The organism is Klebsiella sp. BDA134-6 (assembly GCF_015601345.1).
GTDB lineage: Bacteria > Pseudomonadota > Gammaproteobacteria > Enterobacterales > Enterobacteriaceae > Klebsiella > Klebsiella grimontii.
Map to the genome: position 1 here is coordinate 3157717 of NZ_CP064784.1, position 461373 is coordinate 3619089.

Here is a 461373-nt window from a genome sequence, read left to right on the forward strand (position 1 = left end):
ACTGATCGTAAAGCGCCCTGCCGCTCTGCGGCCGGGTTTTACCGGTGATCACGTCCATCAGAGTGGTTTTCCCGGCGCCGTTCGGCCCGATCACGCAGCGTAGCTCGCCGACGCCAATCTGCAGCGACAGGTTGGTCAGCGCCTGAAAACCGTCAAAGTTGACGTTAATCTCTTCCAGCTGTAGCACCGGATCGGTTTGCTCGCGAAAACGGTCCGTCGGCAGCTGGCGGGTGAAGAGCTCTTCATCCAGTTGCATCAGCGATCTCCTCTACGCAGCAGGCCAATGACCCCACGCGGTAAAAATAGCGTCACGATAATAAAAATCAGCCCAAGAAAGAGCTGCCAGTACTCCGGCATCGCCATGGTGAAATAGCTTTTCGCGCCATTGACCAGGCCTGCGCCGAGCACTGGACCGATTAAGGTTCCGCGTCCCCCGAGCGCCACCCAGATTGCCGCTTCAATAGAGTTAGTTGGCGACATTTCGCTGGGGTTGATGATCCCGACCTGCGGCACGTACAGCGCCCCCGCCAGGCCGCACAGTACGGCTGAAAGGGTCCATACCAGCAGCTTAAAGCCGCGCGGATCGTAGCCGCAGAACATCAGGCGGTTTTCCGCATCGCGTACCGCCGTCAGCACGCGGCCAAATTTACTCTGCGCCAGCAGATAGCCGATCCACAGGGTGAGCAGCAGCAGCAGCACCGTCGCCATAAACAGCGCCGCCCTGGTGCTGATGGCGGTGACGGAGAAACCGAGCAGCGTGGTAAAGCCGGTAAAACCGTTGTTCCCGCCAAACCCGGTTTCGTTACGGAAAAACAGCAGCATCCCGGCGTAGGTCAGCGCCTGGGTCATGATCGAAAAATAGACGCCTTTGATTTTTGAGCGAAAGGCAAACCAGCCGAACACCAGGGCCAGCAGACCGGGCACCAGCACCACCAGCAGCATAGCCCAGGCGAAATGCTGGGTGCCCCACCAGAACCACGGCAGTTCGCTCCATGATAAAAACGACATAAAGGCCGGTAATCCGTCGCCCGCCGCCTGGCGCATCAGGTACATGCCCATGGCGTAGCCGCCAAGGGCAAAAAAGATCCCGTGGCCGAGCGAGAGCATCCCGGCATAGCCCCAGACCAAATCCAGCGCCACGGCGACAATGGCGTAGCAGAGGATCTTGCCGGTCAGCGTCAGCAGCCAGGTGGAGACCGCCAGCGGATGCGAGGCCGGCAGCAGCGCCAGAAACGGCATACTCAGCAGGCCCAGCAGCAGCACAACGCCGAGCCAGCGTAGCGGGCGCGGCGCTTTACGCGCCAGCGTTAAGGTAATAGGTTGGCTCATTAGTCAATAACCCTCCCTTTGAGGGCGAACAGTCCCTGGGGACGTTTCTGGATAAACAGGATAATCAGTACCAGGATCAGGATCTTGCCCAGCACGGCCCCCATCTGCGGTTCAAGGATTTTGTTAAAGATCCCAAGACCAAACGCCGCCGCCACGCTGCCGGCCAACTGACCAACGCCGCCGAGCACCACCACGAGGAAGGAGTCGATAATATAGCCCTGGCCCAGCTCCGGCCCGACGTTGCCGAGCTGCGACAGCGCGACGCCGCCCAGCCCGGCAATACCCGAGCCGAGGCCAAACGCCAGCATATCGACGCGTCCGGTCGGCACGCCGCAGCAGGCCGCCATCGCGCGGTTTTGCGTCACCGCCCGCACGTTCATCCCCAACCGGGTCTTGTTCAGCGTCAGCCAGGTAAAGAGCAGCACCAGCAGCACAAAAGCCAGCACCGCCAGACGGTTCCACGGCAGAATGAGATTCGGCAGAACCTGCACGCCGCCGGAGAGCCACGCCGGGTTAGCCACTTCAACGTTCTGCGCGCCGAACAGCATCCGCACCAGCTGGATGAGCATCAGGCTGATGCCCCATGTAGCAAGCAGCGTCTCTAGCGGGCGGCCGTAGAGATGGCGGATCACGGTGCGTTCCAGCGCCATGCCGATACCGCCGGTCACCAGGAACGCCACCGGCAGTGCAATTAACGGATAGAAGGCCAGCCACTGCGGAGCCAGTTGCGCCAGCGCCTGCTGCACCAGCCAGCAGCTGTAGGCGCCAATCATCAGCATCTCACCGTGGGCCATATTGATCACCCCCAGCAGACCGTAGGTGATGGCCAGGCCGAGCGCGGCGAGCAGCAGAACGGAGCCGAGAGAGAGGCCCATAAAAGCCTGGCCGAGAAGATCGCCCAGCAGCAGGCGATGCTGGATTTTGCTCAGGCTCTCCTGGGCCGCCGCGCGAATCGCCGGGTCTGGCTCATGTTGCGCATCGGTATACGGCGTCAGCAGCGCCTGGGTTTCAGGGTCGCCGGAGTGGCCGAGCAGCGCGATGGCCGCCAGCCTCAGCGCGGGCTGCGGGCTGGCAAGCTGTAAACGGGCCAGCGCAATTTCCAGCTGCGATTTCACCGCGCCGTCGCTTTCCGCCGTCAGACGCTGCTGAAGCAGACCCGCCATCTCTGGCGTGGCCTCGCGCTGAAGGGTTTTCACCGCCGCAGCCCTTTCAGTGACGTTGTCACTTACCAGTAGATGCGTCGCCAGCGCGCCAGCCGCCAGGTTACGCAGGCGGTTGGTCAGGCGTACCGGTTTTGTCGCCCCCTCGGGAGCCGCAACCTCGCCCAGCGCCAGCAGCTTTTCCCCCTGCTTGCTGAAGGCATGACCGTCGCTGTCCGATTGTAATGTTTCGCTCTTCAGCGCCCGCAACAGCGGTAAACGCGAGGCTTCGGGCGCGGCGGCCCACCGTTCAAGCAGCTGAGCCTGCTGGCTACGATTGGCCGCCACAAAATCGTCGGCGTCCGCTGCCTGCGCCCGCCACGGTAGCAAGACCATGAGCAGCGCGAAGTAACACATGAGGCGCAATGCGTTCATGGTCGTTCTCCTTTTCGGGGAAATCCGGGCTTTGGGCCCGGAGGACTGAGTCAATCACCCCGGCGCAGCGCCGGGGTCTGGCGCTTAGTTGCTGGCGGTTTTCACCGGGTGATCAGGCTTTTTGTCATTACCGGCAATCCACGGGCTCCACGGCTGGGCGCGTACCGGTTCTTCGGTCTGCCAGACCACGTTAAACTGGCCGTTGCTTTCGATTTCGCCGATCATCACCGGTTTATGCAGATGGTGGTTGGTGGCATCCATGGTCAGGGTAAAGCCTGACGGCGCCTTGAAGGTTTGCCCGGCCATCGCATCGCGCACTTTGTCCACGTCGGTGGTGCCCGCTTTGGTCACCGCCTGCGCCCACATGTGCAGGCCAACCCAGGTCGCTTCCATCGGATCATTGGTTACGACGGTATCGGCGTTCGGCAGCTTATGGGCTTTGGCATAGGCACGATAATCCGCGACAAATTGTTTGTTGGTTGGGTTATCAACGGATTCGAAGTAGTTCCACGCCGCGAGGTTGCCCACCAGCGGTTTGGTATCAATGCCGCGTAGCTCCTCCTCGCCTACGGAGAAGGCCACAACCGGCACGTCTGTCGCTTTCAGGCCCTGGTTGGCCAGCTCTTTATAGAACGGGACGTTGGAATCGCCGTTGATGGTAGAAACCACTGCCGTTTTGCCGCCGGCGGAGAATTTCTTGATGTTGGCAACGATAGTCTGATAGTCGCTATAGCCGAACGGGGTATAGACCTCTTCGATATCTTTATCCTGAATCCCTTTGGCGTGCAGGAAAGCGCGGAGAATTTTGTTGGTGGTGCGCGGATAGACGTAGTCGGTACCCAGCAGGAAAAAGCGTTTCGCCCCGCCGCCGTCTTCGCTCAGCAGGTATTCTACCGCCGGAATCGCCTGCTGGTTTGGCGCCGCGCCGGTGTAGAACACGTTCGGCGACATCTCTTCGCCTTCATACTGTACCGGGTAGAAGAGCAAACCATTCAGCTCTTCGAATACCGGCAGAACCGATTTACGCGATACGGAGGTCCAGCAGCCGAACACCGCCGCCACCTTATCCTGGGTCAGCAGCTGCCGCGCTTTTTCGGCGAACAGCGGCCAGTTTGACGCCGGGTCCACCACAACCGGTTCCAGTTTTTTACCCAGTACGCCGCCTTTGGCGTTGATGTCGTCGATAGCCATCAGGGCGACATCTTTCAGCGGGGTTTCAGAAATCGCCATCGTCCCGGAAAGCGAGTGCATAATGCCGACTTTAATGGTGTCGGCGGCATAAACCTGCAGGGAGAAGCCCATGCTGATAACAGAGGCGGAGAGAGCAAAAGCTTTTAATAATGTACGACGCTGCATGTGTGTCACTCCTGAATAGCGCAAAGACAAAAATGAATTAACGACTAACCGGAAGTGATAAGGCAAAAACAATGCCAGGTTGCGAAATACCCTGAAAGCGCGGCGGAATATGGGGGAAATAAAAGAGGGGGCGCCGCGTTGCCTTAAAATAGTGCAACGCTGCGCTATGAAGAGATTACCAGACCTGTGCGGCGATGCCGGTAACCAGGCGGACTTTGTCCCACTGCTGGGCTTCCGTCAGGGAATTCCCCTCTTCGGTGGAGGCAAAGCCACACTGCGGGCTGAGGCAGATCTGCGCCAGCGGGACGTACTGCGCCGCCTCCTGCAGTCGAGCCTTCACCCCTTCCGGGTTTTCCAGCTCGCCGTTTTTAGTGGTGATCAGCCCCAGCACCACCTGCTGATGGCCGGGACGAATATAGCGCAGCGGCGCGAAGTCGCCGGAGCGGTCGTTATCATATTCGAGGAAAAACGCGTCGATGTTAACGCCGCCGAACAGCACTTCCGCAACCGGCTCGTAGCCGCCCTCGGAGATCCAGGTCGAGCGGAAGTTACCGCGACACACGTGCAGGCCAACGGTCAGATCCTCCGGCTTCCCTTCCAGGGCCTTATTCAGAACGCGGGCATAGATGCGCGCCAGTTCATCCGGGTCTTCGCCGCGATCGCGAACCTGCTGACGCTGCTCATCGGAGCACAGGTAGGCCCAGACGGTGTCATCGAGCTGTAAATAGCGGCAGCCCTCATCGTAGAAGGCGCGAATGGCGTCGCGCCAGGTGGTCGCCAGGTCATCGAAATAGTCGGCGAGGTCCGGATATACCGTCGCGTCAATATCTTTGCGCCCGCCGCGGAAGTGCAGCACGCTCGGGCTGGGAATGGTCATTTTCGGTTGCGCGCTGCCGCTGACGCTCTTCAGATAGCGAAAATCTTCCAGCATCGGGTGATCGCCGAAGGCCAGTTTACCGGTGACGCGAACCCCGTGCGCTTTGGTCTGTACCCCGTTGAACTGGATACCTTTTTCAGAATCGTAGCGCTCAACGCCCTGTAAACCGTCAAAGAAATCAAAGTGCCACCACGCGCGGCGAAACTCGCCGTCGGTCACCACGTGCAGCCCGCACTCGCACTGCTGCTGCACCAGATCGCGAATCGCCTCATTTTCTATCTGCCGCAGCTGCTGTGCGTCAATAGCGCCTGCGGCCAGCTGCTGGCGGGCCTGTTTGATGGCGTCCGGACGTAAAAAACTGCCGACGATATCTGCGCGGAACGGGGCCTGCTGACGTTGCATGGTGTCTCCTTAGCGGTGGGCAAGGTAGTTGCCCACCGTGATAGTTCATTATTTGAATTTTTAGACTTCTGGATGTCTATATGTCCAGATACTGGCATGCGGAGGATTCATCGGCAAACGACAATATTTCATGGCACATGAAATAAATTCATTTTGCGAAGGGCAAGCCTTCATCTTCCCAGCCGGTCAAACCGCCGAGCATCATTTTGACCGGACGCCCCAGTAGCGCCAGCTTCATGGCGGCGACGTCCGCCCCGTTGCAGTGCGGCCCGGCGCAGTAGACCACAAACAGCGTCTCCTGAGGCCATTGCGCCATTCTGGCTTCATCAATCTGCCGGTGCGGTAAATGCAGGGCGCCCGGGAGGTGGCGACGGGCAAAGGTTTCCTCACTGCCGACGACGTGTAGCAGAACAAAATCCGCTTCTCCTCCGCGCATCGCGCTGTAGACATCGGCGCAGTCGGTCTCGAGGCTTAGCTTATGACGAAACCAGGCGGCAGCGTCGGTAGAACTGGCGGGGGCAATAGCGGTTACAACACTCATGGCATCTTCTCCTTGTCTGTGATACCACTACTTTAATTAACCGCCTGCGCGACATCTGCCGAGAACCATGACTGAAAACGCTGAAATCATGACAATTCCACCCGTGACGTTGTCACAACATCGGGTCGTTGCCTTGGCCTACGATGGCCTGTGTACTTTTGAATTTGGCGTCGCCGTCGAGATCTTTGGCCTGCCGCGCCCTGAGATGGGCGAACGCTGGTATCGTTTTGCCGTGGCCGCCGTCGACGAAGGCGAGCTGCGGGCGACCGGCGGGATTCGGCTGATGACCGACGGCGGCATGGCGCTGTTAGGCGAAGCGGACACCATCGTGGTGCCGGGCTGGCGCGGTATCGACTCCCCTGTGCCGCCGCGGCTATGCGAAGCGCTGGTCGCCGCCCATGCGCGAGGCTGCCGGATCATTTCTATCTGCTCCGGGGTTTTCGTTCTGGCCGCCGCCGGGCTGCTGAACGGCCGCCAGGCGACCACCCACTGGCGCTATACCGACCAGCTGCGGGCGAGGTTTCCGCAGATTGAGGTGGTCGATGACGTGCTGTACGTCGGCGCCGAAGGCGTCATGACCTCCGCCGGCAGTGCTGCGGGTATCGATTTATGTTTGCATCTGGTGCGCGAGGACTTTGGCGTCGACGCGGCGAATCTTGTCGCCCGACGTCTGGTGGTTTCCCCCCATCGCGACGGCGGGCAGGCGCAGCAGATTGTTCGCCCGGTGGCTAAAGCGCGAGAGAGCCAGCGGCTGGGGCAATTATTTGATTTTCTGCATCAGAATCTCGCCGCAAGCCACACCGTGGCATCGCTGGCGGCAAGAGCCGGCATGGGCCCCAGGACTTTTTTGCGCCGTTTCGAAGACGCCACCGGCAAAACCCCTGCCCGCTGGCTGCTTGACGAGCGCCTTCAGCGCGCCACGCAGCATTTAACCCACAGCCGGCTGAGCGTTGAACAGATTGCCGAGCTTTGCGGTTTCTCAAACGCCAGCACCCTACGCCATCACTTTCGCCAGCAGTTTGATCTTAGCCCGTTGCAGTACAGGAAAAGCGTGCTGGGTGGCAGAAAAAGATAGTATGCATGAGCAAGGACGTAGCCTCACTCATGCGACTCAGAGAGCAAAAAATCGAGCAGATACTCAAACAACTAAACGCACTATTACTTAGTTTTCTTCAGCGTATCTCTTGCTTCGATCAGAATATTTATAAGATCATCAAGCGGCATCTTCGCTACAAAACCATACTTCTTGTCTGATCCAAAAAGCTCAACTTCAAGATTGTCAAGACCATGATCCTGATTGATTTCAACAATACGCTCACGGTCTAACTGTATTTCAAGAGTGAGCTCTTCATATTCGATAGGACTGGAGAAAAATATCTCTAATTTTTTCTTATTCATGATTACACCTTTGGATCTAACACAGTGTTAAATGACCCGTCAGAATTAAATCTAATACCTTTTCCATTCGGTAACCGATACTCCACTGCGCCGCCGGATAGGCTTTTTCGTACAACACTTTTATCATTAAGAACATCTCTGATAAAGCCCTCTGCAGCAGTATTTTTTTGCTGTACGTTACCCTTTAATGGCTCAAAAGTCCCCCCAGGCCGACCTGCGTGCTTTTCCCATGCTCTGGCTGCCGCTGATAAACCCTGTCCGTTTATTGGCTTATTTGCTGCATCTATAAGCTTTTGTGTTCCCCCTTTGCGGGACAAAGCAGTAACTTCAGATATATAATTACTAACAACTGGTTTAAGTAACTTACCAGCACCATACCCTAATCCTAAAATCAAAGCATCAGGGAGAGATTCACTAGCCCATAATTTCAGCCCGCATCCCGCACCAGACTCCCAACCGCATGTATCAAATTTCTTATAAGCATTCTGCCCCATAAGTTCATACTCACGGGATATATCAAACCCTATTTGACGCCCCAGCATGTCATAACCTGAAGCACTTGATATTCCGTTAAGCATATCATCAATACAAATCGCATTACCGGCTTCCCTACAGCCGTCAAATTTATTCTCATTTTGGGCTGATAATTGTGCCATTTCCTTGCGCACATCGATTTCACAACCATTATTTCCCCTACAGTCAGCCAGTTTTTTTGCCATCCTGGCTGGCTCATCATGCATCAAAAAATTATATCGCAGGACGCTTTCTGCGGCATTAGCCCCACTATTGGCGCCGCCGGATGAGTTTGTTACAGCAGCCCCTGTGATTGCTCCAATAATCCTACCGGCAGACTGAATCTGATTATTCCGCGTAGCGGGTTCAACGAATATTTCACCGAGGGTAATTGCTGCCAGCTCCGCAGCCAGCGCTCCGGCAGCGGCCCCTTTCCCGTCACCACGACCAATTTCAGCGCTGATACCGGCAACCACCGCATGACTCAGCGACTTGCCCGGTATACCCAGAACCTCGCCGTTATCGCCAATCAGCCCGGCCCCTTCGGCGTTAATCTGGTTGCCAATATTCGCCAGCAGGGCATTAGTCAGGTTATCCTTAAAACTGCCTCCATTGATGGCGGTGTTCAGGCTTGAGCTGATAACCGACTGGCCGGCCACGCGCTGGACGATTTTTCCCCATCCCTCGTTTTTGACCAGCGCCGGTAACTGGGCCTTGTCGGGCGGAACATCAATATTCATGACCTTATCAAAGCCCGCCAGCGCGCCCCCGATAACCATTGAGGTGGCCAGCGATTTGACCGAACTGCTGCTTCCCAGCGCCGACAGCGTTTTTGACAGATTTCCCTGATTTTCCACCAGTGCCACGGCGGCCTGTGCAGCCAGCGAAGACATCCCGGCTGTAACCGCGCCGGTCGTTACTGCGCCACCACCCACGGTGGAAGTTACTGAAGATGCAACTGTCGCCGCCAGTGAACTGCCTGCGGTGGCCGCAGCTGCTGCGATAGCGATTACTGCCGCCACTGCCGGATTCAGGCTCTGACTTTTATAATTCCAGCTGTCGTAAGCATCCTTAACTGTATTCCACTGAACATCGCTGCGGGTATTCAGTCCCTTCAGCCACTCTGTTCCGGGTAGCGCGCCCAAAGCAGTAATCGCTCCCTGCAAAGCCTGACCATTTTTCGCTTTGATATCGGCACTGATACCGCTGGCCGCGTTAACCGTCAGTTTTCCGCCAGCATAAACAGACGGAAGCACCCATTTTCCTTCACTGTAGCCTTTATTTGCCTGCTTGATATAGAAGCCTTTCGAGGTGCTGACAGTCTGCTCGAAAGTGGTGTTTTTCACGGCCAGGAAACTGACTTTTCCACTGGTACTGGTCAGCGTGGCGTTCTTTTTTGCCTCGATTTTACTGGCTTCATAGGTACTGTCATCGCGGCTCAGCAGGCTGAGATTGCCTCCCGCAATAAACTCCGTCACCCGGTTGGTGGTGGTGTGTTTCGTTTGTTTGACGGTCGTTTTCTTACCCCACCACTTTCTCTTCGTGGTTTGACGTTCGTAATGACTGGACTCTTCCATCGCCTGGGCATAGAGCCAGCCACCTTTTGCTGCAACATCCATCGCCCCTTTTGCCAGTAAACGCGATGCCTGAAAAAGAATGCTGCCACCCGAGATAACCGTCAGTGCTCCACCTGAATTCAGCGTGACGCCTGTCTGGCTGACGTTTTCCGTCCAGCTGTTCCCGGACTCACGGTATACCGTCCCCCGGGCGGACTGAAACTGCATATTCCCGCCGGAGGTCAGCGTGATGTTACCGTCTGAGGTCAGCGTACTGCCGTCAGCCTGGATACCGCCGTTTGCCGCCAGTGTCAGGCTTTTCGCACCGTGCAGACGGGTCAGTACGTTGAGTTCATCCCTGTTATTATCATTACTGCTGTCCGTTACGCCATATCCGTATGCGCCCAGCCAGAGAAGTTTCCCTGCCTGCAGCGTCGCGGTTTTCCCGGCGACAATATGAGCGCCCTGCACGCCGATATCTGCCGCTGAGCTGATGAGCAGGTTTCCTCCTGCTTTCACATTGCTGCGTAATTCGGGTATCCGGCTGTCCGGAAAAAACTCACTGTAGAGGTCACTCAGGCTCCGCATGTTCAGGTCAGTATTGGCAGCCGATGAGAGGCTGATATTCCCACCGGCGTCGAGCCCTGCACCATACAGAGACAGACGCCGGCCGCTCAGGGTGATATCACCCGAAGCACGCAGCGGCTCTCCCGGTAACATCCGGTTAAACAGCTCCTGCTTGCGGGCGTAGGTCAGGACTGTGCCAGGTCGCCCGTGCCACAGCATGGCGTCATTTTTATCAAACGTGATGTCCCCATTGGCAACCAGAGAAATATTCTGGCTCAGAACAGGAAAACGCGTGTTCCTGAGCAGAATATTGCCACCTGCCGTGACTGATAAATCACGTGAAGCCTCCAGGCTTCCCAGCCAGCGTAGCCCGTCAGAATGGAAAAAGTTGGGCCACTCGCTGGTATGAGAGGTGACATCTCCGCCGCGACTGACCAGGGTAATGTTCTGTCCTTTGAGCTCACTCTGCCAGGACTCAACACTTACGCCCGCCAGAACCGAGATATCCTTTCCGGCCGTCATCAGCGCCAGCGCCATTTTTGTGCCACGCTCTGACTGTAAGGTAATATCCCCTGAGGCCTTCATCACATCGGTGGTAACAATGCTTCCGGCGCGCAGCAGGATATTTCTGGCTGTCATCGTGTCAGGCCGGGCCATCACTTCCGAATACTGAACGTTCGTGACGTAGGGCTCTTTACTCTCAATACGTTCAGAAAAATCAGCCACCAGATTACCACCGGCAGAAAGTATTGCTGGAGAGATCGTAGGATTTTTCCAGCTATTGATCTCGCCTGTTTTCTGGAACGTATAAGTTCTATTTTGTTTCCCGGCAATAGTTAACTGACTTTCAGGAACCGCAGGTGACGCAGTATTAGATGGACGATACGCCGTATTATAGGAGGACCAGGTATCCCTGGTACCGGTGATTCCACTGATATGATTAAACGTTTTTCCAGTGAGAATCAGATCTTGATTTGCTTTTATAAGACTTTCGTTATTAGTCAGATGAGTGGTATTGAGATAAGCATTTCTGCCAGCCTGAATGGAGGCTGCGGACGATGTAGCGGTTCGCCGATATTCTTTTCTGGCGGTATTGACCAGGTTCGACTGGTTAAAATTAGCAGTACCAAACCATTTGCCGCCTAACGTCGCATCCCAGTAAATCACATCAGCCAGGGTAATGTTTCCTGAAGCATGCCTGATAGCACTGATAGTACGGTATTGTGGAAGATTAACAAATGCTGTTGAATTGGGACTGATATCTTTCCATTCGTAAGTCAGTACATCACGAATGTTATTTAGCGTTTCTGAACGTATTATCAGGTCGCCCGTATTGGTCTGAATGCGAGCCGACCGATTCTCCACAAGTGTGGCTTTGTTACCCTGGGCATCCTTCTGTACCCACAGATTTTTATGGCTGTGTAATGACGCACCGTTACCCGTATTGCGCACCGTTGACGCAAATACCCGCATATCCCCGTGAGCAGTGGTGCTGCTCCGGTTGTCCACTGTGGTCGCCGCCAGCGTCATATCACGTTCAGCGCGCACGCTGGACCCGGCTGGCGTGACGATATCCCGCCCGCTGACGTTCAGGTCAGTCTGCGCCTTAACGTTACTGAGGGTGATTTTTCCGGCCGTCGTCAGGGAAATGTCCCGCTGAGTGGATGTCACATTGCCCAGGTTGACGCCGACCCCGGCTTCGGTGGCGACCAGGCGGATTTTACCGGCATACATGCCGCCAAGCGCCTTTGTATCGACAGCAAGCTGAGGCTTTGCACCCTCACCAGCAATGGGTTTTACCGTGCCGTCCTTAAAGCTGACCCGGTTCGCTCCCTGAGTCAGGGTGAGGGTTTTCGCGTTAATTTTGCCGTTCAGTTCAGTGGCCCGGCTGATGACATCAACATATTCAGCGCCGGCCCCATCCAGGCCGTTACCGCCGATAATCACCGCCCCTTTTTTGACTTCAAGGGCATCAAGCGCCCCTTGTTTATCAAACTGCGGTTTGCCCGTCGTCAGAGTGACTGACGGGGTATTGATGAAACCACATCCGTCACAGGTGATGCCATTCGGGTTGGCAATCATTACGCCGGCTTTATTGCCGAAGACTTCCAGCCTGCCTTTCAGTTCAGAACGGTTGCCGCTGGTCACCTCGTTAATAATCAGTTCGGCCGGTTTACCCTTGAGTCTGGCATTGCCGTTGTCGATAGTGACGCCGAGCTGTGTTTTCCCACCCTGCGTGGCGTTATTCAGCACCGCGCCCGGCGTTCCCACGTTAAAACCCTGGTAGGTGTTGTGCGAAATACCGGCCGCGTTTGGCGTGGCGATGTTCACCACCGGGACATTACCGGGTTTCATCACGACCTGAGTATTGCCATTCGCAGCAGTGATACCCGCCGCAATGGCGGGATGCAGAGGCTGAACGGCGGTCAGGTATATCAGCAGCCAGCTGGCTCCACGGGCCAGCGGATGAGCGAGTTTATCCATATCAGAACATCCTGTATGACGGGGCCATCATGGCCCCAGCTGTGTGCCGGCAGTTAAAGTGAAACGGTGGCCTGCCAGTAAACCACGTGTTTATCCGGAGTGAGTCTGTCGGGATACGACAACGGCAAACCCAAGGTCAGAGACTGGCTAAGCCTACGACCAGCCAGCTCCAGTCCGACGGAAGCCCCGGTCAGCGTACCGCCGTCGGTTATCCCTTCCTGGCGCATGACATGCCCGGTATCCAGTGCACCCGTTGCTGAGAATGCCCCCACGCCCGGCACCGTCATCCATTGCCATGTCAGTTCATTGCGCCAGTAGCCGCCGCGGTTGCCGCTGAGATACTGCTCTTTAAACCCCCTGACCGAATACTGTCCTCCGACAGACAGTTGTTCACTGGCGTAGAGTCTGTCAGGTGTGGTTTGCCCCCAGGCTGAGGTCAGCCAGTACACAGAGGATGTCATGGGGTAAAACCAGCTTGCGCTTGCACTGAAGCGCCGGAATTCGCTGCGGGGCAGGCCGGGATGCGCCGGGTCATCCCGTGTCGCGCCGGCGAACGGGACGCCGTGAGAAAGGGACGGGCCCAGCGTGAGGTAACCACCACCGATACTCCGGCTGTAGCTCAGTCCGGCAGTCACGCTGCTGAGCGTCGGGCTGCTGACGTCAAGACGTACGCCGCCCAGCCGGTTTTCGGTTACCCGGCGGGATAAGGCGACATCCAGCGCCAGACGTTGCTTACCGTCACGCAGTAGTGTCCGGCTGGCAGCCAGCCGCTGTGACTGCACGGTGCCTTCATAGCGCCAGCGCTGCGGGGCCTCACCAACAGCAAGTGTCTGATAAAAATCGGACCACGCATATTGCGCGCTGAACAGCCAGTACCCGTAAGGAACCGAAACGACGGCCTGAATATTACGGCTGCGTCTGTCATGGTGAAACTCACTGTCCCTGCCTGCGGCCAGCGTCCACTGGTCAGCCAGTCTCATCACATTGTCTGCCGTCAGGCGGGCATTCAGCTGTCCGCTGCCAGTACTTTTCTGCCCGCTGTTATCTGCGCCCACATCAAGACTGACGGGAAAACGCTGGCTGACCGGTACCAGCGTTACCCGGGAAAAACCTTCCCGGCTCCCGGGCAGAATATCCACGGTAATCGACCTGGAATTCAGACGGTTCATCTGCTCCAGACCCTGTTCAGTATCCCGGAGATTGAGTATCCGGCCCTCCGCCCGGGGAAAAGCCATACTGATGGCATTTTCCTTATGCCCCTCCAGCGTGACGGCTTCCACCTTCCCTTCTGTGACGGCAATGACCAGCGTTCCTCCGGAAATATCCTGTTCCGGTAGCCAGGCGCGTGAAGTGATGAATCCCCGGGAAAGATAGTCCTGGGTGACATCCCGCACCCGCTCCCGGATATCCGGGAGCGTCATACAACCCGGTGCCGGGACGGTCGTCAGTTTTCGTACGGCAGAGCGCGGAAGCACTGTGACGTTCTCCAGCCGGATATGCCGGAGCTGAAAACACTGACCGGTCGGCTCTGAAGGGGTTGCTTCCGGGAGAGAGGGCGCGGATGTGGAATGACGGAGCATGTCACGCTGCTGTTGCGTCTGTTCCAGCAATGCCTTTTGTTGTTGCTCAATGGCACTCTGGTCCGCAGGACTCAGGGGCGCTGCCGGGAGGGCTGTTGCAGTGAGGCTGGCCAGCAGAATCCCATACCTGGGAAATGACATACACAACATCAAAAACTCCGTTTTCTGAAATGTTATGAAATCAAATGTAATGATTTGTAATCTGATGTCCATTTGATTTTCACATTTATTCGATATTTGCGCCGAAAACTCAGCCTTCATGATGTGAAATTAATCTTCACCTTAAATACAAAGTATTGTTCGATAGATCTTATGCATGCGACAAGCAGCGGATTTTTCACGCTGCCAGGGCATATGGTTGGGTTATCTTTATTTGCTGATAGCGGGTTTGAATGAAAACACGAGGCGACAGGATGTATTAACCGTCTTTCTCAGAGCTCATAGTCACTAGCAGCAGGCAGTAAGGACCATCTGGATTTCATACCCAAATGGTCCTTTCGGAGCCAACGATCGTGTCCGCATCGGCTAATGCCGATCGCAGGCTGGTTCTTGATGAGCTATGTTATGCTTTAAAAAACACGGACAAGGAACGGCACATGCATATCAATACCAAAATGAGGATTGCGGCCCTTTTATACCTTATGGCCGCGTACGCCGTTGCCCTGCCGGCGATTGCGCTGTTTACAGATCTGGTGATAAACGGTGGCATTATTGATATGTGGAAAGGCGCGTATTCATTTGTCGACCTGCTTGTCCGGCGTAAAATGCTTTATCTGCAGTTTGCCGGGCTGGGCGCTATTCTGGGCTTTATCTACTGGCTGTTTTTCTTTAGAAAATACCGCCATTACGATCCACTGGATAAATATTTTAAGTAACTACCGACGCTGTGTATGGGTATTTCCCTGCAGAGAACTACTCCGTGAGACATTAAACCAGAGCCAGAAGCAGCGCCGCTGCCGCTGTAGCATTCGCTGGACATCTGCCAGCAACGGCGATGCTTTTCGGCCCTGTGCCAGAGGCTATTTTCCCTGGAGCTCCCTGCGGATAATCTCCGCCCCGGCGCTTAACGCCTGCAGCTTACCTGTCGCAACCCGACGCGATAATGGCGCCATGCCGCAGTTGGTTGAAGGATAGAGCTTGTCTGCATCCACAAACTGCAGCGCTTTACGCAAAGTCGCGGCGACCTCCTCCGGCGTTTCAATTGTATTGGTTGCCACATCTATGGCTCCAACCATGACTTTTTTACCGCGAATCAGCTCAAGCAGATCCATAGGCACCCGTGAGTTATGGCACTCCAGTGAGATAATATCGATGTTGGATGTTTGTAGCTTAGGGAACGCTTCTTCATATTGGCGCCACTCCGTTCCCAACGTCTTTTTCCAGTCGGTATTGGCCTTGATGCCGTATCCATAGCAGATATGGACCGCGGTTTCGCATTTAAGCCCTTCAATCGCCCTTTCTAGCGCCGCGATGCCCCAATCATTGACCTCATCAAAAAACACATTAAAGGCTGGCTCATCAAACTGAATAATGTCGACGCCGGCGGCCTCCAGCTCTTTGGCTTCCTGGTTAAGTATCTTCGCAAATTCCCAGGCCAGTTTTTCGCGGCTTTTGTAATGAGCGTCATAAAGCGTATCAATCATGGTCATGGGCCCAGGCAGCGCCCATTTAATCGGTTGTTTGGTCAACTGACGCAAAAAACGCGCATCTTCAACGAATACCGGTTTTTGTCGCTCAACGGCCCCTACCACGGTTGGTACGCTCGCGTCGTAGCGATTGCGGATTTTAACAACTTCGCGTTTTTCAAAATCAACGCCGCTGAGATGCTCAATAAACGTGGTGACAAAATGCTGACGCGTTTGCTCGCCATCGCTGACGATATCGATACCGGCGCGCAGTTGGTCGAATAAGGACAAACTCAGCGCATCTTTTTTGCCGTCGATTAATTCCTGATCGTGTAATTTCCAGGCAGACCACAGTTTCTCCGGCTCAGCAAGCCAGGAGGGTTTCGGTAAGCTGCCGGCTGTTGAAGTGGGTAATAATTTTGTCATTATCGATAGCCTTATATATGCGATGTCTTAAAGAGCGTAATGAGCAGACCATTGCTGCAGAATATTTTTGTTCGGTTTAATAAAGTGCTCTTCGGTAAACTTCCCCTGCTCTACAGCCAAGTGGCTGCGCTCTTCACGATCGTAAACAATTTTTGTGAGTGAATGGTCCTGATGATGCAGATCGGGCTGGTAGCAGAGCCCTGCGGCAGAGTTCGCATTGTAGATCTCAGGGCGGTATATTTTCTGGAACGTCTCCATCGTGCTAATGGTGCTAATCAGCTCAAGACTCGTATAATCGCTCAGCAAATCCCCCGAAAAATAAAATGCCAGAGGCGCGACGCTGTTTTTCGGCATAAAATAACGAACCTGTAGGCCCATTTTGCCAAAATATTGCTCAGTCAACGATGAGGCGGCAGGCCGGTATTCGAGGCCCAGCACCGGGTGTTGATTTCCGGTCTGGTGATAGATGTCTTTGCTGGAGACGCTAAGGCAGATGACCGGTGTTTTTTTGAAATTGGCCTTGTACTGCGCTGAATTGACGAAATGTTTAAATATATTGCCGTGTAAATCGCCAAACCCCTCGGGAATGCTAAAACCTGCGCGCCCTTTATTATGTTCCAACAGCACTACGCTAAAGTCGTAATCACGAACGTACGAGGAGAAATTGTTGCCGACAATACCGTCAATGCGTTTATCCGTTTTTTTGTCAATAATGCTGGTTTGCAATATTTCAATTACCGGAAAAGTATCGCCAGTGGCGTTGAACTTCATTTCGGCTGAAATAATTTCCAGCTCAACCGCGTAGCGATCGCCTTTGGGGTTATCCCAATGTGCCAGGTTGTTGAAACGGTTGTTTATCATGGCTAACGTATTGCGCAGATTCTCCCGGCGATTTTCCCCTCTGGCTAAATTAGCAAAGTTGGTTGTAATACGCGTATTTTCAGAGGGGTTATAGTTTTCATCAAAGAGAGTGCGTTTAATAGTATATGTAAATTGTTGATTCATCGCAGATGTGCATCCTAAGTCCTGAGATAAAAAACCGCTGTCCTTTCTGATGGTTGCAGGCTACCGCATGCTTCCATAAGCAGTCTTTATCTTCATATTATCTATATCGAATACAGCATGTTATGCCAGAGTCATTAGATGAGTAAAAGCGAGTTAATTTCATTACAACATGAGCCATATTCATGGTCGGGCGTCAGACCATGCTGTACCTCGATGCTAAGCGATAGCCGCTCTTGCAAACGCGTCTGTCCTCACGGCCAAACATCCTAAAATTTTCCGGTTCGTCCGGTATGAGTTGATGCTGAAGTAAGAAACATCAGAGGTCGGCCAGGCTTAACACGACGTCAAGTCTGCCGTCTTTCTTTTCAACACCGCTCTCTTCATGCTCCCTTACGCGCTGTCGGGCGCGACCGCTGGAGGAAAAATGGAAGAGGGACCGGCGCGTTTTCATGCTTAACTTTGCTGATGTCTAAAACCTGACTATCGCTACCGATATTTTTTCTGGCATATTGATGTCCTATGGTTATTTCGGACTATCGACATCGAAGATAGCCATCAACAACCCGCTCTAACTGATCGATTTGAGGGATACAATGAATAATGTCATTCTCAGCATAATTGCTAAAATTTCCGCCATGGATGCCGAAAGTAAGCAGCTTGCTGCCCAGGTCGAGGCGCAGTCTTTGCTCATTAGCGCTCTGATGCTTGCTATCGGCAAGGAAGGCGGCGTCGCGGAATTAGTTAGCAACGTAACGAAAGCGATAAATTCGGTACTGGAATCATCTGAAGACGTTCTGAAGACGGACGCAGAACTGCTTCTGACCAAGTTTCAGGAACAAATAGCGCTTACGCAGTTGATAAACACCCACGAAGATGAAATCAGTCATGACAGGATCGATGATTAACAAAGGTCAGTTTGTTTTAGATTGGGAATAGGCAGAGCTTGCAGTTATTCATGAGCTTACCGGCCATCATCAACTCTTGGCCGGTTCAGCTGCAGAAAATAGGGACGATCCAGGCTGAATACTCAATTTCTACTCGCCTGCGCTGCTGCTGGAAGCAAACCGCTCAGTATATTAAGGCATATCAGGCTTCACTTTTTCCTTAGGCCAGCGTATATCACCGACGCCGTTGACTTTCGGCATGGCAAATAAAAAGCCCTGGAAACGTTTGATACCCGCAGATTCGAGCCAGCACCACTCCTCTATCCGCTCTATGCCTTCAGCAACCACGGCAATCTCAAGTTCACGGCAGCAGTTGATGATCGACCTGACCACCGCCTGTTTAGGGCCGCTCTGATGGATGTCGGAAATAATCTCGCGGTCGATTTTAACTTTATCAGGCTGAATTTTTGTCAACAACGAGAGCCCAGCATAACCGGCGCCAAAGTCATCAATTGCCAGCCCCATACCAGAGACGCGCAGTTTTTTTATCGCGCTGCTGAACTGGCTAAAACCGGAGATCATTTCATCTTCCGTCACCTCAACGATCACCTGTTCGGGTACCAGTCCCTGTTTTTTTATTTCCTGCAACAGGTATTCAATGGCATCAGGAATAACAACCAGCGACATCGGAAGGATATTAATGGATATTTTATGGTCGCCAATATTGATTTCTTTCGCCAGGGCAAAGGCAACTGATTTCGCTTTGAGATCAACTTCATAACGTTTCTCTGGCGGAATCGAGGCAAAGAAATTGGCGGGACTACCGCCCTCTTTATCACGAATAAGCGCTTCAAGCGAAGTGATATTCCCTGCCAACGGTTCGATAATGGGCTGGAAAGCAAACTGACAGCATTGACCAGCAAAAAACGATTCTTGCGGCGCATGAAATGCATGTTTACGCGAATGAAGCGACCATTTGTCAGGCCGTAAAAAGGGTGACGGCGCGGTAGTCCTTCTTTGGCTGATAAAAGTATGGATAAATTTATAAACGCGCTCTTCGGTGGAAAGATAACCTTTCAGTTGGCTAAGCTGGCGCACCTTTGTCAGGACGTCAGCGGTTTGCCGTTTATTCAGGTCAAAAAACATCATCCCTACGTTTTCAAAGCGCCGGCGCGGCGCGTAATCACGCATCAGCTCGACAACCTGATAGTGGCGATCGTCTTGCTTGATCTTGCTGAATAGCTGCTCAAGCACGCACTCATCCCCCTCAAGTATCTGAAGGTAAACATTATCTTTTAAAAGAAGTATGCCCGTAATCCCGCGAGCTGCATTCTCAGCATTCGCTTTTTCAACCAGCAGTGTGAGATCGGTTTCTTGTGTTAAATGCATCTGACTTCTGTAAATCAGAGTTGTCAGCATAATCCCATCCAGATTTTTGCCAGGAGAATGAGACTGTGTAACACAGTTTACCCTTTTAACCCAGGCTATCTGTCATAATTTACTGGACCCGCTATAGCCGACTAAGGTTTGGTAAATGCATTTTTTTAGGTGGTGTTTGCTAGCCAACAAATCCCTGCTCGCGCATACGCGCTATCGTCTCTTCGCTGGCGCATACCATGCCCGTCGCCAGCAATTCAAAACCGAAGCGGCGATAGAAATCTATTTTATCCACTACCGAGTAGATAAAGGTTTTGCCATACGGCCGCAGCTCATCGCTGACCGCCCGCATCAGCTGCTGGCCGTATCCTTTACCCTGGCAGCGCGGGTGCACCGCGACATCCGCCAGATAGCTACACCAGGTCAGGTCGCTAATGGCCCGGGCAACGGCAATGAGCTGACCGTTTTCATAGCCGAACCAGCAAAAGGTACTATGACGAAACGCGCGTTCAACCAGCGCAACGTCCCGCTGATTAAGCCCTGCGGCGGCGATGGTCTCCGCCACCGTCTGCCAGTCAACCGAGTCAACGTGCTCTTTTCCTTTTAATATCATCATGACCTTGCCTTTACTCGCTGCTATTGGCTTTCAGCATAGCCGAATGGCGCTAAAAGAAGAGCGTCCTGTCGCCTCATGCTCTACAGTATTTTGTGCTGGTTCAGAAACTATAGCCCCGGAAAACCTTTTAACACACGGCCGCAAAAACAATGCGTTTATGCTTTATTCAGCCGATTGAACGCGCAATAAGCAGAATAAAATAAAATAATGTCATTTCCCATTGGCAAAAAAAGGCCAAAAAAAACCGCCATGTGACTGGCGGTGAATAAATGCTTGCATGGATAGATTGTGTTTTGCATTTTTACGTTCAGTGGATAAATCCCCTGAGTACGTTTGTTCCATAAACTATCACACGCAACATCAATGAAAGCTAAACGGCCGTTGCTTAGAGCTTTTCCACCAGCGCTTTAAGCTGCGCAATGAGCTCGCCTTTCTCCCTCTCCTCATCTCCCGCATAGGGCCAGGTGGAATGGCGGATAATCAGACGCGTCGGCAGCAGCTCGCGAATTTTTATCTGCGGAGCGGCCATGAGCTTGATAAGCAGCTCGACCGCCCGTTTCCCGAGAACATTAAAATCCTGAGCGACGGTGGTCAGCGGCGGCTGGAAATAGAGACTGTCCGCCGTATCGTCATAGCCGGTGACCGAGATAGCCTGGCTGCCGGTGCGGTTAAGCTGCGCCAGCGCGCTCAGCACCCCAAGCGCCATCTGATCGTTAGCCACCACGATGGCGCTGAGGCGCGGATGGTGATGCAGCAGCTCAAAAGTTTTGTGCCAGCCGCTGGCGGCGCTCCAGTCGCCAAACACCGTCACCGCATTACTGACCCCCAGCCGGTGCAGCGCCTCGCGCCAACTGCTCAGGCGCATACGCGCGGAAATCGAACTTTCCGGCCCGGCAAGCAGGCCGAACTCGCGGTGCCCGGCGTCCCAGAGATGACGCACGCAGGCGCCGCAGCCGTCGCGGTGATCGAAACGCACGCTGCAAACGTCGGCCTCCGGCGAGACGTCAAGAAACAGGCAGGCAATGTCGGGATTCTCCGCCACCAGCCGCTCCGCGAGACTGCTTTCCAGCGGCAGGCTGATAATCGCGCCGCGGATATGCTGGGCGCGAAACTCATTGAGCCTGGCCTGAAGCGACGGATAATCGATCTGCACCGGCATCGCAATTGAAACTTCAAGCTGATGCAAACCCGCATAGCTTTTCACCGCCGCGGCGATTTGCGAAGGCGCGTGCAGCGTTAGCGAGGCGGTAATCAGGCCAATTGACGGCGCGGATTTCCCCGCCAGCAGCTGCGCAGAACGGTTCGGTACATAGCGCAGCGCCTGCATTGCGCGGATCACTTTATCGCGGGTTCTTTCAGACACCACGTCCGGATTATTCAGCACTCGGGAGACCGTCTGCTGGGATACCCCGGCCTCGCGGGCCACATCTTCTAGCGTTGCCGATCGACGCTGCATAGCGCGCTCCTTCCCTATTTTGAACCCTCAATGTCGTCCGCTAACATTTTATGTTTAAAGGACGACAAAAATCAGCCCTTTTTCCAGCTTTTCGTGATCGCCAGTAGGTTTCATTTTCGCCAATATTGCGGCCTTGACGAAAATAACTGATAACAAATTTATATTGTCTAGCGAATGACATTTTTCTCACTTATCCGTCAGGTATGCGTATGCAACAACACGACTCAATCTCCGCCGCAGGAGCGACGTTTCATCAGGTTCTCGCCCGCGAAGACTGGCAAAACCAGACCATTACCCATCTCAACCGTTTACCGGCCCACCCGACGTTCGCCAGCTGGCGCGATACCGACGCGGCGCGGGACAACCGGCCTTCGGCGTCTCGTCGCCGGCTTGACGGCCAGTGGCAGTTTTCCCTTGCCCGCAGCCCGTTTGCGGTGGATGCCCGCTGGCTGGAAGACGAGCTGCCGGACAGCCGCAGTACGCCAGTGCCATCAAACTGGCAGATGGAAGGCTACGACGCCCCGATCTACACCAACGTTCGCTACCCTATCGATACTACGCCGCCGCGCGTGCCTGAGGAGAACCCGACCGGCTGCTACTCGCTGACGTTCAGCGTTGATGAGGGCTGGCAGGCCAACGGCCAGACGCAGATTATCTTCGACGGCGTTAATTCAGCTTTTCATCTGTGGTGCAACGGCGAATGGGTCGGCTACTCGCAGGACAGCCGCCTGCCCGCTGCCTTCGATCTCTCGCCATTCCTTCAGCCCGGCGATAACCGCATCTGCGTGATGGTAATGCGCTGGAGCGCGGGAACCTGGCTTGAAGATCAGGATATGTGGCGCATGAGCGGGATCTTTCGCTCGGTCTGGCTGCTGAACAAACCGACCCTGCACCTCAGCGACGTTCAGCTCACGCCGCAGCTCGATGCGCTTTACCGCGACGCCGAGCTGCTGGTGAACTTAAGCGTTGCCGCGCCGGTCACGCAGCTGGAAGAGCTGACGGTGAAGGTTGAGCTGTGGGATGAGGATCGTCTGGTCGCCAGCCACCGCCAGTCGCCGGGTTCGCCGATTATCGATGAGCGCGGAAACTATGCCGAACGCGCGGCGATTCGTCTGCCGGTAGAAAAACCGGCGCTGTGGAGCGCGGAAACGCCAAACTGCTATCGGGCGGTCGTCTCCCTGTGGCGCGGCGATGAAACGATCGAGGCGGAAGCCTGGGATATCGGCTTTCGCCGCGTTGAAATCAAAAACGGCCTGCTGCTGTTGAACGGCAAACCGCTGCTGATCCGCGGCGTCAACCGCCACGAGCATCACCACCAGCGCGGCCAGGTGGTGACCGAAGAGGACATGGTGCAGGACATTCTGCTGATGAAGCAGAACAACTTCAACGCCGTGCGCTGCTCGCACTATCCAAACGCTTCGCGCTGGTATGAGCTGTGCAACCGCTATGGCCTGTACGTCGTTGACGAAGCTAATATTGAAACCCACGGCATGGTGCCGATGAATCGTCTTTCCGACGATCCGGCCTGGCTCCCGGCCTTCAGCGCCCGCGTCAGCCGAATGCTGCAAAGCAACCGCAACCACCCGTCGATTATTATCTGGTCGCTGGGAAATGAATCCGGCGGCGGCGGCAACCATGAAGCGATGTATCACTGGCTGAAGCGCAACGACCCTTCCCGCCCGGTGCAGTATGAAGGCGGCGGCGCCGACAGCACCACCACCGATATTATCTGCCCGATGTACGCTCGCGTTGAGCGCGACCAGCTGATTCCAACGGTGCCAAAATGGGGGATCAAAAAGTGGATCAGTATGCCGGGCGAGCAGCGACCGCTGATCCTCTGCGAATACGCCCACGCGATGGGCAACAGCCTCGGCAATTTTGCCGATTACTGGCAGGCCTTTCGCGACTATCCGCGCCTGCAGGGCGGTTTTATCTGGGACTGGGCGGATCAGGCCATCAGCAAAACCTTCGACGACGGAAGCGTTGGCTATGCCTACGGCGGTGATTTTGGCGATAAACCGAACGATCGTCAGTTCTGTATGAACGGCCTGGTCTTCCCTGACCGCCGCCCGCATCCTTCATTAATTGAGGCCAAACACGCGCAGCAGTATTTCCAGTTTACCCTGCTCGCGCAATCCCCGCTGCGGATCGGCGTCAGCAGCGAATATCTGTTCCGCGCCACCGATAACGAAGAACTGCGCTGGCAGGTTCAGGCCGCCGGAGAAACCTTTGCCGAGGGTCAAGTGAAGCTTGAGCTTAGCCCTGAAGGCCAGTGCGAACTGACCCTGTGCGATACGCTGGCGCTGCCCGCCGGCGCCGAAGAAGTGTGGCTAACCCTGGAGGTCGTCCAGCCGCAGGCCACCGCCTGGTCCGACGCCGGGCATCGCGTCGCCTGGCAGCAGTTCCCGCTCGCCGCCCCGCTGGCGCTGCGTAGCCCTGCCCCTACCGGCACGGCGCCAGCGCTGGAGGGCAGCGACGCCGCCTGGACGGTGCGCAGCGGTTCGCAGCAGTGGACGGTCGACCGGGAAAGCGGTCTGTTAACCCGCTGGCAGGTGGACGGCGTGGAACAGCTGCTAACACCGCTGCGCGATCAGTTTGTGCGCGCGCCGCTGGATAACGATATTGGCGTCAGCGAAGTGGAGCGCATCGACCCCAACGCCTGGGTCGAACGCTGGAAAAGCGCCGGGCTGTACGGCCTCAGCGCTCGCTGTGTGGCGTGCGACGCGCAGCGTCTGGCCCATGAAGTGGTTATCGATTGCCGCTGGCACTATCTGCGCGGCGATGAAGTGGTGATTGTCAGCCACTGGCGGATGACATTTGATAGCGAAGGCAAGCTGCACCTGGCGGTCGATGGCGAACGCGCGGGCACCCTGCCGCCGCTACCGCGCATCGGGCTGACGTTCCAGGTTCCCGACCAGCAGCAGCCGGTCTGCTGGCTGGGCTACGGCCCGCACGAGAACTACCCGGATCGCCGCACCAGCGCCTGTTTCTCCCGCTGGCAGCTGCCGCTGGAAGAGATGACTACTCCTTACATTTTCCCGACGGAAAACGGCCTGCGCTGCGATAACAAAGCGCTGGACTGGGGGCGCTGGCACGTCGCGGGCGATTTCCACTTCTCCGTACAGCCCTATAGCACCGCGCAGTTAATGGAGACCGATCATTGGCACAGGATGAAGCCGGAAAACGGCGTCTGGATTGCGCTCGATGCTCAACACATGGGCATCGGCGGCGACGACTCCTGGACACCCAGCGTGCTGCAACAGTGGCTGCTGCTTGAAAGACAATGGCACTATCAGCTAACGATTCACTTCCAATAATAATCGGGGGCGAAAGCCCCCAACCTTACAGGCATAATAATATGGAATATTTACAATGAAACTCTCTGAACTCGCGCCACGAGAACGGCATAACTTTATTTATTTCATGCTGTTCTTTTTCTTCTACTATTTCATTATGTCAGCCTACTTTCCCTTTTTCCCGGTGTGGCTGGCGGAAGTTAACCATTTAACCAAAACCGAGACGGGGATTGTCTTCTCCTCCATTTCGCTATTCGCCATAATTTTTCAGCCGGTATTTGGCCTGATTTCCGATAAGCTCGGTCTGCGCAAGCATCTGCTGTGGACGATTACGATTTTATTAATCCTGTTTGCCCCCTTCTTTATTTTTGTTTTCTCGCCGTTGCTGCAAATGAATATCATCGCGGGCGCGCTGGTGGGCGGTGTATATCTGGGGATCGTTTTCTCCAGCGGCTCCGGGGCGGTAGAAGCCTATATAGAACGCGTCAGCCGCGCCAACCGTTTTGAATATGGTAAAGTGCGCGTCTCCGGCTGCGTCGGCTGGGCGCTGTGCGCCTCCATCACCGGTATTTTGTTTAGTATCGACCCCAATATTACCTTCTGGATCGCCTCAGGTTTCGCGCTGATCCTCGGCGTGCTGCTGTGGGTTTCAAAACCGGAGAGCAGCAATAGCGCTGAGGTTATTGACGCCCTGGGCGCCAACCGTCAGGCCTTCTCAATGCGTACCGCCGCAGAGCTTTTGCGGATGCCGCGCTTCTGGGGCTTTATTATTTATGTGGTTGGCGTCGCCAGCGTCTATGACGTTTTCGACCAGCAGTTCGCCAACTTTTTTAAAGGTTTCTTCTCCAGCCCGCAGCGCGGAACCGAAGTCTTTGGCTTCGTGACCACCGGTGGGGAATTACTCAATGCGCTGATCATGTTCTGCGCGCCGGCGATTATTAACCGAATTGGCGCCAAGAATGCCCTGTTAATTGCCGGGTTGATTATGTCAGTCCGCATTTTAGGCTCGTCTTTCGCTACCTCAGCAGTGGAAGTGATTATATTGAAAATGCTGCATATGTTTGAGATCCCGTTCCTGCTGGTCGGCACCTTTAAATATATCTCCTCGGCATTTAACCCCAAACTCTCGGCGACGCTGTTCCTGATCGGCTTTAATTTATCGAAACAGCTTTCAGGCGTGGTGCTCTCAGCGTGGGTGGGACGGATGTATGATACCGTCGGCTTCCATCAGGCTTATCTGATCCTGGGCTGTATTACCCTGAGCTTTACCGTTATTTCGCTGTTTACCCTGAAAGGCAGCAAAACGCTGCTGCCGGCCACGGCATAAAACCAGGCCGCCGGAGAGCCTCCGGCGGCGATTCGTTTCCGGGCCGGATTAGGCCCGTGCCGCTAGTCGGCGATCCGCGTTTCCCCGTCGCGATTTTCCAGGCCGTAAAGTCGTGCTTGCGCCATGGACGAAATTAGCTCCGCCAGCTCGGCGGAGTGGCTGGTTAACCAGATTTGGCTATAGCGCGAAGCTTCAACAATGAGCCGGGCCAGCGCGGGAAACATCTGGCGATGTAGGCTGTTTTCCGGCTCGTTAATGGCCAGAAACGCCGGAGGACGCGGGCTCAACAACGCCACCGCCAGGCACAGGAAGCGCAGGGTGCCGTCGGACATCTCCGCCGCCAGTAAAGGCCGCCAGACGCCGTTGCGGCGCATCTTTACCGAGAAACGCGAGTTTTCGTTTTCACAGTAGAAGGTACACTCCGGAAAGGCTTCGCCGAGGATTTCGTGCAGCAGCTCTTCCGCGCCGATTTCCACGATGGTTTGAAAGGCGGCGGCGAGGTTGTGTCCATCGCTGTCGAGCACCGGCGAGCGATAGCCGACCGTCGGATGGCGTAGCGGCGAGAGCCTGCCAATATTGAATTCGTGATAAAAGCGCCAACGGCGCATGGTTTCCCTGACCCGCGAGACTTCCGGAAAGCGATGCGGCTCGCCCAACTGGCCAAAAATCGATTCGTTCTCGTAAATTGCGTCGGTGAAGGTGCTGCGCTCTCCGTTGACGTCGACCAGGAACGCAGCCTGATTTTTACGCTCCAGCACACGCGATGACGGGCGTCGGGAAAATCCCGCCAGCCAGATAGACTCCTCTTTAACGATCGGATCCAGCTGAAACTGGGTGGGATAAGGCAGTTTTTCCGGAAAACCCACCTGCAGCTGGTAGTCAAACTCATCGGTCAGACAGCCAATCTGCAACCGTCGCGGAAAGCGGTCGGTCGGCGCGCTCGGCCCGGACCACATGATATTTTCCAGACCGCCTTCATCGCTGATATAGCCGGAAAACTTCCCGTCGGCGCAGGCGGTTAACAGGTGGATGGCTTTATAGATATTGGACTTACCGCAGCCGTTGGGGCCAAAGACGATATTCAGCGCCCCGAGTTCCAGCTCAATATCCCTGACCGATCTGAAATTTTTTATCCGGATATGGTTAATCATAGGTTCCCGAAACTGAGAAAAGCGTTTTGCGCTAGGGTATCGGAGGCACAAGAAAAACGAAATATGACCCGACCGGACGACGAATCGCCGCCCGGCACTGGATCAACTGAAGAATTTTTTCATACCGCGGGTTAGCGCCACTCGTTTAAGTTTGTCCGTATCCTCATGGCTCTCGTTGAAAACGCCGAAAAAATAGCGTTCATCATCAATGGTTTGCGACACGATCCTGTAGCTCAGCGGCTGGCCGGATTTCGCACCGTACTGCGCAGGCGTCACGGAAATCTCCGTCGCGTTATCGGCAACGCTAACCATCAGGCCGTCGCCCTTCCCTCCAACCAGCATCACCTTAATTAACGGGTGCACCATGTCCCTCCCGGGTTGAGGTCAATGATTAATTGTCGATGGCCTTGGGCTGGCAGTTGGCCGTTGAGCCGCCGTGGCCGGACTTGTCTTTAGCAGAGACCGGCTGAGCGCCCTCTTTGCCCACAACGGGTGGTAACGGCACACCGTCTTTGTCCACCGCAGGCGGCGCCGTCCGGCAGGTCGCCGTTTTGCTGACATCTGCAGCCCACGCAGGGGTTTGCAGACTCAGGATCGCCAGGGGGGCAAGCCATAACGCGTTCTTCAGTACATTCTTATAGTTCATACTGGCCTTGAGTTAAAAAATTTCTTTCTTATGCTGCGCTAAGCGCTGATTATTAGTAGCAAAAGCTGACAAATGATGAAGGAAAAAAGAGGAATTGTGAATATCAATAGTTCTTATTTATGAATCGCTACCTTTCCCACAACGGCGCCTGGCGGATCTTATATCCAGGAATTAACTTAATCAATTGAAATAATGGGGCTCCTCCTCATTCTGGCCAGGCTTTTTCGCCATTTGCTTAGCGCTTTTGAGGTCGAAACAGCAGCCTGATTTATATCCCGGACGTTGTAGAAAATTCCTGGAGTGGGCTTCACCGCAGGCTGAGCATTGGTACTTCGCCGGTCAGCCACTAGACTTTAATAAGTCAAACGAAAGGAGACTCCCATGTCATCACAAGATTATGAAAACGACGCGCAGAATCTGGCCGACAAAGTCGGTAATAAAGTGAATGAATTTGCCGGTGAAGCCCAGCAGCAATTTGGTGATGCGGTTGATTCGCCTAAGCATCAGCTGAAAGGCGCGGCCCGGAAATATGCCGCTCAGGCTTCGGATGCCGTTTCAGAAGTCTCGGAACGCGTCAGGGAAAATCCCCTAACCGGGCTACTGGCGGCCGGCGCCATCGGGCTGGTGATTGGTTTACTGGCGGGAAGGAAATAACCCTATAAGGCCCTTTGGGCCTTAATTTTTGTCTCTCAAGCACGCCAATGCGTAAGCCAACTCAAATCGCCACAACGTCAGCAACCTCAAACTGAAAAACGTACGGGTCGGAAAGCAGCTGAAACCGCTCATCATCCGCGTAGGTCACCGCCACATGATAGTCTTCACCGGCAAAGGCGATGACGGCATCCAGATTGTTCCAGTACGTGGCCAGAAAAAAGTGTTCCCACTCCCCCTGCGTTTCCCGCCTGACAAACGCCCCCGCATTGCCAGGAACGCCACGGGAATGCTGCACGCCTGTCGCCTGCAGATGAAGCGCAAACGCATCGCCAAATGCCACGGGAACACAGCCATGCCAGGTTCTGACAATCATCACCAATCTCCATAATCAATTAAACAAAGTGCATTTATAGCAAATAAACACCAATAGAAGTGAATTTTTATGCACCTCATAACAAGCAAATCATACCGCATGGTGCATACCCGACATTTGCAGGTATAATCTCACTCATTATTCAGCTGATTCAGACACCAAGATGACAAAACTCACCTTACAAGAGCAGATGCTAAAAGCCGGACTCGTGACCAGCAAAAAAATGGCCAAAGTCCAGAGAACGGCGAAAAAATCCCGCGTTCAGGCCCGTGAAGCCAGAGAGGCGGTGGAAGAGAATAAAAAAGCGCAGCTTGAGCGTGATAAGCAGCTAAGCGAGCAGCAAAAGCAGGCGGCGCTATCGAGAGAATATAAAGCGCAGGTTAAGCAGCTTATTGAAATGAATAAAATCGATATATCCAAAGGCAATATCGATTTTAACTTCACGGATAACAATTTTATAAAAAAAATTGCCGTGGATAAACTGACTCAGGCGCAGCTGATTAGCGGCCGTCTCGCCATTGCCCGTCTGGCTGGTGATAATGGCGGTGAGAGCCAATACGCGATTATTCCGGCGAGCGTAGCGGATAAAATCGCTCAGCGCGACGCCAGCAGCATTGTTTTAAACAGCGCGCTGAGTGCGGAAGAGCAGGACGAAGACGATCCGTATGCTGATTTTAAAGTTCCCGATGATTTAATGTGGTAAGCAACCCGGGCCTCCGCAGACCGGAGATTCAGGCGTAGTCTATGCGGGCATTGTGCTTTACACTGCCCGCGGCAAAAATTGAGTAGATAAACGATTAACCAGGCGGTAACGGCGATGAACGGAACGATCACAACATGGTTTAAAGATAAAGGTTTTGGATTTATCAAAGATGAAAACGGCGATAATCGCTATTTTCATGTGATTAAGGTTGCCAACCCTGAACTGATTAAAAAAGATGCGGCTGTCACGTTCGAACCTACCACGAACAACAAGGGCCTATCAGCTTACGCGGTGAAAGTCCTGCCGGAAAGCAAATATATTTATATTGCAGGCGAGCGAATTAAGCTTACGTCGATCAAATCTTTCCTGGTATACAGCGAGGAAGAGCCCGCCGATGCCCGCATTGATAAAGAGAATGCGGTACTCTCCGTGGGCCTGTTGATGGGAAATATCAGGCCAAAATCCGCCGCGAAACCCGGCGAAATGCGCTCGGTGAAAAAGCTGGCTATCACCACCTTCCAGGGGAGCACCCTCATTTTCACGGAAGATGAGATTGATATTGAAGCCACGGTAAAACTGCTTAAAGTGTAACAACATTCAGTGAAACCAACCGGGCTCTGCGCCCGGTTTGGGGCTTTTGACCAACCTATTCTCAACACCTGCCCCGTATCGCCGCCGGGCGGTGGCTAACAGGTAACGCAGAAACCCAGGAGGCGAAATTAATTTCAGCGCTGAGCTAAGCGCAATATTGATATCCCCCCCTGCGCGCGATCGCTCTATCTCCGTAAATGAAATATCCCAGAATAAGCTAATTCGCATCATGTGTTAAAACCAAGGTTATTATACAGCACAAAGTGAACAGCATTTACATTTGCATCATTTATCCTCGTAACCAAAAACAAATTTGGTGATATTGATGACTATATTTAAAAGCTTACTCTCCTTTCTTGGTGCGGCTTGCGCCAGCGCATTTGTAGTATTTAGCCTGTGGGTCGATATATACTTTTGGGATTATAATATTTCAGAACTATCACTGACCGAAATTGTGCAAGAGTCCGTTTTAACAGTCATCGTTTTTATTCATTTCCTGCTTGCGAAGCGGTATAAAGCCATGCGCTACTGTAATATTCTTGTTGGCGGGTTTTTCCTTGCCATGCTAATTCGCGAACTGGATGCCCTTTTTGATCTCATTGCTCACGGTAGCTGGGTATGGTTTGCGCTGATTGCAGCTCTTTTAGCCATAATTTATCCTGCCATTCATTATCGTCAGACCCTGCACCAGCTGGCACAATATACCCGTACTCCCTGGTACGGCTTATTAATCAGCGGCCTGTTGGCTATTCTGGTCTTCTCCCGACTCTTTGGCATGCAAACCTTATGGCTGGCCATTCTCGGTGACGGCTACGTCCGGGTGGTAAAAAACGTCGTAGAGGAAGGCTGCGAATCATTCGGTTATATGCTTTGTCTCATCGCCTCAATTGGCTATTTTTGCACTTTTCGCGGAACGTTAGCGCAGAAATCATGTTGAACCATCCGCTCTTAATGACTGTCCGCAAAAAACAGGTTTTGCCGAGTTGAGGGGGCGAGCGCTTCCCTACGCCAGGCTCCTTCTGTCAATGTTGATCGCCCACGTAACGCCTTGATGTCATGAGTAAGGTAAGTCCTAAATATTCTCAGCGCTTAACTGTTTGATGGTTATGCCCGCAGCGCGAGGATAAAATTTCGCTGCTATGGTACTGCCTCCATAGCAAATTGCTCATCTGCAGCTCTTGCATACGGTTCGCAGGTGATCAACCTTACCCGCAGCGAAAAATGCAAATGCCTGCCCGGGCACTTCTACAGAATAACCTCGCAAATCCTGACGAATCTGAGCGTTCCTTATCGGGAAAAAATGTACAAAAAACCGGGCGCAGCGCCCGGTCTTATTCTGCTCTAAACAACGCTCGGCTAACTCAGCCCGCGGTTTTCCAGCATCGGCTCAATCTGCGGATCGTGTCCGCGCCACTGGCGATAAAGTTCAGCTAAATCAGTGCTATTGCCGCGAGACAAAATCGCTTCGCGGAAGCGCTGGCCGTTTGCACCGGTTAAACCACCCTGCTCAACGAACCACTGGTAGCCGTCATCCGCCGGCATCTGCGTCCACAGATAGGCGTAATAGCCTGCCGCATAGCCGCCGCCGAAAATATGCGAGAAGCATCCTTTTCAATGAGTGCATTTACCAATAAAAATCATAAAGTTAACTTCCTTTTATTATGAAAATTCCGTTGATTTAAGCATAAATACAATCTCATACAATTCAGTCAGTTGCATATCGTTTTGGGGACGACATTCTCTCAATAATGCCTGATTAGCACCTTTATCAGTTCATTTTTTATACTGATAGCTATCAAATAGTGTCCTGTAAGGATGAGGTAATGACTCTATGCTTCTGACCTATAATTTTAAGTCTGGCATCTGACTGGAGGTAGCCATGTGCGGACGCTTTGCTCAATCTCAAACCCGTGAAGAATACCTGGCTTATCTTGCAGAAGAGGCCGAGCGGGATATCGCCTTTGATCCCGAGCCAATAGGACGCTACAACGTGGCCCCCGGAACCAAAGTTCTGTTGCTGAGCGAACGCAATGAAGAACTGCACCTCGATCCGGTTCATTGGGGTTACGCACCAGGGTGGTGGGATAAGCCAGCGCTCATTAACGCTCGCGTAGAAACCGCGGCGACAAGCAGAATGTTTAAGCCACTATGGCAACATGGCCGGGCTATCTGTTTCGCTGATGGTTGGTTTGAATGGAAAAAGGAAGGCAACAAGAAGCAGCCCTACTTCATCTACCGGAAAGACGGCAAGCCCATTTTTATGGCGGCGCTCGGCAGCGTACCTTTTGAACGCGGCGATGAAGCTGAAGGATTTTTGATAGTGACTGCAGCTGCCGACCAGGGTCTGGTCGATATTCATGACCGCCGGCCACTCGTCCTGGTACCGGAAGCTGCGCGAGAATGGATGCGGCAGGATGTAGGTGGGAAAGAGGCGGAGGAAATAATTGCTGATGGCGCTCTGTCAGCAGATCATTTCAAATGGCACCCGGTTTCCCGCGCAGTGGGTAACGTGAAGAATCAGGGGCCTGAATTGATTGAGGCTATCAAAAGACTATAGATTTGATAACGGCCGAAATGTGCCAGGAGCAGACGGATTGGCACGCTATTAAAAAGATTGCTGTACAGCTTATCCAACCCGTCATCTAAAAATGGCACTAATTGAAAGACACCAATCCATCTCCTCATGTATATCTTCATCCACACATAGTCATTAAGAAAGGATGAATGAAGATGCTAAAAGGTAAGAGGGCTGTGATTACCGGTGGTGGCGGGGGATTTGGTCAGGCGTTGAGCGTATGGTTGGCACGAGAAGGCGTCGAGGTAGATTTTTGCGCGAGGCGTGCCAATGATATTCAAAAAACTTGCAGTATCATCTCGGCTGAAGGCGGAATTGCGAAAGGATATATCTGTGATTTAACCCAGCCTGAATCCCTTTCTCAGTTTTCTTCACAGTTGTTAAGTTCAGATAAGCCCATAGACATTTTAATCCTCAATGCTGCTCAGTGGTTATCCGGAACGTTAGACGATCAACCAGACACAGAAATTATCAATACTGTCAGCTCAGGACTAACAGGTTCGATTCTACTGACTCAGGCATTGCTGCCCAGCTTAAGACGTTCAGAAAGTGCGGATATAGTATCAATTATATCTTCATGTGGGATTCCGAATTTTACAGATTCAATTGCGCATCCCGCATTTTTTGCCAGTAAACACGGCCTTAGCGGGTTTACAACTAAACTCTCACACCAGTTGTCCGAAGAAAATATACGTGTGACTGGGTTATATCCCCCAGATTTCGAACTGACAGGATTAGATACGTTTGTCGATAACCAATTCAAAATGGGGGAGCGTTTAATGAATGGGCGCTCGGTCTGGGAAACAATTCGCTTTGTGTTGGCTCAACCGCGTAGTTGCCACATTAGTAGCATCTATTTTGATGGTCCTACACGCGAAAAGCTGGGAAATAAAGGCTGAATTTGGGGACGTTGAACAGAGTAGCCAACTTCCGCTCCTCGCTCATAGCGGACTGTAGTAGCGTCCCCATTACCGTTAATGGCCGAATCATCTAACTTTGAGCAGGTCACAGAACCTCGTAGTATAGCGCGGGGATAGCATTTCTCTCTTCATCTGCCAGGCAGTCTGGATCCCCTGCCCCGCAAAATAGAGCGTCCCCCTGCCATCCTTTGCATTGAGATGGTCGAGGACTTCCATTAACTTTTCGCTGTTCTGCCGCGGTGCGTTGTCATCAAAAAGATTCAGCTGTGCCACGCCCTGGCTGTAGAAATCGCCCAGCATCACGCCGGCCTTCTGGTAACGGTGCCCGTCTCGCCAGATAGCATCGAGGCATGTCGTCGCCGCGGTAATTATGTCCCGGCTATCCTGGGTTGGCGTTAGCAGCTTTACAGATGCGCTGTTGCCGTAATATGGCTCGTTGAGCGCAAAGGGGCTGGTTTTGACAAAAGCGGAGATAAACCGGCAATACTGATGCTCGCCGCGAAGTTTCTCGGCTGCGCGCGATGCATAGCTGCATATCGCCTGTCGCATTTCATGATATTCAGTGATGCGGCCACCGAAAGAACGGCTGCACACAATTTCCTGCTTTACCGGCGCGAACTCCTCAAGCTCAAGACATGGCTCGCCGCGTAGCTCCCGCACAGTTCTTTCCAGCACGACGTTAAAATGTTTCCGGATAAAATGAATGTCCGTATCGGCTAACTTAAGCACCGTGTCTATCCCCATGGACTCCAGTTTTTTACTGATACGGCGCCCAACTCCCCAAACCTCATTCACCGGCAGCAAAGACATCAACTTCCTCTGCCGTTCCAGGTTCGACAAATCAACCACTCCCCCGGTCTGCCGCTGCCACTGTTTCGCGGCGTGATTGGCCAGCTTCGCCAGAGTTTTTGTCTGGGCTATGCCAACACCAACCGTGAGGTGCGTCCGGCGCAGAACCGTCTCGCGAATTTCCCGGCCAAAGTCGGTAAGGTCGCGACAGTTACGAACTCCTGTCAGATCGCAAAATGCCTCATCGATACTGTAAATTTCGCAGCGCGGAGAGAGCTCTTCAAGCGTAGTCATGACCCGGTTCGACATATCCGCATAGAGCTCATAGTTGCTACTAAACGCGATAATGCCGTGCCGGCGAAACATGTCCTTTTGTTTGAAGTACGGCTCCCCCATTTTGACAAAGGGCTTCGCCTCAGCGGAACGAGCAATCACACACCCGTCGTTATTGGAAAGGACGACTACTGGCCGCCCTTTCAGGTCAGGACGAAACACCGTCTCGCACGATGCGTAAAATGAATTCACATCGCAAAGCGCAAACATCTTAGCCCGCTGATTTAATGATGTAAGTAACGACCCCGAACACGTCGAGAGTATCCTCGCTTCCGACAACTATCGGCGAATATGCAGGATTCATTGGGTTAAGCTGAACGCGTGGATGTAGTTGCAACTTCTTAACAGTGAATCCCCCGTCCACTGCGGCAATCACAATATCGCCATGGACTGCGGTCCTTGAACTATCCACAACCAGAAGATCCCCCTCGCTGATCCCGGCATCTTTCATGCTATCGCCGGCAGCTTTGACAAAATACGTCGCGCTGGGGTGGTTAACTAATAACTCGTTCAGGTCGATGCGTTGCTCAACATAATCCTGGGCGGGACTTGGAAAACCACACTGAACAAGGTCGCTGTACAATGGGATCAGGATAATCCTACGTAACTCAACGGGCGTGTAGAACTGCATGATAGACTCGCTCACATAAATACTGTTTATATATACAGTAGATTTAACTCGGCGACATATCAATATAGGTTACGCCTATCAATTTCCGTCATTGCCGTAACGTATTGATGTAATAAGTACGGTAAGTCTTAAAGTGCTTTCAGTGCTGAACTGTTTGATGCTTTTGCGAACAGTGCGCGGATAAAATTTTTCAGATATGGCGCTGCCTCCATAGCAAATTGCTCACCTGCGGGCTCTTGCATACGGTTCGCAGGTGAGCAAACTTAGCCGGCAGGAAAATATTTATAAATAGTCTTCACCCCTACGCCGATCACATCAGCTATCTGTTGGCGTGTAGCTCCGTTCTCCAGCATTCGATGCGCACGATCGACAACCTCCGGGGTCATCACCTGCCGGCGGCCGCCAATACGCCCCTGCTCCCTCGCCGCGGCTAATCCTGCCCGGGTACGCTCGACGATCAGCTCTCTTTCCATTTCCGCCAGAGCGCTCATTACGTGGAAGAAAAAGCGGCCGGCGGCTGTGCTGGTATCGATGCTGTCAGTCAGGCTGCGGAAATTAACCCCGCGCACCTGCAGCTCCGATATTGCTGTGAGTCCTCTCATGAACGAGGGGAATAAAAAAAGCCCGCTTTGAGAGCGGGCTGAAAAAGTTGGCTTTCGAGGAGTAACGGTTCCTGATAGTCCGAGCTACCGATTTACCAGAAAAGCATTTCCTTTTATGTCGTTACTGTAATTAACCATAGTCTGCCAAAGAGAATGAGTAAACCCAACAAGATGTTCGGTTTACTTACTTGCGATTAGATGTGGTGCCGGGTGCCTCCCGGTGAGCATGCCCCAACAGACATCACTCGCGTGGTATTCACAGGGCTTTCGCTCTATTAGTTGGACGCCCCTCCGCATAGGGGGATTCACCACGTCGATAATTGTGCATTGCTGTTGCCTCAGCATTGAGCAAACGATCAATAGAATGATGAACGCTTTTTAATTGAGGAGTTTGCTCATGAAAAGAAACTTACAGTACGAGTTTCACCATTTTGGCATTCCATTACAGGATGGAAGATGTGAAGGAACGTTCAGTGAGAAGGCTGGAATGTTCACTTCCGACAATCCCGGGAAATTTAAAGTCCAGTGGCATCGCTTTACTGACGACTCACCACTTCATCCTTTATTGAAAACGGTACCTCATGTTGCGTTTAAAGTTGATAACTTATCAGCAGCCATCAGAGATGAAGAGATAATCCTCGGCCCCTATGAGCCCATAGATGATTACTTCGTAGCAGTTATCAATGACGCAGGTGTTCCAATCGAACTGATTCAAACAACCCTGACGGATGAGGAACTTTGGGAGAGAGCAAGGACAGGTAAAGGAAGCCTCTATCGTAAAAAAAAAAGATACCGTTAGCTGTTTATCTTAGAGAGACTCAAAGTAATGATACGCTTTTAGTAACTCTTCTTCCGAAAGGGGACAGTCTAAGTTAACCCCTGTGTCACTCATGATTTTATTCAGCAGCGCTTCTCTCGTCATGCCAACTCGATTGGCTACATGGTTTACACAACTTCGTGCATGCGAAGCGCGGGAGGTAAGTGGTAAAGTCGAGTCCAGCACCTTTTTTCTTGATGATGAGTGAGACATAAAGCCCTTACGAAGATAAAAGACCCCGCCGAGGCGAGGTCTTAATGTTTTTAACGTCATGGGCGAATTAACCCATCATTGGATCGAGGATAGCCAATTTCCGCCACGTTTGCGATAGCCTGCTGCAAAGTCATCTCGTTACCTTCTCAAGCATCTTTTCTGCGAAGGATTCCTCACGTGGCAATACTCCACCAGACGATCAAAGAACAATTTAAAGTGTCTTCGCCAGGTAGTTCGGTCACTCCAGGAGCCTTGGATACCTCCGCGTCTTTTAATCTGGGATAACCGCGGCCAGTGCAGTGAGGGCATTGCTTAATATGCCACCGAAAGCACTGAGCCCATCAGCGCCAGCGCGACGAATAGATAATTTGCAGTCATAAAATTTTTGATTTAATCGCCGTAGGAATTCGGCCTCTAACGCTGGCTCAGCACCGTTAGGCAATTTTTTGGTTTTGTCGATGGTTACTTCGATTTTCATAGCATCACCCCGAAAAACTGTATAAACATACAGCACACCTAGCTCACTGAATGAGCAATATCTTAAGAGCACAAACTGATAATTTGTTGTCAGGGGTGGGAAAAGAAAACCCGCCGTAGCGGGTTGATTGTATGGTTTTTTTTAGATAAGAGCTTTATATATGGACAGGAGCATAGGTCGCTATGAACAAAATTCAACCAACTCATGTGAGTTCAAAAGAGTCATTTAGAAGTACACTCTTTTAATTACATGGAGGCCAAATGTAAGCGCGTAGTGATACTACAATTATTTGATAGAAGCGTCGGACAAGTGCGCCATACTCTTTGAATGTTATTTATAGACAAGTTCAAGAAAAAAAGATACCCAAGTCATATAGTCCAGGAAAATCCATTTTTATTAAAAAAACATTATAAATGTCTTAATTGCCGATACCCTTAAGAAAATCATTATGAAAGAGCATGAACTCATAATCACCTCCTTTTTTTCTAACTAGTTCAATTTCAAAATCTGGCCACGGATATTTATAACGCAAAAAAAGACATCTTGACTCAATATCTATCGCCCCCTTAAGACCAAAAGAAAAACATTCAACAATATTGTGTTCTTTAATTTTCCTCACTATAACCAACGGGCTTAATTTCTTGTTTTTAAAGCATAAGTTTAGATATGCACGATTGAAGATCACTTCATTCCCTCGTGAATCATTAGCCATGGTAAACCCTCAATCTTCCCTAAGCGATAGACTTAAAAATCAAGTGCCAGAAGGCTCTGGTACCTGATGGGTCCCTTTCATAAGAGACAATAGCAGCTTTAATGGAGAAAAGATTTAACTATTTTCAAATTGAGAGTTTTCCAAATAATTTAACCTAAAGCCATATAATGATAAGCGCGCTACATAAATTCACTTCAATAATTTCATTCAACAAATTTCAAACACAGTTGCATTCTCAGCTTTATAATATTTCAGGTGGCTGGGTCTTTCTTTTGACATAATTCAGGTAAACTAGCCCTCACCAGCGCCTCAGCAAACGGCGGCGGGACCACATTGTCACAGCGCGCGACCTGTTTACCCGTCGCACACTTCACACCGTCATAGTCACAGTCGATCATGTACCACCCGGAGAAACCCCAGGCTTAATATTTCATGCATCACTCATTTGCGAATAACTCTAAAAAAGTTAAGATGACATGCAAATGTTCAGACAGGCACAGGGTGCAAAATGAACGATAAGATGACGGAAAAAGGGCTTATAAAATATACATTAATATCATTGTTATTAGGGATAATACTCATGGTAATTTTATTCATCATTTATTTAATGAGTAAAGATTCAAACATCATTGCATATCTTTATGAATTAACAAATGGATACCAAAAGGATTTCTCAGAACAATATTTAGTCGTAACCACTATAGCTTCCACATATACTAAAGCTGCACCAATTTTCGTGATATTAATGTATGTATTTTGCTGAAATAAGTTCGATATAAAAACCATTAAACTCCATTTGAAGCAATGATTTAAACTTCTACCTGGCCTGCTTCTTTTAACGGCAGGAGCATACTATTTAACATACACAGGAGTGGGAAATATGTCTGATAGTATATATCGTACCAAAAGAGTTATTGCTAGCAATGAGTACTTTCTATTAATCCACTATATTCTTTTATTTCTGACAAATTACTTTTTTACTTGGTTGCTTTTAATTTATCTATATATATTAAAAGGTTTACCTTACTTTCAAAAGCGGAGATAACCTCCGCCTTACATTCAATATAAATATTTATTTAAATAAATCAAACGCTGCATTATTGTGACGAATGCCAAAAATCATGCCCTGCCGGATATTGATATATACGAAGTGAGAATTTTTCAACGATAGCCGTGATGTACTCAAAAATTTCTGATTGAGTATTTTCATAATCCACCCATAGCGTTGAACTGGTAAAGCAATAAATTTCCAGCGGAATCCCCGAAGCTGATGGTTTTAACGTTCTCACTACGACATACATATCTTTTATAATATCAGATCGTTCAGCCAAATAGGCCATAATGTAATGACGAAATAGCGTTAAATTTGTCAGTCCATTATCTATAAACCAGCTATCCGCAATCCCCATTGCATCACGCCCATCGATTAACTTAGAGAGAGGCTCACTTACACCTCTAATCGTAAGTATTGGTGCAAGTATTTCTTGAGTTAGAAAAGTAACCGAGTGCTGATCTATTGTAGTACTACGCATTATCCTTCTGGCACCAGAAGAGAACATAGCCTGCCAGTTAGTATATGTTTCTGTTAGGAAATTTTTTGTCGGTATACGTGAAATCGTATTATCCCAATTGCGTATAGTAATTGTATGTAATGCAATATCGGTAACCTCCCCGCTCAAATTCTTATCAGGCATTTCAATCCAATCACCGAGTTGAAGTACGTCATTTGATGACAACTGGACGTTAGCTACAAGCGAAAGCAGCGTATGCTGAAATACCAGCATCAGTACAGCAGCAACAGCACCTAGACTCGAGATAATAATTGCAGGAGATTTGTTTGACATAACGGCAAGTATCATTATTGCCGCAATGATGTGAACTAAAATCTTACCTATTTGTATGTAACCTTTTATCGAATGATTTTTGCGCTTTGTTTTTCTTAAATAAGAACTATTAACGATATCTAGCATTTCATTAAAAAAGACAGACAGAAAAACGAAAAACAAGATTCCACATATTGTATTTATGCCAGTAACTAAAGATACTGGCATATTTGGCATGAATTGCAGAACATAATATACAATAATGACAGGAACGAAGTTGGATAACTTTTCAGCAATACGGCGATCTTTTTCAAGAGGAACATCTTGTTTATGACTGGAAAAAAATGCTTTCCTGACAGCCTTTATTAACAGGAACTTACACATAATATGCGCAAAAAATCCAGACATAATAAGAAGCACAATGTTAAAACCTATGGCTAGTGCTGGGTTGCTCTCAATAAATTTCAAAAAATAATCCAAATACGCCATCATTTATCACCTGCTTCACATGCTAAACTGTACAGGCTACAACCAATAATAAGTTGGAATAACCCTTTAACAATTTCTATCATCGCATAATCAAGTCATGCAAGTCCATAATCTGGTTCTGAAGCGAATAAAACACTCGCAGGCTTAATGGAACCAACCCTCTTATGCCATCGTTGATGGTTTACAAATCAACGGGGAATAGGACATATCTGGCGACTACTGATACAGCAAATGTAAAGGCAAGCCCGAGGGTGTTTACAGTGAGGCACGAGAAAACTAAGTGAGGCCAATACATGGGTAGCTTGCTTTTCAAAATCGTACCGCCAATGATCGTAATTATTAAAGCGATAATCAAGTACGTAAATCAGCGCCCGTAAGTTTAGTTTTTACCAAAGGCCCATAAAACGGGCCTTTTTTAACAAGTTTAATTATCACTTCATAAACTGGATTCTTGCTTGAAATCTCAAGCCAGACTATTTCCATTCAGTTAAAGGTCTGGTTCTTTGTTTAACCTCATAAAATTAAGCCGCTACTTGCGTCTGACACATCTCAGGCAAGTTTGCCCTTTCCAAAGCCTCAGTGAATGGAGGCGGGACGGCGTTACCACCGCGCGCGACCTGCTTATCCTTCGCATACTTCACGCCGCGGCAATCCTGGTCAATGATGTACCACTCGGGGAAGCCCTGCGCCCGGTAAAGCTCATGCGGCTGTAGCATGCGCATTCCAATGTCGACAATGCGATATGTCACCCCGGCGATTTTCACCAGTCCGGTGCTATCTTCCCCGCAGTATTCCTGCAGGAACGCCAGCACCTGCTGCGCGCGCTCTTCGTCGTAGTCCTCGACCGCCAGAGTCGTTTTAACCTCCCCTACGTGCTGGCCGCCGGCAGTGATAGTCGGCATCAGCTCGTCAGTAGGCTGGCCGTCACGGCAAGTACCGCGCAGTTTAACCAGATGAGAAGCGACTAATGCGTGGTGATCGACAGTCGTTACTGAATGCGCTGGCTCATCCAGCCTCACGCCGGCGCGCTGATAATTTCCTCCGTAGTGTTTTGCCAGGAACGCACCAACTACGGCATGTTTCCCGCCACCAGCCACAACGGTTCCCAGCGGCTTATCCAGTCCTGGCACGCGAGGTGCCTGGCCTGGCCGTTCTCCGTATCCTATTTGAATGAGCGTCGGTACAACCCGCTGCGATTTACCGCCACCGCCCGCGGTGATTGTTGCGCTTGGTTCGTCGGCACGGTGTCCGATGCTGGCGCCGAACTGCCTGGCGATAACCGGAGCGACGACACAGGCGCGCGACTCTTTCAGGATTGTGTGGGCGGGCTTATCGATCGGGCGCGGTTTAGCCTGGTACTCGCTGCCGCCATTGCCAGCCAGGAACGGCGCCAGCTCTGCCTCAACAATACCCAGAGCGTGACCATTCCCGTCCGGGCGCCTGGACGTGCCGGCGGTCACTGTCGGTAGCTACGTGAAAAATTGGGCCGTGACCTCATGCAAATTTAACAAAATTTAAAGATTTATTTTGGGGAAAAGTTTTGGAGAGATTTTGGAGAAGAAAACATTGGATAAAAAACCGGGCGCTGCGCCCGGTCTTCTTCTACTCGTCAAAACGCTCGGCTAGCTCAGCCCGCGGTTTTCCAGCATCGGTTCAATCTGCGGATCGTGTCCACGCCACTGGCGATAAAGTTCAGCTAAATCAGTGCTATTGCCGCGAGACAAAATCGCTTCCCGGAAGCGCTGGCCGTTTTCGCGGGTTAACCCCCCCTGCTCAACGAACCACTGGTAGCCGTCGTCCGCCAGCATCTGCGTCCACAGATAAGCGTAATAGCCTGCTGCGTAGCCGCCGCCGAAAATATGCGAGAAGTAGCTGCTGCGATAGCGTGGCGGCACCGCGGCAAGATCCATATCCTCCGCATGCAGGGACGCGGCTTCAAACGCATCCACGTCCTTGGGTAGCTTATCTACCGTCACGCTGTGCCAGCGCATATCCAACAGCGCTGCCGCGAGCAGTTCGCTCATATCGTAGCCTTTATTAAACTTAGCCGCGCGGAACATGCTGTCGCGCAGCGCTTCCGGCATGGCTTCCCCAGTTTGATGATGCCGCGCGTAGTGAGCAAACACCTGCGGCTCGCTGGCCCAGTGTTCATAAATCTGCGAAGGGAACTCAACAAAATCGCGCGGGGTATTGGTTCCTGACAGGCTGGCATACTTCTGGCTGGCGAACAGGCCGTGCAGGGTATGACCAAATTCGTGGAATAAAGTGATGACCTCATCCCAGGAAAGCAGCGCGCTGTGTCCTGCTTTGGGTTTCTGGTAATTACAGACGTTGTAGATAACCGGGTGTTGCGCTCGCAGGGTCGATTGTTCGACAAACACGCCCATCCATGCCCCGCCGCTTTTGCTATCCCGCGAGAAGTAGTCGCCGTAGAACAGCGCGATCCCCTCACCGTTAGCGTCGATAATTTCCCATACCTGTACGTCAGGGTGATAAACCGGAATATCGAATCGTTCGATAAAGCGAATACCGAACAGCTGTGTCGCCGTCCAGAACACGCCATCGCGCAGGACGCGGTCGAGGGCAAAATAGGGTTTTAACTGCGCTTCATCGATGGCAAATTTCTTCCTGCGCACCTGCTCGGCGTAATAGAGCCAGTCCCAGGCTGCCGCACGGAAATCTCCGCCTTCATTATCAATAACCTGCTGAATATCCGCCAGCTCCTGCTCGGCCCGAGCCCTTGCCGCCGGGGCGATTCGTCGCATAAAGGTAAATGCCTCCCCCGGCGCTCCCGCCATCTGATCGGCCATAGACCAGCTGGCAAAGTCGTCAGCGCCCAGCAGCTGCGCTTTACGCGCGCGAATTTCCGCCAGTCGCAGCACCAGCTCGCGGGTGTCATTCGTATCGCCCTTCTGATTGCGCGTCCAGCCGGCCGCAAACAAATTTTCTCGCGTCTGTCTGTCCTGCAGCGAAAGCAGCGCGGGCTGCTGGGTGGTATTGAGTAAAGGCAGCAGCCAGCGACCGCTTAATCCCTTCTCCTGCGCGGCCTCTGCCGCTGCGCTAATCTCCTCGTCGCTAAGCCCCGCGAGCTGATGGACATCCTCCACCACCAGACCGCCAGATTTTACCGCCGCCAGCAGGCGCTGCTGAAACTGGCTTTGCAGCGCTGCCGCTTCGGTATTCAGCGCGCGAAGCGCCGCTTTTTGCTCATCCTCAAGCATCGCGCCCGCAAGGGTAAAACGTTGCCAGGTCACCTCCAGCAAACGCCGGGATTCGGCCTCCAGAGAGAGCGAATCGCGCTGCTCCCACACTCGCTTCACCCGCTGAAAAAGCGCATCGTTAAGCCAGATATCATTCGCCAGTTCCGCCAGCTCGGCGGAAAACTGCTCATCAAGCGCCTGAATGGTCGGGTTGGTCTCCGCTCCCGCCATCGCGAAAAAAACGTTCGTCACCCGAGCCAACAGCTGACCACTCTGCTCCAGGGCCTCCAGCGTATTGGCAAAATCAGCCGGCTGGGGATGATTAACGATAGCGGCAATCTCCGCGCGCTGGCGGCGAACGCCCTCGTCGAAGGCCGGACGGTAATGACTCACGTCAATCACATCGAAGCGCGGCGCCTGATAAGGCAGCAGGCTGACGCTGAAAAAAGGATTGTTCTCCGACATCTTCATCTCCTGAATACGATTATTCTGTAAGATTAGGCAACTCATTGATTGACCGCAATGATTACTCTGTTAACCGCCGCGGTCGACCTCCTTTGTCCGATGATTTCCATTACCCGCCACCGGGATCGCGTGCTATGGTATGAAGACACAAAAAGCGTTGAGGAACAGTAAGATGATTATTCTGGTTACCGGAGCAACAGCGGGTTTTGGGGAAAGTATTACTCGCCGTTTTATCGCTAACGGTCACAAAGTGATTGCCACCGGGCGCCGCGAAGAGCGCCTGAAAACGTTGAAAGATGAGCTGGGCGACAACCTTTATACCGCCCAACTGGACGTACGCAATCGCGCAGCCATTGAAGAGACGATCGCCGGGCTGCCCGCCGAATGGCAGGCGATTGATATTCTGGTCAATAACGCCGGACTGGCGCTGGGTCTTGAGCCCGCGCATAAAGCCAGTCTTGAAGACTGGGAAGACATGATTGATACCAATAATAAAGGACTGGTTTATATGACCCGCGCCGTCCTGCCGGGGATGGTTGAACGTAACCGCGGCCATATTATCAATATTGGTTCGGTCGCCGGCGCCTGGCCTTACGCCGGCGGTAACGTCTACGGTGCGACCAAAGCTTTTGTGCGCCAGTTCAGCCTCAATCTTCGTACCGACCTTCACGGCACAGCCCTTCGCGTGACCGATATTGAACCCGGCCTGGTTGGCGGCACCGAGTTCTCCAACGTGCGTTTTAAAGGCGATGACGCTAAAGCCGAGAAAGCTTACGAAAATACCCAGGCCCTGACGCCGGAGGACGTAACCGAAGCGGTCTGGTGGGTCGCGACCCTGCCAAAACACGTCAACATCAACACCCTGGAACTCATGCCGGTCAGCCAAACCTTTGCCGGGCTGAACGTTCACCGCCAGGGCTAAGCTCTGTGACCCGGCCAGCAGGCCGGGTCTGGGCTGAAAGATAAAAAAAACGTAAAATAGCGCAAATACCTCATATAAAAGTAATTATCCATGGCCGCAGAAGCACAACTGAATCCGACACAGCCCGTCAATCAGCAAATTTATCGTATCCTTCGTCGGGATATCGTTCACTGTCTGATCCCACCAGGCACCCCGCTTTCGGAGAAGGAAGTCTCCGTGCGCTTTGACGTTTCTCGTCAACCGGTTCGCGAAGCCTTTATTAAACTGGCCGAAAACGGTTTGATCCAGATCCGCCCGCAGCGCGGGAGCTACGTGAATAAGATCTCTCTTTCGCAGGTGCGCAACGGCTGTTTTGTCCGCCAGGCCATCGAATGCGCCGTGGTGCGGCGCGCCGCCGGGATGGTGAACGATGAACAGCTTTACCAGCTTGAGCAAAATCTCAATCAGCAGCGTATGGCGGTTGAACGCCAGCAGTTAACTGATTTTTTCCAGCTGGATGACGAATTTCACCAGAAGCTTTCGCAAATCGCCGACTGCCAGTTAGCCTGGGATACCGTCGAAAATATTAAAGCCACCATCGACCGGGTGCGCTATATGAGCCTCGATCATGTGACGCCTCCCGATATGATGCTGCGTCAGCATTACGATATTTTCCAGCCGCTGGTCGCCCGTGACCCGGACGCGGTGGAAAAAGCGATGAGCTTACATCTGCAAGAAATTAGCGAATCAGTGCTACTGGTACGTCAGGAAAATAGCGACTGGTTTAGCGAGGAATAAAATGCGTCGCGGCAGAATATACGGTCTGCCGCTCTGGATTTATTAAGAGGACTATCTGACCACCAGAACCGGTATTTTTGCGTGACGTAAAATCGACTCCGCGTTTGAACCAAGAAGATGAGTTGATATACCCGGTTTGCGGGAACCAATAACAATAACGTCAAATTCCTCATTGCTGCTCATGGCCAGGATTTCATCGCGCACGTTGCCAAATACCACTCTGGAATGAATCCGCCCGGCGGGTATCGAAAACAGACGGGATAAGGTCTTCATCTTTTTCTCTGACTCCTCGCGCATATAGGCTTCAAACTTACGGATATCGGCGGCAAAACCGCGTAAAATCGAGCTGCTGCTGTTCGGCAGAACGTTGAGCAGCGTAATTTCCCCTTCATCCGCTGATGCTAAAAACTCGGCATGGCGGACCGCCTTATCGCTTAAATCCATTTCAAAAACGTCTACAGGTAGCAAAATTTTTTTGTACATAGTCCGTTCTCCTTTTTTCTGAGGAAACTTAGTAAGTTAACTCATCATGCCATATTTACTGCAGCAGGAGAACGAATAATTACCCAGATAAATATTTAATTGATTAAAATAAATTCCACTTATTTATACTTAACTGTTGTTAAATAAAGTTATGTATATTCAACGATCTGGATCAAGGTTTATTCCAGACGGCAATATTTTCAGGCGGGAAAAGCGTTCACTGATAAAGCGCGATGGCAGTGCCGCCGGGATCGGCGGCACGCGGGCGAAATACATTAATTTGCCTTAGCCCAGGCCGCTACGGTAGCTTTTGCGCCGTGCGCTTGCAGCGATAAATAAGCGCGAACCACCGCGTTGACGAAACGGCTCTCCTTGGGCAGGCTCAAACCAAAAATAGCCTCAATGCCCAATAGCGCCCGCACGCGTTCTTCGCCGTCTTCGCTGTTCTGAACGGTTTGCGTAATCATCGGCAGCATAGGATCGGAGATTTCAATCGCCTGCCCCAGGTCATCCACCCCGCTCACATAGCGCATCCAGCCTGCGACGCCCATCGCCAACAGAGGAAAGTCGCCGCCATCCGCCAGGTGCCAGCGAATCGAATCCAGCATGCGCTGCGGCAGTTTCTGACTGCCGTCCATGGCGATCTGCCAGGTACGATGCTTCAGCGCCGAATTGCTATAGCGCTCGATCAGAAGCCCGGCATAGCGTGCCAAATCCACACCCTTCACGCTCAGCGTCGGCGCCTGTTCAGCCAGCATCAGCGTATGCGCGGCGCGGCGATAGTTTTCATCCTGCATGCAATCATTAATGTGCTGATAGCCAGCCAGATACCCCAAATAAGCCAGAAAAGAGTGGCTGCCGTTGAGCATGCGCAGCTTCATCTCTTCAAACGGCAGCACGTCCGACACCAGCTCGGCGCCGGCTTTTTCCCACTGCGGACGACCGGCAACAAAATTGTCTTCAATGACCCACTGACGAAACGGTTCGCAGGCGACGCCGGCCGGATCGCGAACGCCGGTAAGCTGTTCAATTTTCTCCAGGGTATCGGCAGTGACTGCCGGAACGATGCGGTCAACCATCGTCGAAGGAAACGTGACGTTGCGCGTAATCCATTCGGCCAAATCGGCATCAACGGCGCGAGCGTAGGCGCAGACGACATTACGCATGACGTGGCCATTTTCCGGCATATTGTCGCAGGACATCACGCTGAAGCCAGGTAGCCCTGCCGCTTTGCGTCTAGCGAGGGCTTCTACCACTACGCCCGGCGCAGATTTTGGTTGCTGGGGATTTTGTAAATCGGCCACAATCAGCGGGTGATCCAACTGCAACTCGCCGCTGGCCGGAGAGTGGCAGTAGCCTTTTTCAGTAATGGTCAATGACACAATCGCGACCTGCGGCTCGCACATTTTTGCCAGCACGCTCTCCAGACCATCGACCTGGGCGTGCATCGCCTGCTTGACCACGCCAACAACGCGGGCGGTCCAGGCATCCGCCGACATTTCAGCGACGGTATAGAGTAAATCCTGCTCCTGGAGATCGGCGATCTGCTGCTCGCCGCCGATCAGGTTCACTTCGGTATAACCCCAGTCGCTGCCGTGTTCTGTCGCCAGAATATCGGCATATACCGCCTGGTGAGCGCGATGAAATGCGCCAAAGCCCAAATGAACGATGCGCGGAATAAGGCGGTTGCGATCGTATGCCGGCAACGTGGCGTTAGCTGTTAAAAGCATATTTTCCATGATGGCTCTCATATTTATGATTTTTCAATTCCCACGGTGGGTATGGATATAAACCATCTCACGCAATTGGTATGACATCTTTGATATTCATCAACTACCATACAAGAAGCTGGATGGGCTAGATTCTCGCAATAATCTCTGGCAAGAGAAGTAAAACTGCCGGGCTAAAAGCCCGGCAGTTTCCTGTTTACGGCTATCATCTTAAGGTGCGGACTTGATGCGTTTTAAATATATTGCCCGCTGCGGACACTTTTAGGCTTTGGCGCGCAGTCTGCGGCATCATTCAGCAGGCTCAGATCGCGGTCGCGGACTTCAGGCATCAGGAGGGCGGAAATTAAGCCAATAATGGAATAGCACACCAGCATAATCACAATCGGCATCCATGAACCGGTCATATTGCAGAAAATACCGGCCAGCACCGGACCAAATCCTACTGCCACGAGGCCACCCGCTTCTTTTGAAATTGCCATGCGGGTAAAGCGGTTACGCGAACCGAACATTTCCGCCATGGTAATATTTTCCAGCGCAAACAGCCCTAACACCGCGATATTATGAATGACGATCAATGACGCCATAATAGTGCTCGCGCTGTAACTTTTATCCACAATAATCGACAGCATCGGCCAGGCCAGAATAATGGCTGAAATATTGACAATAATATATGGTGTGCGACGCCCCACCTTATCTGACAGCCATCCGAGGAATGGAATAGTAATAAAGCCAATAATAGAGCTGATCATTAACGCATCAGTAGGGATAGCCTTATCAAACAGTAAGGTTTGCACCAGATAGCCCGCGAGGAACGTTTGCAATAACCCTGAATTTCCGGCCTGTCCGAAGCGCAGACCCGTCGCCAGCCAGAAGGACTTACTTTTCAGCATGGCGCTAAAGGAGCCTTCCTGCGTTGCCATCTCTTTCTGCAGGCCGCTGTCTTCGCTAACCTGCTCAAAGACCGGGCTCTCTTTCAGATTAAGACGCAGCCAGATGGCAAAAATCATCACCACTACGCTGGCCAGGAACGGGATTCGCCATCCCCACGCGACCAGCTGCTCGCGATCCAGCACGAAGAACATCACCGCCCAGATAGCCGTGGCGCTTAAGGTGCCGCAGTTGGTGCCCATTGCCACCAGTGAAGAGATGATCCCGCGCTTCCCTTTTGGCGCATATTCCGCCAGCATGGTACCGGCACCTGATATTTCTGCGCCTGCGCCTAGCCCCTGAATAATACGTAAGGTTACCAGCAACACCGGCGCTAAAATACCGACCTGAGCATAGGTTGGCAGTACGCCAATGAGGGTCGTACAGATCCCCATCATGGTGATGGTAATAAACAGGACCTTTTTGCGCCCAATACTGTCGCCCATTTTACCAAAAATAAAGGCGCCGACAATTCGCGCAATATATCCCGCGCCGTAGGTGCCCATTGCCAGAATCAAGGCCATCGCGGCGGATTGTTCCGGGAAAAATATCTCATGAAAAACCAGCGCTGCCCCGAGGGAATAGAGCTGGAAATCCATAAACTCCAGTGCAGTGCCTAACCAACCAGATACGGCTGCACGAATGAGATCGGAAGTGGTTCTCTCATTTTTTACGGTAGTCATAATGATTATCTCTAATTGTAGAATACAGAGTCCGCACCTGTTGTTATTAGCTGAAAGTTAATAAAACCTTACAGCACCGTTTCCTGTCATTTTCAAAAAGCTCCAGCGCATCGATAACCTGTTGATACGCAAATTGGTGAGTAATCAGCTCCTCCGGATTAATTAAACCTTGTTCCAGCCATTTGATGACGACCGGGAATTTATTAGCGTTAAGACGCGAGGAGAAAATAGAGAGCTCTTTCCCGGTAATCCCCTGCTGCGCAACCTGGGAAGGCTCCGTCGAGAATCCCATCAATACAATTCTCGCGGCCGGAGAGGCCAGATTGACCGCCTCCTGGAGAATAGCGGGATGACAGGCGGCATCGATAATCAGCGTCGGCAGTATCCCCTTCGCCTTCAACGTTTCCGCCAGAGGCTCATCGCTGTTGTTAATCACCCAGTCCGCGCCGTTACGCTGCGCCATCTGCAGGCGTTCATCAATGCGGTCGACAACGATAACCTGCTTAACGCGATACACCCGCTTCAGCACCTGAATCGTCGTCAGGCCCATCGGTCCGGCGCCGTAGACCAGCGCGATATCCTTGTCGGTAGGCGAAACGTGGCCGGTCACGTTAGCTGCGATGGTAAAGGGCTCAATCATCACCGCGTGGCTATCCGAAACGTTGTCCGGAACCCGCCAGGCATTTTTCGCCGGCACCACCGCGTACTCGCTAAAGCCGCCGTCGCGATGCACGCCTAGCACCACCAGCGAGGTACAGACGTTCGGCTTGCCCACCGAGCAAGGGTAGCAATGACCGCAGCTAATGACCGGATCAACGCTAACCCGCTGGCCCACGGCTTTGTCGGTCACCCCTTCGCCGATGGCGTCGATGACGCCAAAAAATTCATGGCCAATGACGCGCGGGTATTTGGCAAACGGATTATGGCCGCGATAAATATGGCTATCGGAACCGCATATTCCCGCCAGCTTAATTTTTACCCGTACTTCGCCTGCGGCAGGTTGCGGAATCGGCCGCTCTTCAATCACCAGTTCATTGGGCTGACGAATCACAATACTTTTCATTTTGGCTTCCTTCTTACCAGTTCCACAACGTGCCGTCTTCCAGACGCGCTACAGGCAAATAGGCCGGTTCATAGGGGTATTTCGCGGCCAGTTTTTCATCGAACTCAATGCCCAGCCCCGGTTTTTCCCCCGGATGCATATAGCCGTTATCAAATGTCCAGCTGTGCGGGAAGACTTCCAGCATCTGTTCGGAATAGCCCATATATTCCTGGACGCCAAAATTCGGTACCCAGAGGTCGAAGTGCAGCGCGGCCGCCATGCAGACCGGAGACAGATCGGACGGCCCGTGCGAGCCGGTGCGTACCTGGTAAAGCGAGGCAAAATCGGCGATCCGGCGCATCCCCGTAATCCCGCCCGCGTGGGTAATGGTGGTGCGGATATAGTCAATCAGCTGCTCTTCAATCAGCTGTTTACAGTCCCAAATGCTGTTGAAGACTTCTCCGACGGCAATCGGCGTGACGGTATGCTGGCGAATTAACCGGAAGCACTCCTGATTCTCCGCCGGGGTCGGATCCTCCATCCAGAACAGGCGGTAATCTTCGATACTCTTGCCAAAACGCGCCGCCTCAATCGGCGTCAGGCGATGATGCATGTCGTGCAGCAGATGCTCGTTAAAGCCGAATTTTTCGCGTACGGCGGCAAAAAGCTGTGGCGTAAAATCGAGATACTTCTCGGTAGACCACAGTTGCTCTTCCGGCCATTGGCCTTTGGTTGCTGGCTCGTAGGCCTGGCCCTTACCTTTCGCCATCCCGTAGGTGGTTTTCATCCCCGGCACGCCGCACTGAACGCGAATCGCTTTAAACCCCATCTCTTTATGGCGAGCGTAGTCGTCCAGTACTTCATCGATGGAATGACCCGTAGTGTGGCAGTAAACCATCACCCCTTCCCGCGAAGCCCCGCCCAGCAGCTGGTAAAGCGGCATGCCTGCGGCTTTCGCCTTGATATCCCAGAGCGCCATATCGATGGCGGAAATCGCCGACATCGTTACCGGACCACGACGCCAGTAAGCGCCCTTGTAGAAAAACTGCCAGATATCCTCAATGCGATGCGCATCGCGACCAATCAGTTGCGGACAGAGGTGATCCCGCAGATAGGATGCGACGGACAGCTCGCGACCATTTAGCGTCGCGTCACCCAGACCGACAATACCGTCATCGGTGGTGACTTTAAGGGTGACGAAGTTGCGCCCCGGACAGGTGACGAAAACTTCAGCGGCAACGATCTTCATTTCTCATTCCTTACTTCTATGCGGTTAGTGGGTGAAATTAAATCACCAGACCTACTACCATACAAGTATGACTATCGAAAAAGACGCGACGGATCACACTATCTCACCGGACAGAGAGGAGGAATAAACCGCGAACGTGAATGCGAATGCCCTGCAGCAAAGGGGGTGCTGGCGCCGCCTATCCCGACGCCATGAAGTAAAAAAGGTCTATGCGCGTCCCCAGCCGGCTACGATAATCAGCATGCCGCATAGCGCAACCAGCGCGCCGGCCCAATCATAGTGGCTGAGTTTGACGCCATCAACAAAGCGCAGCCACAGCAGCGCGGTACAGACATATACCCCACCGTAAGCGGCATAAACCCGTCCGCTTGCCTCGGGGTGCAGCGTCAGAAGCCAGACAAAAAGCGCCAGCGCCAGGGCCGTCGGCATCAGCAGCCAGGGCGTCGCCCCGCGTTTTAACCAAAGCCAGGGTAAATAGCAGCCAATGATTTCGCACAGGGCGGTAGCAAAGAAAAGCAGCGTGGTTTTTAACATGTAAAGCATCGTGGGTTGAGCAAGCGTTAACGCATTCTACGCAATAATGGCCGTCGTTTACTCCGTTTTGTCGGGTATGCCGTCGAAAGGAGATGTAGTAAACTTAATCCGAGGGAATCACTTAAAGGAAATCGTGATGAACACAACACTGAATAAACGCTGGTGCCTGACCGCTCTGCTGGCGCTAAGCGCGATGGTCTTTACCGCCTCGTCATTCGCCAAAACCGACAAGCTGGTGATTGAGTCCGGCGACAGCGCCCAGAGCCGCCAGCAGGCCGCTATGGAAAAAGAGCAGTGGAACGACACCCGCTCTTTACGCCAGAAGGTCAATACCCGCGCCGAAAAAGAGTGGGATAAAGCCGACGTGGCTTTTGACGCCCAGGATAACTGCCAGAAGAGCGCGAACGTCAACGCCTACTGGGAACCTAACACCCTGCGCTGCCTTGATCGTCGCACCGGCCGCACCATTACTCCGTAATGTATGGCGCCTGCGGGCGCCACAATCTACAAAGCTCCACAATCACTCACAGGTATTTCCATGACTGACGCATCTCACGTCAAACTCCGTCCGCTTGAGCGCGAAGACCTGCGCTTTGTCCACCAGCTCGACAACAATGCCAGCGTTATGCGCTACTGGTTTGAAGAACCCTATGAAGCCTTTGTCGAACTGTCCGACCTGTACGACAAACACATTCACGATCAGAGCGAACGCCGCTTTGTCATTGAATGCGCTGGCGAAAAGGCCGGACTGGTGGAACTGGTTGAAATCAACCATGTGCACCGCCGCGCTGAGTTTCAGATTATTATCTCGCCTGATTATCAGGGTAAAGGCCTGGCCACCCGCGCCGCGAAGCTCGCGATGGAATACGGTTTTATGGTGCTCAACCTTTATAAGCTGTACCTTATCGTCGATAAAGAAAATGAAAAGGCGATCCACATCTACCGCAAGCTCGGATTTATGGTGGAAGGCGAGCTGATTCATGAATTCTTTATTAACGGCGAATACCGCAATACCATCCGCATGTGCCTGTTCCAGCACCAGTATCTGGCCGAGCATAAACCGCAGGGCCAGACGCTGCTGAAACCGACTGCTCAGTAATAGTCAATGGTGCTTTTGATGGTGTAGTGGCGGGTTAGCGAAGGCTGCACGCTGTCGTCGACAACCTTAAGCTCGCAGCTTACCGGGTTATCGTGACTGTCGTAATCGCAGGTCTGGCTGACGTTGCCCAGCGTACGGTCATTGAAGGTGCTCACTGCGGTATAGTCCAATTTTTTGCGCGGATCGGATGATGGCGTTGAGGCCACCGTAAAGCGTTCACCTTTGGCCGTCGTCGTTTTGCCCAGCGGGTAACCTTCTTTGTCGTAGCGGTACGTCGCGATGCTCTCTTTGCCGCGAGCGGTGACGACGAACCCGTGCTCATCGGTTTCCCACGACACGCCCGCCGAGGGCATTTCCGCCAGCTGGCATTTGCCCTGCACACGCAGGCGCTTTTCGTGGCTTTGCGCATCCAGGTAATAGTTCGCGTCCAGCACCAGCGCCGCGCCGGTTTTGTTCTCCAGATCCTCAAACGCCAGCAGGTCGAAGCACCCTTCACTGGACAAACTCCCTTTGACCCACTTCACCACCTGGTCATGTTCGTCATACAGCGTCTGGCTAAACGCTTTTACCGGCCCGCGCAGCGGATCGAACTCAAATTCGTTAGAAAAGCTGGCCATTTCCGGGGTGAAGGCCTGCGGCGCGCCCTTTTCATCGCAGGCGCCAAGCGCCCCAACCGCCAACAGCAGCAAAAACCGTTTTTTCACGCGCGATTCCTTTTGTGCATAGTGCAATCATATTAGCAAATACAATTGTTTACACCACTTCTGCTATGCTTAACTTTGGATAACGTTAATAAGGAGTTTATGATGAAACTATCACCCTGGCTATGTGCGGCTCTACTGCTGGGTTCGACTGCTGCTTTCGCGGCGCCGGATTCCTGCGAGCGGGTAAAAAGCGATATTCAGCAGAAAATCATCAACAACGGCGTCCCGGAATCGGGCTTCAGCCTGACCATTGTCCCCAACGACCAGCCCGATCAGCCCGGCGCGCAGGTTGTCGGCCACTGCGCCAACGACACCTTTAAAATCATCTACACCCGCGACAGCGGCGCACAATAACCTCGCCGCATGACTGGAGAAGTCTTATCCCTCGGTTGACCAGGGATAAGATCTCTCTACTCCATTTTAAGTATGATCCCTCACTCTCCACGCCGACCTTACGAAGGCGTTGGCATTACGCCATTATAACAAAATCATGGAGTGAGCAATGTCTAACCAGGAACATACCGGCGGCCTTAGCCGTCGAACCCTAATTAAATCATCAGCCCTCGGCTCGCTGGCTCTCGCGGCCGGCGGTTTATCCCTGCCTTTCAGCCTTCGCCGCGCCGCCGCCGCCGTACAAGAAGCGACGCACGGCGAGGAACGGATCGTCTGGGGCGCCTGTTCGGTCAACTGCGGCAGCCGCTGCGCTCTGCGTTCACACGTTCGCGATGACGAAGTGGTCTGGGTCGAAACCGACAACACCGGCACAGACAACTATGGCGATCACCAGGTGCGCGCCTGCCTGCGCGGACGTTCTATTCGTCGTCGTATTAACCATCCTGATCGCCTTAACTACCCGATGAAACGCGTCGGCAAACGCGGGGAAGGCAAGTTCGAACGTATCAGTTGGGACGAGGCGCTGGACGCCATCGCCGCCAGCCTGAAAAGCGTGGTGGCAAAATACGGCAACGAAGCGGTCTACATTAACTACTCTTCCGGGATTGTCGGCGGCAATATTACCCGCTCCTCCCCTTACGCCTCGCTGGTGGCGCGTCTGATGAACTGCTATGGCGGTTTTTTAAGCCACTACGGTACCTACAGTACGGCGCAGATTTCCTGCGCGATGCCCTATACCTACGGCAGCAACGACGGCAACAGCACCTCCGATATTGAAAACAGCAAACTGGTGGTGATGTTCGGCAATAACCCAGCGGAAACGCGCATGAGCGGCGGCGGGATCACCTACTATCTCGAACAGGCGCGCGAGCGCTCTAACGCGCGGATGATCATTATCGACCCGCGCTATACCGACACCGCCGCCGGGCGGGAGGACGAATGGATCCCGATTCGTCCGGGTACGGATGCGGCGCTGGTGGCCGGTATCGCCTGGGTTTTAATCGACGAAAACCTGGTTGACCAGCCGTTCCTTGATACCTACTGCGTCGGCTACGACGAAAAAACGCTGCCGGAAGGAGCCCCGGCCAACGGACATTACAAAGCGTATATTCTCGGCCAGGGCGACGATGCCACCGCCAAAACGCCCCAGTGGGCGTCGCGCGTCACCGGCATTCCGGCGGATCGCATCATTAAGCTTGCGCGTGAGATTGGCGCCGCAAAACCGGCCTACATCTGCCAGGGGTGGGGACCGCAGCGCCAGGCTAACGGCGAACTGACCTCCCGGGCAATCGCCATGCTGCCTATTTTGACCGGTAACGTGGGGATTAACGGCGGCAACAGCGGCGCGCGCGAATCAACTTACACCATCACTATCGAACGCATGCCGCTGCCGGAAAATCCGGTGAAAACGCAGATCTCCTGCTTCAGCTGGACCGACGCCATCGATCGCGGTGCGGAAATGACCGCGACCCGCGACGGCGTGCGTGGCAAAGAGAAGCTGGATGTGCCGATTAAATTCATCTGGAACTACGCCGGCAACACCATCATCAACCAGCACTCCGATATCAATAAAACCCACGATATCCTGCAGGACGAAAGCAAGTGCGAGACGATCGTGGTTATCGACAACTTTATGACCTCATCGGCCAAATACGCCGATATTCTGCTGCCGGACCTGATGACCGTCGAGCAGGAAGATATTATTCCCAATGACTACGCCGGCAATATGGGCTATCTCATCTTTATTCAGCCGGTCACCTCCGCTAAATTTGAGCGCAAACCGATCTACTGGATCCTCAGCGAAGTCGCAAAGCGCCTTGGCGAGGATATCCACCAGAAGTTTACCGAAGGCCGCACCCAGGAGCAGTGGCTGCAGCATTTGTACGCGAAAATGCTGGCGAAAGACCCGGCGCTCCCGAGCTACGATGAACTGAAAAAGATGGGGATTTATAAGCGTAAAGACCCCAACGGTCACTTTGTGGCCTACCGCGACTTCCGCAAAGACCCGGTCGCCAATCCGCTAAAAACCCCGTCGGGTAAAATCGAGATCTACTCCAGCCGTCTGGCGGATATCGCCGGCAAATGGCAGTTGGAAAAGGACGAAACCATCAGTCCATTACCGGTATACGCGTCTACTTTCGAAGGGTGGGACGATCCACTGCGTGAGAAATTCCCGCTGCAAATGTTCGGCTTCCACTATAAGGCGCGCACCCACTCCAGCTACGGCAACATTGATGTGTTACAGGCCGCCTGCCGCCAGGAGGTATGGCTTAACCCGCTGGATGCCGAGAAGCGCGGGATTAAAAATGGCGATATGGTGCGCGTATTCAACGCCCGCGGCGAACTGCGCATTCCGGCTAAGGTGACCCCGCGCATCATGCCCGGCGTATCGGCGATGGGCCAGGGCGCCTGGCATGACGCCAATATGGACGGCGATCGCGTCGATCGCGGCTCCTGTATTAATACCCTGACGACGCATCGTCCTTCGCCGCTGGCGAAAGGCAATCCCCAGCACACCAATCTGGTCGAAATCGAGAAGGTTTAAGGAGTAAACCATGAGCGCTCAGTATGGATTTTTTATCGATTCCGCCCGCTGCACAGGCTGTAAGACCTGCGAGCTGGCCTGTAAGGATTATAAAAACTTAACGCCTGACGTCAGCTTTCGCCGCATTTACGAATACGCGGGCGGCGGCTGGCAGGAAGATAACGGCGTGTGGAATCAAAACGTTTTTGCCTATTACCTTTCCATCGCCTGTAACCACTGCGAAGATCCGGCCTGTACTAAAGTGTGCCCCAGCGGCGCCATGCACAAGCGCGATGACGGCTTTGTGGTGGTGAACGAAGAGGTATGCATCGGCTGTCGCTACTGCCATATGGCCTGTCCGTACGGCGCGCCGCAGTACAACGCGGCAAAGGGCCACATGACCAAATGCGACGGCTGCTACGACCGGGTTGCTAACGGTAAAAAACCGATTTGCGTCGAATCCTGCCCGCTGCGGGCGCTCGACTTTGGCCCCATCGAAGAGCTGCGCGAAAAGCACGGTCAGCTTGCCGCCGTCGCGCCGCTGCCGTCCGCGCACTTCACGAAGCCGAGCATTGTGATTAAACCTAACGCCAACAGCCGTCCGACGGGTGATACCACCGGCTATCTGGCCAACCCGAAGGAGGTGTAACGTGGGAAATGGATGGCATGAATGGCCGCTGGTGCTGTTTACGGTGCTGGGGCAAAGCGTTGCAGGGGCGATTATCGTCAGCGGGCTAGGCTGGCTTTCGCTGAATAACAATTCCGAAGCCCGGGAGCGCCTGGTGCGCGGCATGTTTTTTATCTGGCTGGTGATGGGGATTGGCTTTCTGGCGTCAATCATCCACCTTGGCTCACCGCTGCGGGCGTTTAACTCGCTTAACCGGCTAGGAGCATCGGCATTAAGCAATGAAATTGCCAGCGGCGCGCTGTTTTTCGCCGTTGGGGGTTTCTGGTGGCTGCTGACGATTCTCGGCAAAATGCCGAGAATGCTGGCCAAAGCCTGGCTCCTGCTCACTATGCTGCTCGGTTGCCTGTTCGTCCTTGAGATGAGCCTGGTCTATCAAATTGATACCGTGCCGACCTGGTATAATGCCTACACCACCGCCGCCTTCTTTCTGACGATGGTGCTGTGCGGGCCGCTTTTCGCCGCCCTGCTGCTGCGGGTAGCCAACGTGCCTTTTAACGGCACCGTCTTCGCGTCGATGAGCGTCCTTGCGCTGCTGGCAAGCCTGGCGGTGGTCATTTTGCAGAACAGCGAACTGGCGGAGATCCGCAGCTCCGTGCAGCAGGCCAGCGCCCTACTGCCAAACTATGGCTGGCTACAAATCCTGCGTTTAGCATTTTTGACGTTGGGCCTTGGCTGCTGGATCTGCCCGCTGGCAAGAAAGAAAAACCCGCGCATCGCCAGCCTGCTGCTCGGACTGATCCTGGTATTACTCGGCGAGTTTATCGGTCGCGGCCTGTTTTATGGCCTACATATGACCGTCGGTACGGCGATTGCCGGTTAATCAACGGGTGCCGCGGCACCCTCTGCTGTAAGGAAAAGGTATGCTGCAAGCGCAAGACCGCGACGCCGTCGCACTCAGCGCCCGTACGCTGGGCGCGCTGTTTTCTTTTGCTCCGAATAGCGAGCAGGTGGCTCCTCTGATCGCAGCCCTGCGCGACGGCAGTTGGCAGAGCCAGTGGCCCTGGCCGGTCGCGGACGGCCTGGCGGCGCAGTTCGCTATCGAAGACGATGAACCGCTGGCGGAAGCCTGGCAGAGGCTGTTCATCGGCCCGTGGGCGCTGCCCGCGCCGCCGTGGGGCTCCGTCTGGCTGGACAAAGAAAGCGTGCTGTTCGGCGACTCGACGCTGGCGCTGCGCGAGTGGATGCGGGCCACCGGTATCAGTCTGTCTGAGCGACGCGCCGAGCCGGAAGACCACTTCGGTACGCTGCTGCTGCTGGCGGCCTGGCTTTGTGAATCCGGTCAGGATGAGGCATTTAACCAGCTGCTGGCCTGGCATCTTCTCCCGTGGTCGGGGCGCTTTCTGAGCGTGTTTATCTCTGGGGCGGAAAACCCTTTTTATCAGGCTCTGGGCCAGCTGGCGCAAGAGACGCTGACGTACTGGCAGGCGCAGCTGCCCTGCGCGGTCGCCGATAAACCGCTCTACCGTTAACCCCTGCGCTATGCCCGTCCGGCGGGCATAGCGCAGGTGACAACGTCACTTTCTCTCCCTTTCGCACTTATCGCTTTTGCGTCTATGCTTATTCCCGGTAAAAATAAGCCATGTCCCGCGCTAATCGTATTTGCTGATGCATCGTCTTCACGCTTATCCTGATATTCAGGTTATGTTTCGCCGCCTGCTGATTGCCATGCTGGTCGGCGTCTTCGCCGCGCTCGCGGTTGCCCTGTTTCGCCACGCGATGGCCGGTCTGGAAAGCCTGTTTCTGAGCAATGACAGTGGAAGCCTGGTCAACGCCGCTGAGTCGATGCCCGGCTGGCGTCGGTTATTGACGCCCGCGCTAGGCGGTTTTGCGGCTGGCACCCTGCTCTGGCTCTGGCAGCGGCGCACCAGTGCACGACCCCATGCGCCAACCGACTATATGGAAGCCCTCGAGACCGGCGACGGCGTGTTTGATACGCCCGCCAGCCTGGTAAAATCGCTGGCTTCCCTGCTGGTGGTGACCACCGGCAGCGCCATTGGCCGCGAGGGGGCGATGATCCTGCTGGCCGCGCTGGCCGCTTCTCTGTTCGCCCGCATCTTTACGCCCAAAGACGAGTGGAAGCTGTGGGTAGCCTGCGGCGCCGCCGCCGGGATGGCCAGCGCCTACCATGCTCCGCTGGCCGGCAGCCTGTTTATCGCCGAGATTTTATTCGGTACCCTGATGCTGGCTTCGCTTGGCCCGGTCGTGATTGCCGCGGTGGTCGCCCTGCTGCTGACCAATCTGCTGAACGGCGGTTCGGCTCCGCTGTATCACGTTGAATTTCACGAAACCCTTCGTGCGACGCACTATGCACTGATGCTGGCGACGGCTCTGCTGGCCGGGCTTTGCGGGCCGCTGTTTATCTGGCTGATGGGCTATAGCCATGGCTGCTTTGTCCGGCTGCGCCTGTCGCCCCCCTTGCAGCTGGCGCTCGGTGGCCTCGTTGTCGGTCTGCTGTCGCTGATCGCGCCGGCCGTCTGGGGGAATGGCTATAGCGTTGTGCAGCGCTATCTCCTGTCGCCGCCGCTGTTGAGCGCAATACTTACGGTGTTTGTCTGCAAGCTGCTTGCGGTACTCGCCAGCAGCGGCTCCGGGGCGCCGGGCGGCGTATTTACGCCAACGCTATTTGTTGGGCTGGGGATCGGTATGCTGTTCGCCAACCTGACCGGGCTGTGGCTGCCTGATGGCCAGGCGATCGCGATAATGATTGGCTTAACCGGGATGGCGGCGTTTCTGGCGGCCACCACCCATGCGCCGATTATGTCAACGCTGATGATTTGTGAAATGACCGGACAGTACGTTTTACTGCCCGGTTTACTGATTGCCAGCGTGCTGGCATCGGTGCTATCGCGGACGCTACGCCGAGATTCTATCTACCGCCATCATCTCCCCGAGCATCGATAAGTCGATATACTGGCTTAATTCGCGCTGTTCCGCGCGCGGCAAGTAAGGCAGTTCACCGATTAGCGGCGCCGGCAGCTTTTTGCTCAGTACGTCGATGATTTCAGCATAATGCGCCAGGCCCGGATTAATGCGGTTGGCCACCCAGCCTATAAGCGGCAGGCCGTCGTTTGCTATCGCCTGCGCGGTCAGCAGAGCGTGATTGATACAGCCCTCCTGAATCCCCACCACCATGAGCACCGGCAGCTGTTCCTGCACTACCCATTCCGAGAGCGGGCGCAGGTCGTTCATCAGGCTGCGCCAGCCGCCGGTACCTTCAACTACCACATGCTCAACCTGGCCGCTGAGGCGCTGGAGGCCATCCGACAGTAGGCCGTAGTTGATCGGGCAACTGTGCGCCACGCTGCTTTCATCTTCGCTTAACGCGATGGGATTGACAGCTTCATACGGTAACACCAGCGATGACACGCTCTGTAAGACCAGCGCATCTTTGTTCCGCAGTCCGTCCGGCGTCTCTTTACTGCCCTTCGCCACAGGCTTGTATCCGGCGACGCTTTTGCCGCAGGCAGCCAGTGCCTGCAACAGCGCACGGGAAACCACCGTCTTGCCGACGGCAGTGTCAGTACCTGTTATGAAGAAACGCTTAAACATCACTAACCCCACAGTTATGTTGATGAAATATACGGGAGAGAAATAATCAACTGTGGAAAAAGTCTACGCGATGCCGCCGGAAGCCAGCTTGAGATAGCGCAATTTTTGGTGTGAATATGAAAAAATGTTAACCCTGTAACAGTCGTATCAGCAACGATCCGTTATAGAGGGCATCCTTAACCAGGGCCGCGCCAGCCATCGTTCCCCGGTTAGAAAACTGAGTGCTTTCCACGGCAATATGTCGGCTATAGGCAGGTAACGATTGTTGTCGAATACAATCAGATATTGCCGGAAACAGAATATCCGCAGCCAGGTTGAAGGGGGAGCCGATAAGAATTTTCTGCGGGTTAAAGAGGTTAACCATAATCGCCAGAATCCGCCCGACATGGTTCCCGACGCCGCTGATAATGTCCCGCGCCAGCAAATCCCCCTGCAGAGCGGCCTGACATAGCCATTCAACGCTCAGCGGCTGCTGGTGCAGCATCGAACTCATCGACTTCGCCATACGGATCTGCGCCAGCTCCAGCACGCTTTCCACGCTGGCGATCGTTTCCAGACAGCCATGGTTGCCGCAATAGCAGCGTTTCCCATACGGGTCGACCTGGGTGTGGCCGATCTCGACCAGGCTGCTGCTGCCCGCGTGCAATAGACGGCCGTCGGTGATCACCCCCGCGCCGACGTTATGGTCTATCACCACCTGAATCACATCCCGCGCGCCTCTGGAGGCGCCAAACAGCGATTCGGCCATGGTCCAGGCGCTGATATCGTGCTGAATATAGACCGATACGCCGGTATGGTTGGCTAAGATCTCGCCCAGCGGCATATCCTTAACGTCTTCATAAAAAGGCATCCGGTGGATGATACCGTGCTCGGTGTCGATGATCCCCGGCATGGTAACGGCGATGGCGGTTAAACGCTCCAGCTTCTTTTGGTGACGAATAAAGAACTGGTCAACATGATCGAGTAGCCGGGTCGCAAAAGGCTGAGCGTGCTGTAACGCCAGTTCAAGCTGCTCTTCCACCACCAGCGCGCTGCTTAAATCCCGCAGCGCGAGGTGGAGCTCGCCGCGGCTGATGCGGATAGAGAGGTAGTGCCAGGCTTCCGTTTCCACCATTAAGCCAACGGCAGGCCTTCCCCGGCTACCCGGCTCCTGGATTTCCGTCTCCTGGACCAGATGCGCTTCCAGCATTTCGCGGACGATCTTGGTGATGCTGGCAGGCGCCAGCTGCGCAAAGCGCGAAAGGTCGATGCGCGACACCGGGCCAAGCTGATCAATGAGGCGATAAACCGCGCCCGCGTTGGTCTGCTTAATTTGATCGATATGGCCTGGCTGACTGTCCGCTACCACCGTTGACTCCCTTTATTTTCGCGCTTCGAAATAAACTGATGGCTATGGTGAAGCACTTCAATGGTAATCGTCAAATTTTTGCTTAGCCTTGTGATTTACCGCACATTTTTAGCCGTGATTTGTCTTAAATAACTCACGTGGTGCTGGCAAGCAGTGATTCGCGAAAACGCCGGGCCGCCTGCCCCTGTTCATGATGCTTCGACCACACCAGCCACATTTCCGATACCGCATCCTGCTCTTCGATGGGCAGCCAGCACATTTCCGATAGCTGAACCCGTCTGAATGACGCCGGCAATATCGACACGCCAAGCCCGGCGGCAACCAGTCCGATAATCGTCATCGCTTCCCCCACTTCCTGGGCGATCGTTGGCGTCAGATCGTAGCGCCGCAGCAGGCCGAGAATATCGTCATACAGCCCGGTACCGACATGGGGATCGAAGAACACAAACGGCTCCCGCGCCAGTTCCCGCAGGCTGACGCGCGGCTGGCTCGCCAGCGGATGATCGCGCGGCACCATCGCCAGCAGTGGTTCGCGCAGCACTCTTTCCCAGATCAGGGTTTCCGGCAGTTGGGTATTACGCATCAGCCCCAGATCCAGCGCCCCCTCGTTCAGCGGCACAATCTGCTCGCGCGTGTTGGTTTCCCGCGTTTGAATATGCACATCGGGATAGCGGCGTCGGAAGGTCGATAGCGTATCCGATACCGCCTTAATAAAGGGGGCAGAGGAGGTAAAACCAATGCGCAGTTCGCCGGTTTCGCCCTGATGAAGACGGGCTGCCCGCGCGGCGGCATCGTCCACTTGGGTCAGGATCTGCCGGCTATCGGCGAGAAACTGCCTCCCGGCCTCCGTCAGGCTGACGCTGCGGTTCGTCCGGGCAAACAGACGTGCGCCAATTTGCTGCTCAAGGATTTGAATCTGCTGGCTAAGCGGCGGCTGAGAGATATTTAACCGCGCCGCCGCATGGCCGAAATGGAGCTCTTCCGCCACGGCAATAAAATAGCGGAGATGACGAAGTTCAATATTCATATCTAAAATGTCTTATTTGAGATTATTAATATATTAGACAGAATATTTACATTTTCCTACTCTGAATAAGTGACTTACTCGGTCGCTCAACTCTCTGTTTATTACCAAGGATTTTTCCGTGAGTCGTACAACTACCGCTGACACCGTCCCGGCAAACGACGTCAGCGACATTATCGCTCCTCAGCCAAACCAGTTTATCAAACGCGGTACCCCGCAATTTATTCGCGTCACCCTCGCCCTCTTTTCCGCCGGACTGGCGACCTTCGCGCTGCTCTATTGTGTTCAGCCGATTCTGCCGGTGCTCTCCAGCGAATTCGGCGTCTCGCCGGCCAGCAGCAGTATCTCGCTGTCGATTTCCACGGCTATGCTGGCAGTCGGCCTGCTGTTTACCGGCCCGTTATCCGACGCCATTGGCCGCAAACAGGTGATGGTGACTGCACTGGTGCTGGCTTCCTGCTGCTCCCTACTGTCAACGATGATGTCCAGCTGGCATGGGATCCTGATTATGCGCGCCCTGATCGGCCTGTCGTTGAGCGGCGTGGCGGCGGTCGGCATGACCTATCTGAGCGAAGAGATCCACCCCAGCGTCGTGGCGTTCTCAATGGGGCTGTATATCAGCGGAAACTCGATTGGCGGCATGAGCGGCCGTCTGCTGACCGGGGTATTCACCGATTTCTTCGGCTGGCGTATCGCGCTGGCGGTCATTAGCGGCTTCGCCCTCGCAGCCGCGCTGATGTTCTGGCGCATCCTGCCGGAGTCGCGCCACTTTCGTCCAACGTCGCTGCGGCCAAAATCGCTGCTGATCAACTTCCGCCTGCACTGGCGCGATCGCGGACTACCGCTGCTATTTCTTGAAGGTTTCTTATTAATGGGGGCATTCGTAACGCTGTTTAACTATATCGGCTATCGTCTGATGCTCTCGCCGTGGTCGCTCAGCCAGGCGGTGGTTGGCCTGCTGTCGGTGGCCTATTTGACCGGAACCTGGAGTTCGCCGAAAGCCGGGGCGATGACCGTTCGCTACGGTCGCGGCCCGGTACTGCTATTCTCCACGGCGGTGATGCTCGGCGGCCTGCTGCTGACCCTGTTCTCGTCCCTGTGGCTAATTTTTATCGGCATGCTGCTGTTCTCGGCGGGCTTCTTCGCGGCGCACTCGGTAGCCAGCAGTTGGATCGGCCCGCGCGCCCGTCGTGCCCGCGGCCAGGCGTCATCGCTCTATTTGTTTAGCTACTATCTGGGTTCCAGCATGGCGGGGACGTTAGGCGGGGTGTTCTGGCATAACTACGGCTGGAACGGCGTCGGCGGGTTTATCGCGCTGATGCTGCTGGCAGCGCTGCTCACCGGCGCGTGTTTGCATAAACGGCTGAAATAACGCGGGTTAACGTGGCCTGTCACGGGCCACGCTTCACCACATCCCCAGTACCGATGACATTCCCAACACCTCTCTAACGGCATCGATTGAAAGCAGAGCAATAAACAGCCAGGTAAACGGATTCATAATCCACCTCGCATAGGCGGGCTGTGCCTGCATTAAGTTTAGCCGCGGTTTAGAGAAAGCGTCTGTTACTTTACGCACATCCGGATTATTTCGAGCCAAACATAAAATACGCAATCGATCAATCCCTACATTATGCTAATAGCCGGCGAGCCGATGCGGGCGGCGATGGGCAGATCGTCTCGGGAGATTTGTGGTGGAAGGCCCCGCATCCCTCGACCCCATCGGCGTATCACGATAGTGTAGAAGCCAACGAAAACCTCTTTTGTTCACTTGCCACCGTCAGAGTGTAAACATGACCGAAAATAAAAATTATCATCAACTTACCCGCACCTTCCAGCGACTCTCCCGCTTCTCGCATCTCTCGGCCATCGCCGGCTGGGATATGTTCGCCATGATGCCGCCCGGCGGCAGCGCGGCCCGCGGCGCGGCGCTCGCCGAGCTCGGCGTTTTGCAGCATCAGATCCTCACCGACAGGAAAGTGGGTGAATGGCTACAGAACGCGCTTCAGGAAGAGCTAAATGATGTGGAACAGGCCAACCTGCGCGAAATGACTCGCCAGTACCAACAGGCGGCGCTGCTGCCGGAAAGCCTGGTGGAAGCCAAATCGCTGGCGGGTAGCCGCTGCGAGCACGCCTGGCGCAGCCAGCGTCCGGCGAACGACTGGCAGGGTTTTGCCGAAAACCTGCGTGAAGTCGTCAAACTGAGCCGCGAAGAGGCGCAGATTCGCGCAGCGGCGAAAGGCGGCTCCCGCTATGACGCCCTGCTGGATATTTTTGAACCGGATATGACCAGCGCCCGTCTGGACGTGCTGTTCGCGGACCTTAAATCCTGGCTTCCTTCGCTGCTGGAAAAAGCGGTCGAGAAGCAGGCACAGACGCCCCTAATCGAACCTCAGGGGCCGTTTCCGATTGCCGACCAGCGCGAGCTGGGGCTGGAGGCGATGCGCGTGCTGGGATTTGATTTTGACGGCGGACGCCTGGATATCAGCGCCCACCCGTTCTGCGGCGGCGTCCCCGAGGATGTGCGTATCACCACGCGCTACAACGAAAACGACCTGCTCAGCGCGCTGTTTGGCGTGATTCACGAAACCGGCCACGCGCGCTACGAACAAAATCTGCCGCGTAACTGGCTCGATCAGCCCATCGCCCTCGCCCGTTCTACGGCGATCCATGAGTCGCAAAGCCTGTTTTTCGAAATGCAGCTTGGCCGCAGCGACGCCTTTCTACAGCGCCTGCTGCCAACGGTACGTCAGTACTTTGGCGAACAGCTGGCCTTTAGTCGCGAAAACTTCATCGCCTGGAATCAGCGCGTCAAGCCGGGCTTTATTCGCGTCGACGCGGATGAGGTGAGCTATCCGGCACACGTCATTCTGCGCTATGAAATTGAACGCGCGCTAATAGATGGCGATATCGAGGTCGATGATATTCCGGCGCTGTGGGACGAAAAAATGCAGCACTGGCTGGGACTTTCCACCACCGGCAACTATCGCGACGGCTGTATGCAGGATATCCACTGGACCGACGGCGGTTTTGGCTATTTCCCTTCCTATACGCTTGGCGCGATGTATGCCGCTCAGCTGATGGCTTCCGCCAGACGGGCGCTACCGCAGCTGGAAAGCGATATCGCCAACGGTAACTTCAGCGCGCTGTTTGACTGGCTGCGGCAAAATATCTGGCAGCACGGTAGCCGTTTTACCACCTCGCAGCTGATTCAGCACGCTACCGGAGAAGACCTTAATAGCGCCTATTTCCGCCAGCACCTTACCTCGCGTTATCTGTAAATCACCGGCGTCGGGCCGCTCCCGACGCCGTGTTCCATCTCTGTCGCAGCGCGTTGTACATTCGGTTACACGCCGATACCAAACACTCACGGAAACCTCGATAAGACAAGCATATAGTTCTTTCAACGGCCCCGCAGTGGGGTTGAAACAAGAAACCTTTTCGAGGATATCAGAATGAAAAAAGTATTAGCTCTGGTCGTTGCCGCTGCTATGGGTCTGTCTTCTGTTGCTTTCGCTGCCGATGCTGCCACCACCACAACTCCGGCGCCGGCTGCTGCAACTCACAGCACCACCGCTAAAGCGACCCACCATAAGAAACACCATACCGCCGCTGCCAAACCGGCTGCTGAGCAGAAAGCGCAGGCGGCTAAAAAGCACAAAAAAGCCGCAGCTAAACCGGCTGTGACTCAGAAAGCCCAGGCCGCTAAAAAGCACAAAAAAGCGGAAGCTAAACCGGCCGCAGCTCAGAAAGCCCAGGCCGCTAAGAAACACAAAAAAGCCGCTGCTAAACCAGTAGCTCAGAAAGCGCAGGCAGCTAAAAAACACCACAAAACCACTAAACATCATACCGCTAAACCAGCTGCACAACCGGCTGCTTAATCTCCCGGGTTAAGTTGTGTGATACGATATCGGCGCTGTCTTCAGCGCCGTTTTTTTCTGGAGAGCACCATGCTGCGGCGCTATCGTTTTGAGCTCATCCTGATCCTGCTGATTATCTGCGCGCTGGTCGCCAGCCGTTTTTTCCTTTACTAAAGATGTAGCTGCCACACGTTATATCCCAACCCATAGCTCGCCAGAAGCAGCAGAAAAAGCGCCGAGACCGTCGTCAAACGTTTGGCGCAACGCGCCGTTAACCAACGACGAACCGCCAGAATGTAAAGCGAAAGCACGCTCAGGTCGATCAGCACCCACACCGCCGTCAATACCCCCAGACTGCAGCCGAAACTGTCGGTGATATGAATAAACTGCGGAAAAAAAGCGGCAAAAAAGAGAATATCTTTGGGATTGCTTAATGCGGTCGCGAATCCAGCCATCACCCCGCTACGCTTTTTGGCTACCTGCTGCGTAACGGCATCTTCACGCAGCATTGCCAGCGCCAGCCAAATAATATACAGCGACCCGATCATCGCCAGCAGCGTTAGCGCCCGGGGTTCGACCGCTAGCGCACCGGTCAGCATCGCGGCAGCAGCGGCGAGCAGCAGCAGCGACGCCAGATTGCCGCCAATCATCGTCCGCACCGCGCTGGCATAGCCTTCACGCGCCGCCGCGCCTGTTACTAACAACACCACCGGTCCCGGCGTAGCAACCAGCGCCAGAACCGCCAGGGAGTAGGCCATCAGCAAGGAAAGATTCATCAGCTAAGCTCACTATTCAAAATGAAAAGCCTATATTCTTCTTTGATTTCAAAGTTGAAAAACGACTAATAGTGAGCTTGAATGTGAGTTTTACTCAATATAGAACTTCATCAACGATGACCATGCCGCCGCTCTACGCCCTGCGCGCTTTTGAAACCGCCGCTCGCCTTGGATCATTTAGCAAGGCCGCCGCCGCCCTGAACGTGACGCCAGGTGCCGTCAGTCGTCACGTCAGCACCCTGGAGTCATGGTTTGAATGCCGCCTTTTCCTTCGCCATGGGCCAAAAGTCACCCTGACCGACTCCGGAACTCAGCTGGCGAAAGCGCTGGAGGAGAGTTTTTTGTCGATTGAACGGGCCTGCCGGGCACTGCGCCGTCAGGCCGGCAAACTTCGTCTTAAGGCGCCGTCAACGCTCACGATGCGCTGGCTACTGGACGTCCTGCAACTGTTTCGCCAGCAGCACCAGCGCCCGGAAGTAGAAATGAGCAGCCTGTGGATGGACCGCGACAGCGTCGATTTTACCCAAGAGCCGTTCGACTGCGCGATACTGTTAGGGGACGGAAATTTTGGTGAAGAGAATAACCGCAGCCTGCTGTTTGCCGAATGGCTAATCCCGCTTTGCGCGCCGGGTATGGTAGCGCAGGCCAGACAAAATTTGGCGGCCTGTACGCTGATTCATCCCTCAACCGATCGTCGGGACTGGCGGCGCTGGCTGCAGCATGATGAGCGGCCCGCGCCAAATATTGCTCAGGGCATCGTCTTTGATACCCTTGAGCAAGGCACGATGGCGGCGATGAGCGGCCACGGCGTGAGCATTGGCGATCTATTGCTTAATCTACCCGCGATCCGCGCGGGACTGCTGGCCTTGCCTTTCTCTACCGCGATAACCACCGGCGAAGGCTACTATTTTGTCTGGCCGAAAAATACGCTCAGCCCGCAGCCGATCGCCCTATTTCAGCGTTTTTTAAACCAGCATATTCCCGGCCCGCTCCCCGCAGACGTTATCCGCCAGGGCGCGGCCCCGGATTACAGTACGTGAACCGCCGTCACCAGCAGATAGCCCGTGGCGCCCCAGATCATTGCTGATACCAGCGAAACGTAAACTAATGCACGAATACCTTGTTTAGACATAAATCCTCCCGTATATCGGGTGTTTGATATTGCAGATATCATCGCCGGGATAACATCTCTGTTTGCTCAACAAGGTGGTAGCAATAGCAACGTTTACGGTGAGAAAATGTTTCGCTTTGAAAGTAATTGATAAACAGGTAAAGAAGTCCGCTTATCCTGCAAAGAAATCTCTTTTTTCCCGCAATATTGGCGCTGTTTAGTCATTAGGGACTTGAGAAAAAGCTGAAGTGGGGATCATTTTATCGCTCCCCGCCGGTTGTACGTTCGGATACACGATTTCTGTTGCTTCCGCGGCCCTTTTCTGCGGAAATAGCGCCGCAGGAAAATGGTGTTAACGTATTGAATTTACGCCATTCATCCGCGAGCGACCGGCGATTTTCGCTGATTTCGCCTGCCGTCTGGCTTAATTAAAATTATTCTTAACTTTCATAAACTTAAATCTGCTGCTACTTTCAATAGACATAATTATCTCCCCAGAGAGTGATATGCGTAGAGACGTCCTGTTATTACTGTGTTCCATTTACCTGTTTCCAGCGCTGGCCCAGGCCGATGATGAAGGCATGAGTGCAAAAGATATTAAGACGCTATTTTTTGGTCATGACGACCGAAAACCGGTCAGCAATCCCACGGACGAACCCTGGGATGCGATTGGGCAACTGGAGACCGCCAGCGGTAATCTCTGTACCGCGACGCTTATCGCCCCCAACCTGGCGCTCACCGCCGGTCACTGCCTGCTGACGCCGCCCAAAGGCAAGCCGGATAAACCCGTCGCGCTGCGCTTTATTTCGCGCAAAGGCGGCTGGGTTTACGAAATTCACGGTATTGAAGGCCGCGTGGACCCTTCGCTGGGCAAACGGCTTAAGGCCGACGGCGATGGCTGGATAGTTCCCAGCGCCGCAGCGCCGTGGGATTTTGGCCTGATCCTCCTGCGCTATGCCCCTTCCGGTATAACGCCGGTACCGATTTTTAGCGGCAGCAAAGCCGATCTGACCGCCGCACTGAAGACGGCAGAACGAAAAGTGACTCAGTCAGGCTATCCGGAAGATCATCTGGATAATCTCTACACCCACGAAGATTGCGTGGTCACCGGCTGGGCGCAAACATCGGTGCTCTCCCATCAATGCGATACGCTACCCGGCGATAGCGGCTCGCCGCTGCTGCTGAAAACCGACGACGGCTGGCAGGTGATCGCGGTACAGAGCTCGGCGCCGGGGGCAAAAGATCGCTGGCGGGCGGACAACCGCGCCATCTCGGTGACCGGTTTTCGCGATAAGCTTGAGGCGCTGGCCGCCCAGTAAGCGGTCAACCTTGCTGCTGACGCAGCTGCAATAACGATGCGACGGGCATCGGTTCGCTGAAGAAGAAACCTTGCAATCTGTCGCATCCCGCCCGTCGCAGCAGCGCCAGCTGTTGCTGATTTTCAACGCCTTCCGCCACAACCGTAATGCCCAACGCCCCGGCAATGCGTACGGTACCGCGCACCAGCTCCGCCGCCTGGGTATCCACATCCACCCGCCCGGCCAGTGATTTATCAATTTTGAGACTGTCGAAGCTGAAGCTGCGTAAATAGCCGATACTGGAGTAGCCGGTGCCAAAATCATCGAGCGCCACCGAGATCCCCAGCGACCTTAAATTTTCAATCGCCGCCCGCGCACGCTCGGGATTCTCAAGAACGTAGCTCTCCGTAACCTCTAGCTGCAACCGACGGGCCGGGAAATTGCAGCTGCCCAGCACCTGCACCACCCGCGACTCAAACTCCGGGTCGCGGAACTGCGCCGGAGAGATATTCACCGACAGCAGCAAATCGTCTAAAGGCTGCAGCTCGCTACAGGCGCGTTGCAGAACAAACTGACCAAGCGCGTAGATCAAACCGCTACTTTCGGCAATACCGATAAACGTGTCCGGCGGCAGCGCTCCTTGCGGACGTCGCGGCCAGCGCAACAGCGCTTCCACGCCCTCCATAACCAGCGTATCGGCGTTGACGATCGGCTGGTACCAGACATCAAACTCTTCGTTCTCCAGCCCCTGGCGGATGCCATTTTCGATATTCAGCTGATACTGCCGCGCGTCGCTGAGCGCTTCGTCGTACCAGGTTGTGCGCCCTTTACCGGTTTTTTTCGAGTGGTACATGGCAATATCGGCGCGGCGAAAAAGCTCCGTGCTGGAACAGCTTGCCGGGACACCGCTGGCGATACCGATGCTGGCGCTGATATAAATTTTTCGTTCGTTGAGGATAACGGGGGCTTTTAACAGTTCCAGCACCGCCCAGGCAAAGGCCAACGCCTGATTTACCGCCTGTTCGCCGCTTACGGTCATCGCAAACTCATCGCCGCCCATTCGCGCCAGCATCCCTTCGGGAGGCACGCGCTGCCGAAGCTCTTTAGCAATATGAATAATCAGCGCATCGCCAACATCATGGCCGTAGTTGTCGTTAACATCCTTAAAACCGTCGAGATCGATAAACACCACGCTTTGCGTCTGGTGCTGCGCGTTTTCGCATACCTGATTAAGACGTTCGATCAGCGCCCGCCGGTTTGGTAAACGGCTCAGCCAGTCGGTCATGGCAATATTGCGCGCCAGCTTTTCGCCGCGCGCCAGCTTGTAAAGCCCGAGGCAGCTGAAGAGAATAAACAGCAGGATCAGCCCCGCCGCCACGACGGCGATCAGCCGAATATTGTTTGATGCCGCCCGCGAAGCTTCCGCGCCGGGAAGCCCCGGCTGCCAGCTCAGATAGCCAACGATTTCCCCGGACTGGGTGCGGAGCGGGATACTGTATTCGCCGCTACCTGGCGTGACGTGGAGGTTGCGGATCTGAAACGTATCGCCCAGACGCTCAAGCATTTGCGGATTAATATGACGGGTGATCACCAGATAGCGACGCGTATCATCATATACCTGAAGCCGCCCTGTCGTCGGGCGAATCAGGCCAATGCCAATAAAGGCAATACCGGCGCGGGTTCGGGTGATGCCGGCATAAGCGCTTTTGCCGCTGCGCAGGGCGGCGGCATGCTGCGAGATGAGCGAACGAAAACCGTTGCCGAGAAATTGAGTATCCTGCTCGGTAAAGCTCTCACTGCGAAACGATCCCCACAGCACCCGATAGTGCTGGTCGAGCACGAAAGTGCCGTCATAAAGGTTATTGATCTTAAAGCCGGAACCCCAGGAGTTATAGAGCCATTGCGGATCGAGCCGGTCGGTATAAGTCTGATGCACCGCATCGTCCCAGATAGCGTTATCCATCACCAGCGACAGCACGCGGTTCACCGAGGTTTGCACCGCGCCATCCACCGATAGCACGGAACGATGCTTATCAATTTCGTTTGCTTTCAGGCCGATCAGGTGCTGGCTGAGGTAGAGGAGCGAAATAATGGACACGATTAAGCCGATCCCGGCGAGGACAATCATGATGGTAAGCGTTCTGGCGGAGGGAATATTGCGCCAGCCTGGCAAATGAATCATGTTCTGCCCTCATATCGGCCGGTAGCGAAATACGCCGAACTGGCTCTTTTTTAAGAGTAATACAGAGAGCAGAATTTGCCGCCCGCATCCACAGGCGGCATCATATCAGGCGAGTTTAATTAACACCATGCCGACCACCAGCAGGAGCAGGCCAGCCCAGCCTTTATGATTCAGGCGCTGGCCAAACAGCACCCAGCCGGCGGCAATGGTCGCCGCGATACCGAAACCGCCCCACAGCGCATAGGCCACCGACAGGTCAATCCCTTTGACCGCCTGCGAAAGCGCGCTAAAGGCGCCAAGAACCGCCGCCAGCGACATAAGGCCATAGAACTTACGTCGAAAACCGTCGGAAAACTTCAGAAAAACGTTGGCCATAATTTCCAGCGCGATAGCCAGCGCCAGCCAGGCGGCATGGACCCACTCAAACTGTTGCATGAGTTTTCTCCTTGCCCGATTTCACCGCTTTCTGCGTTCCCGATTTGATCAATACAATCCCGGCGACCAGGGTAACCAGACCGGCGATTTTTATCGTCGACAGCGTTTCATCAAACAGCAGAACGCTGAAAATCGTGATCAGTAAAATGCCGATCCCTTCCCATAGGGCATAGGCCACGCCGAGGGCGATTTTTTTCACGGCGAAAGCCAGGAAAATATAGGAAAGCGCAATCATCACCAGCATTAAAATAAAACCAGTATGGCCGCCGCTTACGCTTGCCCATTTCATCGACAAAGTGCCGGTAATTTCAGCAACGATAGCTAAAGCTAATAATATCCAATAAAACATGATCCCTTCTCCTGCTTGAGAATATAATCCATTAGGGCTTACAGCGAAGTAAACCGGAAAAATTCTGACGTTAGTTTAGCCGTGCGCAGCGCGCCAGCTCAGGCAGAGAGAAGAAGACTAAAGCGCCGAGCGCCAGTGCTGCTCGCCGAGGAAGCGGGAGTTAGAGTGGGAGACTGCAGGGTGAAGCGAAATATACATCCTGAACTGATTGTCCATAAAATTACAATTATCCGCGGTATTGCTTCTCATCATTTGCGGATGAAAATTGTCCTCTGTAGTTATACACACGCAGATTTGTACCATAACGCCACATTTAACTCAAAGTCTTTGCAGTTCTTTACCTCGGCTATTTGATTTGGATTAGTTTTTTCCGATAGCAAACGCCATTATGATATCGTTCCAGCCATTATTTATTAATGGGTCGTTTTTTTCATTTTAACTGAGGCGACGCGTTGAGACGCCGACTTTGCCAACGTCTACAATGACTCATATTAGACCCCATTTTTTCTCTCGCAGGGAGCGGTATGGCCAAACCCATCATCACGCTTAACGGCTTAAAAATAGTCATCATGCTCGGCATGCTGGTTATCATCCTTACAGGCATCCGCTTCGCGGCGGATATTATCGTGCCTTTTGTGCTGGCTATCTTTCTGGCGGTGGTGATTAACCCGCTGGTTCAACTGATGGTGCGCTGCCGGGTGCCGCGGGTGCTGGCGATTTCGCTCCTGGTCGGCGTGATTGTCCTGCTGGCCGTGGTGCTGCTGGCCTCGCTCGGCACCTCGCTTAACGAGCTTGCGCGCACCCTGCCGCAGTATCGCAACTATCTCTATGAACCGATGCAGACCGTCGCGCCGTGGCTACAGCGCTTCGGCTTTACCGTGTCGGTGGTGGAACTGAATAAATATATAGACCCCAACGCGGTGATGACCCTGGTAACCGGGCTGCTTACCCAGCTTTCCAACGCGATGTCCTCTATCTTCCTGTTGCTGCTGACGGTGGTGTTTATGCTGCTGGAAGTGCCGCAGCTTCCCGCGAAGCTGCAGCAGCTGATGTCGCGGCCAGTGGAGGGAATGGGCGCGATTCAGCGCGCGCTGGATAGCGTCTCTCACTATCTGGTGCTTAAAACCGCCATTAGCCTGGTAACCGGGCTGGTGGTCTGGGGAATGCTGGTGCTGCTGGACGTCCGCTTTGCCTTTATGTGGGGACTGCTGGCTTTTGCGCTCAACTACATTCCCAATATCGGTTCGGTTCTCGCGGCTATCCCGCCGATCCTGCAGGTACTGGTATTTGGCGGTCTGTACGAAGCGCTGGTGGTCCTGGCGGGCTATCTGGTGATTAACCTGGTGTTCGGCAATATTCTTGAACCGCGCATTATGGGCCGCGGGCTTGGGCTATCGACGCTGGTGGTCTTCCTGTCATTGATATTCTGGGGCTGGCTGCTGGGCCCGGTGGGGATGCTCCTCTCGGTACCATTGACGATTATTGTCAAAATCGCTCTCGAACAGACGGTGGCCGGGCAGAGTATTGCTTTCCTGCTGAGTGATTTAAGTAAAAACTAACTACATTGATCGCGGCTCCCCGGGCAGATGCTGGCGCATCTGTCCGGGCTACCGGCGCGTAGACGACCCTTAACCTGTAGCCGGCTAAACGCAGTGCGAGCCGGGAAGCCGCGCCAATGCCTCAACCCGGTACGTCCCCCACTCGTAGACCAATCATTCGCAGCCATTATTGATCGACATCACATCTCTGCCCCGCCATTCATTACTCTTACGCTAACGATTCGCCATCGGCCTTAATTGATACCCACCACCTCGGGACGCACACTTACACCCACACCAGGACAATCAAAACGATTTGTCGAATCAGGAGGTTAATAATGAATGCCGAACAAACGACGGGGAGAGTCTGGAACCGTCGCCGTACGGAAAAACAGCGGCGACTGGCCGAGGCGAAGATCTCCGGCAAAGTGATCCCCACTGACCAGCTGGTTGCCGTACTGGAACATCTGCTGGCCCCCGGCGACCGGGTGGTACTGGAAGGCAATAACCAGAAACAGGCAGATTTCCTTTCGCGGATGCTGGCGGAGGTTAACCCGCAAAAAATTCACGACCTGCATATGATTATGCCGAGCGTCGGGCGCAGCGAGCACCTGGATCTTTTCGAAAAAGGCATCGCCCGCAAGCTCGATTTCTCTTTTTCCGGTACCCAAAGCCTGCGTATTTCGCAGCTGCTGGAAGATGGCCTGCTGGAAATCGGCGCGATTCACACCTATATCGAACTTTACTCCCGCCTGTACGTGGATCTGTCGCCGAACGTGGCGCTGATCGCCGGTTATAAAGCTGACCGCAAGGGCAACCTCTACACCGGGCCAAGCACCGAAGACACTCCGGCGCTGGTGGAAGCCGCCGCGTTCCACGACGGCATCGTCATTGCGCAGGTCAACGAACTGGTTGATGACGAGTGCGATCTGCCGCGCGTGGACATCCCCGGTTCGTGGATTGACTATATCGTTGTCGCCGATAAACCATTTTTTATCGAGCCGCTGTTTACCCGCGACCCGCGTCTGATTAAGCAGGAGCATATCCTGATGGCGATGATGGCGATTAAAGGCATCTACGCCGAGCATCAGGTGCAATCCCTGAACCACGGGATCGGCTTTAACACCGCCGCTATCGAACTGCTGCTGCCGACCTACGGCGAACGGCTCGGCCTGAAGGGCAAAATCTGTAAACACTGGACGCTGAACCCTCACCCGACCCTTATTCCGGCCATTGAAAGCGGTTGGGTCGAGAGCGTGCACTGCTTCGGTGGCGAGTTGGGAATGGAAGAGTACATTCGCGCACGCCCGGATATCTTCTTTACCGGCGCCGACGGCTCCATGCGTTCCAACCGCGCGTTTTGCCAGCTGGCGGGACAGTATGCGGTGGATATGTTTATCGGCTCGACCCTCCAGGTTGACGGCTACGCCAACTCCTCGACGGTAACCCGCGGCCGCCTCTCCGGCTTCGGCGGCGCGCCGAATATGGGCCACGACCCGCACGGCCGCCGTCACGCCACCCCGGCATGGCTCAACATGATTACCGAACCGGACCCGATGCAGCGCGGTAAAAAGCTGGTTGTGCAGATGGTGGAAACCTTCCAGGCGGGCGTGAAGCCAACCTTCGTGGAAAAACTCGACGCCGTTGAAGTGGCCAAAACCTCCGGGATGCCGCTGGCGCCGGTAATGATTTACGGCGATGACGTCACCCACGTGCTGACCGAGGAAGGCATTGCCTATCTCTATCGGGCGGAAAGCCTTGAAGAACGCCGGGCAATGGTCGCAGCGGTAGCGGGGATCACCGACATCGGCCTCGGCGTGGACGCCAAACGCGTGGCCGAACTGCGCCAAAGCGGCAAAGTCGTCTATCCGGAAGATATCGGTATCCGCCGCAGCGACGCCACCCGTTCCCTGCTCGCCGCCGGCAGCGTAGCCGACCTGGTTGAGTGGTCCGACGGGCTTTACAACCCGCCGGCAAAATTCCGGAGCTGGTAATGAAAAAACTCTCTTCCCAAATTGCCGAAACCCGCGCCCGCTGGCTGGCCCAAACTGCCAGCATCTGCCTGATTGACGAAGCAAGACTCAGCCCCAAACCGGGTCTGGTCGACAGTCGCGGCAACGGCGCGCATCAGGACCTGAACCTGGCGCTGATGGAGCGCTCCGCCCGTAGCCTGCAGCCAACGTTTCATGCGCTGGCACAGCAGAGCTGGCGGCGACCGGCTGATATCGCCCTGCGCGAAACCGTCGGCCGTCTGGGACGCGAAGGCGAAGCGCAGATGATGCAGGCGACCTCGGGAGTCAATACCCACCGCGGCGCTATCTGGGCGCTGGGCCTGCTGGTGAGCGCGACGGCGATGCTCGGGGGAGAGGGGCATGCACAAAGAATTACGGAAACCGCCGCCGCCCTCGCCCGTCTGCCGGACGCCGGCGCGCCAAAGACCTTCAGTAAAGGCCTGCGCGCCAGCCGCCGCTGGCAGGTTCCGGGCGCGCGGGAAGAAGCGCAGCGCGCTTTCCCGCATATCACCACCCTGGCGCTGCCGCAGCTATTGCGCAGCCGGACCGAAGGGGCCAGCGAGGAGCAGGCCCGTCTCGACGCGCTGATGGCGATTATGACCTCGCTTAGCGATACCTGCGTGCTCTCCCGCGCGGGGATGGCGGGTCTTGAGGCAATGCGGCAAGGCGCAGGCGAGGTGCTGGCCGTCGGAGGATGTGCAACGGTCCTGGGGCGAGCCGCGCTGGCGCGTCTTGATGCGCAGATGCTGGCGCAGAACGCCTCGCCAGGTGGCGCGGCGGACCTTCTTGCCGCCACCCTGTTTCTCGACCGGGTTTCCGCTTAACGCATTCAGAGGATGTTATGGAACAGATTAAATTGTCATTCCCTGCCAACCGCGCCCTCAGCGGCAAAGCGCTGGCAGGCGTAGTTGGCTCCGGCGATATGGAAGTGCTCTACACCGCCGGGCAGAGCAATACGCTCAATGTGGAGATCACCACCTCCGTGGACAACAGCCTGGCGCGCTGGAACGCGCTGTTCGAACGGCTGAGCCTGATTAACGGTCTCCCCGGTGGAGAGCTGGTCATCCACGACTTTGGCGCCACCCCCGGCGTCGCGCGGATCCGCATTGAACAGGTATTTGAGGAGGTGGCTCATGCGTAACGATCGCAGCTTTATTGAACTCCGCGCCCGCGAACGCGCCCGTCTCCTGCTGGATGACGGCAGCTATCGTGAACTGCTGGACCCGTTCGAAGGCATCATGTCGCCGTGGCTGGGCGCACAGGGCATCGTCCCGCAGTCCGACGACGGTATGGTGGTCGCGAAAGGTACCATTAACGGCCAGCCCGCGGTGGTTATCGCTATTGAAGGCACCTTCCAGGGCGGCAGCATGGGCGAAGTCTCCGGCGCGAAAATGGCTGCCGCCCTTGAGCTGGCGGCGGAAGATAACCGCAACGGTATTCCTACCCAGGCGGTGCTGTGCCTGGAAACCGGCGGCGTGCGCCTGCAGGAGGCCAACCTGGGGCTTGCCGCCATCGCTGATATTCATGCCGCGATTGTCGATCTGCGCCGCTATACCCCGGTGGTCGGTATTGTCGCCGGAACCGTTGGCTGCTTCGGCGGGATGTCCATCGCCGCGGCGCTGTGCAGCTACCTGATTGTCACCCGTGAAGCGCGTCTGGGGCTCAACGGACCGCAGGTTATCGAACAGGAAGCGGGGATTGAAGAGTACGACTCCCGCGACCGTCCGTTTATCTGGAGCATGACCGGCGGCGAAATTCGCTACGCCAGCGGTCTGGTGGATGCCCTGGTCGGCGACGGCGTTAACGCGGTGAAAGCCGCAATGAACGAGGCGATAGCCAAAGGCGTTCCCGCCCGGCATCGCAGCGACAAATATGAGGATTTCCTGACCCGTTTGACCCGCTTCGATACCCGCCAGCAGGCGGATACCGCGCAGATCAAACAGCTATTCGCCCGGGAGGAGAAATAATGAGCCAGTTCACAAATCGCGCCGCGCTGTGGCTAAACCAGCTGGCGCCGAACGCCCCGCTAATGACCGGTCTGTGCCCCTCGGTGCAGGTTGCCGACGCCGATTGTAACGGTGAAACCGCCCGTTTTATCGCCGTGGTGCCGGATGCCAATAACCATTACCCGCGCGCCGCCAACGGCGAAGTCGGCCTGCTTGAAGGCTGGACGCTGGCGAAAGTGGTCAACGAAACTATCGACGCCGATGCGGATAAAACGGTGAAGCGCCCGATTATTGCGGTCATTGATGTCCCCAGCCAGGCCTACGGCCGTCGTGAAGAAGCCTTTGGTATTCATCAGGCTTTGGCCGGCGCGGCGGGCGCGTATGCGAAGGCGCGTCTTGCCGGGCATCCGGTGATTGGCCTGATTGTCGGCAAAGCGATGTCCGGGGCGTTTCTGGCCCACGGTTACCAGGCCAATCGCCTGATCGCCTTTAATGACGCCGGCGTACTGGTGCACGCCATGGGCAAAGAATCCGCCGCGCGTATCACGCTACGTAGCGTTGAGGCGCTGGAGAAACTGGCGGCCACCATCCCGCCGATGGCTTATGACGTCAGCAACTACGCGACGCTTGGCCTGCTCTCCGCCCTGCTGGATATCAGCAATCCTGACGCACCGGACACCCGCGATCTGACGCTGGTCACCGATACCCTGCGCGACGCCATCGCTGACGCCCGTCGGGATGCCTCACTGAAGTGCCGCCTTGGCGCAGAGAACCGCCGTAGTTCCCAACGAGTGCGCGATCGCATGCGCGCCAGCTGGTAGTCCAGTCCCTAAGTAGAAGAAAACCTGCCGGAAGCGGCCGCCTGAGGCACCGATAGCGTGCCTCAGGAAGAGACCGCTTTTAGAAATTATAACAATCGCGCCAGTACTCTATTTTATTAACAGGTGATTTATGACTTATGTGATTATTCATGCCCTCGCGCCGATTTTTGTCATCATGCTGCTGGGCTTCTGGGCCGGTAAGGCCAAAATGGTCGATAACAAAAACGTCTCGTTACTCAACATTTTCGTAATGGATTTCGCCTTGCCCGCGACGCTGTTTAGCGCCACGGTGCAAACCCCCTGGAACGGTATCGTCGCGCAATCGCCGCTGGTACTGGTGCTCACCGGGGCGATGTGGATTACCTATGCGGCCATTTACTTCCTCGCCACCCGCGTCTTTAAGCGCTCGCCGCAGGATGCCGCCGTGCTCACCCTGACCGTAGCGCTGCCGAACTACGCCGCCCTTGGTCTCCCGATTCTGGGCAGCGTGCTCGGCGAAGGCGCGTCAACCTCACTCTCCGTCGCCGTTTCCATCGCCTGCGGCTCGGTACTGATGACGCCGTTCTGCCTGCTGATTCTGGAGCGTGAAAAAGCGCTCGCCGCCGGAGAGAACAGCGGTTCAACGCTGGCGATGCTGCCGGTACTGATGTGGCGTTCGGTCAAAAAACCGATTGTCTGGGGTCCGCTACTGGGGGTTGTGCTCTCGGCGATCGGTATCAAAATGCCGGATCTGCTGCTGGCCTCTATCAAACCGCTGGGCCTGGCGGCGACCGCCGCGGCGCTGTTCCTCACCGGGGTGATTCTGTCAGCGCGCAAGCTGCAGCTCAATACGCTGATTGCCACCTCTACCGTTGTTAAACTGCTGGTGCAGCCGTTTATCGCCTGGGGTCTGGTGATGCTGCTGGGGCTGCACGGTTCTATCGCCATTACCGCGATTCTGATGATTGCCCTCGCGGCCGGTTTCTTCGGCGTGGTCTTCGGCAACCGCTTTGGCGTGCAGTCGCCGGATGCGGAAGCGGTGCTGCTGTTAAGCTCGGTTCTGTGTATCCTGTCGCTGCCGCTGTTTATCACTTTAACGTCAGGGATCTAACGATGTCATCAACGCCGCGTCCTCACGATTTAATCTGGTTGAATAATACCGCAGCGCTGGAGGCGATTGAGGAGCCCTGGGTCGCACAACACTGGCGTATTAGTCTGCCGGTGGTGGTACGACGCGACGTTGATGCCGCCGCCCGCGTTCCGGTGGGCGTACGGGGCGTGAAGCGCGAACAGCGGGCCGCGGGCTGGGTACGGAGAGAAAATATCGTCCGTATCGTCAGCCCGGAAGCCCTCGCCGATCGCCAACGGCTTCTGCGCTCGCCGTTTGTCTCTCAGCCGCCGCTTCAGGCGGCGATATCACTGACCTTGCACCCCTGGTCGTGGCGCTGGGGCATTACCGGCGGTACCGGCTACGCGCTGGCCACCGAAATTCCCGTGCTGCACGCGGCCAGCGATCTCGATCTGCTGATCCGCGCGCCGCTGCCGCTTCCCCGCGAGGCGCTGCTCGCCTGGCAGTCCCGCGTCGCGCAGCTGCCGTGCCGGGCGGATACCCAGGTCGAAACGCCCGCCGGGGCATTTGCGCTAAACGAGTGGCTGCGCGATGGTCGCGTCCTGCTGAAAACGTCCCGCGGCGCGCGCCTGACCGCGGCACCCTGGAACAGGGAGGAAGCATGAAAATTCTCTTTACCTTTCCCGGTCAGGGAAACCAGCGGCCGGATATGCTGGCCGGCCTTCCCGACCGCCAGAATATTCTCGCCGAAGCGCGGACCGTGCTCGGCGAAGAAATAGACCATTTAGATAGCGCCGCAGCGTTAAAACACACGCGTGCGGTTCAGCTGTGCCTGCTGATCGCAGGCGTCGCCTGGGCGCGAGAACTGCGGCGTCATGGAGTGAATCCGGACATGGTTAGCGGCCTGTCGATTGGGGCTTTCCCGGCGGCGGTGATTGCCGATGCGCTGGCGTTTAGCGACGCTCTGCGGCTGGTGGCACTACGCGGCGATTTAATGGAGCAGGCTTATCCCCACGGCTACGGGCTCACCGCCATTATGGGCCTGACGCTCGACCGCGTGGAACAGCTGATTGACGACAGCGACCTCTATATCGCCAACCTTAACGCTGAAACGCAGATTGTGATTGCCGGACGCGACGATGAGATGGCGCGCGTGGCCGGGCTGGCGCTGGCGGCTGGCGCCAGTAAAGCGCAGCGGCTGACGGTCAGTGTCCCTTCGCACTGCGCGCTGTTGGATAAACCGGCGGCGGAGCTGGCAAAAGCATTCGCTGAAGTCACCCTCAGAAGACCGCGCTGCGCGTATCTGAGCGGCTCCACGGCGCGTGTGTTATGGGACCCGTTGCGAATAGCCGACGATCTGGCGCTGAATATGGCGCGAACCGTTCGCTGGCAGGAGGCGATGATTGCCGCTGATGAACGGGAGGCGCGGCTGGCGTTCGAGATGCCGCCCGGCGGCGTGCTGACCTGCCTCACCCGCCAGGCGGGCTGGCAGGGAGAGTGCATTTCGCTGGAGCGCAGCGGTATCGACGTCGCCCGTCACCTGGCGAACCGGCTTAACGGCTGAGGCTACGGGCGTACATCCGCCCTTCAGCAGCCAGCGCCAGCAGGTCGGCGTCGCGCTCGCGATGGTGCGAGTAGACAATGGAGATCAGCTGGCGCATCTGATACGGCTCCGCCAGCTTCAACAGCTGGACGTCGTTTTCATAAACCTTTTTCATGCGGCCCGGCAGCAGGGCAAAACCTACGCCCGCCTGCACCAGGCTAATCATCGAAAAGATATCATTGACCCGGGTGACGATTTCAGGCTCAAATCCGGCCACCTGAAAAGCGTCCTGAAATCCGGCATAGGTAGCGAAGCCTTCCGCCAGCGAAACGAACTTACGCCCGGCGTAATCGCGCAGTTCGGCGGGGGCGGTGGTATCGAGCTGCTCCGTCGCCGGAGCGGCGAGAAAGATATCATCCTCAAACAGCGGGACCACATCAAAAGCCGAATTATTGAATTCACCTTCATTGGTGGCGATCAGGATCGCATCGAGCGCGTCATCTTCGAGCATATCCAGCAGCATCTGATTGGAGCCCATGGTGAGATCCAGCTCCAGTTCCGGACGACGCAGCTTCATGCCCATAATAATGCGCGGCACGGTTTCCAGGGTCAGCGAGTACAGCGTACCGATACGCAGCCGCCCCTGCCCGACGCCGGCTACTTTGCGCGTCGCCTCCAGTCCGCGGGTCATCAGGCTCATCACGTCCTGGCAGTACTCCAGCAGCGTCCACGCCGCCGGCAGCGGCAACAAATTGCGCCCTTTATGAATAAACAGCGGGCAGCCAACGCCCTCTTCCAGGGTATGCAGCGCCCGGTGAACGCTGACGCCGCTCAGCTGCATAGCTTCAGCGGTTCTGGCGATATTGCCCTTAGCCATAAACATCATAAATACCGACAGCTTGCGGAAGGTGATGTCCTGATTAATGTCGTCTTTCATTGCCCTGCGCTCCGCATTTCTGTCTTCATCCGCATTTTCTTTCGTAATTTCAAGACAGTATAACCGCAATTAACCAATGAAGGATTAGCCGGAAGGGGGATATCAGCGCGAGGAGAGAGATAATGACAATGTATCGTTTTCGCCGGGACGGCGAAGAGAGGCTCGTAGGCCCGGTGAGGCATCAGCCGCCACCGGGCAATGTCAACGGCGCGGGCTTACAGCGCCATATCGTGCTGCGGTGAAGTCTCCGCCTTCGGCTCCGCCGGTTTGGCGGTCATCACCGGCGCGGTGGCGTTCATCTCAATCACCGGCGGTTTGGTCAATTGTAGCGTAGCCGCAGTGTCATCCCAAACCTGCTGGGTCAGCGCGACGTTGCCGTTCAGCTTCTGGCCGTAGCTCGGTACGATATCGTGAATACGGCGCTGCCATTCCGCCGAATTAAACTGCTCAGGGAACATCTGCTTAATTACGTTCAGGGTAATCGGCGCGGCGGTAGAAGCCCCCGGCGAAGCGCCCAGCAGCGCGGAGATGGTTTTCTGCTCGTCGACCACCACTTCGGTGCCCAGCTTCAGCACGCCGCCCTTCTCTGCGTCTTTTTTGATGATCTGTACGCGCTGACCGGCCTGAATCAGCTTCCAGTCCTCTTTACGCGCGCCTGGGTAATACTCTTTCAGCGCCGCAAAACGATCGTCGTCGCTCAGCATCACCTGGCTAATGAGATATTTCACCAGATCGAAGTTGTCCAGACCCACGTGGGTCATCGGCAGCACGTTATCAGTGGTGGTGGTGCTCAGCAGATCGAGGAACGAACCGTTTTTCAGGAATTTTGTCGAGAAGGTGGCGAATGGCCCAAACAGCACCACGCGCTTGCCGTCGAGGAAACGGGCATCAAGGTGCGGGACCGACATCGGCGGCGCGCCCACCGAGGCCTGACCGTAAACTTTCTGCTGGTGCGCTTTGGTCACCGCCGGGTTTTCAGTCATCAGGAAGGAGCCGCCTACCGGGAAACCGGCGTAATTATCCGCTTCCGGAATACCGGTTTTTTGCAGTAATTTCAGCGCGCCGCCGCCGGCGCCGATAAATACGTATTTCGCATCGATCGCCTGCTCCTCGCCGCTATTCACATTTTTAATCGTTACGTGCCAGGAATTATCGGCGTTGCGTTTAAAATCGGTAACTTCTGAAGACGTTTGCAGCGTGAAGTTGTTATTTTTCTTCAGGCTACCGATCAGCTGGCGAGTTATTTCCCCATAGTTAACGTCGGTACCCACCGGAGTCCAGGTCGCCGCAACGCGCTGCTGCGGATCGCGCCCTTCCATCACCAGCGGCGCCCACTCTTTTATTTGCGCGTGGTCGGTAGAGAATTTCATCCCCTGGAATAACGTAGTCTGCTGCAGCGCGGCGTAGCGTTTTTGCAGATAATCGACGTTATCTCCCCAGACGAAACTCATGTGCGGGGTGGAGTTAATAAAGGAGTGCGGATCGTGCAAAATGCCGCGTTTAACCTGCGCCGTCCAGAACTGGCGGGAGATCATAAACTGTTCGTTAATATCCAGCGCTTTGCTGACGTCGATGGTGCCGTCCGGGCGTTCCGGCGTATAGTTCAGTTCCATATTCGCCGAGTGTCCGGTACCGGCGTTGTTCCAGCCGTTAGAGGACTCCAGCGCGACGCCATCCAGCTTCTCAACCATGACCTGCTTCCAGTCCGGCTGGAGTTCATGCAGCCAGGTCCCCAGCGACGCGCTCATAATGCCGCCGCCAATCAGCAGGAAATCGGTTTTTTTCGAGGTATCGTCATTTGCGAAAGTCGCCGTACTGACGAACATCGCTAATGCGGTCATAGATATAATCGTATTTTTAATTGCAGGCATAATAGAAATATCACATAGCACAAGTGTAATAAGAGCGGGCATATTAACGCACTTTTACTTTATTTTAAAATATCATTTACACTTTCGCACACATAGCTAATTACTATTTACCTGGTTTTTTAACTTAAAAAAGTAAAAATAACGCCAGCATGGAGAATAGGGAAAGCAATAGTGATTTACCCGTGCAGGAATAAAAAAATAAAAGGATAAAAGGTGGGGAATAACGCCAGCGCTGTAGACGAATTAAATTTATCACCCGGCGCGAATACGCGCCGGGTACGTTCATTCAGGCTACCGTATGGGCCGCGCGCAGCGCAATCCGCAGATGGTCGTTGTGCTCTGCCAGCAGCTCGCGCGCCTGCCAGGCATCCAGCCCGCTGAGTAACATGAATATCGCCGTCCGGCAGTGCTGATTGCAGCTGGCCAGCGCGGCTTTGGCCTCGCTGCGCGAACACGCCGTCGCCGCCATCACGATGGCTATCTGCCGCTCGGCCTCGTGCGGGGTGCTGGCCTGCAGATCGACCCGCAGGTTTTGATATACCCTTCCCGCGCGAATCGCCAGCCCGGTGGTCAGCATGTTAAGGATCTGCCGCTGCGCGATTTGCGCTTTCGGATTACCAAAGCCCGCCACCGCCTCCGGTCCGGTTTGCGGGGCGATGATGATATCCGCCAGCTGCGCGGCTTCGCTCGTGGCCTGCTGCGTCACAACCGCAATCGGCGCGCCCAGCGACCAGGCATGGCGCATCGCTCCCCAGACCCACGGCGTTTTACCGCTGACCGTCAGCGCCAGCAGCATATCCTGGTTGCTGAACTGCAGCGCCTGAAGTTCAAAAGCCCCAAGGTCGTAGTTATTCGCCGCGGCGTCCTGCTCCTGCCGCGTGGCGGTCGGCCCGCCGGCGCTAAGCCCGACCAGCGAGTGTTTTCCTTCCGGGGTAAATTCACTCACCGCCTGCACGGCGGCATGGCCCGATGCCCCGGCCCCCACAATTATCAGCCGCCCTCCCCGACTAAGCGTCGCCGTCGCGTTATCAATCAGGCGCGCGATAGCCGGCAGACAGACCTCAATGGCATCGGCAATCTGCTTATCATCCTTGTGCAGCAGCGTCAGCATATCGAGGGTAGCAAGACTATCAATATGGGTGGTTTCAGGGTGGCGTCGTTCCATCATTGAAGCGGTTGGCTTACTGCTCATAAAAACCTCCATTTAAATGCGAAAGAACCTTCCGGGACGAAAGCGCAGGCCTGAGGCAAACCCTTTCATTGACCATGGCTATTAATGGCAGTGTAAAGCTTAAGCGACGCGCGTTACCGCCACCGGAGTCACAGTTTTCGCTCCCCTGAAGCCATTCAGCTGCCGATTGGTCGTTATCCAACCACAGGCGCGACGAGGTTAAGCTAAGACGTCAAGGGTGAATTAGCGCAGGGTCAGCCCGCCATCAACGGCGTACTGGCCTCCGCTGACGAATGACGCCGCATCGGAAAGCAGAAACAGCGCCACTTCAGCCGCTTCAGCCGCCGTCCCCTGACGGTGAAGCGCCAGGCGGCTGACAACCGAGGCTTCAAACTCCCGGCGCACCTCATCGCGCATAAAATGACGAAAATCGGTATCGATCGGACCGGGAACCAGGGCGTTAACGCGAATATTTTTTTCGCCTAACGCCGATGCCCAGCAGCGGGTTAATGAAATCAGCGCCCCTTTTGTCGCCGAATAGAGGCTCGCCGCCGCGGCCCCCTCATAAGCGGAGGTGGATGCCGTCACCACCACCGAGGCCCCTGGATTAAGCTTCCCGGCGAGCGCCGCCATCTGGAGAACCGGCCCGCGCACGTTGGTCGCCATCATTTGGTCAAAGGCCGCGGCATCAATCTGCGATAGCTCTCCAACGGCGGCATATCCGGCATTGAGCCACAGACCATCAAGCCCGCCGGAGGCGTGAATTTCCTCGGCCAGCGCCTCGCCGGTCAGGGGATCGCTGGCATCGTTGTCGATGACCCTGGCCCGATCCGAGAGCTGCCCGCGTAGCAGCGCCAGCCGTCGGGGATCGCGTCCGGTAGCAATCACCCAACCGCCTTCGCTATCGATACGCTTTGCTCCGGCAAGCCCAATCCCGCTGGTCGCACCGGTGATAAGAACTCTTTTTGCGCTAAATCTCGCCATCGTCGTTTCCCCTGTCCGTTAAATGATATTCATCAGGATGGTAACCAGCGGGAGACTGTTTGATAATATGCCTATTATCAACAAGACTGTTTGGGGAAATCGCCATAATGCGCGGAAGTGATTTTGCGGAATTAAGAGCCTTCGCGATGGTCGTTGAGCAAGGCAGTTTTACCCGGGCGGCGGCGCATCTCGGCGTCACGACCTCCACCTTAAGCGCAACCATCCGTCGTCTCGAGGAGCGCATCGGCGTACGTTTATTACACCGGACCACGCGCAGCGTCGCGCCGAGCGAGGCCGGCAAGCGCATGATGCAGCGGCTGGCCCCTGCGCTGGCGGCTCTCCAGGATGCGGTGACCGATGCCCAGACGGCCAGCGCGCCTGCGGGCCGCCTGCGTCTCAATGTTTCGCGCATCGCCGCGATTCATTATCTGGCGCCGCTGCTGGGCGGCTTTATGCAGCGCTACCCCAAAATTGAGCTGGATATCGTCACTGATGACGCTTTGGTCGATATCGTTTCGGCAGGTTTTGATGCCGGAATTCGTCTCGGTGAAAAGCTCCATCAGGATATGGTTGCCGTCAGGCTGAGCGGCGACCTCGAAATGAAAGTCGTCGCCTCGCCGCGCTACCTGGCGCAGGCGCCGCAGCTCCATAAACCGCAGGATTTGCTGCAGCATCCTTGCCTGACCTATCGTAGGCCAAGCGATGCCAGCGTGTATCGCTGGGAGTTTCAGCGCGACGGCGAAAGCTGCGAGATTGTGGTCAAAGGACCCATCATTGTCGATGAGCCGGCCATGCTGACGCCGTTAGCCCTCAAGGGCACAGGTATTGCCTATCAATTTGCCCATCAGGTCGATCCCTGGCTTGAGACAGGCCAGCTAGTTCAGCTATTGAAAGAGTGGACCCCGGCCTTCCCCGGTTTTTACGTTTACTACCCCAGCCGTAAGCAAATGGCATCGCCGCTGCGGGCATTTATCGACTATCTGCTGGCTGTCGGCGGCAGATAGCGACCGCCAGACTGGCTGTCAGGCTGATTTTGCTTTTATTACACGGCTTTATGAAAGCTGCTCGTTCAGCGATAATACTGTCTAAACGTTTTGTCCAGGGGTGGGTATGAATGAATTCGCGCAGCCGGCGTCGCCCGCGCGCAAACGCGCAATGAGTATGAAGCTGAGCACCGCCGTGACCTTAATGATCGGCAGCGTGATCGGTTCAGTACTGATTCTGGTCTATGCCCTGTGGTTTATGCAGATTAGCGGCGCCACCCGCGACGGCGTGAAAGATACGGCGCTGGCGGTGGCGCGGACGCTGGCCGACACCCCGGAAGTCAAGCGTGGCCTGACGCTGCCGCCGGAGAGCGGTATTATCCAGCCGCTGGCGCAGGCCGTCGCCAGACGCAACGGCCTGCTGTTTGCCGTCGTCACCAATATGGACGGTATTCGCTACTCGCATCCCAATAGCCAGATTATCGGCAAACCCTTCATCGGCGATGACATCCGGCCCACGCTGGCGGGCAAGGAGAACGTCGCTGTCAACCACGGCGTGCTGGCTCCGGCGCTGCGGGTATTCACCCCAGTATTTGACGATAACCGTCGGCAAATCGGCGTGGTGGCGATTGGCATTTCGCTAAGCAAAGTGGATACGCAGATCGCCGCCAGCCGCTGGGACGTGATCCTGACCGTGCTGTTCAGCGCGGTTGTATGTGCCGTCGGCACCTGGAGCCTGGTTCGCGGCCTGAAGCGTGTTTTGCTGGGCCTTGAGCCGCAGGAGATCTCGACGCAGTTCCAGCAGCGACAGGCGATGCTGCATTCTTTAAAAGAGGGCGTGGTGGCGGTGGACGCCGACGGCCAGGTGACGCTGATTAACCCCGCCGCGCGGGATATCCTGTTCAGCGGCCCCGATAGCGACATCGCGCAAACGCCGCTGCTGGCGGATTTGCAGGAGGTTCTGCAAACCGGCGAGCCGATTTACGATCGCGAGCTGGGGTGCAACGGTCTGCTGCTGATCAGCAACACGGTCCCCGTTCGCGACGGGGATGACGTGGTCGGCGCAATTAGCACTTTTCGTGACAAAACCGAAGTCAGCCAGCTGCTGCAGCGGCTCGACGGGATGGTGAACTATGTCGATGCCCTGCGCACTACATCGCATGAATTTATGAATAAGCTGCACGTGATTCTCGGCCTGTTGAACATGAAAAGCTACGACAAGCTGGAGGAGTACGTGCTGCAGACCGCCCACACCTATCAGGCGGATATCGGCGAAATCCAGCACCGAATTAAATCACCGGTGGTGGCCGGCTTTTTGATCGGCAAAATTCAGCGCGCTAAAGAGCGGGGGTTTACCCTCACCCTCGCCGAAGAGAGCCTGGTACCCGACTGCCCGAATGAAAAACAGATTACCGTGTTGGTTACGGTGCTGGGCAATTTAATCGAGAATGCGCTGGATGCCATGAGCGGCCAGGCCGAAGGCGAAGTCGGCCTGCTGCTGCACTATCAGAACGGCTGGTTAAGCGGCGAAGTCAGCGATGATGGTCCCGGTATCCCGGAAGCGTTTATCGATGATATTTTTAATAAGGGCTTCTCGACTAAAGGCGAAAACCGCGGCGTCGGGCTGTTTCTCGCCAGCCAGCAGCTTCGCGAACTTGGCGGGTCGCTGGCCGTGGAATCCGAACCCGGCGTGTTTACCCAATTTTTCGTTCATCTCCCGTGGGACAGTAAAAGGAAAAGTGCGTGATAAATGTATTAATTGTTGACGATGATGCCATGGTTGCCGAACTGAATCGCCTGTACGTGGGGCGAGTCAGCGGCTTCCGCTGCAGCGGCACCGCGTCGACGCTGAGTAAAGCCAGGGAGATGGTTAACGACAAGGATCTGGAGATCGATCTGGTGCTGCTGGATGTCTACATGCAGCAGGATAGCGGCCTCGATCTGCTGCCCGCCATACGCGCGTCCGGGCGGGCTATCGACGTGATAATGATTACCTCTGCCGCCGACGCCGCGACGGTTCAGGCCTCGATGCGCTACGGCGTGGTGGACTATCTGATCAAACCCTTCCAGTTTCCACGGTTTGAAGAGGCGCTCACCGCCTGGCGCGAAAAGCGTAAGCTGATGACCGGTCAACCCTATTATGAACAAGCGGACGTCGACCGGTTGCTCCACGGCGGCGTGCCGGAAGCCGCCGATTCGCGCAAGTTACCAAAAGGCCTGACGCCGCAGACGCTGCGTACCCTCTGTCAGTGGATTGATGCCCATCCGGATGTGGAGTTCTCCACCGACGAGCTGGCGGCGGCGGTAAATATATCTCGGGTTTCGTGCCGTAAGTACCTGATTTGGCTGGCACAAATTAACATTCTTTATACCAGCATTCACTATGGCGCCACCGGACGCCCGGTGTACCGCTACCATTTGATAGCCGAGCAGTACGGCCTGCTTAAGCAGTACAGCCAGTAAGCCGGTAGCCATTATCCAACAGTTGGAAGCGGAAACGGCGCTGTGAAGAGAGGATAACGTCGCGGTTTTTGGTGACGAAAATCGCTTCGATATCCTCGCGCTGGCGCAGCGCCGCGCAGCCCTTCTCTACGCCGAGGCCGTAAATCAGGGTGGTCCAGATATCGCCGTCCAGCGAGTCGGCGGAAATAATGGTTACGCTTTCCAGCTCGTTATCCAGCGGATAGCCGCTGCGCGGGTCGAGAATATGGTGCCAGCGTTTGCCATCCTGCTCGAAATAGCGTTCGTAAATGCCCGAGGTCACCACCGACTGCCCCGCCACCGCAATGCTGCCAATCAGCGCATCCGCCGCTGAGTAAGGTTTTTTCAACCCGATAGACCATTCGCCCAGCGTGTGGACATTGCCGCCGAGATTAATCAGCGCGGCGTTTATGCCTTGCTGCTGCAAATAGTCGCGCACCCGGTCAGCGATATAGCCTTTCGCGATGGCCCCAAGGTCAATCTCCATTCCCGCGCGGGCAAGATAGACGCTGCCGACGGCGTCATCGAGGATCACATCCTGCGGACGCGTTAACGTCAGGCGAGCGGCAATGTCCTGCGCAGCGGGCACGCTCTGGCCTTGAAAACCGATGCGCCACAGCTTCACCAGCGGACCGATCGCCAGGTTAAACGCGCTGTCGCGCACCATGCTGGCGGCTTTGGCGCATTTAATGAGCGCGTAAACCGGACGGCTTACCGTCACCGGATGCCGCCCGGCGGCCTGGTTGATATCCATCACCTGGGAGTACGCGCGGTTCACGGTGAAGAGATCTTCATAGCCCTTAATCAGTTGAAAAACACGTGAGGCGAGCGGTTCATCGTGAACGTAGAGTTTGAGGAGAATGGGCGAACCCATCAGCACGGCGGAGTAGCTGTAGACGCGGTTGTCGGACATATCGCCCTCCTCAGAGAGATAAGAAGCCGGGCCGTATGTTTGCCAGCCCGGCGGGGGTCGCTAACGCTTAACCTCTGGCGCGTTTCGCGGCCTGATGGCCCGCGAGGGTCCCGAAGATAATGATATCGGCCACCGCGTTACCGCCGATGCGGTTACCACCGTGAATGCCGCCAACCACTTCGCCTGCGGCAAAAGCGCCCGCAATCACCTGATGACCGGCATTCAGCACCGCGGTATCGGTGTTAACGGTCACGCCGCCCATGGTGTGGTGAACCCCCGGCGCGATACGAATCGCATGGTAAGGGCCTTCATTTATCGGCGCGCGCAGCGCGGTGGTACGGCCAAAGTCATCATCATGCTGTTTTTCAACAAAGCCGTTGTAGCGCTCCAGGGTATTGAGAAAAGCATGGTAATCCATCCCCAGTTTCTCCGCCAGCTGGCGCGGCGAGCTGGCGCTGGTGACGAAACCTTTAGCGATGTACTCATCGGCGGCTTTGTTTTTCGCCCGGACGTGCTCGTCGAAGACGATATAAGCGAAGTGCTCCGGCAGCGCGATAATCGCGGCGGAGACTTTATCGCGGGTTTCCATTTCGTTGAAGAAGCGGCTACCCTGCGGGTTCACCAGAATCGCCCCGCCGCCGCGAATCGATTCGGAAATCAGATACGAGGTTTGCTGCTCGACGGTCGGGTGGATCTGGATTTCGCCCATATCCACGGTGCCCGCGCCGATGCGTTCAAGCAGCGCGATACCGCCGCCGGTGGCCCCTTTATGGTTGGTGGTCACAAAACCCGCCAGATCCGGGCGGTATTTCACCACCATGGCGCTGTTGGCGCTGAAGCCGCCGGTGGCCACCACGATGCTCTTCGTCTGTACCATAACCGATTCGTTTTCATCGGTGAGCAGGCGCACGCCGCTGACCTCATCGCCGCTCATCAGGATCTCTTCCACCGACGTATCCAGCAGCACATCGATACCGCGTTTGGTGATATTACGCACCAGGCCGCTGATCAGGTAGCCGCCGACCGCCGACCCGTCGCGCGGACGGTGGGTACGGTCGATGCTCATCCCGCCGGTGGTAGTGATATCGTTAAGCATAATGCCGCGACGCGCCAGCCACTCAATGGCTTCCGGCGCGTTTTCTACGAAGCGGCGCAGCAGCTGCGGGTCGTTTTTATTTTTGCCGCCTTTCAGCGTTTCCTGGTAGAACAACTCTTTGCTGTCCTCGATGCCTTTTACGCGCTGGAAGCGGGTTTCTGCGGCGTTCATTCCGGCAGAGGCTTTGATGGTGTTGCCGCCGATGGTCGGCATTTTTTCAACGATCAGAACGCTCGCGCCTTCATCGTGCGCCTGAATCGCGGCCGCCAGACCGGCTCCGCCGCTGCCGACCACCACCACATCGTAGCTTTTCGGCGCCGCATCGCCCGCGCCCTCTTCGGCGGCCAGCGCTTTACTGGACTTCAGCATTGCTTTGGACACCGCTTTTTTTACCGCTTCGCTCTGGCTGGTTGCGCCGGAAATCGCATCCACGTGCGGGGTGTTAGCGCTGAGAATACGTTCACGGATCTCTTCAAAGCTGGTGGTGAACTCGACGGTCTGCACCGGGCTTGCCGCCAGGGCGATATCGGCGATACGGTCATTTTCCAGGCTGACGTTGATAACCAGCTCGTTGGCGTCGTCCTGAACGGTTTCGACGAACATCCCCGGTTTGAATTTGGCGTCGCCCATGCTCATATCGCGGATCATCGCCTCCACCAGCGAGAAGCGCCATAGCGGTTCCGGGATGTTCAGCGCTTCGCGCTGGGTGCTGTCAATAAACAGCTCCAGCTCTTCGCCGGCGGCAATGCGCGCCGTCCAGTCAGGATACGCGATACAGGCGCGACCGACCGCCATCAGGTCGTAGCCGTGATCCAGCCCCTGCTCGGCATCAGCCGCATTAACCACGCCGCCCACGCCCATCACCGGCACCTGCGCCAGGGTTTCAGAGCGCATGGCGCAGTATTTTTCAATCAACGGGGTGGGATCGCTGGTATCAACGATAGAGGGGCGCAGCGTGGCGCCAACCGAGAAGTGGAGATAGTCCACGCCGCGGGCGGCCAGTTTTTCCAGCAGGTACATGGTGTCAGCAAAACGGATGCCGGGGACTTCCATCTCTTCCGGGGAGAAGCGGTAGCCGATAATAAAGGCGTCGTCGGCGTACTGGCGGGCCATTTTGTGGGTGATGTCGAGCACCGCCAGCGGGAATCTGGCGCGATTATCGCGGCTGCCGCCCCACTCGTCGTCGCGCTGGTTAGAGTTTGGCGAATAAAACTGCTGGATCAGATAGGTGTTCGCGCCGTGAATCTCGACGCCGTCGAAACCGGCCTGAATGGCGCGGCGTACACCTTCGCCAAACTTCGCGATCATGCCCTCGACTTCAGCCCCGCACAGCGCGCGAGGCGTGGCTGCGCCTTCGCGGGGCGCGGCAATCGCACTCGGGGCCACCGGCTGGCGTCCGCCGATAAGCTGCGGGTCGACCATCCGGCCACCGTGGTAGATCTGCAGAATCGCTTTTGAGCCTTCGGCCTTGATCGCCGCGGCGATTTTCGCCAGACCGGCCACTTTCTCGTCATTATCGATACCGATAGCGCCGGGGAACGCCAGACCGTAATCATCGATAAAGCAGCATTCAACGATAATAGCGCCGATGCTGCCGGCGCGAGCGCGGTAGTACTCCACCAGTTCACTGGTCACGGTACCGTCAAAATAACCGGTGCAGGTGGTCATCGGCGCCATTAACAGGCGGTTTTTTAGCTCGGTGCCGTTCGGTAAAGTAAAAGGGTTTAAAATTCGTTGGTTACTGGTCATCATGACGCTCCAGATTTTAAATATTGAAAATTCAGAATTGGGTGACGGAATTATTTTTACTTGTATTTGGTAATCCCTTAAGTCATGCCCATAATATAGCGCTATTTTTAGTTACCAAAGTAATTACGTTAGTTAAAAAACTATTTAATACCAGCAATAACATCACTACCTCCTTTGCATTATTAATTAAAAATATTTTATTCACACAACAGAGATAAATGATAACAAACTGGAAACCATTGTTAACATATGCAACCTTAAAAATAACCAGAAAAAACCTTATTATTCATATAAATAAATTAAAATTGCATTATAAAAACCAATTAAAATTTAACATTCAGCTATATTTCACACAAATTAACACCTCACTAAACAGGGTTATCTGAAATAATAAAAAAGTATCTGACAACCCGCTTTTCTTGATCTCAATCAATTGCAACGGCGCATGAAAGCGCAATATATAAATAACCAAGAATTTTAATTTAGCGCTCAACAAAACGCGTTAAATAACGGTCACCGGAATATCCAAAAACGGCCATTAATAATTAAAGAAACTTTAGAAACTAAAGAAACCGAACGGTTAACCGGTGACAAAACCTTATTTTTAACTACTTGCAGATACTCATTATGAAAGAGAAAAAGACAACCATACCGCCTGCCGGTGCAGCAAAAAATGCTGCTTATAAACGTCTGCTGATGATGGCGATGCCCATTATCGTTGCCGTCTTACTCTTATTCGTTCCGGTGCCCGAAGGGCTCCCCCCTTACGCCTGGCATTACTTTGCCATTTTCGTCGGCGTGATCGTCGGTCTGATCTTCGAACCACTGCCCGGCGCGGTGATTGGTATTACCGGCGTCGTGGTCATCGCCCTGTGCAGCCAGTGGCTACTCTTTAGCCCTGAACAGCTGGCCGCGCCGAACTTTAAGCTTGCCGGCGCCTCCTTTAAATGGGCGGTGAGTGGTTTCGGTAACTCCACCGTGTGGCTTATCTTCGGTGCTTTCATGTTTGCCGCCGGCTACGATAAAACCCAGTTTGGCCGCCGTCTGGCGCTGATTCTGGTGAAATATCTCGGCCGCCGCAGCCTGACGCTGGGCTACGCCATCACCTTCGCCGACCTGCTGCTGGCGCCGTTCACGCCGTCCAATACCGCGCGCAGCGGCGGGACCATCTACCCGATTATCGCTAACCTGCCGCCGCTGTACGGCTCTAAACCTAACGACCCGAGCGCGCGCCGCATCGGCTCCTACCTGATGTGGGTGGCGATCACCGCCGCTTGCATCACCAGTTCGATGTTTCTCTCCGCGCTCGCGCCGAACCTGCTGGCGCTGGCGCTGGTGAAAAGCATCGTCGGCATTAATATCTCCTGGGGCACCTGGTTTATCGCCTTCCTGCCGCTGGGTATCCTGTTGATTCTGACGATGCCGCTGCTGGCCTACTGGTTCTACCCGCCGGAAGTGAAAATCAACGATGAAGTGCCGCTGTGGGCCGCCCGCGAGCTGGAAAAACTGGGCCGCCTGTCGCGCAATGAAATCCTGCTGCTGGTCTTCGTCTGCTTCGCGCTGATGATGTGGATCTTCGCCGCCGAATGGATTGAACCAGCGCTGGCCGCCCTGTTGGTTATCGTCCTGATGCTGTGGACCGGCGTGCTCTCGTGGAATGATATCACCAGCAACAAAGCGGCATGGAACACCTTTGCCTGGTTCGCCACCCTGGTTGCGCTGGCCGACGGCCTCTCCTCTACCGGTTTTATCGCCTGGCTGGGTAAAGAGGGCGGCGCGCTGATGAGCGGCATTTCCCCGGGCGTCGCGACCGTCGTCCTGCTGCTGGCGTTCTACCTGCTGCACTATCTGTTTGCCAGCACCACCGCGCACACCACCGCGCTGCTGCCGGCGATGCTGACTATCGCCTCCACCATTCCGGGGATGAATATGCAGGTGTTCGTGCTGCTGATGGTGACCTCCCTCGGCGTGATGGGGATCATCACCCCGTACGGTACCGGCCCCAGCCCAATTTACTACGGCAGCGGCTATCTGCCGACCAAAGACTACTGGCGTCTCGGCACCATTTTCGGCGCCATCTTCCTGGCCGCCCTGCTGCTGATTGGCTATCCGTGGATGTCCATGATGTTCTGATTCATAACCGTCGGGCGTTAAACCCCGGCGGTTTTACTCTTAGGGAGCAAAACAATGTCGACTAAACCGTTTGTCTATCAGGAAGCGTTTCCGCTAGCAAAAGATAAGACTGAATACTATCTGCTGAGCAAAGAGCATGTCTCCGTGGCCGAATTCGAAGGCCAGGAGATCCTCAAAGTAGCCCCTCAGGCCCTCACCCTTCTGGCTCAACAGGCTTTCCACGATGCGGCGTTTATGCTGCGCGTGTCCCACCAAAAACAGGTCGCGCAGATCCTTCTCGACCCTGAAGCCAGCGATAACGATAAGTACGTGGCGCTGCAGTTCCTGCGTAACTCTGAAATCGCCGCCAAAGGCGTGCTGCCGACCTGCCAGGATACCGGCACGGCGATTATTATGGGTAAGAAAGGCCAGCGCGTGTGGACCGGCGGCGGCGACGAAGCGGCCCTCGCCCGCGGCGTCTATAACACCTATACCGAGGATAACCTGCGCTATTCGCAGAACGCTGCGCTGGATATGTACAAAGAGGTTAATACCGGGACTAACCTCCCCGCGCAGATCGACCTCTACAGCGTCGACGGCGATGAATATAAATTCCTCTGTATGGCCAAGGGCGGCGGCTCGGCTAACAAAACCTATCTATATCAGGAAACCAAAGCGTTAATCACTCCGGCGAAGCTGAAAGACTATCTCGTTGAAAAAATGCGTACCCTCGGCACCGCCGCCTGCCCGCCGTACCATATTGCCTTTGTGATTGGCGGTACCTCGGCAGAAGCGACGTTAAAAACGGTTAAGCTGGCCTCTACCCACTACTACGACGAACTACCGACCGAAGGCAACGAGCACGGTCAGGCCTTCCGCGATATTCAGCTGGAGCAGGCGCTGCAGCTTGAGGCGCAAAACCTCGGTCTCGGGGCGCAGTTCGGCGGCAAATACTTCGCGCACGATATTCGCGTCATCCGCCTGCCGCGCCACGGCGCGTCGTGCCCGGTGGGCATGGGCGTCTCCTGCTCGGCGGATCGCAATATCAAAGCCAAAATCAACCGCCACGGTATCTGGATTGAGAAACTGGAGAGCAACCCAGGTCAGTATATTCCCGAACATTTGCGCCAGCAGGGTGAAGGCAAGGTCGTCAGCATCGATCTTAATCAGCCGATGAGCGAGATTCTGACCCAGCTTTCCGCCCACCCGGTCTCGACGCGTCTGACGCTCAACGGCACCATTATTGTGGCCCGCGATATCGCCCACGCGAAGCTGAAAGAGCTTATCGATAACGGTGAAGAACTGCCGCAGTACGTCAAAGATCACCCGATCTACTACGCGGGTCCGGCGAAAACCCCGGAAGGCTATGCGTCCGGCTCCCTTGGCCCCACCACCGCTGGCCGCATGGACTCTTACGTCGATTTGCTGCAATCCCACGGCGCAAGCATGGTGATGCTGGCCAAAGGCAACCGCAGCCAGCAGGTCACCGACGCCTGCCATAAGCACGGCGGTTTTTACCTCGGCAGCATCGGCGGCCCGGCAGCGGTGCTGGCGCAGCAGAGTATCAAGAGCCTGGAGTGTGTGGCCTATCCTGAACTGGGGATGGAAGCTATCTGGAAAATCGAAGTGGAAAACTTCCCGGCGTTTATTCTGGTGGATGACAAAGGCAATGACTTCTTCCAGCAGATCCAGAATAAACAGTGCGCAGGCTGTTCGCAGCAAAGAGGATGATATTACCCGCCACCAGGGGCGGGTAACTGTCGCAGGCCGTCGCATGACGGCCTGCGAGGAGCGACAAACCTGCCGGGTGGCGTCTAAACGGCATCCATCTCGTCAAATACCTGCTGTGCCAGATGCATCGTGGCGTTGGCGGCGGGCAGGCCGCAGTAGAGCGCGGAGTGCATAATCAGCTCTTTCAGCTCATCGCGAGTAACCCCGTTGTTAAACGCCGCCCGCAGGTGCATTTTCAGCTCAGCTTCGCGGTTCAGGGCGATCAGCATGGCGATAGTGATCATGCTGCGGGTATGGTGATCGAGCCCCGGCCGGGTCCAGGTCTCTCCCCAGGCGTAGCGGGTAATGAAATCCTGAAATGATTCGTTAAGCGGCGTCAGCTTTTCCAGCGTCTTATCGACATGAGCATCGCCGAGCACCTTGCGCCGTACCTCCATTCCCCGCTGATAACGCTGCTTATCGTCCATGCTTTCCTCCCTGAATAAAACCCAGCAGCGCCGAGCTGAACGCTTTCGGCGCTTCGATATTCGATAAATGCGATGCCGCCAGCACGACCACTTCGGAGACCGGGATCTGCTGATGCAGGAAGTCGGCATCCGTCACCGTTGTGACAGGGTCACTTTCTCCGGCGACGATCAGCACCGGAATCGGGATCTGTACGACTTCTGCGCGCAGATCGGCGGCAGCCAGCGCTTCGCAGCAGGCCGCATAGCCTTCAGCATCAATATGGGTCAACTGGTGACAGAGCGCTTCCACCACTTCCGGCGTCTTCTGGCGAAAGGCGTGGCTAAACCAGCGATCCGCGGCGCCCGCGGCGACCACTTCCATCCCTTCCTGACGCACCGCGCGGGCGCGTGACAGCCAGCCCGCCTGATCGCCAATCCGCGCCGCGGTGTTGGCGACGACCAGGCCGTGAAAGCGTTCCGGCGCAAAGCGCCCCAGCCACAGGCCGGTCAGCCCGCCCATAGAAATCCCGCAGAACCAGGCTTTAGCGATATTAAGATGATCGAGCAGCGCAATCACATCTTCGCCGAGCTGCGCCAGCGTCACTTTACCGTTTTTACGGGTGGCGCCATGGCCGTGGGTATCGTAGCGCAGGACGCGAAAATGCTGCGTTAACGCCTCAAGCTGCGGCTGCCACATCGCCCGGGTGGTGCCCAGCGAGTTAGAGAGAACGATGACCGGCGCGTCTTGCGGCCCGTCTATCTGATAATCAACATTCATGACGTTGCTCCTTATAGCGCGCCACAACCTGGCGCACGAAGAGTGCTGAGCTGCCGGTCGCCGTGGTCGGATCCAGCAGTTGGGTTAAACGGCTGGCGGAGAGATGCTCGCTGACCAGCGGATCGGTTTCTAGCACGCTCAACAGCGAACGTGACGCATCCAGCGCCTGGCGACACAGCGCCTCAACCCGATGATGAGCCTCGGCTTTGCCGACAAACTCCGCCAGTGCCAGGGTGACGGCTTCGGCCATAATCAGGCCATGGGTGATATCGAGGTCGGCGCGCATCTTAGACGGGAAGACCTGCATATCGCGCACCAGCGCTTCGCTCTGCGCCAGCGCGCCGCCGACGAGAGTTATCAGCTCCGGCAGCGTTTCCCATTCGGCCTGCCAGCCGCCCAGCGCCCGCTCGTGCTGCTGAATCTGCCCGGCATAGAGCGTTGCCACCAGTCCTGGCGTACGCTGAGCGGCGGTCAAAATAGCGGCGCAGGAGATGGGATTGCGTTTATGCGGCATGGTGGATGAGCCGCCGCGCCCTTCAGCGACCGGCTCCGCCACTTCCGCCACTTCGGTTTGCATCAGCAGCGAAAAATCATTGGCGAATTTACCCAGCGTGCCGCAGACGCCCGCGTACCACGCCCCCACCTCCAGCAGCCGGTCGCGCTGGCTATGCCAGGGCGTGTCCGGCAGCTGCAGGTCGAGGGTTTTCGCCAGCGCGACGGCGACCTGCGGCGCATGGGTTTTAAGGGAGTCCAGGGTGCCCGCCGCGCCGCCAAACTGCAGCGCCAGCACCCGTGAACGCATTTCCCGCAAGCGCGTCTGCCAGCGCAGCAGCGCATCCAGCGTCCCAGCGAGCTTAAGGCCAAAGGTCACCGGTAGCGCGTGCTGCATCCAGGTCCGGCCCGGCATCACCGTATCCTGATATCGCTGTGCCTGGCTGGCCAACGCATCGAGCAGTTGCTGCAGCAGGGACTCCGTTTCCGCCAGCGCGCCGCGCAGCTGCAGGATAAAGCCGGTGTCAATAGCATCCTGGCTGGTCGCCCCCCAGTGCACGTAGCGCCCCGCAGCTTCATCCCGTTGTTTAACCCGCGCGGTCAGCTGTTTGACCAGCGGGATCGCCAGATTTCCGGCGCTGGCGGCGGCCTGCCCCAGCGCGGCAAAGTCGATGTTTTCGTGCCGGCAACTCTCGATAATGGTATTAAGCGCCGCCTGCGGCACAAGGCCGCATTCGACCTGGGCGCGCGCCAGCGCGGCTTCAAAATCCAGCATCCCCTGCACCCGCTGCGCATCGCTGAACCAGGCGGTCAGCGGACTGGTGCGCATCATCGGGGTCAACAAACTCATTATGGCTCCTTAAACGCGTTCAATAATCAGCGCGATCCCCTGACCGACGCCGATACACATGGTGCACAGCGCATAGCGCCCGCCGGTACGGCGCAGCTGATACGCCGCGGTCATTGCCAGACGACCGCCGGAAGCCCCCAGCGGGTGCCCGAGGGCAATCGCGCCGCCGTTAGGGTTGACGTGCGCCGCATCGTCGGGCAGGCCCAGATCGCGGGTGACCGCCAGCGCCTGAGCGGCAAAAGCCTCATTCAGTTCAATGACGTCCATCTGCCCAAGCGTCAGGCCGGTTTGCGCCAGCACCTTACGTACCGCCGGCGCCGGGCCAAATCCCATAATACGCGGCGCCACTCCTGCCGTCGCCACGCCCACCACACGGGCCAGCGGGCGTAAATCATTGGCGGCCAGCGCCTGCTCGCTGGCGAGCAGCAGCGCGCAGGCGCCGTCGTTAACGCCGGAGGCGTTACCCGCCGTCACCGTACCGTCGGGACGAACCACGCCGCGAAGCCTGGCCAGCGCCTCCGCCGTGGTGCTGCGCGGGTGCTCATCGCGGCTAAAGAGCAGCGGTTCGCCCTTGCGCTGCGGCACCGAGACGGCGATCAGCTCGTCGGCAAAACGCCCCGCCTCCTGCGCCGCCGCCGTACGTAGCTGGCTACGCAGCGCAAACGCATCCTGATCTGCCCGCGAAACGGCGAAATCGTCCGCCACGTTTTCCGCCGTTTCCGGCATCGAATCCACGCCGTACAGCGCTTTCATTTGCGGGTTAATGAAGCGCCAGCCGATGGTGGTATCTTCCATCCGCATCGTGCGGCTATAGGCGCTTTCGGCCTTGCCCATCACAAACGGCGCCCGCGACATGCTTTCTACGCCGCCGGCAATCATCAGCTGAGTTTCGCCGCTTTTAATCGCGCGCGCTGCGATGCCGATCGCATCAAGGCTCGAACCGCACAGGCGGTTAACGGTACTGCCCGGTACGCTTTCCGGCAGCCCGGCCAGCAGCAGCGCCATGCGCGCGACGTTGCGGTTATCTTCTCCCGCCTGGTTGGCGCAGCCGTAAATCACATCATCAATACGCGCCGGATCGAGACCCGGGTTGCGTTCCAGCAGCGCCTTCAGCGGCAGCGCCGCCAGATCGTCGGCGCGCAGGGTGGCCAGAGTACCGCCAAAGCGGCCGAACGGCGTCCGCACCGCATCACAGATAAATGCCTGATTCATCATAGGTTCCTTACGCGCTTTCCGCCAGTTGTGCAAAAGTCAGCGCCACCGGAGTGATACGCTGCAGTTCCTCAAAAGAGAGGCCGTTGAAGATTTCCCGCACCACCGGACCGCTTTCGCTGATATCGATAACCGCCAGGTCGGTGTAAATCCGGCTGACGCAGCCGACGCCGGTCAGCGGGTAGGTACAGTGCTCGACCAGCTTGCATTCACCGTCGCGGGTCAGGTGATCCATCATCACGAAGACCTGACGAGCGCCAATGGCCAGATCCATCGCCCCGCCGACGGCCGGAATCGCGTCGGGCGCGCCCGTGCTCCAGTTCGCCAGATCGCCGCTGGCGGAAACCTGATAGGCGCCGAGCACGCAGATATCGAGATGGCCGCCGCGCATCATGGCGAAGGAGTCGCCGTGGTGGAAATAGCAGCCGCCCTGCAGCAGAGTCACATACTCTTTTCCGGCGTTAATCAGCTCCGGGTCCTCTTCGCCAGGCCGCGGCTTTGGCCCCATTCCCAGCAGGCCGTTTTCGCTGTGCAGGAAGATTTCTTTATCGGCAGGAAGGTAGTTGGCGATACGGGTGGGTAAGCCGATCCCCAGGTTGACGTAAGCGCCTTCGGGAATATCGCGGGCTACGCGCTGGGCCATTTCATCGCGAGTCAGTTTTTGCATTACGGGTTCCTCAGGCGCTTTTAGCGGCAGTCAGGTTTTCCAGGGAGTAGACGCGCTGAACAAAAATTCCCGGGGTAATGATGCTTTCCGGGTCGAGCTCGCCGAGGGGCACCAGCTGCGAAACTTCCACAATGGTGGTTTTGGCGGCGGTCGCCATAATCGGACCGAAATTGCGCGCCGCTTTGCGATACACCAGGTTTCCCCAGCGGTCGCCCTGGTGGGCTTTGATCAACGCGAAGTCAGCCTTGATGGGATATTCGAGAACGTAATGACGACCATCAATCTCGCGGGTCTCTTTCCCCTCCGCCAGCGGCGTGCCGTAGCCGGTGGGGGTAAATACCGCGCCGAGGCCCGCACCTGCCGCCTGGATACGCGCGGCGAGGTTGCCCTGCGGGACCAGCTCCAGCTCAACTTTGCCGCGACGATAAAGATCGTCGAAAATCTGCGAGTCGACCTGACGCGGGAACGAGCAGATCATTTTGCGCACCCGACCGGCCTTCAGCAGCGCCGCCAGGCCGACTTCGCCGTTGCCCGCATTGTTGTTGATAATGGTTAAATCGCGGGCCCCCTGTTCTATCAGAGCATCTATCAGGTACGTCGGCTGCCCGGCGGGGCCAAAACCGCCAATCATTATGGTCGCTCCGTCGTGGATCCCAGCGATGGCATCACGTAGCGTCGACACGCTTTTATCAATCATCAGGTCGCTCCTGTATGTGCGGTAATCGCACCTTTATTCGTTGTTCGCACAAAATGTGACCCGCTTAACGATGTTGGTCAAGGGCGATAATCGAAATATGGTGCGATAATCGAACATCGTGTATGTTTAGCGAAAGAATGTGATCGGCGGCAAATATGGAGAAGAGAATGGATAAACATCCAGACGATTTACTAACGGGCGATAGCGACCCGTTTAAGGGCGATCCGAACTTTATGGCTTCGCTGGCGCGCGGGCTGGAGGTGATCCAGGCGTTTACGCCGCAGCGCCCGCTGCTCTCTATTTCGCAAATCAGCCAGAAGACCGGCATTCCGCGCGCGGCGGTGCGTCGCTGCCTGTATACGCTGAGCAAACTGGGCTTTGTGTACGCCGAAGATGGTAAAAATTTCCAGCTGCGGCCTAAAATTCTGGCGCTGGGCCACGCCTGGCTGGCCTCCACGCCGCTGGCGCGCTCGGCGCAGCCGGTGCTGAAGCATTTAAGCGAAATGCTCAATGAGTCTTGCTCAATCGCCACTCTCGACGGCGACGATATTCTTTATATCGCTCGCGCATCCAGCTCGCGCATTATGACCATCGATCTCGATATCGGTAGCCGTCTGCCCGCCTGGGCGACCTCGATGGGGCGCGTACTACTGAGCTTTCAGCCGGAGGAGAAGCTGAACGATATGCTGGGCCGGGTCACCATGATTCGCTATACCCCGCAAACCGTCGATTCCGTCGCCAAGCTGCGCGCCGAGCTTAAACGCGTCCATCAGCAGGGGTACGCGCTTAACGATCAGGAGCTGGAGATGGGGCTGCGCTCGCTGGCGGTGCCGCTGTTTAACCCCCAGGGGCAGATTCAGGCGGCGCTTAACGTCGGCGTGCACGCCGGGCAGGTTTCCGCGCAAGAGATGCTTACGCGGGTGTTACCCGAGCTACAAAAAGCAGCCCGGGAACTGACGCTGCTGATGCGCTAGCGGCTATGTTTAGCGTGGCGCTCCCAGTTTTCCTGCTTAGCCTCCGTCGATTTACGCAACGCCACGTAGCAGGCGCCGCTGCCTCCGTGGTGCGGTAACGCCGCGCAGAACGCCTGGACTTCCGGGAGCTCCACCAGCCAGCGCGCCAGGTAGCTGCGAATAATATTGGCGTGGGCGTTATCGTCGCGCCCTTTGCCGTGAACGATCAGCACATTTCGCAGCCCTTCCTTCTGCGCCTGAACCACAAAGGCAAACAGCATTTGTCGGCATTTTTCGACCGGCTGGCGCAGCAGATTGAGGCTTGCCTGCTGGCCGTACTTGCCGCGGCGGAGCTTCTCCAGCACGCCGCTTTGCAGGCCTTCGCGCTTGAATTCCAGGGCGGTTGCCAGCGGCACGATATCGAGATAACCGGTGGTCAGGAAATTATCAAGCTGCAGGGTGTCAACCCGCTGCACGGGGCGGGTCTTACGCTCGGGATGCCAGTGAACATCGTTATGACGTTTCAGAGGCTGAACGTCCTCCATGGCGCCAAGAAATAGGGATTTGTCGTCAAGGTTCATGCGCGTTCCTCCAGCTACTACCGGGTTGTTACTATAGCCGCCTCGCGGCGCCTCCTCAACGCGTTTAACCACCCCTGCTCGATTATGGAAACAGTTGTCGACTCTGACGACGAAACAGCGTGATTAATGATGCGGTTAAGGGCGTCTGCCGCGTATCGCGGCGCTGAATCAGAAAATAGGTGGCTTTAGGTAACGCTTCACGGATGGGGATCATCACCAGCTTATCCGCCATCATCGGGTCGTTGCCAAGTTCGACCGGCAGAATACTGAGAAAATCGCTTTTCACCACCAGGCTAATGCACGAAGAGAAGGTCTCGCAAACAATATCCACCTTTGGCGCCAGCCCGGCCTGGTTAAACATCTCCTGCAGCTGTTTGAAGTAGCTACCGCGCGGCGTCGGCATCGTCCAGTGGCGATCGAGCAACGCCGTCAGTGAAGTGGCTTTTGCCGCCGGGTGACCGGCGCGGGCGAACACCGCGAAGGGTTTCTCAAATAGCTTTTCAAAACTGAATTCATGATCGTACGGGCCGGGATAGTAAGTATTGATGGTGAAATCCAGCTCACCCTGGCGCAGTTCATTAATCATCGCCAGCAGTTGTCCTTCCATAATCCGCACCTTCACCAGCGGATGCTGCTGATGAAAGCGGCAAATAACCGACGGCATCAGCGAACGCGCTACGCTGGCGCCAAGGCCAATATTAATCTGCCCGGCCTGCTCGCCCTGACGTTGCAGCAGTTCATCCTGCGCCACCCGCAGCTCTTCGAGGATCAGGCTCGCATGTTGATAAAAGCTTTCGCCATTTTCGGTCAGCGCCACCCCCTGGCTACGGCGCACAAACAGCTGCGCGGAGAGCCCCTCTTCCAGCTCTTTAATCGCTTTGGTCAACGCCGGCTGCGAAATCGCCAACGCCCGGCTGGCGCCGCGAATACTTCCTTCGCGCGCGACCTCAACGAAGGCGCGAATGTGGTGAAATTTAATCTGAAATGACATGTTGTGTGTGATAACCAGTGTTTATCAGACAGAAGAAAATGACATCTACTGTAATCGATCGTGCTGTGGCAGGTTAAGGATGAGAGTGCATGAAAGTGATAAGCGATAAGTAAAGGCTATCACTTCGTGAACGCCATCACAGTTTTTGCTTATAACGGGAAAGGTTATGCCGCAACTTTATGATTTCATCAACCAGCTGGCGCCAAAAATGGCCGAATGGCGTCGCGATTTTCACCTGCATGCGGAATCCGGCTGGTTGGAGTTCCGCACCGCCAGCAAGGTGGCGGAGATACTTGACGATCTGGGTTATCAGTTGGCGCTGGGTCGCGACGTTATCGATGCCGATAGCCGTATGGGCCTACCTGATGAAGAGACCCTGAGGCAGGCGTTCCAGCGCGCCCGCGCGCAGGGTGCACCGGAACGCTGGCTGCCGGCGTTTGAAGGCGGCTTCGCCGGGGTGGTGGCGACCCTCGACACTGGGAGACCGGGGCCTACGCTGGCGTTTCGCGTCGACATGGATGCGCTCGATCTCAACGAGCTACATGACGATAGTCACCGTCCGCATCGCGATCGTTTTGCCTCCTGCAACGACGGTATGATGCATGCCTGCGGCCACGATGGCCATACCGCGATCGGACTGGGGCTGGCTCACGTGCTCAAGGAGTATGCCGCGCAGCTCAACGGGACGATCAAGCTAATTTTCCAGCCGGCGGAAGAAGGTACCCGCGGCGCGCGCGCTATGGTGGCGGCGGGCGTGCTTGATGACGTGGACTATTTCACCGCCATTCATATCGGTACCGGCGTCCCTTCCGGCACCGTCGTCTGCGGCGGCGATAACTTTATGGCCACCACCAAATTTGATGTGCTGTTCAGCGGTGTCGCCGCCCACGCGGGCGGTAAACCGGAAGATGGCCGTAACGCGTTACTGGCGGCGGCTCAGGCCGCCCTTGCCCTGCACGCCATCGCGCCCCACAGCGCCGGGGCGTCAAGGGTTAACGTCGGGGTCATGCAGGCCGGTACCGGGCGTAACGTGATTCCTTCTTCCGCGCGCTTAAAAGTCGAAACCCGTGGCGAAACCGATGTCATTAACCAGTACGTCTTTGAGCGGGCCAAGCAGGCGATCGCCGGCGCGGCGACAATGTATGAAGCCCGTTACCAGCTGCAGCTGATGGGTGCGGCCACCTCCAGCGCTCCGTCGCCGGCGTGGGTGGACTATCTGCGCCAGCAGACGGCCCAGGTCCCCGGCGTTAAACAGGCCGTCGATCGTATCGCTGCCCCGGCGGGTTCGGAGGATGCCACCCTGATGATGGCCCGGGTCCAGGAGCGCGGCGGTCTCGCCTCATACATGATTTTCGGCACCGAACTGAGCGCCGGCCACCACAATGAAAAATTCGATTTCGACGAAAACGTGATGACCCTGGCAGTCGCAACGTTGGCCCGCGTCGCCCTTTACTTTCCCTGGCAGCGAGGCGTGTGATGGAAAAAGTTTACCGATTTGTCGATGACGTTATTGAGGGACGACGCAACGATTTTTGCGCCATAGCCGATGATATCTGGGATCATCCGGAAACCCGCTTTCAGGAGTTCTGGTCCGCCGCGCGTTTAGCCGATGCGCTGGAAGCGGAAGGTTTTCAATTGACCCGCAATGCGGGTGGGATCCCCAACGCCTTTATCGCCAGCTTTGGCGCAGGCCAGCCGGTGATTGCCCTGCTCGGCGAATTTGACGCTCTGGCGGGGCTCAGCCAACAGGCCCGCTGCGCGGAACCCACATCTATTACGCCGGGAGAAAACGGCCACGGGTGCGGGCATAATCTGCTCGGTACGGCGGCGTTCGCCGCCGCGGTCGCCGCCAGGAACTGGCTACAGCAGCAAGGCAGCACCGGTACCCTACGCTTCTATGGCTGTCCCGGCGAGGAAGGCGGTTCCGGAAAGACCTTTATGGTCCGTGAGGGGTTGTTCGATGACGTTGATGCCGCCCTGACCTGGCACCCGGAAGCCTGGGCTGGGATGTTCAGCACCAGCACCCTTGCCAACATTCAGGCGGCGTGGCGGTTTACCGGCACCGCGGCGCATGCGGCAAACTCACCGCATCTTGGCCGCAGCGCGCTGGATGCCGTGACGCTGATGACCACCGGCAGCAACTTCCTTAACGAACACATTATCGAAAAGGCGCGGGTGCACTACGCCATCACCGATACCGGCGGCGTCTCCCCCAACGTTGTTCAGGCGCAGGCGGAGGTGCTGTATCTCATTCGCGCCCCGGAAATGGCCGACGCCCAGCAAATCTTCGCGCGGATCGAAAAAATTGCTCAGGGCGCCGCGCTGATGACCGAGACCAGCGTCAGTTGCCGCGTCGAAAAAGCCTGTTCCAGCTATCTCCCCAACCGCACGCTGGAAGCGGCGATGTATCAGGCGATATGCCATTACGGCACGCCGCCCTGGTGCGCGGAAGAGCGCGCATTCGCCGCTGAAATTCGCGCCACCTTGAGCGCGAACGATATCAATAACAGCCTGAAAAACATTGCCGACACCGGTGGCGAAGGGGGGAAAGCGTTCGCCCGCCGCCACCGCGAGACGATCCTGATTGACGAAGTTGCGCCCTGGGCGGCAACGGACAACATCCTCGCGGGGTCTACCGACGTCGGCGACGTGAGCTGGAAAGCGCCGGTGGCCCAGTGCTTCAGCCCCTGCTTTGCCGTCGGGACGCCGCTACACTCCTGGCAATTGGTGAGCCAGGGCAGATCCTCCATCGCCCACAAAGGGATGCTGCTGGCGGGGAAAGTGCTGGGCGCGACGGCCATTCGTCTGTTCAGCGACAGGGCGTTATTAACAGCCAGCCAGCAGGAGCTGGAACAAGTCTTAGCCGAAAGGCCCTACCGGTGCCCCATTCCGCAGGAGGTCAAGCCTTCGATTTTAAAATAATCAAAGCCCGTGGATGGCGTACGGCAACGCGTTAAGCGCAAAAAAACAACGGCTGACACGTCCTGGGGTAAAGAGACAACCAACACAACAACGACAACTGAGGAACGCCCATGAGTATGTCATCCATACCGTCGCCTTCCCCCACCGGTAAGCTTTATGGCTGGGTTGAAAAAATAGGTAACAAGGTCCCGCATCCGTTTTTACTGTTTATCTATCTGATTGTGGCGTTGATGGTCGCCACCGCCATCCTGTCGGCGCTGAATGTCGGGGTACAGAACCCCACCGACGGCGCGCGAGTCGTGGTGAAAAACCTGCTCAGCGTTGAGGGATTACACTGGTTTTTGCCGAATGTCATTAAGAACTTCAGCGGTTTCGCGCCGCTAGGGGCTATTCTGGCGCTGGTGCTGGGGGCCGGCTTTGCGGAACGCGTGGGCCTACTGCCTTCGCTGATGGTGAAAATGTCATCGCACGTTAGCGCCCGTTACGCCAGCTATATGGTGCTGTTTATCGCTTTCTTTAGCCATATCTCCTCCGATGCCGCGCTGGTGATTATGCCGCCGCTGGGCGCCCTGATGTTCCTCGCCGTCGGCCGCCATCCGGTTGCCGGGCTGCTGGCGGCCATCGCCGGCGTCGGCTGCGGCTTCACGGCCAATCTGCTCATCGTTACTACCGATGTCCTGCTCTCTGGCATCAGCACCGAAGCGGCAAAAACCCTTGACGCCTCGCTCCACGTCAGCGTTATTGATAACTGGTATTTTATGGCAACCTCAGTGATCGTTCTCACGCTGGTTGGCGGGTTGATTACCGATAAACTGGTGGAACCGCGGTTAGGTCAATGGCAAGGCAACAGCGATGAAACGCTGCAGGCGTTGACGCCGGAACAGCGCTTCGGGCTGCGCGTGGCTGGCGTGGCCGCGCTGTTATTTGTGGCGGTTATCGCGCTGATGGTCGTGCCGGAAAACGGTATTCTGCGCGATCCCATCAAGCATACCGTGATGCCTTCGCCGTTTATAAAAGGCATCGTCCCGCTCATTATCTTTTTCTTCTTCGTCGTTTCACTGGCTTACGGCATTGCCACTGGCAAAATTCGCCGTCAGGCCGATCTGCCGCAGTTGATGATTGAGCCGATGAAGGAGATGGCAGGCTTTATCGTGATGGTCTTCCCGCTGGCCCAGTTCGTCGCCATGTTTAACTGGAGCAACATGGGGAAATTTATGGCCGTCGGCTTGACGGATCTGCTGGAAAGCGCGGGAATGAACGGCGTACCGGCGTTTGTCGGCCTGGCGCTGCTATCCGCATTTTTGTGCATGTTTATCGCCAGCGGCTCGGCAATCTGGTCGATCCTGGCGCCGATTTTCGTGCCGATGTTTATGCTGCTGGGCTTTCACCCGGCATTTGCGCAGATTCTGTTCCGTATCGCCGATTCATCGGTGCTGCCGCTGGCGCCGGTATCGCCGTTTGTGCCGCTGTTTCTCGGCTTCTTACAGCGCTACCGGCCCGAGGCTAAACTGGGAACCTACTATTCGCTGGTCTTGCCTTATCCGTTAATATTCCTGGCCGTCTGGCTACTGTTGCTGGTGGGCTGGTATCTGGTGGGGCTGCCTATCGGGCCGGGTATTTACCCACGATTGCCATAATGTCGCCACAGGCCAGGGAAGGCCACGAAACCGTTAACGCCATGTTGTTCGGTTACTGATCATTTTATACAACCCTTCAATCGCCAAAGAGACCAGATGAATCACTAAGCCACTGATAATCACGATTACAACGCCAGTCATCATATATTGCATATCACCACCTTTGTTGGTAAAAACCCGCACAGACACGCCGGGAGATCATTGACTTAAGAAAAGCCAGTCTGTTTATCTACGGCGTCAGTTGATTACCGGTGAATTCGCCGCCGGATAAAGGTAGCAAAATCGCCTTGCCAACGCGTCTGCGAGTTAATGTAAAAATAAACATCGCTTTCCTCACCTCATAATTAATAGTCCATGCTGACCCTGTTTGTTGACCTTTTCGGAGTATGGTTTGCCCACATCGCATCGTGGTATGGTGATGCTCTGCCAATATAACCTCGATGAAGGATTACCGATGCTGACGCTGTTGCAGGATAAAATTGACACCCCGCTGGGGCCGCTGTGGGTGATTTGTGATGAGCAGTTCAACCTGCGGGCCGTTGAGTGGGATCAGCACCGCGACCGCATGGAGCAACTGCTGGATATTCATTATCGGGTTAAAGGCTACAAACGCGTTGATTTCCGTAATCCGGGAGGCCTGAGCAGTAAGCTTAGCGATTACTTCGCCGGGGATCTCGCGATTATCAACACCTTACCGACCGCCACCGGCGGCACGCCGTTTCAGCGGCAAGTCTGGCAAGCGCTGCGTACCATCCCCTGCGGACAGGTCATGCACTACGGTCAGCTCGCGGAGGCACTGGGGCGACCGGGCGCCGCGCGCGCCGTGGGTGCCGCCAACGGTTCAAACCCGGTCAGTATTGTGGTGCCCTGCCATCGCGTGATCGGGCGTAACGGCACCATGACCGGTTACGCCGGCGGCGTGCAGCGTAAAGAGTGGCTATTGCGCCACGAAGGCTATCTGCTCCTTTGACCGTAAGTGCCTTTTTTGGAATCTTCCGGTAATTTTACAATCATCTCTCATCAAATAAACCTTTTGTATTCAATTGGATAAATCAGGTAGCTGATTTACCCTTTTAATATTACGTGTTTCAGGGGTTCGAGACTTACCTGCTCACCAAAAAGATGTTAAAATTGACCAATATCAATTAAAGCCTGAGCAGACTTATGATCCCGGAAAAGCGAATTATACGACGCATTCAGTCTGGCGGTTGTGCAATCCATTGCCAGGATTGCAGCATTAGCCAGCTTTGCATCCCTTTTACTCTGAACGAGCATGAGCTTGATCAGCTTGATAACATCATCGAGCGGAAAAAGCCTATCCAGAAAGGACAGACCTTGTTCAAAGCCGGTGATGAGCTGAAATCGCTGTATGCAATTCGTTCTGGCACCATTAAAAGCTACACCATCACCGAACAGGGCGATGAGCAAATCACCGGTTTTCATCTGGCGGGCGATCTGGTTGGCTTTGACGCCATCGGCACCGGCCACCACCCAAGCTTTGCCCAGGCGCTGGAAACCTCAATGGTTTGCGAAATCCCTTTTGAAACGCTGGACGATCTCTCCGGTAAGATGCCGAATCTGCGTCAGCAGATGATGCGTCTGATGAGCGGCGAGATTAAAGGCGATCAGGATATGATCCTGCTGCTATCCAAAAAGAACGCAGAGGAGCGCCTGGCGGCCTTTATTTACAACCTGTCCCGCCGTTTTGCACAGCGCGGCTTCTCTCCGCGTGAGTTCCGCCTCACCATGACCCGTGGCGATATCGGCAACTATCTGGGCCTGACGGTGGAAACTATCAGCCGCCTGCTGGGGCGTTTCCAGAAAAGCGGTATGCTGGCGGTTAAAGGTAAATATATCACCATTGAAAACAGCGACCTGCTGGCGCAGCTTGCTGGCCAGGCCCGCAACGTCGCCTGATAGCCCCTCTGTATCCGGCCGGATCGCGAATTTTTTTCTAATTTGTTGATCTGGCCAGGTTCCTCCCCTGTTTCATTTCATCCATATAGGTTATCTTTTTAAGGACAAACTGTAGTTACAGTTGTAAGGAGACCCTGTATGGCGAAGTATCAGAACATGCTGGTAGTAATCGACCCCAATCAGGACGACCAGCCTGCATTGCGGCGCGCGGTGTATCTGCACCAACGGATTGGTGGACGCATCAAAGCCTTTTTGCCGATCTATGATTTTTCTTATGAAATGACCACTCTGCTGTCTCCTGACGAACGCACGGCCATGCGCCAGGGCGTCATTGGCCAGCGTACCGCCTGGATCCGCGAGCAGGCAAAATTCTATATTGAGTCCGGCGTGCCCATTGATATTAAAGTGGTGTGGCACAATCGTCCCTTCGAAGCCATTATCCAGGAAATCATCAGCGACAAGCATGATTTAGTGCTGAAGATGGCGCACCAGCACGACAAGCTGGAAGCGGTGATTTTCACCCCGACGGACTGGCACCTGCTGCGCAAATGCCCGTGTCCGGTATGGATGGTCAAAGATCAGCCGTGGCCGGAAGGGGGTAAAGCGCTGGTGGCGGTCAATCTCGCCAGCGAAGAAAACTACCACAACGCGCTCAATGAAAAGCTGGTACGTGAAACGATTGAGCTGGCGGAACAGGTCAACCATACCGAGGTGCACCTGGTGGGCGCCTATCCCGTCACGCCCATCAATATCGCAATTGAGCTACCTGATTTTGACCCCAGCGTTTATAACGACGCCATTCGCGGTCAGCATTTGCTGGCCATGAAAGCACTGCGGCAGAAATTCGGCATCGATGAAGGCCGCACTCACGTTGAAAAAGGCCTTCCTGAAGAGGTGATCCCCGATCTGTCTGAACATCTGCAGGCGGGCATCGTGGTGCTGGGTACCGTGGGTCGTACCGGCCTATCGGCGGCCTTCCTCGGCAATACCGCCGAGCAGGTGATTGACCATCTGCGCTGCGACCTGCTGGCGCTGAAGCCAGATCAATATCAGACACCGGTTGAGCTGGACGACGAAGAAGACGACTAGTCCCTCGCCTTCAGTAAAAGTAGTAAAACTTCGTCCCCCGCCCGCGCGGGGGATTTTTTTGCAATGTAAAACGAAATAAAGGGCCACCCGGCCCTTATCTTCAATCGCTTTATCGGTAACGAAAACGTTAGTGGATACCTAAACGCCAGGCGTGATCGATCTCTTCTTTCAGCTCCATGGACGAAAGCGCCATTAAGTCAGCAAACTCAAGTTCCAGTAGTTTCAGCTTTTTCAGATACTGCGCGGGGGTTAAAGCAGCGGGGTCACGGCGCAGAAATTCGATGGCCAGTTGCGTGGGGGTTAACTCGGTATCCATAATATCCTCAGTTTGGGTGAAAAACGGACTTATTATAACACCCTCGCCTGATTATTTTATGAGCAAATAATCACTTGGTAACCTATATAAAAAAGCCGTCTCACAGGAGACGGCTTAAGAAGCACAGGTTTTAAAAGACCAGGCTCTACAGTGCTTTCAGAATCGCATCGACGCTGGCTTTGGCATCGCCAAACAGCATGTGGGTATTTTCTTTAAAGAACAGCGGGTTTTGTACGCCGGCGTAGCCGGTGTTCATCGAACGCTTAAATACAATTACGTTTTGCGCTTTCCACACTTCCAGCACCGGCATACCGGCGATCGGACTGCCCGGATCGTCCTGCGCGGCTGGGTTAACCGTGTCGTTAGCGCCGATCACCAGTACGGTGTCGGTATCGGAGAAATCATCATTGATCTCATCCATCTCCAGCACGATGTCATACGGGACTTTCGCTTCCGCCAGCAGTACGTTCATATGGCCCGGCAGACGCCCGGCAACCGGGTGAATACCGAAACGTACCTTGATCCCGCGCGCGCGCAGTCGCTCGGTGATTTCCGCGACCGGATACTGGGCCTGAGCCACTGCCATGCCGTAGCCCGGGGTGATGATCACCGACTGGGAGCTTTTCAGCATCTCAGCGGTTTCTTCGGCGCTGATTTCGCGATGCTCGCCCACTTCTTCATCCGTCGTAGAGGCCGTGCCGTCAGAACCAAAGCCACCGGCAATCACGCTGAAGAACGAACGGTTCATCGCCTTACACATAATGTAGGACAGAATCGCACCGGAAGAGCCTACCAGCGCGCCGGTTACGATCAGCAGGTCGTTGCTGAGCATAAAGCCCGCCGCCGCCGCCGCCCAGCCGGAGTAGGAGTTCAGCATTGACACCACGACCGGCATATCCGCGCCGCCGATGGAGGCCACCAGGTGCCAGCCAAACGCCAGAGCAATAACGGTCATCACCAGCAGGCACAGAACCTGCATACCGATGCTGTCGGTACGTACGAAAACGATCAGCAGCAGGAAAGAAACCACCAGCGCCGCCAGGTTCAATTTATGACGGTTCGGCAGCATCAGCGGCTTTGAAGACATCTTGCCGCACAGTTTGCCAAACGCCACGACGGAGCCTGTGAAGGTTACCGCGCCGATGAAGATGCCGAGGAACACTTCGGTCAAATGAATATTGACCAGAATCTGCTCCATCCCGGTTTCATGCTGCAGATAGCTGTTGAAACCTACCAGTACCGCCGCCAGGCCCACGAAGCTGTGCAGAATCGCCACCAGCTCCGGCATTTCGGTCATTTCAACTTTCTTCGCCAGACGAATACCGATAGCGCCGCCGATAACCATCGCCAGCAGGATCCACGCGACGTTGCTGCTGTCCGGACCCAGGATGGTCGCCACCAGGGCAATCGCCATCCCGGCAATACCGTAGTAGTTGCCCTGCTGGGAGGTTTCGTGTTTGGAAAGCCCCGCCAGGCTAAAAATAAATAGAATCGCGGCAACAATGTATGCAGCTGTAACTAATCCACCAGACATTTGTTACCCCTTATCCTTTGCGGAACATTTTCAGCATGCGCTGAGTGACGGTGAAACCACCAAAAATATTAATGCTGGCGATCAGCACCGCGATAAAGCTCAGGAAGCTGACCCAGCCGCCGTGGCCTATCTGTAACAATGCCCCGACCACAATAATGCCGGAAATGGCGTTAGTGACCGACATCAGCGGCGTATGCAGCGCGTGGGATACGTTCCAGACGACGTAGTAACCGACCACGCAGGAGAGCGCGAAGACGGTAAAGTGGCCGAGGAACTCTTTCGGCGCCACGCTGGCCAGCCAGCCAAACAGAATAATCGCCAGCGCCATCAGCGCATACTTGCGCAGCGGCGAGCTCGGTTTCGCTTCAGCTTTTGGCGCTTCAACCTTTTTCGCTGCCGCCTGCGGCTGAGCAGATACCTGAATGGGTGGCGCGGGCCAGGTGATTTCACCTTCGCGAACCACGGTAACGCCGCGGATAACGACATCATCAAAATCGATAACGACATTGCCGTCTTTCTCTTTGCACAGCAGCTTAAGCAGGTTAACCAGGTTGGTGCCATACAGCTGCGAAGACTGCGTCGGCAGGCGGCCAGGGAGATCGGTATAACCGATAATCTTCACGCCATTGGCGGTGGTGACCACCTGACCCGGCACGGTGTATTCACAGTTGCCGCCGTTTTGCGACGCCAGATCAACCACCACGCTGCCCGGCTTCATGGAGTCAACCATTTCGCGGGTAATCAGCTTCGGCGCCGGTTTACCCGGAATCAGGGCGGTGGTGACAATGATGTCGACATCTTTGGCCTGCGCGGCAAACAGCGCCATCTCGGCTTTAATAAAGGCTTCAGACATGACTTTGGCATAGCCGTCGCCGCTGCCCGCTTCCTCTTTAAAATCCAGCTCAAGGAACTCGGCGCCCATACTCTGCACCTGTTCTTTCACTTCCGGGCGGGTATCAAACGCGCGGACGATTGCCCCAAGGCTGTTTGCCGCGCCGATGGCCGCCAGACCGGCAACCCCGGCGCCAATCACCATCACCTTCGCGGGCGGTACCTTACCTGCCGCGGTGATCTGACCGGTGAAGAAGCGGCCAAACTCGTGGGCGGCTTCCACGATCGCGCGGTAGCCGGCGATGTTAGCCATTGAACTTAACGCATCCAGCGACTGCGCGCGCGAAATACGCGGCACCGAATCCATCGCCATCACGTTGATGTTGCGCGCCGCCAGTATTTCCATCAGCTGCGGGTTTTGCGCCGGCCAGATGAAGCTGATGAGCGTCGTGCCGGGATTAAGCAGCAGGATTTCATCGTCATCGGGCGCGTTAACTTTCAGAATGACGTCAGACTGCCATACGTCATCACCGCTCACGATCTCCGCTCCAGCCTGAACGAAGGCTTCGTCGTCGAAACTGGCCAACTTACCGGCACCGCTTTCTACCGCGACGCTGAACCCAAGCTTAAGCAGCTGCTCCACCGTTTTCGGCGTGGCGGCGGCCCGGGTTTCCTGGGCGAGTCTCTCTTTTGGTACACCAATACGCATAGTTTTCCCTTCCATCGGTTTTTGATGATGGTTTACTTTTCTTACAAGCGACCGTCGCAAAGGCGGATGAACGCGCCCCCCAACATATGTCTGAAAAAATAAAACAGTAACAAACTTTTTATAACCTACTGAAAATACCGATTGTGATCTACAGCAATAAAACAGAAATTTTGATTTTATTGGTAAAACGCCCGGCTGACCGTGTCAGGCAGCAATATTTACCTTATTTTTATGCCAGCGCCTGATAATCCGCTTGGCAGAAGGGTTAATTCACCATTTATCGCCGTCTGGATCATCGCATTAACATTATGTTAACTTATGAAAGTGATATCGATTATCGATTTTGCTGGTCAAGCGGCTGTTTTTTCAACATATCGAAAAAGGTTATATTTCTGCAGTATACGTTTAGAGCGGCAAATGAAAATTGACGCAGACAGTCACTCACGATAAATGCAATAATCACATGTTTTCAGTCAACAACAATACCCGTACATGGTTTGCGCAAGGCAAAGGATTATTTTTATGAAGCTTAAGAACTCACTCCTGGCGTCTGCTCTTCTGGCTACCACCGTGTTGTCTGCCCATGCAGCGACCGAGCTGACTCCGGAGCAGGCGGCAGCGCTGAAGCCCTACGATCGCGTTGAGGTTACCGGTCGTTTTAACGCCATTGGCGATGCGGTGCAGGCAGTTTCCCGTAAAGCGGACAAAGAAGGCGCAGCTTCCTTTTATGTTGTCGACACCTCTGATTTTGGCAGCGGCGGCAATCTGCGCGTAACGGCCGATTTTTATAAAGAAAATGCCCCGCAGGCCGACGCGCCGAAAAATCGCATTATCAACGGCATAATGGAATTGCCGAAAGACCAGGCCGTTGAGCTGGAGCCATTTGATACCGTCACCGTACAGGGCTTCTACCGCAGCCAACCGGAAGTCAACGACGCCATCACCAAAGCTGCAAAGGCCAAGGGCGCAGCCTCTTTCTTTATCGTACGCCAGGTTGATGCCAACCAGGGCGGCAACCAGCGCATCACCGCCTATATCTACAAAGCGGATGCCAAGAAACGCGTTCTGCAAAGCCCGGATGCGATCCCGGCAGATTCAGAAGCCGGTCGCGCAGCGCTGGCCGAAGGCGGCGAAGCCGCTAAGAAAGTTGAAATCCCAGGCGTGGCGACGACCGCAGCGGTTGGTTCCGGCACCGGCGTAGGCCGTTTCTTTGAAACGCAATCGTCTAAAGGCGGGCGTTACACCGTCACGCTTCCGGACGGCACCAAGGTCGAGGAAGTGAATAAAATCACCGCCGCGCAGATGGTTCCTTACGACAGCATCAAGTTCACCGGTAACTACGGTAACATGACGGAAATCTCCTACCAGACGGCTAAGCGCGCCGCGAAGAAAGGCGCGAAGTACTACCACATTACCCGTCAGTGGCAGGAACGCGGCGGCAACATCACCATCAGCGCCGACCTGTATAAATAACAGCAACTGAGCTGAACAAAAAGGCGGCGATTAGTCGCCTTTTTTCTTTTTTTCATTTCTCTCCATTGCATGCATACAAAACACTCCGTAAAATCCCGCGCCTTAGCGCAATCCTCCATTTTTATGCGATTTCGCCAAATAAATATTCTTAGCTTGATGATTATCACCTCGGGAATGCAATGGAAAAGAAACTGGGCCTTAGCGCCCTGACCGCGCTGGTACTTAGCTCGATGCTGGGGGCGGGTGTATTCAGTCTGCCGCAGAACATGGCAGCCGTTGCCAGCCCTTCCGCGTTGCTTATCGGCTGGGGGATCACCGGCGTGGGGATCCTGTTCCTGGCCTTTGCCATGCTGCTGCTCACGCGGATCCGCCCCGACCTCGACGGCGGTATTTTTACCTACGCCCGGGAAGGTTTCGGCGAGCTGATTGGCTTCTGCTCCGCCTGGGGCTACTGGCTGTGTGCGGTTGTCGCCAACGTCTCCTACCTGGTTATCGTCTTCTCGGCGCTCAGTTTCTTTACCGATACTCCCGAACTGCGCCTGTTCGGCGATGGCAATACCTGGCAATCCATCGTCGGCGCCTCGGTCCTGCTGTGGATTGTTCATTTCCTGGTTCTGCGCGGCGTTCAAACGGCCGCCGGTATCAACCTGGCCGCGACGCTGGCCAAACTGCTGCCCCTCGGGGCGTTTATCGCGCTGGCCGCCATCGCGTTTCGTATGGAGACATTCCGCCTCGATTTCAGCGGCCTGGCGCTGGGCGTACCGGTATGGGAGCAGGTGAAAAACACCATGCTGATCACCCTGTGGGTATTTATTGGCGTCGAAGGCGCGGTCGTTGTTTCCGCCCGCGCGCGTAATAAACAGGATGTTGGCCGCGCGACCCTGCTGGCGGTACTCTCCGCGCTGGCGGTCTATTTGCTGGTGACGCTTCTCTCGTTAGGCGTTGTGCCGCGTAGCGAACTGGCGGAAATCCGCAACCCGTCAATGGCCGGCCTGATGGTCAACATGATGGGCTCCTGGGGCGAAATTGTGATCGCTGCCGGGCTGATTATCTCCGTCTGCGGCGCGTATCTGAGCTGGACGATTATGGCGGCGGAGGTGCCCTATCTGGCAGCAACGCATAAAGCATTCCCGCGCCTGTTTGCCCGGACCAATAAAAACAACGCCCCGTCGGCTTCGCTGTGGCTCACCAATATCAGCGTGCAGGCTTCGCTGGTGTTGATTTGGCTTACCGGCTCAGATTACAGCACGCTGCTGACCATCGCCTCTGAGATGATCCTGGTCCCCTACTTTCTGGTCGGCGCCTTTCTGCTGAAGATTGCCCGGCGCCCTTTGCATAAGGCGGTTGGTGTCGGCGCCTGCATTTATGGCTTATGGTTATTATATGCGTCCGGCCCTGTGCATTTATTGTTGTCGGTGATACTTTACGCTCCGGGTCTTCTGGTTTTCCTGTATGCCCGTCGTACACACCAGCACGATCGCCCGCTCAAACGCCGTGACCTGGCATTAATTGGTTTTTTGCTGGTTGCCGCCGTACCGGCAACGTGGATGTTGGTAGGGTAAGCGGTTACCCTGCCGCTGAACTCAAAGGAGATCTCCATGGCTGACATCCAGCCTCGCCCCATCCTGATTACCGGCGGGGGCCGTCGCATTGGCCTCGCCCTGGCCCGCCATTTTGTGGCCCGCCAGCAGCCCGTTATCATCAGCTATCGCACCTGGTATCCGGCCATCGACGCGCTGCGTGAAGCGGGAGCCGTTTGTCTGCACGCGGATTTCAGCACGGATGAAAGCATTCTGGCGTTCGCCGCAGAGGTGAAAGCGCACGCCGGCAGCGGTCTACGCGCCATCATTCATAACGCCAGCGGCTGGATGGCGGAAAAGCCAGGTATTCCGTTAACCACGGTGCTCGCCAGCATGATGCAAATTCACGTCAACGCCCCCTACCTGCTCAACCATGCCCTGGAGAGCCTGCTTCGCGGCCACGGTCATGCCGCCAGCGATATTATCCACATCACCGACTACGTCGTGGAGCGCGGCAGCGACAAACATATCGCCTACGCCGCCAGCAAAGCGGCGTTGGATAATATGAGCCGCTCGTTCGCCCGTAAGCTGGCGCCGGAAATTAAGGTTAACGCCATCGCCCCCTCGCTGATTTTATTTAATGAAGGGGATGACGCGGAGTACCGCAGGCAGGCGCTCGATAAATCGCTGATGAAAATCGCCCCAGGCGAAAAAGAGATCATTGACCTTATTGAATACCTGTTCAGCAGTAGCTACGTGACCGGTCGCTCATTTGCCGTCGACGGCGGCCGCCATCTGCGCTAGTGGAAACGGCTCCAGCCAATAATGAGTAGCCACGCGCATAAGCTCCAGCACACCACTGCGCCTGCCAGGGCAAACGGCAGGCGCATGACGCCGGTGAAATACCATAGCGAAAGCAAGTAGATAAAGTACGGAATGATAGACCACATACCAAAGACAATGGTGGTGCGCAGCGCTTCGATACCCCGCTCGCTGGCGACGATGTAGTGCGCAATCAGGGCGAAGGTGGGAAAGAGCGGAATTAACCCGGCGATATAGTAATTTTTCGTTTTGGACAGCACGCCGATCAGGACTACAACCAGTGCCCCGAGCAGCGCTTTTATCAACAGCCCCATTCCTTTTGCCTTAACATTAAAACAACATGTATTTGCAGCATAACGGAAGCGCGGAAATTTATAAATGCGCAAAAGCGGCGAGTAGACTGAACAGGTGGAGACCTATTTGACGACTCCATAACGGCGGTACGGGAGATGATGCTCCCCTCGGCAAGGTCAACGCTGTTTGAATTTAATTTAAACTATTTTGAACATCCTTCGCACAAACGCATTTGTTTTTACTGCGAAACGCATCAGTATGCTCTAATCACTTGGTTATACGTATAACATGTTTTATATCATTATTCTGGAAGTTATCACCATAGCATATTTCTCCTGCGCGTCACCCTTAAGTATTCACACCTATTTTAAAGCACAACATGAACACCTCAATGATATTTTACAGATGTTAACTCAATAACCCTATCGGTTTACCATCGCCATTCATGTGCAGTAAGTGATGCAAATCAATAGTGATAACCTAACCTAAAAACAGTTAATTGACATAGGCGGTTTTTATCATAATTGATGACCTTAAAATCATTCTTTCTGCACTCATTTGAAATAAGCACACATAGACACTTTTTAGAAAAATAGCGCAATAAAGCACATTATTTTGATTTACATCAAAATAAAACCGATTTCATAAAGAAGCATACTTTGCCATTAATAACATTCATCGTAGTAGATATGATCGTAATTATATGATTTTACGATCTTTCGATCTAATCTTGATATCCAATACAGAACTTTATTCTATTCATAACCAACAATGTAGCTTATTAGTTCATCTCCCGTCGGTTTTTCGAATCTTTTACTTGTTGCTATTATCAATACTAGTATTAGGCACTCATGCAATTGCAATTATTCTATATTAAACTAAGTATGCATCACCTAAAGGAACCTCCATGTTTGGACCTGCTTCAGGCACAACAAAAATACTCTTAAACTTTATCAAACTATATACATCAACGCGAAAATGCTCGTAAATTACTGGAGCGCATCAAGCATGCAGTGGAATATTGAAAATAGCCTTGTATGTCCTGTAACCGGAACAGGATTTTCAGTTGCGGCAAGTGCTAAAAATCTCAAATTAATCATATGGTATAATGGTGATTATTTTTTGCGCGTTGGTTCAGTGATTAACATCACAAAAAATGAAGTTCTCATTAACGGCAAGCCCGGCGATTTACAGGTCATTCACGCTTTCCCCTATACGGAAACCCTGTGGTCAACGTTTTCCCGATATATTGATTGTCCAGGCAATCTGAATCCTATGTTGCTCATCTGCAATCGAAGAAGTGTCTGCAAATTCGCCTTGTGCCCCTACGGTACGAGGCAAAAGAGGCCGCAATAAGGCTCTTCCCTGACTCAAGCTCAACGTATCAGTACCTATTTTCTTTACGGGCAGAGGCTGTCCTGTTAGACCTCGCCCACCTTCTGCCGCACCCCCATGACCATAATACGCAGAGCTTCCGTCATTAACGCAATCATTGCCTGCCTCGTGAAAGCATAGTTCTGAACCACAAGTCCGGGAAGCATAGCGAATTTCATCACTAATACATAGCTCATATTAATGCCCGAATGGTTTACAATGGCGATAGTAATGAATGGGCTGCTGACCGAATGATGCCTCATGCACCGTCTCAGCCGCGATTCTGGCAAAGCGATTCTAACGATGATAGATGAGTGCAAGCATACACAATATGAATAAAATTGTTTTTGTTGAGGACGATGCCGAGGTCGGCGCACTGATTGCCGCCTACCTTGGCAAACACGATATGGACGTGGTGGTAGAACCGCGCGGCGACCGGGCGGAAGAGGTTATCGCGCGCGAAAAGCCCGATCTGGTGCTGCTGGATATCATGCTGCCGGGTAAAGACGGTATGACGCTGTGCCGCGATTTGCGCGGCCAGTGGCAGGGTCCCATCGTCCTGCTCACTTCGCTGGACAGCGATATGAACCATATTCTCTCTCTCGAAATGGGCGCCAGCGATTATATCCTGAAAACCACGCCTCCCGCGGTGCTGTTAGCCCGCCTGCGCCTGCATTTGCGCCAGCACGTCGCCGTGCCGGACGGTAGCGTTCCCTCCTCCCTCACCCCTCATAAAGCCATCACCTTTGGCTCCCTGAGCATCGACCCGGTCAATCGCCAGGTGATGCTCAGCGGCGAAAGCGTCGCGTTATCCACCGCGGATTTCGATCTGCTGTGGGAGTTGGCGACCCATGCCGGACAAATTATGGATCGCGACGCGTTATTAAAAAATCTGCGCGGCGTCAGCTACGATGGCATGGACCGCAGCGTCGACGTTGCCATCTCGCGACTGCGCAAGAAGCTTCTCGACAATGCGACCGAGCCCTATCGCATCAAAACGGTACGCAATAAAGGCTACCTGTTCGCCCCCCACGCCTGGGACAATTAATTCACGGGTCAGCTGTTAGTGCGGATATAGCCGGTAAAGTCACTGCAACCTCCTGTTAATGATTAGCTATCCTTAAAACAGGCGTTGCGCTTAATAAAGAACTGGCGAATCCGGAACCGGTTCGATAACTTGATATTATCCACGAAGACTTTTGCGCAACACTGAGCCTCTTGCCGACCGGTACAGCAACAGTGAAATTGCTTTTTCCACGCAAAAGCAGCGTTCCACCGAGCGCCATTCTTCGCAGACAATCAGCGCAAAACATTCTAATGTGGTGTGATAACCCTGGCGATTGTGCCAGTATCGATACCAGCCGTGAGTATAGAGATTCACACCATCAGTGGGTTGGGATGACCGAAATATCTACTGTACGGGGGTGTTTAAATGTTGAGCGATCTCAGCAACGATGAAAGTAAAAGACGCGCGGCGATTGACCTGTTAAAAAATCCCGACGAGGGGCGGGACGAAGCGTTAAGGAAATATACGCATCTGGTCTGCCAGTTGCTGAAAATGCCGATGAGTTTTGTCTCGGTGCTGGATGATGAAAAGCAATACATCAAATCCGCACAGAATATCGCCGCCACGGAAACCCGCCTGGGCGACGCATTTTGCGAACAGACCTTGAAACAGGGTAAAACGTTCATTTGTCGTGATACGCATCAGCACCCGGTCTTTCAGCGCGATCGCGCCGTCAGAGAAGCGCCGTTCATTCGCTTTTATGCGGGGTGTCCGCTGACAACCCGCGATGGGGTGGCCGTGGGTACCTTGAGTATCCTGGATACGCAACCCAGGGAACTTTCCGACGAGCAGATCGCTATCTTTAACACGCTGGCCGAGCTGATATCGGACTTCTTAGCCTCCTGGCACTCAGTAGGCTATACCGACGTCGTCACGCTATTACCCAATCGTCAGCGCCTACTGAAGGACATTGAGGTGTCGGCGGTGAGTACCTTCCGGCTGGTCATCATTGACTGCATTGATATGCCCTTTGCCTACGAGATGGCCCGCTCATTGGGGATGATTGCCGTAGAAAACTTACTTCGGGATATGACCGTTGAGCTGCAGACACGTCTGCCCCTGGCGGGCCAGCTTTACGCCGTGGCGGTCGGACGATTTGCTTTTTTAACGCCTGAACCTACGGCCCTGTCACTGGAAAGCATTGCACAAAACCTTCAGGGAACCCAGGCCCGGATTGGCCCAGAAGTTCCCCTTGATTTGAATATTCACATGGGGGACTCCGGGCTATGCGACAGCACCCTGACGCCGAATGAAATTCTGCGTCGTGCGGTAAGCGCCTTGCATGAGGCGATAAGCCAGGGGCACCGTTTTACGACCTATAATGACGCCCTGGATACCCGCAAAAAGAGAGATTTCAGCCTGCTGACCGAACTCAGACAAACGTTGCAGGGAAACCAGGGCTTATATCTGGTCTATCAGCCGAAAATCTCACTGGCGACCGGGCGCGTGACGGGTGCTGAAGCGCTGGTCAGATGGAAGCATCCGACAAACGGCGAAGTCCTGCCCGGCGAATTTATCCCGCTGGTCGAAAAAACCAGCCTGATGCGTGAGCTCACGGCCTGGGTTATCGATCGTACTATTGCGCAGCTGAGTGAGTGGCGGGACCAGGGACTTACTCTGCCGGTGTCAATTAATCTGGCCGCCAGTGATTTTTCTCGGCCCGATTTCGCCGAGGAGCTCGAAGAGAAACTGCGGAATGCGTCTCTTGACCCAGCGCTGCTGGGGTTGGAGTGTCTGGAAACAGAGAAGATGCTTGAGAGTCCGGCCGCGCTTAACGGGCTGAACATGCTCAAAAAACGCGGATTTAAAATTTCTCTGGATGACTTTGGTTCGGGATACAGCAACATTAATTACCTGCGGCAAATGCCCCTGGACATCATCAAAATCGACCGGTCTATCGTCAGTCATATTGTCCACGAAAAAGCCAGCCGCATAATTGTGCGTAACGTCATCAAGCTTCTCAAGGAGCTCGATTATATCGTCCTGGCCGAAGGCGTCGAGGATCGCAAAACGGTCGAGATTTTGCGAAGCCTGGGCTGCGATGAGGTTCAAGGATATTTTTATGCCAGGCCAATGGTATCTGCAGATTTTGCAGCATGGTCCCGCGCCAGAAACGAAGCGCCGGAAATGAACCCCTGAAGGACCTCGCCATTTTCGTAGCAATTGATCGAACGCACCCGCGCAAGGTGCATGCTGACCCAAATGCTCTACGACGGCGAGGCAGATTGTTCTCTGTTATTAATCAGCGCGATGGCTTCTCTCCCCGGTTCGAGGCCCAATGCTTGTTGGCTACCAGATGTAACGAGAGCGATTAGCTTTGCGCCATCCTTCAGGGTTAACTCAACTTCATCGTTAATTTCCCCGCGTTCAGTCACGCTAATCGTACCAGCCAGTTGGTTTCTGGCTGAAATTGCCATACAACCTCCAGGCGAGATGAGAGAAGGTGTTATATCAAGTTGAACCCTCCTCACCTATAACCACTTTCTTATAATGATTTTTACAAGCCTCACGACCGCCTCAGTATTGATTTGCTATGGACTTCTCAAGTTTGCGCAATCAAGATTACCGGGTGTGTCAACCGGCGCCGCATAACTTGTGCAGAGCGGATGTTGTCAGCGGGTGCGAACCCTGCTTTCATAGCGAATCCAACGGCGCATGAAAATGCAGAAAGGAGTTTGCACGCAGTTTTTGCCGGGGAAAATGCCCTCACGGTGCTTCCGAGGGTAAAGGAAAGGCACTTAACCTTTTGTTTTTAAGTGAGATTTAATGAAAAAACTGTTTGTGCAGTTTTACCTGCTGCTGTTCGTCTGCTTCCTGGTGATGACCATGATGGTTGGCCTGGTGTACAAATTCACCGCCGAACGCGCCGGGCGTCAGTCTCTGGACGATTTAATGAAAAGCTCGCTGTATCTGATGCGCAGCGAGCTGCGGGAGATCCCGCCGCGCGACTGGAGCAAAACGCTCAAAGAGCTGGATCTCAATCTCTCTTTCGATCTGCATATCGAACCCATCAGCAAATTCAAACTGTCGGAAAACTCAATGCAGCATCTGCGCGCCGGGGATATCGTCGCTCTCGACGATCAGTACACCTTTATCCAGCGCATCCCGCGCAGCCACTACGTACTTTCCGTCGGCCCGGTGCCCTATCTCTATTTTTTGCACGAGATGCGCCTGCTCGATCTGGCCCTGATGGCTTTTATCGCCATCTCGCTGGCCTTCCCGGTATTTATCTGGATGCGTCCGCACTGGCAGGACATGCTGCGTATTGAGACCGCCGCCCAGCGCTTCGGCGATGGACATCTTAGCGAACGCATTCATTTCGACAGCATGTCCAGCTTCGAACGGCTGGGCGTGGCGTTTAATCAGATGGCCGATAATATCAACGCGCTTATCGCCAGCAAAAAACAGCTGATCGATGGTATCGCCCACGAGCTGCGAACCCCGCTGGTGCGTCTGCGCTATCGTCTTGAGATGAGCGAGAACCTCACCGAGGCCGAATCCCTGGCGTTGAACCGCGATATCGGCCAGTTGGAAGCGCTGATTGAAGAGCTGCTGACCTACGCGCGGCTTGACCGTCCGCAGAACGAACTGAAGCTGACGACCCCCGATTTCCCGGCGTGGATCCGCGATCATGTGGAAGATATTCAAACGGTTAATCCCCAGCGCGAGGTCGCGCCAGGCGACATTTTGGCCGGCAATTACGGCGCGCTGGATATGCGCCTGATGGAACGGGTGCTGGATAATCTGGTGAACAACGCCCTGCGCTACAGCAACCGGCGTATTCAGGTCGGCCTGACGCTACAGGGTTCGCGGGCGACGCTACGGGTCGAAGATGATGGTCCCGGTATCGCGCCAGCTGAACGGGAGAGAGTTTTCGAGCCTTTCGTACGCCTCGACCCCAGCCGCGATCGGGCCACCGGCGGCTGTGGCCTCGGTTTAGCTATCGTTCACAGCATCGCCCAGGCTATGGCCGGGGAAGTTCATTGCGAAGAGAGCGCGCTGGGCGGAGCCTGCTTTTGCTTTAGCTGGCCGGTATATCATCAGTTGCCGAGTTTTACCTCCGCCTGATGAGCCTTTGCGCGGATGCTGAGGTCTGCTATAGTTAAAAAACGTGAAGTATGTTGTAACTAAGGTGGGAAATATGGCCAGCTATGACCTCGTTGAACGTCTGAACGGCACCTTTCGCCAGCTCGAACGCGAACTGCAAGAGCTGAAACAGTCCCTGAGCCAATGCCGCCTGCTGGCCGCCCGCGTCTTTGCGCTGCCGCCGGTAAGCAAGGATGCGGAACACCAGCCGCTCGACAGCATCAATGTGGTTCAGCATACCGGCAAAACTGCGCTGGAGATGGCGCTCAGGCACTACAGCCATCTGTTTATCCAGCAGCAGTCGGAAACCCGCAGTAGTAAGGCCGCCGTACGCTTACCCGGCGCCATTTGCCTACAAACTGACGCCAACCAACAGGCTGAGTTGGCAGGCAAAATCGCCCATATCAACGCCCTCAAAGCAACCTTTGAAAAGATTATTACCGTCGATTCCGGCCTGCCTGTCGCCGCGCGGTTTGAGTGGGTCCATCGCCACCTGCCAGGGCTTATCACGCTTAGCGCCTACCGCACCCTGACCCCGCTGCTCGATCCGAGTACCATTCGCTTCGGCTGGGCCAATAAGCACGTGATTAAAAATCTCACCCGTGACGGGGTGCTGATGCAGCTGGAAAAAAGCCTGCAGTCGCCGCGGGCGGTGCCGCCGTGGACGCGCGAGCAGTGGCAAAGCAAGCTGGAGCGAGAGTATCAGGATATTGCCGCCCTGCCGCAGCGGGCAAAGCTGAAGATAAAGCGGCCGGTGAAGGTGCAGCCCATCGCCCGGGTCTGGTACAGCGGCGAACAAAAACAGGTGCAATACGCCTGTCCAGGACCGTTGATTGCGCTGATATCCGGCACGAAGGGGGTCAGCGTGCCGGACCTCGGTGAGTTACTAAACTATGACGCCGAGAACGTACAGTATCGCTATAAACCGCAGGCGCAGTCGCTCAGGCTCCTGATCCCGCGGCTGCACCTGTGGCTGGCTAGCGAGTAGGCAGACTGCCCACCATCTCTTCCGGGCGAACCCACCGGTCAAACTCGTCCTCCGTCAGGTAGCCGAGCGAGAGCGCGGACGCCTTCAGGGTCAACCCCTCTTTGTGCGCCTTTTTGGCAATTTCCGCCGCTTTGTCATAGCCGATATGGGTGTTCAGCGCGGTGACCAGCATTAGCGACTCATTGAGCAGCTGGCTGATGCGTTCACGATTCGGTTCAATCCCCACCGCGCAGTGTTGGTTGAAGCTCTCCATCCCATCAGCCAGCAGCCGCACCGATTGCAGGAAGTTGTGGATCACCAGCGGGCGGTAGACGTTAAGCTCAAAGTTGCCCGATGCGCCGCCAATATTTACCGCGACATCGTTACCCATCACCTGGCAGCACAGCATAGTCAGCGCTTCGCACTGGGTCGGGTTGACTTTGCCGGGCATAATCGACGATCCCGGTTCATTTTCCGGGATCGCAATTTCGCCAATCCCGCAGCGCGGTCCGGAAGCCAGCCAGCGCACATCGTTGGCGATTTTCATCAGCGAGGCGGCCAGGCCTTTCAGCGCGCCGTGGGCGTGCACCAGGGCATCAACGGTCGCCAGCGCTTCAAATTTATTTGGCGCGGTGACAAACGGCTGGCCGCTTAAGGCCGCGAGCTCGGCGGCGACGCGTACCGCGTATTGTGGATGAGTGTTGAGCCCGGTTCCCACCGCCGTCCCGCCCAGCGCCAGCTCCGCCAGATGCGGCAGGCTATGGTCGATATGTTTTAAATTATGCTCCAGCATCGCTACCCAGCCGGAGATCTCCTGGCCGAGGGTCAGCGGCGTGGCGTCCTGCAGGTGGGTGCGGCCGATTTTAACGATGTCGCTGAAGGCAACGGCTTTATCGTTCAGGGTCTGCTTCAGCACGTTGAGCTGCGGGATCAGCTTCTCCCGCAGGGCAATTATCGCCGCCACGTGCATCGCCGTCGGGAAAACGTCGTTAGAGCTCTGGCTCTTGTTGACATCATCGTTCGGATGAACCTTACGCTCCATCCCGCGCGCCCCGCCCAGCAGCTCGCTGGCGCGGTTGGCCAGCACCTCATTCATATTCATATTGCTTTGCGTGCCGGAGCCGGTTTGCCAGATAGCCAGTGGAAAGGCGTCCGGATGCTGGCCTGCCAGCACTTCATCCGCGGCCTGAATAATCGCTTGCGCTTTCTCCGCGGCCAGCAGGCCGAGATCGTTGTTCACTTTCGCCGCCGCGCGCTTGGTCAGCGCCAGCGCGTGGATAAGCTCGACCGGCATTTTTTCCGTCGAAATGCGGAAATGTTCCAGCGAACGCTGGGTTTGCGCTCCCCATAGCTTGTCGGCAGGCACGTCGATGGCGCCCATTGAGTCTTTTTCACTGCGATACGTTGTCATGACTGTCTCCTTGGATTCAAAGTGCGAAATCGCGACAAAGCTCACCTGCTTAAAGCGTTAAGTATTGGCCAGATTTATATGTTGTTTTAGTCGTTCGTGCCGCTAAGCGGCATAAAAAAACCGCCCCGAAGGGCGGCTGGGATTATTTCACGCAGCGGGCGCACTGCGAGCTTTGGATTTGCTGGAAGAAATCGTTGCCCTTGTCATCCACGAGGATAAACGCCGGGAAGTCTTCCACTTCGATTTTCCAGATAGCTTCCATCCCCAGCTCCGGATACGCTACGCACTCCAGGCTACGAATACTCTGCTGTGCCAGTACCGCCGCCGGGCCGCCGATGCTGCCGAGGTAGAAACCGCCATGTTTGTGGCAGGCGTCGGTGACCTGCTGGCTGCGGTTGCCTTTGGCTAACATGATTTTACTCGCCCCGTGCGCCTGCAGCAGGTCGACGTAGGAGTCCATACGGCCAGCGGTGGTGGGGCCAAGAGAGCCGGAAGCGTAGCCGTCAGGCGTTTTCGCCGGACCCGCGTAGTAGATCGGGTGGTCCTTGACGTACTGCGGCAGTTCTTCACCGCTATCGATAAGCTCTTTCAGCTTCGCGTGAGCAATATCGCGGGCGACGATAATCGTACCGCTCAGCGACAGACGCGTCGACACCGGGTACTGCGACAGCAGCGCCAGAATATCGCTCATCGGCTGGTTGAGGTTGACCTTGACCGCCTCGCCCTCACCGGCCTGACGCAGATGCTCGGGAATATACTTGCCTGGGTTGCTCTCCAGTTTCTCCAGCCAGATCCCTTCGCGGTTGATCTTCGCTTTGATATTACGATCCGCCGAGCAGGAGACGCCCATGCCCACCGGGCACGACGCGCCGTGGCGCGGCAGGCGGATAACGCGGATATCGTGCGCGAAGTATTTGCCGCCGAACTGCGCCCCAAGACCAAGGTTTTGCGCCTCCACCAGTAGTTCCTGCTCCAGCTGAATATCGCGAAAAGCCTGGCCGTGCTCGTTGCCTTCGGTCGGCAGGCCGTCGTAATACTTGGTTGAGGCCAGCTTAACGGTTTTCAGGGTGGACTCCGCCGAAGTGCCGCCAATGACGAACGCAATATGGTACGGCGGGCAGGCGGCGGTGCCGAGGGTGCGCATCTTCTCGACGAGGTAGTTTTTCAGCTTCGCCGGAGTGATTAACGCTTTGGTTTCCTGATACAGATAGGTTTTATTCGCCGAGCCGCCGCCCTTGGCGATGCAGAGGAATTTGTACTCCTCGCCGTCGGTAGCGTAGAGGTCGATCTGCGCAGGCAGGTTAGTCCCTGTGTTGACCTCTTTATACATATCCAGCGGCGCGTTCTGGGAATAACGCAGGTTATCCCGGATATAGGTGTTATAAACGCCCTGCGCCAGCGCGGCTTCATCGCCGCCTCCGGTCCACACGCGCTGGCCTTTTTTGCCGGTAATAATCGCCGTGCCGGTATCCTGGCAGGTCGGCAGCACGCCTTTAGCGGCAATATCCGAGTTACGCAGGAACTGTAGCGCCACGTACTTATCGTTTTCGCTGGCTTCCGGGTCGTTGAGAATATCGGCCACCTGCTGCTGATGCGCCGGGCGAAGCATAAAGGAGGCGTCGTGGAAAGCGTGTTGTGCCAGTAAAGTTAGCGCCTGAGGTTCAACTTTCAGAACTTCCTGGCCGGCGAATTCGGCGACGGAGACGTAATCACTGCTGAGGAGGTAATACTCGGTATCGTCCTTTTTCAGTGGAAAAGGATCCTGATATACAAACGGTTTATTCGACATTGTGCTCTCACTTACTGCTTAGCTGATTATATTTCAGGCAGACACTCCATTTGCCCGTGGAAAAGCGAGTCGATCGATTTTACACAATTTTTTAACAAAAACTGAGACAAGGACGACTTTTTCTTCGCGCCGGTTGCTTATCGGTCGATTGCTGGTTTAATAGTGCCATGACTATTAAGTGGAAACAGGGATTGAGAATGCAAAAGCTCATTAACTCAGTGCAAAACTACGCCTGGGGAAGCCATACCGCCTTAACCGAACTTTATGGGATTGCTAATCCGAACAACCTGCCGATGGCGGAGCTGTGGATGGGCGCGCATCCGAAGAGCAGCTCGCAGATTCTGGACAATAGCGGAACTCCGCGTTCTCTGCGTGACGCGATCGACAGCGATAAAGCGACCCTGCTTGGCGAGAAAGTCGCCGGGCGTTTCGGCGAACTGCCGTTCCTGTTCAAAGTCCTGTGCGCCGCACAGCCGCTCTCTATCCAGGTGCACCCGAATAAGCAGGCCTCGGAAATCGGTTTTGCCAAAGAGAACGCCGCCGGGATCCCGCTTGATGCCGCCGAACGTAACTATAAAGATCCGAACCACAAGCCTGAGCTGGTTTTCGCCTTAACGCCGTTCCTCGCCATGAACGCCTTCCGCGAGTTTTCCGATATCGTCAACCTGCTGCAGCCGGTCTCCGACGCCCATCCGGCAATTGCGCAATTCCTCGCGCAGCCGAACGGCGAGCATCTGAGCCAGCTGTTTGCCAGCCTGCTGAATATGAAGGGTGAAGAAAAAGCGCACGCCTTGCGCGTGCTGCAGGCAGCGCTGGACAGCGAGCAGGGTGAGCCCTGGCAGACTATCCGCCTGATCGCCGAGTTCTACCCGGACGATAGCGGCCTCTTCTCTCCGCTGCTGCTCAACGTGGTCAAACTGAATCCCGGCGAGGCGATGTTCCTGTTTGCGGAAACTCCGCACGCCTACCTGCAGGGCGTGGCGCTGGAGGTGATGGCCAACTCGGACAACGTGCTTCGCGCGGGTCTGACGCCGAAGTATATCGATATTCCAGAACTGGTGGCGAACGTGAAATTTACGCCCAAACCCGCAGGCGAGCTGCTGACCCAGCCGGTGATTCACGGCGCGGAGCTGGACTTCCCCATCCCGGTTGACGACTTTGCCTTCTCGCTGCACGACCTGTCAGCGCAGGCGTCAACCATCGCCCAGCAGAGCGCGGCAATCCTGTTCTGCGTCGAGGGTGAAGCGACGATTGCCAAAGGCGAACAGCGCCTGACGCTGAAGCCGGGTGAATCCGCGTTTATCGGCTGTAATGAATCACCGGTGGAGGTCAGCGGCCGCGGCCGCGTGGCGCGCGTGTTTAATAAGCTCCAGTAAGTTACTGAACTTTTTAGCCACAGTTGCTAGACTTTCACCCATCATGACAACACAACCAGGCGGCCCGATCCGCCTGGTTTCATTTATGGACAAATGCTATGAAAAAATCGCTGGTCGCAGCAGGAGTTATCATTGCGCTGGGCGTCGTCTGGACGGGCGGCGCGTGGTATACGGGGAAGCAGCTGGAAAGCCGCATTGCCGACATGGTGCAGCAGGCTAATGCTCAGCTGCAAAGCAGCGCGCCGCAGGCTGGCGTGGAGCTGACGTATCAGGGCTATCAGCGCGGACTGTTCCGCAGCCATTTACAGCTGGTGCTGAAGCCTGCTGCCGGCAAAGCGCCCCGCTGGCTTGCCGCCGGACAGTCGCTGGTGTTTGATGAAGTCGTCGATCACGGCCCTTTCCCGCTGGCTTCGCTCAAATCCTTTAACCTCGCCCCGGCGATGGCGTCGGTCAAAACCACCCTGACCAATAACGACGCCAGCAAGGCGCTGTTCGACATCGCTAAAGGCGAAACGCCGTTCACCATTGATACCCGTATCGCTTATAGCGGCGACAACACATCCGCTATTGTGCTCAACCCGCTTGATTACGCGAAAGGCGATGAGAAAGTGACCTTCAGCGGCGGACAGTTCCAGCTGGACGCTGACCGCGAAGGGAAAACCCTCAGCCTGAGCGGCGAAGCCGGTAGCGGGCAGATTAACGCGGTTAACGAGTACAACCAGAAAGTTCAGCTCACCTTTAATAACCTGAAAACCGACGGCTCTACCGAAATGGCCAGCTTCAACGAACGTATCGGTAAACAGGCTATCTCACTGGACAAGCTGGCGATTGGCGTTGAAGGCAAAGAGCTGGCGCTGTTCGAAGGGATGAAAATTGACGGCAATTCGTCGCTGACTGCCGACGGTAAAGGTATTAACAGCCAGCTGGACTACACGGTCAACAGCCTCAAGCTGCAAAATCAGGATATCGGCAGCGGCCGGCTGACGCTGAAGCTGGACAATATTGACGGCGCAGCCTTCCATCAGTTCAGCCAAAAATACAACGCTGAAGCACAGGCGCTGATGGCGGATCCGCAGCTGGCGCAGAATCCTGAGCTCTATCAGCAGGCGTTAACGCAAACCTTCTTTAGCGCGCTGCCGATGATGCTGAAAGGCAGCCCGTCCCTGACCATTTCGCCGCTGAGCTGGCGCAATGCGAAGGGGGAAACCACCCTGAATCTTTCGATTCTGCTCAAAGACCCGTCGCTGACCACCACCCCGCCGCAGACGCTGGCGGATGAAGTGGATCGTAGCGTTAAATCGCTCGACGGCAAGCTGGTGATCCCGGTGGATATGGCGACGGCGTTTATGACCCAGATTGCCGGGCTGGAAGGCTATCAGCCCGCCGACGCCGCTAAGCTTGCGGATCAGCAGGTGAAAGGCCTGGCGGCGATGGGGCAGATGTTCCGCATCACCACCATGGAAGATAACGCCATCACCTCAAGTCTGCAGTACGCTGACGGCCAGGTGACGCTGAACGGACAGAAAATGCCGCTGGATGAGTTTGCCGGAATGTTCGGTTTAGCGCTTCCCGCCGCATCTGAACCCGCAGCGCCGCAGGAAACTCAGCCGCAAGATGACGCGCCGCAAGACGTGGTGCCACCCGCCGCGCCGCAGCAATAAACGGCAAATAGCCCCTGCCCAGGGGCTATTTTCGGGTAATCAGCCGGGGAGAAATAATCTGGTTTCTCGCCGCGCCCTGTCCCTCTTCCATACGCCGTAAAATACACTCCGCGAGGCTTTGTCCCAGCTCCCGGGCGGGCGTCGTCACCCAGGTCAGCGGCAGATCGTCCAGCGCCTCCTCGGGTAACTCCGCAAAGGCCGCCAGCGCGACCCGCTGTTCAAAATAGCTTTCGACGCCAGCTTCGCCGCTCTGGCGCCCGGCGCGCATCAGCCCAAACCACGCCCCGGTGGCAATCACGCTGTTGTAGCACAGCACCGCGCTAATCGTTGGGTTTTGCCGCAGCAGCGCCGCCATCGCCTCTGCCGCCTGCTTCTGGCTCGACTCGCACTCCAGCACCCACTCGCTATGAAACGGCAGGCCATACTTCAGCAGGGTGGCGCAGTAGCCGCCTACCCGTTCAGCGCGCGTCAGGGACGAGCTCTGCCCTCCCAGCCAGGCAATGCGCTGATGGCCGCGGCGGATCAGGTGCTCGGTGACAATCTGCGCCGCCTGCATATTATCCGGGCGGATAAGGTCGACATCGTCGAGATAGCTGGCGCGAGAAGCAAACACCAGCGGCATTCCAGCTTGCGCCGCGCGGTCGCGCAGCTCCGCCCCCTGGTCGATCGCCCCGGCAATCACCACGCCATCGACCCCTTGCGCAACTAGCGTATCAAAACGCTGGAGCATTTTTTCACCGCTGTGCCCCCCCTGGGTGAGAAACACCATTCTACCCTGCGACTCAAGCGCGTCGGTCAATCCGGCGGTCATTTCCGCGTAGAAAGGCTTCGATAAGTCGCTGACGATCAGGCCAATAACGCCGCTCTGGCCGCCGCGCAGCGACGCCGCCTGGCGGTTGCGCACGAAGCCCAGCTGTTCAATGGCATGATTGACGCGCTCGCCGGTGGCCGACGAAATACGCCCCTTGCCGCTCAGTACCAGCGATACCGTACTGACCGACACGCCCGCCGCCTGGGCGACATCATTAATGGTGATTTTTTTCGCGATAGCCATAACTGCAGGCCGACTCCCTTTGGCTGTCGATAAAACGTTTTATCAAGATACTCTCTTTATAAACGTTATTATCGCCAGAATATGTGATTTTTATCGCACTAAAATTTGGTAAAACGTTTTATCTTTCCGTGGCGTTACATCCTACCGATAACTTAAAGAACCAGGATTCGTGTTATGACGGCGAAAACAGCAACCAAAATTACCCTGTGGGAGTTTTTCCAGCAGTTAGGGAAAACCTTCATGTTACCCGTGGCGTTGCTCTCCTTTTGCGGGATCATGCTGGGGATCGGCAGCTCTCTGAGCAGCCATGATGTCCTGACTCTCCTGCCGTGGCTGGACGTGCCGCTGCTGCAGGCCGTATTCATCTGGATGGGCAAAGTCGGCTCCTTCGCCTTCAGCTTTCTGCCGGTGATGTTCTGTATCGCTATTCCGCTAGGACTGGCCCGGGAGAACAAAGGCGTCGCCGCATTTGCCGGTTTTGTCGGCTATGCCGTGATGAATCTGGCGGTTAACTTCTGGCTGACGGCCAAAGGCATTCTGCCGACCACCGATGCCGCCGTCCTCAAAGCGAACAACATCCAGAATATTATCGGCATTCAATCGATCGACACCGGGATCCTCGGCGCGGTGATCGCCGGGATCATCGTCTGGGTGCTGCATGAGCGTTTTCACAATATCCGCCTGCCCGACGCGCTGGCCTTTTTTGGCGGCACCCGCTTTGTACCGATTATCACGACCGTGGTTCTCGGCCTGGTCGGTCTGGTCATTCCGCTGATCTGGCCCGTCTTCGCCATGGGGATCAATGCCCTCGGCCACGTCATCAATAGCGCGGGAGATTTCGGACCGATGATTTTCGGTACCGGAGAGCGCCTGCTGCTGCCTTTCGGCCTGCACCATATTCTGGTGGCGCTGATCCGCTTTACCGAGGCGGGCGGCACCATGGACGTTTGCGGCCATAGCGTCAGCGGCGCGCTGACGATTTTCCAGGCCCAGCTCAGTTGCCCGACCACCCACGGCTTCTCCGAAAGCGCGACCCGCTTCCTCTCGCAAGGGAAAATGCCGGCATTTCTCGGCGGCCTACCGGGCGCGGCGCTGGCGATGTACCACTGCGCGCGTCCGGAAAACCGGCATAAAATTAAGGGACTGCTGATTTCCGGCGTTATCGCCTGCGTGGTGGGCGGTACCACAGAACCGCTGGAGTTTTTATTCCTGTTCGTCGCACCGGTGCTGTACGTTATCCACGCGCTGCTGACCGGGCTGGGCTTCACCATGATGGCTATCCTCGGCGTGACTATTGGCAACACCGACGGCAACGTTATCGACTTTGTGGTGTTCGGCATTCTGCACGGCCTGTCCACCAAGTGGTATCTGGTGCCGGTGGTCGCGGCTATCTGGTTCGCGGTTTACTATGGCATCTTCCGTTTCGCTATCACCCGTTTTAACCTGAAAACCCCGGGACGCGATATTGAAACTAATAGCGCTTTCGAAAAGGCCGTCACCGGCGTGACCGGAAAATCAGGCTATAACGTTCCGGCGATTCTGGCCGCGCTCGGCGGCGCTGAAAATATCGTTTCGCTCGATAACTGCATCACCCGCCTGCGTCTGTCGGTTAACGATATGAGCAAAGTCGACAGCGCCGCGCTGAAAGCGAATCGCGCCATCGGCGTGGTGCAGCTCAATCAGCATAACCTGCAGGTGGTGATTGGCCCGCAGGTGCAGTCGGTAAAAGATGAAATGGCTGTCCTGATGAATACCGTCGAGGCATAAACTCCGCCCCCTCCGTACGGGAGGGGGTTCATAATGAAGGAAGTGCAGATGTTTGATTTTTCCACGCCGGTCGACCGTCATGGCACCTGGTGTACTCAGTGGGATTACGTCGCCGATCGCTTTGGCGCAGCCGACCTGCTGCCGTTTACTATCTCCGATATGGATTTCGCCACCGCCCCCTGCATTCTTGATGCCGTCAGCAAACGTCTGGCGCACGGCGTTTTTGGCTATAGCCGCTGGAAAAACGAGGAGTTCCTCGGCGCGGTGAGCCACTGGTTCGCCAGCCGTTTTCATAGCTCAATCGATCGCGAAGCGCTGGTGTACGGCCCGTCGGTTATCTATATGGTCGCGGAGATGATTCGCCAGTGGTCGGCAACGGGAGACGGTATTGTGGTCCACGCTCCGGCCTATGACGCCTTTTATAAAACTATCGAAGGCAATCAGCGGCGCGTCGCCCCGGTCCCGCTCACCCTCGACAACGGCCAGTGGCGCTGCGATATGGCGCAGCTTGAACAGGTACTGGCCGAGCCGCGCAATACCGTTTTGCTGCTATGCAGTCCGCATAACCCCACCGGCAAGGTCTGGACCCGTGAAGAGCTGGAAACCATGGCGCGGCTGTGTAAAAAACACGGCGTGAAGGTGATCAGCGATGAGATCCATATGGACATGGTGTGGGACGGGCATCAGCACATCCCGTGGTGCGAGGTGGCGCGCAGCCCCTGGGCGCTCTTTACCTCCGGTTCGAAAAGCTTCAACATTCCGGCGTTTACCGGCGCATACGGGCTGATTGACGACGCGGCCGCGCGCGAAAGCTATCTGCACGCTCTGAAGAGCCGCGATGGCCTCTCTTCCCCTTCCGTGCCGGCGCTGGTGGCGCATATCGCCGCCTATCGCGAGGGGGCGGCCTGGCTGGATGCCCTACGCGGATATCTGCAGGACAATATGCGCTACATCGCCGGTGAGCTGAACCAGGCGTTTCCCGAGCTTAACTGGCAGCCGCCGCAGGCAACTTACCTGGCGTGGATTGATCTGCGGCCGCTGGGGGTTGACGATCGCGCCCTGCAAAAAGCGCTCATTGAGGAGCAAAAGGTCGCCATTATGCCAGGCGACACCTATGGCGAAGAGGGTAAGGGCTTTGTCCGCCTGAACGCCGGCTGTCCGCGAGAGAAGCTGGAAAAAGGCGTACGGGGGTTAATCGCCGCGTTGCGCCGACCGCCAACGCGCTAGCGGCCTGTCCGCTAGCTCAGAGGTCAATATCGCAGCCGGTTTTTCGCGGCTTAAAATTAAGCCGGAAATATCATCATCCCGCGCTATTTTACCGCGCCGCCGGCGTGCACGATCTATTTATCAAACGGCGGCGCAGCATCGCGCGATTATTTACCGCCGCTGCTCTCGCTGAATTTCCGTCTCCCCGCTCGCTCATCCGTCCTCCCGCATAATTAGCCGATATTTTGACGAGACTCAAAAAAAACCCTTTCACAAAGGTGTATTTAAATGCCGTTTTTAATTCCCGTCAAAGCTTTCATCAGGAGGATAAAATATGAACACCTACGATCGTAACCGTAACGCTATCTCTACCGGCAGCATGGTTATGGTGGCTGACAGCGGCGCGACGGGCGTCATCAAAGCCATCCACGCCGAGGGTAAAACGGCGGAGCAGATCCGTCGCGCCGATTGCGTGGAAATAGACGGCCATCAGGAATTATATTGCCCATTGAATCTTATTCGCCTGGGCTTTAACTAATCGCCAAAACCGTCACCGAGATCTGACCGCGGATCGGCGGGCGTGAAAGGCCACCCAGGTGTGGCCTTTTGTATTTTCTTTATCGGTCAATTTGATCCCATCGAGCGTTTTCAGCTAATAAGCCGCGTATTATCGCTGCTCTTTAACCCGCACGGGTAATATACCTTCTGAGTTCAGAGGCATCTTCATGACATGGCAACAGTTCAAACAGGCGTGGCTGATTAAATTTTGGTCGCCGGTACCCGCCGTTATCGCCGCGGGTATTCTCTCAACCTACTACTTCGGTATTACCGGCACTTTCTGGGCCGTCACCGGCGAATTCACCCGCTGGGGCGGGCAATTGCTGCAGCTCGCCGGCGTGCACAGCGAAGAGTGGGGCTACTATAAACTCATTCATCTTGAGGGCACCCCGCTCACCCGTATCGACGGCATGATGATCATCGGCATGTTCGGCGGCTGTTTCGCCGCCGCGCTGTGGGCGAATAACGTGAAGCTGCGCTTCCCCCGCAGCCGGATCCGCATTCTGCAGGCCGTCGCCGGGGGGATCATTGCCGGTTTCGGCGCGCGCCTGGCGATGGGCTGCAATCTGGCCGCGTTCTTTACCGGTATCCCGCAGTTTTCTCTTCACGCCTGGTTCTTCGCCATCGCTACCGCTATCGGCACCTGGTTCGGCGCGCGCTTTACCTTACTGCCCATCTTTCGTATTCCGGTAAAAATGCAGAAAGTATCGCAGGCGTCGCCGCTGACGCAAAAACCTGACCAGGCGCGGCGCCGGTTCCGTCTCGGGATGGTGGTCTTTTTCGCCATGATCGCCTGGGGCCTGCTCACCGCGGCGAACCAGCCGAAGCTCGGCCTGGCGCTGCTGTTTGGCGTAGGGTTTGGCCTGCTTATCGAACGGGCGCAGATCTGCTTTACCTCCGCCTTTCGCGATATGTGGATCACCGGGCGCACCAATATGGCGAAGGCGATTATCTTCGGTATGGCCGCCAGCGCTATTGGCATCTTCAGCTACGTGCAGCTGGGTATGGAGCCGAAAATCATGTGGGCGGGCCCTAATGCGGTTATCGGCGGCCTGCTGTTTGGCTTTGGCATCGTCCTGGCGGGCGGCTGCGAAACCGGCTGGATGTACCGCGCGGTGGAGGGTCAGGTGCATTACTGGTGGGTCGGGCTGGGCAACGTGATCGGTTCAACGATCCTCGCATACTACTGGGACGGGCTCTCCCCGGCGCTGGCCACAAGCTGGGATAAAATCAACCTGCTGGCGACCTTCGGACCCTTCGGCGGCCTGCTGGTGACCTATCTTCTGCTGCTGATCGCGCTGATTCTGGTGATTGGCTGGGAAAAACGTTTTTTCCGCCGCCAATCTCTCGTCCCCTCGGCCGTTAAGGAAAGCGTATGAAAACTTTCGTTCCCGATTATCGCCTCGATATGGTTGGCGAACCCTGCCCCTATCCGGCCATCGCCACGCTGGAAGCCATGCCTTCGCTGAAGAAAGGCGAGATACTTGAAGTGGTCAGCGACTGTCCGCAGTCGATTAACAATATCCCGCTGGATGCCAAAAACCACGGCTACACCGTGCTCGACATCCAGCAGGACGGGCCAACCATCCGCTATTTGATTCAAAAGTAGCCAGGAAAGCCGGTAGCGGGTCGCTACCGGCTGCAATAATCGTGACTGCACGCGGTCAGAGTTGGCCGAGTGTCTTTACCAGCCCTTCACCGCATCGCCTTTGTATAGCCGTTCAGCCGCCGCGGCGACCTCATCGCTCTGGTAGGCCTTCACCAGGTTTTTCACCTTTTCGCTGTCTTTGTTTTCGATACGACTGGCAAAGATATTAACGTAAGGCGAATCTTTGCTTTCCACAAACAGGCCGTTGCGCGACGGCGACAGCCCAACCTGGCTGGAGAAAGTGGTATTGATGATCGCCATAGTTATCTGCTGGTCGTCCAGCGCGCGGGTCAGCTGCGGCGCTTCGATTTCGACGATTTTTAGCTTTTTCGGATTGTTGATAATATCCAGCGAAGTGGGCAGCAGACCCACGCCATCCTTGAGCGTAATCAGGCCCTGTTTTTGTAACAGCAGCAGAGAGCGTCCGAGGTTGGTCGGGTCGTTGGGGACCGCGACCTGCGCGCCATCGGGCAGCTGATCGATCGAAGTGATTTTCTTCGAATAGGCCGCTATCGGATAAACGAACGTGGTGCCAACCTGAACCAGCTTATAGCCGCGCTCCTGGATCTGTTTGTCCAGATAGGGCCTGTGCTGGAAAGCATTGGCATCAAGATCGCCGTTATTCAACGCCTCGTTGGGCAGAACGAAATCATTAAACGTCACCACCTCTACGTCGAGGTTATATTTCTCTTTCGCCACTTTTTGCGCCACCGCCCATACTTCCTGATCGACGCCCGCGCTAATGCCCACCTTGATGTGGTTGGGGTCCTCGCCAGGTTTGCAGGCGGCCAGCAGTAGTGAACTTGCGACAACCAGCGGTACCGCGATTTTTTTTAACGTGAAAACCATATTCCCAGGGTCCTTTTTAAAATTGCCTGCCATTCATTGCAGGAAAACCAGCGCCTGAGACTATAGAAAATCTCACGGGCGAAATTAAATACTGATTGACTATGATTAATAGCGTTTTGCTATGAGCGATTTGGTCATTCCTCTTTTTGACAGGGTAATCTTCCCTCCTCTCACCGTTTTTCCCTGGATTGTTCGGTATTTTTCTCCCCTTTAAACCATTTATCGTTCTGATGTACAATGGCGCGCACTTTAACTAAAAAAAGAGTGCGACCATGATTGATTTAACTTTGCCATTAACCGACATCCATCGCCACCTCGATGGTAATATCCGGGCCCAAACTATTCTCGATCTTGGCCGCCAGTTTAATCTCGCACTCCCGGCAGACACCCTCGATACTTTACGTCCTCACGTGCAGGTCACCAGCAATGAGCCCGACCTCGTCAGCTTCCTCGCTAAGCTCGACTGGGGGGTAAAAGTGTTGGCCTCGCTGGAAGCCTGCCGCCGCGTCGCCTATGAAAACCTCGAAGATGCCGCGCGAAACGGCCTGCACTACGTCGAACTGCGTTTCTCTCCACGCTATATGGCGATGACCCACCAGTTGCCCGTTGCTGGCGTTGTCGAGGCAGTGATCGCCGGAGTGAAAGAAGGCAGCCGCGACTTTAACGTTGAAGCCCGCCTGATCGGCATCCTGAGCCGCACCTTCGGCGAGGCGGCCTGCGAGGAAGAGCTTGAGGCTCTGCTCGCCCACCGCGATGGCATCACCGCCCTCGACCTCGCCGGGGATGAGCTGGGCTTCCCGGGAAACTTGTTTATGGATCACTTCCGCCGCGCACGCGATGCCGGCTGGCGCATCACCGTCCATGCGGGCGAGGCCGCTGGCCCGGAAAGCATCTGGCAGGCGATTCGCGAACTGGGGGCCGAGCGTATCGGCCACGGCGTGAAGGCGGTGCAGGATCCGGCATTGATGGATTATCTCGCCGCGCAGCGAATCGGTATTGAGTCCTGCCTGACCTCCAATATTCAGACCAGTACCGTGCCATCCCTGGCCGAGCATCCGTTGAAAACGTTCCTCGAACACGGCGTGCTGGCCTGCATTAACACCGACGACCCCGCCGTTCAGGGCGTCGATATTATCCACGAATACACCTTCGCCGCCCCGGCTGCCGGTTTAAGCCGCGAGCAAATTCGCCAGGCGCAGAGAAATGGTCTGGAGCTCGCCTTTTTAAGCGCCCAGGAAAAAGCGGCGCTGATTCAGCGCGTGCAGCAGGCTTGATGTTTACCCCCGTGGCAACGCGGGGTTCTGCTAAGCCAGGGGCTGGCCGCCTCGTTTCGTCAAAGCGGCCTAATTTAGAGACAGCGTCGCCCGATGCCTGGCCGACTCCAGCCCCAGCTCAATCAGTTCCATTATCTGAATCGCCTGGCTTGCCGGAACCGGATTAACGCCGACCCCGTTAAGCGCATCGCGAATGGCGGCATAATAGGCCGGATAGTTGCCCGGTAGCGTCAGCCACGACGCTTCGGTTATGTCCTCGCCTTCGGCCCGCGTCAGCAGCCCATCGCGCATATCGTATCCCCAGTCTTCCTGCGGCAGGCGCTCGCCGCTTTTCAGCCGTTCTTCCTGCGGATCAAGACCGTATTTCACATAGCTTCCGCGCGAACCGTGGATGATAAAGCGCGCCGTTTCCGCGGCGGCCACCAGCGTACCGTGCAGTACCACCCGGCGCTGCGGCCAGGTTAAGACCGAGTGAAAATAGTCGGTGGACTGCGAGCCAGGCCGTAATTGCGCCAGATCGACCTGCATGCTGACCGGAAGCCCGAAGAGGTTTACCACCTGGTCAAGCAGATGCGGGGCAAGATCGTACCAGATACCGCTGCCCGGCCCGCCCTGCTCGCGCCAGCGATGACGCACCTGCGGTCGATAGCGGTCGAAATGCGACTCAAAATAGACCACTTCTCCCAGCAACCCTTCATTAATCAGCGATTTCACCGTCAGAAAATCGCTGTCCCAGCGGCGGTTGTGAAACACCGAAAGCAATAGCCCCTCGCTTTTGGCAATGGCTTCAAGCTCGCGCGCCTGTGCCAGCGTCACGGTAAAAGGTTTATCCACTACCACATGCTTACCCGCTTCCAGCGACGCTTTCGCCAGCGGGAAATGGGTATCGTTTGGCGTGGGGATCACCACCAGATCGATATTGGGATCGCTAAAAAGCGCTTGCGGCGCAGCCACCACCTGCACCGCAGGCCAGTCGGCCAGCACTTTCTTTTCATCGCTGCTCGAGACCGCAGCCAGCATCATCCCCGGCGTACCGCTGATGAGCGGCGCATGAAAGGTTTTGCTCGCATAGCCGTAACCGATTAATCCTACCCGGATAGCGTCGCTCATTTTTCTGCCCTCTTAATAAGAAGATGGTGGCCGCGTTGATGCCGCGGCTTGCTCACTCTTTTAACCCGCAACGGTGCTCAGCTTTACGCCATTTGCGCCGCTAAGATCATGTAACACTTGCGTTACTTGAGTCGTTGAGTACCATTTCAGTCTGGTTTCACAATTAGCAGTAGTGTTATGGAAAACGTTTTTAACCGTATTGTAGAACTTATTGGCTGGATTGTTTTGGGCGTTTCGGCCCTGCTTTTAGTTATCGCTCATCATATTGATAACTACCAGTCCCCGCCTTCCGTTGATGTTGTTCAGACGAAGCCGCTGTCGAAATAAACAGTGACCCGCTTCGCAACTATGCAACCGGTTTCTGAAACCGGTTGCATAGTTGCACACGCATTGATTACACTCTCTTTATCAATCGATAAGGAGTTTTTTCATGTCCGGATTTCCGCAACACTTTTTATGGGGCGCCGCTACCGCAGCCTGGCAGGTTGAAGGCGGACACGATGCCGACGGCAAAGGCCCTTCTATCTGGGATACTTATTCCCACCTTCCTGGCACCACGTATCAGGGGACGACCGGTGACGTCGCCGTTGACCACTACCATCGTTTTCGCGAAGACGTGGCGCTGATGGCGGAAATGGGTTTGCAAAGCTATCGCTTCTCTATTTCATGGCCCCGCCTGCTGCCCACCGGCCGCGGCGTGGTGAATGAGGCGGGTGTGCAATTCTACAGCGACCTGATTGACGAACTGCTGGCGCATAACATTGAGCCGATGATTACCCTGTACCACTGGGATCTTCCCCAGGCGCTTCAGGATGAAGGCGGCTGGGAGGCGCGCAGCACGGCGCAAGCCTTCGCTGAGTACGCGCGTCTTTGCTATCAACGTTTTGGCTCTCGCGTCAAACTGTGGGCCACCTTTAACGAGACGATCGTTTTTATTGGCCACGGTTATATTAACGGCATCCATCCCCCTGCGGTGCGGGACCCGGCTCGGGCCATTCAGGCCTGCCACCATGTCTTTATCGCCCATGCGCTGGCGGTCAAAGCGTTTCGTGAAATGGCCGTCGCGGGGGAGATAGGATTTGTCAACGTGCTGCAGCCGCACACTGCCCTAACCGACAGTGAGGAAGATAAGCGGGCGACAGAGATGGCGGACGCCATTCATACCCACTGGCTCTACGATCCGGTATTAAAAGGCGGCTATCCCGCAGATCTACTGCAGCAGACCCAGGCGCTGTGGGGGGTTCCGGTCTTTGAACCGGGAGACGACGCGCTACTGCGTGACAACCGCTGTGACTTTATCGGCCTGAACTACTACCGTCGTGAAACCGTGTCGGCGCAGCCTCCTGAAGTCGCGACCGGCGGCGAGCCGGGAGTTGACGGGCTCTTCTACTTCGTGCGCAACCCGCAAAGCACCTATACCGAATGGGGCTGGGAAATTTGGCCTCAGGGCTTAACCGACGGGATCATGATGATTAAAGCGCGCTACGGTGATATTCCGATCTATATCACCGAAAACGGGCTAGGAGCGGTAGACCCCATTATCGATGGCGAAATCGTCGACGACCTGCGGATTGACTACCTCAGCAGCCATATCACGGCGCTGGAAAAAGCGCTGGAACTTGGCGCCGACGTGCGCGGCTACTACCCCTGGTCCTTTATTGACCTGCTGAGCTGGCTGAACGGTTATAAAAAACAGTACGGGTTCGTTTATGTCGATCACCAGCAAAATCTGGCGCGTAAACGGAAAAAGAGCTTTTTCTGGTACCAAAACGTTATTGCCAGCCGAGGCGAACAGCGTTAATCTTCTCTCCCAGGCGCCTTCCGGCGCCTGATTTAGTTCTGGAATACTCCTAAATTTATTTTTACCAGGCCGGAAACATCGTCTGTTCTTGTCACAGGTATTTACAACCGAAATAATTCCATACAGTTTATCTTAAAAAGGAACTGCCGGTTGAGAACAGGTTTACTCGATATGGGTATATTCAACTTAATTTATTCCGATTATAAAATGGATACGCAAATGACCGTTCAGGACTACTTATTAAAATTTCGTAAAATCAGTTCGCTGGAAAGTCTGGAAAAACTTTTTGATCATCTTAACTATTCCCTGACCGATAACGAAGAGATCGTCAACATGTATCGCGCGGCCGACCATCGCCGGGCGGAGCTGGTTTCTGGCGGCAAATTGTTCAACATCGGCGAAGTGCCCAAGTCCGTGTGGCGCTACGTGCAATAAAGACTGTCATCATTCACGCCAGTTGCTTATACTTCCGCCCTGCTTTTATTTATAACTGGCGTTGAATTTGGGAGTAATAATGTCCTCTGACTCTGTGGAACGTATTGGCGGATGGCTTTTGGCGCCGCTGGCATGGCTCCTGGTAGCCCTGCTTAGCGCCTCATTGTCGCTGCTTTTTTTTGCTAAGGCTCTGATCTCTTCCCAGACTTATACATTGCTGGGCAATATGAGTGCCGAACATCTCGCTCTGTGGATTGCTTCCTTAGCTTTTGCCATCGCCATGTGGTACTACACGCTGTGGTTGACCATCGCCTTTTTTAAGCGGCGGAAAGGGGTGCCGAAACACTACATCATCTGGCTGCTGATCACGCTGCTGCTGGCGGTAAAAGCCTTTGCCTTTTCCCCGATTTCTGACGCGCTCGCGCTGCGCCAGCTGCTTTTCCCCCTTCTCGCCGCTGCGCTGCTTGCACCCTATTTCAGGCGTTCTGCTCGGGTTAAACGGACCTTTGTGAATCCGTAATAACCACACAGTTAACCTGTTGTCGCCGGTATCGATTTATTCGATAATAGACGGCTTTTTCTATTTCAGGTCGAATGATGGCTGATTATTTACTGCTCTTTGTTGGCACTGTTCTTGTTAACAACTTCGTGCTGGTGAAGTTTCTTGGACTGTGCCCGTTTATGGGGGTTTCCAAAAAGCTGGAAGCCGCTATGGGAATGGGGCTCGCCACCACCTTTGTGATGACGCTGGCCTCTATTTGCGCCTGGCTAATTGATACCTGGATCCTTATCCCGCTGGATCTGGTCTATTTGCGCACGCTGGCCTTTATCCTGGTCATCGCCGTGGTGGTGCAGTTTACCGAGATGGTCGTGCGTAAAACCAGCCCGGCGCTGTATCGCCTGCTGGGGATCTTCCTGCCGCTGATCACCACCAACTGCGCGGTGCTCGGCGTGGCGCTGCTAAATATAAACCTTGGGCATAATTTCCTGCAATCAGCGCTGTACGGTTTTGCCGCCGCGGTCGGTTTTTCGCTGGTGATGGTGCTTTTCGCATCTATTCGCGAGCGCCTGGTAGTCGCGGATGTGCCGGCGCCGTTTCGTGGTAACGCCATTGCGCTGGTCACCGCAGGTTTAATGTCTCTTGCCTTTATGGGCTTTAGCGGTTTGGTGAAGTTGTAATGAACGCTGTCTGGATAGCCGTGGTCGCCATTAGCCTACTGGGGCTAATTTTCGGCTTAATTCTGGGATACGCCTCCCGCCGTTTTGCGGTGGAAGATGACCCGGTGGTGGAAAAAATTGATGCCCTGCTTCCGCAGAGCCAGTGCGGCCAGTGCGGCTACCCCGGCTGTCGCCCCTACGCGGAAGCAGTGGGGACCCAGGGTGAGAAAATCAACTGCTGCGCCCCCGGCGGCGAAGCGGTAATGCTTAAAATCGCCGAGCTGTTGAACGTCGATCCGCAGCCGGTAGACGGCGACGCGCAAGAAGCCGAACCTGTACGCATGCTGGCGACGATAGACGAAGCGAACTGCATCGGCTGCACAAAATGCATCCAGGCCTGCCCGGTCGACGCCATCGTCGGCGCCACTCGCGCCATGCATACGGTGATGAGCGATCTCTGTACCGGCTGTAATCTTTGCGTCGCGCCTTGTCCAACGCAATGTATTGAACTGCACCCGGTAGCAGCGACGACAGAAACCTGGAAATGGGATCTTCAGACCATCCCGGTACGCATTATTCCCGTGGAACAACATGTTTAAGTTATTTTCCGCTTTTCGCAAAGATAAAGTCTGGGACTTCAACGGCGGCATCCATCCGCCAGAGATGAAAACCCAGTCCAACGGTACCCCGCTGCGTCAGGTGTCGCTGCCGCAGCGTTTCGTCATCCCGCTAAAACAGCATATCGGCACGGAAGGTGAACTGTGCGTGCAGCCGGGCGATCGCGTCCTGCGCGGCCAGGCGTTGACCCGCGGTTGGGGCAGAATGCTGCCGGTGCACGCCCCAACGTCCGGGATCGTGGCGGCCATCGCCCCCCACTCTACCGCCCACCCTTCCGCGCTGACGGAAATGAGCGTCATTATTGATGCCGATGGCGAAGACCGCTGGATTGAGCGCGATGGCTGGAACGATTATCAGAATAAATCCCGTGAAGCGCTGATTGAACGTATTCACCAGTTTGGCGTGGCCGGACTGGGCGGCGCGGGTTTCCCGACAGGCGCCAAGCTGCGCGGCGGCGGCGATAAAATCGACACACTCATTATCAACGCCGCCGAGTGCGAGCCCTATATCACCGCCGATGACCGTCTAATGCAGGATTGCGCGGCGCAAATCGTTGAGGGTATTCGTATCCTTGCCCATATTCTGCAGCCTGGTCAGGTACTGATCGGCATCGAGGATAATAAACCGCAGGCGATTTCGATGCTGCGCGCGGTATTAGCCGATACGCACGGAATGTCGCTGCGGGTGATCCCAACCAAATATCCCTCCGGCGGCGCGAAACAGCTCACGCAAATCCTCACCGGCAAGCAGGTGCCCCACGGCGGACGATCCTCTGATATCGGCGTGTTGATGCAAAACGTCGGCACCGCCTACGCGGTGAAACGGGCGGTAATTGACGGCGAGCCGCTGACGGAGCGCGTCGTTACCCTAACCGGCGAAGCGGTCTCGCGTCCGGGCAACGTCTGGGCGCGTCTCGGCACCCCGGTCAGCCATTTACTAAAGGATGCCGGTTTCTGCCCGAGCGCTGACCCGATGGTGATTATGGGCGGCCCGCTGATGGGCTTTACCCTGCCGTGGCTCGACGTGCCGGTAGTGAAAATTACCAACTGCCTGCTGGCGCCGTCGGCGAGCGAACTGGGCGAGCCGGAAGAGGAAAAAGGCTGCATCCGCTGCAGCGCCTGCGCGGACGCCTGCCCTGCCGATCTTCTGCCGCAGCAGCTTTATTGGTTCAGCAAAGGCCAGCAGCACGACAAAGCCACCAGCCATAATCTCGCAGATTGCATTGAGTGCGGCGCCTGCGCCTGGGTTTGCCCAAGCAATATTCCGCTGGTGCAGTACTTCCGCCAGGAGAAGGCCGAGATCTCCGCGATCGCGCAAGAAGAGAAACGCGCCGCAGAGGCCAAAGTTCGCTTTGAGGCGCGTCAGGCTCGCCTTGAGCGCGATAAAGCGGCGCGTCTGGAACGTCATAAGCAGGCCGCGGTCCAGCCTGCGGCGAAGGATCAGGACGCAATTAACGCCGCCCTTGCCCGGGTGCGTGAAAAACAGCGTGACGCGGCGCAGCCGATTATCGTGCTCTCCGGCGCCAAACCGGATAACAGCGAAGCCATCGCCGCCCGCGAAGCCCGCAAGGCCGAGGCCCGGGCGCGTAAAGCTGAACAGCAGACGGCTCCGACGGTAGATGCCGCCGCCGAACAACCGGCAGCCGCCGATCCGCGCAAAGCCGCCGTCGAGGCGGCTATCGCCCGAGCGAAAGCGCGTAAAGCTGAACAGCAGATGGCTCCGGCGGTAGATGCCGCCGCCGAACAACCGATGGCCGCCGATCCGCGCAAAGCCGCCGTCGAGGCCGCTATCGCCCGAGCGAAAGCGCGTAAAGCTGAACAGCAGATGGCTCCGGCGGTAGATGCCGGCGCCGAACAACCGGCAGCCGCCGATCCGCGCAAAGCCGCCGTCGAGGCCGCTATCGCCCGAGCGAAAGCGCGTAAAGCCGAACAGCAGACGGCTCCGGCGGTAGATGCCGCCGCCGAACAACCGGCAGCCGCCGATCCGCGCAAAGCCGCCGTCGAGGCCGCTATCGCCCGAGCAAAAGCGCGCAAAGCCGAACAGCAGACCGTTTCGGCGGTAGATGCCAGCGCCGAACAACCGACGGACGCCGATCCGCGCAAAGCCGCCGTCGAGGCCGCTATCGCCCGAGCGAAAGCGCGCAAAGCCGAACAGCAGCAACAAGCAGTTCCCCCGTCGGCAGCCAATGACGACGCCCGCAAAGCGGCAGTCGCTGAAGCAATCGCCCGCGTTCAGGCCCGGAAAGCATCCCGGCAGGCAGTTAACGAGGATTAAATGGTTTTCAGAATCGCAAGTTCCCCTTATACCCACAATCAGCGCCAGACTTCGCGGATTATGCTGCTGGTGCTGCTCGCCGCGATACCCGGCATCGCGGTGCAGACCTGCTTTTTCGGCTGGGGTACCGTGTTGCAGATTATCCTTGCCGCCCTTACGGCGTGGGGAGCCGAAGCGGCCATCCTTAAACTGCGCAAACAAAATATTCCCGCGATCCTCGCCGATAACTCCGCGCTGCTGACCGGCCTGCTGCTGGCCATCAGTATCCCGCCTTTCGCCCCGTGGTGGATGGTCGTGCTGGGGACCGCGTTCGCGGTCATCATCGCCAAGCAGCTGTACGGCGGCCTCGGCCACAACCCTTTTAACCCGGCTATGATCGGCTATGTCGTACTGCTCATCTCCTTCCCGGTCCAGATGACCTCCTGGCTTCCGCCGCATGAGATAGCCGCCCATGTTCCAGGTTTTAGCGACGCGCTGTGGATGATTTTCACCGGCCATACGGCGACTGGTGGGGATATGAACAGCCTGCGAACAGGCATTGACGGTATCAGTCAGGCCACGCCGCTGGATACCTTTAAAACGTCGCTTCACGCCGGCCATCCGGTTGGCGAGATCCTGCAGTATCCGATCTACGGCGGCGAGCTCGCCGGTCTCGGCTGGCAGTGGGTTAACGTGGCCTGGCTCGCGGGCGGTCTGTTCCTGCTGTGGCAGAAGGCTATCCGCTGGCATATTCCGCTGAGCTTCCTGCTGAGCCTCGCCGTTTGCGCCACCCTGGGATGGCTGTTCTCCCCAGGAAGCCTCGCCTCGCCGCAGATACATCTGCTTTCCGGCGCAACCATGCTCGGCGCCTTCTTTATCCTGACGGATCCGGTGACCGCCTCTACCACCAATCGCGGACGCCTGATCTTTGGCGCGCTGGCGGGAGTACTGGTATGGTTGATTCGCAGCTTTGGCGGCTACCCGGATGGCGTGGCCTTTGCCGTCCTGCTGGCCAATATCACCGTTCCGTTGATCGATTACTACACGCGCCCGCGCGCGTACGGCCACCGCTGAGGACCCGAACATGTTACAAAGCATGCGCAAACACGGTATCACGCTGGCACTCTTCGCCGCAGGTTCTACCGGGCTGACGGCAGCGATTAACGAGCTGACCAAAAGTACCATTGAAGACCAGGCCGCCCAACAGCAAAAAGCCCTATTCGACCAGGTGATGCCAGCCGCTCTCTACAATAACGATTTGCTGAAAAGCTGTTATCAGGTTAGCGCGCCGGAGCTGGGCAAGGGCCAGCATAAAGTATGGATCGCGCAGGACGGCGAGAAGCCGGTTGCTGCGGTGATGGAAGCCACCGCGCCGGACGGCTATTCCGGCGCCATTCAGCTGCTGGTAGCCGCCGATTTTAGAGGCACCGTGCTGGGTACCCGCGTCACCGAACACCATGAAACACCGGGCCTGGGCGACAAAATCGAGCTCCGAATTTCCGACTGGATCACCTTCTTTGCTGGTAAAACGATCCATGGGCAAGACGACAGCCACTGGGCCGTGAAAAAAGACGGCGGCGATTTCGACCAGTTCACCGGGGCCACTATTACCCCTCGCGCGGTGGTCAACGCCGTCAGGCGCGCGGGCCTGTACGCCCAAACGCTGCCCGCGCAGATTTCCGCATTCACTCCCTGTGGAGACTAGACCATGAGCGAAGTTAAAGACGTTATTGTTCAGGGGTTGTGGAAAAACAACTCCGCGCTTGTTCAACTGCTGGGGATGTGTCCCCTGCTCGCCGTGACTTCTACCGCCACCAACGCTCTCGGCCTTGGGCTGGCGACGACGCTGGTTTTGACCCTGACGAACCTGACCATTTCCAGCCTGCGTCGCTGGACGCCGGCGGAAATCCGTATCCCTATTTACGTGATGATCATCGCTTCGGTAGTGAGCGTCGTGCAGATGCTGATTAACGCCTACGCGTTCGGCCTTTATCAGTCTCTGGGGATTTTTATCCCGCTGATCGTCACCAACTGTATCGTGGTTGGCCGCGCGGAAGCCTTTGCCGCGAAAAAAGGCCCGGCGCTCTCGGCGCTGGACGGATTCTCCATCGGGATGGGGGCGACATGCGCAATGTTTGTGCTCGGTTCAATGCGCGAAATTCTCGGCAACGGCACCCTGTTTGACGGTGCCGATAGCCTGCTCGGCGGCTGGGCTAAAGTTCTGCGCATTGAAGTATTCCATACCGATACGCCGTTCCTGCTGGCGATGCTGCCGCCGGGCGCATTTATTGGCCTCGGCATGATGTTGGCGGTAAAATACCTCATCGATGAACGTAGCAAACAGCGCAAAACCAAAGCGGCGCAAGCCGATCTCATTGCGCCGTCTGATGTGACGGGAAAAGCATAGGATGAATAAGAGTAAACGCCAGGAGATCCTCACCAGGCTCAGGGATAACGACCCGCACCCCACCACGGAGCTGCATTTTAACTCGCCGTTTGAACTGTTGATCGCCGTCCTGCTCTCAGCGCAGGCCACCGACGTCAGCGTCAACAAAGCTACGGCAAAACTCTATCCGGTCGCCAATACGCCAGCGGCCATGCTGGCGCTGGGCGTTGAGGGAGTGAAGACGTATATCAAAACCATCGGCCTGTTTAACAGTAAAGCCGAAAACGTTATCAAGACCTGCCGGATCCTGCTTGAACAACACAATGGCGAAGTGCCGGAAGATCGGGCGGCCCTTGAGGCGCTTCCCGGTGTGGGACGCAAAACGGCAAACGTGGTGCTGAATACCGCCTTCGGCTGGCCGACAATCGCCGTCGATACGCATATCTTCCGCGTTTGTAATCGGACACAATTTGCGCCCGGTAAAAACGTGGAACAGGTGGAAGAAAAGCTGTTAAAGGTGGTTCCGGCGGAATTTAAAGTCGACTGCCACCACTGGTTAATCCTGCACGGTCGTTATACGTGTATTGCCCGCAAACCCCGCTGCGGCTCCTGCCTGATAGAAGATCTTTGCGAGTATAAAGAGAAGGTCTATTCCTGACGACGCGCAGAGTCATTGTCCTACCGGAGAGATGACTCTGCCTCCCCCCGGCTTTATCGACATTCACGCCATGGTTTCGCCCCGGTTGCGGGTGATTATGCGGTTATATAATCATCAGCCAGGTTATTCATTTTTTTTAGAGTCAAAATTTCTATACATTTGTGATCGGGATCACTTGGTCATTTTGTTGTTGAATAATTGTTAACTCAATTGTACCCAAACCTGCTGATTCAAATACCCTCAACTTAAATAACAACACAATAACCCATCAATTTTTAGGATTATGGGCTATATCACTGGATGCAAGCGCAGTCAGCAGAACATATCGCCTTTATACGAAAAATTTTCCACTATGGCAGATAAAAACGCTTCCATTCACTAAACCTTGATATTTAACTCTGAATAACATTTGAGTATGCGGTGTATTATTCCGCACAAAATATGTGTAACAGATTATTGCAAAGCTATTGCCTGAAGGGGCAGGATAGTGAACATTACCTGCCGTTTTCCCTCCAGAATAACTATAAAGGCGGCGGTCTGAGAAGATTGCGCCCCGAGCACCCCCCGTTAATATGGGATGTAAAAAAAGAGGTATTTGTGTCGACTGCAAACAATAAACCAACCGAAAGCGTCAGCTTGAACGCTTTCAAACAACCACGATCGTTCTATCTCATCTTCTCGATTGAGCTATGGGAGCGTTTTGGTTTCTACGGCCTGCAAGGGATCATGGCCGTTTACCTGGTTAAACAACTGGGTATGTCAGAAGCGGATTCTATCACCCTGTTCTCCTCCTTTAGCGCCCTGGTCTACGGCCTGGTGGCGATTGGCGGCTGGCTGGGCGACAAGGTGCTGGGCACCAAGCGCGTCATTATGCTCGGTGCCATTGTTCTGGCCATCGGCTATGGCCTGGTAGCGTGGTCCGGGCACGATGCGGGCATCGTCTATATAGGTATGGCGACCATTGCCGTCGGTAACGGCCTGTTTAAGGCTAACCCCTCTTCCCTGCTCTCAACCTGCTATGAAAAGAACGACCCGCGTCTGGACGGTGCATTTACCATGTACTACATGTCCATCAACATCGGTTCCTTCTTCTCTATGCTGGCCACGCCGTGGCTGGCGGCAAAGTTCGGCTGGAGCGTCGCTTTCGCCCTGAGCTTTGTCGGCCTGGTAATCACCATTGTCAACTTCACTTTCTGCCAGCGCTGGGTTAAACAGTACGGCTCGAAGCCTGACTTCGCCCCGCTGCAGGTTGGCAAGCTGCTGGCGACAATCGTTGGCGTGGTGGTTCTCATCGCAATTGCAACCTGGCTGCTGCACAACCAGGGTATTGCACGTATGGCGCTGGGCGTGGTTGCGCTGGGTATTATCGTTATTTTCGCTAAAGAAGCCTTCGCAATGCAGGGCGCCGCGCGGCGCAAAATGATCGTCGCGTTCATCCTGATGCTGCAGGCGATTATCTTCTTTGTTCTGTACAGCCAGATGCCGACCTCCCTTAACTTCTTTGCGATTCGCAACGTTGAACACTCTCTGCTGGGCATCGCTTTCGAGCCTGAGCAGTACCAGGCGCTGAACCCATTCTGGATCATTATCGGTAGCCCGATTCTGGCCGCTATCTACAACAAAATGGGCGATACCCTGCCGATGCCGATGAAGTTTGCTATTGGTATGGTCCTCTGTTCCGGCGCCTTCCTCGTACTGCCGCTGGGCGCTAAGTTTGCCACCGACGCAGGTATCGTGAACGTCAGCTGGCTGGTTATCAGCTACGGCCTGCAAAGTATCGGTGAACTGATGATCTCCGGCCTGGGTCTGGCGATGGTTGCGCAGTTGGTTCCTCAGCGTCTGATGGGCTTCATCATGGGCAGCTGGTTCCTGACTACCGCTGGCGCCAACCTGATCGGCGGCTACGTCGCCAACATGATGGCGGTGCCGGATAACGTAACTGACCCGCTGATGTCGCTGGAAGTTTACGGTCGCGTATTCCTGCATATCGGTGTCGCCACCGGCATTATCGCCATCCTGATGCTGCTGACGGCGCCGAAGCTGAACCGCATGACCCAGGACGATGATAAAACGGCAAAAGCCAGCGATACCGCTACGGCCTAAGCTCACCGGGAAAACCCAAAACTTTAAACCGCTAACGCGCTGTTAGCGGTTTTTTTTTGCCCCTGGGCGGACTAACATACAGAAAACCGCAGCCACGAGGAGTTACCGATGAAACTGTTCTACAAATCCGGCGCTTGTTCTCTTGCTTCGCATATCGCGCTACGCGAGAGCGGCCTGGACTTCACCCTGCAGGGCGTTGACGTAATGAAAAAACGTCTCGAAAACGGGGATGATTATCTGCTGGTAAACCCGAAAGGTCAGGTGCCGGCGCTGCTGCTGGACGATGATATTTTGCTGACGGAAGGCGTGGCCATTATGCAATATATCGCCGATCGCGTGCCGGACCGCCAGCTGTTGGCACCGGTGGGAAGCATCGCCCGCTATCAAACGCTGGAGTGGCTAAACTACGTGGCGACGGAACTGCATAAAGGCTTTACCCCGCTGTTTCGCCCCGATACGCCGGAAGACTACAAACCTGTCGCCCGCGCGCTGCTGGATAAAAAAATGCAGTACGTGAATGAATGCCTGGAAGATAAAGAGTGGATTAACGGGCATCGTTTCACTATCGCCGATGGCTACCTGTTCACCGTGCTGCGCTGGGCGTACGCCGTGAAGCTGGATATGGCAGGCTATAGCAATATTGCAGTCTGGATGAAGCGCGTTGCCGCGCGTCCCGCTGTTGCCGCCGCCCTTGAGGCTGAAGGGCTGAAGTAACGCTGATGCTTGCCCGACGCCGGTCGGGCAAGTGGTTTACACGTGCCTTAAAGCTGCGTGGCGCTGAAGTAGTGCTCCGGCTGGGCAATGCGATCCTGAGCCGCCACGACCTGTAGCTCATACTCCTGCATATTTTTTGTCGCCAGCATGATTTCATACACCGCGGCGGTGACGTGCTCCAGCGCATCACGCAAACTCGCGCCCTGCAGCAGCTTAACCAACAGCAGCCCGCTGGTGACATCGCCGACGCCCACCGGCTGGCGCATGCCGAAATCCACCAGCGGACGGCTGATGTGCCAGGCTTCTTGACTGGTGACCAGCAGCATTTCAAAACGATCCATACTGAGCCCGGCGCGTGAGAGATGCTTCACCAGCACCACTTCCGGCCCCTGAGCAATCAACTCGCGCGCGGCTAAAACCGCTTCTTTAACGTTTGCCACCGGGTGCCCGCAGAGGATCTCCAGCTCAACCAGGTTTGGCGCAATAATATCGCTCGCCGGCAGCGCATAGCGCACGTGAAACTCCGCGACGCCAGGCGCCACGATGCAGCCCTTTTCAGGGTGGCCCATCACCGGGTCACAGAAAAATTTCGCGGCCGGGTTGGCGCTTTTCACCTGGCGCACGATGCCAAGAATATGTTCGCCCTGCTCCGCCGAACCCAGATATCCGCTTAATACCGCGTCGCAGCGCTGCAGCTGGTTAATGTCAGCAATCCCCTGAACAATCTCCGTTAAATGCGCCGGCGGCATGACGCAGCCGGTCCACTTTCCGTATTGGGTATGGTTGGAGAATTGTACGGTGTTAAGCGGCCAGACGTTGGCGCCAAGCCGGCGCATCGGAAATTCAGCGGCGCTGTTGCCCGCATGGCCAAACACAACGTGGGACTGGATGGCGAGGATATTCTTCATCTTGATTACCTGAGAGCAAAAAATAAGAGGCGCGGTTTCCCACGCCCCTGCCTTTACGCAATTACTTCCAGCAGACCAGACAGTAATTTTTCTTACCGCGGCGCAGTAAGGTATAGCGCCCGAAGAGACGGTCGGCATCGACAAATACGTATTCCGGGTCGGACTGTTTTTCGCCGTTAATGGTCACCGCGTTGGAGGCAATGGTTTTACGCGCCTGGCCGCGGGACGGCTGCAGGTCAGAATCCACCAGCGCCTGCATCAGATCGGCTCCCTTTTCCATTTCGATCATCGGCACGCCATCCTGCGCCAGCTGCTCAAAATCGGCTTCGCTCAGATCGCTCAGGTTACCGTTGAACAGGCTCTCGGTAATGCGTTTTGCCGCCACCAGTCCTTCTTCGCCGTGCACCAGACGGGTCACCTGCTCAGCCAACACATACTGGGCGCGCGGTGCTTTACCGCTGTTTTTGTCTTCCTCTTCCAGGGCATTGATTTCGGTCATGTCCATAAAGGTGAAGAACTTCAGGAAGCGATAAACATCGGCATCCGCGGTGTTGATCCAGAACTGGTAGAACTTGTACGGACTCGTTTTCTTCGGATCCAGCCACACCGCGCCGCCTTCGGTTTTACCGAATTTCGTGCCGTCGGCTTTGGTGATCAGCGGAACGGTCAGGCCAAAGACCTGGTTCTGATGCAGACGACGGGTCAAGTCGATACCGGAGGTAATGTTGCCCCATTGGTCAGAACCGCCGATTTGTAGCGCCACGCCGTGCAGCTTGTTCAGGCAGGCAAAGTCGTACCCCTGCAGCAGGTTGTAGGAGAACTCGGTAAAAGAGATGCCCTGGTCGTCGCGGTTGAGACGCTGCTTCACCGCTTCTTTGTTGATCATCTGGTTTACAGAGAAGTGCTTGCCGATATCACGCAGGAAGGTCAGCACGTTCATGCCGCCAAACCAGTCGTAGTTATTCGCGGCAATGGCCGAGTTATCCCCGCAATCAAAGTCGAGGAAAGGCGCGACCTGTTTGCGGATTTTATCCACCCACTCCTGCACGGTATCTTCAGTGTTCAGTTTACGCTCAGCGGCTTTAAAGCTCGGGTCGCCAATCAGCCCCGTCGCGCCGCCCACCAGCGCAACCGGCTTGTGGCCAGCCTGCTGGAAGCGTTTCAGGCATAACAATGGAACAAGATGCCCCAAGTGCAAGCTGTCGGCGGTAGGGTCGAAGCCGCAATAGAGCGCGATCGGGCCTTGCGCCAGTCGCTCTGCTAACGCTTCCTCGTCCGTCACCTGGGCTACCAGCCCCCGCTCCTGCAATTGTTTAATCAAGTTACTGCTTGCCATCAAATTCTCCATCTATAAACGACTGCACCTCTGCCGGTACACGACTTTTCGCCAGACGCGAAAAAAACATCTACGCAAAATTATTCAAGCTGCATCGCGGCGGCAAGCATGTAAAAGCCCAGGGAACTTACTCAGGTAAGCGACAGAGCCAGACAGGCGCGGCTAACAAAGATGCAGCTTGAAAAATGAAGCGTATAGAATAAAGCGCCGGGCCACGATGCACCAGCGCTTAACACAACATTTTTGCGTCCTTTATGGCGCCAGTCGGTCGATTTGCCAGCCGCCGTTTTGCCGCTGGTAGAGAAAACGATCGTGCAGACGGTGCTCGCCGCCCTGCCAGAACTCCATCTGCTCGATGCTGACGCGGAATCCGCCCCAGAAACTCGGCAGCGGAACTTCGCCCTGCTGGAACTTTTGCTTAAGCTCAAGGAACTTACTCTCAAGGATGCCGCGCGCCGAGATACGGCTGGACTGCTGCGACACCCAGGCGCCAATCTGGCTATCGCGCGGACGGCTGTGGAAATATTTCACCACTTCCAGCGTTGAAAGGCGTTCCGCTTTACCGATAACCATCACCTGGCGCTCCAGCATATGCCATGGGAAAAGCAGGCTAATGCGGGGATTTTTTTCAATCTGGTGGGCTTTGCGGCTGCCAAGGTTGGTGTAAAACACCAGACCTTTTTCATCGTAGTGCTTAAGCAAAACGATACGCTGGTAAGGCTGGGCGTTTTCATCAACGGTGGCGACGACCATCGCCGTTGGATCAGCGAGCTTCGCATCGCAGGCCTGACGCAGCCAGCGTTCAAATAGCGCCAGAGGTTCGGCTGGAAGGTCGTGGCGACGCAGGCCACCACGGGTGTACTCACGGCGCAGGTGCGCGATTTGCTGCAATTCGTCGTTATCAGACATGGCAATTGAGAAAATAATCAAAGGGTAGCGTCATTGTGCGCCCCCATGACCGAAATCTCAACGTTTGGCGGTTTGCAGCTGACAGTTTTCCAGCACAATGCGATCGCGTTTATAGACCGTGGCGCTATCGCCCTTCGACCAGAAGACGTAAACGCCGTCGGTATACCGCGCTCCGGACGCGGATAGCCCCTGCTGCAAGTTGAGCTGCTGGTTATCGTAGATAAAGCTGACCTGCTGGCGAGTATGATTAAGATGGACGGTTAACGGCTTCTGGTCGCACTGGTACTCCAGCGTGTCCGTATTCATCCGCTCGACAAACTGGTTGTAGTAGCTACAGCCCGCGAGCATAAAAGGTACCGCAAGAATAAGTATTTTTTTCATTAATTTGCCTTCGACTTTCCCGGTCCGGGAAGGCATAACGCCCTCCCTCAACGCTGTTCAGTTTACGAAGAAACCGCCGCGGGTGATTTCAGTTAACTCTGATTTTGCGGCGGATTTGCCGGGAAAATCGCGCCAAGCACGGAAGCCTGCGACGCGCCGGTTACCGAAGGGAGGTTGCCGGGTAATCCGGCAAGCGTCCGCCACGCCAGCCATGCGAATGCCAGCGCCTCCATATCATCCCCGCTGATCCCCGCCTCATCGGTGGTCGACACTTCCGTTCCCGGCAGCAGCGCCGCCAGACGCGCCATTAGCAGCGGATTGCGCGCGCCGCCGCCGCAGACCAGCAGGCGTTCACATCCCCCGCTGAGCAGCACCTGTTCACTGATGCTGACGGCGGTCAGTTCCGCAAGGGTGGTCTGCACGTCCTGGGCGCGAAGCCCCGGATAACGCGCCAGATGCTGCGATAGCCAGCCGTAGTTGAAGTATTCGCGACCGGTACTCTTCGGCGCCGGTAGCGCAAACCACGGATCGCTTAGCATATCCTGCAGCAGCGGCAGCACAACTTTACCCTCGCTGGCCCACTGCGCGTCCTTATCGAAGGGTTTGCCACACTGACGCCAGATCCACGCATCCATCAGCATGTTGCCGGGCCCGGTGTCGTAGCCGCGCACCGGTACCCCTGGCGCCAGCAGGGAGAGGTTGGCGATACCGCCAATATTAAGAACCATTCGACGCTCTACCGGATGCGCCAGCAACGCGTGGTGGAACGCCGGAACCAGCGGCGCGCCCTGCCCGCCGAGCGCCATATCGCGACGACGAAAGTCGCCGACGACCGTCACGCCAGTACGCGCGGCAATCTGGTTATTGTCGCCAATCTGTAAGGTATGCGGCGCGTCGCCCGTAGGCTCATGCCAGACCGTTTGGCCATGGCAGCCGATGGCGATGATGTCCGCCGCCTGTAACTTTTCCTGCGCCATCAACGCCTGAACCGCATCGGCAAACAGCCGTCCCAGACGCGTATCAAGCCGTCCCAGCTGCGACAGCGTAAGCTGCTGTCCCTGGCAGATGGCCAGAATGTCTTCTTTAATAGCCAGGGGGATGGGATAGGTCAGGCTGGCCTGCTGGGCGACCAGATTTTCATTAATTGCTGCGAGGACAACATCAACACCATCAAGGCTGGTGCCGGACATTACGCCGATAAAGCGGCCTGATTTCATACGCTTTCCTTCATTCCATGACTCCGTATATCCCCACACTCCACCATAAACGAGGGGGCAATGCTATGCTGCTATAATACTTTTTAACAATACAAGCAGCGCTGCCGTTCTTAGGGTAAAGAACTTGTGTTTAGTTTAGGTTGAGACGACTCTGATTATTATTTTTTGTATAGTCACTGCATCTGCTATGCCAGCAGACGCTTAAATGCCATATAATTGGCTACAAGGAAGTTCAACAGAACGCTTCTTGGTGAACAGGAGATTCATAAATGATTTTACGTGTTTTGGCTGTCTCGATGATTGGTTTTACGCTTGCAGGCTGCGTCAGCAGCAGCGGTCTGTCCGGCGATGTTTACTCCGCATCCGAAGCCAAACAGGTCCAGAGCGTGACCTACGGCACTATTGTCCATACCCGCGCGGTGCAGATTCAGAGCGGAGATGACAGCAATGCTATTGGTGCCATCGGCGGCGCGGTACTCGGCGGCTTCCTGGGTAACACCATTGGCGGCGGAACGGGCCGCTCACTGGCAACGGCAGCAGGCGCTGTCGCCGGCGGCGTAGCCGGTCAGGGCGTACAGGGTGCGATGAACAAAACCCAGGGCGTTGAGCTGGAAATCCGCAAAGATGACGGTAACACTATTATGGTAGTGCAAAAACAAGGCAGCACGCCGTTCTCCGTCGGCCAGCGCGTAGCTATTGCCGGCAGCGGCAGCCAGGTTACGGTATCCCCACGCTAAATCTTACCCCTGCGGCCCTGACGGGCCGCTTATTAATACAATAGATATATCATTTACCAGTATCAATAAACGATATAAATATATTTATAGGTTCCTGCCGCGCCTCCACTCTTTGCGCCCGCGCAATATTTTTCCTGCTGCCATCAAGTAATCTTCAATGAGTCTTACTTAAATCATTTACGATACCTTCGTCGTTTACCCTCGCATTTTTCAGGGATATTGACTATGCGCGCTAATATAAAAAGCTTACCCCAACGGATATTTCTTTACGCTGCCGCGTGTACCCTTGCGGTTACCACGCTTAATTATCTCAGCGACTCGTTAATTCATCGTATACCTACAACATCATCCATGCTTTTTCCTGTACTGACGATTTCATTGATGACTTTTCATATTATGATTGCCTGTTTTATGGCAATGAAATATCTGTGCGATAAAAAACGACTGTACCTGGTTCCGATTACCTTCGCCTTTGCCTGCTCGGCTATGCTGATGCTGGGAACGATAGGCAGCTATCCCGACTGGTTGATTTGCGGACAGGGTCGCGCCATTAACCAAAATGACGCGCTGATTTTTTATTTTTTCCGCAACGTAATGATGGCCATTTTATTTATAACATCGATTGTATTATACCGTTTTCGCAACCTCACCCTTAGCTCAGGTAAAATTAACCGTACGGTACTGACAGGTTGCTTTATTTTTATTACCGCAGTGCTTATATTATCGTGGATTCATTCCAGCAATTCCCCGCTTTTTAGTATTGAATTCCTTGATAATCTGACCTACACTTTTACGCCGCTGTGGCATAATCGTATTGGCTGGTTATTAATTATCATATGGTCTGTAACGCTGATTTTACTGATTAGCCTGACCCAATTGCGTAATATATTCTGGTACAGCGGGGCCTTTTTTTGTACCGCCTATATATTTACGTTAATGGTTCTGCTCGCAACGGCAGGTGACAGCAGTCACGCCTGGAGCCAGGCGCGATTCTTTGAAACGCTTAGCACCCTGTTTCTGATTTTAGTTCTGCTGTGCGATGTTTTTATGCTCTATCGTCAATCAAACGACAGGTACATTCGCTCTTATCAAAACTCGATTCGCGATCCCCTGACCCGACTGTATAACCGCAGCTATTTCTATGAAACCCTGAATCAACGATTGTCGAAGGTTTCCGCTTCACAACCGCTGTCGGTGATCGTCTGCGACCTCGATCGCTTCAAGCGCATCAACGACACCTACGGTCACGTGCAGGGCGATAAGGTAATTCAATTTGCTGCCAGCGTGTTGCAGAACAACGTGCGCCAGGACGACGCTGCCGCGCGTATCGGCGGGGAAGAGTTTGCCCTACTGCTGGTCAATATCGGCGCAAAGGAAGCACTGGCTATCGCCGAACGCATCCGCCTCTCCGTCAGCGAGAAGCAGGAAGGATTACCCGAAAGAATGACTATCAGTATGGGGGTTTTCACGGCGCTGGATACGCGTGTTTCGGCAGAAGAGTGCGTTAAGCGTGCGGATACCGCGATGTACAAAGCGAAAAACAGCGGGCGTAACCGCGTAGTGGTCTGGCATGCATAGATAAAAAAGAGGCCTTGAGTCTTTCAAGGCCCCGTTAAAGTCAATCTTTTGCCTGGAGATCGAGGATGTTGTGTTCAAGTTTACGAATTAAATTAAGCAACGTTTCCACTTCTTCCCTGGAAACGCCAGCCAGAATCTCATCACGCGTTTTGCCAATAACCTCTTCCATTTCATTGATCAGAGGCTCGGCCTTTTCCGTAAGCTTGATACGTTTTGCCCGCCGATCGTTTGCACAGGTCTGGCGAGAAATAAGCCCTTTTTCCTCCAGCTGGTCGAGCGTGCGAACCAGCGACGGCTGCTCAATACCAATGGCCTTCGCCAGCTGAATCTGCGACTGTTCAGGCGGCAGCTGGTGAATGTTATGCAGCGTGACCCAGTGCGTCTGCGTTAACTCCAGAGGTTTCAGGCGATGGTCGATTAGCGCGCGCCAGACGCGTACCAAACGTGCCAGATCAGAACCAAGTGGCGATTCCAATTTCATCTCCTTATAATTAGCTTGCTAAGTTATTATACTGATTTTAGAATAGTGTGCAGCATTTAAATTACCAAAACAAATGAATTACCTGATTCACTAGAATCAGAACAATGATTTACAATGTGAATAATCGCATCACCTGAACATTCTTCCTGCAACGGCAAAGGATTTTTGCTTGTGAAACTGAGTCTTAACACTGCCGGATTGTCGCTCCAGGACCTGGTGTTCGGCGCTTCTGTCTATTTCCCTCCTGTCTTTAAAGCGGTTTTGCTGGGCTTTTTTATCTGGCTGATAGTCCATCGCCAGCTGCGGGACTGGATGTACGCAGGCGAGATCTGGCATCCCCTGTTAATGGACCTCTCCTTCTTTGCGCTCTCCGTCTGTCTGGCGCTGGTTTTACTGACTATCTGGTAATGTTCATTCCATGAAAAAACTAAAATACTTATCCACGCTGCTGGTTGCCGCACTGGCCATTATTGCCGCCTGGCTGGTCTGGAATTACTACACGCAATCCCCATGGACCCGCGACGGCAAGGTGCGCGCCGAACAGGTTGGCGTCACGCCGCAGGTTTCCGGCAGTATCCTGCAGCTAAACGTGCGCGATAACCAGCTGGTGAAGGCCGGAGACGTGCTGTTCAGAATCGACGACACGCCCTATAAAATTGCCCTGCTCAACGCCCGCGCGCAGCTCGCTAAAGCCAAAGCAGAAGTCGCCCGCGCGCAGGCGGAACAGAAAAAAGCCGCCAGCGATGCTAACCGCCGGCGTCATCTTTCCCAGAATTTCATCTCGGCAGAAGATTTAGAAAACGCCAATACCGCGCTGAATACTGCGACGACCAACCTCGAAGCCGCTAAGGCGGTGGTTGGCGTGGCGCAGGCCACGCTCGATCACGCCCAATGGCAGCTCACGCAGACGGAAATCAAAGCGCCGGTTGACGGTTGGGTCACCAATCTCTCGACCCGCGTTGGCGACTACGCCACCGTTGGCCACCCGGTTTTCGCCCTCGTCGACAGCCACTCCTTCTACGTGGTGGGTTATTTTGAAGAAACCAAACTGCGTCATATTCGTCCCGGCGATAGCGCGCAGATTATTCTTTATAGCAGCAAGCAAAAGTTACAGGGTCACGTTAGCAGCATCGGACGCGCGATAGTCGACCAGAGCGTGGAGAGCAGCGGCGGGCTGGTGGCCAATATTAAACCGAATATTCCCTGGGTCCGCCTTGCCCAACGTGTCCCGGTACGCATCGAGTTTGACCATTTGCCGCCGGATACCACTTTGGTCTCCGGTACCACTTGTACCGTTGCCATCGGCGCGCAGTAATGAAGCTACAGGCCCTGTCGTGGCGCGCGCTCCCGTGGATTAAGGCCAGCCGTCCGCAGTGGCGCTATGCCCTGCGCAACGGGATTGCCATGTGCCTGGCGCTGAGCATCGCCTACTGGCTGAATCTTGACGAGCCCTACTGGGCAATGACCTCCGCCGCGGTAGTCAGCTTTCCCACCGTCGGCGGCGTGATTAGCAAAAGCTTCGGGCGTATTGCCGGCAGTCTGCTCGGCGCCTGCGCGGCGCTGCTGCTGGCCGGGCACACGCTCAACGATCCGTGGCTGTTTCTCTTCAGCATTTCAGCGTGGATAGCCCTCTGTACCTGGGCCTGCGCGATGTTCACCAATAATGTCGCCTACGCCTTCCAGCTCGCGGGCTATACCTGCGCGATCATCGCTTTTCCGGTTATCAATATCACTGACGCCAACGAACTGTGGACCATCGCCCAGTCGCGCGTCTGTGAGGTTATCGTCGGTATATTGTGCGGTGGGCTGATGATGATGATTCTACCGAGCACGTCCGATGGCGCTACGCTGCTGACGGCGCTGAAAAACATGCACGCGCGCCTGCTGGAACACGCCAGCCTGCTGTGGGTGCCGGAAACCACCGATGCGATCCGCACCGCTCACGAGAGCGTAATTGGGCAAATTCTGACCATGAATTTGCTGCGTATCCAGGCCTTCTGGAGCCACTATCGCTTTCGCCGGCAAAACCCGCTGCTGAACTATCTGCTGCATCAGCAACTGCGAATGACCAGCGTGATTTCGAGCCTGCGGCGGATGCTGCTTAACTGGCCCACCGCCCCCGCCCGCACCCGCGATATCCTCGAGTCACTGCTTAACGAATTAGCGCATACAAACGCCGATGCCTTGAGCGTCGCCCGCATCATCGCCCCACTGGCGCCGCCCGCGGACGCTGATTACCGGCATATCGCCTTCTGGAAGCGTCTGCGCTACTTTTGTCGTCTCTACCTGGTGAGCAGCCGCTGGCTCATGCGCATCGAAAACGCCACCGCGGTGACTGAATTTAACGTGCCTTCTGCGCCAGCGCTGGCCCGCCATACCGACCAGGCCGAAGCCTTGTGGAACGGCGTTCGCACTTTCTGCGCGCTGGTAATGGTCGGCGCATGGGGAATTAGCACCCAGTGGCAGGCCTGCGCCGCGGCCCTGACCCTGGCGGCTATCTGCTGCGTCCTCTATTCGGTCTCTCCTTCACCGTTTAAGTCCTTAACGCTGTTGATGCGCACCCTGATCCTGCTTTCGCTCTTTAGCTTTGGGGTAAAGTTTGGCCTGATGGTGCAGATCACCGATTTATGGCAGTTTCTGCTGTTCCTGTTTCCCCTGCTGACGACCATGCAACTGCTGAAGCTACAGATGCCTAAGCTCGCCGGACTGTGGGGTCAGCTGATTGTCTTTATGGGGTCGTTTATTTCGGTCACCAACCCGCCGGTCTACGATTACGCATCGTTTCTTAACGATAATCTGGGAAAAATCATTGGCGTAGGCCTCGCCTGGCTGGCTTTTGCCATTATCAGCCCAGGTTCGGACGCGCGTAAAAGCCGCCGCCATATCCGTGCGTTACGGCGTCACTTTGTCGACCAGCTCAGCCGCCGCCCGCAGCACAGCGAGCACGAATTTGAATCGCTGGTTTACCACCATATTAGCCAGCTCAGCAATAGCCAGGATGCGCTGGCGCGCCGCTGGCTGCTGCGCTGGGGCGTGGTGTTGCTCAACTGTTCGCACGTGGTGTGGCAGCTACGCGAATGGGAAACCCGCTCCGACCCGCTGTCGCAGGTGCGTGATTTATGTATCAGCCTGCTGCGGGATGTGATGAGCGAGCGCGGGGTACAGCAGCGTCCGCTCGCCTCTACGCTCCAGGAGCTGCAGCGCATCTGCGACGCGCTTAACCACCACCACCAGCCGGCGGCCAAAGAGCTGGCGGCGGTAATCTGGCGGCTGTGGTGCGCGCTCTCCCAGCTGGAGCAGGCGCCTATTGCCGGAACGCTAACGGAAAGAACTACTTAATCACGCCGCAGGCGAACCGCTCGCCGCCGCCTCCAAGGGGCTGCGGGCTATCGGACATATTATCGCCCCCCACGTGAATCATCAGCGCCTTGCCTTTCACCTCATCCAGCGTTTTTAAACGCGGCGCCACCACCGGCTGGGTGGCTTTACCGTCGTTATTGACCACCAGGAATGGCAGATCGCCGAGATGCCCCGCGCCGTCAGGCCCCTCATGCCTTCCTGTTTTTTGCGGATCGTAGTGCCCACCGGCTGCGCCAGCGGCGACGGCTTTGCCCTCTTTAATCGCGGGCTGGCAGCTACCGTTGGCGTGAATATGGAAGCCGTGCTCGCCGGGAGGCAGCGCCTTCAGATCCGGCGTAAACTCCAGTCCTTTCGCGGTTTCGCTGATTTTAACGCTACCGATAGCCTGACCGACACTTTGGCTGGTAACAAGATTGATATCGACGCTTTCACTGGCCGCCTGCGCGCCTGCGCACGCGGCCAGGGTAAGTATGGCGAGAATACATCGTTGCATAACACCTCCTTAATGGCTCTATCGCTATTAAGTGTAGGCCATCGCTGAGGTGTCGGTGTTTACGGTACGTCGTAGCCTAGCGCCGCTTTACGAATGCGGAACCACTGCTGGCGGCTCATGTTTAGCCTTTCAGCAACCACCGCGGATCCCACGCGCTCGATTTTGCCTGAGCCGATGATCGGTAACGGCTGCGATGGCAGCCGCAGGATCCAGGCGTACACCACCTGCTCAATGCTCTCCGCATTCAGCTCCTGAGCAACGCGCGCCAGCTCATCGCGCAGCGGCTGGAAGCTGTCGTCGTTAAACAAACGACCGCCGCCGAGGCAGGACCATGCCATCGGGCGAATACGCAGTTGCTGAAGCTGATCCAGCGTACCGTCAAGCAGCAGCGGCTGATGGACCGGAGAAATTTCCACCTGGTTGGTCGCCAGGGTAAATGGCAGGCGCGACTGCAGCAGGGTAAACTGGGCGGGGGTAAAGTTCGATACGCCGAAGTGACGAACTTTGCCGCTATGGTGAAGGGCCAGGAAGGCTTCCGCCACTTCATCCGCATCCATCAGCGGGTCTGGACGATGGATCAGCAGCAGATCAAGATGGTCGGTTGCCAGATTACGCAGCGACTGTTCGGCGCTGAGAACGATATGGTCACGGTCGGTAATATAGTGGCCGATGGTGTTTTCCGCCCGCGCTTTAGTGGCTATCCCGCATTTGGTGACGATTTCCATCCGGCTGCGCAGATGCGGGGCCAGCTTTAGCGCTTCGCCAAACGCCGCCTCGCAGCGATAGTCGCCATAAATATCGGCGTGATCGATAGTGCTGACGCCCAGATCCAGGTGTTGCTCAATAAAGCTCACCAGCGCTTTAGCGGACATATTCCAGTCCATCAAACGCCAGTAACCCATCACAAAACGAGAAAATTCCGGCCCCTGCGGAGCCATAGCAATACGCTGAACCATAACAGCTTCCTCAACAAAAATGTGCCCTGAGTATACGCAATTTTAGGCTCAAAACAGTGAGGGTTGCTGCGGTTCTTCCGCACTATCCTGCTTAGCTGCGCGTAATTTGCGCAGTAGCCGCTGTCGGCACAAACGCAAAACATCCTGCTTTTGCGCATCGCTCATTTTCTGCCAGTTGAAACGCTCGTCGCGGCTACGCATACACCCCCGACAGTAGCCGCGTTCATCAGACTGACAAATCCCCCGGCACGGACTTTGCACCGGGAAGAACTCCAGTTGTTCAGCCACTTCGCCTCTCCTGCCGCTCATCTCTTTCTTTATTGAAGACGTTTCATTCGCCGTACGCAAATTTTGTTCATCGCCCTCTGCGCCAGGCGGCATTTTTAATTATGACTTGCATTAGACCAATCGGTCTATTACAGTAAGCGCTATGAACAAGCACAGTGAATGCAACACACGCGAACATATCCTGGCCACCGGCGAGCAGCTCTGCATGCATCGGGGATTTACCGGCATGGGGCTGAGTGAACTACTGAAAACAGCGGAAGTGCCAAAAGGCTCTTTCTATCACTATTTTCGCTCAAAAGAAGCCTTTGGCGTTGCGCTGCTCGAACATCATTACGCCGGATACCTTCAGCGCCTGGTGGAGCATTTTGACCACGGTCAGGGAAACTACCGCGACCGACTTTTGGCCTATTATCAGCATACGCTGACGCAATTTTGCCAGCAGGGCATTATTAGCGGCTGTCTGACGGTGAAGCTGTCGGCTGAGGTCTGCGATCTGTCGGAAGATATGCGCGCCGCGATGGATAAAGGCGCCAGCCAAATCATTATTCTGCTGGGCGATGCGCTGGAGAAAGGCCGTCAGGAAGGCAGCCTTGAGTTTGACGGCGACGCGTTCACCCTTTCCCAGGTGCTCTACTCCCTGTGGCTGGGGGCGAATCTGCAGGCCAAGATTACGCGTAGCGCAACGCCGCTGGAAAGCGCCCTTGCCCACGCTAAAAATATTATTGCTGCGCCTGGCGTTTAACAGGCGTTTTTATTTCATCAGTTTCAAGACGACCGGTCTACTCAGGAGTCATTATGTCAGAATCAAAGTTGTTTACCCCGTTGAAAGTGGGTGCGGTAACCGTACCCAACCGCGTATTTATGGCTCCGCTGACGCGTCTGCGCAGCATTGAACCGGGCGATATCCCTACCCCGTTAATGGGCGAATATTACCGTCAGCGCGCAAGCTCCGGCCTGATTATTTCCGAAGCCACCCAGATTTCCGCTCAGGCTAAAGGCTACGCGGGCGCACCGGGTCTGCACAGCCCAGAACAGATTGCAGCGTGGAAAAAAATCACCGCCGGCGTACACGCCGAAAACGGGCGTATTGCCGTACAGCTGTGGCACACCGGGCGTATTTCGCACAGCAGCATCCAGCCTGGCGGCGCCGCCCCGGTGGCACCGTCGGCCATAAGCGCGGGTACCCGTACCTCGCTGCGCGATGAAAACGGCCATGCTATTCGCGTCGACACCTCAATGCCGCGCGCGCTCAACACCGATGAGATCCCGGGGATTGTTGATGATTTCCGTCAGGCGGTAGGCAACGCCCGCGATGCCGGTTTTGACCTTGTCGAACTGCACTCCGCGCACGGCTACCTGCTGCACCAGTTCCTTTCCCCGTCTTCCAACCACCGTACTGACCAGTATGGCGGCAGCGTGGAAAACCGCGCGCGCCTGGTGCTGGAAGTAGTTGATGCGGCGAGTAAAGAGTGGAGCGCCGACCGTATCGGTATTCGCGTTTCGCCTATTGGCAGCTTCCAGAACGTCGATAATGGTCCAAATGAAGAGGCCGATGCGCTCTATCTGATTGAAGAGCTGGCCAAACGCGGTATCGCTTACCTGCACATGTCCGAGCCGGACTGGGCCGGCGGTCAGCCGTATAGCGATGAGTTCCGTCAGAAAGTACGCGACCGTTTTCCCGGCGCCATTATCGGCGCTGGCGCCTACACGGTCGAAAAGGCAAACGATCTGATCGGTAAAGGCCTCATCGATGCCGTGGCCTTTGGTCGCGACTACATTGCCAACCCGGATCTGGTCGCGCGCCTGCAGAAAAAGGCCGCGCTGAATCCACAGCGTCCGGAAAGCTTCTACGGCGGCGGCGCGGAAGGCTATACCGATTACCCGACCCTGTAATCCCTCCATTGATAGCGGCGGGTTATCGCCGCTATACTCAACGCTCTGCTGTATCAACATAAACTGCATAGGGGACATTATGCGCTTACTTCACACCATGCTGCGCGTTGGCGACCTGCAACGTTCGATTGAGTTTTACACCAACGTACTGGGCATGAAACTGCTGCGCACCAGCGAAAACACGGAGTATAAATACTCGCTGGCATTCGTGGGTTACGGCGAAGAGAGCGATACCGCCGTGATTGAGCTGACCTACAACTGGGGCGTTGATAAGTACGATCTCGGTAGCGCTTATGGCCATATCGCGCTGAGCGTTGAAAACGCGGCCGAAGCCTGCGAGCGTATTCGCCAGAACGGCGGCAACGTGACGCGTGAAGCCGGCCCGGTCAAAGGCGGTACCACCGTCATCGCCTTCGTCGAAGATCCGGATGGTTATAAAATCGAACTGATCGAAGAGAAAGACGCCGGTAAGGGTCTCGGCAATTAATCTGCTCGGGCACCCGCGGTGCCCGCTGTTTTATCCCCCCGCCTGCTGCAAGGCGCGGCAAAATTTGCCATAATGCGCGCTACTTTTTTCCAGCTAAGAGAATCTGATGTCCGAGAACGTTCAACTTAATGGTCTGTGCGACCGTTTTCGCGGTTTTTATCCTGTGGTAATCGATGTTGAAACCGCGGGGTTTAATGCCAAAACCGACGCCCTGCTGGAGATCGCCGCTATTACGTTGAAAATGGATGAGGAAGGCTGGCTGATGCCGGACGAAACGCTGCATTTTCATGTTGAACCTTTTGAGGGCGCCAACCTGCAGCCCGAAGCCCTGGCTTTTAACGGTATTAACCCCAACGACCCCGAGCGCGGCGCGGTAAGCGAATACGATGCGCTGCACGCGATTTTCAAAATGGTCCGTAAAGGGATGAAAGATAGCGACTGCAGCCGCGCGATCATGGTTGCGCATAACGCCACGTTCGATCACGGGTTTACCATGGCGGCGGCAGAGCGCGCGGGGCTGAAACGTAATCCGTTCCACCCGTTCGTCACCTTCGATACCGCGGCCCTGAGCGGTCTGGCGCTGGGTCAAACGGTGCTGTCGAAAGCCTGTATTGCCGCAGGAATGGCGTTTGATGGTACCCAGGCGCACTCCGCGCTATATGATACCGAACAAACCGCCCAGCTGTTCTGCGAAATCGTCAACCGCTGGAAGCGGCTCGGCGGTTGGCCATTGCCGATGGCCGAAGAATAAACGATAAAAAAAGCGACTTCATCGGAAGTCGCTTTTTTATTAGCAGCAGAATTACTCCGCTTTCGGCTCGTCAGTTTTGTACTTAGCGGCCGTTTCTTTAATCAGCTGCTGCAATTCGCCGCGCTGATACATTTCAATCACGATGTCACAGCCGCCGACCAGCTCGCCGTCCACCCACAGCTGCGGGAAGGTTGGCCAGTTAGCGTATTTCGGCAGCTCTGCGCGGATGTCCGGGTTTTGCAGGATATCGACGTAGGCAAAACGTTCGCCACAGGCGGACAGTGCCTGCACGGCCTGTGCGGAGAAACCGCAGCTTGGCAGTTTCGGTGACCCTTTCATGTACAGCAGGATCGGGTTTTCAGCGATTTGATGTTGGATTTTTTCTAAAGTCGTGCTCATTGTCGTGCTTCCTCAAACTTCTCTACGGCAGTAATTTGTCATTGTAGCGTCCTGAACGCAGGACCGATAATAACATTTTTTTCACTTGCCACATTTTATCTTCTGTAGGCCAAAGTTGCCTCAAAAATATCATTTTATTGCTATACGCGGCAACGCGTTGCGTGCTTTTCATGCGCCGGAGGCGCTGACGGAAGCATTTTTTTGCAAATGTTAACCAAACGAGACTTTAGATACAAAAGAGTAGTAACTCTCCACGATTTTATGCTTTAGAATCGATGCGGTTTGTCATTCATCGTCAGGCATCTGTATATGTCTGTAATTTAATCAGGGGAGTGCTCAGTGGCGCGTCTTAACAAAATCGCGATTTCGCTCTGTGCATTACTTTTTACATCTATTTCACTGACGCCGCTGGCGCATGCTTCCGGGCATACGCACGCTTCGGCCACGCCAAAAGCGCATCCGGCCAAGGGCACGACCGCAGAGCGTAAGAAAAAAGCAGTCAATTCCAAAAGTAAAACTACCGCCAAAACCCCCAGCAAGAAAACGTCAACCGCCAGCCGTAGCAAATCAGCCGCGTCACGCCAGACCGCCAGCGTCACCAAAAAATGCGTCCTGCGCAAAGGCTATAAAAAACTGTGCGCCAGCTCGACAAGGTCGATAGCAGAAAGCAAGATGGCAACGGCGAGCGTGCAGAAAAAGTGCGTGGTGCGTAAAGGCTATAAAACTCGCTGCAAACCCATCGCCGATGAGCCGCAGCTGACTATCGCCGATGCGCATAAGGCGCGGGTACAAAAAGCGCAAAGCACCGCGATGTCAAAGCTGATGGATCAGATTGGTAAACCCTATCGCTGGGGCGGTACTTCCCCGCGCACCGGGTTTGATTGTAGCGGTCTGGTCTATTATGCCTATAAAGACCTGGTTAAAATCCATATTCCACGCACCGCCAATGAGATGTATCACCTGCGCGACGCCCGTCCGGTGGATCGCGGTGAGCTACAAAGCGGGGATCTCGTCTTTTTCCGTACCCGCGGGCGCGGGACTGCCGATCACGTCGGCGTTTACGTGGGCAACGGCAAATTTATCCAGTCTCCGCGCACCGGCCGCGATATTCAGATCACCTCATTAAGCGACGATTACTGGGTACGTCACTACGTCGGCGCGCGTCGCGTTATGACGCCGAAAACCATTCGCTAAATATGCCTTGCCGCTTCAGCGGCAGGGTAACGCTCTCTTTTGCCACATCTTTTAATTTGCTACTATTACCCTGCGCAATACATGGTTATTGCGCGTACAAACTATAAAAAGGAGAGTAGCAATGTCGTTCGAATTACCTGCATTACCATATGCAAAAGACGCCCTGGCGCCGCACATTTCCGCAGAAACCCTGGAATACCATTACGGTAAACACCACCAGGCCTACGTCACCAACCTGAATAACCTGATCAAAGGCACCGCGTTTGAAGGGAAAACCCTGGAAGAGATCGTGCGTTCTTCCGATGGCGGCGTCTTCAACAACGCCGCGCAGGTCTGGAACCACACCTTCTACTGGAACTGCCTCGCGCCAAACGCTGGCGGCGAACCGCAAGGCGAACTGGCGGCGGCTATCGCTAAATCATTCGGCAGCTTCGCTGATTTCAAAGCCAAATTCACCGACGCGGCGGCAAAAAACTTCGGCGCAGGCTGGACCTGGCTGGTGAAAAACGCCGATGGTAGCCTGGCCATTGTCTCCACCAGCAACGCGGGTACGCCGCTGACCAGCGACGCCACTCCGCTGCTGACCGTGGATGTCTGGGAACACGCTTATTACATCGACTACCGGAACGCTCGTCCGAACTATCTGGAACACTTCTGGGCGCTGGTAAACTGGAAGTTTGTTGCCGCTAACCTGGCAGCATAAAAGCAAACCGCAGAAGCCATACGGCTTCTGCGGTTCTTATCTCACTTCTCGCGATCTTAACGGTTAGCGAACGCCTCTTCCGGCTGCGTCCGACCGCTGAACAGCACCAGCAGCAGCGCAACGCCCGCGATAATCGCCCCCATCACCGGGACAAACGTATAGCCCAGGCCGCCGCTAATGACCGCGCCTCCCGCCGCCGCTCCCAACGCGTTTCCAAGGTTGAAAGCCCCGATATTGACCGACGACGACAGCCCCGGCGCTTCGTGAGCCACGCGCATCACTCGCATCTGCAAAGGCGGCACCACCGCAAAAGTCGCCGCGCCCCAGACAACCATACTGATAGCGGCGCCCACCTGCGATTGCGCCAGCAGCGGAATCGCCAGCATGATAACCATCAGCAGCAGCAGAAACCCCTTCAGCGTCCCGGAAACGGAGCGGTCAGCAAATTTACCGCCAAGGTAGTTGCCCAGCGAAAAGCCCACGCCGATCAGCACCAGCATCGCGGTGACAAACAGCGGAGAGGCGTTGGTAATGGTATGCAGAACCGGGGAAATATAGGTATAGAGCGTAAACATCGCCCCTGCCCCCAGCACGGTAGTCAGCAGCGCAGACAGCACCTGCGGACGCATCAGCACCGAAAGCTCCTGCTTCACGTTTGGGCGCTCGCCGACGCTGCCCTTCGGTAAGGAAAACCACAGGCCGATTATCGCCACCACGCCCAGCCCCGCCGTTGCAAGGAACGACATTCGCCAGCCGATGGTTTCGCCCAGCCAGGTTGCTGCGGGTACGCCGCCGATGTTGGCGATCGTCAGCCCCATAAACATCGTCGCCACCGCGCTGGCCTGCTTATGTTTTGGCACTACGCTTGCCGCCACCACCGAGCCCAGGCCAAAGAAAGCGCCGTGGTTAAGGCTGGTAATGATCCGCGACAGCAGCAGCGTGGTGTAATCCGGCGCAATGGAAGAGAGCACGTTGCCAAGGGTAAAAATCGCCATCAGGAAAATCAGCGCATTTCTGCGCGCGCGGTGGGAGAGCAGCAGCGTCATCAGCGGCGCGCCGACCATTACCCCGATGGCATAGGCGCTAATCAGCATTCCCGCCGCCGGAATCGAAACGTCCACGCCTTTAGCGATTACCGGTAATAGCCCCATCGGGGAGAATTCGGTCGTGCCGATGCCAAAGGCACCAATCGCCAGCGCGAGCAGGGGAAAGTTGATTTTCATGCAGGGACTCCATCAGGCCGCCTTCCGCGACGGCATTTCATCAGAAGTCAAAAGCATGACATCAATCACAGAAAAACAAAAGTGAACGAAATGGCAAAAGATTTTTGCGAAAATGATAATAATAGGTGGAGCAAAGGGAGAGCGGCCCCTCCCTTATCGCAGAACTAGTGCAGTACTGCGGTCAAACCTGCGGCAACAATCAAACCCAAAACAATAATCGTTGTTGTCAGCGAAAACTTTAAATTTGTATCCATCAATTTTTCCCCCTGATTATCCCCACATGAAAAGTGAGCTTGCTCATTTTTACACAGAATAGCGTAAAAATCTTCCGAGATTTAGAGTGATGCACATTTTTGCTCTTCCCCTTTGCCCCAAGATCGGACAAAATCCCACGCTAATTTGAAAGCGTATCGGCCATTGACCCCTTCCTGTCGTTCTGTGTCGTTTTCCCGACGTGATGCCATGCTCAATTTTGGCGTCAGGGTGTGTACAGGCAAACGTTTACGTACCGATAAACAGACGATCAGGTCAAAGTCTGGAGTGAGAAGTAATGGCAACTATTAAAGATGTAGCGAAGCGCGCAAACGTTTCCACTACAACAGTGTCACATGTGATTAACAAAACCCGATTCGTTGCGGAAGAGACGCGCAATGCGGTGTGGGCGGCAATAAAAGAACTGCATTACTCCCCCAGCGCCGTTGCCCGCAGCCTGAAGGTCAATCACACCAAGTCTATTGGTCTGCTGGCGACCAGCAGCGAAGCGGCCTATTTCGCTGAGATTATCGAAGCCGTCGAGAAAAGCTGCTTCCAGAAGGGCTACACCCTGATCCTCGGTAACGCATGGAACGACCCGGAGAAACAGCGCGCCTATCTGTCAATGATGGCGCAGAAACGCGTAGACGGCCTGCTGGTGATGTGTTCTGAGTATCCGGAATCGGTGTTAAGCATGCTGGAAGAGTATCGCCATATCCCGATGGTGGTGATGGACTGGGGCGAGGCAAAAGCCGACTTCACCGACTCGGTCGTCGATAACGCCTTCGAGGGCGGCTATATCGCCGGACGCTACCTGGTTGAGCGCGGCCATCGCGACATCGGCGTGATCCCCGGCCCGCTGGAGCGTAACACCGGCGCAGGCCGGCTGGCGGGTTTTATGAAAGCGATGGAAGAGGCGCAGATTAACGTCCCGGAGAACTGGATTGTGCAGGGTGATTTCGAGCCGGAATCCGGCTACCGCGCCATGCAGCAAATTCTCGCCCAGCATCCTCGCCCAACGGCCATCTTCTGCGGCGGGGATATTATGGCGATGGGCGCCATCTGCGCGGCGGATGAAATGGGCCTGCGCGTGCCGCAGGATATTTCACTGATCGGTTATGATAACGTGCGCAACGCTCGCTACTTTAGCCCGGCGCTGACCACCATTCATCAGCCTAAAGACTCTCTTGGCGAAGCGGCCTTTAATATGCTGCTGGACCGTATCGTCAATAAGCGTGAAGTCTCGCAGTCGATTGAAGTCCATCCGCGCCTGGTCGAGCGCCGTTCCGTGGCCGACGGTCCGTTTGTCGATTACCGCCGTTAGCCCTGCTTGCGGGGTCGGTTATTCCGGCGCCCGCAGCCACTCCCGATTTAGCGTTTCGCTATCGCCAAGATAATCCAGTAACCAGAGCAGCGCCGGCGAAGCGTCGCTTTGCTGCCACGTCAGGCAGCATGCGGCATCCGGGAAGGGGTTCTCCAGATCCAGCGCCGTCCATTCACCGCTATCTAGCCACGGACGCGCTAAATGCCCGGGCACCATACCGACGCACAGTCCGGCGGAGAGGCAGGTTTCAGAAGCATCCCAGTCCGGCACGACGACCCTCTTCTGGTTATCGAGCAGCCACGTGGTCCTCTTTGGCAGCGAGCGTGACGTATCCTCTCTGACCAGAGACGGCCAGTTGCGCAACACGTCATCGCTCAAAGGCCCCGCCATTTTTGCCAGCGGATGGTGGCTCGCAACGACGCAGTCCCAGCTCAGCATCCCCATATCGCGGAAGGCGTAGCGTCCCCCTACCGGAATTGAGCGCGTCGCGCCGATGGCTAACTCCACGCGACCGTCGGCGAGCGCATCCCAGACGCCGTTGAACACTTCCTGAAAGACGATCAGCTCGACGTCATCAAAATGGCGATAAAAATCAACGATCATCTGCCGCATACGCGTGGGTTTAACGATGTTATCAACCGCGATAGAAAGCTGCCCGCGCCAGCCGTTGGCGATCTGCTGGCACTGCTGGCGGGTGATCTGCATTTTTTTGATAACAGATCGCCCTTCCTGTAAAAACCAGACGCCGGCCGGCGTTAATTCCACATCCCGATGGCGGCGTTCGAACAGCGGCACCGCCAGCCACTCCTCCAGCTGACGTACGGTATAGCTGACGGCCGAGGGTACGCGGTGCAGTTCCTGGGCGGCGGCGCTAAAGCTGCCGTTGCGGGCGACAGCATCGACAACCTCAAGCGAGTATTCAGACCACATTTTCTGCCTACAAAATTTTTGAACTCATCTGACAAATATTAGCGTTTCACAAGCCTTAATGCACTCCCTACACTCTGCGCCATCGTACCTGCACAATAAAAAGAGAACGTTATGCAACAACCTGGGAAAGGATTTTTAGTCTGGCTGGCTGGCCTCAGCGTACTGGGCTTTCTGGCCACCGATATGTATCTTCCCGCTTTCGCCGCCATGCAACAGGATCTGAATACTTCCGCCGCCTCGGTCAGCGCCAGCCTGAGCCTGTTCCTGGCGGGCTTTGCGCTTGGGCAGCTCTTCTGGGGCCCCATTTCCGATCGCTACGGCCGTAAGCCGGTGCTGCTGAGCGGCCTGGCTATCTTTGCTGTCGGCTGCCTGGGGATGCTGTGGGTGCGCGATGCCGGCCTGATGCTGGCGCTGCGCTTTATCCAGGCTCTGGGGGTTTGCGCCGCCGCGGTGACCTGGCAGGCGATGGTAACCGATTATTACCCCGCGCAAAGAACCAACCGCATTTTCGCCGCCATTATGCCGCTGGTTGGTTTATCGCCGGCGCTGGCGCCGCTGCTTGGCAGCTGGCTGCTGGTTCACTTCGAATGGCAGGCCATTTTTGCCGTTCTGTTCGCCATTACCCTGCTGCTGATGCTGCCGGCCCTGCGCCTGAAGCCGGCGAATAAACCGATCGTCAGCGCCCAGAAGAAGCTCACCTTCCTCGCCCTGCTGCGCTCGCGGGAATATAGCGGTAACGTGCTGATCTACGCCGCCTGTTCCGCCAGCTTTTTCGCCTGGCTCACGGGCTCGCCGTTTATTCTCCATGAAATGGGCTACGGCCCGACCGTTATTGGCCTGAGCTATGTGCCACAGACTATCGCGTTTCTGGTGGGCGGTTACGGCTGCCGCGCGGCGCTGCAAAAATGGCAGGGGCAGCAAATTCTTCCCTGGCTGCTGGCGATTTTTGCCGTCAGCGTCGCCGCCACCTGGCTGGTTGGCCTGCGGGAGAATGCGACGCTTATTGGGCTGATGATTCCGTTCTGCGCCATGGCGGTGGTGAACGGAGGTATTTATCCGATCGTCGTCGCGCAGGCCCTGAAGCCATTCCCGCAGGCGACCGGGCGTGCTGCGGCGCTGCAAAACACTCTGCAGCTTGGTCTCTGTTTCCTGACCAGCCTGCTGGTTTCTACGCTGATTGCCACGCCGCTGCAAACGACCACCAGCGTGATGCTGGTCTCCATCGTGCTGGCCGGCATAGGCTACCGCATGCAGTATAAAGCCGCGCATCCTGCAACAGAATCGTCACATGCGTAAGCTATTCTGCTGATAGTTATAGAATTCAGTAGTTAGCTTGCTAAGATATTTTTGTTGAAAGCCTGTTTTTAGCGGCCTATACTGGATCCGGCATCACATAAATAGAAAGATTAATTGATTAAACGGGAGCAGGATGCATCCCGTTTCCCCATGGAAGGCCTTTCGGCAAGGGTTACCTCCCTTCCTCTGTTCTACGTCGGATAGCAGCCTCACGGATTATCCGTGAGATTTCTCACAAAGCCAAAAAAGCGTCTACGCTGTTTTAAGGTTCTGATCACTTGGGCGTGATGGAGAAGCTATGAGTTCATCGTGTATAGAAGAAGTAGTCAGTGTACCAAATGATGATTGGTACCGAATTGCAGCTGAATTATTAGGCCGTGCGGGCATCGAAATTAATGGTCCTGCCCCTTCCGATCTACGGATTAAAAACCCGCTCTTTTTTAAGCGTGTTTTGCAGGAGGGGTCGCTGGGGCTAGGCGAAAGCTATATGGACGGCTGGTGGGATTGTGAACGGCTGGATATATTTTTCCATAAAGTTTTACGCGCCGGACTGGAAAATCAGCTTCCCCATCATTTCAAAGATACCTTGCGTATCGCCAGCGCACGCTTATTCAATCTGCAAAGTAAAAAACGGTCCTGGATTGTCGGCAAGGAGCATTACGATTTAGGTAACGATCTGTTCAGCCGCATGCTTGACCCTTATATGCAGTATTCCTGCGCGTACTGGAAAGACGCGGAAACTCTTGATGACGCACAGCAGGCCAAATTGGATCTCATCTGCCGTAAACTTGAGCTTGAGCCCGGCATGCGGGTGCTGGATATCGGCTGCGGCTGGGGCGGGTTGGCCTACTACATGGCCAAAAATTACCAGGTTAGCGTGGTGGGCGTTACCATCTCGGCGGAGCAGCAGAAAATGGCGCAGCAGCGCTGCGCTGACCTCGACGTCACCATCCTCCTCCAGGACTATCGCGACCTGCACGAGAGCTTTGACCGTATTGTTTCAGTCGGCATGTTCGAACACGTCGGACCTAAAAATTACGCCACCTATTTTGATGTGGTCGATCGTAATCTGAAGCCCGAAGGTCGTTTCCTGCTCCATACCATCGGCTCGAAAAAAACCGACCATAGCGTTGACCCCTGGATCAACAAATATATCTTCCCTAACGGCTGTCTGCCGTCGGTGCGCCATATTGCCGAAGCCAGCGAATCGCATTTTGTTATGGAAGACTGGCATAATTTCGGCGCCGACTACGACACCACGCTTATGGCCTGGTATGAGCGCTTCCTTAATAGCTGGCCGGAAATTGCCGACAACTACTCAGAACGCTTTAAACGCATGTTCAGCTATTACCTGAATGCCTGCGCCGGCGCTTTCCGCGCGCGCGATATTCAGCTGTGGCAGGTGGTTTTTTCTCGCGGAGCCGAACACGGTCTGCGCGTGGCCCGCTAAAAATTTCCCCCGCTTCGGCGGGGGAATTTATTATTCGGCCGCCGTTTTCAGCGCCGCTTCTGCTTCTTTCGCCGCCAGCACGCGCTCAACAGTATCAATGACCGCCTGCGTCTGCGGATCGATTTCAATATTCACCCGATCGCCCAGCTTTTTCACCCCAAGCGTGGTGCGCTGCAGCGTTTCCGGAATTAAATGCACGCAGAACCGGGTTGGCGTCACTTCACCGACGGTGAGGCTAATCCCATCGACGCCGATATATCCTTTGTAGAGGATATATTTCATCAACGTCGGGTCCTGAACCTTAAACCAAATCTGGCGATTATTTTCCGAGGTCAGAATTTTCACCACCTCCGCGGTGGTCATAATATGACCTGACATCAGGTGACCGCCAATTTCATCGCTGAATTTGGCCGCGCGCTCAACGTTGACGCTGTCGCCCTCGCGGATCGCGCCCAGATTGGTTATCCGCAAGGTCTCTTTCATCAGATCAAAACTTACTCGCGGACCATTGATATCGGTGACCGTCAAGCAGCAGCCGTTGTGCGCTACCGAAGCGCCTGTTTCAAGCCCCGCGAGCATATGCTCAGGCAGCTCCACAACGTGGGTGCGAAAGTTGGGTTTTTCATCTATAGCCACCACTTTGGCGGTCCCCTGCACAATACCGGTAAACATATTTTGCTCCTGTATAAATTCGTGACGGTATCAGTACCGTTTTCGGCTATGACGAACAATAACAGCTGGCAAAACAGGTTGCCAGCGCACAACGTGCAGAGGAATTTTTTCACTGGCTAAATGGCTAATCCTCGCTACAATAGTCTGGCAAATCCCTCTGCTTTTTCTTCTTGCTGCCCTTGATGGCGGCTTTTTTAGTCCTCCAATAACAACAATATATAGGTGTTCACGTGCAGAAGTATTTTATTGAAGCGCGTCAGTTATTAGCACTGGCTATACCCGTTATTCTTGCTCAGGTCGCCCAAACCGCCATGGGCTTTGTCGATACCGTGATGGCGGGCGGCTATAGCGCCACCGATATGGCGGCCGTTGCCATCGGCACTTCCATCTGGCTACCGGCGATCCTCTTTGGCCACGGCCTGCTGCTGGCCCTGACGCCCGTTATTGCTCAGTTGAATGGTTCCGGCCGTCGTGATCGTATCGCCCACCAGGTGCGCCAGGGATTCTGGCTGGCCGGCTTCGTCTCCGTCCTGGTGATGGTCGTGCTGTGGAACGCCGGTTACATTATCAGCTCAATGCATAACATCGACCCGGCGATGGCGGACAAAGCGGTCGGCTACCTGCGCGCGCTGCTGTGGGGCGCGCCCGGCTATCTGTTCTTTCAGGTTGCCCGTAACCAATGTGAAGGGCTGGCGAAAACCAAGCCGGGTATGGTCATGGGATTTATCGGCCTGCTGGTCAACATTCCGGTGAACTACATTTTTATCTACGGTCACTTCGGTATGCCGGAACTTGGCGGGATTGGCTGTGGCGTAGCGACGGCATCGGTTTACTGGGTGATGTTTTTCAGCATGCTGTTCTGGGTACGCCGCGCGCGTTCGATGCGTGATATTCATCTCCAGGGGCGATTCAGCAAACCGGATTTCGCCGTCATTCAGCGTCTGGTGCAGCTGGGCCTGCCGATTGCGCTGGCGCTGTTTTTCGAAGTCACGCTGTTTGCCGTCGTGGCGCTGCTGGTCTCGCCGTTGGGGATCGTTGACGTGGCCGGGCATCAGATTGCCCTTAACTTCAGCTCGCTGATGTTCGTTTTACCGCTCTCGCTAGCGGCAGCGGTGACGATTCGCGTAGGCTTCCGTCTCGGGCAGGGTTCAACGCTGGAGGCTCAGACCTCAGCCAGAACCGGCGTCGGCGTTGGGGTGTGCATGGCCGTTTTCACGGCGGTGTTCACCATTCTGATGCGTAAGCAAATTGCGCTGCTGTATAACGACAATCCCGAGGTCGTGGCCCTGGCGTCCCAGCTAATGCTGCTCGCGGCCATCTACCAGATTTCCGACTCCGTTCAGGTGATCGGCAGCGGGATCCTGCGCGGCTATAAAGACACGCGTTCCATCTTCTTTATTACCTTTACCGCCTACTGGGTATTGGGTCTGCCGAGCGGCTACCTGCTGGCCCTGACCGATCTGATCGTGCCGCGCATGGGCCCCGCCGGTTTCTGGTGCGGATTTATAATTGGTCTTACCTCCGCCGCCGTGATGATGATGCTGCGTATGCGTTTCCTGCAGCGTCAGCCTTCCAGCATCATTTTACAGCGCGCTGCGCGCTAACCCGTCGCGAAAGCGAAGTCGGTATCCAACGGCGCTGATTCAGCGCCGTTTTCCCGTGCTGGTGAAGAAATATTCTTTTGCATCAGTAAAATATAACCAATATGGATAAAACTTCTGCGATCGCGAGAAAACTGGAAGAAAAGTGACGTTTGCCTCTTGCCACAACCCCTCCCTCCCGCTAATATGCGTCCCCGTTGCTGCTGCAACATTGCGTTCATAGCTCAGTTGGTTAGAGCACCACCTTGACATGGTGGGGGTCGTTGGTTCGAGTCCAATTGAACGCACCATAATGCGTTTATAGCTCAGTTGGTTAGAGCACCACCTTGACATGGTGGGGGTCGTTGGTTCGAGTCCAATTAAACGCACCATAATGCGTCCGTAGCTCAGTTGGTTAGAGCACCACCTTGACATGGTGGGGGTCGGTGGTTCGAGTCCACTCGGACGCACCATTTCACAATCTCGTGATATGGTGCCTGTTTTATCTCCCGCATTGAAACATCCGAAAATCACTCTCTTTCTGTAACCTCATTATTTTCTGACTTTTCTCAACTCATCTGCTAATAACGTTCAGTAACCGTTAAGTTATTCTCCACGGTTATGTAAAGTGACGTAAAGTCCTGCGCCAGGTCAGTCAGGAGTTTATTAACGCAACGGCTCTGGATATATCCTCTCGCTAATAAAAATCTTTCGTTAGATCATAACCCGTTATGCTGACATTCATTCAAAACAAGCGAAACGGTTACCGTTATGTAATTCAGAATATTTCAAAAAAATATCCCCAGCAAGCGGTTTGACTGTTCGTAAATAACAGCTAAATTTAATTCCTGAACGACAACGGATACGTATCCAAATCGTATCTTCCTGACATAAAATCAACAGAGGTATGAAAATATGGCAGAACATCGTGGTGGTTCCGGTAATTTCGCTGAAGACCGTGATAAAGCATCTGAAGCTGGACGTAAAGGCGGTCAGCACAGCGGTGGGAACTTTAAAAACGATCCGCAACGTGCATCTGAAGCCGGTAAAAAAGGCGGACAAAATAGTCATGGTGGCGGACGTAAATCTGATAATTCCTGATTATTAATCGCCTCGTTCTCTTGTAAATAAAAGAGTATCCTGCGGGTCTGCGGACTCGCAGTTATTCTCCTGTGTAAAAGGTATTTCATATGAATATGAAAAGCATAGAAGACGTATTTATTCATCTTTTATCGGATACTTACAGCGCTGAAAAACAATTAACTCGCGGGCTGGCTAAATTGGCAAGGGCAGCGTCAAGCGAACAGCTCAGCGCCGCCTTCAAGGCCCACCTTGAAGAGACCCAGGGGCAGATTGAGCGTATCGATCAAATTGTCGAGCAAGAACCTGCCATCAAAATTAAGCGTATGAAATGCGTGGCGATGGAGGGGCTTATTGAAGAAGCTAACGAAGTCATCGAGAGCACAGAGAAAAATGAAGTGCGGGATGCTGCATTAATTGCCGCTGCGCAAAAGGTTGAACATTATGAAATTGCCAGCTACGGTACTCTCGCCACCTTAGCAGAACAACTGGGTTATAAAAAAGCGGTTAAGCTTTTAGCGGAAACGTTAGAAGAAGAGAAATCAACCGACCTTAAATTAACTGACCTGGCGGTCGGCAATATTAATAAAGATGCACAAAATAAATAGCCAGATAATAACCCGATATTAAGGAGTTGATTATGAATCACCTTGAACATTATCACGACTGGCTACGCGATGCACATGCAATGGAAAAGCAAGCAGAATCCATGCTGGAATCCATGGCGGGCCGCATCGATAACTACCCGGACCTACGCAGTCGAATTCAACAGCACGTAACTGAAACCAAACGCCAAATTACCGTACTGGAGGAAATTCTCGACCGTAATAATATATCGCGTTCGGTACTGAAGGATTCAATGAGCAAAATGGCCGCCTTCGGGCAATCCATTGGCGGCATGTTCCCTTCCGATGAAATTGTTAAAGGGTCAATTAGCGGTTATGTCTTTGAGCAGTTTGAAATTGCCTGTTATACCTCCCTGCTTGCCGCTGCTAATAAAGCCGGCGACGTCGCATCGATCCCGGCCATCGAATCAATTCTTGCAGAGGAGCGGGCAATGGCCGACTGGCTGCTGAAGCATATCCCGCAAACAACGGAGGAGTTCCTTCTGCGTTCTGAAGCCGAAGGCGTTGAAGCTAAGAAATAAGCAATAAGGATAAGAGCCTATGTTCCGACACGTTAAGCAACTTCAGTATACCGTAAGGGTCGCGGAGCCAAATCCGGGACTGGCGAACCTCCTTCTGGAACAATTCGGCGGCCCTCAGGGCGAGCTAGCCGCCGGGTAAATTACCGCCACTCCCTGAATACGCCAGCACCTACTACAATATGTCGTAGGGAGACGACATACGCGGGAGCTGGAATAGCGATCGGCACTTCGATTATGTCGCGGATCCGCAGCCTGCACCTGCAGTAGATGGCGGAAACGGGAGCGTCAGCGTCAGGCTAACAGCCGAGCAGAAGGCTCTGGTGAAAGCCATGGCGGAACGGATCGAATCCGCCCCCGATGGCGATCCTCTTACCGGCGCCGAGCTCGGCGAGGGTAAGGAAAAGCCTTAATCCTCGATAACCTGCTGTTAATCACTGCCCCCTGCTCGGTTCTGGGGGTTGTTATGTGATGGGGTCCGGATCATGTTTGAACTCGACGCGTTTAATCTGGCACGGCTGCAGTTCGCATTTACCGTCTCTTTTCATATTCTTTTCCCGGCAATTACCATCGGGCTTGCCAGCTATCTGGTGGTGCTGGAGGGGATGTGGCTGAGGACAAAAGACGACGTCTGGCGCTCATTGTATAATTTCTGGCTGAAAATTTTTGCCGTTAATTTCGGAATGGGCGTGGTTTCAGGCCTGGTCATGGCCTATCAATTCGGCACCAACTGGAGCGGCTTCTCGCAGTTTGCCGGTAGCATTACCGGTCCCCTGCTGCTTTACGAAGTCCTCACCGCTTTTTTTCTTGAAGCGGGTTTCTTAGGCGTCATGCTCTTTGGCTGGAATAAAGTTCCCCCTGGCCTGCACTTCTTCACCACCTGCATGGTGGCGCTGGGCACGCTAATGTCAACCTTCTGGATCCTCGCGTCCAATAGCTGGATGCAGACGCCGCAGGGTTTTACCATTGAAAACGGTCACATTATTCCGCAGGACTGGCTGGCGATTATCTTCAACCCCTCTTTCCCGTATCGCCTGTCGCACATGGCGATCGCCGCTTTTCTCAGCAGCGCGATGTTTGTCGGCGCCTCCGCCGCCTGGCATCTTCTTCGCGGCAACGATACGCCGGCGATACGCAAAATGTTCTCAATGGCGATGTGGATGGCCCTGCTGGTCGCGCCGGTCCAGGCCATCGTCGGCGATATGCACGGCCTCAACACGCTTGAACATCAGCCGGCAAAAATCGCTGCCATAGAAGGCCACTGGGAGAACAAACCCGGAGAAGCCACCCCACTGCTGCTGTTTGGCGTACCGGACATGGCGGAAGAGCGCACCAAATACGGCCTGGAGATCCCGGCGCTTGGCAGCCTGATCCTGACCCATAGCCTGAATAAGCAGGTCCCTGCCCTAAAAGATTTCCCGAAAGAGGATCGGCCAAATTCCCTTATCGTCTTCTGGTCGTTTCGCATCATGGTGGGTATGGGCGTGTTGATGATAGCCCTTGGCGTATGGAGCCTCTGGCTGCGCTATCGGCAGCGTCTTTATCACTCCCGCCCCTTTCAGTGGTCCGCGCTGGCGATGGGTCCAGCGGGGCTGCTAGCGCTGTTGGCCGGCTGGATCACGACCGAAGCGGGACGCCAGCCCTGGGTTATCTATGGTTTTTTACGCACCCGAGACGCAGTCTCCCTGCATAGCACAGCGCAAATGGTCGTCAGCCTGCTGGTCTTTATCATTGTTTACTGCTCGGTCTTCGGCGTCGGTTATTACTATATTATCCGGCTGATTAAAAAAGGGCCGCAGCCCGTCAGCGAATTAACGTCGTCAACCTCCGGCACGCCGGCGCGCCCCCTTTCCGCCGCAGAAGCCGTGCCTGAAGAGGAGAAAAGCTAATGGGCATCGATATTCCCGTGATCTGGTTTGTCATCATTGTGTTTGCCACCCTGATGTATATCGTGATGGACGGCTTCGATCTGGGTATTGGCATGGTATTCAGCTTTGTCCCCAACGCCTCCGAGCGCGACGTGATGATGAACAGCGTCGCCCCGGTATGGGACGGTAATGAGACCTGGCTGGTGCTGGGCGGCGCGGGGCTATTCGGCGCCTTTCCGCTGGCCTACGCCGTGATCGCCGATGCGCTGACGATTCCGCTTACCGCTATGCTAATTGGTCTGATCTTTCGCGGCGTGGCCTTTGAGTTTCGCTTTAAGTCCACCCCCTCTCATCAAAAGTTCTGGGATTACTCTTTTGTCGGCGGCTCGTTGTTGGCCACCTTTAGCCAGGGGATCGTCGTGGGTGCGGTCATTAGCGGCTTTGACGTTGCCGACCGCAGGTTCATCGGCTCCGCGCTGGACTGGTTGACGCCCTTCAACCTGTTCTGCGGTGTAGGGCTGGTGGTGGCTTATACGCTGCTTGGCACGACCTGGCTGATTATGAAAAGCGAAGGCGCGCTGCAGCAGCGTATGCGCGACCTGACTCGCCATACGCTACTGGCTCTGCTGGCGGTCATCGCCGTGGTCAGCGTCTGGACGCCGCTGGGCTGGCATTCCGTTGCTGAACGCTGGTTTACCCTGCCCAATTTCTACTGGTTTGTGCCCGTCCCCATTCTGGTTCTCGTCTTTAGCCTGTGGCTCTGGCGCCTGAGCGCTAACCCCGACAGTCATGCCCGTCCTTTCCTCCTGACGCTTGGGCTCATTTTTCTCGGCTTCAGCGGTCTGGGTATCAGTTTGTGGCCCAATATCATTCCACCGCATATCACGCTGTGGGAGGCTTCCGCGCCGCCTGCCAGCCAGCTCTTTATGCTGGTAGGCACCCTGCTCATCATTCCGGTGATTTTGGTTTACACCGCATGGAGCTACTACGTGTTCCGCGGCAAAGTTTCCGGAAATGAAGGCTATCACTGAGGTACGCTATGGCTGACTGGCATACACGGGCCATTATCTATCAGATTGATTCCGCCCTCTTTTACGATTTCAACGGCGATGGCTGCGGCGATATCGCCGGGATTACGGCCAAGCTGCGCTATATTCGCCGGATGGGCGCGACAGTAATCTGGATAACCCCCTTCTACCTGACGCCATTTCTGGATGAAGGCTACGATGTCAGCGACCACCTGCAGGTCGATCCGCGATTTGGTCAACTGGCGGATATCATCGCCTTTATCGAGCAGGCCCGCGAATTAGGGATGCAGGTCATTATTGAACTGCTGATTCAGCACACCTCGGACGTTCATCCGTGGTTTCAACAGGCGCGCCGCAGCCGCAGTTCGCCGTTTCGCGACTATTATCTGTGGGCGGATAGCGACGATGACGATACGCCGCCGATGTTTCCCGGCGTCGAAGAGAGCATCTGGACGTGGGATGAAGAAGCCGGGCAATATTTTCGCCATATGTTTTATCGTCACGAACCCGATCTCAATCTGGCCTCGCCTGCCGTTATTAAAGAGGTCGAAAATATCATTATCTTTTGGCTGAAGCTGGGGGTTTCCGGCTTCCGTCTGGATGCAGCTGCGCATCTCACAAAGCAGGCCGGACGCGGCGAGGAGAAACGGGGGCTGTGGATCCTGGAACATCTGCGCCGACTGATCGAACGGCATAACCCGCAGGCCATTCTGCTGGGCGAAGTTGACGTTGACGTCGAACAGTACCGCGACTATTTCGGCGACAATAACCGGCTTAACATGGTGCTTAACTTCTGGTTGAACAAATACTTTTACGTCAGTCTCGCCAGCCAGAACGCGCGCCCGCTGATTAACGCAATAAAGAAAACCATCGTCCCTCCCGACGCCTGCTGCTTCGCCAACTGGTTGCGTAATCATGATGAGCTGGATCTGGAGGGTATCGGCAACAAGAACAAGCAGACCGTGCTGGAGGCCTTCGCGCCGGATGAAAAGATGAACGTTTATCAGCGCGGCATTCGCCGTCGGCTCGCGCCAATGCTAAACGGCAATCGGCAGCGGCTGGCGTTCTGCCACGCCGTGCTGTTTTCGCTGCCCGGCGTACCGATCATGCGTTATGGGGATGAGATCGGCATGGGTGACGATCTGGCGCTGGAAGAGCGGTACGCGGTACGTACGCCGATGCAGTGGGCCGGTTCAGCCGGCGGCGGCTTCTCCGCAGCCGACCCCGATACCTTTGTTGCCCCCATGATTGACCGGGGCCCGTTTCGCTATCAGAAAGTCAACGTGGCTGCTTCCCTGCTGCACCGCCATTCCCTCCTGCATCGCATAATTGATATCGCCAATACGCGTTCCGAGTTCCCGGAAATCGCCGTTGCCCCTTTCCGCATCATTAGCACCGATAATCAGGCGATCCTGGCGATTTGCTACGATGATCGCGAGCGTAGCGTCATCACTTTGCTTAATTTCAGTGAAAAAGCGCAGCGCTTTACCGCGAAAGGGATCGACGAAGCGGTCTGGACGCCCTGCCTGGCCGACAAAACCTACGTTGACGCGCTTATCCCCGGCAAGCGCGTTGAGCTGGAGATTAGCGCGTATGGCTACCGCTGGTTCTGGACCAACAGCAGCGCGCTGCGTTAGCGGTGTTTGCGCGAGGTCAACCATCTTGCCAGGAGCAAACCGACCGCCGCCGCGCCGCCCAGCAGCGCTTTTCCCGGCACGCCGGAGGTAATGGCAGTGGCGCGATATTTCGCCTCGGAGGAAAAACGGCCGTGCGTTTTATGTAGTCCCCTGACCGGTTGTTCAAGGTAGTCCTGACGGTCGTCAGCGTTCAAATGGCGTGTCATTTGCCCTTCCCATGCTTTTTTGACCATCAGCCTGTCAAGCAAGCCGGGGAAAAGAAATTGCCCCACAATCGACTGAATAGTGCTGCTCCCCACCCAAAGTTCACGTACGGGCCTGCGCGCGACGTTGAAAATAGCCTGGGCGGCCACTTCCGGCTGAAATACCGGCGGCACCGGGCGCATCGCCCAGGCGAACTTATTGCGCGCCCACTCAAACTGCGGCGTATTCAGCCCCGGCATCTGCACCATGGCAATGCTCACGCCGCTATTTTCATGCATCAGTTCGGTACGAACCGCATCGGTAAAGCCGCGAATCGCGGCCTTCGCTCCGCAATAGGCGGATTGTAGCGGAATAGAGCGATAGGCCAGCGCGGAGCCGACCTGGATAATCACCCCGCGATCGCGGGGCGTCATGAGCGCCAGCGCGGCGCGAGTCCCGTTGACGTAGCCCAGATAGGTGACCTCGGTGACCCGCACAAATTCGTCGTGGGTCATCGCCCGGAAAGGCGCCAGCACCGCGCACATCGCGTTATTGACCCACACGTCGATCGCCCCGAGTCGATTTTCAATTTCGCCGGCGGCCGCCAGCAGCGCATCGGCATGGGCCACATCAGCCTCGACGGTATGAACCCGAACGCCATAGCGAAGGAGCTCGCGTTTCGTCGCTTCAAGGCTCCGATCATCGCGGGCAATAATGCCGACGTCATAGCCTGCCTGCGCAAAGCGCAGGGCCGTAGCTTTGCCAACTCCCGCAGTACCACCAGTGATCGCCATGACTGCCATACAAACCTCCGCAATAAGGGTGTGTTATGCGCTCTGCCAGCCGGGCAGCTTTTCCATCAGCATCGCCAGCGAATAGCGCACGGCTTTTTCCACCACGTCCTGGCACTCGCCGGAAAACAGCGTCTTATGCGCGTCGATTTCGCCGCGAAAGTTCCATGCGAACCACACGGTGCCCGCAGGCGTCCCGTCATCGCCGCCGTCAGGCCCCGCGTATCCGCTAATGGCGATGCTGATATCCGCCCCGGAACGCGCTAGCGCTCCCGTCGACATCTCTTCAACGGTTTGACGGCTGACGGCGCTATACTTTTCCAGCGTCGACGCGTTGACGTCGAGAAGCTGTTGTTTCGCCCGATCGCTAAAGGTGATTAAGCCAATATCGTAAAATGCGGCTGTATCCGCTTCCGCGCACAGCGCTGCCGCCAGGCTACCGCCGGTGCATGACTCCGCGGTGGTTAAGCGTAAACGACGGTCAATCAGCGCGCTGGCGACCTGTTTGGTCAGCTCGCCGGTGGTTTTCGCCTGGTTGTAAGGGTTATTTGACATAAAAAGACCTTTTTAACTCTCAGCAGGAATAATAGAAATGTGGCCATTCCTTTCCAGTATGGCATATTTGATTTTACTTAATTCCGTAATCCCCTGATTCTGCCGGGCAGCGACCAGAATATCATCGCAGGAAACGTCCACTTTTTTCAGCTTATCAATTAACGGAACGCCATTTTCGACCAATATAACCGGGCAACCATCGAGCGCTGATTCCGCGCCCGCCGTATATTTTTTCATTAATCCGAAAAGCATATCCACCACCACCAGCGTCATTATCGTCAGCATCGCGCCGGTCACCGAAAAATCGTTTCCCAACAGCGCCTGCTGTGTGGCCTCGCTGATAATAAGCAACAGAATCAGGTCAAAACTGGTCATTTGTAACAGCGCCCGGCGGCCGGCAATTTTAAACACCACCAGCAAAATTAAATACATCGCTAACGCTCGCAAGACCATCTCCATCGCGTCCTCCTAAGGGTAAATAAATTGCCAGAAGCGGATTTCGGGTTCGCCGTTTAGCTGTAAAGAGTGGTTCGACTTTCCCGGGCTGGTCGGCGTAACGTAAAGCCATACAGAAAAATTACTCATACTTTTCAGATGATTATATACAAGAAACAGCCGATCGTTCTGGCTGTACATCCGATCCGGCCGGGGCCAGATGCTGCCGGGTTCAAAGGAAGCATTAAAATCACCGCCGAGGCTAAAAATATATTTATCGGCGACGCGGGGCCGAGCAGTAATTTTTAGTCTGAATTCGGTTTGTAAACGACCAAATCGCTCATAGGTCACCGTTAAATTACCCTGCGCGTTTGTTTTTTCAGCCGTGCTGAAATAGCCGCCCGAAAAAATTCCCAACAACGCCGCCAGAATTATCCCTAATAATATCCCCAGACCATATTTTCGGGCAGCACATTCAAATTTAAGAAAAAATTCGCTCTCTTTTATCCCAGGCAACCTCTCTTTTTCACTTGCCATTCTTCACCTCGCCGTTGCGCTTATTATCGGGGCGCCAGTTTAAGGAATAGCAAGCCCACTTAATATGTCAAGTTCGTCACGGTTACCCGGATTAATAGCAAATGGGACATCCCGCTTGTTATTCATAGAACGTCACCTGGCAGCCATGATTGCAACCGGAGGGGTATATCGCGTTAGCGAAGCGGGAATAAGGATCCGAATCGCAAGCTTAACCCCTCTCATCCACAGCGCTTTGCGCGCGACGCGGAGAGCGTGTCGTTAACTTTCTTGTGAGTCAGATCATGTTTTACAAAAAGGCGGTTGACCCGAACCCTGAGCAAAAATATTTTATGCTCATGTGATATCGATTTCATAACTACCATGGCAACCATAAAAGACGTCGCTGTAAAAGCCGGTCTGTCGGTCACGACGGTATCCCGCTTCCTGAACAATCATCCTTATATCTCTGAAGATAAAAAGGAAAAAATCCTCGCAGCCATGAAAGAGCTGGATTACGAGCCGAGCACCGTCGCACAGCAGATGCGCGGCGTGAAAACCCACCGCATTGGCGTGCTTATCTCCAGGATAACCAACCCGTTTTTTGCCAGCCTGGTCGACGCCCTTGAAGTCACGGCGCGAAAAAACGGCTATTCAGTGCTGATCGTCCAGAACCACAATAGCGCGGGCGAAGAAGAAAACTGTCTCGACCTGCTGAAGAAAAAAATTATCGACGGCCTTATCTTGTGCGCCGTCGAAAGTGATAAAGACGTTATTGAGCAATATCAGAAATATGGCCCGATCCTGCTGTGCAACACCAGCATCGATGACACCACTCTACCTGTGGTCAGAATGAACGATGAACTGGCGACCTATAACGCGGTCAGCTGGCTGCTGCACAAAGGTTATAAAAGAATCGCCTACTCTACCGGCGGCGCATTCCAGCAAAAGGGCCACGGCAGCAGAAGAAACCGCGGCTTTATTGCCGCCATGCAGCAAGGGCAGCAGTCCATTGACGAGCGGCTGATTTTCCGCCACGTCCATACCTGGCGCGACGGGCAGCGTCTGGCCGAGCAAATTCTACAAATGGCTAAAGGCGAGCGCCCTGACGCGATTTTCGCCGGTAGCGATGAGGTTGCCTGCGGCGTGATCTCCGCGCTGACAGCGAAAGGGGTGAGCATTCCCGGAGAACTGGCGGTAATGGGCTTTGATAACCTCCCCGTGGCCGAAATGGTCCCTACTCCGCTCACCACCGTTAGCCAACCTATCGAGCAACTAGGTCGCATATCCGTGGAACGCCTGCTGGCCCTGATTAACCACACGCAATATCGCTATGACGAGGAAGACCTGAAATCAGAGCTGGTTATCAGGGCCTCCGCATAATTTTTTTCACTCAATATGGTATCGATTTCATACTCAGGAGAAATAATGAATCAATCACAAAAAGGCGCATGGTGGAAAGAAGCCGTGATTTATCAGGTGTACCCAAAAAGCTTCTATGACAGCAATAACGACGGCGTGGGCGACATTCGGGGCATTATCGCCAAACTGCCGTATCTTAAAACGCTTGGTATCACCATGATATGGGTTTCGCCGTTCTACCGCTCGCCGGATGCGGATAACGGCTACGATATCGCGGACTACTACGCGGTGAATCCCGATTTAGGCCAGATGCAGGATGTGGACGACCTGATTGCACAGGCTGGCGAGCTGGGAATTGCGGTGATGGTCGATCTGGTGGTCAACCATACCAGCGATGAGCACCGCTGGTTTCAGGCCGCGCTGGCCGACCCTCAATCGAAATATCGTGATTACTACATCTTTAAACCCGCCGTGGCGGGAGGCGCGCCAAATAACTGGCGATCGATTTTTGGCGGCAGCGCATGGGAAAAAGTGGCTGGCGAAGAGAACTACTATCTGCACGTTTTTCATAAAAAGCAGCCAGACCTCAACTGGGAAAACCCGCAGCTGCGCGAGGAAATCTACGCCATGATTAACTGGTGGCTGGATAAAGGCATCGCTGGTTTTCGCATCGACGCCATTACCTTTATTAAAAAGGATCAGGACTATGCCTCTCTGCCCGCAGACGGTATTGATGGTCTGGTATCTATTAAAAGTAAATCGCGCAATCGTCCGGGTATTGAACGGTTCCTTAATGAGCTAAAAGCACGCACCTTCAATCGCCGCCGCTGCGTAACCGTGGGCGAGGCGCCGGGCGTCCCCCTGGAAGAGTACGCCAGCTATATTGGGCCCGACGGCTACTTCAATATGATTTTCGATTTTCACGCTGCCGATATCGACGTCGAAAACGGTTCGGAATGGTTTAAACAGCGCAGCTGGAGCGTTCGAGAATTCAGAGAAGCGCTCTTTGCCAGCCAGCGCGCCTTTTGTCAGGCAGGCTGGGGAACAACGTTTATTGAAAACCACGACCAGCCACGCGCGCTGTCCAAGCTTATCCGCGACGCTGATTATCAGAATGATGTCGGCGCCACGGCGCTGGCCGCGATGTATTTTTTTATGCAGGGGACGCCATTTATTTATCAGGGCCAGGAGCTGGGGATGAAAAATTTCCGCCGGCAATCGATCGACGAGTTTGACGATATTTCCAGTATTGATAATTACTATCGCTCCCTGGCGGAAGGTTTCTCAGAAGAGCAGGCGCTGGGTTTTATCAACCAGCGCTCCCGCGACAATTCGCGAACCCCTTTTCCGTGGTCGAAGAGCCCCAACGGCGGATTTAACCAGGGTGCACAACCCTGGCTGGCGTTTTCCTCAACCGACTTCAGCGTCAACGCGCAAAGCCAGATAAACGATGCACAATCGGTATTCTCGTTTTACCGGACCATGATTGCCTTGCGAAATAGGCACTATCCGCAGGCGCTGATCTATGGTTCATTCGCCGCCATTGAGGAGGTTGACGATCGTATCGTTGCTTACGAACGGACAACGGAGACAGAGCGTTTCATCTCGATAACCAATTTGAGCGCGCAACCTCTGCCTTTTACGCTCCCGGCAGGTGAGATTGTCCTCAATAATTATGCCGACGCTGGCGCAACCCTGAAACCCTATCAAACCATTCTCGTTAAGGAATGAGTTAAATATGAACAAATATAAAAATATCGCCATTGAGATCGTAAATACCATCGGCAAGGAAAACATTGCCTCCGCAACCCACTGCGCCACGCGATTACGTTTGCAGGTTAAAGATCGGCAGAAAATTGATGACGATAGAATCCGCAATATTAGCGAAGTCAAAGGCGTATTTTTTAATTCAGGCCAGTATCAGATAATCCTCGGAACCGGGATCGTTAATAAAGTTTATCAGGAGTTTGTCAACGAATACCAGGTGGTCGAAATCAGCAAGGACGAAATGACGAAGCAGAGTACGGGCCGGTTACAGCGGGGAATTCGCAATTTATCGGATGTCTTCGTGCCGATTGTCCCGGTCCTCGGGGCCACCGGTCTGTTTCTTGGCCTGAAGGGGGTCATTTTTAACGATACCGTCCAGGCGTGGTTTGGCGGCAGCATCCATGAGATCCCGGCAGCCCTGCAAACGCTGACCACGGTGCTCTGCGACACCGCTTTCGCTTTTCTGGCGGCGTTTATTTGCTGGTCGGCGTTTAAGAAATTTGGCGGGACGCCGATTATCGGTTTTTTAATCGGCCTGATGCTGGTCTCCCCTGCGCTGCCCAACGCCTACGACGTCGCCTACGGCCACAGCAGCCCGATTTATGTGTTTGGCTTTATTCCGCTGGTGGGCTATCAGGGGTCTATTTTAACCGCCCTGCTCACCGGCATTATTGGCGCAAAGCTGGAAATTTTCTTCCGCAGGATAATGCCGAACTCAATGGATCTGATTTTCACGCCGTTTATCGTCATCCTGATCGCGGTGGCCATCGCGCTGCTGGTTTTAGGGCCGCTGGTACATGGTTTTGAACACTATGCGGTGATGGCTATCCAGCAGTTTCTGACCCTACCTGCGGGTATCGGCGGTTTGTTAATCGGCTTTATCTATCCGATTGCCGTGATGACCGGGATGCACCATATGTTTATTATGATCGAAACCTCGCTCATTGCCGGCACCGGGTTTAACCCGTTGATTACAGTGTGCGCGATGTATGGGTTTGCCAACGCCGCCGTGTGTCTGGCTATTTCGGTGAAAGCGAAAAATGTCGCGTTTAAAACCGCCGGTATTTCCGCCACTCTGACCCAGCTATTAGGCGTTTCAGAACCGGCTTTATTCGGTATTGTGATGCAGTCCGGACTCCGCGCAATTATGGTGATGCTCGCCAGTTCAGCACTGGGCGGCATGGTCCTGTCGCTGCTATCGATTAAAGCCAACTCTTACGGCCTGGCAGTGCTGCTGTCGCCGCTGATGTATCTCTACGATCGCTATCAGTTTATTACCTATATCACCGTCGGGATCGCCGTCTTTATCTTTGCCTTTATAATGACTTTCATTTTTGTCAAAACCAATAAACCCACCAAAGAGGCGTAAAAACTAATACAGCCCGAAAAATAATTTAATACCCGATTAAACCACCCATTTCAATGGCACAGTAACCTGTGCTCTGCACCCGCACGTCCAGAGCACAGCGACCCCGATACAGGTCTTAATGATGAAAGCCTATATGCTTACGCTTTGCGCGCTGGCTTTGCCAGCATCCGCCGCTGCTGCGGATACGACCCTGAGTGAAATTAACGCCCGGCTCGAAAGACTCGAGGCCGAATTAAAACAATCGCGCATCCAGTTACAGGATGCGACGCGAAAAATAGATAGCGCGGAAAAGAGAGCGGCGAGCGCCGAAAAAAATGCGGCGCACGCGCAAGAAAGATTACAGGCCGTAGAACATAAAACCGAGCAAGATTTAGCGCGAATAAAAAGTACGCCGCCGCAGTCTCTGGTCGCGCAAGATAACAATCAAGAGATTAAATTCGGCGGCTACGCGCGCAGCGGAATATTAACCAGCAAAGGTACCACCACCACCGTGGGACCTTCCCTGACGCCTGCGGGCAGCACCGGCGGCAGCGTCGGGCGCCTGGGTAATGAATCAGATACCTATGTTACTGCCGATATCAACTACCGACGAAAATATGATAATAATAGCCAGCTGCGTTATTACATGAAAATAGCCGAATGGGATAAAACCTATAATACGGATAGTTCCTTCAACGGCCAGATGAACGTCCGGCAGGCGTTTGTTGAGATGAGCGATATGCCCGCATTTAGCGGCGCATTTAAACAGGCGACGCTGTGGGCCGGAAAGCGCGAAGACCGGGATAATTTCGATATTCACTGGCTTGATTCCGATATGATGAATTTAATCGGTACCGGCGCCGGTATTTATGATGTCAATTTCGCGGGGGATATAAAAACCAATCTTGCGGTATACGGGCGTAATTTCAATGACATCGAGACAATGGACAACGTTGAATATAACAATATGACCGGAGCGGATAACACCTATATTCAAAACTACACCTTCTCGCTTAACAACAGGCTGGGCAAATTACAGTGGATGCTCAACGGTCTCTACTCGCAGGACAATAATAAACGGATAAACGATGGGCTGGCTTCGGATAAAGCAGCCTCGCAAGGGTTCAACACTATGCTGGCCTGGCACGGCGACAGCTTCTACGGACTGCGCCCGGGGAGCACGAAAACGGCGCTGCTGTATGGCCGCGCGCTGGGGGCGGAAGTACGCGGCCCGGGTTCCGACGGCTATCTGATTAGTCCGGCCTGGACCATCAAGTTTGCCACCTATGGGATGACCGCGCTTACCGACAGCCTGAGCATTGCACCGCTGATCGTCGCACAGAGTAGTAATAGCCGCTATATCGACGCTGACCATTATAACTGGGTGACGCTGAACGCCCGGGTCATCCAGCAGATCAATCAGAACTTCGCCCTGCAGTACGAAAGCAGTTATCAGTATATGGATATCGACCCGAAAGGTTTTAACGGTAACCGACCCGCCAGCGGCAGCTACTACAAGCTGACGTTTGCCCCCACCTTCAAGCTGCAGAACGTGACGGACTTCTTTGAGCGCCCGGAAATCCGCTTTTTTGCCACCTGGATGCGCTGGGACAACGCGCTGGATGGCTACTCCTCCACGGACACCTTCGGCAGCGCCGGATACCACAGCGCGGGTACGCTATTCTTCGGCGCCCAGCTCGAAACCTGGTTCTGAAGCCGCAACGCTGTAACTAACCACCAGGAAGAGGCACGCCAGCGATTGGCCCTCTTCCTTATTTTGAACCACAATTATCCTGCCAGATTTCCCTTATCCGGAAATGATTTATCGTGGAGCTTTTCAACTGGCGGAAGGCCACCGACAACAAATGTGATAACAACAACGGCGGGTCAGTTATATGAAGAAAATTGCCATTATCGGCGCCGGTCCAACCGGGATTTATACCCTGTTTTCACTCCTTAAATGCGGTGAGCCGCTGGACGTGTCCATTTACGAACAGGCTGAGGAAGCGGGCGTGGGCATGCCCTATAGCGATGAAGAAAACTCGCGCATGATGCTGGCCAATATCGCCAGTATTGAAATCCCGCCTCTCCAGAACACCTATCTCGACTGGCTGAAGGCCCAGAGCCGGACGCACCTTGCGCGCTATGGCGTCGATTATGAGGGGTTGCACGATCGTCAATTTTTGCCGCGCATCCTGCTGGGCGAATACTTTCGCGACCAGTTCCTTGGCCTGGTCGCCGAGGCCAGAGAACAGGGCTTTCACATCCGGGTCAATGAGTCCTGCCGGGTCAGCGACCTGCAGGCGACCGCAGAAGGGGTGAGGATGTGGGTCGAAGATGAGCCGGTCGACGAAGCCTTTGACCTCGCGGTTATCGCCACCGGCCACGTCTGGCCCGACGAAGAAGAGTCGACGCGCACCTGGTTTCCCAGCCCGTGGTCCGGCCTCATGGAGGCCAGCATTCCCCCCTGCCGGGTGGGGATTATGGGCACCTCGCTCAGCGGGATCGATGCCGCGATGGCCGTCGCCGTCCAGCACGGCCGCTTTATTGGGTCCGACGATGACGCCCTCTCTTTCAGGCTGGACGAGGCAAGCGAAGCGCTAAAAATCGTGTTGATGTCGCGCTCCGGCATTCTTCCCGAAGCGGATTTTTACTGTCCTATTCCCTGGGAGCCGCTCAGCATCGTGAGCGAAAGCGCGATGGAACACGCCATCGCCGCGGGGAGCGACGGTCTGCTCGATCGCGTCTTTGAGCTGGTAGCGAAGGAGATCGCGCTTGCCGACTCCCTATGGAGCGAAAATATCGCCCTTCACAGCCTGAATGCAGACAGCTTCAGCGAGGCGTGGTTCGCTAATCGCCAGCAGCATAATCCGTTCCACTGGGCGCTGGATAACCTCGAAGAAGTTGAGCGCAACAAGCGCGCGCGATATACGGTTCCCTGGCGCTACGCGATCCTGCGGCTGCATGAAGCCGTTCAGGCGATGGTGCCTCACCTTAATGACCATGACCGGGAGCGTTTCAAAAATGGCCTTGCGCGGGTCTTTATCGACTGCTATGCAGCCATTCCTTCGGAGTCTATCCGCCGACTGCTGGCGCTGCGCGAAGCGGGCGTCATCAGTATTCTCGCCTTAGGGCACAACTATGAGATGGCGGTAGAGCATGAAAAGACGGTGCTTACCAGCGAACAAAATCGCTATACGTTTGATGTGTTTATTGATGCCAGAGGGCAAAAACCGCTGAAAAATAAAGATCTGCCCTTCCCGCACCTAAGGGAGCAACTGCTGGCGACCGGCGAAGATATCCCGGAAGTCGGAGACGATTATACGTTACTGGAGCCCTCTGAGGTACGCGGACGCATCGCCTTTGCCGCCATCCCCTGGCTGATGCACGACCAGCCTTTTGTTCAGGGGATCACCGCCTGCGCGGAAATCGGCGCGGCGATAGCGAAGGCCATATCCACGCCGGCTAGCCGCTCCCGCCGCCGTTTGTCGCCAATCGATTTTTAACCCGAGCCGCCCTCACGGGCGGCCGTTCTAGCGCTTTCCGGACTGCGGATGCCAGGGATCTTTTTTATGATCTTCGCTGTCATCTCTTTTTCTCGGCACTTCCCCCTGTTCGCGCGGGTCCTCTTTCGACGGATGACGGCCCCGCTTATCCGGGTCGGCTGGATTTTTTACGGACATGCATTTCTCCTGACTAAGCGATTATTTCTGGATCCGATCCACCCGCACCACCGGCGGCGTCATTTTTTTATCAAGGCTGCCGTTGATGCTGATCATCTGATCGGGCTTCACTTCGCGGCCATCAAAAACCGCGGCGGGAATAATTAGCGCAATGGTGTCGGTTTTATCGCGAAAGCTGTAGCGATCGTCGCCGTGCTGCTCAATAAGATTGCCGCGTAATGAAATGGTTGCCCCATCGTGCATATCCAGCGCCTGGCGCACGGTCATGATCCGACCATCTTCAGTCCCGCGATAGCCATCATCAATTTTATGCGGCGGAGGTGGAGCAGCCTCTTTTTTAAACCCACCTTCATCCGCGGCGTAGACGCCTTGCGCCATCAGCGAACAGAAAATAACAGCCAGTAATTTTTTCATCAGCAATACCTCCAGCGTATTTTTCTTTTGTCTTAATAAGTCTGGTTGCTACTATTCATTTTCACAAGTTCCGTGCCTGATGAATCATCGGGAAATATTTTTAATGTTTTCAGCGCCCGCGTAAATATGAGCGCCAGGCAGTATTAATCCCCGCCTAAATATACCGTCAGGCTTGCGATAGAATAATCCTAAAATGGCCAACGCTGCCGTCGCTTCTCATTTTTAAAAGTTTCCCGGCAATCAGTGAATTACCGTTCGGAGATGAATAAAAGCGCAAAAATTCTAAAAGCGAAGCTGTTCAAATATTCCTCGATATTCCACCACTGGCTGACCAGGCAACTACGCTTAATCTTTTAACACGAGGAGGTCAGTATGAGCGATTACGCTAATAATACCGCGAAGTATCCCCGTCCCCCGTTTGTTGACCAACCGCAATCGCCGCCAGGTCTTGCCGAAGAGATGAAGCCGCAGCCGGATCACGGCGAACTGAGCTATGTCGGCGCCGGTCGACTCGCCGGCAAACGCGCCCTGATTACCGGCGGCGATTCCGGGATTGGTCGCGCGGTCGCGATCGCCTTCGCCCGAGAGGGCGCCGATGTGGCGATCAACTATCTGCCGGAAGAGGAGTCCGATGCGGAAACCGTGATTGCTCTCATTGAGGCCGAAGGACGTCAGGCCGTCGCGATTCCGGGAGATGTGCGCGACGAATCCTTCTGCGAAACCCTGGTCGAACAGGCCGTCAGCGAACTCGGCGGGCTGGATATTCTGGTCAATAATGCCGGACGCCAGCAATACTGCGAATCGCTGGAAGAATTGACCACCGCCGACTTTGACGCCACCTTCAAAACCAACGTTTATGCGGCCTTCTGGATCACTAAAGCCGCCCTGCGTCATCTTAAAGAACACAGCGCGATTATTAATACTTCATCAGTCCAGGCCTTTAAGCCAAGCCCCATCCTACTGGACTATGCGCAAACCAAAGCGTGCCTGGTGGCGTTCACCAAGTCGCTGGCCAAACAGCTGGGGCCGAAGGGCATTCGGGTTAACGCCGTCGCCCCCGGCCCCTACTGGACGGTACTGCAGTCAAGCGGCGGCCAGCCGGATGAGAAAGTTCGTCAGTTCGGCGCCGATACGCCGCTAGGTCGCCCCGGCCAACCGGTGGAGATTGCGCCGCTGTACGTAACCCTGGCTTCCGACGCCTGCTCCTTCACCTCCGGCCAGGTGTGGTGCTCCGATGGCGGCGACGGCGTGGTATAAGCCGCAGGCGGCGCGCCCTCAGCGCTGCGCCGTCGTATTCAGGCAGGCGAGATACTTCTGCGCTGAATCTAAAACGATCTGCCGGGCATTTTTCGTGACGTTCTGTCCCTCGAAGGCGCCGTACAGCGCTTCAAAGGGCGTATCGCCCAGACGCTCAACGATCTTCTCGACGCTGGCTGCCGCGAGCGGCAGCAAATTGGGATAGCTCCACATAAACGAAACGGCGTGCGCCCCCGGCGTCACCTGGATGATATCGCCCGCCAGCATGATGCCATCATCTTTTGCCCAGTGCAGAACGGTGCCACCGGCGAAATGCCCGCCCAGACGCAGCAACCGCACCGCAGGGAGGATCTCCAGCGCATCCCCTTCCCACAGCGTGATTGCCGGGCTATCGCGCATAATCCATTCGCGATCGCTGGCATGAAGGTAGATTTGCGCGTCGAAGGCATCCGCCCACGTCTGCATCGTGGTGTAGTAGTGAGGATGAGAAATGGCGATCGCTTTTATCCCGCCCAGCGCGGCGATCAGGGTTTTTGTCGCCGCGTCCAGATTGGCGATGCAGTCCCACAGAATATTCCCCTGCGGGGTGAGCAGCAGAAACGCGCGCTGATCGATGGCAAATTTCGGTACCGTCTTGATGCTCAACAGCTCGCCGCTATGCTGCCGCCACTTATTCACGTGAGTGCGAACCAGAGTCTCTAATGCAATCCATGTCTGGCCGCTGGCCGGGACGTACTGACGTTCATCCTCACAGATACGGCACCGGCTCAGGGTGTTGTCGCCGTCGTCGTAAGAAGTGCCGCAGGTTGCGCACAGCTTGATCATTACTTCCCCTTAAAAAAACAGACTACGCAGGAGTAATAAGTATGGCAGATAAGGCGGGAACGAGGGCTTCCGTGCCCTGCGAGAGGTTTATTCGAAATAGACGTCAGGGTTTTCCGACAGCGACACGAAGGTCTTGCTGTTTTTATCCAGCGCGCGAATATCGCCGCTTTCAATATCGTAGAACCAGCCGTGCAGACGCAGCGTGCTATCGCGCAGGCCCACGGCAACCGACGGGTGGGTTTTGATGTTGTTCAACTGGGCGATGACGTTTTCCTGCACCATTCCGTTGACTTTATCGGTCTCGTTGGCCCAGGTTTTCTTCTCCACGACCGCTTTCGCCGCGTCGGAGTAGCGCAGCCAGTGGGAGACGGCAGGCATCGGGTCCAGGCACTGGCAGGTGGCGATGGCTTTCATCGCGCCGCAGTTGGAGTGGCCGCAAATGACGATATCGGTCACGCCCAGGGCGACGACGGCATACTCGATGGTGGCGGAAACCCCGCCCGGTTCAGGACCGAAAGAGGGCACGATATTCCCGGCGTTACGGATCACAAACAGCTGCCCCGGCTCCTGCTGGGTCACCAGCTCCGGCACCAGGCGGCTATCTGAACAAGAGATAAACAGCGCTTTAGGATTCTGGCTGGATGCCAGGCTGCGGAAGAGCTCTTTACGTTGCGGGAAGATCTCTTTCTGGAAGTTGAGGAAGCCCTCAATGATATGTTGCATAGCAGTGTCTCTTTTCTCTGTTTTAATGACGATATGACAAAGATCACATTTAGTCAGTTTATCACCGACGCGCGAAATGGGAATCGTTATTCGAACGGGCAACTAAACATCACCCCGCAAAGTTGGGTGACAGAGGGGTAAAGATTGTTTATTTTTTGAGAGCGAAATCAATCATGAGCCGGAGCCAGATACGACTTTAGCGCTCAACGTCAACCAGGAGCGTTTATGTTCTTATCCAGCCTGATGGCCCTTGCCGCCGTCCTTATTATGGGCGTGATTAGCCCCGGCCCGAGCTTCATTTACGTTGCCCGCAACGCCGTTGCGCGCTCAAGAACGCACGGTCTAGTCACCGCGCTGGGCACCGGCGCGGGAGCGGCCATCTTTTCAATTATGGCCATGCTGGGGTTACAAAAAGTTCTGACCGCGGTGCCGGAAATGTTTATTGGCCTGAAGGTCGCAGGCGGCCTCTATCTGCTCTGGCTGGGGTATAAAATTTACCGCGGCGCGGCGCAGCCGATGGATTTTGCGGCAGGTGGCATGGCGGCGGAACATTCGCTGCTGAAAACCTTCCGCGATGGTCTGTATACCCAGCTCAGCAACCCAAAAACGGCGCTGGTATTCGCCTCTATTTTTACCGCCCTGCTGCCGGAGCGCATCCCGCTGGCCTTTTACTATATCGTGCCGCTGATGAGCTTTCTGATCGACGTCAGCTGGTATTCGCTGGTGGCCCTGGTGCTCTCTTCCGCCCGACCGCGCGGCGTCTATCTGCGCATGAAGCGTAAGATCGATATCCTCACCGCCACGGTGCTGGGCGCCCTCGGCCTGCGCCTGATTGCCACGTCGTTGTCAAAGTAAGTCCATACGGCGCTTAAACGGTGTAAATACGAATATCGTGTTCGCTAAACGCGTCGCGATATTCCCGACTGATGTTCTCCTCGACCACCAGCACATCAATGGCGCTGCTTTCGACCACCATAAAGCGCGCCACCGCCGGGATCTTATCGGAGGTGAGGCCAACTATGATTTCGCTGCACTGCTTGATCACCGCTTTTTTAAATTCGCAGTCGGCGTAGTCAAAGCCTGTCAGGCCAGACTCGGGCGCCATAGCGCAGCCGCCGATAAAACCCTGATCGAAAAGCATACCCTGAATCTGCGCCACCGCGGAGGCGCCCACGCAGCCGCCGCTGGCCCGCTGGATCTGACCGCCAAGCATGACCACATCGTACAGCGGTTTCTTGAGCAGGACGGCGGCGATCTCGGGAGAATTGGTGACCACGGTTAACGCCAGCTCCGCTGGTAACGCTTCCGCCATCGCCAGGTTGGTGGTGCCGGTATCGATAAAAATGCAGCCGCCGGGCTTCACCAGCTTTGCGCACTTCTGCGCGATCCTGCTTTTTGTCGCCGTATTTTTCTCTTTGCGCTCGCTATAATCCCCCGCCTCCGGCAGGGTCATCACCGCGCCGCCGTAGACCTTTTTACAATACCCTTCCCGGCTAAGTTCATGTAAATCACGGCGAATAGTATGCTCGGAGACGTTAAGGCGGTCGGCAAGCTCGGCGCAAACCACTCTGCCGTTCTCCTGCAGAATCTGGCAAATAAGCGCTTGTCGTTGTTTGGGGAAAGCAGCATAATCGAGCACAAGTAACTCCTGATTAAATCTTCATCGAGCAACAAAGTGCATGATCGTGCATTACGGCCCTGACTGTCAACTCACCCTATCAAGAGGTTTGCTATGAAAATTGCCCACATCGCTCTATGGACCCGCCAGCTTGAGCAACAGGCCCATTTTTGGGTGTCGTTTTTCGACGGCGAGATCAATGAGAAGTACTGCAGCCAAACCAACCCCGGTTTTGAGTCCTTTTTTGTCAAGATTGGCGACAACGTTGCTATTGAGCTGATGACCAAGCCGGGGCTGGTCGCACTGACGGCGGATAATAACCGTACCGGCTGGGTGCACCTGGCGATAAGCGTTGGCGGCGCGGAAAATGTCGACAGGCTGGCGAAACGCGCCGACGCGCAGGGAATACTGGTTTCCCCACCGCGAACCACCGGTGACGGCTACTATGAAGCGGTGATCAAAGACCCCGATGGCAACCTGATTGAAATCGTCGCATAGTGAAGGAAAGTCAGCCAACAGGAGAGGCCCGTGGCCAACTATCGCGTAATCGACAAACAACACTGGCCGCGAAAAGATCATTTTGATTTTTATCGCGGTTTTGCCAACCCCAGCTTTAATCTCTGCGTTCCCGTCGAGGCGCAGCGGCTATACGAATGCGCGAAAGATCGCGGCGTCTCTTTTTTCCAGCTGGCGCTCTACGGGCTGGTGCGCGCGGCAAACGACGTGCCACAGCTTAAGCAGCGGCTGCTGGACGACGAGATTGTCGAATATGATCAATTGGCTGTGATGACGCCGGTGATGACCGCGCAGGAAGGTTTTCGCCAGGTCTGGTGCGATAACGCCGCTGACTTTGCCGCCTTTAGCGCTGCGGCTACGCCGAAGATTGACGCGGCGAAACGGACCGCGCCGGCGCCGCTTATCGTCAACGGCGAGAACTTCTTCTGCGCCAGCTGCCTGCCATGGCTGCATTTCAGCGCCATGACCCACGCCGAGTATTACGTCGGCGCAGCGGTACCCGCCCTCACCTGGGGCAAGCTCAAAAACGGCATTATCCCGGTCGCGGGCAGATTCAATCACGCCTTCGTCGACGGCCTGCACGCCAGCCGCTTTTTCGCCCGGGTCGAAGAGGGGTTTTCCGAACCGGATACGCTCTGGCAGACGCCATAAACTTTCGGCTTACGTTCCGGGCCTGCCCGCGGTCGCCGCACGCTACGTACTGCTTACCGCAGCATTGCGGCCGGATGGCGGCCCTTCCCCTTTCTCTCCCCCGCAGACAGCAGAGAACGCTGGCGCTTAGCACAAAAATGGCAGATTAATGCAGAATTATAGCTAATGCTAAATTGCTATAAGCCATAGCCTTTCGTTGTTAGACAGGCTGCGATGCGCCTCTTATCTTTCGTCATGATTTGTAAATACTCAACGCAATCAATTGATGAGGGAGCACTTTTGTCCAGACTACTGCACGGGTTAAAAACCAAACAAACGCGGTTCGCGCTTGCTCTGAAAATAGCGTTGCTCGGCGGCGCGGTGGCATTTTCTTCTGTCGCCATCGCCGACGACATTTTAAAAGAAGGGATCACCCCGGCCAGCGATGCCAGCCAGATCCCCGCGGCGGCGAAACTGCGCAAAGATACCGTCGTGGCCGGCATCTCCGAGCCGCAGGGTATATTTAACCCCTACTTCTTCGTCAACGGCTGGGATGAGAACGTCACCAACGTCATCTTCTCGCGCCTGATCGACTGGGACAGCCACGGCAAGCTGGTGCCGGGCCTCGCCGAAAGCTGGACGGTCAGTTCGGATAACAAGGTCTACACCATCAAGCTGCGTCCCAACCTGACCTTTAGCGACGGTTCGCCGCTGACCGCCGAGGATGTCGCCTTTACCCTCACCGTGCTGCTGGACCCGAAATACGATGGCGATACCGATATTACGCTCGCCAATATCGCCGGCGGCGCGGACTACAAGGCGGGGAAAGCCGATAGCGTCAGCGGCCTGAAAGTGATTGATCCCTTAACGCTCCAGGTAACCACCACCCAACCGGGCGCGACGACGCTGGCAAAAATTGGCGGCCCGGTCCTCTCCAAAGCCTATTACGGCAAAGGCTACCAGCGCGGGAATCTCGATTATCTGCGCACCCTGCACGGCAAACCGCTGGGCAACGGTCCCTACGTTTACGACAAATACATCCCCGGCCAGGAGATTCGTTTCCACGCCAACAGCCACTTTTATCGCGGAACCCCGCCGACTCCGCGCTTTATTTATCGCGTGACCAACCCGTCGACCAACTTCCAGCTCTTCCAGACGGGCGAAACCGACTACGACGCCTTTACCTCGCGTCCTGATGATATCGAACAGCTGAAAATGCTCGGTTTTGCCAATATCAACCTCTACGGTTCCAGCGACTACAGCCAGGTGGAATTTAACCTCCGCCGCCCGGCGCTGAAGGACGTGAAGGTACGCCAGGCGCTGATTTACGGCCTCGACCGCCAGAAGCTGATTGATGTGGTCTACCAGGGCTACGGTAAAGTGGCGATTGAGCCTATCGCGCCGATCTCCTGGGCCTGGAACGCCGATGGGGTGAACCCGTATCACTATGACCCGGCGCAGGCGAAAAAGCTGCTTGACGAAGCCGGCTGGAAACCGGGCGCAGACGGTATCCGCGTTAAAGATGGCAAACGCCTCGAGTTAACCCTGCTGGTCAGCAAGAAAGTGCTCAACGATGCGCTGATCCCCATCGCCAAAGAGAACTGGCAGCAGATTGGCGTGCTGTTAAAACCGCAGGTGGTCGACTTCAACGCCCTGATGGCGCAGCGTAAATCGGGTAATTACGACCTGGCATCGTTCAGCACCAGCACCCTTAATGACCCGCACGATGGCGTGTGGGATTTTTACAGCGCGGAAGCGAAAGAGTCCGGCTATAACAATCCGCAGGTTGACAAGCTGATAACCGAAGGCAACTCGGTGCTCGACGTGGAAAAACGTAAGCCAATCTACCACCGGCTGTATCAGGTGCTGGCGCAGGACCCGCCGGTGATCCTGCTCGGCTACCGCGAAATTCTCTCGGCGAGCAGCGCCCGGGTTAGCGGCTTCAAACCGGATATCTACAACGGCCTGACCGGCAGCCTGCCGGATGTCAAAATCGTTAAGTAATCCTGAGCCGCCGGGCCTCCCGGCGGCTGACGTGAGAATGTCATGAGAAATTTCATCCTGAGACGGCTGCTGCAAACGCTGCCGATACTGCTGCTGGCCTCCTTTATCATTTTTATGCTGTTTGCCAAAACGCCGGGCGATTTTATCGATGGCAATATCACCCTCACCGCCGCTCGCGCCGCCGAACTGAAAGCCATTTACGGCCTGGATCAGCCGCTGCTCACCCGCTATCTCCATTGGCTCGGCCAGCTGCTGCGCGGCGATCTGGGGTTCTCGCTGCAGTACCAGATCCCGGTCAGTCAGCTGCTCAACCAGTACATCTGGAACTCCTTCCTGCTGGCCAGCGTGGCGCTAGTGTTCTACTGGGGAATTGGCCTGACGGTGGGCGTGATCTCGGCGCTGAAGCCCAATTCTGCGTTCGATCATCTGGTGAGCGCCGCGGTGTTCGCCGCCATGTCGTTCCCGACCTTTTTCCTCTGCCTGCTGCTGATCAAATGGTTCGCCGTCGATCTGCACTGGCTACCGGTGGGCGGCATGACCAATACCGGCAGCGACGACAGCGGCTGGGAGTATGTGCTGCAGGTCGCCGCCCATCTGGCGCTGCCGGTACTGGCGCTGGTGATGCTCCAGGCGGGGAGCCTGACCCGCTATTTTCGCGCCAGCATGCTCGATGTGGTGAAAATGGATTTTATCCGTACCGCCCGCGCCAAAGGGCTGCGCGAACGCACGGTTATCCTCAAGCACGCCCTGCGTAACGCCCTGCTGCCGATCATCACCCTGCTCGGCTTCGAGCTTCCGGGACTCTTCTCCGGGGCGATCATCACCGAAAAAGTGTTTAACTGGCCGGGGGCCGGGCATATTCATATCGATTCGCTGGCCGCCCGCGACTACCCGGTGTTAATGGGCTTCACCCTTTTTCTGGCGGTGCTCACTATTCTTGGCAACCTGATTGCCGATGTGCTCTACGCGTGGGCCGACCCGCGCATTCGCGTGAGGTCCTGATGCTTAGCTCTCTGTTCTCTTCCAGCCAACGCCTGCGTAAGGCGGAAATCCCGGCGCTGGCCCAGGTGACCCCGTCCCCCTGGCATCAGGCCTGGCGGGCGCTGCGCCGCAACCGGCTGGCGATGCTGTGCCTGCTGCTGCTGGCGGTCATGGCCCTGTGGTGCGTCCTGGGGCCGCTGTGGTCGCCGTGGCAAGACGACGCCACCGACGCCCTGATGATCAACAAGCCGCCCGGCGCGGCGCACTGGCTGGGCACCGACTTTCTCGGTCGCGATATCTATACCCGCCTGCTGCTGGCCGGGCGCATTTCGCTGATTATTGGCCTGCTGACCATGCTGCTGTCGGTCGCCCTTGGCTATCTGCTCGGCGCGCTGTCTGGCTACGCCGGCGGCCTGACCGATAAACTCATTATGCGTTTTGCCGACCTGGTGATGACCATCCCCGGCCTGCCGCTGCTGATTGTCGCGGGCGCGATGCTGTCCGAACTCGATTTCTCGCCGGACTCACGTATCTATATGGTGGTGATTATGCTGAGCCTGCTGGAGTGGCCGAAGCTGGCGCGGCTGGTGCGCGGACAGTGCCTCTCCCTGCGCGAGCGCGACTTTATGCTGGCGACCCAGGTGCTGGGGCTGTCGGCACGACGCCGCCTGTTTGGTCATCTGCTGCCGAATACGGTACCGATTCTGGTGGTGATGGCGACCATGGCGGTGGCTAACGCCATTCTCAGCGAGTCGGCGCTCAGCTACCTCGGGCTTGGGGTGGTGCCGCCAACGCCGTCGTGGGGCAATATGATGGACGCCGCCAACAGCCTGATCGACTTTCAGCGCCGTCCCTGGCTGTGGATGCCGCCGGGGATCGCCATTTTTATCACCGTTATTGCCATCAACGTGCTGGGCGACGGCCTGCGCGACGCGATGGATCCCAAAATGAAACAGAGGCTGAAATGAGTCGCCCGTTAATGACGTTTAATCAGCTTTCGGTCTCGTTTGCCGCCGACAAAAGCCGGGTACGCGCGGTGCAGGAGGTGTCGTTCTCTATCCACGCTGGGCAGACCGTGGGCGTGGTCGGCGAATCCGGCTGCGGCAAAAGCGTCACCGCCCTGTCGTTAATGGGCCTGCTGCCGCCGCAGGCGGCTCGCATTGACGGCGGAGAGATTCTTTTCGCGGGCCAGGACCTGCTACGGCTGAATAAGGCCCGCATGTCCGACCTGCGCGGCAATCAGCTGGCGATGATTTTTCAGGAGCCGATGACCGCCCTGAACCCGGTACTCACCGTTGGCGAGCAGCTGTGCGAACCGCTGATTCGTCACCGAGGCGAGTCGCCGAAAGCCGCATGGCGGCACGCTACCGCGCTGCTCGCCCATGTCGGGCTGGCGCGGGCGGAGAGCCTGATGGCCAGCTATCCACATCAGCTCTCCGGCGGCATGCTGCAGCGGGTGATGATCGCCATGGCGCTGAGCTGTCAGCCGAAGCTGCTGATTGCCGATGAGCCGACGACCGCGCTGGATGTGACCGTGCAGGCGCAAATTCTGCGCCTGCTGCGCGACCAGGCGCGGGCCAACCGGATGGCGATGATGCTGATTACTCACGATCTCGGGGTCATCGCGCAGATGGCCGAGCACGTCGTGGTGATGTACGCCGGGCGGATCGTCGAGCAGGGCGCGACCGCCGATATTCTGCGCAACCCGCAGCATCCCTATACCCAGGGGCTGATTGCCTCCCGTCCGGTACCGGGGGAACGGCGCCGCCGCCTCTACTCGATCCCCGGCCAGGTGCCGGACCTCGCCGCCCTGCCCGCCGGGTGCGCCTTCGCCGAACGCTGCGCCAACGCGACCGCGCGCTGTCGCCAGGGCGTTCCGCCGCTGGTGGGGCAAACCCAACAGGCGGCCTGCTTTTATAGTGAACTCGCGGAGTCCGTGATATGAGTCATGAATACGTGATTGAAGTGGATGGGCTGAAAAAGTACTTCCCGCTGCGCGACGGGCTGTTCGGTCAGCAGACCGGCGAACTGCGGGCGGTGGATGGCGTGAGCTTTAAGATTCGCCGGGGAACGATTTTTGGCCTGGTGGGCGAATCCGGCAGCGGGAAAACCACCGTTGGCCGTACGCTGCTGGGGCTGTATGAGAAGACCGCCGGTAGCGTCAAGTTTCGCGGTCAGGAGCTTTCCGAACTGTCGCCGCGGGCAATGCGCGCGCTGCGCCCGAAAATCCAGCTGGTGTTTCAGGATCCCTACAGTTCGTTAAACCCGCGGATCCGCATCGGTGACGCCATCGGTGAAGCGATGCTGGAGAACAAGCTCTGTCGCCGGGAGGAGCTGTATGACAAAACCATTGATGTCATGCGCATCTGCGGTCTTGCGCCGCAGCACTACCATCGTTTTCCGCACGAGTTTTCCGGCGGCCAGCGCCAGCGCATCGGCATTGCCCGGGCGCTGATCCTAAACCCGGATTTTATTATTGCCGATGAACCCATTTCGGCCCTCGATGTGTCGATTCAGGCACAGATTATTAATCTGTTTTCCGATCTGCGCGACGACCATGGGGTGACGTTTTTGTTTATCTCCCATGACCTCGGCGTGGTAGAGCATCTGTGCGATGACGTGGCGGTGATGTACCTCGGCCAGTTGGTGGAGACCGCCAGTCGCGATGCGCTATTCAGCCGGCCTTTGCATCCGTATACGCAGGCGCTGCTGGCGGCGGTCCCGACCCTCGATCCGAATAGCGAGCCGCTGGCGGTAGTGCAAGGTGAAATACCCGATCCGTCGAGGCCGCCCGCCGGCTGCCGCTTTTCCTCCCGCTGTCCGCAGGCCAGCGACCGCTGCCGGCGCGAAATCCCGGGATTAAGGGAGGTCGCCGACGGCCACCGCGTCGCCTGCCATGTGGTTTAGCGCCGGCCAGGCTTCAGACCATAAAAAAAGCCGCCCACAAAGGGGCGGCTGCTGCATAAGCGCCAATCGGGGTTAATTACTCCTCCAGCGCGAAGGCGATAATATCATCGCCCACGTCCGGCGAGTGGCTGGCGCCCCCGGCGGAGATCACCACGTACTCTTTACCGCTTTTTGGTGATTTATAGATCAGCGGCGCCGCCACGGCGCCTACTGGCAGACGGGCGCGCCACAGCTCTTTACCGGTGGCGGAATCCAGCGCGCGCAGGTAGTTATCCTGGGTTCCGGCGAAGAACACCAGACCGGATGCGGTTGACGTCGGGCCGCCCAGCGTCGGCATCCCCAGCGGGATATGCATATGCGTTTTCAGCCCCAGCGGCCCGGTATCCTCCACCGACCCCATCGGGACCTGCCACATCAGCTGACGAGTATTGAGATCGATGGCGCTCATGGTGCCAAACGGCGGGGTATTACAGGGGACGCCCAGCGCCGACTGCAAAATATCGATCCGCACGCCGCCGTATGGCCCGGCGATTTGCGGACGCACGGTCCCCATAAAGCCCGGCACCTCGTCGGTGGAGACTTTATATTTCGCCATATCCTCTTTCCGCACCAGCGACATTCTCAGCGGCATACGCATATCGTTGACGAACAGCGTTCCGGTGCGCTCATCGATAGTCATGCCCCCCCAGTTCATGCCGCCCAGCAGGCTTGGCCATTCGATATACGGTTTCTCTGACGGCGGCGTATACATCCCCAGATACGTCGATTCTTTGAAATCGATACGGCACATCAGCTGATCGAACGGCGTCACGCCCCACATCGATTTCTCGGTGAGCGGCTCGACGCCCAGCTGCGGCATGCCGGTGGAAAACGGCTGAGTGGCGGAGAGATGTTCGCCTTCCGCGCCGTCGCGGGCGACGGGCCGCTCTTCTACCCGGGTCACTGGCTTACCGCTGCGACGGTCAAGCACGTAGATCTGCCCGGTTTTGGTAGTCTGGATCAGGACCGGAACCTCTTCGCCCCGCTCATTTTTCATATGGAACAGCACCGGCTGCGACGGCAGGTCATAGTCCCAGATATCATGATGTACGGTCTGGAAGACCCACTTCGTCTCGCCGGTGCTGGCGTCCACCGCCACCACGGAAGAACCGTATTTCTCTTTGGCCGCGTTGCGATCGCCGCCCCAGTAGTCCGGCGGACCGTTACCGGTTGGCAAATAAATCAGGTTCAGCTCTTTATCAAAGCCCGGCACTGTCCAGACGTTCGGCGTTTCGAGGGTATAGACGCGACCTTTTACCGGGTCGGTAACGTTTTCCGGCTGCCCAACGTCCCACGCCCACACCACCTTTCCGTTTCGTACGTCAAACGCCCGTACCACGCCGGAGGGTTCGCCATGCACGATATCGCGCACCCAGCCGCCGAGTACCGCAATATGCCCCATAATCACCGGCGTCGAGGTCGGGTGGTAGCGTTTGCTGTTTTCGGTATTGTCCATCCCCTGCTTCAGGTCGACGCTACCATGCTCGCCAAAGTCATCGCACGGTTCGCCGGTTTTGGCGTTCAGGGCGATCAACCGGGCGTCGACGGTCGACACCAGGATACGCTGCGGGCACTGCTGCAGCGCCGGGCTGGCCTTCTCTTCCGCGCTCAGCGAATCATCGCTTTGTACATCGTAATAGCCAACGCCGCGGCAGGTGACGTGTTCGGCGGTACCTGCGTGCGGGTCAAAACGCCAGCGCGCTTTCCCGGTATCCGCATCCAGCGCGGTGACAACGTTCAGCGGCGTACAGGAGTAGAGCGTGTCGCCAATTTGCAACGGGGTATTTTCATCGACGCCAATGCCGGCGCCGGTAAGACGGCGGCCGGTGTGGTACGTCCAGGCCACTTTCAGATTTTTGACGTTTTGCGGCGTAATCTCTTCGTACGGCGCAAAACGGGTACCGGAGGCATCGCGACCAAAAAACGCCCAATTATCGTTTTTCGACGCGAGGGTCGGCGTTGCGTCGCCGCTCGCTTTGACTACGCCGTTATGAATAGCGCCGTGCGGGTAAAACGCTGATACCAGGGTCGCCAGCAGCAGCAGGAAAATCGCCGAGGCGCTCCAGTTGGCGTAGCGCCGCCGCGCAGGCCGCATCGGCAGCGTCGCCGCCAGCCACAGGGCCAGCATCAGCATCAGCGCGGGAACCACCAGCCGCGGGATCAGGCCCCAGTAGCTGAACTGCACTTCATACAGCGCCCAGCAAAGGGTCAACAGGAAAGTCAGAATGGCAAAAGGCAGGACATAGCGGCTGCGGATGAGATAGCCGACGGCGATAAGTAGATAAGCGAGACCGGCTAACAGATACCAGGCGCTGCCGCCGAGAGAGAGGAGTTTGCCTCCCCAGAAAGTGAAAAAGAGTCCAATGCCAAAGTTGAGTAATACAAAGAGTAATCGGTAAACGGTGAAGAAAATCCCTCTCCCGCTACCTTGTCGTTCGTCCATAGTTCATTCCATACGACTTCAGTCGAAAAAACCAAAACATCTAATATAAATAGCGCCTTATCGAATAGATAAGAGCACAGACCGCATATCATGTTAGTTGGACGCTCCCGGACAGAGCGAAGAACGTAAGGAATCATATTCATTTGTAAAATTAATGTAAAACTATCACGCATTAAATGTTTAAAATTTTTTAATTTATAAAAGTAAGTTGAAGGAATGTCAGGTTATAACGACAGCCGCAGGACCCGCGCGGCGGCGGGCGAGTAAGGCCGAGCCGTCTTGCTATCCTCTCCCCGCTGTTTAATCATACCCGGCGCACTCAGCTGACTGCGTTACCCAGGGCGAAATACGCCTGAAGGGATAATTATTTGATGGCTATTCAGGAGGTTAATCATGAATAAACGAAAATATCTCACCGAAGCGGAGATTAAAAAAATCATTTACGAAGCGAGCAAGGGGGCGAACCCGGAGAGGGACCGTTGTTTAATCTGGATGTGCTTCATTCATGGCTGCCGCGTCAGCGAAATTCGCCACTGGCGGCTATCGGACCTTGACCTGCATAACCACTCAATCTACGTCAAACGGCTTAAAAATGGGTTTTCCACCACCCATCCCCTCTTTTCCAGCGAGATGGGGTTTATCCGTGAATGGCTGATGGTGCGTAAAAACTATCGCAATAGCGACAGCGACTGGCTCTTTCTGTCGCAAAAAGGAACACCGCTATCGCGTCAGCGGATCCACGTGTTAATTAGCCATTACAGCCGAAGCGCCGGTTTGAGGATTGCGGCGCATCCCCATATGCTGCGTCACGCCTGCGGTTTTTCGCTGGCCGATAAGGGCATGGATACCCGATTGATTCAGGATTATCTCGGTCACCGAAATATTCAGCATACGGTGCTTTATACTGCGAGCAATGCTGCAAGATTTAAAAATATATGGTGAAGCAACAAGGAATATATTTCTTACTTGACATAATGTATCAGATTGTCACCAACATAAAGAATCGCCAATAACCTGTCAAGTCGTAAGGTTTTCCAGTGCGGTAATAATTAAAAACATTAATAATCAATAGATTATCTACATTCTTTACTTTCGCAGCGAATCCTGACCTCCGCCAGCGCGCCGCAGCCCACCAGATTTTTTACCACATAAAACGCAAGAAGCAGTTTTAAGTATCGCATAAACGCCATCCATGGCATTTATAACGACAAAGTTAACAAACAAAATATATAAAACTAAACAAGACACTTTGATACAAAATGTCTTCTGCCAAAATACGCTTCAGCATCACTGAACTTATTTTCTCCGGACATCTGGCTATCGGATTAATAAATATTCACGGATATCTTCTTTCCGCGAATGTATTACCTATCCCATTACTTATAAGGACAACCTTATGAAAAAGTGTCTTATTGCCGTTAGCCTGGCGGCGGCTGCCTTCTCCGCATCGGTATTAGCCGACGATGGCCGGATTAATTTTTACGGTTCCATCACCGATAGCGCCTGCACGGTGGTGAATAATATGAGTAACCCGCTGTCGGTCATGATGGGGAACGTCTCCAGCAGTGCCTTCACCGGCGCGGGCTCAACGGCCTCGCCAACTAAATTTAATATTGCCCTCAAAGATTGCCCTGAGTCGGCGAAGTCCGCCACGGTTAAATTCGACGGTACGGCGGATAGCAACGTCGCCACCCTTCTGGCGCTAACGCAAGAAGCCGGCGTCGCCAAGGGCGTGGGTATTCAATTAATGGATAACAAGAATGTCGTGGTGCCGTTATATACCGCCTCGTCCGCGTATCCACTACAGGCTGGCGATAATAACCTCGCATTCGTCGCCCGCTATTATGCGACGGCTAATACCGTGAGCGCAGGATTCGCCAACGCGACCAGCAGTTTTACTCTTAATTACAACTAATGGATATTTCGCCGGCGCATTGCTATTTCGTCGGCGTTATTCCTCGGACCGGCGAAAACCGGTCCAACCCTTTTTCGTATCTGTGGAGTAAATGGCTATCATGCATAACGGATATAGAGTCTTTCCCCTCTTGCTTATATTACTGGCTAGCGGATTAGCGGCCGCGGCGGAAAGCGGCGGCGTCACTATTGGCGGTACGCGGCTGATCTTTGACGGCGGTAAAAAGGAGGCCTCGCTGAGCGTCAGCAATTCCGATAGCGCTCCGTATTTAATTCAGTCGTGGATTGAGTCTGCCGATAACAATCCGCGTAAGCCGCCGTTCATTATTACGCCCCCGCTGTTCCGCCTCGACGGCAACCAGCAAAACCTGCTGCGGATCGTCAATATTGGCGGCCTGCTGCCGGCCGATCGCGAATCGCTTTACTGGCTAAACGTCAAGGCGATCCCGACTAACACCGCCCCCGATAACGCCAATACGCTGCAAATCGCCGTAAGAACGCGTCTTAAGCTCATTTTTCGCCCCAAAACCCTCAAGGGCACCCCGGAACAGGTGACGCATAAGCTGAAATGGCGCCAGGCAGGCCGTCGGCTCACGGTAACGAATCCCACGCCTTTTTACATGAATTTCAACGAGGTAACGATAGGTAATCATCCTATTACCAAAGCCACTTTTGTCGCGCCAATGAGCTCAGCCACGTTTGATACCCCCGACAAAGTGGTCGGTCAGGTGTCATGGAAAATCATCAGCGACTTTGGCGGCGTTGGAGAAAGCCACAGTCAGGATCGCTAATCCGCCGCCGACGACGGTTTGCGCTGCGGCTATCAGCCGTCAACTAAGGAGCACTTCAGGATGAACAAAAGAACGTTAAGCGACTCGCCCTTGAATTTAGCTTGCCTTATCGCCACCCAGGTTGCCCTGATTGCGGCGATATGCCCCTCTGCTAACGCCCGCGACCGGTTCAACGCCGCCCATCTGGAAACCGGCGACGGCGGCCAGGCCGCTACCGATCTCTCCGCCTTTGAGGAGCATGGCGGGCAGCTGCCCGGCCGCTACAGGGTCGATATTTATGTTAATAACAGCAAAGTGGATACCCGCGACGTTGAGTTCCGCATGCAGCAAAACGCGCAGGGGCTGAGTACATTACAGCCCTGTCTGTCCCTGAGCGACCTGGCGTCATGGGGCGTCATGACCCAGCGCTACCCGGCATTAGGCCCGACCGCCGATGGCTGCGCCAGGCTGTCGGCGCTTCCCCAGGCCAGCGCCGACTTTCGTTTTTCACGCCAGCAGCTGTTGTTGAGTTTTCCGCAATCTTCGCTTAACAACGCCGCGCGCGGCTGGGTCGATCCGGCGCGCTGGGATGACGGTATTCCGGCGGCGCTGATAAATTACAGCGTAAGCGGCGCTAACAATCGGGAGAAAAAGGGCGGCGGCGACAACGGAAACGCGCAGTACGTTAATTTGCGCCCCGGACTCAATCTCGGTCCCTGGCGGTTGCGTAATTACACCACCTGGAATCGCAGCAGCCAGGACGGCAAAAGCGGTACCTCCACAAAATGGGATACCGTCTATACCTACGCACAGCGCGATATACGTGCCCTGAGGAGCCGCCTGACGCTGGGCGACAGCACCACGCCCTCCGATATTTTCGACAGTATTCCGTTTCGCGGCGGCCAGCTGGCGTCTGACGACGATATGCTGCCGGAGAGCCTACGCGGCTATGCCCCGGTGGTGCGGGGGATCGCCCGCACCCATGCCCAGGTCACGATCCGGCAAAACGGCTACATCATTTATCAGACCTATGTTTCGCCCGGTAGCTTCGAAATCAGCGATATGTACCCCACTGGCGGTTCTGGCGACCTCTACGTCACCATCAAAGAGTCTGACGGCAGCGAGCAAATCCTCGTGGTGCCCTACGCCTCGGTCCCGGTCCTGCAGCGTGAAGGTCGCTTAAAGTACGCCATGACCGCGGGCGTTTACCGCGCCTATGACAACGGCATCGATAAAACTCCGCTGGCTGCCGGTACCGCGATTTACGGTCTTCCTGCCGGCTACACCGTTTACGGCGGCGGACAGTTTAGCAACAGGTACCAGGCGTTGGCGCTAGGGGTGGGTAAAAACCTCGGCCCCGTTGGCGCCGTATCCGCCGATGTCACCCAGGCATGGTCACGGCAAAAATACCGCGCGCGTGAAGAGGGTCAGTCATGGCGTATTCGCTACAGTAAAAACGTGGTGCAGACCGGGACCAATTTCACCTTTGCGGGATATCGTTACGCCACCAGCGGCTTTTGGGATATGCAGGACGTGCTCAACACCTGGCGCGATGGACGACGCTACGCTGCGCCGGAACGCAGACGCAACCGCGCGGAGCTCACCGTCACCCAGGATCTCTTTCAGATTCCAGGCAACCTCGCCCTTAGCGCGATCCTCGAAGACTACTGGGACACCAACAAGCGTATGGAGTCCTACAGCGCGAGCTACAACAGTTCGTATCAAGGCATCAGTTTCAGTCTGAGCTACAGCTATAACATTCATTCAGCGGAACGCTACGGCCAGCGTTCCGGGCGCGCCTACGACCGCGATGGGCTGTTTGCGCTCACCATGAGTATTCCTCTGGATAAATTATTCGGCGGTCATTCGACCTACGTCAGCTACATGCTGAATACCAGTAAGCGGGGGAATACCACCAATAATGTGAGCCTGGGCGGCACCCTGCTGGCCGATAATAACCTGAACTGGAGCGTCATGCAGGGCTATGGCTCTCAGGGCCAGGGGAGTAATAGCGGGCTCAATGCCGACTGGCGCGCCTCTTACGCTGAGCCCCTCGTCGGCTACGCCCGCGACCGCTACAGCGAGCGCTTTAACTACGGTTTGCAGGGTGGGATCGTCGCGCATCGCAACGGTATCACCTTCAGCCAGCCCCTCGGCGAAACGATGGCGCTGATCGCCGCTCCCGGAGCGCAAAACGTGTCGGTGCTCGGACAATCAGGGGTGAAAACCGATCTCTTCGGCTACACCGTCATCCCCTACCTCAGCCCCTATCGCAAAAACGATCTCACGCTGAATACCGAAACCCTGGCCGATGACGCGGAGCTGGCGCTAGCGACCCAGACGGTTATCCCCACGCGCGGCGCGCTGGTGAAAGCCAGTTATCAAACCAGCCTCGGGAAACGGGTATTGATGAATCTGCGCAAACGCAACGGCGCGCCGGTGCCGTTCGGCGCAGCGGTTATCGATCCCGCCTCCCCGACGGCAGCAAGCTTCATCGTAGGCGATGGCGGGCAGGTCTATCTCACAGGGTTAAGAGACGCCGGCCAGTTGAACGTTAGCTGGAGCAGCGAGCCGGATGGCCGATGCACGGTGAATTACCGCCTGACGCCAAGCGCGGGCGGGATTATCAACCTCAATGAACAGTGTCTATAGCAGGAGCATGACGATATGAAACGAGTCCACGTCCCCCTTATGCTGGCCATCCTTATCGCGAGCGCTGCCCATGCAGATAACGGCTATTATTGCCCCAGTTCCCCGTCCACGCCGTATATCCAGCAGCTTGCGCAGATCGCGGTATCGCAGTCGCTGCCGGTTGGCAGCGATATTCCCGGCACTCAGCGGGTGTTCACCTTTAGCGGAAACTGCAAAGATCGCCACGGTTGGGCTCCCGTCACCCCCGGCCACCCCATTATCGCCTGCTATTACGGCAGCGGCGAAGAAGTGGCGGGTTTCCCCGGGGTCTATAAAACCGGGGTCGAGGGGATCGGGATTGCGCTACAAAATAGCGCCGGTCGGAGAATCAAAGGCGCCGGCAGCGACTGCGATACGCGTGGGGATGCGCTGGGGTATGTCTCCAGCGACGGCAATCTGACCTTTGGCTATACGGTTAAACTGGCGCTGGTAAAAACCGGAGAGACCGCCATTAGCGGCACGCTCGACGTCGCGCAAACCAAATTCGGTATGGGTGCCTACGATACCGGCCTCGGCATCGGTAGTCAGGGCCAGCAAAACTTTATAGGTTATGCCGGAGATATTGTTTATAAAGCGGTAAGCTGCATCGTGCCCTCGACGCTCACCGTCACCATGGGCGCGATCCCGGTCAGCCAATTCTCCGGCCCCGGCAGCACCAGCGTCGAACAAAACCTCCAGATCCCGGTGCGGTGCGATGATAAGGTCGCCGTGAATACGTCTATCAGCAGCCAGAGCTACCTTTCGCCGACGCTCGGCGTAGTGGCCTTAAGCAATGAAACCGGCGTGGCCGAAGGGATCGGCGTCCAGGTGCTCCATAACGGTTCACCCGTCCAGTTTGATCGGTTTTTCCCGGTCGGCACCATCCCTGAGGCTGGAGCATCGATAACCCTGCCGCTCACCTTTCGCTATTACCAGAACGCGCCGGCGATCCATCCCGGCCGCGCCAACGCGGTGGCAACCTTAACGATGATGTACAACTGAATTTATCCCGTTCCCGGTTCTAATTGGTTACTAAGGAGTCGATAATGAGAATTATCGCCAGCCCGGCCGCTATCACGTTATTTACGGCGATTGCGTCATCATCGCCCGTTAATGCAGCGGATGTTACCCTGTATATCAACGGGGATATTGTTGCTTCCTCCTGCACCGTCGAGAACAACGGTATCTATAATATCGACCTCGGACATAATATTCCCAGCCGTCGGCTCAGCGAGGCCAACTCTTATTCAGCGTGGAAAGCGTTTTACGTGACGTTGAGCGACTGTCCTGTCGGGACATCAAGGGTGACCGCGCACTTTACCGGCCCTGTCGACGGTACCGACCCTGGTCTCTATGCCAACGTGAACCGCCCTGACAGTTCACGCAATGTTGCGATAGAACTCCAGCGTATAACCGGCTCGGTTAATGCCGGCAGCGGAAAATCGATTGCCGTCGATGTTGATACTCGCCGTCAGGCTATATTCGACATGCGGGCGCGCATCTTTAGCGTCGCAGGCGGCGCCACCGCGGGGAATATCAGCACCATGGTCGTCATGAATTTTACCTACAACTAAAGGGTATCTGGCTCTTGTCGGGCCAGATACCCTGGCGTCAGAGGGTAATGGAGTTAAAGCGCGCTGGATTGCTCGCCGTATACAGTACGGTATGTTGAATATTGCGATGACCGAGATAATCCTGAATCAGTCGGGTATCCACGCCCTCTTCCGCAAGCGCATAGCCGCAGGCGTGACGCAGCATATGCGGATGCACCGGCACGGCAATTCCGGCCTGTACGCCATAGTTTCGCATCATGACGTGAATTTGCTGTCGCGAAAACGGCGTGCCTTTTCGCGACAGGAACAGCCACGGAAGATCGGCGTTTAAACAGCCCGTACGCTTAATCAGCCACTGGCTTAACGCCAGCTGTTCACGGGGCTGAAGAGGATGAATGGTGGAAAAGCCATTTTTTAAACGCCGAATGGCGATTCGCTGACTGGATAAATCAATATCACTCACTTTTAAAAAACGTAATTCACTTACGCGCAGTCCATGAATAAAACACATGAGTAGCATGCAATAATCACGCAGCGAGCCATCCTGCTGCTGCGAAGCATGAATTAAAGCTTCTACTTCTTTTTTGCTTAAGTATTTTCGTTTTTTCATAGCCAACCTGACGGTTTCTTCAATGGAGCCCTTAAGGTCCGGCTCTTATATTGACTCTGCTCATGGCGACTGGCAGTCCATTATTGAGCAACCCTTTATTGCTGAATATCCTGCATGCGGTTAATGGTTATGAACGCTATCGCCCAATAATATAAAACATCAGGAATAGCCCAAACATCATCTATATAAAAATAAAACCCAATAGATTTAGTGGTTACGTAAATAAGGAGATTTATAAACTTATGCTATTAATATTTATCTTAAGTCTGATGAGGCGGCAAGTTTTTTTAAGTCTATGCGTAGACTCATTGAGGGTTTATCCGCCCCTCGCCGTCATTGATAATGCTGTTGCAACACTTTGCTGTTTTTGGGAGTTATCTTTTTCATAAGGAAATCATTAGCATGGAAACAATCCCCCGTATACAACACGATACTGACCTGCTGCGCACCATCACCAAACCTCTGCATGACATTGAAAAAATCATTCACTTCCTGGCGCCAAAATGTAACAAAATGTTAATGGAAAAAAGAAGAAACATCGGCATTGTGAAAGAAAACCAGCATCAATGTTTGGTTTTATTCAGAGGCACCATGTCTTTATATCGCAACAACGACGGACTCGTCATCAACTCTGAAACGGGCCCCTTCATCTTTGGCATAAATAGTCAGCTGCGTTTTTCTCGCCATATTTATCTGCGCACCCAGGAGGCCTCGACAATTGGCCTCATCTCTATTAATCACGCCCATAATATCATCGCTGAACAGCAGCTATGGGAAAACGTCACCCGCCTTCTGGAATATTCTTCAGCTAAAGTCTACGCCCATTGCTTTAAGGTTTCTAAGCTTTCCTGTTATGAAATTATTGTCCATCAGCTCATAGAATTAAACAATGAACCGGTGGCCATCAAAAATAAAACTACCGCCGCCAATTATATTTTGTCGCGAACCTTTTTGTCGCGCAGCGGTGTCATGCGAACCCTCGCTAAATTAAAACAGCTAGGGGCCATTGAGCTCTATCGCGGCGTGCTGGTCACGATTAAGCAACTGCCGCCCAGCCTCAAGCTTAGCGAATAATTTCGCCGGTGGCCTTCAGCGCATGTTTACCCCGATATTGCCGGCGGGCAGCCCCCTGCCCACCGGCAAATGCGCAGCAAGAGTAATCAGCCGCTACGGTTCACGCAAATATCGCGTAGCGCGGCGGCAAGATCCAGCTGCGCCAGCTCTTTCAAGCCTTCTCGCTTGATAAACTGGCTGCGGTGCTTGCTTTTTACCTCTTCCAGGCTTTTCTTTATCTCGCTCGGCGGTAATTTGTACCAGCCGCGCCGATGCTTCTCGCCGCCAATTTCCAGCCAAAGCTCAGAATAACTGGTTTTTACTCTCTCGCTTTTAACATGGTAATGGCTGTCAATCGCATAGATTTCCTTGATATTGAAATGCGACAAGAAGCCGTACAATAGCGTGATAATTAAGTTTTTCGGGCGAATGCCGTAAAGCTCTTTGGTCAGCGCCTTAACTTCTTCATTATCAATGTCTTTCCCCCCCTGGATACCGCCAATCCACGCCTGGCCATCTGCGGTGCAGGAAAAACAGATACTGTAGACGCGCCTATCGCCGAGGAACATTAACAGCATCAGCTCCCCCTCCTCCTGAAAAGGGGATGCCAGTAGCTTCACATCAATACAGGCACCGTTTTTCAGCGGAATAGCGATTAAAGAACGACCGAACGCCGCCATATCGTACAACTGCGGCAACGCCTCGGGACGGAAGGTTTTCTCTATAAAATTCAAAGCGCCATGAGCAATATTGAGCTTCGCTCTTTTTGACATCTTTTTATTTAAATAGGCCTTGAAGGGTTTATCTTCAAAGTTAACCAGCCCCTCGGTTGCGCCGGTTAATTTCGCGCAAGTGTAGTTTTCACATAATGTCTGATATTCCTTATATTTCCCTCCGACTAGCGATATCTCGCGGCATTTACGCAATGCCTTTTTATAGTTGAGTTTAACGTGACAAATAAATTTATTATTTTTCCGCCATTCTTTGATAGCGGCTACTGCGGTTGTCGAAGCCATTGACCATAATCCATAGATACATCCATAAGCCCGCCAATATTAGCATAGTTTACACAAGTCAATGTTTAACCCACCGTTCGTTGTCGATTCGTTTAATAAATAATTTGCTTAGCACTAAAATAATCGCCGCCAGTTTCTGAAATAGTCTTTCAACTATTATTATTGGTAGGGTATCGGCTATTCCTGCTTTAACAGAACCTACCTGCACTTACCGCTATGTGCTGCCGGCGCGCAGGCCAGGTGCATCCCCCTGCCGTTTTGCCTATACTTGCTCACGGTCAAAACTGAACTTAAGTGGGTAACGCATGGAAATTGATCTCGATAACCTGGTCTTTAGCGGACTGGAAGAAGCGCAAGAGCGCAACGCTGAACGTCTTGAAGATGCCGATAAAAAAGCGCAGGCCATTGTCGCCGACGATGACTGCGGCGACGCCTGTAAGATCTAACCGCTAAACCGGCAATCCTGCCGGTTTTTTTGCCCACCTCGCCCCCCGCTGCGGCTATAAAAACGCCTTCAGCGCGCCTTTCAAAGAAAATTTTTCTCCGGATACGCCATTTTACAAATTTAACGTGCAACTTTTTTCTCTGCCGGGTGGGGTAATATTCTGGCTATCGTCCCTGTCGGTCATACTGCCCTCCCTCGGCCCACAGGCGTAAATCCACGTCGGGAAAGAACGCTTTTCGCTCGACGGACATTTTTCTGTACCGACCCAGAGGCTCAGTCATGTCATACCGGGAAGATCATGCTCAATGGAACGCCTTTATTCACGCCCTGAAACAGGAAGTCAAACCCGCGCTGGGGTGTACCGAACCGGTCTCCGTCGCCCTCGCCTGCGCCGTGGCCGCGCGGCAGCTCTCCGGCGCGGTGGTGCGCATTGAGGCGGCGGTTTCGCCGAATTTAATGAAAAATGGCATGGGCGTGACTATCCCGGGGACGGGAATGACCGGCCTGCCTATCGCCGCGGCCCTCGGCGCCATCGCCGGCGATCCGCAGGCGAATCTCGAGGTGCTGAAGAGAGCCACCCGGCGGGAAATGGACGCCGCCAGGGCGTTGCTTGAGGCCGGCGCCGTGCGCGTGGTACTGCAGGAACCCTGCGATGAAATTCTGTACGTTCGCGCTAAGGTCTACGCGGGGGATGAGCACGCGACGGTGACCATCATCGGCGACCACACCAACGTCGTGGCCATTGAAAAAATGGGCCACTCCCTGTTTATCAAGCACGAAAGCGCGGCCAGCGATCGTGGCATTGACCCGCTGATGCAGGTTGCCCGCAGCTCGCTGCGCGATATCTACGATTTCGTTTGCGAGGTTCCTCCGCACGAGATCGCGTTTATTCTCGAAGCGGGTGCGATGAACGACGCTCTGTCAAAGAAGGGCCTGGTTAAGGAGTGGGGTTTGCATATCGGCCCGACGCTGAAGCGCCAGGTCGACAACGGGCTGGTTTCCGACGATATGTTTACCGAGATCCTCTACCGGACCAGCGCCGCGTCGGATGCCCGAATGGGCGGCGCATCGCTGCCGGCGATGACTAACTCTGGTTCCGGCAACCAGGGTATTACGGCGACCATGCCGGTGGTGGTGGCCGCCGAACGCCTTAACGCCAGCCAGCAGCAGCTGGCCCGTGCGCTGGCGCTCTCGCACCTGGTCGCCATCTATATCCATTGTAAACTCCCGCGCCTGTCGGCCCTGTGCGCCACCACCACCGCTGGGATGGGCGCGGCGGCGGGGATTATCTGGTTAATGAACGGCAGCTTCGACACCATCGCCATGGCGATCAACAACATGATCGGCGACGTCAGCGGCATCATTTGTGATGGCGCTTCCGGCAGCTGCGCCATGAAGGTCTCCACCAGCATCTCTTCCGCCTGGAAGGCAATTCTGCTGGCGCTGGATAATTCAGTCGTTTCCGGCAATGACGGCATCGTCGATCGCGATGTGGAAAACTCGATTGCTAATCTTTGCGCCATTGCCGGGCGGGCCATGCAGCACACCGACCGGCAAATCATCGAAATTATGGCGCACAAGCGTTATCAGGCGGTAAGCGCCGGGAACGAAGCATAACGCGGGGTGAAGAATTCTACACTGGCGTTATTTACCGCGGCGCATTTTCTGGAGCAATAACTTTAGGCGCAACCCGTGGTTAACTTTATGAACTAAAGAGTAAAACCGACGATTAAATAGACCATGAGCGCCAGACTTCCCGTCACCAGGGCGTAGGGCATTTGGGTACGAATATGCTCAATATGGTCACAGTTGGTCGCCATCGAGGCGACGATGGCGTCGCTGGAGATCGGCGACGTCATATCGCCAAAAATTGAGCCGGATATCGCCGCGCCGATCATAAAGTGCGGGTCGATGCCTAACGAGACCCCCAGTTGAACGCCGATCGGGATCATAATGGCGAAGGTTCCCCACGAGGTGCCCGTCGCCAGCGACATGACTGCGGCAATCAGGAAGATAAAGCCGATCGAGAATCCGGATGGGATCACGCCGGAGGTAATAGAGGCGATATACTGCCCGGTATTCAGTTCCGCTGAAATATGCCCCATCAGGAAAGCCAGGATCATGATTGAGCTAATTTTCACCATGCTGGCGTAGCCGATGTACAGCTCTTTGAAAAAGTTCTCAACGTTCAGAATACCGCGCGCGCGGAACCAGATAAAAGAAACAACAGTACCAAACATGACGCCGGAGTAGACCGACATCGAACCGCTGCCTTTGGAGAACTGTCCGTCGCCGGTAATATACAGCACCACCGGGACCATTAAGACAGTGGAAAGAATCGGAATAAAGAAGTTGAGCAGCGAGTGACAGGCCGGGTGATCGATAACCGGGTCCGCTTCGTCAGCCCCCTGCTCTTGCTCGATTTCCATCAGCGCGGTTTCAAACTTTAGCTCCGCCTTTTTCATCGGCCCCCAACCGTAGCCGGAGAGAATATAAAACAGCACCGAGGCCAATGAAAACCAGGCCATCGTGTTCCAGATCATTGAGCTTGCCAGGACTTCAAAAGGCTCGCCGGTCAGGTAACCCTGCGCAATCTGCACTCCGATAACGCCCATCATCGCCGCCCCCCAGCCGTTGATCATCACCGACGAGCAGACCGACACGCAGGAGGTCTGGATAATATAGGACATCTTTTCCGGCGAGACTTTATAGCGCCGGGCCAGGTTTTTTGTCGAAGCGCCGGCGATCAGCTGGTTTATCGAGCTCTCGATAAAAATCAACGAGGTCACCAGCATCGCCAGCAGCTGTACCGATTTTTTATTGGTGACAAAATCGTTTTTTTCCGAGAGAAACTGCACCAGCTTACGCACCCCGCCGGTCACCACGATCAGCCGCATAATGCCGCCGATCATCACCATAAACACAATCGTTCGCGCGTTACCGGCGGAGGCGAAGGTTTCGATAATCCCATTCAGGGTGCCGCCAACCCCCTGGATAATACTGTGGTTAATCACCGCGTAGCCGACAAAAATACCGGTCAGCAGCGAGAGGATCACCTGGCGGGTCAGGATCGCCAGAATAATCGTGACCAGCGGGGTAATGATCGTCCAGATACCGTAGTCATGCATGATGATTATCCTGTGTGATGTCCATAGCGGCGAAAGCAAACTCCAGGTCTTGCAGCAAATCATCGATATGTTCGATGCCGACGGAGAAACGCAGCGTCGTGTCGTAAACCCCGATGGCTTCCCGCTCCTCTTTTGACATCGCCCCGTGGGACATGGAAGCCGAATGGTTGATCATGCTCTCCACCCCACCCAACGATTCCGCCAGCACAAAATAGTGCAGACCGCCGATAAAGCGTTTCAGGCTCTGGATATCCCCCTTCAGCGTCGCGGTCACCACCGCGCCGCCCGAACGCATTTGCTGCCTGCAAAGTTGATGCTGCGGGTGAGATGGCAGGCCCGGGTAGTAGACGCTGGCTATCGCCGGATGATTTTCCAGATATTCCGCCACCCGCTGCGCATTGCCGCACTGACGCGCCATGCGCAGATCCAGCGTTTTCATTCCGCGCAAGGCAAGATAGGCATCGAATGGCGAAGCAATAGAGCCGAGAGTGGTTTTAATGAAATCAAGCCGGGACGCCAGCGCTTCGTTATTGGTTATCACCGCGCCGCCAATTAAATCTGAATGCCCGCCGACATATTTACTGGTAGAGAGCATGACCATATCCGCCCCCATTTCAAGCGGCTTATGGTTCCAGGCGCTGGCAAAGGTATTATCGACGCAGGTGGTAATGGCCCGTTGCTGGGCGATACGGCAAACCCGGGCAATGTCGACCAGTTCCAGTAAGGGATTCGTCGGCGTTTCAATCCAGATTAACGCCGTGTTTTCCTGAATAGTGCTTATCAGGCTTTGCTCATCATTCAGATCGATATAGGAAATCGTGACGCCGGTGGTATGCGTTTTTAATTTTTCAAACAGCCGCCAGGTTCCGCCGTAGACGCCTTTCATCGCGATAATATGGGCGTCTTTAGGTAAGAGTTCCATAACGATATTGGTGGCCGCCATTCCCGAGGCGGTAGCGGTGGCGTAAATGCCGCCTTCCAGTTCGGCGAGAGCCGATTCATAAGCTTTACGCGTTGGATTAGAGACCCGTGAATAACAAAATTCGCCACCTTCATACAGATTAGGTTGAATAAATGAGCTGGCCGTGACGATCGGTGTAAATATAGCATGGGTTACTGGATCGGACTGATTTCCAGCATGAACCGCCAGGGTAGCAATATCTTTAGTTCTGGTTTTCATAGGGTACACTCAAATTATTATCAGATATAAAATGTCATGAGTCTTTATTTTTGCGATCAGCGAAGCTGGCAAATAAAACAATCGCCAAAAATCCGTTTAATAGCCTGGAAAAATATGGCTAGCGCATCATTAACAGCGTGATTGGCGTTTTCTGACCACCGTTAAAATATATATCAGGCGGAAAAGAAAATTTTGCCTATTTTCCCTCTAATCAGCTAAAAATGGAGAAAAATGTTCTCTGACAACCAAAGCCAGCATCTTTTAATCTGTTGATATAAAACACTTTAATTTTAAAGGGTGATGCTAATCACAAAAATAGGGGAAAAATACTCTCTTACGCGCCTGACCAGGGCTGCGTTCGCGCGCCGCCGGCTGCGCAGAATGAGTTAGAGCTATTTGCCGCTAAATGCTGTATGGTCGTACGCTCTTAAATCAGGAAATATCATATGTCAGAACGCAAAGACGCTAAAACTCGCCGTAACTATCTCGTTAAATGCTCCTGCCCTAACTGCTCTCAGGACTCAGAACACAGCTTCAGCCGAGTCCAAAAAGGTGCGCAACTCATTTGCCCCTACTGCCATAAACTCTTTCAGTCCTCATCACGATCCGCTGCATAATTATTCCCTTGCCAGATGCCGATTGCCGATTGCCGATTGCCGCGCGTGATTGCGCAATAATCAGCCAGCGCCGAACTCATTTGGCAAAAAAACCCGCCTGCGCGGGTTTTATTTTGATTTGCATAGACTTCCCGCGCGCTTACTGTATAGTCGTGCCGGTTTTCATATTTAAAAGGTATTTATTTGTTCCAAAAAATGACAGGTATTGTCAAAGCGTTTGATAATAAAACGGGCAAGGGCCTGATAATCCCCTCCGATGGTCGTAAAGACGTTCAGGTCCATATTTCCGCATTATCGCCCGGCGAACCAACCATAATCAGCCCCGGAACCCGCGTCGAATTTCGTCGAGTCAACGGACTGCGAGGCCCAACCGCCGCCAACGTCTACCTTTCTTAAACAGTTTTAAAAAGCGTTAACTATTTCCTGTCGTCGTCACCCCACCGGTTAAAACATGGCCAGAAAACGCTTCACCGTGCGCGAGCGCTCGTAGCGCCGCCAGGCGATAGCGATGTCGGTTTTCAGCGGCGTACCCATCAGCGGGTGATAGCTCACGTTGGGGAGCGTGATGCAGGTCATCGACTGCGGCACCAGCGCAAAGCCGAAGCCAGCCTCCACCATGCTGAGCGACGATGATATTTGCGATGACTGAAAGGCTCGCTGCACGTCAACACCGGCGCGCAGATAGCTGTTGAACACCAGCTCATACAGGCCAGGGGCCACTTCACGCGGGAAAAGAATCGGCGCCACGTCCGTCAGTTGCTCCAGCGTCAGCTCGCGGTGGGACGATAGCGGGTGCGAACGCGCCAGGGCAATCACCATCGGTTCTTGATCGATAATCCGCAGATTGAACGCTTTACTGCTCTCGCAGGGCAGGCGTACAAAAGCAATATCCAGCTCCGCTTCGCCAAGCGCCCCCATCAGCGTCGCCATATTGCCTTCGACCTGATGCAGCGTCACCCCCGGATAACTCTGCTGAAACTGCTGTAACAGGCTAAAGATTTGCGGATGAAAAGCATCAGAGCTGGTAATGCCCAGCGAGAGCCGACCGTTCAGCCCGCGGGCAATTCCCTTGGTTTTTTCCAGCGCCGCGTCGCTTAACGCCAGAATCTGGCAAGCATCCTCATAAAACGACTCCCCCGCTTCCGTCAGCTCGACGCCCCGCGTTAATCGGCGGAAAAGCGGTGTGCCAATTTCTCTTTCAAGCCGTTGAATTTGCTGACTTAGCGGTGGCTGGGAGATACCAAGTTCTTTTGCCGCTTTAGTGAAGTGCCGCGCCTCGGCGACGGCGACGAAGTAGCGCAGATAACGAAGTTCCATATCGAAAACGTCTCAAACAATCATAGATTCTATATTGGAACTGTGAGCTGAATCGGGTCAACATTTATTTAACCTTTCTGATATTCGTTGAACGAGGAAGTGGGTAATGAACCATTCTGCTGAATGCTCTTGTGAAGAGAGCCTGTGTGAAACTCTACGAGGATTTTCCGCGCAACATCCCGATAGCGTCATCTACCAGACCTCTCTGATGAGCGCGCTGTTAAGCGGCGTTTATGAAGGTAATACGACCATCGCCGATTTGCTCACCCACGGCGATTTCGGCCTCGGGACCTTTAATGAACTGGACGGCGAGCTGATCGCGTTTAGCAGCGAAGTTTACCAGCTGCGCGCCGACGGCAGCGCCCGCAAAGCCCGTATGGAACAGCGTACGCCGTTCGCGGTGATGACCTGGTTTCAGCCGCAGTATCGCAAAACGTTCGATAAACCGGTCAGCCGTGAACAACTGCACGACATCATCGACCAGCAAATTCCGTCGGACAATCTGTTCTGCGCCCTGCGTATTAACGGCCATTTTCGCCACGCCCATACCCGCACGGTACCGCGCCAGACGCCGCCATACCGGGCGATGACCGACGTACTCGACGACCAGCCGGTTTTTCGCTTCAACCAGCGCGAGGGTGTCCTGGTTGGGTTCAGAACGCCGCAGCATATGCAGGGCATTAACGTGGCCGGCTACCACGAACACTTCATCACCGATGACCGCCAGGGCGGCGGCCATCTGCTCGATTATCAGCTCGACCACGGCGTTCTGACCTTTGGCGAGATCCACAAATTGATGATTGACCTTCCTGCCGATAGCGCCTTCCTGCAGGCGGATCTGCATCCAGACAATCTTGATGCCGCCATTCGCTCAGTCGAAAACTAAGGAGATTCTCGTGGATAATCAACATCAACCGCGCCAGTGGGCGCACGGCGCCGACCTCATCGTCAGCCAGCTTGAGGCCCAGGGGGTACGCCAGGTGTTCGGCATTCCGGGGGCCAAAATCGATAAAGTCTTCGATTCGCTGCTCGACTCCTCCATTCGCATTATCCCGGTGCGCCACGAAGCCAACGCCGCCTTTATGGCCGCCGCGGTTGGCCGCATCACCGGCAAAGCGGGCGTCGCGCTGGTCACGTCCGGACCGGGCTGCTCTAACCTGATTACCGGGATGGCAACGGCCAATAGCGAAGGCGACCCGGTGGTGGCGCTGGGCGGCGCGGTAAAACGCGCCGACAAGGCCAAACAGGTGCACCAGAGTATGGATACGGTGACGATGTTTAGCCCGGTGACCAAATACTCGGTGGAAGTCACCGCGCCGGAAGCGCTGGCGGAAGTTGTCTCCAACGCGTTTCGTGCAGCCGAGCAGGGACGCCCCGGCAGCGCCTTCGTCAGCCTGCCGCAGGACGTGGTCGACGGGCCGGTCCACGCCAGGGTTCTGCCCGCCGGCGATGCGCCGCAGACCGGCGCGGCGCCGGACGACGCCATTGCGCGAGTCGCGAAGATGATTGCCGGCGCGAAAAATCCGATATTTCTGCTCGGCCTGATGGCCAGCCAGACGGAAAACAGCGCGGCGCTGCGCGAATTGCTGAAAAAAAGTCATATCCCGGTGACCAGCACCTATCAGGCCGCCGGCGCAGTCAATCAGGATCACTTTACCCGCTTCGCCGGACGGGTTGGTCTGTTCAACAACCAGGCAGGGGATCGACTCCTGCATCTCGCCGACCTGGTCATCTGCATCGGCTATAGTCCGGTGGAGTACGAGCCGGCCATGTGGAATAACGGTAACGCCACGCTGGTACATATCGACGTGCTGCCCGCTTACGAAGAGCGTAATTATACCCCGGACGTCGAGCTGGTCGGCAATATCGCCGCCACCCTGAACAAACTGTCTCAACGCATCGACCACCAGCTGGTGCTCTCGCCGCAGGCCGCCGAGATCCTTGTCGACCGCCAGCATCAGCGGGAGCTCCTCGACCGCCGCGGTGCGCACCTGAACCAGTTCGCGCTTCATCCGCTGCGCATCGTTCGCGCCATGCAGGACATCGTCAATAGCGATGTCACCCTGACCGTCGATATGGGGAGCTTTCATATCTGGATCGCCCGCTATCTCTACAGCTTTCGCGCCCGTCAGGTCATGATTTCCAACGGTCAACAGACCATGGGCGTGGCGCTGCCGTGGGCGATTGGCGCCTGGCTGGTCAATCCGCAGCGCAAAGTGGTTTCCGTTTCCGGCGACGGCGGTTTCCTGCAGTCCAGCATGGAGCTGGAGACCGCTGTACGGCTGAAAGCGAACGTCCTGCATATCATCTGGGTCGATAACGGCTACAACATGGTGGCGATTCAGGAGGAGAAAAAATACCAGCGGCTCTCCGGCGTTGAGTTCGGCCCGGTGGATTTTAAAGTCTACGCCGAAGCCTTCGGCGCCAAAGGGTTTGCGGTAGAGAGCGCCGAAGCCCTTGAGCCGACGCTGCGGGCGGCGATGGACGTCGACGGCCCCGCCGTCGTAGCCATCCCCGTGGATTACCGCGATAACCCGCTGCTGATGGGCCAGCTCCATCTCAGTCAACTACTTTGAGTCACTACAGAAGGAATCTATCAATGAAAAAAGTCGCACTCGTCACCGGCGCGGGCCAGGGTATCGGTAAAGCTATCGCCCTTCGTCTGGTGAAAGATGGTTTTGCCGTGGCTATCGCCGATTATAACGACGCCACCGCGCAGGCGGTCGCTGATGAAATTAACCGCAGCGGCGGCCGGGCGCTAGCGGTGAAGGTGGATGTGTCTCAACGCGATCAGGTTTTTGCCGCCGTCGAACAGGCGCGCAAGGGTCTCGGCGGTTTTGACGTGATCGTCAACAACGCCGGGGTTGCGCCCTCCACACCAATCGAAGAGATTCGCGAGGAGGTGATCGATAAAGTCTACAATATCAACGTTAAAGGCGTTATCTGGGGCATCCAGGCCGCGGTAGAGGCGTTTAAAAAAGAGGGCCACGGCGGCAAAATTATCAACGCCTGCTCCCAGGCGGGCCATGTAGGTAACCCGGAGCTGGCGGTCTATAGCTCCAGTAAATTTGCCGTGCGCGGCCTGACGCAAACCGCCGCCCGCGATCTGGCGCATCTGGGGATTACCGTAAACGGCTACTGCCCGGGGATCGTCAAAACCCCAATGTGGGCGGAAATTGACCGCCAGGTTTCCGAAGCGGCGGGTAAACCGCTGGGCTACGGAACCCAGGAGTTCGCCAAACGCATTACCCTTGGGCGGCTATCCGAGCCGGAAGACGTCGCGGCCTGCGTCTCTTATCTCGCCGGTCCGGACTCCAATTATATGACCGGCCAATCGCTGCTGATCGATGGCGGCATGGTATTTAACTAATAATAAATAAGCTCTGACATGGTTTGCCCCGGCGTCACCGCCGGGGCTTTTTTATTTCAACCTTTAGGGAAGATCCACAGGTCGCTGACGGGCAATGTCAGATGGCAACGCTCGGCATCGCGCAGCGCGCTGCCGTAGGCGCGTATGGCGAAATCATCGCCTTCGGTGCGAAACAGATACTCCCAGCGGTCGCCGAGGTACATGCTGGTCAACAGCGGCAGCGCCAGCATGTTCTCTTCAGGCGCGGAAGCGATGCGCAAACGCTCAACGCGGATCACCGCCGTCGCCTCTTCCCCCACGCTAACCCCTTCCCCCGCCATTCCCCATAGCGCCCAGCTGGCCCCCTCAATGCGCGCCCGACCGTTCTCCAGCGCGCTAACGGTGCCATGCAGGCGATTATTACTGCCCATAAACTCGGCGGCAAACAGCGTTTTCGGGCTGCCGTACATCTCCTGCGGGGTTCCCTGCTGCTCGATCACGCCGTTGTTAAGCAGCAGAATGCGATCGGAAATCGCCATCGCCTCATTCTGATCGTGGGTGACCATCAGCGCCGAAAGCCCCAGCTTGACGATCAGCTCGCGCAAAAAGACCCGCGCTTCTTCCCGCAGCTTGGCGTCCAGATTCGACAGCGGTTCATCCAGCAGGATCACCGGCGGGTTGTAAACCAGCGCCCTGCCGATGGCCACGCGCTGCTGCTGTCCTCCGGAGAGCTGATGCGGATGGCGACTGCCAAGATGCCCCAGCCCCAGTTGTTCAAGTACAGTCTGGACCCGTTGCTTGATCTCCGCGGCGGCAACCTTACGCAGCTTCAGCGGGTAAGCGACGTTTTCAAACACCGTTTTATGCGGCCACAGCGCATAGGACTGAAACACCAAACCCAGGTTACGCTCCTCGGCCGGAATTTCGCTACGCGGGTTGCCGTCATAGACGCGGGATTTTCCAATGGTAATAATGCCGCCGGTCGGCTTCTCCAGCCCGGCGACCGCCCGCAGCAGCGTGGTTTTTCCGCTGCCCGATGGCCCGAGCAGCGACACCACCTCTCCCCGCTTCAGTTCCATGGACACGCCCTTCAGTACCGGATTATCGCCATAGGTCAGATGCAGGTTTTCTACCGATAATTCAATCATGTAATTTCACTCCAAAGCGCAGGGCGATACCCAGACCGACGACCACCAGCAGGATATTAATAAAGGAGAGCGCGGCGACGATATCGATAGCCCCCGCCGCCCACAGCGAGACCAGCATCGAACCAATCGTTTCGGTTCCGGGCGAAAGCAGATAGACCCCGGTGGAGTATTCGCGCTCGAAGATAAGAAACATCAGCAGCCAGGAGCCGATTAAGCCGTAGCGCGACAGCGGCACCGTAACGTGACGGGTAATCTGCCCGCGCGATGCGCCGGTACTGCGCGCGGCCTCTTCCAACTCCGGCGCTACCTGCAGCAGCGTCGAGGAGATCAGCCGCAGGCCGTAAGCCATCCACACCACGGTATAGGCCAGCCAGACGCTAAAAATAGTATTACGCAGCGCGCGCAGTTGGACGATCAGATGCTCGCGCAGCCAGTCGGCCACCGGCAGCGCTGAGAGCCAGCCGTTTTTCAGCGACTGATCGAGCCACATCGGCAAAAACAGAAACACCCACAGAAACGCCAGCCCGGCCAGCAGCCCCGGCACGGCGCGCGGCACCAGTACGCTGTAGTCAAGAAAGCGCGTGACGTTATCCGGTTTACGGTGCATAGCGATGCCCACGAACAGATAGCAGACCACCGCCAGCGCGCCGCCGAACACGCCAATCGCCATGGAGTTAACGATGGCGCGCAGCAGGTTCGGCTGCTGCCAGATGCTACGGAACGTCGCCAGCGAGAGCTCATCCCATAGCGAAACGCCTACGCCCCAGTTTGAAATAAAGGCCCGCAGCGCCACGCCGATCAGCGGCACGCCGATGGTGACCGTCAGCCAGGCCACCACCACAATCCCGGCGACCCAGCGCCATTTCCCCAGCGGCAGCGCGCGGGCCTGGGACGCTTTCCCCTTCATGGTGACAAAGCGGTTGGCGGTGCGCATCAGGCGGCGCTGGAGCATTACCAGCGGAATGGTAATGCAGATCAGCACCACCGCTACCGCCGCCATCAGATGATACGAGGGGGTGCCGAGCTTGTTGGTGAGCTTATAAAGATAGGTCGCCAGCACCATGTTGCCTTCCGGGTCCCCCAGCACCAACATCAGGCCAAACACTTCCAGACCGAGGAAAAACAGCAGCACGCAGGCGTAGAGGACCGACGGTCGCACCATGGGCAGGCTCACCGACGTCATCACCTGCAGCGGCGATGCGCCAACCGTGCGCGCGGCCTCCTCCACGTCCGACCCGACGCTGCGCAGGGCGGAAGAGATATAGAGATAGGCATGCGGAACGTGCGTCAGTCCGGCAATCACCACGATGCTGAACATCGAATAGATATTCCACGGTACGAAACCGATCAGCTGTTCCGCCCATTGCGAAAAGAAACCTACCGGCCCGGCCGCCACCACGTAACCAAAGCCCAGCACCATCGGCGAAACGAAAATCGGCACCAGGATCAGCGGCTCAATAAACCGCCGCCCGGGTAAATCGGTGCGTACCATTAAAAAAGCGAGGATCCCGCCGAGGGGGATGGCGATCGCCACCAGACCGAAGGCGAGAATAAAACCGGATTTTAGCGCCAGATAAAAATCCGGGTCGCTAAAGATAAACGCGAAAGCTTCGAGGCTGAACGACTTCGAGCGGGCAAAAAAAGGCGCCGAGAGAAAGCTCTGCACCACGATAAACAACAGCGGGACATAAATCGCCAGCGCCGTCATCACGACGACGATACCGCGCGGCAAACCCTGCCATTTTCGACGTAAGACATTCATAAGCGATCCCTTTAAACCTGGCGGGCATTAAGCGGGCTGCGCATCCAGAAAAGAGACGCAGCGCCGGAGGGTTATTTCGCCGCGGCGGTACGCCACTGTTTGATAAATTCCAGACGTTGCTTCGGCTCAAGATACGCCAGCAGCGTTTCATCGACCGGAATCGGCTTCAGCGCGCTGCCGAGCATTTTGGTCATGCCGTCAATATCATTTTTACCTTCGATATCATTGCGCAGGGAGGGAATATCGGCTTGGTTCGCGAGGATGCTTTGCCCCTTTTCCGACAGCACGTAGTCAAACCACAGCTTCGCCGCATTAAGATGCTCGGCTTCTGCGGTAATAAAGGAGACTCGGGAGAGCACCAGCACGTAATCTTTCGGATATGAGATGCCAAGCGAAGGATCGGTTTTCGCCCTCGCCTCCGCGTAGGAACCGAGAATATTGTAGCCAATCAGGTTTTCACCGGAGGAGACGCGTTCCATCATCGTACCGGTGGACGATTGCACGGTCAGGCCGCCTTTCGCAATGCCCGCCAGATCGTTAAAGTAGTTGGCATCGGCTTTGCTGTCCTGCACCGCCAGCATAAAACCCAGCCCTGATTTTTCAATATCGTACGTGGTGACCTTGCCTTTGAATTTATCGGCCTGAGCGGAGATAAGCTTCGCCAGCGCGGTATGCGAGTCCGGGACATCCCCCTGCGGGATCAGCCGTTTATTATAGATAAAGACCACCGGCTCGTAGGTCGTGCCGTAGGCTTTCTGTTGCCAGACCGCCCATTTTGGCAGCTTATCCCGCTCCGGCGAGGCGTACTCTTCGGCATATTCAGTGGCAAGCTTCAGCGCCGTATCCATGGAAGAGCTCCAGACCACATCGCCGCTGCCGCCGCCCGCCGCCTGTTCGCTGATATAACGGTTGTACAATTCGGTACTGTTCATATCGTTATATTCAACTTTAATGCCGGGATATTGCGCCTCAAAGCCTTTAATTAACGGGCCTGCGGCCTTGGTATCGGTCGTTGAATAGATAACCACTTTGCCTTCTTTAATCCCGGCATCCACCACTTTTTGATAATCCGCTGGGTAGCCCTCAGGGACTGCGGCAAGAACCTGACCGGAGAATATTGCCGACAGTGAAATCATTAACCCACTAATTTTCATATACATAAAATCAACCTTTAGGTATCAATTATTAAACGTAAATTTAACATATAGCGGGACGTCAGAGCCTTGCAACGCCGGATTTTGTTTTTTTACGGCTTTTGTGACGCTGACGTAATTTAAAGGAAGATTCGTCGGATAAAGCGAAAGCGATTTACGGTCTGCGGTAGAAATATTAAGAAAAGATTAAGTTTTTTACATATATGGCTCGCCGGATATTGGCTTTGATTAACTACAATAATAAAAGTGACGCTCCATTTTACCGGCCAAGGGCGGTATAACGCGTCTCACTCAGCCGCTAACATAGGGGCTTGATCGCCCTGGCGTGGTTTATATATCATCAGGTTCAAGGATTTGTCTCCTTCCTCCCCGCAGCAATAACCACCAGCGAAAAGCCTTTAATACAAAATTCAAAACCTTGATCTTCTCCGTGGCTCAGCGCAGCATGGAAATGCAAACACACTAAAACAAGAATTCGCAACCCAATCACAGGAGAGAATCAGTGCAAACAGGACATCGCTTCCAGGCCACGGATCTGCATCACTTTGTTAAAACCCTTTTCACCCATATGGGAAGCTCCCTCACAGAAGCATCGCTTATCGCCGACCACCTGATTGCCGCTAACCTGGCCGGGCACGATTCCCACGGCGTCGGCATGATCCCAAGCTACGTACGCTCCCACGCGCAGGGTTATCTCCAGCTCAATCGCCACGCCAGCGTCATGAAAGACGCGGGCGCGGTGGTCACGCTGGACGGCAACGGCGGCTTCGGCCAGGTGGTGGCCCATGAAGCCATGCAGATCGGTATTGAGAAGGCGAAACAGCACGGTATGGCCGCCGTGGCGCTGCGTAATGCGCACCATATTGGCCGCATCGGCTACTGGGCGGAACAGTGCGCGGCCGCCGGAATGATCTCTATCCATTTCGTTAACGTCGTTGGCAACGTGATGGTCGCCCCATTCCGTGGGAAAGACAGCCGCTTCGGCACCAACCCGCTGTGCGTGGTATTCCCGCGCGCCGGCCATCCGCCGCTGCTGCTGGATTACGCCACCAGCGCCATCGCCTTCGGTAAAACCCGCGTCGCCTGGCATAAAGGCGTCCCGGTACCGGCGGGGTCGCTGATCGACGCTCGCGGCGTCCCTACCACCGACCCGGCGGTGATGCAGACGTCGCCGCTGGGGGCGCTGCTGACCTTTGCCGAACATAAAGGCTACGCGCTGGCGACGCTGTGCGAAATTATCGGCGGCGCGGTATCCGGCGGTAAAACTTCGCATCAGGAGACGCTGCAGGGCAGCGTGGACGCTATCTTCAACTGCATGACCACCATTATTCTCAGCCCGGAAGCGTTCGATGCGCCGGATATGCAGCGCGAGACCGAAGCGTTTATCGACTGGTGTAAACGGTCGCCGCACGACCCGGACGCGCCGATTCTGGCCCCAGGCGAGTGGGAAGAGGCTAACCGCCAGCAGCGTCTGGCGCAGGGGATACCGCTGGACGCCGGCAGCTGGCAGGCGATTTGTGCCGCCGCCAAAGAAGTCGGTTTACCCGCCGACACCCTCGCGCAGCTGCGCCAGAAGCTGGCCTGATTTTTCCCCGATGACGCCCGAACGGGCGTCATGTCATCGTCATTAGTGTCGACATCACCGCCGCCCCGCCTGCACCTTCCGACTATTCTATTTAAATTCAATAAGTTAAAATTTGGCACAGCCTATGCATAACGCTCCCGTCATCTGCCGGTACGCTGGCGCATGACGCCCTGACAAGGGCGGGCCGGGCCCGGCCTGTCCATTGTTGTTTATTCTCTGTTAACAGGTCTGTTACTGATGAAAAAAATCACGAGCGTTTGCCCTTATTGCGGGGCCGGTTGCAAACTTAAGCTGGTCGTCGAAAACAATAAAATTATCCGAGCCGAAGCCGCTGATGGCGTTACTAACCAAAATCAGCTGTGCCTGAAAGGCTATTACGGCTGGGATTTTCTCAACGACACCCAGCTGCTGACGCCGCGTCTGCAGCAGCCGATGATTCGCTATCAGAAAGGCGGCAAGTTCACCCCGGTAAGCTGGGATGAAGCTATCCGCTATACGGCGAAAAAACTGCGTGAAATAAAGGAGAAGCATGGCCCGCGCGCCATTATGACTACCGGTTCATCGCGCGGTACCGGCAATGAAACCAACTACGTGATGCAAAAGTTCGCCCGCGGGGTACTCAACACCAATAACGTCGACTGCTGCGCCCGCGTCTGCCACGGCCCGTCGGTAGCCGGCCTGCAGCTGGCGCTCGGCAACGGCGCGATGAGCAACTCGATTAGCGATATTGAGAACTCAAAATGCCTGCTGGTCTTTGGCTATAACTGCGCCGACTCCCACCCAATCGTCGCCCGCCGGGTGATTAAGGCCCGCGAAAACGGGGCGAAAATCATCGTCTGCGACCCGCGCCGTATCGAAACCGCCCGCATCGCCGATTGCCATCTGCAGCTCAATAACGGCAGCAACATGGCGCTGGTCAACGCCTTCGCTCACGTTCTGCTGGAAGAAGATCTCTATAACCACGACTACGTCGACCGCTTTACCGAGGGGCTGGATGCCTATCGTGAGATGGTGAAAGACTATTCCCCTGAAGCCGTCGAAGGCATCGTCGGCGTCCCGGCCGCTGAAATTCGCCAGGCGATGCGCATGTTTGCCGCCGCGCCTTCCGCCACGATTATGTGGGGCATGGGCGTCACCCAGTTCGGCCAGGCGGTGGACGTTGTCAGAGGGCTGGCGAGCCTCGCGCTGTTAACCGGCAACCTCGGACGCGCCAACGTCGGCGTGGGGCCGGTACGCGGGCAAAACAACGTCCAGGGCGCCTGCGATATGGGCGTCCTGCCGAATATGTTCCCCGGCTACCAGGACGTCACCGACCCCGGCGTTCGCGCCAAATTCGCCAACGCGTGGGGGATTGATCCGGCGAGTATGGACGACCAGGTCGGCACCCGGATCACCGAAGTGCCGCACAAAGCGCTGACCGGCGAGATCAAAGCCTACTACATCATGGGTGAAGATCCGCTGCAAACCGAAGCCGATTTGGGCCTGGTGCGTAAAGGGATTGAGGCGCTCGATTTCGTGGTGGTGCAGGATATCTTTATGACCAAAACCGCCGAAATCGCCGATGTACTGCTGCCCGCCACCTCCTGGGGTGAACACGGCGGCGTCTTTACCTGCGCCGACCGCGGCTTCCAGCGCTTTGAGCAGGCGATTATCGCTACCGGTAACGTTAAGCGCGACTGGGAAATCATCAGCCTGCTGGCCAGCGAAATGGGCTATCCGATGCATTACGATAATAACCAGCAGATCTGGGACGAAATGCGCGAACTCTGCCCGCTGTTCTACGGCGTCACCTACGAGAAAATGGGTGATATGAACCACGTCCAGTGGCCGTGCCCGACGCTGGATCACCCCGGTACGCCGTGGCTGTATAAAGATAACCTCTTCGATACGCCAACCGGCAAAGGCCAGCTGTTCGCCGCCCCGTGGCGCGCGCCTGCCGAGACGCCGGATGAAGCGTATCCGCTGGTGCTCTGTACCGTGCGCGAAGTCGGCCACTACTCGTGTCGTTCGATGACCGGCAACTGCGCGGCCCTGCAATCGCTTGCCGATGAGCCGGGCCGGGTGCAAATCAACCGCGCCGACGCGCAGCGCCTCGGAATCGCCGACCAGCAGCTGGTGTGGGTCAGCTCGCGGCGCGGTAAGGTGATTACCCGCGCCGACATCAGCGATCGCATTAATGAAGGCGCGGTGTATATGACCTATCAGTGGTGGGTCGGCGCCTGTAACGAGCTGACGCAGGATAATCTCGACCCGATCTCGAAAACGCCGGAAACCAAATACTGCGCGGTGAAGGTGGAGGCTATTGCGGATCAGCGCTGGGCCGAACAGTATGCCTGGACCAGCTATAGCGAGATGAAAGCCCGCCTGAAAGCGGCGGTGAACGTGTAAAACCCCGCAGGGAGATGCGCGCGTCTCCCTTCGTATCCACTTTTGCTCCCGGGGGCGGCGCTCAATGCGCCTTGCCCGGGCTACAAATTCTGCGCTTACCCGGGCTACCGGTCCGCAGTCCGCTGAAGTCGTGTAGCCCGGACAGGTGCGGAGCACCGCCTCCGGGATCGCCCGCTTACGCCAGCAGTTTCTCCACCAGCGCCGTCCACAGCGCCACGCCGTGAGGGAGCAGCTCATCGTTAAAATCATATCCGGCGTTATGCAGCGGCTTTGACGCCGTCTCGCCATCGGCGCCGATCCAAAAATAGGCGCCCGGGCACGCCTCCAGCATGCAGGCAAAATCTTCCGAGGCCATGGACGGATTACCGTTCCAGCTCACCGCCGACTCCCCCAGCAGCGCGGTCGCTACCTCGCGCACCTTTTGCGCTTCGGCCGGATGGTTAGTGGTCACCGGATAACCGGGATACCAGGCGATTTTGCCTTCCACATCTGATACCTGCGGCTGGGCGGCGACATAGCTTTCAATCAGCCCCCTGACCCGCGCGCGCACCTGGTTATTCAGACAGCGGAAGGTTCCGCGTAGCACCACTTTATCCGGCAGCACGTTGATCGCCTCCCCGCCGGCAATCTGGGTAATGCTCACCACCGTCGACTCCTGCGGCGACAGGCGGCGCGAAGGAATGGTTTGCAGGGCCATAATCAACTGCGCCGCGGCGACAATCGGGTCCGCTCCGCGCTCCGGCATCGCCGCATGGCAGCTTTTTCCGGTCAGAGTAATTTCAAACGCGTCGAGAGAGGCCATCATCGCCCCGCTACCGATCGCCACCTGGCCCAGCGGCATACCCGGCCAGTTGTGCAACGCGTAAATGGCGTCCATCGGGAAGCGCTCAAACAGCCCCTCCTCCACCATTTTCCGCGCGCCGCCCAGGTTCTCCTCGGCGGGCTGGAAGACAAAGTGCACGGTACCGCGAAAGCGGCGGGTCTGCGCCAGATGCGCCGCTGTCGCCAGCAGCATCGCGCTATGGCCATCGTGGCCGCAGGCGTGCATCACGCCAGGATTGCGTGATTTGTAATCGATATCGCTCTGCTCGGCGATCGGCAGCGCGTCCATATCGGCCCGCAGGCCAATCACCGGACCGGGGCCGTTCTCCAGGGTCGCGACCACGCCGGTACCCGCCAGCCCGCGATGCACCTGGAGGCCAAACGAGGCGAGCAGTTCAGCCACCCGGCGCGAGGTTTCCTGTTCCTGATACCCCAGCTCAGGGCAAGCATGAAAATCACGTCGCCAGCGAATGGCCTCGGCGATCAGTGAAGAGGATACTGCCATGTCATACTCCTTTCCTGCACAGCATCAGCGCTGAACGAGTGTGTTATTCAATAAATTGGGGCTACAGGTAGTCCGCCAGCCTATTGGTTATATCCTTTCGCCTGCTCGCTGACAACTTCCGCCAAACCCTGCACCGGCGCGCCTTTACGCGGCCCCCCCGCCAGTGCCGTTCTTTTTTGTAGTGATATCAACGGTGACATAAGGCGTGCGATTAATTATTATGCAGCTATACTGGCGTTTTGCCGAATAATTCACTCTTCATACCTCCTTAACCGGAAATAAAATGTTCAACCCAGAGCAGAATCGCCTTGCCCCCACGCTGGCGATGATCATGGCGGCTTCATTAGTGGGATTTATCACCGGATACACGGTGCCCTTAATCAGTCTGGAGCTGGCGCAGCAGCAGATTGATACCGTTTACGTCGGCCTGCTGGCCGCGCTACCGCCAGCGGGGATGATGATCTCCTCCTTCCTCTCACCCGCGCTGTGCCGGCGCTTTGAGATGGGGCTTCTGCTCTCCGTCAGTCTGGTGGCGCTGGCGGCGTCAACCATCGCCTCCTGCCTGTCGTTTGATATGGTTCATCTCCTGCTGCCGCGGCTGGTTACCGGCCTGGCGTCGGGGGTGATTATCGTCATTGGCGAAAGCTGGATCACCGGCGGCGCGGCGGGGAAAAACCGGGCAACCCTGACCGGCATTTATGCCTCCGCCTTTACCGGCTGTCAGCTGGCGGGGCCGCTGCTGATCTCCGCCGGAGAAGCGTATCAATCATGGACGCTGCTGCTGGTCGGGCTGGTGACCCTCGCCTGCCTGCTGATGCTGCGCCATCTACCCTCCGGCAGCCGCGAACGGCTGGCGGAACGCGCCAGCTGGCGCAGCCTCGGCGCCTTTTTGCCGGTACTGGCTTCCGGCGTATTCTGCTTCGCCTTTTTTGATGCCAGCATACTGGCGCTGCTGCCGCTTTACGGTATGGATAAAGGTCTAAGTGAAGTCACGGCGGTGCTGCTGGTGACGGTGGTATTGACCGGCGACGCCGTATTCCAGGCGCCGCTGGGCTGGATTGCCGACCGCTTCGGTATCCGCCGCGTACATCTGACCTGCGCGGTGGTCTTCTGCCTCGCCCTGCTTGCCCTGCCGTTTCTGCTGGTGTCGCATATCCAGCTAATTGCCGGCTGCCTGCTTCTCGGCGCCGCGGCGGGGGCGCTCTATACCCTGTCGCTGGTCCGCGCCGGGAAAACCTTCTCCGGGCAGAAGCTGATTATGATCAACGCTCTGCTGGGATTCTTTTGGTCCGCGGGCAGCGTGGCCGGGCCGGTGGTCAGCGGATTGCTGATCAGCGTCGCGGGCTATGATGGTCTGCTGATAACGCTGTTTGTCAGCGGCGCGCTGTTCCTGCTGATCCAGTGCCTGGGTAAAAGCGAAAAAGCGCTGCTGGCGGACGAACGCGAGCGTGAAGAAGAGATGGATGATATTAGCGAGGCGGCGCAGTAGCGCTTAAGCGTTCGGCAGTTACGCGTTGAGAGGACGAAAGAGCTTTCACCTTCCGCGTAAGATCTTCTCCCCGGCGGCGCAGGCGCGCGCCGGGGGCGTTATTGATTACAGCACTTTACTTAAAAACTCGGCGGTGCGCGGGTTAGTCGGCGCGCTAAAGATCTGCGCCGGTTTTCCCTCTTCCTGAATGATGCCCTGGTCGATAAAGATAACCCGGTCGGCCACTTCGCGGGCAAAGCCCATTTCGTGGGTTACGATTACCATGGTCATCCCTTCGCTGGCGAGGTTTTTCATCACCTCCAGCACATCGCCCACCAGCTCAGGATCGAGCGCCGAAGTGGGCTCATCAAACAGCATAATCGACGGCTTCATCGCCAGCGCGCGGGCGATGGCCACCCGCTGCTGCTGCCCGCCGGAGAGGCTGGAGGGCCAGGCGTCGCGCTTGTCGCTCAGCCCGACCTTCGCCAGCAGCTCTTCCGCCAGACGCACCGCCTCCGCGCGCGCCATGCCGCGCAGGCTCATCGGGGCCATAATCAGGTTTTCCAGCACCGTTTTGTGCGGGAACAGATTGAAGCGCTGAAAGACCATGCCGACGCTTTCCCGCATCTTATTCAGATCGGTGGCGCGATCGTGGGCGGCAAAGCCGTTCACCTCTACCTCGCCTTGGCTGACGGTTTCCAGCGCGTTCATGCAGCGCAGGAAGGTGCTTTTTCCGGAACCGGACGGGCCGATAATACAGACTACTTCCTGCGGTTTGATATCGCAGCTGATACCGCGCAGAACGTGGCTGTCGCCGAAGCGCTTGTGTAAATTACGAATGTGAATCACTTTTGCCAAACCTCTTTTCCAGACGGTTAACCAGCTGCGCCAGCAGGAAAGTAATGACCCAGTAAACCAGGGAGATGGTCAGGTAGGGTTCCCAGTAGGTGGCGTAGGCGCCGGAAACGGTGCGCGCGGCGTAGGCCAGATCCGCCAGACCGATGGCCGACGCCAGCGAGGAGTCCTTAACGATGGCGATAGCGTTGTTGCCCAGCGGCGGCAGAATGCGGCGAAACGCCTGCGGCAGAATCACCTGACGCATGGTTTTCCACCACGGCATTCCCAGCGCGCGGGAAGCTTCCATCTGCCCCTTATCGATCGACTGGATCCCGGCACGGAAGATCTCCGACACGTAGGCCCCGGCATTCAGCGTAATCGCCACGATACAGGAGAGAAACGCGCCGTAGTTTGAGCGCAGCTCGCGAGCGAAATCAGCGCTCATCATGCCGCTGGTCACCAGCAGTCCGTCACGCGGGTTGATAAACAGCGGCACCAGCGCGAAGTGCACCACCATAATTTGCACGAACAGCGGCGTACCGCGAAACGCGCTGACGTAAAAGCGCACCGGAAACTGCACCAGATAACGCAGAACGTATTTCCATACCCCGTGCTCGGCTTTCGCCATCCGCCCCAGCCCAAGGGTCAGCCCCCACAGGGTGCCGAGGATCACGCAGATAATGGTACATTTAATGGTCATCAGGGCACCGTCCATAAACAGCGGACCGTACTCCTCAATGATCTCCCAACGGAATCCCGTCATAATCCTTCCCTAAAAAATACGGCTATCGCCAGAGTCGATAGCCGTGATGAAACAAAAATGCGAATTATTGCGCTGGCAGCGTCGGGACGTTGTCGTCGAACCAGGTTTTATAGATTTTGGCGTAGGTGCCGTCAGCGATGATTTTCTGTAAACCGGCGTTGATCTTCGCCTGCAGCTCGCTGTTGCCTTTCGCTACCGCGATGCCGAAGTACTGGCGCTCAAATTTGGCATCCGGCACCAGCTTAAACTGCTTCTCCGGGTGCTGCTTGATGTAGTATTTCACCACGCCGACGTCACCGACCGCCGCGCTGACGCCGTCTTCAAACAGCTCCTGCAGCATCAGCGGGGTATTATCAAAGCGCTTGATCGCGGTGCTGTTCTTGCCCAGCACGTCGGAGACCACGATATCGCCAGTGCTGGAGTTCACCACCCCGACTTTCTCGCTTTTCAGCGCCTCAAGGGAGGTCACTTTTGAATCCGCCGGCACAACGATGGACTGCTCGGCCGGGAAATAAGGAGCGGAGAAATCCACCATCTGCTTACGCTTATCGGTGATAGTGATCCCGGAGATAATAATGTCGCGATCGCCGGTGCTCAGGGTGGCGAAGATCCCTTCCCACGGTGTATTGACCAGTTTGATATCAAAGCCTTCCGCTTTGGCGATCGCTTTAATGATATCGATATCAAACCCTTCCAGCTGTTTCTGGCTGTTCTCAAACTCAAACGGGCGATAGGTTCCGCCGGAACCCACCACGTAAGTTTGCTGAGCCGCGTGGGCGGTGCCGATCATCGCCGCCGCCAGGCAGCATGCTTTCATCCACTTCTTAACCATGACAACTCCGTTTTATGCATTAATTTTGCATAAAAATACACACTGTCAGCATGGCATGCAACCGGAAACCTTCCCGACGGTAAATTATCTGCCGTTTAGCTTCGTTTACCGCCGGATTTCCCGATGGCCCGATGCAATTCATTGATCCGCTTCATCGATTTCACCGTCTTCTGCGGCGCGGTGGAGGCCACCGACAGCACGATCATCTCCAGACATACCAGCACCGTCCCGTGCAGCGGCACCCGTCCGTTATCGCCGCCGCGCGGCACCTCAATCACCACCTGCGCCTGCTGGCTAAAGCGGGAGTCCAGCGCCTGGGTGAGTAAAATCGTCGGGATCCCCAGACGGCGAGCTTCGCGCAGGGTCGTCATCCCCTCCCGGTGCGGCGACTTCTGCCCCATCATAATCAGCACGTCGCCGCGCTGCAGGCCGATCAGTTGCTCGGCGAGGCTGAAACCGGTGCGGTTCATCACGTACGAAGGCAGGCCGATGCGGCTCAACAGCCGGGCGGTATATTCCGCCAGTATGCCCGAGGCGCCGATCCCGAAAATGCCCACCTGGCGCGCGCCGGTCAGCAGCGCCACCGCCTGAGCTACCGCCGCGCGGTTGTCAGGTCGCGACAGCACTTCGCAGGCCCGCTGATGCCCCTCAAGGACAAAATCAATGCTCGAATGGACATCGCTGGAGAGCGCGCTCACCGTTGAAATCATCTTTTCCGACGAGGTCGCCGACGGGCCAAACCAGCGTTCCATGGTCTGCTTCAGTTCCCGCAGGCCGGCGAAGCCGAGCGCCTGGATGGCGCGCACCACCGTGGCGTCCGAGGTGTTGGTCGCGCTCGCGATTTCCATGGCCGTGCGCTCCAGTACCGCTTCCCGGTTATCGTTGATATAGCTCGCTACCGCCAGCAGACGCGGCGACAGCTGATGCGCGCGGGCGCGAAAACGTTCGCCGAACAGGTCAACCCGCCCCTTCTCTCTTTTGACCGCCGTTTTCATTTCAGCCCCTCGGGTAAGGGACGACCGGCAATGTGCGATTGCACCTGGGCGACCATCAGCGACAGCGCGGCGTAGGAGTTAGAGATAACCTCCTCACGCGGCAGCAGTATATAGCGCCCGGTACGGCAGGCGCGCATAAAGTCGCACCAGCCCGGCATCACGCCCTCCATCGCCCGCAGCTCATCCTGCGGCTTACCGCCGGTATCGGAGCGCCAGGTGGCAAACACAAAATCGGCATCCAGCTCCGGTAGCTGCTCGGCGCTGACGTCAATGCGCTGGCCCTCAGGGATGTTGTCAATCAGCGGCGGGAAGCGGAATCCGGCATCGCGCAGCACGCGGCCCAGCGCATGATAGGAGTGATGCACGGTCACCTTGCCGTTGTTGGCCTGAATCACCGAGACAACAATGTTTTGCGTATCCACCATCGCCTTTAGCTGGGCTATCTGCGCCTGATAGCGGCGTTCGAGGATTAAGAGCCGCGGCTGGGTACCGGTGAGCTGCGCCAGCTTACGGTAGATGCGCGGCGCGCTGCCCTGCAGATGATCGATGCTGACCGTTGGCGCAATCTTCTCCAGCTGCTCCACCGAGACGTGGCGGCTCGGTTCGGTGATAATCAGGTCCGGTTTCGCGGCGGCCACCGCTTCGAGGTCGATATCCGCCGTGCCGATAAACTGAATCGCGCTGTTATCGAAATCAATCCCGGTCAGCTGCGCGCTGGCGCGTAAAAAGTGGCTGCCGTCCGGACGAGTCCGCCCGTGGCTGGCCACCGGCGGGACGCCAAGCTCAATCAGGGGAATAGTGATATCCAGATCGTGCATCGACACAATGCGCTGCGGGTGCAGCGGAACGGTCACCGTGCGACCTAAGTCGTCGGTGAAGGTTTGCGTATCGGCGGCCGAGGCGACGCCCGCCAACAGCACCAGCAGAGAAACGAACCAACGCATAGCGATCCTTTTTGATTTACAGGGCATCACGGCGACGCCAGAGCAGAACGATAAAAAACGGACAGCCGACCAGAGCAATCACGATCCCTGCCGGTATCTGCAGCGGCGCGAACGCCAGTCGGCCAATGGTATCGGTGGCTAGCACCAGCAGCGCGCCGATCAGCGCGCTGCCGCAGAGCAGCGCCACCTGGCCGCCGCGCAGTAGAAAGCGCGCCATATGCGGCGCCATCAGGCCAACGAAGCCGAGACTCCCGACGCAGGAGACGCTGGCGGAGGTCAGCAGCACCGGCGCGAAGAAACGCAGCAGGGTGAGCTGCTGCAGGCGTACCCCGAGTCCGACGGCCGCGCGGTCGCCGAGCAGCGCCGCATCGGCGGCCCTGGCGGTCAAAAAAAGGATCAGCGCCCCGGGCAGCGCCCAGCAAAAAGCGACGGCCAACAGCGGCCAGGTCGCCGCATGCAGGCTGCCCGCCAGCCAGATCATCGCCGTCTGTACATCGCGCACGTCGGCGGTAGTCATAAAAATGCCGACCGCCGCCGCCAGCGTCCAGGAGACGCCGATGCCGATGAGAATAAAGCGCGGGCGCGAACAGTCGCGGGCCAGTGCCAGAACCAGCAGCGCCACCAGCACGCCGCCGAGCATACCCGCCAGCGGCCGCCAGACCAGGCCCACCGCCGGAAAGAACAGCACCAGCGCCAGAACCACAATGCTGGCCCCCTCCTTCACCCCGATAAGCCCGGGATCCGCCAGACCGTTGCGGGTAATGCTCTGCATCGCCGCGCCGGCCAGGCCGAGCATCGCCCCGCCCAGCAGCGCCATAAACAGCCTCGGCAGGCGGATATCAAACAGGATAAAACGCTGCTGTTCGCCCACGATTTCCGCACCCAACAGCGCGCGAAACAGGGTACCGGAAGGCATCGGGAAGCTGCCGCGGGTCAGGCCAAACAGCGCCAGCAGCAGGATAACGAGCAGCATGCCGGCAGCGATTTTTAACGCCGCTGGCCGCAGCAAAAGATACCAGCCGCCGCAGACAAGCGGCCGAAAACCGGCGCGACGGGCGGCGCTTTTCATTTAAAAAACCTCGCGGCGATAAAAATAAATACCGGCGCCCCCACCAGCGCGGTCATCGCGCCGGTTGCCAGCTCCTGGGGTGCGACCAACGTACGAGCGGCGATATCCGCCAGCAGCAGCACCAGGGCGCCAACCGGGGCGGCCAGCGGCAGCGCCAGGCGAATATCTTCGCTAATCAACCGACGCACCACGTGCGGAACCACCAGACCGACAAAGCCGATCGGTCCGGCCACCGCCACCGCCGAGCCGCACAATAGCGCAATGGCGGCCAGCCCCAGCAGGCGGGTCTGAACAATCTTTACCCCCAGCCCCAGCGCGACCTTATCGCCCAGCGCCAGCACGTTCAGACGCGGCGCGATGGCCAGCGCGATCGTCACTCCCGCCAGCGCCGGGAGCAGCGCAGCGCGCAGCGTTTGCCAGTTCAGCCCGGCAAGATCGCCCGCCAGCCAGGTACGCATCGCCAGCAGCGTTTGTTCATCGAGGATCAGAATCGCCGCGGTGACCGCCGAGGCAAAGGCCGACAGCGCCACCCCGCACAGGGTAATGCGCAGCGGCGTAACGCCGCCGCGCCCGGACGACGACAGCAGCATCACGCCGCCAAACAGCAGCGCCGCGCCGCAGGCGGCGGTGAGCGGCCTGGTTAACGCCACGCCGCCGAGGCTGACTCCCAGCGCCGACGTCGCCACTACCGCCAGCGAAGCGCCGGCGTTAAGGCCGAGAATATGCGGCTCGCCTAGCGGGTTGCGGATCACGGTTTGCAGCAGCAGCCCCGCCACGCCGAGCGCCGCGCCGGTAAGCAGCGCCGCCGCCAGACGTACCAGACGTAAATCAACGATGATGCGGTGGTCAAAGTTGCGCGGATCGTAATGGAGCAGCGCCTGCAGCACCGTTTGCGGCGCAATCCAGCGCGCGCCGAGCCCGAGATGCACCAGCGAGCCGCCCAGCAGCAGCAGGCTCAGCAGCGCCAGCGCCAGCCGGGGCCGGGATTGCCGGCGCTGCAGGAACAACGCGGAGGCGCTCATAACGCCTTCTCTTCACGGGCGCGGAACGGCATAAAAAAGGGCTTACCGGTCTGCGGATTGAGCGACATCTGCACGTCCACGTCAAAGACCATTTTGATCAGCTCCGGCGTACAGATTTCCTGTTCATTAATCACCCCGGCGATCTGCCCTTTTTTAAGAAACACCAGCAGGTCGGCGTAGTTCACCGCGAAGTTCAGGTCATGCAGGACGGTGACCACCGTGCGGCCATGATCGCGGGTTAAGGTTTGCAGTAGTTCGAGAATGTCGACCTGATAGCGCAGGTCAAGCCAGGTGGTGGGCTCATCCAGCAGAATCGTCGCCGTTTGCTGGGCAAGCGCCATCGCGATCCAGCAGCGCTGACGCTGGCCGCCGGAGAGGCTATCAACAGCTAAATGGGCAAACTCGGCGGTACCGGTGAGCCGCAGCGCCTCTTCTACCGCCCGTTCATCGGCCTCGGACCATTGACGCATCAGACCCTGCCAGGGATAGCGCCCGCGGGAAACCAGTTCAAACACCGTCAGCCCTTCCGGCGTGAGCGGCGATTGCGGCAGAATGCCCAGCCTACGGGACACCTCACGGGTCGGCAGCTGATGAATCACCTCGCCGTCCAGACGTACGCAGCCGCCCAGCGGCTTGAGCATCCGGGCGATGGTCGACAGCAGCGTCGATTTCCCCGAGCCGTTAGCGCCGGCCAGTACCGTCATTTTCCCGTGGGGGATGGTCAGATGAATATTATCGACAATTAGCGTCTGGCCATATCCGGCCGACAGGGAATCGAGGACGATTCCCTGCTCTGCAGGCAACACCCGCTGTGGCATAACTCGCTCCCGCGCCGCAACGGCGTGGCGCCAGGCCCGCTCGTTCCGCACTCAAACAAAAATACATCTCATTCTCTTTTGATCATGCGGCGGATGAATGTAGTAGTCAATACCCCGCGACCGCATCGGCAATGGCGGTCTACTACCAACAACCGCACCTGCAGCACATGGATTAATCAACAATAAAAACAACGAATTATTTTATATCCGCTCTGCTTATTCAGCGCTGAGTGAGTGATTATTTGCGTCGGCGCTTTTTTATCTTACATAACGTTTACTACTACATTCCTTCGTGATTGAATGATTCTCAATTACATATCTGCGCGCCTTCTGGCGTTAATAACAGATAGCTTTCTTTTTCAGGGCAATGATTTTATTGGCTTTACCTCTCCGCAAAGGCGAGGTTCGTTCACGAGACACAAAAATGATTCCATTAAATGGCCCTTTTTCGGCATTAAAAGGGCGTGCGCTTTTTTCACTGATTTTTTTCACCTCACCGGGATTAGTGGCCGCGGAAAATAGCGCCGATAAAACAAAAAAAACCGCTGACGAGACCATAACGGTCGTGGCTGAAGGCACCCAGCAACGCGCTACCCAGGGATACCAGCCGGTTAATACCTCGACCGCCACGCTGACTACCATGCCGATGCTGGATATTCCGCAGGTGGTCAATACCGTCAGCGAGCAGGTGCTCGAGGATCAGCATGCGACCAACCTCGACGAAGCGCTGTATAACGTCGCCAACGTGGTACAAACCAATACCCTCGGCGGGACTCAGGACGCCTTCACCCGCCGCGGCTTCGGCGCCAACCGCGACGGCTCGATCATGACCAACGGCCTGCGCACCGTACTGCCGCGCAGCTTCACCGCCGCCACCGAACGCGTCGAAGTGCTCAAAGGCCCGGCCTCGACGCTGTACGGTATTCTCGACCCTGGCGGATTGATCAACGTCGTCACCAAACGCCCGGAGCGTAGCTTCGGCGGATCCGTCTCCGCCACCTCCACCAGCTTTGGCGGCGGTACCGGCCAGTTCGACGTCACCGGCCCCATCGACGGGACGCCGCTGGCGTATCGGGTGATTGGCGAATATCAGCATGAAGATTACTGGCGTAATTACGGCAAACAGAAGAGCAGCTTTATCAGCCCCTCCCTGACCTGGTTCGGCGAGCGCGCAACGGTGAACGTCTCATATTCTCACCGTAACTACAGTACCCCATTCGATCGTGGCACCATCTTCGATCTGAACACCGGCCATGCGGTGAACGTCGATCGCAAAACGCGTTTTGATGAACCGTTTAATATTACCGACGGTTATTCCGATCTCGCGCAGCTGAATGCCGAATACCGTCTCAGCGACGCCTGGACCGCCCGCTTCGACTACAGCTACAGCCAGGATCATTACAACGACGATCAGGCCCGGGTCATGGCCTACGACTCGGCGACCGGCAACCTGACCCGCCGCGTCGACGCCACCCACGGTTCAACCCAGAAGATGCACGCTACGCGGGCGGATTTACAGGGTAACGTGGTCATTGGCGGCTTCTATAACGAGATCCTCACCGGCCTGGCCTATGAGAATTACGATCTGCTGCGCACCGATATGATCCGCTGTAAGAACGTCAAGGGATTTAATATCTACAACCCGGTCTACGGTACGCTCGACAAATGCTCCAGCGTTTCGGCATCCGATAGCGATCAGCGTATTCAGCAGGAGAGTTATGCAGGTTACGTCCAGGACGCGCTCTATCTTAGCGATAAGTGGATCGCCGTTGCCGGAGTGCGCTATCAGTATTACACCCAGTACGCCGGGAAAGGTCGCCCGTTTAACGTCAATACCGACAGCAGCGACCAGAAATGGACGCCGAAAGCGGGCCTGGTGTATAAGCTGACACCGTCCATCTCCCTGTTTGGTAACGTGGCGCAGTCGTTTATGCCGCAGTCCTCCATCGCCAGCTATATTGGCAATCTGCCGCCGGAAGAGTCCACGGCGTACGAGCTGGGCGCGAAGTTCGATCTGTTCAATGGCATCACCGCCAATATCGCGCTGTTTGATATTGATAAGCGCAACGTCCTCTACACGGAATCCGTGGGCGATGAGACGGTGGCAAAAACCGCCGGTAAGGTACGCTCCCGCGGCGTCGAAGTGGACGTGGCCGGGTCGCTAACCGATAACCTGAGCGTTATCGCCAGCTACGGCTATACCGATGCGAAAGTCACCGACGATCCGGATTACAAAGGCAAACCGCTGCCGAACGTGCCGAAACACACCGGTTCGCTGTTCCTGAGCTACGACATTCACAACGTCTACGACAGCAATACCCTGACGGTGGGCGGCGGCGGTCGCGCGGTAAGCAAACGTTCCGGTACCAACGGCGCAGATTATTATCTGCAGGGCTATGCGGTGGCGGATGTGTTTGCGGCCTATAAGATGAAGCTGCAATATCCGGTGACGCTACAGGTTAACGTGAAAAATCTGTTTGATAAGACCTACTACACCTCCTCCATCGGCACCAACAACCTCGGTAACCAGATCGGCGACCCGCGGGAAGTGCAGTTTACGGTGAAGATGGATTTTTAAGCCTTATCCCTGTCCCGGATCGCGGCGCCTTATCCGGGCTAGCACACTGTAGCCCGGGCAAGGCGCGGCCCTAGCGCCGCCCCCGGGAATCCCCGCCAAACGGTCAGAATCAGCACGCCCCGGATAACGCCTTGCCTTACCAGTCCTCACCCTGGCCAAGAATGCGCAAAATATCCTGCCGATGCTGTAGCAGCAGCGGATTGTCGCGATGGCGGGGATACGCCAGCGGAAGCGCAAACTCGGCGATAATCCGTCCCGGTCGCGGTGACATGATTAACACCCGATCGCAGAGCAGCAGCGCCTCTTCAATATCGTGGGTGACCAGCAGGCTGGTATAGCCCTGCTGCTGCCATAGAGCGATCAGCTCCCGCTGCATGCTGATGCGGGTAAGCGAATCCAGCTTGCCCAGCGGCTCATCAAGCAGCAGCAGGCGCGGTTCGTTCAGCAGCGCGCGCGCCAGCGCCGCACGCTGCGCCATGCCGCCGGAGAGCTGGCGCGGCCACGCTTCGCTAAACGCCTGCAGCCCCATTCGCGCAATCAGCGCATCGGCCTTTGGCTCAAGCCCCTTTTTCCCCTGCGCCTGCGGCCCCAGCAGCACGTTTTGCCGCACCGTCAGCCACGGATAAAGGGTCGGATCCTGAAACACCAGTATCCGTTCGGGCCCCGGTCCGCCCATCGCCGCCTCATCAATCTGAATTTGCCCGGCCTGCTGCGGCTCCAGTCCCGCCAGCAGCCGCAGCAGAGTGGATTTACCGCATCCCGAGGGGCCGAGCAGCGCGACGCTCTCTCCGGGCCGCAGCTGCAGACTGATGTTCTCCAGCACCGGCACCGTCTGTTTACCAAGGCTAAAAGCGTGATGCAGATGGCTTATCGACACCGCCGCGCCGGCCGATGCCGCCTGAGGTATTGCGTTCACGGTTACCATTGCATGCCTCCCCGCTGCCAGCTTAGCAGCCGGTCGCGCACCATAAACAGTCCGCTAATCAGGCCGGAGCAGAGCAGCGCCATCACCAGCAGCGCCGCGTACATATTGGGATAGGCAGCCCAACCCTGCGCCCACTGCAGATAAAAGCCAATACCCGATTTCACCCCGACCATTTCGGCGACGATCAGCACCGAAAACGATGCGCCAAGCCCCATAAACAGGCCGACAAAGACGTTCGGCAGCGCGGCGGGGATCGCCACGCGCAGGATCAGGAAGCGCTGGCTGGCGCCCAGGGTCCGCGCGACGTCATACCATGCCTTATCGATGCCGATCACTCCGGACCAGGTCAGCACGGTCACCGGGAACCAGGTGCTGAGCGCAATCAGGAATACGCTGGCGCCGAAGCTGGAAGGGAAAATAAACAGGCACAGGGGCAGCAGCGCGGTGGACGGCACCGGCCCCAGCAGACGCAACACCGGATGCACCCAATAGCCGATCCGCTGGGACCAGCCGATCGCCAGCCCGCTGATAAAGCCGCAGCTGGTACCCAGTAGCACCCCGAGCCCAAGCAGTCCCAGCGAATGCAGCAGGCTATCGAGCAGGCGCGGCCAGTCATCGTACAGTACCTCAATCAGCGCTTGCGGCGGCGCGAAAAACGGCACCGGCAGAAAGGCCGTCTTTGCCGTCAGCCCCTCCCACAGCGCAAAGAGTACCGGCAGCAGCGCCAGCCACTTTCCAGCATGCTGCAGGCGAGCCCCGCGCTGCCGCCAGTAGCGGTAGCTCAGCGCCAGCAGCAAGAGCCCGCCGCCGAGAGTGAACTGCGCCAGCGCCCACCCTTCGCTAAACGGCCAGCGCCGCCCGGCATCGGGCCAGGCCAGGGTAAACAGGCCGCCCAGCAGCCAGAGCGCGGCGGCAAGCAGGCCTTCCGTCCACAGCGGTCTGCCGCTTGTCGCACGCGCCAGCGCCCGTTCAGGCGAAAACGTTGACATAAATGCTCTCCGCAAACTGATGGGGATCGGTGCCCGGCTTAATGACCTGCACCCGCTGAAGATCTACGGCGTACTGGGTCAGCTCTTTGACAAACGCCTCGCCCACCGCGTGATGGCCGTGCCCCTGGCCGTGGAGAATGCCGCTGACCTCCGCCTCATTGGTATTCAGCGCATGGGCGAGGAAGGATTGCGCCACGCTTTCCGGGTGCGCGGCGGCATAGCTGTGCGCCTCAAGAATCGCCTGAGTGAGCGCGGCGGCGGCGGGTTTATGATCGCGGGCCAGGCTACCGCTGACGCCCAGTACGCAGCAGCTCAGGTTGGCGTAATCGCCGGTCATATTGCTGGCGATAAGCTGATACTTGCCGGTTGCCAGCAGGCGATAGCTAAAGGGCTCGCTGCCGCTGATGGCTGCTATTTCGCGTTTATCCAGCGCCACGCTGAGCAGATCCGCCGGATAGACTTTCCACTGTACATCGCTTATCGGGTCGATGCCGTGGCGCTTGAGCAAGATGGCGAAGAAGTTTTTATCCGGCCCGGCCATATCGGTGACGCCGATGGTTTGCCCTTTCAGGCTCTCCAGGCCGCCGAACGGCGAGTTTTTCGCCGTCAGCAGGTTCAGGCAGCCGCCGTGGGTTCCGGCGGTGAGCTTCACGTCGAAGCCCTGCTCCAGCGCCTTCAGCCAGCGCAGCGCCATCCCGACGCCGGCGTCGGCCTTGCCGGTGGCAATCGCCTCCAGCAACACGTCCGTCGAGTTGCCGAAGTTAACGAACTCCACGTCGAGATTGTATTTACTGAAGATCTTCTGCTGCTCGGCGACGGCAACCGGCGCCAGGCACACCGCGCTTTTGTTAATCGCCAGCTTGATTTTATACGGCTGCGCCAGGCGCAGCGCCGGATGTTCTTCCCCGCTCGCCATGGCCGCCATATCGTGAGCCCAAAGCGGCAGGGATGCCCCGGCGAGCGCGAGCCCGCCGGTCAAGCGTAAGAAACGACGGCGGGAAAAAGCGGCTTTCATCATGGCGTCACCTCCGCATGGGCCTGGGCGGCGGGCACGCTAAAGCCGTTATCAAACGTCGGCGTCACGTCCAGCTTTGCGCGGATCAGTCCGTTGGCGAGGTAAAAATTCGCCGTCGACTGCTGCTGAGCGACCGTCTGTGCGTCCAGAGGCTGCCACTGTGACTGGCGATTGGCAAACTGCGCGCGGGCGATATCCGCCGGGAAACGAATAATCTCCCCCAGCGTTTTACCGTAGCTATCAAGGTTGGCGTAGGCCCAGCGCTCGGCGCCGGCCAGGCGGGTAAGGTAATCCTGCAGGGCCGCGCGTTTTTGCGGGTCTTTCAGGGCATCATCGGTTGCCGCCAGGAAGGTGTTGCCCGGCAGCAGCCCTTTACCACTGACCAGAATCTTTCCTTCCGCGGTCTTCACCAACTGCGTGGTATAGGGTTCCCAGGTCGCCCAGGCGTCAACCGATCCGTTGAGCAGCGCCACTTTGGCGTCCACCGGGCCGAGAAACACCCACTGCACCTCTTTCGGCGAAATCCCCGCCTGCTCCAGCGCTTTCAGCGCCACAAAGTGGCCAATCGACCCTTTACCGGTGGCGATGCGTTTGCCTTTTAAATCCGCGGCGCTCTTCAACGCGCTGCCGGGCGAGACCAGCACCGCGGTGCCGGCAGGGTTGCTTTTATCGACGGCGATAGCTTTGACCGGCGCGCCGTTAGCCAGCGCGAACAGCAGCGGCGCATCGCCGATAATCCCCGCATCCACCGCCCCGGCGTTAAGCGCTTCCGCCAGCGGCGCGGCGGCCGGAAACTCGGCCCATTTAATCTCGTAGGGGAGATCCTGCAGGGCGTTGGCGGCCTCCAGCTGCGAGCGCATGCCGCCCTTTTGATCGGCGATTCGCAGGGTGATTCGCTCCTGAGCCGCCGCATAGCCGCTCAGCGCCAGCAGCATCAGCGCCCCGGCTAAACGGGTAAAATGAAGTTTGCGCATATGAATTATCCTTATTTTTGAAAAGCGTATTTGCCTGCCGCCAGCCACGCGCTGTCGTTCTGCGGGGTATGTACCCGACCGCACAGGACGTTGCGATAGTGGCGTTCCAGAGGATTTTGCCGGCTCAGGCCATGGTTGCCAGTCAGCTCCAGCGCCAGGTTTACCGCCTGAATGGCGTTGTCGGTAATCGTCACTTTCGCCAGATTCGCCTCAATGGCGGAAAAGCCCAGCTGCGCGGCCTTTTCCAGCAGGCTGCGGTTGACCAGCAGCCATCCGTCAATCTGGCCGACTTTTTCCTGCACGCGCGACAGGCTGGAAAGCGGTTGCCCAAGGCTGCCCGGAATACGCGTACCCAGCCACGTCACCAGCCAGTCGCGGGCCGCGCGCGCCACGCTGTCGTAGATCGCCGCCAGTAGCGCCGTATGGCGATTGGCAAACAGACGAAACTGCTCGGCGTCCGGCGCGGGAGGCGCATCGGCCGCCCACACGTCCACCGCATACTCATCGGCCACCCGCACATTGTTGAGCACCACTTCGTGGCTGCCGGTTGCCCGCATTCCGGCGTGATCCCAGCTTTTCACCACGCTGACGCCCTCGCTGTCGGCTGGAACCAGCCAGGTGCCGACCAGTGGCCGAGCGTCGTCGCTCCGTCCCCAGACGGCCAGCCAGCTTAGTCCCTCAACACCGGTGGTATAAATTTTGTGACCGTTAATTTGCCAGCCCCCTGCGCGGCGGGTCGCCACGGTTTGCGGCAGGCCGCCGCGCGCTGGAGAGCCGAGTTCCGGCTCCACCCGCAGGCTGTTGATCAGACCGCCCCGCTCGACGGCATCGTGAAAAACCCGCTGACGCAGCGGCTCGGCCCAGCCAGCGTTTTCCGCCAGCCGCAGATGATGCAGATACTGCATGCAAACAATGAGCGCGGTCGCCGGTTCGCCCCAGGCGATGGCGGCGACCGCCTGCTGAAGCCTGGGAAGATCGGCACCTGCCCCGCCGTACTGCTGCGGCACGGCGAGGCTTAAAAAACCGCGCTGGCGCAGACGGTCGATATTGTCGCGGGGAAATTCGCCGTTGGCGTCAAGGCTGGCCGCCTGCTCCGCCATCAGCTGGCGCACCTCCATTAACCGCCGCGCCCAGCCATCATTGGCCTGATCGATCACGATGCGCGCTCCGCCACCGCGCGCAGGGCGGCTTTTTCGCGGGTTATCGGCAGCAGGGCCTTACCGTACTCCTGAGCATCGTTGAGCGGATCGAACCCGCGGATCAGGAAGTTGCGCACGCCGAGGTCGTAGTAATCGAGCAGCGCGTCGGCGACCTGCTCCGGGGTGCCCACCAGCGCGGTGGAGTTGTGGCCGCCGCCTACCAGCTGCGCGATCCCGGTCCACAGGCGTTTATCCACCACCTTGCCCTGCGCCGCCGTCGCCCGCAGACGCTGCGCCCCGACGCTGTCGGGCTTGGCTTTGAAACCGCCTCCGCTCTGCGCCGCCCGCTCGGTGGCGACATGCAGGATATGCTCGGCTTTCTCCCAGGCCTCGGCTTCGGTCGCGGCGATAATCGGCCGGAACGAGACGCTGAAGTCGATTTCGCGCTGATGTTTCGCCGCCTCGGCCCGCACGCGCTGGATGGTTTCCGCGGTTTGCGCCAGCGACTCTCCCCACAGGGCGAAAACGTTGGCATGTTTACCGGCCACGGCGATGGCCGCTTCCGAGGAGCCGCCGAAGTAGAGGGGAATATGCGGCTTTTGCAGCGGGCGAATCGCCGACCACGCCTGTTCAGCCTGATAAAAATCATTGGCGATATCCACCGGCTGTTCGGCGGTCCACACCTTGCGGACGGTCTCAAGGAAGGCATCGGTACGCGCATAGCGCTGGTCGTGATCGAGGTAATCGCCGTCGCGGCGCTGCTCGGCGTCATTGCCGCCGCTGATGATATGCACTGCCAGACGGCCGCCCAGCAGGTGTTCAAGGGTAGCGAACTTACGCGCGGCGAGGGTTGGCGAGACAAAACCGGGACGATGGGCCAACAGGAAGCCGATCTTTTGCGTCGACAGGCCCGCCAGCGCGGTCACCAGAAAGCCATCGGGTTGATCGGACCAGTGCCCCACCAGAAGGCGGTCAAACCCGGCAGCCTCGTGGGTTTGCGCGAAACGCACGATGTAATCGCGGTCAAAAACCGGACCGACCGGGGCGATGGTTTCCGACGACAGGCGGTGGCCGATCATGCCGAGAAACTGAATGCTCATGCAGAACTCCTTGTAGCAGGATAATGAGTGGACCGCTGCGGCGGCGCGTTTTCATTACCCTATACACGGGCTCTTAATGAACAAAATGCATTTTTATCATATCTTAATATGCGAGATAAGCATTGATAAAAATTGTATTTAGGTTTCAGTCAGATACGTTCAGTTGCTGAACGACTTTGCCGGCGAAAAAAGTCATCGGCTGGCTCAGATTAGCCAGATTCTGCGCGTGAACCAACCACAGATGCACCGCGGGCTGGAAGTCAGCGAGGGTCAGCACGGCGACGTCATCGCGCCACGGGCTGGCGGCCAGCGCGGCGCGCGGCACCAGGCCAAGCCCCAGCCCCTGCGCCACGAGGCTGATTTGCAGCTGGGCGCCCGCGGTCTCGACATTCAGCGCTAAGCGCAGCCCCTGGGACTGCAACTCGCGGATCAGCCCCGCCCGCAGGCCGCAGCCGTCGGGATTGAGCACCCAGCCTTTTTCCGCGCAGTCGCGCAGCGCTCCGGCGTGCAGGCGCCAGCTTTTCGCCGCTATCACCACGATATCCAGCGGGCACAGCAGCCTTCCGCTGTAGCCTTCGGCAAAGCGTTGCTGCTCAGGCCCCATCGCCAGCACCCCGTCCAGCTCGACGCTCTCGAGGCGCTTTTGCAGCAGACCGCTCCAGCCGCAGGTCACCTGCGGCTGGAGAGCGGGAAACTGCTGGCGCAGCGCGGCCAGCGCCGGCTGCAGGGCAATTTCCGCCACGCTCTGCGGCACGCCGAGACGCAGAATACCGTGAGGTTCCGCTTCGGGGTCGAGCAGGCCGTACAGCTTTTTGGTCTCCCGCTTGATGCTCAAACACTGCTCGTAAACCCGGTGCCCGGCGGCGGTCAGGGTGAGCGGCCGGGTCTGACGCTCCAGCAGCGTCACGTCGAGGGTTTGTTCCAGACGCTGCAGACGCCGGGTAATCGCTGATTGGGTAATACCAAGATATTCTGCGGCCTGGTTAAGCGAGGAAAACTGCACGGTGGCCAGCAGTGCGTCAATGTCGTCGATGCGCATAGCGTCCTTAAAGCCTGGCCCATCAGAGCTATTTTGCTTGCCATTTTGAACCTGGGCAGTGCTCAGACAAAACTCATAGAGTTTTGAACGCCTTCAGGGCGGCCCGAAGGGGGAGCGTAGCGAATAATCCTCACGTACTACGTGTACGCTGCGGTTCTTCCGCGCTGGCCGTGTTCAAACTGTCTGCGCCAATGACGCTTGATGGGTAGGCTATCAATGTGATTTTTGCATATTAATATATGCGGAAATTGCATTTTAATTATATTAACGCCTTTGCTAGCGTAAAGACCAGCCCCGACAACAGGAAGCGACCATGACCGCACCGCGAGTGGAAAAATTACGCCAGTTTATTCAAGACCTTGATGCACTGCATCGCGAGTTCGCCGACGAGAAGGCCCTGCTCGACGCCGTGGCCGTGCGCCTGGCCGCGCTGGTGAAAAAAGATGACTGGCTGCCGGAAGAGTACACCCTGCCGCATCCCCACCACTATCAGCAGTACCTGCTGCATGTTGACTCCGGACAGCGTTTCTCCATTGTCAGCTTCGTCTGGGGCCCGGGGCAATCGACGCCGATTCACGACCATCGGGTGTGGGGCGCCATCGGCATGCTGCGCGGCGCGGAGGAGAATCAGCGCTACCGCCTGGACGAGCGCGGCCAGCCGGTGGTCAGCGGCGTTGCTGAACGCCTTTCCCCAGGCGAGGTGGAAAAAGTCTCTTCCCGCGACGGTGATATTCACCGGGTGAGCAACGCCCTGGCGGATAGCGTCTCGATCAGTATCCACGTTTACGGCGGCAATATCGGCGGCGTCAGGCGCGCGGTTTATACCCCGGAAGGCCTCGTCAAACCATTTGTCTCCGGTTACTCCAACCGCCACTTACCCAATATCTGGGATCTCTCAAAGGATAATTAATATGCCCACCTGCTCTTATCGTCCGGCCACACAGCTGCGCCAGGCGCTGCTTGACGGCGCCGAGCTGGCGCTGATCGACGTTCGCGAAGAGGCCGACTTTGCCCGCAGCCATCCGCTGTTTGCCGCCAATCTGCCGCTCAGCAAGCTGGAGCTGGACATTTTTCGGCGCGTACCGCGCCTGACGACGCCGATTACCGTCTATGACGGCGGCGAGGGCCTGGCAGAGCGAGCCGTCGAGCGTCTACAGAGCTGGGGCTACGAAAATGTCGCCCTGCTGGAAGGCGGCCTGCCGGGCTGGCAGCGCAGCGGCGGGGAACTGTTTCAGGACGTCAATTCGCCGAGCAAAGCGTTCGGCGAGCTGGTGGAGAGCGAGCGGCATACCCCCTCGCTGAGCGCCGGGGAAGTGAAAGCGCTGCTCGATAGCCCACAGGAGGTAGTGGTGGTCGACGCGCGCCGTTTCGATGAGTATCACACCATGAATATTCCCGGCAGCATCAGCGTGCCCGGCGGGGAGCTGGCGCTGCGCATTGAGGGGTTGGTTCCGTCATCGCAGGCGACGGTGATCGTCAACTGCGCCGGGCGCACGCGCAGCATTATCGGCACGCAGTCGCTGCGCAATGCCGGTTTGCCCAACCCGGTCTACGCGCTGCGCAACGGCACCATCGGCTGGACCTTAGCCGGGTTTGACCTTGAGCGCGCCCAGCAGCGGCGCTACGACGCCGATTTTCGCGCCCCAGCCGAACGCGCGGCGACGGTGAGACAGCTGGCGGAGCGCGCCGGAGTCACCTTTATCGATAGCCCCACCCTTCAGCGCTGGCTGCGGCAGCCCGCACGCACCACCTATCTGTTCGACGTCCGGAGTCCGGAAGAGTATGCCGCGGGCCATCTGCCGCAGAGCGTCAGCGCGCCCGGCGGGCAGCTGGTGCAGGAGACCGACCATTTCGCCAGCGTGCGCGGGGCGCGCATTGTGCTGGTTGCCGATGACGAGATACGCGCGCCGATAACGGCGTCCTGGCTGGCGCAGATGGGCTGGGAGGTGGCGGTCTTACGCGATGCGCGCGCGGAAGATTTTAGCGAGCGCGGTACCCCCGCAGGCCGCGTACCGCCTGGTCCGCAGGCGGAGGAGATCTCTGCGCAGCAGCTGGCGGAACAGCTGCGGGAACCGGGCACCGTGGTACTGGATTTCACCACCAGCGCCAACTATGTCGCCCGGCACATTCCCGGCGCTTACTGGCTGATACGTTCGCAGCTGCGCCAGGCGCTGGAGGTTATCCCTTCCGCCGAACGTTACGTTGTCACCTGCGGCAGCAGCCTGCTGGCCCGCTATGCAGTGCCTGAGGTGGCGGCGTTAACCGGTAAACCGGTGCGACTGCTGAGCGGCGGCACTCTGGCGTGGATTGACGCCGGGCTTGCGCTCGAGCACGGCGAGACGCATCTGGCGACGCCGCGCAGCGATCGCTATCAGCGCCCGTATGAAGGTACCGATAACTCCCCCGGGGCAATGCAGGCCTACCTCGACTGGGAGTTCGGCCTGGTTGAACAGCTCAAGCGCGATGGCACGCACGGGTTTACGGTGTTGTGAATTTCCCCGCTCGCGCTGCGCTTAGCGGGGCTAAGGGCTCACCACCGTCGGCCATACCGTAGCCCGGACAGATGCGCAGCATCGCCTCCGGGAAATTATGCCACTCTGCGCTCTAATCCCGGGGGCGGCGCAAAGCGCCTGCCCGGGCTACGGGTCCACAGCCATCTGCGGTCCAGTAGCTCGGGGAAGGGACGCAATCAGATCTCCGGCGTATTTTTAAAGCCCATCAGCATCAGCATCGGCTCCTGCTGCGCGCCCGCCGGGTCGAAATGATAGCGATTGCCCTGGCGGTCGCCGCCGATATACCACGAAATCTCGGTTTTGCCTTCCGCCAGCGCCTTGCGCACCGCTTTATCGACATCCACCATCCGGTATTCGCGTTTGGAATTGAGATACAACGACGCCTGTGAGCTGTAGTTGCAGGGTGGACGATGATTCCAGGTCACGCTGCTGGCGCTCCAGTCATTGTTCGCCGGATAGAAGAAGATCTGATCCGCGCCGTTGGTCTCCACTTTACCGCCGTAGATCCGCAGCTGATATTTAAACAGCGAGGCGTCCTGGTCCTGCGGCAGCGGCGGGATAGGAAATTTCACCAGCGTCATGGTTTCCGGGTTATGCGTCCGCCCGCCGTTTTGCCAGTTATCGCTCACCACCAGGTTTTCCGGTGCGGCGTGGGCAACCGTCGGCTCGGTGCTGTCCACCAGCGCATTCTCCTTCGCCGTCGTGAAGCGATACGGCACCGCGCTGCCGCAGTCGATCCCCTTGTTCATGCAGCGCTCGGTCATATAGTGCGCCCCTTCCACCGTCCAGCCGTTCATAAAATCCGCGTGCGCCGTATAGATACTGCCCCAGCGCTCTTCGCGCTTATCGCCGTCCATAACCGGATCCAGTGAAAGCTGAATTTTTGCGGTATCCAGCGAGGTTATCTGCGGCAGAACGTAGGCAACGTTCATATTTACCGTCGGGATTTTCACCGGATAATCGCTCGGACAGGCGCCGTTGACATCATATGCCGCGTTACTGTGCCCGTGAGCCGGCTTCAGGTTGACGCCATCCCAGCAGTTGGGGAACTGAATACCGATATTAAACTGTACCGCATCGCCGCCTTTACGCAGTCCACAGACCTCCCCTGCCTGGTTGCTGTAGCCTTTCCCGTTGGCGCACAAAAACGTAATCCGCGAGCTGGGGGCCGAGCCATGATGGTCTCCCGCCAGCAGTTCGAGACCCGCCGGGAACGGTTGCAGCGGATACTGTTCCACTTTGCTGGTCTGATAGTAGGTTTTTTGATACGCCGGCGTCACCACCTGACCATCCGGCAGCTTCATTGAAGGCACCCAGTAGGCGGAACTGTCGGCCTTGTTATCGCAGGTGGTTTCCGGCTGGTCGCGCAGGGTTTGATAGGTGGAAACCGCATCGGTATGGGTATTACCAAAAAAATCATGCCACATGGCCTGATTCGGTTTGCCGAACATCATGATGGCGTCATCGCCCAACGTGTGGTGATATGCGCAGACCACATGGGCCTGCGGGCCAGCATGAGCGGAAAACGCGCTGGCGGCCAGCAGCGGTGCGAAACATACAGCGAACGGGTTCAATTTCATTTTGCAATCCTCCTTGTTTGAAGGAGTGCAGAGATAGCAAACGACCGCCGATGTTACACATCATCAAACATCATTTCGTCTCACCAGGCTCGCGCATGATCCATGAATACTGAAATGATTTCGGCGCCGGAAAATGCGTACGCCGGCGATACGACCCCAGCAGTTGCGGCGTACAGTAGGTACAGCTCCCCAGCCACTCCATGTTTTCATCCGGCACGCCCGCCTCGCGCAGCAGGAGACGCGCAAAGGCTCGCAGATCGAACCAAAAATTGTCGTCACCGGTCGCTTTCGCCTGTTCACCCTCCGACGCCGCCTGATGGGGCAGGAAAAGCTGCTGCCGATGGCGTTTTGCCAGTTCGCCGGCGGGCATCGCCAGCAGCGCCTGGTAGAAGTCGCCGGTGACTTCATAGCAGCAGGCATGAATATGCGGCCCGCTCACCACCACCAGATCTTGCTGGTCGACGTGATAACGCTGAAACAGCGCGAGGCTATTGTCGATAATTCCGCTGGCCGCGCCGCGCCAGCCTGCGTGTACGCTGCAGACATAGCGCCCGTCTCGCGACGCCATCAGCAGCGGCAGACAGTCGGCGGTCACCACGCCCATCTTCTGCCCGCTGACGGCGGTAAACATCGCATCGGCGTGGGGTCGCTCCGCCTGCGGCGCGCGATACTCATGCACGATATTGCTGTGAACCAGTTTAACCGGCGCCATTTCGCTATAGGGAAAGGCGGCGGTTTCATGAACGTCGAGAAAGGCGTAGCGGATACCGGGGATATCGCTTAGTAAGCGGGATGTAAAAGACATGATGCTCGGAAGAATCAATGGATGATGATTTAACCTATGCCAAAGTGGATAGATGCGCAAGGTGGATTCCCGGGCTACCAGCCCGGTAGCCCGGGCAAGGCGCGGCTTTATCGCGCCGCCCCGGGAATCAGCGAAAATGCTCAGGCCAGCGCCGCGCGCTTTTGTCGGCTCATCAGCCAGAATACCGCCGCCCCCGCCAGCAGAATACCGGGAGCAGAGGCGGCCATCACGCCCACGGTTCCGGTGCCCAGCGCCAGCATTTTGCCCGCCAGCAGCGGGCCGCTCATCGCGCCGAGACGGCCGATCGCCACCGCCGTGCCTACGCCGGTGGCGCGGATTTCGGTGCGATAGAACAGCGGAGCCAGCGCGTAAAGCACGCTCTGTCCGCCGGTGGCAAACAGTCCGGCGACAAAGCCGGAGAAGAGCATTGCGGTCAGCGAGGACGCGGTCCCCAGCGCCAGCAGCGACGCCAGCATGCCGGTATAGATCAGCAGCGACATCCACAGCGGGCTGAGCTTATCCATCAGCGCCCCTAGCAGCAGCGTGCCGCAGGCGGCGCCAAACTGCAGGACAAACATCACTCCCGCCGCCTCGCTGGCGCTGAACCCCTGGCCGACTAGCAGCATCGGCAGCCAGTTGATCAGCATATAGACCACCAGCAGCGTGAAAAAATAGCACAGCCACAGCAGCAGCGTGGCGGTAGCATTGCCCGGCGCGAGGAGCGTGCGCAGCGGCACGCCCTGCGCGCTGCGCTGAAACACCGGCGATTCCGGCAGCCAGCGCAGCAGCAGCGGCACCAGCAGCAGCGGAACGATACCGCCGACCCAGAACACCGTTTGCCAGGCGGCGGCGAGGCCGAAAAAGCCCAGCGCCGCCGCCAGCGCCGCGCCAATGGGCACGCCGCAATACATCAGGCTGACCGCCCTGCCGCGAAAGCGCGGACCGGCGGCTTCCGAGGTGAGCGCAATCAGATTCGGCAGCGCCGCGCCCAGGCCGACGCCGGTCAGCAGTCGCGCCAGCAGCAGCGTCGGATAATTCCACGCCAGCGCGGTAGCGATTGAGAACAGGCCGAAGAGCAGCACCGAACCCAGCAGAATTCGCTTGCGGCCATAGCGATCCGCCAGCATGCCGCCCACCAGCGCGCCGGGCAGCAGGCCGAGGATCCCGGCGCTGAAGATCCAGCCCATCTGCATTTTATCCAGCGCGAACGCCTGCGCCATGCCAACGGCGGCGATCCCCGCCGCCTGCAGATCCAGCCCTTCCATCAGAGCCACCATAAAACAGAGCCCGACGGTTAACATCAGGCGCGAATTGCTTGCAGTCGTTGTTTGGGTCATAGGGTACCTTTGCGATATCCGGACAAGCGGAGCAGATGAATGGCGGCTGATACGTTGCCAGCCGCGCGTTGCTTTTATTGATGACGATTGAGCAGATCCAGCGCGACGTCGACGATCATATCCTCCTGACCGCCCACCATCCGTCGCTTGCCGAGTTCGACGAGAATATCCACCGCGCTCAGGCCGTAGCGCCCGGCTGCTACTTCGCTGTGGCGCAGAAAGCTGGAGTAAACCCCGGCATAGCCCAGCGCCAGCGTTTCGCGGTCAACCCGCACCGGGCGGTCCTGCAGCGGGCGCACCAGCTCATCGGCAGCATTCATCAGAGCGTACAGATCGGTACCGTGATTCCAGCCGAGCTTGTCGGCGGCGGCGATAAACACCTCCAGCGGCGCGTTGCCCGCCCCGGCCCCCATCCCCGCCAGGCTGGCGTCGATACGGTCGCAGCCCTCTTCCACCGCGACGATGGAGTTGGCCACGCCGAGGCTCAGGTTATGGTGCGCGTGCATCCCGGTGGCGGTTTCCGGCTTCAGCACCGCCTTGAGGGCGCGGAAATGATCGCGGATATCGTTCATATTCATCGCTCCGCCGGAATCGACCACGTAAATACAGGTCGCGCCGTAGGACTCCATCTTCAAGGCCTGCTGCGCCAGCTGCTCCGGAGTGGTCATATGGCTCATCATCAGAAAGCCTACGGTGTCCATGCCCAGTTCGCGGGCAAAGGCGATATGCTGCGCGGAAACATCCGCCTCGGTGCAGTGGGTCGCCACCCGTACTACCCGCGCTCCGGCCTGATAGGCGTTTTTCAGATCGTGCAGCGTGCCGATGCCGGGCAACAATAAAGTGGCGATTTTCGCCTGGCTGACCGACTCCACCGCCGCTTCAATCCACTCCAGGTCGCTGTGCGCGCCGAAGCCGTAGTTAAAACTGGAACCCTGCAGCCCGTCGCCGTGAGCCACTTCTATCGAATCGACGCCCGCGCTGTCCAGCGCCCGGGCAATCTGGCGCACATTGTCGAGCGAGTACTGATGGCGAATCGCGTGCATCCCGTCGCGCAGGGTCACGTCTGATATATAGAGTTTTTTACCATTCATGCTGCTTCTCCCGCCGTGTCGTTCATCGCCTGGGCCATTTTCTCCGCCGTCGCCAGCGCCGCCGATGTCATAATGTCGAGGTTGCCCGCGTAGGCGGGCAAATAGTGCGCCGCCCCTTCAACCTCAAGGTAAACCGCCGTTTTCAGGCCGGAGAAGCGGCCGACCCCCGGCAGGTTTACCGGTTTATCATCCGGGATGACCTCAAACTGCACCTGCTGCTTCAGGCGATACCCTGGCACATAAGCCTGCACCGCCGCCGCCATCTCGGCGATCGACGCGGCAATTTCCTGCTGCGACGCCGCTTCGCTCAGGACATACACGGTATCGCGCATCATCAGCGGCGGCTCCGCCGGGTTCAGCACGATAATCGCTTTACCTTTCGCCGCCCCGCCGACTTTCTCGATGGCCTGCGAGGTGGTCTCGGTGAACTCATCAATGTTAGCGCGCGTCCCCGGCCCGGCGGATTTGCTGGCAATCGAGGCGATGATCTCCGCATAGTGGACCTTCGCCACCCGGGAGACCGCCGCCACCATCGGGATCGTCGCCTGGCCGCCGCAGGTGACCATATTGACGTTGCCCTCGGCAAGGTTGGCCTCGAGGTTAACCACCGGCACGCAGTACGGGCCGATGGCCGCCGGGGTCAGGTCAATAACGCGGATCCCCGGTTTAGCTTCGCGCAACGCGGCATCGTTTTTTACGTGCGCCCCGGCGCTGGTGGCGTCAAAAACAAAATCGATATCGGCGAATTCGGCCATCCGCATCAGGCCGCCAACGCCCTCGTGCGTGGTGGCGACGCCCATGCGCCGGGCGCGGGCAAGGCCGTCTGATTCCGGGTCAATGCCGACCATTACCGCCATCTCCAGATGCTGCCCGTGGCGCAGTATTTTGATCATTAAATCGGTGCCGATATTACCGGAGCCGATAATGGCGACTTTACGTTTACTCATCACTCTCTTCCTCTTTGGCGACAAAGGTCGCCGCCACTGAACCTAAACCGTCGATATGGGCGGCAAAACGATCGCCGGCGTTAATCGCCACCATCGGGCCTAACGCTCCGGTCAGCACGATATCGCCCGCCCGCAGCGGCTCGCCGAGGCTGGCCATTTTGCGCGCCAGCCACACCGCCGCGTTCAGCGGGTGGCCAAGACATTCGCTGCCCCGCCCGCTGGAGACCTCCTCCTCATTACGGGTCATGCGCATCGCGCAATTTTTCAGGTCCAGCCCGTCCGGACGCCGCGCCGGGCTGCCCAGCACGTAAACGCCGCAGGAGGCGTTATCGGCGACCGTGTCGACGAAGCCAATCGACCAGTCGCGTATACGGCTGCCGACCACTTCCAGCGCCGGCAGTACCCAGTCGATGGCGGCGTAAAGCTCATCAAAGGTAGTATCGGTATGCGGCAGATCGCGTTTCAGCAGCAGGGCGATTTCGGCCTCCACCTTCGGCTGCAGCACCCGGGAGAACGGGACCTCGGCGTTATCGCCATAGCACATATCGGCAAATAGAGTGCCGAAGTCCGGCTGGTCAACGCCCAGTTGCTGCTGCACTTTCGGGTGGGTCAGTCCCACCTTGCGCCCCACCACCCGGCGGCCGTTCGCCACGTGGTGCTGCACGTTCATCCGCTGGATGGCGTAGGCCGCTTCCGCGTTGTCAACGCCAAGCGTATCGCGCAGCGGTTCAATGGCCTGACCGCGCGTTTCGGCATCGCGCAGCCGCTGCGCCAGTTGTTCAAGAGATAAAGTTGTCATCAGGATTCCTCAGGGACGCGCCAGAAAGTCGAGCACCAGCTGGTTAAAGCTCTCCGCGTGCTCCCACTGAGCCCAGTGGCCGCAGTCGCGATAGATATGCAGCTCGGAACCGTTAATGCCCGCCAGCAGGCGCAGCCCGGCGTCCATCGGCACGAAGCGATCGTTTCGCCCCCAGACGATCAGGGTTTGCGCGCGGATTTCGCCAAGACGCGGGCTAAAATCCGGGAACTGTTTCGGGTTGGCTTCCAGGCTTTTGACGAAGTTATCCAGATGTTCCCTGCGCGACAGCATATTGTTGAGGCGCGCGTCGAACAGGGCTTCGGTCAGATCGCGAGTATCGAAGACAAAGATGTTCATCATCTTTTTCAGGTTTTCGATGGTCGGCTCACGGTAGAGGCCGTTCAGCAGCTTGATGCCTTCCGTCGGCATCGGCGTAAACAGGCTCATGCCGCCGGTTCCGCCGCCCATCAGCACCAGTTTGCCGACGCGCTCCGGCCAGGTCAGGGTGAATGCCACCGCGCTGTGGCCGCCCATCGAGTTGCCCAGCAGATGCACCTTGCTGATATCCAGCTGGTCAATCACGCTTTTCAGCACCCTGGCGTTCAGGTCGGAACGCGAGCCGCGGTTGACGATAGAATCGCTTTTTCCCCAGCCGGGGCAGTCCAGCAGAATGACCCGGTAGCCCGCCTCCACCAGCGGGTCGATATTGCGGCTAAAGTTGGCCCAGCCAGTGGCGCCGGGGCCGGAGCCGTGCAGCAGGACCACGGTTTCATCCCCCTGGCCGCAGTCGTTAAAATGGATGCGTAATGTCTCTCCGTTCTCCTCAACGTTGAGGAAACGGCTGGTGGCGGCTTCGGTTTGCGGTTGGTAGCTCATCATCTTCTCCCGTTAATTCAGTTCTGCGCGGCGGCGCTCAGCGAGCCAAACCCGGCAATCCACTCGGGGATTGGTCGGTAATAGCGGCCTTCGCAGCGCCAGCGGCCAAATGCGGATAGCGCGGCAAAAGCGGCCACCCAGGTTTTAATTTCGTGCGTTGATTTCCCGGCCATCGCCGACAGTTCTTCGTTACTGACGGCGTCCAGCTCCGTCAGCCGCCCCTGCTCCAGCAGGCTCATAAAGCGGGTATCCCAGACCGGATTGAGCGGATAGAGCGAGTTCTGGTCATCGATAAACTGCTTCGCCGCGCTAATGACCCGCTGCTGGCGCAATTCACGCTCGTCCGGTGGCAGCTGCCTGCCGCTGCCCAGCAGCCGGTCGCGCATATGGGCATCGGCCTTCGCCAGCTCCGGTACCGGCGGCTGATGCGACAGGCCGCCGGAGCCGAGAATTAATACCCGCTTATTGAGGGTGGTTAGAAAGCGGCCAATGGCTTCGCCCAGCATGCGGGTACGCTGAAAGCCCGGCAGCGGCGAGGCGACGCCGTTAATAAACACCGGCAGAACCGGCAGCCTGTCGAGCCCGCCGAGCAGGAACTCCAGCGGCTGCGCAAAGCCGTGGTCCACCTGCATGCAGTAGGAGACCGCCAGATCGATACCGTCCTTGATCACCGCGTGGGCGCAGGCCTCCGCCAGCGCCGTCGGCACCGGCAAAACGCCGCTGGCGCTGCTGAAGTCGCCGATAGAGGTCGCTCCGATGCCTAAACAAAACGGCGGCATCACATCGTAGAAAAAACCGTTGTAGTGATCGGGGGCAAACAGCACCACCAGCTCCGGGTCGAAGGCGGCAATGCGCGCCCGCGCGTCGGCGATGGTGCCGTTCACTTCGTCCAGCACCGCCTGTTCCGGGTCAACGTAGCCCACCAGCGGGGTATGCGAGAGGCAATGAAGATACGCATTCATATCAGGCCACCTGTTCAATCGTCGTTGCTGCCTGGGTGGCGGCCAGCTGCATCTTGCGTGCCAGCGCGTCGAGCTTTTTGCTCAGGGTTTGCGGGATGGCCACGGTGGCGACGAAGCGGTCCGGACGCACCACGGCGATGGCGGTATCGTGCTGCGCGAACCAGCTTTTCAGGCGGTTTTGCGTATCACCGAGGCGGATGACGCCGGGCACGTTGTCCTGATCGCAATGAATCTGTACTTCTGGCACCACCTGGATAAACCGCACGCCGACGGCGCGCCAGCGGGCTATCTGCTCATCGTTAAGCCCCCACAGCGGGTTGCTGCCCCAGGCGATGATGGCAAAGTTCGCGCCCATCACCTCATCCAGCAGCGTCACCTGACCGCCCTCCAGCGTGACCTTCGGCTGGATAAACATTTTGCCTACCGGGGACGTTTTGCCTTCGCCTTCCGCCAGCAGCGCGCCTTCGCGATACTGCGGCATCGGCTTGAAGCGCATTTCCAGGAAGTAGCGTTTAACCGGCGGCAGATAGTTGAGCAGCCACGAAATACCGTCGCGCACCGCGCCGTGCCAGCGTTTCGGCGGCGCCAGCACGTTGCCGGCGGTCACCGACAGGTCGATCATCGCTTTGGCATGATCGCGCCGTTCCTGCTGGTAGCTGTCGAGCAGCGCCTCGCCAGCTTTGCCCCTCACCACCAGCGCCAGCTTCCACCCCAGGTTAAAGGCGTCGCGCATGCCGCTGTTATAGCCTTGCCCCTGCCAGACCGGCATGATGTGCGCGGCGTCGCCCGCCAGCAGCACGCGATCGACGCGAAAGCGTTCGGCGATGCGCGCGTTATGGGTGTAGACGCGCTGGCGGATCGGCTCGACGTTGTCCGGGTCCGGTAGCACCTTGCTCAGTAGCTGGCGCATCTTGTGCGGCTCGCTGAGCTGGGCTTCGGTTTCGCCGGGCATCACCATAAATTCAAAGCGCCGTACCCCGTGCGGCAGCGCGGCTGACACGTACGGACGCACCGGATCGCAGCACAGATAGACGTGCGGCGTCGCCAGCGGGTCGTTGGCAATATCGATAACAATCCACTGATTCGGCGCGGTTTTACCTTCGAAGGGGATATTGAGCGTGCGGCGAATCAGGCTCGCTCCGCCGTCGCAGGCCACCAGCCAGTCGGCGCGCACGGTTTCATGTTCGCCGGCGCTGCCTTTGAGATTCAACGTGACGTTGTCACTATTTTGGCTAAAAGCCTCCACTTCACGGGAAAACAGGCAACGCACGTGGGGGAAGCGGCTAAGGCCTTCGTACAGCACCCCATCAACCTGCGGCTGAATAAACGCGTTGCGCCGCGACCAGCCAAACTCGTCGGTCATCGGTTGAATATCGGCAAAGCAGCGCCCTTTCGGCGTCATGAAGCGCATCGCGTGCCACGGCGTGGTATGCGGCAATACCTTGTCCACCAGGCCCACCGCCTGCATTGCCCGCAGCGACTCATCGTCAATACCGATGGCGCGGGGATAGTCGATCAGCGACTCAAGCTTCTCAATCAGCAGGACGCTCACGCCCATCTGCCCGAGGTAGTTGGCGATGGTCAGGCCAACCGGACCGGCGCCGACAATCGCGACCTGGGCGGTGTGCTGTACGGCCGGTTGAATATCAGGATTAGATGTTGTCATTTTCAAAACCTCACGCTTCGAACGCATTGCCAACATTGCAGAAGAATCAATGCGGGCAACTTGTTAACCAAATGTGAATATATTTTTATAGTGAGGTCAGTATAGGGGCGATGATTTGCGCTACAATCAAAACATCACATAACGTGCACCAGGTGCACATTATTGTTTAATATGATTTTTACAGAGGAAGCATGGACCAAAATTCGTCGGCGGATTACAAAACGGTACGCGGTTTAAGCCGCGGGTTATTGTTATTAAATTTGTTAAATAAATTCGACGGAGGCGCGACGGTCGGCACCCTGGCCGAGTTTAGCGGCCTGCACCGCACCACCGTCAGGCGGCTACTGGAAACGCTACAGAACGAGGGTTACGTGCGCCGCAGCCGCTCCGATGACAGCTTCCGGTTGACGATTAAAGTGCGTCAGTTAAGTGAGGGATTTCGTGACGAACATTGGATTTCTGCCCTCGCCACGCCGCTGCTTGGCGAGCTGCTGCGGGAGGTTTTATGGCCCACCGATATCACGACTCTGGACGTCGATGCGATGGTCGTGCGCGAAACTACTCACCGCTTCAGCCGCCTCTCCTTCCACCGCGCGATGGTCGGCCGCCGCCTGCCGCTGCTGCTGACCGCCTCCGGATTGACCTGGCTGGCCTTCGCCCCGGAACATGAACGAAGCCCGATCGTTGAGATGCTGGCCGCCAGGCCGGAAGCGGAGTATCAGCTGGCGCGCGAGCCGGAGAAGCTGGTCGCCATCCTCGAACGCACCCGGCAAAACGGCTACGGTGAAAACTTTCGCGGCTGGCAGCAGGAGGAGAAAATCGCGTCCATTGCCGTCCCCATTCGCCGCCAGCAGCGGGTCATCGGCTGCCTGAACCTGGTGTATATGGCCCAGGCCATGACTATCGACCAGGCGGCGCAAAAGTACCTCGCCTCATTGCAAAAGGTCGCCAGCCGAATTGAGGAACGGATGTCCGATGAAGAGGTTTTTTACCAATAACCTTGTTCTTTAGCGGTAAATAGCCCGTCAGCCATCGCGCTCGGCATTGTTGTGTACTTTAATATATAACGATTATTCATTGCTAATGAGCCCATCATGTCCAGACATCCGCGCGTTTTCTTCGTCCTGACGCTATAAAGCGCCAGCCTGTTCGCCGGCCAGGCCTTTGCCGACCGCACCCTCACCGACCAACTGGGCCGGAAAGTGCCCCTCCCCGACCACGTCACCCGCGGCGTGGTGTTCCAATCGTTATATAACTATAAATATAACGATAGAGTAACGCAGGTTCAGATCGGTTTAGTAGGAAATCTCCGCCAGCTCGCGCAACTGTTCCGGCGTCGCTACCGGCAGGTTAAAGAAACGCAGATAGGCAGGGATCATTTCAAACAGCATGTCGGTGCCGCGCTGAATGGGACAACCCGCCGCCCGCGCCGCCTGCAGTAACGGGGTGAACTCCTGGGCCATGACCACTTCGCCGACAAAGGTTCCCGGCGTCAGGCGCTGCGGATCTAACGGCAGCGGATCGCCCTCTTTCATCCCCAGCGGCGTGGCGTTGACCACCAGATCGTGCCCCTGCGGATCGCGCTGCATCAGCGTAATATCCAGCCGAGGATAGTGCTGAAGCAGACGCCCGGCCAGCGCTTCAGCCGTCTGCGCCTGGACGTCGTACAACGTCAGGGCGCTAACCCCTGCCGCCGCCAGCGAAGCGGCAATGGCCGACCCGACGCCGCCGCTGCCTACCACCAGCGCCCGGGCGCCGCGCGTCGCGAATCCTTTACGTTTGATACCGAGGACAAAGCCTTCGCCGTCAAACATATCGCCGCTCAGCGTACCGTCGGCTTCGGCACGAATCGCGTTGCACGCCCCCGCTATCGCCGCCGTTGGACTCAGACGCTGCACCAACCCGCAGGTGGCGATTTTGTGCGGCATGGTGACCAGCGCGCCAATAATATTAGTCATCTTAAACAGCATCGGCACAAAGGCGGCATAATCCTCGGGCTTGACGCCCATCGGCACCACTTTGGCGTCAACCTGCTGATGAACCAACCACGGGTTGTAAATCATCGGCGCTTTAAACTTCGCGGTCGGGTAGCCAAGATGCGCTATCAGCCGCGTATTTCCACTAATCACCATTTGCTGCTCCTTTTGCTACTGCGCTACTGCGAAAGTTCGATACGTTTAACATCGCCGAGAATAAACAGATAGGCCGCTACGCCCAGCAGCGCGGCGCCGCCGATATAAATAAGCGCGTAAAAGAAGTTGCCGGAGGCCGCAACGATAAAACCGATAATCAGCGGCGTAAGGATCCCGGCAAGGTTAGCGCAGAAGTTAAACAGGCCGCCGGTCAGACCGCCAAGGCCCTTCGGCGCGATATCGGAGATCAATGTCCAGCCCAGCCCGACCATCCCCTGACCAAAGAAGGCGAACGACATCACCATGATCACCGCCAGATCGCTGGTCAGCCAGTTGGCGGCAATAATGGTACTCGCCATCAGGAGACCGGTGATAATCGGCAGCTTACGCCCGAGGTTTGCCGAGCCGGTGGCCTTCAGCAGCTTATCCGAAACCCAGCCGCCGAACATGACGCCGCCCGCCGCCGCGAGAAACGGCATGATGGCGAAGAAGCCGACTTTGATCCACGGCATATGGCGCTCGGTGGCCAGATAGGTCGGGAACCAGGTGAGGAAGAAGACCAGCACCGTATTACCGGCAAACTGCCCGATGCTGGCGCCAAGAATCTGCCGTTTAGCCAGCAGTTGGCGAACCAGCGGCCAGCTAAAGGCGGTATGCTGCTCCGCGCCGGTGGACATTCCGCCACCGTTGACGATGTGCTCGCGCTCCAGCTGATTAAGATGCTTATCCTCATGCGGCTCGCGGTAACAACGCCACCATACCAGCGCAAACAACACCCCGGCGGCGCCGACGCTAATAAACAACGCCCGCCAGCCGAAGCTGCCCATAATCCAGAACAGCAGCGGCGCAAAACAGGCCAGCCCGAGATATTCGCCGACGGTATAGACCGCCGTCGCCTTGGCGCGCTCCTGCTGCGGAAACCAGGCGCTCACTACCCGGCTGTTAACCGGGAAACAGGGCGCTTCGCTGACGCCGAGGCCAAAGCGGCACAGCAGCAGACTCTTCAGGCCAACCGCCAGGCCGTGGAACATGGTGAATAGCGACCACAGGGTCAGCGCCAGAAAATAGGTGACTTTATTACCGAAGCGGTCAAGGAAGATGCCGCCGGGGATCTGCGCCAGCGCGTAGGTCCAGGCAAAGGCGGAGAACACGATGCCCATCATTGCGGCATCAATCCCCAGTTCAGCGGTCAGCTGCGGCGCGGCGATACCCAGCACCGTGCGGTCGAGATAGTTGATCATGGTGCCGACGGCCAGCAGCGCAAGAATACCGATACGCCGCCGGGAAGGCCGCACGTCGGACGCGGCGGCGGCCGTCGTCTGATTGTGGCTATAAGAGTTCATAGTCGTTTCCTGTCATAGGGTACAGCCGGATGTTGTTATTGTGTTTGCGACATTGGGTTGTGAACCATCTGCTACATTACTAGGTGTACTGCATTGCTGACAAGCGTACAGCTGCATTTACAGCACCATAAAGTGCGTAACCGTTGCGCCGCTCGGTCAATTCAAAGAAAAAGCGTCCGGCAGAAAATGGGCGGGTATAAAGATGGAGGAACTCCCCGCCGTCGCCGTCACGGTCATAAAGAATTTGATGATTCTTCAAAAGGTTAACCTGAGCACCTTCGCCAAAACGGGCCAGCAGATCTTCATAATAGTTCGCCGGAATGGGCAGCGCGTCGACCGCAATCTGCGGCAGGCCGGCGAGGGTGGCGGGTAAATCGCGGCAGGCAAACGCCGCGTGCTGTAAACCGGCGCCCTGATAACAGGCGACCGAACGGGCAATTTGCGTGGCGCGGCTTTGCGAAATATTGAGCGCGAGGCGAATGTCGCCCTGCGGACTGCGCACCGCCAGGCTGCGCACCAGCCCGTAAGGATCGGGCAGGGTTTGCTCATGTTCGAGCATAAAACCGAATACGCTGCGAAAAAAGATAATCCAGTTATCGCGACTGTCCGCTTCCATGCCGAGAGCCAGATGATCGATACCGCGATAATCGTCGCGCGGCGTGAGGTTCGCGCGCAGATGAAAATCGCGGGTATAGATGTCGTCCCCCACCTCAATCAGATAAATGAGGCTGCCGTCCGGCGCGCAAACCGCCGGGATCGGGCTTTCATTCGGCCCGGCATCGCCCTGCCAGGTGGCGTAGCCGTATGCGCGGGCGCGTTCCACGATCGCCGCGCTCTGGCTGACGCGCAGCGCCATGGCGCAGAGGGAGACCCCGTGACGCTGGTGAAAATGGTCGGCCCAGCTGTGCGGCTGTGCGTTGACTATCACCCGCGCCCCGCCGTTGCGCCAGAGGGAGACCCGTTTTGAGCGATGGCTCCCCTCCTCGGCAAAGCCGAGCTGCGTCAACCTTTGTCCAAGTTCGTCCGCCTGCGCCGGCGTAGCGGCAAACTCGATAAACTCCAGCCCGGCGTAGAGGGGGAGTTCAGCGGGCGAAAATAGCGGCACCTGACTTTCCGGCAGCCGCTGACGGACCTGCTCTTCCAGCCACAGCAGCGAGCGATAGCCATCTTTCGCCGTCGCGCCGTTGGGCGACGCCCGGAAGCTGTCGTTGAAAATTTCCAGCGACCAGGGACCGCGATAGCCGCAGCGGGTAAGATCGCAGGCAAAATCCACCAGCGGCAGTTGCCCCTGACCGGGAAAGCAGCGGAAGTGCCGGCTCCACTCCAGAATATCCATTTTCATCAGCGGCGCATCGGCCATCTGCACAAAGGTGATTTTTTCCGGCGGCACTTCCCCCAGTCGCTGCAGCGTATCGCCGCGCGCCAGTACGTGGAAGCTGTCGAGCACAATGCCCAGCGCCGGACTGTTGACGCTATTGACCCGTGACCAGGCCTGATGCCAGCGGTTGACGTGGGTACCCCAGGCCAACGCCTCGTAGCCGATGCGGATTTGTTCCTGCTCCGCCAGTTCAGCCAGATCGCGCAAATCCGCGATCTGCAGCTCGACGTCGGCGGAACAGTCCGGCTGAACATTGCTGCACAGCAGCATAGTGTCGCAGCCCAGCTCATGCATAAGCGCAAATTTGCGCCTGGCGCGTTCCATATTGGCGGCGAACTGGCTGCGGCTGACGCCTTCAAAATCACGAAACGGTTGAAAAAGCGTGATTTTTAGCCCTAAATCTACCGCCAGATGGCGGATATCGGCCGGCGTACCGGTATAATAGAGCAGATCGTTTTCGAAGATTTCGACGCCCTGATAGCCCGCCGCTGCTATGGCATGGAGCTTTTCGGGTAAGGTACCGGAGATCGAGACGGTGGCGATGGAGCGCAACATAGTGTCCTCGGGTCATTGGCTGAGGTAATGACCTGAATATGTATCATTTGGTTCAATCGCGCCATGGTTGGTTGCTAAATTGTGATCAATATGTGTATTTTTTGCATCTCAAGAAAAGGAGCCGTTATGTCCGTCGTTGCTCATGACGAAGCGCAGTCTCTGAAAGAGCGGATCTTCGCCGCCGCCATTACCGTTTTCGCCGAGCATGGACTGTCGGGGGCGCGGATGGAGCAAATCGCCACCGAAGCGCAGACCACCAAACGCATGGTGGTCTATTACTTCAAGACGAAAGAGCAGCTTTATCAGGCCGTGCTGCAGCACGTCTACGCCAGGATCCGCGAAACCGAGCAGCAGCTTGGGCTGGAAAACGTGCCGCCGGTCGAGGCGCTGGTGCAACTGGTGAAGTGGAGCGTGCGCTATCACGCCACTCACGCCGACTATATGCGGGTCATCTGTATGGAAAACATGCAGCGCGGGAAGTGGCTAAAAAGCTCGGGCCAGCTGAAACCGCTAAACCGCACCGCCCTGTCGATTCTGGAAGATATTCTGCAGCGCGGCCAGCGGCAGGGAGTGTTTCAGGCGGGGCTGGAAGCGCGCGATGTGCATCGATTGATCAGCAGCTTTAGCTTCTATCAGGTGTCGAACTTTTACACCTTTAGCAGCCTGTACCTGGACGATCCGATGCCGGCGATTGATGATGAGGCGATGGTTGCCCACCACTGCGAGATTGCGGTGAAAGCGGTGGTTCGCTTTGTGATTTCCTGAAGCACGCGGGTAGTGCTCAGCGGCGGCTAGTTTCCAGAAAGCGCGTGGACAACTTTCTCCATCGCTTCCTGCGCCAGGGCGGAACGCTTGATCTTTGGGTTCGCGAGGGCGGTACGCACCACGCCGGCGATAACGATATGCTTCGGCTCCTGGCCCAGGTCGCGCATCTCCAGCACGACTTTACCGACCACCCGGCACATTTCCTGATACAGCGCCTCATCTTTGGCTGTGTTTCCCATCGTATTCCGCTCTCAAATTTTCATTATCAATCAAATCATTATTGATATATTTCCCGATTAAAGCAAACCAGCGTGCCGTTTCCGCGTCAGAGACCGCTTTTCCCGGGCAAACTTGTGAATAAACCCGCGTTTCTACTCTGTTTATCTTGTCAGATGATGAAAAAATGTGTTGCGCATAAGCATAGGATTAGTTTGCATTTTGTTAAGTATGTAACTATAGAAATGAAACATCGTTTTCATTTTCTTTTTTGGATTTGGCAACGTATAATGCCCGGCAAATTCTTATTGAATGGTTTCAGCGCATTGGATTGCATGACTAAACGCATAACACGTTGCCTCTTTTCATGGGCTGAACCGCCAGCACACATTCTTCTGCACGCTCTTTTGTTGTCACCTATCCTTAGAGCGTGGCATAGCAACTTTCGTAATACAGGTTTAACTCTGCGGCAGTGCGCCCACGGAGTCAGATTCCCCATCCCTATCCTTCACAACTTAAAGATTAAACTGTCATGAAAAAGACCAAAATTGTTTGCACCATCGGTCCGAAAACCGAATCCGAAGAGATGTTGACCAAAATGCTGGACGCGGGCATGAACGTTATGCGTCTGAACTTCTCTCACGGTGACTATGCGGAACACGGTCAGCGCATCCAGAACCTGCGCAATGTGATGAGTAAAACCGGTAAGAAAGCGGCAATCCTGCTGGACACCAAAGGTCCGGAAATCCGTACCATTAAGCTGGAAGGCGGCAACGACGTCTCCCTGAAAGCGGGCCAGACCTTCACCTTCACCACCGATAAATCCGTTGTCGGTAATAACGAAATCGTTGCGGTGACCTATGAAGGCTTCACCAGCGACCTGAGCGTTGGCAATACGGTACTGGTTGACGATGGTCTGATCGGTATGGAAGTGACCGCTATCGAAGGCAACAAAGTTGTTTGTAAAGTGCTGAACAACGGCGACCTCGGCGAGAACAAAGGCGTTAACCTGCCGGGCGTATCTATCGCGCTGCCGGCGCTGGCTGAAAAAGATAAACAGGACCTGATCTTCGGTTGCGAGCAGGGCGTTGACTTTGTTGCGGCATCCTTTATCCGTAAGCGTTCTGACGTTGTTGAAATCCGTGAGCACCTGAAAGCCCACGGCGGCGAGAAGATCCAGATCATCTCCAAAATCGAAAACCAGGAAGGCCTGAACAACTTCGACGAAATCCTCGAAGCCTCTGACGGCATCATGGTTGCGCGTGGCGACCTGGGCGTTGAAATCCCGGTTGAAGAAGTGATCTTCGCGCAGAAGATGATGATCGAAAAATGTATCCGCGCGCGTAAAGTCGTTATCACCGCGACTCAGATGCTGGATTCAATGATCAAAAACCCGCGTCCGACCCGTGCGGAAGCAGGCGACGTGGCCAACGCCATCCTCGACGGCACCGACGCAGTTATGCTGTCCGGCGAATCCGCGAAAGGTAAATACCCGCTGGAAGCGGTCACCATCATGGCGACCATCTGTGAACGTACCGACCGCGTCATGACCAGCCGTCTTGAGTACAATAACGACAACCGTAAGCTGCGCATCACCGAAGCGGTGTGCCGCGGTGCGGTAGAAACGGCTGAGAAACTGGAAGCGCCGCTGATCGTTGTGGCAACCCAGGGCGGTAAATCCGCGCGCGCCGTACGTAAATACTTCCCGGATGCCACCATCCTGGCGCTGACCACCAACGAAACCACCGCGCGTCAGCTGGTGCTGAGCAAAGGCGTTGTGGCGCAGCTGGTTGAAGATATCTCCTCTACCGATGCGTTCTACATCCAGGGTAAAGAACTGGCGCTGCAGAGCGGCCTGGCGCGTAAAGGCGACGTGGTTGTTATGGTTTCCGGCGCGTTAGTCCCGAGCGGAACCACCAATACCGCTTCCGTGCACGTGCTGTAATAATTTACAGGTTAATTAGTATTTCCTTTAAAAGCGCCTCTCGGGGCGCTTTTTTTTATTCCGGCACTAGCCGCTATTAATAAAAATGCAAATCGGAATTTACTATTTAACGCGAGATTATCTAAGATGAATCCGATGGAAGCGCGCTGTTTTCACTCGCCTTTTTAAAGTTACGTGATGATTTCGATGCTTCTTTGAGCGAACGATCAAAAATAAGCGTATTCAGGTAAAAAAATATTCTCATCACAAAAAAGTTTGTGTAATACTTGTAACGCTACATGGAGATTAACTCAATCTAGAGGGTATTAATAATGAATCGTACTAAACTGGTACTGGGCGCGGTAATCCTGGGTTCTACTCTGCTGGCTGGTTGCTCCAGCAATGCTAAAATCGATCAGCTGTCTTCTGACGTTCAGACTCTGAACGCTAAAGTTGACCAGCTGAGCAACGACGTGAACGCAATGCGTTCCGACGTTCAGGCTGCTAAAGATGACGCAGCTCGCGCTAACCAGCGTCTGGACAACGCAGCTACTAAATACCGTAAGTAATAGTATCTGTGTAATAAAAATGGCGCACACTGTGCGCCATTTTTTTTGCCTTATCTTTTCCCGCCTACTGCACCCTTTTCGCTTCATCTACCGGCGTATTATTCTGCACCGACAGGCTCGACGCAGTGCTTCCGCTGGCGGATACCACCACCGGATATCCTGCCCGCCGGGTCAGCGCGCGTTTAAGCTGCGCCTCATCAACCGCGTTATCCCCCGCAAACTGATGAAACTCCGCCGGAAGCGTATAGGCCATAGTCTGCGCGTTGCTGGTCTCATCAGGCGTCAACGGGCGATGAACTTCAACATAGCGCTTACCGTCCGGCTCCACGGCGAATTTGACCGGCTGGTTGATTATCCGCACCGGCGTGCCGCTTTTCACCTGATTGAATAAAGCCTGGATGTCCGCTGCGTTCATGCGCATGCAGCCGGAGCTTACGCGCAGGCCGACGCTGTCCGGCGCGCTGGTGCCATGAATAAGATATTCACCGTTGCCGTACGCCAGACGGAGCGCATAGCGACCTAGCGGGTTATTCGGCCCTGCGGGCACCACCGGCGGCAGTTTAATCCCCTTCTCCAGCGAACGGGCGCGGATACCCGCCGTCGGCGTCCAGGTGGGGTTCGGGATTTTCTGCCCGATACGGGTCGTCATCTCCGGGGTTTCCAGCCCCTGCTGACCAATCCCCAGGGGATAGACCTGCACCTGATTGACGCCCGGCGGGAAGTAGTAGAGGCGCAGTTCCGCCAGGTTGACGACGATGCCCTCATGCGGCACGTCCGGCAGCAGCATCTGCGAAGGTATCAGCACCTGAGTACCCGGTTTAGGCTGCACCGGCGCAATGGTATCGTTCGCTTCGAGGATCAGCATTGCCGCCGTATCAAAACGACGGGCAATCGCCTGCAGGTTGCGGTCGCCCTCTTGTACCGTCCAGAACTGGTTCTCACCAATCAGACGACTATTGGCTGGAGGAAGAGGATAATCAACGGCCCAGGCTGCGTGTGACGCGCTGAGGGCGCTCAGAAGAGCTATGGTGATGAGAGAAGCGCGTTTCATACTGAGATTCCTTCTTTCGCTGATAAAACGCCAGGCCTGTTATGCACGACGGGAGGCTAGCCTCCCGTCGTGCATAACAGAATGAAATCTACTGTTTTATTCTAGCTAAGATTTACAGCTTTCGCGCGAATTGCGCGGATCATGGCTTCCAGTCCTTGCGACCGCGAGGGGGTAAGATGCTGCGTCAGGGCCATTTTTTCAAACCACGGACGCACGTCAAAAGCGGTGATATCTTTGGCCGTCATCTGGTCATAAAGGATAAATACCACCGCGATGAGTCCTTTGACGATAGCCGCGTCGCTGTCGCCTCGAAGCGCGATAGCCCCGCTCTGCTCCTGCGCCATCACGATCCACACCTGACTCTGGCAACCCTGAATGATATTCTGGGCGGTGTGTTCCTCCGGGCTCAGCGGCGCCAGGCGCTGTCCCAGCTCAATAATATAGAGGTATTTCTCTTCCCAGTTCGCGCAACGGTTAAAGTTGCGCAGCAGTTTGTCTCTGTCCGGTAACGCCGCCATAGTCGCTTCCTTTAGCTTAGTAATTTGCGGATCCGCTGTAGCCCCGCCGCCAGCCGGTCCACCTCTTCCGTGGTATTGTACATCGCCAGCGATGCCCGGCACATGGACGGAACCCCGTAGAACGCCATTAGCGGCATGGCGCAGTGGTGCCCGGTCCGCACCGCGATACCGTAATTATCAAGGAAGCTGCCGACATCGTAGGCATGATGTTTGCCGAGATTAAAGGCAATCACCCCCAGACGATTTGGCGGGCCGTAAAGGGTTAAATCCGCCACGCTCTCCAGCGCCTGCAGCGCGTAACGCATCAGGGTTTGTTCATATTCCGCGATATGCGTCAGCCCCAGCGCGCTGACGTAATCCAGCGCCGCGCCCAGTCCCATAATACCACCGGTATTCGGCGTTCCCGCCTCGAAGCGCCACGGCGCTTTTGCCCATGTGGTGCCTTCCGTCAGGCTGACGGTGGCGATCATCGACCCGCCCCCTTCCCACGGCGGCATCGCCTGCAAAATGTCCTGTTTGACGTAGAGCACGCCAATCCCGGTAGGGCCATACAGCTTGTGCGCGGAGAAAGCGTAAAAATCGCAGTCCAGCGCCTGAACATCCACCGGATGGTGCATAACTGCCTGCGCACCGTCCACCAGTACCTTCGCGCCGTGCTGATGGGCTAAAGCGGCCAGGGCGGCGATTGGGTTTTCGGTGCCCAACACGTTAGACACCTGGGTGATGGCCAGCAGGCGGGTGCGATCGTCAAACAGGCCGGGGATCGCATCCAGCTGCAGGGTTCCGTCCTGATTCAGCGGGATCACCCGCAGCTGCGCCCCCACTCTGGCGCACAGCATCTGCCACGGCACGATATTGGCGTGATGCTCCATCGCGCTGACGATGATGTTGTCGCCCGCGCCGACGTTGGCGTTTCCCCAGCTGTTCGCCACGAGGTTAATGCCTTCCGTGGTGCCGCGAACAAACACCATCTCTTCCGCCGAGCGGGCGTTGAGGAACGTCGCCGCCTGCTGGCGCACCTGCTCCATGCTCGCCGTGGCTTCCGCGCTGAGGGTATGAATGCCGCGATGCACCGCCGCATAGCCGTGGCGGTAAAATTCCGCCTCGGCGTTAATCACCGCTTCCGGCTTCTGCGCGCTGGCGGCGCTGTCGAGATAGGCCAGCGGCTGGCCGTTCACCTCGCGATGGAGTAGCGGAAAATCGGCGCGCACGCGTTCCACAGAAAATGTCATAGGTTACCTCCCGGCAGACGCTGGCCGATACGCGCCAGTATTTGCTGCCTGAGCGCCTCATCGCCGATCGCTTCGGTGAGCTCGGCGGCAAAGGCGTAAAGAATCATCTGCTGCGCCGCCTGCTGCGTAATGCCGCGCGAGCGCAGATAAAACAGCTGTTCGTCATCAATACGCCCTATGGTCGCGCCGTGGCTGCACTTCACGTCGTCAGCGTAAATCTCCAGCTGCGGTTTGGTATCCACTTCCGATAAGCGGCCGAGCAGCAGGTTGTTGTTGGTCATCTGGCCATCGGTTTTGATCGCATGCGGCGCGACGTTAATCAGGCCGTTAAACACCGCCCGCCCTTTGTCGTTGACGATGGTTTTATGCAGCTGGCGGCTGTTGCAGTATCCGACTTTATGATCGAGCCAGGTGCGGCTGTCGCAGACTTCGCCGTTGACCGGCATCGCCAGCGAGTTAATTCGCAGGTTGCTGTTTTCTCCGTTCAGCCGCGTGCTGGTGTGGTGGCGGAGCACCGAGCTCCCGAGGAGAAAACTGCTGCTGAAGGCGGAGCTGTCACGCCCGATCGCCAGGTCGTTGTGGGCAAAGTGGTAGCTTTGCGCATTCTCAAACGCCAGCTTGATATGCTGCAGGTGGGCGTTATCCGCCACGGCCATCGTCAGCCTTGCGCCGGTAAAGTGGCGCTGGTCGTTGAGGCTCAGATAGTGCTCGATGATGGTCGCCTGCGCGCCGCTCTCCAGTTCCAGATGATGGCGATAGTGGGCGGTATTCATTTCATCGCCCGCCAGCCCGCGCGTCAGGTGCATAATCAGCAGCGGTTTTTGCGGGCGCTGGTTGCGCCTGACCCGAATGCGGGTGACGGTAGTCGCCAGGCTTTCGGTCAAATGCAGAAAGACTTCGGGCTGAACGGCGTCAGGCAGTTGTTGACGCTCGTTATCCACCTGCACGTCATAGCCGCTGGCGGCCAGATCGTCGCTCAGGCTGTCGCTAAACTGGCCGTCGACAAACACCAGGCGCCATGCCTCCACTGTTAGCGCCTGCGCGTCACGCTGGGCCGCCGTCAGCGCCTGCGGAGGAGCAGCGACAAAGGTCTGATTCAGTAACGCGTCCAGCGGAGTATATTTCCAGTTTTCATGTTTACGTGTTGGCAAGCCCAGCCGCAGCAGCTGCTGCAGATGCTGATGCGCCTGCGGGCTGCGCTGCCCGCTTTGCGACTCAAACAGATGGTGCCACTGTTGCAGCGCGTTACTGCTGTTCGGTAAGCCAGCCATAGCCCTGCTCCTCCAGTTGTTTGACCAGCGTAAAGTCGCCGGATTTGACGATCCGCCCCTGGTACAGCACGTGGACGTAATCCGGCTTGATATAGTCGAGAATGCGCTGATAGTGGGTAACGATGATAAACGCGCGCTTACCGTCGCGCAGGGCGTTAACGCCGTCAGAGACAATCTTCAGCGCGTCAATATCCAGCCCGGAGTCGGACTCGTCGAGGATACACAGCTCCGGTTCCAGTACCGCCATCTGCAGGATATCGTTGCGCTTTTTCTCACCGCCGGAGAAGCCGACGTTAACCGAGCGGGTCAGCAAATCCTCGGGCATTTTCAGCAGCTTAATTTTGTCTTCCATCAGGTCCTGAAAGTCAAAGCGGTCAAGCTGCTCCTGGCCGCGGTAGCGGCGCACGGCGTTCAGCGCGGTTTGCAGGAAAAACTGATTGCTGACCCCGGGAATTTCCACCGGATACTGGAAGGCCATGAAGATGCCTTCGCCGGCGCGATCCTCCGGGGCGAGCTCCAGCAGATCTTTGCCTTTAAACTCCACGCTACCGCCGGTCACTTCATAGTCTTCACGTCCGGCCAGGGTGGCGGACAGGGTACTTTTGCCGGACCCGTTCGGCCCCATAATGGCGTGCACTTCGCCGGGACGAACGTCCAGATTCAGCCCGCGCAGAATCTCTTTATCTTCGACGGCGACCTGCAAATTTTTAATACTTAACATCTTATTTCCTTTGTTATCAGCCGACGCTGTGTTCAAGACTAATCGCCAGTAATTTCTGCGCTTCCACGGCAAACTCCAGCGGCAGCTCTGAGAAAACGTCCTTACAAAAACCATTGACGATCATCGAAATCGCATCATCCTCGCTGATGCCGCGCTGCAGGCAGTAAAACAGTTGGTCTTCGCCGATCCGCGACGTGGTCGCTTCGTGCTCCAGCTGCGCGCTGTTGTTCCGGCATTCCACATAAGGGAAGGTATGCGCCCCGCTGTCCGGACCAATCAGCATCGAATCACACTGGGTGAAGTTGCGCGCGTTGGTTGCTGTGGGCATGATTTTGACCAGCCCGCGATAGCTGTTCTGGCTGTGGCCGGCAGAAATCCCCTTCGAGATAATCGTCGAGCGGGTGTTTTTACCGATATGGATCATCTTGGTCCCCGTGTCCGCCTGCTGATGACCGCTGGTCAGCGCCACCGAGAAGAACTCGCCGATAGAGTTATCCCCGCGCAGAATACAGCTTGGATATTTCCAGGTGATCGCCGAGCCGGTTTCCGACTGGGTCCACGACATTTTGCTGTTCACACCCTCGCACAGCGCGCGCTTGGTGACGAAGTTAAGGATCCCGCCGGTGTTGTTATCGCCGGGGAACCAGTTTTGTACCGTGGAGTACTTCACCTCGGCGTCCTTATGAATAATGACTTCAACCACCGCCGCATGCAGCTGGTAGCTATCGCGTACCGGCGCCGAACAGCCTTCAATGTAGCTCACGTAGCTGCCCTCATCGGCGATCAGTATCGTGCGCTCGAACTGGCCGGTTTTTTCCGCGTTGATGCGGAAATAGGTCGACAGTTCCATCGGGCAGCGTACGCCTTTGGGGACATAGATGAAGGTCCCGTCTGAGGCCACCGCCGCATTGAGGGCGGCGAAGAAGTTGTCGTTACCCGGCACCACGGTACCGAGGTATTTCTGCACCAGCTCCGGGTGATCGTGGATCGCCTCGCCGAAGGAACAGAAGATAATCCCCTGCTCCGCCAGCTTTTCGCGATAGGTCGTGGCGACGGAAACCGAGTCAAAAATGGCGTCGACGGCCACTTCCCGCCCCTCGCGCACCGGCACGCCGAGGAGATTGAACGCCTCTTCAACTTCATTGGTCAAAAACGCGCTGGAGCCCGTCTGCTGCAAAGCGCCAGGCTCAGAGGCGCAGGCGTCATCGCAGTTGCCGCAGGAGGGCGCCGAGTAATAGCTGTAATCCTGATAGTTCAGCTTGTCGTAGTGCGCCTTCAGCCAGTGCGGCTCTTCCATCGTCTGCCAGGCCTTAAACGCGTTCAGACGAAATTCCAGCATCCATTCTGGCTCATTGCGGCGTGCGGAAATCGCCCTGACCACCTCTTCGTTTATGCCTTTCGCCAGCTCATCGGTCTGCAGCTGCGTGAAAAAGCCTTCTTTATAGTTGAGTGGCCCGCCGCTCCAGGTTTTGACATCGTCGGTTGCTTCAGTATTACGAGACATAGTTACTCCGCCTGAACGCCAAAACTTTCGCCGCAGCCGCATTCGTGCTGGGCTTTGGGATTATGGAATTTGAAGATTTGATTTAAGCCTTCGCGAACGTAATCGAGTTCGGTGCCATCGATAAACGGCATGGCCTGTAGCGGCGCCCATAACTTCGCGCCGTCGCGCTCAAAGAGCAGGTCGTCTTTCGCCGGTTCGGCGATTAATTCGAGAACGTAGCCAAAACCCGCGCAGCCGCTGGTTTTAACCCCCAGGCGCAGCCCCTGCATATCCGGCTGTTTGCGGACCAGATCGCGAATATGGGCGGCGGCGGCTGGAGTCATGACCAGTCCACGCCAGCTAAAATCTTCGGGATTGAAAGTTCCTGCATGTGAATTCATCGCTCTACCTCATAGGTTGACGCCATCGGGACATACCGCTATGTTAGTGATAATGATTATCACTTCAACCCATCCGGAGAAGGGGTATTCCCCTATCAGGCTCTTTTTATAAGCATAGACCCTGACAGGAGAGATATCGGAGATGCGACAAATTGTTCAATACATTGATTAATAATGTATTTTATGGATTGGGAGGCAGATGTTGCTGGAAAATTAAAATATGCATCGAAAATACCTATTTTTGAGATAGATTTTTTGCCTTGCATATAACCCGCCGTGGAAGGCAATAGACTGACCGACGCCTATTACGGGTAAAAGAGAGGGATCTTTACCGGCTATGAGGCAAACAAGGCCTGGCTCACGACGGAAATAGTACGACGCAGCGTTACCATGATTTCATAAAGAAATATGCAACCGGCGTCGCGCTGAAACGGTTGCCCATTTAATTGTACTGTAGTGTCATGACGACAACGGCACTCACGCTTCCGGGCGTCGCTCCTCCTGACATAGATTTTACCGAGGCCTGCATGGCGAGGGTAGCGGTTCCGTCTGCCGCGATGTTGCCCATAATACTTGAACCCGTCCCTTTAAGCGCGCCGCTGCCCGCTTCGCTCATCGCGACCGCCACGTTTGATGCGGTACCGCTATTCATATAATAGTCAGGGCCGGCAACCGGATCCGGGATTCCGCTAAAGGAGGCCGTTACGTTGCGTGTTCCCGCCGGGCAGTTGGTAAACCGCAAATTAAAGGCCACAGGGTCGGATGATGACCCCGGAGTAACCATATTTTTTGCCTGAATATCGCCAAGATTGACATCGAGGTTGCTATTTCCACCATTAAATATACAGGGCGATGCAACAATATTTCCCGTAACGCCTACGCTCACGCTGTCGGCAGCAAAAGCTTTCCAGCACAGAAAAGCCAGAAGAAGCATTTTTTTGTGGTGTATTTTCATTTTTTCACCTGTTACTGGTACGTCAAATTAAGCGTGGCGGTTGCATTTGCCGAGCCTGACTCAACGGACGTTAAGGTCTGATAATAACGGGCCGTCAACGGCAGCGTTTCTTGCCCGCCCGATGACCGTTTTAATAACAGCGGGCTATTGATGGCCAACGGCGCGCCGTTATATAAAAGCTGGACTCCGACACCTTTCGCGGTACCGGCACTGCCCTGCCCCGTTAATGCCATTACGCTGGTATTGGCGCTATCCGGATTTTGTACGCCGCTCAGCGAAACGGTGATATTGGTATCGGCGTTGCAGCTTAACCCCAGATTTTGCGTATTCTGCGCGCCTGCGGGCGTGGTGCCTACCGTCGAGCCGAACGTTGATGCTGAAATATCGCCAATCGGGAAGGTCAGCTGAGGCGTAGTAATACTGCAGGCCAGCGCGTTGATTGTCCCATCGGTCAGCGTTGCGGTCAGGCCATCACGGTAGACGCCGTCGCTGCCCTGTAGCATCACAACTCCGATCGTTCCCGGCGTTAATGCGCCCGATGATACCCGGCCGGTGACCACCAGCTGCATGTTGCCCCCGTACCAGTCGACATATGAGGTCTGTGCGTTATAGGAGAATGTATTACTCGGGTTTTCAAAGTAAGCGTTTGATGAAAAACGAATACCAATACCGCTAATATTAGTGTTGTAAACGTGATTACCGTAGCTGCTCAGCGTCGCATTATTATATCTCATGCTGAAACCCAGCATGATTGGGTTAGTACAACCTGAAAGGTAAGAGCCCGTAAATGTCCCGCCTGCCGAATAAATAACGGTCCCGACCGGTGCATCACGCGGTACGGTAATCGTTCCTACAGACAGCGTGGAGAGCTGCGGGGTAATTGTCGTGCAGGTTCCGGCACGCGCGTTATTCCAACCGGCCATTAAGCCGAGCAAAATAATAGAATAAATCAATCTCATTTTTAACGTTCCTGATGGCAACTGGCGCTAACCTCGGTTATTCCAGCGTAGGTTGGTTGTTTCGGCAGGCTGAAATCAGCACGGCACTGTTGGCTGGACTGGCGGCCCCATGTTGCGACTATCGCCCCTTGCTCGGGCATTCCGCTTAAAAATACCTGCCCACGATCGCCGACGATAAAGCTGCTTTTATTACCATCTGCAAATGTCACCACGGCGCCAAACGGCACAAAGTGGTTATTGTCTGTTAAGGTCATGAGTACCCGGCGCCCCACTTTTGCAAGGTAATCGGCCCTCACCACCGCGCCTCGCGTCGGTATGACCGTATCGGTGTTGATCTCCAGCTCGACATCATCAGGCATATTTTGCGGGTCGAGCGTCAGGTCGTTTTTTCGGTAGACGGAAATATTGCTGACTACCGTATATCCCCTGTAGTCGGTGCGCGAGCCGGGTTGATTGCGAATATTCACGCCGTGCGCCCCCGGAGCTTTGATTAAGACGTTGGTTTCACCGAGCGGTTGAGAAAGCGTAATGCCGTCGGCATGGGCGATAACGCCTCCTTGCAGGCCATAATTAAGCCGCTCGCTATTTCTGTCGTAGCTATAGCCCGCCGTCACTTCACCGTACGTGGCTTTATAGTCACCATTCATATTGCCGATGTAACCCACGCCATTCGTACCGTAACCCTGCTGGACGTTCCAGTTCAGCGAGTTATTTTCCAGCGCGACGCCGTTAATGCCGATATTGTGCGTCGTTCCGTTATTCTTGCTGGCGTTCATGCCATAGCTTGCCCACGTTTGCGGGAGGAATTTCTCCAGCGGCACGCTGACGTTAAACGCCAGTTGCTGGTCATGGTCGCTGTTTGTCGCGCGCCCGCCGTCGTATAACGCAGCGCTGCCATTTTTGCTGTATGTCCAGGTCACACCGTAGCTAATATTGTGCCAGTAGTTGTTATATCCAACGCTCCAGGAAGCCATCGACCTGGCAGAATTCCAGTAGTCTTCCCGCGCCGCGCTGAGGGTAAGCGACCCCAACTCACGACTCAGCGTCTGGCTCATCGTCAGCTCAGCGCGGTTGCGCCTGCGGTCCTGCAGCGCGCTGCTATCGCCATAGGAATCCAGGACTTCCTGCATCCCGTAATAGCCGCTGGTCGAATAGCGGTAGCCCGCAATGGAAAAGTTAGTCCCCGTCTCGGCGAAGTTTTTGCTGTAACGCGCTCGCCAGGATTGGCCCTGTGATTTTTCCGTTTTATCCGGCGTTGACCAACCCTGGGTAACGTCGGCGGAGATAGCGCCTAACGCTCCCATATTTTTGCCCACGCCAAAAGCAAGCGACTGGTATTTGCTTGACTCTTGCAGGCCGCCATAGAGGGTAATGCCGTGCTGCAGACCATAAATTGCGGTGGCTTGCCCGAAAGGGGTCTTATCCACGCTGCTGTTATAGGAGCGATATTGCCCACCGGTGATGGCGTATTTTAAGCGGCCTTCCCGCTGCAATACTGGCAGCGAGGCATAGGGCAGCGTGAAGTGCTGTTCGCTGCCATCGGCTTCTTTAATCGTCACGTCGAGGTCGCCCGCGCCGCCGGTGGGATACATATCCCTAATCTCAAACGCCCCCGGCGCAACGTAACTTTGGTAGATCTGATAGCCGTTCTGGCGCACCACGACCTGCGCATTGGTTCGGGCGATGCCGCGCACCACGGGCGCATAGCCCTTAAGAGAATCCGGTAACATATCGTCATCTGACGCCAGTTGGCCGCCGCGAAACGGCATACTGTCAAACACATCGGCAGGCGCGGAGCTGTCTCCAACGGTAAGCTGACCTTTCAGCGGAATAATGGCGCGCTGCGCGTAGGTATAAACGGTATCCCATTTATCCTGGCCGGAGGACTCCCGTGACCAGGTGGTATAGTTGCGAAAACGCCACGGCCCGATATTGATTCCCGGACGCAGGTTCGCATACTGGCTGTCGCTGCTAGCGCCCTGGCCCGTTTTCGCCCGAGCGTTCGCCCCGCTCAGGCTGTAATTGAGCAATGCCGCAGTAATGCCCTCATCCCACATTTCCGCCGGCACATAGCCCCTTGCCGGCAGGTCGATCGCTGCCTGGGGAATGCTGATAACCAGTCGCTGGGCGCCAAACTGAAAATCGGCGCTGGCCTGCGGAATCGCCTGGAGATTGGCGCAATCACTTTTTTCTACCACCAGTTGCGGAAAAAGATCGGTTTTCACGCCCCATTGTTTTAAGAGTTCAATGCTCAGACAGGGTTGTAATGCTTCATTACCGTCAGCGGTCTTTGCCATCGCAAAAGAAATATCCCGGGTGTCCATTAGCTGGTCATCAAGAATAATATCCACGTGGTATTTTCCCGGCGCCTGGGAGCCAGACTCGAAAGCAGATAAATCCGCTTTGCCCACCCCCGGGTTATCCAGTTCTACCAGCGCCGTATTAAACGAATCACTTGCATAAAGCTCATGTGGAATACCGGTAAACGCTAAGGCGATAAGAGTCGCCAAACGCGCAGGTCGCAATTTATTATTTTTTATTGTCATCGCTATTAACCTATTTAACGCGGGACGGGCCATTTGTTCAGGGGTTACAAATTGGCTTGATGTGATGCTCCGGGGCTACCATAGTCATTAATGATTTTAAATGTCAGGGCATTGCCGGAGGCCCCGTCCGGCAAGCGGAATCGGGCTGTCGAAGCAGGCAAAACATACGACACCTGCGCCAGCGTTTTCCCGCCCACGCTAATTTCATTGAAGTTAATGACGTAAGGCGTCGGGTTATTCACCTGAATTTCATTGCCGCTTCTTTGCCAGGTGAGCTTATTCGCCTGCTCTTCCGGCGTTGATCCACGAAGAGTGACGGGCCGGTAAATCAGTTTAATACGCGTTTTTACGGCAATTTGCAGGGAGTTCATCTGCTTTGATGCCGAGGGAATCGCTTTAATATTCATCCAGAATAAGCTTTCTTGCGTTTGAGGCAGCGAACCTGTCGCGACAATTCGTTCAATATTCTTTTGTCCGCTATCGAGGCGGTACAGCGGAGGCGTAATAATAAAAGGCGTTTTACCAGCCCCCCCTTCTTGCTCATCTATCCATGATTGAATTAAATAAGGCGTCGCGTCGGGATTATTAACGCTGATGGAGGCTTCTTTTTTTGCACCATCGAAAATAATCCGCGTGCCGCCAATAATTACCCCGGCAGTGGCGGTTGCCTGCACCAGCGTAAACATTGTTATCGCCAGGCCAATTCTTCTGATAAAACGCATTTAATACCTCTTAAAACAAAGGGGCCGGGCCGGCCCCCTACTGATTACTGCAAAAGACTTAGTTGTAAACTACGGAGAAATTCGCGACCGAGTTAGCTGGGCCGGCAACCACCGTCGCAGTGGTCGACACATACTGAGCATAGAAATTCAGCGTATTATCAGCGGTGCTGCTGAGTGGGTAGGAGTAACCGTTGCTGCCGTGCAGAGGCAGATCGGCTTTATCCGCCGTCATCAGATTAATCGCGACACCGGTGGCGGCGCCAGCGACCGACGAGTCAATGGCCAGCAGGTTGGAATTGCTTAAATCAGGAGTTCCATCGAAACGCACTTTGGCATTCACAACGGTTACCGGACAGTTTTTCAGAATAATATCGAATTTCGTCGCGGCGGTTCGCGAACCAGCCGCTGGAAATTCAGTTTTATAATAATCGCCTAAAACAACCACCTGGTTCTGAGACGCCACATCGACGTCGCAAGCGGAATCCAAAATATTGCCATTAAAATTAACGGTACCCGCTGCTGCGAAAGCATGAGTCATAGATAATGCAGAACCTGCTGCAAGCATAGCAATAACAATTGTCTTTTTCATAACGCCATATCCTGTTTTACTTTATTGACATTCAGGCAAAACACTTAATGTCCGTATTTTACCATTGCTTTAATATGTTGCCGGGAATCAATGGTAAATAAGCCACCACTGAAACGCTTTATTCAAACCGGATTACCCCTGCCGACGAGACAAAATTTATACAACTATTTTTCAGCACACAATCTATTTCGTGGTCTAAATGTAGACTCGAAATTAACAAAAATAGAACAATTAAATTCAGAAATTCCTTAATCTAAAACGTCCCGGTCTACTTTTGGACTAAAAAATGAACACAATAAAATCAATCACTTAAAATGAAAATTACGTTAAGTCTATTAATAGACCTGGCGCGAACGTTCCCTGGAATGATGTTTTTTAAGATAATTCCCAACATCGATCAAAAAACGATCGCATAAGTTAGTGAGGTATCTTATGAATACGCGAATTATTCCTGAACTCTACAATGAGCCTGCAGAGGTGTTGAGTATAAAACCCTTTAAGCATATTGAAAGATTAATCGATAATACCCTGCCATATGCCGAGAGGCGAATTGTATCAAAAGGCGATATCGTCCATTATTACGATAATGACGTTCGGCAGTGTTTTTTACTTATTCAGGGCAGCGTGGCTCTGCATCGTCGCGGAGACGGTATTGTTTTAAACTCAGAGTCATCGCCATTTCTTCTCGGCGTATGTAGCCAGTTTTCCTCTGAACGTCTGTATGTCAGGGTACTGGAAACGTCGGAAATAGCGGCAGTTTCTCTGGAAACATTCAATCACGTAGTGGCACAAAAGAACTTATGGGAGCATTTTTCAAAGCTGCTGATCTATACCGCATCAAGAGTTTATGAACACTGCGCCCAGATATCGCAAATGTCAGCCTATGATATCATCCGTTTTCAACTCGTTGAATTAATGCAAGAGCCCGAAGCTATCCGGCAAAATATCACCGCGGCGGCCTATATCAAAAGTCGAACCTATCTTTCCCGCAGCGGCGTTATGCGTATCCTGGCAGAGCTACGAACGGGTAAATACATTACTATGGAGCGCGGAGTGCTGATTGACATCCACCATCTGCCGCGAAAGTACTGACGGTTAATGTATCTATGGGGTGGCAAGAGAGAGGCGCGAGGTTATAATAAGTTCGATCTCCTTCAGGATGTTCTGACTATGTCATCGGCAAATCAATCCTTCCGCGGCTCCCCTTATGCACAGGAATTTATTTCTCATTTGCAGCCTTACAGCACGACGTACAAAGCGGGACGTGGCGAGCAGTTTGACCTCCAGGTTAACGGTCAGGGGATGTGCTATCTCCTGCTGGAGGGGACAATTGCGTTCTACAGGAGGAATGACGGCATGATGCTTACCACCGCGCGCAGCCCGGCCATTTTCGGCCTTGCGAACATGACGGATATCTATTTCAACGATTATTTTAAAACCGTCACGCCGTGCCTGATAGGCGTACTCACGACCCGTCGCGTCGAGGAAATCATTAAAGAGAAGGCGCTATGGGGACTGCTTTCTAAACAACTGATGTTTGTCTATAACCGCCTCTATCATAACGTCATGCCTCAGGGCGTGCCAACGGCGTATGAAATGATTCGCCAGCAGTTGATCAAGTTAATGGAGGAAGAGGAGGGTTATCGCTACAGCGTGACGGCTGAAAAATATATCAGAGAGAAAACCCGGCTTTCCCGCAGCGGTGTAATGCGCATTCTGGCCGCTCTGAAAACCGGCGGCTTTATCGAAATGGAAGAGGGAAAATTGATAAAAATCAACAAGCTTCCTGCTAAATACTGATTAACAGGATTGAGCTTGCGCTCTTCTCTCAATCCGGTCGCCACACCCAATACATTCATGCAACGAATTCTATTCGTTTTCATTATAAGTATTGTCGTTTCACAGAAATAAAGATTTATTCACTGCTGGCTGGCTCATGTAGAATGCGCTGCTAAATTTCCTTCATCTTTTAACGCAATGTCGCAACGGCGACCGTTCGGGAACCTGTGTAGTACTGAATTATGGAAATAGAAACAGATGTCATGTCGATGTGTATGGTCGTATTGTTAATTATTAGCGTTTTGCTCGATTAACCTCTTCCCTCGAAAAATCCGTGAGCCTCGCCGTCGCCGGACAGATCTTTATGTTGATGAAGAAACTGGCCCTTGCCGACGTCGTGCCAGCCCCGCTGTCCGGGCCGACGAGCGCATATTGGGTCAAAGATTCAGAGAGGCGATATTGCCCGGACAGGCATTGCCAGGATATTAAAAAAGGCTGCCGACAATGGCGGCAGCCTCTTCACTTTATGGCATAGCTAAAACGTAGCGCGAATTAGCTCCTGATCTTCCTGTAGATAAACAGGACCACCAGCGCGCCAATCACCGCTACGACAAAGCTGCCGAAATTAAAACCATCTACACGACCAAAGCCGAAGAAAGTACTAATCCACCCCCCGACAACTGCACCGATGACACCGAGAATTACGGTAACGATAAATCCGCCGCCGTCTTTCCCCGGCATAATCCACTTGGCTAAAATACCGGCAATAAGGCCAAAAATGATCCATGAAATGATACCCATAGCTAACTCCATCCTCTCGTTACTTGTAAATCTCTGGTATATAAAAGATTAGCATAATTAATAGTGATGTTTGAAAAATTTATATTTGATATTTATATACTTGCCACCCGAGAGATAATGGTCTACACCTTGCGAGGGTGGCTGCCTAATAAGCGGCAAGCGTAAGCATCGCGCTGCGGGCAATTAAAACTTGCGCGGAACGGAGATATACCAGGAATTTTCGTATGAATGGGTGAAGTGGCAATGGAATGAGGCTTAGCAAAAACGCCCGGGTGTTGCGATGATAGTGGTTCAGGCGATACAAAAGCAGTAAGGGGGGAATCCCCCTTTGTTAATTTAGATCACGGCAGTGGTTAGCCGTGACGAACAGCAAAGGCGCCCCTGTTCATCAGAGATTTCGATTTGCCACACCTGGTGACGGGCGCCAACGTGCAGCGCCCGGCACACGCCGCGAACCCTTCCGCTGCGCACCGAACGAATGTGGTTGGCGTTCACCTCCAGCCCCACCACCTTCTGCTCACCTTCGCTGCACAGATAGCCCGCGACCGAACCTAACGTTTCCGCTAAAACCACCGACGCGCCGCCGTGTAGCAGGCCAAACGGCTGATGGGTGCGGCTATCTACCGGCATCGTGGCGATGATGGCGTCGTCGGTTATCGCCTCGAAGCGGATATCCAGCAGACCGACCATATTCCCCTCGCCCATCGCGTTCAGCTGTTCCAGGGTGCTGTGACGTTTCCAAATCATCCCATAATCTCCAGTAGCGCCTGCAGCGGATGGCGCACGCCACTGCCTTCAATACGCTTCACCTGGCTACGACAGGAGTAACCGGTGACCAGGCAGCGATTGCGCGGCAAGCGCTCCATCGCCTGCTGCCACGAGAGCGCGTAGATGGCCAGCGAGTTGGCGTGGTTCTTCACTTCATGACCGTAGGTCCCGGCCATGCCGCAGCAGCCCACGTTAACGTTTTCCAGCTTCGCGCCAAAGCGGGCAAAGATATCCGCCCACTGCCGGGTGGCCGCGGGAAGCGCCGTCACCTCGGTACAGTGGCCAAACAGATACCACGATTCGCCGCCTTTATCTTGAGCTGCGGTTTCCGACAGCACCTGCGGCAGCCACTCGTGCACCAGCATGACGCGGAAATCGCCGCGCTTCTCGCCGAGGACCTGGTTATATTCATCGCGGTAGCAAAGCACCAGCGCCGGATCGACCCCCACCATCGGCATGCCGAGCTCGGCCACCCGGTTAAGGAAATCGGCGGTTTTCTGCGCGGTGCGCGCGAATCGCGTCAGGAAGCCCTTAATATGCTGCGCCTTACCGTTTGGTGAAAACGGCAGCAGTACCGGCTGGTAGCCGACCTTCTCAACCAGGCGAACAAAATCGGCAACCACCTGCGCATCGTAATAGCTGGTAAACGGATCCTGAACCACCAGCACCATTTTCCCTTTCTGCTCTGCGCTCAGCGCTTCCAGCTGCTCCAGCGTGGTGTTCGCCGAACGGTGGCCGACCATCTGCTGCTTCAGCGACGGCACGGAGAGCAGCGGGAGATCGACCATACCGATATGCTTTTCCGACAGCTTGCGCATCCACGGTTGGTTAATAAAAAAGTTAAAGGTCTTCGGCGCATGCGCCATCAGCGGCGCGTAGGATTCAACCGTCGCCACCAAATGGTCGCGGACCGGGCGCAAATAGCGGCTATGGTAAAGCTGGAGGAAACGCGAACGGAACTCCGGGACGTCAATTTTAATCGGGCATTGGGTCGAGCAGGCTTTACAAGCCAGACAGCCGGACATCGCCTCCTTAACCTCATGCGAGAAATCGTACTCTCCTTTCCGCGCGTGCCAGCTATTGCGGGTACGTTCCACCAGGGTACGCAGGCTGGCACGCTTTTCCGGCAGATCTTTTTCCAGCTGATTGGGGTCAATACCGCGGTCCGCCAGCAGCCGCAGCCATTCACGCACCAGCGTAGCCCGGCCTTTCGGCGAGTGAATACGGTGATTGCTAACCTTCATCGACGGACACATCGGGCTTTTAGCATCAAAGTTGAAGCACAGGCCGTTGCCGTTACACTCCATCGCCCCGCGCCATGAGCTGCGCACGGCGATAGGGATCTGCCGATCGAATGTACCGCGCTTAACCGCATCCACCTTCATCATCGGCGCGTCAACGCCTTCAGGCGGGCAGATCTTACCCGGGTTCAGGCGGTTATCCGGGTCAAAGGCGGCTTTAATCTTGCGCAACTCGCCAAATAAAGCTTCGCCAAAGAACGCTGGACTATATTCGGCGCGGAAGCCTTTCCCGTGTTCCCCCCACAGCAGGCCGCCATACTTAGCGGTTAACGCCACAACGTCATCTGAAATGCGCTTCATCAGCATCTCCTGCTGCGGATCGCACATATCCAGCGCCGGACGCACGTGCAGTACGCCGGCATCCACATGGCCAAACATGCCGTAGCTCAGCCCGTGGCTGTCGAGCAGCGCGCGAAATTCCGCAATATAGTCAGCCAGATGCTCCGGCGGCACGCAGGTATCTTCGGCGAACGGTATCGGCTTGGCGGCTCCTTTGGCATTACCCAGCAGGCCGACCGCTTTTTTACGCATCGCGTAGATGCGCTCCACGCCGTCGAGATCGTGACAAACCTGCCAGCCGATGACGCCCGCTTCATTGCGCGACATCAGCTCATCCAGACGCTGGCATAGCCCCGTCACCTGGCTATCAATCAGCTCGACGTCGTCACCGGCGAATTCGACGATATTCAGCCCCAGCATCTCTTTATCCGCCACGTCGGTAATGAGCTCGCTGACCGAATGCCACACGATATCTTCCCGCGCCAGATTAAGCACTTTCGAGTCGACGGTTTCGACCGAGAGCGCCCTGGCTTCAACCATAAACGGCGCGTTACGCAGCGCGGAATTAAAGGAGTCGTACTTCACGTTGACCAGTCGACGCACTTTCGGCAAACGGGTGATATCCAGCCGCGCTTCGGTGATAAACGCCAGCGTCCCTTCGGAACCGGTCAGGATGCGGGTGAGATCGAATTCGCTCATCTCGTCATTAAAGACGTGGCGCAGATCGTAGCCCGTGAGGAAGCGGTTAAGTTTGGGGAATTTATCGATAACCAGTTGGCGCTGCGCTTTACAGCGCTGATAGACGGTGCGGTAAATACGCCCGATTGCCGACTGCTGGGCGCTTAGCGTTTCCGCCAGCGCTACCGGAATCGGCTGCGTATCAAGAATATCGCCGCCGATCAGCACCGAGCGCACCCCCAGCACGTGGTCGGACGTTTTGCCGTAGACCAGAGAGCCCTGCCCGGAAGCATCGGTGTTGATCATCCCGCCAAGCGTGGCGCGGTTGCTGGTTGACAACTCCGGCGCAAAAAAGTAGCCGTACGGCTTAAGGAATTGATTCAGCTGGTCTTTAATGACCCCGGCTTCCACCCGCACCCACCCTTCTTCCGGGTTGATTTCTATAATGCGGTTCATATAGCGGGACATATCGACGATGATCCCGGCGTTCAGCGCCTGGCCGTTGGTGCCGGTACCGCCCCCGCGCGGGGTAAAGATCAGTGATTTAAAACGTTCTTCCGCCGCCAGCCTGGCCAGCAGAGCCACGTCCGCCGTGGAACGAGGGAATATAATCGCATCCGGCAACAGTTGATAGACACTGTTATCAGTCGCCATCGTTAGCCTGTCGGCATAGCTGGTGGCGGTATCCCCGGTAAAACCTTGTTGCTCCAGTACCTGCAAAAAATTCAGCACCAGTTGAACGACACCTGGCGCTTGAGAAATCTGTGGGATCATGACGCTCGACCCTGCCTGACTATGTTGTGTTGTAAGTGATTAAACGTTTGCGTAGTGCCCTCAACTTTTTATCACATTTTTTTCATATGCGCCCGCCAGAATTAAGGGCAAAATCAGGCGCGCGAACATATTGATATTATTATCAGTACATGGAATTACGCTGCGTCAGCCTTTTGACGCGACTGCAAAGGTAAAACTTCACTATGATTAACCCCAATCAGCCCCGGGACATACCGCAAGTTCTGCTGTCGGTGCTGTTTTTGTCCCTGATTATTATTTCCTGTCTGTGGGTCGTGCAGCCATTTATCCTGTCATTCGCCTGGGCCGGTACCGTGGTTATCGCCACCTGGCCGGTACTGTTGCGCCTGCAGCGCCTGCTTTTCGGCAAGCGCGCCCTGGCGGTGCTGGTGATGACGCTACTGCTCTTTTTGCTGTTCGTTATCCCTATTGCGCTGCTGGTCAACAGCCTGGTCGATAACAGCACGCCATTAATAAAAGTGATTACCAGCGGCAACTTTACGCCGCCGGATCTGGCGTGGCTAAATAGTGTTCCGCTAATCGGCGATAAACTGTATACCGGCTGGCATAACTTACTGGAGATGGGGGGAACGGCGATTATGGTCAAAATTCGCCCCTATCTTGGCACCACCACCACGTGGTTTGTCGGCCAGGCGGCGCATATTGGCAAGCTGCTGGTCTATTGCGGACTGATGTTGCTGTTCAGCGCCCTGCTGTACTGGCGCGGCGAACAGGTCGCCTATGGCTTCCGTCACTTTGCCACACGCCTGGCGTCCAAACGCGGCGACGCGGCGGTGATCCTCGCCGGACAGGCGATTCGCGCTGTAGCGCTTGGGGTGGTCGTTACCGCGCTGGCCCAGGCGGTGCTTGGCGGTATTGGCCTTGCGGTCAGCGGCGTGCCCTACGCCGCGCTGCTCACCGTGGTGATGATCTTCACCTGCCTCGTCCAGCTGGGACCCCTGCTGGTCCTGGTACCGTCAATTATCTGGCTTTACTGGAGCGGCGATACCACCTGGGGCACCGTGCTGCTGGTCTGGAGCTGCGTCGTCGGCACCATGGATAACTTTATTCGTCCGCTGCTGATTCGCATGGGCGCCGACCTGCCGATGATTCTGATCCTTTCCGGCGTTATCGGCGGCCTGGTGGCGTTCGGCATGATAGGACTGTTTATCGGTCCGGTACTGCTTGCGGTCTCCTGGCGGCTGTATGATGCGTGGGTTAACGAAGCGCCGCCGCCGCCAAAAGACCCCGATCTGGTGCTTGAGGAACTGAGCGAGCTGAATACGCGAGCCTCGCAGGATAAGTAAGCAAAAGGCGGGGAAACCCGCCTTTCCCCATTACGCCCCTGATTACCGTCGGGCAGGACAATCTAAAATATTAAGAAAGACTAATCTATCTCTCACCACATCCCGCATTTCTCTGCCTGCTAACCCTATTTTCTGCACAGATTCTTTACCGTAATTTAACTATTGAGAGGAATCCGATCGACGCAAAAAGCCTCAGTGCCTAGTATTAGCTCACGGTTATAAATCAACATATTGATTTATAAGCATGGAAATCCCCTGAGTGAAACAACGAATTGCTGTGTGTAGTCTTTGCCCATCTCCCACGATGGGCTTTTTTTTGTCCGTAAGCCTGTCGGCTAAAAACAAAAAATCCCCGCCACTGCTGGCGGGGATGGTCTTTTGAGCGAGAATCCGGCGCGAACTTACTTATTCAATTCCGCCAGTCCGAGCCAGGTTTGCACGACCGTATCCGGGTTCAGGGACAGGCTATCGATCCCCTCTTCCATCAGCCAGGCGGCAAAATCTTCGTGGTCAGACGGACCCTGCCCACAGATACCGACATATTTGCCCTGTTTCTTCGCCGCGCGAATGGCCATCGACAGCAGCGCTTTCACCGCGTCGTTACGCTCATCGAACAGTTCTGAGACTACGCCGGAGTCACGGTCCAGGCCCAGCGCCAGCTGCGTCATATCGTTAGAACCGATAGAGAAGCCGTCGAAGTATTCGAGGAACTGTTCAGCCAGCAGCGCATTCGATGGGATTTCACACATCATAATCAGCTTCAGGCCGTTTTCGCCGCGCTTGAGGCCCTGGCGTTCCAGCTCATCAACCACCGCTTTTGCCTGCGCGACGGTACGGACAAACGGCACCATGATTTCGACGTTGGTCAGCCCCATGTCGTTACGCACCCGTTTAACCGCTTCACACTCCAGCGCGAAGCAGTCGCGGAAGCTTTCGGACACATAGCGACCGGCGCCGCGGAAGCCCAGCATCGGGTTCTCTTCTTCCGGCTCATAACGTTCGCCACCGACCAGATTGGCGTATTCGTTAGATTTAAAGTCGGAAAGACGCACAATCACTCGTTTCGGGAAGAATGCCGCGCCCAGCGTCGAGATCCCTTCCGTCAGGCGACCGACGTAGAACTCTCTCGGCGAGTCGTAGCCTTTCATCAGCTCGCGGATTTCGTTCTGCAAACCCGGCTCCTGATCGTCGAACTCCAGCAGCGCGCGCGGGTGGACGCCGATCATACGGTTGATGATGAACTCCAGACGCGCCAGGCCTACGCCTTCGTTTGGCAGGCAGGCAAAGTCAAAGGCGCGGTCCGGGTTACCGACGTTCATCATGATTTTCAGCGGCAGATCCGGCATCTCGCCAACGCTGGAGCTCTTCACGCTGAAGTCGAGGATTTCGGCATACACGTAGCCGGTATCACCTTCCGCGCAGGAGACGGTCACGTTCTGGTTTTCCTGGATGCGATCGGTGGCGTTGCCGCAGCCAACTACCGCCGGGATCCCCAGCTCACGCGCGATAATCGCCGCATGACAGGTACGCCCGCCGCGGTTGGTGACGATCGCCGCCGCTTTTTTCATGATCGGTTCCCAGTCCGGGTCGGTCATGTCGGTCACCAGCACGTCGCCGGGCTCGATGCGGTTCATTTCGCTGATATCGTGAATGACCTTTACCGGACCCGCGCCGATACGATGGCCGATAGCGCGCCCTTCCGAAATAATCTGCCCTTGTGCATGGAGGGTATAACGCTCCATGACCTGGCCGCGCGAACGAACGGTTTCCGGACGGGCCTGCACGATAAATAGCTTGCCGGTGTGACCATCCTTCGCCCACTCGATATCCATCGGGCGGTTGTAGTGTTTTTCGATTTGTAGCGCCTGCTGCGCCAGCTCCTGCACTTCCGTATCGGTCAACGAGAAAACGTCGCGCTGCGCCTGCGGCACGTCTTCGATACGCACCTGCTTACCGTGCTCCTGGGTAGGGGCGTAAACCATGCGGATCTTTTTCGACCCCATGGTGCGGCGGACAATGGCCGGACGGCCCGCTTCCAGCGTCGGTTTATGGACGTAGAACTCATCGGGGTTCACCGCCCCCTGCACCACCATTTCGCCGAGCCCCCAGGCGGAGGTGATAAACACCACCTGGTCAAAACCGGATTCGGTATCGATAGAGAACATCACGCCGGACGAGGCCAGATCGGAACGGACCATCCTTTGCACCCCGGCGGAGAGCGCCACCCCGCGATGATCGTATCCCTGATGCACACGGTAGGAAATGGCGCGATCGTTAAACAGCGAAGCAAATACGTGCTTCACCGCGACGAGCACGGCGTCAAAGCCCTGCACGTTAAGGAATGTCTCTTGCTGACCGGCGAAGGAGGCATCTGGCATATCTTCTGCCGTCGCCGAGGAGCGAACGGCAAAAGAGGCCTCAGCGTCATCGGCGGAGAGCTGGGTATAGGCATCACGAATCGCATTTTCCAGTTCGCTCTGGAACGGCGTATCGATGATCCACTGACGGATCTGTGCGCCCGCTTTCGCTAATGCGGAAACGTCGTCAATGTCGGTTTCATCCAGCAGTTCATAAATGCGCTGGTTAACACCGCTTTGGTCCAAAAACTGATTAAAGGCATCAGCGGTGGTGGCAAACCCGTTCGGTACGGAAACGCCCATACCAGACAGATTTGTAATCATTTCACCAAGGGAGGCATTTTTGCCCCCAACCCTGTCTACATCATTCATGCCGAGTTGGTTATACCAAAGCACCAGCGGTGACGAGCCATTGTTGGACATCGAGACAATCCTTTTGTGATTTAATACCAGTGATAAATAATTCACGATCGACTACGAGATTTATCCTGACATATTTATCCAGCTGAAAGAAACGGTGAATCGTTCAAGCAAATTATTTTTTCGTTTTTAGGATTCTTTGCCAGATATAGCTAAGCTAATGATTCTTCAGAAATCTGATGAAATTTGATACAAAAGATACGCAGCTGCGAAAAATGAACTCACCTTTTCATTAAAAATAAAAATAGCGTTTCATTTTTTAAATATGAGACAAAGCCTGGAGCGTTATGCTTAAATTTAATATCTGCTTTCAGACAATTAAACTCATTATACCGGATGGTCAAAATGGAAAGTGCTGTAGATCGCCACGTCTTTTATATTTCCGACGGTACCGCTATTACGGCGGAAGTTCTGGGTCATGCGGTCATGTCGCAATTCCCGGTCGCCACCAGCAGTGTAACCCTGCCGTTTGTCGAAAATATCAGCCGCGCGCGCGCCGTGAAGGAGCAAATAGACGCGATTTTCCAGCAGACCGGTATTCGACCGCTGGTGTTCTACTCCATCGTGCTGCCGGAAATCCGCGACATCATCATACAAAGTGAAGGCTTTTGTCAGGATATCGTTCAGGCGCTGGTGGCCCCTCTGCAGCAGGAATTGCGCCTTGACCCGACGCCAATCGCTCACCGAACCCACGGCCTGACGCCGGGCAACCTCAATAAATACGACGCACGCATCGCCGCTATCGATTATACCCTTGCCCACGATGACGGCATTTCGCTGCGCAACCTCGATCAAGCTCAGGTGATCCTACTCGGCGTTTCGCGCTGCGGGAAAACCCCCACCAGTCTGTACCTGGCGATGCAGTACGGTATCCGCGCCGCCAACTACCCGTTTATCGCCGATGATATGGACAATCTGATTCTTCCGGCCTCCCTCAAGCCGCTACAGCACAAGCTCTTCGGCTTAACGATCAATCCGGAGCGCCTGGCGGCTATCCGTGAAGAGCGACGGGAAAACAGCCGCTATGCTTCTATGCGTCAGTGCCGAATGGAAGTGACCGAAGTTGAAGCGCTTTACCGCAAAAACAAGATACCTTGCCTGAACAGTACCAACTATTCCGTAGAAGAGATCGCCACCAAAATCATGGATATTATGGGGTTGAGCCGCAGAATGTACTAACACACTAGTACACTATTAAAAATTTGTTTATGCTATCACCCGTGGCCTATACAGGATCATGCCCTGCTCTTGCAATAAGCGGGGATTGGTTTATCGTGATGCGCATCACTTCCCGGCATTTTCGCCGCGGAAGAAACAGATTTTTGAGACCCCAATGAATAAAATAGACGAATTGCGTACCGCGCGCATTGAAAGCCTGGTAACGCCCGCGGAACTGGCTCAGCGGCATCCTGTGTCTGCCGAAGTTGCAGCTCACGTCTCCGCTTCGCGCCGCCGCATCGAGAGAATTCTCAACGGTGAGGACCGCCGCCTGCTGGTGGTGATAGGTCCGTGCTCCATCCACGACATTGATGCGGCGATGGAGTATGCGCGCCGCCTGCAGGGCATGCGCGAACGTTACCAGCCGCAGCTGGAAATCGTGATGCGCACCTATTTTGAGAAGCCGCGCACGGTGGTCGGCTGGAAGGGGCTGATCTCCGACCCCGACCTCAACGGCAGCTATCGGGTGAATCACGGCCTCGAGCTGGCGCGTAGCCTGCTGCTGCAGGTCAATGAACTGGGCGTACCGACCGCCACCGAGTTTCTCGATATGGTGACCGGGCAGTTTATTGCCGACTTGATAAGCTGGGGCGCAATCGGCGCACGTACGACCGAGAGCCAAATCCACCGCGAAATGGCCTCTGCGCTCTCTTGCCCGGTAGGCTTTAAGAACGGTACCGATGGCAATACCCGTATCGCCGTAGACGCTATCCGCGCTTCCCGCGCCAGCCACATGTTCCTGTCACCGGATAAGCAGGGGCAAATGACGATCTACCAGACCAGCGGTAATCCTTACGGCCATATCATTATGCGCGGCGGCAAAAAACCGAATTACCATGCTGCCGATATCGCCGCAGCAGGGCAAGCGCTGGCTGAGTTCGACCTACCGGAACAGCTGGTGGTGGATTTTAGCCACGGCAATTGCCAGAAACAGCACCGCCGTCAGCTGGAGGTGTGCGCCGATATCTGCCAGCAGATCCGCGCTGGCTCGACCGCTATCGCCGGGATCATGGCCGAGAGCTTCCTTCAGGAAGGCACGCAGAAGGTGGTCGCCGGCCAGCCGCTGGCCTGGGGGCAGTCGATTACCGATCCCTGCCTGAACTGGGACGATAGCGAACGGCTGCTGGGTGAATTAGCCGCCGCCACCGCCACCCGCCTGTAGTTCCCCTTCCCCGCCGTCTCCGCGGCGGGGTTATTTCCTTCCCTCGTCCGCTCGCTCACCGGCTAAATCGGCTATTTCGATAAATAATGCTTGCCGTGAAAAACAACATTATTGATAATGATTATCATTGTTACCTTTATTTTTATTTTTAGTGCTATGACGCGTATGGATAACACTGCCACAGCAGAAAAAACTAAAGACAATGCCCCGCATCCTGTTCCGACCGACAGAGAGATAAGCAGTCGCACATTATTAGGCACCGAGGGACGAGTGGTGATTGAACACGACGGTCAGCGCTATCTGCTGCGCCAGACCCATTCGGGTAAGCTGATCCTGACCAAATAATTATCCCCGCCGATTAAGGCAGGGATAATAACGACTAGCTGGAACAGCTCACTTCAAGACGCCTTCCCCAGTCAGGAGGACGATTGACATAATCATCCGTCCTGTCGATAAAGGGCTGGGATAGCGCATTATGCAGACGTTCCAGTTCACTCATATCTCCCTGCTCCGCCAGCTCAATTGTCCGCTGCGCAAGCCAGTTGCGCAGCACCAGCGCCGGATTCACGCTGCGCATCCTCACCTGCCTTTGCTCATCGTCAACCAGTTCATCGCGCAGGCGCGCGCGATAATCGGCAAACCAGCTATCGAAGGTCTCGCGGTCGATAAATTCGTCGCGTAGCGGCGAGGCGGCGCTCGCCTGCTCGCTGGCGCTGAGCATCCGGAAGGTCCGCGTATAGTCGCTGCCCTCGCGCGCCATTAAGGCAAACAGACCGTCCAGCAACTCGTTATCTCCTTTTTGCTGGGTAAACAGGCCAAGCTTGTCGCGCATGCGGCGGCCATATGCCGTGAGCAGCGCGTGCTGGTAGCCATCCAGCGCGCCGTTCAGTAACTCCGCGCTGATAAACGGCGACAGCGTCTGCGCCAAGCGTTGCAGATTCCATAGCCCTACCGCCGGCTGATTATCAAAGCTATAGCGCCCCTGATAATCGGAATGGTTACAGATAAATCCCGGCTGGAAATCGTCAAGGAAACCGTACGGACCGTAGTCCATCGTCAGGCCGAGGATCGACATGTTATCGGTATTCATTACCCCGTGCGCAAAGCCGACCGTTTGCCAGCTGGCAATCATCTCAGCCGTTCGAGTGACCACGTCGCTGAACCAGACAATGTACTTATCCGCTTCATTTTGCAGGTGCGGCCAGTGGTGACGAATCACGTAATCCGCCAGTTGCTGTACTTTGAGCGGCTCGCGGCGGTAGTAAAAGTGCTCAAAATGGCCAAAACGTACGTGACTTTCCGCCAGCCGCATCAGCATCGCCCCGCGTTCAGCGGTTTCACGGTATACCGGGGTGTCGCTGGCCACTATCGCCAGCGCGCGGGTGGTGGGAATACCCAGCGCATGCATTGCTTCCGAGGCCAGCCCCTCGCGGATCGTTGAGCGCAGTACCGCCCGTCCGTCACCCATCCGTGAATAGGGAGTGAGCCCGGCACCTTTCAGGTGCCAGTCAAAGCGACGACCGTCCGCGAGCTGCTGTTCGCCGAGCAGAATGCCGCGCCCGTCGCCGAGCTGCCCGGCCCAGGAGCCGAACTGGTGGCCGCTGTATACCTGCGCCAGCGGCGACATTCCCGGCAGCAGCGTTTCGCCGCCCCATACGCCAGCGCCCTTCTCCGGGCTAAATAACGAATCTGCGACGCCCAGCGATCGCGCCAGCGGCGCGTTGTGCCAGACAAGCCGCGCATTCTCCAGCGGCGTGGGGGCTAAAGCAGTGTAAAAATCCGGCAGTTCATCACGCCAGTGGGTAGTAAAAGACAGGGTCATGGTTCCTCCTGCCTTCAGTGTAGTGCTTTCAACAAATTATTAACACGGGGCGAGTACGGGGTTATTGCAATAATAAGCCGCACGGGGGATTGGGCGCGCTTCAGCCTTTGCCCGGTGACGGCTGGCGTTAGATCCTTCGCGCCTGCCAGAATTTTTTATGCCAGTAGACATTATCCAGCGATGAGCGCGTCACGCCCTGGCTGGTGGAGGCGTGGATAAACTGGTTGTCGGTGTCGTAAATACCGACGTGCAGACCACTCTCTCCGGAGCCGGTCTTGAAAAAGACCAGATCGCCGGGCAGCAGTTCGCTCTTATCAATTTTGGTGCCGACCTCCGCCTGCTCACGGGTTTCGCGTGGAAGCTGCAGCGCAAACTTGTCGCGAAAGGTCATTAGCACAAACCCGGAGCAATCGACGCCGCGCGGCGACATCCCGCCGTAGCGATAAGGCGCTCCCCGCCAGTTCCTTAACTGCTCATTCAGGTTGGCCACAACGGTAATCGAATCAGCAAGCCGTGGATTTGGCGGCGGCGCCCGGTGACTGCTACAACCCGCCAGAAATAACGCAACACACAAAACGAGCCAGAAACGCATCTCAGACGAATCCTCTGTTCCTTATCCTGTTAGCAGAATAATTTAGCTTGTTTATCAATTCGCTGGCAAGCTGACTGCGTGCTACTGTGACGGAACGAGCATAAGATGACCAGCCACCTCAACTCTCTGGAAGTCCATGGCGTAGGCGGCGGTCAAGTTTTCTTCGTTAAGAACTTCAGCGGTACTACCGCAGGCAATGGTTTTCCCCCGGCAGATCAGCCAGGCGCGATGGGCATGTCGGAGGGTATGATTAAGGTCGTGGCTGCTCATCACGATAGCAACCCCGGATGCACAGAGCTCATTTAATACGCGATCGAGCGCGGACTGCTGCGCCACGTCCAGGCTGTTCATTGGTTCATCCAGCAAGAGCAATTGCCCGGCCGGATTAGCCTGCCGATGAATCTGCAGTATTACCGCCGCCAGCCGCACGCGCTGCCACTCCCCGCCAGAAATGTGATTCACCTGGCGCCCAAGCTTATCGCCTAAGCCCAGTTTCTCCGCGACAGCCGTCAGCAGCGCGTTTTGCGCGTCGTTGTGCAGATGCAGCGACAGATAATGCCAGACCGGCATTGCGAAAGGCGGCATCTGGTGTTGGCTTAAATAGGCCCGATGACGGGCCAGCTCCTGAGCAGGCCAATCCTTCAGAGGGCGTTCATTCAGTTTGACCCGCCCCGGCCCTGTAGAGAGTCCCGCCATACGCGCCAACAGCGTGCTTTTCCCCGCGCCGTTTGGCCCCACCAGGTGAATAATCTCTCCCGGCCGGATTTCCGCTGAAAACGGCGCCAGCCGCCCCGCCTCTTCTACGTCCTGTAGCTGCATCAAAAACGGCATTATTTCGCTAAAGCTCCTTTAATGGCGGCCACCAGCTGCGGGTCATCCGGCGTCATATCCGGTGAGAAACGACCGATAACCTGTCCGTCCCGGCCAATCAGGAATTTTTCAAAGTTCCAAAGAATATCATCTACATACAGCGGAGCCCTGCCTTTACTGGCCATGCGCTCATAAAAACCGCTGCCTTCCGGCGCGACAGCCTGCGGGGCGGCATCAACCAGCTTCTGATACAGAGGCGCGCGATGCTCGCCGTTAACGTCAATTTTGCTGAACATCGGGAAAGTCACGCCGTAGGTGGTGCTACAGAAGGTTTTTATCTCTTCTTCGCTGCCCGGCTCCTGCCCCAGGAACTGGTTGCACGGGAAGCCCAGCACGCTAAACCCTTCACTTTCAAGCCCTTTTTGCAGCGCTTCCAGCTGCTCATACTGCGGCGTCAGGCCGCATTTTGAAGCAACGTTAACGATCAACAGCACTTTACCCGCCCATGGGGCAAGCGTTGTTTTTTCACCATCGATGGTGGTGACTTCAGTATTGAGAATATCGTGTTGCATAGCCTTCCCTCAATGAATAAACCGATTTCTGCTTCAGGTGATCCCTATCTACTGTAGCGGATTCAGACCGGGTCATTCTACTTTGAATCCCCCCGGAGTGTCTCTTGATGTAACAGGCCACACAACATGAATTCATCTCAACACCGGGAGCGCGCAATTCAGTGTACAGTGATGAATGGATGTAATAGCATTTCGTTAATTGTTAATTTAAGAGAGTTTTATTGATGAAGAAGATGTTTAGCACGGTGTTAATTGCGGCCTCCGTCGCGCTGCTGGCAGCCTGCTCACCGGATGAAGATAATAAGATCAAAGTCGCCATTAATACCGGGCCTGATGAGGCTATCTGGAAAGTCGTAGAACAAGTGGCCAAAGAGAAATATAACCTCGACGTGGAGGTTATCTCATTTAATGATTACGTACTGCCGAACGAAGCGCTGAACAATAAAGACGTCGATGCTAACGCCTTCCAGACGCTGCCTTACCTTGAGGCGCAATCAAAAGAGCGCGGCTATAAGTTTGCGATTGTCGGTAAAACCTTCGTCTTCCCGATCGCCGCCTACTCGAAGAAAATCAAAAATATCAGCGAACTGCCTGACGGCGCGACGATTTCCATTTCTAACGAAACCACAACCCTGGGCCGCAGCCTGCTGCTGCTGCAGGCGCAAGGTTTAATCAAGCTAAAAGAAGGGACAGGCTACCTGCCTACGACGCTGGATATTATCGACAATCCTAAACAGCTAAAAATCGTCGAAGTCGACACGCCGCAGCTGACCCGTACCCTTGACGACCCGAATGTCGCCCTGTCGATTATTAATACCAACTTCTCTGCCCAGGCCGGCCTGTCGGCCGCCCGCGATGGCTTATTTATGGAAGGTCCTGACTCTCCGTACGTCAACGCCATCGTTTCACGCGAAGAGAATAAAGACAGCAAAAAGGTTCAGGAGCTGAAAGAGGCCTTCCAGACTCAAGCAGTTGCCGATAAGGCAGCGGAAGTCTACAAAGGCGATGCGATTAAGGGCTGGTAATTAGCCACCGCTTACGGCCGCCCGTTACTGCGGGCGGCCTGATTTTAACAATAACCAGATGAACACCGGCGCACCCAGGGTGGCGGTGACCACACCAATCGGCAATTCCGCCGCCGAGAGCGCCAGACGCGCGACGATATCCGCCCCAAGCAGCGCGCTGGCCCCCGCTAACAAACAGGCCGGAAGCAGCGCGCGGTGATCGCTTAAACCACATAAGCGCAGAATATGCGGAATAACCAGACCAATAAAGCCGATCGCGCCCGCCAGCGCCACGCTGACGCCCACCAGCCAACCGGTCGCCACCACCAGCACTTTACGCCATAGCCACAGCGGCAGCCCCAGCTGGCGTGCGGAAACCTCCCCCAGCGCTAACAGATTAAGAGGCTGCGATTGCAGGCACACCCAGGCCAGCGCCGGCAGCAGAGCCAGCATCAGCCACAGCTGCTGCCAGTCCACGCCGCCAAAGCCGCCCATCATCCAGTACATCAGCTGGCGGAGATCGAAAGAGGTTGAGAAGTAGACCGCCCAGGTCATCAGCGCGCTGCATATGATACCGAGCGCCACGCCCGCCAGCAGCAGGCGGCTGGTCGAGAGATGCCGCCTGGCAAAACGCAGTAAAATAAAAGTAATGACCAGCGCGCCAGCGATGGCGCACAGCCCCAGCGCCCAGCCCGGAAGCAGCCCTTTTCCCAGCAAGACGGCGGCTATCAGGCCAACCCCAGCGCCGTTTGATACCCCCAGCAGCCCGGGCTCCGCCAGCGGGTTTTCAAACAGCGCCTGCATAATCGCCCCGGACAGCGCCAGCGCGGCCCCCACTAATAGGACGGCCAGAGTGCGCGGCAGACGGATCTGCCAGATAAACAGCTCACCTTTGGCGCTAAACCACTCGGCGGGGCCAATCCACTGGTCGCCCGCGCACAGGCTGATGGTCGACGTAACCAACAGCAGCAATGTTAATACCGCAAGCCAACGCCGATTGCGGCGCCGTTGAATTTGAGCAAAGGTCAGCATAGTTTTCTGAATCGAGAAAAAGGATGTGATTGATTTTACGGTATTCGGCCAGGAAAAGAAAAAAGGCCGCATAGCGGCCTTTTTAGTTAGTTCAGATTATTTGTCTCTGGGTGACGCATTTTCGACACGGCTTTTTAGCTTCTGGCCAGGTCTGAAAGTCACCACTCGCCGGGCTGTAATAGGGATATCCTCTCCCGTTTTCGGGTTACGGCCCGGGCGTTGGTTCTTATCTCGCAAATCGAAGTTGCCGAACCCGGAGAGTTTTACCTGTTCTCCGTTTTCCAGAGCGCGACGGACCTCTTCGAAAAACAACTCTACCAGCTCTTTGGCATCCCGCTTGCTAAGCCCAAGCTTATCAAACAGATATTCTGACATTTCAGCTTTTGTAAGCGCCATAGGTTCAATCCCTCAATGATGCCTGGAATCGCTCTTTCAATGCCTCTACACATTTGGCGACGGTAGCGGCAATCTCCTCTTCTTCGAGTGTACGGCTGGTATCCTGGAGGATAAGGCTGATAGCGAGGCTCTTGAAACCTTCTGCTACGCCCTTGCCGCGGTACACGTCAAATAAGTTTACGCCAACTACCTGATTTACGCCAACTTTCTTACACTCGGCTAAAACATCGGCAGCGGGAACGTTTTCTGCCACAACGACGGCGATGTCGCGACGGTTCGCCGGGAAGCGAGAAACTTCATGCGCCTGAGGCACCACGCGGTCTGCAAGCTTGTTCCACTCCAGTTCAAAGACCAACGTGCGACCGTTCAGATCCAGCTTACGTTCCAGCTCAGGATGAACAACCCCAATAAAACCAATACGTTCACCTTTCAGATAAATCGCCGCCGACTGGCCCGGATGAAGCGCATTATTGGCTTCGATGCGGAATTCGATGTCGGACAGCTTACCGGTGAGGTCGAGGACCGACTCCAGATCGCCTTTTAAATCATAGAAATCGACGGTTTCTTTTGCCAGGTTCCAGTGTTCTTCATAACGGTTACCGCAAATCACGCCAGCCAGCATCACATCCTGACGAATGCCCAGCGGAGCCTGAGTATCAGGAACAAAGCGTAAACCGCTCTCAAAGATGCGCACGCGAGTCTGCTGACGATTCTGGTTGTAGACCACCGTCCCTAACAGGCCGGTCCACAATGATAGGCGCATCGCCGACATTTCGCTGGAGATCGGGCTCGGCAGAATCAGCGCTTCTTCCCCGGCGTGGATCCACTGCTGTACTTTCGGATCAACGAAGCTGTAGGTAATCACTTCCTGATAGCCTTTATCGTTGAGCAGCGTTTTCACGCGTTTAAGCGACAGATCCGCTTCGCGGTGGGTGCCCATGATCAGGCCCGCTTGCACCGGTTCGTCAGGAATATTGTTATAGCCATAGACGCGGGCGACTTCTTCGACCAGGTCCTCTTCGATGGCAATATCGAAACGCCAGCTCGGCGCGACGGCATGCCACTCGTCCTGGCCTTCGGTGACTTCACAGCCCAGACGTCGCAGAATATCGCTCACCTGCGCATCCTCAACGTGGTGACCGATCAGACGATCCAGCTTGCTGCGGCGAAGCCTGATGGTCGCAGGCTTCGGCAGGGTCGCTTCGTTGGTGACGTCAATAATCGGGCCAGCTTCGCCGCCGCAAATATCCATCAGCAGGCGGGTCGCACGCTCCATAGCCTGATACTGCAACGCGGAGTCCACGCCGCGCTCGTAGCGGTGGGAAGCATCGGTATGCAGACCATGGCGACGGGCGCGACCGGTAATGGACAGCGGGCTGAAGAACGCGCATTCCAGCAGAACGTTTTGCGTTTCATCGTTTACGCCGGAGTGCTCGCCGCCGAAAATCCCCCCCATTGCCAGAGCTTTCTGATGGTCAGCAATCACCAGAGTATCGGTGTCCAGCTTAGCCTCGGAGCCGTCCAGCAGAACCAGGGTTTCCCCTTCATGCGCCATACGCACGATAATTCCGCCTTCAATGCGGTCTTTATCGAAGGCGTGCATCGGCTGACCCAGCTCAAGCAATACGTAGTTGGTCACATCAACCACCGCATCGATGGAGCGAATACCGCAACGGCGCAGCTTCTCTTTCATCCATAATGGGGTCGGTGCTTTGACATTAATGCCTTTTACCACGCGCCCCAGATAGCGCGGACATGCTTCCGGCGCATTGACCTGGATTGGCAGAACGTCATTGACGGTGGCGGCTACCGGGGGCATTTCCGGGACATTCAACGGCGCCTTGTTGAGCACGGCGACATCGCGAGCCACGCCGATAATACCGAGACAATCGGCACGGTTCGGCGTGACGCTGATTTCGATAGTGTTATCGTCGAGCTTCAGATATTCACGGATGTCGGTACCCAGCGGCGCATCGGCGGGCAGTTCAATAATACCGCTGTGATCGTCGGAAATACCCAGTTCCGAGAAGGAGCACAGCATACCTTCCGACGGCTCACCGCGCAGCTTTGCCGCTTTAATTTTAAAATCGCCCGGCAGTACGGCGCCGATGGTCGCAACGGCAACCTTAAGGCCCTGACGGCAGTTCGGCGCGCCGCAGACGATATCCAGCAGACGTTCGCCGCCGACGTTGATTTTTGTCACGCGCAGCTTGTCGGCATTAGGGTGCTGAGCGCACTCGACCACTTCGCCAACAACAACGCCGTTAAAACTGCCCGCGACCGGCTCAACGCCGTCAACCTCAAGCCCGGCCATCGTTATCTGGTCCGACAGCGCTTCGCTATCGATAGCTGGGTTAACCCACTCGCGTAACCACAGTTCACTGAATTTCATTGTTCTGTCCTGCCCTTATTTAAACTGTTTGAGGAAACGCAGATCGTTTTCGAAGAACGCGCGTAAGTCGGTCACGCCGTAGCGCAGCATGGTCAGACGCTCCATACCCATGCCGAAGGCAAAGCCGGAATAGATTTCCGGATCGATACCCACGTTGCGCAGTACGTTTGGATGCACCATACCGCAGCCGAGCACTTCCAGCCATTTGCCGTTTTTGCCCATGACGTCAACTTCCGCAGAGGGCTCGGTGAACGGGAAATAGGACGGACGAAAACGAATCTGTAGATCTTCTTCAAAGAAGTTACGCAGGAAATCGTGCAGTGTTCCCTTCAGGTTGGTGAAGCTGATGTTGGTATCAACAATCAGGCCTTCCATCTGATGGAACATTGGGGTGTGGGTCTGATCGTAGTCGTTACGATAGACGCGACCTGGCGCAATAATGCGGATCGGCGGCTGCTGGTTAGCCATGGTGCGGATCTGTACGCCTGAGGTTTGCGTACGCAGCAGGCGCGTCGCATCAAACCAGAAAGTGTCGTGGTCAGCGCGTGCCGGATGGTGGCCAGGAATATTCAGCGCATCGAAGTTGTGGTAGTCATCTTCGATTTCCGGACCAGTCGCGACGGTAAAGCCGAGCTCACCGAAGAAACTTTCGATACGGTCGATAGTACGGGTCACCGGATGCAGGCCACCGTTCTCAATACGACGACCCGGCAGAGAGACATCGATGGTTTCCGAGGCCAGGCGCGCGTTAAGCGCAGCACTTTCAAGCGCTGACTTACGCACGTTAAGCGCCTGCTGGACCTGCTCTTTCGCTTCGTTGATAACCGCGCCGGCTGCCGGACGCTCTTCAGCAGGCAGCTCGCGCAGGGTCGTCATCTGAAGGGTCAAAAGCCCTTTTTTACCCAGGTATTCCACGCGGACGTTGTCCAGCGCAGCAACATCTGATGCCTCGTTAATGGCTGCCTTCGCACTGGCAACCAGCTCTGCGAGATGTGACATGGTTTTCCTCATTATGTCGGTGCAGACACCGGTTATGGTTATTATTTTGCTCTCACTATTTCGAGCCGCAGACCGTAGGTAATCCTTCATTTGACCGAATGATTCAGGTCAACCCACGCGTCTGGAGCTTGAAATAGAACGAGCCAGTTCAGATACAAAAAAAGCCTCCACAGGGGGAGGCTTTTTGGCGCTGTTTTCCGTTTCTTCTTTCACGCGCTAGCCTCCTGAGTTCAGGTGCTAAAGTAAAAAAAGAAGCGGAAAATAGCAGCATTCATGCTTGCATTACCTTGTCTGATAAAAAACGTAAGACTGGTATTGAAAAGCCTACGCGAATAAAAGTCAATGGATTGATAGCCTTGAAACGAAAAGAGGGAGACAAGCTCCCTCTTTCAACTGGCTTATGCCAGAGCTGCTTTCGCTTTTTCGACCAGCGCGGTGAACGCTAATTTGTCGAATACGGCGATGTCAGCCAGGATCTTACGGTCGATTTCAACAGAGGCTTTTTTCAGGCCGTTGATGAATTTGCTGTAAGAAATACCGTTCTGACGTGCTGCTGCGTTGATACGCGCAATCCACAGTTGACGGAACTGACGCTTTTTCTGACGACGGTCACGATAAGCGTACTGACCAGCTTTGATAACAGCCTGGAAGGCAACGCGGTATACGCGAGAACGCGCACCGTAGTAGCCTTTAGCTTGTTTCAAAATTTTCTTGTGACGTGCACGGGCAACTACACCACGTTTTACGCGAGCCATATGTGCTCTCCTGTATCTATTCTAATTAAAAAGTTAAAAGGGTTAACGACTTATGCGTACGGCAGGCACGCGATGACCAGGCCCAGATCGCCTTTAGAAACCATGGCTTTCGGACGCAGGTGACGTTTACGCTTAGTAGCTTTTTTGGTCAGAATGTGACGCAGGTTAGCGTGCTTGTGCTTAAAACCACCTTTACCGGTTTTTTTGAAGCGCTTAGCAGCACCGCGTACGGTCTTAATTTTTGGCATTTTAATAACTTCCACTTCGCATTGTTAATAAACGAAACATAGGCGAGCAACAGCTGCGGAACCTAAAGGCTCCACAGACATTGCTACTTGAAGGCCTTACTGTTTCTTCTTAGGAGCGAGCACCATGATCATCTGACGGCCTTCGATCTTCGTTGGGAAGGATTCGACTACTGCCAGTTCACTCAGATCGTCACGGACGCGGGTAAGCACTTCCATCCCGATCTGCTGGTGAGCCATCTCACGGCCGCGGAAACGCAGCGTGATCTTAGCTTTATCACCCTCTTCCAGAAAGCGAACCAGGCTGCGGAGTTTTACCTGGTAGTCGCCATCATCGGTGCCAGGTCGGAATTTGATTTCCTTGACCTGAATAACTTTTTGCTTTTTCTTCTGTTCCTTAGAAGACTTGCTCTTTTCATAAAGGAACTTGCCGTAGTCCATGATACGACAAACTGGCGGTTCGGCGTTAGGGCTGATCTCAACTAAATCTACTCCAGCTTCTTCAGCTTTTTCGATAGCTTCTCTCAGACTCACAATACCCAAAGCTTCGCCTTCCAGACCTGTTAAGCGAACTTCCAGGGCGCGAATCTCGCCATTGATACGATTCGGACGTGCCGTTTGAACTCGTTTTCCGCCTTTAATACCTTATTCCTCCAGTTGTTTTAGACTGCGGCTGCGAATCTCTTGTTGCAGCTTCTCGATAACTTCATTTACGTCCAGGCTGCCCAAGTCTTTGCCACGACGGGTACGCACGGCAACTTTGCCAGCTTCTACCTCTTTGTCGCCACAGACCAACATGTAAGGGACACGACGTAAAGTGTGCTCGCGGATTTTAAAGCCTATCTTCTCATTTCTCAAGTCTGCTTTTACGCGAATGCCTGCATTTTGTAGTTTACGCGTCAATTCGTTAACGTATTCAGCCTGAGAATCAGTAATATTCATAACCACAACCTGCACTGGCGCAAGCCAGCTTGGGAAGAAGCCGGCAAACTCTTCGGTCAGGATGCCAATAAAGCGCTCCAGCGAACCAAGAATAGCACGGTGAATCATTACCGGTACCTGGCGTTCATTATTTTCGCCAACATAGGAGGCGCTTAAACGCTGCGGCAAGGAGAAGTCCAGCTGTACAGTACCGCACTGCCATGCACGATCGAGGCAGTCATACAGGGTAAATTCAATTTTCGGACCGTAGAAGGCGCCTTCACCCAGTTGATATTCAAACGGGATATTGTTCTCTTCCAGCGCCACCGCCAGATCCGCTTCAGCACGATCCCATGTCTCATCGCTACCGATGCGTTTTTCCGGGCGAGTTGACAGCTTGACGACGATTTTCTCGAAGCCGAAGGTGCTGTACATATCGTAGACCATACGAATACAGGCGTTAACTTCATCACGAACCTGATCTTCAGTACAGAAAATGTGGGCATCGTCCTGAGTAAATCCGCGTACGCGCATCAGGCCATGCAGCGCGCCTGACGGCTCATTGCGATGGCAGCTACCGAATTCAGCCATACGTAATGGCAGATCGCGGTAGGATTTCAGGCCCTGGTTGAAGATCTGCACGTGACCCGGGCAGTTCATCGGCTTGATGCAGTATTCACGGTTCTCGGAAGAAGTGGTAAACATCGCATCTTTATAGTTGTCCCAGTGGCCGGTTTTTTCCCACAGCACGCGGTCCATCATAAACGGGCCTTTAACTTCCTGATACTGGTACTCTTTCAGCTTAGAACGCACAAAAGTTTCCAGTTCGCGGAAGATAGTCCAGCCGTCGTTATGCCAGAACACCATACCCGGCGCCTCTTCCTGCATATGATACAGATCGAGCTGCTTACCGATTTTACGGTGATCGCGCTTAGCGGCTTCTTCCAGACGCTGCAGATAGGCATTAAGCGCTTTTTTATCTGCCCAGGCGGTACCGTAGATGCGCTGCAGCATTTTATTGTTGCTATCGCCGCGCCAGTAGGCGCCCGCGGTCTTCATCAGTTTGAAGTGATGGCAGAAACGCATATTCGGCACATGCGGCCCACGGCACATGTCGACATATTCTTCGTGATGATACAAGCCGGGCTTATCATCATGAGCAATGTTTTCATCAAGAATAGAGACTTTATAGCTCTCGCCGCGCTTCACAAAGGTTTCACGCGCTTCGTGCCAGCTGACTTTCTTCTTAATAACGTCGTAGTTTTTCTCGGCGAGCTCATGCATGCGTTTTTCGAGCGCGTCGATATCTTCCTGGGTCAGGGTATGGTCCAGATCGACATCATAGTAGAAACCATTGTCGACAACCGGGCCGATCGCCATTTTGGTATTTGGCCACAGCTGTTTAATCGCATGCCCCAAAAGGTGCGCACAGGAGTGACGAATAATCTCAAGTCCATCTTCATCTTTCGCGGTGATGATAGAGAGCGTTGCGTCGTTTTCAATTAAGTCACAGGCGTCAACCAGCTCGCCATTGACACGACCAGCGATGGTGGCTTTCGCCAGACCGGGGCCAATATCCAGAGCGACGTCCATCGGGCTCACAGCGTGATCAAAATGGCGTTGGCTGCCATCAGGAAGCGTAATTACAGGCATTTCATGTCCTTATTTGCAGTGGTGCCCCACACGAAAGAGCACATACAAAACAATATAATCATAATTATCAACAAGTTCAGACCCAGTTCCCGCTTCACTCTGCGAAAATGTGTGCACGCTCGTTCAACGACACGTCCCCACCTGCAGCCGCCTGTTGATAACACCGAGGGTTAGTTTACACATCATTAGTGCGTGATAAAAGTCACATAAGACTAAATGGTTATTGTTGATGGAAAAAAAAGGGGGAGGTGTAACAAACGTTGCATAATTGCTTCAGCGATAGATCGGAAGAAACGGCGACAGCGCGATATGACGCATAAAGAATATTTATGATTTCACATAAATTATGAAGATTTTACACCAAACGCGTAAAGCGAAACCGGTACAACATTACCCGGTTTACTGCTTGACGAAATAATAAAAGAGAAATTATGAATGGCGTTTAAATATCAGGACCATTCGCCGGCGACAAGTTTATGAACATCAAACGCGTCGTTCATTGACTGTCCGGTTGATTGGGAGCCCGGTGCAATATTAGAGCCCGCTTCGACATCGGTCGCTTTGGCTATGCCCACTTGCGTACGATCGTGATTACCCGGCTGCGGTGCGGGAGCGGCGGCAAATGCGCCAAAAGACAACGTGCACAGCATCGCGGCCGCGAGTGCGATTTTACTATTTTTCATGATAGTCATTCTCTTATTTGTTTCAGATAATAGAACGGATTCGTTATCTCCGCCTGTGGTGAACAGTATAGATCCAGATCACATTTTTGTCCGACCCAATATTTATCTTTTCGTGTCAAATTAACTACATATTTGTCAGCAAAATAGCGATCATGAAGAAATTATGGAGACCATTTCTTTTTATAAAAAACAAAACAAGAGACCAAAAATAATAATGCCACTTATTGCTAAATTTAAAACAATCAGGCCGGAATATCCGGCCTGAAAAGATTACATTTTATAACCGAGCGATAGCGTGGTGCGGCGATCGGTATGCTCCGGCGCCGATGACGGCGGTTCAGAGTTCCACGTCAGGTTATAGGCTACTTTGAGGGCAAAGTGCGCGTTAATCGCAACGTTTAACGCACTTTCAGAGTTCAGCGTCGTATCTTCGGCGCCGAATACCGAGACGCCTTGGGTAAATTTGGCGTTATCGGTCATCTGCCAGGCGTAGGTGCCGGAAGCGTAGCCCAGTGGCTGAGTATCATTATCACCATCGGTATACTCGTCATAGCGTACACCAGGACCAAATTCAAAACGCAGGCTGTGTACCGGGCCGTTCATGATCTGACGACCATAACCCGCGGTGAACACATCACGCTGCTGATAACCATTGTAACGATCCGTCAGCCAGCTCGCCTGACCAAAAAGATAATTCTGGTCGGTCAGGTTATAACGGCTACGTCCGCCCACCGCGTACTTTTCCGAAGAGCGCTGATCGTTCGACGACGTATTGCTGGCATTCCCCCACAGCGACCATGCGGTGGTATCGCCATACCAGGTCAACGTGGAGTCGGCGGTCATTGAGGAACTTTTCGTATTGCCGGACTGCGCCAGATAACCGGCGTTAACAGTACCTTCGAAAGGTTTTTTTGCAGAAGAAGGGTCATCCATGACAGTAAAAACGGAATCATCGGCCATTGCGCACGCAGACGCAAAGAGCCCTCCCGCCAGCATCACCGCTGCGGGTACTGTCTTCAAAAGCTTCATTTAATTTTAAGTCCGTACAACCTATAAGGAGACCAGGAGGGTCCCGGGAGCTTTCGCGAGGATCGCTAATAGCCGGTCCTAAGAAAGGGAGTAAATTATAAAAAAGCACGATTAACTTAGCAATCAATTACTCTTTCGTTTTTTGTATAAGACGCTTCTCAAAACAATTTTTATTTCATAAAGATAAAAGGGGTACCGGTGCATAAGCTACGCGTCGCTTCCCCTTCCCTCCTTTAAGTGCCATGCTTAAAACCAGAGCCGCTAAACTCGTATTATGGAGGAAACTGGATGACCAAAATCTATACGCTCACGTTAGCCCCCTCGCTCGACAGCGCCACGCAGACCCCGCAAATTTACCCGGAAGGCAAGCTACGCTGTAGCGCTCCCGTGTTTGAACCCGGCGGGGGCGGAATTAACGTTGCGCGCGCCATCACTTTTCTTGGCGGCAGCGCCACGGCTATCTTTCCCGTCGGTGGGGCAACCGGCGAACACCTGACGGCGCTGCTGAAGGATGAACACGTTCCCGTCGATACGGTAGAGACTCATGACTGGACGCGGCAGAATCTTCACGTTCATGTGAACGCCAGCGGCGAGCAATATCGTTTCGTGATGCCTGGCGCCGCATTAACTGCGGATGAGCTCCGGCTCATTGAGGAAAAAGTGCTCACTATCGCCCCCGGCTCGCTGCTGGTAATTAGCGGAAGCCTGCCGCCGGGCATCAGCGTCGAGAACCTGACGCAGCTGGTGAAAAACGCGCAGCGGCATGGATTGCGCTGTATTGTCGATAGTTCCGGTGATGCCCTCGCCGCCGCGCTTGATGTCGGCAATATTGAACTGGTTAAACCGAACCAGAAAGAGCTAAGCGCGCTGGTCCAGCGGGATCTGAGTCAGCCAGATGATGTGCGGCTCGCCGCGCAAGAGTTAATTCGTTCCGGTAAAGTCCAGCGCGTCGTCGTCTCCCTGGGAGCACAGGGAGCGCTTGGTGTTGATGCCGATGGTAGTGTTCAGGTCGTACCGCCGCCGATGAAAAGCCAGAGTACTGTCGGCGCCGGTGACAGCATGGTTGGTGCGATGACCTTAAGGCTGGCGGAAAATGCCTCGCTTGAAGATATGGTTCGCTTTGGCGTCGCTGCGGGCAGCGCGGCCACCATCAATCAGGGCACCCGCCTTTGCTCGCTGGAAAATACGCAAAAAATCTACGATTATCTGCGCGGTTTATAATCTCCTTCGCTCCCTCTGGCAAAACGGAGGGAGTCGCCAAATCAGCATGATGGTCTATGCTAAAAATGCCATGGATAACAATGGGGTGAAAAATGAGTAGCGAAATTAACGCCTGGGTCGTCACGGTTCGTTTTCACGAAGAGACGTTAACGGAAATTAACGAACTCAGTAATCATCTCACCCGCGCCGGATTTACCCTTGTCTTAAACGATGATGAAGGGAACGTCCACGAGCTCGGCACCAATACCTTCGGCCTGCTTTCCATACAGAATGCCGATGAAGTTAAAGCGTTAAGCGCGGGTTTAGCCGAAACCGCGCTGGGACGAGCCGTTGACGTCACCGTGTCAACATTCAGCGAGTGGATAGAAGCTCAATAAGTGCGATTGACGCAACGGAAAACGTTCAGTTGTGCGTCAGTTCGAATTTTACGCCGGGGTTATGCGCTAACCTTATGAAATGTTGGAAGACATGGGGAGAGACGGCATGTGGCAAGCTATCAGCAATTTGTTAAGCGATTTGCATACCGAAGCAGCTGAAATCGAACTGCGAAACGAGCTACCCGGTGGAGAGATCCACGCCGCCTGGCATTTACGCTTTGGCGGGCGAGATTACTTCGTAAAATGCGATGAACGTGAGCTTTTACCCATCTTCACGGCCGAGGCAGACCAGCTTGAGCTGCTGTCACGAAGTAAAACCGTGAATGTACCGCAGGTTTTTGCCGTAGGCAGCGACCGTGATTATAGTTTTCTGGTCATGGAATATCTCCCCCCTCGCCCGCTGGATGCGCACAACGCTTTCCTGTTAGGCCAGCAAATCGCCCATTTGCATCAATGGAGCGATCAGCCGCAGTTTGGTCTGGATTTTGACAATGACCTTTCCACCACTCCCCAGCCGAACGCCTGGCAGCGTCGATGGTCCACGTTCTTTGCCGAACAGCGCATCGGCTGGCAGCTCGAGCTCGCCGCCGAGAAAGGTCTGCATTTTGGCGATATCGATAGTCTTGTTGATATTATTCAGCAGCGATTGAGCAATCATCAGCCGCAGCCGTCGCTGCTCCACGGTGACTTATGGTCCGGTAACTGCGCGCTCGGTCCAAACGGGCCCTATATTTTCGACCCGGCCTGCTACTGGGGCGATCGCGAATGCGATCTGGCAATGCTCCCACTGCATCAGGAACAGCCGCCGCAAATCTATGATGGCTATCAGTCCGTTTCGCCGCTGCCGTCCGGCTTTCTCGAGCGGCAACCCATCTACCAGCTCTATACGCTGCTGAATCGCGCGATTCTGTTTGGCGGACAACATCTTGTGACGGCGCAGAAAGCGCTTGATGACGTGTTCATGGATAAGGCCCCGTAAGGGGCCTTGCTTACGCAGATTAGCTGATTTGTACGCCTTTCAGGCGGAACTGAATGGTCATGGTAATGCCGTTCCCCGGTTTACCCGGTTCATAACGCCATTTACGTAAAGCGTTTTTCACTTCACGCTCAAACATATTGGCTGGTTGGGCGGAGAGGATCTGCACGTTATCCACGCGCCCGTCCGCCGTGACGTCGAACTTAACCCGAACATTCCCTTCAATGCGCAGCGCCTGCGCACGAGCCGGATAGCTCGGCTCCCCACGGCTTAGCGCTCGCGGTCCGGTCGGCGCCGTGACGGTCGGTTTAGCGTTCGCGGTTGAGGTGCTCGGCGCGGTGCGCGCTGGCGCCGTATTCGTATTTTCAAACGGCGAAGCCGGGCGCGTTTCCGCCGGTTTCACATCACGCTTCGGTTGCTCAACCTTTTTTTCCGGCTTCGGTTTAGGCTTTGGCTTCGGTTTAGGTTTCGGTTTATGGATAACGACCGGCGCCTCTTTTGGCGGTTCAGGAATCACCTCCGGTTCCGGCTCAGGTTCCGGCTCAACAACGGGTTCAACGACCGGCTGAGCCGCCTGAGGCGGTTCCAGATCTTCCGGGGCCACCATAGTAATCTCAATGGGCTGTGAGGGTGACGGCCGTTCAATTACCTGATGTACCGAAGTATAGAGCAGCGCCGCGACAACACCGCCGTGGATGACCACAGACAGTAGCGTGGGCCACGGAAAGCGGCGAGGTAAATCAAAGGTCATTGCGCTCATAGTCGTTTCTGTTGAAAAATGATGCCCCGATTTTAAATGCAAATAGCAATCATATTCAACTAGGGTTGTTGGCTTGTATCAAAATTTGCCCTGATTTCTGACAAAAAGCCGACGGGACGTGGCATTCTGGGGATCGTGAGCATCTTTGCATTGCAGTCAACGACGGTTTCACTTAACGTGATTCGCCAATTTATTGATAAGGAGCCATGCCGTGCTTTACGTTATCTACGCTGAAGATATCGCCGACTCTCTGGAAAAACGGACGTCGGTACGTCCCGCCCACCTGGCGCGTTTGCAATTATTACATGATGAAGGTCGTTTACTGACCGCCGGCCCAATGCCTGCAGTCGACAGTAATGAACCCGGCGCGGCGGGCTTCACCGGCTCAACGGTCATTGCGGAATTTGAATCACTGGAAGCGGCACAATCATGGGCCAATGACGATCCGTATATTGCCGCAGGGGTTTATCAGAAAGTATCTGTAAAACCGTATAAAAAAGTATTCTAAAGCACCAAATGTTGGCAAAAAACAGAGGCACCGCGAGCGGTGCCTTTTGTTTTGACCCTCAAAACTCAGAGAAGGTGAACAGCAGAGAGTGTCGTTGCCGCTTAACCAGCTCTTTTCTGATGGCGAGGATGCGCATATTACGACGCGACTGTCCTTCCAGCCAGCGTGCTTTACGGCGGCTCACCTGCCGAAGCATGCGCCAGCGCCCTACTTCCGTTCTACTACGCTTCATTACAACTACTCTACGAGTGAAAACAGCCTGCATTATAGACCGATGAATCTGGCTAACCAACGCTTTCGCTGCGTTTTTATTTGCCAGATGGATGTTGATGCGTAAACTCATGTCATCAAGTCATTCAAAAGGATTTTTCATCTATGACAACCTTTTACACGGTGGTGAACTGGCTGGTTATACTCGGTTACTGGCTACTTATCGCCGGTGTAACATTACGGATATTAATGAAAAGACGCGCGGTACCGTCAGCGATGGCCTGGCTGCTTGTCATTTATATTCTTCCGCTGGTAGGAATTATCGCCTATCTTTCGTTTGGCGAACTGCATCTGGGTAAACGCCGCGCCGAGCGTGCGCGGGCCATGTGGCCCTCAACGGCCAAGTGGTTAAAAGACCTCAAAGCCTGCAAGCATATCTTTGCCGAGGAGAATAGTCCGGTCGCGGAATCCTTGTTCAAGCTCTGCGAACGTCGGCAGGGCATTGGCGGCGTCAAAGGCAATCAGCTCCAGCTGCTCACTGAATCCGATGACGTCATGCAGGCGCTCATCCGCGATATCCAGCTCGCTCGTCACAATATTGAGATGGTGTTCTATATCTGGCAGCCCGGCGGCATGGCCGACCAGGTCGCAGAATCATTAATGGCGGCGGCCAGACGCGGCGTACATTGTCGGCTGATGCTCGACTCCGCCGGGAGCGTGGCCTTTTTCCGTAGCCCTTGGGCCGCCATGATGCGTAATGCTGGCATTGATGTCGTCGAAGCCCTGAAGGTCAACCTGATGCGCGTCTTCCTGCGCCGTATGGATCTGCGTCAGCATCGTAAAATGGTCATGATCGATAACTATATTGCCTATACCGGCAGTATGAATCTGGTCGACCCGCGTTTCTTTAAGCAGGACTCCGGCGTTGGCCAGTGGATCGATCTGATGGCGCGAATGGAAGGTCCGGTAGCGACAGCGATGGGCATTGTCTACTCCTGCGACTGGGAGATTGAAACCGGCAAACGTATTTTGCCTCCGCCGCCGGACGCGAACATTATGCCGTTCGAAGAGGCCAGCGGGCACACGATTCACACTATCGCCTCGGGCCCGGGCTTTCCGGAAGATTTGATCCATCAGGCTCTGCTCACTGCCGCCTACGCGGCCAAAGAGCATTTGATCATGACGACCCCCTACTTTGTGCCCAGCGACGATCTTCTACATGCCATCTGCACCGCCGCCCAGCGCGGCGTCGATGTCAGCATCATCCTGCCGCGCAAGAACGACTCTCTGCTGGTGGGCTGGGCCAGCCGCGCCTTCTTTACCGAGCTGCTGGCTGCCGGAGTGAAGATCTACCAGTTTGAAGGCGGCCTGCTGCATACCAAGAGCGTGCTGGTTGACGGCGAGCTCAGCCTGGTGGGCACCGTTAACCTCGACATGCGCAGCCTGTGGCTGAACTTCGAGATTACGCTGGTAATTGACGATGCCGGATTTGGCAGCGATCTGGCCGCGGTGCAGGATGATTATATCTCCCGCTCGCGTCTGCTGGACGCCAGGCTATGGCTAAAACGTCCGCTGTGGCAGCGAATCGCCGAGCGACTGTTTTACTTCTTCAGTCCGTTGCTGTAAAACGTGCCAATCAGATGTTTAATGGGTAGCAATCATGGATATGGATTTAAATAATCGCCTGACCGAAGACGAAACGCTTGAACAGGCTTACGACATTTTCCTCGAGCTGGCCGTGGACAACCTCGACCCGGCAGATGTCATTCTGTTCAATCTGCAGTTTGAAGAACGCGGCGGCGCCGAGCTCTTTGACCCGGCGCCTGACTGGGAAGAGCACGTCGATTTTGACCTCAACCCTGACTTCTTCGCGGAAGTGGTCATTGGCCTGGCCGATGAAGATGGCGGCGAGATTAACGATATTTTTGCGCGCGTGCTGCTGTGCCGTGAAAAAGACCATAAGCTCTGCCATATTCTGTGGCGTGAATAAGTTCTTTCTCAAGTAAATAACGATACAGAAGAAGCCTGCCTGGTTTAACCAGGGCAGGCTTTTTTATTCATTCGGGCAGTTCGCTGCCGCAGGCATTGCAGTAGCGGGCGCCTTTTTCATGATTTGTATGCTGACAATTCGAACATATGCGCTGAGTACGGCGATTCTGAAAGGCCGTGGTCATGTGGGTGGTAATTAAGCCGGTGGGAATCGCAATAATTGAGTAGCCGATTAAGATAAGGATGGACGCCAGAATTCGCCCGAGCGGCGTATGCGGCGTGATATCGCCATATCCCACCGTCGTTATCGTCACAATCGCCCAATAAACTGACGCGTTCAGCGTAGTAAACCCATATCGCGGCCCCTCAACCAGATACATCAAGGCGCCAAAAATCACCATCACGATGGCAATAAAAGAGTAGAACAGGATCAGCTGGTGGCGAGCGCTGACGATGGCGGTCCAAAAAATATTCAGCGACGGCATAAAGCGCAGCAGTTTAAGAATACGCAGCGCGCGTATCGCGCGCATGGCCCGCCAGGCGAACACGTACTCAATACTGATCTCTGGCCATAGCCACATTACGTAGAGCGGTAATATAGTGGCAAGGTCAATAATTCCCCAAAAGCTAAAAATATACTTTAGCGGATTCGGCCAGCTGATAATGCGCAGAATATACTCACAGGTAAAAACCACAGTAACAATAAGCTCAAGCCAGACAAAAACATGCCATTCGTCCACCGTCAGATGATATTGCGTTCCCAATCCGGACTCGATAAATATCACCAGAACGCTAAGCAGCGCGAAGAGACCGCAAAATCCCTCAAAATGCCGGCCGGAGCGTCGGTTTTGATCAAAGAATAAATGATACAGCCGCAGACGAGCGGCATGAATATGAAAAGCCACGTTAACCTCACTAAAAAAGGGCTGACTTACGTCAGCCCCAGAGATTATAACGGGTCTACCTTCAGGCAGGAAACCGCGTGTCGGAAACTGCCCTCCAGCACCGGTCGCGTCTTAGCGCACTCCGGCCCGGCAATCGGGCACCGCGTGCGAAATACGCATCCAGACGGCGGGTTAATCGGCGATGGTAATTCCCCCTCCAGCAGCTGGATAGTTTTATTCTTTTCTTTATCGGGGTCCGGCACCGGCACCGCCGACATCAGCGCTTTGGTATAGGGATGCAGCGGATTATGGTATACCTCATCGTAGGTGCCCAGTTCCACGGCATGCCCGAGATACATCACCAGTACGCGATCAGAAATGTGCTTCACCACCGCCAGATCGTGGGCGATAAAAATCAGCGATAGTCCCATTTCACGCTGCAGCTGCTGCAGCAGATTCACTACCTGAGCCTGAATCGACACGTCCAGCGCCGAAACCGGTTCATCGCAAATAATGAGCTTCGGCTCAAGAATTAGCGCGCGGGCAATACCAATACGCTGACACTGGCCGCCGGAAAATTCATGCGGGTAGCGGTTAATCAAGTTCGGCAGCAGCCCCACTTTCATCATCATCGCCTTAACGCGATCGCGAACTTCCTGACGCGGCATTTTAGGATGATAGGTACGCAGCGGCTCGGCGATAATTTCCCCGATAGTCATGCGCGGGTTTAGCGACGCCAGCGGATCCTGAAAGATCATCTGAATATCGCTGCGCACGTCACGCCATTCGTCGGCCTTCATTCCCAGCAAATCTTTACCTAACCAGGCGACTTTACCGTCGGTGGCTTTGACCAGACCAATGATCGCGCGCGCGAAGGTCGATTTTCCGCATCCGGACTCGCCGACCACGCCCAGAGTTTCACCTTCATACAGACGCAGCGTTACGCCATCCACCGCTTTCAGCGTTTTCGAAGGCTGCCAGAACCACTGTTTACCGTCTTTAATATCAAAGTGCACTTTCAGATCGGCGATTTCGAGCAGGACTTTTCTTTGTTCCGTTACGGCGTTCATAGCAAATCCCCCACCGGTTGAAAGCAGGCGCGCAGGCGGCCCGGTGCAAACTCCTCCAGAGGAGGAGCGCTATTGCAAATTTCCATCGCATGCGGGCAGCGCGGCTGGAATGGACACCCCTTCGGCAAACGCAGCAGGTTTGGCGGATTGCCTGGAATCGTTAACAGGGCATCGCCTTCCGCATCCAGCCGCGGTACCGCGTTGAGCAGACCGATAGAATAAGGGTGCGATGGTTGATAAAAGACGTCGCGCGCCTGGCCATATTCCATCGTACGCCCGGCGTACATCACCAGCACCTTATCGCAGATCCCGGCGACGACGCCGAGATCGTGGGTAATCATAATGATCGCCGTATTGAACTCGCGCTTGAGCTCATTAAGCAGCGTCATGATTTGCGCCTGTACGGTCACGTCCAGCGCCGTTGTCGGCTCATCGGCAATCAGCAGCTTAGGCCGGCACAGCAGCGCCATCGCGATCATCACGCGCTGGCGCATCCCGCCGGAAAATTCGTGCGGATACATTTTCATCCGTTTGCGCGCTTCGGGCATTTTGACCGCGTCCAGCATTTTCACCGACTCTTCAAAGGCTTCGGCTTTGCCCAACGCTTTATGCAGCATCAGGACTTCCATAAGCTGCTCCCCTACCCGCATATACGGATTTAGCGAGGTCATCGGGTCCTGAAAAATCATTGAGATCTGCTCGGCGCGTAGCTTATTCAGTTCTCGCTCCGGAAGGTTGAGGATCTGCTTACCGTTAAAGGTCGCAGAACCGCCGATGCGGCCGTTCGCCGCCAGCAGGCCCATCAGCGCAAACGCGGTCTGCGACTTACCGGAACCGGACTCGCCCACGATGCCTAAGGTTTCCCCTGCCCGCAGATTAAAATTGAGATCGTTGACTGCAGTCACATCGCCATCGGGAGTACCAAAGGTGACGCGGAGATCTTTCACATCCAGAAGCAGTCCGGATTGTTGTGCTGCCTGCGGCGCTTTCGCCGTTTCCATCGTACTCATGTCGGCGCTCCTTAGCGGTCTTTCGGGTCGAGGGCATCACGCAGGCCATCGCCGATAAAGTTAAAACAAAACAGCGTTACCACCAGGAAACCGGCAGGAAACAGCAGTAGCCACGGCGAAACTTCCATAGAGTTGGCGCCATCGCTGAGCAGCGCGCCCCAGCTGCTTAACGGCTCCTGGGTACCCAGGCCGAGGAAGCTCAGGAAGGATTCGAACAGAATCATGCTCGGCACCAGCAGTGAGGCATACACCACAACCACGCCAAGCACGTTAGGCACGATATGGCGGATAACGATATTGCCCGTTGAAACACCGCCAACCTGCGCAGCTTCAATAAACTCTTTACGCTTCAGGCTCAGGGTCTGGCCGCGAACGATACGCGCCATATCCAGCCAGGAGACCATCCCGATGGCAACGAAAATCAGCAGGATATTCTGACCAAAAAAGGTCACCAGCAGGATGACGAAGAACATAAACGGGAAGGAGTTGAGGATTTCCAGCAGACGCATCATTACCGAATCCACTTTGCCGCCCAGATAGCCGGAAAGTGACCCGTAAAGCGTCCCCAGAATCACCGCCACCAGCGCAGCAGCCACGCCGACCATTAATGAGATACGCCCGCCAATCGCCACCCGCACCAGCAGGTCGCGGCCGGAAGAGTCGGTACCAAAGTAGTGCCCGGACTCCATATCGGGCGCGCTGGACATCATGCCCCAGTCGGTATCGTAATAGGAAAACTGCGATACCATCGGCGCGATGGTGACAAACAGCGCAATAATCACCAGCACAATCAGGCTGGCGACGGCAGCGCGGTTATGCATAAAGCGGCGGCGGGCGTCCTGCCAGAGGCTGCGCCCCTCGACTTCCAGCTTTTCACTGAAGTTTTCCAGCGCCTCGTTGTTTTTCTTACTTAACATCATGGCGAACCCCAGCGTTAGTAACGGATCTTCGGATCGATAACGGCGTACAGCACGTCAACAATCGCGTTAAACAGAATGGTCAATGCGCCAACCAGAATGGTCAGACTAAGGACCAGCGAGTAGTCGCGGTTCAGCGCGCCGTTTACGAACAGTTGACCGATTCCCGGCAGGCCATAAATGGTTTCGATAACCATTGAGCCGGTAATAATGCCGACAAATGCGGGCCCCATATAGGAAAGCACCGGCAGCAGCGCGGGCTTTAATGCGTGGCGCAGAATAATGCGGCGCATCGGTAAGCCTTTTGCCCGGGCGGTACGAATGAAGTTAGAGTGGAGAACTTCGATCATAGAGCCACGGGTAATACGCGCGATACTGGCGATATAGGCCAACGACAGGGCGACCATCGGCAAAATCATATATTGCAGCGCCCCGCCATTCCATCCGCCGCCCGGCAGCCAGTGCAGGGTGATAGCAAATATCATGACCAGTAACGGCGCGACCACGAAACTCGGTATCACGACCCCGGTCATTGCCACCCCCATCACGGCAAAATCCCATTTTGTATTTTGCTTCAAAGCCGCAATAACCCCGGCGCTCACGCCAAGCAAAACCGCCAGAAAAAACGCGGCGAAGCCTAATTTGGCTGATACCGGAAAGCTGGAAGCGACCAGATCGTTAACCGAGTAATCTTTATATTTAAAGGAAGGACCGAAATCACCGTGCGCCAGTTGCTTCAGGTAATTGAAGTACTGAGTCATGATGGGGTCGTTTAAATGGTATTTTGCTTCAATATTCGCCATGACTTCCGGCGGCAGCGTACGTTCACCGGTAAAAGGGCTTCCCGGGGCAAGACGCATCATGAAGAAAGAGATAGTAATAAGAATAAATAGCGTCGGAATCGCTTCCAGACAGCGACGAAAGATGAATTTTAACATTGCCCGTACCTTCTGGCGTGTGCCTTTAATAGTGCGATGAAATAAGACACCGTGAGGCAAGCGTTAACGCCCGCCCCACGTATTGCCATTAGTGCTTCACAATGTACATATTTCTTGTATAGGTATTATCCAGCGGATCTTTGCCGGTATAGCCCCCTACCCACGGTTTAACCAAACGGGCGTTGACGTAATAGAAGACCGGTACGATGACGGAGTCTTTATCCAGCTGCTGCTCAGATTGTGCATAGAGGTCCGCGCGTTTCCCTTCGTCGCTGGTTTTCAGCGTTTCAGCGATAATCTTGTCGAAAGCCGGGCTCTTATAGTGTGATGTGTTGTTTGAGCTGTCGCTCAGCATCGTATTGAGGAAGGAGGTCGGTTCGTTATAGTCCGCACACCAGCCGGCGCGCGCAATATCAAAGGTGCCCTGATGGCGGTTATCGAGGAAGGTTTTCCATTCCTGGTTTTCCAGCTTCACGTTTACGCCGAGGTTTTTCTTCCAGATGGACGCCACTGCGATAGCCAGTTTTTTGTGTAAATCGGAAGTGTTATACAGCAGATTGAAGGTCAGCGGCTTATCAGCGCTATAGCCAGCTTCGGCCAGCAATTTTTTTGCTTCTTCATTGCGTTTTTCCTGCGACCATTTAAACCACTCAGGCTCAATGAGCTTCATGCCATCGGTATAAGGCGGCGTGTAGCTATAGGCTGGTAGGTCGCCCTGGTTTTTCACTTTATTAACAATAATGTCGCGATCCAGCGCCATCTTCAGGGCCGTACGCACGCGAACGTCGGTAAACGGGGCTTTCTGGTTATTGATTTCGTAATAATAAGTACACAGATACGGATCGACGTGAACTTCCTTCGGGATCTCTTTTTTCAGTTTCTGGAACAGCTCGATCGGCATGTTGTTATAGGTCATATCGATTTCACCGCTGCGGTAGCGGTTAACGTCGGTGACTTCTGAAGAAATCGGCAGGAAGGTGACCTGATTAATCACGGTTTTGGCGTTATCCCAGTAGTTGGTATTACGCTCCAGAACAATGCGTTCGTTAACAACCCAATCTTTTAATTTATACGCGCCATTGCTGACGATATTGGCCGGCTGGGTCCATTTGTCACCGAATTTCTCAATGGCGGATTTAGGTACCGGCGAAACAGATGGGTGAACGAGCAGTTTGTAGAAGTACGGCACCGGTTCGCTAAGGGTCACTTCAAAGGTATGATCGTCAAGCGCTTTTACGCCCAGATCGGTCGCCGGTTTTTTCCCGGCGATAATGTCGTCAATATTGGCTAAATGACCATACTGCAGATAGCTTGCATAAGGAGAAGCGGTTTTCGGATCCGCCAGGCGCTGCCAGCTATAAACGAAATCTTGTGCCGTAACCGGCGTGCCGTCGGACCACTTTGCATCTTTACGTAGATGGAAGGTCCAGACTTTAAAATCTTTGTTGTCCCATTTTTCCGCAACACCCGCGACCGGGTGGCCGTCGAGGTCGCTTACCAGCAGCCCTTCAAACAAATCGCGGTTAATATTGGACTCCGGCACGCCTTCAATTTTATGCGGATCGAGGGACTGAACTTCGGAGCCGTTGTTACGTACCAGCGTTTGTTTGTCCGCCAGCTGTACCCCTGCCGGTACATCTGCCGCAACGGCGGCATTGATGGTCATTAACGCAGAGAGTACTCCTGCGGCTACCAGGCTTTTTTTAGTGATGATGGTCATGTGTTTGTTACTCCAATCATTATAATTACTGGTTATTTAACCAGCCTGTTTTCTCTTTTCTGGATTCTGAACAGTGCAGGAGTTTATGCTGCTGTCAGAGAGTACTGCTTGCTATCACCGACTTATTTATTACGGCCGCTCAAACGGCAGCCTTGACGTCGATTCTTCCCCCCTGTCCGGAGGCAATTTTAGTCCCGAGGGGCTATATAATAAAAATTCTCATTTGCGTAAGTATTCCGCCAAAGATCACGCCGGAAAGTACCAAAACGCTTTATTGTCCGCCAATGCAATTTGCAAATATGTTACCGAATTCTCTTTTGTGGCCTGCTGGCCGCGGAGTTTTATTCCCCTCTTCCCACGGCATAGTTCATTAATCCTATTACTATCAAAGAATTGTGATAAATATCTCACGCTATGCGTCATCCCGCGCCAAATAGCTTCTTTTTTGTACGAAAATTTAACAATTGCTTATTATTTAGCACATTCATCTGCTTCATCGGGAAAATTACTAATATCATTTCGATTATCAGACGGCAAGCACCAGAGAATGATGTGAGGAAAATAACAGTGATTAATGTAGGTAGAAAGCGGCGAGCGTGACGAAATGGATTACTAACAAATTGATAAATAACGATAATATTAAAGGATTAGAAAAGCGTATTGCAGGCCGGCAAATCACTTTTTTTAATATGTTTTGCTAATAATGAGCAAACGCGGAACAGATTGTCCCGCGAGTCGGACGCAGGTTAATTCACGAGGCCAGGAAAGAGCGCCTTAATACCGGTAACGATGAACTCGATCCCCAGCGCCATCAGCAGCAGCCCCATGATACGGGTAATGACGTTAATGCCGGTTTGGCCAAGCAAGCGAACCAGCCAGGGAGCCATACGGAAAATCCCCCAGCAGCACAGCGCAAAAAGAGCAATCGCGACTGAAAATCCCACAAAATGAGCGATGCTATGGTAGCGGGTTCCCCAGACAATGGTTGAGCTGATGGCGCCGGGTCCCGCCATCAGAGGCAGCGCCAGCGGAACAACGCCAATACTTTCACGGATGGCCGTTTCTGATTTTTCTTGCTTGTTCTGTTTATCCTCCCCAAGCTTGCCGCTGATCATCGACATGGCAATGGTGACGACCAGGATTCCGCCAGCAATACGGAATGAATCGATGGAAATCCCGAAGACCTGGAGAATCGCGTCGCCTAAAAATAGCGACGTGAGTAGGATAATGGCCACCGACAGGTTGGCTGTCAGGTTGGTTTTGTTACGCACCGCCGCCGTCTGGTAGCTGGTCATGCTAATAAAGACCGGGATGATGCCTACCGGGTTGACCAGCGCAAATAATCCAATAAAAAACTTAAAGTAAGCTGAAAAATCAAACATCGACTGAATCACAGGGTGCTCCGCAGCATCATTAAAAATGGCTGTTGATAGTTACCAGCATAAAATATTCGCGAGAAGATACGCTGTTTGATGGCATAATTCATCTCTACTGACGCATAAGCTCATAATTACGCTCGGATGTTACTTATTTGTTTCCGCAATGCTATTTAATCCTTTAATTAGCATACCTAATCATTACACTTGATCAAACAGGTCAAAAAACGACCTGCTGAAAGGTATCAGCTTGGCTGATTATTGATTTAGATCACATAAATTGTACCCAGAAGTGAGTAACCTTATTTACACCCAGCGAGGAGGCAAAACAGCGGTACCTGAACGAATAGAGCAAAGCTTTTTTAGTCAATCGGTGAAGTCAGAAGCACAAAATTCTTTACGTTAACATTTACATGCAAGCCGTTAACACAATGTCTATACTGTCGAATCGAGCTACTGATTGACTAAAAAAGTTTAACATTATCAGGAGAGCATTATGGCTGTTACTAATGTCGCTGAACTTAACGCACTCGTAGAGCGCGTAAAAAAAGCCCAGCGTGAATATGCCAGTTTCACTCAAGAACAAGTCGACAAAATCTTCCGCGCCGCCGCTCTGGCCGCTGCTGATGCTCGAATCCCTCTCGCTAAGATGGCCGTTGCCGAATCCGGCATGGGTATCGTCGAAGATAAAGTGATCAAAAACCACTTTGCTTCTGAATACATCTATAACGCCTATAAAGATGAAAAGACCTGCGGTGTCCTGTCTGAAGATGACACCTTCGGTACTATCACCATCGCTGAACCGATTGGTATTATCTGCGGCATCGTTCCAACCACTAACCCGACTTCAACCGCGATCTTTAAATCTCTGATCAGCCTGAAGACGCGTAACGCCATCATCTTCTCTCCGCATCCGCGTGCTAAAGATGCAACCAACAAAGCAGCTGACATCGTCCTGCAGGCTGCGATCGCTGCCGGCGCGCCGAAAGATCTGATTGGTTGGATTGATCAGCCTTCCGTTGAACTGTCGAACGCGCTGATGCACCACCCGGATATCAACCTGATCCTCGCGACCGGCGGTCCAGGCATGGTTAAAGCGGCGTACAGCTCCGGTAAACCTGCCATCGGCGTTGGCGCGGGTAACACCCCGGTTGTCATCGACGAAACGGCTGATATCAAGCGTGCTGTCGCTTCCGTACTGATGTCAAAAACCTTCGATAACGGCGTGATTTGTGCTTCTGAGCAGTCTGTTGTGGTTGTTGATTCCGTATACGATGCCGTTCGCGAACGTTTCTCCAGCCACGGCGGCTACCTGCTGCAGGGCCAGGAACTGAAGGCTGTGCAGAACATCATCCTGAAAAACGGCGCGCTGAACGCCGCGATCGTTGGTCAACCAGCCTATAAAATCGCTGAGCTGGCTGGCTTCACCGTCCCTGTTTCCACCAAAATTCTGATTGGTGAAGTCACCGACGTTGATGAAAGCGAACCGTTTGCCCACGAAAAACTGTCTCCGACGCTGGCGATGTATCGTGCGAAGAATTTCGAAGACGCAGTTGATAAAGCTGAAAAACTGGTGGCAATGGGCGGCATCGGCCACACCTCCTGCCTGTATACCGACCAGGACAACCAGCCAGAACGCGTTGCTTACTTCGGCCAGTTGATGAAAACCGCGCGTATTCTGATCAACACCCCGGCTTCTCAGGGTGGTATCGGTGACCTGTATAACTTCAAACTCGCACCTTCCCTGACTCTGGGTTGTGGTTCATGGGGTGGTAACTCCATCTCGGAAAACGTTGGTCCTAAGCACCTGATCAACAAGAAAACCGTTGCTAAGCGAGCTGAAAACATGTTGTGGCACAAACTTCCGAAATCTATCTACTTCCGTCGTGGCTCACTGCCAATCGCGCTGGATGAAGTGATTACTGATGGTCACAAACGCGCGCTGATCGTGACCGACCGCTTCCTGTTCAACAACGGCTATGCGGACCAGATCACTTCTGTGCTGAAAGCCGCTGGCGTAGAAACTGAAGTTTTCTTTGAAGTTGAAGCTGACCCGACCCTGACCATCGTACGTAAAGGCGCTGAGCTGGCCAACTCCTTCAAACCAGACGTGATTATCGCGCTGGGCGGCGGCTCCCCGATGGATGCGGCGAAAATTATGTGGGTCATGTATGAACATCCGGAAACCCACTTCGAAGAACTGGCGCTGCGCTTTATGGATATCCGTAAACGTATCTACAAGTTCCCGAAAATGGGCGTCAAAGCGAAGATGGTAGCGATCACTACGACTTCCGGCACCGGTTCTGAAGTTACGCCGTTCGCCGTGGTTACCGATGACACAACCGGTCAGAAATACCCGCTGGCAGACTACGCGCTGACTCCGGACATGGCGATTGTTGACGCCAACCTGGTTATGGAAATGCCGAAGTCACTGTGTGCTTTCGGTGGTCTGGATGCGGTGACGCATGCCCTGGAAGCTTACGTTTCCGTACTGGCTTCCGAGTTCTCTGACGGCCAGGCTCTGCAGGCGCTTAAGCTGCTGAAAGAAAACCTGCCGGCATCCTACCATGAAGGGTCTAAAAACCCGGTAGCGCGTGAGCGTGTTCACAGTGCTGCGACCATCGCCGGTATTGCGTTTGCGAACGCCTTCCTGGGCGTATGTCACTCAATGGCGCACAAACTGGGCTCTCAGTTCCACATTCCTCACGGTCTGGCGAACGCCCTGTTGATCAGCAACGTAATTCGTTATAACGCTAACGACAACCCGACCAAACAGACGGCTTTCAGCCAGTACGACCGTCCGCAGGCTCGTCGTCGCTACGCTGAAATCGCTGACCATCTGGGTCTGACTGCTCCGGGCGACCGTACCGCAGCGAAAATCGAAAAACTGCTTGGTTGGTTGGACGAAATTAAAGCTGAACTGGGTATTCCTAAGTCTATCCGCGAAGCTGGCGTACAGGAAGCTGACTTCCTGGCCCACGTTGATAAGCTGTCTGAAGACGCTTTTGACGACCAGTGCACCGGCGCTAACCCGCGCTACCCGCTGATCGCCGAGCTGAAACAGATTCTGCTGGATACCTTCTACGGACGTAACTACGTAGAGGGCGGCGTGGAAGAGAAAAAAGAAGCCGCGCCGGCTAAAGCTGAGAAGAAAGCGAAAAAATCCGCTTAATCCAACAGCTGTAAAATCAGTGTCGCAAAGCCCCATCTTTTGATGGGGCTTTTTTTATCCGTCTTGCAGCAGCCGCCAAATCGCCTCAGACAACCGAAACGTATAATCCAGGCAGCTAAGCTTAGTGATGGAAAAAAGGCGCTGTAAAAGCGCCTGAGAGGGTTTAGCGGGGGAGAATTAGCAAATGTGCTGCTTGTTCTGTACAGCGGTCAGAGAACCTTCGCTTAGCGCCTCTTTATAATGCTTACGGCATACCGAGACATAACGTTCATTACCGCCAATCACGACCTGTTCCCCTTCATTGTACGGCCGCCCTTCCTGATCGAGGCGCAAAACCATACTCGCCTTACGGCCGCAGAAACAGATAGTTTTTAATTCAACCAGCTTATCGGACCACGCCAACAAATATTGGCTGCCCGTAAAAAGTTCGCCGCGAAAATCTGTTCGCAACCCATAACACAACACCGGAATATCGAGCTGGTCCACCACCTCAGACAGGTCACGTACCTGCTCACGGGTCAGGAACTGGCTCTCATCAACTAATACGCAGTGAATCGGCTGACGCTCATGTTCGGCCGCAATGTCTGCAAATAACGCCGTCTGGGTATTATACAACCGCGCTGGCGATGAGAGGCCAATCCTTGAACTCACTTTCCCCGACCCAAAGCGGTCATCAATCTCCGCGGTATAAACCAGCGTGCGCATCCCTCGCTCCTGGTAATTGTATGAAGACTGCAACAGAGCGGTAGACTTGCCTGCATTCATTGCTGAATAGTAGAAATAAAGTTGTGCCATCGGCCGCGTAACCCCAATCAATGTGTTTTTTCGCCGTAAAATTGTATCATATATTCACACACTATCAGCCCTCGCCGTGTGGGTATTGCCGGCCATGTTCAGTGTGTGGATACCCGAAAGATTAAGCCTTTTAATTGAATGGAAATGCCTGTTATTCGTACGACCCAAGCGGCCACGCTGACGTCACTATTGCCCTTTTGTGCTTATCGGGCATTTTCTGATAGCTATAACCGCTGTGGACAAGTGTTTTATATTAAACATCATCGCCGCTGCTGCGCTAATACCCACAAAGATATTTATCCACACACAGTATAATTTTTCCCACCGCGCATAGGAAAAATCATACTATCTCAGGGTTTTAGCTAATGCCTTCCGCCACCCTATAAGCAAAAAAGATGTGAACCCGCACATAAAATTTAAGTTAAATGAATTAATTCCCGAGACAAATAACAAGTTATTTTGACTTCCTTACATTCTCCCCTATTGCACATCTGAATTTATCGCTCTATTATTAGTCCAACAAACCACCCCACAATATAAGTTTGAGATTACTACAATGAGCGAAGCACTTAAAATTTTGAACAACATCCGTACTCTTCGTGCGCAGGCAAGAGAATGCACCCTTGAAACGCTCGAAGAAATGCTGGAAAAATTAGAAGTTGTCGTTAACGAACGTCGTGAAGAAGAAAGCGCTGCGGCTGCGGAAATTGAAGAACGCACTCGTAAACTGCAGCAATACCGTGAAATGCTGATTGCAGACGGTATTGATCCTAATGAACTGCTGAGCACCATGGCTGCAGTTAAAGCAGGAACGAAAACCAAGCGCGCTGCACGTCCGGCTAAATACAGCTACGTTGACGAGAATGGCGAAACTAAAACCTGGACTGGTCAGGGCCGTACTCCGGCAGTGATCAAGAAAGCGATGGACGAGCAAGGTAAATCTCTGGACGATTTCCTACTGTAATAAGCTATCGTATCCGTTTAAAAATCCCGCTTCGGCGGGATTTTTTTTATCCGTTATTCGAGATCGGTCCCGGTCGGGCATAAAAAAACCGGGAAACGAATCTCGCTCCCGGTTTCGCATTCTGTCGCGAACGATTACTTCGCTACGGCTTTTTCCAGCCAGGCTTTAAATTCTTCGCCCAGCGACTTGTGGCGTACGCCATATTCAACAAAAGCCTGCATATAGCCAAGTTTATTACCGCAGTCGTGGCTCTTGCCTTTCATATGATAGGCTTCTACCGTTTCTTTTTCGATCAGCATATCGATGGCATCGGTCAGCTGAATCTCATCCCCGGCTCCCGGAGGCGTTTTTGCCAGAAGCGGCCAAATATCCGCGCTCAGCACGTAGCGACCGACAACCGCCAGATTAGATGGCGCCACGTCCGCTTTCGGTTTCTCAACGACACCAACCATCGGCACGCTCTCACCCGGCTGCAGAGCCAGGCCCTTGCAATCGACAACGCCGTACGCGGTAACGTCAGCAACCGGTTCAACCATGATCTGGCTTGCGCCGGTCTCATCAAAACGAGCCATCATTTCGGCCAGGTTGTCGCGAGACAGATCGGATTCATATTCATCAAGAATAACGTCCGGTAAAATAACCGCAACCGGCTCATCGCCCACAACCGGGTGCGCGCAAAGCACAGCGTGCCCCAAACCTTTAGCCAGCCCCTGACGGACCTGCATAATAGTCACGTGCGGCGGACAAATAGATTGTACTTCCTCCAGCAGCTGGCGTTTTACACGTTTTTCCAGCATCGCTTCCAGTTCAAAACTGGTATCGAAATGGTTTTCGATAGAGTTTTTCGAAGAGTGCGTAACCAGAACAATTTCAGTAATCCCGGCGGCAATACATTCGTTAACAACATATTGAATTAATGGCTTATCTACCAGCGGCAGCATTTCTTTCGGAATAGCCTTAGTAGCGGGCAACATCCTGGTGCCTAATCCCGCAACCGGGATGACAGCTTTTCTTACTTTTGAATTAAGCGCAGCCATTGAAATCTCCTGGACTGTTCGTTTTTTAAACTTCTCGTTAATAATATGGTATCGAGTATATCAGCCTGCTCAGTCAAACCTGTTCCGAAAAGGATTAGATATCTTCGAATTAGGAATTTTACGCATTAAACCCGGCGATAGTACCACCACAAAAGATCGCGTGGTAATCCCGCGAGCCTAAAAATAAGTACAATTGTTCACTCCGTAGTCAACATCAGGCGTAAACGTCCACCAGCCCCCCAAATTTGGCACTGCCATGATGCGCAGCGTTGACTAATTTGGTTGAGATATGCATTACCTAATGTTCCCAACGGAACGCCATTACTAATCTGAATTTGGTGCTCTCCCGTATTCAGCGTGCCATTCAAACCCGCAGAGACTAAAATTAAATTTTTCAAGCCACTGTGGTAATACCCTACCAATAATGGAAACTGCCCCGGCAGATTAGCCTGCCGCAGCAATTGGTTAACCTGTTTTAGCAGGCTTCCCATCTCCGGCAAACGCTGCCCCTGATGGGCAAGCTGCTCCTGCAGCAACCCATTGAACAGCGCGCGCAGCAATAAGGCCGCCAGGACCCCATTATCGCCTGCTCGTGTGACATCCAGACAATAAAACGCCAGATCGTTTTCTGATAGCGGCGCAATATCGAGTACTAATCCAGGCTTATCGACGGAGACAAGCTGCCGATAGTGAATCCGGCAACGCGACATCTCCTGTTGCACCGGCGGCTGGAGCTCCTGAAGCAGCCTTGACGCTGCGGTAGGATCGCTAACCAACGCATCCCAGTCCTCAAACAGGCGCTCTTCTTCTTCAACACGTGAATTAAACATATTGGGATAGAGGCAGGCATAAACGGTTTCTCGCAGGCGATCGAAATCTTTTACCGGTTTTAGCAGAATATCCTGAACGCCCAGACGCAACGCTTTGGCGATGTCCGCCATGTTTTCCGTCGCTGAAATCATCAGAATCGGCAACTGCTCGCCCTGGTTACGCACATGTTCTACCAGCTGCAGACCGTTCATTCGCGGCATTGAGATATCGCAAATCATCAAATCGGGTTTTGACTCGGCCATTTTTTGCAGTGCATCCAAACCATCTTCAGCCTGGACGATGGTCGCGCCAAGTGAAGCCAACCAGGCGTGCATAAGAGAGCGGAAAACGGGTTCGTCTTCAACTATCAGAATCTGTTTTCCCGCCAATGGCTGCGTCATGATCTCTCCCCTGACTGACGATAATATAATAGTGGCATGATATTCACGCTACCGCCTGTCAGAATTTACTTAAGTATGCATCAAATGTGCTACACGGAGGTTCGCACTAAAGGTAATAGTTCATCCATTTTCTTTTCCACTGCCAGATGCCCGGCGGCGATAGCTTCGCCAGCCCGATGGAAATCAAGCGTGGAGATTTGCGGGCAAAAGGGCTGAATCAGAATATCAGGCGGGTCGCCCGCCATGCGGTTTCGCTTGAGGCGATTCTCCAGAACCTGAATAGACGTCGACATAATTTCCATCGCCGTTGGCGCTCTCGTCACCCGTCGTGAAGTCATACGCGCCAGGCGAGAGCGCAACCGTGAATGCCACGAGAAATCTTCTTCGCTCTCCGGACGTGGTACCTCCATGGATAGCAAATCCTGCTGCATCAGATGCGCATCGTGCTGCAAATCAACGGCAATGACGATATCTGCGCCCATTGCGCGGGCCAGCGATACTGGCACAGGATTGACCACCGCGCCATCCACCAGCCAGTAGCCATTATGCATCACCGGCGCCATCAGGCCGGGCATACTGCAGGACGCGCGGATCGCCAGATGCAGATCCCCTTCCGTAAACCACAGTTCACGACCGGTGCTTAAATTCGTGGTGACCGCCGCAAACCGGCGCTCGCAGCGCTCAATCTCGCTGACGGGCATCAGCTTACGGTATTGGCTAAATACGCGCTCACCCCGCAACAGGCCGCCCCGCTGCCACGAGAGATCCATTAATTTCAGGACGTCCCAGTTGCTGAAAGAGCATACCCATTTCTCCAGCTCCGGAAGCCGGTTGCAGGCGTACGCCGCCCCTACCAGTGAGCCAATGGAGCACCCAGCGATAACATCAACATCGATACCCGCCCGCTGTAATGCATTAATCACGCCGATATGAGACCATCCGCGAGCGGCGCCAGCCCCTAGCGCCAGTCCAATTTTAAGCTTTCTCATTAGTGCCGAAACATATCCTTCCACTCCGGGCATGGCATCATCGCCATACCTCAGTTAACATAATGCGTTTTGGCGGCGTAGCGCCGTCTCTCTTTTTCCCATGGAGGCCGTTTTGTCGCCATTATGCCCCTGTGGCAGCGCTCTGGAGTATAGCTCATGTTGTCAGCGTTATCTGGCTGGCGCGCAGCTGGCGCCCGATCCGTCACAGCTGATGCGCTCCCGCTATAGCGCGTTTGTTATGAAAGACGCCGACTATCTGATTAAAACCTGGCATCCCTCCTGCCAGGCGCAGCAGTTTCGCGCTGACCTTGAGAACGGTTTTACCCGCACGCAGTGGCATGGTCTCACCGTCTTTGCCGCCGATAAAGGCAAGAACCCCGATGAAGGCTTCGTCAGCTTTATCGCTCGTTACGCTGACGATAACCGTTCCGGGGCCATTATTGAACGATCCCGATTCTTAAAAGAAAACGGACAGTGGTATTATATTGACGGCACGCGACCGCTAATCGGTCGTAACGATCCCTGCCCCTGCGGTTCAGGTAAAAAATTTAAAAAATGCTGCGATCGGTAAGCCAGCAGCAGAAATAGCAAACACTACAGGATTTTCCCCGCGATGCATTCACAACAACGTAAAGTACTACGCACTATTTGCCCTGATCAGAAAGGCCTCATCGCGCGTATCACTAATATCTGCTATAAGCACGAACTGAATATCGTGCAGAATAATGAGTTTGTTGACCACCGAACCGGCCGCTTCTTTATGCGAACCGAGCTCGAGGGTATTTTCAATGATTCTATTCTACTGGCTGATCTCGACAGCGCGCTGCCGGAAGGTTCAATTCGTGAGCTCAACCCGGCAGGACGCCGCCGGGTCGTCATTCTGGTCACCAAAGAAGCGCACTGCCTCGGCGATCTGCTGATGAAAGCCAACTATGGCGGCCTGGATGTAGAAATCGCCGCGGTTATCGGCAATCACGAAACGCTGCGCTCGCTTGTAGAACGTTTTGATATCCCTTTCCAGCTGGTGAGCCATGAGGGATTAACTCGCGAAGAGCATGATAAACAGATGGGAGATGCTATCGCCGCCCTTGAGCCGGATTACGTCGTGCTGGCGAAATACATGCGGGTATTGACCCCCGAGTTTGTCTCTCGTTTCCCGAATAAAATCATTAATATCCACCACTCATTCCTGCCTGCTTTTATCGGCGCGCGTCCGTATCACCAGGCCTATGACCGCGGGGTGAAGATCATTGGCGCCACCGCGCACTACGTGAACGATAATCTGGATGAAGGTCCAATCATTATGCAGGATGTCATTCACGTCGATCATACCTACACCGCGGAAGATATGATGCGCGCAGGACGCGACGTCGAGAAAAACGTTCTGAGTCGCGCGCTGTATCAGGTTCTTGCTCAGCGGGTATTTGTTTACGGTAACCGGACGATTATTCTTTAATCGATAATGAAATTAGCTGGTTAGCTTTGCGTCTTTACGCATAAAAATCAGGCAACCAGTTTATTTTTATCAAAGGAATACTTTACAGTGGCGCGTCATTTGATATGATGCGCCCCGCTTCCAGCAGGAAGCAGGCCAGTAAATAGCATTACCCCGTGGTGGGGTTCCCGAGCGGCCAAAGGGAGCAGACTGTAAATCTGCCGTCATCGACTTCGAAGGTTCGAATCCTTCCCCCACCACCATTCTTTACCATGTTGTTGTGGTAATACCGATGAACGTAAACGATGTTTGCACTGATCGGGAAGGGTGAGAATCTTCGACCAAGGTTCGAGTCGAGCGAAAGCGAGACAACGTTGCCGCAGGCAACGGCCCGAAGGGTGAGGAGCGAAGCGACGAATAATCCTTCCCCCCGCCATCTCTCAGCTTTACTTCAAAATTTGAATTACCCCTGGTGGGGTTCCCGAGCGGCCAAAGGGAGCAGACTGTAAATCTGCCGTCATCGACTTCGAAGGTTCGAATCCTTCCCCCACCACCATCACTTGCATATCGTTTTGAATACCCCCTTCGCTCATTGCCCCATATTCATCCCATGCGGGAAGGATGAGAAGCTTCGACTAAGGTTCGATTCGAGCGAAGCGAGAAAGCGTTGCCGCAGGCAACGACCCGAAGGGCGAGGCGCAACGCGCCGAGTAATCCTTCCCCCACCACCATCACTTGCATATCGTTTTGAATACCCCCTCCGCTCACTGACCCATATTCATCCCATGCGGGAAGGATGAGAAGCTTCGACTAAGGTTCGATTCGAGCGAAGCGAGAAAGCGTTGCCGCAGGCAACGACCCGAAGGGCGAGGCGCAACGCGCCGAGTAATCCTTCCCCCCACCCTCACTTCTTCTGTAGCTCAATTATCCCTGAAAAATACGTTGCCACCCGTTGTGCCGTTGCCTTGTCGTAGGCCGGGTAAGGCGCAGCCGCCACCCGGCGATGCACGGCTACATCGGCGGCAGCCGGCGCTTAACCGGCGAACTCTTCACGATAGAGGTATTGCACTGGGCATGCTCCGCCAGGCCGTCGAGCAGCGTATCCAACTGCTCTATCGACCGCACCACCAGCCTGATGACAAAGCAATCTTCGCCGGTCACTTTGTCGCTTTCAATGCACTCCGGCATCGCCTGAATATACTTATCCACTTTATGTAACAACCCAGGCAACGGCCGTACGCGCACCAGCGCCTGCAGCGTATAGCCTAACGCCGCAAGATTCACCCGCGCGCCATATCCCTGAATCACCCCGCGCTCCTCAAGCCTTTTCAGACGCTCCGCCGTACTGGGCGATGTCAGGCCAATGCGGCCGCTCAGCACCTTCAGCGATACGCGCGCATCCTCCACCAGACAGGCTAAAATTTGTCGGTCGATATCATCAATAAGGTTATCCATCATTTTCACCTAATTTTAAAAAGCTATTTACGCTTTCACCCTTATATCACCCCTGTAAAAGCCGACAACAATTTTCGACAATAGCGTCATTAATCAGGAGGTGGATGATGCGTGATTTACATAAAGGCGTCTGGCAAATGATTCTGGCAATGCTAATTTCCGGATCGATTGGCGCGTTTGTTTTACTTTCCGGCCTGCCGGTGACGGAAGTCGTGTTCTGGCGCTGTCTTATCGGGGCTATTGCGCTGTTTATTTTTATTCGGATGAGTCGAAAACCGTTTAGCCCTCTCACCCGCATTACGCTGCTGCTGGCTATCCTCGGCGGCATAGCTTTAGTGGTGAACTGGCTGCTGCTCTTCGCAGCCTATGAACGGATCTCTATTGGTCTTTCTACCGTGGTGTATAACACCCAGCCGTTTATGCTGGTATTGATGGGGATGCTTTTCGGTGAGCGCGTCAGCCTGGTAAAATGGGGGTGGCTGTTCCTCGCCTTTGGCGGCGTGGTCATTTTGCTCTCCACCGAGTTAACCGGCGCACGTGGCGCCGACTGGCTCGCCGGTATCGGCCTGGCGCTGGCCGCGGCCTTCTTCTACGCGCTCACGGCGCTAATTACCCGCAAGCTCAAATCCCTCGCGCCGCAGCATATCGCCTTTATTCAGGTGCTCACCGGCGTGGTGATGCTTTTACCGCTGGCGCATATGCCGTCGCTCACGCCTCCCTTCCCTTGGGTGATGCTATTCACGCTGGGAATCGTGCATACCGGCGTGATGTATCAACTGCTGTACAGCGCGATACAGAAGCTTCCCACCCCTATTATCGGCTCGCTGTCATTTATCTATCCCGTCGTGGCGATCGTTGTCGATAACCGGGTATTTGGCCATTCGCTAAACCTGGTACAGTTGTTCGGCGGCGCGCTGATCCTGTTGGCCGCGGCAGGCAACAATCTGGGCTGGGGCGAAAAAAAACCCCGCCAATGCGGGGTTGGTATCAAAACAGCGAATTAGCGACGGGCGCGAACAATCTGGTATTTGCGCGTCAGGTACTCGACCGGCGCGCTCCAGATATGCACCAGACGGGAGAACGGGAACAGCACAAACAATGTCATCCCCAAGACCAGGTGCACGCGGAAAATAAACGCCACGCCGTCCAGATGCTGTGAAGCGCCGCCGTGGAAGGTCACCACCGACTGCGCCCAGCCCACCAGTTTCATCATTTCGCTACCGTCCATATGCTGAGCGGAGAACGGAATGGTCAGCAGGCCGAGGGCACACTGCACCATCAGCAAGGAGAGGATCAAAATATCCGCTCCGGTAGTGGTGGCGCGAACGCGCGGGCTCAGCAGACGGCGTTTCAGCAGCAGTAGCCCTCCCACCAGCGTCATTACGCCGCAGGCGCCGCCCGCAATCATCGCCATCTTCTGCTTCACGTCGATCGGCAGGAAGGATTCGTACATCCAGTGCGGCGTCAGCATACCGAGAAAGTGGCCGGCAAAGATCCCCAGAATCCCAATATGAAACAGGTTCGAAGCCAGATTCATCCCTTTACGGTCCAGCATCTGGCTGGAGGCCGCGCGCCAGGTGTACTGCCCATAGTCGTAGCGCAGCCAGCTGCCGACGAGGAACACCGTCCCGGCGATGTACGGATAAATGTCAAAGAAGAACATATTAAGGAAGTGCATTATTGCTGTCCTCCGTTAGAGATATTCAAATATTGCGGGGCAACGGCTCCGGCAAAACGACGCTGGTGAGCGGAGATCTCCGAATCATCGCAGCCCCGATCGGCAAAGAATTTCACCTGTTCTTCTTCCCAGACGGCGTCCAGCGCCTGCGGCGTATCGTCGCGAGCTTCATCGGCGATTTTTTCCGCCACTTTCCGGCTATCAACCTGCGCGTTAGCCAGCTTGAGCAGCAGCTCAAACAGCGCCGCGTAGCCGCTCTCGCGCTGCTGCAGGCGAGCGCTGAGCAGGCCGAGTATCGGCGCGATATCCTGCAATCCACCGCGCGCTTCCGCTTCCGGCAACTGCGCCAGATACTCCAGATACAGCGGGAGATGATCCGGCAGTTCGCGGCTGTCCAGCTGCAGACCGTGGCGCTCGTACTGCGCCATCAGGTCGACCATCGCCTGGCCGCGATCGCGGGATTCGCCGTGCACGTGCTCAAACAGCAGCAGCGAGGTCGCGCGGCCGCGATCGAACAGTTCGCTGTAGCGAGACTGCGCGTCCAGTACATCCTGGGCCGTGAGGTCGCGCAGGAAAACGCTCAGCTTATGGGCATCCTCCGGCGCCAGTTTTTCCGAAGCGGCGATAGCGTCAAACAGCTCCTGCTGATGCTGCCATAAGGCAGCGTCAGGGTACTCGAGAAGACGCGACACAATGACGAGTTCAATCATGGGTGCGGCTCCGTTTTGCTGGTGACGTCGATAGCATCGATACGGCGGCTGTTGAACAGATTGAACTGGCTGTCAGAACCGTGGCAGCCGTCGCCGAAGGTAAAACCGCAACCGCTTTTCTCCGGGAAGGCGTCGCGGGCCTGCTCGCGGTGGCTGCTCGGCACCACGAAACGGTCTTCGTAGTTAGCGATAGCCAGATAGCGATACATCTCCTGCGCCTGGGCTTCGGTAAGTCCAACCTCTTCCAGCGCCCGAGTATCCACGACACCGTCCACGGTTTCCGCGCGCTTGAAGTGGCGCATCGCCAGCATGCGTTTCAGCGCCAGCAGCACCGGCTGGGTATCGCCCGCGGTCAGCAGGTTGGCCAGATACTGAACCGGAATACGCAGGCTTTCCACGTCAGGCAGAATACCGTTGCTGCCCAGTTCCCCCGCGTCGGCGGCCGACTGAATCGGCGACAGCGGCGGCACGTACCAGACCATCGGCAGCGTGCGATATTCCGGATGCAGCGGCAGCGCCAGCTTCCAGTCCATCGCCATTTTGTACACCGGCGACTGCTGGGCGGCTTCGATAACCCCCTGCGGCACGCCGTCCTTCAGCGCCTGCTCAATCACTTTCGGGTCGTTCGGGTTGAGGAACACGTCCAGCTGGCGCTGATAGAGATCCTTCTCATTCTCCGCGCTGGCGGCATTTTCAATGGCGTCCGCGTCGTACAGCAGCACGCCGAGGTAGCGAATACGCCCCACGCAGGTTTCCGAGCAAACGGTCGGCATCCCGGATTCGATACGCGGGTAGCAGAAGATGCACTTCTCCGATTTCCCGCTCTTCCAGTTGAAGTAGATTTTCTTGTACGGACAGCCGGTGATGCACATGCGCCAGCCGCGGCACTTGTCCTGGTCGATCAGCACGATGCCGTCTTCTTCACGTTTATAGATCGCGCCGCTCGGGCAGGTCGCGACGCACGCCGGGTTCAGGCAGTGCTCGCACAGGCGCGGCAGATACATCATAAAAGTGTTTTCGAACTGGCCGTACATCGCCTTCTGCATGTTTTCGAAGTTCTGGTCTTTGGCGCGTTTTTCAAATTCGCCGCCCAGAATCTCTTCCCAGTTCGGGCCGCTGGTGATTTTATTCATCCGTTGGCCGGTGATCAGCGAGCGCGGGCGGGCGATCGGCTGATGTTTGCCCTCCGGCGCGTTGTGCAGGTTCTGGTAGTCGTAGTCAAACGGCTCGTAGTAGTCGTCGATGCCCGGCAGATGCGGGTTAGCAAAGATTTTACCCAGCAGCATCGCGCGGTTGCCCATCCGCGGCTGCAGCTTGCCGTTGATCTTACGGATCCAGCCGCCCTTCCACTTCTCCTGGTTTTCCCAGTCGGTCGGGAAGCCGGTGCCCGGCTTGCTTTCCACGTTGTTGAACCAGGCGTATTCCATACCTTCACGGCTGGTCCAGACGTTTTTACAGGTGACCGAGCAGGTATGACAGCCGATGCACTTATCGAGATTCAGCACCATGCCGACTTGTGAACGAATTTTCATTTTACGCTCTCCTGTACCTGGTCGTTACCTTCGCCATCTAACCAGTTAATATTCTTCATCTTACGTACCACCACGAACTCATCGCGGTTAGACCCTACCGTGCCGTAGTAGTTAAAACCGTAAGCCAGCTGCGCATAGCCGCCAATCATATGGGTCGGTTTCGGCGTAATACGGGTCACGGAGTTATGAATCCCGCCGCGCTGCTCGGTGATCTCGGAACCCGGCAGGTTTACGATACGTTCCTGGGCGTGATACATCATGGTCATCCCGGCCGGCACGCGCTGGCTGACGACCGCGCGGGCGGTCAGCGCGCCGTTGCTGTTGAACACTTCGATCCAGTCGTTATCCTCAATCCCCAGGTCTTTAGCATCCGCTTCGCTCATCCACACAATCGGGCCGCCGCGGGACAGCGTCAGCATCAGCAGATTGTCGCTGTAGGTGGAGTGGATACCCCACTTCTGGTGCGGCGTCAGGAAGTTCAGCGCTTTTTCCGGGTTGCCGTTGGATTTCGCGCCCATTACCGCCTTCACCGAACGAGTGTCGATTGGCGGACGATAGACCAGCAGGCTTTCGCCGAAATCGCGCATCCACTGGTGATCCTGATACAGCTGCTGGCGGCCGGAAAGCGTGCGCCACGGGATCAGCTCATGAACGTTGGTGTAGCCAGCGTTGTAGGAAACGTGCTCATCTTCGAGTCCGGACCAGGTCGGGCTGGAGATAATTTTACGCGGCTGGGCCTGAATATCGCGGAAGCGAATTTTCTCTTCCTCTTTATTCTTCGCCAGATGCGTATGGTCGCGACCGGTAAACTCGCTGAGCGCCGCCCAGGCTTTCACCGCGACGTGGCCGTTGGTTTCCGGCGCCAGGGTCAGGACCATCTCTGCCGCATCAATTGCCGTATTGAGACAAGGCTGACCTTTCGCCGGACCGTCCGCTTTGGTGTAGTTGAGCTTACGCAGCAGATCCATCTCGCTCTGGGTGTTCCAGGCGATGCCTTTACCGCCGTTACCAATTTTCTCCATCAGCGGGCCAATAGAGGTAAAGCGTTCGTATGTCGCCGGATAATCGCGTTCGACGGTCAGAATATGCGGCGCGGTTTTCCCCGGAATCAGATCGCATTCGCCCTTTTTCCAGTCCTTAACGTCCAGCGGCTGCGCCAGTTCGGCGGCGGAATCGTGCTGGATGGGCAGCGTGACCACGTCGGTCTCTTTGCCCAGGTGCCCTACGCAGACTTCAGAGAATTTCTTCGCGATGTCCTTGTAGATATCCCAGTCGCTTTTCGATTCCCAGGCGGGATCGACGGCGGCAGACAGCGGATGAATAAATGGATGCATATCCGAGGTATTCATGTCGTCTTTTTCATACCAGGTGGCGGTCGGCAGCACGATGTCGGAGTACAGGCAGGTGCTCGACAGACGGAAGTCGAGGGTCACCACCAGATCCAGCTTGCCGTCGAGACCGTTATCTTTCCACTCCACCTCTTCCGGCTTCACGCCGCCCTGCTTGCCGAGATCTTTGCCCTGAATACCATTTTCCGTACCCAGCAGGTACTTGAGCATGTATTCGTGGCCTTTACCGGAAGAGCCCAGCAGGTTAGAACGCCAGATAAACAGGTTGCGCGGATGGTTTTTACCGTTTTCCGGTTGCTCAGCGGCAAAGCGAATGGAGCCCTCTTTCAGCGATTTGACGGTGTAATCAACCGGCGTCATGCCCGCTTTTTTCGCCTCTTGCGCAATGCGCAGCGGGTTGGTGCCCAACTGCGGCGCCGACGGCAGCCAGCCCATACGTTCAGCGCGCACGTTGAAGTCAATCAGGTGGCCACTGTAGCGGGATTTATCCGCTAACGGCGACAGCAGCTCCTGCGCGGTGACGGTTTCATAGCGCCACTGGCTGGAGTGGTTATAAAAGTACGATGTGCTGTTCATATGACGCGCCGGACGCTGCCAGTCGAGGGCAAACGCCAGCGGCTGCCAGCCGGTCTGCGGACGCAGTTTTTCCTGGCCCACGTAGTGCGCCCAGCCGCCACCGCTCTGACCGACGCAGCCGCAGAAGATCAGCATATTGATAAGACCGCGATAGTTCATATCGAGGTGGAACCAATGGTTCAGACCGGCGCCGACGATGATCATCGAACGGCCGTGGGTCTTATCGGCGTTATCGGCAAACTCACGCGCGGTACGGATAATGTGCGCCCGGGAAACGCCGGTGATTTTCTCCGCCCATGCCGGGGTATACGCTTTCACGTCATCATAGCTGCTGGCGCAGTTTTCATCGCCCAGACCGCGATCCAGACCGTAGTTGGCCATGGTCAGATCGTATACGGTGGCGACCAGCACGCTAGAGCCGTCGGCTTTTTGCAGGCGTTTGACCGGCAGTTTGTGCAGCAGCACGTTTTCCAGCTCGACTTTATTAAAGTGCTCGGTACCTTCGCCGCCAAAATACGGGAAGCCGACGTTGGCGATATCGTCATGGCTACCCAGCAGGCTCAGGCACAGCTCAAGGTCTTCGCCGGTTTTACCGTCGCGCTGTTCAAGGTTCCATTTGCCTTTATCGCCCCAGCGGAAGCCGATAGAACCGTTGGGTACGGTGATTTCGCCCTTCTCATCAAAAGCGACGGTTTTCCATTCCGGATTCTTTTCCTGACCTAGCGCATCGACCAGATCCGCCGCGCGCAGCATACGCCCCGCCGCGTAATAACCGTCGCGCTCTTCGAGCATCACCAGCATCGGCATATCGGTATAGCGGCGCACGTAATCGGTGAAATACTGGCTCGGTTTATCGAGATGGAATTCGCGCAGCATCACGTGGCCCATCGCCAACGCCATCGCCGCATCGGTACCCTGCTTCGGCGCCAGCCACAGATCGCAAAGCTTGGCGATTTCGGCGTAATCAGGGGTGATGGCAACGGTTTTGGTGCCTTTATAGCGCACTTCGGTAAAGAAGTGCGCGTCGGGAGTACGGGTCTGCGGAACGTTGGAACCCCAGGCGATGATGTAGCTGGAGTTGTACCAGTCGGCCGATTCCGGCACGTCGGTCTGCTCGCCCCAGGTCTGTGGAGAGGCAGGCGGCAGGTCGCAGTACCAGTCGTAGAAGCTCAGGCAGGTGCCGCCGATCAGCGACAGATAGCGCGCGCCGGAGGCATAGGAGACCATCGACATCGCCGGAATGGGCGAGAAGCCTGCCACGCGGTCCGGGCCGTAGGTTTTGACGGTATAGACGTTAGAGGCGGCAATCAGCTCGTTCACCTCTTTCCACGAGGAACGCACAAAGCCGCCGCGGCCGCGCGCCTGCTTAAAGCTTTTTGCTTTGTCGGCGTCTTCAATGATTGAGGCCCAGGCGTCAACCGGATCGCTGTGCTGCGCCTTCGCTTCACGCCACATCTTCATCAGGCGTTTGCGCATCAGCGGATACTTAAGGCGGTTGGCGCTGTAGAGGTACCAGGAGTAGCTGGCGCCGCGCGGGCAGCCGCGCGGCTCGTGGTTTGGCATATCCGGACGGGTGCGCGGATAGTCGGTCTGCTGGGTTTCCCAGGTGACGAGACCATTTTTGACATAAATCTTCCAGCTGCACGAGCCGGTGCAGTTGACGCCGTGGGTGGAGCGCACAACTTTATCGTGCTGCCAACGTTGACGGTATCCATCCTCCCAGTCCCGGTTGGTTTTTAGAAGCTGGCCGTGCCCATCGGCAAAGGTTTCACCCTTCTGTTTGAAGTAGCGAAACCGGTCCAGGAATTTACTCATCGGGTTTCTCCTGTGTGGAGCCTGACGGCTCTCTGATAAATCGACATTGCTGGATTTGCAGCGAAGGTAACGCTATGAAAGAGGGTGAGAATTGATAACGATCAAGAGCATAGGGCTTATGAACGCGAGGCAAAACGCTTATTACCACCAAAGTAGTATTTATTTCTGTTTATTATTTTATTGATAAATAAAGATATTTAATTAAAAAGGCTGCAGGAACCTTGGTTTTGTTATTCCCCACGGTATTAAGGGGTAGACGCGCCTGACGTCATTATTTTTGTGACTTCAGGCGGCTTTTAATATTCCCCAGAACCACTAGTATGTTGTAACTAAGTAATAACCAATAAAAAGGGCGCAAATATCGTTGCGCCCTTTGCAGAAATTCAAATAGAAATATTATTTCTGCTTACGTCCGTAGACCGCCCAGGTAATCACCACGCAGGCGATATAGAACACCAGGAAGACCTTCATGGCGCCGGCCGGTGACCCAGTGAGATCCAGCGAAATACCAAATGCCTTGGGAATAAAGAACCCGCCAATCGCGCCAATTGCCGAAATAAAGCCCAGCGCCGCCGCCGTATCGGTCGCCGCTTCACGCATGGCCTGCGCTTCGCTGCCGCCCTGCGCCTTAACGCGATCCATGGTCATTTTACGGAAGATAACCGAGATCATCTGGAAGGTCGACGCGCTGCCCAGACCGGCGGTCAGGAACAGCACCATAAACACCGCGAAGAAGGCGATAAAGTTGCCGCCCTCGCCGTGGGTCGGCAGCGTCAGGAACAGCAGGCCGCAGAAGATAGCCATCACCACAAAGTTCACCAGCGTCACGCGCGTCCCGCCCAGGCGGTCGGAGATCGCCCCACCGGTTGAGCGCGCCAGGGCGCCGATAAACGGCCCGAAGAAGGCATAGTGCAGAATCTGCACATCCGGAAACTGGGTTTTCGACAGCATGGCGAAGCCCGCAGAGAAGCCGATAAACGAGCCGAAGGTGGCAAGATAGAGCAGCGCCATAATCCACAGATGCGCGCGTTTCAGTACCGGTAGCTGCTCGCTCAGCGAGGCCTTCGACGCCGACAGGTCGTTCATAAAGAACCACGCCGCCAGGGTGAAGATAATCAGGAACGGCACCCAGATCCACGCCGCGTTTTCCAGATACAGCATGGAGCCATCCGGCTGCTCGCTGCCGGTTCCGCCAAAGACGGCGAAAATCGATAGCGATACCACCAGAGGGGCAACCAGCTGCATTACGCTGACGCCCATATTCCCAAGGCCGCCGTTGATACCCAGCGCGCCGCCCTGCTTCTGTTTCGGAAAGAAGAAGCTGATGTTAGCCATACTGGAAGCAAAGTTCGCCCCCGCAAAGCCGCACAGCAGAGAAATAATCACGAAAACGCTAAATGGCGTAGCGGTATCCTGCACCGCGAAGCCCAACCAGACGCAGGGGACGATCATGATCCCGGTACTGAATGCGGTCCAGCGACGGCCGCCGAACAGCGGCACCATAAACGCGTAAGGCACGCGCAGCAGCGCGCCGGAGAGCGCCGGGAGCGCGGTCAGCATAAACAACTGATCGGTAGTAAACTGAAAGCCGACTTTATTCAGGTTGACGGCAACGGCGCTGAACAACATCCAGACGCAGAATGCCAGCAAAAGACATGGAACGGAGATCCACAGATTGCGGCTGGCGACGCGATGACCGCGCTGCTGCCAGAATTCAGGATCTTCGGGACGCCAGTCGCTAATGACTGAGCTGGTAGTCTTCTCCGGGATTGAAGAGTGACTCATAGACACCTCTGATAATTCGTATTAACCCTGGCTACCTTATGGGTTACAGGCGGCGGTAAGTTGATATAAATCAAAGGAAAAGTTGGCGTCGATTTGGCTAAAAAAAACGTATCACCCGAAGTGAGTAGCTGTTTCTGCGAAAAAAAGTGTGGTTTTTCACGCCAGTGCTGGAATTACCCGAACGCCTGCCACCAGCCCACCCCATCCTGACAATTAAGGGGTAATCCTTTAGGGGTATGGGTATACTCCGGGGGATGGCCGAGAATAAGCGCCACTCCCGGATAATTTGCCGGTCAGGAGCCCCGTACCCCATGTTGAAACGTCTTTTTACGCCGCTGACGCTGGTGAATCAACTCGCGCTGATCGTTCTGCTGGCTACCATCATCGGCGTCGCCGGAATGGCGATCTCTTCTCGCCTGGTGCACGGCGTCCAGGGCAGCGCGCACGCCATTAACAAAGCCGGTTCGCTGCGCATGCAGAGCTATCGCCTGCTGGCGGCTGTGCCGCTGGGCGAAAACGATGAAAAGCTGCTGGATGAAATGACGACAACCGTCTTTAGCCCGGAACTGCAGTACGCCGCGCGCCATGACGATCAGCAGCGGCAGCTCCAGGCGCTGCAGCACTACTGGCAGTTGGAGCTGGCGCCGGGCATGCGCAACGCGCAAAACCAGGCCTCGGTAGCGACCGATGTCGCCGGGTTTGTCGACCGTATAGACCAGTTGGTTACCGCCTTCGATCACACCACCGAAGAGCGAATTAAACACGTTGTCTGGATCCAGCGCATCATGGCCGTAGGAATGGCGCTGCTGCTGGTGTTCACCATCGTCTGGCTGCGCGCGCGCCTGTTGCGCCCGTGGAAACAGCTACTGGGTATGGCCCGCGCGGTAAGCCGACGCGATTTTACCCAGCGCGCGCAGATTAGCGGGCGCAACGAGATGGCGACGCTCGGCATGGCGCTGAACAATATGTCTGAAGAGCTGGCAGAGAGCTATTCGGTGCTGGAACGCCGGGTGCAGGAAAAAACCGCGGGCCTGGAGCAGAAAAACGAGATCCTCGCCTTCCTGTGGCAAGCCAACCGCCGTCTGCACTCGAACGCGCCGCTCTGCGAGCGCATTTCTCCGGTTCTGAACGGGCTGCAGGGGTTAACCCTGCTGCGCGATATTGAAGTTCGCGTTTACGACCTCGAAGATGAAGACAATCATCAGGAGTTTTCCTGCCACTCCGATATTCAGTGTGACGACAGAGGCTGCTACCTCTGCCCGCGCGACCTGCCGCCGCTGCCAGATACCGGCACCACCTTAAAATGGCGGCTGTCGGATGCCCATAATCAGTACGGTATTCTGCTGGCCACCCTGCCCGCCGGGCGGCATCTGAGCCACGATCAGCAGCAGCTGGTGGATACGCTGGTGGAGCAACTCACCGGCACCCTCGCCCTTGACCGGCATCAGGAGCACCAGCAGCAGCTTATCGTCATGGAGGAGCGCGCCACCATCGCCCGGGAACTCCACGACTCCATCGCCCAGTCGCTCTCCTGTATGAAAATGCAGGTCAGCTGCCTGCAGATGCAGGGCGACGATCTGCCGGAAGCGAGCCGCCAGTTGCTGGGGCAAATCCGTAATGAACTCAATACCTCCTGGGCCCAGCTGCGCGAACTGCTGACGACCTTCCGGCTACAGCTCACCGAACCGGGGCTGCGCCCGGCGCTGGAGGCCAGTTGCCAGGAATACAGCGCCCACTTCGGTTTTACGGTGCGCCTGGATTACCAGCTGCCGCCGCGTTTTGTGCCGTCACACCAGGCCATTCATCTGCTGCAAATCGCCCGGGAAGCGCTTAGCAACGCGCTGAAGCACGCAAGCGCCACTGAGGTCAGCGTCAGCGTGACGCTGCGGGACAATCAGGTCCGCCTGGTGGTCGCCGATAACGGCCGCGGTGTGCCGGACCACGCGGAACGCAGCAACCACTACGGCTTGATTATCATGCGCGATCGCGCGCAGAGCCTGCGCGGGGACTGCCAGGTCCGGCGTCGGGAAACCGGCGGAACCGAAGTGGTGGTCACTTTTATCCCTGAAAAATCGTTTTCAATTCAATAAGGAGAACTCCATGAGTCAACAGGAACGGGCAACCATCCTTCTCATCGACGACCACCCCATGCTGCGCACCGGCGTCAAACAGCTGATCAGCATGGCACCGGATATCCAGGTGATCGGTGAAGCCAGCAACGGCGAGCAGGGTATTGCGATGGCGGAAGCCTTAGATCCGGATTTAATTCTGCTGGATCTCAATATGCCGGGCATGAACGGTCTGGAAACCCTCGACAAGCTGCGCGAGAAGACGCTTTCCGGCCGCGTGGTGGTATTTAGCGTTTCCAATCATGAAGAAGATGTGGTGACCGCCCTGAAACGCGGCGCCGACGGCTATCTGCTGAAGGATATGGAACCGGAAGATCTGCTGAAAGCGCTGCAGCAGGCGGCGGCGGGCGAAATGGTGCTTAGCGAAGCGTTAACCCCGGTACTGGCGGCCAGCCTGCGCGCCAATCGCGCCACCTCGGACCGCGACATCAGCCAGCTGACCCCGCGCGAGCGCGACATTCTCAAGCTGATTGCCCAGGGCCTGCCGAATAAAATGATCGCCCGCCGTCTGGATATCACCGAAAGCACCGTCAAAGTGCACGTTAAGCATATGCTGAAGAAAATGAAGCTAAAATCGCGCGTGGAAGCGGCGGTTTGGGTCCATCAGGAACGGGTATTCTAGGGCTGTTGCGGCCACGAAACGCCCTCGGCCGGTACGTGTACCAACGGCTCCGTCAGCGCCAGTGCGATCTCATTGGATGAGACGCGCTGACCCGTTTTATCCTCCACCACCAGCGAAAGATGCCAGCGGTTGCTCGCCCCGGCTTCGCTGCTCCAGCGCGGCATAATCACGGTCCAGCCGTCCGTACTGTTGGCTTCAATCGGCGAGGTCAGGCTTAGCGCCTGGGTATCCCCCTGCCAGCTCAGCGACTTAATGCCGTGCAGGCTACGAATCTGTAGTTTTAGCTGCACCGTCTCCCCCGGCTGAAGATCCCAGGGCGGCGTCGCCAGATAAACCGACAGCGTTTTACGCTGGCGATATTCAACTACCGGCAGGTTATCGCGTTCCGGGCTGTCGTAGCGGCTGCCGCGAAGCGATCGGCTAACGGCGACTTCATCGGCCGCCAGCTGCTGCTTCAGCGGGACGCCGAAGCGATAGTTCAGCTTCAGCCCGACATCATTTTGGCTGACGCCGCTCTCGCCCTGCTTATGCTTAGCCGTCACCGTCACCAGCGGAACGGGAGTGTAATTCAGCCCCACCGACACCGCGACCGGGTTGTGGTAGCCGGTACCCGAATGGAACAAATCGACGCTATCGCCAAAATACTGCTCCACGCTGACGCTGGTATTAATGTGCTGATAAAACGGCAGCCGCGCCTGGGCGGTCACATCGTAGCCGTTCGCCATGCGCTGCTGCTGGGTCAGGCTACTCCCCTGCTGCCAGCCGCCGAGCGGTTGGTAGTAGTTTGCCGACAGGCGCAGCGACTCGCCCCAGGCTTCGGCCCCGACGCTGCCGCGCGCCATGCGATCGTCCAGGGCTTTATCGTAGAAAGAGTTGTAGCCCAGCAGCCAGGAGCCCATCCGCCAGCGCTGCCCGAGACCAATATTGCCGACCAGCCCCGTATCCCGCTGGGTGACCGAGTACTGATTCCAGGTAAGGTAGTCGCCGTTATCCTGCAACGGGACAAACCAGCTCCCCTTACTGCCGGTAAAATTTCCCTCTTTATCGACCAGCAGATCGACGTTGGCGTTGCCCCACGGCGAAAGCCAGTTCTCCAGCTGGTGGCTGACCTCGTTCCCCAGCTTACCGATGGCAAATACTCGCGCCTGTTCGCTGGTTGTCAGCCCGTTATCGCTCATACTGGCTTCGCCAAATTTTTTCGCCATCTCGGCAAAGTGCTTTGCGTCGTCATCCACCTGCGGCGCGAGGCCGAGGTCGGGTAAGGTCTCAGGACCCTTAGAGAATGCCTGGTTATCCTGCAGCGCGCGGGCGGGCATGCCTGTCAGCAGCAGGAGAAGCGGTAAAAACGGGGTTACGCGGAACGGCAGAGAGCTCAAATCGGTTACATCTACTCACGAAGTGGTGGCGGCAAAATATGAGTTTATCGTTTTTTGCGCTCCCCCGCAGCCCTGAGGACGATTCCAGGAATATGCTGAATCTCAGGCCTGCGCCAGCTTCGCCGCCAGCAGCGCTTTCAGTTCCGGGATGCAGGAGCCGCAGTTGGTGCCGCATTTCAGTTTCACCCCCAGCGCGCCGGGCGTACGGCAGCCGCCGGCGATAGCTTCGCCTATCGCCCGTTCGCCCACGCTAAAGCAGCTACAAATAATACGCCCGCGCGGCATCTCATCGCCGCCCTTTCTGCCGCTCAATAACGCGTGGCGCTGGGCGGCGTTCTGCGGCGGGACGTGAAACGCGGCGTAAATCCATTCGGCATCGATAGGCGGCTCGCTGGCGTCGCTCCACCAGCCGAGCATCAGCTCTCCCTCCCGCCACGCCAACAGGTTCCAGACCTTGCCGCCCTCGGCTACCTGCATCTGCCATCCCTGCTGCTGGCACCACTCCACCAGCCAGTCGCGGGAGCGGATATCCCCCGCCAGCGAAAGATGGATAATGCCCTGCGCCGCCCGCCGCCGCCAGTGCAGCGAAGCGGGGAGCGGAACCGGTTGGCGTGAAAAAAGCTCGCCTTTCCACGCCGGCAACCAGGCGGCTATCGCCACCGCCGTCTGTTTACTTTCCGGCTGCCCGGAGTGCGGGTCGGTGACCGCCGTCAGCAGGTTATTCACCCGTCCCTGGCGAGCAAACTGATTATTCCAGTGCATCGGCACAAACAGCGATCCGGGCCGCTGACCGTCACCGATCGTCACTTTTGCTACCATCACCCCATTCGGTGAGCGGACCCGCGCCAGTTCGCCTTCCAGCAGGTGATAGCGCTCCGCGTCCGCCGGCGCGACCTCTACCACCGGCTCGTTAATATGCTGCATCAGACGCGGCACCGCGCCGGTGCGGGTCATGGTGTGCCACTGATCGCGAATCCGCCCGCTGTTGAGGATCAGCGGATAGAACGTATCGGTGGTCGCCCGGGTAGGTTGCGGTGCGACCGGCACCATCCGCAGTTTACCGTCGCGATGCCAGCCCTTATGCACACTCCAGGCTGCTTCACTGCGGCTCACCGGCCAGCGCACCGGTTCCAGCGCATCCCACGCTTCGCGGCTAAGATCCGCCAGTCCGCCGATATCAAACGCCCGCTGGCCATCGTTTTCATATCCTGAAAGCGCGGCGTGTTCGCTGAACACCTCGTGCGGATGCTGCCAGGCAAAGGCGGAACCGAAGCCCAGCGCCTCGGCCACGCGGGCGACGATCCACCAGTCGGCCCTGGCCTCTCCCGGCGGCGGCATGAAAGCACGCTGGCGGGAGATCCGCCGTTCGGAGTTGGTCACCGTGCCGCTCTTCTCTCCCCACGCCAGCGCGGGAAAACGGATATGGGCGAAGCGTCCGGTATCGGTAGCGGCGGCGACGTCGGAAACGATGACCAGCGGACACCGCGCCAGCGCTTCGCTTACCGCGTGGCTGTCCGGCAGCGACACCACCGGATTGGTGCCCATAATCCACACCGCTTTTACCTCGCCGCGGCCAATGGCGGCGAACAGATCCACCGCCGTCAGCCCCGGCGTTTGCGCCAGACGTTCGCTGCCCCAGAATCGCGCCAGGCGCCGTAAATCATCGGGTTCAAAGTTCATATGCGCCGCCAGCATGGTCGCCAGGCCGCCCACTTCGCGCCCCCCCATGGCGTTGGGTTGACCAGTTAGCGAAAACGGTCCGCAGCCCGGACGCCCGTATTTACCGCAGGCCAGGTGTACGTTGATGATAGCGTTACATTTATCGCTGCCGCTGGCGGATTGATTGATTCCCATGGTATAGAGCGTGATGGCGCGCGGGGCGGCGATAAACTCGCGGTAGAAATCGGCGATCTGTTGTCGCGGCAGGCCGCAGAACTGCGCCACTTTGTCGAGGTCCCAGTCCTGGGCGATGGCCAGCGCCCGCTGGGCATCACTAAAATCGTCGCTGATGACGCCGCTGGCGGCAATGGCGTTCAGCAGGCCGACAAAGAGCCCGCCGTCGCTGCCGGGGGCCAGCGCCAGATGTCGGTCAGCGATATCGCAGGTGGCGGTCCGACGCGGATCGATGACCACTACCCGCATCTGCGGATTGTCGCGCTTCGCCTGCGCCAGCCGCTGATAAAGCACCGGATGCGCCCAGGCGGCGTTTGACCCGACCAGCACCACCAGATCGCTGTTTTCCACGTCCTCATAGCTGCACGGCACCACATCAGCGCCCAGCGCCCGTTTGTAGCCGGTCACCGCTGAAGACATACACAGCCGCGAATTGGTATCGATATTCGCCGCGCCGATAAACCCCTTCATCAGCTTATTCGCCGCGTAGTAGTCCTCGGTCAGCAACTGGCCGGAGGCGTAAAACGCCACCGCCTGCGGCCCGTGCCGATCGAGAATCTCCCGCAGGCGCGAACCTGCCGCCGCCAGCGCCTGCGGCCAGGTCGCGCGTTCGCCGTCGACTTCCGGGAATAACATTCGCCCCTCCAGGCCGACGGTTTCGCCCAGCGCCGCTCCCTTAACGCACAGGCGGCCAAAGTTTGCCGGGTGCTGCTCATCGCCGCGCACGGTAACCTGACCGTAAGGTCCCCTACTGGCGATAACCCCGCAGCCAACTCCGCAATAGGGGCATGTGGTTCTGGTTTCCGTCATCAAGAGGCCTCCGCGCGCGCCAGCAGCTGCTGGTTGCCAACCCACACCTTGCCGTTCTCCACTTTAACCGGCCAGGCGCGCACCGCCTGTTCGCTGCCGTCGCACTGGCGGCCATCGCGCAGACGGATACGCTGCTTATACAGAGGCGAAATCACGATCGGCTCGCCGCCCGCATCGCCAAGCAGACCGCGCGACAGAACGTTGGCCTCGCTGCCTGGCTCAAGGTTATCAAGGGCATACACCTGATCGCCAAAGCGGAACAGCGCAATCTGCCGCTCGCCGAGCCGCGCGCCAATCCCCGCCTGCTGCGGGATGGCGTCGAGATCGCAAATAACCTGCCACGGGCGGGACGGCAGCGTCGGTTCGCCCTGCGCCGCGAAGGGGGCCAGCTGCGGCTGGCCGCGCAGGGTTTGCCGCTGTACGGTTTCGTCCGGTTCATCGCTGTTCACGTAGGAGCGGAACAGCGCCAGCCGCTGCGGATCGTTAAGGGTGGTTTGCCATTCACACTGGTAGCTCTCGACCACCCGCATCATCTCCTGCTCCAGCTCTTCGCCGATGCCAAGGCTGTCTTCGAGGATTACCTCGCGCAGATAGTCGACCCCGCCTTCAAGGTTATCCATCCAGGTACTGGTGCGCTGCAGGCGATCGGCGGTACGAATGTAGAACATCAGCAGCCGGTCAATACTGCGGATAAGCGTGGCTTCATCAAGATCGCTGGCGAACAGGTCGGCATGGCGCGGTTTCATGCCACCGTTACCGCAAACGTACAGGTTCCATCCCTTCTCCGTGGCGATAACCCCAATATCTTTCCCCTGGGCTTCCGCGCATTCACGGGTACAGCCGGAGACGGCCATTTTAATTTTGTGCGGCGCGCGCAGCCCCTTGTAGCGATGTTCGAGGGTGACCGCCAGGCCGGTGGAATCCTGGACGCCGTAGCGGCACCAGGTCGAACCGACGCAGGATTTCACCGTCCGCAGGGATTTGCCGTAGGCGTGGCCGGTTTCAAATCCCGCCTCGGCCAGCTCGCGCCAGATTGCCGGGAGCTGCTCCAGGCGCGCGCCGAACAGGTCGATACGCTGACCGCCGGTCACTTTACTGTACAGCTGATAGCGTTTGGCGATCTGGCCGATCGCAATCAGACCGTCGGGCGTCACCTCTCCTGCCGCCATGCGCGGTACCACCGAATAGGTGCCGTCTTTCTGTATATTGGCGAAGTAGCGATCGTTGGTGTCCTGAAGCGGCAGATGCGCCGGCTTCAGCAGATATTCATTCCAACAGGAGGCCAGCACCGAAGCCACCAGAGGTTTACAGACCTCACAGCCGTGGCCGTGTCCATAACGGGCAATCAGCTGTTCGAAGGTGCGGATATGGTTGACGCGTACCAGGTGATAGATCTCCTGGCGCGACCACGGAAAGTGCTCGCAGATATCCTTTTTGACTTCGACGCCCTGCTCGGCAAGCTGGTACTCCATCACCTGTTTCACCAGCGCGCTACAGCCGCCGCAGCCGGTCGCCGCTTTGGTGCAGCTTTTTATCGCCGCCATGTCGCCCGCGCCGCCGCTCACCGCCTGGCAGATATCGCCTTTGCTGACGTTGTGACAGGAGCAAATCTGCGCGCCGTCCGGCAGCGCCGCGACCCCGAGCGCCTTCGGCGCGGCACCCTCCAGCGCTGGAAGGATCAGGCTTTCCGGGTGTTTGGGTAAAGCCATCCCGTTAAGCATCATCTGTAGCAGCGTGGCGTAGTCGCTGGCATCCCCGACCAGCACTCCGCCGAGCAGGTTTTTGCCATCCGCGCTGACCACGATTTTTTTGTAGATCTGCTGCGGCCCGTGAGTCCACTGATAGCTCTGACACCCCGGGGTACGCCCCTGGGCGTCGCCGAACGAGGCGACATCAACGCCAAGCAGCTTCAGCTTAGTGCTCATATCCGCGCCGCTAAAGCTGCCCGCTTCGCCCGCCAGGGTAGCCGCCGCGGCGCGCGCCATCTGATAGCCTGGCGCCACCAGACCATAAATTTTGTTGTCCCACAAGGCGCATTCGCCGATCGCCAGCACGTCCGGGTCGGAGGTACGGCACTGGTTATCGATGCAAATCCCGCCGCGTTCGCCTACGCTCAGTCCGCCGCTGCGCGCCAGCGCGTCCTGCGGGCGAATACCGGCGGAGAACACCAGCATATCGGTCGCCAGCGAGCTGCCGTCGGCGAAGTTCAGCTGCAGCCCCTGCTCATTGCGAACAATTTCCGTCGTCGCCTTGCTGGTATGCACTCCGACGCCCAGCTCGCTAATTTTTTCCCGCAGCATCGCCGCGCCGCCGTTGTCCAGCTGCACCGCCATCAGGTTCGGCGCAAACTCGACAACGTGAGTTTCCAGCCCCAGTTGCTTCAGCGCGTTGGCCGCTTCCAGCCCGAGCAGGCCGCCGCCGATCACCACGCCCCGTTGGGCGGTTGCGGCGCGGGCGGCAATCTGGTCGAGGTCGTCCAGCGTACGGTAAACAAAACAGCCCTCAAGATTATGGCCCGGCACCGGCGGAACAAACGGGTAAGAGCCCGTCGCCAGCACCAGCTTATCCCAGTGGGTTTCGTGGCCGAAGGCATCGCGCACCACCCGCGCTTCGCGGTCGATGCTGGCGACCGATTCGCTCAGGCGCAGCTCAATACCGTGCTGAGTAAAAAAATCCCCTTCCACCAGCGACAGCGATTCCGCGCTGCGTCCGGCGAAATATTCCGTCAGATGAACCCGGTCGTAGGCGGCATAGCGCTCCTCGCAGAACACCACAATCCGGTACTGTTGGTGAAGGTCACGGCTGACGCATTGCTCAAGAAAATGGTGGCCGACCATACCGTGTCCGACCAGCACTAATACAGGTTTTGTCATCGTCGTTTGTCCCGCAGCGCGCGGCTGCATCGTTGAAGAGGGATTGAAGAGCCACTCTGCCGGCGCTGGCGCATGCGCCCCCAGCAGAGCGGTCAGGGGCGCGGCGCTGCTGCAATCACCGAGCAGCAGTACGCCGCGCAGCTTGCCGTCGCGCAGCAGCAGGCGACGGTAGTGGCGGTCCAGCGGATCCCAACTGGTATATACGTCATCCTGCTCATCGGCCCGCAGCGCGCCGGCGCTGAACAGTTCAATGCCGGTGACCTTCAGGCGGGTGCCGCTATCCTGCCAGCTGAAATCCTCGCCAGGGATCGCGCACAGGCGATCCGCCAGCACCTCCGCCTGACGCAGGCACGGCGCCACCAGCCCCCAGGTCTGACCGTCGATTTCACAACACTCGCCGAGGGCGCTAACCCCCGGCTGCGCGGTTGCCAGCCGGCGATCGACGAGAATTCCGCGACCGCACGCCAGCCCGCTGCGCTCGGCCAGCCCTTTGTTCGGCTGCACGCCGGTCGCCAGTACCACCCGCGAGGCGGCAAACGCGCGCCCGTCCTCCAGCAGTACCTGACGTTCATCAATGGCGGCGATACGGCTCTCCATCACGCAGCCGATCCCACGCTCGGCGAGCAGTATTTGCAGCTGTTCGCCAGCAAAGGCATCAGTCTGCTGCTCCATCAGCCAGTTTCCGCGGTGCAGTAAAGTGACACTGTCACCATGACGGCGTAGCGCCGCGGCGGCCTCCACACCGAGAATGCCGCCGCCGATAACCACCGCCGGGCCGTCGATGGCCAGGATGCCCTCAACGTCCGCCAGGGTGCGGAAAGCAAAAACGTGCGGCAGCGTGATGCCCGGCAGCGGCGGCAGAAACGGTAGCGAACCTGTGGCAAACACCAGTTCATCCCAGCCAAGTTCGCCTGCGCTGGTTTGCAGCGTACGCGCCGCCATATCCACCGCCGTAACCGTTTCACCGGCACGTACCGTGACGTTCTGTTGCGAATACCACTCTGCGGGCAGCAGTCGCGTCGCGCCTGCGGTTTTCTCCGCGCCAAGCACCGGCGACAGCTGAATGCGGTTATAGGCCTGGCAAGGTTCATCGCCGATAATGGTGATGCTAAACCGCCGCGCATCCCGCTCCACCAGCGCCTGCGCCAGACGCGTGGCCGCCATGCCATTGCCGATAATCACCAGTTGCCGCGTCATCGCCGCCCCCTATGCCGCTTTCGGCTGTTTTTCATAGAGGAAGTGCAGGATCTGCTGGCGCAGATGGTGATAGCGGCTGTCGTCCGCCAGCTGCACGCGATTGCGCGGTCGCGGCAGATTGACGTCGAGGATCTCCCCGACCGTCGCCGCCGGTCCGTTGGTCATCATCAGCACCCGATCGGAAAGCAGCACCGCCTCATCCACATCATGGGTAATCATGACGATGGTGGTATTCAATGATTGCTGGATCTGCATCACCGCGTCCTGTAAATGCGCCCGCGTCAGGGCATCAAGGGCGCCAAAGGGTTCATCCAGCAGCAACACTTTCGGTTTCATCGCCAGCGCCCTGGCAATGCCAACGCGCTGCTTCATCCCACCGGAGATCTCCCCCGGACGCTTGTGCAGGGCGTGGCCCATCTGTACCCGCTCGAGGTTGTGTTCAATCCACTCCTGGCGCTCGCCTTTGCTCATGCTGCGGCGAAAGACCTGGTCCACCGCCAGCGCCACGTTGTCAAAGCAGGTCAGCCACGGCAGCAGGGAGTGGTTCTGAAACACCACCGCGCGTTCCGGCCCCGGCCCGGCGATTTCGCGGTTGTCGCACAGCAGGCCGCCTTCCGTCGGCAGGGCTATCCCGGCTATCAGATTCAGCAGGGTTGATTTACCGCAGCCGGAGTGGCCGATCAGGCTGATGGTTTCCCCTTCATAGATGTCGAAGGAGACGTTCTGCAATGCCAGGAATTCGCCGCTGGCGGTGTTAAAACGCTGGCTGACGCCCTGGACCTGAATTAATGGTTTCATCTGCGACTCCTTATTTTTCCTGCCAGCTAAAACGACGGGCGAGCAGCATTAGCCCCTGTTCCAGCAGCAGCCCGACCACGCCGATAATGACGATGGCGATGATGATGTTTTCGACGTTGAGGTTGTTCCACTCGTTCCAGATCCAGAAGCCGATCCCTAAGCCGCCGGTGAGCATTTCGGCGGCGACAATCACCAGCCAGGCGATACCGATGGAGAGACGAACCCCGGTCAGCACCGCCGGCAATACCGCCGGAAAGAGGATCTTGCGCATCACCGTCCATTCGGAAAGCTGCAGCACCCGGGCGACGTTGAGGTAATCCTCAGGAATACGCCGCACGCCCTCGGCGGTGTTAATCACCATCGGCCAGATCGAGCAGATAAAAATGGTCCAGCTGGAGGCCGGTTCCGCTTTCTGGAACAGCAGCAGACCGATGGGCAGCCAGGCCAGCGGGCTCACCGGGCGCAGCAGTGCGATAAGCGGGTTAAACATCCGGGCGAAAAACAGCGAGCGGCCAATCAGGAAGCCGAGCGGAATTCCCGCCAGCGCGGCAAGTCCAAATCCCACCGCCACCCGCTGCAACGACGCCAGCACGTTCCAGCCGATGCCCATATCGTTGGGCCCGTCCTGATAAAACGGATCGGCAAAAATGGTCAACGCCGAATCCAGGGTGCTAAGCGGGGTCGGGAAACCTTTGCTGTTCATCGCCGCCAGCTGCCAGCCCAGCAGCAGTAATCCCAGCCCGAGCAGCGGCGGCAGAAGACGCTGGGTAACATCGCGCAGCCAGCGGCTGAGCGGAGGCGTGGTTTTGCGCACCTGCAGCGGCGGCAGGGTAATGATTTCGCCGGGCGCTTTATCGGCGCTGGCCGGCGGTTGCGGTTTATATGCGTGTTTCATCTCATGCCCCCTTACGTTGAATCGCGAAACTGCGGGCGTAACCTTCCGGATCGACCCCATTCCAGACCTTGCCATCGATCAGCGTACTGCTGCGCATCGCCTGCGTCGGCGCGCTGATGCCGCCGACCGCCTGGGCGGCCTCTTTCCAGACGTCAATCCGGTTAATGCGCTGGGCCACCGCCAGATAATCCGGCGCCGACTTCAGCAATCCCCAACGGCGGAACTGGGTCAAAAACCACATGCCGTCCGAGAGCCACGGAAAACTCACTTCCCCCTGTTCATAGAAGCGCATCGGGTGCGCGTCCTGCCAGCGGCGGCCGATACCGTTGTCGTATTCGCCGAGCATGCGTCCGGTGAGGTACTGCTCTTTGGTGTTCAGCCATGCGCGTCTGGCAAGGAGACGCGCCGTTTCGCGGGTGTTGTCGGCGGAGGCTTCAATCCAGCGCTGGGCCTCCATCAGCGCCGCCACCAGCGCGCGCGCGGTGTTTGGATGACGCGTAACCCATTCGCTGCGGGTGCCGAGAATTTTTTCCGGGTGCTCCGGCCAGATATCCTGAGAAGTGGCGGCGGTGAAGCCGATACGATCGTTAATGGCGCGCGCGTTCCACGGCTCGCCGACGCAAAAGCCGCTCATATTGCCGATACGCATGTTCATCACCATTTGCGGCGGCGGCACTACCACGGTGCGCACATCCTCAAAGGGATTAATTCCGCCGCTCGCCAGCCAGTAGTAAAGCCACATCGCGTGGGTACCAGTGGGAAAGGTGTGGGCGAAGGTGTAGCTGCCCGGCGCTTGCTGGCCGATCCGTTTTTTTAGTCCGCTCAGGTCGGTGACACCCTGTTCCTGCAGCTCGCTGGAGAGCGTAATCGCCTGGCCGTTGCGGTTAAGGGTCATCAGGTTGGCCATCGCCTGCGGTTTACTGGCGATACCCAGCTCGAGGCCGTAGAGCATGCCGTACAGAATGTGCGCCGCATCGAGCTCTCCGGCGACCAGCTTGTCGCGCACCGCCGCCCAGCTGGCCTCTTTGCTCGGCACGAGGGTAATACCGTGCTTTTTATCAAACCCCTTCAGGGAGGCAATGGCTAAGGGAGCGCAGTCGGTTAGCGGAATAAACCCCACCCGCACGGTGGTCTGTTCTGGTTTATCCGACCCTGCCGCCCACGCCGCCTGCATTAGGCCGGGGAGCAGCATCGCGCCGCCCAGCGCCGCCCCCGCCTGTAATAAACGCCGCCGTGAAATCGAAAACTTATCGCCCATAACCACTCCAGAAACGCGCAAAAAAAAAGCGCCCGGCGGTGCTTACGCACCGCTGGACGCCTTTATCCCTGGACATACGCGCCGCCATTGGCGCGCTGCCCAAAACCTTTTATTCACTCATTTTATCTAATGCAAAGCTAATGCCAGTTTTGCAGAAGTCCATTTCACGCGCCCTGGCTCACTACCCGGGCGCGTTTAAAGCGAAAAATGCACCGTCGGCTGGCAATAAATGCCCGCTGATTGTGCATCTACTCCTTTGGGGTTACGCGCCATAGCGACTTCACCGTCAGCAGCGCGCGGGCTATCTCAACCATGCGCTGATTCTTGTCCATCGCCATTTTACGCAGCGCCTGCCAGGCCTGCTCCTCCTGCATTCCCTGGTGGGTCATCAGCACGCTTTTGGCCTTTTCAATGAGCTTGCGCTCTTCAAGCGCATCTTTTAATGATGCAAGCTGGCCGGAGAGCTGCTGCAGCTCATGGGCCTGCTGGCGCACCAGCGGCAACAGCTGCTTATCCAGCCGCAGGGCAATACTCTCCTCCTGCCAGTCAGCGGGCGGCAGCTGAGCCTCCGGCGCTTCGCCCTCGAGCAGCGCGTCCGCCGCATTAAGCAAATCAGCGATCAGCAGCTCTTCCACGCCGCGCAGCTGTTCGAGGCGCTGAGTCTGAGCGCAAAACCAGCGCAGCGCCGTTTCTCCCTCGTCCGCCGGCGGCTGACGGGTGCAGGCAATCCGCCGTAGCTGTTCAATCTCCAGGCTGGCCTGGCACTGTTCAGCGAACAGGGCGGTTTGCGGCGGTTGGGCCAGGGCCTGAAAACTGTCGAAACAGGGCTGCTGGCCGTCGATGCGGTCCACCAGCTGCTGACGCAGATCGTCGCTGAACTGCCCGCGGGCAAAGCCCAGCGCGCCCAGCGCGCGCTCCTGACCAGCCAGCTCTTTTCCCTGCATAAAGCTGTAAAGCGCAACCATGCGTCCGGCGATTTGCGGATCGTCGATGCTGTCGTTGAGCTGCGGAATGATATTCAACAGGTGGCGGATAATGCGGCTAAACTGCCCGGTGGCCTCTTCGGCGGCAATCTCCCGGTCACGCACGCGTTTACGCAGCGCCGCAAGCTGGGGCAGATACCACACCGCGCAGGCAATGCGCCAACATAGCGCGCTGCTGGCGGCATCGCGTGCAGGCTCCAGTGCCGCATAAAACCGCGTGATCTGCTCATCGACCAGCGCCGCGCCCGCCCGGCACTCCGCCGCATACAGTCTACCGCCCGAGCACAGCCAGATATTTGACGCGCCGCGCTCGCACTGCAGCATATGCACCAGCGCGCTTATCTGTCCTGCCAGCGCCCCCTGCTGCGCCAGCTGGTGCAGCTGCTGCTTCTGTAAGCGACGCGCGCGCGCAAACCAGTCGACCACCTCTGGCGGATTGCTCGCCATATTATTCATACCCCTCTCCCGGCTTAACGCTTTATACTTCAGCCAAGCAATAACCGTGCCTTATAGAAGGAGTCCTTATGCAACGTATTGTGATTATCGCGAACGGTGCCGCCTACGGCAGTGAATCCCTGTTTAATAGCCTGCGCCTGGCTATCGCCCTGCGCGAGCAGCAGGCAGACCTCGAACTGAAGCTGTTTTTAATGTCCGATGCGGTGACCGCCGGCCTGCGCGGCCAGAAGCCTGCGGAAGGCTACAACATTCAGCAGATGATGGAGATCCTCACCGCGCAAAACGTGCCGGTGAAGCTGTGTAAAACCTGCGCCGATGGCCGGGGAGTCGGCGCGCTGCCGCTGATTGACGGCGTGGAGATTGGTACCCTCGTCGAGCTGGCGCAGTGGACGCTGGCGGCAGATAAAGTCCTGACCTTCTAAATATGTCCCGTTCAACGGGATTAAATATCAAGCTGGCGGCGTTTAGTGACCGAAAACAATGCCAGCTGAAAGCTTTCAGGAACAACGTCATTTTTGTTTAATCTTTATTCTTTTTTTTGATCAAAATCAGCATCCGCCTCCCTCCCCTTTGGTGTTATGCACAGAGCAAAGTGTGAACAATATCACGCGGATTAATGGGCTGGCAGGATGCTGTAGACAGAAACGGGGTTAAGATTAAATGGCAATGGTAAAAGCAAGTTTAACGTTGTTTGGCGGTGATACGTTGGTGGTACGTTGTTCCGAACGCTGCCACATTCACCTGATGAGCGCCAAAGTGCCTGGCGATAGTCATGCGGATATTCTGAGCGTACAGGACAGAGATAGCGCGTATCTGACCGTGCCTTACAGCGGCACCTGGAACGTTCTTATCGACAGCCACAGCCAGTCGCTGGAGCACTCGATAAGCTACGTTCCCGCCTGATAGCAAACGCCCGGGGAAACCCGGGCGATCTACTCTTAAGCCAGCCCGGGCTGGCTGCTTTCCCCTAGCAGATGACGCACCTTGCCGACTAAATCGTCGAGGCAGGCATCATGCATACCGAGCTTCCGCAGCTCTTGATCGAGCGAGAACAGATACTGAGCGTTGGTGCCAAGCGGCCCGCTGGCGCGTGCAATTAGCGGCGCAATGACCTGCGCGCTGGTATCGGCTTCAAACAGCGGATGGCGCGGGTCCATAATAAAAACTAATGCGTTGACGGTGCGGCCATCGTCCAGATCCAGCTTGCACCAGGTCGGCAGGTAGCAGCCGGTGATCATCTCCCGCTTCCACAACAGGGTCAGCTCTTCTTCCAGGGTTTCATCAGGCAAGCGATAGGCGACGCCGGTGGTACGCCCGCCCTCTTTTAACGCCAGCATACGGCCAGGCTGAGTTGCGCTACCGCGCCCGGCGGTGAGCCTCAGGCAAAACGCGCGGTGCCAGCCCGGTAGGGTACCGGTACAGGATTCACGATACTCCAGCGCCGGGTTCCACATCAGCGAACCGTAGCCAAAGATCCACACCGAGCCATCGTCCGGACGACAGGCCAGGGTCGCCGCTAAAGAAGCTGCCCGCTGCTCTGCCGACCAAAGAAGCGATTCCTCAATAGCGCCAAACGCTGTTTTACAATCCGCATTCAGTAAGAAATCACGAGTTAACACTTTCTACTACCTCCGCCACTGCCCGCTTCCCGGCGATGATCTGGTGCCATCCGTGAAGTATTGCCGAATTATTATCCAGCTTTATTCGACAATAAGCAATGAACGAGCCGCGGGCAAGGGTTCAGGCAGCAGAGAGCGTATCATGAGCGATTACTTCTTCTTATGCCACTTATCATCATCGCCTTTTTGGTACTCATTTTTCACCGCCGCCCAGGCGACTTTGTGCGCCGTCTCTTCACGGGTGGCGTCATCGCGTCGGTCTTCTTTATGCTTATACTGTTCCCAGGCGCTGTTAAAGGCTTCCTTGTAAATCTCCTGGGCATGCGCGGGGAGAACGTGCTGAACGCTGTCGGGCAATTCACTTTTGTTGCTATAGGGCATGGCAACCTCCGGTTTAAGGGTGAATAGTGAGTCTGGTAGAGGTTCAATCGGCTGGCAAGGCGACAGATAAATGAGAAAGATGTTTTAGTAATTATCTGAATAATAAATACAAAAAAATAGTAACCGCATTTTATGGCAATCTACCACTTTTATAGAGCCAGAGTAGTAAATTTAAGTAAAAAAACAAAATAGTCCGCGCAATGTCTGTTATTTTATTAACTTACAGTATCTATAATTATAACACCTGCATACCTGGAGATAATTCATGACCGATGCACATGAGGCGGTGAAAACCCGCCACAAGGAGACCACTCTCGCCTTTCCGGTTCTGGCGCTGGCGGTGCTGTTTTTCTGGGGAAGCAGCCAGTCACTGCCAGTGGTCGTTGCCATTAATATCCTGGCGCTGGTCGGGATTCTGAGCAGCGCGTTCAGCGTTGTTCGCCACGCCGACGTTCTGGCGCACCGCCTTGGCGAACCCTACGGCTCATTAATTTTAAGCCTTTCAGTGGTTATACTCGAAGTCAGCCTGATTTCCGCATTAATGGCCACCGGCGACGCCGCGCCGACCCTGATGCGAGATACGCTTTATTCAATCATCATGATTGTCACCGGCGGGTTGGTAGGTTTTTCTTTATTGTTGGGCGGGCGCAAATTCGCCACCCAGTATATGAATCTGTTCGGCCTTAAACAGTACCTGATCGCCCTTTTTCCACTGGCGATTATCGTGCTGGTCTTCCCAATGGCGCTGCCCGGGGCTAACTTCACCACCGGCCAGGCGCTGCTGGTTGCGCTGATTTCCGCCGCCATGTACGGCGTGTTCCTGCTAATTCAAACTAAAACACACCAGAGCCTGTTTGTTTACGAGCATGAAGATGACGGCGACGACGATGACCCGCACCACGGAAAACCGTCGGCGCATAGCAGCAAGTGGCATACCGCCTGGCTGCTGGTACACCTGGTTGCGGTAATCGCCGTAACCAAAATGAACGCTAATCCGCTTGAGACGTTGCTGACCAGCATGAACGCCCCCGTGGCCTTTACCGGTTTCCTGGTCGCGCTGCTGATCCTCTCTCCGGAAGGCCTTGGCGCGCTGAAAGCGGTATTGAACAATCAGGTCCAGCGGGCGATGAACCTGTTCTTCGGCTCCGTGCTGGCCACTATTTCTCTGACGGTGCCGGTAGTAACGCTTATCGCCTTCCTCACCGGCAATGAACTGCGCTTTGGCCTTGGCGCGCCGGAAATGGTGGTGATGGTTGCCTCCCTGCTGCTGTGCCAGATTTCGTTCTCTACCGGGCGCACCAACGTGCTGAACGGCGCGGCGCACCTGGCGCTGTTCGCCGCCTACCTGATGACCATTTTTGCCTGAGCCTCCCCCCGGCGGCGTATACCTCTGCCGGGGAGATAAAAAAAGCCTGCCGGTTTTGCAACGGGCAGGCTTTTGTCATTTCAGGCGCGGTTACTTGCTGGTATCCAGCTCATCAAAACCTTTGACCAGATCGTCGATGGCTTTCATCTGCTTGAGGAACGGCTCCAGTTTATCCAGCGGCAGCGCGGACGGACCGTCGCATTTCGCGTGTTCCGGATCCGGGTGCGCTTCAATAAACAGGCCAGCGATACCCACCGCCATCCCGGCGCGCGCCAGCTCGGCAACCTGCGCGCGGCGTCCGCCGGACGCGGCGCCAAACGGGTCGCGGCACTGCAGAGCGTGGGTAACGTCGAAGATAACCGGTGAGTTATTGGAGGCTTTTTTCATCACCCCGAAGCCCAGCATGTCGACCACCAGGTTATCGTAGCCGAAGTTCGCGCCGCGATCGCAAAGAATGACTTTGTCATTGCCGCCTTCGATGAACTTATCGACGATATTGCCCATCTGGCCCGGGCTCACGAACTGCGGTTTTTTCACGTTGATCACCGCGCCAGTTTTCGCCATCGCTTCAACCAGGTCGGTCTGGCGGGCGAGGAACGCTGGCAACTGAATAACGTCAACCACGTCAGCCACCGGCTGAGCCTGGCTGGCTTCGTGAACGTCGGTGATGATTTTCACGCCGAAAGTCTGCTTCAGCTCCTGAAAAATCTTCATCCCTTCTTCCAGCCCCGGCCCGCGATAGGAGTGGATGGAAGACCGGTTAGCTTTATCAAAAGAGGCTTTAAACACGTAAGGAATACCCAGCTTCTGCGTGACGGTCACGTAGTGTTCGCAGATACGCATCGCAAGGTCGCGGGATTCGAGCACGTTCATGCCACCAAACAGCACGAATGGCAGGTCGTTTGCTACGTTGATATCACCAATGCTAACCACTTTTTGTTTCATAAGTTCGCCTTATCAGGGTGTAACCGGAATGGTTTCAGACTAAAGCCTATCCAATCAGGACTATTTTGCTTGCCATTTTGGACCTGGGCAGTGCTCGACAAAATACGAAAGTATTTTGAACGCCCTTCAGGGCGGCCCGGAGGGCGAGCGTCGCGAGTCAATCCTCACGTACTACGTGTACGCTCCGGGATCGAAGCGCTGTCCGTGTCCAAACTGGCTGCGCCAGGAGCGCCTGCTGGGATTGGCTTTAATGCAAAGTAATTTGTTTGTGCGAAATGGTGTTGATCTGCGCGCGGATCATCTCGCTAATGGGATCCTCCGGGCACTGTTCAACGAAGTAACTGAGGTCCTGCAACGCCACGTGATCGCAATCGAGCTGGGCGTATATCAGCCCGCGATCGCGAATTTCGTACGGATCTTCCGGGTTGAACTGCAGCAGCGCTTCGCTGGTGCGTAACGCCAGCTCCATCTGCCGCTCTTCCATCAGCGCCGATTTCAGGGTGTCGAGCAGCTTACGGATCACTTCCGCGTTATCGGCTTCGTCGAGATCTTCGTTAAACAGCTCGGCGACCGGGCTAATATTACCCTTCAGCCACACTTCCAGCATATGCTCGTTCAGCGTTTCGCCGTTAAACGGATTAATGAGCCACATCTCTTCGCTCTCTTGCGGATCGGCGCGCAGCAGCATCTGGGTCGGGAAAATAACCGGAACCACCGGCAGCGCCAGACGCTGAGCGATCCACAGCAGGATTGCGCCTAACGACACCGCGCTACCCTGACGGTTGTTGAGGACCTTATCAAGCCAGAGCACATCGGACAGACGGTAAACGCCGCGTGAATCGCTGAAGCCCCAGTCGTGATAGAACAGCTCCAGCAGACGCTCTATCTGACGTTCCTGGTCCCAGGAAGAGGCAATCTCCTCCTGCGCCAGGGCCAGCAGCCGCTCCAGCTCATCCTGCACATAGTGCGTCGGAAAATCGTCGCGGATTAATTCAGAAATGAGGACCATGCCGTCACATAACGGCGCTTTATTAAATTCGAAATCAGCTAACGACCTCATGCCTTACCCCAATAACGGTATTCTTGTGATGGCGAGTTGAATAATGATAAACAACACCACCAGGGCCAGCAGAAAGGCGACAAACCGGCTCTGCTGACTGCGCGAGCGACGACGGCCCAGCGCGATAAATCCCAATGCGATATAAATGATAACGCCAAACAGCTTCTCAGTCAGCCATGTACCCTCTTCGGTAAACGGCAGATAGTGCGTTATTGCCATTAATCCCGCGCCGCTGAGAAACAGCAGCGTATCGCTACAGTGCGGCGCAATGCGGACCCAGCGCTGGTCGAGCAGGCGGTTCCCGCTCCAGCTCCACCAGTAGCGCAGCACGAATAGGCTGACCGAGACCACTACGCAGGCGATATGCAAATACAGTACCGCGTTAAACAGATTCATACCTCTCCCTGATAATGCCCGAGCGTCAGGCGCTCGTTGTCTCCATAATCGCGGCAGGTGGCAATATTACCATAACCCGCCTCGCGAAAGAGCTCCCGCACCGCCAGGCCCTGCGTCCAGCCATGTTCCAGCAGCATCACGCCGCCGGCAGCAAGATAGCGGCGGCCTTCGCGGATGATATGCGCCAGATCGGCCAGACCACCATCGGCGGCGACCAGCGCCGTTTTCGGCTCAAAGCGGACATCGCCCTGCGCCAGATGCGGGTCAGTTTCGTCGATATAGGGCGGATTGCTGACGATGATGTCGAACTGCTGCCCGGCGAGCGCGCTAAACCAGTCGCTTTGCAGCACGCTAACGTTAGGCATAGCGAGATGTTCAACGTTGCGCGCGGCCAGCGCGACCGCATCGGGCATCACGTCGACGGCGGTGACGCGGCAGTCCGGGCGTTCGCTGGCCAGCGCCAGAGCGAGCGCGCCGGTGCCGGTGCCGAGATCGAGAATGCGGCACGGCTCACCGGGTAAGCGCGCCAGCGCCTGTTCAACCAGGCACTCGGTATCCGGACGCGGGATCAACGTCGCGGGAGAGACGAACAGCGGCAGCGACCAGAATTCGCGCTGGCCCACCAGGTGAGCTACCGGTTCGCCCCTGGCGCGACGGCTGAGTAGCGTTTCCAGCTCTGCGGCCTGCGCCGCGGTCAGCGCCGTTTCGCCAAAGGCGAGAATATAGGTTCGCGCTCTGCCGGTCACGTGACCCAGCAGGATTTCGGCATCCCGGCGCGGGCTTTCACTTTGGCTCAGGCGGGCGATAGCCTGGATCAGCCACTGCTGAAAAGTCATCATTCCTGCTCGGAAAGGGCGGCCAGCTGATCGGCCTGATATTCCTGAACGATCGGCTCAATCAGCATATCCAGTTTGCCTTCCATCGCTTCGTCCAGACGGTAGAGCGTCAGGTTGATGCGGTGATCGGTCACGCGGCCCTGCGGAAAGTTATAGGTGCGGTTACGATCGCTGCGATCGCCGCTGCCCAGCAGGTTACGACGCTCGGAAGCTTCCGCCTGCTGGCGCCTGGAGACTTCGGCGGCGCGGATGCGCGCGCCAAGCACCGACAGCGCTTTCGCTTTGTTTTTGTGCTGAGAACGTTCGTCCTGACACTCGACGACAATGCCGGTCGGCAGGTGAGTAATACGGATCGCCGAGTCAGTGGTGTTAACGTGCTGACCGCCCGCGCCGGAGGAACGGAAGGTATCGATGCGCAGATCGCTCGGGTTGATGTCCGGCATTTCGGCTTCCGGCAACTCTGGCATCACCGCCACGGTGCAGGCGGAGGTATGAATACGTCCCTGGGATTCGGTGGCCGGTACGCGCTGTACGCGATGGCCGCCGGATTCGAACTTCAGCCGACCATAAACGCCGTCGCCGCTGATTTTGGCGATCACTTCTTTAAAGCCGCCGTGCTCGCCTTCGTTGGCGCTCATGATTTCCACGCGCCAACGGCGCGATTCCGCGTAACGGCTGTACATACGGAACAGATCGCCCGCGAACAGCGCCGCTTCATCGCCGCCGGTACCGGCGCGAACTTCAACAAACGCGTTACGCTCGTCGTCCGGGTCTTTAGGCAGCAGCAGAACCTGCAGCTGCTGCTCCATCTGTTCACCCTTCTCTTTCGCTTCGCGCAGCTCTTCCTGCGCCATTTCGCGCATTTCCGGGTCATCGAGCATCATCTGCGCGGCTTCGATATCATCCTGCAGCTGGCGCCAGTCGGTATAGCAGCGGGCGACGTCGCTCAGCTGCGCGTATTCGCGGGATAACGCGCGAAACTTATCCTGATCGGCGATAGTCGCGGCATCGCCGAGTAGCGCCTGAACTTCCTCATGGCGTTCGTAAAGGGCTTCCAGTTTGGCAACAATAGAAGGCTTCATAGGCGTGAATTCACCCTGTCCTAAAAAAAGAGAGAAAGGTGCGCTATTCCAGCCCGAGGCTGTTGCGCAGAATATGCAGGCGTTCATCATCCCCGTCACGGGCGGCCTGCTGAAGAGATTTGGTTGGCGAGTGGATCAGGCGGTTAGTCAGCTTGCGCGCCAGATCCTGCATAATTTCCTGCGCATCGCCGCCCTGATTGAGCGCCGCCAGCGCTTTAGCCGTCAGCTCCTCGCGGACCTGATCGGCCTGGGAGCGATATTCGCGGATAGTCTCGCTGGCGCTCTGGGCGCGCAGCCAGGCCATAAATTCGCTGGCTTCCTGCTCAACAATGGTTTCTGCCTGCACCGCCGCGGCTTTACGCTGCGCCAGGTTGTGCTGAATGATGTTTTGCAGATCGTCAACGCTGTAGAGATAGGCGTTCGCCAGTTTGCCAACCTCCGGTTCGACATCGCGCGGAACGGCAATATCGACCAGCAGCATCGGCTGGTTGCGGCGCGCCTTCAGCGCACGCTCCACCATCCCTTTACCGATAATCGGCAGCGGGCTGGCGGTAGAACTAATAATGATATCCGCTTCTTTAAGCCGCTCGTCGATGTCGCTCAGGGCGATCACCTCCGCGCCAACCTCATCGGCCAGCGCCTGAGCGCGCTCGCGGGTGCGGTTGGCAATCACCATTTTGCGCACCTTATGCTCGCGCAGATGGCGGGCCACCAGCTCAATGGTTTCACCGGCCCCAACCAGCAGCACGGTAACGCTGGAGAGGGATTCAAAGATTTGCCGCGCCAGAGTACAGGCGGCAAAGGCCACGGAGACCGCGCTGGCGCCGATATCGGTTTCGGTACGCACGCGTTTGGCCACTGAGAACGACTTCTGGAACATGCGCTCCAGCTCGCTGACGTTAAGATGCCCGCGGCTGGAATCAGCAAAGGCTTTTTTTACCTGCCCGAGGATCTGCGGCTCGCCCAGCACCAGCGAATCAAGACCGCTGGCGACGCGCATCAGATGGCTGACCGCATCGTTGTCCTGATGCCAGTAGAGGCTTTTGCGCAGATCGTCTTCATTTAAGCCGTGGTAATCGCACAGCCAGCGGATAAGAACTTCCTGAAGGTTATCCTGCTCTTCGACGCTGAGGTAGAGTTCCGTGCGGTTACAGGTCGACAGCACCACCCCGCCCTGCACCATTGGCTGAGCCAGCAAGCTCTCCAGCGCCTGGTCGAGCGTGTCCGGCGAAAACGTTACGCGTTCTCGCAGCGCTACAGGAGCTGTTTTGTGGTTAATGCCAAGAGCTAAAAGCGTCATTGTGAGGGAGTAGTACCAGCGTTGCTAAGGTTAGTCTGCAGGCATCATACAGGATGCGCGTAATCAATAAAAGAGAGGCTCCCCTTTTGGAGTAATAGCTAATCTGTAATAGCCATTAACGGTAATTTTTTGATTTCAGACAACTTGAACGTAGACGCTACCGCCCGGCAACGCTAGCATTAATGGTTATTATTGTAACCCGCTACACAAATCGGCCAGCTGTTACTCTCATTTGCCGCATTTCACTGTAGACATCAAGGATTTGTCATCATTATGAATCGACTGTTCCGCCTGTTGCCGCTGGCAAGCCTCGTCCTGACCGCCTGTGCGATTAATGCTCCGAAAGGGCCGGGTAAAAGCCCGGATTCTCCACAGTGGCGTCAGCACCAGCAAGATGTCCGCAATCTCAATCAGTTTCAGACGCGCGGCGCTTTCGCTTATCTTTCGGATGAGCAAAAGGTGTATGCCCGCTTCTTCTGGCAGCAAACCGGCCAGGACCGCTATCGCCTGCTGCTGACTAACCCGCTCGGTAGCACCGAGCTGTCGTTAACCGCCCAGCCGGGCAACGTGCAGCTGATTGATAATAAAGGACAGACCTACACGGCGACCGATGCCGAAGAGATGATTGGTCGGCTGACCGGCATGCCGATTCCGCTCAATAGCCTGCGCCAGTGGATTATTGGCCTGCCTGGCGAAGCCACCGACTACTCGCTTGATGACCAGTACCGCCTGCGCGAACTGAATTACACGCAAAACGGCAAGACCTGGCACGTCACCTGGGGCGGTTACACCTCCGACACAAAACCGTCGCTGCCGGCCAATATGGAGCTTAACGACGGCAGCCAGCGCATCAAGCTGAAAATGGATAACTGGATTGTGAAATGATGACCCGCTGGCCCTCTCCCGCAAAGCTGAACCTGTTTTTGTACATTACCGGGCGGCGCGCCGACGGTTACCACACGCTGCAGACGCTGTTTCAGTTTCTGGATTATGGCGACACGCTGACGATTGAACCGCGCGATGACGGTCAACTGCGTCTGCTGACGCCGGTTGAAGGCGTGCCGGATGAAGAGAACCTGATCATCCGCGCGGCCAGGCTATTAATGCAGGCCGCAGCGCAGGCCGGGACGCTTCCCCCGGGCAGCGGCGCCGATATCAGCATCGACAAGGTGCTGCCGATGGGCGGCGGCCTCGGCGGCGGCTCGTCCAACGCCGCAACCGTTCTGGTGGCGCTGAATCACTTATGGGGCTGCCATCTCTCGGAAGATCAGCTGGCGGCTTTGGGTCTGCAGCTGGGCGCCGACGTGCCGGTGTTCGTTCGCGGTCACGCGGCCTTTGCCGAAGGTATTGGGGAAATTCTGACCCCGGCCGAACCGGAGGAAAAATGGTATCTGGTAGCGCATCCGGGAGTCAGCATTCCAACGCCGATCATTTTTCGCGATCCGCAACTGCCGCGCGATACCCCGGTCAGGTCAATTAATACGTTATTAAAATGTAAATTCGGCAATGATTGCGAGGTTATCGCAAGAAAACGTTTTCGTGAGGTTGATGCGGCGCTTTCCTGGCTGTTAGAATATGCGCCGTCGCGCCTGACTGGCACCGGTGCATGTGTATTTGCTGAATTTGACACTGAATCCGCCGCTCGTCAGGTGCTTGAAAAAGCCCCGGCATGGCTGCATGGCTTCGTGGCGCGAGGTGTTAACATCTCTCCGCTCAAGCAGGCGCTGCGCTAAGTTCTGCTAAACTATAGCAAATTTGGCGAAAACGCCGGGGAAACTGAGTTACGGTGACAACGTCACCCTGTTCCAGACGTTGCATCGGGCTCTTTAATACACCGCCTGGATGAAATCGTGCCCACCCGCACAGTTTTTGGCCCATTTCATCCACCACTGGACGCATGCCTGAGGTTCTTCTCGTGCCTGATATGAAGCTTTTTGCTGGTAACGCCACCCCGGAACTAGCACAACGTATTGCCAACCGCCTGTACACTTCTCTTGGCGACGCCGCCGTAGGTCGTTTTAGCGACGGTGAAGTCAGCGTACAAATCAATGAAAACGTACGCGGTGGTGATATTTTCATCATCCAGTCCACTTGTGCTCCCACCAACGACAACCTGATGGAACTGGTTGTTATGGTTGATGCTCTGCGTCGTGCTTCGGCAGGTCGTATCACCGCTGTTATCCCTTACTTCGGTTATGCTCGCCAGGACCGTCGTGTTCGTTCTGCTCGTGTGCCTATCACCGCGAAAGTGGTTGCTGACTTCCTGTCCAGCGTCGGCGTCGACCGCGTTCTGACCGTTGACCTGCACGCAGAACAAATTCAGGGCTTCTTTGACGTTCCGGTTGATAACGTATTCGGCAGCCCGATCCTGCTGGAAGACATGCTGCAGCTGAACCTGGACAACCCTATCGTGGTTTCTCCGGACATCGGCGGCGTAGTTCGCGCTCGCGCTATCGCCAAGCTGCTGAACGATACCGATATGGCTATCATCGACAAACGCCGTCCGCGCGCTAACGTTTCTCAGGTGATGCACATCATCGGTGACGTCGCCGGTCGCGACTGCGTAATGGTTGACGATATGATCGATACCGGCGGCACCCTGTGTAAAGCGGCTGAAGCGCTGAAAGAGCGCGGCGCTAAACGCGTATTCGCCTACGCGACGCACCCGATCTTCTCCGGCAATGCTATCCAGAACATCAAGAACTCAGTGATTGACGAATTCGTCGTCTGCGATACTATTCCGCTGACGCCGGAAATCAAAGCGCTGGAAAAAGTCCGTACCCTGACGCTGTCTGGTATGCTGGCCGAAGCGATTCGTCGTATCAGCAACGAAGAATCTATCTCTGCTATGTTCGAACATTAATCGAGCCCGGCACAAAAACCCGCTGCGGCGGGTTTTTTTGTCTCTAAACCTTTTATTCTCCACAAAATCATTCGGCATGCGTCATGGCGGCAAGTGAATGAATCTCCGGCAACGTACAGGCAGTACAGGATCGGGGTCAATGAACGCAGCCAACGCAGAGGCATCCCGAAGGATGACGTGGAAATGACCGATGCCTCCTTCACCTGCCATTTAGTTGACAGATGATGCGCTCATGGATGAAACATTATTGTGAACAGATTATTTTCCTCACATGTGATGCCTTTCCGCGCCCTCATCGACGCTTGTTGGAAAGAAAAATATACCGCTTCGCGGTTTACTCGTGATGTGATTGCCGGGATTACCGTCGGAATTATCGCTATCCCACTGGCGATGGCGCTGGCAATTGGCAGCGGGGTGGCGCCGCAGTACGGTCTCTATACCTCAGCGGTGGCGGGGATCGTCATTGCGTTAACCGGCGGGTCACGCTTCAGCGTATCCGGGCCTACCGCCGCTTTCGTGGTGATCCTCTACCCAGTCTCGCAGCAGTTCGGACTTGCCGGGCTGCTGGTCGCCACCTTGATGTCGGGGATCTTCCTGATTCTTTTCGGCCTGGCGCGCTTTGGCCGCTTGATTGAGTATATTCCGCTATCGGTCACTCTCGGCTTCACCTCCGGGATCGGTATCACCATCGGTACCATGCAAATTAAAGATTTTCTCGGCCTGCAGATGGCGCACGTGCCTGAACATTATCTGCAAAAAGTCGGCGCGCTGGCGATGGCGCTGCCGACCATTAATCCCGGCGATGCCGCCATCGGCGTGGTCACGCTGGGCACGCTGATTATCTGGCCGCGTCTGGGGATTCGTCTGCCGGGCCACCTGCCGGCCCTGCTGGCGGGCTGCGCGGTGATGGGCGTGGTCAACCTGCTTGGCGGGCACGTCGCCACCATTGGCTCTCAGTTCCACTATATTCTCGCCGACGGCAGCCAGGGCAACGGTATTCCGCAGCTGCTGCCGCAGCTGGTGCTGCCGTGGGATATGCCGGGTTCAGACTTCACCCTCAGCTGGTCTTCGCTGCAGGCGCTGCTGCCGGCGGCGTTTTCCATGGCCATGCTCGGGGCGATTGAGTCCCTGCTGTGCGCTGTGGTGCTGGACGGCATGACCGGCACCAAACACAAGGCCAATAGCGAGTTGATTGGCCAGGGGCTCGGCAATATCGTGGCGCCGTTCTTCGGCGGCATTACTGCCACCGCCGCCATCGCCCGCTCGGCGGCCAACGTCCGCGCTGGCGCGACCTCGCCGGTTTCCGCCGTGATCCATGCGCTACTGGTGATTATGGCGCTGCTGGTGCTTGCCCCTCTGCTCTCCTGGCTGCCGCTTTCCGCGATGGCGGCGCTGCTGCTGATGGTGGCATGGAATATGAGCGAAGCGCACAAGGTCGTTAACCTGCTGCGCTATGCGCCGAAAGACGACATTATCGTCATGCTGATGTGCATGTCGCTGACCGTACTGTTTGATATGGTCATCGCGATTAGTGTCGGCATCGTGCTGGCTTCCCTGCTGTTTATGCGCCGGATCGCGCGGATGACCCGTCTGGCGCCGGTCAACGTTGAGGTTCCGGATGATGTGCTGGTGCTGCGCGTCATTGGTCCGCTGTTTTTCGCCGCCGCGGAAGGGTTGTTTACCGATCTGGAAACGCGGGTCGCAGGCAAGCGTATTGTGGTGCTGAAATGGGATGCGGTGCCGGTGCTGGACGCCGGCGGACTGGATGCCTTCCAGCGTTTCGTGAAGAAGCTGCCGGAAGGCTGTGAGCTGCGCGTGTCGAACCTGGAATTTCAGCCGCTGCGCACCCTGGCGCGGGCAGGCGTTAAACCGATTCCGGGCCGTCTGAGCTTCTACCCGGACCGCAACGCCGCGCTGGCGGATATTTAATTACCCGGCGGCAGGCCCTGATGCCTGCCGCATCATCACGCCAATCGCCTGCTGAAGCCAGCCAAGCACCTCCGCCGTCATCCAGGTTCCCTTCATCAAATGCGGCTCCCGCTCCATGGCATAACGAAACTTCTGCTGCGTATGAGGATCCGTTCCCGCATATGACTGGAATAGCCCCAGCCAGCGCTGCGCCAGCTGCTGACCTTCCACGGATGCCGGGTCCTGATTTTCACGACAGGCCCGATGCAGGTCGGCCACCAGCGCCGGCCATTCCATCAGGCGATCGAAATAGTGCTGCCGCGTAAACGCCAGCTCTTCTTCATTCAGATAGCGCGCCCAGATGGCCAGCTTGCTTTCCGCAAAGGCATGGGTAATAAAATCAATCGTTTCCGGAGTCACTCCGGTTTGCTCGCGCATCTGCGGCTCAGCGGCGTGCATTTCATTCAGCCGGGTCAGAAACTCAGGCCTTCCGGCGGTATCCTGCTCCAGTTGTTCCATCCAGCGGGTTGCCAGCGCCATTGCCTGCGGCGCGTCTGCCGGGCAGCGTTGGCGCATGAGCTGCTGCGCTTCGCTAACCAGCTCCAGCCAGGTCTGATTGCGCTGCTCATCCTGCTCCGCGAACGGCAGCACCTGTAACTCCTGTTGACTAAACCAGCGATCGTACATTTTCATTAACTCCAGCGTTTGTAGCCAGGACTCCAGGTCGGGTTCGCCTCCGCTGTCCAGCTCTTCACGCAGCAGCGTCAGGCGCTGGCGCAACGTTGAGAGAGTTTGTAGCTGCCGGTCGAGGGTGGTTATCTGCTTAACCAGCAGGTCGGACAGCGAGAAAGCGTCCCGGTCGAGATAGTCCTTGATAGTGGCGAGTTCCAGCCCGGCCTGTGCCAGCGCTTTGATCATATGCAGCCGCTTTACGGCCGCCAGATTATATAACCGGTAACCCGCCGCGCTTCTGGCCGAAGGCGTCAGCAATCCCGTTTGTTCATAATGATGTAGCGTACGGACGGTCATTCCGGCGCGCTTCGCCAGTTCTCCCACCTGAATTAACATGATTGCTCCTTTCATCGACCAGTGGTCGCCACTCTGCAGCCTGACGTTACGTCAGGGTCAAGCGCTCAGTACGCGAATTGTATTAGGCAGACTGTGCCGATGAAAGATGAAGAGAGATAAGGAGGATTTGAGACAACAACATGCGGGCGGCCTGAACGGACGGCATTAAAACGCACCAGCCGTTCACAACGGCTGGTGGTATGGAATTCACTCAGCTGTGGCGATGCTGATCGCGGCGGCAGCGTTTGTCGTAGTGACGAACCCACCAGTATCTGTCGCTAACCTGTTCATGACCGCCGACGCGAGCGCCTGCCAGCCACAGCACAGCGCCGACAAAGATACTCAGGATCGCGCCGTGCGCGAAAAACTGCGGCAGGTCAAGCTGCGGAAGCTGGTTTAAAATAGAATAACCAACGCCGACAACCATGACGACCAACCCCAACCCCATCAGCACATTACCGAGTAACGAAGCGTTTCTGCGTTTCATATGTCACCTCCGGAACCTTGGGTTGCATGGGAATATCCCCAAATCTTATAGGTGTAGTATAGACAATGAGCAATATACCGATTGCGTGAAGGATCACAGAAGCGAACATCTTGCCAACAAAAGTTTACAAATAACCCTCTGAACAACATCAAATTCTAATTATTCAAACCTGTTATTATCTCTGTCAGCCGCGCTTCGCTGGCAGAACTTTGTCAACCGCGCGCGCAGACAGTACACTACGCGCCAGAGAACGACCAAGCAGGATAAAAAAGTGAGCATAAAATTAATTGTCGGCCTGGCGAACCCCGGCGCTGAATACGCAGCGACCCGACATAACGCTGGCGCCTGGTACGTGGATTTACTGGCGGAACGCCACCGTGCGCCGCTGCGCGAAGAGAGCAAATTCTTCGGCTACACCTCGCGGATAAACCTTGCCGGCGAAGATGTCCGCCTGCTGGTGCCGACCACCTTTATGAACCTGAGCGGCAAAGCCGTCGGCGCGATGGCGACCTTCTTTCGTATTAACCCGGACGAAATCCTCGTCGCCCACGATGAGCTCGACTTACCGCCAGGCGTGGCGAAGTTCAAGCTGGGCGGCGGACACGGCGGCCATAATGGCCTGAAAGATATCATTAGTAAGCTGGGCAATAACCCGAACTTTCACCGCTTACGCGTGGGAATCGGCCATCCGGGCGATAAAAATAAAGTTGTCGGTTTTGTTTTGGGTAAACCGCCCGCCAGCGAACAGAAACTGATTGATGAGGCCGTTGACGAAGCGGCACGCTGCACTGAGGTGTGGCTGAAAGATGGCCTGACGAAAGCGACCAACCGTTTACACGCTTTTAAAGCGCAATAACCGGTTGGCGTGCGGAATTTTTGTCACGCACCGTGTATAATAGGCGAAGCTATTTACTTTTCTGCAATCTGTTCACTGTAACAGGTTGATTATCCAAAGATTAAGGTGATTTAAATCATGGGATTCAAATGCGGTATCGTCGGTTTGCCCAACGTCGGCAAATCCACCCTGTTCAATGCGCTCACCAAAGCGGGTATTGAAGCGGCCAACTTCCCCTTCTGTACCATTGAGCCGAACACCGGTGTCGTGCCGATGCCCGATCCGCGTCTGGACAAACTGGCTGAAATCGTCAAACCACAGCGTATTCTGCCGACCACGATGGAATTCGTTGATATCGCCGGCCTCGTTAAAGGCGCGTCGAAAGGTGAAGGCCTGGGCAACCAGTTCCTGACCAACATCCGCGAAACCGAAGCTATCGGTCACGTGGTACGCTGTTTCGAAAACGACAACATCATTCACGTTAACAATAAAGTGGATCCGGCTGACGATATCGAGGTGATCAACACCGAGCTGGCGCTCTCTGACCTGGATACCTGCGAGCGCGCCATCCACCGCGTGCAGAAAAAAGCCAAAGGCGGCGATAAAGACGCGAAAGCCGAACTGGCGGCGCTGGAAAAATGCCTGCCGCAGTTGGAAAACGCCGGTATGCTGCGTGCGCTGAAAAACCTGACCGACGAAGACAAAGCAGCGATTAAATACCTGAGCTTCCTGACCCTGAAGCCGACCATGTATATCGCCAACGTCAACGAAGACGGTTTTGAGAACAACCCTTATCTTGATAAAGTTCGCGAAATCGCCGCCGCCGAAGGTTCCGTGGTGGTCGCCGTTTGCGCCGCCGTTGAGTCCGACATCGCCGAGCTGGACGATGCCGACCGCGATGAGTTTATGGCCGAGCTGGGTCTCGAAGAGCCGGGCCTGAACCGCGTTATCCGCGCCGGCTACGAGCTGCTGAACCTGCAGACCTACTTCACCGCAGGGGTGAAGGAAGTCCGTGCATGGACCATCCCGGTCGGCGCCACTGCACCGCAGGCCGCGGGTAAAATCCACACCGACTTCGAAAAAGGCTTTATCCGCGCGCAGACCATCGCTTATGAAGACTTTATTACCTATAAAGGTGAGCAGGGTGCCAAAGAAGCCGGGAAAATGCGTGCTGAAGGTAAAGACTACATCGTGAAAGATGGCGATGTGATGAACTTCCTGTTTAACGTCTAAGCTCTCCTTCGCAGAAATATCATCCATAAAATCCACGCACTTGCGTGGATTTTTTATTGCCCGCCATTGCCGTCAGTTCTGACCCGCCGCCAGCGAATATTTCTTTATTTTGCGATACAGCGTGGCGATACCAATCCCCAGCTCGTCCGCCGCCTGTTTTTTATTACTGTAGCGCGAGAGCGCATCGCGGATCATCTGCCGCTCCATCTCTTCTAGCGCCGTCACGTTCTCCTCCTGAGCGAGGGGCGCTGCCGCGGAAGCAGAAGACGGCGGCTGACTCGCCAGCTCGCTGCTGCTCAGCAAATTGGGCGGCAGCAGCGACATATCAATGATTTCTCCCGACGGCACCACGTTGACCAGGTACTCCATCAGGTTGCTGAGCTCGCGAATGTTGCCCGGCCAGCGGTAACGTTTAAGGAAATCGATCACGTCCTGCGCCACGCCAGGATATACCAGATTGAGGCGACCGGTATGCAGATGCAGGAAATAGTGAATCAGCAGCTCAATGTCGTCCTGACGTTCGCGCAGCGGCGGCAGGCGCAGCGGAATCACGTTCAGACGATAGTAGAGATCTTCGCGGAACTTCCCTTCCGCGATATACTGTTCCAGGTTTTGATTAGTCGCCGATATGATACGAATATCGACCTGGACCGGATGGCTGGCGCCCACCGGCTGAATCTCACGTGACTCAATGGCCCGCAGCAGCTTGGCCTGCAGAGTGAGCGGCATATCACCAATTTCGTCAAGAAACAGCGTACCGCTATTGGCCGCCTGAATCAGGCCGGTCTTGCCGTTCGCCGATGCGCCGGTAAACGCCCCCTTCACGTAGCCAAACAGTTCGCTTTCTAACAGCTGCTCGGGGATCGCGGCGCAGTTAATCGCGATAAAGGGCTTTGCGTGGCGGTCGCTGAGTTTGTGGATTGCGCGGGCAACAACCTCCTTGCCGGTGCCGCTCTCGCCGGCAATCATCACGCTGGATGGGCTCGGGGCCACGCGGCTGATCAGCTTTTTAAGCTGCCGCATAGGTCGACATTCTCCCACCATCGCCTCAATCTGCGGCCCTTCCTGCCCGCAGCTGAAATCGGCCGAAGAGTGCGACTGATGGAACGCCATTAAAAATAACCGCTGATCCTGCACCGCGTGCAGCTGACCGATAATGAGCTCCTTGCGATCGTCAAAGGAGATAATGTGCTGCATATGTCCGTGCTTGAAATTATCTTCGAAGGTCAGCGGCTGAAACTGGATTGACTTACCAATCACCTGCCCCTGAGTGACGTTCATTATTTTCAATGCGGCCTGGTTGGCAAATTTGACTCTTTGATCATTGCCCATCACCAGCACGCCCTGATCCATATTTTCGATCATGGTTAAAAATATTTTATGGATATTGTCGCCGACCGCCCGCTCTTGCAAAAAGCGGGAAACGAATATGGTTGAGACATGACGAACATAATCAGAAAACTCCTGGATATTCGCATTTATACGTTCCTGCTGCTCGCGCGTCAGCGCAACCAGACTAATAACGCCGACGCAGCGGTCGTGATACATCACCGGCGTGCCAAGAAACGCTTTCTCCTCGCATTTCTCCTTATTGCTACAGTCTTTACAGAGGGGGTCGAAGCGGGAATGGGTGACGACTTTCTCGGTCTGTGTTTCAATAATGTAACGAAGAAGCCGCGAATTGGAATTTAATTTATAGCCAATCTGTTTACTATAAGCGCCGGTTCCGGCGACCCGGTATAATTCGTTATCAACAATCTCGACCTCCAGCTGCAGCACGCTGGATAACATCCTTGCAAACTTTTGAATTGTAGGCTGAATCTGCATTAAAATGGAGGGTGCTTTGGACGGTATCATGTCTATCGGCCTTCTATTATTGCTCACCTGTTCGGCGTCAAGCGAAGCGGCTTTATTTATCTCCGGGGAATGATAACACTCCTTCTAGCTACCCGCGTTGATATAGATAGGGCCAATTCCCCCACCTTATCTTAAATATGCAAGAGCTATCACAATTTCTTATCATTATGATAAATTTGCAGCGATTTTTATCATATTGGCGCAATGTGAAGATGATAATCGCATTATTTGCGGCGGCAACCCGCGCCTGTCTCGTTGAAATGGACGGCGGGGGAGAAATTTCACCTTTCCTTTCTCGTAATAACTCGCCTGAATTCGTGATAGACCTGGCATAATCTTAACTATTCAATCCTCTCCGCCGCCTCTCCCGGACGATTTGGCACGCTTATTGTTAGTGGTAATACAGCGCTGGCAGTCGCTAATTCGGCAACTCTGCATATCCGACCGCACAGCAATCAATAAGCCGTCATTCACGACCAGGATTGAAACATGAAAACTGTTAACGAACTGATTAAGGATATCAATAAACTTAACTCGCATCTCAGTGAGAAAGACTTTCTGCTGACCTGGGAACAATCGCCGGATGAGTTGAAACAGGTGCTGGACGTCGCCGCCGCGCTGAAAACGCTACGCGCTGAAAATATTGCCACCAAAGTGTTTAACAGCGGCCTGGGCATTTCCGTGTTCCGCGATAACTCAACCCGTACCCGCTTCTCCTATGCCTCCGCCCTCAATCTGTTAGGGCTGGCGCAGCAGGATCTGGATGAAGGGAAATCGCAGATTGCCCACGGCGAAACGGTGCGTGAAACCGCCAACATGATCTCCTTCTGCGCCGACGCCATCGGCATTCGCGATGACATGTTCCTTGGCGCGGGCAACGCCTATATGCGCGAAGTCGGCGAAGCGCTGGATGACGGTCACAAACAGGGTGTTCTGCCGCAGCGTCCGGCGTTGATCAATTTACAATGCGATATCGACCACCCAACGCAGTCCATGGCGGACCTCGCCTGGCTGCGCGAGCACTTCGGCTCGCTGGAGAACCTGAAAGGCAAGAAGATCGCCATGACCTGGGCCTATTCGCCGAGCTATGGCAAACCCCTCTCGGTGCCGCAGGGCATTATCGGCCTGATGACACGCTTCGGTATGGAGGTCACCCTCGCCCACCCGGAAGGCTACGACCTGATCCCGGACGTTATCGAAGTGGCGAAAAACAACGCCCAGGCCTCCGGCGGCAGCTTCCGCCAGGTCAACAGCATGGAGGAAGCTTTTAAAGACGCCGATATCGTCTATCCGAAATCCTGGGCGCCGTACAAAGTGATGGAAAAACGCACCGAACTGCTGCGCGCTAACGACCACGAAGGGCTGAAGGCGCTGGAGAAAGCCTGCCTGGCGCAGAACGCCGGGCATAAAGACTGGCACTGTACGGAAGAGATGATGAAGCATACCCGTGACGGCGAAGCGCTGTACATGCACTGTCTGCCGGCGGATATCACCGGCGTCTCCTGCGAGGCGGGCGAAGTCACCGAAGGCGTCTTCGAGAAGTACCGGATCCCGACCTACAAAGAGGCAAGCTGGAAGCCGTACATCATCGCCGCGATGATCGTCTGCCGCAAATACGCGAACCCAGGCAAGGTGCTGGAGCAACTGCTCAAGGACGCGCAGAAACGCATCAAATAATCTCCCGGCTGGCCCGCGGGCCAGCCCCACGACTGTCGAAATAAAGGATAAGGATCGAGTATGTCTGCTTTCTCATTGAAAATGGATATTGCCGAAAACCGTTTTTTTAACGCGGAGACTTCACCGCTGTTTTCACGCCAGCAGGCGCAGCAGGCTCGCCGCTTTCATCAAAAGATTACCGGCTATAAGCCTACGCCGCTGGTGGCGCTGAACGAACTTTCCGCGCTGTTTGGGGTACAAAAAATCCTCGTTAAAGATGAATCCCGGCGCTTTGGCCTCAACGCCTTCAAAATGCTCGGCGGCTCTTACGCCATCGCCCGGCTGCTGTGTGAAAAATATCATTTAGATATCAACGATCTCTCCTTCGAAACGCTTAAATCCAGCATTAAAGAGAAGATGACTTTCGCCACCACCACCGACGGCAACCACGGCCGCGGCGTGGCGTGGGCGGCCCGCCAGTTAGGCCAGAACGCGGTGATCTATATGCCGAAAGGCTCCGCGCAGGAGCGGGTTGACGCCATTCTGCGCCTCGGCGCGGAATGCATCGTCACCGACATGAACTACGACGACACCGTCCGCTTTACCATGCAGACCGCGCAGAAAAACGGCTGGGAGGTGGTACAGGACACCGCCTGGGAAGGTTACACAAAAATTCCGACCTGGATTATGCAGGGCTACGCCACCCTCGCTGATGAAGCGGTAGAACAGCTCTCCTCAATGGGTATCGCTCGTCCGACGCACGTGCTCCTGCAGGGCGGCGTGGGGGCGATGGCCGGCGGCGTGTTGGGCTATCTGGCCGACGTCTACGGCGCAAAGCATCTCCATTCCATTATCGTCGAGCCGGAGCTAGCCGACTGCCTCTATCGCTCTGCGCTGAAGGGCCAGATGGTCAACGTCAGCGGCGATATGGCCACCATTATGGCCGGCCTTGCCTGCGGTGAGCCTAACCCGCTGGGCTGGGAAGTGCTGCGCAACTGCGCCACGCAGTTCGTCTCCTGTCAGGACGCCGTCGCCGCCCTCGGCATGCGGGTACTGGGAAACCCGGCGGGCCAGGATCCGCGCATTATTTCCGGCGAATCCGGCGCCGTCGGTCTCGGCCTGCTGGCGGCGATTCATTTCCATCCGCAGCGCGAAGCCCTGATGCACAAGCTCAAGCTGGACAGCCGCTCCGTGGTGCTGGTGATTAGCACCGAAGGCGACACCGACGTTAAGCACTATCGCGAAGTCGTCTGGGAAGGCAGGCATCCGGCGGCGCAATAGCCGACTTAGCAAAATTCCTCCCGCCGCGCGGGAAGTCCGTATTCAGAACTGGAGAACATCGTTATGGCTAAGCAAATTCCGTTCAACGCAATCCTGGCAAAATCAAAACAGTACGAAAAAGAGATGACCCGTTTCCTGCGCGATATGATCGCTATCCCCAGCGAAAGCAGCGATGAGAAGCGCGTGGTACACCGCATTAAAGAAGAGATGGAAAAAGTCGGCTTCGATAAAGTTGAAATCGATCCGATGGGCAACGTGCTGGGCTACATCGGCCACGGTCCGCGTCTGCTGGCAATGGATGCGCACATTGATACCGTCGGTATTGGCAATATCAAAAACTGGAACTTTGACCCGTACGAAGGTATGGAGACCGATGAGCTGATCGGCGGACGCGGCGCGTCTGACCAGGAGGGCGGAATGGCCTCCATGGTTTACGCCGGTAAAATCATTAAAGATCTGGGCCTGGAAGATGAATATACCCTGCTGGTGACCGGTACCGTTCAGGAGGAGGATTGCGACGGCCTGTGCTGGCAGTACATTATTGAACAATCCGGCATTCGTCCTGAATTTGTCGTCAGCACCGAACCCACCGACTGCCAGATTTACCGCGGCCAGCGCGGGCGTATGGAGATCCGCGTGGAAGTTCAGGGCGTCAGCTGCCACGGCTCCGCCCCGGAGCGCGGCGATAACGCCATCTTCAAAATGGCGCCCGTTCTCACCGAGCTGGAACAGCTTTCGCACAAGCTGGGCGATGACGAATTCCTCGGCAAAGGCACCCTGACCGTTTCCGAGATTTTCTTCACCTCGCCGAGCCGCTGCGCGGTAGCGGATAGCTGCGCCGTCTCCATTGACCGCCGTCTGACCTGGGGCGAAACCTGGGAAGGCGCGCTGGATGAGATCCGCGCGCTGCCGGCAGTGAAAAAAGCCGCCGCGGTGGTCTCGATGTACAACTACGAGCGTCCCTCCTGGACTGGCCTGGTCTACCCGACCGAATGCTACTTCCCGACCTGGAAAGTGGAAGAGAACCACTTTACCGTCCGCGCCCTGAGCAACGCCTATGAAGGGCTGTTCGGCAAAGCGCCGGTGGTGGATAAGTGGACCTTCTCCACCAACGGCGTCTCCATTATGGGCCGCCACGGCATTCCGGTTATCGGCTTTGGGCCAGGGAAAGAGCCGGAAGCGCATGCGCCGAATGAGAAAACCTGGAAATCGCATCTGGTGACCTGCGCCGCGATGTATGCCGCCATCCCGCTGAGCTGGCTGGCCACGGAGTAATCGTTCGTCCTGTCTGCCGCTGCGTCCTGCGGCGGCATATTGAGGTTTCTATGCGCGTACTGATTAAAAATGGCCTCGTCGTCAACGCCGACGGCCAGGTGAAGCAGGACCTGCTTATCGAAGATGGCCTCGTCAAGCGCCTTGCCGATTCAATTGAGGCCGAACAACCCTGCGAAGTAATTGACGCCGAGGGCTGCTACGTGATGCCCGGCGGCGTCGACGTTCATACCCATTTCAATATTGACGTGGGTCTCGCCCGCAGCTGCGATGATTTCTTTACCGGCACCCGGGCCGCGGCCTGCGGCGGTACCACCACCATTGTTGATCATATGGGCTTCGGGCCCGTCGGCTGCCATTTGCGCCACCAGTTCGAGGTCTATCGCGGCTACGCCGCCTATAAAGCCGTTATCGACTACAGTTTTCACGGCGTTATCCAGCACGTTAACCACGGCATTCTCGACGAGATTCCGATGATGGTGGATAGCGGCATCAGCAGCTTTAAGCTCTATCTGACCTACCAGTACAAACTCAGCGATGATGAGATATTGCAGGCGATGCGCCACCTCCAGCGCGCCGGCGCGCTAACCACCGTTCATCCCGAAAACGATGCCGCCATCGCCCAGCGCCGGGCGGAATTTATCAACGCCGGTAAAACCGCGCCGCGCTATCACGCCCTGAGCCGCCCGCTGGAGTGCGAGGCGGAAGCCATCGCCCGAACCATCAATCTCGCGCAGCTGGCGGGGAACGCGCCGCTGTATATCGTGCATCTTTCCAACGCCCTGGGTCTGGACTATCTACGCCTGGCCAGAAGACGCCACCAGCCGGTGTGGGTGGAGACCTGCCCGCAGTATCTGCTGCTGGACGAGCGCTGCTACGAGCGCGAAGACGCGCTTAACTATCTGCTCAGCCCTCCTCTGCGCAACGCCAGCAACAACGACGCCCTCTGGAGCGGCATCAGCAATGGCGACATTGACACGGTCGCCACCGACCACTGCGCGTTCTCTGCGCAGCAGCGCAGGCAGATCTCCGGCGGCGACTTTAGCCGCTGCCCGAACGGTCTGCCGGGAGTGGAAAACCGCCTGCTGCTGCTGTTCTCGCATGGGGTCATGACCGGGCGCATCACCCCCGAGCGCTTTGTGGCGCTCACCAGCACCAATCCGGCGAAGCTGTTTGGCCTATGGCCGCAGAAGGGCTTGCTGGCGCCCGGCGCCGATGGCGACGTGGTCATCATCGACCCCAAACGCACCACCACCATTCGGCACGACATGCTGCACGACAACGCTGACTATTCACCCTATGAGGGCTTTATCTGCCAGGGCGCGATTCGCCAGACGCTCTCCCACGGCAGGGTGATTTTTGATAACGGCACTTTTACTGGCACCGCCGGTCAGGGCCGTTTTTTACGCCGACAACCCTTTTCCACCGCTCACCTGGCCGTCAGCGGAACAGAAACGTAATGAGAGGATGCTATGAGTAAAAAAATTGTTCTCGCTCTCGGCGGGAATGCGCTGGGCGACGATCTCGCCGGACAGATGCAGGCCGTACGGCACACCGCGCGGACGATCGTCGATCTTATCGCCCTTGGCCATCAGGTGGTGGTGACTCACGGTAACGGCCCGCAAGTGGGCATGATCAACCAGGCCTTTGAAGCCGCGGCCAAAACCGAGGCCCACACGCCGATGCTGCCGATGTCGGTCTGCGTGGCGTTGAGCCAGGGCTACATCGGCTACGACCTGCAGAACGCGATTCGCGAAGAGCTGCTGTCGCGCCAGCTGGATATTCCAGTGGCGACCCTGATAACCCAGGTGGAAGTGGACGCTAACGATAAGGCATTTCTTAATCCGACCAAGCCCATCGGCTCGTTCTTCAGCAAAGAAGAGGCCGAAAAGCTGAGCCAAAACGGCTACATCATGAAAGAGGACGCCGGGCGCGGCTACCGTCGCGTCGTCGCGTCGCCCATGCCGGTAGATATTATCGAGAAACAAACGGTAAAAGCGCTGATGGATGACTGCCACGTGGTGATCACCGTCGGCGGCGGCGGCATTCCGGTGATTCGCGAGGGTAACCATCTGCGCGGAGCCAGCGCGGTTATCGACAAGGACTGGGCCAGCGCGAAGCTGGCGGAGATGATCGACGCCGACTTGCTGATCATTCTCACCGCCGTGGAAAAGGTGGCGATCAACTTCGGTAAACCTGAGGAGCAGTGGCTGGATAACCTCTCCCTGCGCGATGCCGAACGCTTTATCGCAGAGGGTCACTTTGCCAAAGGCTCAATGCTGCCAAAAGTGGAAGCCGCCGCCGCCTTCGCCCGCTCCCGGCCGGGACGCCAGGCGCTGATCACCATGTTAAGCAAGGCCAAAGAGGGCATTGAAGGGAAAACCGGCACCATGATTAGCCAGTAAGCTGTACGCCACGGGTTGCCGGGAACCTCCCGGCAACATTTCCCCTGGCAGAACCTCAGATTTCCGCCGCCTCCACGGCATATTCCTGCCGACCCGCCTGTTTAACCTGGTTCATCAGCCCCCCCGGCGCGCCGTTTTTCACCTGCAGGATCTCCGCCAGCACGCTGATGGCGATCTCGTTTGGCGTCTCGGCGCCGATGTCATAGCCAATCGGCGCCCGCAGGCGGCTGATATCCGCTTCCGGCACGCCGTTCTCCCGCATCTGACGTACAAAGGCCTGCACTTTTCGCCGGCTGGCCAGCAGCCCCAGCCACGCCACCGGTTGGGTTATCAGCCTGTCCAGCGCCTCGCGATCCTGGTTGTTGGTGGCAATCAGCACGAAATCCTGCGGCCGTACCGCCATCGCGTCCACCACATCCGTGAAGCTGGCAGCATGCGCCAGCCGCGCCGAAGCGGGGAAAGCATCGGGACAGAGGCTTGCGGCGTAGGTATCGCCGACGCAGATATCAAAATCCAGCAGCGCCGCGGCGTGGGCAACCGCGCGGTTAACGTGCCCGGCGCCGACCAGCAGCAGGCGCGGGCGCAGGCCGTGAACGCTGATGTATACCGACATCGCGCCGCCGCAGTCGGAGCCCACGGCGTCGCTGCCGGTGCGCGCCATGCGGCCGTGAAACATTCGCGATTCCCGCTCGCGCAGCGCCGCCTGCGCCGCATCAATAACTTTACGTTCCACCATCCCGCCGCCAATGGTGCCCACAATCGAACCGTCCTCACGGATCAGCATCTGAGCGGCGTGTCGGGGGGTGGAGCCCCGACTTTCGACAATCTGCGCGAGGGCAAAGGGGCAGTTCTGTTCTTCAAGCCGTGCTGCTTCTGCGAAAATATTCATACCAACCTCAAAGGCAATTTCTTTTACGGTTTTGGGGATTGTCTGCGATGTCGACCGGCTTCTCAGTTTGAGAGCTCACCCTCCGTTGAAAATACCGTCGCAGCGACCGATTATGGCTATGCAATATTTATACTGCCCCGCCGTTTTTTATCGCGAATTGTGAATCAGGTCATTTTGTTAGCCCTGGCGACGTTGAAATTGGGCTATCGCGCCGATTATTTCGTCAACCACCGGGCCAAATTCCCACCGCCCGCTGAAATCACCGCCGAATAGCCGACATAAATTATCATTCTGATATTCCGGATCTGATTTTGAGAAATCTCGCCGAATGATAAAGCGTATTGATTTGAGTTCTCATTTACCCGCTATGGAATTATTCACGCCGCGGCGTTGAGTTTCGACCTGGTTCACAAATTAATTATTCCGCCGCCGCCGTTTGAATAACTGGTGTGATTGTTGCTCCTCTTTCTTTATCCGTCGGGATTATTACCACCGGCAATGTCGATCTTACAATGATATCTAAGGAGAGGGTTATGGGAGATATAATGCGTCCCGTGCCGTTTGAGGAGCTGTTAACGCGCATTTTCGATGAGTATCAGAGTCAGGGATCTATTTTTGGCATTCCTGAACAACAGTTTTATTCGCCGCAGGCGCAGCGTTCGATCGGCGTATTTGGCGAAAGCTGCGCCACGCCTCTCGGCCCCGCTGCCGGGCCGCATACCCAGCTGGCGCAAAACATCATTACCGCCTGGCTAACCGGCGGGCGGTTTATCGAGCTGAAAACCGTACAGATCCTTGATCGTCTGGAGCTGGAAAAGCCCTGTATCGACGCGGAAGATGAGTGCTTCAATACCGAGTGGTCCACTGAATTTACCCTGAAAAAAGCCTGGGATGAGTACCTGAAAGCCTGGTTCGCTCTGCATCTGCTGGAGCAGATCTTTCCGCTGGCGACGAATAAAGAGAGCAAGTCGTTTATTTTCAATATGAGCGTCGGCTACAACCTTGATGGTATTAAGCAGCCGCCAATGCAGGAATTTATCGACAACATGATGGACGCCTCCGCCCATCCTAAATTCGCCCAGTACCGCGACACGCTGAACCGCTGGCTGCAAAATAAAACCTTTATCGACAGCCTGCCAACTTGCGCACGCAAAGACGGGCTGGACAACCTGGCGCAGCGCATACCGGCCAGGCTGGTCCAGGGCGTCACCCTCTCGACGATGCACGGCTGCCCGCCGGACGAGATCGAAGCCATCTGTCGCTATATGCTGACGGAGAAAAACCTCAATACCTTTGTGAAGCTCAACCCAACCCTGCTCGGCTATCCGCGCGTGCGCGAGATCCTCGACACCTGCGGCTTCGGCTATATCGGCCTTAGCGAAGCGTCGTTTGATCACGACCTTAAGATCGACCGGGCGCTGGAGATGCTGACGCGCCTGATGGCGCTGGCGAAAGCGCGCAGCCTCGGCTTTGGCGTCAAGCTGACCAACACCCTCGGCACCATCAACAACAAAGGCGCGCTGCCGGGAGAGGAAATGTATATGTCCGGGCGCGCGCTGTTCCCGCTCTCTATCAACGTGGCCGCCCTGCTCTCGCGGGCGTTTGACGGCAAGCTGCCGATCTCCTACTCCGGCGGCGCCAGCCAGCTCAACATTCGCGAGATTTTCGACACCGGCATTCGCCCTATCACCATGGCCACCGACCTGCTGAAGCCGGGAGGATATCTGCGCCTGAGCGAGTGCATGCGCGAGCTGGAGAAAGCCGACGGCTGGAACATGACGCAGATCGACGTCGAGCGCCTCAACGCGCTGGCGGAAAAAGCGGTGAGCATGGACTACACCCAGAAACAGTGGAAGCCGGAAGAGCGCATTGATACCGGCGAGCCGCTGCCGCTGCTGGACTGCTACGTCGCCCCCTGCGTGACGGCCTGCGCCATCAAGCAGGATATTCCGGAGTATATCCGCCTGCTGGGCGAGCATCGCTACGCCGACGCGCTGGAGCTGATCTATCAGCGCAACGCTTTACCGGCCATCACCGGCCATATCTGCGATCACCAGTGCCAGTACAACTGCACGCGGCTGGATTACGACAGCGCGCTCAACATCCGCGAACTGAAAAAAGTGGCGCTGGAGAAAGGCTGGGACGAGTACCGTAGCCGCTGGCATAAGCCCGCGGGATCCGGCTCCCGGCACCCGGTAGCGGTGATCGGCGCAGGCCCTGCCGGTCTCGCCGCCGGCTACTTCCTCGCCCGCGCCGGGCATCCGGTCACGGTATTTGAACGCGAAGCCAACGCCGGGGGCGTGGTGCAAAATATCATTCCGCAGTTCCGCATTCCCGGCGAGCTTATTCAGCACGATATCGATTTTGTCGTCGCCCACGGCGTCAAAATTGAGTACGGCTGCGATCCGCATCTGAGCGTGGAAAAACTGCAGGCGAAAGGTTTTCGTTACGTGCTGGTCGGCACCGGAACCGATAAAAACAGCGGCGTGAAGCTGGGCGGCGACAACCAGAACGTGCATAAATCGCTGCAGTTCCTGCGCCAGTTTAACCGCGGCGCCGAGCTGAATCTGGGCAAACATGTGGCCGTGGTCGGCGCCGGCAATACCGCGATGGACTGCGCCCGCGCGGCGCTGCGCGTACCGGGCGTGCAGAGCGCGACCATCGTCTATCGCCGCTCGCAGCAAGAGATGCCCGCCTGGCGCGAAGAGTACGATGAGGCGCTGCTCGACGGCGTCGACTTCGAGTGGCTATGTAACCCGGAACAGTTTAACGCCGACGGGACGCTCGTCGTACGCGTCATGAAGCTCGGCGAGCCGGATGAGAAAGGCCGCCGCCGCCCGGTGGAAACCGATGAGATTCGCACCCTGCAAGTCGACTCTCTGATTACCGCCATCGGCGAGCAGCAGGACGGCGAAGCGCTGTCGGCAATGGGGATCCCGCTCGACCCACAGGGCTGGCCGGTGGTCAACGCCGATGGCGAGACCAGCAAGCCGAACGTCTTCCTGATCGGCGACGTTCAGCGCGGCCCCTCATCTATCGTCTCCGCTATCGGCAACGCGCGACGGGCCACGGACGCGATCCTGGCCCGGGAAAATATCGCCAGCCGCTACGGAAACAAAGTCTGGAACAATGTCGATCCGGCGAAGGTGTACCAGCGTAAAGGCGCTATCGCCGTCACCCTGGTGGATAAAAACCAGCGCGAGGCTTTTGTCGAGCAGGAAGCCAGCCGCTGCCTGGAGTGTAACTACGTGTGCAGCAAGTGCGTCGACGTCTGTCCGAACCGCGCCAATATTTCCGTGGCCGTGCCGGGCTTCCAGAATCGCTTCCAGACACTGCATCTGGACGCTTATTGCAACGAATGCGGCAACTGCGCTCAGTTCTGCCCATGGCAGGGAAAACCGTATAAAGACAAAATCACCGTGTTCAGCCTGGAGCAGGATTTTGTCAACAGCACCAATCCAGGCTTCTTCGTCGCGGGCGCCAGTGTCAAAGTGCGTCAGGACGACCAGACGTGGCAGCTGGAAATAAACGACCGCGGCCAGTTTAGCGAGGTACCGGCCCAGTTGGACGCCATGTGCCGCATCATAAGCCACATTCATCAGCACCAAAGCTATCTTCTGGGAGGCGTTGAAGTATGAGTGTCCTGATCCTGAAAAATGCCACCGCCGCGCAGATCTATCCGGCGAAAGTGTGGGAGAACGTCGATATCGCCATTGAGAATGATAAAATTCTCGCTGTCGGCCCCGGCCTGCGCCAGCGCTATCCGCAGGCGCAGGTGAAAGAGATGCGCGGGCAGCTGGTGATGCCCGGCATGGTCTGCTCCCACAATCACTTTTATTCCGGCCTGTCCCGGGGGATTCAGGCCAATATCGCCCCCAGCCCGGACTTTATCTCCACGCTGAAAAACCTGTGGTGGCGCCTTGACCGGGCGCTGGACGAGGAGTCGCTCTACTACAGCGGGCTGATCTGCGCCATGGAGGCCGTGCGCAGCGGCTGTACGGCGGTGATCGATCATCATGCGTCGCCTCACTATATTGCGGGCTCCTTGAGCCAGCTGCGCAACGCCTTCCTCAAAATCGGGCTGCGCGGAATGACCTGCTTCGAAACCACCGACCGCAACTTTGGCAGCCGCGAGCTGCGCGACAGCGTTGAGGAGAACATTCGCTTCGCCAGAGAGATCGACGCCGCGCGTGAAAAGGGCGACCAGCCTTATCTGGTCGAGGCCCATATCGGCGCCCATGCCCCGTTCACCGTGCCGGATGAAGGTCTGGCGATGCTGCGCGAAGCGCTAAAAGCCACCGGCCGCGGCCTGCATATTCACGCGGCGGAAGACCGCTACGATGTCTCTCACAGCCATCACCTTTACGGCAAGGACCTGCTGGTGCGGCTGGCGGAGTTCGACCTTATCAACAGTAAAACGCTGATTGCCCACGGCCTGTACATCTCCGATGCCGACGTCGAGCTGCTCAACGCGCAGGACGGCTTCCTGGTGCACAACGCCCGCTCCAACATGAACAACCACGTCGGTTACAACCCCCGCCTGCCGCAGATGCGCAATCTGGCGCTCGGCACCGACGGCATCGGTTCCGACATGTTCGAGGAGATGAAGTTTGCCTTCTTTAAACACCGCGACGCCGGCGGGCCGCTGTGGCCGGACAGCTTCGCGAAGGCGCTGAGCAACGGCAACGAACTGCTGAATCGCAACTTCAACGCCCACTTTGGCCGCCTTGAGGCGGGCTATAAAGCGGACCTCACTATTTGCGACTATATGGCGCCGACGCCGCTGATCGCGGAAAACATCGCCGGACATATCGCCTTCGGCCTTGGGGCAAACAGCGTACGCAGCGTCATGGTGAACGGCGTGATGATCTACGAGGATCGCCAGTTCAGCTTTGACTGCGAGTCGATATTCCGCGAAGCGCAGAAAGTGGCGAAAAAAATGTGGGCGCGAATGGATGCGCTCCCCGCGTAGCCCGCGTAAAAATGCTAAACCGGCTGGCAAGCCGGTTTTTTTTTTGCTGACAGAACGCGCGTGAAATTGCCCGGCGGCTTCTGCGCCGCCGGGCGCAACGTTTACAGCGACAGCAGCGCGGCGGTGGCGATATTGCGCTGCTTTTGCAGCGCGTTAAGCTGTTCTTCGGTCATGATACTCAGCGCCGCCGTCGGGCAGACGTCAACGCAGGCGGGGCCGCGCTCGCGGGTACCGCAAAGATCGCACTTAACGATAACCGGCGTCAGACCGGCCTTCACCTCGATGGTAATCGCCCCAAACGGGCAGGCGATCGCGCAGCTCTGGCAGCCAATGCAGCGCCCGCCGTCAGCTTCCACCTTCTCCGCCCCCATACTTAGCGCCCCGGTCGGACAGGCGCCCACGCAGGGCGCGTTCTCGCACTGATGACACATCACCGGCACGCTAACATCGTCGAGGCGCATCACTTTCAGGCGGGGGTGAAACTCTGCCCCCGGCGCCACGTGTTCCAGCGCACAGGCTACCTCACAGGTCCGGCAGCCGATGCAGGCCTGCGAACTGGCAACGATAAAACGGGTCATATCTCCTCCCGGGCCGTGAATTGCGTCAGCATCTCGCTGGCCGCCTGCCGCCCGGCAACCATGGCGGTGACCACCAGGTCCGCCCCGGTCACGGCATCGCCGCCGGCAAAAATTTTGTCATGGCTGGTTTGCGTCGTTCCGCGCCCTTTGCCACCGGTCACTATCTGCCCCCAGCGGTCCAGCTTAATCCCGTGGCCGCGCAGCCACGGCATCTCGTGAGCCTGAAAGCCAAACGCCATAATGAGCACATCGGCTTTAAGTTCAAACCCGGAATCCGGGATCGGCTGCGGCCGACGGCGGCCGTCCGGGCCCGGCTCGCCCATCTTCGTGCGGATCATCTCTACCGCGCAGACCTGCCCCTTACGGTTGAGCTGAATGCGCTGCGGCTGCACGTTAAACTCAAATTTCACCCCCTCTTCCCGCGCGTTCACCACCTCTTTTTTCGACCCGGGCATGCTTAGCTCATCGCGACGGTAGGCGCAGGTCACGCTCGCTGCGCCGCGGCGAACGGCGGTACGCAGACAGTCCATCGCCGTATCTCCCCCGCCAAGCACCACCACCCGTTTCCCCTTAATGTCGATCAGCGGATACTCGGCGCTCTCTTCAAGCCCCATCACCTCGCGGGTGCTGGCAATCAGAAACGGCAGCGCCTGAATCACGCCGGGGGCGTTCTCTCCCGCCAGACCGGCGGCCATCAGACCGTAGGTACCCACGCCGAGGAAAACCGCGTCATAGTTTTTCAGCAGATCGGCAAAGGCCACGTCGCGACCCACCTCCTGGTTGAGATGAAAATTGACGCCCATGGCGCTAAAAATGTCGCGGCGCATCTCAAGCACCTTTTTATCCAGCTTGAACGGCGGGATACCGAAAGTCAGCAGGCCGCCGATTTCCGGATGGCGATCAAAGACGTCAACGTGCACGCCCGCGCGCACGAGAATATCGGCGCAGCCCAGTCCGGCGGGCCCGGCGCCAATCACCGCCACCCGCTCCCGGCGCGGGGCCACGTTGTCGATTGTCGGTCGCCAGCCCATCGCCAGCGCGGTATCGGTGATATAGCGCTCAAGATTGCCAATGGCGACCGAGCCGCCCTCGTTCTTTAAGGTACAGGCCCCTTCGCACAGCCGGTCCTGCGGACAGACGCGGCCGCAAATCTCCGGCAGGGAGCTGCTCTGATGACACAGTTCCGCCGCCTCGATAATCTTGCCTTCGTTCACCAGGCGGATGAAATCGGGAATGTGGTTATGCAGCGGACAGGTCCAGTTGCACCACGCCTTCTGTGCACAGTAGAGGCAGCGTTCGCTCTCATATTCCGCGTCACGCTCGCCCAGCGGTTGATAGATTTCGCCGAAATGCCGCAGGCGGTCATCGGCGGGCACTTTTTTCGCCCCAACGCGCGGAGGTTTATTGAGTATCGCGTTACGTCTCGCGCCGCGAACGCCCTTCAGCGGTCTTTCCAGCGCAGATCGGATCTGCCGCGCGTTGCGCAGTTGGTTAACGGCAGCCTCATCCATCAGGCGCAGCGCCTGGGTTGGACAGCTAGCCACGCACGCCTGCTGACCGGAAGGATGCTGGCTGCAAAGATCGCACTTCTGCGCCAGCTGCGGCGCGTCGTCATCGTTGGCCACCATCTCAATGGCCCCAAAGGGACAGGCGATGACGCAGTTTTTACAGCCGATGCACAGCGCCTCTGTAAACTGAACGCTGTCGTTCGCCACGCGCAGCGCCTGGGTCGGACAGGAGCCGACGCAGGGCGCGTCGTTGCAGTGGCGGCAGGTCGTCGCGCTACTGGCCTTACGGTTGAAGAACACGCGGATGCGTGGAAGAAAGTCGCTGCGCTGCTGGGGCCAGCGGTCCTGGCGATGAGAGGTGACGCAGGCCACTTCACAGGCATGGCAGCCAATACAGTTTGCAGAATCGGCAACGATAAATTTATTCATTTGCTTCCCTTTATTATTTCAGGACTCACCGGGAAGCGATGCAATAATCAGGCGATTTTTTTCAGGGTATTCATATGCTGCTCATTTTTGCGAGCCGCCTCAAAAAAAAGTGCCCCTCAGCGTAACGGCGAGATAATTATCCACGCGCGCTGAGCGAAGATTATTCGCTGCGTTCTGGATTTAATCATGTTGATAATTCAACGTATCGTGCGTAATACCAAAATGAGATTGTCCCTATCTCAATGTGATAGCGCACATTTTTTGCCAACGCGTCTTATTTAAAGATATTGCCCTCAGAGAGATATTCCGCCCTTTTTCCCGTGAGTTATTTCACACAATTCCTCTTCGATTCTCCGGATGTTTATTTTTGGCACAGCTTACGCATATCACTCAACGTGCGCGCAACACGCTGGTGAACGCATCAGCTCAGGGAGGCAGCGGCCTTCGAATCGTAACTTCGGCTCTGTTCACGCTTATACCCAAAATAATTCGAGTTGCAGGAAGGCGGCGACACAGCGAATCCCCAGGAGCTTACTCTAGTAAGTGACTGGGGTGAGCGAGGAAAGCCAACGCACAAGCAACTTGAAGTATGAAGGGTATATACGGAGTGAAGTCGTACAGGAGATAACAACTTCATGAAAGATATCGCCAATTCCGCCTCACGAAACGGGAGCTCGACCGCGCCGGTCGATGAAGTTTTACCCGTTACGCAAATGATTCTTTATGGGCTACAGCACGTGCTGGTGATGTACGCCGGCGCCGTGGCGGTTCCGCTGGTAGTGGGCAACGCAGTAGGGCTCCCGCCGGAACACATTATTTTACTCATCAGCGCCGACCTGTTTATCTGCGGCGCGGCCACCATCGTGCAGTCGCTGGGGGTTGGTAAATGGCTCGGCTGCCGGCTGCCGCTTATCCAGGGTTGTACCTTCGCGGCGCTGATTCCGATGGTGCTGATCGGTAAGGAGTACGGGATCGGCGGGATTTCCGGGGCGGTGATCGTGTCCGGTATATTCATCCTCTGCTGCGCGCCGTGGATTAGTAAGCTTATCCGCTTCTTTCCCAAGGTGGTGATGGGCAGTATCGTCACGCTTATCGGCATGTCAATTATGCCGGTGGCAGGCGGGTGGATTGGTGGCGGCAGCAGCGAAATGAGCGGCTTTGGCGCCCCCTTCTCGCTGCTGATGGCGGCGATTACGCTGGTGATTATTCTCAATATTTACACCTTCGCCTCCGGCGTCGTGAAAAACACGTCGGTGCTGATCGGTCTTATCATCGGCACCGTACTCTGGAGCTGCTTTAAGCCTCTCGACTTCAGTCTGGTCCACGCCACTCCCTGGCTCCATCTGCCGACCCTGATGCCCTTCGCCAAACCTGAGTTTCATATTATCCCCGTCGCCCTGCTGTCGATGGTGATGGTAGTGGTGATGGTGGAAACCATGTCCTCGATGATGGCGACCGGGGATATCGTCGGGAAAAAGGTGGACGCGAAGATGCTGCGCAACGGCCTCAACACCTGCGGTATCGCGACCACCATCTGCGGCTTCTTCAATCTGTTTCCCTACGCCGCGTTCGCGCAAAACGTCGGCCTGATCGGTTTAACCGGGGTGCGCAGCCGTTTTGTGGTGTCGGTCTCCGGCATCATTCTGATTCTGATGGGCGTGTTCTCGAGGATGGCGGCGCTGGTGGTGCTGATACCGAAACCGATCCTCGGCGGCGCAGGCATTGTCATGTTCGGTATGGTGGCGGTGTCTGGTATTCGTACCCTGGGACAGGTCAACTACCGCAACAATAATAACGGTATGGTGGTGGCATTAACGCTCGGCCTCGGCATGATGCCGGTACTGGTGCCCAACTTATTCACCCAGTTTCCGCCGATGGTTCAGCTGTTTCTGCACAGCGGGATTACGATCGGTACCCTGACGGCTATTGTCGCCAACCTCACCCTCAACGGCAGCGTGCCTTTGCGCGTTAACCACGAAACGCCGGTCCCCGATCCGGCCCCGCCAAGTTCGGCGGCACGCAACATGGCCGTCAGAACCGTCAGAATGTGGCTCCTGCTGCGCAAAGTTCAAAAGGAGAAACAGCCGGAAGAAGCCCAGGAGGGGTAACGATGCTCACCAGACTCCTGTTCGCATTGCTAACCCTGCTGCTGCTGGCGATCCCCGTCGTACAGCAGGGGATCGCGCAGGGCCTGAACGGCCGCTTTAGTTTTGCCCTGCTGTTCTAAGATTAAGGACCCTTACTATGAAGAAAGTAACGACCGTCTGCCCCTACTGCGCCTCCGGCTGCAAAATGCAGCTCACGGTAGAAGAGGGAAAGATTACCCGCGCCGATGCCGCTATGGGAAAAAACAATCAGGGTACCCTGTGCCTGAAGGGCTACTACGGCTGGGATTTTATTAACGATACCCAGATCCTCACGCCGCGCCTGAAAACCCCGATGATCCGCCGCCAGCGCGGCGGCAGGCTAGAATCCGTCTCCTGGGATGAGGCGCTCGATTACGTCGCCACCCGTCTGAGCGCCATTAAAGAGAAGTATGGCCCGGACGCGATTCAGACCACCGGCTCTTCGCGCGCCACCGGCAATGAAACCAACTACATCATGCAAAAATTTGCGCGCGCCGTTATTGGTACCAATAACGTCGACTGCTGCGCACGCGTCTGACACGGCCCTTCGGTTGCAGGTCTGCACCAGTCGGTCGGCAACGGCGCGATGAGTAATGCTATCACCGAGATCGATAATACCGATCTGGTGTTTATTTTCGGCTATAACCCGGCGGATTCGCACCCTATCGTGGCGAATCATATCCTCAACGCCAAACGCAACGGGGCGAAAATTATCGTCTGCGATCCGCGTAAAATCGAAACCGCGCGCATTGCCGATCTGCACCTTGCCCTGAAAAACGGTTCCAATATTGCGCTGCTCAACGCCCTCGGGCACGTCATTATCGAAGAGGATCTGTACGATAAACCCTTCGTCGCCGGGCGTTCCGAAGGCTTCGAAGCGTATCGCAACATCGTTGAAGGCTATACGCCGGAGTCGGTGGAAGCCATCACCGGCATCAGCGCCGGGCAGATTCGCGAATGCGCGCGGCTGTACGCCACCGCAGGAAACGCCATGATTCTGTGGGGAATGGGGGTGACACAGTTCTGGCAGGGCGTCGAAACGGTACGCGCCCTGACCAGCCTGGCGATCCTCACCGGCAACCTGGGGAAACCGCACGTCGGCGTTAACCCGGTGCGCGGTCAGAACAACGTTCAGGGGGCCTGCGACATGGGCGCGCTGCCGGACACCTTTCCGGGCTATCAGTATGTGAAATTCCCGGAAAACCGGGAAAAGTTCGCCAACGCCTGGGGCGTCGAGAGCCTACCTGAGAACCCCGGCTACCGCATCAGCGAGCTGCCACACCGCGTGGCGCACGGTGAAGTGCGGGCGGCATATATCATGGGGGAAGATCCGCTGCAGACCGACGCCGAGCTTTCCGCCGTGCGTCAGGCCTTCGAGGATCTGGAACTGGTTATCGTCCAGGATATTTTCATGACCAAAACCGCCGCGGCGGCCGATGTGATTCTGCCCTCGACCTCGTGGGGCGAGCATGAGGGCGTCTATACCGCAGCGGACCGCGGCTTCCAGCGCTTTTTCAAGGCGGTTGAGCCGAAGTGGGATCTGAAGACCGACTGGCAGATCATCTGCGAGATCGCCACCCGCATGGGTTATCCGATGAAGTACGACAACACGCAGCAGATTTGGGATGAGCTCCGCCAGCTGTGCCCCAACTTCTTCGGCGCGACCTATGAGAAGATGGGAGAGCTGGGCTACGTGCAGTGGCCGTGCCGCGACGAGTCCGAGGCGGATCAGGGCACTTCGTATCTGTTTGCGGAGCGCTTCTCCACCCCAAACGGACTGGCGCAGTTCTTCACCTGCGAATGGCAGGCGCCGATCGATACGCTGAGCGACAAGTATCCGCTGGTGCTCTCCACAGTGCGCGAAGTGGGCCATTACTCCTGCCGCTCGATGACCGGCAACTGCGCGGCGCTGGCCAAACTGGCGGACGAACCGGGCTACATCCAGATCAACACCGCCGACGCCAAACGGCTCGGCATTGAGGACGAAGAACTGGTGTGGGTTAACTCGCGCAAAGGCAAGGTGATTTCCCGGGCGAAGGTCAGCGACAGGCCGAATAAAGGGGCGGTTTATATGACCTATCAGTGGTGGATCGGCGCCTGCAACGAGCTGGTCACCGAGAATCTCAGCCCGATAACCAAAACCCCCGAGTACAAGTACTGCGCGGTTAACGTTGAGCGCATTGCCGATCGGCAAGCCGCCGAACGGTACGTTATTGATCAATACAACCAGCTGAAAACCCGCCTGCGCGAAAGCGCCGCGGGGTAAAAAATATCGCCCCGCGGCGCGCATCCCGGGGCGATATTGTCTCTTCTTATTCCCTTCTCCAACGCTAACCGACAGCGACCTGATCCTTACGGCAGCGTCGCGCGACCTCAAGATACTGCTGCGGAGTATCAACGTCCCAGTGAATCCCCTGGCTCGCCACGGGAATAACGCGCACCGCCATCTGACCGATAACGTCCCGCAGGGTGGCTCCTTGCGGGGCGCGACGAATCAGCGAGATCGCCCGCTTCGGCAGAAGAACCGGGTGGCCTTTGCCGCGCTCGTAGGCCGGAATAAGACAGCTCTCGGCGTCGGCGTTGTCCCACAGCCGGCGGTAGACGCCCGGCGTCACCTCCGGCATATCACCCAGCGCCAGAAAGAAACGCGAAGCGCTGATATGGCCCACCCCGCACTGAATCGAAGAGAACATGCCGTCCTGATATCGCGGGTTAAAGACCACCTCTACGCCCGGATGATCCTGATAGCATGCGGCCAACTCATCGCCGCGAAACCCCGTCACCAGCACTACCCGATCGCAGAATGCCAGGGCGCCGGCAAGGGCGCTATCCAGAATCGTTCCTTCGCTCCACGGCAGCATCATTTTCCATTTCCCCATCCGGCTGGAGAGCCCGGCGGCCAGCATAATGCACTGTTTATCCATTTTTTTGCTCATCGTCATCCTCCTCCTGCAGCCGAAAAAGCGCCGCCGTCGGCTGGCGACGGCGGCGCTTGCGGCGATCAGGGTTTCAGCACCGCTTTAATCGAGGTAATGATCGGCTGATATCCCGTACAGCGGCAGATATTCCCCTCCAGCGCCTCTTTCAACTCATCGTCGCTGGGATTAGGGTTAGCATCCAGCAGCGCCTTGGCGCTCATCAACACGCCGGGCGTGCAGAAGCCGCACTGAACGCCGCCGTGACGAATAAAGGCGTTCTGCAATTTTTTACCGACCGGATCGTGATGCAGCGCTTCGACGGTGGTAACCTCCGCCCCGTTACACTGGGCGGCCAGCAGCAGGCAGGAGCAGACGGATTTGCCGTCCATAATGACGGTGCAGGCTCCGCACTCGCCCACCGAGCAGCCCTCTTTGGTGCCGGTTAACTTGAGATCTTCACGGAGAAAATCGATCAGGCGGACATTGTCTTTCACATCGCGGGCAATGCGGATGCCATTCACTCTTAGCTCAATATGGTTCATGTTCATGGCTCCTTATTTTTTCTGCTCTGTCATAACTTCCTGCAGCATCTGCCGGAACATATCGATAAATACCGGGACCTTATAAGGCGCTGACCAGCGTCCCCCGATGGCTTTCTCTACCTTGTCGTGAAGCACCCCGGCCGCATAGTCAATGGTGGCGGCGTCCAGCGTCCGGCCGATGAGCGCCTGCTCAACCTCGAGCAGCCGCTGCGGTTTGGCCATCAGCGCGCCATCCACCAGACGGCACAGGCGAACCACGCCTTTATCGACCATAAACTGCCCGGTCAGGCTCTGGCGCGTAATGTTCAACGCATTGCGCCGGCCAAGCTGCAGATAGCGATTGATCAGCGGCTGCTGCGTCGGCGCCGGCAGGATAAAGCGGACAACCAGCTCATCGGGCTCAAGAAGGGTGCGATAGCCGCCCACGACAAATTCGCTGACCGGCATCCGGCGCGTTCCGCGCGCGCTGCGCAGCTCCACCTCCGCCTCGTAAATAATCAACGGCGGCATGGAGTCCGCGCACGGGGCGGCGTTAACGATATTGCCGCCGATTGTCGCCCGGTTGCGCAGCTGCAGGGAGCCGACGGTTTTACAGGCGGTAACCAGCAGCGGATAGCGCTGCTGAATCAACGGATGCTTAACCAGGTCGGTAAAGCAGACACCGGAGCCAATCGAGACGCCGCCCTCCACGTCAAAGACCTCCTTCAGCTCCGCCAGCCCGGCGATATTGACAAGCGGCACCTCGCCGGACAGCATCCGCGCCTGCACCAGCACATCGGTGCCGCCGGCGATGGGCATCGCCCCCTTCTCGGCCATCAGCGTCAGGGCCTGTTTCAGGGTTTGCGGTACGCTCAGCGACAGGGTATTGAGGCGATGAACCTGTTTCTTATCACCCGACTCCAGCATCTGCTCGCTCTGGCGCTCCGGTTTTTTGAGGTTGTAACCCAGGCGAACCTGCTCGAGGGTTAGCGGCAGGGTCCGGTTAGGCCGCCCGATGGCGAAACTCACCGCGTTGTTTAGGGCCGCGGCGCCGAGTTCCAGTACCGGTTCGCCGATAACCTTCGCCCCCATTGGCCCCGCTTGATCGTAGTTTTCCACCGCAATGATATCGATGTGCGGCATATCCTTGATGGTCGGCAGCAGATAGGTATCGAAGTTTTCCGATTTCACCACGCCGTGCTCGGTGTTGAAATCCTCCAGCATGCCGTAACCGATCATCCCCTGCAGCACGCCGCCGTAAACCTGGCCGCTAAAACCAACCGGGTTAATGACTTTACCGACATCGTGGGTGGCGACGACGTTATTGACGGTGATTTTACCGGTGCGCGTATCCACCGCCACGTCGGCCAACTGGCAGCCGTACACCCAGGTGAAATAGGGGCTGCCGCAACCCTTCTCCTCATCCCAGTGAATATTCGGCGCCACGTGCCAGCCGTAGGCAGAGAGGTTTGCCCCGGTAGCCCGGGTCATATCGCACACCTGCTGGAAGCTGAGGCTAAGTGCCGGGCTGTGACGGTTGAACACTTTGCCATTTTGCCAGGCGATATCGTCGAGGCTCTGCGCTTTCAGCGTTTCCCTCACGGCGTCCGCCATGCGTTGTTTAATTTTGTTCGCCGCGCTCAGAATCGCCTGGCCGCCCATCAGGGTACCGCGCGAAGCGACCGTTGAGCCGCCGTCAGCGATCATCGCCGTGGCCGGTTCGCTAAACATTACCCTATCGAGCGCAATACCGAACGCTTCCGCCGCCAGCAGCGACATGGTGGTCTGCAGCCCCTGCCCGTTCTCGGATACCGAGGTAGAAATGTTGACGCTGGCGTCGGCATTCACCTGAATCAGCGCCGAGGACGCATCCAGCCCCTCGGCCCCCAGAGAGCAGCCGCGGTGGCTCAGCGCGAAGCCAATCCCGTAGCGGATCGGGCCGCCTTCCGCGTTAAGCTTTTTGTAGTGCTCGCGTTTGGCCTCGTATTCGGCCTTGAGCAGCGTTTTCTCCAGCACCTCCTGCGCGGAGACGGTATGCTCGCTGAAGACCTGTCCGGCCATGCTGGTATCGCCCTGCTTAAGTATGTTGCGCAGGCGGAATTCGACGGGCGACAGGCCCAGTTCGCCCGCCACCTCATCCATCAGCGATTCGTTGGCGAAAATGACCTGCGGCGCGCCGTAGCCGCGGTAGGCCGAGGTGTAGTTGTTGTTGGTGTAAACGCCCACCAGATCGACGCGCACGTTAGGAATATTGTAGGGGCCCGCGGCCTGCACGGAACTGCGCCAGGTGACAAACACCGTCTGGCCGCAGTAGCTGCCGCCATCGGCGATAATGTCGATTTTAATCGCCTGAATACGCGCGTCGTCGTCCACGCCAATGCGGTATTTCATCTTATAGGGGTGGCGCTTGTAGCTCTCGCGCATCGACTGTTCGCGGTTATACGAGATCTTAACCGGCCGCCCGGTCAGGTGCACCAGCAGCGCCGCGCGGCAGGAGACGTTATCAATAATGTCATCCTTGCCGCCGAAGGAACCGCCCAGCACGGAGCGCTTAATGTTCACCTTCGCCTGGGGCAGGTCGAGGTATTTGGCAATCACCGCCCGGGTACGGTGAGCATTCTGAATCGACCCCTCGATGGTCATTATCTGTTCATTATTATCCAGGTAGGCGGTGATCGATTCCGGCTCAATATAGCCGTGCTCCTGGAAACCCACCTCATACTCGCGTTCGAAAATATGGCTGGAGGCGGCGAATCCGGCGTCGATATCGCCCTTCGCCGTATGGTGGCGGTTAATGATGTTGCTATCGAGTTCGCTGTGAATAAGGCGCGCCCCGGGCTTCATCGCCTCTTCCGGGGAGGTAATCGGCTCCCACGGGGTGTAGGTGATTTTGATTTTATCGACCGCGATGCAGGCTGCCTCGTAGGTTTCCGCCGCCACCACGGCAACCACGTCGCCGCGATAGGCGATCTCCTTGTCGATAATCGGCGGATGATCGGGAACGATCGCCCCCAGTTTGCGCTGGCCGGGGATATCATTCCAGTTGGCAATACGCACGACGCCGGGCACTTTTTCCGCCTCCGACAGGTCGAGCGCATCGATGCGCCCGGCGGGTATATCCACGTAGCGGCATACGCCATATAGCATATTGTTCATAATAATGTCATCGCCATAGACCGCTTTACCCGTCACCTTGGCGAGCCCATCGACGCGGGGCACCTCACTGCCAACTAGCAATGTATCCATATTTTCAGTCTCCACTCACAAAGAAAGATAACGGAATCAAGCAATGGCTATGCCATCTATAAATAAAGGGTTATTTCAGGCTGAGTTATGTGAGGCGTCTCTAAAAATAGCGGCAGGTTAAACCATCGAAGGCGGATGATATCGTCAGAAGGATTATCAAAAAGAGAGCGTGCGTATCACAATGATAATTGGCGCTTCTCGATGGTATTACTCAGAGGGGGTCTACCGCCAGATATTGACCATAAGTATTATTCACCCCATCAACCGGCGTCAAAAAGCGCGCAGATGGCGCGATGCGTTGTACTTTTCCCTTACCGCTGCACCTCTCAAATTTCGAATAAAAAATAAAATAAACTTAATAATGAAATTTAAATTCCATAACCCGGCATATTAACAAATGTGATATATATCATAATTTTAACAATTCGCTTCCCTGCCATCGCCGTTAAAGCGCATAATCAATCCTAAAAATTACTTTATATATCAGTTAATTATAAAAATAGCTATTATAGACACATAGATGTTACAGATAAGCCACAACGACAAATCGAAATAAAACTTTCAAAATGTGATCTATTTGTATTTTTGTTTCAGTTGCAGCGGTAATAATACCTTCTCACTAAACGCACCCTGACCACCTTGATGGTGCAGCAGAAATCCTAACCCCGGAGGATGCAATGAAGGAAGTGAGATCAGGAGTTATCAGAACCGTTTATGTTGGCCCATGCCATACCATCCGTTCATACCACAACGCTGCCCGGGACATGTTGAACCTCACCCATCCCGGAGGACAAAACCCCGCGTATACCGATGATTCCTCATTCATCAAAAAGAAACCTCTTTAACCGGTTTTATTTAGCGCGCTGCAATCGCGCTGGATAGGAGCACTCAGGGCAAAAAACCATTTTATGTCAGCCAGGCTTCATAAAGCGAAAAGACAGAGCGTGGTTGGGATGGGATGACACATTTTTATCTCGTGCCGTTAATCAAAACAAAAGGTATAAAAATGTCTCTTATTATGAATCTGAACCTACAGCAGAGAAAGCGACTACACCAAATAACCTTAGTAGCGACATTCGGTGGCCTGTTATTCGGTTATGACACCGGCGTTATTAATGGCGCATTTTCTTCACTGAAACAATATATGGCCTTGACCCCAACCACCGAAGGCCTGGTCATGAGCGTGTTGCTGATTGGCGCCGCGCTAGGTAGCGTTTTCGGCGGAAAATTCGCGGATTTCTTTGGCAGAAGAAAGTACCTGCTCTTTTTATCTTTCATCTTTTTCATCGGCGCCTTAATGTCCGCGCTGGCGCCGGACATTACCGTACTGCTGATTTCACGCTTCATCCTCGGCTATGCCGTTGGCGGAGCCTCGGTCACCGCCCCCACCTTTATTTCTGAAGTGGCGCCCACCGAAATGCGCGGTAAGCTGACCGGCTTAAACGAAGTCGCCATTGTTATCGGGCAGCTCGCCGCCTTTGCCATCAACGCCATTATTGGCATTCTCTGGGGCCATCTACCGGACGTCTGGCGCTATATGCTGATGGTGCAGACAATCCCCGCCATCTGCCTGTTTATCGGTATGCTGCGGTCGCCGGAAAGCCCGCGCTGGCTAATCAGTAAAAACCGCCATGAAGAAGCGCTGGAAATATTAAAACAAATCCGCCCACTTGAACGTGCAACCAAAGAGTTCAACGATATCACCACGTTGATTAAGGCCGAGGCGGACAAAAAGCTGCATTCCCAGAACGCCTTTATCACCATTCTCCAGACGCCGTGGATTTTGAAACTCCTGCTGGTCGGCGTGATTTGGGCGGCGCTGCAGCAAACTACCGGGGTCAACGTCATCATGTACTATGGTACTGAGATCCTCAGCAGCGCCGGCTTCTCAGAAAGAACGTCCTTAATCTGCAACGTACTCAATGGCGTGTTCTCCGTCGGCGGCATGCTCTTTGGGGTGCTGTTCCTCGTTGACCGTTTTAAACGTAAAACCATCATTATTTATGGTTTCGCGCTGATGGCCACCCTGCACCTTATCATTGCCGGTGTAGACTACACGCTGGTCGGCGACATCAAAGCAACGGCAATCTGGCTGCTCGGCGCGATGTTCGTTGGCGTGATGCAGGGCACCATGGGCTTTATCACCTGGGTGGTGCTGGCGGAACTTTTCCCGCTGAAGTTTCGCGGACTGTCGATGGGCATATCGGTATTTTTCATGTGGGTGATGAACGCCATCGTCAGCTATCTGTTCCCATTATTGCAGGCCAAGCTCGGTTTAGGTCCGGTCTTCCTGATTTTTGCCGCGATCAACTACCTGGCGATTATTTTTGTGATAACGGCGCTGCCAGAAACATCGAATAAATCGCTGGAGCAGCTGGAAGAGGAGCTGTCGGCAAATAAATCTACTGCAGGATTCAATACGGCCACCAAGGAAAGCGGATTATGATCGATACTATTACGCAGGATAATCTCCATCTGTCGTGCCGGGCGAAAAATAAAGCGGAAGTGCTGGCCATGATCGGCGCGGACTTCAAAGCCAGAGGGTATGTCAGCGAAGATTGCGTGGCGTTTCTTGCCGAAAGAGAGCGCCAGGTCTCCACCTTTTTAGGTAACGGCATTACGCTACCGCATCTGCCTAAATCAGCCACCAGCATCATTGTCAAAACGGGGGTGGAGATTTATCAGTTCCCTGACGGTGTGATCTGGGACAGAAATAACGTTATGTTTATTGCCATTGGCGTGATCGCCAAAGAGAGTGAGCATATTGATGTGCTGCGAGAGGTGGCGTCGATCTTTAGCGACGAAGTCATCGCCAGAGCGCTGTCGTTGATTGCCAATAAAGAGGATTTTTTAAGGATCCTCCAGCAGAATCACTAAGCACGGCTCTCTCCCGATAGTCGCCCGATAAAAGCCTGCTTTCGCGCAGGCTTTTGCTTATTCAGGATGGACGTAGCGATTAGCTGCCTTTGTAGGTGGAGTAGCCGTACTGGCTGAGCAGCAGCGGAATATGCAGCTTTTCATTGGTACGCGTCACGGTAAACAGTACCGGGATCTCAGGGAAAAACGTCGCCAGCTTCTGTTTGCTGAAATCATCGCCGGTTTTAAAGGTCACTTTATAAATCCCCGGCTGCATATCCCCTTCTGCTGGATACAGCGATTTAATACGTCCATCATTATCCGTGACGGCGCTCGCCAGCGCCGTCCATTTATCCGCCTGCTGTTTTTCGAGGGTAACGGTCACACCCGACGAAGGCAGCCCCGTCTGCTGATTGAGAATATGCACGCTGAGCGTCCCGACAGGGGCGCTAAACGCGGCTGGAGCGACAGACATAGCAGATAACAGAATCAAACTGGATAATTTTTTCACGATGTTTTCCCGTTGTGAATAATAACGTTAAAACGTTAGCACCTGGGCCGCTAAAATATATTCAACTTTTTGTGATAATCACCTTAACGAAAGCAGGACGAGGAAAATAGCGAGCAGGGCAACAGCCCATTCGAAGTTATAGAATTATCTGAATATAATGTGCATCCCCGGGGCGTGAATAAAGGCCCGCTCGTTTGCGCTATACTTATTTTCCTCCGCGTTCACAAAAGGACTTCTCATGAAGATATGGCCTGTTCTGACGGGTGTTGCTATTGCATTAACGCTCGTCGCCTGTAAATCCCCTACGCCGCCCAAGGGCGTTCAGCCGATAAATAACTTTGACGCGAGCCGTTATCTGGGGAAATGGTATGAGATTGCCCGGCTTGAAAACCGCTTTGAACGGGGCCTGGAACGGGTAACCGCAACCTACGGTCAACGGAATGACGGCGGAATCAGCGTTCTCAACCGCGGTTACGATCCGCGGAAACAGAAATGGAGCGAGAGCGAAGGTAAAGCGTATTTCACCGGCGCGCCGACCACTGCCGCGCTGAAAGTCTCCTTTTTTGGCCCGTTTTACGGCGGCTACAACGTGATTGCGCTGGATAGCCAGTATCAATATGCGCTGGTCAGCGGCCCCGATCGCGGCTATTTATGGATCCTGTCGCGCACGCCGACCATCCCGGAATCCGTGAAGCAGGAGTATCTCAGCATTGCGCGGGAACTCGGTTTCCCGGTCGAAAAGCTCGTCTGGGTGAATCATCGATAACGCCGGGGATAGTTCGCGGGCCTCTTTTACGAACATTATCTTCAGCCAACCTGAGGTCTGAAGATAATGTCGTAAAAGGTGGTGATAATGACAGAGTTATTGTTGGGGAGTTGCAGTCGCATCGTCAGCGCTTTTCGCGGGAGCGATACTCTCTTTAATCTCTTTGGTTTTATTCGCGGCGTCGCTGGCAAGATTATTCGCGTCAACAATCGCGTTGTCTTTAATTTTTCCCGCTTCCTGGACAATTTGGTCGCTTTTCTGTCGGGCATCCTGCTTAACCGCATCAGCCTGAGCTTGCGCCTGCTGGGCTATAGCCTCCGCTTTTTTATCCGCTTCCGCCTTGATGCTGGAGGCCTGGCTGCTGAGACTGTTCGCCTCGTCCGCCGCCTGTTTTTTTATCGCGTCGATGTGTTTATCGGCTTGATCCTTAATTGCCTCGGCTTTATCGGCCGCCGCCTCTTTAATTTGTTGCGCATTATCTTTAGCTTTATCCAGATTGGCATCAACTTTTGATGAATCATCACAGCCTGCAAGAAATAAGCATACGGCAGAAGCGATCAGCGTTTTACTCCAGAGTTTCATAGTCATTCCTTTATTTATCCGTACCCCCGTAGCGGGGAGAGCATTGCAGCAGGATTGCCAGGATAATTCTCATGACAATTGTGCCATGAAGTTATTTAGCCCCAATACTTAACCCCGCATCCCTTTATTTATAATCGCTAACCAGGCAGAGTCAAGTTCCTGGTCCAGGGACGCTGCGGATATAAAAAAACCCGGGCGGCTGCCCGGGCTTGTACGCGGAAAAAATAGCTTATGCGGAGACGGCGGATTTGACCAGCGTCGGGCCGGCTAGCGCCAGCCGGGCCCCGGCGTCGGTATCGCTATATTGCTTAAAGTTATCCATAAACAACTGCGCCAGGCTCTCGGCCTTCTCCTGCCATTTATCGGCAGAAGGCCAGCCGCTACGCGGGTCGAGCAGCGTGCTGTCGACGCCAGGCACGCTTTGCGGGATAGCGAGACCGAACACCGGCACGGTTTCTTCACGCAGCTCGCCGGTGGTACCGTTTAAAATCGCGCTGATGATATTGCGCGTATCACGCAGCGAAAGACGCTTGCCTTCGCCGTTCCAGCCGGTGTTAACCAGCCAGGCTTCAGCGCCGGCCTCCGCCATTTTGGCCGCCAGAACGCTGGCGTACTGCGTCGGGTGCAGCAGCAAGAACGCCGCGCCGTAGCAGGCGGAAAACGTCGGCGTCGGTTGAGTAATGCCGCGCTCGGTGCCGGCCAGCTTCGAGGTGAAACCGGACAGGAAGTGATACTGCATCTGATCGGTCGTCAGGCGGGATACCGGCGGCAGCACGCCAAACGCATCGGCGGCGAGGAAAATCACCTTCGACGGATGGCCCGCGCGCGACACCGGTTTCACGATGTTTTCAATATGCGATAACGGATAAGAGACGCGGGTATTCTCAGTCTTACTGCCGTCGGCGTAATCCACGCTGCCATCGGCTCTGACCACCACGTTTTCCAGCAGCGCGTTACGGCGAATCGCGCGATAGATTTCCGGCTCGGCCTGCGGGTCAAGATTAATGGTCTTGGCATAGCAACCGCCTTCGAAGTTGAACACGCCATCATCATCCCAGCCGTGCTCGTCATCGCCGATCAGTTGACGCAGCGGATCGGTGGAAAGCGTGGTCTTACCGGTGCCGGAAAGGCCGAAGAACAGCGCCACGTCGCCCGCTTCGCCGCGGTTCGCCGAGCAGTGCATCGAGGCGATTCCCTGCTGCGGGAGCAGATAGTTCATCACCGAGAAGAGGCCTTTCTTCATCTCGCCGCCGTACCAGGTGCCGCCGATCAGCTGAATTTTTTCGCTCAGGTTAAATGCGACAAAGTTTTCGGAGTTAAGCCCCTGCTCTTGCCATTTATCGTTGGTGCAGCCGGCGCCGTTGAGGACAACGAAGTCCGGCGTAAATTCAGCCAGTTCCTCTGCGCTCGGCGCAATAAACATGTTTTTCACAAAGTGCGCCTGCCAGGCCACCTCGGTGACAAAGCGGACGCCCAGCCGCGTCGCCGGGCTGGCGCCGCACCAGGCATCAACAACATAAAGTTTCTTGCCGCTCAATTGCCCGGCGACCAGCGCCTTCAGGTCAGCCCAGATTTCGCGGCTCAGCGGCTTATTATCGTTGCGACCCAGACCGGAATCGGCCCACCAGACGGTATCACGCGTCAGCTCGTCTCTGACGATATATTTGTCGCGCGGCGAGCGCCCGGTAAAGATCCCGGTATCCACAGCAACCGCCCCGGACTCGGTCATGACGCCGCGCGCCGCGCCGGTTAATTCCGGGCTGGTTTCATGCGTAATCAGCAAGTCGTAATCGGGGTTATAAAACAGCTCGCTGCTCTCCTGAATACCGAGCGAAAGAAGAGCGTCTTTTACTGATTCAATACGTGACATGGCACTCCTGACAAACTATTGGCTGGATAAGATGCTATTAGGCTATTTCAACCTGTCAGTGAAACGGATGGATTTATTTTAATAAAAAAACCATCGTAAAATTAAATAAACAGGATGAGAAGGCCAGAGCCGGCGATGTAAAATCGTGCTCGTGTAGGGTGTCGCCTGTACTTTAGAAATATCGCTTGCACGAATAAGTCATAAGCTAACTCTGCAAAAAATGTTAACACCTGTAGATAATTATGTTAATTGCATAGTTTCTATGCGTTATGCTAAAATTGCATAGCTATTATTGCAGGGGTGGGGAAAGAGTCTGTGCTGGCGAATCTTGAAGTAAAATGGCTTTACGATGTGATTGCCCTTGAGGAGTCCAGAAGCTTTACGCTGGCGGCAAAAAGCCGGAATATCTCACAATCCTCCTTCAGCCGCCGGATTCAGGCGCTTGAGGCCTCGCTGGGCTTCAGCATCTTCGACCGCTCGGCGAACCCGCTCCAGCTCACCAACCGCGGGAAGATATTTGTCGGCTATGCGCGTAATATGCTCGATGATATGGATTTCCAGATCAGCCGAATTAAAGGGCTGAACAACACGACCCAGAAAATAAGAATCGACGCGGCGCCTTCCCTTTCCGTTTTATTGCTCCCCGAAATTATCGCCGGTTATACCGACAGAAAGAATAAAACTTTTCATGTTGAATCGATTAACGTTAACGACGCCGTGTTCAATCTGAAAGAAGGCAAGAGTGATTTTATCCTGTCGTTTTATAATGAAGAACTGATGAACTATCCGTTTATCAATCACAAAATATTCGACTCGGCGCTGCATCTCGTCTCCCCCTGTGATAAACACGGCAGGCCGCTTTTTAATTTGCACCGCGGGGTGCTGCCGCTGATGAAATATGCCAACGACAGCTATATGGGTCGCCAGGTGAACCAGGTTATCGACCGCAAGCCGGAGATTACCTTCTCGTTGACCTTCGTATCCTCCATGAGCGAGCTATTAAAACGCATGATCCTCAACGGCGACGGGGTGGGTTGGCTGCCGCAGTACTCGATCAAACGTGAGCTTGAGGAAGGCCGCCTGGCGATCATGGATGAGAGCCTCTCGCTGCCCATCGGCGCCTACATCTATCGCTCCGGCGCGCGGCTTAATCAGTCCGCCGAGCGTTTCTGGCAGCATATTAAGTCTACGAGCGCCGTGAGCGCATAATTCGCCTGGCGGTGGAAAATTCGCTATCATCCGCCTCCACTTACTATTCGCGCAGCCTGATGTCTACGATTATCGATACCTTTATCGCCCCGCCGTGCCACGCTGAAATTGACATTCTCTATCAGGATGAGCATCTGCTGCTGATCGATAAACCCGCAGGCTTGCTCAGCCTGTCAGGGAAAAACCCGCGCAATCTCGACTCGGTACATTATCGGCTGGTACAGCAGTTTCCCGGCTGCACTCTGGCGCATCGTCTTGATTTCGGCACCTCCGGGCTGATGGTGATTGCGCGCAACAAGGCCATCAACGCCGCCCTCTGCCAGCAGTTCAGCCAGCGTACGGTGAGCAAAGTTTACAGCGCGCTGCTGTGCGGGCATCTGGTGGACGATGAAGGTACCATTGACGCCCCGATAGCCAAAGATCCGGCGCTGTTTCCGCTGATGACGATTTGCCCGCGCCGCGGCAAGCCAGCCCGTTCCGGCTATCGGGTGGTTGAGCGCCTGCGTTATCAAGATAGCGTGCCGGTGACGCGGGTCCAACTGACGCCGGAAACCGGCCGCACCCACCAGCTGCGTATTCACTGCCAGCAGCTTGGCCACCCTATTCTGGGCTGCGACCTGTACGGCGGTCTGCTACTTCCGGGAACAGAACAGGCGCCGCGCCTGATGCTACACGCCAGCGAACTGCATTTCGTGCATCCGGTTAGCGGAGAGCGGATCGATGCGATAAGTTCCAGCGGGTTTTAAATAGACGCGGCGGCGAAGAGGCCCGGAGTGGTGCCAAAATGCAAGCGGAAGTACTTAATCAAATGACTTTGGTCATAAAAACCGACCTCCGTTGCGACCTGCGCAGCACCTGCACCTTTCGCTAATAATCCTTTTGCTCTGACCAGTCGCAGTTGGGTCAAATATTGATGCACCGATAACCCCGTCTGCGCCTGAAAAGTGCGCATAAAATAAAACTCGCTCAGCCCGGCGACCGTCGCGATCTCTTTGACCGACAGCGACTGCTGATATGCGCAGTGCAAAAAATCTATCGCCCGACGAATATCAGCCCTCACAGCGGGTCGTCGCCCTCCGCGCACGCTGCGTTCGGCATAGCGCCCCACTAGTTGATTAAGCACCTGATAGAGAGTGCACTCTTTTTCCAGTGAATCGCGGCTGGCGCCTAGCACGGCGGAAGCCTTAAGTACGCTCCGTGCCATAAGCGGATCGTATCGCATTCCTTCACCACCGAAATTGACTTCTCCCTTTCCACCCATCACCGTTTCCGCGACTTCGTCAATCAGGCTTGCGGAGGGATAAAAAGCGCAGTAATCCCACCCCTCATCGCGCTGCACTGCTTCACCGGTATGCACCTCGCCAGGCATGATGACCATCACCGTACCCGCAGCCGCAACGCCTCGTTCACGGCAAATACGGGTACGCTGTGCGCCGCGTGCAAAAGCAGCGATCACATATTCATTATGGAAATGCGGCGGATAGCTATGTTCATAGCAGGATGCTCGCAGGATCTCCATACCACCGTGGAGTTTGCTGTCCCGCCAGAGTTTGATATCGTCACGCATCTCATCTCCCCAGTTTGTACCTTTCCCATATATATCGTGATCGTTGCGCAAATGCGCAGGATTTTACTATCGCGCTCCTGGCCAATTCTTAAGATTACCATTCAGCAACGCATAAAATGGAAGTCATCAATGTTAATTACAATCAAAACTTCGGCAAAGAATGGGGCATCAGCGCAATTCCGTGAGGGCGTCATCGCTTGTCTCCCCACCATTCCCGGTTACTGGAGCATCGGTTTCGCCGCCGGCGCTATCGGGACACTATCCGGTTTTTCCACTCTTCAAACAGCGCTGCTGGCCAGCGCCCTGTATGCAGGTTCGGCGCAGTTCCTGTTTTATTCGCTTTGGGCGACCGGTGCAGAAATTGCATCCGTTGTGTTAAGCATACTGCTGGTTAACCTGCGCTATCTGTTGATGAGTTCAGCCATAAGCATCTTCTTTCGTCCCTACACGGTGCTGCAAAAAATCATCAGCGGACTGCTGCTGACGGATGAAACCTTCGGCGTAGCAGTACAACATGGTGGAGGGAAAAACAGTATCACTTACCCATGGATGCTCGGACTCAATCTGACGGCATGGTTAAACTGGATCCTCGCCTGCGTGTCAGGCGCCGTATTAGCCTCAGCGCTTCCATCATCGTTGATGGAAGGATTGAGCTTTAGTCTGGTGTCGATGTTCATCGGCCTGGTTTTGGCCCTGTGGTTTGCCAGCCAACGTAAAATGCTGGAACTGTTCAGCATTAGTATCGCGGTCCTCATCACGCTATTTACCTCTGGACATATCGATATGAGTCTCGTCGTTATCGCCGCAGCCTCTGTAGCGGCAACGCTGGCTACCGCTGGGTTGTATCTGTTCAGTAACAAAGAGGAGAAATAAAATGGATCGCAATATTATCCTGGCCATTCTTGCTTCAGCGCTGGTAACGGCGCTCATGCGTACGGCGCCGATTCTTCTCCTTTCACGCTTTCGTCTGCCATCGGCTCAGCAGCAATGGCTTAGCTTTATTCCATCTGCCATTATGGCGGCTATTGTGACGGCAGAACTGGTTGGCAAGCCGGTATTAACCCCATCGGGTATCAGTATTTCAGCGCTGGCCGCTCTTGCCGCGACGCTTGTTGGACTGATCACGCGCAGTCTTTTCGCCACCGTGATCGTTGGTATGGTAGCCTTTTCATCCTTCAGCTATTTCCTGCTCTAGCCTCCGGGCAGTGGTCATCTGCCACTGCCTTTTCGCGTTAACCGTTTTACTCCCCCGAAGTGTGAGATATCGCGTTAAATAACAAAGAAGTTAAATCGCTTAGCTTTGCCAGAAACTGACCTTATTCTCTGTCGAACACGGTGATATAGCGCCACCCGGCAAAAATGCTCACGCCTGCGCAAACCAGCAGCGACGCTCCCAGCGATTGCCCCCACCCGGCCGCCAGCAGACCGGCGCCAATCAGCACATAATAAAACAGGCCGAAAAAGGCGCCAGCGGTGCCCCGACAGTCGCCGTAGGCGCTCAGCGCCGACCCCAGCACCAGCGGGATCGCCATGGCATAGGCAAGGGTCACCAGCGCCACTGGCGCCACAAACCAGATCGATTCCCGCAGCACGTACACCGCGACGCCGCCGACGAAGTGCAGAATGCAGGCAATCGACAGTATTCGGCCCAGTGGGACATGCTGACGCAGCAGCAGGCGGTTAAGCAGCGCGCCGAGCAGCGAACCGACGGCAAGCGCCACGCCGCTGTAGCCAAAGGCCAGGGCATCAAGATTGAATCGGGCGAACAGAAACGGGGCCAGGCTGTAGTAGCTGAACAGGCTGACGTTAAATGCCGCCACCAGTATTGCCGCCAGCGCGACATATTTATCCCCCGCCATCCGCCGCATCACGCGAAGAAACGGTTCCCCAGCGCGATTTTGCGGACGCGTTTCCGGCATCAGCCGCAGGCAGCCCAGCAGGAGCGCGGCGGCCAGAAGCGCCAGCGCGCTGAAGACGCCGCGCATCCCCCAGATGGCGGTCAGTGCGCCGCCGATATAGACTCCGACGGCCGGACTCACCGCCAGCGCCATGCCGATAAACGAAAAAATCCCCGCCAGCTGCCGCCCGCTATAGCAGTCCCGCAGGACCGTCTGCGTCACTACGGAGCCGGTTGCCGCGCCAATAGCCGTTACTATCCGTGCCGCCAACAGCAACGAAAAATCCGCAGCCCACAGCGCCATCAGGCATCCCATCGCATAAACGCCCAGCCCGGCCAGCAGCGCCGGACGCCGGCCGTAGCGATCGCTGAAACCGCCCCACAGCAGTACGCCGACGGCAAAACCGATAAAGTAGACGGAGAGGGTTTGCGCCGCCTGCGGCGCGCTCACGGAAAATTGGGCGCTGATATCGGTCAACGCCGGGCTATAAATCGTTTCCGCTATTTGCGGAAACATCAGTAGCGCGGTAACCAGCACCAGCGCGGCACGTCCCAACATATCCACCTCCGGATAAACAAGAGGCGCTATTGTAGGCAGGTCGTTTTTCGAACATTATAAACATAATGACTTTAAATATCGGAAATCAGACATTATGGCCTGGCTTGACGCTGATGCCGCATTCGATCCGGATACCTTAAAAACTCGCCTGATTGGCGTACAGTCGGCGTTAGGGGATCACGATTCCGGCAGCCACCGGCATAAGATGGCGCAGATCCTGTTTACCCGTCAGGGATGCGTTCGTTTGACCCTCAACGATGGCGCCCTTCTGTGCCTGCTTCCGCCGGGACGCGCGGCCTGGATCCCCGCTGAAGTCAGCCATCGCGCGGAGATGAAAAACATTGTCGATTATCGTTCCGTCTGGTTTCAGCCGCAGCGTTACCCTCAGTTGCCAACACAGTCGGCGATACTCAACGTGGTACCGCTGCTGCGCGAACTATTAGAACGCATCAGCGCCAGCCCCTGGGATACCGACTGGGAAGCCGAACCGGCGCGGCATCTTGCCGCCCTGTGCCAGGCGGAAATTCGCCTCGCGGCCCAGGAGCCGATGATGCTCGCGCTGCCGCAGGATAAACGGCTGGCAAGCCTTTGCGGCGACGCGCTGCCGCCGGCGCTTGGGGCGCTCGCTGCCCGCTGCGGCGCCAGCGAAAAAACCATCAGCCGCCTGTTCCGCCGCGATACCGGGATGACCTACCAGCAGTGGCGACAACAGTGGCGATTAATGAAAGCGGTCGAGATGCTGGCAACCGGGGAGCGCATCACCGATACGGCGCAGGCGCTCGACTTCGCCAGCGATAGCGCTTTTATCTACTTTTTCCGCACCATGACCGGCATGACGCCGGGGCGTTATTTTTCCGCCTGATTCTGGCCGCCCGGCGTAAACGGCGGCAGCTTGAGAAAGGTGCTTTGCAGCCCCTCGGACCACGCTTTGCGAATGGTATTGAAATAGGGATCGCTTTCGGTGATCCGATGCTGTTCGGCGCTGCTCAGGCTCCCGCTGCGGTACAGCAGCGTGTCCAGCGGCAGCCCCACCGAAAGATTGCTGCGCAGGGTGGAGTCGATCGAAATCAGCGCGCAGCACATCGCCTGCTCCAGCGGAGTATCGATGGTCAACACCCGGTCGATGATCGGCTTGCCGTATTTGCTCTCGCCAATCTGGAAATAGGGCGTGTCGCGTGTGGCTTCGATAAAGTTGCCTTCCGGGTAGATATGAAACAGCCGGTGCGTTTCCCCGGCGATCTGCCCGCCGAGCAGCAGGTTGCAGTTGAAGTTGGTATTGCCGCAGTTCTGCTGATTGCTGCTGTCGCGCTGAATCACCTCCTGCAAGGTTTTACCGATCAGCATCGCCGCGTCGTATAACGAGGTCACCTGCATCAGATTGGGCTCCTGCTGGGTACGAATGCGGCCGCTGAGCAGGCTAATCACGCTTTGCGTGGTGGCCAGGTTTCCCGCCGACTGCAGCACCATGACCCGTTCGCCATCCTGATGGAAAACGTGCAGTTTTTTAAACGTTGCAATATGGTCCACTCCCGCGTTGGTGCGGGAGTCTGAGGCAAATACCAGTCCATCTGACAAACACATGGCCACACAGTAGGTCATCGTTTTTCGTTCCTGCCGTTATTGCTGCTGCGCCTGCTGCGAATGCTCGCGCACTTCAGCGTTAGTTAACATGATTTCTCCCCCGCCGCCGAGGCGGGTGCCGCGAACCGGGCACGCATCAAGATAGTCCAGCCCGGTCGCCAGCCGCAAATGTTGATTCAGGCTGCGCGTGTTATTGGTGATATCAAACGACTGCCAGCGCTCGTTGAGCCATACTTCGGCCCACGCGTGCATGGCGACGTGCTCGGCATTATCGCTGTAGACGTAGCCGCTGACGTAGCGCGCCGGGATCTCCAGCGCCCGGCAGCAGGCGAGAAACACATGGGTGTGATCCTGGCAAACGCCCTTCGCGCGCGCAAAGGCATCGGCGGCGGAATCCTGCACCTGCGTGGCGCCCGGCGAATAGGGCATTCTCAACAGTAGTTCGCCCATTAACTGGTTCAGGCTCTCTTCCTGCGCCTCGGGCTGATACCAGCGCTGGGCGAATTCGCGGATCGGGCCGTCAGCGCGCGTAAGCGGCGTACAACGCAAGAAAACCAGCGGCGAAAGCAGCTCCTGCGGCTCCGCGCCGATATCGTCCCCCTCTTCCGCGATATCGACGATCCCGCTGGCGCGAATGGTTATCTCTTTATGCGGATTATCCAGCGTCAGCACGTGCAGCACGTTGCCCCACGCGTCGGTGGTAGCGACGGCGGAACCGTCCGGCAAGGTCAATGACCAGGCGGTGATCTTCTGGCGGCCGGTGCTGCGCGGCGTCAGGCGCAGATACTGGGTCGAAAACTTCACTTCTTCATCATAGCCGTAGCGGGTCAGGTGATCGATAACCAGTTTCATAACGCCTCCAGATAGGTTTGTCTGATGCTGTCAGAAAGCGCGTTAATCCGCGCCAGCAGTGCATTAAGGGTGATCTGTAAATCGGCCTGCGCCAGATCGTCACGGGTGCTGAAACGCAGGTCGACGTTCAGCTGGTGCGCCAGGCGCAGCGGCAGGTGCGAGCGATCGTTGGCAATCTGCTCCAGCTGCCCGACGAGGTCGGAGATGCTCGCTCTTAGCGATCTCGGTACATCGTCGCGCAGGATCAGCAGTTCCATTACCGTCTCGCGGCTTACCGGCTGGCGGTAGATGCTGTTATAGGCCTCGCGGGCGCTGACCGCGTTGAGCAGCGTATCCAGCCGGTAGTACTCGCGTACCGGGTCAGGATCGCTGGTCAACTGCTGATCCTTAATCAACAGCAGCTGCGCGGTGGCGGACGCCCGTTCGATCAGCGTCCCGATGCCGATAAAGCTCAGGGCGTCATTGCGCAGCAGCGTACCGAGAATCGCCCCGCGAAACAGATGCACCCGCTCTTTGACCCATTCAAAAAAAGCGTCATTGCCCAGCTCGCCGATCCCCTGCTGGCGCAGTTTCCGCAGCTCAATACGCGTGGCGTTGATGCTTTCCCACACCTCCGCCGACAGGCTGCCGCGCACCGCGTGGGCGTTGTTCCACGCCATCTCGACGCAGCTGAAAATGCTGTACGGGTTGTTGCCGTCGAGGGCGAAAAAATTGAGCAGGTTGCTCATAGTGAAACGCGCGTGGCGCGCCTGAAACAGCTCGTGAGTCAGCGACAAATTGAGCGGTAAGGCTAAATCCCGCGACTGCTGGCTGTGGCGGGGGATCATCGACAGCTTCCAGGTCACGTCCAGCACCCGGGCATAGCTTTCCGCACGCTCAAGGTAGCGCGCCATCCAGAAGAGTTCACTCGCTGTGCGGCTTAACATGATTCATCATCCTCCATCACCCAGGTATCCTTGGTGCCGCCGCCCTGCGACGAGTTCACCACCAGCGAGCCTTCGGTTAGCGCCACCCGGGTCAGGCCGCCGGGAACCAGGCGGATCTCCTGGCCGGAGAGCACGAAGGGACGTAAATCGATATGGCGCGGCGCCAGCCCCTCGTCGACAAAGGTTGGGCAGGTCGAGAGCGCCAGGGTGTCCTGGGCAATATAGTTGGCCGGATTCGCCAGCAGGCGCTGGCGGAACGCTTCGCGTTCCTCTTTAGTCGAGCGCGGACCGACCAGCATGCCGTAGCCGCCCGCGCCGTGAACCTCCTTCACCACCATCAGTTCAAGATTGCTCAGCACGTAGCTGAGATCCTCCGCTTTACGGCACTGCCAGGTGGGAATATTGCTCAGGATCGGCTGTTCGCCCAGATAGAAGCGGATCATCTCCGGCACGAAGGGGTAGATCGATTTATCGTCGGCGACGCCGGTGCCGATGGCGTTGGCCAGCACCACGCCCCCAGCGCGATATACCGACAGCAGGCCCGGAACGCCTAGCATGGAGTCGGCCTTGAAGGCCAGCGGGTCAAGATACGCGTCGTCGATACGCCGGTAAATGACGTCCACCCGCCGCGGCCCCTCGGTGGTACGCATGTACACCGCCCCGGTTTTAATAAACAGATCCGCGCTTTCCACCAGCTCAACGCCCATCTGCTGGGCCAAAAAGCTGTGTTCAAAATAGGCGCTGTTAAATCGTCCTGGCGTCATCACCACCACGCACGGATCGTCCACCGGCGAGCTTTCACGCAGCGTTTGCAGCAGATAACTGGGGTAGCGTTCGACCGGCGCAATGTGGTGCTGTTCAAACATTTCAGGATACAGCCGCATCATCATTTTGCGGTTTTCCAGCATATAGGAGACGCCGGAAGGCGTGCGCAGATTATCCTCCAGCACGTAATACTGGCCGTCGCTGTTGCGCACCATATCGACCCCGGTGATATGGGCATAGGTGTTATTGGGTAAATTTATCCCCTGCATACAGGGCTGATACTGTTCGTTAGCCAGCACCTGCTCGGCCGGGATCAGCCCGGCGCGGAGGATGTTTTGATCGTGGTAAATATCATAAAGGAAAGCGTTGAGCGCTTTCACCCGCTGGCGGATGCCGCGGTCAATCCGCTGCCACTCGCCGGCGGGAATAATGCGCGGCACGCTGTCGAAAGGGATCAGTCGTTCGGTGCCCTCATCCTCACCGTAGACGTTAAAGGTGATGCCGATACGGTGAAAGAGCAGCTCCGCCTGCTCTTTTTTCTGCCGGATAGAGAATTGATCGGTACTGCGAAACCATTGCCACCAGGCGTTATAGTGCTGACGCTGCTCTCCCTGTGCGGTAAGCATCTCATCATAATAATGCCCGTCAGGAAGCGTTATTTTTATCATGGTCGTCTCCTCCGGTTGTACTCACTTTGAGGTAATCCCGGTAAGAGATAAGCATTAATTATGCCAGGTAGCGCAGCGCGGCGATGGGGCGTAACGTTATCGCGCCACCGCGCTGAATTGAATAAAAAACAACCAGATGCTTTGCTTATTTATGGTTTGTTGGACGCCCGAAATGCACCAATATGGGGCGTCCGTTTCGGCTTTGCCGCCTGCGCCCGTCCCACATCGCCGAGGGTACCCCACCCGTCGGGCCATCCGGCAAAAGGCGCTACTCTGGCCAAACATCAGCTGCGGTCAGTCGTTAACATGCCTTAGCTCCAGCCAATGCACCACCAGACCCGGTTTGATAAAATCAAAGCCCACCCGATATTTCCCCGGCTGCAGCTCGATCCGACACAGCTTCTGCACGCTCTCACGGCCAAGAGTGCCGTTGGTCTGAATGGTCGCCACAAACTGGTTATTGAGCAGCAGATTGCAGGCGGTTTGCGCCAGCGGCGCGCCGTTAGTGTGTACATTGACCAGAACATCGTAGCGCGCGGCCTGCTCAACGCTTAGCACCAGATCCTCGTCGCAGCGCAGACGCGATTGCTCGGCGATTTTTATCGCCCCCTCGCAGTCTGCGGCGCAGCCCGGTTCCGCCGCCAGACGAATGATATCCGCGCGCGGCTTCTCCCCGCGCTTAAACACCTGGGTCTGCAGCATAAAATTGAGGATGTTTGCCGCGCACCGCTGCAGTTCGCCGAGCGTCAGTTCACCTTTCGCCAGCGCCGCAAGGGTATTATCCCCGGCCGCGTTAATCTCCGCGCCGTTATTGTTGACCACCATATAGAGATCGTTCTGCGCGCGTATCATCGCCGCGGTGTTGTGGGTACTCGCCGCCCCGCCATCGATGGGGTCGTTCATCGTAGCCCACCAGTCGGTCATGACGACTCCGCGAAAGCCCCACTCCTCGCGCAGTACGGTGGTGGTGAGATCGTAGTTGGATGCGGCATGGTAGCCGTTGAGCGGGTTATAGGCGGTCATCACCGCGCTGGCGCCGCCGGTTTTCACCGCGTATTCGAAACCTTTCAGATAGATTTCGCGCAGCGCGCGCTCCGATACCACCGAGTCCGCCCTGGCTCTGGCGAATTCCTGATTATTACAGGCGAAGTGCTTAAGGGTCGCTATCCCGCCGCCGCTGCGAATGCCGCGAACCACCGCCGCCGCCATCATTCCGGTAAGCAGCGGGTCTTCGGAAAAGTACTCGAAATTACGCCCGTTGAGCGGATGGCGCTGGATGTTCATCCCCGGCCCCAGCAGCAGGTCAATACCGTTGCGCAGCAGCTCTTTTCCCTCCATCACGTATAAACGCTCAACGAGGATCGGATCCCAGCTGGAGGCCAGCAGCGTCCCGCTGGGGAGCAGTGTGGCCTTCGCGCCGTTATCCATACGGATGCCGGAAGGCCCATCGGCGGTGGACGCCAGCGGGATCCCTTTTTCCAGCAGGCTATCGGCCACTCCGCCAAAGGCCGACGCGACGCCGGGGGTGACTTTATGGCTGCACATACCTTCTCCGCGCACCAGGCAGGCCAGCTCCTCCACTGACAGCTGAGCAATAAAGGCATTCATCGTGGCGCGCCCTTCAGCAACGTCGCTGAGGGTAAGCCCCTGGTTGCCGGTGAGGGAAATTGTCTCCGGCAGGCGCGCCTCAATCCTTGAGCGCAGATTAATCTCCCGGCGCGGCACGTCTTCCCATTCGATCTCATAGCGGCCATCGTCACCATCGGCAACCGGTTTAATACGGACAAAAGGCACCGTCGGGGCCAGCACCTGCTGGTGGCGGGACAGCACCCGCAGCGTCTTTTGCGAATACCCCGCCTCTCCGTCAATCGGTAACGACTGCAGTTCGCGCACGCTGTTGCCGATCAGCAAACGGTAAAGGCCGGGTTCCATCACGTAGCAATGCGGGTGACCTGTCGCCCCGCTATCGTCCAGGGATGCAAAACGCTCCAGCGGGATCGATAGCGTTAAGGTTTCGCTTTCACCCGGCTGCAGCAGGCGGGTTTTAGCGAAGGCCATCAGTGCCCGGGCCGGTTTGCCGAGCGCTCCCTGCGGCGCCTGGAGGTAGATTTGCACCACTTCTTTGCCGGCAAAGCGGTCGCCGCGGTTAGTGACGGTAACGGTCGCCTTGATCCGATCGCCGAAGGCCTGCGCCCGCGCCGATGACAGGGTGAAGCGGGTGTATGAGAGACCAAATCCGAAAGGATACTGCAGGCGCTGGGGACAAAAGGTTTCGAAGTAGCGATAGCCGACGTAAATATCTTCCTGATAGAGGTTTTGCGCTTGTGCTCCCCAGCAGGGCGATGCCGGGTGGTCGTCCAGGGAGGCGACAATGCTGCCCACCAGCTTACCGGACGGCGTTACATCGCCGTACAGCAGCGATGCAGCCGCCCGGGCGCCGTCGGCGCCGCCGTGCCAGACGTACAGCAGCGCACGAACGCGTTTACGCAACAGAGGATCGTCAGCCCACGAGAGATCGATTAGCCCGGCGGTATTCAGCACCACCGCCACGTCATCAAACTCGCGGCAGACCTGGCGCAGCAGCGTTATCTCGTCTGCGGTTAGCCGATAGCCGCCTTCTACATCGGCGTTGTCCTGATCCTCCCCCGCGGTACGGCCAAGCACAATCACCGCCTGGCTGGAGACGGCGCGCGCCTGGCGAATCTGCTGGTCGCTAAGCGGCATCTCCTGCTGATGCCAGGGCTCGGCGGCCCAGGCTCCCCCGCCGTTGTCAAAAGGATGCTGCGCAATCCAGCGTTCATAGAGCCCGGCCAGTTGCTCATTCAGCCTCTTCCCGTTTCGCGCACGCATCGCCTGCAGCAGGGTTGTCCGGCTCACCACGTTAACCGCCCCGCCTGACCCGGTGCCGCTGCGATAGTAGTCAATCTGCGTACGGCCAAACAACGAAACCGGCTGCCCGGGATCGAGCGGCAACATTTGGCGATCGTTTCTCAGCAGCACCGCGCCTTCGGCGGCAGCGGCGGCGGCAAATTCGGCAAACCCTTCCAGCGGGGTCCCCGCTTTACTGTCAAACATGGTGTTGTCCTGTTAACTCATGCCTCCGCGGGAGGCTTAATCACATAATGAACAGAGCCCGCACGATGCGGGCTCTGCTTTGATCAGAAGAAATATTTGAAGCGTAGACGACCGCCGTAGCGGGAGTCTTCCTGACCATCGCCGCTGGTCGGATTGGATTCAATCCACGAGGCGTAGGCGCCAAGATAGATGTTGAAGTTCTTCATATTCATGACGTTCGGGAACAGGTACGACGCATGAATCGTGTGGATATCGTATTTGCCCGGATCGGCGATCCAGCAGCTATCGTCGCAGTTAGCGATAAAATTAGCGGTGTTAAAGCTGTCGATCTTGTTATGCGCGTAAATGTAGCCAAGCTCGAAGCCGCGCCACAGGGAGTTCACCCCCACGGTGAAGTCGGTTTCATCCTCGGCGTCCATCCAGGCGAAGTTAAGGTTGGTCACCATGCCATCCAGCGGATCGGTTTTTTGCCCGTTCCACGTCATCGTATAGCCATAGCCGGTACGGCTGGACTGATCGACCCAGTGCCCTTTCGCATCGTGATAGCCATAGGCGTTATTGACCACGTTGCTTTCCATCGCGATGGCGGTGGAGAAGCGCCCGCTGTTCCACGCGACGACCGGGCGCAAATAGGCCACATTTTTCTCATTTTCCAACTCAGTCCCGTGATACTGCTTATCCTGGAACAGCGTGCTGCCGTCTTCCAACAAGGTATTGAGTTCGAAATACCAGTTATCAAGGGTTTTGCTGACCAGGAAGTTGCCGCCGCTGCTGCTACGGCCGCGCCCTTCCTTCATCATGTAGATATAGCCGTAGCCGTCGCTGTAAAGATCGTTGGCGGTGTTCCCGGAGTATTCCACGAACGTATCCTGGTTCAGCGGGAACATATCGTAAGCCTCAAAGCGCCCAACCTTCACCTTCCAGTCATTTTCCTGACCAAAGAAGAACACCGCATCATCAAGGTTCATTTTGCCGTTCAGGTCCGCCAGCGGTTGGACGGAAAAACCGGCGAAATTGCCGTTATCCATTTTGCGCATGCCGTCAAAACCTAACAGCAGTCGGCCGTTAATATCCCAGCGTTCGTTATTGCCCGGCGCCCAGTCTTTATTCGCCGTGGTTTTTACCGAGGTCAGGCTTCCGCTGCTGCTGGCGCCGTCCATATTGAATTCGACATCGCCATAAAACTTGATATCGCCGTAGCCGGAGAGCGTCAGTTTCGTCGGCTCAGCGCCCGGTGCAACAGGCTCCGCGGACTGCACCTTCACCGTTGGCGCGCTTTTCGCCGCGACGGCCTGCTGCCGGGTTAACGTCTGGATTTTCGCTTCCGCATCGGCCGCCCGTTGCTCAGCGTTCATTAAACGCTGTTCCAGTTGGGCTAACCGTTTTTCAATATCCGCAGATTGATAATTTGTCGCTGCCAAAAGACCAGAGGAGAATACGCCACTAATAACCAGAGCTATATATTTTACTTTCATAATTAACATCCCTAATTACATTATTATTTGTTTCATCCAGGGTATAACCGGGCTATCCAGGGAAATAACCTGCATAGCCCTTTTAATACAGCGTTGAATTATCAGGATTCGGCAAAGGTTCCGTGCTTCAAGTCATCAACGATGCCGTTCATTCTATTTTCCGTTAAGCCATAAAATTTAATAGAGATAGCGGTAAGAACATAAAAAGCGGAAGGGACTAACGTGAATAACAGCACCACGCCCTGGATGGCTGAGGCTGGCTGCGCCGCGGTATTAGCGGCGTAATGGTAATAGGCCAGCACCCAGCCAAGAATCGCCCCGCCGACCGCCACGCCCAGCTTAATGACAAAGATATTTGCCGCGACGTTCATACCGGTTATACGCCGCTGGGTTTTCCATTCGCCATAGTTATTGACGTCGGTAATCATCGACCACTGCAGCGCGCCGTTGCCGCCCTGAATGATGGAAATCAGAATATGCACGCCGAGAACCGCAATCCAGTATTGCACCGGCAACATAAAGCATACGACGCCCAGCGCAGCGGTGAGCAGATTAATCCAGAACGAAAATCTGACCTTACAGAAACGGGTACCGAATGGTTTGGCCAGCACCGACCCCAGCATTGAGGCAAACATGCCGCCGAGCATGAATATCGTAATAACGTCCGAGCCTTTATTCAGCACGTTATTAACGTAATACACCACCGCACCGCCGCGAATGACCACGGCAACCAGCATCATAAAGTTGTAAACGGAAAGAATACGCCACTGATCGTTACGAAAAAGAATTTTCACATCGCGAGCGATATTCAGGTTCTCTTCTTTGATCGGCTGCACGCGTTCTTTGGTGGTGGCAAAGCAGGTAACAAACATCAGGCAGCCAATCACGCCGAATAACGCCATGGAGACCTGAATACCGGTAGCGCGGTCGCCAGGATAGAGAAAATCAGCCAGTGGCAAAATAAACGCGGTACCGAGCGCGCCGCCAATCGGAGTAATGGCAAAACGCCAAGATTGTAGAGAGAGGCTCTCGCGCGGATCGGAGGTCAGGGCCGCCCCCAGCGAGCAATAAGGAATATTAATCGCCGTATACATCAACGTCATGAATATATAAGCCGCAACGGCGTAGACAATTTTCCCCGAGTCGGAAAAGGACGGAATGGAATACACCAGCACGCAGCTCACCGCAAAGGGCACGCAGATCGCCAGCAGCCACGGACGGAAGCGTCCCCAGCGGGTAGAGGTGGCATCAGCAATCGCCCCCATGATCGGATCGGTAATCGCATCCAGCAGACGAACCAGCAAAAACATTGTCCCCATTACGGCGGGCGGCAGGCCATAAATATCGGTATAAAAGTAAGCGAGGATAGCCACGGACGAGTCAAACACGATGTGACTTGCCGCGTCCCCGAGGCTATAGCCTACTTTTTCTCTGACTGAAATTTTGTCGCCAGCGGACATACACCACTCCTTTATGTAAAATGAAACCGGTTTCGGTCATGTCTGCATTTTTTACTTATCCGCTATGCTGGCGCCATTATGTTTTTTTATTAATTATTTATGTTTTTTAATTTATGTGATCCGGTCAACCTTCAGCCGTATTATCCCGAGGCTTTTTGCCTGACAGATCACAGCTTTTATTCCTTTGCGCATTTTTTAATACGCGACAAGTGAAAACAGCACCCGTATATATAAACACCAGCCCGTTCTCTATTTTTCACTTGAGGCAGAAAGGGCGTTTTTTATTTATACAAAAATATTCACACCGCAAATATAAACCACCTGATTTCATATAATTAAAAATATAATATTGTACTGTTCAGGATATGGCCTCCCGGGTGTCTTCCGAGGCAGGTAATTTCTCTGTTTTACTGCAAAATGTTAGCTTCGACACGCGCAGCGGCGGATATTCGTCTAAGGTTTTCTGATGGCCGAATGCAGTGGCACATAGTCTGCAATGATAAGGAGAACAACCTATGACGAGTCCCGTTTCCCGTCGTCCAGCCACCCTGCCCTATGCTCTTCGTCTTGCGCTGGGGGGCGCGTTTGTCGCCCTGGCGACGCTGACGGCTCAGGCTGAAGAAACCCGCCCAATCCCGCAATCACCCGATATTCTGCTTGGTCCGCTATTTAACGATGTGCAAAGCGCAAAACTTTTTTCCGACCAGAAGACGTTTGCCGACGCCATCCCTAACGGCGACCCGCTGATGATCCTGGCCGATTATCGTATGCAGAAAAGTCAGACCAGCTTTGATTTGCGGCACTTCGTCGAGCTCAACTTTACCCTGCCCCGCGAAAACGACCAGTACGTTCCGCCAAAAGGACAAACGCTGCGCCAGCATATCAACGGTTTATGGCCGGTGCTGACCCGCAGCACCGTCGAGGTGGAAAAGTGGGATTCACTGCTGCCGCTGCCAAAACCCTACGTGGTGCCCGGCGGACGCTTTCGCGAAGTCTATTACTGGGATAGCTACTTCACGATGCTAGGACTAGCGGAGAGCGGCCACTGGGATAAAATTGAAGATATGGTGACTAACTTTGCCGCGGAAATCGATGCCTGGGGCCATATTCCCAACGGCAACCGTACCTACTATCTGAGCCGCTCGCAGCCGCCGTTCTTCCCGTTTATGGTCGAACTGCTGGCCACGCACGATGGCGATGAGGCGCTCAAAAAATGGCTGCCGCAGATGGAGAAAGAGTACCAGTACTGGATGGATGGCGCCGAAGCGCTTGAGCCCGGCGGCGCCAGTAAGCGCGTGGTGCGTATGGCCGATGGTTCGCTGCTGAACCGCTACTGGGATGATAACGACACGCCGCGTCCGGAATCCTGGCTGGACGATGTCACCACCGCTAAAAACAATCCCAACCGCCCGGCCACTGAAATCTACCGCGATCTGCGCTCCGCCGCAGCATCCGGCTGGGACTTCAGCTCCCGCTGGATGGATAATCCGCAGCAGCTCGGCACCATCCGCACCACCTCGATTGTACCGGTCGACCTCAACTCGCTGATGTTCCATATGGAAAAAGCCATCGCCCGCGCCAGTAAAGCAGCTGGCGATAACGCGAAAGCCGCGCAGTACGACGCGTTGGCCAACGCCCGACAGAAAGCGCTGGAGAAATACCTGTGGAACGATAAAGAGGGCTGGTACGCCGATTACGATCTGAAAAGTCATAAGGTGCGCAATCAGCTAACCGCCGCGGCGCTGTTCCCGCTGTACGTCAACGCCGCCTCCAGCGAGCGCGCCGCTAAAGTCGCCGCCGCCACCGAAGCGCGCCTGCTCAAACCCGGCGGCCTGACCACCACGACCGTCAATAGCGGCCAGCAGTGGGATGCGCCGAACGGCTGGGCGCCGCTGCAGTGGGTCGCCGCTGAAGGCCTGCAAAAGTATGGCCAGCAGAAGATCGCAATGGAGGTGAGCTGGCGTTTCCTCAGCAACGTTCAGCATACCTACAACAGCGAACAGAAGCTGGTGGAAAAATATGATGTCAGCTCGACCGGAACCGGCGGCGGTGGCGGAGAGTATCCGCTACAGGACGGCTTTGGCTGGACCAACGGCGTCACCCTGAAGATGCTGGACCTGGTGTGCCCGAAAGAGAACCCCTGTGATTCGGTTCCAGCCACCCGCCCGGCAGCGAATGACGATACCAGTAAGGCGACAGATAAGGCGGCTCAGCCCGCGGCCAACGATCCTGTTGCGCCTGGGGATGAAAAAGCCACCCGGTAAACCTTTGCGCGGCGGGCCCCGCCGCGCATCTTTCTTCATCTTATACGTGTAAGCTGATGACTCCCCGGCAAACGATGCCGGGTGAGAGCCCCCTTACATCGCGTCCAGCGCTTTTTGCAGCTTCCAGATATAGCGCGGCGCCTGCGGAGCCGGGTGTTTCTTCACGACGTGCTCAAAAAAATCATCGGCGTCCATATCGTTAATCTCCTCGATCGCATCCTGGCGATTGGACGAGAACGTCCGCAGCAGCGCGCCCGCGCCGTTGGCATAGGAGACGACCACCGCGTAGCGCATCACCTGCGGGTCTTTAATTCCCGCCAGCGGACCGTTTTCGAGAATGCTTAAATAAGCGGCCCCCATGGATATATTACGCTCGGGATTTTTCAGCTCGCTCACCGAAGGATCCCCGCTCCAGCCCATCCGCCGGTAAACATCGCGACCGGAGGTCGAGGGCTTCAGCTGCATCAGGCCAACCGCGCCGGATTTGCTGACCACCGTCGGGTTGCCGCCAGACTCAATGGCGATGATCGCGGTAATCAGCTGCGGGTCAACGCCCCACGCCGCACCGGCTTTTTCGCTGATTGGCATCCACTGCATCGCCCGCTTAACCGGGACTTCCGGGTTCCACGGCGGGTTACGATAATCGTGTTTTGAACTACAACCGGCCAACAATACACATAAAAAAACACACCATCTCAATTTCACACATCTATCCTTATTGGCTGAAGTTTGCCGCACGGAGATGACAATAAACGCTCCAGGCGGCATGATAACCCTTTCATTCTTAGCAAGGAATTGTCATGTCTCAGTTTTATCTCATCGCCCCTTCCGGTTACTGCATCAACCAGGAGGCGGCGTACCGCGGCGTGCAGCGTCTGCAGGAGGCCGGGCATCAGGTCTCGCACCAGCAGGTCATTCCCCGCCGGGCGCTGCGGTTTGCCGGAACTGAGAATGAACGCCTTGACGATATCAACCAGCTCGCCGCCCTCGACGGCAAAAACCGTATCGTGCTGGCGGTACGCGGCGGCTACGGCGCGACTCGCCTGCTGCCGCACATTGACTGGCAGGCGCTGATCGCCCGCCAGCAGCAGGATCCGCTGCTTATTTGCGGCCACAGCGATTTCACCGCCGTTCAGATGGGCCTGCTGGCAAAGGGTAGCATAATCACTTTTAGCGGGCCGATGCTGGCCGGAAACTTCGGCGCCGAAACGCTGAACGAATTTACTGAACACCATTTCTGGCAGGCGCTGCGCGACCCGGCGTTTACCCTCGAATGGCACGGCGAAGGCCCGGACTGCCGCGCCGATGGCACTCTGTGGGGCGGTAACCTGGCGATGTTGACCTCGCTTATCGGCACCCCGTGGATGCCGCAAATTAGCGACGGAATTCTGGTGGTGGAAGATATTAACGAACACCCGTTCCGCGTGGAAAGAATGCTATTACAGCTGCTTAGCAGCGGTATTCTGGCGCGCCAGCGGGCGATTATCCTCGGCAGTTTCACCGGCGCCAATGCTAACGATTACGATGCCGGTTACGATCTGCCGATGGTATACGACTACCTTCGCCAGCAGCTTAACATTCCGGTCATCAGCGGCCTGGATTTTGGCCACGAACAGCGTACTGTCACCCTGCCGCTAGGCGCCAGAGCATTGCTGGTCAACAACGCATCCATCACCACGTTAAGCATCAGCGGCCACCCGGTTCTGGCAGAATAAAAATTCCTCTAACGCATATCCCGATCGGCGTCGGATTGTTAAAATGGTGTAGTTTTTAATTTATCTTCACGCCGGTAAGGAGTACGTCAACATTGGACGCCGCTGCGGTCATCAGTCTGTTTATCCTGGGTTCTGTTTTAGTAACCTGTAGCATCTTATTAAGTTCCTTTTCCTCACGCCTCGGCATCCCGATTCTGGTTATCTTCCTGGCGATCGGGATGCTGGCGGGCATTGACGGTATTGGCGGCATTCCGTTCGACAACTACCCTTTCGCTTATATGGTGAGTAACCTGGCGCTGGCGGTTATCCTGCTCGACGGCGGGATGCGCACTCAGGCCAGCTCCTTTCGCGTAGCGCTATGGCCCGCGCTGTCGCTCGCCACGGTTGGGGTGCTGATCACCTCCGCCCTGACCGGACTGATGGCGGCCTGGCTGTTTCATCTCAACCTGATCGAAGGAATGCTGATCGGCGCTATCGTCGGCTCGACCGATGCGGCGGCGGTGTTCTCCCTGCTCGGCGGTAAAGGGCTGAATGAACGCGTCGGCTCAACGCTGGAAATTGAATCCGGCAGCAATGACCCGATGGCGGTGTTCCTGACCATCACCCTTATCGAGATGATTCAGCAGCATGAGACCGGCCTGAGCTGGATGTTCGCGGTGCATATCGTGCAGCAGTTCGGTCTGGGTATCGCTATCGGCCTCGGCGGGGGCTATCTACTGCTGCAGATGATTAACCGCATTGTGCTGCCGGCCGGGCTTTACCCGCTGCTGGCGCTGAGCGGCGGGATCATGATTTTTGCCGCGACCACTTCGCTGGACGGCAGCGGTATTCTCGCGGTCTACCTGTGCGGCTTCCTGCTCGGCAACCGGCCGATTCGCAACCGCCACGGCATCCTGCAAAACTTCGACGGCCTGGCGTGGCTGGCGCAGATCGCCATGTTCCTTGTGCTCGGGCTGCTGGTGACGCCGTCCGACCTGTGGCCTATCGCTATCCCGGCGCTCATTCTGTCGATGTGGATGATCTTTATCGCCCGTCCGCTGTCGGTATTTGCCGGCCTGCTGCCGTTTCGCGGCTTTAACCTGCGTGAACGGATATTTATCAGTTGGGTGGGCCTGCGCGGCGCGGTACCGATTATTCTCGCCGTTTTTCCGATGATGGCCGGTCTGGACAATGCGCGGTTGTTCTTTAACGTGGCTTTCTTCGTGGTGCTGGTGTCGCTGCTTTTACAGGGGACCTCGCTCTCCTGGGCGGCGAAGAAAGCCAAAGTGGTGGTGCCGCCGGTCGGCTCGCCCATCTCTCGCGTCGGGCTGGATATTCACCCGGAAAACCCGTGGGAGCAGTTCGTTTACCAGCTTAGCGCCGAAAAATGGTGCGTCGGCGCAGCGCTGCGCGACCTGCATATGCCGCCGGAAACGCGGATTGCCGCGTTGTTCCGCGACAACGTACTCCTGCATCCTACCGGCAGCACCCGCCTGCTGGAGGGCGATATTCTCTGCGTTATCGGCCGCGAGCGCGATTTACCCGCGCTCGGTAAACTGTTCAGCCAGTCCCCGCCGGTCGCGCTCGATCAGCGCTTCTTTGGTGATTTTATCCTTGACGCTAATGCCAAGTTCGCCGACGTCGCGCAGATTTACGGCATCGATGGCGGAGAGGAGTTCCGCGATCGCCAGCAGTCGCTGGGTGATGTCGTGCAACAGCTGCTGGGCGCCGCGCCGGTCGTCGGCGACCAGGTGGAATTTGCCGGCATGGTGTGGACGGTGGCGGAAAAAGAAGAGGATCATGTCCTGAGGGTGGGCGTACGTATGGCGGGAGATGAGGCGGAGTGATCCGCCTCAGCACATGTTACACCGTCACAACCGGTACGCGCGGCGCCAGCGCGCACATTAACTCATACCCGACGGTGCCGCAGGCGGATGCGACATCGTCGATTTTAATCTCTTTGCCCCACAGCTCGACCGGGGCACCGATCCCTGCCTGCGGGCAGGGAGTCAAATCCACTGCCAGCATATCCATCGAGATGCGCCCTACCGTCGCGGTGCGAACGCCGTCAACCAGCACCGGCGTACCGCTTGGCGCCAGACGCGGGTAGCCATCGGCGTAGCCGCAGGCAACGATGCCGATGCGCCGCTCCTCCGCCGTACGCCAGGTTGCGCCGTAGCCGACCGCTTCACCGGCTTTCAGGTTCTGTACGGCAATAATTTCGCTGCTTAGCGTCATCACCGGCTTCAGCCCGGTGTTGGCCACATCCTGCCACAGGCCGGAAGGCGAAGCGCCGTACAGCACGATCCCCGGCCTCACCCAGTTAAAATGCGACTCCGGATGCCACAGGGTGGCCGCCGAATTCGCCAGCGAGCGCGGGCAATCCAGTCCTTCCGCCGCCTGCTCAATACGCCGCATCGGCTCCACGATGCCGTCCGGGTTTTCCGCTTCGGCAAAATGTGACATTAACGTCATTTCACTGACGTTATGCAGCGCTCGCAGCTGCTGCCAGACGACATGCAGACGATCCGGCATAAACCCCAGCCGATTCATCCCGCTATTCACCTTGACGTAGATATCGAGCGGCGCGTGCAGCTTCGCCTGCTGCAGCGCCTTGATTTGCCAGTTACTGTGCACGCTGGTGGTCAAACGGTACTTATCAAACAGGGCCAGCTCATCGGCGTGGAAAAAGCCTTCCAGCATCAGTATTGGCCCTTTCCAGCCCAGCTCGCGCAGCAGGATCGCCTCTTCAAGATTCAGCATCGCGAAACCGTCCGCGGCGCTAAGCGCGTTCCAGACCCTCGCCAGACCGTGGCCATAAGCATTGGCTTTGACCACCGCCCACAGGCGCGAACCAGGTGCCGCGCGACGAACAATGTGCTGATTCTGGCGTAAGGCTGACATATCAATGCTGGCCTTTACAGGACGAGACATGAAAGCTCCTTGTTAATTGTGGACGCCATGCAGATGCTGAGCGCGGGCCGGCGTAAAGCCGCGGCCGTAGCGGGCGACGGCAAGATCGTCATACGGGATCGCCGGCGTACGCCCGGAGATCAGGTCGCTAATCAGTTGCCCTGAACCACAGGCCATGGTCCATCCCAGCGTACCGTGGCCGGTATTCAGCCACAGATTTTTATACGCCGTGCGGCCCACCACCGGCGTACCGTCCGGGGTCATCGGACGCAGTCCGGTCCAGAAGGTCGCCTGTTCAACGTGACCGCCGCGCGGGAACAGATCGCGCACCACCATCTCCAGGGTTTCACGCCGCGGCTGCAGCAGTTCTTTATTAAAACCGACAATTTCCGCCATTCCGCCAACCCGAATACGCCTGTCGAAACGGGTGATGGCGATTTTGTACGTTTCATCAAGGATAGTCGATACCGGCGCGCCGTCCTCTTCAGCGATCGGTATGGTCAGCGAATAGCCTTTTAGCGGATAAACCGGAATGTCCACCAGCCCTTTCAGCATGGCCGTCGAATATGAACCGAACGCCATCACGTACGCGTCGGCTTTAATGATTTCAGCGCCGCACTTCACACCGGAGATGAGATCCCCTTCATAGAGCAGTTCATCCACGGGGGTATTAAAACGGAAGGTCACGCCCGCCTGTTCCGCCATCCGGGCCAGACGCGTAGTGAAGAGCTGGCAGTCGCCGGTTTCATCATTGGGTAAGCGTAAACCGCCCGTCAGCTTGTGGCTCACTTCAGCCAGCGCCGGTTCAACTTCCACCAGGCGATTCGCCTCAAGCAGCTGATAAGGCACGCCCGCATCCTGCAGCACCGCGATATCGCGTGTGGCGTTTTCGAACTGCTTGTTGGTGCGGAAAAGCTGCAGCGTGCCGCCCTGCCGGCCTTCATACTGGATACCGGTACTCTCGCGCAGCGCCTTCAGGCAGTCGCGGCTGTACTCCGCCAGGCGCACCATGCGTCCTTTATTTTCCATATAGTGGCGAGTGTCGCAGTTGCGCAGCATCTGCCACATCCATTTCAGCTGGAACGGGGTGCCATCCAGCCCGATGGCCAGCGGCGCGTGGCGCTGGAACATCCACTTTATCGCCTTCAAAGGTACGCCCGGCGCCGCCCACGGCGCGGCATAGCCGGGAGAGATCTGCCCGGCGTTAGCGGCGCTGGTCTCTTCCGCCGGCCCCGGCTGACGATCGATAACCGTCACTTTATGTCCTGCCTGGCTTAAGTACCAGGCGCTAGCGACTCCTACTACCCCACTTCCCAGTATGACGACGCGCATAGCGGCTCCGTAATCGTTAAAGAACAATCATCTGATTACAAATTGATAACTCAGATGAAAATATTATTCAACATACGCTTTATTTATGGTGACTTATCTCACAGGGTTCTGCGCCAGCACAGCCCCCGTCGGTTTACCATCTCCTGCTGCGCCTCATTTTTCTACAGAATAAAATTCTGTTTAAATCGTGGAATATCGCGTTTCAGATGGTGAAATCGCGAAGAAAAGAAAATGCGGATGGACGCAGTTTGCGACACCGTGTTCTATGCTTGTTAAGAGGTTTTCCGTACAGAGAGAACCATCAACAACGAGGGCGCGCTAATGGCTACGATTGATTCCATGAACAAGGACACAACCCGTTTAAGCGATGGACCCGACTGGACTTTTGAGCTGCTGGAGACCTATCTGGCAGAAGTCGACCGGGTGGCGAAGCTGTATCGTCTTGACACCTATCCGCACCAAATCGAAGTCATTACTTCTGAACAGATGATGGATGCCTACTCCAGCGTCGGGATGCCGATTAACTATCCGCACTGGTCGTTCGGTAAAAAATTCATTGAGACCGAACAGGCCTATAAGCACGGTCAACAGGGACTGGCCTATGAAATCGTCATTAACTCCAACCCCTGTATCGCCTATTTGATGGAAGAGAACACCATCACCATGCAAGCGCTGGTCATGGCGCACGCCTGTTACGGGCATAACTCGTTTTTCAAAAATAACTACCTCTTTCGCAGCTGGACCGACGCCAGTTCAATCATCGACTATCTCATCTTCGCGCGGAAATACATCACCGAATGTGAAGAGCGCTATGGCGTAGATGAAGTCGAGAAGCTGCTCGACTCCTGCCACGCCCTGATGAATTACGGCGTTGACCGCTATAAACGTCCGCAGAAAATCTCCCTGCAGGAGGAGAAGGCGCGGCAAAAAAGCCGGGAAGAGTATCTCCAGAGTCAGGTGAATATGCTGTGGCGCACCCTACCAAAGCGCGAAGAGGAAAGGACGATTGAGGCGGCGCGCCGCTATCCTTCAGAGCCGCAGGAAAATCTGCTCTATTTTATGGAGAAAAACGCGCCGCTGCTGGAACCCTGGCAGCGTGAAATCCTGCGCATCGTGCGCAAGGTCAGCCAGTATTTTTATCCGCAGAAGCAGACTCAGGTCATGAACGAAGGCTGGGCGACCTTCTGGCATTACACCATCCTTAATCATCTCTATGACGAAGGAAAAGTGACAGAGCGCTTTATGCTGGAGTTTCTGCACAGTCACACCAACGTAGTGTTCCAGCCGCCCTATAACAGCCAGTGGTACAGCGGCATTAACCCCTACGCGCTGGGTTTCGCCATGTTCCAGGATATCAAACGTATTTGTCAGTCGCCGACGGAAGAGGACCGATACTGGTTCCCGGATATTGCCGGTTCAGACTGGCTTGAAACCCTACACTTCGCGATGCGCGACTTCAAAGATGAGAGCTTTATCAGCCAGTTTCTGTCGCCGAAAATCATGCGTGATTTCCGCTTCTTTACCGTACTCGATGACGATCACAACAACTATCTGGAAATATCCGCTATTCATAATGAAGAGGGATATCGTGAGATTCGTTCGAAGCTTTCAGCGCAGTACAACCTGAGCAACCTCGAGCCGAATATTCAGGTATGGAACGTTGACCTGCGCGGCGACCGCTCGCTCACCCTGCGCTATGTGCCGCATAACCGCGTGCCGCTGGATAAAGGTCGTCGCGAGGTGCTTAAACACGTCCACCGCCTGTGGGGGTTTGACGTTCTTCTTGAGCAGCAAAACGCCGATGGTAGCGTTGAGCTGCTAGAACGCACGCCGCCGCGGCCCAATCCGCTGTAGCGCCTGACAAGCAAAACGCCCGGTGATAGCGCCGGGCGTTTTTTATTCATTGGCGGGTCTAGCGCATATTAATCGCCAGGTCACCCGGCAAATTCTTCTGCATACGGTGCCAGATCTCACCGCTGTCATGCCCGTAGCGGCGCACGATTTCATAAACCTGTTCATGAAGCTTTTCTTCACATACCTTCGCCAGCTGGTGATAGAAGCCGAGCGCCAGGCTACGCGCTTCCGGGTTGGCAAAATAGTGACGGCCAATCCGAGTGTATAAGCCTTTCATTCCATTGAGGATAAGGCCGTAAATGGGATTTCCTGAAGCAAAGGCCAGACCGCGGAAAATGTTATAATCGAGTTCAGCAAAAGCGTCGGCGTGATCTTCAATTTCACGCGCGCTCGCCAGAACTTCCAGCGCCTTGTCAGGATGCTGGCGGAAAGCGGTACGGATAAAAATCGTCGAAATATTGGTTCGTACGGACAGCAGATTATCAATCAACTGGGGTACGCTGTCATGATCGAGACGCGCCAGGGTTTCGAGAATATTCAGGCCTGAAGTTTCCCAGAAGTTGTTCACCTTGGTAGGCTTACCGTGCTGAATGGTTAACCAGCCATCGCGCGCCAGACGCTGCAACACTTCACGTAAGGTTGTACGGGTAACACCAATCAGTTCAGAAAGTTCACGTTCAGCGGGAAGAATTGAACCAGGAGGAAAGCGGTTATTCCAGATACTTTCAATGATGTACTCTTCAGCGAAACCCGCAGGGCTTTGCGCCTTAATGACCATAATAAGATTTCCATTACACAGCGTTGCTATTCGACTCATCATACCAGAGCGGCCATAAGGCAGATAGCGCCAGAAAGTAATTAAAAAGGGATCGCCGTTTCATTTTCAACTTTTCATTTCACACTATCTACGGCTAAAGAATGTGATGCGAAGAAAGTTGCGCCCTGTTTTGCGCAACTGGTAATCTTGCGTATAGTTACGCATAAAATCATGTTTCAGAATTTGGCGGAGAAAGGATGTCTGTCGTGGAAATGTCGTATGGCCGCGCCCTGTGGCGCAATTTTCTTGGTCAGTCCCCGGACTGGTACAAACTCACTCTTATCATTTTCTTAATCGTTAATCCGCTGGTCTTTTATCTTCATCCGTTTTTTGCCGGATGGCTGCTGGTTATCGAATTTATTTTCACCCTGGCGATGGCGCTCAAATGTTATCCGCTGCTGCCGGGCGGCCTGCTGGCAATCGAAGCTGTATTTATCGGGATGACCACGCCCGGGCATATTCGCGAAGAAGTTGCCGCTAATCTTGAAGTCCTGCTGCTGCTGATGTTTATGGTGGCGGGGATCTACTTCATGAAGCAACTGCTGCTGTTCATCTTCACCCGTTTGCTGCTTGGCATCCGCAGCAAAATGCTGCTGTCGCTGGCGTTTTGCATCGCGTCCGCTTTCCTCTCCGCCTTCCTCGACGCGCTGACCGTTGTCGCGGTCGTGATCAGCGTTGCCGTGGGTTTCTACGGTATTTATCACAAAGTCGCTTCGGCGCGGCCGGACGATGACAATATGCTCGACGACAGCCATATTGAGCAGCACTATCGCGATGTCCTGGAGCAGTTTCGCGGCTTCCTGCGCAGCCTGATGATGCACGCCGGGGTCGGCACCGCGCTCGGCGGCGTAATGACGATGGTCGGCGAACCGCAGAATCTCATTATCGCCAAAGCCGCGGGCTGGCACTTCGGCGAATTTTTCATGCGGATGCTGCCGATAAGCTTACCGGTGCTGCTCGGTGGCCTGCTCACCTGCATGATGCTTGAGAAATTCCGCCTGTTTGGCTACGGCGAACCGCTGCCGCCAACGGTGCGTAAAGTCCTCCAGGATTTTGACGATCGTAGCCGTCTGAGCCGCAGCCGTCAGGATCGCCTGCGTCTTATCGCCCAGGGGGTTATCGGCGTTTGGCTAATCATCGCCCTGGCGCTACACCTTGCGGAAGTCGGCCTGATTGGCCTGTCGGTTATCATTCTGGCGACCACGTTCTCCGGGGTCACCGATGAACACGCCATCGGCAAAGCGTTTACCGAAGCGCTACCGTTTACCGCGCTGCTGACGGTCTTTTTCGCCGTTGTGGCGGTGATTATCGATCAACACCTGTTTGCGCCGGTGATCGAATTTGTTCTCCAGGCCTCGCCGCACGCCCAGCTGTCGCTGTTTTACCTGTTTAACGGCCTGCTGTCGTCGATTTCGGATAACGTCTTCGTCGGCACCGTCTATATCAACGAGGTCAAGTCTGCGCTGGAGCAGGGAACCATCAGTTTGTCGCAGTTCGAGCTGCTGGCAGTCGCGATCAATACCGGCACCAACCTGCCATCGGTCGCCACGCCGAACGGTCAGGCCGCTTTTCTGTTCCTGCTGACTTCCGCGCTGGCCCCGCTGATTCGTCTCTCCTACGGCCGTATGGTGTGGATGGCGCTGCCGTATACCATCGTTCTGACCCTGGTCGGACTGGCATGCGTCGAGTTTACCTTGATGCCGGCTACCCAGTGGATGCTGGAGCATGGTTGGCTGGTGACGCCTCAGTTGCTCAAATAAAAAAGCAATGCCCGGATCAAAAACCCGGGTATTCTATATTCGCTTACGTAATATTTTCAGACTAGCTGCTGGCGTCGCTTCGGTTTTCGTTTACACTGCCATGATTTAGCATGTTCCAGGGAAATGATTATGTTGCGATATTTAAACCAGTGCTCAAGGGGACGCGGTGCCTGGCTCCTGATGGCGCTAACCGCGTTTATTCTTGAATTGGTTGCTTTGTGGTTCCAGCACGTCATGCTGCTGCAACCCTGCGTACTGTGTATTTACGAACGCTGTGCGCTATTTGGCATTATGGGGGCGGGCATTGTTGGCGCCATCGCGCCGAAATCGCCTCTGCGCTATGTGGCGATAATTATCTGGCTCTACAGCGCCGTGCGCGGACTGCAGCTAGCATGGGAACACACCATGATTCAGCTTCACCCTTCCCCCTTCCAGACCTGCGATTTCGCGGCCCGTTTCCCAACGTGGCTGCCGCTGGATAAATGGCTGCCTCAGGTCTTCGTCGCGACCGGCGACTGCTCCGTGCGCCAGTGGGAATTCCTGACGCTGGAAATGCCGCAGTGGCTGGTCGGCATCTTCGCCGCCTATCTGGTTGTCGGCGCGCTGGTGCTTATCGCTCAGCCGTTTAAACCTAAAAAACGCGATCTGTTCGGTCGCTAAAAACGATTGCTGATAAAACGCTCCTCCGGGAGCGTTTTTTTTTGCCCGCGCGTTGACGTCAGTTAGATAAAGATGCATATTAAATGCATCTTATAGATATCAACCAAGGAGCAAATCATGTCTCATCTGCATATTCCCGCTAGCTGGAAAGTAAAACGCTCCACGCCATTCTTTACCAAACAGACTGTCCCTGCCGCTCTATTGACGCATCACAACACCGCTGCGGGTGTTTTCGGCCAGCTTTGCGTGATGGAAGGCACGGTAACCTACTATGGTTTCGCCGATGAACAGGCGACAGAACCGGAGGCAAAAGTGGTGATCAACGCCGGGCAGTTCGCAACCAGCCCGCCGCAGTACTGGCACCGCATTGAGCTCAGCGACGACGCGCAGTTCAATATTAACTTTTGGGTTGCTGACGACACCGACGGTGAAAGCGGGCTGTTCCACGCGAAGAAAAACTAACTGAGCGCCTACTGCGCCCAGTCTGGTTTATTTAAAATATGATCCTGCCAGTCAACCACGGTGGCTTCTTTCACCGCAATATGGCGCACCGAGATGCGTTCGCCATGCATCGCCGCCTTCGAACCGGTTAACAGCGGGTGCCAGTGCGGCAGCGGTTGACCTTCCGCCAGCAGACGATAGGCGCAGGTCGGCGGCAGCCATTCAAACGTAGGCAGGTTGTCGCGGGTTAGCTTAATGCAGTCCGGTTCATATTCGAAACGGCGCTCATAGTTACGGCACTGGCAGGTTTTGATATTCAGCTGACGGCAGGCGACGTTGGTGAAATAGATTTCGTCGGTATCCTCATCCATCAGCTTATGCAGGCAGCACTGTCCGCAGCCGTCGCAAAGTGATTCCCACTCCGCATCGCTCATTTCATCCAGTGTTTTTTGTTGCCAGAAAGGTTGTTCGCTCATTGGGATGTCCGTCATTGCAATTCAGGGTGCACCTTATAACCAGTCTGGCACGCCGTTGCAAGTTTTGCCGCCCGGAGATGGCGGCAAGAGGTCGTTACAGTACGCGGGTGGTCAGCGATAAGCCGTTAAAACCCACTTCCAACTCGTCGCCGCTGGCGAGCGGCCCCACGCCTTCCGGGGTACCGGTCAGCACCACATCACCGGCTTTCAGGGTGAAGAAGCGCGACATATAGGCGATCAGCGGCACAATTTTATGAATCATATCTGCCGTGGTGCCCTGCTGGCGCACCTCGCCATTTACCTTCAGGCTCAGCGGCGTATTCTGCGCGTCGCCGTGAAAGTCGGCGGCGGGAATAAACCCGGAAATCGGACAGGCGTTATCAAACCCTTTCGCCTTTTCCCACGGCTGACCGGCCTTTTTCAGTTTACCCTGCAGATCGCGCAGGGTGAGGTCCAGCGCCACGCCATAGCCGGCAATGGCTTTGAGCACGTGATCTTCCGTCGCCTGACGCAGCGTGCCGCCAATCAGCACCGCCAGCTCAACTTCATGGTGCACCGAACCCAGGCCCTCAGGAAGCACCAACGGCTGGCGGATATCGCATAGCGCCGTCTCAGGTTTAATAAACAGCACCGGCTCTTCCGGCGTCGCACTGCCCATCTCCTTGATGTGTTTTGCATAGTTGCTGCCCACGCAAACCACTTTGCTTACCGGATAATCCAGTAGCGCACCCTGCCAGTTATGATGTTGGTACATTTTTTACCTCTGTGGGTTAATCAGATTTATTCCCCTGTTCCGCCAGGTGTTTCTTAAGTAAATTTTCAGATGGCGGAGGGAGTTGAAGGTAATAGCCCTGATCGGTCAGCGCCTGCTTCACTTTATCCAAATCGGCGTGGATGAGTTTTTTTCGTCCATCAAGCGGCAGAATCATTGCCAGTTTAGGCGTACCGAAGCTATACATTAATTCGTCAGGAACGCGTGAGAAATCGTCCTTTTTTTCGACATATAAATAGGTTTGTTCACGTTTAGTACTTCGATAGATCACACAAAACATAGTTTTACTCGGAATTAGACCTGCGGTCACTTGCCTCTATATATGAGTGACTATAACATGCCTTTTAGTCTTCGGAATATCACCGCACTTCAGCGAGTGATAAACAGCAAATTGAGTAAGGCCAGGATGTCAAATACGCCAATCGAACTTAAGGGCAGTAGCTTCACCTTATCTGTGGTTCATTTGCACGATGCAAATCCCGAGGTTATTCGTCAGGCGTTAGAAGACAAAATCGCCCAGGCTCCCGCCTTTTTACGTCATGCCCCCGTGGTAGTGAATATCAGCAGCATTGAAGATGACGTCGACTGGCGCCCTCTCCATGAAGCTATTGCGGCCACCGGGCTGCGTATTATGGGCGTAAGCGGATGTAAACTTCCTCGGTTGAAAACCGAAATTGACCGCGCCGGGATACCGTTATTAACCGAAGGGAAAGAAAAAACCACCCGTCAGGCCCCGCCAGAACCTGTCGCACCGCCGCCAGTTGTTAATCAGATCACAAAAACGCGTTTGATTGATCAGCCGGTACGTTCCGGTCAGCGTATTTATGCGCCACACTGTGATCTAATTGTTACAAACCATGTGAGTGCCGGGGCTGAACTTATTGCCGATGGTAATATCCATGTATATGGCATGATGCGGGGACGAGCGCTTGCCGGCGCTGGCGGCGACAGAGAAGCCCAAATATTTTGTACGAACCTCTCGGCGGAACTGGTTTCCATCGCCGGGGAATACTGGCTGAGTGATAACATTCCGGCCGAATTTTATGGCAAAGCGGCACGTCTACGTTTAGACGATAGCGCTTTGACGATTCAATCGTTGAATTAATCCCTTTTTAACAAGGAATTTCTATGGCACGCATTATTGTTGTGACTTCGGGTAAAGGAGGCGTTGGCAAGACCACCTCCAGCGCGGCCATCGCTACAGGTTTGGCCCAGAAGGGAAAGAAAACGGTCGTTATCGACTTCGACATCGGCCTGCGTAACCTTGACCTGATCATGGGCTGTGAACGCCGGGTCGTTTATGACTTCGTCAACGTCATCCAGGGCGATGCCACGCTGAACCAGGCGCTTATCAAAGACAAGCGCACGGAGAACCTCTATATCCTCCCGGCCTCCCAGACGCGTGACAAAGACGCCCTGACCCGTGAAGGCGTAGACAAAGTTCTCGAAGAACTGAAAAAAATGGATTTTGATTTTATCGTCTGTGACTCCCCTGCAGGCATCGAAACCGGTGCGCTGATGGCGTTGTACTTCGCTGATGAAGCCATTATCACCACCAACCCGGAAGTCTCCTCCGTTCGCGACTCCGACCGTATCCTCGGCATCCTGGCCTCTAAATCCCGCCGTGCGGAAAAAGGTGAAGATCCGATTAAAGAGCATCTGCTGCTGACCCGCTATAACCCAGGCCGCGTCAACAAAGGCGACATGCTGAGCATGGAAGACGTGCTGGAAATTCTGCGCATCAATCTGGTGGGCGTGATTCCGGAAGATCAGTCCGTCCTGCGCGCGTCTAACCAGGGCGAACCGGTTATTCTGGATGATACCTCGGACGCGGGCAAAGCCTATGCCGATACCGTTGAACGTCTGCTCGGAGAAGAACGTCCTTTCCGCTTCGTAGAAGAAGAGAAGAAAGGTTTCCTCAAACGCCTGTTCGGAGGATAAATTATGGCATTACTCGACTTTTTTCTCTCGCGGAAAAAGAACACGGCCAACATTGCGAAAGAGCGCCTGCAAATCATCGTCGCGGAGCGCCGTCGCGGCGACGCGGAACCGCACTATCTTCCGCAGCTGCGTAAAGACATTCTTGAAGTGATTTGCAAATATGTGCAAATCGACCCGGAGATGGTCAGCGTGCAGCTTGAGCAGAGAGACGGTGATATTTCGATTCTGGAGCTGAACGTGACCCTGCCGGAAACTGAAGAGTCGAAATCCTGAGCCTGTAAGCGTTAAAAAAACCGGCAACGCGATGCGTAGCCGGTTTTTTACTTTGCAGACTACACGCTAGCGCGGGTACTCGCTTAATAGCGCATTCAGGCGATCGGCCATTAATGCGCCGCGCCAGCCGGAAACCAGCTCAGGCTGCCCGTTGCCGCTTTTTAATCCCCAGTGCCAGTTCAGCAGCTGGTTAATCTGCCTTCTTGAGGCCAGCAGCTCGGCGCTGACACCTTTCTCGGCGCTCACGGTCTGCACAAGCGCTTTAATATCTTTAAACAGCTTGCGGTAGCCCGGCATATCGATCAGGTTCTGCAGCGGCTCAGGCAGCGCCTCTTCCGGCAGCGCCTGCGCTTTCTCGACGAGGCCGATCAGCGTCTTGCCGTGGAAACGAATTTCGCTGCCCGACAGTCCCAGGCTATCAAGTTCCCCCAGACTGCCAGGCATATAGCGCGCCACGTTCCACAAATGTTCTTCTCGAATGACAAAGTTGACGGCCAGGTCGCGCTCCCGCGCTTTACGCAAACGCCAGTCCGCCAGCAGCTGCAGGCAGCCCAGCTGGCGAGTCCGCAGCTGCCAGGCGTTACCGATATCGCGCCACGCCTCGGCAGGATCCTGCACCTCCTGGCGACGCTGCTGCATCAGCTGACACTCATCCAGCGCGGCGGAGAGCCAGCCTGCGCTGTCGGTTTCGGCCATCAGCTTTTCGGCAATCGGCAGCAGGTACCAGACATCGGCGGCGGCATAAATGCACTGGCGTTCGGTTAGCGGACGCGCCAGCCAGTCGGTACGGGATTCACTTTTATCCAGCGCCACGCCGGTAAACTCTTCCACCATCGACGCAAAGCCCCAGGACATCGGGCGACCGCAAAAGGCGGCCAGAATTTGCGTATCGATCAGCGGCTGCGGCATCAGATGAAAGGCATTAAGGAATACTTCCAGATCCTCGCTACCGGCGTGCAGAAATTTGGTCACGTCCTTATTCAGCAGCAGTTCGCGCATCGGTTCCCAGTCGGTGATGACCAGCGGGTCGATCAGCGAAACCTGGTTGCCGTCGAACAGCTGGAGCAGACCGAGCTGTGGGTAGTAGGTGCGAGTACGGACAAACTCCGTATCCAGCGCAATGGCGGAAACCGCGCTTGCCGCGTCACAGACGGCGCGAAGGCCATCGTTGGTGGTGATCATCTGATAGTTCAAATCATACTCTCTTAACTTGCGCCCATAAAAAACGCCGGCTTAGCCGGCGTCTGGCGATTCACTCTTAGCTCAGGCTTTATTGTCTACTTTAGCGCGGGCTTCGTCACGCAGTTCTCGACGTAAAATTTTCCCGACGTTAGATTTCGGCAGCTCATCGCGAAACTCCACCAGCTTCGGGACCTTGTAGCCGGTTAGCTGCCGACGGCAAAAGGTAATCAGCATCTCTTCCGTCAGCGTCGGGTCTTTCTTGACTACGAAAATTTTCACTGCTTCACCGCTACTGCCGGACGGCACACCTACCGCGGCCACTTCCTGTACCCCGGCGTGCTGCATTACCACATCTTCGATTTCATTCGGATAGACGTTAAAGCCCGAGACAAGAATCATATCTTTTTTGCGGTCGACGATGCGCAGGAAGCCCTCTTCATCCATCACCGCGATGTCGCCAGTATGCAGCCAGCCGTCCTTAATAATTTCCGCGGTGGCATCAGGACGCTGCCAGTATCCCAGCATCACCTGCGGCCCTTTCACGCACAGCTCCCCCGGCTCCCCCGGCGGCACTTCATTATCGTCGTCATCCACCAGCTTCGCTTCGGTGGAGGGCACCGGCAGGCCGATGCTGCCGCTGTGATAGTCAATATCGTGCGGGTTGACGCTCACCAGCGGCGCACACTCGGTCAGGCCATAGCCTTCAAGCAGATACTGCCCGGTCAGCTTAACCCAGCGTTCGGCCACCACCTGCTGCACCGGCATGCCGCCGCCGGCGGAGAGATGCAGGGAGGAGAAGTCGAGCTGCTGAAACTCTTTGTTATTGAGCAGCGCGTTAAACAGGGTGTTGACCCCGGTCATCGCGGTAAAGGGATATTTCGCCAGCTCTTTGACCAGGCCCGGAATGTCGCGCGGGTTGGTGATCAGCAGGTTCTGCCCGCCCAGCTCGATAAACAGCAGGCAGTTCATGGTCAGCGCAAAAATGTGATACAGCGGGAGCGCGGTAACGACCAGCTCTTTGCCGCGATGCAGCAGCGGTCCGTAGGTGCCGTTGACCTGTTCAAGGTTCGCCAGCATATTGCGATGCGTCAGCATCGCCCCCTTCGCCACGCCGGTTGTTCCGCCGGTATACTGGAGAAAGGCGAGATCCTGAGAGACGATTTCCGGCTTGATGTACTGCATACGGTAGCCGTGCTGCAGCGCGCTGCGAAACGAAATGGCGTCCGGCAGATGGTATTTTGGCACCAGCCGTTTGATGTACTTCACCACAAAGTTAACCAGAGTGCCTTTCGCCGGGGAAAGCTGATCGCCCATACGGGTTAAAATCACGTGCTTAACCTGGGTTTTATCGACCACCTTTTCCAGGGTATGCGCGAAGTTAGAGACAATCACGATGGCGGCGGCGCCGCTGTCGTTGAGCTGGTGCTCCAGTTCGCGTGGGGTGTAGAGCGGATTGACGTTCACCACAATCATCCCCGCGCGCAGGATACCAAACAGCGCCACCGGATATTGCAACAGGTTCGGCATCATGAGGGCGACGCGGTCGCCTTTTTGCAGGCCCAACCCTTCCTGAAGGTAAGCGGCAAACGCCCGGCTGCGCTCCTCCAGCTTACGGTAGGTCATCACCTCGCCCATATTGATAAATGCCGGTTGGTCGGCATAGCGGCGCACGGCGTGTTCAAACAGTTCAACCAGGGATTGATAGCGGTCAGGGTTTATCTCCGCAGGAACGTCCGCGGGATAACGGTTTAGCCAAACCTTTTTCACTGCATCACCTCTGAAATAGTTATTCGTCGTCATCACAGCCCCTGATCAACAAACATTCTGTTAACATTATATTAACTCAGCGTACCAGTTTATTAATTAGGCGTTGTACAGGTTGCGAAGCGCGTCACTATTTATTTTTCTTATTTGACTGAAAACGAAGAAACAGCGGACCAGCCGCTGTTTCTTTTTGCTTACAATATCTACAAAATCATTCTGTTACGACGTTTCTGACTTCGGCAGGGCCCGGGTTATACCAGCCCCAGCCGCCGTAACCGTAGCCCCAAGGCCGCGGGCCGAACATCCACGGGTCCATCATTGGCTGCGGGGGCATGACCACCTGCTGCACAACGTTCCAGCGCTTGTAGCCGGTCGCATTCATCAGCATGAATTTATAGGGCGTATTCCCCACTTTGCCGTCGACGACGCCGACGATGGGGCCAACCACGGTGACCAGTTGCCCACGAAAATCCACCGGGTCGATAAAGCCGTTCACGTCGGCAAAAATACGCCCACGCGACGGTTCGCCCAGCTCCGGGCGCGCGGCGCCGTCGAGCGGAACGGTGGCAATTTCCAGGCGGGTTTTACCCTGCTGGTTCTGCACGCTAACCACCTTGCCGCCAAAACGCGCTTCCTGACCGACATACAGCTGCGGCGCGTTCATCACCCGGACTAAATCCTGCTGCGGCGTCGGAGTGGTGCCCTTTATGGCATCCGGTACCGAAGCGCACCCGCTCAGCGCAGCGACCACTGCCGCCGCGACTAACCAACGCACTACCCTTTTTTGACCCGCCATGACGCGACCCCTTCCTTCTTCTCAGACTTATAGTTACTGAGATTCACTCGCGGCCAGGAAGTTTCTTCCACGCCACTTCATTACGTAAATAAACCGGTTCAGCGTGTTCGACGGCCACGGTTTTTCCCGCCGTAAACAGGTGGCAGGCCAGCGGCAGCATATCCTGCGCTTCAGGCAGCTGAATAGCGCCATCGGCGAGCGTTAAACCGCAGCCGTTAGCCAGATCCGGCCACGCCTGCCAGCCGGTGCCAACGGTGGCCCACTCGCCTTCCAGCTGCTGCAGACGC

At 56.0% G+C, this 461373-nt stretch carries 411 protein-coding genes, 5 tRNA genes, 4 other RNA genes, 10 pseudogenes and 1 other annotated feature (2 of these 431 cut by a window edge); of the genes and pseudogenes, 206 read left to right on the forward strand and 224 right to left on the reverse strand.

What is annotated here, in order from left to right; translation table 11 throughout:
* From urtD to IYV58_RS14595, 6 genes are all read right to left on the reverse strand, one after another.
* Positions 1-256 carry the 5' portion of an urea ABC transporter ATP-binding protein UrtD gene (gene urtD / locus IYV58_RS14570; RefSeq protein WP_004119825.1) on the reverse strand. 542 nt of this gene lie to the left of the window's left edge, so only the first 256 of its 798 coding nucleotides appear in the window; it begins with the start codon at positions 254-256; its stop codon lies beyond the left edge, outside the window.
* Entirely contained in the window at positions 256-1329 is a 1074-nt protein-coding gene (gene urtC / locus IYV58_RS14575) for an urea ABC transporter permease subunit UrtC (RefSeq protein WP_004119822.1), read from the reverse strand. Before urtC ends, urtD begins: the two co-directional genes overlap by 1 nt.
* A complete protein-coding gene (urtB, locus tag IYV58_RS14580) occupies positions 1329-2903 on the reverse strand; it encodes an urea ABC transporter permease subunit UrtB (protein ID WP_195321675.1) in 1575 nt (524 codons plus the stop codon). Before urtB ends, urtC begins: the two co-directional genes overlap by 1 nt.
* An 84-nt stretch (positions 2904-2987) precedes the next feature.
* Entirely contained in the window at positions 2988-4259 is a 1272-nt protein-coding gene (gene urtA, locus IYV58_RS14585; protein ID WP_189089129.1) for an urea ABC transporter substrate-binding protein, read from the reverse strand.
* Positions 4260-4434: 175 nt separating this feature from the next.
* Positions 4435-5538 carry a cobalamin-independent methionine synthase II family protein gene (locus tag IYV58_RS14590; protein ID WP_004119816.1) on the reverse strand — a complete coding sequence of 368 codons (1104 nt, stop codon included), beginning with the start codon at positions 5536-5538 and terminating at the stop codon, positions 4435-4437.
* 148 nt (positions 5539-5686) lie between these two features.
* Complete coding sequence (locus tag IYV58_RS14595) at positions 5687-6079, reverse strand: rhodanese-like domain-containing protein (protein WP_004119806.1); 393 nt, start codon at positions 6077-6079, stop codon at positions 5687-5689.
* A gap of 67 nt (positions 6080-6146) precedes the next feature.
* On the opposite strand from IYV58_RS14595, the gene ftrA reads away from it, so the two are divergent.
* The gene (gene ftrA / locus IYV58_RS14600; protein WP_004119805.1) at positions 6147-7154 is read left to right on the forward strand and encodes a transcriptional regulator FtrA; all 1008 of its coding nucleotides are present in this window, start codon (positions 6147-6149) and stop codon (positions 7152-7154) included.
* 83 nt (positions 7155-7237) lie between these two features.
* On the opposite strand, the gene IYV58_RS14605 is transcribed toward ftrA, so the two are convergent.
* The 3 genes from IYV58_RS14605 to IYV58_RS14615 are packed head-to-tail and all read right to left on the reverse strand — an operon-like array spanning position 7238 to position 14327.
* Positions 7238-7477, reverse strand: a complete 240-nt coding sequence (locus tag IYV58_RS14605; RefSeq protein ID WP_004119804.1) for a hypothetical protein — start codon at positions 7475-7477, stop codon at positions 7238-7240.
* Between the two features lie 2 nt (positions 7478-7479).
* Positions 7480-12597, reverse strand: coding sequence for a DUF637 domain-containing protein (locus IYV58_RS14610; RefSeq protein ID WP_004119803.1), 5118 nt, complete (start codon positions 12595-12597; stop codon positions 7480-7482).
* A gap of 53 nt (positions 12598-12650) precedes the next feature.
* Positions 12651-14327, reverse strand: coding sequence for a ShlB/FhaC/HecB family hemolysin secretion/activation protein (locus tag IYV58_RS14615; RefSeq protein ID WP_172880000.1), 1677 nt, complete (start codon positions 14325-14327; stop codon positions 12651-12653).
* Between the two features lie 446 nt (positions 14328-14773).
* Here IYV58_RS14615 and IYV58_RS14620 point away from each other — a divergent pair, with 446 nt between their 5' ends.
* Complete coding sequence (locus tag IYV58_RS14620) at positions 14774-15052, forward strand: hypothetical protein (protein ID WP_004119801.1); 279 nt, start codon at positions 14774-14776, stop codon at positions 15050-15052.
* A gap of 144 nt (positions 15053-15196) precedes the next feature.
* Here IYV58_RS14620 and IYV58_RS14625 read toward each other — a convergent pair whose 3' ends face one another.
* Both IYV58_RS14625 and IYV58_RS14630 read right to left on the reverse strand, forming a co-directional pair.
* Positions 15197-16228, reverse strand: a complete 1032-nt coding sequence (locus IYV58_RS14625; protein WP_004119800.1) for a methionine synthase — start codon at positions 16226-16228, stop codon at positions 15197-15199.
* Positions 16229-16255: 27 nt separating this feature from the next.
* Complete coding sequence (locus tag IYV58_RS14630) at positions 16256-17233, reverse strand: DUF1852 domain-containing protein (protein WP_004119798.1); 978 nt, start codon at positions 17231-17233, stop codon at positions 16256-16258.
* Between the two features lie 593 nt (positions 17234-17826).
* Between IYV58_RS14630 and iraP the strand changes: the two genes are divergently transcribed.
* Positions 17827-18138, forward strand: a complete 312-nt coding sequence (gene iraP, locus IYV58_RS14635; RefSeq protein ID WP_004119795.1) for an anti-adapter protein IraP — start codon at positions 17827-17829, stop codon at positions 18136-18138.
* Between the two features lie 171 nt (positions 18139-18309).
* On the opposite strand, the gene IYV58_RS14640 is transcribed toward iraP, so the two are convergent.
* The 3 genes from IYV58_RS14640 to IYV58_RS14650 all read right to left on the reverse strand — a co-directional run bounded on the left by IYV58_RS14640 (position 18310) and on the right by IYV58_RS14650 (position 21566).
* Entirely contained in the window at positions 18310-19536 is a 1227-nt protein-coding gene (locus IYV58_RS14640; protein ID WP_195321679.1) for a diguanylate phosphodiesterase, read from the reverse strand.
* Between the two features lie 139 nt (positions 19537-19675).
* Complete coding sequence (locus IYV58_RS14645) at positions 19676-20110, reverse strand: GNAT family N-acetyltransferase (RefSeq protein WP_004119786.1); 435 nt, start codon at positions 20108-20110, stop codon at positions 19676-19678.
* A gap of 385 nt (positions 20111-20495) precedes the next feature.
* Positions 20496-21566, reverse strand: a complete 1071-nt coding sequence (locus IYV58_RS14650) for a LacI family DNA-binding transcriptional regulator (RefSeq protein WP_004119785.1) — start codon at positions 21564-21566, stop codon at positions 20496-20498.
* A 209-nt stretch (positions 21567-21775) separates the two neighbouring features.
* Here IYV58_RS14650 and IYV58_RS14655 point away from each other — a divergent pair, with 209 nt between their 5' ends.
* Positions 21776-24883, forward strand: a complete 3108-nt coding sequence (locus IYV58_RS14655; protein WP_049123358.1) for a beta-galactosidase — start codon at positions 21776-21778, stop codon at positions 24881-24883.
* A 55-nt stretch (positions 24884-24938) separates the two neighbouring features.
* Positions 24939-26189 (forward strand): MFS transporter, encoded by a 1251-nt coding sequence (locus IYV58_RS14660; RefSeq protein ID WP_004119781.1) that lies wholly within the window; start codon positions 24939-24941, stop codon positions 26187-26189.
* 62 nt (positions 26190-26251) lie between these two features.
* On the opposite strand, the gene IYV58_RS14665 is transcribed toward IYV58_RS14660, so the two are convergent.
* From IYV58_RS14665 to IYV58_RS14675, 3 genes are all read right to left on the reverse strand, one after another.
* On the reverse strand, positions 26252-27340 hold the full coding sequence (locus IYV58_RS14665) for an AAA family ATPase (RefSeq protein WP_004119778.1): 1089 nt from the start codon (positions 27338-27340) through the stop codon (positions 26252-26254).
* A 102-nt stretch (positions 27341-27442) separates the two neighbouring features.
* On the reverse strand, positions 27443-27703 hold the full coding sequence (locus IYV58_RS14670; protein ID WP_032742114.1) for a hypothetical protein: 261 nt from the start codon (positions 27701-27703) through the stop codon (positions 27443-27445).
* Between the two features lie 28 nt (positions 27704-27731).
* Complete coding sequence (locus IYV58_RS14675) at positions 27732-27986, reverse strand: hypothetical protein (RefSeq protein ID WP_004119770.1); 255 nt, start codon at positions 27984-27986, stop codon at positions 27732-27734.
* Positions 27987-28367: 381 nt separating this feature from the next.
* On the opposite strand from IYV58_RS14675, the gene IYV58_RS14680 reads away from it, so the two are divergent.
* Positions 28368-28640, forward strand: coding sequence for an ElaB/YgaM/YqjD family protein (locus IYV58_RS14680; RefSeq protein WP_004136268.1), 273 nt, complete (start codon positions 28368-28370; stop codon positions 28638-28640).
* A gap of 61 nt (positions 28641-28701) precedes the next feature.
* On the opposite strand, the gene IYV58_RS14685 is transcribed toward IYV58_RS14680, so the two are convergent.
* On the reverse strand, positions 28702-29013 hold the full coding sequence (locus IYV58_RS14685) for a hypothetical protein (protein ID WP_004119764.1): 312 nt from the start codon (positions 29011-29013) through the stop codon (positions 28702-28704).
* A gap of 163 nt (positions 29014-29176) precedes the next feature.
* Here IYV58_RS14685 and IYV58_RS14690 point away from each other — a divergent pair, with 163 nt between their 5' ends.
* From IYV58_RS14690 to IYV58_RS14700, 3 genes are all read left to right on the forward strand, one after another.
* Positions 29177-29716 carry a DUF2058 domain-containing protein gene (locus IYV58_RS14690; RefSeq protein ID WP_004119762.1) on the forward strand — a complete coding sequence of 180 codons (540 nt, stop codon included), beginning with the start codon at positions 29177-29179 and terminating at the stop codon, positions 29714-29716.
* Between the two features lie 114 nt (positions 29717-29830).
* Entirely contained in the window at positions 29831-30307 is a 477-nt protein-coding gene (locus tag IYV58_RS14695) for a cold-shock protein (RefSeq protein ID WP_112164893.1), read from the forward strand.
* A gap of 325 nt (positions 30308-30632) precedes the next feature.
* A complete protein-coding gene (locus IYV58_RS14700) occupies positions 30633-31244 on the forward strand; it encodes a hypothetical protein (protein WP_004119758.1) in 612 nt (203 codons plus the stop codon).
* A gap of 419 nt (positions 31245-31663) precedes the next feature.
* Here IYV58_RS14700 and IYV58_RS14705 read toward each other — a convergent pair.
* Positions 31664-31909, reverse strand: a pseudogene (locus IYV58_RS14705) (M3 family metallopeptidase); the annotation flags it as partial.
* 277 nt (positions 31910-32186) lie between these two features.
* Between IYV58_RS14705 and IYV58_RS14710 the strand changes: the two are divergent.
* The 3 genes and pseudogenes from IYV58_RS14710 to IYV58_RS28485 all read left to right on the forward strand — a co-directional run bounded on the left by IYV58_RS14710 (position 32187) and on the right by IYV58_RS28485 (position 33781).
* Entirely contained in the window at positions 32187-32864 is a 678-nt protein-coding gene (locus IYV58_RS14710; RefSeq protein WP_112164891.1) for an SOS response-associated peptidase, read from the forward strand.
* 173 nt (positions 32865-33037) lie between these two features.
* Positions 33038-33562, forward strand: a pseudogene (locus IYV58_RS14715) (SDR family NAD(P)-dependent oxidoreductase); the annotation flags it as partial.
* A gap of 15 nt (positions 33563-33577) precedes the next feature.
* Positions 33578-33781: a hypothetical protein gene (locus IYV58_RS28485; protein ID WP_235891344.1), complete on the forward strand. Its 204-nt coding sequence runs from the start codon at positions 33578-33580 to the stop codon at positions 33779-33781.
* Between the two features lie 87 nt (positions 33782-33868).
* On the opposite strand, the gene IYV58_RS14720 is transcribed toward IYV58_RS28485, so the two are convergent.
* The 3 genes and pseudogenes from IYV58_RS14720 to IYV58_RS14730 all read right to left on the reverse strand — a co-directional run.
* Positions 33869-35134, reverse strand: a complete 1266-nt coding sequence (locus tag IYV58_RS14720; protein ID WP_123829310.1) for a Y-family DNA polymerase — start codon at positions 35132-35134, stop codon at positions 33869-33871.
* Between the two features lies 1 nt (position 35135).
* Positions 35136-35555 (reverse strand): translesion error-prone DNA polymerase V autoproteolytic subunit, encoded by a 420-nt coding sequence (locus tag IYV58_RS14725; RefSeq protein WP_123829309.1) that lies wholly within the window; start codon positions 35553-35555, stop codon positions 35136-35138.
* A 263-nt stretch (positions 35556-35818) separates the two neighbouring features.
* Positions 35819-36148: pseudogene (locus tag IYV58_RS14730) on the reverse strand (recombinase family protein); the annotation flags it as partial.
* A 406-nt stretch (positions 36149-36554) separates the two neighbouring features.
* On the opposite strand from IYV58_RS14730, the gene IYV58_RS14735 reads away from it, so the two are divergent.
* On the forward strand, positions 36555-36956 hold the full coding sequence (locus IYV58_RS14735) for a hypothetical protein (protein ID WP_172880035.1): 402 nt from the start codon (positions 36555-36557) through the stop codon (positions 36954-36956).
* A gap of 502 nt (positions 36957-37458) precedes the next feature.
* On the opposite strand, the gene IYV58_RS14740 is transcribed toward IYV58_RS14735, so the two are convergent.
* From IYV58_RS14740 to dcp, 5 genes and pseudogenes are all read right to left on the reverse strand, one after another.
* Positions 37459-37665, reverse strand: coding sequence for a DinI-like family protein (locus tag IYV58_RS14740; protein ID WP_195729104.1), 207 nt, complete (start codon positions 37663-37665; stop codon positions 37459-37461).
* Between the two features lie 418 nt (positions 37666-38083).
* Positions 38084-38377, reverse strand: coding sequence for a hypothetical protein (locus IYV58_RS14745; RefSeq protein WP_004119746.1), 294 nt, complete (start codon positions 38375-38377; stop codon positions 38084-38086).
* Between the two features lie 1097 nt (positions 38378-39474).
* Positions 39475-40689 carry a mechanosensitive ion channel family protein gene (locus IYV58_RS14750; protein WP_032742112.1) on the reverse strand — a complete coding sequence of 405 codons (1215 nt, stop codon included), beginning with the start codon at positions 40687-40689 and terminating at the stop codon, positions 39475-39477.
* Positions 40690-41210: 521 nt separating this feature from the next.
* Positions 41211-42158: pseudogene (locus IYV58_RS14755) on the reverse strand (DNA cytosine methyltransferase); the annotation flags it as partial.
* A 153-nt stretch (positions 42159-42311) separates the two neighbouring features.
* A complete protein-coding gene (gene dcp, locus IYV58_RS14760) occupies positions 42312-44354 on the reverse strand; it encodes a peptidyl-dipeptidase Dcp (protein ID WP_004119735.1) in 2043 nt (680 codons plus the stop codon).
* Between the two features lie 172 nt (positions 44355-44526).
* On the opposite strand from dcp, the gene ydfG reads away from it, so the two are divergent.
* Together ydfG and IYV58_RS14770 are read left to right on the forward strand one after the other, a co-directional pair.
* Complete coding sequence (gene ydfG, locus IYV58_RS14765; RefSeq protein ID WP_004119732.1) at positions 44527-45276, forward strand: bifunctional NADP-dependent 3-hydroxy acid dehydrogenase/3-hydroxypropionate dehydrogenase YdfG; 750 nt, start codon at positions 44527-44529, stop codon at positions 45274-45276.
* Between the two features lie 90 nt (positions 45277-45366).
* The gene (locus IYV58_RS14770) at positions 45367-46053 is read left to right on the forward strand and encodes a GntR family transcriptional regulator (RefSeq protein WP_004119730.1); all 687 of its coding nucleotides are present in this window, start codon (positions 45367-45369) and stop codon (positions 46051-46053) included.
* A gap of 51 nt (positions 46054-46104) precedes the next feature.
* Here the strand turns inward: IYV58_RS14770 and IYV58_RS14775 are convergent, their stop codons facing one another.
* The 6 genes from IYV58_RS14775 to IYV58_RS14800 form a co-directional block, all read right to left on the reverse strand.
* The gene (locus tag IYV58_RS14775; protein WP_004119728.1) at positions 46105-46536 is read right to left on the reverse strand and encodes a universal stress protein; all 432 of its coding nucleotides are present in this window, start codon (positions 46534-46536) and stop codon (positions 46105-46107) included.
* A 275-nt stretch (positions 46537-46811) separates the two neighbouring features.
* Positions 46812-48275, reverse strand: coding sequence for a mannitol dehydrogenase family protein (locus tag IYV58_RS14780; RefSeq protein ID WP_004119725.1), 1464 nt, complete (start codon positions 48273-48275; stop codon positions 46812-46814).
* Positions 48276-48499: 224 nt separating this feature from the next.
* Positions 48500-49876: an MFS transporter gene (locus tag IYV58_RS14785; RefSeq protein WP_004119720.1), complete on the reverse strand. Its 1377-nt coding sequence runs from the start codon at positions 49874-49876 to the stop codon at positions 48500-48502.
* Between the two features lie 46 nt (positions 49877-49922).
* Positions 49923-50939 (reverse strand): Zn-dependent oxidoreductase, encoded by a 1017-nt coding sequence (locus IYV58_RS14790; RefSeq protein WP_004119718.1) that lies wholly within the window; start codon positions 50937-50939, stop codon positions 49923-49925.
* A gap of 13 nt (positions 50940-50952) precedes the next feature.
* Positions 50953-52167 (reverse strand): starvation-sensing protein RspA, encoded by a 1215-nt coding sequence (gene rspA / locus IYV58_RS14795; protein ID WP_004119717.1) that lies wholly within the window; start codon positions 52165-52167, stop codon positions 50953-50955.
* Positions 52168-52374: 207 nt separating this feature from the next.
* Positions 52375-52701 (reverse strand): YnfA family protein, encoded by a 327-nt coding sequence (locus tag IYV58_RS14800; protein WP_004119715.1) that lies wholly within the window; start codon positions 52699-52701, stop codon positions 52375-52377.
* 136 nt (positions 52702-52837) lie between these two features.
* On the opposite strand from IYV58_RS14800, the gene IYV58_RS14805 reads away from it, so the two are divergent.
* Positions 52838-53179 (forward strand): DUF1283 family protein, encoded by a 342-nt coding sequence (locus IYV58_RS14805; protein ID WP_004135642.1) that lies wholly within the window; start codon positions 52838-52840, stop codon positions 53177-53179.
* Positions 53180-53239: 60 nt separating this feature from the next.
* The gene (speG, locus tag IYV58_RS14810; RefSeq protein ID WP_195729105.1) at positions 53240-53800 is read left to right on the forward strand and encodes a spermidine N1-acetyltransferase; all 561 of its coding nucleotides are present in this window, start codon (positions 53240-53242) and stop codon (positions 53798-53800) included.
* Here speG and IYV58_RS14815 read toward each other — a convergent pair.
* Positions 53794-54504 (reverse strand): YnfC family lipoprotein, encoded by a 711-nt coding sequence (locus IYV58_RS14815; RefSeq protein ID WP_142446586.1) that lies wholly within the window; start codon positions 54502-54504, stop codon positions 53794-53796. The genes speG and IYV58_RS14815 overlap by 7 nt on opposite strands.
* Before the next feature lie 102 nt (positions 54505-54606).
* On the opposite strand from IYV58_RS14815, the gene IYV58_RS14820 reads away from it, so the two are divergent.
* The 6 genes from IYV58_RS14820 to clcB all read left to right on the forward strand — a co-directional run bounded on the left by IYV58_RS14820 (position 54607) and on the right by clcB (position 61010).
* Positions 54607-54858, forward strand: a complete 252-nt coding sequence (locus IYV58_RS14820; RefSeq protein ID WP_004119709.1) for a DUF1161 domain-containing protein — start codon at positions 54607-54609, stop codon at positions 54856-54858.
* 148 nt (positions 54859-55006) lie between these two features.
* A complete protein-coding gene (gene ynfE, locus IYV58_RS14825) occupies positions 55007-57442 on the forward strand; it encodes a selenate/tellurate reductase subunit YnfE (protein ID WP_004119707.1) in 2436 nt (811 codons plus the stop codon).
* A gap of 10 nt (positions 57443-57452) precedes the next feature.
* Complete coding sequence (locus IYV58_RS14830; RefSeq protein WP_087828175.1) at positions 57453-58070, forward strand: DMSO/selenate family reductase complex B subunit; 618 nt, start codon at positions 57453-57455, stop codon at positions 58068-58070.
* Between the two features lies 1 nt (position 58071).
* A complete protein-coding gene (locus IYV58_RS14835) occupies positions 58072-58929 on the forward strand; it encodes a DmsC/YnfH family molybdoenzyme membrane anchor subunit (protein ID WP_004119704.1) in 858 nt (285 codons plus the stop codon).
* Between the two features lie 40 nt (positions 58930-58969).
* Positions 58970-59578 carry a Tat proofreading chaperone DmsD gene (gene dmsD / locus IYV58_RS14840; RefSeq protein WP_049112014.1) on the forward strand — a complete coding sequence of 203 codons (609 nt, stop codon included), beginning with the start codon at positions 58970-58972 and terminating at the stop codon, positions 59576-59578.
* A gap of 136 nt (positions 59579-59714) precedes the next feature.
* Positions 59715-61010, forward strand: coding sequence for a voltage-gated ClC-type chloride channel ClcB (gene clcB / locus IYV58_RS14845; protein ID WP_142446587.1), 1296 nt, complete (start codon positions 59715-59717; stop codon positions 61008-61010).
* On the opposite strand, the gene bioD is transcribed toward clcB, so the two are convergent.
* The 3 genes from bioD to IYV58_RS14860 form a co-directional block, all read right to left on the reverse strand.
* A complete protein-coding gene (bioD, locus tag IYV58_RS14850) occupies positions 60963-61658 on the reverse strand; it encodes a dethiobiotin synthase (protein ID WP_004119700.1) in 696 nt (231 codons plus the stop codon). The two genes, clcB and bioD, sit on opposite strands and share 48 nt — an antisense overlap.
* A gap of 127 nt (positions 61659-61785) precedes the next feature.
* A complete protein-coding gene (gene mlc, locus IYV58_RS14855) occupies positions 61786-63006 on the reverse strand; it encodes a sugar metabolism global transcriptional regulator Mlc (protein ID WP_004119699.1) in 1221 nt (406 codons plus the stop codon).
* 133 nt (positions 63007-63139) lie between these two features.
* Positions 63140-64033 (reverse strand): LysR family transcriptional regulator, encoded by an 894-nt coding sequence (locus tag IYV58_RS14860; RefSeq protein ID WP_004119698.1) that lies wholly within the window; start codon positions 64031-64033, stop codon positions 63140-63142.
* Between the two features lie 118 nt (positions 64034-64151).
* Between IYV58_RS14860 and IYV58_RS14865 the strand changes: the two genes are divergently transcribed.
* The gene (locus IYV58_RS14865; protein WP_049112564.1) at positions 64152-65402 is read left to right on the forward strand and encodes an MFS transporter; all 1251 of its coding nucleotides are present in this window, start codon (positions 64152-64154) and stop codon (positions 65400-65402) included.
* A 33-nt stretch (positions 65403-65435) separates the two neighbouring features.
* Here the strand turns inward: IYV58_RS14865 and IYV58_RS28345 are convergent, their stop codons facing one another.
* Positions 65436-65528, reverse strand: coding sequence for a KPN_01571 family protein (locus tag IYV58_RS28345; protein ID WP_004119695.1), 93 nt, complete (start codon positions 65526-65528; stop codon positions 65436-65438).
* Positions 65529-65820: 292 nt separating this feature from the next.
* On the opposite strand from IYV58_RS28345, the gene IYV58_RS14870 reads away from it, so the two are divergent.
* The 3 genes from IYV58_RS14870 to IYV58_RS28490 all read left to right on the forward strand — a co-directional run bounded on the left by IYV58_RS14870 (position 65821) and on the right by IYV58_RS28490 (position 68061).
* Complete coding sequence (locus IYV58_RS14870; protein ID WP_195729106.1) at positions 65821-67308, forward strand: carboxypeptidase M32; 1488 nt, start codon at positions 65821-65823, stop codon at positions 67306-67308.
* 174 nt (positions 67309-67482) lie between these two features.
* Complete coding sequence (gene asr, locus IYV58_RS14875) at positions 67483-67908, forward strand: acid resistance repetitive basic protein Asr (RefSeq protein ID WP_004135622.1); 426 nt, start codon at positions 67483-67485, stop codon at positions 67906-67908.
* Positions 67909-67926: 18 nt separating this feature from the next.
* A complete protein-coding gene (locus IYV58_RS28490; RefSeq protein ID WP_255256974.1) occupies positions 67927-68061 on the forward strand; it encodes a small membrane protein YdgU in 135 nt (44 codons plus the stop codon).
* Here the strand turns inward: IYV58_RS28490 and IYV58_RS14880 are convergent.
* Positions 68058-68663 carry a LysE family translocator gene (locus IYV58_RS14880; RefSeq protein WP_004119690.1) on the reverse strand — a complete coding sequence of 202 codons (606 nt, stop codon included), beginning with the start codon at positions 68661-68663 and terminating at the stop codon, positions 68058-68060. The genes IYV58_RS28490 and IYV58_RS14880 overlap by 4 nt on opposite strands.
* 116 nt (positions 68664-68779) lie before the next feature.
* On the opposite strand from IYV58_RS14880, the gene IYV58_RS14885 reads away from it, so the two are divergent.
* Complete coding sequence (locus IYV58_RS14885; protein WP_195729701.1) at positions 68780-69703, forward strand: LysR substrate-binding domain-containing protein; 924 nt, start codon at positions 68780-68782, stop codon at positions 69701-69703.
* Between the two features lie 577 nt (positions 69704-70280).
* Positions 70281-71093 carry a trypsin-like serine peptidase gene (locus IYV58_RS14890; RefSeq protein ID WP_004119687.1) on the forward strand — a complete coding sequence of 271 codons (813 nt, stop codon included), beginning with the start codon at positions 70281-70283 and terminating at the stop codon, positions 71091-71093.
* A gap of 4 nt (positions 71094-71097) precedes the next feature.
* Here IYV58_RS14890 and IYV58_RS14895 read toward each other — a convergent pair whose 3' ends face one another.
* The 3 genes from IYV58_RS14895 to mdtJ form a co-directional block, all read right to left on the reverse strand.
* On the reverse strand, positions 71098-73254 hold the full coding sequence (locus tag IYV58_RS14895) for a putative bifunctional diguanylate cyclase/phosphodiesterase (RefSeq protein ID WP_139528774.1): 2157 nt from the start codon (positions 73252-73254) through the stop codon (positions 71098-71100).
* 105 nt (positions 73255-73359) lie between these two features.
* Positions 73360-73689 (reverse strand): multidrug/spermidine efflux SMR transporter subunit MdtI, encoded by a 330-nt coding sequence (mdtI, locus tag IYV58_RS14900; RefSeq protein WP_004119685.1) that lies wholly within the window; start codon positions 73687-73689, stop codon positions 73360-73362.
* Positions 73676-74038: a multidrug/spermidine efflux SMR transporter subunit MdtJ gene (mdtJ, locus tag IYV58_RS14905; RefSeq protein WP_004119684.1), complete on the reverse strand. Its 363-nt coding sequence runs from the start codon at positions 74036-74038 to the stop codon at positions 73676-73678. Before mdtJ ends, mdtI begins: the two co-directional genes overlap by 14 nt.
* Before the next feature lie 524 nt (positions 74039-74562).
* Between mdtJ and IYV58_RS14910 the strand changes: the two genes are divergently transcribed.
* From IYV58_RS14910 to mdcH, 9 genes are all read left to right on the forward strand, one after another.
* On the forward strand, positions 74563-75597 hold the full coding sequence (locus IYV58_RS14910; protein ID WP_004119683.1) for an AI-2E family transporter: 1035 nt from the start codon (positions 74563-74565) through the stop codon (positions 75595-75597).
* A gap of 317 nt (positions 75598-75914) precedes the next feature.
* Positions 75915-77570 carry a malonate decarboxylase subunit alpha gene (gene mdcA / locus IYV58_RS14915; RefSeq protein ID WP_142470053.1) on the forward strand — a complete coding sequence of 552 codons (1656 nt, stop codon included), beginning with the start codon at positions 75915-75917 and terminating at the stop codon, positions 77568-77570.
* Entirely contained in the window at positions 77570-78412 is an 843-nt protein-coding gene (locus IYV58_RS14920) for a triphosphoribosyl-dephospho-CoA synthase (protein ID WP_087828181.1), read from the forward strand. Before mdcA ends, IYV58_RS14920 begins: the two co-directional genes overlap by 1 nt.
* Before the next feature lie 17 nt (positions 78413-78429).
* Positions 78430-78729: a malonate decarboxylase acyl carrier protein gene (gene mdcC / locus IYV58_RS14925; protein ID WP_004119678.1), complete on the forward strand. Its 300-nt coding sequence runs from the start codon at positions 78430-78432 to the stop codon at positions 78727-78729.
* The gene (locus IYV58_RS14930) at positions 78722-79555 is read left to right on the forward strand and encodes a biotin-independent malonate decarboxylase subunit beta (protein WP_004119677.1); all 834 of its coding nucleotides are present in this window, start codon (positions 78722-78724) and stop codon (positions 79553-79555) included. The genes mdcC and IYV58_RS14930 overlap by 8 nt, the downstream gene beginning before the upstream one ends.
* The gene (gene mdcE / locus IYV58_RS14935; RefSeq protein ID WP_004119676.1) at positions 79555-80355 is read left to right on the forward strand and encodes a biotin-independent malonate decarboxylase subunit gamma; all 801 of its coding nucleotides are present in this window, start codon (positions 79555-79557) and stop codon (positions 80353-80355) included. The genes IYV58_RS14930 and mdcE overlap by 1 nt, the downstream gene beginning before the upstream one ends.
* 130 nt (positions 80356-80485) lie before the next feature.
* The gene (locus tag IYV58_RS14940; protein WP_004119674.1) at positions 80486-81445 is read left to right on the forward strand and encodes an AEC family transporter; all 960 of its coding nucleotides are present in this window, start codon (positions 80486-80488) and stop codon (positions 81443-81445) included.
* Positions 81446-81447: 2 nt separating this feature from the next.
* Entirely contained in the window at positions 81448-82068 is a 621-nt protein-coding gene (locus IYV58_RS14945) for a malonate decarboxylase holo-ACP synthase (RefSeq protein ID WP_170100516.1), read from the forward strand.
* Entirely contained in the window at positions 82065-82967 is a 903-nt protein-coding gene (gene mdcH, locus IYV58_RS14950; protein ID WP_195729107.1) for a malonate decarboxylase subunit epsilon, read from the forward strand. The genes IYV58_RS14945 and mdcH overlap by 4 nt, the downstream gene beginning before the upstream one ends.
* On the opposite strand, the gene IYV58_RS14955 is transcribed toward mdcH, so the two are convergent.
* From IYV58_RS14955 to IYV58_RS14970, 4 genes are all read right to left on the reverse strand, one after another.
* Positions 82957-83883, reverse strand: a complete 927-nt coding sequence (locus tag IYV58_RS14955; RefSeq protein WP_004119671.1) for a LysR family transcriptional regulator — start codon at positions 83881-83883, stop codon at positions 82957-82959. The two genes, mdcH and IYV58_RS14955, sit on opposite strands and share 11 nt — an antisense overlap.
* 215 nt (positions 83884-84098) lie before the next feature.
* Positions 84099-85709: a malate dehydrogenase (quinone) gene (gene mqo / locus IYV58_RS14960; protein WP_232391418.1), complete on the reverse strand. Its 1611-nt coding sequence runs from the start codon at positions 85707-85709 to the stop codon at positions 84099-84101.
* 331 nt (positions 85710-86040) lie between these two features.
* A complete protein-coding gene (locus IYV58_RS14965; RefSeq protein ID WP_112164881.1) occupies positions 86041-86946 on the reverse strand; it encodes an N-acetylmuramic acid 6-phosphate etherase in 906 nt (301 codons plus the stop codon).
* A 222-nt stretch (positions 86947-87168) separates the two neighbouring features.
* Entirely contained in the window at positions 87169-87909 is a 741-nt protein-coding gene (locus IYV58_RS14970) for an SDR family oxidoreductase (protein WP_004119667.1), read from the reverse strand.
* A 107-nt stretch (positions 87910-88016) separates the two neighbouring features.
* Here IYV58_RS14970 and IYV58_RS14975 point away from each other — a divergent pair, with 107 nt between their 5' ends.
* The 3 genes from IYV58_RS14975 (at position 88017) to dcuR (ending at position 91355) form a co-directional block, all read left to right on the forward strand.
* Positions 88017-88913 (forward strand): LysR family transcriptional regulator, encoded by an 897-nt coding sequence (locus tag IYV58_RS14975; RefSeq protein ID WP_142468136.1) that lies wholly within the window; start codon positions 88017-88019, stop codon positions 88911-88913.
* Positions 88914-89019: 106 nt separating this feature from the next.
* On the forward strand, positions 89020-90639 hold the full coding sequence (locus tag IYV58_RS14980) for a sensor histidine kinase (RefSeq protein WP_123829295.1): 1620 nt from the start codon (positions 89020-89022) through the stop codon (positions 90637-90639).
* Positions 90636-91355, forward strand: coding sequence for a two-component system response regulator DcuR (dcuR, locus tag IYV58_RS14985; protein WP_004119659.1), 720 nt, complete (start codon positions 90636-90638; stop codon positions 91353-91355). Before IYV58_RS14980 ends, dcuR begins: the two co-directional genes overlap by 4 nt.
* On the opposite strand, the gene IYV58_RS14990 is transcribed toward dcuR, so the two are convergent.
* Positions 91336-92286, reverse strand: coding sequence for an FAD:protein FMN transferase (locus IYV58_RS14990; protein WP_004119657.1), 951 nt, complete (start codon positions 92284-92286; stop codon positions 91336-91338). The genes dcuR and IYV58_RS14990 overlap by 20 nt on opposite strands.
* A 67-nt stretch (positions 92287-92353) precedes the next feature.
* Entirely contained in the window at positions 92354-95131 is a 2778-nt protein-coding gene (locus IYV58_RS14995) for a flavocytochrome c (protein ID WP_195729702.1), read from the reverse strand.
* Between the two features lie 627 nt (positions 95132-95758).
* Here IYV58_RS14995 and IYV58_RS15000 point away from each other — a divergent pair.
* Both IYV58_RS15000 and fumA (IYV58_RS15005) read left to right on the forward strand, forming a co-directional pair.
* The gene (locus tag IYV58_RS15000; RefSeq protein WP_004119654.1) at positions 95759-97264 is read left to right on the forward strand and encodes an anion permease; all 1506 of its coding nucleotides are present in this window, start codon (positions 95759-95761) and stop codon (positions 97262-97264) included.
* Between the two features lie 54 nt (positions 97265-97318).
* Positions 97319-98974, forward strand: a complete 1656-nt coding sequence (gene fumA, locus IYV58_RS15005; RefSeq protein WP_004119653.1) for a class I fumarate hydratase FumA — start codon at positions 97319-97321, stop codon at positions 98972-98974.
* Between the two features lie 83 nt (positions 98975-99057).
* On the opposite strand, the gene pcaC is transcribed toward fumA (IYV58_RS15005), so the two are convergent.
* From pcaC to IYV58_RS15035, 6 genes are read right to left on the reverse strand one after another with little or no spacing between them, the layout of a single operon-like run.
* Positions 99058-99441: a 4-carboxymuconolactone decarboxylase gene (gene pcaC, locus IYV58_RS15010; protein ID WP_004119652.1), complete on the reverse strand. Its 384-nt coding sequence runs from the start codon at positions 99439-99441 to the stop codon at positions 99058-99060.
* Positions 99431-100198, reverse strand: coding sequence for a 3-oxoadipate enol-lactonase (pcaD, locus tag IYV58_RS15015; protein WP_004119651.1), 768 nt, complete (start codon positions 100196-100198; stop codon positions 99431-99433). Before pcaD ends, pcaC begins: the two co-directional genes overlap by 11 nt.
* The gene (locus IYV58_RS15020) at positions 100188-101540 is read right to left on the reverse strand and encodes a 3-carboxy-cis,cis-muconate cycloisomerase (RefSeq protein ID WP_049123315.1); all 1353 of its coding nucleotides are present in this window, start codon (positions 101538-101540) and stop codon (positions 100188-100190) included. Before IYV58_RS15020 ends, pcaD begins: the two co-directional genes overlap by 11 nt.
* Positions 101541-101549: 9 nt before the next feature.
* Positions 101550-102752 carry a 3-oxoadipyl-CoA thiolase gene (gene pcaF / locus IYV58_RS15025; protein WP_049115851.1) on the reverse strand — a complete coding sequence of 401 codons (1203 nt, stop codon included), beginning with the start codon at positions 102750-102752 and terminating at the stop codon, positions 101550-101552.
* A 10-nt stretch (positions 102753-102762) separates the two neighbouring features.
* A complete protein-coding gene (locus tag IYV58_RS15030; protein WP_004119648.1) occupies positions 102763-103419 on the reverse strand; it encodes a 3-oxoacid CoA-transferase subunit B in 657 nt (218 codons plus the stop codon).
* A gap of 10 nt (positions 103420-103429) precedes the next feature.
* The gene (locus IYV58_RS15035) at positions 103430-104116 is read right to left on the reverse strand and encodes a 3-oxoacid CoA-transferase subunit A (RefSeq protein WP_087828187.1); all 687 of its coding nucleotides are present in this window, start codon (positions 104114-104116) and stop codon (positions 103430-103432) included.
* Between the two features lie 167 nt (positions 104117-104283).
* Between IYV58_RS15035 and IYV58_RS15040 the strand changes: the two genes are divergently transcribed.
* The gene (locus IYV58_RS15040; protein ID WP_112164868.1) at positions 104284-105090 is read left to right on the forward strand and encodes an IclR family transcriptional regulator domain-containing protein; all 807 of its coding nucleotides are present in this window, start codon (positions 104284-104286) and stop codon (positions 105088-105090) included.
* Here the strand turns inward: IYV58_RS15040 and smrA are convergent.
* Positions 105087-105650, reverse strand: coding sequence for a DNA endonuclease SmrA (gene smrA / locus IYV58_RS15045; RefSeq protein WP_049112153.1), 564 nt, complete (start codon positions 105648-105650; stop codon positions 105087-105089). The two genes, IYV58_RS15040 and smrA, sit on opposite strands and share 4 nt — an antisense overlap.
* 82 nt (positions 105651-105732) lie before the next feature.
* Entirely contained in the window at positions 105733-106641 is a 909-nt protein-coding gene (locus tag IYV58_RS15050; RefSeq protein ID WP_004119644.1) for a LysR family transcriptional regulator, read from the reverse strand.
* A 166-nt stretch (positions 106642-106807) separates the two neighbouring features.
* On the opposite strand from IYV58_RS15050, the gene IYV58_RS15055 reads away from it, so the two are divergent.
* The 6 genes from IYV58_RS15055 (at position 106808) to uspE (ending at position 114206) form a co-directional block, all read left to right on the forward strand.
* Positions 106808-108118: a M20 family metallo-hydrolase gene (locus tag IYV58_RS15055; RefSeq protein WP_087828188.1), complete on the forward strand. Its 1311-nt coding sequence runs from the start codon at positions 106808-106810 to the stop codon at positions 108116-108118.
* Positions 108118-109563 (forward strand): M20 family metallopeptidase, encoded by a 1446-nt coding sequence (locus tag IYV58_RS15060; RefSeq protein ID WP_004119635.1) that lies wholly within the window; start codon positions 108118-108120, stop codon positions 109561-109563. The genes IYV58_RS15055 and IYV58_RS15060 overlap by 1 nt, the downstream gene beginning before the upstream one ends.
* Positions 109564-109673: 110 nt before the next feature.
* Positions 109674-111200, forward strand: a complete 1527-nt coding sequence (gene abgT, locus IYV58_RS15065) for a p-aminobenzoyl-glutamate transporter (RefSeq protein ID WP_004119634.1) — start codon at positions 109674-109676, stop codon at positions 111198-111200.
* A gap of 454 nt (positions 111201-111654) precedes the next feature.
* Positions 111655-112170, forward strand: coding sequence for a methylated-DNA--[protein]-cysteine S-methyltransferase (gene ogt, locus IYV58_RS15070; protein ID WP_004119629.1), 516 nt, complete (start codon positions 111655-111657; stop codon positions 112168-112170).
* 194 nt (positions 112171-112364) lie between these two features.
* Positions 112365-113117: a fumarate/nitrate reduction transcriptional regulator Fnr gene (fnr, locus tag IYV58_RS15075; RefSeq protein ID WP_004102577.1), complete on the forward strand. Its 753-nt coding sequence runs from the start codon at positions 112365-112367 to the stop codon at positions 113115-113117.
* A 138-nt stretch (positions 113118-113255) separates the two neighbouring features.
* The gene (gene uspE / locus IYV58_RS15080) at positions 113256-114206 is read left to right on the forward strand and encodes a universal stress protein UspE (protein ID WP_004119628.1); all 951 of its coding nucleotides are present in this window, start codon (positions 113256-113258) and stop codon (positions 114204-114206) included.
* A gap of 127 nt (positions 114207-114333) precedes the next feature.
* On the opposite strand, the gene IYV58_RS15085 is transcribed toward uspE, so the two are convergent.
* The 3 genes from IYV58_RS15085 to pntA form a co-directional block, all read right to left on the reverse strand.
* Positions 114334-114522, reverse strand: coding sequence for a YdiH family protein (locus IYV58_RS15085; RefSeq protein ID WP_004102581.1), 189 nt, complete (start codon positions 114520-114522; stop codon positions 114334-114336).
* Between the two features lie 145 nt (positions 114523-114667).
* Positions 114668-116056, reverse strand: a complete 1389-nt coding sequence (pntB, locus tag IYV58_RS15090) for a Re/Si-specific NAD(P)(+) transhydrogenase subunit beta (RefSeq protein ID WP_004119627.1) — start codon at positions 116054-116056, stop codon at positions 114668-114670.
* 10 nt (positions 116057-116066) lie between these two features.
* On the reverse strand, positions 116067-117596 hold the full coding sequence (gene pntA / locus IYV58_RS15095; protein ID WP_195729108.1) for a Re/Si-specific NAD(P)(+) transhydrogenase subunit alpha: 1530 nt from the start codon (positions 117594-117596) through the stop codon (positions 116067-116069).
* Positions 117597-118118: 522 nt separating this feature from the next.
* Between pntA and ydgH the strand changes: the two genes are divergently transcribed.
* The 3 genes from ydgH (at position 118119) to folM (ending at position 121393) form a co-directional block, all read left to right on the forward strand.
* Positions 118119-119069, forward strand: coding sequence for a DUF1471 family protein YdgH (ydgH, locus tag IYV58_RS15105; RefSeq protein ID WP_049114837.1), 951 nt, complete (start codon positions 118119-118121; stop codon positions 119067-119069).
* 179 nt (positions 119070-119248) lie between these two features.
* Entirely contained in the window at positions 119249-120631 is a 1383-nt protein-coding gene (locus tag IYV58_RS15110; protein ID WP_004119624.1) for an amino acid permease, read from the forward strand.
* Between the two features lie 36 nt (positions 120632-120667).
* Positions 120668-121393 (forward strand): dihydromonapterin reductase, encoded by a 726-nt coding sequence (gene folM / locus IYV58_RS15115; protein WP_004119623.1) that lies wholly within the window; start codon positions 120668-120670, stop codon positions 121391-121393.
* Here folM and IYV58_RS15120 read toward each other — a convergent pair.
* Positions 121390-121725, reverse strand: a complete 336-nt coding sequence (locus tag IYV58_RS15120; protein WP_004119621.1) for a GlpM family protein — start codon at positions 121723-121725, stop codon at positions 121390-121392. The two genes, folM and IYV58_RS15120, sit on opposite strands and share 4 nt — an antisense overlap.
* Before the next feature lie 988 nt (positions 121726-122713).
* On the opposite strand from IYV58_RS15120, the gene iraM reads away from it, so the two are divergent.
* From iraM to IYV58_RS15135, 3 genes are all read left to right on the forward strand, one after another.
* Positions 122714-123061: an anti-adapter protein IraM gene (gene iraM, locus IYV58_RS15125; RefSeq protein ID WP_004119619.1), complete on the forward strand. Its 348-nt coding sequence runs from the start codon at positions 122714-122716 to the stop codon at positions 123059-123061.
* Between the two features lie 349 nt (positions 123062-123410).
* Positions 123411-124127 carry a two-component system response regulator RstA gene (gene rstA, locus IYV58_RS15130; protein WP_004119615.1) on the forward strand — a complete coding sequence of 239 codons (717 nt, stop codon included), beginning with the start codon at positions 123411-123413 and terminating at the stop codon, positions 124125-124127.
* 384 nt (positions 124128-124511) lie between these two features.
* Entirely contained in the window at positions 124512-126284 is a 1773-nt protein-coding gene (locus IYV58_RS15135) for a sensor domain-containing phosphodiesterase (RefSeq protein WP_087828190.1), read from the forward strand.
* Positions 126285-126385: 101 nt separating this feature from the next.
* Here the strand turns inward: IYV58_RS15135 and IYV58_RS15140 are convergent.
* Positions 126386-126562, reverse strand: a pseudogene (locus tag IYV58_RS15140) (TOBE domain-containing protein); the annotation flags it as partial.
* 349 nt (positions 126563-126911) lie between these two features.
* On the opposite strand from IYV58_RS15140, the gene rstB reads away from it, so the two are divergent.
* Both rstB and tus read left to right on the forward strand, forming a co-directional pair.
* The gene (gene rstB / locus IYV58_RS15145; protein ID WP_024357998.1) at positions 126912-128213 is read left to right on the forward strand and encodes a two-component system sensor histidine kinase RstB; all 1302 of its coding nucleotides are present in this window, start codon (positions 126912-126914) and stop codon (positions 128211-128213) included.
* Between the two features lie 73 nt (positions 128214-128286).
* Positions 128287-129219 (forward strand): DNA replication terminus site-binding protein, encoded by a 933-nt coding sequence (gene tus / locus IYV58_RS15150; RefSeq protein WP_004119603.1) that lies wholly within the window; start codon positions 128287-128289, stop codon positions 129217-129219.
* Here tus and fumC read toward each other — a convergent pair.
* Positions 129209-130609 carry a class II fumarate hydratase gene (gene fumC, locus IYV58_RS15155; RefSeq protein WP_004119601.1) on the reverse strand — a complete coding sequence of 467 codons (1401 nt, stop codon included), beginning with the start codon at positions 130607-130609 and terminating at the stop codon, positions 129209-129211. The two genes, tus and fumC, sit on opposite strands and share 11 nt — an antisense overlap.
* A 142-nt stretch (positions 130610-130751) precedes the next feature.
* Positions 130752-132398, reverse strand: a complete 1647-nt coding sequence (fumA, locus tag IYV58_RS15160; RefSeq protein ID WP_195729110.1) for a class I fumarate hydratase FumA — start codon at positions 132396-132398, stop codon at positions 130752-130754.
* A gap of 197 nt (positions 132399-132595) precedes the next feature.
* Here fumA (IYV58_RS15160) and manA point away from each other — a divergent pair, with 197 nt between their 5' ends.
* Both manA and IYV58_RS15170 read left to right on the forward strand, forming a co-directional pair.
* Entirely contained in the window at positions 132596-133774 is a 1179-nt protein-coding gene (gene manA / locus IYV58_RS15165; protein ID WP_195729111.1) for a mannose-6-phosphate isomerase, read from the forward strand.
* Between the two features lie 98 nt (positions 133775-133872).
* Positions 133873-135435: a YdgA family protein gene (locus tag IYV58_RS15170; protein ID WP_195729112.1), complete on the forward strand. Its 1563-nt coding sequence runs from the start codon at positions 133873-133875 to the stop codon at positions 135433-135435.
* A 25-nt stretch (positions 135436-135460) separates the two neighbouring features.
* On the opposite strand, the gene IYV58_RS15175 is transcribed toward IYV58_RS15170, so the two are convergent.
* Complete coding sequence (locus IYV58_RS15175; protein ID WP_004851407.1) at positions 135461-136489, reverse strand: Mal regulon transcriptional regulator MalI; 1029 nt, start codon at positions 136487-136489, stop codon at positions 135461-135463.
* A gap of 174 nt (positions 136490-136663) precedes the next feature.
* On the opposite strand from IYV58_RS15175, the gene malX reads away from it, so the two are divergent.
* The 5 genes from malX (at position 136664) to yedF (ending at position 141629) form a co-directional block, all read left to right on the forward strand.
* Positions 136664-138256, forward strand: a complete 1593-nt coding sequence (gene malX, locus IYV58_RS15180) for a maltose/glucose-specific PTS transporter subunit IIBC (RefSeq protein WP_049103411.1) — start codon at positions 136664-136666, stop codon at positions 138254-138256.
* A gap of 48 nt (positions 138257-138304) precedes the next feature.
* Positions 138305-139483, forward strand: coding sequence for a MalY/PatB family protein (locus IYV58_RS15185; protein ID WP_087828193.1), 1179 nt, complete (start codon positions 138305-138307; stop codon positions 139481-139483).
* Positions 139484-139796: 313 nt separating this feature from the next.
* On the forward strand, positions 139797-140000 hold the full coding sequence (gene ydfZ / locus IYV58_RS15190; protein ID WP_004119580.1) for a putative selenium delivery protein YdfZ: 204 nt from the start codon (positions 139797-139799) through the stop codon (positions 139998-140000).
* Between the two features lie 187 nt (positions 140001-140187).
* Positions 140188-141399 carry a selenium metabolism membrane protein YedE/FdhT gene (gene yedE / locus IYV58_RS15195; RefSeq protein WP_004119578.1) on the forward strand — a complete coding sequence of 404 codons (1212 nt, stop codon included), beginning with the start codon at positions 140188-140190 and terminating at the stop codon, positions 141397-141399.
* Entirely contained in the window at positions 141396-141629 is a 234-nt protein-coding gene (gene yedF, locus IYV58_RS15200) for a sulfurtransferase-like selenium metabolism protein YedF (RefSeq protein ID WP_004134369.1), read from the forward strand. The genes yedE and yedF overlap by 4 nt, the downstream gene beginning before the upstream one ends.
* A 75-nt stretch (positions 141630-141704) precedes the next feature.
* Here the strand turns inward: yedF and metQ are convergent, their stop codons facing one another.
* Positions 141705-142517: a methionine ABC transporter substrate-binding lipoprotein MetQ gene (metQ, locus tag IYV58_RS15205; protein ID WP_004119573.1), complete on the reverse strand. Its 813-nt coding sequence runs from the start codon at positions 142515-142517 to the stop codon at positions 141705-141707.
* A 272-nt stretch (positions 142518-142789) separates the two neighbouring features.
* Here metQ and add point away from each other — a divergent pair, with 272 nt between their 5' ends.
* Positions 142790-143791, forward strand: coding sequence for an adenosine deaminase (add, locus tag IYV58_RS15210; protein WP_004119571.1), 1002 nt, complete (start codon positions 142790-142792; stop codon positions 143789-143791).
* Positions 143792-143860: 69 nt separating this feature from the next.
* Here the strand turns inward: add and IYV58_RS15215 are convergent, their stop codons facing one another.
* The gene (locus tag IYV58_RS15215; RefSeq protein ID WP_195729113.1) at positions 143861-144901 is read right to left on the reverse strand and encodes an oxidoreductase; all 1041 of its coding nucleotides are present in this window, start codon (positions 144899-144901) and stop codon (positions 143861-143863) included.
* Positions 144902-145078: 177 nt separating this feature from the next.
* Between IYV58_RS15215 and blr the strand changes: the two genes are divergently transcribed.
* The 13 genes from blr to gstA all read left to right on the forward strand — a co-directional run bounded on the left by blr (position 145079) and on the right by gstA (position 157027).
* Positions 145079-145228 carry a division septum protein Blr gene (blr, locus tag IYV58_RS15220; RefSeq protein WP_004119556.1) on the forward strand — a complete coding sequence of 50 codons (150 nt, stop codon included), beginning with the start codon at positions 145079-145081 and terminating at the stop codon, positions 145226-145228.
* 103 nt (positions 145229-145331) lie between these two features.
* On the forward strand, positions 145332-146702 hold the full coding sequence (locus IYV58_RS15225) for a GH1 family beta-glucosidase (RefSeq protein ID WP_142468998.1): 1371 nt from the start codon (positions 145332-145334) through the stop codon (positions 146700-146702).
* A gap of 219 nt (positions 146703-146921) precedes the next feature.
* Positions 146922-147137: a transcription modulator YdgT gene (gene ydgT / locus IYV58_RS15230; protein WP_004134363.1), complete on the forward strand. Its 216-nt coding sequence runs from the start codon at positions 146922-146924 to the stop codon at positions 147135-147137.
* A 79-nt stretch (positions 147138-147216) separates the two neighbouring features.
* Positions 147217-147657, forward strand: coding sequence for a DUF2569 domain-containing protein (locus IYV58_RS15235; protein WP_004119552.1), 441 nt, complete (start codon positions 147217-147219; stop codon positions 147655-147657).
* 77 nt (positions 147658-147734) lie between these two features.
* Positions 147735-148316, forward strand: coding sequence for an electron transport complex subunit RsxA (rsxA, locus tag IYV58_RS15240; protein ID WP_004102633.1), 582 nt, complete (start codon positions 147735-147737; stop codon positions 148314-148316).
* A complete protein-coding gene (gene rsxB, locus IYV58_RS15245; protein WP_004119550.1) occupies positions 148316-148894 on the forward strand; it encodes an electron transport complex subunit RsxB in 579 nt (192 codons plus the stop codon). Before rsxA ends, rsxB begins: the two co-directional genes overlap by 1 nt.
* The gene (rsxC, locus tag IYV58_RS15250) at positions 148887-151187 is read left to right on the forward strand and encodes an electron transport complex subunit RsxC (protein ID WP_195729114.1); all 2301 of its coding nucleotides are present in this window, start codon (positions 148887-148889) and stop codon (positions 151185-151187) included. Before rsxB ends, rsxC begins: the two co-directional genes overlap by 8 nt.
* Positions 151188-152240: an electron transport complex subunit RsxD gene (rsxD, locus tag IYV58_RS15255; protein WP_195729115.1), complete on the forward strand. Its 1053-nt coding sequence runs from the start codon at positions 151188-151190 to the stop codon at positions 152238-152240.
* 10 nt (positions 152241-152250) lie between these two features.
* Positions 152251-152871 (forward strand): electron transport complex subunit RsxG, encoded by a 621-nt coding sequence (gene rsxG / locus IYV58_RS15260; RefSeq protein WP_004119539.1) that lies wholly within the window; start codon positions 152251-152253, stop codon positions 152869-152871.
* 3 nt (positions 152872-152874) lie between these two features.
* Positions 152875-153573, forward strand: coding sequence for an electron transport complex subunit E (locus tag IYV58_RS15265; protein WP_004119536.1), 699 nt, complete (start codon positions 152875-152877; stop codon positions 153571-153573).
* Between the two features lies 1 nt (position 153574).
* Positions 153575-154210: an endonuclease III gene (nth, locus tag IYV58_RS15270; RefSeq protein WP_172880666.1), complete on the forward strand. Its 636-nt coding sequence runs from the start codon at positions 153575-153577 to the stop codon at positions 154208-154210.
* A 597-nt stretch (positions 154211-154807) separates the two neighbouring features.
* A complete protein-coding gene (gene dtpA / locus IYV58_RS15275) occupies positions 154808-156313 on the forward strand; it encodes a dipeptide/tripeptide permease DtpA (protein WP_032741813.1) in 1506 nt (501 codons plus the stop codon).
* A gap of 108 nt (positions 156314-156421) precedes the next feature.
* The gene (gene gstA, locus IYV58_RS15280; RefSeq protein WP_049114135.1) at positions 156422-157027 is read left to right on the forward strand and encodes a glutathione transferase GstA; all 606 of its coding nucleotides are present in this window, start codon (positions 156422-156424) and stop codon (positions 157025-157027) included.
* Between the two features lie 47 nt (positions 157028-157074).
* On the opposite strand, the gene pdxY is transcribed toward gstA, so the two are convergent.
* The 5 genes from pdxY to anmK form a co-directional block, all read right to left on the reverse strand.
* A complete protein-coding gene (gene pdxY / locus IYV58_RS15285) occupies positions 157075-157935 on the reverse strand; it encodes a pyridoxal kinase PdxY (protein WP_049114137.1) in 861 nt (286 codons plus the stop codon).
* A gap of 61 nt (positions 157936-157996) precedes the next feature.
* Positions 157997-159271, reverse strand: coding sequence for a tyrosine--tRNA ligase (gene tyrS / locus IYV58_RS15290; protein WP_004119522.1), 1275 nt, complete (start codon positions 159269-159271; stop codon positions 157997-157999).
* A 252-nt stretch (positions 159272-159523) separates the two neighbouring features.
* On the reverse strand, positions 159524-160180 hold the full coding sequence (gene pdxH, locus IYV58_RS15295) for a pyridoxamine 5'-phosphate oxidase (protein WP_004119519.1): 657 nt from the start codon (positions 160178-160180) through the stop codon (positions 159524-159526).
* Positions 160181-160237: 57 nt separating this feature from the next.
* Positions 160238-160561 carry a C-type lysozyme inhibitor gene (mliC, locus tag IYV58_RS15300; RefSeq protein ID WP_014229593.1) on the reverse strand — a complete coding sequence of 108 codons (324 nt, stop codon included), beginning with the start codon at positions 160559-160561 and terminating at the stop codon, positions 160238-160240.
* A gap of 92 nt (positions 160562-160653) precedes the next feature.
* On the reverse strand, positions 160654-161778 hold the full coding sequence (gene anmK / locus IYV58_RS15305) for an anhydro-N-acetylmuramic acid kinase (RefSeq protein ID WP_004119512.1): 1125 nt from the start codon (positions 161776-161778) through the stop codon (positions 160654-160656).
* Between the two features lie 269 nt (positions 161779-162047).
* Here anmK and slyB point away from each other — a divergent pair, with 269 nt between their 5' ends.
* Positions 162048-162515 carry an outer membrane lipoprotein SlyB gene (slyB, locus tag IYV58_RS15310; protein WP_002907749.1) on the forward strand — a complete coding sequence of 156 codons (468 nt, stop codon included), beginning with the start codon at positions 162048-162050 and terminating at the stop codon, positions 162513-162515.
* 225 nt (positions 162516-162740) lie between these two features.
* Positions 162741-164093 (forward strand): sensor domain-containing diguanylate cyclase, encoded by a 1353-nt coding sequence (locus IYV58_RS15315; RefSeq protein WP_195729116.1) that lies wholly within the window; start codon positions 162741-162743, stop codon positions 164091-164093.
* Between the two features lie 40 nt (positions 164094-164133).
* Here IYV58_RS15315 and slyA read toward each other — a convergent pair whose 3' ends face one another.
* Positions 164134-164574, reverse strand: a complete 441-nt coding sequence (gene slyA / locus IYV58_RS15320) for a transcriptional regulator SlyA (protein WP_029669661.1) — start codon at positions 164572-164574, stop codon at positions 164134-164136.
* Between the two features lie 171 nt (positions 164575-164745).
* Between slyA and IYV58_RS15325 the strand changes: the two genes are divergently transcribed.
* The 3 genes from IYV58_RS15325 to IYV58_RS15335 are packed head-to-tail and all read left to right on the forward strand — an operon-like array spanning position 164746 to position 167913.
* Positions 164746-164982 carry a DUF1656 domain-containing protein gene (locus IYV58_RS15325; RefSeq protein ID WP_004119481.1) on the forward strand — a complete coding sequence of 79 codons (237 nt, stop codon included), beginning with the start codon at positions 164746-164748 and terminating at the stop codon, positions 164980-164982.
* Between the two features lie 10 nt (positions 164983-164992).
* Entirely contained in the window at positions 164993-165889 is an 897-nt protein-coding gene (locus IYV58_RS15330) for an efflux RND transporter periplasmic adaptor subunit (protein ID WP_004119479.1), read from the forward strand.
* Positions 165889-167913, forward strand: a complete 2025-nt coding sequence (locus IYV58_RS15335) for an FUSC family protein (RefSeq protein WP_049114145.1) — start codon at positions 165889-165891, stop codon at positions 167911-167913. Before IYV58_RS15330 ends, IYV58_RS15335 begins: the two co-directional genes overlap by 1 nt.
* On the opposite strand, the gene sodC is transcribed toward IYV58_RS15335, so the two are convergent.
* From sodC to IYV58_RS15350, 3 genes are read right to left on the reverse strand one after another with little or no spacing between them, the layout of a single operon-like run.
* Entirely contained in the window at positions 167906-168427 is a 522-nt protein-coding gene (gene sodC / locus IYV58_RS15340) for a superoxide dismutase [Cu-Zn] SodC (RefSeq protein ID WP_195729117.1), read from the reverse strand. The two genes, IYV58_RS15335 and sodC, sit on opposite strands and share 8 nt — an antisense overlap.
* A gap of 59 nt (positions 168428-168486) precedes the next feature.
* Complete coding sequence (locus IYV58_RS15345; RefSeq protein WP_004119474.1) at positions 168487-169383, reverse strand: aldo/keto reductase; 897 nt, start codon at positions 169381-169383, stop codon at positions 168487-168489.
* A gap of 48 nt (positions 169384-169431) precedes the next feature.
* A complete protein-coding gene (locus IYV58_RS15350; RefSeq protein WP_162140793.1) occupies positions 169432-169692 on the reverse strand; it encodes a DUF1289 domain-containing protein in 261 nt (86 codons plus the stop codon).
* Between the two features lie 121 nt (positions 169693-169813).
* Here IYV58_RS15350 and IYV58_RS15355 point away from each other — a divergent pair, with 121 nt between their 5' ends.
* The 4 genes from IYV58_RS15355 to rnt all read left to right on the forward strand — a co-directional run bounded on the left by IYV58_RS15355 (position 169814) and on the right by rnt (position 172802).
* Positions 169814-170413: a TetR/AcrR family transcriptional regulator gene (locus tag IYV58_RS15355; RefSeq protein WP_004119473.1), complete on the forward strand. Its 600-nt coding sequence runs from the start codon at positions 169814-169816 to the stop codon at positions 170411-170413.
* Between the two features lie 53 nt (positions 170414-170466).
* A complete protein-coding gene (locus tag IYV58_RS15360) occupies positions 170467-171564 on the forward strand; it encodes an alkene reductase (RefSeq protein ID WP_087828204.1) in 1098 nt (365 codons plus the stop codon).
* A gap of 79 nt (positions 171565-171643) precedes the next feature.
* Positions 171644-172051, forward strand: coding sequence for a lactoylglutathione lyase (gene gloA, locus IYV58_RS15365; protein ID WP_004119471.1), 408 nt, complete (start codon positions 171644-171646; stop codon positions 172049-172051).
* A gap of 106 nt (positions 172052-172157) precedes the next feature.
* Positions 172158-172802: a ribonuclease T gene (gene rnt / locus IYV58_RS15370; RefSeq protein WP_004119470.1), complete on the forward strand. Its 645-nt coding sequence runs from the start codon at positions 172158-172160 to the stop codon at positions 172800-172802.
* 51 nt (positions 172803-172853) lie between these two features.
* On the opposite strand, the gene grxD is transcribed toward rnt, so the two are convergent.
* On the reverse strand, positions 172854-173201 hold the full coding sequence (grxD, locus tag IYV58_RS15375; protein WP_004119469.1) for a monothiol glutaredoxin 4: 348 nt from the start codon (positions 173199-173201) through the stop codon (positions 172854-172856).
* Between the two features lie 339 nt (positions 173202-173540).
* Between grxD and IYV58_RS15380 the strand changes: the two genes are divergently transcribed.
* A complete protein-coding gene (locus tag IYV58_RS15380; RefSeq protein ID WP_004119468.1) occupies positions 173541-174395 on the forward strand; it encodes a C40 family peptidase in 855 nt (284 codons plus the stop codon).
* 121 nt (positions 174396-174516) lie between these two features.
* On the forward strand, positions 174517-175098 hold the full coding sequence (gene sodB, locus IYV58_RS15385; RefSeq protein ID WP_004119467.1) for a superoxide dismutase [Fe]: 582 nt from the start codon (positions 174517-174519) through the stop codon (positions 175096-175098).
* Positions 175099-175154: 56 nt separating this feature from the next.
* Here sodB and IYV58_RS15390 read toward each other — a convergent pair whose 3' ends face one another.
* Both IYV58_RS15390 and IYV58_RS15395 read right to left on the reverse strand, forming a co-directional pair.
* Positions 175155-176321 (reverse strand): MFS transporter, encoded by a 1167-nt coding sequence (locus IYV58_RS15390; RefSeq protein WP_139528801.1) that lies wholly within the window; start codon positions 176319-176321, stop codon positions 175155-175157.
* A gap of 164 nt (positions 176322-176485) precedes the next feature.
* Entirely contained in the window at positions 176486-176575 is a 90-nt protein-coding gene (locus tag IYV58_RS15395; RefSeq protein ID WP_049082851.1) for a cytochrome bd-I oxidase subunit CydH, read from the reverse strand.
* A gap of 296 nt (positions 176576-176871) precedes the next feature.
* Here IYV58_RS15395 and purR point away from each other — a divergent pair, with 296 nt between their 5' ends.
* On the forward strand, positions 176872-177897 hold the full coding sequence (gene purR, locus IYV58_RS15400; protein ID WP_004119465.1) for an HTH-type transcriptional repressor PurR: 1026 nt from the start codon (positions 176872-176874) through the stop codon (positions 177895-177897).
* Positions 177898-177915: 18 nt separating this feature from the next.
* Here the strand turns inward: purR and punR are convergent, their stop codons facing one another.
* On the reverse strand, positions 177916-178827 hold the full coding sequence (punR, locus tag IYV58_RS15405; protein WP_195729118.1) for a DNA-binding transcriptional activator PunR: 912 nt from the start codon (positions 178825-178827) through the stop codon (positions 177916-177918).
* Positions 178828-178938: 111 nt separating this feature from the next.
* On the opposite strand from punR, the gene punC reads away from it, so the two are divergent.
* Entirely contained in the window at positions 178939-180123 is a 1185-nt protein-coding gene (gene punC, locus IYV58_RS15410) for a purine nucleoside transporter PunC (protein WP_004119461.1), read from the forward strand.
* A 298-nt stretch (positions 180124-180421) separates the two neighbouring features.
* A complete protein-coding gene (cfa, locus tag IYV58_RS15415) occupies positions 180422-181573 on the forward strand; it encodes a cyclopropane fatty acyl phospholipid synthase (RefSeq protein WP_004119456.1) in 1152 nt (383 codons plus the stop codon).
* A 30-nt stretch (positions 181574-181603) separates the two neighbouring features.
* Here the strand turns inward: cfa and IYV58_RS15420 are convergent, their stop codons facing one another.
* Positions 181604-182245: a riboflavin synthase gene (locus IYV58_RS15420; RefSeq protein WP_004119454.1), complete on the reverse strand. Its 642-nt coding sequence runs from the start codon at positions 182243-182245 to the stop codon at positions 181604-181606.
* Between the two features lie 230 nt (positions 182246-182475).
* On the opposite strand from IYV58_RS15420, the gene mdtK reads away from it, so the two are divergent.
* The 12 genes and pseudogenes from mdtK (at position 182476) to IYV58_RS15475 (ending at position 190582) form a co-directional block, all read left to right on the forward strand.
* Positions 182476-183849, forward strand: a complete 1374-nt coding sequence (gene mdtK, locus IYV58_RS15425) for an MdtK family multidrug efflux MATE transporter (RefSeq protein WP_195322143.1) — start codon at positions 182476-182478, stop codon at positions 183847-183849.
* 210 nt (positions 183850-184059) lie between these two features.
* Positions 184060-184136 (forward strand) — tRNA-Val (locus IYV58_RS15430).
* A gap of 4 nt (positions 184137-184140) precedes the next feature.
* Positions 184141-184217 (forward strand) — tRNA-Val (locus IYV58_RS15435).
* 4 nt (positions 184218-184221) lie between these two features.
* Positions 184222-184298: transfer RNA gene (locus IYV58_RS15440), tRNA-Val, on the forward strand.
* A 442-nt stretch (positions 184299-184740) separates the two neighbouring features.
* Positions 184741-184926: a con-10 family general stress protein gene (locus tag IYV58_RS15445; RefSeq protein ID WP_004136767.1), complete on the forward strand. Its 186-nt coding sequence runs from the start codon at positions 184741-184743 to the stop codon at positions 184924-184926.
* 89 nt (positions 184927-185015) lie between these two features.
* Positions 185016-185513 (forward strand): YciE/YciF ferroxidase family protein, encoded by a 498-nt coding sequence (locus tag IYV58_RS15450; protein WP_004119447.1) that lies wholly within the window; start codon positions 185016-185018, stop codon positions 185511-185513.
* Positions 185514-185545: 32 nt separating this feature from the next.
* Entirely contained in the window at positions 185546-186052 is a 507-nt protein-coding gene (locus IYV58_RS15455; protein ID WP_004119445.1) for a ferritin-like domain-containing protein, read from the forward strand.
* A gap of 19 nt (positions 186053-186071) precedes the next feature.
* The gene (locus IYV58_RS28600) at positions 186072-186191 is read left to right on the forward strand and encodes a manganese catalase family protein (RefSeq protein WP_075208535.1); all 120 of its coding nucleotides are present in this window, start codon (positions 186072-186074) and stop codon (positions 186189-186191) included.
* Positions 186181-186462, forward strand: a pseudogene (locus IYV58_RS15460) (manganese catalase family protein); the annotation flags it as partial. The gene IYV58_RS28600 and the pseudogene IYV58_RS15460, both read left to right, overlap by 11 nt.
* Before the next feature lie 72 nt (positions 186463-186534).
* Entirely contained in the window at positions 186535-187938 is a 1404-nt protein-coding gene (locus IYV58_RS15465; protein ID WP_004119441.1) for a cytochrome ubiquinol oxidase subunit I, read from the forward strand.
* Entirely contained in the window at positions 187938-188948 is a 1011-nt protein-coding gene (gene cydB / locus IYV58_RS15470; RefSeq protein WP_087828206.1) for a cytochrome d ubiquinol oxidase subunit II, read from the forward strand. The genes IYV58_RS15465 and cydB overlap by 1 nt, the downstream gene beginning before the upstream one ends.
* Positions 188949-188956: 8 nt before the next feature.
* Positions 188957-190582: an alpha-amylase family protein gene (locus IYV58_RS15475; protein WP_112164840.1), complete on the forward strand. Its 1626-nt coding sequence runs from the start codon at positions 188957-188959 to the stop codon at positions 190580-190582.
* Here the strand turns inward: IYV58_RS15475 and IYV58_RS15480 are convergent.
* From IYV58_RS15480 to IYV58_RS15495, 4 genes are read right to left on the reverse strand one after another with little or no spacing between them, the layout of a single operon-like run.
* Positions 190579-191568 carry an SDR family oxidoreductase gene (locus IYV58_RS15480; RefSeq protein ID WP_004119433.1) on the reverse strand — a complete coding sequence of 330 codons (990 nt, stop codon included), beginning with the start codon at positions 191566-191568 and terminating at the stop codon, positions 190579-190581. The genes IYV58_RS15475 and IYV58_RS15480 overlap by 4 nt on opposite strands.
* 24 nt (positions 191569-191592) lie before the next feature.
* Positions 191593-192111 (reverse strand): 2-oxo-tetronate isomerase, encoded by a 519-nt coding sequence (locus tag IYV58_RS15485; RefSeq protein ID WP_004119430.1) that lies wholly within the window; start codon positions 192109-192111, stop codon positions 191593-191595.
* 12 nt (positions 192112-192123) lie between these two features.
* Positions 192124-192570 carry a DUF421 domain-containing protein gene (locus IYV58_RS15490; RefSeq protein ID WP_004119426.1) on the reverse strand — a complete coding sequence of 149 codons (447 nt, stop codon included), beginning with the start codon at positions 192568-192570 and terminating at the stop codon, positions 192124-192126.
* A gap of 9 nt (positions 192571-192579) precedes the next feature.
* Entirely contained in the window at positions 192580-193083 is a 504-nt protein-coding gene (locus IYV58_RS15495; protein ID WP_004119423.1) for a hypothetical protein, read from the reverse strand.
* A 360-nt stretch (positions 193084-193443) separates the two neighbouring features.
* On the opposite strand from IYV58_RS15495, the gene IYV58_RS15500 reads away from it, so the two are divergent.
* The 5 genes from IYV58_RS15500 (at position 193444) to IYV58_RS15520 (ending at position 201042) form a co-directional block, all read left to right on the forward strand.
* Complete coding sequence (locus IYV58_RS15500) at positions 193444-194442, forward strand: LacI family DNA-binding transcriptional regulator (protein ID WP_004119421.1); 999 nt, start codon at positions 193444-193446, stop codon at positions 194440-194442.
* Between the two features lie 45 nt (positions 194443-194487).
* Complete coding sequence (locus IYV58_RS15505) at positions 194488-196152, forward strand: glycoside hydrolase family 13 protein (RefSeq protein ID WP_154901904.1); 1665 nt, start codon at positions 194488-194490, stop codon at positions 196150-196152.
* Between the two features lie 7 nt (positions 196153-196159).
* A complete protein-coding gene (locus IYV58_RS15510) occupies positions 196160-197557 on the forward strand; it encodes a PTS transporter subunit EIIC (protein ID WP_195729119.1) in 1398 nt (465 codons plus the stop codon).
* Between the two features lie 118 nt (positions 197558-197675).
* Positions 197676-199250, forward strand: coding sequence for a carbohydrate porin (locus IYV58_RS15515; protein ID WP_049113546.1), 1575 nt, complete (start codon positions 197676-197678; stop codon positions 199248-199250).
* Positions 199251-199431: 181 nt separating this feature from the next.
* Positions 199432-201042 carry an FAD-NAD(P)-binding protein gene (locus IYV58_RS15520; protein ID WP_195729120.1) on the forward strand — a complete coding sequence of 537 codons (1611 nt, stop codon included), beginning with the start codon at positions 199432-199434 and terminating at the stop codon, positions 201040-201042.
* Positions 201043-201069: 27 nt separating this feature from the next.
* On the opposite strand, the gene IYV58_RS15525 is transcribed toward IYV58_RS15520, so the two are convergent.
* Both IYV58_RS15525 and IYV58_RS15530 read right to left on the reverse strand, forming a co-directional pair.
* Positions 201070-201219, reverse strand: coding sequence for a hypothetical protein (locus IYV58_RS15525; RefSeq protein WP_004119395.1), 150 nt, complete (start codon positions 201217-201219; stop codon positions 201070-201072).
* A gap of 21 nt (positions 201220-201240) precedes the next feature.
* A complete protein-coding gene (locus tag IYV58_RS15530) occupies positions 201241-201633 on the reverse strand; it encodes a YdeI family stress tolerance OB fold protein (protein ID WP_004119392.1) in 393 nt (130 codons plus the stop codon).
* A 372-nt stretch (positions 201634-202005) separates the two neighbouring features.
* On the opposite strand from IYV58_RS15530, the gene IYV58_RS15535 reads away from it, so the two are divergent.
* Complete coding sequence (locus IYV58_RS15535; protein WP_004119389.1) at positions 202006-202890, forward strand: SDR family oxidoreductase; 885 nt, start codon at positions 202006-202008, stop codon at positions 202888-202890.
* Between the two features lie 18 nt (positions 202891-202908).
* On the opposite strand, the gene IYV58_RS15540 is transcribed toward IYV58_RS15535, so the two are convergent.
* The gene (locus tag IYV58_RS15540) at positions 202909-203715 is read right to left on the reverse strand and encodes an MBL fold metallo-hydrolase (RefSeq protein ID WP_195729121.1); all 807 of its coding nucleotides are present in this window, start codon (positions 203713-203715) and stop codon (positions 202909-202911) included.
* An 87-nt stretch (positions 203716-203802) separates the two neighbouring features.
* Complete coding sequence (locus IYV58_RS15545; protein WP_004119381.1) at positions 203803-204438, reverse strand: carbonic anhydrase; 636 nt, start codon at positions 204436-204438, stop codon at positions 203803-203805.
* A 225-nt stretch (positions 204439-204663) separates the two neighbouring features.
* Between IYV58_RS15545 and IYV58_RS15550 the strand changes: the two genes are divergently transcribed.
* Positions 204664-205293: a LysE family translocator gene (locus tag IYV58_RS15550; protein WP_004119378.1), complete on the forward strand. Its 630-nt coding sequence runs from the start codon at positions 204664-204666 to the stop codon at positions 205291-205293.
* A 13-nt stretch (positions 205294-205306) separates the two neighbouring features.
* Here IYV58_RS15550 and IYV58_RS15555 read toward each other — a convergent pair whose 3' ends face one another.
* Complete coding sequence (locus IYV58_RS15555) at positions 205307-206077, reverse strand: DeoR/GlpR family DNA-binding transcription regulator (protein WP_004119375.1); 771 nt, start codon at positions 206075-206077, stop codon at positions 205307-205309.
* Positions 206078-206170: 93 nt separating this feature from the next.
* Between IYV58_RS15555 and IYV58_RS15560 the strand changes: the two genes are divergently transcribed.
* From IYV58_RS15560 to IYV58_RS15590, 7 genes are all read left to right on the forward strand, one after another.
* Positions 206171-206554, forward strand: a complete 384-nt coding sequence (locus tag IYV58_RS15560) for a VOC family protein (RefSeq protein WP_004119372.1) — start codon at positions 206171-206173, stop codon at positions 206552-206554.
* A 30-nt stretch (positions 206555-206584) separates the two neighbouring features.
* On the forward strand, positions 206585-207223 hold the full coding sequence (locus tag IYV58_RS15565; protein WP_049114371.1) for a CatA-like O-acetyltransferase, family 1: 639 nt from the start codon (positions 206585-206587) through the stop codon (positions 207221-207223).
* 279 nt (positions 207224-207502) lie between these two features.
* Positions 207503-209206, forward strand: coding sequence for an ABC transporter substrate-binding protein (locus IYV58_RS15570; RefSeq protein ID WP_142445629.1), 1704 nt, complete (start codon positions 207503-207505; stop codon positions 209204-209206).
* Positions 209207-209248: 42 nt separating this feature from the next.
* Positions 209249-210208 (forward strand): ABC transporter permease, encoded by a 960-nt coding sequence (locus IYV58_RS15575; RefSeq protein WP_195729122.1) that lies wholly within the window; start codon positions 209249-209251, stop codon positions 210206-210208.
* The gene (gene opp4C, locus IYV58_RS15580) at positions 210208-211155 is read left to right on the forward strand and encodes an oligopeptide ABC transporter permease (RefSeq protein ID WP_413784880.1); all 948 of its coding nucleotides are present in this window, start codon (positions 210208-210210) and stop codon (positions 211153-211155) included. Before IYV58_RS15575 ends, opp4C begins: the two co-directional genes overlap by 1 nt.
* Entirely contained in the window at positions 211152-212132 is a 981-nt protein-coding gene (locus IYV58_RS15585; protein ID WP_004119358.1) for an ABC transporter ATP-binding protein, read from the forward strand. The genes opp4C and IYV58_RS15585 overlap by 4 nt, the downstream gene beginning before the upstream one ends.
* Positions 212129-213094, forward strand: coding sequence for an ABC transporter ATP-binding protein (locus tag IYV58_RS15590; protein WP_004119356.1), 966 nt, complete (start codon positions 212129-212131; stop codon positions 213092-213094). Before IYV58_RS15585 ends, IYV58_RS15590 begins: the two co-directional genes overlap by 4 nt.
* Before the next feature lie 76 nt (positions 213095-213170).
* Here the strand turns inward: IYV58_RS15590 and IYV58_RS15595 are convergent, their stop codons facing one another.
* Positions 213171-215576, reverse strand: a complete 2406-nt coding sequence (locus IYV58_RS15595) for a membrane-bound PQQ-dependent dehydrogenase, glucose/quinate/shikimate family (RefSeq protein WP_195729123.1) — start codon at positions 215574-215576, stop codon at positions 213171-213173.
* Between the two features lie 393 nt (positions 215577-215969).
* On the opposite strand from IYV58_RS15595, the gene IYV58_RS15600 reads away from it, so the two are divergent.
* The 6 genes from IYV58_RS15600 to IYV58_RS15625 all read left to right on the forward strand — a co-directional run bounded on the left by IYV58_RS15600 (position 215970) and on the right by IYV58_RS15625 (position 222504).
* On the forward strand, positions 215970-216518 hold the full coding sequence (locus IYV58_RS15600; RefSeq protein ID WP_004119352.1) for a tyrosine-type DNA invertase: 549 nt from the start codon (positions 215970-215972) through the stop codon (positions 216516-216518).
* A 454-nt stretch (positions 216519-216972) separates the two neighbouring features.
* Complete coding sequence (locus IYV58_RS15605) at positions 216973-217491, forward strand: fimbrial protein (RefSeq protein WP_049114357.1); 519 nt, start codon at positions 216973-216975, stop codon at positions 217489-217491.
* Between the two features lie 100 nt (positions 217492-217591).
* Entirely contained in the window at positions 217592-218281 is a 690-nt protein-coding gene (locus IYV58_RS15610; protein WP_139528815.1) for a fimbrial biogenesis chaperone, read from the forward strand.
* Between the two features lie 60 nt (positions 218282-218341).
* On the forward strand, positions 218342-220912 hold the full coding sequence (locus IYV58_RS15615; protein WP_195729124.1) for a fimbria/pilus outer membrane usher protein: 2571 nt from the start codon (positions 218342-218344) through the stop codon (positions 220910-220912).
* Positions 220913-220927: 15 nt separating this feature from the next.
* Positions 220928-221932, forward strand: coding sequence for a fimbrial protein (locus tag IYV58_RS15620; RefSeq protein ID WP_195729125.1), 1005 nt, complete (start codon positions 220928-220930; stop codon positions 221930-221932).
* A gap of 44 nt (positions 221933-221976) precedes the next feature.
* Positions 221977-222504 (forward strand): fimbrial protein, encoded by a 528-nt coding sequence (locus IYV58_RS15625; protein ID WP_004119337.1) that lies wholly within the window; start codon positions 221977-221979, stop codon positions 222502-222504.
* A 37-nt stretch (positions 222505-222541) separates the two neighbouring features.
* Here the strand turns inward: IYV58_RS15625 and IYV58_RS15630 are convergent, their stop codons facing one another.
* Positions 222542-223093, reverse strand: coding sequence for a tyrosine-type DNA invertase (locus tag IYV58_RS15630; protein WP_004119335.1), 552 nt, complete (start codon positions 223091-223093; stop codon positions 222542-222544).
* A 402-nt stretch (positions 223094-223495) separates the two neighbouring features.
* On the opposite strand from IYV58_RS15630, the gene IYV58_RS15635 reads away from it, so the two are divergent.
* Positions 223496-224167, forward strand: coding sequence for a helix-turn-helix domain-containing protein (locus IYV58_RS15635; protein ID WP_049114254.1), 672 nt, complete (start codon positions 223496-223498; stop codon positions 224165-224167).
* Between the two features lie 86 nt (positions 224168-224253).
* Here IYV58_RS15635 and IYV58_RS15640 read toward each other — a convergent pair whose 3' ends face one another.
* On the reverse strand, positions 224254-225162 hold the full coding sequence (locus IYV58_RS15640; RefSeq protein WP_004119326.1) for a DUF535 family protein: 909 nt from the start codon (positions 225160-225162) through the stop codon (positions 224254-224256).
* Positions 225163-225467: 305 nt separating this feature from the next.
* Between IYV58_RS15640 and IYV58_RS15645 the strand changes: the two genes are divergently transcribed.
* Together IYV58_RS15645 and IYV58_RS15650 are read left to right on the forward strand one after the other, a co-directional pair.
* Entirely contained in the window at positions 225468-225608 is a 141-nt protein-coding gene (locus tag IYV58_RS15645; protein ID WP_004102786.1) for a hypothetical protein, read from the forward strand.
* Between the two features lie 278 nt (positions 225609-225886).
* Complete coding sequence (locus IYV58_RS15650; protein ID WP_142445623.1) at positions 225887-227224, forward strand: L-cysteine desulfidase family protein; 1338 nt, start codon at positions 225887-225889, stop codon at positions 227222-227224.
* 92 nt (positions 227225-227316) lie between these two features.
* Here IYV58_RS15650 and IYV58_RS15655 read toward each other — a convergent pair whose 3' ends face one another.
* Together IYV58_RS15655 and IYV58_RS15660 are read right to left on the reverse strand one after the other, a co-directional pair.
* Positions 227317-228735: a Na+/H+ antiporter NhaC family protein gene (locus IYV58_RS15655; RefSeq protein ID WP_087828217.1), complete on the reverse strand. Its 1419-nt coding sequence runs from the start codon at positions 228733-228735 to the stop codon at positions 227317-227319.
* Positions 228728-229915 carry a trans-sulfuration enzyme family protein gene (locus IYV58_RS15660; protein ID WP_004119311.1) on the reverse strand — a complete coding sequence of 396 codons (1188 nt, stop codon included), beginning with the start codon at positions 229913-229915 and terminating at the stop codon, positions 228728-228730. Before IYV58_RS15660 ends, IYV58_RS15655 begins: the two co-directional genes overlap by 8 nt.
* 446 nt (positions 229916-230361) lie before the next feature.
* Between IYV58_RS15660 and IYV58_RS28350 the strand changes: the two genes are divergently transcribed.
* Entirely contained in the window at positions 230362-230532 is a 171-nt protein-coding gene (locus IYV58_RS28350; protein WP_216356110.1) for a YnfU family zinc-binding protein, read from the forward strand.
* Positions 230533-230715: 183 nt separating this feature from the next.
* Positions 230716-230928, forward strand: a complete 213-nt coding sequence (cspF, locus tag IYV58_RS15665) for a cold shock-like protein CspF (protein WP_071988214.1) — start codon at positions 230716-230718, stop codon at positions 230926-230928.
* Positions 230929-230976: 48 nt separating this feature from the next.
* Here cspF and IYV58_RS15670 read toward each other — a convergent pair whose 3' ends face one another.
* Positions 230977-231849, reverse strand: a complete 873-nt coding sequence (locus IYV58_RS15670; protein ID WP_195729126.1) for a LysR family transcriptional regulator — start codon at positions 231847-231849, stop codon at positions 230977-230979.
* Positions 231850-231955: 106 nt separating this feature from the next.
* Between IYV58_RS15670 and budA the strand changes: the two genes are divergently transcribed.
* The 3 genes from budA to IYV58_RS15685 are packed head-to-tail and all read left to right on the forward strand — an operon-like array spanning position 231956 to position 235219.
* Positions 231956-232735, forward strand: a complete 780-nt coding sequence (budA, locus tag IYV58_RS15675; protein WP_004119304.1) for an acetolactate decarboxylase — start codon at positions 231956-231958, stop codon at positions 232733-232735.
* Entirely contained in the window at positions 232707-234425 is a 1719-nt protein-coding gene (gene alsS, locus IYV58_RS15680; RefSeq protein ID WP_211172100.1) for an acetolactate synthase AlsS, read from the forward strand. Before budA ends, alsS begins: the two co-directional genes overlap by 29 nt.
* Positions 234426-234448: 23 nt before the next feature.
* Positions 234449-235219: a (S)-acetoin forming diacetyl reductase gene (locus IYV58_RS15685; RefSeq protein ID WP_004119299.1), complete on the forward strand. Its 771-nt coding sequence runs from the start codon at positions 234449-234451 to the stop codon at positions 235217-235219.
* A gap of 56 nt (positions 235220-235275) precedes the next feature.
* Here the strand turns inward: IYV58_RS15685 and IYV58_RS15690 are convergent, their stop codons facing one another.
* The 3 genes from IYV58_RS15690 to IYV58_RS15700 all read right to left on the reverse strand — a co-directional run bounded on the left by IYV58_RS15690 (position 235276) and on the right by IYV58_RS15700 (position 239268).
* Positions 235276-236346, reverse strand: a complete 1071-nt coding sequence (locus tag IYV58_RS15690) for an ABC transporter ATP-binding protein (protein ID WP_004119295.1) — start codon at positions 236344-236346, stop codon at positions 235276-235278.
* The gene (locus tag IYV58_RS15695; RefSeq protein ID WP_112164811.1) at positions 236339-238108 is read right to left on the reverse strand and encodes an ABC transporter permease; all 1770 of its coding nucleotides are present in this window, start codon (positions 238106-238108) and stop codon (positions 236339-236341) included. Before IYV58_RS15695 ends, IYV58_RS15690 begins: the two co-directional genes overlap by 8 nt.
* Before the next feature lie 71 nt (positions 238109-238179).
* A complete protein-coding gene (locus tag IYV58_RS15700) occupies positions 238180-239268 on the reverse strand; it encodes an ABC transporter substrate-binding protein (RefSeq protein ID WP_004119286.1) in 1089 nt (362 codons plus the stop codon).
* Positions 239269-239764: 496 nt separating this feature from the next.
* Between IYV58_RS15700 and IYV58_RS15705 the strand changes: the two genes are divergently transcribed.
* A complete protein-coding gene (locus IYV58_RS15705; protein WP_004119284.1) occupies positions 239765-240847 on the forward strand; it encodes a malate/lactate/ureidoglycolate dehydrogenase in 1083 nt (360 codons plus the stop codon).
* Between the two features lie 237 nt (positions 240848-241084).
* The gene (gene fdhF / locus IYV58_RS15710; RefSeq protein WP_195729127.1) at positions 241085-243235 is read left to right on the forward strand and encodes a formate dehydrogenase subunit alpha; all 2151 of its coding nucleotides are present in this window, start codon (positions 241085-241087) and stop codon (positions 243233-243235) included.
* 175 nt (positions 243236-243410) lie between these two features.
* Here the strand turns inward: fdhF (IYV58_RS15710) and IYV58_RS15720 are convergent, their stop codons facing one another.
* Positions 243411-244562, reverse strand: a complete 1152-nt coding sequence (locus IYV58_RS15720; RefSeq protein WP_004119279.1) for a M20 aminoacylase family protein — start codon at positions 244560-244562, stop codon at positions 243411-243413.
* Between the two features lie 283 nt (positions 244563-244845).
* On the opposite strand from IYV58_RS15720, the gene IYV58_RS15725 reads away from it, so the two are divergent.
* On the forward strand, positions 244846-246051 hold the full coding sequence (locus IYV58_RS15725; protein ID WP_004119271.1) for an MFS transporter: 1206 nt from the start codon (positions 244846-244848) through the stop codon (positions 246049-246051).
* Positions 246052-246156: 105 nt separating this feature from the next.
* Here IYV58_RS15725 and IYV58_RS15730 read toward each other — a convergent pair whose 3' ends face one another.
* The 8 genes and pseudogenes from IYV58_RS15730 to IYV58_RS15765 all read right to left on the reverse strand — a co-directional run bounded on the left by IYV58_RS15730 (position 246157) and on the right by IYV58_RS15765 (position 253310).
* Positions 246157-246879, reverse strand: coding sequence for an amino acid ABC transporter ATP-binding protein (locus tag IYV58_RS15730; RefSeq protein ID WP_195729704.1), 723 nt, complete (start codon positions 246877-246879; stop codon positions 246157-246159).
* Entirely contained in the window at positions 246863-247630 is a 768-nt protein-coding gene (locus IYV58_RS15735) for an amino acid ABC transporter permease (RefSeq protein WP_004102832.1), read from the reverse strand. The genes IYV58_RS15730 and IYV58_RS15735 overlap by 17 nt, the downstream gene beginning before the upstream one ends.
* 64 nt (positions 247631-247694) lie before the next feature.
* On the reverse strand, positions 247695-248462 hold the full coding sequence (locus IYV58_RS15740) for a basic amino acid ABC transporter substrate-binding protein (protein WP_004119265.1): 768 nt from the start codon (positions 248460-248462) through the stop codon (positions 247695-247697).
* Between the two features lie 95 nt (positions 248463-248557).
* A complete protein-coding gene (locus IYV58_RS15745) occupies positions 248558-249457 on the reverse strand; it encodes a MurR/RpiR family transcriptional regulator (RefSeq protein WP_004119261.1) in 900 nt (299 codons plus the stop codon).
* Positions 249454-250427: pseudogene (locus tag IYV58_RS15750) on the reverse strand (ABC transporter substrate-binding protein); the annotation flags it as partial. The pseudogene IYV58_RS15750 and the gene IYV58_RS15745, both read right to left, overlap by 4 nt.
* Positions 250418-251470, reverse strand: a complete 1053-nt coding sequence (locus IYV58_RS15755) for a FecCD family ABC transporter permease (RefSeq protein ID WP_195729128.1) — start codon at positions 251468-251470, stop codon at positions 250418-250420. The pseudogene IYV58_RS15750 and the gene IYV58_RS15755, both read right to left, overlap by 10 nt.
* On the reverse strand, positions 251467-252492 hold the full coding sequence (locus tag IYV58_RS15760) for a FecCD family ABC transporter permease (protein WP_123829227.1): 1026 nt from the start codon (positions 252490-252492) through the stop codon (positions 251467-251469). Before IYV58_RS15760 ends, IYV58_RS15755 begins: the two co-directional genes overlap by 4 nt.
* Positions 252489-253310 (reverse strand): ABC transporter ATP-binding protein, encoded by an 822-nt coding sequence (locus IYV58_RS15765; RefSeq protein ID WP_004119255.1) that lies wholly within the window; start codon positions 253308-253310, stop codon positions 252489-252491. Before IYV58_RS15765 ends, IYV58_RS15760 begins: the two co-directional genes overlap by 4 nt.
* Positions 253311-253815: 505 nt before the next feature.
* On the opposite strand from IYV58_RS15765, the gene IYV58_RS15770 reads away from it, so the two are divergent.
* Positions 253816-255888 carry a TonB-dependent siderophore receptor gene (locus IYV58_RS15770; protein ID WP_123829226.1) on the forward strand — a complete coding sequence of 691 codons (2073 nt, stop codon included), beginning with the start codon at positions 253816-253818 and terminating at the stop codon, positions 255886-255888.
* 136 nt (positions 255889-256024) lie between these two features.
* Here the strand turns inward: IYV58_RS15770 and IYV58_RS15775 are convergent, their stop codons facing one another.
* The 7 genes and pseudogenes from IYV58_RS15775 to IYV58_RS15805 all read right to left on the reverse strand — a co-directional run bounded on the left by IYV58_RS15775 (position 256025) and on the right by IYV58_RS15805 (position 263069).
* Positions 256025-256813 carry an ABC transporter ATP-binding protein gene (locus IYV58_RS15775; RefSeq protein ID WP_004119243.1) on the reverse strand — a complete coding sequence of 263 codons (789 nt, stop codon included), beginning with the start codon at positions 256811-256813 and terminating at the stop codon, positions 256025-256027.
* Positions 256807-257802, reverse strand: coding sequence for an ABC transporter permease (locus tag IYV58_RS15780; protein WP_049115191.1), 996 nt, complete (start codon positions 257800-257802; stop codon positions 256807-256809). The genes IYV58_RS15775 and IYV58_RS15780 overlap by 7 nt, the downstream gene beginning before the upstream one ends.
* Positions 257783-258820, reverse strand: a complete 1038-nt coding sequence (locus tag IYV58_RS15785; RefSeq protein ID WP_004119236.1) for an ABC transporter substrate-binding protein — start codon at positions 258818-258820, stop codon at positions 257783-257785. The genes IYV58_RS15780 and IYV58_RS15785 overlap by 20 nt, the downstream gene beginning before the upstream one ends.
* Positions 258817-259791 carry an ABC transporter substrate-binding protein gene (locus IYV58_RS15790; protein WP_004119234.1) on the reverse strand — a complete coding sequence of 325 codons (975 nt, stop codon included), beginning with the start codon at positions 259789-259791 and terminating at the stop codon, positions 258817-258819. The genes IYV58_RS15785 and IYV58_RS15790 overlap by 4 nt, the downstream gene beginning before the upstream one ends.
* Before the next feature lie 11 nt (positions 259792-259802).
* The gene (locus IYV58_RS15795; protein WP_195729705.1) at positions 259803-260909 is read right to left on the reverse strand and encodes an acyl-CoA dehydrogenase family protein; all 1107 of its coding nucleotides are present in this window, start codon (positions 260907-260909) and stop codon (positions 259803-259805) included.
* 19 nt (positions 260910-260928) lie between these two features.
* A pseudogene (locus IYV58_RS15800) lies at positions 260929-262030 on the reverse strand (LLM class flavin-dependent oxidoreductase).
* Positions 262031-262175: 145 nt separating this feature from the next.
* On the reverse strand, positions 262176-263069 hold the full coding sequence (locus tag IYV58_RS15805) for a LysR family transcriptional regulator (RefSeq protein WP_087828254.1): 894 nt from the start codon (positions 263067-263069) through the stop codon (positions 262176-262178).
* Positions 263070-263382: 313 nt separating this feature from the next.
* Here IYV58_RS15805 and IYV58_RS15810 point away from each other — a divergent pair, with 313 nt between their 5' ends.
* The gene (locus IYV58_RS15810) at positions 263383-263979 is read left to right on the forward strand and encodes a cysteine dioxygenase family protein (protein WP_004119221.1); all 597 of its coding nucleotides are present in this window, start codon (positions 263383-263385) and stop codon (positions 263977-263979) included.
* A 1-nt stretch (position 263980) separates the two neighbouring features.
* On the forward strand, positions 263981-265561 hold the full coding sequence (locus IYV58_RS15815; RefSeq protein WP_195729129.1) for a rhodanese homology domain-containing protein: 1581 nt from the start codon (positions 263981-263983) through the stop codon (positions 265559-265561).
* 197 nt (positions 265562-265758) lie between these two features.
* Here the strand turns inward: IYV58_RS15815 and IYV58_RS15820 are convergent, their stop codons facing one another.
* The 9 genes from IYV58_RS15820 to IYV58_RS15860 all read right to left on the reverse strand — a co-directional run bounded on the left by IYV58_RS15820 (position 265759) and on the right by IYV58_RS15860 (position 275645).
* Positions 265759-267162: a CBM96 family carbohydrate-binding protein gene (locus tag IYV58_RS15820; protein ID WP_004119215.1), complete on the reverse strand. Its 1404-nt coding sequence runs from the start codon at positions 267160-267162 to the stop codon at positions 265759-265761.
* Positions 267163-267232: 70 nt separating this feature from the next.
* Positions 267233-267967: a purine nucleoside phosphorylase YfiH/LACC1 family protein gene (locus IYV58_RS15825; protein ID WP_195729130.1), complete on the reverse strand. Its 735-nt coding sequence runs from the start codon at positions 267965-267967 to the stop codon at positions 267233-267235.
* Positions 267968-268107: 140 nt separating this feature from the next.
* Entirely contained in the window at positions 268108-269304 is a 1197-nt protein-coding gene (gene mhpT / locus IYV58_RS15830; RefSeq protein WP_087828223.1) for a 3-(3-hydroxy-phenyl)propionate transporter MhpT, read from the reverse strand.
* Positions 269305-269378: 74 nt separating this feature from the next.
* Positions 269379-270395 (reverse strand): 4-hydroxy-2-oxovalerate aldolase, encoded by a 1017-nt coding sequence (gene mhpE, locus IYV58_RS15835; protein WP_195729131.1) that lies wholly within the window; start codon positions 270393-270395, stop codon positions 269379-269381.
* Entirely contained in the window at positions 270392-271342 is a 951-nt protein-coding gene (gene mhpF, locus IYV58_RS15840; RefSeq protein ID WP_004119206.1) for an acetaldehyde dehydrogenase, read from the reverse strand. Before mhpF ends, mhpE begins: the two co-directional genes overlap by 4 nt.
* Entirely contained in the window at positions 271335-272141 is an 807-nt protein-coding gene (gene mhpD / locus IYV58_RS15845; protein WP_087828226.1) for a 2-keto-4-pentenoate hydratase, read from the reverse strand. The genes mhpF and mhpD overlap by 8 nt, the downstream gene beginning before the upstream one ends.
* A gap of 9 nt (positions 272142-272150) precedes the next feature.
* The gene (gene mhpC, locus IYV58_RS15850; RefSeq protein ID WP_049115346.1) at positions 272151-273017 is read right to left on the reverse strand and encodes a 2-hydroxy-6-oxonona-2,4-dienedioate hydrolase; all 867 of its coding nucleotides are present in this window, start codon (positions 273015-273017) and stop codon (positions 272151-272153) included.
* Between the two features lie 17 nt (positions 273018-273034).
* Positions 273035-273979 (reverse strand): 2,3-dihydroxyphenylpropionate/2,3-dihydroxicinnamic acid 1,2-dioxygenase, encoded by a 945-nt coding sequence (gene mhpB, locus IYV58_RS15855; protein WP_004119199.1) that lies wholly within the window; start codon positions 273977-273979, stop codon positions 273035-273037.
* 1 nt (position 273980) lies between these two features.
* Entirely contained in the window at positions 273981-275645 is a 1665-nt protein-coding gene (locus IYV58_RS15860; protein WP_004119197.1) for a bifunctional 3-(3-hydroxy-phenyl)propionate/3-hydroxycinnamic acid hydroxylase, read from the reverse strand.
* Between the two features lie 191 nt (positions 275646-275836).
* On the opposite strand from IYV58_RS15860, the gene IYV58_RS15865 reads away from it, so the two are divergent.
* A complete protein-coding gene (locus IYV58_RS15865; RefSeq protein WP_087828227.1) occupies positions 275837-276643 on the forward strand; it encodes a DNA-binding transcriptional regulator in 807 nt (268 codons plus the stop codon).
* A 96-nt stretch (positions 276644-276739) separates the two neighbouring features.
* Positions 276740-276889, forward strand: a pseudogene (locus IYV58_RS28355) (hypothetical protein); the annotation flags it as partial.
* Between the two features lie 51 nt (positions 276890-276940).
* Here IYV58_RS28355 and IYV58_RS15870 read toward each other — a convergent pair.
* The 3 genes from IYV58_RS15870 to IYV58_RS15880 all read right to left on the reverse strand — a co-directional run bounded on the left by IYV58_RS15870 (position 276941) and on the right by IYV58_RS15880 (position 281053).
* On the reverse strand, positions 276941-277777 hold the full coding sequence (locus tag IYV58_RS15870; protein WP_004119191.1) for a shikimate dehydrogenase family protein: 837 nt from the start codon (positions 277775-277777) through the stop codon (positions 276941-276943).
* Between the two features lie 23 nt (positions 277778-277800).
* Positions 277801-279120: an MFS transporter gene (locus IYV58_RS15875; RefSeq protein ID WP_004119189.1), complete on the reverse strand. Its 1320-nt coding sequence runs from the start codon at positions 279118-279120 to the stop codon at positions 277801-277803.
* A 79-nt stretch (positions 279121-279199) separates the two neighbouring features.
* Positions 279200-281053 (reverse strand): bifunctional sugar phosphate isomerase/epimerase/4-hydroxyphenylpyruvate dioxygenase family protein, encoded by a 1854-nt coding sequence (locus tag IYV58_RS15880; RefSeq protein WP_195729132.1) that lies wholly within the window; start codon positions 281051-281053, stop codon positions 279200-279202.
* 126 nt (positions 281054-281179) lie between these two features.
* Here IYV58_RS15880 and IYV58_RS15885 point away from each other — a divergent pair, with 126 nt between their 5' ends.
* A complete protein-coding gene (locus IYV58_RS15885) occupies positions 281180-281818 on the forward strand; it encodes a TetR/AcrR family transcriptional regulator (RefSeq protein WP_004119185.1) in 639 nt (212 codons plus the stop codon).
* A gap of 26 nt (positions 281819-281844) precedes the next feature.
* Here IYV58_RS15885 and fumD read toward each other — a convergent pair whose 3' ends face one another.
* On the reverse strand, positions 281845-282057 hold the full coding sequence (gene fumD / locus IYV58_RS15890) for a fumarate hydratase FumD (protein WP_004119184.1): 213 nt from the start codon (positions 282055-282057) through the stop codon (positions 281845-281847).
* Positions 282058-282566: 509 nt separating this feature from the next.
* Between fumD and pykF the strand changes: the two genes are divergently transcribed.
* A complete protein-coding gene (pykF, locus tag IYV58_RS15895) occupies positions 282567-283979 on the forward strand; it encodes a pyruvate kinase PykF (protein WP_004119183.1) in 1413 nt (470 codons plus the stop codon).
* 311 nt (positions 283980-284290) lie between these two features.
* Positions 284291-284527 carry a murein lipoprotein Lpp gene (gene lpp, locus IYV58_RS15900; RefSeq protein ID WP_003029373.1) on the forward strand — a complete coding sequence of 79 codons (237 nt, stop codon included), beginning with the start codon at positions 284291-284293 and terminating at the stop codon, positions 284525-284527.
* Between the two features lie 64 nt (positions 284528-284591).
* Here the strand turns inward: lpp and ldtE are convergent, their stop codons facing one another.
* The 12 genes from ldtE to IYV58_RS15960 form a co-directional block, all read right to left on the reverse strand.
* On the reverse strand, positions 284592-285578 hold the full coding sequence (ldtE, locus tag IYV58_RS15905; protein WP_154901886.1) for a L,D-transpeptidase LdtE: 987 nt from the start codon (positions 285576-285578) through the stop codon (positions 284592-284594).
* 101 nt (positions 285579-285679) lie between these two features.
* The gene (gene sufE, locus IYV58_RS15910; protein WP_004119181.1) at positions 285680-286096 is read right to left on the reverse strand and encodes a cysteine desulfuration protein SufE; all 417 of its coding nucleotides are present in this window, start codon (positions 286094-286096) and stop codon (positions 285680-285682) included.
* An 11-nt stretch (positions 286097-286107) separates the two neighbouring features.
* Positions 286108-287328, reverse strand: a complete 1221-nt coding sequence (gene sufS / locus IYV58_RS15915) for a cysteine desulfurase SufS (RefSeq protein WP_195729133.1) — start codon at positions 287326-287328, stop codon at positions 286108-286110.
* Positions 287325-288599, reverse strand: coding sequence for a Fe-S cluster assembly protein SufD (sufD, locus tag IYV58_RS15920; RefSeq protein WP_087828230.1), 1275 nt, complete (start codon positions 288597-288599; stop codon positions 287325-287327). Before sufD ends, sufS begins: the two co-directional genes overlap by 4 nt.
* Positions 288574-289320 (reverse strand): Fe-S cluster assembly ATPase SufC, encoded by a 747-nt coding sequence (gene sufC, locus IYV58_RS15925; protein WP_004119176.1) that lies wholly within the window; start codon positions 289318-289320, stop codon positions 288574-288576. The genes sufD and sufC overlap by 26 nt, the downstream gene beginning before the upstream one ends.
* 16 nt (positions 289321-289336) lie before the next feature.
* On the reverse strand, positions 289337-290824 hold the full coding sequence (gene sufB / locus IYV58_RS15930; RefSeq protein ID WP_004119173.1) for a Fe-S cluster assembly protein SufB: 1488 nt from the start codon (positions 290822-290824) through the stop codon (positions 289337-289339).
* Between the two features lie 2 nt (positions 290825-290826).
* Positions 290827-291204 carry a Fe-S cluster assembly scaffold SufA gene (sufA, locus tag IYV58_RS15935; RefSeq protein WP_004119171.1) on the reverse strand — a complete coding sequence of 126 codons (378 nt, stop codon included), beginning with the start codon at positions 291202-291204 and terminating at the stop codon, positions 290827-290829.
* 442 nt (positions 291205-291646) lie between these two features.
* Complete coding sequence (locus tag IYV58_RS15940) at positions 291647-292159, reverse strand: fimbrial protein (protein WP_142446614.1); 513 nt, start codon at positions 292157-292159, stop codon at positions 291647-291649.
* 11 nt (positions 292160-292170) lie between these two features.
* A complete protein-coding gene (locus IYV58_RS15945) occupies positions 292171-293118 on the reverse strand; it encodes a fimbrial protein (RefSeq protein ID WP_049114202.1) in 948 nt (315 codons plus the stop codon).
* Positions 293119-293120: 2 nt separating this feature from the next.
* A complete protein-coding gene (locus tag IYV58_RS15950) occupies positions 293121-295664 on the reverse strand; it encodes a fimbria/pilus outer membrane usher protein (protein WP_195729134.1) in 2544 nt (847 codons plus the stop codon).
* A 44-nt stretch (positions 295665-295708) separates the two neighbouring features.
* Positions 295709-296386 carry a fimbrial biogenesis chaperone gene (locus tag IYV58_RS15955; RefSeq protein WP_112166907.1) on the reverse strand — a complete coding sequence of 226 codons (678 nt, stop codon included), beginning with the start codon at positions 296384-296386 and terminating at the stop codon, positions 295709-295711.
* A gap of 58 nt (positions 296387-296444) precedes the next feature.
* Positions 296445-296975 carry a fimbrial protein gene (locus IYV58_RS15960; protein WP_049114198.1) on the reverse strand — a complete coding sequence of 177 codons (531 nt, stop codon included), beginning with the start codon at positions 296973-296975 and terminating at the stop codon, positions 296445-296447.
* Between the two features lie 432 nt (positions 296976-297407).
* Between IYV58_RS15960 and IYV58_RS15965 the strand changes: the two genes are divergently transcribed.
* Positions 297408-298067, forward strand: a complete 660-nt coding sequence (locus IYV58_RS15965; RefSeq protein ID WP_004119148.1) for a winged helix-turn-helix transcriptional regulator — start codon at positions 297408-297410, stop codon at positions 298065-298067.
* A gap of 78 nt (positions 298068-298145) precedes the next feature.
* Positions 298146-298775, forward strand: a complete 630-nt coding sequence (locus IYV58_RS15970) for a helix-turn-helix domain-containing protein (RefSeq protein ID WP_004119146.1) — start codon at positions 298146-298148, stop codon at positions 298773-298775.
* A 531-nt stretch (positions 298776-299306) separates the two neighbouring features.
* Here IYV58_RS15970 and IYV58_RS15975 read toward each other — a convergent pair.
* The 3 genes from IYV58_RS15975 to IYV58_RS15985 form a co-directional block, all read right to left on the reverse strand.
* Positions 299307-299555: a GlsB/YeaQ/YmgE family stress response membrane protein gene (locus tag IYV58_RS15975; RefSeq protein WP_004102935.1), complete on the reverse strand. Its 249-nt coding sequence runs from the start codon at positions 299553-299555 to the stop codon at positions 299307-299309.
* Between the two features lie 336 nt (positions 299556-299891).
* On the reverse strand, positions 299892-300302 hold the full coding sequence (gene menI / locus IYV58_RS15980) for a 1,4-dihydroxy-2-naphthoyl-CoA hydrolase (protein ID WP_049114196.1): 411 nt from the start codon (positions 300300-300302) through the stop codon (positions 299892-299894).
* The gene (locus IYV58_RS15985) at positions 300299-303355 is read right to left on the reverse strand and encodes a D-2-hydroxyglutarate dehydrogenase YdiJ (RefSeq protein WP_195729135.1); all 3057 of its coding nucleotides are present in this window, start codon (positions 303353-303355) and stop codon (positions 300299-300301) included. Before IYV58_RS15985 ends, menI begins: the two co-directional genes overlap by 4 nt.
* A gap of 203 nt (positions 303356-303558) precedes the next feature.
* Here IYV58_RS15985 and ydiK point away from each other — a divergent pair, with 203 nt between their 5' ends.
* Positions 303559-304680 (forward strand): AI-2E family transporter YdiK, encoded by a 1122-nt coding sequence (gene ydiK / locus IYV58_RS15990; protein ID WP_004119143.1) that lies wholly within the window; start codon positions 303559-303561, stop codon positions 304678-304680.
* 212 nt (positions 304681-304892) lie between these two features.
* An RNA gene (rprA, locus tag IYV58_RS15995) (antisense sRNA RprA) lies at positions 304893-305000 on the forward strand.
* A gap of 81 nt (positions 305001-305081) precedes the next feature.
* Here rprA and ppsA read toward each other — a convergent pair.
* Complete coding sequence (gene ppsA / locus IYV58_RS16000; protein ID WP_142469029.1) at positions 305082-307460, reverse strand: phosphoenolpyruvate synthase; 2379 nt, start codon at positions 307458-307460, stop codon at positions 305082-305084.
* Positions 307461-307802: 342 nt separating this feature from the next.
* Here ppsA and IYV58_RS16005 point away from each other — a divergent pair, with 342 nt between their 5' ends.
* From IYV58_RS16005 to hemP, 3 genes are all read left to right on the forward strand, one after another.
* Complete coding sequence (locus IYV58_RS16005) at positions 307803-308636, forward strand: posphoenolpyruvate synthetase regulatory kinase/phosphorylase PpsR (RefSeq protein WP_004119141.1); 834 nt, start codon at positions 307803-307805, stop codon at positions 308634-308636.
* A 154-nt stretch (positions 308637-308790) separates the two neighbouring features.
* The gene (aroH, locus tag IYV58_RS16010) at positions 308791-309837 is read left to right on the forward strand and encodes a 3-deoxy-7-phosphoheptulonate synthase AroH (RefSeq protein ID WP_195729136.1); all 1047 of its coding nucleotides are present in this window, start codon (positions 308791-308793) and stop codon (positions 309835-309837) included.
* Positions 309838-310002: 165 nt separating this feature from the next.
* Positions 310003-310182: a hemin uptake protein HemP gene (hemP, locus tag IYV58_RS16015; protein WP_162626096.1), complete on the forward strand. Its 180-nt coding sequence runs from the start codon at positions 310003-310005 to the stop codon at positions 310180-310182.
* Positions 310183-310216: 34 nt separating this feature from the next.
* Here the strand turns inward: hemP and selO are convergent, their stop codons facing one another.
* The 4 genes from selO to IYV58_RS16035 all read right to left on the reverse strand — a co-directional run bounded on the left by selO (position 310217) and on the right by IYV58_RS16035 (position 313633).
* Positions 310217-311659: a protein adenylyltransferase SelO gene (selO, locus tag IYV58_RS16020; RefSeq protein ID WP_004119137.1), complete on the reverse strand. Its 1443-nt coding sequence runs from the start codon at positions 311657-311659 to the stop codon at positions 310217-310219.
* Between the two features lie 127 nt (positions 311660-311786).
* Positions 311787-312251 (reverse strand): C40 family peptidase, encoded by a 465-nt coding sequence (locus IYV58_RS16025; RefSeq protein WP_004119135.1) that lies wholly within the window; start codon positions 312249-312251, stop codon positions 311787-311789.
* Between the two features lie 81 nt (positions 312252-312332).
* On the reverse strand, positions 312333-313082 hold the full coding sequence (btuD, locus tag IYV58_RS16030) for a vitamin B12 ABC transporter ATP-binding protein BtuD (RefSeq protein ID WP_049114189.1): 750 nt from the start codon (positions 313080-313082) through the stop codon (positions 312333-312335).
* Complete coding sequence (locus IYV58_RS16035; RefSeq protein ID WP_004119130.1) at positions 313082-313633, reverse strand: glutathione peroxidase; 552 nt, start codon at positions 313631-313633, stop codon at positions 313082-313084. Before IYV58_RS16035 ends, btuD begins: the two co-directional genes overlap by 1 nt.
* A gap of 224 nt (positions 313634-313857) precedes the next feature.
* Between IYV58_RS16035 and IYV58_RS16040 the strand changes: the two genes are divergently transcribed.
* Complete coding sequence (locus IYV58_RS16040) at positions 313858-314658, forward strand: MetQ/NlpA family ABC transporter substrate-binding protein (protein ID WP_004119129.1); 801 nt, start codon at positions 313858-313860, stop codon at positions 314656-314658.
* A 24-nt stretch (positions 314659-314682) separates the two neighbouring features.
* Here IYV58_RS16040 and btuC read toward each other — a convergent pair whose 3' ends face one another.
* The 11 genes from btuC to IYV58_RS16095 form a co-directional block, all read right to left on the reverse strand.
* Positions 314683-315669, reverse strand: coding sequence for a vitamin B12 ABC transporter permease BtuC (gene btuC / locus IYV58_RS16045; RefSeq protein ID WP_032742109.1), 987 nt, complete (start codon positions 315667-315669; stop codon positions 314683-314685).
* 96 nt (positions 315670-315765) lie between these two features.
* Positions 315766-316065 (reverse strand): integration host factor subunit alpha, encoded by a 300-nt coding sequence (gene ihfA / locus IYV58_RS16050; protein ID WP_004102960.1) that lies wholly within the window; start codon positions 316063-316065, stop codon positions 315766-315768.
* A 4-nt stretch (positions 316066-316069) separates the two neighbouring features.
* Complete coding sequence (gene pheT / locus IYV58_RS16055; RefSeq protein WP_142470079.1) at positions 316070-318457, reverse strand: phenylalanine--tRNA ligase subunit beta; 2388 nt, start codon at positions 318455-318457, stop codon at positions 316070-316072.
* A gap of 15 nt (positions 318458-318472) precedes the next feature.
* Positions 318473-319456, reverse strand: a complete 984-nt coding sequence (gene pheS, locus IYV58_RS16060; protein WP_004119126.1) for a phenylalanine--tRNA ligase subunit alpha — start codon at positions 319454-319456, stop codon at positions 318473-318475.
* A 154-nt stretch (positions 319457-319610) separates the two neighbouring features.
* Positions 319611-319736 (reverse strand) — a sequence feature (Phe leader region).
* Entirely contained in the window at positions 319687-319731 is a 45-nt protein-coding gene (gene pheM / locus IYV58_RS16065) for a pheST operon leader peptide PheM (RefSeq protein WP_001386830.1), read from the reverse strand. Its footprint overlaps the feature before it by 45 nt.
* Before the next feature lie 118 nt (positions 319737-319854).
* The gene (gene rplT / locus IYV58_RS16070; RefSeq protein ID WP_004102963.1) at positions 319855-320211 is read right to left on the reverse strand and encodes a 50S ribosomal protein L20; all 357 of its coding nucleotides are present in this window, start codon (positions 320209-320211) and stop codon (positions 319855-319857) included.
* Between the two features lie 50 nt (positions 320212-320261).
* Positions 320262-320459 (reverse strand): 50S ribosomal protein L35, encoded by a 198-nt coding sequence (gene rpmI / locus IYV58_RS16075; protein ID WP_001124225.1) that lies wholly within the window; start codon positions 320457-320459, stop codon positions 320262-320264.
* A 96-nt stretch (positions 320460-320555) separates the two neighbouring features.
* The gene (gene infC / locus IYV58_RS16080; protein ID WP_071830666.1) at positions 320556-321098 is read right to left on the reverse strand and encodes a translation initiation factor IF-3; all 543 of its coding nucleotides are present in this window, start codon (positions 321096-321098) and stop codon (positions 320556-320558) included.
* Between the two features lie 3 nt (positions 321099-321101).
* Positions 321102-323030, reverse strand: a complete 1929-nt coding sequence (gene thrS, locus IYV58_RS16085) for a threonine--tRNA ligase (protein ID WP_004102966.1) — start codon at positions 323028-323030, stop codon at positions 321102-321104.
* Between the two features lie 449 nt (positions 323031-323479).
* Positions 323480-323713, reverse strand: a complete 234-nt coding sequence (locus IYV58_RS16090) for a hypothetical protein (RefSeq protein ID WP_004121671.1) — start codon at positions 323711-323713, stop codon at positions 323480-323482.
* A 270-nt stretch (positions 323714-323983) separates the two neighbouring features.
* Entirely contained in the window at positions 323984-324742 is a 759-nt protein-coding gene (locus IYV58_RS16095) for a DUF481 domain-containing protein (protein WP_004121674.1), read from the reverse strand.
* Between the two features lie 288 nt (positions 324743-325030).
* On the opposite strand from IYV58_RS16095, the gene pfkB reads away from it, so the two are divergent.
* The 3 genes from pfkB to IYV58_RS16110 all read left to right on the forward strand — a co-directional run bounded on the left by pfkB (position 325031) and on the right by IYV58_RS16110 (position 327319).
* On the forward strand, positions 325031-325963 hold the full coding sequence (gene pfkB, locus IYV58_RS16100; protein WP_195729137.1) for a 6-phosphofructokinase II: 933 nt from the start codon (positions 325031-325033) through the stop codon (positions 325961-325963).
* A 92-nt stretch (positions 325964-326055) separates the two neighbouring features.
* Positions 326056-326340 (forward strand): type V toxin-antitoxin system endoribonuclease antitoxin GhoS, encoded by a 285-nt coding sequence (gene ghoS, locus IYV58_RS16105; RefSeq protein WP_004121679.1) that lies wholly within the window; start codon positions 326056-326058, stop codon positions 326338-326340.
* Positions 326341-326446: 106 nt separating this feature from the next.
* Complete coding sequence (locus IYV58_RS16110; protein ID WP_049114188.1) at positions 326447-327319, forward strand: fructosamine kinase family protein; 873 nt, start codon at positions 326447-326449, stop codon at positions 327317-327319.
* Between the two features lie 19 nt (positions 327320-327338).
* Here IYV58_RS16110 and tonB read toward each other — a convergent pair whose 3' ends face one another.
* A complete protein-coding gene (gene tonB, locus IYV58_RS16115) occupies positions 327339-328067 on the reverse strand; it encodes a TonB system transport protein TonB (protein ID WP_004121685.1) in 729 nt (242 codons plus the stop codon).
* Positions 328068-328287: 220 nt separating this feature from the next.
* Between tonB and IYV58_RS16120 the strand changes: the two genes are divergently transcribed.
* Positions 328288-328584, forward strand: a complete 297-nt coding sequence (locus IYV58_RS16120; protein WP_004103089.1) for a YciI family protein — start codon at positions 328288-328290, stop codon at positions 328582-328584.
* A gap of 58 nt (positions 328585-328642) precedes the next feature.
* Here the strand turns inward: IYV58_RS16120 and IYV58_RS16125 are convergent, their stop codons facing one another.
* On the reverse strand, positions 328643-328816 hold the full coding sequence (locus IYV58_RS16125) for a YciY family protein (protein ID WP_004121687.1): 174 nt from the start codon (positions 328814-328816) through the stop codon (positions 328643-328645).
* 143 nt (positions 328817-328959) lie between these two features.
* Here IYV58_RS16125 and cls point away from each other — a divergent pair, with 143 nt between their 5' ends.
* Both cls and IYV58_RS16135 read left to right on the forward strand, forming a co-directional pair.
* Entirely contained in the window at positions 328960-330420 is a 1461-nt protein-coding gene (gene cls / locus IYV58_RS16130) for a cardiolipin synthase (protein WP_004121688.1), read from the forward strand.
* A gap of 34 nt (positions 330421-330454) precedes the next feature.
* Positions 330455-330784: an HI1450 family dsDNA-mimic protein gene (locus IYV58_RS16135; protein ID WP_004103097.1), complete on the forward strand. Its 330-nt coding sequence runs from the start codon at positions 330455-330457 to the stop codon at positions 330782-330784.
* Between the two features lie 67 nt (positions 330785-330851).
* Here IYV58_RS16135 and IYV58_RS16140 read toward each other — a convergent pair whose 3' ends face one another.
* The 7 genes from IYV58_RS16140 to IYV58_RS16170 all read right to left on the reverse strand — a co-directional run bounded on the left by IYV58_RS16140 (position 330852) and on the right by IYV58_RS16170 (position 338716).
* Positions 330852-331688 carry an ion transporter gene (locus IYV58_RS16140; protein ID WP_004121691.1) on the reverse strand — a complete coding sequence of 279 codons (837 nt, stop codon included), beginning with the start codon at positions 331686-331688 and terminating at the stop codon, positions 330852-330854.
* 44 nt (positions 331689-331732) lie between these two features.
* Positions 331733-332737, reverse strand: a complete 1005-nt coding sequence (gene oppF / locus IYV58_RS16145; RefSeq protein ID WP_004121693.1) for a murein tripeptide/oligopeptide ABC transporter ATP-binding protein OppF — start codon at positions 332735-332737, stop codon at positions 331733-331735.
* Positions 332734-333747, reverse strand: coding sequence for an ABC transporter ATP-binding protein (locus tag IYV58_RS16150; protein ID WP_004121695.1), 1014 nt, complete (start codon positions 333745-333747; stop codon positions 332734-332736). Before IYV58_RS16150 ends, oppF begins: the two co-directional genes overlap by 4 nt.
* An 11-nt stretch (positions 333748-333758) precedes the next feature.
* Positions 333759-334667: an oligopeptide ABC transporter permease OppC gene (gene oppC / locus IYV58_RS16155; RefSeq protein WP_004121697.1), complete on the reverse strand. Its 909-nt coding sequence runs from the start codon at positions 334665-334667 to the stop codon at positions 333759-333761.
* A gap of 14 nt (positions 334668-334681) precedes the next feature.
* The gene (gene oppB / locus IYV58_RS16160) at positions 334682-335602 is read right to left on the reverse strand and encodes an oligopeptide ABC transporter permease OppB (protein WP_049112160.1); all 921 of its coding nucleotides are present in this window, start codon (positions 335600-335602) and stop codon (positions 334682-334684) included.
* Between the two features lie 88 nt (positions 335603-335690).
* Positions 335691-337322 (reverse strand): oligopeptide ABC transporter substrate-binding protein OppA, encoded by a 1632-nt coding sequence (oppA, locus tag IYV58_RS16165; protein ID WP_004134042.1) that lies wholly within the window; start codon positions 337320-337322, stop codon positions 335691-335693.
* A gap of 746 nt (positions 337323-338068) precedes the next feature.
* Positions 338069-338716, reverse strand: coding sequence for a YchE family NAAT transporter (locus tag IYV58_RS16170; RefSeq protein WP_004121708.1), 648 nt, complete (start codon positions 338714-338716; stop codon positions 338069-338071).
* Positions 338717-339194: 478 nt separating this feature from the next.
* Between IYV58_RS16170 and adhE the strand changes: the two genes are divergently transcribed.
* A complete protein-coding gene (gene adhE / locus IYV58_RS16175) occupies positions 339195-341870 on the forward strand; it encodes a bifunctional acetaldehyde-CoA/alcohol dehydrogenase (RefSeq protein WP_004121712.1) in 2676 nt (891 codons plus the stop codon).
* 177 nt (positions 341871-342047) lie between these two features.
* On the opposite strand, the gene tdk is transcribed toward adhE, so the two are convergent.
* Complete coding sequence (tdk, locus tag IYV58_RS16180) at positions 342048-342665, reverse strand: thymidine kinase (protein WP_049112157.1); 618 nt, start codon at positions 342663-342665, stop codon at positions 342048-342050.
* Between the two features lie 556 nt (positions 342666-343221).
* On the opposite strand from tdk, the gene hns reads away from it, so the two are divergent.
* Complete coding sequence (hns, locus tag IYV58_RS16185; RefSeq protein ID WP_004121719.1) at positions 343222-343629, forward strand: histone-like nucleoid-structuring protein H-NS; 408 nt, start codon at positions 343222-343224, stop codon at positions 343627-343629.
* 134 nt (positions 343630-343763) lie between these two features.
* On the opposite strand, the gene galU is transcribed toward hns, so the two are convergent.
* The 3 genes from galU to rssA all read right to left on the reverse strand — a co-directional run bounded on the left by galU (position 343764) and on the right by rssA (position 346866).
* Positions 343764-344666, reverse strand: coding sequence for a UTP--glucose-1-phosphate uridylyltransferase GalU (gene galU, locus IYV58_RS16190; RefSeq protein WP_004121722.1), 903 nt, complete (start codon positions 344664-344666; stop codon positions 343764-343766).
* Positions 344667-344863: 197 nt separating this feature from the next.
* Positions 344864-345877, reverse strand: coding sequence for a two-component system response regulator RssB (gene rssB, locus IYV58_RS16195; RefSeq protein WP_004121725.1), 1014 nt, complete (start codon positions 345875-345877; stop codon positions 344864-344866).
* Positions 345878-345966: 89 nt separating this feature from the next.
* Positions 345967-346866: a patatin-like phospholipase RssA gene (gene rssA / locus IYV58_RS16200; RefSeq protein ID WP_195729138.1), complete on the reverse strand. Its 900-nt coding sequence runs from the start codon at positions 346864-346866 to the stop codon at positions 345967-345969.
* A 112-nt stretch (positions 346867-346978) separates the two neighbouring features.
* Between rssA and IYV58_RS16205 the strand changes: the two genes are divergently transcribed.
* The 7 genes from IYV58_RS16205 (at position 346979) to IYV58_RS16235 (ending at position 349207) form a co-directional block, all read left to right on the forward strand.
* Complete coding sequence (locus IYV58_RS16205) at positions 346979-347437, forward strand: YchJ family protein (RefSeq protein ID WP_004121730.1); 459 nt, start codon at positions 346979-346981, stop codon at positions 347435-347437.
* Positions 347438-347479: 42 nt separating this feature from the next.
* Positions 347480-348322 carry a formyltetrahydrofolate deformylase gene (gene purU / locus IYV58_RS16210; RefSeq protein ID WP_004121732.1) on the forward strand — a complete coding sequence of 281 codons (843 nt, stop codon included), beginning with the start codon at positions 347480-347482 and terminating at the stop codon, positions 348320-348322.
* A 157-nt stretch (positions 348323-348479) separates the two neighbouring features.
* A tRNA-Tyr gene (locus IYV58_RS16215) sits at positions 348480-348564 on the forward strand.
* Positions 348565-348607: 43 nt separating this feature from the next.
* Positions 348608-348737, forward strand: a non-coding RNA gene (locus IYV58_RS16220) — RtT sRNA.
* A gap of 35 nt (positions 348738-348772) precedes the next feature.
* A tRNA-Tyr gene (locus tag IYV58_RS16225) sits at positions 348773-348857 on the forward strand.
* Positions 348858-348901: 44 nt separating this feature from the next.
* A non-coding RNA gene (locus IYV58_RS16230) (RtT sRNA) lies at positions 348902-349032 on the forward strand.
* Positions 349033-349076: 44 nt separating this feature from the next.
* Positions 349077-349207, forward strand: a non-coding RNA gene (locus tag IYV58_RS16235) — RtT sRNA.
* A gap of 105 nt (positions 349208-349312) precedes the next feature.
* On the opposite strand, the gene IYV58_RS16240 is transcribed toward IYV58_RS16235, so the two are convergent.
* A complete protein-coding gene (locus IYV58_RS16240) occupies positions 349313-349756 on the reverse strand; it encodes an Lrp/AsnC family transcriptional regulator (RefSeq protein WP_032721858.1) in 444 nt (147 codons plus the stop codon).
* Between the two features lie 107 nt (positions 349757-349863).
* Here IYV58_RS16240 and IYV58_RS16245 point away from each other — a divergent pair, with 107 nt between their 5' ends.
* Positions 349864-350760, forward strand: a complete 897-nt coding sequence (locus IYV58_RS16245) for a DMT family transporter (protein ID WP_087828933.1) — start codon at positions 349864-349866, stop codon at positions 350758-350760.
* On the opposite strand, the gene narI is transcribed toward IYV58_RS16245, so the two are convergent.
* The 5 genes from narI to IYV58_RS16270 form a co-directional block, all read right to left on the reverse strand.
* Positions 350757-351434: a respiratory nitrate reductase subunit gamma gene (gene narI / locus IYV58_RS16250; RefSeq protein WP_004121739.1), complete on the reverse strand. Its 678-nt coding sequence runs from the start codon at positions 351432-351434 to the stop codon at positions 350757-350759. The genes IYV58_RS16245 and narI overlap by 4 nt on opposite strands.
* Positions 351434-352144, reverse strand: coding sequence for a nitrate reductase molybdenum cofactor assembly chaperone (narJ, locus tag IYV58_RS16255; RefSeq protein WP_004121742.1), 711 nt, complete (start codon positions 352142-352144; stop codon positions 351434-351436). Before narJ ends, narI begins: the two co-directional genes overlap by 1 nt.
* On the reverse strand, positions 352141-353676 hold the full coding sequence (narH, locus tag IYV58_RS16260) for a nitrate reductase subunit beta (protein WP_087828934.1): 1536 nt from the start codon (positions 353674-353676) through the stop codon (positions 352141-352143). The genes narJ and narH overlap by 4 nt, the downstream gene beginning before the upstream one ends.
* Positions 353673-357416: a nitrate reductase subunit alpha gene (locus tag IYV58_RS16265; RefSeq protein WP_004121749.1), complete on the reverse strand. Its 3744-nt coding sequence runs from the start codon at positions 357414-357416 to the stop codon at positions 353673-353675. Before IYV58_RS16265 ends, narH begins: the two co-directional genes overlap by 4 nt.
* A gap of 396 nt (positions 357417-357812) precedes the next feature.
* On the reverse strand, positions 357813-359201 hold the full coding sequence (locus IYV58_RS16270) for a NarK family nitrate/nitrite MFS transporter (protein WP_004121752.1): 1389 nt from the start codon (positions 359199-359201) through the stop codon (positions 357813-357815).
* A gap of 311 nt (positions 359202-359512) precedes the next feature.
* Here IYV58_RS16270 and narX point away from each other — a divergent pair, with 311 nt between their 5' ends.
* Together narX and narL are read left to right on the forward strand one after the other, a co-directional pair.
* Positions 359513-361291 (forward strand): nitrate/nitrite two-component system sensor histidine kinase NarX, encoded by a 1779-nt coding sequence (gene narX / locus IYV58_RS16275; RefSeq protein WP_112166097.1) that lies wholly within the window; start codon positions 359513-359515, stop codon positions 361289-361291.
* Positions 361292-361301: 10 nt separating this feature from the next.
* The gene (gene narL, locus IYV58_RS16280) at positions 361302-361952 is read left to right on the forward strand and encodes a two-component system response regulator NarL (protein ID WP_004121757.1); all 651 of its coding nucleotides are present in this window, start codon (positions 361302-361304) and stop codon (positions 361950-361952) included.
* Here narL and IYV58_RS16285 read toward each other — a convergent pair.
* The 7 genes from IYV58_RS16285 to nasR all read right to left on the reverse strand — a co-directional run bounded on the left by IYV58_RS16285 (position 361949) and on the right by nasR (position 374491).
* Positions 361949-363268, reverse strand: coding sequence for a YchO/YchP family invasin (locus tag IYV58_RS16285; RefSeq protein WP_142445660.1), 1320 nt, complete (start codon positions 363266-363268; stop codon positions 361949-361951). The two genes, narL and IYV58_RS16285, sit on opposite strands and share 4 nt — an antisense overlap.
* 162 nt (positions 363269-363430) lie before the next feature.
* On the reverse strand, positions 363431-366031 hold the full coding sequence (locus tag IYV58_RS16290) for a nitrate reductase (RefSeq protein ID WP_195729139.1): 2601 nt from the start codon (positions 366029-366031) through the stop codon (positions 363431-363433).
* Complete coding sequence (gene nirB / locus IYV58_RS16295) at positions 366031-370101, reverse strand: nitrite reductase large subunit NirB (RefSeq protein ID WP_142445602.1); 4071 nt, start codon at positions 370099-370101, stop codon at positions 366031-366033. Before nirB ends, IYV58_RS16290 begins: the two co-directional genes overlap by 1 nt.
* Positions 370102-370110: 9 nt before the next feature.
* Positions 370111-370899 carry an ABC transporter ATP-binding protein gene (locus tag IYV58_RS16300; protein WP_004121766.1) on the reverse strand — a complete coding sequence of 263 codons (789 nt, stop codon included), beginning with the start codon at positions 370897-370899 and terminating at the stop codon, positions 370111-370113.
* Positions 370900-370909: 10 nt separating this feature from the next.
* On the reverse strand, positions 370910-371794 hold the full coding sequence (gene ntrB, locus IYV58_RS16305) for a nitrate ABC transporter permease (RefSeq protein ID WP_004121776.1): 885 nt from the start codon (positions 371792-371794) through the stop codon (positions 370910-370912).
* A 1-nt stretch (position 371795) separates the two neighbouring features.
* Entirely contained in the window at positions 371796-373052 is a 1257-nt protein-coding gene (locus IYV58_RS16310; protein WP_049122879.1) for a CmpA/NrtA family ABC transporter substrate-binding protein, read from the reverse strand.
* Between the two features lie 248 nt (positions 373053-373300).
* Positions 373301-374491 (reverse strand): nitrate regulatory protein NasR, encoded by a 1191-nt coding sequence (nasR, locus tag IYV58_RS16315; RefSeq protein ID WP_087828965.1) that lies wholly within the window; start codon positions 374489-374491, stop codon positions 373301-373303.
* A gap of 68 nt (positions 374492-374559) precedes the next feature.
* Here nasR and IYV58_RS16320 point away from each other — a divergent pair, with 68 nt between their 5' ends.
* Both IYV58_RS16320 and IYV58_RS16325 read left to right on the forward strand, forming a co-directional pair.
* A complete protein-coding gene (locus tag IYV58_RS16320) occupies positions 374560-374913 on the forward strand; it encodes a DsrE/DsrF/TusD sulfur relay family protein (protein ID WP_142446621.1) in 354 nt (117 codons plus the stop codon).
* A 238-nt stretch (positions 374914-375151) separates the two neighbouring features.
* On the forward strand, positions 375152-375394 hold the full coding sequence (locus IYV58_RS16325) for a DUF1883 domain-containing protein (RefSeq protein ID WP_002910387.1): 243 nt from the start codon (positions 375152-375154) through the stop codon (positions 375392-375394).
* Between the two features lie 35 nt (positions 375395-375429).
* Here IYV58_RS16325 and IYV58_RS16330 read toward each other — a convergent pair whose 3' ends face one another.
* Together IYV58_RS16330 and chaB are read right to left on the reverse strand one after the other, a co-directional pair.
* Complete coding sequence (locus IYV58_RS16330; protein WP_004121796.1) at positions 375430-376110, reverse strand: gamma-glutamylcyclotransferase; 681 nt, start codon at positions 376108-376110, stop codon at positions 375430-375432.
* Between the two features lie 150 nt (positions 376111-376260).
* The gene (gene chaB / locus IYV58_RS16335) at positions 376261-376491 is read right to left on the reverse strand and encodes a putative cation transport regulator ChaB (RefSeq protein WP_004121799.1); all 231 of its coding nucleotides are present in this window, start codon (positions 376489-376491) and stop codon (positions 376261-376263) included.
* Between the two features lie 265 nt (positions 376492-376756).
* Between chaB and chaA the strand changes: the two genes are divergently transcribed.
* Positions 376757-377857, forward strand: a complete 1101-nt coding sequence (chaA, locus tag IYV58_RS16340) for a sodium-potassium/proton antiporter ChaA (RefSeq protein ID WP_004121802.1) — start codon at positions 376757-376759, stop codon at positions 377855-377857.
* 90 nt (positions 377858-377947) lie between these two features.
* Here the strand turns inward: chaA and kdsA are convergent, their stop codons facing one another.
* The 6 genes from kdsA to hemA all read right to left on the reverse strand — a co-directional run bounded on the left by kdsA (position 377948) and on the right by hemA (position 383476).
* Positions 377948-378802, reverse strand: coding sequence for a 3-deoxy-8-phosphooctulonate synthase (gene kdsA, locus IYV58_RS16345; protein WP_004851877.1), 855 nt, complete (start codon positions 378800-378802; stop codon positions 377948-377950).
* Between the two features lie 247 nt (positions 378803-379049).
* The gene (gene sirB1, locus IYV58_RS16350; protein ID WP_004121806.1) at positions 379050-379862 is read right to left on the reverse strand and encodes an invasion regulator SirB1; all 813 of its coding nucleotides are present in this window, start codon (positions 379860-379862) and stop codon (positions 379050-379052) included.
* 3 nt (positions 379863-379865) lie between these two features.
* Positions 379866-380258 carry an invasion regulator SirB2 gene (sirB2, locus tag IYV58_RS16355; RefSeq protein WP_004121807.1) on the reverse strand — a complete coding sequence of 131 codons (393 nt, stop codon included), beginning with the start codon at positions 380256-380258 and terminating at the stop codon, positions 379866-379868.
* Positions 380255-381094 carry a peptide chain release factor N(5)-glutamine methyltransferase gene (gene prmC / locus IYV58_RS16360; protein ID WP_142469092.1) on the reverse strand — a complete coding sequence of 280 codons (840 nt, stop codon included), beginning with the start codon at positions 381092-381094 and terminating at the stop codon, positions 380255-380257. Before prmC ends, sirB2 begins: the two co-directional genes overlap by 4 nt.
* Positions 381094-382176, reverse strand: coding sequence for a peptide chain release factor 1 (prfA, locus tag IYV58_RS16365; RefSeq protein ID WP_004851884.1), 1083 nt, complete (start codon positions 382174-382176; stop codon positions 381094-381096). Before prfA ends, prmC begins: the two co-directional genes overlap by 1 nt.
* Positions 382177-382219: 43 nt before the next feature.
* On the reverse strand, positions 382220-383476 hold the full coding sequence (gene hemA, locus IYV58_RS16370) for a glutamyl-tRNA reductase (protein WP_004121817.1): 1257 nt from the start codon (positions 383474-383476) through the stop codon (positions 382220-382222).
* A 273-nt stretch (positions 383477-383749) separates the two neighbouring features.
* Between hemA and lolB the strand changes: the two genes are divergently transcribed.
* From lolB to dauA, 4 genes are all read left to right on the forward strand, one after another.
* Positions 383750-384361, forward strand: a complete 612-nt coding sequence (gene lolB, locus IYV58_RS16375) for a lipoprotein insertase outer membrane protein LolB (RefSeq protein WP_004103154.1) — start codon at positions 383750-383752, stop codon at positions 384359-384361.
* Positions 384361-385209, forward strand: a complete 849-nt coding sequence (ispE, locus tag IYV58_RS16380) for a 4-(cytidine 5'-diphospho)-2-C-methyl-D-erythritol kinase (protein WP_176690174.1) — start codon at positions 384361-384363, stop codon at positions 385207-385209. Before lolB ends, ispE begins: the two co-directional genes overlap by 1 nt.
* Before the next feature lie 182 nt (positions 385210-385391).
* Positions 385392-386339 carry a ribose-phosphate diphosphokinase gene (gene prs / locus IYV58_RS16385; RefSeq protein ID WP_004103157.1) on the forward strand — a complete coding sequence of 316 codons (948 nt, stop codon included), beginning with the start codon at positions 385392-385394 and terminating at the stop codon, positions 386337-386339.
* A 249-nt stretch (positions 386340-386588) separates the two neighbouring features.
* Positions 386589-388268 carry a C4-dicarboxylic acid transporter DauA gene (gene dauA, locus IYV58_RS16390; RefSeq protein WP_029669642.1) on the forward strand — a complete coding sequence of 560 codons (1680 nt, stop codon included), beginning with the start codon at positions 386589-386591 and terminating at the stop codon, positions 388266-388268.
* Here the strand turns inward: dauA and IYV58_RS16395 are convergent, their stop codons facing one another.
* Both IYV58_RS16395 and ychH read right to left on the reverse strand, forming a co-directional pair.
* Positions 388269-389315 (reverse strand): MerR family transcriptional regulator, encoded by a 1047-nt coding sequence (locus IYV58_RS16395; protein WP_195729140.1) that lies wholly within the window; start codon positions 389313-389315, stop codon positions 388269-388271.
* 211 nt (positions 389316-389526) lie between these two features.
* Positions 389527-389802: a stress-induced protein YchH gene (gene ychH / locus IYV58_RS16400; protein ID WP_004121828.1), complete on the reverse strand. Its 276-nt coding sequence runs from the start codon at positions 389800-389802 to the stop codon at positions 389527-389529.
* 271 nt (positions 389803-390073) lie between these two features.
* On the opposite strand from ychH, the gene pth reads away from it, so the two are divergent.
* Together pth and ychF are read left to right on the forward strand one after the other, a co-directional pair.
* Entirely contained in the window at positions 390074-390658 is a 585-nt protein-coding gene (pth, locus tag IYV58_RS16405) for an aminoacyl-tRNA hydrolase (RefSeq protein ID WP_004121831.1), read from the forward strand.
* Between the two features lie 117 nt (positions 390659-390775).
* On the forward strand, positions 390776-391870 hold the full coding sequence (ychF, locus tag IYV58_RS16410) for a redox-regulated ATPase YchF (RefSeq protein WP_049113556.1): 1095 nt from the start codon (positions 390776-390778) through the stop codon (positions 391868-391870).
* Positions 391871-391942: 72 nt separating this feature from the next.
* Here the strand turns inward: ychF and IYV58_RS16415 are convergent, their stop codons facing one another.
* On the reverse strand, positions 391943-393727 hold the full coding sequence (locus tag IYV58_RS16415; protein ID WP_049113582.1) for a sigma-54 interaction domain-containing protein: 1785 nt from the start codon (positions 393725-393727) through the stop codon (positions 391943-391945).
* Between the two features lie 489 nt (positions 393728-394216).
* Between IYV58_RS16415 and ygeW the strand changes: the two genes are divergently transcribed.
* The 5 genes from ygeW (at position 394217) to arcC (ending at position 400341) form a co-directional block, all read left to right on the forward strand.
* On the forward strand, positions 394217-395404 hold the full coding sequence (gene ygeW, locus IYV58_RS16420; RefSeq protein WP_004121840.1) for a knotted carbamoyltransferase YgeW: 1188 nt from the start codon (positions 394217-394219) through the stop codon (positions 395402-395404).
* 60 nt (positions 395405-395464) lie between these two features.
* Positions 395465-396664 carry a diaminopropionate ammonia-lyase gene (gene dpaL / locus IYV58_RS16425; protein ID WP_004121843.1) on the forward strand — a complete coding sequence of 400 codons (1200 nt, stop codon included), beginning with the start codon at positions 395465-395467 and terminating at the stop codon, positions 396662-396664.
* Between the two features lie 63 nt (positions 396665-396727).
* The gene (locus IYV58_RS16430) at positions 396728-397939 is read left to right on the forward strand and encodes a YgeY family selenium metabolism-linked hydrolase (RefSeq protein WP_004121846.1); all 1212 of its coding nucleotides are present in this window, start codon (positions 396728-396730) and stop codon (positions 397937-397939) included.
* 50 nt (positions 397940-397989) lie between these two features.
* A complete protein-coding gene (gene hydA, locus IYV58_RS16435; protein ID WP_004121850.1) occupies positions 397990-399396 on the forward strand; it encodes a dihydropyrimidinase in 1407 nt (468 codons plus the stop codon).
* Positions 399397-399408: 12 nt separating this feature from the next.
* Positions 399409-400341, forward strand: coding sequence for a carbamate kinase (gene arcC / locus IYV58_RS16440; RefSeq protein WP_004121856.1), 933 nt, complete (start codon positions 399409-399411; stop codon positions 400339-400341).
* A gap of 112 nt (positions 400342-400453) precedes the next feature.
* Here the strand turns inward: arcC and IYV58_RS16445 are convergent.
* Positions 400454-401230, reverse strand: a pseudogene (locus IYV58_RS16445) (XdhC family protein); the annotation flags it as partial.
* Positions 401231-401763: 533 nt separating this feature from the next.
* Between IYV58_RS16445 and ygfK the strand changes: the two are divergent.
* Both ygfK and ssnA read left to right on the forward strand, forming a co-directional pair.
* A complete protein-coding gene (ygfK, locus tag IYV58_RS16450; protein ID WP_142445596.1) occupies positions 401764-404868 on the forward strand; it encodes a putative selenate reductase subunit YgfK in 3105 nt (1034 codons plus the stop codon).
* Positions 404865-406202 carry a putative aminohydrolase SsnA gene (ssnA, locus tag IYV58_RS16455; protein ID WP_195729141.1) on the forward strand — a complete coding sequence of 446 codons (1338 nt, stop codon included), beginning with the start codon at positions 404865-404867 and terminating at the stop codon, positions 406200-406202. The genes ygfK and ssnA overlap by 4 nt, the downstream gene beginning before the upstream one ends.
* A 101-nt stretch (positions 406203-406303) precedes the next feature.
* On the opposite strand, the gene IYV58_RS16460 is transcribed toward ssnA, so the two are convergent.
* Together IYV58_RS16460 and ygfT are read right to left on the reverse strand one after the other, a co-directional pair.
* Entirely contained in the window at positions 406304-406780 is a 477-nt protein-coding gene (locus tag IYV58_RS16460; RefSeq protein WP_004121863.1) for a 4Fe-4S dicluster domain-containing protein, read from the reverse strand.
* Positions 406777-408717: a formate-dependent uric acid utilization protein YgfT gene (gene ygfT / locus IYV58_RS16465; RefSeq protein WP_195729142.1), complete on the reverse strand. Its 1941-nt coding sequence runs from the start codon at positions 408715-408717 to the stop codon at positions 406777-406779. Before ygfT ends, IYV58_RS16460 begins: the two co-directional genes overlap by 4 nt.
* Positions 408718-409352: 635 nt before the next feature.
* On the opposite strand from ygfT, the gene IYV58_RS16470 reads away from it, so the two are divergent.
* Positions 409353-410825 carry a nucleobase:cation symporter-2 family protein gene (locus tag IYV58_RS16470; RefSeq protein WP_004121868.1) on the forward strand — a complete coding sequence of 491 codons (1473 nt, stop codon included), beginning with the start codon at positions 409353-409355 and terminating at the stop codon, positions 410823-410825.
* 136 nt (positions 410826-410961) lie between these two features.
* Positions 410962-413109 carry a formate dehydrogenase subunit alpha gene (gene fdhF / locus IYV58_RS16475; protein WP_195729143.1) on the forward strand — a complete coding sequence of 716 codons (2148 nt, stop codon included), beginning with the start codon at positions 410962-410964 and terminating at the stop codon, positions 413107-413109.
* Positions 413110-413173: 64 nt separating this feature from the next.
* Here the strand turns inward: fdhF (IYV58_RS16475) and IYV58_RS16480 are convergent, their stop codons facing one another.
* From IYV58_RS16480 to IYV58_RS16490, 3 genes are all read right to left on the reverse strand, one after another.
* Positions 413174-413779: a CTP--molybdopterin cytidylyltransferase gene (locus IYV58_RS16480; RefSeq protein ID WP_049115019.1), complete on the reverse strand. Its 606-nt coding sequence runs from the start codon at positions 413777-413779 to the stop codon at positions 413174-413176.
* A 65-nt stretch (positions 413780-413844) separates the two neighbouring features.
* Positions 413845-414303: a (2Fe-2S)-binding protein gene (locus IYV58_RS16485; RefSeq protein WP_049115008.1), complete on the reverse strand. Its 459-nt coding sequence runs from the start codon at positions 414301-414303 to the stop codon at positions 413845-413847.
* A 12-nt stretch (positions 414304-414315) separates the two neighbouring features.
* A complete protein-coding gene (locus IYV58_RS16490) occupies positions 414316-417528 on the reverse strand; it encodes a molybdopterin cofactor-binding domain-containing protein (protein ID WP_195729144.1) in 3213 nt (1070 codons plus the stop codon).
* A 1006-nt stretch (positions 417529-418534) separates the two neighbouring features.
* On the opposite strand from IYV58_RS16490, the gene IYV58_RS16495 reads away from it, so the two are divergent.
* Positions 418535-419974, forward strand: coding sequence for a sugar porter family MFS transporter (locus IYV58_RS16495; RefSeq protein ID WP_049115013.1), 1440 nt, complete (start codon positions 418535-418537; stop codon positions 419972-419974).
* On the forward strand, positions 419971-420405 hold the full coding sequence (locus IYV58_RS16500) for a PTS sugar transporter subunit IIA (protein WP_004121893.1): 435 nt from the start codon (positions 419971-419973) through the stop codon (positions 420403-420405). Before IYV58_RS16495 ends, IYV58_RS16500 begins: the two co-directional genes overlap by 4 nt.
* A 79-nt stretch (positions 420406-420484) precedes the next feature.
* On the opposite strand, the gene uraH is transcribed toward IYV58_RS16500, so the two are convergent.
* Positions 420485-420895, reverse strand: a complete 411-nt coding sequence (uraH, locus tag IYV58_RS16505; protein ID WP_004121899.1) for a hydroxyisourate hydrolase — start codon at positions 420893-420895, stop codon at positions 420485-420487.
* A gap of 238 nt (positions 420896-421133) precedes the next feature.
* Between uraH and IYV58_RS16510 the strand changes: the two genes are divergently transcribed.
* The gene (locus IYV58_RS16510) at positions 421134-421661 is read left to right on the forward strand and encodes a lipocalin family protein (RefSeq protein WP_004121901.1); all 528 of its coding nucleotides are present in this window, start codon (positions 421134-421136) and stop codon (positions 421659-421661) included.
* 96 nt (positions 421662-421757) lie between these two features.
* Here IYV58_RS16510 and IYV58_RS16515 read toward each other — a convergent pair whose 3' ends face one another.
* Both IYV58_RS16515 and pckA read right to left on the reverse strand, forming a co-directional pair.
* Positions 421758-422243 carry a hypothetical protein gene (locus IYV58_RS16515; RefSeq protein ID WP_004121904.1) on the reverse strand — a complete coding sequence of 162 codons (486 nt, stop codon included), beginning with the start codon at positions 422241-422243 and terminating at the stop codon, positions 421758-421760.
* Positions 422244-422472: 229 nt separating this feature from the next.
* The gene (pckA, locus tag IYV58_RS16520; protein ID WP_049115016.1) at positions 422473-424113 is read right to left on the reverse strand and encodes a phosphoenolpyruvate carboxykinase (ATP); all 1641 of its coding nucleotides are present in this window, start codon (positions 424111-424113) and stop codon (positions 422473-422475) included.
* Positions 424114-424428: 315 nt separating this feature from the next.
* On the opposite strand from pckA, the gene IYV58_RS16525 reads away from it, so the two are divergent.
* Positions 424429-425322 (forward strand): LysR substrate-binding domain-containing protein, encoded by an 894-nt coding sequence (locus IYV58_RS16525; RefSeq protein WP_004121910.1) that lies wholly within the window; start codon positions 424429-424431, stop codon positions 425320-425322.
* Between the two features lie 59 nt (positions 425323-425381).
* The gene (locus IYV58_RS16530; RefSeq protein ID WP_004121913.1) at positions 425382-426068 is read left to right on the forward strand and encodes an RluA family pseudouridine synthase; all 687 of its coding nucleotides are present in this window, start codon (positions 425382-425384) and stop codon (positions 426066-426068) included.
* On the opposite strand, the gene IYV58_RS16535 is transcribed toward IYV58_RS16530, so the two are convergent.
* Positions 426065-426889, reverse strand: coding sequence for an AraC family transcriptional regulator (locus IYV58_RS16535; protein ID WP_004121916.1), 825 nt, complete (start codon positions 426887-426889; stop codon positions 426065-426067). The genes IYV58_RS16530 and IYV58_RS16535 overlap by 4 nt on opposite strands.
* Before the next feature lie 129 nt (positions 426890-427018).
* Here IYV58_RS16535 and IYV58_RS16540 point away from each other — a divergent pair, with 129 nt between their 5' ends.
* Together IYV58_RS16540 and IYV58_RS16545 are read left to right on the forward strand one after the other, a co-directional pair.
* Positions 427019-427762: an AzlC family ABC transporter permease gene (locus IYV58_RS16540; protein ID WP_004121919.1), complete on the forward strand. Its 744-nt coding sequence runs from the start codon at positions 427019-427021 to the stop codon at positions 427760-427762.
* Between the two features lies 1 nt (position 427763).
* On the forward strand, positions 427764-428084 hold the full coding sequence (locus IYV58_RS16545) for an AzlD domain-containing protein (protein WP_049113028.1): 321 nt from the start codon (positions 427764-427766) through the stop codon (positions 428082-428084).
* Positions 428085-428205: 121 nt separating this feature from the next.
* Here the strand turns inward: IYV58_RS16545 and IYV58_RS16550 are convergent, their stop codons facing one another.
* Entirely contained in the window at positions 428206-429345 is a 1140-nt protein-coding gene (locus IYV58_RS16550) for a Bcr/CflA family efflux MFS transporter (protein WP_087828980.1), read from the reverse strand.
* Between the two features lie 94 nt (positions 429346-429439).
* Here IYV58_RS16550 and IYV58_RS16555 point away from each other — a divergent pair, with 94 nt between their 5' ends.
* On the forward strand, positions 429440-430207 hold the full coding sequence (locus tag IYV58_RS16555; RefSeq protein WP_087828981.1) for an AraC family transcriptional regulator: 768 nt from the start codon (positions 429440-429442) through the stop codon (positions 430205-430207).
* Here IYV58_RS16555 and IYV58_RS16560 read toward each other — a convergent pair.
* From IYV58_RS16560 to IYV58_RS16590, 7 genes are all read right to left on the reverse strand, one after another.
* A complete protein-coding gene (locus IYV58_RS16560; RefSeq protein WP_004121932.1) occupies positions 430192-430944 on the reverse strand; it encodes a proteasome-type protease in 753 nt (250 codons plus the stop codon). The genes IYV58_RS16555 and IYV58_RS16560 overlap by 16 nt on opposite strands.
* 18 nt (positions 430945-430962) lie before the next feature.
* Positions 430963-431778, reverse strand: a complete 816-nt coding sequence (locus IYV58_RS16565) for a transglutaminase family protein (RefSeq protein WP_004121934.1) — start codon at positions 431776-431778, stop codon at positions 430963-430965.
* Entirely contained in the window at positions 431775-432704 is a 930-nt protein-coding gene (locus IYV58_RS16570) for an alpha-E domain-containing protein (protein ID WP_004121935.1), read from the reverse strand. Before IYV58_RS16570 ends, IYV58_RS16565 begins: the two co-directional genes overlap by 4 nt.
* The gene (locus IYV58_RS16575) at positions 432698-434137 is read right to left on the reverse strand and encodes a circularly permuted type 2 ATP-grasp protein (RefSeq protein ID WP_004121936.1); all 1440 of its coding nucleotides are present in this window, start codon (positions 434135-434137) and stop codon (positions 432698-432700) included. Before IYV58_RS16575 ends, IYV58_RS16570 begins: the two co-directional genes overlap by 7 nt.
* Before the next feature lie 294 nt (positions 434138-434431).
* Positions 434432-437212: a beta-glucosidase gene (locus IYV58_RS16580; RefSeq protein ID WP_195729145.1), complete on the reverse strand. Its 2781-nt coding sequence runs from the start codon at positions 437210-437212 to the stop codon at positions 434432-434434.
* A gap of 83 nt (positions 437213-437295) precedes the next feature.
* On the reverse strand, positions 437296-438687 hold the full coding sequence (locus IYV58_RS16585) for a carbohydrate porin (RefSeq protein WP_195729146.1): 1392 nt from the start codon (positions 438685-438687) through the stop codon (positions 437296-437298).
* A 101-nt stretch (positions 438688-438788) separates the two neighbouring features.
* On the reverse strand, positions 438789-440147 hold the full coding sequence (locus IYV58_RS16590; protein WP_004121943.1) for a glycoside-pentoside-hexuronide (GPH):cation symporter: 1359 nt from the start codon (positions 440145-440147) through the stop codon (positions 438789-438791).
* Positions 440148-440662: 515 nt separating this feature from the next.
* Here IYV58_RS16590 and IYV58_RS16595 point away from each other — a divergent pair.
* Positions 440663-442411 carry an alpha,alpha-trehalase gene (locus IYV58_RS16595; RefSeq protein WP_004121945.1) on the forward strand — a complete coding sequence of 583 codons (1749 nt, stop codon included), beginning with the start codon at positions 440663-440665 and terminating at the stop codon, positions 442409-442411.
* Between the two features lie 93 nt (positions 442412-442504).
* Here IYV58_RS16595 and emtA read toward each other — a convergent pair whose 3' ends face one another.
* The gene (gene emtA / locus IYV58_RS16600; RefSeq protein WP_009651970.1) at positions 442505-443116 is read right to left on the reverse strand and encodes a membrane-bound lytic murein transglycosylase EmtA; all 612 of its coding nucleotides are present in this window, start codon (positions 443114-443116) and stop codon (positions 442505-442507) included.
* Positions 443117-443211: 95 nt separating this feature from the next.
* Here emtA and ldcA point away from each other — a divergent pair, with 95 nt between their 5' ends.
* Together ldcA and IYV58_RS16610 are read left to right on the forward strand one after the other, a co-directional pair.
* Positions 443212-444126: a muramoyltetrapeptide carboxypeptidase gene (ldcA, locus tag IYV58_RS16605; RefSeq protein WP_087828984.1), complete on the forward strand. Its 915-nt coding sequence runs from the start codon at positions 443212-443214 to the stop codon at positions 444124-444126.
* A 92-nt stretch (positions 444127-444218) separates the two neighbouring features.
* Positions 444219-445952, forward strand: coding sequence for a potassium/proton antiporter (locus IYV58_RS16610; RefSeq protein WP_004121951.1), 1734 nt, complete (start codon positions 444219-444221; stop codon positions 445950-445952).
* Positions 445953-445968: 16 nt separating this feature from the next.
* On the opposite strand, the gene dadX is transcribed toward IYV58_RS16610, so the two are convergent.
* Together dadX and IYV58_RS16620 are read right to left on the reverse strand one after the other, a co-directional pair.
* Entirely contained in the window at positions 445969-447039 is a 1071-nt protein-coding gene (dadX, locus tag IYV58_RS16615) for a catabolic alanine racemase DadX (RefSeq protein ID WP_004121954.1), read from the reverse strand.
* Positions 447040-447051: 12 nt separating this feature from the next.
* Positions 447052-448350, reverse strand: coding sequence for a D-amino acid dehydrogenase (locus tag IYV58_RS16620; protein WP_195729147.1), 1299 nt, complete (start codon positions 448348-448350; stop codon positions 447052-447054).
* A gap of 321 nt (positions 448351-448671) precedes the next feature.
* Between IYV58_RS16620 and IYV58_RS16625 the strand changes: the two genes are divergently transcribed.
* Positions 448672-450204: a SpoVR family protein gene (locus tag IYV58_RS16625; protein ID WP_004121961.1), complete on the forward strand. Its 1533-nt coding sequence runs from the start codon at positions 448672-448674 to the stop codon at positions 450202-450204.
* A gap of 58 nt (positions 450205-450262) precedes the next feature.
* On the opposite strand, the gene fadR is transcribed toward IYV58_RS16625, so the two are convergent.
* The gene (fadR, locus tag IYV58_RS16630; protein ID WP_004121962.1) at positions 450263-450982 is read right to left on the reverse strand and encodes a fatty acid metabolism transcriptional regulator FadR; all 720 of its coding nucleotides are present in this window, start codon (positions 450980-450982) and stop codon (positions 450263-450265) included.
* A 245-nt stretch (positions 450983-451227) separates the two neighbouring features.
* On the opposite strand from fadR, the gene nhaB reads away from it, so the two are divergent.
* The 3 genes from nhaB (at position 451228) to IYV58_RS16645 (ending at position 453903) form a co-directional block, all read left to right on the forward strand.
* Positions 451228-452781 carry a sodium/proton antiporter NhaB gene (nhaB, locus tag IYV58_RS16635; RefSeq protein ID WP_032742139.1) on the forward strand — a complete coding sequence of 518 codons (1554 nt, stop codon included), beginning with the start codon at positions 451228-451230 and terminating at the stop codon, positions 452779-452781.
* 129 nt (positions 452782-452910) lie between these two features.
* Entirely contained in the window at positions 452911-453441 is a 531-nt protein-coding gene (gene dsbB, locus IYV58_RS16640) for a disulfide bond formation protein DsbB (RefSeq protein ID WP_004121964.1), read from the forward strand.
* 117 nt (positions 453442-453558) lie between these two features.
* A complete protein-coding gene (locus IYV58_RS16645; protein ID WP_195729148.1) occupies positions 453559-453903 on the forward strand; it encodes a TehB family protein in 345 nt (114 codons plus the stop codon).
* An 8-nt stretch (positions 453904-453911) separates the two neighbouring features.
* On the opposite strand, the gene IYV58_RS16650 is transcribed toward IYV58_RS16645, so the two are convergent.
* The 3 genes from IYV58_RS16650 to IYV58_RS16660 form a co-directional block, all read right to left on the reverse strand.
* Entirely contained in the window at positions 453912-454358 is a 447-nt protein-coding gene (locus IYV58_RS16650; RefSeq protein ID WP_004121966.1) for a YcgN family cysteine cluster protein, read from the reverse strand.
* A gap of 94 nt (positions 454359-454452) precedes the next feature.
* On the reverse strand, positions 454453-455112 hold the full coding sequence (locus IYV58_RS16655) for a fumarylacetoacetate hydrolase family protein (RefSeq protein ID WP_087828986.1): 660 nt from the start codon (positions 455110-455112) through the stop codon (positions 454453-454455).
* A gap of 16 nt (positions 455113-455128) precedes the next feature.
* Entirely contained in the window at positions 455129-455410 is a 282-nt protein-coding gene (locus IYV58_RS16660; RefSeq protein WP_004121968.1) for a YcgL domain-containing protein, read from the reverse strand.
* Positions 455411-455536: 126 nt separating this feature from the next.
* On the opposite strand from IYV58_RS16660, the gene minC reads away from it, so the two are divergent.
* Genes minC through minE form a run of 3 tightly spaced genes read left to right on the forward strand, consistent with a single transcriptional unit; the run spans position 455537 to position 457344 of the window.
* Positions 455537-456235 carry a septum site-determining protein MinC gene (gene minC / locus IYV58_RS16665; protein ID WP_004121969.1) on the forward strand — a complete coding sequence of 233 codons (699 nt, stop codon included), beginning with the start codon at positions 455537-455539 and terminating at the stop codon, positions 456233-456235.
* A 23-nt stretch (positions 456236-456258) separates the two neighbouring features.
* Positions 456259-457071 (forward strand): septum site-determining protein MinD, encoded by an 813-nt coding sequence (minD, locus tag IYV58_RS16670; RefSeq protein ID WP_004121970.1) that lies wholly within the window; start codon positions 456259-456261, stop codon positions 457069-457071.
* Positions 457072-457074: 3 nt separating this feature from the next.
* Positions 457075-457344 carry a cell division topological specificity factor MinE gene (minE, locus tag IYV58_RS16675; protein ID WP_002910902.1) on the forward strand — a complete coding sequence of 90 codons (270 nt, stop codon included), beginning with the start codon at positions 457075-457077 and terminating at the stop codon, positions 457342-457344.
* A gap of 66 nt (positions 457345-457410) precedes the next feature.
* Here the strand turns inward: minE and rnd are convergent, their stop codons facing one another.
* The 4 genes from rnd to tsaB form a co-directional block, all read right to left on the reverse strand.
* On the reverse strand, positions 457411-458526 hold the full coding sequence (rnd, locus tag IYV58_RS16680; protein ID WP_004121971.1) for a ribonuclease D: 1116 nt from the start codon (positions 458524-458526) through the stop codon (positions 457411-457413).
* 81 nt (positions 458527-458607) lie between these two features.
* Entirely contained in the window at positions 458608-460293 is a 1686-nt protein-coding gene (fadD, locus tag IYV58_RS16685) for a long-chain-fatty-acid--CoA ligase FadD (protein ID WP_087828987.1), read from the reverse strand.
* A 208-nt stretch (positions 460294-460501) separates the two neighbouring features.
* Positions 460502-461086 carry a Slp family lipoprotein gene (locus IYV58_RS16690; protein ID WP_004121973.1) on the reverse strand — a complete coding sequence of 195 codons (585 nt, stop codon included), beginning with the start codon at positions 461084-461086 and terminating at the stop codon, positions 460502-460504.
* Between the two features lie 43 nt (positions 461087-461129).
* Positions 461130-461373 carry the final stretch of a tRNA (adenosine(37)-N6)-threonylcarbamoyltransferase complex dimerization subunit type 1 TsaB gene (gene tsaB / locus IYV58_RS16695; protein ID WP_004121974.1) on the reverse strand. 452 nt of this gene lie beyond the right edge of the window, so the window shows 244 of its 696 coding nt (coding positions 453-696); its start codon lies beyond the right edge, outside the window — the gene reads right to left on this strand; it ends in the stop codon at positions 461130-461132.

Excerpts from the sequence above, each read along its gene's own strand:
- urtC (WP_004119822.1), bottom strand. The coding sequence starts at position 1,329 with ATGAGCCAACCTATTACCTTAACGCTGGCGCGTAAAGCGCCGCGCCCG.
- urtB (WP_195321675.1), bottom strand. The coding sequence starts at position 2,903 with ATGAACGCATTGCGCCTCATGTGTTACTTCGCGCTGCTCATGGTCTTG.
- urtA (WP_189089129.1), bottom strand. The coding sequence starts at position 4,259 with ATGCAGCGTCGTACATTATTAAAAGCTTTTGCTCTCTCCGCCTCTGTT.
- IYV58_RS14590 (WP_004119816.1), bottom strand. The coding sequence starts at position 5,538 with ATGCAACGTCAGCAGGCCCCGTTCCGCGCAGATATCGTCGGCAGTTTT.
- IYV58_RS14595 (WP_004119806.1), bottom strand. The coding sequence starts at position 6,079 with ATGAGTGTTGTAACCGCTATTGCCCCCGCCAGTTCTACCGACGCTGCC.
- ftrA (WP_004119805.1), top strand. The coding sequence starts at position 6,147 with ATGACTGAAAACGCTGAAATCATGACAATTCCACCCGTGACGTTGTCA.
- IYV58_RS14605 (WP_004119804.1), bottom strand. The coding sequence starts at position 7,477 with ATGAATAAGAAAAAATTAGAGATATTTTTCTCCAGTCCTATCGAATAT.
- IYV58_RS14610 (WP_004119803.1), bottom strand. The coding sequence starts at position 12,597 with ATGGATAAACTCGCTCATCCGCTGGCCCGTGGAGCCAGCTGGCTGCTG.
- IYV58_RS14615 (WP_172880000.1), bottom strand. The coding sequence starts at position 14,327 with ATGTTGTGTATGTCATTTCCCAGGTATGGGATTCTGCTGGCCAGCCTC.
- IYV58_RS14620 (WP_004119801.1), top strand. The coding sequence starts at position 14,774 with ATGCATATCAATACCAAAATGAGGATTGCGGCCCTTTTATACCTTATG.
- IYV58_RS14625 (WP_004119800.1), bottom strand. The coding sequence starts at position 16,228 with ATGACAAAATTATTACCCACTTCAACAGCCGGCAGCTTACCGAAACCC.
- IYV58_RS14630 (WP_004119798.1), bottom strand. The coding sequence starts at position 17,233 with ATGAATCAACAATTTACATATACTATTAAACGCACTCTCTTTGATGAA.
- iraP (WP_004119795.1), top strand. The coding sequence starts at position 17,827 with ATGAATAATGTCATTCTCAGCATAATTGCTAAAATTTCCGCCATGGAT.
- IYV58_RS14640 (WP_195321679.1), bottom strand. The coding sequence starts at position 19,536 with ATGCTGACAACTCTGATTTACAGAAGTCAGATGCATTTAACACAAGAA.
- IYV58_RS14645 (WP_004119786.1), bottom strand. The coding sequence starts at position 20,110 with ATGATGATATTAAAAGGAAAAGAGCACGTTGACTCGGTTGACTGGCAG.
- IYV58_RS14650 (WP_004119785.1), bottom strand. The coding sequence starts at position 21,566 with ATGCAGCGTCGATCGGCAACGCTAGAAGATGTGGCCCGCGAGGCCGGG.
- IYV58_RS14655 (WP_049123358.1), top strand. The coding sequence starts at position 21,776 with ATGCAACAACACGACTCAATCTCCGCCGCAGGAGCGACGTTTCATCAG.
- IYV58_RS14660 (WP_004119781.1), top strand. The coding sequence starts at position 24,939 with ATGAAACTCTCTGAACTCGCGCCACGAGAACGGCATAACTTTATTTAT.
- IYV58_RS14665 (WP_004119778.1), bottom strand. The coding sequence starts at position 27,340 with ATGATTAACCATATCCGGATAAAAAATTTCAGATCGGTCAGGGATATT.
- IYV58_RS14675 (WP_004119770.1), bottom strand. The coding sequence starts at position 27,986 with ATGAACTATAAGAATGTACTGAAGAACGCGTTATGGCTTGCCCCCCTG.
- IYV58_RS14680 (WP_004136268.1), top strand. The coding sequence starts at position 28,368 with ATGTCATCACAAGATTATGAAAACGACGCGCAGAATCTGGCCGACAAA.
- IYV58_RS14685 (WP_004119764.1), bottom strand. The coding sequence starts at position 29,013 with ATGATTGTCAGAACCTGGCATGGCTGTGTTCCCGTGGCATTTGGCGAT.
- IYV58_RS14690 (WP_004119762.1), top strand. The coding sequence starts at position 29,177 with ATGACAAAACTCACCTTACAAGAGCAGATGCTAAAAGCCGGACTCGTG.
- IYV58_RS14695 (WP_112164893.1), top strand. The coding sequence starts at position 29,831 with ATGAACGGAACGATCACAACATGGTTTAAAGATAAAGGTTTTGGATTT.
- IYV58_RS14700 (WP_004119758.1), top strand. The coding sequence starts at position 30,633 with ATGACTATATTTAAAAGCTTACTCTCCTTTCTTGGTGCGGCTTGCGCC.
- IYV58_RS14710 (WP_112164891.1), top strand. The coding sequence starts at position 32,187 with ATGTGCGGACGCTTTGCTCAATCTCAAACCCGTGAAGAATACCTGGCT.
- IYV58_RS14720 (WP_123829310.1), bottom strand. The coding sequence starts at position 35,134 with ATGTTTGCGCTTTGCGATGTGAATTCATTTTACGCATCGTGCGAGACG.
- IYV58_RS14725 (WP_123829309.1), bottom strand. The coding sequence starts at position 35,555 with ATGCAGTTCTACACGCCCGTTGAGTTACGTAGGATTATCCTGATCCCA.
- IYV58_RS14735 (WP_172880035.1), top strand. The coding sequence starts at position 36,555 with ATGAAAAGAAACTTACAGTACGAGTTTCACCATTTTGGCATTCCATTA.
- IYV58_RS14740 (WP_195729104.1), bottom strand. The coding sequence starts at position 37,665 with ATGAAAATCGAAGTAACCATCGACAAAACCAAAAAATTGCCTAACGGT.
- IYV58_RS14745 (WP_004119746.1), bottom strand. The coding sequence starts at position 38,377 with ATGGCTAATGATTCACGAGGGAATGAAGTGATCTTCAATCGTGCATAT.
- IYV58_RS14750 (WP_032742112.1), bottom strand. The coding sequence starts at position 40,689 with ATGGCGTATTTGGATTATTTTTTGAAATTTATTGAGAGCAACCCAGCA.
- dcp (WP_004119735.1), bottom strand. The coding sequence starts at position 44,354 with ATGTCGGAGAACAATCCTTTTTTCAGCGTCAGCCTGCTGCCTTATCAG.
- ydfG (WP_004119732.1), top strand. The coding sequence starts at position 44,527 with ATGATTATTCTGGTTACCGGAGCAACAGCGGGTTTTGGGGAAAGTATT.
- IYV58_RS14770 (WP_004119730.1), top strand. The coding sequence starts at position 45,367 with ATGGCCGCAGAAGCACAACTGAATCCGACACAGCCCGTCAATCAGCAA.
- IYV58_RS14775 (WP_004119728.1), bottom strand. The coding sequence starts at position 46,536 with ATGTACAAAAAAATTTTGCTACCTGTAGACGTTTTTGAAATGGATTTA.
- IYV58_RS14780 (WP_004119725.1), bottom strand. The coding sequence starts at position 48,275 with ATGGAAAATATGCTTTTAACAGCTAACGCCACGTTGCCGGCATACGAT.
- IYV58_RS14785 (WP_004119720.1), bottom strand. The coding sequence starts at position 49,876 with ATGACTACCGTAAAAAATGAGAGAACCACTTCCGATCTCATTCGTGCA.
- IYV58_RS14790 (WP_004119718.1), bottom strand. The coding sequence starts at position 50,939 with ATGAAAAGTATTGTGATTCGTCAGCCCAATGAACTGGTGATTGAAGAG.
- rspA (WP_004119717.1), bottom strand. The coding sequence starts at position 52,167 with ATGAAGATCGTTGCCGCTGAAGTTTTCGTCACCTGTCCGGGGCGCAAC.
- IYV58_RS14800 (WP_004119715.1), bottom strand. The coding sequence starts at position 52,701 with ATGTTAAAAACCACGCTGCTTTTCTTTGCTACCGCCCTGTGCGAAATC.
- IYV58_RS14805 (WP_004135642.1), top strand. The coding sequence starts at position 52,838 with ATGAACACAACACTGAATAAACGCTGGTGCCTGACCGCTCTGCTGGCG.
- speG (WP_195729105.1), top strand. The coding sequence starts at position 53,240 with ATGACTGACGCATCTCACGTCAAACTCCGTCCGCTTGAGCGCGAAGAC.
- IYV58_RS14820 (WP_004119709.1), top strand. The coding sequence starts at position 54,607 with ATGAAACTATCACCCTGGCTATGTGCGGCTCTACTGCTGGGTTCGACT.
- ynfE (WP_004119707.1), top strand. The coding sequence starts at position 55,007 with ATGTCTAACCAGGAACATACCGGCGGCCTTAGCCGTCGAACCCTAATT.
- IYV58_RS14830 (WP_087828175.1), top strand. The coding sequence starts at position 57,453 with ATGAGCGCTCAGTATGGATTTTTTATCGATTCCGCCCGCTGCACAGGC.
- dmsD (WP_049112014.1), top strand. The coding sequence starts at position 58,970 with ATGCTGCAAGCGCAAGACCGCGACGCCGTCGCACTCAGCGCCCGTACG.
- clcB (WP_142446587.1), top strand. The coding sequence starts at position 59,715 with ATGCATCGTCTTCACGCTTATCCTGATATTCAGGTTATGTTTCGCCGC.
- bioD (WP_004119700.1), bottom strand. The coding sequence starts at position 61,658 with ATGTTTAAGCGTTTCTTCATAACAGGTACTGACACTGCCGTCGGCAAG.
- IYV58_RS14860 (WP_004119698.1), bottom strand. The coding sequence starts at position 64,033 with ATGAATATTGAACTTCGTCATCTCCGCTATTTTATTGCCGTGGCGGAA.
- IYV58_RS28345 (WP_004119695.1), bottom strand. The coding sequence starts at position 65,528 with ATGAATCCGTTTACCTGGCTGTTTATTGCTCTGCTTTCAATCGATGCC.
- IYV58_RS14870 (WP_195729106.1), top strand. The coding sequence starts at position 65,821 with ATGACCGAAAATAAAAATTATCATCAACTTACCCGCACCTTCCAGCGA.
- asr (WP_004135622.1), top strand. The coding sequence starts at position 67,483 with ATGAAAAAAGTATTAGCTCTGGTCGTTGCCGCTGCTATGGGTCTGTCT.
- IYV58_RS14880 (WP_004119690.1), bottom strand. The coding sequence starts at position 68,663 with ATGAATCTTTCCTTGCTGATGGCCTACTCCCTGGCGGTTCTGGCGCTG.
- IYV58_RS14885 (WP_195729701.1), top strand. The coding sequence starts at position 68,780 with ATGACCATGCCGCCGCTCTACGCCCTGCGCGCTTTTGAAACCGCCGCT.
- IYV58_RS14890 (WP_004119687.1), top strand. The coding sequence starts at position 70,281 with ATGCGTAGAGACGTCCTGTTATTACTGTGTTCCATTTACCTGTTTCCA.
- IYV58_RS14895 (WP_139528774.1), bottom strand. The coding sequence starts at position 73,254 with ATGATTCATTTGCCAGGCTGGCGCAATATTCCCTCCGCCAGAACGCTT.
- mdtI (WP_004119685.1), bottom strand. The coding sequence starts at position 73,689 with ATGCAACAGTTTGAGTGGGTCCATGCCGCCTGGCTGGCGCTGGCTATC.
- mdtJ (WP_004119684.1), bottom strand. The coding sequence starts at position 74,038 with ATGTTTTATTGGATATTATTAGCTTTAGCTATCGTTGCTGAAATTACC.
- IYV58_RS14910 (WP_004119683.1), top strand. The coding sequence starts at position 74,563 with ATGGCCAAACCCATCATCACGCTTAACGGCTTAAAAATAGTCATCATG.
- mdcA (WP_142470053.1), top strand. The coding sequence starts at position 75,915 with ATGAATGCCGAACAAACGACGGGGAGAGTCTGGAACCGTCGCCGTACG.
- IYV58_RS14920 (WP_087828181.1), top strand. The coding sequence starts at position 77,570 with ATGAAAAAACTCTCTTCCCAAATTGCCGAAACCCGCGCCCGCTGGCTG.
- mdcC (WP_004119678.1), top strand. The coding sequence starts at position 78,430 with ATGGAACAGATTAAATTGTCATTCCCTGCCAACCGCGCCCTCAGCGGC.
- IYV58_RS14930 (WP_004119677.1), top strand. The coding sequence starts at position 78,722 with ATGCGTAACGATCGCAGCTTTATTGAACTCCGCGCCCGCGAACGCGCC.
- mdcE (WP_004119676.1), top strand. The coding sequence starts at position 79,555 with ATGAGCCAGTTCACAAATCGCGCCGCGCTGTGGCTAAACCAGCTGGCG.
- IYV58_RS14940 (WP_004119674.1), top strand. The coding sequence starts at position 80,486 with ATGACTTATGTGATTATTCATGCCCTCGCGCCGATTTTTGTCATCATG.
- IYV58_RS14945 (WP_170100516.1), top strand. The coding sequence starts at position 81,448 with ATGTCATCAACGCCGCGTCCTCACGATTTAATCTGGTTGAATAATACC.
- mdcH (WP_195729107.1), top strand. The coding sequence starts at position 82,065 with ATGAAAATTCTCTTTACCTTTCCCGGTCAGGGAAACCAGCGGCCGGAT.
- IYV58_RS14955 (WP_004119671.1), bottom strand. The coding sequence starts at position 83,883 with ATGAAAGACGACATTAATCAGGACATCACCTTCCGCAAGCTGTCGGTA.
- mqo (WP_232391418.1), bottom strand. The coding sequence starts at position 85,709 with ATGTTCGTCAGTACGGCGACTTTCGCAAATGACGATACCTCGAAAAAA.
- IYV58_RS14965 (WP_112164881.1), bottom strand. The coding sequence starts at position 86,946 with ATGAGCAGTAAGCCAACCGCTTCAATGATGGAACGACGCCACCCTGAA.
- IYV58_RS14970 (WP_004119667.1), bottom strand. The coding sequence starts at position 87,909 with ATGGCGAGATTTAGCGCAAAAAGAGTTCTTATCACCGGTGCGACCAGC.
- IYV58_RS14975 (WP_142468136.1), top strand. The coding sequence starts at position 88,017 with ATGCGCGGAAGTGATTTTGCGGAATTAAGAGCCTTCGCGATGGTCGTT.
- IYV58_RS14980 (WP_123829295.1), top strand. The coding sequence starts at position 89,020 with ATGAATGAATTCGCGCAGCCGGCGTCGCCCGCGCGCAAACGCGCAATG.
- IYV58_RS14990 (WP_004119657.1), bottom strand. The coding sequence starts at position 92,286 with ATGTCCGACAACCGCGTCTACAGCTACTCCGCCGTGCTGATGGGTTCG.
- IYV58_RS14995 (WP_195729702.1), bottom strand. The coding sequence starts at position 95,131 with ATGACCAGTAACCAACGAATTTTAAACCCTTTTACTTTACCGAACGGC.
- IYV58_RS15000 (WP_004119654.1), top strand. The coding sequence starts at position 95,759 with ATGAAAGAGAAAAAGACAACCATACCGCCTGCCGGTGCAGCAAAAAAT.
- fumA (WP_004119653.1), top strand. The coding sequence starts at position 97,319 with ATGTCGACTAAACCGTTTGTCTATCAGGAAGCGTTTCCGCTAGCAAAA.
- pcaC (WP_004119652.1), bottom strand. The coding sequence starts at position 99,441 with ATGGACGATAAGCAGCGTTATCAGCGGGGAATGGAGGTACGGCGCAAG.
- pcaD (WP_004119651.1), bottom strand. The coding sequence starts at position 100,198 with ATGAATGTTGATTATCAGATAGACGGGCCGCAAGACGCGCCGGTCATC.
- IYV58_RS15020 (WP_049123315.1), bottom strand. The coding sequence starts at position 101,540 with ATGAGTTTGTTGACCCCGATGATGCGCACCAGTCCGCTGACCGCCTGG.
- pcaF (WP_049115851.1), bottom strand. The coding sequence starts at position 102,752 with ATGAATCAGGCATTTATCTGTGATGCGGTGCGGACGCCGTTCGGCCGC.
- IYV58_RS15030 (WP_004119648.1), bottom strand. The coding sequence starts at position 103,419 with ATGCAAAAACTGACTCGCGATGAAATGGCCCAGCGCGTAGCCCGCGAT.
- IYV58_RS15035 (WP_087828187.1), bottom strand. The coding sequence starts at position 104,116 with ATGATTGATAAAAGCGTGTCGACGCTACGTGATGCCATCGCTGGGATC.
- IYV58_RS15040 (WP_112164868.1), top strand. The coding sequence starts at position 104,284 with ATGGATAAACATCCAGACGATTTACTAACGGGCGATAGCGACCCGTTT.
- smrA (WP_049112153.1), bottom strand. The coding sequence starts at position 105,650 with ATGAACCTTGACGACAAATCCCTATTTCTTGGCGCCATGGAGGACGTT.
- IYV58_RS15050 (WP_004119644.1), bottom strand. The coding sequence starts at position 106,641 with ATGTCATTTCAGATTAAATTTCACCACATTCGCGCCTTCGTTGAGGTC.
- IYV58_RS15055 (WP_087828188.1), top strand. The coding sequence starts at position 106,808 with ATGCCGCAACTTTATGATTTCATCAACCAGCTGGCGCCAAAAATGGCC.
- IYV58_RS15060 (WP_004119635.1), top strand. The coding sequence starts at position 108,118 with ATGGAAAAAGTTTACCGATTTGTCGATGACGTTATTGAGGGACGACGC.
- abgT (WP_004119634.1), top strand. The coding sequence starts at position 109,674 with ATGAGTATGTCATCCATACCGTCGCCTTCCCCCACCGGTAAGCTTTAT.
- ogt (WP_004119629.1), top strand. The coding sequence starts at position 111,655 with ATGCTGACGCTGTTGCAGGATAAAATTGACACCCCGCTGGGGCCGCTG.
- fnr (WP_004102577.1), top strand. The coding sequence starts at position 112,365 with ATGATCCCGGAAAAGCGAATTATACGACGCATTCAGTCTGGCGGTTGT.
- uspE (WP_004119628.1), top strand. The coding sequence starts at position 113,256 with ATGGCGAAGTATCAGAACATGCTGGTAGTAATCGACCCCAATCAGGAC.
- IYV58_RS15085 (WP_004102581.1), bottom strand. The coding sequence starts at position 114,522 with ATGGATACCGAGTTAACCCCCACGCAACTGGCCATCGAATTTCTGCGC.
- pntB (WP_004119627.1), bottom strand. The coding sequence starts at position 116,056 with ATGTCTGGTGGATTAGTTACAGCTGCATACATTGTTGCCGCGATTCTA.
- pntA (WP_195729108.1), bottom strand. The coding sequence starts at position 117,596 with ATGCGTATTGGTGTACCAAAAGAGAGACTCGCCCAGGAAACCCGGGCC.
- ydgH (WP_049114837.1), top strand. The coding sequence starts at position 118,119 with ATGAAGCTTAAGAACTCACTCCTGGCGTCTGCTCTTCTGGCTACCACC.
- IYV58_RS15110 (WP_004119624.1), top strand. The coding sequence starts at position 119,249 with ATGGAAAAGAAACTGGGCCTTAGCGCCCTGACCGCGCTGGTACTTAGC.
- folM (WP_004119623.1), top strand. The coding sequence starts at position 120,668 with ATGGCTGACATCCAGCCTCGCCCCATCCTGATTACCGGCGGGGGCCGT.
- IYV58_RS15120 (WP_004119621.1), bottom strand. The coding sequence starts at position 121,725 with ATGGGGCTGTTGATAAAAGCGCTGCTCGGGGCACTGGTTGTAGTCCTG.
- iraM (WP_004119619.1), top strand. The coding sequence starts at position 122,714 with ATGCAGTGGAATATTGAAAATAGCCTTGTATGTCCTGTAACCGGAACA.
- rstA (WP_004119615.1), top strand. The coding sequence starts at position 123,411 with ATGAATAAAATTGTTTTTGTTGAGGACGATGCCGAGGTCGGCGCACTG.
- IYV58_RS15135 (WP_087828190.1), top strand. The coding sequence starts at position 124,512 with ATGTTGAGCGATCTCAGCAACGATGAAAGTAAAAGACGCGCGGCGATT.
- rstB (WP_024357998.1), top strand. The coding sequence starts at position 126,912 with ATGAAAAAACTGTTTGTGCAGTTTTACCTGCTGCTGTTCGTCTGCTTC.
- tus (WP_004119603.1), top strand. The coding sequence starts at position 128,287 with ATGGCCAGCTATGACCTCGTTGAACGTCTGAACGGCACCTTTCGCCAG.
- fumC (WP_004119601.1), bottom strand. The coding sequence starts at position 130,609 with ATGACAACGTATCGCAGTGAAAAAGACTCAATGGGCGCCATCGACGTG.
- fumA (WP_195729110.1), bottom strand. The coding sequence starts at position 132,398 with ATGTCGAATAAACCGTTTGTATATCAGGATCCTTTTCCACTGAAAAAG.
- manA (WP_195729111.1), top strand. The coding sequence starts at position 132,596 with ATGCAAAAGCTCATTAACTCAGTGCAAAACTACGCCTGGGGAAGCCAT.
- IYV58_RS15170 (WP_195729112.1), top strand. The coding sequence starts at position 133,873 with ATGAAAAAATCGCTGGTCGCAGCAGGAGTTATCATTGCGCTGGGCGTC.
- IYV58_RS15175 (WP_004851407.1), bottom strand. The coding sequence starts at position 136,489 with ATGGCTATCGCGAAAAAAATCACCATTAATGATGTCGCCCAGGCGGCG.
- malX (WP_049103411.1), top strand. The coding sequence starts at position 136,664 with ATGACGGCGAAAACAGCAACCAAAATTACCCTGTGGGAGTTTTTCCAG.
- IYV58_RS15185 (WP_087828193.1), top strand. The coding sequence starts at position 138,305 with ATGTTTGATTTTTCCACGCCGGTCGACCGTCATGGCACCTGGTGTACT.
- ydfZ (WP_004119580.1), top strand. The coding sequence starts at position 139,797 with ATGAACACCTACGATCGTAACCGTAACGCTATCTCTACCGGCAGCATG.
- yedE (WP_004119578.1), top strand. The coding sequence starts at position 140,188 with ATGACATGGCAACAGTTCAAACAGGCGTGGCTGATTAAATTTTGGTCG.
- yedF (WP_004134369.1), top strand. The coding sequence starts at position 141,396 with ATGAAAACTTTCGTTCCCGATTATCGCCTCGATATGGTTGGCGAACCC.
- metQ (WP_004119573.1), bottom strand. The coding sequence starts at position 142,517 with ATGGTTTTCACGTTAAAAAAAATCGCGGTACCGCTGGTTGTCGCAAGT.
- add (WP_004119571.1), top strand. The coding sequence starts at position 142,790 with ATGATTGATTTAACTTTGCCATTAACCGACATCCATCGCCACCTCGAT.
- IYV58_RS15215 (WP_195729113.1), bottom strand. The coding sequence starts at position 144,901 with ATGAGCGACGCTATCCGGGTAGGATTAATCGGTTACGGCTATGCGAGC.
- blr (WP_004119556.1), top strand. The coding sequence starts at position 145,079 with ATGGAAAACGTTTTTAACCGTATTGTAGAACTTATTGGCTGGATTGTT.
- IYV58_RS15225 (WP_142468998.1), top strand. The coding sequence starts at position 145,332 with ATGTCCGGATTTCCGCAACACTTTTTATGGGGCGCCGCTACCGCAGCC.
- ydgT (WP_004134363.1), top strand. The coding sequence starts at position 146,922 with ATGACCGTTCAGGACTACTTATTAAAATTTCGTAAAATCAGTTCGCTG.
- IYV58_RS15235 (WP_004119552.1), top strand. The coding sequence starts at position 147,217 with ATGTCCTCTGACTCTGTGGAACGTATTGGCGGATGGCTTTTGGCGCCG.
- rsxA (WP_004102633.1), top strand. The coding sequence starts at position 147,735 with ATGGCTGATTATTTACTGCTCTTTGTTGGCACTGTTCTTGTTAACAAC.
- rsxB (WP_004119550.1), top strand. The coding sequence starts at position 148,316 with ATGAACGCTGTCTGGATAGCCGTGGTCGCCATTAGCCTACTGGGGCTA.
- rsxC (WP_195729114.1), top strand. The coding sequence starts at position 148,887 with ATGTTTAAGTTATTTTCCGCTTTTCGCAAAGATAAAGTCTGGGACTTC.
- rsxD (WP_195729115.1), top strand. The coding sequence starts at position 151,188 with ATGGTTTTCAGAATCGCAAGTTCCCCTTATACCCACAATCAGCGCCAG.
- rsxG (WP_004119539.1), top strand. The coding sequence starts at position 152,251 with ATGTTACAAAGCATGCGCAAACACGGTATCACGCTGGCACTCTTCGCC.
- IYV58_RS15265 (WP_004119536.1), top strand. The coding sequence starts at position 152,875 with ATGAGCGAAGTTAAAGACGTTATTGTTCAGGGGTTGTGGAAAAACAAC.
- nth (WP_172880666.1), top strand. The coding sequence starts at position 153,575 with ATGAATAAGAGTAAACGCCAGGAGATCCTCACCAGGCTCAGGGATAAC.
- gstA (WP_049114135.1), top strand. The coding sequence starts at position 156,422 with ATGAAACTGTTCTACAAATCCGGCGCTTGTTCTCTTGCTTCGCATATC.
- pdxY (WP_049114137.1), bottom strand. The coding sequence starts at position 157,935 with ATGAAGAATATCCTCGCCATCCAGTCCCACGTTGTGTTTGGCCATGCG.
- tyrS (WP_004119522.1), bottom strand. The coding sequence starts at position 159,271 with ATGGCAAGCAGTAACTTGATTAAACAATTGCAGGAGCGGGGGCTGGTA.
- pdxH (WP_004119519.1), bottom strand. The coding sequence starts at position 160,180 with ATGTCTGATAACGACGAATTGCAGCAAATCGCGCACCTGCGCCGTGAG.
- mliC (WP_014229593.1), bottom strand. The coding sequence starts at position 160,561 with ATGAAAAAAATACTTATTCTTGCGGTACCTTTTATGCTCGCGGGCTGT.
- anmK (WP_004119512.1), bottom strand. The coding sequence starts at position 161,778 with ATGAAATCAGGCCGCTTTATCGGCGTAATGTCCGGCACCAGCCTTGAT.
- slyB (WP_002907749.1), top strand. The coding sequence starts at position 162,048 with ATGATTTTACGTGTTTTGGCTGTCTCGATGATTGGTTTTACGCTTGCA.
- IYV58_RS15315 (WP_195729116.1), top strand. The coding sequence starts at position 162,741 with ATGCGCGCTAATATAAAAAGCTTACCCCAACGGATATTTCTTTACGCT.
- slyA (WP_029669661.1), bottom strand. The coding sequence starts at position 164,574 with ATGAAATTGGAATCGCCACTTGGTTCTGATCTGGCACGTTTGGTACGC.
- IYV58_RS15330 (WP_004119479.1), top strand. The coding sequence starts at position 164,993 with ATGAAAAAACTAAAATACTTATCCACGCTGCTGGTTGCCGCACTGGCC.
- IYV58_RS15335 (WP_049114145.1), top strand. The coding sequence starts at position 165,889 with ATGAAGCTACAGGCCCTGTCGTGGCGCGCGCTCCCGTGGATTAAGGCC.
- sodC (WP_195729117.1), bottom strand. The coding sequence starts at position 168,427 with ATGCAACGATGTATTCTCGCCATACTTACCCTGGCCGCGTGCGCAGGC.
- IYV58_RS15345 (WP_004119474.1), bottom strand. The coding sequence starts at position 169,383 with ATGGTTCAGCGTATTGCTATGGCTCCGCAGGGGCCGGAATTTTCTCGT.
- IYV58_RS15350 (WP_162140793.1), bottom strand. The coding sequence starts at position 169,692 with ATGAGCGGCAGGAGAGGCGAAGTGGCTGAACAACTGGAGTTCTTCCCG.
- IYV58_RS15355 (WP_004119473.1), top strand. The coding sequence starts at position 169,814 with ATGAACAAGCACAGTGAATGCAACACACGCGAACATATCCTGGCCACC.
- IYV58_RS15360 (WP_087828204.1), top strand. The coding sequence starts at position 170,467 with ATGTCAGAATCAAAGTTGTTTACCCCGTTGAAAGTGGGTGCGGTAACC.
- gloA (WP_004119471.1), top strand. The coding sequence starts at position 171,644 with ATGCGCTTACTTCACACCATGCTGCGCGTTGGCGACCTGCAACGTTCG.
- rnt (WP_004119470.1), top strand. The coding sequence starts at position 172,158 with ATGTCCGAGAACGTTCAACTTAATGGTCTGTGCGACCGTTTTCGCGGT.
- grxD (WP_004119469.1), bottom strand. The coding sequence starts at position 173,201 with ATGAGCACGACTTTAGAAAAAATCCAACATCAAATCGCTGAAAACCCG.
- sodB (WP_004119467.1), top strand. The coding sequence starts at position 174,517 with ATGTCGTTCGAATTACCTGCATTACCATATGCAAAAGACGCCCTGGCG.
- IYV58_RS15390 (WP_139528801.1), bottom strand. The coding sequence starts at position 176,321 with ATGAAAATCAACTTTCCCCTGCTCGCGCTGGCGATTGGTGCCTTTGGC.
- IYV58_RS15395 (WP_049082851.1), bottom strand. The coding sequence starts at position 176,575 with ATGGATACAAATTTAAAGTTTTCGCTGACAACAACGATTATTGTTTTG.
- purR (WP_004119465.1), top strand. The coding sequence starts at position 176,872 with ATGGCAACTATTAAAGATGTAGCGAAGCGCGCAAACGTTTCCACTACA.
- punR (WP_195729118.1), bottom strand. The coding sequence starts at position 178,827 with ATGTGGTCTGAATACTCGCTTGAGGTTGTCGATGCTGTCGCCCGCAAC.
- punC (WP_004119461.1), top strand. The coding sequence starts at position 178,939 with ATGCAACAACCTGGGAAAGGATTTTTAGTCTGGCTGGCTGGCCTCAGC.
- cfa (WP_004119456.1), top strand. The coding sequence starts at position 180,422 with ATGAGTTCATCGTGTATAGAAGAAGTAGTCAGTGTACCAAATGATGAT.
- IYV58_RS15420 (WP_004119454.1), bottom strand. The coding sequence starts at position 182,245 with ATGTTTACCGGTATTGTGCAGGGGACCGCCAAAGTGGTGGCTATAGAT.
- IYV58_RS15445 (WP_004136767.1), top strand. The coding sequence starts at position 184,741 with ATGGCAGAACATCGTGGTGGTTCCGGTAATTTCGCTGAAGACCGTGAT.
- IYV58_RS15450 (WP_004119447.1), top strand. The coding sequence starts at position 185,016 with ATGAATATGAAAAGCATAGAAGACGTATTTATTCATCTTTTATCGGAT.
- IYV58_RS15455 (WP_004119445.1), top strand. The coding sequence starts at position 185,546 with ATGAATCACCTTGAACATTATCACGACTGGCTACGCGATGCACATGCA.
- IYV58_RS28600 (WP_075208535.1), top strand. The coding sequence starts at position 186,072 with ATGTTCCGACACGTTAAGCAACTTCAGTATACCGTAAGGGTCGCGGAG.
- IYV58_RS15465 (WP_004119441.1), top strand. The coding sequence starts at position 186,535 with ATGTTTGAACTCGACGCGTTTAATCTGGCACGGCTGCAGTTCGCATTT.
- cydB (WP_087828206.1), top strand. The coding sequence starts at position 187,938 with ATGGGCATCGATATTCCCGTGATCTGGTTTGTCATCATTGTGTTTGCC.
- IYV58_RS15475 (WP_112164840.1), top strand. The coding sequence starts at position 188,957 with ATGGCTGACTGGCATACACGGGCCATTATCTATCAGATTGATTCCGCC.
- IYV58_RS15480 (WP_004119433.1), bottom strand. The coding sequence starts at position 191,568 with ATGGCAGTCATGGCGATCACTGGTGGTACTGCGGGAGTTGGCAAAGCT.
- IYV58_RS15485 (WP_004119430.1), bottom strand. The coding sequence starts at position 192,111 with ATGTCAAATAACCCTTACAACCAGGCGAAAACCACCGGCGAGCTGACC.
- IYV58_RS15490 (WP_004119426.1), bottom strand. The coding sequence starts at position 192,570 with ATGGAGATGGTCTTGCGAGCGTTAGCGATGTATTTAATTTTGCTGGTG.
- IYV58_RS15495 (WP_004119423.1), bottom strand. The coding sequence starts at position 193,083 with ATGGCAAGTGAAAAAGAGAGGTTGCCTGGGATAAAAGAGAGCGAATTT.
- IYV58_RS15500 (WP_004119421.1), top strand. The coding sequence starts at position 193,444 with ATGGCAACCATAAAAGACGTCGCTGTAAAAGCCGGTCTGTCGGTCACG.
- IYV58_RS15505 (WP_154901904.1), top strand. The coding sequence starts at position 194,488 with ATGAATCAATCACAAAAAGGCGCATGGTGGAAAGAAGCCGTGATTTAT.
- IYV58_RS15510 (WP_195729119.1), top strand. The coding sequence starts at position 196,160 with ATGAACAAATATAAAAATATCGCCATTGAGATCGTAAATACCATCGGC.
- IYV58_RS15515 (WP_049113546.1), top strand. The coding sequence starts at position 197,676 with ATGATGAAAGCCTATATGCTTACGCTTTGCGCGCTGGCTTTGCCAGCA.
- IYV58_RS15520 (WP_195729120.1), top strand. The coding sequence starts at position 199,432 with ATGAAGAAAATTGCCATTATCGGCGCCGGTCCAACCGGGATTTATACC.
- IYV58_RS15525 (WP_004119395.1), bottom strand. The coding sequence starts at position 201,219 with ATGTCCGTAAAAAATCCAGCCGACCCGGATAAGCGGGGCCGTCATCCG.
- IYV58_RS15530 (WP_004119392.1), bottom strand. The coding sequence starts at position 201,633 with ATGAAAAAATTACTGGCTGTTATTTTCTGTTCGCTGATGGCGCAAGGC.
- IYV58_RS15535 (WP_004119389.1), top strand. The coding sequence starts at position 202,006 with ATGAGCGATTACGCTAATAATACCGCGAAGTATCCCCGTCCCCCGTTT.
- IYV58_RS15540 (WP_195729121.1), bottom strand. The coding sequence starts at position 203,715 with ATGATCAAGCTGTGCGCAACCTGCGGCACTTCTTACGACGACGGCGAC.
- IYV58_RS15545 (WP_004119381.1), bottom strand. The coding sequence starts at position 204,438 with ATGCAACATATCATTGAGGGCTTCCTCAACTTCCAGAAAGAGATCTTC.
- IYV58_RS15550 (WP_004119378.1), top strand. The coding sequence starts at position 204,664 with ATGTTCTTATCCAGCCTGATGGCCCTTGCCGCCGTCCTTATTATGGGC.
- IYV58_RS15560 (WP_004119372.1), top strand. The coding sequence starts at position 206,171 with ATGAAAATTGCCCACATCGCTCTATGGACCCGCCAGCTTGAGCAACAG.
- IYV58_RS15575 (WP_195729122.1), top strand. The coding sequence starts at position 209,249 with ATGAGAAATTTCATCCTGAGACGGCTGCTGCAAACGCTGCCGATACTG.
- opp4C (WP_413784880.1), top strand. The coding sequence starts at position 210,208 with ATGCTTAGCTCTCTGTTCTCTTCCAGCCAACGCCTGCGTAAGGCGGAA.
- IYV58_RS15585 (WP_004119358.1), top strand. The coding sequence starts at position 211,152 with ATGAGTCGCCCGTTAATGACGTTTAATCAGCTTTCGGTCTCGTTTGCC.
- IYV58_RS15590 (WP_004119356.1), top strand. The coding sequence starts at position 212,129 with ATGAGTCATGAATACGTGATTGAAGTGGATGGGCTGAAAAAGTACTTC.
- IYV58_RS15595 (WP_195729123.1), bottom strand. The coding sequence starts at position 215,576 with ATGGACGAACGACAAGGTAGCGGGAGAGGGATTTTCTTCACCGTTTAC.
- IYV58_RS15600 (WP_004119352.1), top strand. The coding sequence starts at position 215,970 with ATGAATAAACGAAAATATCTCACCGAAGCGGAGATTAAAAAAATCATT.
- IYV58_RS15605 (WP_049114357.1), top strand. The coding sequence starts at position 216,973 with ATGAAAAAGTGTCTTATTGCCGTTAGCCTGGCGGCGGCTGCCTTCTCC.
- IYV58_RS15610 (WP_139528815.1), top strand. The coding sequence starts at position 217,592 with ATGCATAACGGATATAGAGTCTTTCCCCTCTTGCTTATATTACTGGCT.
- IYV58_RS15615 (WP_195729124.1), top strand. The coding sequence starts at position 218,342 with ATGAACAAAAGAACGTTAAGCGACTCGCCCTTGAATTTAGCTTGCCTT.
- IYV58_RS15620 (WP_195729125.1), top strand. The coding sequence starts at position 220,928 with ATGAAACGAGTCCACGTCCCCCTTATGCTGGCCATCCTTATCGCGAGC.
- IYV58_RS15625 (WP_004119337.1), top strand. The coding sequence starts at position 221,977 with ATGAGAATTATCGCCAGCCCGGCCGCTATCACGTTATTTACGGCGATT.
- IYV58_RS15630 (WP_004119335.1), bottom strand. The coding sequence starts at position 223,093 with ATGAAAAAACGAAAATACTTAAGCAAAAAAGAAGTAGAAGCTTTAATT.
- IYV58_RS15635 (WP_049114254.1), top strand. The coding sequence starts at position 223,496 with ATGGAAACAATCCCCCGTATACAACACGATACTGACCTGCTGCGCACC.
- IYV58_RS15640 (WP_004119326.1), bottom strand. The coding sequence starts at position 225,162 with ATGGCTTCGACAACCGCAGTAGCCGCTATCAAAGAATGGCGGAAAAAT.
- IYV58_RS15645 (WP_004102786.1), top strand. The coding sequence starts at position 225,468 with ATGGAAATTGATCTCGATAACCTGGTCTTTAGCGGACTGGAAGAAGCG.
- IYV58_RS15650 (WP_142445623.1), top strand. The coding sequence starts at position 225,887 with ATGTCATACCGGGAAGATCATGCTCAATGGAACGCCTTTATTCACGCC.
- IYV58_RS15655 (WP_087828217.1), bottom strand. The coding sequence starts at position 228,735 with ATGCATGACTACGGTATCTGGACGATCATTACCCCGCTGGTCACGATT.
- IYV58_RS15660 (WP_004119311.1), bottom strand. The coding sequence starts at position 229,915 with ATGAAAACCAGAACTAAAGATATTGCTACCCTGGCGGTTCATGCTGGA.
- IYV58_RS28350 (WP_216356110.1), top strand. The coding sequence starts at position 230,362 with ATGTCAGAACGCAAAGACGCTAAAACTCGCCGTAACTATCTCGTTAAA.
- IYV58_RS15670 (WP_195729126.1), bottom strand. The coding sequence starts at position 231,849 with ATGGAACTTCGTTATCTGCGCTACTTCGTCGCCGTCGCCGAGGCGCGG.
- budA (WP_004119304.1), top strand. The coding sequence starts at position 231,956 with ATGAACCATTCTGCTGAATGCTCTTGTGAAGAGAGCCTGTGTGAAACT.
- alsS (WP_211172100.1), top strand. The coding sequence starts at position 232,707 with ATGCCGCCATTCGCTCAGTCGAAAACTAAGGAGATTCTCGTGGATAAT.
- IYV58_RS15685 (WP_004119299.1), top strand. The coding sequence starts at position 234,449 with ATGAAAAAAGTCGCACTCGTCACCGGCGCGGGCCAGGGTATCGGTAAA.
- IYV58_RS15690 (WP_004119295.1), bottom strand. The coding sequence starts at position 236,346 with ATGATTGAATTATCGGTAGAAAACCTGCATCTGACCTATGGCGATAAT.
- IYV58_RS15695 (WP_112164811.1), bottom strand. The coding sequence starts at position 238,108 with ATGAATGTCTTACGTCGAAAATGGCAGGGTTTGCCGCGCGGTATCGTC.
- IYV58_RS15700 (WP_004119286.1), bottom strand. The coding sequence starts at position 239,268 with ATGTATATGAAAATTAGTGGGTTAATGATTTCACTGTCGGCAATATTC.
- fdhF (WP_195729127.1), top strand. The coding sequence starts at position 241,085 with ATGAAAAAAATCACGAGCGTTTGCCCTTATTGCGGGGCCGGTTGCAAA.
- IYV58_RS15720 (WP_004119279.1), bottom strand. The coding sequence starts at position 244,562 with ATGGCAGTATCCTCTTCACTGATCGCCGAGGCCATTCGCTGGCGACGT.
- IYV58_RS15725 (WP_004119271.1), top strand. The coding sequence starts at position 244,846 with ATGTTCAACCCAGAGCAGAATCGCCTTGCCCCCACGCTGGCGATGATC.
- IYV58_RS15735 (WP_004102832.1), bottom strand. The coding sequence starts at position 247,630 with ATGACGGGATTCCGTTGGGAGATCATTGAGGAGTACGGTCCGCTGTTT.
- IYV58_RS15740 (WP_004119265.1), bottom strand. The coding sequence starts at position 248,462 with ATGGTTAAGAAGTGGATGAAAGCATGCTGCCTGGCGGCGGCGATGATC.
- IYV58_RS15745 (WP_004119261.1), bottom strand. The coding sequence starts at position 249,457 with ATGAAAACGGCGGTCAAAAGAGAGAAGGGGCGGGTTGACCTGTTCGGC.
- IYV58_RS15755 (WP_195729128.1), bottom strand. The coding sequence starts at position 251,470 with ATGAAAAGCGCCGCCCGTCGCGCCGGTTTTCGGCCGCTTGTCTGCGGC.
- IYV58_RS15760 (WP_123829227.1), bottom strand. The coding sequence starts at position 252,492 with ATGAGCGCCTCCGCGTTGTTCCTGCAGCGCCGGCAATCCCGGCCCCGG.
- IYV58_RS15765 (WP_004119255.1), bottom strand. The coding sequence starts at position 253,310 with ATGCCACAGCGGGTGTTGCCTGCAGAGCAGGGAATCGTCCTCGATTCC.
- IYV58_RS15775 (WP_004119243.1), bottom strand. The coding sequence starts at position 256,813 with ATGGTAACCGTGAACGCAATACCTCAGGCGGCATCGGCCGGCGCGGCG.
- IYV58_RS15780 (WP_049115191.1), bottom strand. The coding sequence starts at position 257,802 with ATGTCAACGTTTTCGCCTGAACGGGCGCTGGCGCGTGCGACAAGCGGC.
- IYV58_RS15785 (WP_004119236.1), bottom strand. The coding sequence starts at position 258,820 with ATGATGAAAGCCGCTTTTTCCCGCCGTCGTTTCTTACGCTTGACCGGC.
- IYV58_RS15790 (WP_004119234.1), bottom strand. The coding sequence starts at position 259,791 with ATGCGCAAACTTCATTTTACCCGTTTAGCCGGGGCGCTGATGCTGCTG.
- IYV58_RS15795 (WP_195729705.1), bottom strand. The coding sequence starts at position 260,909 with ATGGAGGTGCGCCAGCTGATGGCGGAGCAGGCGGCCAGCCTTGACGCC.
- IYV58_RS15805 (WP_087828254.1), bottom strand. The coding sequence starts at position 263,069 with ATGCGCATCGACGACATTGACGCACTGCTGGCCACCGTGCAGTTTTCC.
- IYV58_RS15810 (WP_004119221.1), top strand. The coding sequence starts at position 263,383 with ATGACCGCACCGCGAGTGGAAAAATTACGCCAGTTTATTCAAGACCTT.
- IYV58_RS15815 (WP_195729129.1), top strand. The coding sequence starts at position 263,981 with ATGCCCACCTGCTCTTATCGTCCGGCCACACAGCTGCGCCAGGCGCTG.
- IYV58_RS15820 (WP_004119215.1), bottom strand. The coding sequence starts at position 267,162 with ATGAAATTGAACCCGTTCGCTGTATGTTTCGCACCGCTGCTGGCCGCC.
- IYV58_RS15825 (WP_195729130.1), bottom strand. The coding sequence starts at position 267,967 with ATGTCTTTTACATCCCGCTTACTAAGCGATATCCCCGGTATCCGCTAC.
- mhpT (WP_087828223.1), bottom strand. The coding sequence starts at position 269,304 with ATGACCCAAACAACGACTGCAAGCAATTCGCGCCTGATGTTAACCGTC.
- mhpE (WP_195729131.1), bottom strand. The coding sequence starts at position 270,395 with ATGAATGGTAAAAAACTCTATATATCAGACGTGACCCTGCGCGACGGG.
- mhpF (WP_004119206.1), bottom strand. The coding sequence starts at position 271,342 with ATGAGTAAACGTAAAGTCGCCATTATCGGCTCCGGTAATATCGGCACC.
- mhpD (WP_087828226.1), bottom strand. The coding sequence starts at position 272,141 with ATGACAACTTTATCTCTTGAACAACTGGCGCAGCGGCTGCGCGATGCC.
- mhpC (WP_049115346.1), bottom strand. The coding sequence starts at position 273,017 with ATGAGCTACCAACCGCAAACCGAAGCCGCCACCAGCCGTTTCCTCAAC.
- mhpB (WP_004119199.1), bottom strand. The coding sequence starts at position 273,979 with ATGAATGCGTATCTTCATTGCCTCTCGCATACCCCGCTGGTGGGCTAC.
- IYV58_RS15860 (WP_004119197.1), bottom strand. The coding sequence starts at position 275,645 with ATGACAACATCTAATCCTGATATTCAACCGGCCGTACAGCACACCGCC.
- IYV58_RS15865 (WP_087828227.1), top strand. The coding sequence starts at position 275,837 with ATGGACCAAAATTCGTCGGCGGATTACAAAACGGTACGCGGTTTAAGC.
- IYV58_RS15870 (WP_004119191.1), bottom strand. The coding sequence starts at position 277,777 with ATGGTGATTAGTGGAAATACGCGGCTGATAGCGCATCTTGGCTACCCG.
- IYV58_RS15875 (WP_004119189.1), bottom strand. The coding sequence starts at position 279,120 with ATGAACTCTTATAGCCACAATCAGACGACGGCCGCCGCCGCGTCCGAC.
- IYV58_RS15880 (WP_195729132.1), bottom strand. The coding sequence starts at position 281,053 with ATGTTGCGCTCCATCGCCACCGTCTCGATCTCCGGTACCTTACCCGAA.
- IYV58_RS15885 (WP_004119185.1), top strand. The coding sequence starts at position 281,180 with ATGTCCGTCGTTGCTCATGACGAAGCGCAGTCTCTGAAAGAGCGGATC.
- fumD (WP_004119184.1), bottom strand. The coding sequence starts at position 282,057 with ATGGGAAACACAGCCAAAGATGAGGCGCTGTATCAGGAAATGTGCCGG.
- pykF (WP_004119183.1), top strand. The coding sequence starts at position 282,567 with ATGAAAAAGACCAAAATTGTTTGCACCATCGGTCCGAAAACCGAATCC.
- lpp (WP_003029373.1), top strand. The coding sequence starts at position 284,291 with ATGAATCGTACTAAACTGGTACTGGGCGCGGTAATCCTGGGTTCTACT.
- ldtE (WP_154901886.1), bottom strand. The coding sequence starts at position 285,578 with ATGAAACGCGCTTCTCTCATCACCATAGCTCTTCTGAGCGCCCTCAGC.
- sufE (WP_004119181.1), bottom strand. The coding sequence starts at position 286,096 with ATGGCGGCGTTACCGGACAGAGACAAACTGCTGCGCAACTTTAACCGT.
- sufS (WP_195729133.1), bottom strand. The coding sequence starts at position 287,328 with ATGACATTTTCTGTGGAACGCGTGCGCGCCGATTTTCCGCTACTCCAT.
- sufD (WP_087828230.1), bottom strand. The coding sequence starts at position 288,599 with ATGGCTGGCTTACCGAACAGCAGTAACGCGCTGCAACAGTGGCACCAT.
- sufC (WP_004119176.1), bottom strand. The coding sequence starts at position 289,320 with ATGTTAAGTATTAAAAATTTGCAGGTCGCCGTCGAAGATAAAGAGATT.
- sufB (WP_004119173.1), bottom strand. The coding sequence starts at position 290,824 with ATGTCTCGTAATACTGAAGCAACCGACGATGTCAAAACCTGGAGCGGC.
- sufA (WP_004119171.1), bottom strand. The coding sequence starts at position 291,204 with ATGAATTCACATGCAGGAACTTTCAATCCCGAAGATTTTAGCTGGCGT.
- IYV58_RS15940 (WP_142446614.1), bottom strand. The coding sequence starts at position 292,159 with ATGAAAATACACCACAAAAAAATGCTTCTTCTGGCTTTTCTGTGCTGG.
- IYV58_RS15945 (WP_049114202.1), bottom strand. The coding sequence starts at position 293,118 with ATGAGATTGATTTATTCTATTATTTTGCTCGGCTTAATGGCCGGTTGG.
- IYV58_RS15950 (WP_195729134.1), bottom strand. The coding sequence starts at position 295,664 with ATGACAATAAAAAATAATAAATTGCGACCTGCGCGTTTGGCGACTCTT.
- IYV58_RS15955 (WP_112166907.1), bottom strand. The coding sequence starts at position 296,386 with ATGCGTTTTATCAGAAGAATTGGCCTGGCGATAACAATGTTTACGCTG.
- IYV58_RS15960 (WP_049114198.1), bottom strand. The coding sequence starts at position 296,975 with ATGAAAAAGACAATTGTTATTGCTATGCTTGCAGCAGGTTCTGCATTA.
- IYV58_RS15965 (WP_004119148.1), top strand. The coding sequence starts at position 297,408 with ATGAATACGCGAATTATTCCTGAACTCTACAATGAGCCTGCAGAGGTG.
- IYV58_RS15970 (WP_004119146.1), top strand. The coding sequence starts at position 298,146 with ATGTCATCGGCAAATCAATCCTTCCGCGGCTCCCCTTATGCACAGGAA.
- IYV58_RS15975 (WP_004102935.1), bottom strand. The coding sequence starts at position 299,555 with ATGGGTATCATTTCATGGATCATTTTTGGCCTTATTGCCGGTATTTTA.
- menI (WP_049114196.1), bottom strand. The coding sequence starts at position 300,302 with ATGATTTGGAAACGTCACAGCACCCTGGAACAGCTGAACGCGATGGGC.
- IYV58_RS15985 (WP_195729135.1), bottom strand. The coding sequence starts at position 303,355 with ATGATCCCACAGATTTCTCAAGCGCCAGGTGTCGTTCAACTGGTGCTG.
- ydiK (WP_004119143.1), top strand. The coding sequence starts at position 303,559 with ATGATTAACCCCAATCAGCCCCGGGACATACCGCAAGTTCTGCTGTCG.
- ppsA (WP_142469029.1), bottom strand. The coding sequence starts at position 307,460 with ATGTCCAACAATGGCTCGTCACCGCTGGTGCTTTGGTATAACCAACTC.
- IYV58_RS16005 (WP_004119141.1), top strand. The coding sequence starts at position 307,803 with ATGGAAAGTGCTGTAGATCGCCACGTCTTTTATATTTCCGACGGTACC.
- aroH (WP_195729136.1), top strand. The coding sequence starts at position 308,791 with ATGAATAAAATAGACGAATTGCGTACCGCGCGCATTGAAAGCCTGGTA.
- hemP (WP_162626096.1), top strand. The coding sequence starts at position 310,003 with ATGGATAACACTGCCACAGCAGAAAAAACTAAAGACAATGCCCCGCAT.
- selO (WP_004119137.1), bottom strand. The coding sequence starts at position 311,659 with ATGACCCTGTCTTTTACTACCCACTGGCGTGATGAACTGCCGGATTTT.
- IYV58_RS16025 (WP_004119135.1), bottom strand. The coding sequence starts at position 312,251 with ATGCGTTTCTGGCTCGTTTTGTGTGTTGCGTTATTTCTGGCGGGTTGT.
- btuD (WP_049114189.1), bottom strand. The coding sequence starts at position 313,082 with ATGCCGTTTTTGATGCAGCTACAGGACGTAGAAGAGGCGGGGCGGCTG.
- IYV58_RS16035 (WP_004119130.1), bottom strand. The coding sequence starts at position 313,633 with ATGCAACACGATATTCTCAATACTGAAGTCACCACCATCGATGGTGAA.
- IYV58_RS16040 (WP_004119129.1), top strand. The coding sequence starts at position 313,858 with ATGAAGAAGATGTTTAGCACGGTGTTAATTGCGGCCTCCGTCGCGCTG.
- btuC (WP_032742109.1), bottom strand. The coding sequence starts at position 315,669 with ATGCTGACCTTTGCTCAAATTCAACGGCGCCGCAATCGGCGTTGGCTT.
- ihfA (WP_004102960.1), bottom strand. The coding sequence starts at position 316,065 with ATGGCGCTTACAAAAGCTGAAATGTCAGAATATCTGTTTGATAAGCTT.
- pheT (WP_142470079.1), bottom strand. The coding sequence starts at position 318,457 with ATGAAATTCAGTGAACTGTGGTTACGCGAGTGGGTTAACCCAGCTATC.
- pheS (WP_004119126.1), bottom strand. The coding sequence starts at position 319,456 with ATGTCACATCTCGCAGAGCTGGTTGCCAGTGCGAAGGCAGCCATTAAC.
- rplT (WP_004102963.1), bottom strand. The coding sequence starts at position 320,211 with ATGGCTCGCGTAAAACGTGGTGTAGTTGCCCGTGCACGTCACAAGAAA.
- rpmI (WP_001124225.1), bottom strand. The coding sequence starts at position 320,459 with ATGCCAAAAATTAAGACCGTACGCGGTGCTGCTAAGCGCTTCAAAAAA.
- thrS (WP_004102966.1), bottom strand. The coding sequence starts at position 323,030 with ATGCCTGTAATTACGCTTCCTGATGGCAGCCAACGCCATTTTGATCAC.
- IYV58_RS16090 (WP_004121671.1), bottom strand. The coding sequence starts at position 323,713 with ATGAAAAATAGTAAAATCGCACTCGCGGCCGCGATGCTGTGCACGTTG.
- IYV58_RS16095 (WP_004121674.1), bottom strand. The coding sequence starts at position 324,742 with ATGAAGCTTTTGAAGACAGTACCCGCAGCGGTGATGCTGGCGGGAGGG.
- pfkB (WP_195729137.1), top strand. The coding sequence starts at position 325,031 with ATGACCAAAATCTATACGCTCACGTTAGCCCCCTCGCTCGACAGCGCC.
- ghoS (WP_004121679.1), top strand. The coding sequence starts at position 326,056 with ATGAGTAGCGAAATTAACGCCTGGGTCGTCACGGTTCGTTTTCACGAA.
- IYV58_RS16110 (WP_049114188.1), top strand. The coding sequence starts at position 326,447 with ATGTGGCAAGCTATCAGCAATTTGTTAAGCGATTTGCATACCGAAGCA.
- tonB (WP_004121685.1), bottom strand. The coding sequence starts at position 328,067 with ATGACCTTTGATTTACCTCGCCGCTTTCCGTGGCCCACGCTACTGTCT.
- IYV58_RS16125 (WP_004121687.1), bottom strand. The coding sequence starts at position 328,816 with ATGAAGCGTAGTAGAACGGAAGTAGGGCGCTGGCGCATGCTTCGGCAG.
- cls (WP_004121688.1), top strand. The coding sequence starts at position 328,960 with ATGACAACCTTTTACACGGTGGTGAACTGGCTGGTTATACTCGGTTAC.
- IYV58_RS16135 (WP_004103097.1), top strand. The coding sequence starts at position 330,455 with ATGGATATGGATTTAAATAATCGCCTGACCGAAGACGAAACGCTTGAA.
- oppF (WP_004121693.1), bottom strand. The coding sequence starts at position 332,737 with ATGAACGCCGTAACGGAACAAAGAAAAGTCCTGCTCGAAATCGCCGAT.
- IYV58_RS16150 (WP_004121695.1), bottom strand. The coding sequence starts at position 333,747 with ATGAGTACGATGGAAACGGCGAAAGCGCCGCAGGCAGCACAACAATCC.
- oppC (WP_004121697.1), bottom strand. The coding sequence starts at position 334,667 with ATGATGTTAAGTAAGAAAAACAACGAGGCGCTGGAAAACTTCAGTGAA.
- oppB (WP_049112160.1), bottom strand. The coding sequence starts at position 335,602 with ATGTTAAAATTCATCTTTCGTCGCTGTCTGGAAGCGATTCCGACGCTA.
- oppA (WP_004134042.1), bottom strand. The coding sequence starts at position 337,322 with ATGACCATCATCACTAAAAAAAGCCTGGTAGCCGCAGGAGTACTCTCT.
- adhE (WP_004121712.1), top strand. The coding sequence starts at position 339,195 with ATGGCTGTTACTAATGTCGCTGAACTTAACGCACTCGTAGAGCGCGTA.
- tdk (WP_049112157.1), bottom strand. The coding sequence starts at position 342,665 with ATGGCACAACTTTATTTCTACTATTCAGCAATGAATGCAGGCAAGTCT.
- hns (WP_004121719.1), top strand. The coding sequence starts at position 343,222 with ATGAGCGAAGCACTTAAAATTTTGAACAACATCCGTACTCTTCGTGCG.
- galU (WP_004121722.1), bottom strand. The coding sequence starts at position 344,666 with ATGGCTGCGCTTAATTCAAAAGTAAGAAAAGCTGTCATCCCGGTTGCG.
- rssB (WP_004121725.1), bottom strand. The coding sequence starts at position 345,877 with ATGACGCAGCCATTGGCGGGAAAACAGATTCTGATAGTTGAAGACGAA.
- rssA (WP_195729138.1), bottom strand. The coding sequence starts at position 346,866 with ATGAGAAAGCTTAAAATTGGACTGGCGCTAGGGGCTGGCGCCGCTCGC.
- purU (WP_004121732.1), top strand. The coding sequence starts at position 347,480 with ATGCATTCACAACAACGTAAAGTACTACGCACTATTTGCCCTGATCAG.
- IYV58_RS16240 (WP_032721858.1), bottom strand. The coding sequence starts at position 349,756 with ATGGATAACCTTATTGATGATATCGACCGACAAATTTTAGCCTGTCTG.
- IYV58_RS16245 (WP_087828933.1), top strand. The coding sequence starts at position 349,864 with ATGCGTGATTTACATAAAGGCGTCTGGCAAATGATTCTGGCAATGCTA.
- narI (WP_004121739.1), bottom strand. The coding sequence starts at position 351,434 with ATGCACTTCCTTAATATGTTCTTCTTTGACATTTATCCGTACATCGCC.
- narJ (WP_004121742.1), bottom strand. The coding sequence starts at position 352,144 with ATGATTGAACTCGTCATTGTGTCGCGTCTTCTCGAGTACCCTGACGCT.
- narH (WP_087828934.1), bottom strand. The coding sequence starts at position 353,676 with ATGAAAATTCGTTCACAAGTCGGCATGGTGCTGAATCTCGATAAGTGC.
- IYV58_RS16265 (WP_004121749.1), bottom strand. The coding sequence starts at position 357,416 with ATGAGTAAATTCCTGGACCGGTTTCGCTACTTCAAACAGAAGGGTGAA.
- IYV58_RS16270 (WP_004121752.1), bottom strand. The coding sequence starts at position 359,201 with ATGAGTCACTCTTCAATCCCGGAGAAGACTACCAGCTCAGTCATTAGC.
- narX (WP_112166097.1), top strand. The coding sequence starts at position 359,513 with ATGTTGAAACGTCTTTTTACGCCGCTGACGCTGGTGAATCAACTCGCG.
- narL (WP_004121757.1), top strand. The coding sequence starts at position 361,302 with ATGAGTCAACAGGAACGGGCAACCATCCTTCTCATCGACGACCACCCC.
- IYV58_RS16285 (WP_142445660.1), bottom strand. The coding sequence starts at position 363,268 with ATGCCCGCCCGCGCGCTGCAGGATAACCAGGCATTCTCTAAGGGTCCT.
- IYV58_RS16290 (WP_195729139.1), bottom strand. The coding sequence starts at position 366,031 with ATGACGGAAACCAGAACCACATGCCCCTATTGCGGAGTTGGCTGCGGG.
- nirB (WP_142445602.1), bottom strand. The coding sequence starts at position 370,101 with ATGACGCGGCAACTGGTGATTATCGGCAATGGCATGGCGGCCACGCGT.
- IYV58_RS16300 (WP_004121766.1), bottom strand. The coding sequence starts at position 370,899 with ATGAAACCATTAATTCAGGTCCAGGGCGTCAGCCAGCGTTTTAACACC.
- ntrB (WP_004121776.1), bottom strand. The coding sequence starts at position 371,794 with ATGAAACACGCATATAAACCGCAACCGCCGGCCAGCGCCGATAAAGCG.
- IYV58_RS16310 (WP_049122879.1), bottom strand. The coding sequence starts at position 373,052 with ATGGGCGATAAGTTTTCGATTTCACGGCGGCGTTTATTACAGGCGGGG.
- nasR (WP_087828965.1), bottom strand. The coding sequence starts at position 374,491 with ATGAATAATATGGCGAGCAATCCGCCAGAGGTGGTCGACTGGTTTGCG.
- IYV58_RS16320 (WP_142446621.1), top strand. The coding sequence starts at position 374,560 with ATGCAACGTATTGTGATTATCGCGAACGGTGCCGCCTACGGCAGTGAA.
- IYV58_RS16325 (WP_002910387.1), top strand. The coding sequence starts at position 375,152 with ATGGCAATGGTAAAAGCAAGTTTAACGTTGTTTGGCGGTGATACGTTG.
- chaB (WP_004121799.1), bottom strand. The coding sequence starts at position 376,491 with ATGCCCTATAGCAACAAAAGTGAATTGCCCGACAGCGTTCAGCACGTT.
- chaA (WP_004121802.1), top strand. The coding sequence starts at position 376,757 with ATGACCGATGCACATGAGGCGGTGAAAACCCGCCACAAGGAGACCACT.
- kdsA (WP_004851877.1), bottom strand. The coding sequence starts at position 378,802 with ATGAAACAAAAAGTGGTTAGCATTGGTGATATCAACGTAGCAAACGAC.
- sirB1 (WP_004121806.1), bottom strand. The coding sequence starts at position 379,862 with ATGAGGTCGTTAGCTGATTTCGAATTTAATAAAGCGCCGTTATGTGAC.
- sirB2 (WP_004121807.1), bottom strand. The coding sequence starts at position 380,258 with ATGAATCTGTTTAACGCGGTACTGTATTTGCATATCGCCTGCGTAGTG.
- prmC (WP_142469092.1), bottom strand. The coding sequence starts at position 381,094 with ATGACTTTTCAGCAGTGGCTGATCCAGGCTATCGCCCGCCTGAGCCAA.
- prfA (WP_004851884.1), bottom strand. The coding sequence starts at position 382,176 with ATGAAGCCTTCTATTGTTGCCAAACTGGAAGCCCTTTACGAACGCCAT.
- hemA (WP_004121817.1), bottom strand. The coding sequence starts at position 383,476 with ATGACGCTTTTAGCTCTTGGCATTAACCACAAAACAGCTCCTGTAGCG.
- lolB (WP_004103154.1), top strand. The coding sequence starts at position 383,750 with ATGAATCGACTGTTCCGCCTGTTGCCGCTGGCAAGCCTCGTCCTGACC.
- ispE (WP_176690174.1), top strand. The coding sequence starts at position 384,361 with ATGACCCGCTGGCCCTCTCCCGCAAAGCTGAACCTGTTTTTGTACATT.
- IYV58_RS16395 (WP_195729140.1), bottom strand. The coding sequence starts at position 389,315 with ATGTTAATTCAGGTGGGAGAACTGGCGAAGCGCGCCGGAATGACCGTC.
- ychH (WP_004121828.1), bottom strand. The coding sequence starts at position 389,802 with ATGAAACGCAGAAACGCTTCGTTACTCGGTAATGTGCTGATGGGGTTG.
- ychF (WP_049113556.1), top strand. The coding sequence starts at position 390,776 with ATGGGATTCAAATGCGGTATCGTCGGTTTGCCCAACGTCGGCAAATCC.
- IYV58_RS16415 (WP_049113582.1), bottom strand. The coding sequence starts at position 393,727 with ATGATACCGTCCAAAGCACCCTCCATTTTAATGCAGATTCAGCCTACA.
- ygeW (WP_004121840.1), top strand. The coding sequence starts at position 394,217 with ATGAAAACTGTTAACGAACTGATTAAGGATATCAATAAACTTAACTCG.
- dpaL (WP_004121843.1), top strand. The coding sequence starts at position 395,465 with ATGTCTGCTTTCTCATTGAAAATGGATATTGCCGAAAACCGTTTTTTT.
- IYV58_RS16430 (WP_004121846.1), top strand. The coding sequence starts at position 396,728 with ATGGCTAAGCAAATTCCGTTCAACGCAATCCTGGCAAAATCAAAACAG.
- hydA (WP_004121850.1), top strand. The coding sequence starts at position 397,990 with ATGCGCGTACTGATTAAAAATGGCCTCGTCGTCAACGCCGACGGCCAG.
- arcC (WP_004121856.1), top strand. The coding sequence starts at position 399,409 with ATGAGTAAAAAAATTGTTCTCGCTCTCGGCGGGAATGCGCTGGGCGAC.
- ygfK (WP_142445596.1), top strand. The coding sequence starts at position 401,764 with ATGGGAGATATAATGCGTCCCGTGCCGTTTGAGGAGCTGTTAACGCGC.
- ssnA (WP_195729141.1), top strand. The coding sequence starts at position 404,865 with ATGAGTGTCCTGATCCTGAAAAATGCCACCGCCGCGCAGATCTATCCG.
- IYV58_RS16460 (WP_004121863.1), bottom strand. The coding sequence starts at position 406,780 with ATGACCCGTTTTATCGTTGCCAGTTCGCAGGCCTGCATCGGCTGCCGG.
- ygfT (WP_195729142.1), bottom strand. The coding sequence starts at position 408,717 with ATGAATAAATTTATCGTTGCCGATTCTGCAAACTGTATTGGCTGCCAT.
- IYV58_RS16470 (WP_004121868.1), top strand. The coding sequence starts at position 409,353 with ATGAAAGATATCGCCAATTCCGCCTCACGAAACGGGAGCTCGACCGCG.
- IYV58_RS16480 (WP_049115019.1), bottom strand. The coding sequence starts at position 413,779 with ATGAGCAAAAAAATGGATAAACAGTGCATTATGCTGGCCGCCGGGCTC.
- IYV58_RS16485 (WP_049115008.1), bottom strand. The coding sequence starts at position 414,303 with ATGAACCATATTGAGCTAAGAGTGAATGGCATCCGCATTGCCCGCGAT.
- IYV58_RS16490 (WP_195729144.1), bottom strand. The coding sequence starts at position 417,528 with ATGGATACATTGCTAGTTGGCAGTGAGGTGCCCCGCGTCGATGGGCTC.
- IYV58_RS16495 (WP_049115013.1), top strand. The coding sequence starts at position 418,535 with ATGTCTCTTATTATGAATCTGAACCTACAGCAGAGAAAGCGACTACAC.
- IYV58_RS16500 (WP_004121893.1), top strand. The coding sequence starts at position 419,971 with ATGATCGATACTATTACGCAGGATAATCTCCATCTGTCGTGCCGGGCG.
- IYV58_RS16510 (WP_004121901.1), top strand. The coding sequence starts at position 421,134 with ATGAAGATATGGCCTGTTCTGACGGGTGTTGCTATTGCATTAACGCTC.
- IYV58_RS16515 (WP_004121904.1), bottom strand. The coding sequence starts at position 422,243 with ATGAAACTCTGGAGTAAAACGCTGATCGCTTCTGCCGTATGCTTATTT.
- pckA (WP_049115016.1), bottom strand. The coding sequence starts at position 424,113 with ATGTCACGTATTGAATCAGTAAAAGACGCTCTTCTTTCGCTCGGTATT.
- IYV58_RS16530 (WP_004121913.1), top strand. The coding sequence starts at position 425,382 with ATGTCTACGATTATCGATACCTTTATCGCCCCGCCGTGCCACGCTGAA.
- IYV58_RS16535 (WP_004121916.1), bottom strand. The coding sequence starts at position 426,889 with ATGCGTGACGATATCAAACTCTGGCGGGACAGCAAACTCCACGGTGGT.
- IYV58_RS16540 (WP_004121919.1), top strand. The coding sequence starts at position 427,019 with ATGTTAATTACAATCAAAACTTCGGCAAAGAATGGGGCATCAGCGCAA.
- IYV58_RS16545 (WP_049113028.1), top strand. The coding sequence starts at position 427,764 with ATGGATCGCAATATTATCCTGGCCATTCTTGCTTCAGCGCTGGTAACG.
- IYV58_RS16550 (WP_087828980.1), bottom strand. The coding sequence starts at position 429,345 with ATGTTGGGACGTGCCGCGCTGGTGCTGGTTACCGCGCTACTGATGTTT.
- IYV58_RS16555 (WP_087828981.1), top strand. The coding sequence starts at position 429,440 with ATGGCCTGGCTTGACGCTGATGCCGCATTCGATCCGGATACCTTAAAA.
- IYV58_RS16560 (WP_004121932.1), bottom strand. The coding sequence starts at position 430,944 with ATGACCTACTGTGTGGCCATGTGTTTGTCAGATGGACTGGTATTTGCC.
- IYV58_RS16565 (WP_004121934.1), bottom strand. The coding sequence starts at position 431,778 with ATGAAACTGGTTATCGATCACCTGACCCGCTACGGCTATGATGAAGAA.
- IYV58_RS16570 (WP_004121935.1), bottom strand. The coding sequence starts at position 432,704 with ATGTTAAGCCGCACAGCGAGTGAACTCTTCTGGATGGCGCGCTACCTT.
- IYV58_RS16575 (WP_004121936.1), bottom strand. The coding sequence starts at position 434,137 with ATGATAAAAATAACGCTTCCTGACGGGCATTATTATGATGAGATGCTT.
- IYV58_RS16580 (WP_195729145.1), bottom strand. The coding sequence starts at position 437,212 with ATGTTTGACAGTAAAGCGGGGACCCCGCTGGAAGGGTTTGCCGAATTT.
- IYV58_RS16585 (WP_195729146.1), bottom strand. The coding sequence starts at position 438,687 with ATGAAAGTAAAATATATAGCTCTGGTTATTAGTGGCGTATTCTCCTCT.
- IYV58_RS16590 (WP_004121943.1), bottom strand. The coding sequence starts at position 440,147 with ATGTCCGCTGGCGACAAAATTTCAGTCAGAGAAAAAGTAGGCTATAGC.
- IYV58_RS16595 (WP_004121945.1), top strand. The coding sequence starts at position 440,663 with ATGACGAGTCCCGTTTCCCGTCGTCCAGCCACCCTGCCCTATGCTCTT.
- ldcA (WP_087828984.1), top strand. The coding sequence starts at position 443,212 with ATGTCTCAGTTTTATCTCATCGCCCCTTCCGGTTACTGCATCAACCAG.
- dadX (WP_004121954.1), bottom strand. The coding sequence starts at position 447,039 with ATGTCTCGTCCTGTAAAGGCCAGCATTGATATGTCAGCCTTACGCCAG.
- IYV58_RS16620 (WP_195729147.1), bottom strand. The coding sequence starts at position 448,350 with ATGCGCGTCGTCATACTGGGAAGTGGGGTAGTAGGAGTCGCTAGCGCC.
- IYV58_RS16625 (WP_004121961.1), top strand. The coding sequence starts at position 448,672 with ATGGCTACGATTGATTCCATGAACAAGGACACAACCCGTTTAAGCGAT.
- fadR (WP_004121962.1), bottom strand. The coding sequence starts at position 450,982 with ATGGTCATTAAGGCGCAAAGCCCTGCGGGTTTCGCTGAAGAGTACATC.
- dsbB (WP_004121964.1), top strand. The coding sequence starts at position 452,911 with ATGTTGCGATATTTAAACCAGTGCTCAAGGGGACGCGGTGCCTGGCTC.
- IYV58_RS16645 (WP_195729148.1), top strand. The coding sequence starts at position 453,559 with ATGTCTCATCTGCATATTCCCGCTAGCTGGAAAGTAAAACGCTCCACG.
- IYV58_RS16650 (WP_004121966.1), bottom strand. The coding sequence starts at position 454,358 with ATGAGCGAACAACCTTTCTGGCAACAAAAAACACTGGATGAAATGAGC.
- IYV58_RS16655 (WP_087828986.1), bottom strand. The coding sequence starts at position 455,112 with ATGTACCAACATCATAACTGGCAGGGTGCGCTACTGGATTATCCGGTA.
- IYV58_RS16660 (WP_004121968.1), bottom strand. The coding sequence starts at position 455,410 with ATGTTTTGTGTGATCTATCGAAGTACTAAACGTGAACAAACCTATTTA.
- minC (WP_004121969.1), top strand. The coding sequence starts at position 455,537 with ATGTCAAATACGCCAATCGAACTTAAGGGCAGTAGCTTCACCTTATCT.
- minD (WP_004121970.1), top strand. The coding sequence starts at position 456,259 with ATGGCACGCATTATTGTTGTGACTTCGGGTAAAGGAGGCGTTGGCAAG.
- minE (WP_002910902.1), top strand. The coding sequence starts at position 457,075 with ATGGCATTACTCGACTTTTTTCTCTCGCGGAAAAAGAACACGGCCAAC.
- rnd (WP_004121971.1), bottom strand. The coding sequence starts at position 458,526 with ATGATCACCACCAACGATGGCCTTCGCGCCGTCTGTGACGCGGCAAGC.
- IYV58_RS16690 (WP_004121973.1), bottom strand. The coding sequence starts at position 461,086 with ATGGCGGGTCAAAAAAGGGTAGTGCGTTGGTTAGTCGCGGCGGCAGTG.